This is a genomic window from Micromonospora sp. WMMD714, assembly GCF_029581315.1.
Taxonomy (GTDB): domain Bacteria; phylum Actinomycetota; class Actinomycetes; order Mycobacteriales; family Micromonosporaceae; genus Micromonospora; species Micromonospora rifamycinica.
The window spans coordinates 1,375,386-1,836,758 of sequence record NZ_CP120744.1 but is presented as its reverse complement, the minus strand read 5'-3'; the positions used below and the strand labels follow the sequence as shown (position 1 = coordinate 1,836,758).

Annotated in this window: 383 protein-coding genes, 4 tRNA genes, 6 pseudogenes and 1 riboswitch (1 of these 394 cut by a window edge); of the genes and pseudogenes, 157 read left to right on the top strand and 236 right to left on the bottom strand. The window is 72.9% G+C overall.

Annotated elements, in window-relative coordinates; translation table 11 throughout:
• Positions 1 to 55 precede the first annotated feature (55 nt).
• The 4 genes and pseudogenes from O7625_RS08225 to O7625_RS08210 all read left to right on the top strand — a co-directional run.
• Positions 56 to 1,495, top strand: a complete 1,440-nt coding sequence (locus tag O7625_RS08225) for a 3' terminal RNA ribose 2'-O-methyltransferase Hen1 (protein WP_282345281.1) — start codon at positions 56 to 58, stop codon at positions 1,493 to 1,495.
• Positions 1,492 to 4,002, top strand: coding sequence for a polynucleotide kinase-phosphatase (locus O7625_RS08220; protein ID WP_282345280.1), 2,511 nt, complete (start codon positions 1,492 to 1,494; stop codon positions 4,000 to 4,002). The genes O7625_RS08225 and O7625_RS08220 overlap by 4 nt, the downstream gene beginning before the upstream one ends.
• Before the next feature lie 189 nt (positions 4,003 to 4,191).
• The gene (locus tag O7625_RS08215) at positions 4,192 to 5,748 is read left to right on the top strand and encodes an LPXTG cell wall anchor domain-containing protein (protein ID WP_282345279.1); all 1,557 of its coding nucleotides are present in this window, start codon (positions 4,192 to 4,194) and stop codon (positions 5,746 to 5,748) included.
• 234 nt (positions 5,749 to 5,982) lie between these two features.
• A pseudogene (locus tag O7625_RS08210) lies at positions 5,983 to 6,756 on the top strand (DedA family protein); the annotation flags it as partial.
• A gap of 383 nt (positions 6,757 to 7,139) precedes the next feature.
• Here O7625_RS08210 and O7625_RS08205 read toward each other — a convergent pair.
• From O7625_RS08205 to clpB, 15 genes and pseudogenes are all read right to left on the bottom strand, one after another.
• Complete coding sequence (locus O7625_RS08205; protein WP_007454255.1) at positions 7,140 to 7,517, bottom strand: metalloregulator ArsR/SmtB family transcription factor; 378 nt, start codon at positions 7,515 to 7,517, stop codon at positions 7,140 to 7,142.
• 57 nt (positions 7,518 to 7,574) lie between these two features.
• Positions 7,575 to 8,114 carry an orotate phosphoribosyltransferase gene (gene pyrE, locus O7625_RS08200; protein WP_067309992.1) on the bottom strand — a complete coding sequence of 180 codons (540 nt, stop codon included), beginning with the start codon at positions 8,112 to 8,114 and terminating at the stop codon, positions 7,575 to 7,577.
• Positions 8,115 to 8,281: 167 nt separating this feature from the next.
• The gene (locus O7625_RS08195) at positions 8,282 to 9,091 is read right to left on the bottom strand and encodes an SDR family oxidoreductase (protein ID WP_282345277.1); all 810 of its coding nucleotides are present in this window, start codon (positions 9,089 to 9,091) and stop codon (positions 8,282 to 8,284) included.
• Between the two features lie 9 nt (positions 9,092 to 9,100).
• On the bottom strand, positions 9,101 to 9,826 hold the full coding sequence (locus O7625_RS08190; protein WP_282345276.1) for a hypothetical protein: 726 nt from the start codon (positions 9,824 to 9,826) through the stop codon (positions 9,101 to 9,103).
• Between the two features lie 73 nt (positions 9,827 to 9,899).
• Positions 9,900 to 10,769 (bottom strand): hypothetical protein, encoded by an 870-nt coding sequence (locus tag O7625_RS08185; RefSeq protein ID WP_282345275.1) that lies wholly within the window; start codon positions 10,767 to 10,769, stop codon positions 9,900 to 9,902.
• Positions 10,770 to 11,013: 244 nt separating this feature from the next.
• Positions 11,014 to 11,997 carry a hypothetical protein gene (locus tag O7625_RS08180; RefSeq protein ID WP_067310036.1) on the bottom strand — a complete coding sequence of 328 codons (984 nt, stop codon included), beginning with the start codon at positions 11,995 to 11,997 and terminating at the stop codon, positions 11,014 to 11,016.
• 34 nt (positions 11,998 to 12,031) lie between these two features.
• On the bottom strand, positions 12,032 to 13,609 hold the full coding sequence (locus O7625_RS08175) for a polyamine aminopropyltransferase (RefSeq protein ID WP_067309985.1): 1,578 nt from the start codon (positions 13,607 to 13,609) through the stop codon (positions 12,032 to 12,034).
• A complete protein-coding gene (locus tag O7625_RS08170) occupies positions 13,606 to 14,394 on the bottom strand; it encodes a hypothetical protein (RefSeq protein WP_282345274.1) in 789 nt (262 codons plus the stop codon). Before O7625_RS08170 ends, O7625_RS08175 begins: the two co-directional genes overlap by 4 nt.
• The gene (locus tag O7625_RS08165) at positions 14,394 to 14,816 is read right to left on the bottom strand and encodes a DUF350 domain-containing protein (protein ID WP_067309980.1); all 423 of its coding nucleotides are present in this window, start codon (positions 14,814 to 14,816) and stop codon (positions 14,394 to 14,396) included. Before O7625_RS08165 ends, O7625_RS08170 begins: the two co-directional genes overlap by 1 nt.
• 39 nt (positions 14,817 to 14,855) lie before the next feature.
• Complete coding sequence (locus O7625_RS08160) at positions 14,856 to 15,281, bottom strand: DUF4247 domain-containing protein (RefSeq protein WP_282345273.1); 426 nt, start codon at positions 15,279 to 15,281, stop codon at positions 14,856 to 14,858.
• Positions 15,282 to 15,336: 55 nt separating this feature from the next.
• Positions 15,337 to 15,699: pseudogene (locus O7625_RS08155) on the bottom strand (DUF2617 family protein); the annotation flags it as partial.
• A 180-nt stretch (positions 15,700 to 15,879) separates the two neighbouring features.
• Positions 15,880 to 16,053: pseudogene (locus O7625_RS08150) on the bottom strand (DUF2617 family protein); the annotation flags it as partial.
• 2 nt (positions 16,054 to 16,055) lie between these two features.
• Positions 16,056 to 16,685, bottom strand: a complete 630-nt coding sequence (locus O7625_RS08145; protein WP_067315815.1) for a DUF4178 domain-containing protein — start codon at positions 16,683 to 16,685, stop codon at positions 16,056 to 16,058.
• A 96-nt stretch (positions 16,686 to 16,781) separates the two neighbouring features.
• The gene (locus O7625_RS08140) at positions 16,782 to 17,186 is read right to left on the bottom strand and encodes a hypothetical protein (protein WP_282345272.1); all 405 of its coding nucleotides are present in this window, start codon (positions 17,184 to 17,186) and stop codon (positions 16,782 to 16,784) included.
• Positions 17,187 to 17,595: 409 nt separating this feature from the next.
• A complete protein-coding gene (gene clpB, locus O7625_RS08135; protein ID WP_282345271.1) occupies positions 17,596 to 20,187 on the bottom strand; it encodes an ATP-dependent chaperone ClpB in 2,592 nt (863 codons plus the stop codon).
• Between the two features lie 497 nt (positions 20,188 to 20,684).
• On the opposite strand from clpB, the gene O7625_RS08130 reads away from it, so the two are divergent.
• The 3 genes from O7625_RS08130 (at position 20,685) to O7625_RS08120 (ending at position 23,000) form a co-directional block, all read left to right on the top strand.
• The gene (locus O7625_RS08130) at positions 20,685 to 21,185 is read left to right on the top strand and encodes a TrkA C-terminal domain-containing protein (RefSeq protein WP_088641912.1); all 501 of its coding nucleotides are present in this window, start codon (positions 20,685 to 20,687) and stop codon (positions 21,183 to 21,185) included.
• A gap of 5 nt (positions 21,186 to 21,190) precedes the next feature.
• The gene (locus O7625_RS08125) at positions 21,191 to 22,396 is read left to right on the top strand and encodes a cation:proton antiporter (protein ID WP_067307641.1); all 1,206 of its coding nucleotides are present in this window, start codon (positions 21,191 to 21,193) and stop codon (positions 22,394 to 22,396) included.
• 172 nt (positions 22,397 to 22,568) lie between these two features.
• Positions 22,569 to 23,000, top strand: a complete 432-nt coding sequence (locus O7625_RS08120; RefSeq protein ID WP_067307642.1) for a hypothetical protein — start codon at positions 22,569 to 22,571, stop codon at positions 22,998 to 23,000.
• A 137-nt stretch (positions 23,001 to 23,137) separates the two neighbouring features.
• Here the strand turns inward: O7625_RS08120 and O7625_RS08115 are convergent, their stop codons facing one another.
• The 5 genes from O7625_RS08115 to dnaK form a co-directional block, all read right to left on the bottom strand.
• Positions 23,138 to 23,344, bottom strand: a complete 207-nt coding sequence (locus O7625_RS08115; RefSeq protein ID WP_282346852.1) for a hypothetical protein — start codon at positions 23,342 to 23,344, stop codon at positions 23,138 to 23,140.
• A 358-nt stretch (positions 23,345 to 23,702) separates the two neighbouring features.
• Complete coding sequence (locus O7625_RS08110) at positions 23,703 to 24,146, bottom strand: MerR family transcriptional regulator (RefSeq protein ID WP_282269838.1); 444 nt, start codon at positions 24,144 to 24,146, stop codon at positions 23,703 to 23,705.
• A 28-nt stretch (positions 24,147 to 24,174) separates the two neighbouring features.
• Positions 24,175 to 25,359 (bottom strand): molecular chaperone DnaJ, encoded by a 1,185-nt coding sequence (dnaJ, locus tag O7625_RS08105; protein WP_282345270.1) that lies wholly within the window; start codon positions 25,357 to 25,359, stop codon positions 24,175 to 24,177.
• A gap of 81 nt (positions 25,360 to 25,440) precedes the next feature.
• Positions 25,441 to 26,184 (bottom strand): nucleotide exchange factor GrpE, encoded by a 744-nt coding sequence (gene grpE / locus O7625_RS08100; protein ID WP_282345269.1) that lies wholly within the window; start codon positions 26,182 to 26,184, stop codon positions 25,441 to 25,443.
• Between the two features lie 39 nt (positions 26,185 to 26,223).
• Complete coding sequence (gene dnaK / locus O7625_RS08095; protein ID WP_089004099.1) at positions 26,224 to 28,101, bottom strand: molecular chaperone DnaK; 1,878 nt, start codon at positions 28,099 to 28,101, stop codon at positions 26,224 to 26,226.
• Between the two features lie 208 nt (positions 28,102 to 28,309).
• On the opposite strand from dnaK, the gene O7625_RS08090 reads away from it, so the two are divergent.
• The 3 genes from O7625_RS08090 to O7625_RS08080 all read left to right on the top strand — a co-directional run bounded on the left by O7625_RS08090 (position 28,310) and on the right by O7625_RS08080 (position 33,190).
• The gene (locus O7625_RS08090) at positions 28,310 to 30,163 is read left to right on the top strand and encodes an ABC transporter (RefSeq protein WP_282345268.1); all 1,854 of its coding nucleotides are present in this window, start codon (positions 28,310 to 28,312) and stop codon (positions 30,161 to 30,163) included.
• A gap of 17 nt (positions 30,164 to 30,180) precedes the next feature.
• The gene (locus O7625_RS08085; protein ID WP_282346850.1) at positions 30,181 to 31,842 is read left to right on the top strand and encodes a GTPase; all 1,662 of its coding nucleotides are present in this window, start codon (positions 30,181 to 30,183) and stop codon (positions 31,840 to 31,842) included.
• A gap of 121 nt (positions 31,843 to 31,963) precedes the next feature.
• On the top strand, positions 31,964 to 33,190 hold the full coding sequence (locus tag O7625_RS08080; RefSeq protein WP_282345267.1) for a hypothetical protein: 1,227 nt from the start codon (positions 31,964 to 31,966) through the stop codon (positions 33,188 to 33,190).
• A gap of 16 nt (positions 33,191 to 33,206) precedes the next feature.
• Here the strand turns inward: O7625_RS08080 and O7625_RS08075 are convergent, their stop codons facing one another.
• A complete protein-coding gene (locus O7625_RS08075; protein WP_282345266.1) occupies positions 33,207 to 34,118 on the bottom strand; it encodes a hypothetical protein in 912 nt (303 codons plus the stop codon).
• Complete coding sequence (locus O7625_RS08070) at positions 34,115 to 35,224, bottom strand: SPFH domain-containing protein (protein WP_282345265.1); 1,110 nt, start codon at positions 35,222 to 35,224, stop codon at positions 34,115 to 34,117. The genes O7625_RS08075 and O7625_RS08070 overlap by 4 nt, the downstream gene beginning before the upstream one ends.
• Before the next feature lie 76 nt (positions 35,225 to 35,300).
• Between O7625_RS08070 and O7625_RS08065 the strand changes: the two genes are divergently transcribed.
• A complete protein-coding gene (locus O7625_RS08065; RefSeq protein WP_282345264.1) occupies positions 35,301 to 35,987 on the top strand; it encodes an NUDIX domain-containing protein in 687 nt (228 codons plus the stop codon).
• A gap of 79 nt (positions 35,988 to 36,066) precedes the next feature.
• On the opposite strand, the gene O7625_RS08060 is transcribed toward O7625_RS08065, so the two are convergent.
• Both O7625_RS08060 and O7625_RS08055 read right to left on the bottom strand, forming a co-directional pair.
• Positions 36,067 to 36,618 carry a phosphatase PAP2 family protein gene (locus tag O7625_RS08060; protein WP_231932442.1) on the bottom strand — a complete coding sequence of 184 codons (552 nt, stop codon included), beginning with the start codon at positions 36,616 to 36,618 and terminating at the stop codon, positions 36,067 to 36,069.
• Positions 36,619 to 36,695: 77 nt separating this feature from the next.
• Positions 36,696 to 37,805 carry a hypothetical protein gene (locus tag O7625_RS08055; RefSeq protein ID WP_282345263.1) on the bottom strand — a complete coding sequence of 370 codons (1,110 nt, stop codon included), beginning with the start codon at positions 37,803 to 37,805 and terminating at the stop codon, positions 36,696 to 36,698.
• A 568-nt stretch (positions 37,806 to 38,373) separates the two neighbouring features.
• On the opposite strand from O7625_RS08055, the gene pdhA reads away from it, so the two are divergent.
• The 6 genes from pdhA to O7625_RS08025 all read left to right on the top strand — a co-directional run bounded on the left by pdhA (position 38,374) and on the right by O7625_RS08025 (position 45,936).
• Positions 38,374 to 39,552, top strand: coding sequence for a pyruvate dehydrogenase (acetyl-transferring) E1 component subunit alpha (gene pdhA, locus O7625_RS08050; RefSeq protein WP_282345262.1), 1,179 nt, complete (start codon positions 38,374 to 38,376; stop codon positions 39,550 to 39,552).
• Positions 39,552 to 40,541, top strand: coding sequence for an alpha-ketoacid dehydrogenase subunit beta (locus O7625_RS08045; RefSeq protein WP_282269812.1), 990 nt, complete (start codon positions 39,552 to 39,554; stop codon positions 40,539 to 40,541). The genes pdhA and O7625_RS08045 overlap by 1 nt, the downstream gene beginning before the upstream one ends.
• Positions 40,542 to 40,546: 5 nt before the next feature.
• On the top strand, positions 40,547 to 42,145 hold the full coding sequence (locus O7625_RS08040) for a dihydrolipoamide acetyltransferase family protein (RefSeq protein ID WP_282346849.1): 1,599 nt from the start codon (positions 40,547 to 40,549) through the stop codon (positions 42,143 to 42,145).
• Positions 42,146 to 42,365: 220 nt separating this feature from the next.
• On the top strand, positions 42,366 to 42,503 hold the full coding sequence (locus O7625_RS08035) for a hypothetical protein (RefSeq protein ID WP_172898419.1): 138 nt from the start codon (positions 42,366 to 42,368) through the stop codon (positions 42,501 to 42,503).
• 343 nt (positions 42,504 to 42,846) lie between these two features.
• Positions 42,847 to 45,612: a hypothetical protein gene (locus O7625_RS08030; protein WP_282345261.1), complete on the top strand. Its 2,766-nt coding sequence runs from the start codon at positions 42,847 to 42,849 to the stop codon at positions 45,610 to 45,612.
• A gap of 111 nt (positions 45,613 to 45,723) precedes the next feature.
• Complete coding sequence (locus O7625_RS08025) at positions 45,724 to 45,936, top strand: hypothetical protein (protein ID WP_282345260.1); 213 nt, start codon at positions 45,724 to 45,726, stop codon at positions 45,934 to 45,936.
• A gap of 44 nt (positions 45,937 to 45,980) precedes the next feature.
• On the opposite strand, the gene O7625_RS08020 is transcribed toward O7625_RS08025, so the two are convergent.
• Entirely contained in the window at positions 45,981 to 46,898 is a 918-nt protein-coding gene (locus O7625_RS08020) for a DUF2690 domain-containing protein (RefSeq protein ID WP_282345259.1), read from the bottom strand.
• Between the two features lie 269 nt (positions 46,899 to 47,167).
• Between O7625_RS08020 and O7625_RS08015 the strand changes: the two genes are divergently transcribed.
• The 4 genes from O7625_RS08015 to O7625_RS08000 all read left to right on the top strand — a co-directional run bounded on the left by O7625_RS08015 (position 47,168) and on the right by O7625_RS08000 (position 53,674).
• Positions 47,168 to 47,983 (top strand): hypothetical protein, encoded by an 816-nt coding sequence (locus tag O7625_RS08015; RefSeq protein ID WP_282345258.1) that lies wholly within the window; start codon positions 47,168 to 47,170, stop codon positions 47,981 to 47,983.
• 50 nt (positions 47,984 to 48,033) lie between these two features.
• Entirely contained in the window at positions 48,034 to 48,906 is an 873-nt protein-coding gene (locus O7625_RS08010; protein WP_282345257.1) for a transglycosylase SLT domain-containing protein, read from the top strand.
• Positions 48,907 to 49,373: 467 nt separating this feature from the next.
• Positions 49,374 to 49,727: a nitroreductase/quinone reductase family protein gene (locus O7625_RS08005; RefSeq protein WP_282345256.1), complete on the top strand. Its 354-nt coding sequence runs from the start codon at positions 49,374 to 49,376 to the stop codon at positions 49,725 to 49,727.
• A gap of 161 nt (positions 49,728 to 49,888) precedes the next feature.
• Complete coding sequence (locus O7625_RS08000; RefSeq protein ID WP_282345255.1) at positions 49,889 to 53,674, top strand: HEAT repeat domain-containing protein; 3,786 nt, start codon at positions 49,889 to 49,891, stop codon at positions 53,672 to 53,674.
• Positions 53,675 to 54,039: 365 nt separating this feature from the next.
• Here O7625_RS08000 and O7625_RS07995 read toward each other — a convergent pair whose 3' ends face one another.
• Positions 54,040 to 55,284 carry an IS256 family transposase gene (locus O7625_RS07995; RefSeq protein ID WP_282345254.1) on the bottom strand — a complete coding sequence of 415 codons (1,245 nt, stop codon included), beginning with the start codon at positions 55,282 to 55,284 and terminating at the stop codon, positions 54,040 to 54,042.
• 512 nt (positions 55,285 to 55,796) lie between these two features.
• Here O7625_RS07995 and O7625_RS07990 point away from each other — a divergent pair.
• Both O7625_RS07990 and O7625_RS07985 read left to right on the top strand, forming a co-directional pair.
• Positions 55,797 to 55,979 (top strand): hypothetical protein, encoded by a 183-nt coding sequence (locus tag O7625_RS07990; RefSeq protein ID WP_281901504.1) that lies wholly within the window; start codon positions 55,797 to 55,799, stop codon positions 55,977 to 55,979.
• A gap of 64 nt (positions 55,980 to 56,043) precedes the next feature.
• Positions 56,044 to 57,882: an NHL domain-containing thioredoxin family protein gene (locus tag O7625_RS07985; RefSeq protein ID WP_282345253.1), complete on the top strand. Its 1,839-nt coding sequence runs from the start codon at positions 56,044 to 56,046 to the stop codon at positions 57,880 to 57,882.
• Positions 57,883 to 57,932: 50 nt separating this feature from the next.
• On the opposite strand, the gene O7625_RS07980 is transcribed toward O7625_RS07985, so the two are convergent.
• From O7625_RS07980 to O7625_RS07970, 3 genes are read right to left on the bottom strand one after another with little or no spacing between them, the layout of a single operon-like run.
• On the bottom strand, positions 57,933 to 58,682 hold the full coding sequence (locus O7625_RS07980) for a 5-oxoprolinase subunit PxpA (protein ID WP_282345252.1): 750 nt from the start codon (positions 58,680 to 58,682) through the stop codon (positions 57,933 to 57,935).
• Positions 58,666 to 59,550 carry a biotin-dependent carboxyltransferase family protein gene (locus tag O7625_RS07975; RefSeq protein WP_282345251.1) on the bottom strand — a complete coding sequence of 295 codons (885 nt, stop codon included), beginning with the start codon at positions 59,548 to 59,550 and terminating at the stop codon, positions 58,666 to 58,668. The genes O7625_RS07980 and O7625_RS07975 overlap by 17 nt, the downstream gene beginning before the upstream one ends.
• On the bottom strand, positions 59,547 to 60,158 hold the full coding sequence (locus O7625_RS07970) for an allophanate hydrolase subunit 1 (protein ID WP_282345250.1): 612 nt from the start codon (positions 60,156 to 60,158) through the stop codon (positions 59,547 to 59,549). Before O7625_RS07970 ends, O7625_RS07975 begins: the two co-directional genes overlap by 4 nt.
• A 107-nt stretch (positions 60,159 to 60,265) precedes the next feature.
• Between O7625_RS07970 and O7625_RS07965 the strand changes: the two genes are divergently transcribed.
• Positions 60,266 to 60,943, top strand: a complete 678-nt coding sequence (locus O7625_RS07965) for a hemolysin III family protein (RefSeq protein ID WP_282345249.1) — start codon at positions 60,266 to 60,268, stop codon at positions 60,941 to 60,943.
• Positions 60,944 to 61,013: 70 nt separating this feature from the next.
• Here the strand turns inward: O7625_RS07965 and O7625_RS07960 are convergent, their stop codons facing one another.
• Positions 61,014 to 61,304: a DUF6458 family protein gene (locus O7625_RS07960; RefSeq protein WP_282345248.1), complete on the bottom strand. Its 291-nt coding sequence runs from the start codon at positions 61,302 to 61,304 to the stop codon at positions 61,014 to 61,016.
• A gap of 123 nt (positions 61,305 to 61,427) precedes the next feature.
• Here O7625_RS07960 and O7625_RS07955 point away from each other — a divergent pair, with 123 nt between their 5' ends.
• Positions 61,428 to 61,964 carry a histidine phosphatase family protein gene (locus O7625_RS07955; RefSeq protein WP_282345247.1) on the top strand — a complete coding sequence of 179 codons (537 nt, stop codon included), beginning with the start codon at positions 61,428 to 61,430 and terminating at the stop codon, positions 61,962 to 61,964.
• Positions 61,965 to 62,116: 152 nt separating this feature from the next.
• Here the strand turns inward: O7625_RS07955 and O7625_RS07950 are convergent, their stop codons facing one another.
• The 4 genes from O7625_RS07950 to O7625_RS07935 all read right to left on the bottom strand — a co-directional run bounded on the left by O7625_RS07950 (position 62,117) and on the right by O7625_RS07935 (position 66,428).
• A complete protein-coding gene (locus tag O7625_RS07950; RefSeq protein ID WP_067300694.1) occupies positions 62,117 to 62,386 on the bottom strand; it encodes a DUF6458 family protein in 270 nt (89 codons plus the stop codon).
• A 203-nt stretch (positions 62,387 to 62,589) separates the two neighbouring features.
• Positions 62,590 to 64,446 carry an acyl-CoA dehydrogenase gene (locus O7625_RS07945; protein ID WP_067300697.1) on the bottom strand — a complete coding sequence of 619 codons (1,857 nt, stop codon included), beginning with the start codon at positions 64,444 to 64,446 and terminating at the stop codon, positions 62,590 to 62,592.
• Between the two features lie 115 nt (positions 64,447 to 64,561).
• Positions 64,562 to 65,695 carry a PP2C family protein-serine/threonine phosphatase gene (locus O7625_RS07940; protein ID WP_282346848.1) on the bottom strand — a complete coding sequence of 378 codons (1,134 nt, stop codon included), beginning with the start codon at positions 65,693 to 65,695 and terminating at the stop codon, positions 64,562 to 64,564.
• 79 nt (positions 65,696 to 65,774) lie between these two features.
• Positions 65,775 to 66,428 (bottom strand): septal ring lytic transglycosylase RlpA family protein, encoded by a 654-nt coding sequence (locus O7625_RS07935; RefSeq protein ID WP_282346847.1) that lies wholly within the window; start codon positions 66,426 to 66,428, stop codon positions 65,775 to 65,777.
• A 217-nt stretch (positions 66,429 to 66,645) separates the two neighbouring features.
• Here O7625_RS07935 and O7625_RS07930 point away from each other — a divergent pair, with 217 nt between their 5' ends.
• Positions 66,646 to 67,197, top strand: a complete 552-nt coding sequence (locus tag O7625_RS07930) for a phosphoribosyltransferase (RefSeq protein WP_282345246.1) — start codon at positions 66,646 to 66,648, stop codon at positions 67,195 to 67,197.
• Positions 67,198 to 67,260: 63 nt separating this feature from the next.
• On the opposite strand, the gene O7625_RS07925 is transcribed toward O7625_RS07930, so the two are convergent.
• Both O7625_RS07925 and O7625_RS07920 read right to left on the bottom strand, forming a co-directional pair.
• The gene (locus O7625_RS07925) at positions 67,261 to 68,148 is read right to left on the bottom strand and encodes an LLM class flavin-dependent oxidoreductase (protein ID WP_282345245.1); all 888 of its coding nucleotides are present in this window, start codon (positions 68,146 to 68,148) and stop codon (positions 67,261 to 67,263) included.
• A 121-nt stretch (positions 68,149 to 68,269) separates the two neighbouring features.
• Positions 68,270 to 68,343: transfer RNA gene (locus O7625_RS07920), tRNA-Gly, on the bottom strand.
• 234 nt (positions 68,344 to 68,577) lie between these two features.
• Between O7625_RS07920 and O7625_RS07915 the strand changes: the two genes are divergently transcribed.
• Positions 68,578 to 69,618 (top strand): zinc metalloprotease, encoded by a 1,041-nt coding sequence (locus O7625_RS07915; RefSeq protein ID WP_282345244.1) that lies wholly within the window; start codon positions 68,578 to 68,580, stop codon positions 69,616 to 69,618.
• 71 nt (positions 69,619 to 69,689) lie between these two features.
• Here O7625_RS07915 and O7625_RS07910 read toward each other — a convergent pair whose 3' ends face one another.
• Complete coding sequence (locus O7625_RS07910) at positions 69,690 to 70,244, bottom strand: pyridoxamine 5'-phosphate oxidase family protein (RefSeq protein ID WP_282345243.1); 555 nt, start codon at positions 70,242 to 70,244, stop codon at positions 69,690 to 69,692.
• A 180-nt stretch (positions 70,245 to 70,424) separates the two neighbouring features.
• Between O7625_RS07910 and dcd the strand changes: the two genes are divergently transcribed.
• Entirely contained in the window at positions 70,425 to 71,003 is a 579-nt protein-coding gene (gene dcd / locus O7625_RS07905) for a dCTP deaminase (RefSeq protein WP_067300985.1), read from the top strand.
• 200 nt (positions 71,004 to 71,203) lie between these two features.
• Here dcd and O7625_RS07900 read toward each other — a convergent pair whose 3' ends face one another.
• The 4 genes from O7625_RS07900 to O7625_RS07885 form a co-directional block, all read right to left on the bottom strand.
• Positions 71,204 to 72,244 (bottom strand): C40 family peptidase, encoded by a 1,041-nt coding sequence (locus O7625_RS07900; protein WP_282345242.1) that lies wholly within the window; start codon positions 72,242 to 72,244, stop codon positions 71,204 to 71,206.
• 12 nt (positions 72,245 to 72,256) lie between these two features.
• Positions 72,257 to 72,393: riboswitch (cyclic di-AMP (ydaO/yuaA leader) on the bottom strand.
• A gap of 155 nt (positions 72,394 to 72,548) precedes the next feature.
• Positions 72,549 to 73,547: a C40 family peptidase gene (locus O7625_RS07895; RefSeq protein WP_282346845.1), complete on the bottom strand. Its 999-nt coding sequence runs from the start codon at positions 73,545 to 73,547 to the stop codon at positions 72,549 to 72,551.
• A 177-nt stretch (positions 73,548 to 73,724) separates the two neighbouring features.
• Positions 73,725 to 74,729 (bottom strand): hemolysin family protein, encoded by a 1,005-nt coding sequence (locus O7625_RS07890; protein WP_282345241.1) that lies wholly within the window; start codon positions 74,727 to 74,729, stop codon positions 73,725 to 73,727.
• Complete coding sequence (locus O7625_RS07885) at positions 74,722 to 76,062, bottom strand: hemolysin family protein (protein ID WP_282345240.1); 1,341 nt, start codon at positions 76,060 to 76,062, stop codon at positions 74,722 to 74,724. Before O7625_RS07885 ends, O7625_RS07890 begins: the two co-directional genes overlap by 8 nt.
• Positions 76,063 to 76,174: 112 nt before the next feature.
• Between O7625_RS07885 and O7625_RS07880 the strand changes: the two genes are divergently transcribed.
• Entirely contained in the window at positions 76,175 to 76,855 is a 681-nt protein-coding gene (locus O7625_RS07880) for a GPP34 family phosphoprotein (protein WP_282345239.1), read from the top strand.
• Positions 76,856 to 76,987: 132 nt separating this feature from the next.
• Here the strand turns inward: O7625_RS07880 and O7625_RS07875 are convergent, their stop codons facing one another.
• Both O7625_RS07875 and O7625_RS07870 read right to left on the bottom strand, forming a co-directional pair.
• On the bottom strand, positions 76,988 to 79,207 hold the full coding sequence (locus O7625_RS07875) for a (Fe-S)-binding protein (protein ID WP_282345238.1): 2,220 nt from the start codon (positions 79,205 to 79,207) through the stop codon (positions 76,988 to 76,990).
• Positions 79,208 to 79,498: 291 nt separating this feature from the next.
• Positions 79,499 to 79,762 (bottom strand): cell division protein CrgA, encoded by a 264-nt coding sequence (locus tag O7625_RS07870; RefSeq protein WP_067300732.1) that lies wholly within the window; start codon positions 79,760 to 79,762, stop codon positions 79,499 to 79,501.
• Between the two features lie 227 nt (positions 79,763 to 79,989).
• Between O7625_RS07870 and O7625_RS07865 the strand changes: the two genes are divergently transcribed.
• From O7625_RS07865 to O7625_RS07850, 4 genes are read left to right on the top strand one after another with little or no spacing between them, the layout of a single operon-like run.
• Entirely contained in the window at positions 79,990 to 80,796 is an 807-nt protein-coding gene (locus O7625_RS07865) for a DUF881 domain-containing protein (protein WP_067300735.1), read from the top strand.
• Positions 80,793 to 82,109, top strand: coding sequence for a class E sortase (locus O7625_RS07860; protein WP_282345237.1), 1,317 nt, complete (start codon positions 80,793 to 80,795; stop codon positions 82,107 to 82,109). Before O7625_RS07865 ends, O7625_RS07860 begins: the two co-directional genes overlap by 4 nt.
• A 5-nt stretch (positions 82,110 to 82,114) precedes the next feature.
• Positions 82,115 to 82,393 carry a hypothetical protein gene (locus O7625_RS07855; RefSeq protein WP_089004104.1) on the top strand — a complete coding sequence of 93 codons (279 nt, stop codon included), beginning with the start codon at positions 82,115 to 82,117 and terminating at the stop codon, positions 82,391 to 82,393.
• A gap of 4 nt (positions 82,394 to 82,397) precedes the next feature.
• Positions 82,398 to 83,048: an aminodeoxychorismate/anthranilate synthase component II gene (locus tag O7625_RS07850; RefSeq protein ID WP_282345236.1), complete on the top strand. Its 651-nt coding sequence runs from the start codon at positions 82,398 to 82,400 to the stop codon at positions 83,046 to 83,048.
• Between the two features lie 129 nt (positions 83,049 to 83,177).
• Here O7625_RS07850 and pknB read toward each other — a convergent pair whose 3' ends face one another.
• From pknB to O7625_RS07815, 7 genes are all read right to left on the bottom strand, one after another.
• A complete protein-coding gene (pknB, locus tag O7625_RS07845; RefSeq protein WP_282345235.1) occupies positions 83,178 to 84,983 on the bottom strand; it encodes a Stk1 family PASTA domain-containing Ser/Thr kinase in 1,806 nt (601 codons plus the stop codon).
• Positions 84,980 to 86,509, bottom strand: coding sequence for a serine/threonine-protein kinase (locus O7625_RS07840; RefSeq protein WP_282346844.1), 1,530 nt, complete (start codon positions 86,507 to 86,509; stop codon positions 84,980 to 84,982). Before O7625_RS07840 ends, pknB begins: the two co-directional genes overlap by 4 nt.
• 1 nt (position 86,510) lies before the next feature.
• The gene (locus O7625_RS07835; protein WP_282345234.1) at positions 86,511 to 88,016 is read right to left on the bottom strand and encodes a penicillin-binding protein 2; all 1,506 of its coding nucleotides are present in this window, start codon (positions 88,014 to 88,016) and stop codon (positions 86,511 to 86,513) included.
• Positions 88,013 to 89,392: an FtsW/RodA/SpoVE family cell cycle protein gene (locus tag O7625_RS07830; protein WP_282346843.1), complete on the bottom strand. Its 1,380-nt coding sequence runs from the start codon at positions 89,390 to 89,392 to the stop codon at positions 88,013 to 88,015. Before O7625_RS07830 ends, O7625_RS07835 begins: the two co-directional genes overlap by 4 nt.
• Positions 89,393 to 89,532: 140 nt before the next feature.
• A complete protein-coding gene (locus tag O7625_RS07825) occupies positions 89,533 to 91,002 on the bottom strand; it encodes a PP2C family serine/threonine-protein phosphatase (protein ID WP_282345233.1) in 1,470 nt (489 codons plus the stop codon).
• The gene (locus O7625_RS07820) at positions 90,999 to 91,487 is read right to left on the bottom strand and encodes an FHA domain-containing protein (protein WP_282345232.1); all 489 of its coding nucleotides are present in this window, start codon (positions 91,485 to 91,487) and stop codon (positions 90,999 to 91,001) included. The genes O7625_RS07825 and O7625_RS07820 overlap by 4 nt, the downstream gene beginning before the upstream one ends.
• A 6-nt stretch (positions 91,488 to 91,493) precedes the next feature.
• Entirely contained in the window at positions 91,494 to 92,288 is a 795-nt protein-coding gene (locus O7625_RS07815) for a DUF3662 and FHA domain-containing protein (RefSeq protein ID WP_067300765.1), read from the bottom strand.
• A 227-nt stretch (positions 92,289 to 92,515) separates the two neighbouring features.
• On the opposite strand from O7625_RS07815, the gene O7625_RS07810 reads away from it, so the two are divergent.
• From O7625_RS07810 to O7625_RS07795, 4 genes are all read left to right on the top strand, one after another.
• A tRNA-Leu gene (locus O7625_RS07810) sits at positions 92,516 to 92,601 on the top strand.
• A 116-nt stretch (positions 92,602 to 92,717) separates the two neighbouring features.
• On the top strand, positions 92,718 to 93,791 hold the full coding sequence (locus O7625_RS07805; RefSeq protein WP_282345231.1) for an NAD-dependent epimerase/dehydratase family protein: 1,074 nt from the start codon (positions 92,718 to 92,720) through the stop codon (positions 93,789 to 93,791).
• Positions 93,788 to 94,594, top strand: a complete 807-nt coding sequence (locus O7625_RS07800; protein WP_282345230.1) for a WecB/TagA/CpsF family glycosyltransferase — start codon at positions 93,788 to 93,790, stop codon at positions 94,592 to 94,594. Before O7625_RS07805 ends, O7625_RS07800 begins: the two co-directional genes overlap by 4 nt.
• A gap of 203 nt (positions 94,595 to 94,797) precedes the next feature.
• Complete coding sequence (locus O7625_RS07795) at positions 94,798 to 95,406, top strand: hypothetical protein (RefSeq protein WP_282345229.1); 609 nt, start codon at positions 94,798 to 94,800, stop codon at positions 95,404 to 95,406.
• On the opposite strand, the gene O7625_RS07790 is transcribed toward O7625_RS07795, so the two are convergent.
• From O7625_RS07790 to O7625_RS07780, 3 genes are all read right to left on the bottom strand, one after another.
• Complete coding sequence (locus O7625_RS07790; protein ID WP_067300775.1) at positions 95,374 to 95,775, bottom strand: hypothetical protein; 402 nt, start codon at positions 95,773 to 95,775, stop codon at positions 95,374 to 95,376. The genes O7625_RS07795 and O7625_RS07790 overlap by 33 nt on opposite strands.
• A gap of 152 nt (positions 95,776 to 95,927) precedes the next feature.
• Positions 95,928 to 96,149, bottom strand: a complete 222-nt coding sequence (locus tag O7625_RS07785; RefSeq protein WP_067300778.1) for a DUF397 domain-containing protein — start codon at positions 96,147 to 96,149, stop codon at positions 95,928 to 95,930.
• Positions 96,119 to 97,000: a helix-turn-helix transcriptional regulator gene (locus tag O7625_RS07780; protein WP_282345228.1), complete on the bottom strand. Its 882-nt coding sequence runs from the start codon at positions 96,998 to 97,000 to the stop codon at positions 96,119 to 96,121. The genes O7625_RS07785 and O7625_RS07780 overlap by 31 nt, the downstream gene beginning before the upstream one ends.
• Before the next feature lie 631 nt (positions 97,001 to 97,631).
• Here O7625_RS07780 and O7625_RS07775 point away from each other — a divergent pair.
• Positions 97,632 to 97,916, top strand: coding sequence for a hypothetical protein (locus O7625_RS07775; protein ID WP_282345227.1), 285 nt, complete (start codon positions 97,632 to 97,634; stop codon positions 97,914 to 97,916).
• Between the two features lie 98 nt (positions 97,917 to 98,014).
• A complete protein-coding gene (locus O7625_RS07770) occupies positions 98,015 to 98,524 on the top strand; it encodes a hypothetical protein (protein WP_282345226.1) in 510 nt (169 codons plus the stop codon).
• 40 nt (positions 98,525 to 98,564) lie between these two features.
• On the opposite strand, the gene O7625_RS07765 is transcribed toward O7625_RS07770, so the two are convergent.
• Both O7625_RS07765 and O7625_RS07760 read right to left on the bottom strand, forming a co-directional pair.
• The gene (locus O7625_RS07765) at positions 98,565 to 99,242 is read right to left on the bottom strand and encodes a PASTA domain-containing protein (protein ID WP_282345225.1); all 678 of its coding nucleotides are present in this window, start codon (positions 99,240 to 99,242) and stop codon (positions 98,565 to 98,567) included.
• A gap of 187 nt (positions 99,243 to 99,429) precedes the next feature.
• The gene (locus O7625_RS07760) at positions 99,430 to 100,104 is read right to left on the bottom strand and encodes a PASTA domain-containing protein (protein WP_282345224.1); all 675 of its coding nucleotides are present in this window, start codon (positions 100,102 to 100,104) and stop codon (positions 99,430 to 99,432) included.
• A 114-nt stretch (positions 100,105 to 100,218) separates the two neighbouring features.
• Here O7625_RS07760 and O7625_RS07755 point away from each other — a divergent pair, with 114 nt between their 5' ends.
• Positions 100,219 to 101,580: a hypothetical protein gene (locus O7625_RS07755; protein ID WP_282345223.1), complete on the top strand. Its 1,362-nt coding sequence runs from the start codon at positions 100,219 to 100,221 to the stop codon at positions 101,578 to 101,580.
• A gap of 208 nt (positions 101,581 to 101,788) precedes the next feature.
• On the opposite strand, the gene O7625_RS07750 is transcribed toward O7625_RS07755, so the two are convergent.
• Positions 101,789 to 103,267, bottom strand: coding sequence for a glutamate-cysteine ligase family protein (locus O7625_RS07750; RefSeq protein WP_282345222.1), 1,479 nt, complete (start codon positions 103,265 to 103,267; stop codon positions 101,789 to 101,791).
• A gap of 236 nt (positions 103,268 to 103,503) precedes the next feature.
• On the bottom strand, positions 103,504 to 104,082 hold the full coding sequence (locus O7625_RS07745; protein WP_067300802.1) for a YceI family protein: 579 nt from the start codon (positions 104,080 to 104,082) through the stop codon (positions 103,504 to 103,506).
• A gap of 98 nt (positions 104,083 to 104,180) precedes the next feature.
• On the opposite strand from O7625_RS07745, the gene O7625_RS07740 reads away from it, so the two are divergent.
• Entirely contained in the window at positions 104,181 to 104,687 is a 507-nt protein-coding gene (locus O7625_RS07740; RefSeq protein ID WP_067300805.1) for a MarR family transcriptional regulator, read from the top strand.
• A gap of 268 nt (positions 104,688 to 104,955) precedes the next feature.
• Here the strand turns inward: O7625_RS07740 and O7625_RS07735 are convergent, their stop codons facing one another.
• The 3 genes from O7625_RS07735 to O7625_RS07725 form a co-directional block, all read right to left on the bottom strand.
• Positions 104,956 to 107,598, bottom strand: coding sequence for a helix-turn-helix domain-containing protein (locus O7625_RS07735; RefSeq protein WP_282345221.1), 2,643 nt, complete (start codon positions 107,596 to 107,598; stop codon positions 104,956 to 104,958).
• Positions 107,599 to 107,722: 124 nt separating this feature from the next.
• Positions 107,723 to 108,871, bottom strand: coding sequence for an acyl-CoA dehydrogenase family protein (locus O7625_RS07730; RefSeq protein WP_067300810.1), 1,149 nt, complete (start codon positions 108,869 to 108,871; stop codon positions 107,723 to 107,725).
• 75 nt (positions 108,872 to 108,946) lie between these two features.
• The gene (locus O7625_RS07725; protein ID WP_282346842.1) at positions 108,947 to 110,479 is read right to left on the bottom strand and encodes an acyl-CoA carboxylase subunit beta; all 1,533 of its coding nucleotides are present in this window, start codon (positions 110,477 to 110,479) and stop codon (positions 108,947 to 108,949) included.
• A gap of 194 nt (positions 110,480 to 110,673) precedes the next feature.
• On the opposite strand from O7625_RS07725, the gene O7625_RS07720 reads away from it, so the two are divergent.
• Positions 110,674 to 111,243 (top strand): snapalysin family zinc-dependent metalloprotease, encoded by a 570-nt coding sequence (locus tag O7625_RS07720; RefSeq protein WP_089004106.1) that lies wholly within the window; start codon positions 110,674 to 110,676, stop codon positions 111,241 to 111,243.
• Positions 111,244 to 111,412: 169 nt separating this feature from the next.
• Here the strand turns inward: O7625_RS07720 and O7625_RS07715 are convergent, their stop codons facing one another.
• Both O7625_RS07715 and O7625_RS07710 read right to left on the bottom strand, forming a co-directional pair.
• Positions 111,413 to 112,318 carry a hydroxymethylglutaryl-CoA lyase gene (locus O7625_RS07715; RefSeq protein WP_282346841.1) on the bottom strand — a complete coding sequence of 302 codons (906 nt, stop codon included), beginning with the start codon at positions 112,316 to 112,318 and terminating at the stop codon, positions 111,413 to 111,415.
• 217 nt (positions 112,319 to 112,535) lie between these two features.
• The gene (locus O7625_RS07710) at positions 112,536 to 112,742 is read right to left on the bottom strand and encodes a hypothetical protein (RefSeq protein WP_282345220.1); all 207 of its coding nucleotides are present in this window, start codon (positions 112,740 to 112,742) and stop codon (positions 112,536 to 112,538) included.
• Between the two features lie 343 nt (positions 112,743 to 113,085).
• On the opposite strand from O7625_RS07710, the gene O7625_RS07705 reads away from it, so the two are divergent.
• Positions 113,086 to 113,952, top strand: a complete 867-nt coding sequence (locus O7625_RS07705; RefSeq protein ID WP_282345219.1) for a hypothetical protein — start codon at positions 113,086 to 113,088, stop codon at positions 113,950 to 113,952.
• Between the two features lie 32 nt (positions 113,953 to 113,984).
• Here the strand turns inward: O7625_RS07705 and O7625_RS07700 are convergent, their stop codons facing one another.
• Positions 113,985 to 115,322, bottom strand: coding sequence for a biotin carboxylase N-terminal domain-containing protein (locus tag O7625_RS07700; protein WP_282345218.1), 1,338 nt, complete (start codon positions 115,320 to 115,322; stop codon positions 113,985 to 113,987).
• Positions 115,323 to 115,494: 172 nt separating this feature from the next.
• Complete coding sequence (locus tag O7625_RS07695; protein ID WP_282345217.1) at positions 115,495 to 116,109, bottom strand: TetR/AcrR family transcriptional regulator; 615 nt, start codon at positions 116,107 to 116,109, stop codon at positions 115,495 to 115,497.
• A gap of 161 nt (positions 116,110 to 116,270) precedes the next feature.
• Between O7625_RS07695 and O7625_RS07690 the strand changes: the two genes are divergently transcribed.
• Positions 116,271 to 116,693, top strand: a complete 423-nt coding sequence (locus tag O7625_RS07690) for a hypothetical protein (RefSeq protein WP_282345216.1) — start codon at positions 116,271 to 116,273, stop codon at positions 116,691 to 116,693.
• Here the strand turns inward: O7625_RS07690 and O7625_RS07685 are convergent.
• Both O7625_RS07685 and O7625_RS07680 read right to left on the bottom strand, forming a co-directional pair.
• Positions 116,665 to 118,296, bottom strand: coding sequence for a hypothetical protein (locus O7625_RS07685; RefSeq protein ID WP_282345215.1), 1,632 nt, complete (start codon positions 118,294 to 118,296; stop codon positions 116,665 to 116,667). The genes O7625_RS07690 and O7625_RS07685 overlap by 29 nt on opposite strands.
• Positions 118,297 to 118,375: 79 nt before the next feature.
• On the bottom strand, positions 118,376 to 119,569 hold the full coding sequence (locus O7625_RS07680; RefSeq protein WP_282345214.1) for an FAD-dependent oxidoreductase: 1,194 nt from the start codon (positions 119,567 to 119,569) through the stop codon (positions 118,376 to 118,378).
• 100 nt (positions 119,570 to 119,669) lie between these two features.
• Here O7625_RS07680 and O7625_RS07675 point away from each other — a divergent pair, with 100 nt between their 5' ends.
• On the top strand, positions 119,670 to 120,224 hold the full coding sequence (locus O7625_RS07675) for a TetR family transcriptional regulator (RefSeq protein WP_282345213.1): 555 nt from the start codon (positions 119,670 to 119,672) through the stop codon (positions 120,222 to 120,224).
• A 136-nt stretch (positions 120,225 to 120,360) separates the two neighbouring features.
• Here O7625_RS07675 and O7625_RS07670 read toward each other — a convergent pair whose 3' ends face one another.
• The 4 genes from O7625_RS07670 to O7625_RS07655 all read right to left on the bottom strand — a co-directional run bounded on the left by O7625_RS07670 (position 120,361) and on the right by O7625_RS07655 (position 123,546).
• Positions 120,361 to 121,263 (bottom strand): sulfurtransferase, encoded by a 903-nt coding sequence (locus O7625_RS07670; protein WP_282345212.1) that lies wholly within the window; start codon positions 121,261 to 121,263, stop codon positions 120,361 to 120,363.
• 244 nt (positions 121,264 to 121,507) lie between these two features.
• Positions 121,508 to 122,059, bottom strand: coding sequence for a hypothetical protein (locus O7625_RS07665; protein WP_282345211.1), 552 nt, complete (start codon positions 122,057 to 122,059; stop codon positions 121,508 to 121,510).
• A 2-nt stretch (positions 122,060 to 122,061) separates the two neighbouring features.
• Entirely contained in the window at positions 122,062 to 122,832 is a 771-nt protein-coding gene (locus O7625_RS07660) for an SGNH/GDSL hydrolase family protein (protein WP_282345210.1), read from the bottom strand.
• Positions 122,833 to 123,201: 369 nt separating this feature from the next.
• Complete coding sequence (locus O7625_RS07655) at positions 123,202 to 123,546, bottom strand: hypothetical protein (protein WP_282345209.1); 345 nt, start codon at positions 123,544 to 123,546, stop codon at positions 123,202 to 123,204.
• A 221-nt stretch (positions 123,547 to 123,767) separates the two neighbouring features.
• On the opposite strand from O7625_RS07655, the gene O7625_RS07650 reads away from it, so the two are divergent.
• Entirely contained in the window at positions 123,768 to 124,571 is an 804-nt protein-coding gene (locus tag O7625_RS07650; protein ID WP_282345208.1) for a helix-turn-helix transcriptional regulator, read from the top strand.
• Complete coding sequence (locus O7625_RS07645) at positions 124,562 to 124,756, top strand: DUF397 domain-containing protein (protein ID WP_219465418.1); 195 nt, start codon at positions 124,562 to 124,564, stop codon at positions 124,754 to 124,756. Before O7625_RS07650 ends, O7625_RS07645 begins: the two co-directional genes overlap by 10 nt.
• Before the next feature lie 41 nt (positions 124,757 to 124,797).
• On the opposite strand, the gene O7625_RS07640 is transcribed toward O7625_RS07645, so the two are convergent.
• A complete protein-coding gene (locus O7625_RS07640; RefSeq protein WP_282345207.1) occupies positions 124,798 to 125,532 on the bottom strand; it encodes a class I SAM-dependent methyltransferase in 735 nt (244 codons plus the stop codon).
• A gap of 442 nt (positions 125,533 to 125,974) precedes the next feature.
• Here O7625_RS07640 and O7625_RS07635 point away from each other — a divergent pair, with 442 nt between their 5' ends.
• From O7625_RS07635 to O7625_RS07625, 3 genes are all read left to right on the top strand, one after another.
• Entirely contained in the window at positions 125,975 to 126,394 is a 420-nt protein-coding gene (locus O7625_RS07635) for a CBS domain-containing protein (protein WP_067300861.1), read from the top strand.
• A gap of 160 nt (positions 126,395 to 126,554) precedes the next feature.
• On the top strand, positions 126,555 to 126,980 hold the full coding sequence (locus tag O7625_RS07630; RefSeq protein ID WP_282345206.1) for a SufE family protein: 426 nt from the start codon (positions 126,555 to 126,557) through the stop codon (positions 126,978 to 126,980).
• A gap of 20 nt (positions 126,981 to 127,000) precedes the next feature.
• Positions 127,001 to 127,633, top strand: coding sequence for a DsbA family oxidoreductase (locus O7625_RS07625; protein ID WP_282345205.1), 633 nt, complete (start codon positions 127,001 to 127,003; stop codon positions 127,631 to 127,633).
• Between the two features lie 90 nt (positions 127,634 to 127,723).
• On the opposite strand, the gene O7625_RS07620 is transcribed toward O7625_RS07625, so the two are convergent.
• The 6 genes and pseudogenes from O7625_RS07620 to O7625_RS07595 form a co-directional block, all read right to left on the bottom strand.
• A complete protein-coding gene (locus O7625_RS07620; protein WP_282345204.1) occupies positions 127,724 to 128,272 on the bottom strand; it encodes a YbaK/EbsC family protein in 549 nt (182 codons plus the stop codon).
• A gap of 120 nt (positions 128,273 to 128,392) precedes the next feature.
• Positions 128,393 to 128,587 (bottom strand): hypothetical protein, encoded by a 195-nt coding sequence (locus O7625_RS07615; RefSeq protein WP_067300874.1) that lies wholly within the window; start codon positions 128,585 to 128,587, stop codon positions 128,393 to 128,395.
• 37 nt (positions 128,588 to 128,624) lie between these two features.
• A complete protein-coding gene (locus O7625_RS07610; protein WP_282345203.1) occupies positions 128,625 to 129,410 on the bottom strand; it encodes an NAD(P)H-binding protein in 786 nt (261 codons plus the stop codon).
• 154 nt (positions 129,411 to 129,564) lie between these two features.
• Positions 129,565 to 130,200: a GAP family protein gene (locus O7625_RS07605; RefSeq protein ID WP_282345202.1), complete on the bottom strand. Its 636-nt coding sequence runs from the start codon at positions 130,198 to 130,200 to the stop codon at positions 129,565 to 129,567.
• A 51-nt stretch (positions 130,201 to 130,251) separates the two neighbouring features.
• Positions 130,252 to 131,622: an MFS transporter gene (locus O7625_RS07600; RefSeq protein WP_282345201.1), complete on the bottom strand. Its 1,371-nt coding sequence runs from the start codon at positions 131,620 to 131,622 to the stop codon at positions 130,252 to 130,254.
• Between the two features lie 88 nt (positions 131,623 to 131,710).
• Positions 131,711 to 132,030 (bottom strand): annotated as a pseudogene (locus O7625_RS07595) (hypothetical protein).
• A gap of 141 nt (positions 132,031 to 132,171) precedes the next feature.
• Here O7625_RS07595 and O7625_RS07590 point away from each other — a divergent pair.
• Positions 132,172 to 136,587, top strand: coding sequence for an HAD-IC family P-type ATPase (locus O7625_RS07590; protein ID WP_282345200.1), 4,416 nt, complete (start codon positions 132,172 to 132,174; stop codon positions 136,585 to 136,587).
• Positions 136,588 to 136,773: 186 nt separating this feature from the next.
• Here the strand turns inward: O7625_RS07590 and O7625_RS07585 are convergent, their stop codons facing one another.
• Both O7625_RS07585 and O7625_RS07580 read right to left on the bottom strand, forming a co-directional pair.
• Positions 136,774 to 137,739, bottom strand: coding sequence for an L-threonylcarbamoyladenylate synthase (locus tag O7625_RS07585; RefSeq protein WP_282346839.1), 966 nt, complete (start codon positions 137,737 to 137,739; stop codon positions 136,774 to 136,776).
• A 48-nt stretch (positions 137,740 to 137,787) separates the two neighbouring features.
• A complete protein-coding gene (locus tag O7625_RS07580; RefSeq protein WP_067300890.1) occupies positions 137,788 to 138,195 on the bottom strand; it encodes a helix-turn-helix domain-containing protein in 408 nt (135 codons plus the stop codon).
• Positions 138,196 to 138,298: 103 nt separating this feature from the next.
• Here O7625_RS07580 and O7625_RS07575 point away from each other — a divergent pair, with 103 nt between their 5' ends.
• The 6 genes from O7625_RS07575 (at position 138,299) to O7625_RS07550 (ending at position 143,817) form a co-directional block, all read left to right on the top strand.
• A complete protein-coding gene (locus O7625_RS07575) occupies positions 138,299 to 138,922 on the top strand; it encodes an NAD(P)H-binding protein (RefSeq protein ID WP_282345199.1) in 624 nt (207 codons plus the stop codon).
• A 139-nt stretch (positions 138,923 to 139,061) separates the two neighbouring features.
• The gene (locus tag O7625_RS07570; RefSeq protein WP_282345198.1) at positions 139,062 to 139,913 is read left to right on the top strand and encodes a siderophore-interacting protein; all 852 of its coding nucleotides are present in this window, start codon (positions 139,062 to 139,064) and stop codon (positions 139,911 to 139,913) included.
• Positions 139,914 to 139,977: 64 nt separating this feature from the next.
• On the top strand, positions 139,978 to 140,916 hold the full coding sequence (locus O7625_RS07565; RefSeq protein WP_282345197.1) for an iron-siderophore ABC transporter substrate-binding protein: 939 nt from the start codon (positions 139,978 to 139,980) through the stop codon (positions 140,914 to 140,916).
• Complete coding sequence (locus tag O7625_RS07560; protein ID WP_282345196.1) at positions 140,913 to 141,962, top strand: iron chelate uptake ABC transporter family permease subunit; 1,050 nt, start codon at positions 140,913 to 140,915, stop codon at positions 141,960 to 141,962. The genes O7625_RS07565 and O7625_RS07560 overlap by 4 nt, the downstream gene beginning before the upstream one ends.
• Positions 141,959 to 143,023: an iron chelate uptake ABC transporter family permease subunit gene (locus O7625_RS07555; protein WP_282345195.1), complete on the top strand. Its 1,065-nt coding sequence runs from the start codon at positions 141,959 to 141,961 to the stop codon at positions 143,021 to 143,023. The genes O7625_RS07560 and O7625_RS07555 overlap by 4 nt, the downstream gene beginning before the upstream one ends.
• The gene (locus tag O7625_RS07550) at positions 143,020 to 143,817 is read left to right on the top strand and encodes an ABC transporter ATP-binding protein (protein ID WP_282346838.1); all 798 of its coding nucleotides are present in this window, start codon (positions 143,020 to 143,022) and stop codon (positions 143,815 to 143,817) included. Before O7625_RS07555 ends, O7625_RS07550 begins: the two co-directional genes overlap by 4 nt.
• Before the next feature lie 139 nt (positions 143,818 to 143,956).
• On the opposite strand, the gene O7625_RS07545 is transcribed toward O7625_RS07550, so the two are convergent.
• The 4 genes from O7625_RS07545 to O7625_RS07530 are packed head-to-tail and all read right to left on the bottom strand — an operon-like array spanning position 143,957 to position 147,547.
• Positions 143,957 to 144,802 carry an ABC transporter ATP-binding protein gene (locus O7625_RS07545; RefSeq protein WP_282345194.1) on the bottom strand — a complete coding sequence of 282 codons (846 nt, stop codon included), beginning with the start codon at positions 144,800 to 144,802 and terminating at the stop codon, positions 143,957 to 143,959.
• A gap of 37 nt (positions 144,803 to 144,839) precedes the next feature.
• Entirely contained in the window at positions 144,840 to 145,682 is an 843-nt protein-coding gene (locus O7625_RS07540; protein ID WP_282345193.1) for an ABC transporter permease, read from the bottom strand.
• On the bottom strand, positions 145,679 to 146,530 hold the full coding sequence (locus O7625_RS07535) for an ABC transporter permease (RefSeq protein ID WP_282345192.1): 852 nt from the start codon (positions 146,528 to 146,530) through the stop codon (positions 145,679 to 145,681). Before O7625_RS07535 ends, O7625_RS07540 begins: the two co-directional genes overlap by 4 nt.
• Positions 146,531 to 146,581: 51 nt before the next feature.
• The gene (locus tag O7625_RS07530) at positions 146,582 to 147,547 is read right to left on the bottom strand and encodes an ABC transporter substrate-binding protein (RefSeq protein ID WP_282345191.1); all 966 of its coding nucleotides are present in this window, start codon (positions 147,545 to 147,547) and stop codon (positions 146,582 to 146,584) included.
• Positions 147,548 to 148,069: 522 nt separating this feature from the next.
• Here O7625_RS07530 and O7625_RS07525 point away from each other — a divergent pair.
• On the top strand, positions 148,070 to 148,198 hold the full coding sequence (locus O7625_RS07525) for a hypothetical protein (protein ID WP_269458962.1): 129 nt from the start codon (positions 148,070 to 148,072) through the stop codon (positions 148,196 to 148,198).
• 333 nt (positions 148,199 to 148,531) lie between these two features.
• Positions 148,532 to 148,798, top strand: coding sequence for a TetR/AcrR family transcriptional regulator C-terminal domain-containing protein (locus tag O7625_RS07520; protein ID WP_282346836.1), 267 nt, complete (start codon positions 148,532 to 148,534; stop codon positions 148,796 to 148,798).
• A 243-nt stretch (positions 148,799 to 149,041) separates the two neighbouring features.
• Here O7625_RS07520 and O7625_RS07515 read toward each other — a convergent pair whose 3' ends face one another.
• The 8 genes from O7625_RS07515 to gyrB all read right to left on the bottom strand — a co-directional run bounded on the left by O7625_RS07515 (position 149,042) and on the right by gyrB (position 157,336).
• Positions 149,042 to 149,404 (bottom strand): hypothetical protein, encoded by a 363-nt coding sequence (locus O7625_RS07515; protein WP_282345190.1) that lies wholly within the window; start codon positions 149,402 to 149,404, stop codon positions 149,042 to 149,044.
• 157 nt (positions 149,405 to 149,561) lie between these two features.
• The gene (locus O7625_RS07510) at positions 149,562 to 149,954 is read right to left on the bottom strand and encodes a hypothetical protein (protein WP_067300928.1); all 393 of its coding nucleotides are present in this window, start codon (positions 149,952 to 149,954) and stop codon (positions 149,562 to 149,564) included.
• 119 nt (positions 149,955 to 150,073) lie between these two features.
• Positions 150,074 to 150,149: transfer RNA gene (locus tag O7625_RS07505), tRNA-Ala, on the bottom strand.
• Positions 150,150 to 150,182: 33 nt separating this feature from the next.
• Complete coding sequence (locus O7625_RS07500) at positions 150,183 to 150,311, bottom strand: DLW-39 family protein (protein ID WP_231926743.1); 129 nt, start codon at positions 150,309 to 150,311, stop codon at positions 150,183 to 150,185.
• A gap of 50 nt (positions 150,312 to 150,361) precedes the next feature.
• Positions 150,362 to 150,435, bottom strand: a tRNA-Ile gene (locus O7625_RS07495).
• Between the two features lie 143 nt (positions 150,436 to 150,578).
• Positions 150,579 to 151,481, bottom strand: coding sequence for a DUF3566 domain-containing protein (locus O7625_RS07490; RefSeq protein WP_282345189.1), 903 nt, complete (start codon positions 151,479 to 151,481; stop codon positions 150,579 to 150,581).
• Between the two features lie 4 nt (positions 151,482 to 151,485).
• On the bottom strand, positions 151,486 to 155,268 hold the full coding sequence (gyrA, locus tag O7625_RS07485; protein WP_282345188.1) for an intein-containing DNA gyrase subunit A: 3,783 nt from the start codon (positions 155,266 to 155,268) through the stop codon (positions 151,486 to 151,488).
• 121 nt (positions 155,269 to 155,389) lie between these two features.
• Positions 155,390 to 157,336 (bottom strand): DNA topoisomerase (ATP-hydrolyzing) subunit B, encoded by a 1,947-nt coding sequence (gyrB, locus tag O7625_RS07480; protein WP_089004111.1) that lies wholly within the window; start codon positions 157,334 to 157,336, stop codon positions 155,390 to 155,392.
• Positions 157,337 to 157,864: 528 nt separating this feature from the next.
• Here gyrB and O7625_RS07475 point away from each other — a divergent pair.
• On the top strand, positions 157,865 to 158,449 hold the full coding sequence (locus tag O7625_RS07475) for a hypothetical protein (protein WP_067300937.1): 585 nt from the start codon (positions 157,865 to 157,867) through the stop codon (positions 158,447 to 158,449).
• 54 nt (positions 158,450 to 158,503) lie between these two features.
• On the opposite strand, the gene O7625_RS07470 is transcribed toward O7625_RS07475, so the two are convergent.
• Positions 158,504 to 158,995 (bottom strand): MarR family transcriptional regulator, encoded by a 492-nt coding sequence (locus O7625_RS07470; RefSeq protein ID WP_067300940.1) that lies wholly within the window; start codon positions 158,993 to 158,995, stop codon positions 158,504 to 158,506.
• Positions 158,996 to 159,087: 92 nt separating this feature from the next.
• On the opposite strand from O7625_RS07470, the gene O7625_RS07465 reads away from it, so the two are divergent.
• Positions 159,088 to 159,315 (top strand): hypothetical protein, encoded by a 228-nt coding sequence (locus O7625_RS07465; RefSeq protein WP_067300943.1) that lies wholly within the window; start codon positions 159,088 to 159,090, stop codon positions 159,313 to 159,315.
• 3 nt (positions 159,316 to 159,318) lie between these two features.
• Here the strand turns inward: O7625_RS07465 and O7625_RS07460 are convergent, their stop codons facing one another.
• The 5 genes from O7625_RS07460 to dnaA form a co-directional block, all read right to left on the bottom strand.
• Positions 159,319 to 160,041, bottom strand: a complete 723-nt coding sequence (locus O7625_RS07460) for a DciA family protein (protein ID WP_348773992.1) — start codon at positions 160,039 to 160,041, stop codon at positions 159,319 to 159,321.
• On the bottom strand, positions 160,031 to 161,164 hold the full coding sequence (recF, locus tag O7625_RS07455) for a DNA replication/repair protein RecF (RefSeq protein WP_282345187.1): 1,134 nt from the start codon (positions 161,162 to 161,164) through the stop codon (positions 160,031 to 160,033). The genes O7625_RS07460 and recF overlap by 11 nt, the downstream gene beginning before the upstream one ends.
• A 16-nt stretch (positions 161,165 to 161,180) precedes the next feature.
• Positions 161,181 to 162,053, bottom strand: coding sequence for a phosphogluconate dehydrogenase (NAD(+)-dependent, decarboxylating) (gnd, locus tag O7625_RS07450; RefSeq protein WP_067300952.1), 873 nt, complete (start codon positions 162,051 to 162,053; stop codon positions 161,181 to 161,183).
• Between the two features lie 41 nt (positions 162,054 to 162,094).
• Positions 162,095 to 163,228 carry a DNA polymerase III subunit beta gene (dnaN, locus tag O7625_RS07445; protein WP_282345186.1) on the bottom strand — a complete coding sequence of 378 codons (1,134 nt, stop codon included), beginning with the start codon at positions 163,226 to 163,228 and terminating at the stop codon, positions 162,095 to 162,097.
• 803 nt (positions 163,229 to 164,031) lie between these two features.
• Entirely contained in the window at positions 164,032 to 165,846 is a 1,815-nt protein-coding gene (gene dnaA, locus O7625_RS07440; protein ID WP_282345185.1) for a chromosomal replication initiator protein DnaA, read from the bottom strand.
• 635 nt (positions 165,847 to 166,481) lie between these two features.
• On the opposite strand from dnaA, the gene rpmH reads away from it, so the two are divergent.
• The 9 genes from rpmH to O7625_RS30245 all read left to right on the top strand — a co-directional run bounded on the left by rpmH (position 166,482) and on the right by O7625_RS30245 (position 175,806).
• Positions 166,482 to 166,619, top strand: a complete 138-nt coding sequence (rpmH, locus tag O7625_RS07435; RefSeq protein WP_067300964.1) for a 50S ribosomal protein L34 — start codon at positions 166,482 to 166,484, stop codon at positions 166,617 to 166,619.
• Positions 166,620 to 166,652: 33 nt separating this feature from the next.
• Positions 166,653 to 167,084 carry a ribonuclease P protein component gene (gene rnpA / locus O7625_RS07430; RefSeq protein ID WP_282345184.1) on the top strand — a complete coding sequence of 144 codons (432 nt, stop codon included), beginning with the start codon at positions 166,653 to 166,655 and terminating at the stop codon, positions 167,082 to 167,084.
• A 32-nt stretch (positions 167,085 to 167,116) separates the two neighbouring features.
• Entirely contained in the window at positions 167,117 to 167,368 is a 252-nt protein-coding gene (yidD, locus tag O7625_RS07425; protein WP_231932846.1) for a membrane protein insertion efficiency factor YidD, read from the top strand.
• Positions 167,369 to 167,371: 3 nt separating this feature from the next.
• Positions 167,372 to 168,367, top strand: coding sequence for a membrane protein insertase YidC (gene yidC, locus O7625_RS07420; RefSeq protein ID WP_282345183.1), 996 nt, complete (start codon positions 167,372 to 167,374; stop codon positions 168,365 to 168,367).
• 214 nt (positions 168,368 to 168,581) lie between these two features.
• Positions 168,582 to 169,160 carry a R3H domain-containing nucleic acid-binding protein gene (locus O7625_RS07415; protein WP_067300972.1) on the top strand — a complete coding sequence of 193 codons (579 nt, stop codon included), beginning with the start codon at positions 168,582 to 168,584 and terminating at the stop codon, positions 169,158 to 169,160.
• Positions 169,161 to 169,278: 118 nt separating this feature from the next.
• A complete protein-coding gene (gene rsmG, locus O7625_RS07410; RefSeq protein ID WP_282346835.1) occupies positions 169,279 to 169,980 on the top strand; it encodes a 16S rRNA (guanine(527)-N(7))-methyltransferase RsmG in 702 nt (233 codons plus the stop codon).
• Between the two features lie 568 nt (positions 169,981 to 170,548).
• Positions 170,549 to 171,904, top strand: a complete 1,356-nt coding sequence (locus O7625_RS07405) for an AAA family ATPase (protein ID WP_282345182.1) — start codon at positions 170,549 to 170,551, stop codon at positions 171,902 to 171,904.
• 27 nt (positions 171,905 to 171,931) lie between these two features.
• Complete coding sequence (locus O7625_RS07400; RefSeq protein ID WP_282345181.1) at positions 171,932 to 172,981, top strand: ParB/RepB/Spo0J family partition protein; 1,050 nt, start codon at positions 171,932 to 171,934, stop codon at positions 172,979 to 172,981.
• 1,805 nt (positions 172,982 to 174,786) lie between these two features.
• Complete coding sequence (locus O7625_RS30245; RefSeq protein ID WP_348773991.1) at positions 174,787 to 175,806, top strand: hypothetical protein; 1,020 nt, start codon at positions 174,787 to 174,789, stop codon at positions 175,804 to 175,806.
• Between the two features lie 74 nt (positions 175,807 to 175,880).
• On the opposite strand, the gene O7625_RS07390 is transcribed toward O7625_RS30245, so the two are convergent.
• Both O7625_RS07390 and O7625_RS07385 read right to left on the bottom strand, forming a co-directional pair.
• Positions 175,881 to 176,903 (bottom strand): D-alanine--D-alanine ligase, encoded by a 1,023-nt coding sequence (locus O7625_RS07390; RefSeq protein ID WP_282345180.1) that lies wholly within the window; start codon positions 176,901 to 176,903, stop codon positions 175,881 to 175,883.
• Between the two features lie 7 nt (positions 176,904 to 176,910).
• Positions 176,911 to 178,218, bottom strand: a complete 1,308-nt coding sequence (locus O7625_RS07385) for a PLP-dependent aminotransferase family protein (protein ID WP_282345179.1) — start codon at positions 178,216 to 178,218, stop codon at positions 176,911 to 176,913.
• Positions 178,219 to 178,518: 300 nt separating this feature from the next.
• Between O7625_RS07385 and O7625_RS07380 the strand changes: the two genes are divergently transcribed.
• Positions 178,519 to 179,187, top strand: a complete 669-nt coding sequence (locus tag O7625_RS07380) for a GNAT family N-acetyltransferase (protein WP_067310713.1) — start codon at positions 178,519 to 178,521, stop codon at positions 179,185 to 179,187.
• A 39-nt stretch (positions 179,188 to 179,226) separates the two neighbouring features.
• On the opposite strand, the gene O7625_RS07375 is transcribed toward O7625_RS07380, so the two are convergent.
• The 7 genes from O7625_RS07375 to murJ all read right to left on the bottom strand — a co-directional run bounded on the left by O7625_RS07375 (position 179,227) and on the right by murJ (position 187,864).
• Complete coding sequence (locus O7625_RS07375; RefSeq protein WP_282345178.1) at positions 179,227 to 180,384, bottom strand: N-acetylmuramoyl-L-alanine amidase; 1,158 nt, start codon at positions 180,382 to 180,384, stop codon at positions 179,227 to 179,229.
• 188 nt (positions 180,385 to 180,572) lie between these two features.
• A complete protein-coding gene (gene trxA / locus O7625_RS07370; protein WP_067310719.1) occupies positions 180,573 to 180,896 on the bottom strand; it encodes a thioredoxin in 324 nt (107 codons plus the stop codon).
• Between the two features lie 38 nt (positions 180,897 to 180,934).
• Complete coding sequence (gene trxB, locus O7625_RS07365; RefSeq protein ID WP_282345177.1) at positions 180,935 to 181,885, bottom strand: thioredoxin-disulfide reductase; 951 nt, start codon at positions 181,883 to 181,885, stop codon at positions 180,935 to 180,937.
• A 176-nt stretch (positions 181,886 to 182,061) separates the two neighbouring features.
• Positions 182,062 to 183,168: a hypothetical protein gene (locus O7625_RS07360; RefSeq protein WP_282345176.1), complete on the bottom strand. Its 1,107-nt coding sequence runs from the start codon at positions 183,166 to 183,168 to the stop codon at positions 182,062 to 182,064.
• Positions 183,165 to 183,917, bottom strand: coding sequence for an RNA polymerase sigma factor SigM (gene sigM, locus O7625_RS07355; RefSeq protein WP_067310769.1), 753 nt, complete (start codon positions 183,915 to 183,917; stop codon positions 183,165 to 183,167). Before sigM ends, O7625_RS07360 begins: the two co-directional genes overlap by 4 nt.
• A 97-nt stretch (positions 183,918 to 184,014) precedes the next feature.
• On the bottom strand, positions 184,015 to 185,607 hold the full coding sequence (locus O7625_RS07350) for a protein kinase family protein (RefSeq protein WP_282345175.1): 1,593 nt from the start codon (positions 185,605 to 185,607) through the stop codon (positions 184,015 to 184,017).
• 505 nt (positions 185,608 to 186,112) lie between these two features.
• Entirely contained in the window at positions 186,113 to 187,864 is a 1,752-nt protein-coding gene (gene murJ / locus O7625_RS07345; RefSeq protein WP_282345174.1) for a murein biosynthesis integral membrane protein MurJ, read from the bottom strand.
• A gap of 126 nt (positions 187,865 to 187,990) precedes the next feature.
• Between murJ and O7625_RS07340 the strand changes: the two genes are divergently transcribed.
• Positions 187,991 to 189,448 (top strand): CCA tRNA nucleotidyltransferase, encoded by a 1,458-nt coding sequence (locus tag O7625_RS07340; protein ID WP_282345173.1) that lies wholly within the window; start codon positions 187,991 to 187,993, stop codon positions 189,446 to 189,448.
• Between the two features lie 54 nt (positions 189,449 to 189,502).
• Here the strand turns inward: O7625_RS07340 and O7625_RS07335 are convergent, their stop codons facing one another.
• Positions 189,503 to 191,023, bottom strand: coding sequence for a flotillin family protein (locus O7625_RS07335; protein ID WP_282345172.1), 1,521 nt, complete (start codon positions 191,021 to 191,023; stop codon positions 189,503 to 189,505).
• 27 nt (positions 191,024 to 191,050) lie between these two features.
• Positions 191,051 to 191,593, bottom strand: a complete 543-nt coding sequence (locus tag O7625_RS07330) for a hypothetical protein (RefSeq protein ID WP_282345171.1) — start codon at positions 191,591 to 191,593, stop codon at positions 191,051 to 191,053.
• Between the two features lie 325 nt (positions 191,594 to 191,918).
• On the opposite strand from O7625_RS07330, the gene O7625_RS07325 reads away from it, so the two are divergent.
• Positions 191,919 to 192,677, top strand: a complete 759-nt coding sequence (locus O7625_RS07325; RefSeq protein WP_282269560.1) for a hypothetical protein — start codon at positions 191,919 to 191,921, stop codon at positions 192,675 to 192,677.
• Between the two features lie 71 nt (positions 192,678 to 192,748).
• Complete coding sequence (locus O7625_RS07320; RefSeq protein ID WP_282345170.1) at positions 192,749 to 193,228, top strand: methylated-DNA--[protein]-cysteine S-methyltransferase; 480 nt, start codon at positions 192,749 to 192,751, stop codon at positions 193,226 to 193,228.
• Positions 193,229 to 193,349: 121 nt separating this feature from the next.
• Here the strand turns inward: O7625_RS07320 and O7625_RS07315 are convergent, their stop codons facing one another.
• Together O7625_RS07315 and O7625_RS07310 are read right to left on the bottom strand one after the other, a co-directional pair.
• The gene (locus O7625_RS07315) at positions 193,350 to 193,586 is read right to left on the bottom strand and encodes a DUF397 domain-containing protein (protein ID WP_282345169.1); all 237 of its coding nucleotides are present in this window, start codon (positions 193,584 to 193,586) and stop codon (positions 193,350 to 193,352) included.
• A 4-nt stretch (positions 193,587 to 193,590) separates the two neighbouring features.
• Positions 193,591 to 194,445, bottom strand: coding sequence for a helix-turn-helix transcriptional regulator (locus O7625_RS07310; RefSeq protein ID WP_282345168.1), 855 nt, complete (start codon positions 194,443 to 194,445; stop codon positions 193,591 to 193,593).
• 445 nt (positions 194,446 to 194,890) lie between these two features.
• On the opposite strand from O7625_RS07310, the gene O7625_RS07305 reads away from it, so the two are divergent.
• From O7625_RS07305 to O7625_RS07295, 3 genes are all read left to right on the top strand, one after another.
• A complete protein-coding gene (locus O7625_RS07305; protein ID WP_282345167.1) occupies positions 194,891 to 195,193 on the top strand; it encodes a hypothetical protein in 303 nt (100 codons plus the stop codon).
• 382 nt (positions 195,194 to 195,575) lie between these two features.
• On the top strand, positions 195,576 to 195,782 hold the full coding sequence (locus O7625_RS07300) for an Arc family DNA-binding protein (protein ID WP_282345166.1): 207 nt from the start codon (positions 195,576 to 195,578) through the stop codon (positions 195,780 to 195,782).
• Entirely contained in the window at positions 195,779 to 196,165 is a 387-nt protein-coding gene (locus tag O7625_RS07295; RefSeq protein WP_282345165.1) for a hypothetical protein, read from the top strand. The genes O7625_RS07300 and O7625_RS07295 overlap by 4 nt, the downstream gene beginning before the upstream one ends.
• A 56-nt stretch (positions 196,166 to 196,221) precedes the next feature.
• On the opposite strand, the gene O7625_RS07290 is transcribed toward O7625_RS07295, so the two are convergent.
• Both O7625_RS07290 and O7625_RS07285 read right to left on the bottom strand, forming a co-directional pair.
• Positions 196,222 to 197,301, bottom strand: coding sequence for an inositol-3-phosphate synthase (locus O7625_RS07290; protein ID WP_067310760.1), 1,080 nt, complete (start codon positions 197,299 to 197,301; stop codon positions 196,222 to 196,224).
• Between the two features lie 23 nt (positions 197,302 to 197,324).
• Entirely contained in the window at positions 197,325 to 197,963 is a 639-nt protein-coding gene (locus O7625_RS07285) for a PadR family transcriptional regulator (RefSeq protein WP_089004113.1), read from the bottom strand.
• Positions 197,964 to 198,138: 175 nt separating this feature from the next.
• Here O7625_RS07285 and O7625_RS07280 point away from each other — a divergent pair, with 175 nt between their 5' ends.
• The 3 genes from O7625_RS07280 (at position 198,139) to O7625_RS07270 (ending at position 203,422) form a co-directional block, all read left to right on the top strand.
• Positions 198,139 to 198,585: a DUF5318 domain-containing protein gene (locus O7625_RS07280; protein WP_067310766.1), complete on the top strand. Its 447-nt coding sequence runs from the start codon at positions 198,139 to 198,141 to the stop codon at positions 198,583 to 198,585.
• A gap of 197 nt (positions 198,586 to 198,782) precedes the next feature.
• Positions 198,783 to 201,734 carry a transglycosylase domain-containing protein gene (locus O7625_RS07275; RefSeq protein WP_282345164.1) on the top strand — a complete coding sequence of 984 codons (2,952 nt, stop codon included), beginning with the start codon at positions 198,783 to 198,785 and terminating at the stop codon, positions 201,732 to 201,734.
• A gap of 179 nt (positions 201,735 to 201,913) precedes the next feature.
• Positions 201,914 to 203,422, top strand: coding sequence for a glycosyltransferase 87 family protein (locus O7625_RS07270; protein WP_282345163.1), 1,509 nt, complete (start codon positions 201,914 to 201,916; stop codon positions 203,420 to 203,422).
• A 185-nt stretch (positions 203,423 to 203,607) separates the two neighbouring features.
• Here the strand turns inward: O7625_RS07270 and O7625_RS07265 are convergent, their stop codons facing one another.
• Both O7625_RS07265 and O7625_RS07260 read right to left on the bottom strand, forming a co-directional pair.
• Entirely contained in the window at positions 203,608 to 205,803 is a 2,196-nt protein-coding gene (locus O7625_RS07265) for a hypothetical protein (RefSeq protein WP_282345162.1), read from the bottom strand.
• 6 nt (positions 205,804 to 205,809) lie between these two features.
• Positions 205,810 to 206,592: a deoxyribonuclease IV gene (locus tag O7625_RS07260; RefSeq protein WP_282345161.1), complete on the bottom strand. Its 783-nt coding sequence runs from the start codon at positions 206,590 to 206,592 to the stop codon at positions 205,810 to 205,812.
• Positions 206,593 to 207,197: 605 nt separating this feature from the next.
• On the opposite strand from O7625_RS07260, the gene rpsF reads away from it, so the two are divergent.
• From rpsF to rplI, 4 genes are all read left to right on the top strand, one after another.
• A complete protein-coding gene (rpsF, locus tag O7625_RS07255) occupies positions 207,198 to 207,488 on the top strand; it encodes a 30S ribosomal protein S6 (protein WP_067301247.1) in 291 nt (96 codons plus the stop codon).
• 79 nt (positions 207,489 to 207,567) lie between these two features.
• Positions 207,568 to 208,104 (top strand): single-stranded DNA-binding protein, encoded by a 537-nt coding sequence (locus O7625_RS07250; RefSeq protein ID WP_172898421.1) that lies wholly within the window; start codon positions 207,568 to 207,570, stop codon positions 208,102 to 208,104.
• A 41-nt stretch (positions 208,105 to 208,145) separates the two neighbouring features.
• Complete coding sequence (rpsR, locus tag O7625_RS07245; protein ID WP_007073789.1) at positions 208,146 to 208,385, top strand: 30S ribosomal protein S18; 240 nt, start codon at positions 208,146 to 208,148, stop codon at positions 208,383 to 208,385.
• Between the two features lie 14 nt (positions 208,386 to 208,399).
• Complete coding sequence (rplI, locus tag O7625_RS07240) at positions 208,400 to 208,846, top strand: 50S ribosomal protein L9 (RefSeq protein WP_067301243.1); 447 nt, start codon at positions 208,400 to 208,402, stop codon at positions 208,844 to 208,846.
• 72 nt (positions 208,847 to 208,918) lie between these two features.
• Here the strand turns inward: rplI and O7625_RS07235 are convergent, their stop codons facing one another.
• Entirely contained in the window at positions 208,919 to 210,667 is a 1,749-nt protein-coding gene (locus O7625_RS07235; RefSeq protein WP_282345160.1) for a hypothetical protein, read from the bottom strand.
• 416 nt (positions 210,668 to 211,083) lie between these two features.
• On the opposite strand from O7625_RS07235, the gene O7625_RS07230 reads away from it, so the two are divergent.
• Positions 211,084 to 214,701, top strand: coding sequence for a replicative DNA helicase (locus tag O7625_RS07230; RefSeq protein WP_348774010.1), 3,618 nt, complete (start codon positions 211,084 to 211,086; stop codon positions 214,699 to 214,701).
• A gap of 35 nt (positions 214,702 to 214,736) precedes the next feature.
• Here the strand turns inward: O7625_RS07230 and O7625_RS07225 are convergent, their stop codons facing one another.
• The 5 genes and pseudogenes from O7625_RS07225 to O7625_RS07205 all read right to left on the bottom strand — a co-directional run bounded on the left by O7625_RS07225 (position 214,737) and on the right by O7625_RS07205 (position 220,484).
• The gene (locus O7625_RS07225) at positions 214,737 to 215,420 is read right to left on the bottom strand and encodes a maleylpyruvate isomerase N-terminal domain-containing protein (RefSeq protein WP_282345158.1); all 684 of its coding nucleotides are present in this window, start codon (positions 215,418 to 215,420) and stop codon (positions 214,737 to 214,739) included.
• Positions 215,421 to 215,551: 131 nt separating this feature from the next.
• Positions 215,552 to 215,983: a zf-TFIIB domain-containing protein gene (locus tag O7625_RS07220; RefSeq protein WP_282345157.1), complete on the bottom strand. Its 432-nt coding sequence runs from the start codon at positions 215,981 to 215,983 to the stop codon at positions 215,552 to 215,554.
• Between the two features lie 29 nt (positions 215,984 to 216,012).
• Positions 216,013 to 216,645: a phosphoribosyltransferase family protein gene (locus tag O7625_RS07215; RefSeq protein ID WP_282346833.1), complete on the bottom strand. Its 633-nt coding sequence runs from the start codon at positions 216,643 to 216,645 to the stop codon at positions 216,013 to 216,015.
• A gap of 69 nt (positions 216,646 to 216,714) precedes the next feature.
• Positions 216,715 to 217,959 (bottom strand): annotated as a pseudogene (locus tag O7625_RS07210) (glycosyltransferase family 87 protein); the annotation flags it as partial.
• A complete protein-coding gene (locus O7625_RS07205; RefSeq protein ID WP_282345156.1) occupies positions 217,956 to 220,484 on the bottom strand; it encodes a bifunctional diguanylate cyclase/phosphodiesterase in 2,529 nt (842 codons plus the stop codon). The gene O7625_RS07205 and the pseudogene O7625_RS07210, both read right to left, overlap by 4 nt.
• A 708-nt stretch (positions 220,485 to 221,192) precedes the next feature.
• On the opposite strand from O7625_RS07205, the gene moaC reads away from it, so the two are divergent.
• From moaC to O7625_RS07185, 4 genes are all read left to right on the top strand, one after another.
• Positions 221,193 to 221,684, top strand: a complete 492-nt coding sequence (gene moaC / locus O7625_RS07200; protein ID WP_067301227.1) for a cyclic pyranopterin monophosphate synthase MoaC — start codon at positions 221,193 to 221,195, stop codon at positions 221,682 to 221,684.
• Entirely contained in the window at positions 221,681 to 222,151 is a 471-nt protein-coding gene (locus O7625_RS07195) for a MogA/MoaB family molybdenum cofactor biosynthesis protein (protein WP_067301290.1), read from the top strand. The genes moaC and O7625_RS07195 overlap by 4 nt, the downstream gene beginning before the upstream one ends.
• A gap of 79 nt (positions 222,152 to 222,230) precedes the next feature.
• Complete coding sequence (locus tag O7625_RS07190; RefSeq protein WP_282345155.1) at positions 222,231 to 223,472, top strand: molybdopterin molybdotransferase MoeA; 1,242 nt, start codon at positions 222,231 to 222,233, stop codon at positions 223,470 to 223,472.
• The gene (locus O7625_RS07185; protein WP_067301287.1) at positions 223,469 to 223,900 is read left to right on the top strand and encodes a molybdenum cofactor biosynthesis protein MoaE; all 432 of its coding nucleotides are present in this window, start codon (positions 223,469 to 223,471) and stop codon (positions 223,898 to 223,900) included. The genes O7625_RS07190 and O7625_RS07185 overlap by 4 nt, the downstream gene beginning before the upstream one ends.
• A 64-nt stretch (positions 223,901 to 223,964) precedes the next feature.
• On the opposite strand, the gene O7625_RS07180 is transcribed toward O7625_RS07185, so the two are convergent.
• Together O7625_RS07180 and O7625_RS07175 are read right to left on the bottom strand one after the other, a co-directional pair.
• Entirely contained in the window at positions 223,965 to 225,401 is a 1,437-nt protein-coding gene (locus tag O7625_RS07180) for a glycosyltransferase 87 family protein (protein WP_282345154.1), read from the bottom strand.
• Between the two features lie 204 nt (positions 225,402 to 225,605).
• Positions 225,606 to 226,151: a DoxX family protein gene (locus O7625_RS07175; protein WP_282345153.1), complete on the bottom strand. Its 546-nt coding sequence runs from the start codon at positions 226,149 to 226,151 to the stop codon at positions 225,606 to 225,608.
• Between the two features lie 204 nt (positions 226,152 to 226,355).
• On the opposite strand from O7625_RS07175, the gene O7625_RS07170 reads away from it, so the two are divergent.
• Complete coding sequence (locus O7625_RS07170) at positions 226,356 to 226,901, top strand: N-acetyltransferase (protein ID WP_282345152.1); 546 nt, start codon at positions 226,356 to 226,358, stop codon at positions 226,899 to 226,901.
• A gap of 141 nt (positions 226,902 to 227,042) precedes the next feature.
• Here the strand turns inward: O7625_RS07170 and O7625_RS07165 are convergent, their stop codons facing one another.
• Both O7625_RS07165 and O7625_RS07160 read right to left on the bottom strand, forming a co-directional pair.
• Positions 227,043 to 228,287 (bottom strand): ATP-binding protein, encoded by a 1,245-nt coding sequence (locus O7625_RS07165; RefSeq protein ID WP_282345151.1) that lies wholly within the window; start codon positions 228,285 to 228,287, stop codon positions 227,043 to 227,045.
• A gap of 275 nt (positions 228,288 to 228,562) precedes the next feature.
• Positions 228,563 to 229,591: a hypothetical protein gene (locus tag O7625_RS07160; protein WP_282345150.1), complete on the bottom strand. Its 1,029-nt coding sequence runs from the start codon at positions 229,589 to 229,591 to the stop codon at positions 228,563 to 228,565.
• Here O7625_RS07160 and O7625_RS07155 point away from each other — a divergent pair.
• On the top strand, positions 229,584 to 230,387 hold the full coding sequence (locus tag O7625_RS07155) for a hypothetical protein (RefSeq protein ID WP_282345149.1): 804 nt from the start codon (positions 229,584 to 229,586) through the stop codon (positions 230,385 to 230,387). The genes O7625_RS07160 and O7625_RS07155 overlap by 8 nt on opposite strands.
• Before the next feature lie 357 nt (positions 230,388 to 230,744).
• On the opposite strand, the pseudogene O7625_RS30240 reads toward O7625_RS07155, so the two are convergent.
• Positions 230,745 to 230,999 (bottom strand): annotated as a pseudogene (locus tag O7625_RS30240) (flagellar basal body protein FliL); the annotation flags it as partial.
• A 543-nt stretch (positions 231,000 to 231,542) separates the two neighbouring features.
• Between O7625_RS30240 and O7625_RS07145 the strand changes: the two are divergent.
• Together O7625_RS07145 and O7625_RS07140 are read left to right on the top strand one after the other, a co-directional pair.
• Complete coding sequence (locus O7625_RS07145) at positions 231,543 to 232,517, top strand: EamA family transporter (RefSeq protein WP_282345147.1); 975 nt, start codon at positions 231,543 to 231,545, stop codon at positions 232,515 to 232,517.
• Between the two features lie 40 nt (positions 232,518 to 232,557).
• Entirely contained in the window at positions 232,558 to 233,430 is an 873-nt protein-coding gene (locus O7625_RS07140; RefSeq protein ID WP_282345146.1) for a prepilin peptidase, read from the top strand.
• Between the two features lie 164 nt (positions 233,431 to 233,594).
• Here the strand turns inward: O7625_RS07140 and O7625_RS07135 are convergent, their stop codons facing one another.
• The 5 genes from O7625_RS07135 to O7625_RS07115 all read right to left on the bottom strand — a co-directional run bounded on the left by O7625_RS07135 (position 233,595) and on the right by O7625_RS07115 (position 240,348).
• Positions 233,595 to 236,789, bottom strand: coding sequence for a UvrD-helicase domain-containing protein (locus O7625_RS07135; RefSeq protein WP_282345145.1), 3,195 nt, complete (start codon positions 236,787 to 236,789; stop codon positions 233,595 to 233,597).
• A 127-nt stretch (positions 236,790 to 236,916) separates the two neighbouring features.
• Positions 236,917 to 238,164, bottom strand: a complete 1,248-nt coding sequence (locus O7625_RS07130; protein ID WP_282345144.1) for a metallophosphoesterase — start codon at positions 238,162 to 238,164, stop codon at positions 236,917 to 236,919.
• A gap of 12 nt (positions 238,165 to 238,176) precedes the next feature.
• Entirely contained in the window at positions 238,177 to 238,422 is a 246-nt protein-coding gene (locus tag O7625_RS07125) for a MoaD/ThiS family protein (protein ID WP_067301193.1), read from the bottom strand.
• Between the two features lies 1 nt (position 238,423).
• Complete coding sequence (moaA, locus tag O7625_RS07120) at positions 238,424 to 239,437, bottom strand: GTP 3',8-cyclase MoaA (protein WP_282345143.1); 1,014 nt, start codon at positions 239,435 to 239,437, stop codon at positions 238,424 to 238,426.
• Positions 239,434 to 240,348: a fructosamine kinase family protein gene (locus tag O7625_RS07115; RefSeq protein WP_282345142.1), complete on the bottom strand. Its 915-nt coding sequence runs from the start codon at positions 240,346 to 240,348 to the stop codon at positions 239,434 to 239,436. Before O7625_RS07115 ends, moaA begins: the two co-directional genes overlap by 4 nt.
• Before the next feature lie 153 nt (positions 240,349 to 240,501).
• Here O7625_RS07115 and O7625_RS07110 point away from each other — a divergent pair, with 153 nt between their 5' ends.
• Complete coding sequence (locus O7625_RS07110) at positions 240,502 to 241,548, top strand: DUF4192 domain-containing protein (protein WP_282345141.1); 1,047 nt, start codon at positions 240,502 to 240,504, stop codon at positions 241,546 to 241,548.
• Positions 241,549 to 241,971: 423 nt separating this feature from the next.
• Here O7625_RS07110 and O7625_RS07105 read toward each other — a convergent pair whose 3' ends face one another.
• Both O7625_RS07105 and O7625_RS07100 read right to left on the bottom strand, forming a co-directional pair.
• A complete protein-coding gene (locus tag O7625_RS07105) occupies positions 241,972 to 242,163 on the bottom strand; it encodes a DUF397 domain-containing protein (protein ID WP_194822157.1) in 192 nt (63 codons plus the stop codon).
• A complete protein-coding gene (locus O7625_RS07100; protein WP_282345140.1) occupies positions 242,150 to 242,956 on the bottom strand; it encodes a helix-turn-helix transcriptional regulator in 807 nt (268 codons plus the stop codon). Before O7625_RS07100 ends, O7625_RS07105 begins: the two co-directional genes overlap by 14 nt.
• Before the next feature lie 465 nt (positions 242,957 to 243,421).
• On the opposite strand from O7625_RS07100, the gene O7625_RS07095 reads away from it, so the two are divergent.
• The gene (locus O7625_RS07095) at positions 243,422 to 243,790 is read left to right on the top strand and encodes a hypothetical protein (protein WP_282345139.1); all 369 of its coding nucleotides are present in this window, start codon (positions 243,422 to 243,424) and stop codon (positions 243,788 to 243,790) included.
• Entirely contained in the window at positions 243,787 to 244,041 is a 255-nt protein-coding gene (locus O7625_RS07090; protein ID WP_282345138.1) for a flavin reductase, read from the top strand. The genes O7625_RS07095 and O7625_RS07090 overlap by 4 nt, the downstream gene beginning before the upstream one ends.
• Positions 244,042 to 244,427: 386 nt before the next feature.
• On the opposite strand, the gene fdhD is transcribed toward O7625_RS07090, so the two are convergent.
• A complete protein-coding gene (gene fdhD, locus O7625_RS07085; protein WP_282345137.1) occupies positions 244,428 to 245,282 on the bottom strand; it encodes a formate dehydrogenase accessory sulfurtransferase FdhD in 855 nt (284 codons plus the stop codon).
• Positions 245,283 to 245,535: 253 nt separating this feature from the next.
• Between fdhD and O7625_RS07080 the strand changes: the two genes are divergently transcribed.
• From O7625_RS07080 to O7625_RS07070, 3 genes are all read left to right on the top strand, one after another.
• On the top strand, positions 245,536 to 246,153 hold the full coding sequence (locus O7625_RS07080) for an NTP transferase domain-containing protein (protein ID WP_282345136.1): 618 nt from the start codon (positions 245,536 to 245,538) through the stop codon (positions 246,151 to 246,153).
• Complete coding sequence (locus tag O7625_RS07075) at positions 246,150 to 246,419, top strand: DUF6457 domain-containing protein (protein ID WP_282345135.1); 270 nt, start codon at positions 246,150 to 246,152, stop codon at positions 246,417 to 246,419. The genes O7625_RS07080 and O7625_RS07075 overlap by 4 nt, the downstream gene beginning before the upstream one ends.
• 134 nt (positions 246,420 to 246,553) lie before the next feature.
• On the top strand, positions 246,554 to 247,666 hold the full coding sequence (locus O7625_RS07070) for a hypothetical protein (RefSeq protein ID WP_282345134.1): 1,113 nt from the start codon (positions 246,554 to 246,556) through the stop codon (positions 247,664 to 247,666).
• 54 nt (positions 247,667 to 247,720) lie between these two features.
• On the opposite strand, the gene O7625_RS07065 is transcribed toward O7625_RS07070, so the two are convergent.
• Positions 247,721 to 248,179, bottom strand: a complete 459-nt coding sequence (locus O7625_RS07065) for an Lrp/AsnC family transcriptional regulator (protein ID WP_067301170.1) — start codon at positions 248,177 to 248,179, stop codon at positions 247,721 to 247,723.
• Positions 248,180 to 248,238: 59 nt separating this feature from the next.
• Here O7625_RS07065 and ddaH point away from each other — a divergent pair, with 59 nt between their 5' ends.
• Positions 248,239 to 249,072, top strand: a complete 834-nt coding sequence (ddaH, locus tag O7625_RS07060; RefSeq protein WP_348773990.1) for a dimethylargininase — start codon at positions 248,239 to 248,241, stop codon at positions 249,070 to 249,072.
• A 36-nt stretch (positions 249,073 to 249,108) separates the two neighbouring features.
• Here the strand turns inward: ddaH and O7625_RS07055 are convergent, their stop codons facing one another.
• Both O7625_RS07055 and O7625_RS07050 read right to left on the bottom strand, forming a co-directional pair.
• A complete protein-coding gene (locus O7625_RS07055; RefSeq protein WP_282345133.1) occupies positions 249,109 to 250,323 on the bottom strand; it encodes an ABC transporter substrate-binding protein in 1,215 nt (404 codons plus the stop codon).
• A 30-nt stretch (positions 250,324 to 250,353) separates the two neighbouring features.
• Positions 250,354 to 251,199, bottom strand: a complete 846-nt coding sequence (locus tag O7625_RS07050) for an alpha/beta hydrolase (protein ID WP_282345132.1) — start codon at positions 251,197 to 251,199, stop codon at positions 250,354 to 250,356.
• Between the two features lie 131 nt (positions 251,200 to 251,330).
• Here O7625_RS07050 and O7625_RS07045 point away from each other — a divergent pair, with 131 nt between their 5' ends.
• A complete protein-coding gene (locus O7625_RS07045) occupies positions 251,331 to 251,930 on the top strand; it encodes a bacterial proteasome activator family protein (RefSeq protein WP_282345131.1) in 600 nt (199 codons plus the stop codon).
• Between the two features lie 93 nt (positions 251,931 to 252,023).
• Here the strand turns inward: O7625_RS07045 and O7625_RS07040 are convergent, their stop codons facing one another.
• The 3 genes from O7625_RS07040 to O7625_RS07030 all read right to left on the bottom strand — a co-directional run bounded on the left by O7625_RS07040 (position 252,024) and on the right by O7625_RS07030 (position 254,516).
• Positions 252,024 to 252,836 carry an HAD family hydrolase gene (locus O7625_RS07040; RefSeq protein WP_282345130.1) on the bottom strand — a complete coding sequence of 271 codons (813 nt, stop codon included), beginning with the start codon at positions 252,834 to 252,836 and terminating at the stop codon, positions 252,024 to 252,026.
• Complete coding sequence (locus O7625_RS07035) at positions 252,836 to 253,657, bottom strand: HAD-IIB family hydrolase (RefSeq protein ID WP_067301153.1); 822 nt, start codon at positions 253,655 to 253,657, stop codon at positions 252,836 to 252,838. Before O7625_RS07035 ends, O7625_RS07040 begins: the two co-directional genes overlap by 1 nt.
• 163 nt (positions 253,658 to 253,820) lie before the next feature.
• Entirely contained in the window at positions 253,821 to 254,516 is a 696-nt protein-coding gene (locus tag O7625_RS07030) for a hypothetical protein (protein ID WP_282345129.1), read from the bottom strand.
• 236 nt (positions 254,517 to 254,752) lie between these two features.
• On the opposite strand from O7625_RS07030, the gene O7625_RS07025 reads away from it, so the two are divergent.
• The 3 genes from O7625_RS07025 to O7625_RS07015 all read left to right on the top strand — a co-directional run bounded on the left by O7625_RS07025 (position 254,753) and on the right by O7625_RS07015 (position 256,561).
• Positions 254,753 to 255,184 carry an OsmC family protein gene (locus O7625_RS07025; RefSeq protein WP_282345128.1) on the top strand — a complete coding sequence of 144 codons (432 nt, stop codon included), beginning with the start codon at positions 254,753 to 254,755 and terminating at the stop codon, positions 255,182 to 255,184.
• A 151-nt stretch (positions 255,185 to 255,335) separates the two neighbouring features.
• Positions 255,336 to 255,680 carry a metallopeptidase family protein gene (locus O7625_RS07020; protein WP_172898531.1) on the top strand — a complete coding sequence of 115 codons (345 nt, stop codon included), beginning with the start codon at positions 255,336 to 255,338 and terminating at the stop codon, positions 255,678 to 255,680.
• 161 nt (positions 255,681 to 255,841) lie between these two features.
• Complete coding sequence (locus tag O7625_RS07015; protein ID WP_067301144.1) at positions 255,842 to 256,561, top strand: AIM24 family protein; 720 nt, start codon at positions 255,842 to 255,844, stop codon at positions 256,559 to 256,561.
• Positions 256,562 to 256,643: 82 nt separating this feature from the next.
• Here O7625_RS07015 and pheA read toward each other — a convergent pair whose 3' ends face one another.
• The 4 genes from pheA to O7625_RS06995 form a co-directional block, all read right to left on the bottom strand.
• Positions 256,644 to 257,600: a prephenate dehydratase gene (gene pheA / locus O7625_RS07010; RefSeq protein WP_282345127.1), complete on the bottom strand. Its 957-nt coding sequence runs from the start codon at positions 257,598 to 257,600 to the stop codon at positions 256,644 to 256,646.
• Positions 257,601 to 257,610: 10 nt separating this feature from the next.
• Entirely contained in the window at positions 257,611 to 258,135 is a 525-nt protein-coding gene (locus O7625_RS07005; protein WP_282346828.1) for a hypothetical protein, read from the bottom strand.
• Between the two features lie 89 nt (positions 258,136 to 258,224).
• Positions 258,225 to 258,683 (bottom strand): hypothetical protein, encoded by a 459-nt coding sequence (locus tag O7625_RS07000; protein ID WP_067301134.1) that lies wholly within the window; start codon positions 258,681 to 258,683, stop codon positions 258,225 to 258,227.
• 178 nt (positions 258,684 to 258,861) lie between these two features.
• Entirely contained in the window at positions 258,862 to 259,599 is a 738-nt protein-coding gene (locus O7625_RS06995; RefSeq protein ID WP_067301264.1) for a hypothetical protein, read from the bottom strand.
• Positions 259,600 to 259,763: 164 nt separating this feature from the next.
• Between O7625_RS06995 and O7625_RS06990 the strand changes: the two genes are divergently transcribed.
• Positions 259,764 to 260,981, top strand: a complete 1,218-nt coding sequence (locus O7625_RS06990; RefSeq protein ID WP_067301131.1) for an arginine deiminase — start codon at positions 259,764 to 259,766, stop codon at positions 260,979 to 260,981.
• 39 nt (positions 260,982 to 261,020) lie between these two features.
• Here the strand turns inward: O7625_RS06990 and O7625_RS06985 are convergent, their stop codons facing one another.
• From O7625_RS06985 to O7625_RS06930, 12 genes are all read right to left on the bottom strand, one after another.
• Complete coding sequence (locus O7625_RS06985) at positions 261,021 to 261,902, bottom strand: DUF5926 family protein (protein ID WP_067301128.1); 882 nt, start codon at positions 261,900 to 261,902, stop codon at positions 261,021 to 261,023.
• A 129-nt stretch (positions 261,903 to 262,031) separates the two neighbouring features.
• On the bottom strand, positions 262,032 to 262,445 hold the full coding sequence (locus tag O7625_RS06980; RefSeq protein ID WP_231932847.1) for an ATP-binding protein: 414 nt from the start codon (positions 262,443 to 262,445) through the stop codon (positions 262,032 to 262,034).
• A gap of 89 nt (positions 262,446 to 262,534) precedes the next feature.
• The gene (locus O7625_RS06975; protein ID WP_282345126.1) at positions 262,535 to 263,992 is read right to left on the bottom strand and encodes an ATP-binding protein; all 1,458 of its coding nucleotides are present in this window, start codon (positions 263,990 to 263,992) and stop codon (positions 262,535 to 262,537) included.
• A gap of 116 nt (positions 263,993 to 264,108) precedes the next feature.
• Positions 264,109 to 264,900, bottom strand: coding sequence for a glycerophosphodiester phosphodiesterase family protein (locus O7625_RS06970; protein WP_282345125.1), 792 nt, complete (start codon positions 264,898 to 264,900; stop codon positions 264,109 to 264,111).
• A 10-nt stretch (positions 264,901 to 264,910) separates the two neighbouring features.
• Complete coding sequence (locus tag O7625_RS06965) at positions 264,911 to 265,246, bottom strand: rhodanese-like domain-containing protein (RefSeq protein WP_067301257.1); 336 nt, start codon at positions 265,244 to 265,246, stop codon at positions 264,911 to 264,913.
• 149 nt (positions 265,247 to 265,395) lie between these two features.
• Positions 265,396 to 266,337: an LCP family protein gene (locus O7625_RS06960; protein WP_282346827.1), complete on the bottom strand. Its 942-nt coding sequence runs from the start codon at positions 266,335 to 266,337 to the stop codon at positions 265,396 to 265,398.
• 202 nt (positions 266,338 to 266,539) lie between these two features.
• Complete coding sequence (locus tag O7625_RS06955; protein ID WP_067301119.1) at positions 266,540 to 267,748, bottom strand: LCP family protein; 1,209 nt, start codon at positions 267,746 to 267,748, stop codon at positions 266,540 to 266,542.
• Positions 267,749 to 268,038: 290 nt separating this feature from the next.
• Complete coding sequence (locus O7625_RS06950) at positions 268,039 to 269,274, bottom strand: LCP family protein (RefSeq protein WP_282345124.1); 1,236 nt, start codon at positions 269,272 to 269,274, stop codon at positions 268,039 to 268,041.
• Positions 269,275 to 269,351: 77 nt separating this feature from the next.
• Entirely contained in the window at positions 269,352 to 270,329 is a 978-nt protein-coding gene (locus tag O7625_RS06945; RefSeq protein ID WP_282345123.1) for an NAD-dependent epimerase/dehydratase family protein, read from the bottom strand.
• A 73-nt stretch (positions 270,330 to 270,402) separates the two neighbouring features.
• A complete protein-coding gene (locus O7625_RS06940) occupies positions 270,403 to 272,076 on the bottom strand; it encodes a cation acetate symporter (RefSeq protein WP_282345122.1) in 1,674 nt (557 codons plus the stop codon).
• Positions 272,054 to 272,425 (bottom strand): DUF485 domain-containing protein, encoded by a 372-nt coding sequence (locus O7625_RS06935; RefSeq protein WP_067301107.1) that lies wholly within the window; start codon positions 272,423 to 272,425, stop codon positions 272,054 to 272,056. Before O7625_RS06935 ends, O7625_RS06940 begins: the two co-directional genes overlap by 23 nt.
• A gap of 265 nt (positions 272,426 to 272,690) precedes the next feature.
• Positions 272,691 to 273,221 carry a flavin reductase family protein gene (locus O7625_RS06930; RefSeq protein WP_282345121.1) on the bottom strand — a complete coding sequence of 177 codons (531 nt, stop codon included), beginning with the start codon at positions 273,219 to 273,221 and terminating at the stop codon, positions 272,691 to 272,693.
• Positions 273,222 to 273,628: 407 nt separating this feature from the next.
• Between O7625_RS06930 and queC the strand changes: the two genes are divergently transcribed.
• From queC to O7625_RS06910, 4 genes are all read left to right on the top strand, one after another.
• On the top strand, positions 273,629 to 274,333 hold the full coding sequence (queC, locus tag O7625_RS06925; RefSeq protein ID WP_282345120.1) for a 7-cyano-7-deazaguanine synthase QueC: 705 nt from the start codon (positions 273,629 to 273,631) through the stop codon (positions 274,331 to 274,333).
• Positions 274,334 to 274,338: 5 nt separating this feature from the next.
• Positions 274,339 to 274,977: a 7-carboxy-7-deazaguanine synthase gene (queE, locus tag O7625_RS06920; protein ID WP_282345119.1), complete on the top strand. Its 639-nt coding sequence runs from the start codon at positions 274,339 to 274,341 to the stop codon at positions 274,975 to 274,977.
• Positions 274,977 to 275,333, top strand: coding sequence for a 6-carboxytetrahydropterin synthase QueD (gene queD / locus O7625_RS06915; RefSeq protein WP_067301097.1), 357 nt, complete (start codon positions 274,977 to 274,979; stop codon positions 275,331 to 275,333). Before queE ends, queD begins: the two co-directional genes overlap by 1 nt.
• A gap of 276 nt (positions 275,334 to 275,609) precedes the next feature.
• Positions 275,610 to 276,932, top strand: a complete 1,323-nt coding sequence (locus tag O7625_RS06910; protein WP_282345118.1) for an ATP-grasp domain-containing protein — start codon at positions 275,610 to 275,612, stop codon at positions 276,930 to 276,932.
• Between the two features lie 46 nt (positions 276,933 to 276,978).
• On the opposite strand, the gene O7625_RS06905 is transcribed toward O7625_RS06910, so the two are convergent.
• Positions 276,979 to 277,761, bottom strand: coding sequence for an alpha/beta fold hydrolase (locus tag O7625_RS06905; RefSeq protein WP_282345117.1), 783 nt, complete (start codon positions 277,759 to 277,761; stop codon positions 276,979 to 276,981).
• A gap of 497 nt (positions 277,762 to 278,258) precedes the next feature.
• Between O7625_RS06905 and O7625_RS06900 the strand changes: the two genes are divergently transcribed.
• The 9 genes from O7625_RS06900 (at position 278,259) to O7625_RS06860 (ending at position 290,667) form a co-directional block, all read left to right on the top strand.
• The gene (locus tag O7625_RS06900) at positions 278,259 to 281,348 is read left to right on the top strand and encodes a non-ribosomal peptide synthetase (protein ID WP_282345116.1); all 3,090 of its coding nucleotides are present in this window, start codon (positions 278,259 to 278,261) and stop codon (positions 281,346 to 281,348) included.
• Positions 281,335 to 283,128 carry a 2-isopropylmalate synthase gene (locus O7625_RS06895; protein WP_282345115.1) on the top strand — a complete coding sequence of 598 codons (1,794 nt, stop codon included), beginning with the start codon at positions 281,335 to 281,337 and terminating at the stop codon, positions 283,126 to 283,128. Before O7625_RS06900 ends, O7625_RS06895 begins: the two co-directional genes overlap by 14 nt.
• A 117-nt stretch (positions 283,129 to 283,245) precedes the next feature.
• Positions 283,246 to 283,479, top strand: a complete 234-nt coding sequence (locus O7625_RS06890; protein WP_282269410.1) for a phosphopantetheine-binding protein — start codon at positions 283,246 to 283,248, stop codon at positions 283,477 to 283,479.
• Positions 283,476 to 284,693: a hypothetical protein gene (locus tag O7625_RS06885; protein WP_282345114.1), complete on the top strand. Its 1,218-nt coding sequence runs from the start codon at positions 283,476 to 283,478 to the stop codon at positions 284,691 to 284,693. The genes O7625_RS06890 and O7625_RS06885 overlap by 4 nt, the downstream gene beginning before the upstream one ends.
• Positions 284,690 to 285,874 (top strand): acyl-CoA dehydrogenase family protein, encoded by a 1,185-nt coding sequence (locus tag O7625_RS06880; RefSeq protein ID WP_282345113.1) that lies wholly within the window; start codon positions 284,690 to 284,692, stop codon positions 285,872 to 285,874. The genes O7625_RS06885 and O7625_RS06880 overlap by 4 nt, the downstream gene beginning before the upstream one ends.
• A 5-nt stretch (positions 285,875 to 285,879) precedes the next feature.
• Entirely contained in the window at positions 285,880 to 287,010 is a 1,131-nt protein-coding gene (locus O7625_RS06875) for an arginine deiminase family protein (RefSeq protein ID WP_282269404.1), read from the top strand.
• A gap of 4 nt (positions 287,011 to 287,014) precedes the next feature.
• Positions 287,015 to 288,721 (top strand): carbamoyltransferase C-terminal domain-containing protein, encoded by a 1,707-nt coding sequence (locus O7625_RS06870; protein WP_282345112.1) that lies wholly within the window; start codon positions 287,015 to 287,017, stop codon positions 288,719 to 288,721.
• Between the two features lie 19 nt (positions 288,722 to 288,740).
• Positions 288,741 to 289,766 carry a tRNA-guanine transglycosylase gene (locus O7625_RS06865; RefSeq protein WP_282345111.1) on the top strand — a complete coding sequence of 342 codons (1,026 nt, stop codon included), beginning with the start codon at positions 288,741 to 288,743 and terminating at the stop codon, positions 289,764 to 289,766.
• Positions 289,759 to 290,667, top strand: a complete 909-nt coding sequence (locus tag O7625_RS06860) for a hypothetical protein (RefSeq protein ID WP_282345110.1) — start codon at positions 289,759 to 289,761, stop codon at positions 290,665 to 290,667. The genes O7625_RS06865 and O7625_RS06860 overlap by 8 nt, the downstream gene beginning before the upstream one ends.
• A gap of 25 nt (positions 290,668 to 290,692) precedes the next feature.
• Here the strand turns inward: O7625_RS06860 and O7625_RS06855 are convergent, their stop codons facing one another.
• The 12 genes from O7625_RS06855 to O7625_RS06800 all read right to left on the bottom strand — a co-directional run bounded on the left by O7625_RS06855 (position 290,693) and on the right by O7625_RS06800 (position 323,375).
• Entirely contained in the window at positions 290,693 to 291,559 is an 867-nt protein-coding gene (locus tag O7625_RS06855) for a 3-hydroxyacyl-CoA dehydrogenase family protein (protein WP_282345109.1), read from the bottom strand.
• The gene (locus O7625_RS06850) at positions 291,559 to 292,566 is read right to left on the bottom strand and encodes a 2-oxoglutarate and iron-dependent oxygenase domain-containing protein (protein ID WP_282345108.1); all 1,008 of its coding nucleotides are present in this window, start codon (positions 292,564 to 292,566) and stop codon (positions 291,559 to 291,561) included. The genes O7625_RS06855 and O7625_RS06850 overlap by 1 nt, the downstream gene beginning before the upstream one ends.
• Positions 292,563 to 293,591, bottom strand: a complete 1,029-nt coding sequence (locus tag O7625_RS06845) for a 2-oxoglutarate and iron-dependent oxygenase domain-containing protein (RefSeq protein WP_067301052.1) — start codon at positions 293,589 to 293,591, stop codon at positions 292,563 to 292,565. Before O7625_RS06845 ends, O7625_RS06850 begins: the two co-directional genes overlap by 4 nt.
• Positions 293,588 to 299,668 (bottom strand): type I polyketide synthase, encoded by a 6,081-nt coding sequence (locus O7625_RS06840; protein ID WP_282345106.1) that lies wholly within the window; start codon positions 299,666 to 299,668, stop codon positions 293,588 to 293,590. The genes O7625_RS06845 and O7625_RS06840 overlap by 4 nt, the downstream gene beginning before the upstream one ends.
• A gap of 1 nt (position 299,669) precedes the next feature.
• On the bottom strand, positions 299,670 to 305,840 hold the full coding sequence (locus O7625_RS06835; RefSeq protein ID WP_282345105.1) for a type I polyketide synthase: 6,171 nt from the start codon (positions 305,838 to 305,840) through the stop codon (positions 299,670 to 299,672).
• 57 nt (positions 305,841 to 305,897) lie between these two features.
• Positions 305,898 to 310,274: an SDR family NAD(P)-dependent oxidoreductase gene (locus O7625_RS06830; RefSeq protein WP_282345104.1), complete on the bottom strand. Its 4,377-nt coding sequence runs from the start codon at positions 310,272 to 310,274 to the stop codon at positions 305,898 to 305,900.
• On the bottom strand, positions 310,271 to 317,539 hold the full coding sequence (locus O7625_RS06825) for a type I polyketide synthase (protein ID WP_282345103.1): 7,269 nt from the start codon (positions 317,537 to 317,539) through the stop codon (positions 310,271 to 310,273). Before O7625_RS06825 ends, O7625_RS06830 begins: the two co-directional genes overlap by 4 nt.
• Before the next feature lie 41 nt (positions 317,540 to 317,580).
• The gene (locus O7625_RS06820; RefSeq protein ID WP_282345102.1) at positions 317,581 to 318,756 is read right to left on the bottom strand and encodes a YqcI/YcgG family protein; all 1,176 of its coding nucleotides are present in this window, start codon (positions 318,754 to 318,756) and stop codon (positions 317,581 to 317,583) included.
• A gap of 58 nt (positions 318,757 to 318,814) precedes the next feature.
• On the bottom strand, positions 318,815 to 319,657 hold the full coding sequence (locus tag O7625_RS06815) for an ABC transporter permease (protein ID WP_067301031.1): 843 nt from the start codon (positions 319,655 to 319,657) through the stop codon (positions 318,815 to 318,817).
• A complete protein-coding gene (locus O7625_RS06810; RefSeq protein ID WP_282345101.1) occupies positions 319,654 to 320,475 on the bottom strand; it encodes an ABC transporter permease in 822 nt (273 codons plus the stop codon). The genes O7625_RS06815 and O7625_RS06810 overlap by 4 nt, the downstream gene beginning before the upstream one ends.
• Positions 320,476 to 320,477: 2 nt before the next feature.
• The gene (locus tag O7625_RS06805; RefSeq protein WP_067301024.1) at positions 320,478 to 321,419 is read right to left on the bottom strand and encodes an ABC transporter ATP-binding protein; all 942 of its coding nucleotides are present in this window, start codon (positions 321,417 to 321,419) and stop codon (positions 320,478 to 320,480) included.
• 483 nt (positions 321,420 to 321,902) lie between these two features.
• Positions 321,903 to 323,375, bottom strand: coding sequence for an endo-1,4-beta-xylanase (locus tag O7625_RS06800; RefSeq protein ID WP_282345100.1), 1,473 nt, complete (start codon positions 323,373 to 323,375; stop codon positions 321,903 to 321,905).
• A gap of 393 nt (positions 323,376 to 323,768) precedes the next feature.
• Here O7625_RS06800 and O7625_RS06795 point away from each other — a divergent pair, with 393 nt between their 5' ends.
• The 3 genes from O7625_RS06795 to O7625_RS06785 all read left to right on the top strand — a co-directional run bounded on the left by O7625_RS06795 (position 323,769) and on the right by O7625_RS06785 (position 327,053).
• Positions 323,769 to 325,226 carry an NDP-hexose 2,3-dehydratase family protein gene (locus O7625_RS06795; RefSeq protein WP_282345099.1) on the top strand — a complete coding sequence of 486 codons (1,458 nt, stop codon included), beginning with the start codon at positions 323,769 to 323,771 and terminating at the stop codon, positions 325,224 to 325,226.
• Entirely contained in the window at positions 325,223 to 325,825 is a 603-nt protein-coding gene (locus O7625_RS06790; protein WP_282345098.1) for a dTDP-4-dehydrorhamnose 3,5-epimerase family protein, read from the top strand. Before O7625_RS06795 ends, O7625_RS06790 begins: the two co-directional genes overlap by 4 nt.
• A 64-nt stretch (positions 325,826 to 325,889) precedes the next feature.
• A complete protein-coding gene (locus O7625_RS06785) occupies positions 325,890 to 327,053 on the top strand; it encodes an acyltransferase (protein ID WP_282345096.1) in 1,164 nt (387 codons plus the stop codon).
• A gap of 69 nt (positions 327,054 to 327,122) precedes the next feature.
• On the opposite strand, the gene O7625_RS06780 is transcribed toward O7625_RS06785, so the two are convergent.
• From O7625_RS06780 to O7625_RS06770, 3 genes are read right to left on the bottom strand one after another with little or no spacing between them, the layout of a single operon-like run.
• A complete protein-coding gene (locus O7625_RS06780) occupies positions 327,123 to 327,833 on the bottom strand; it encodes a class I SAM-dependent methyltransferase (RefSeq protein WP_282345095.1) in 711 nt (236 codons plus the stop codon).
• The gene (locus tag O7625_RS06775) at positions 327,826 to 329,151 is read right to left on the bottom strand and encodes an activator-dependent family glycosyltransferase (protein ID WP_282345094.1); all 1,326 of its coding nucleotides are present in this window, start codon (positions 329,149 to 329,151) and stop codon (positions 327,826 to 327,828) included. Before O7625_RS06775 ends, O7625_RS06780 begins: the two co-directional genes overlap by 8 nt.
• On the bottom strand, positions 329,148 to 330,317 hold the full coding sequence (locus O7625_RS06770) for a P450-derived glycosyltransferase activator (RefSeq protein ID WP_282345093.1): 1,170 nt from the start codon (positions 330,315 to 330,317) through the stop codon (positions 329,148 to 329,150). Before O7625_RS06770 ends, O7625_RS06775 begins: the two co-directional genes overlap by 4 nt.
• A 167-nt stretch (positions 330,318 to 330,484) precedes the next feature.
• Here O7625_RS06770 and O7625_RS06765 point away from each other — a divergent pair, with 167 nt between their 5' ends.
• Positions 330,485 to 332,056, top strand: a complete 1,572-nt coding sequence (locus O7625_RS06765) for an MFS transporter (protein WP_348773989.1) — start codon at positions 330,485 to 330,487, stop codon at positions 332,054 to 332,056.
• Between the two features lie 112 nt (positions 332,057 to 332,168).
• Here O7625_RS06765 and O7625_RS06760 read toward each other — a convergent pair whose 3' ends face one another.
• Positions 332,169 to 333,278 carry a DegT/DnrJ/EryC1/StrS family aminotransferase gene (locus O7625_RS06760; RefSeq protein WP_282345091.1) on the bottom strand — a complete coding sequence of 370 codons (1,110 nt, stop codon included), beginning with the start codon at positions 333,276 to 333,278 and terminating at the stop codon, positions 332,169 to 332,171.
• Between the two features lie 188 nt (positions 333,279 to 333,466).
• Here O7625_RS06760 and O7625_RS06755 point away from each other — a divergent pair, with 188 nt between their 5' ends.
• Positions 333,467 to 334,420, top strand: coding sequence for an NAD(P)-dependent oxidoreductase (locus O7625_RS06755; protein WP_282345090.1), 954 nt, complete (start codon positions 333,467 to 333,469; stop codon positions 334,418 to 334,420).
• Between the two features lies 1 nt (position 334,421).
• On the opposite strand, the gene O7625_RS06750 is transcribed toward O7625_RS06755, so the two are convergent.
• Positions 334,422 to 335,639 (bottom strand): class I SAM-dependent methyltransferase, encoded by a 1,218-nt coding sequence (locus O7625_RS06750; RefSeq protein ID WP_282345089.1) that lies wholly within the window; start codon positions 335,637 to 335,639, stop codon positions 334,422 to 334,424.
• A gap of 191 nt (positions 335,640 to 335,830) precedes the next feature.
• Between O7625_RS06750 and O7625_RS06745 the strand changes: the two genes are divergently transcribed.
• On the top strand, positions 335,831 to 338,632 hold the full coding sequence (locus O7625_RS06745) for a glycosyl hydrolase (RefSeq protein ID WP_282345088.1): 2,802 nt from the start codon (positions 335,831 to 335,833) through the stop codon (positions 338,630 to 338,632).
• A 145-nt stretch (positions 338,633 to 338,777) separates the two neighbouring features.
• Here the strand turns inward: O7625_RS06745 and O7625_RS06740 are convergent, their stop codons facing one another.
• The gene (locus tag O7625_RS06740; protein ID WP_282345087.1) at positions 338,778 to 339,341 is read right to left on the bottom strand and encodes an SWIM zinc finger family protein; all 564 of its coding nucleotides are present in this window, start codon (positions 339,339 to 339,341) and stop codon (positions 338,778 to 338,780) included.
• Positions 339,338 to 341,191, bottom strand: a complete 1,854-nt coding sequence (locus O7625_RS06735; protein WP_282345086.1) for a DEAD/DEAH box helicase — start codon at positions 341,189 to 341,191, stop codon at positions 339,338 to 339,340. The genes O7625_RS06740 and O7625_RS06735 overlap by 4 nt, the downstream gene beginning before the upstream one ends.
• A 179-nt stretch (positions 341,192 to 341,370) precedes the next feature.
• On the opposite strand from O7625_RS06735, the gene O7625_RS06730 reads away from it, so the two are divergent.
• From O7625_RS06730 to O7625_RS06720, 3 genes are all read left to right on the top strand, one after another.
• Positions 341,371 to 341,874 carry a MarR family transcriptional regulator gene (locus O7625_RS06730; protein WP_282345085.1) on the top strand — a complete coding sequence of 168 codons (504 nt, stop codon included), beginning with the start codon at positions 341,371 to 341,373 and terminating at the stop codon, positions 341,872 to 341,874.
• A gap of 132 nt (positions 341,875 to 342,006) precedes the next feature.
• A complete protein-coding gene (locus O7625_RS06725; RefSeq protein WP_282345084.1) occupies positions 342,007 to 343,164 on the top strand; it encodes a cytochrome P450 in 1,158 nt (385 codons plus the stop codon).
• A 1-nt stretch (position 343,165) separates the two neighbouring features.
• Entirely contained in the window at positions 343,166 to 344,710 is a 1,545-nt protein-coding gene (locus tag O7625_RS06720) for an FAD-binding protein (protein WP_282345083.1), read from the top strand.
• Between the two features lie 114 nt (positions 344,711 to 344,824).
• On the opposite strand, the gene O7625_RS06715 is transcribed toward O7625_RS06720, so the two are convergent.
• From O7625_RS06715 to O7625_RS06660, 12 genes are all read right to left on the bottom strand, one after another.
• Positions 344,825 to 345,994, bottom strand: a complete 1,170-nt coding sequence (locus tag O7625_RS06715) for an aromatic ring-hydroxylating dioxygenase subunit alpha (RefSeq protein WP_282345082.1) — start codon at positions 345,992 to 345,994, stop codon at positions 344,825 to 344,827.
• A gap of 17 nt (positions 345,995 to 346,011) precedes the next feature.
• Positions 346,012 to 347,187, bottom strand: coding sequence for a class I SAM-dependent methyltransferase (locus O7625_RS06710; RefSeq protein ID WP_282345081.1), 1,176 nt, complete (start codon positions 347,185 to 347,187; stop codon positions 346,012 to 346,014).
• Complete coding sequence (locus O7625_RS06705) at positions 347,184 to 347,519, bottom strand: muconolactone Delta-isomerase family protein (RefSeq protein ID WP_282345080.1); 336 nt, start codon at positions 347,517 to 347,519, stop codon at positions 347,184 to 347,186. The genes O7625_RS06710 and O7625_RS06705 overlap by 4 nt, the downstream gene beginning before the upstream one ends.
• Positions 347,520 to 347,642: 123 nt before the next feature.
• On the bottom strand, positions 347,643 to 348,911 hold the full coding sequence (locus O7625_RS06700; RefSeq protein ID WP_282345079.1) for an activator-dependent family glycosyltransferase: 1,269 nt from the start codon (positions 348,909 to 348,911) through the stop codon (positions 347,643 to 347,645).
• Positions 348,912 to 348,958: 47 nt separating this feature from the next.
• Entirely contained in the window at positions 348,959 to 350,116 is a 1,158-nt protein-coding gene (locus tag O7625_RS06695) for a P450-derived glycosyltransferase activator (protein ID WP_282345078.1), read from the bottom strand.
• Positions 350,117 to 350,190: 74 nt separating this feature from the next.
• The gene (locus O7625_RS06690; protein ID WP_282345077.1) at positions 350,191 to 351,036 is read right to left on the bottom strand and encodes an AfsR/SARP family transcriptional regulator; all 846 of its coding nucleotides are present in this window, start codon (positions 351,034 to 351,036) and stop codon (positions 350,191 to 350,193) included.
• Between the two features lie 571 nt (positions 351,037 to 351,607).
• The gene (locus O7625_RS06685) at positions 351,608 to 351,865 is read right to left on the bottom strand and encodes an acyl carrier protein (RefSeq protein WP_282345076.1); all 258 of its coding nucleotides are present in this window, start codon (positions 351,863 to 351,865) and stop codon (positions 351,608 to 351,610) included.
• On the bottom strand, positions 351,858 to 353,099 hold the full coding sequence (locus tag O7625_RS06680) for a ketosynthase chain-length factor (RefSeq protein WP_282345075.1): 1,242 nt from the start codon (positions 353,097 to 353,099) through the stop codon (positions 351,858 to 351,860). Before O7625_RS06680 ends, O7625_RS06685 begins: the two co-directional genes overlap by 8 nt.
• Positions 353,096 to 354,364, bottom strand: a complete 1,269-nt coding sequence (locus O7625_RS06675) for a beta-ketoacyl-[acyl-carrier-protein] synthase family protein (RefSeq protein WP_282345074.1) — start codon at positions 354,362 to 354,364, stop codon at positions 353,096 to 353,098. The genes O7625_RS06680 and O7625_RS06675 overlap by 4 nt, the downstream gene beginning before the upstream one ends.
• A gap of 100 nt (positions 354,365 to 354,464) precedes the next feature.
• A complete protein-coding gene (locus O7625_RS06670) occupies positions 354,465 to 354,800 on the bottom strand; it encodes an antibiotic biosynthesis monooxygenase family protein (RefSeq protein ID WP_282345073.1) in 336 nt (111 codons plus the stop codon).
• 104 nt (positions 354,801 to 354,904) lie between these two features.
• Positions 354,905 to 355,672, bottom strand: a complete 768-nt coding sequence (locus O7625_RS06665) for an SDR family oxidoreductase (protein WP_282345072.1) — start codon at positions 355,670 to 355,672, stop codon at positions 354,905 to 354,907.
• A gap of 10 nt (positions 355,673 to 355,682) precedes the next feature.
• Positions 355,683 to 356,273 (bottom strand): nuclear transport factor 2 family protein, encoded by a 591-nt coding sequence (locus tag O7625_RS06660; RefSeq protein ID WP_282345071.1) that lies wholly within the window; start codon positions 356,271 to 356,273, stop codon positions 355,683 to 355,685.
• Between the two features lie 172 nt (positions 356,274 to 356,445).
• Here O7625_RS06660 and O7625_RS06655 point away from each other — a divergent pair, with 172 nt between their 5' ends.
• The 4 genes from O7625_RS06655 (at position 356,446) to O7625_RS06640 (ending at position 359,841) form a co-directional block, all read left to right on the top strand.
• Positions 356,446 to 357,225: a cyclase family protein gene (locus tag O7625_RS06655; protein WP_282345070.1), complete on the top strand. Its 780-nt coding sequence runs from the start codon at positions 356,446 to 356,448 to the stop codon at positions 357,223 to 357,225.
• A gap of 98 nt (positions 357,226 to 357,323) precedes the next feature.
• Entirely contained in the window at positions 357,324 to 358,247 is a 924-nt protein-coding gene (locus O7625_RS06650; protein WP_282345069.1) for an SRPBCC family protein, read from the top strand.
• Entirely contained in the window at positions 358,240 to 358,917 is a 678-nt protein-coding gene (locus O7625_RS06645; protein ID WP_282345068.1) for a class I SAM-dependent methyltransferase, read from the top strand. Before O7625_RS06650 ends, O7625_RS06645 begins: the two co-directional genes overlap by 8 nt.
• Before the next feature lie 102 nt (positions 358,918 to 359,019).
• Positions 359,020 to 359,841: an NAD(P)H-binding protein gene (locus O7625_RS06640; RefSeq protein WP_282345067.1), complete on the top strand. Its 822-nt coding sequence runs from the start codon at positions 359,020 to 359,022 to the stop codon at positions 359,839 to 359,841.
• Between the two features lie 73 nt (positions 359,842 to 359,914).
• Here O7625_RS06640 and rfbC read toward each other — a convergent pair whose 3' ends face one another.
• The 14 genes from rfbC to O7625_RS06570 all read right to left on the bottom strand — a co-directional run bounded on the left by rfbC (position 359,915) and on the right by O7625_RS06570 (position 378,751).
• Entirely contained in the window at positions 359,915 to 360,517 is a 603-nt protein-coding gene (gene rfbC, locus O7625_RS06635; RefSeq protein ID WP_282345066.1) for a dTDP-4-dehydrorhamnose 3,5-epimerase, read from the bottom strand.
• Between the two features lie 371 nt (positions 360,518 to 360,888).
• Positions 360,889 to 361,545 (bottom strand): 4Fe-4S single cluster domain-containing protein, encoded by a 657-nt coding sequence (locus tag O7625_RS06630; protein WP_282345065.1) that lies wholly within the window; start codon positions 361,543 to 361,545, stop codon positions 360,889 to 360,891.
• Entirely contained in the window at positions 361,542 to 362,741 is a 1,200-nt protein-coding gene (locus O7625_RS06625) for a hypothetical protein (RefSeq protein ID WP_282345064.1), read from the bottom strand. Before O7625_RS06625 ends, O7625_RS06630 begins: the two co-directional genes overlap by 4 nt.
• A complete protein-coding gene (locus O7625_RS06620) occupies positions 362,738 to 363,367 on the bottom strand; it encodes an FHA domain-containing protein (RefSeq protein ID WP_282345063.1) in 630 nt (209 codons plus the stop codon). Before O7625_RS06620 ends, O7625_RS06625 begins: the two co-directional genes overlap by 4 nt.
• Positions 363,364 to 365,310, bottom strand: a complete 1,947-nt coding sequence (locus O7625_RS06615; RefSeq protein WP_282345062.1) for an AAA family ATPase — start codon at positions 365,308 to 365,310, stop codon at positions 363,364 to 363,366. The genes O7625_RS06620 and O7625_RS06615 overlap by 4 nt, the downstream gene beginning before the upstream one ends.
• Complete coding sequence (locus O7625_RS06610; RefSeq protein ID WP_282345061.1) at positions 365,307 to 366,656, bottom strand: hypothetical protein; 1,350 nt, start codon at positions 366,654 to 366,656, stop codon at positions 365,307 to 365,309. The genes O7625_RS06615 and O7625_RS06610 overlap by 4 nt, the downstream gene beginning before the upstream one ends.
• Before the next feature lie 45 nt (positions 366,657 to 366,701).
• Positions 366,702 to 369,005, bottom strand: a complete 2,304-nt coding sequence (locus O7625_RS06605; RefSeq protein ID WP_282345060.1) for a serine/threonine-protein kinase — start codon at positions 369,003 to 369,005, stop codon at positions 366,702 to 366,704.
• Entirely contained in the window at positions 369,002 to 370,198 is a 1,197-nt protein-coding gene (locus tag O7625_RS06600; protein WP_282345059.1) for an OmpA family protein, read from the bottom strand. The genes O7625_RS06605 and O7625_RS06600 overlap by 4 nt, the downstream gene beginning before the upstream one ends.
• On the bottom strand, positions 370,198 to 371,025 hold the full coding sequence (locus O7625_RS06595) for a hypothetical protein (RefSeq protein ID WP_282345058.1): 828 nt from the start codon (positions 371,023 to 371,025) through the stop codon (positions 370,198 to 370,200). Before O7625_RS06595 ends, O7625_RS06600 begins: the two co-directional genes overlap by 1 nt.
• Positions 371,026 to 371,027: 2 nt before the next feature.
• Positions 371,028 to 371,459, bottom strand: a complete 432-nt coding sequence (locus O7625_RS06590) for a hypothetical protein (protein WP_282345057.1) — start codon at positions 371,457 to 371,459, stop codon at positions 371,028 to 371,030.
• On the bottom strand, positions 371,443 to 372,231 hold the full coding sequence (locus tag O7625_RS06585) for a hypothetical protein (RefSeq protein ID WP_067304499.1): 789 nt from the start codon (positions 372,229 to 372,231) through the stop codon (positions 371,443 to 371,445). The genes O7625_RS06590 and O7625_RS06585 overlap by 17 nt, the downstream gene beginning before the upstream one ends.
• A gap of 156 nt (positions 372,232 to 372,387) precedes the next feature.
• Positions 372,388 to 375,489: a CHAT domain-containing protein gene (locus O7625_RS06580; RefSeq protein WP_282345056.1), complete on the bottom strand. Its 3,102-nt coding sequence runs from the start codon at positions 375,487 to 375,489 to the stop codon at positions 372,388 to 372,390.
• Between the two features lie 20 nt (positions 375,490 to 375,509).
• The gene (locus O7625_RS06575; RefSeq protein WP_282345055.1) at positions 375,510 to 378,428 is read right to left on the bottom strand and encodes a CHAT domain-containing protein; all 2,919 of its coding nucleotides are present in this window, start codon (positions 378,426 to 378,428) and stop codon (positions 375,510 to 375,512) included.
• A gap of 128 nt (positions 378,429 to 378,556) precedes the next feature.
• The gene (locus O7625_RS06570) at positions 378,557 to 378,751 is read right to left on the bottom strand and encodes a hypothetical protein (protein ID WP_282345054.1); all 195 of its coding nucleotides are present in this window, start codon (positions 378,749 to 378,751) and stop codon (positions 378,557 to 378,559) included.
• 395 nt (positions 378,752 to 379,146) lie between these two features.
• Here O7625_RS06570 and O7625_RS06565 point away from each other — a divergent pair, with 395 nt between their 5' ends.
• From O7625_RS06565 to O7625_RS06535, 7 genes are all read left to right on the top strand, one after another.
• A complete protein-coding gene (locus O7625_RS06565; protein ID WP_282345053.1) occupies positions 379,147 to 382,080 on the top strand; it encodes an AAA family ATPase in 2,934 nt (977 codons plus the stop codon).
• A 21-nt stretch (positions 382,081 to 382,101) separates the two neighbouring features.
• Entirely contained in the window at positions 382,102 to 384,627 is a 2,526-nt protein-coding gene (locus O7625_RS06560) for a caspase family protein (RefSeq protein ID WP_282345052.1), read from the top strand.
• A 60-nt stretch (positions 384,628 to 384,687) separates the two neighbouring features.
• Positions 384,688 to 384,915 (top strand): hypothetical protein, encoded by a 228-nt coding sequence (locus O7625_RS06555; RefSeq protein ID WP_282345051.1) that lies wholly within the window; start codon positions 384,688 to 384,690, stop codon positions 384,913 to 384,915.
• Positions 384,916 to 385,151: 236 nt separating this feature from the next.
• A complete protein-coding gene (locus O7625_RS06550; protein WP_282345050.1) occupies positions 385,152 to 386,186 on the top strand; it encodes a hypothetical protein in 1,035 nt (344 codons plus the stop codon).
• A 28-nt stretch (positions 386,187 to 386,214) separates the two neighbouring features.
• Positions 386,215 to 388,614, top strand: a complete 2,400-nt coding sequence (locus O7625_RS06545; RefSeq protein ID WP_282345049.1) for a CHAT domain-containing protein — start codon at positions 386,215 to 386,217, stop codon at positions 388,612 to 388,614.
• A gap of 21 nt (positions 388,615 to 388,635) precedes the next feature.
• The gene (locus O7625_RS06540) at positions 388,636 to 391,665 is read left to right on the top strand and encodes a CHAT domain-containing protein (protein ID WP_282345048.1); all 3,030 of its coding nucleotides are present in this window, start codon (positions 388,636 to 388,638) and stop codon (positions 391,663 to 391,665) included.
• Positions 391,666 to 391,676: 11 nt separating this feature from the next.
• Positions 391,677 to 391,901 (top strand): hypothetical protein, encoded by a 225-nt coding sequence (locus O7625_RS06535; RefSeq protein ID WP_282345047.1) that lies wholly within the window; start codon positions 391,677 to 391,679, stop codon positions 391,899 to 391,901.
• Positions 391,902 to 391,933: 32 nt separating this feature from the next.
• Here the strand turns inward: O7625_RS06535 and O7625_RS06530 are convergent, their stop codons facing one another.
• The 7 genes from O7625_RS06530 to O7625_RS06500 all read right to left on the bottom strand — a co-directional run bounded on the left by O7625_RS06530 (position 391,934) and on the right by O7625_RS06500 (position 399,817).
• The gene (locus O7625_RS06530) at positions 391,934 to 393,001 is read right to left on the bottom strand and encodes a polyprenyl synthetase family protein (RefSeq protein WP_282345046.1); all 1,068 of its coding nucleotides are present in this window, start codon (positions 392,999 to 393,001) and stop codon (positions 391,934 to 391,936) included.
• Positions 392,998 to 394,140: a DegT/DnrJ/EryC1/StrS aminotransferase family protein gene (locus O7625_RS06525; RefSeq protein ID WP_282345045.1), complete on the bottom strand. Its 1,143-nt coding sequence runs from the start codon at positions 394,138 to 394,140 to the stop codon at positions 392,998 to 393,000. The genes O7625_RS06530 and O7625_RS06525 overlap by 4 nt, the downstream gene beginning before the upstream one ends.
• A gap of 14 nt (positions 394,141 to 394,154) precedes the next feature.
• Positions 394,155 to 394,703, bottom strand: coding sequence for a cupin domain-containing protein (locus O7625_RS06520; protein ID WP_282345044.1), 549 nt, complete (start codon positions 394,701 to 394,703; stop codon positions 394,155 to 394,157).
• A 19-nt stretch (positions 394,704 to 394,722) separates the two neighbouring features.
• Positions 394,723 to 395,838 (bottom strand): type III polyketide synthase, encoded by a 1,116-nt coding sequence (locus O7625_RS06515; RefSeq protein WP_084261148.1) that lies wholly within the window; start codon positions 395,836 to 395,838, stop codon positions 394,723 to 394,725.
• Positions 395,839 to 395,963: 125 nt separating this feature from the next.
• Positions 395,964 to 396,725, bottom strand: a complete 762-nt coding sequence (locus O7625_RS06510; RefSeq protein WP_282345043.1) for a DUF3050 domain-containing protein — start codon at positions 396,723 to 396,725, stop codon at positions 395,964 to 395,966.
• Positions 396,726 to 396,861: 136 nt separating this feature from the next.
• Positions 396,862 to 398,445, bottom strand: coding sequence for an AMP-binding protein (locus O7625_RS06505; protein ID WP_282345042.1), 1,584 nt, complete (start codon positions 398,443 to 398,445; stop codon positions 396,862 to 396,864).
• 352 nt (positions 398,446 to 398,797) lie between these two features.
• Entirely contained in the window at positions 398,798 to 399,817 is a 1,020-nt protein-coding gene (locus O7625_RS06500; RefSeq protein ID WP_282345041.1) for a 4-hydroxy-3-methylbut-2-enyl diphosphate reductase, read from the bottom strand.
• Between the two features lie 1,203 nt (positions 399,818 to 401,020).
• Here O7625_RS06500 and O7625_RS06495 point away from each other — a divergent pair.
• The 6 genes from O7625_RS06495 (at position 401,021) to O7625_RS06470 (ending at position 409,885) form a co-directional block, all read left to right on the top strand.
• Positions 401,021 to 403,870, top strand: coding sequence for an AfsR/SARP family transcriptional regulator (locus O7625_RS06495; protein ID WP_282345040.1), 2,850 nt, complete (start codon positions 401,021 to 401,023; stop codon positions 403,868 to 403,870).
• 482 nt (positions 403,871 to 404,352) lie between these two features.
• Positions 404,353 to 405,423 (top strand): methyltransferase, encoded by a 1,071-nt coding sequence (locus O7625_RS06490; RefSeq protein WP_282345039.1) that lies wholly within the window; start codon positions 404,353 to 404,355, stop codon positions 405,421 to 405,423.
• Positions 405,424 to 405,630: 207 nt separating this feature from the next.
• Positions 405,631 to 406,641 carry a methyltransferase gene (locus tag O7625_RS06485; RefSeq protein ID WP_282345038.1) on the top strand — a complete coding sequence of 337 codons (1,011 nt, stop codon included), beginning with the start codon at positions 405,631 to 405,633 and terminating at the stop codon, positions 406,639 to 406,641.
• 5 nt (positions 406,642 to 406,646) lie between these two features.
• The gene (locus tag O7625_RS06480) at positions 406,647 to 407,645 is read left to right on the top strand and encodes a class I SAM-dependent methyltransferase (protein ID WP_282346825.1); all 999 of its coding nucleotides are present in this window, start codon (positions 406,647 to 406,649) and stop codon (positions 407,643 to 407,645) included.
• 79 nt (positions 407,646 to 407,724) lie between these two features.
• On the top strand, positions 407,725 to 408,639 hold the full coding sequence (locus O7625_RS06475; protein WP_067309254.1) for an aromatic prenyltransferase: 915 nt from the start codon (positions 407,725 to 407,727) through the stop codon (positions 408,637 to 408,639).
• A gap of 55 nt (positions 408,640 to 408,694) precedes the next feature.
• Positions 408,695 to 409,885, top strand: a complete 1,191-nt coding sequence (locus O7625_RS06470) for a cytochrome P450 (RefSeq protein ID WP_282345037.1) — start codon at positions 408,695 to 408,697, stop codon at positions 409,883 to 409,885.
• 193 nt (positions 409,886 to 410,078) lie between these two features.
• On the opposite strand, the gene wrbA is transcribed toward O7625_RS06470, so the two are convergent.
• The gene (gene wrbA, locus O7625_RS06465) at positions 410,079 to 410,687 is read right to left on the bottom strand and encodes an NAD(P)H:quinone oxidoreductase (RefSeq protein WP_282345036.1); all 609 of its coding nucleotides are present in this window, start codon (positions 410,685 to 410,687) and stop codon (positions 410,079 to 410,081) included.
• Positions 410,688 to 410,731: 44 nt separating this feature from the next.
• Positions 410,732 to 411,112 carry a DoxX family protein gene (locus O7625_RS06460; RefSeq protein WP_282345035.1) on the bottom strand — a complete coding sequence of 127 codons (381 nt, stop codon included), beginning with the start codon at positions 411,110 to 411,112 and terminating at the stop codon, positions 410,732 to 410,734.
• A gap of 153 nt (positions 411,113 to 411,265) precedes the next feature.
• Between O7625_RS06460 and sigJ the strand changes: the two genes are divergently transcribed.
• Positions 411,266 to 412,201, top strand: coding sequence for an RNA polymerase sigma factor SigJ (gene sigJ / locus O7625_RS06455; protein ID WP_282345034.1), 936 nt, complete (start codon positions 411,266 to 411,268; stop codon positions 412,199 to 412,201).
• A 27-nt stretch (positions 412,202 to 412,228) separates the two neighbouring features.
• Here sigJ and O7625_RS06450 read toward each other — a convergent pair whose 3' ends face one another.
• The 4 genes from O7625_RS06450 to O7625_RS06435 all read right to left on the bottom strand — a co-directional run bounded on the left by O7625_RS06450 (position 412,229) and on the right by O7625_RS06435 (position 415,168).
• Complete coding sequence (locus O7625_RS06450; RefSeq protein ID WP_282345033.1) at positions 412,229 to 412,672, bottom strand: hypothetical protein; 444 nt, start codon at positions 412,670 to 412,672, stop codon at positions 412,229 to 412,231.
• Positions 412,578 to 413,660 (bottom strand): hypothetical protein, encoded by a 1,083-nt coding sequence (locus tag O7625_RS06445; protein ID WP_282345032.1) that lies wholly within the window; start codon positions 413,658 to 413,660, stop codon positions 412,578 to 412,580. Before O7625_RS06445 ends, O7625_RS06450 begins: the two co-directional genes overlap by 95 nt.
• Before the next feature lie 75 nt (positions 413,661 to 413,735).
• Positions 413,736 to 414,995 (bottom strand): ThiF family adenylyltransferase, encoded by a 1,260-nt coding sequence (locus O7625_RS06440; protein WP_282345031.1) that lies wholly within the window; start codon positions 414,993 to 414,995, stop codon positions 413,736 to 413,738.
• Complete coding sequence (locus O7625_RS06435) at positions 414,992 to 415,168, bottom strand: hypothetical protein (RefSeq protein WP_157517553.1); 177 nt, start codon at positions 415,166 to 415,168, stop codon at positions 414,992 to 414,994. Before O7625_RS06435 ends, O7625_RS06440 begins: the two co-directional genes overlap by 4 nt.
• Positions 415,169 to 415,384: 216 nt before the next feature.
• Between O7625_RS06435 and O7625_RS06430 the strand changes: the two genes are divergently transcribed.
• The 4 genes from O7625_RS06430 to O7625_RS06415 all read left to right on the top strand — a co-directional run bounded on the left by O7625_RS06430 (position 415,385) and on the right by O7625_RS06415 (position 421,885).
• Positions 415,385 to 416,443 carry a polysaccharide deacetylase family protein gene (locus tag O7625_RS06430; RefSeq protein WP_282345030.1) on the top strand — a complete coding sequence of 353 codons (1,059 nt, stop codon included), beginning with the start codon at positions 415,385 to 415,387 and terminating at the stop codon, positions 416,441 to 416,443.
• Between the two features lie 173 nt (positions 416,444 to 416,616).
• Positions 416,617 to 418,650 carry a RiPP maturation radical SAM C-methyltransferase gene (locus O7625_RS06425; protein ID WP_282345029.1) on the top strand — a complete coding sequence of 678 codons (2,034 nt, stop codon included), beginning with the start codon at positions 416,617 to 416,619 and terminating at the stop codon, positions 418,648 to 418,650.
• Complete coding sequence (locus tag O7625_RS06420) at positions 418,641 to 419,705, top strand: hypothetical protein (protein WP_282345028.1); 1,065 nt, start codon at positions 418,641 to 418,643, stop codon at positions 419,703 to 419,705. The genes O7625_RS06425 and O7625_RS06420 overlap by 10 nt, the downstream gene beginning before the upstream one ends.
• Complete coding sequence (locus O7625_RS06415; RefSeq protein WP_282345027.1) at positions 419,702 to 421,885, top strand: peptidylprolyl isomerase; 2,184 nt, start codon at positions 419,702 to 419,704, stop codon at positions 421,883 to 421,885. The genes O7625_RS06420 and O7625_RS06415 overlap by 4 nt, the downstream gene beginning before the upstream one ends.
• An 86-nt stretch (positions 421,886 to 421,971) precedes the next feature.
• Here the strand turns inward: O7625_RS06415 and O7625_RS06410 are convergent, their stop codons facing one another.
• From O7625_RS06410 to O7625_RS06390, 5 genes are all read right to left on the bottom strand, one after another.
• Entirely contained in the window at positions 421,972 to 422,772 is an 801-nt protein-coding gene (locus tag O7625_RS06410) for an ABC transporter permease (RefSeq protein WP_282345026.1), read from the bottom strand.
• Positions 422,759 to 423,538: an ABC transporter permease gene (locus tag O7625_RS06405; protein WP_282345025.1), complete on the bottom strand. Its 780-nt coding sequence runs from the start codon at positions 423,536 to 423,538 to the stop codon at positions 422,759 to 422,761. Before O7625_RS06405 ends, O7625_RS06410 begins: the two co-directional genes overlap by 14 nt.
• The gene (locus O7625_RS06400) at positions 423,535 to 424,515 is read right to left on the bottom strand and encodes an ABC transporter ATP-binding protein (RefSeq protein WP_282345024.1); all 981 of its coding nucleotides are present in this window, start codon (positions 424,513 to 424,515) and stop codon (positions 423,535 to 423,537) included. Before O7625_RS06400 ends, O7625_RS06405 begins: the two co-directional genes overlap by 4 nt.
• The gene (locus O7625_RS06395; protein WP_282345023.1) at positions 424,512 to 426,329 is read right to left on the bottom strand and encodes a putative PEP-binding protein; all 1,818 of its coding nucleotides are present in this window, start codon (positions 426,327 to 426,329) and stop codon (positions 424,512 to 424,514) included. Before O7625_RS06395 ends, O7625_RS06400 begins: the two co-directional genes overlap by 4 nt.
• 169 nt (positions 426,330 to 426,498) lie before the next feature.
• Complete coding sequence (locus O7625_RS06390; RefSeq protein ID WP_282345022.1) at positions 426,499 to 426,651, bottom strand: hypothetical protein; 153 nt, start codon at positions 426,649 to 426,651, stop codon at positions 426,499 to 426,501.
• A gap of 691 nt (positions 426,652 to 427,342) precedes the next feature.
• On the opposite strand from O7625_RS06390, the gene O7625_RS06385 reads away from it, so the two are divergent.
• Positions 427,343 to 428,764: a ricin-type beta-trefoil lectin domain protein gene (locus O7625_RS06385; RefSeq protein WP_282345021.1), complete on the top strand. Its 1,422-nt coding sequence runs from the start codon at positions 427,343 to 427,345 to the stop codon at positions 428,762 to 428,764.
• Between the two features lie 325 nt (positions 428,765 to 429,089).
• Entirely contained in the window at positions 429,090 to 431,444 is a 2,355-nt protein-coding gene (locus O7625_RS06380; protein WP_282345020.1) for a low temperature requirement protein A, read from the top strand.
• Between the two features lie 46 nt (positions 431,445 to 431,490).
• Here the strand turns inward: O7625_RS06380 and O7625_RS06375 are convergent, their stop codons facing one another.
• The 5 genes from O7625_RS06375 to O7625_RS06355 are packed head-to-tail and all read right to left on the bottom strand — an operon-like array spanning position 431,491 to position 435,674.
• Positions 431,491 to 432,690, bottom strand: a complete 1,200-nt coding sequence (locus O7625_RS06375) for a cellulose binding domain-containing protein (protein ID WP_282345019.1) — start codon at positions 432,688 to 432,690, stop codon at positions 431,491 to 431,493.
• 42 nt (positions 432,691 to 432,732) lie between these two features.
• The gene (locus O7625_RS06370) at positions 432,733 to 433,236 is read right to left on the bottom strand and encodes a hypothetical protein (RefSeq protein WP_282345018.1); all 504 of its coding nucleotides are present in this window, start codon (positions 433,234 to 433,236) and stop codon (positions 432,733 to 432,735) included.
• Between the two features lie 21 nt (positions 433,237 to 433,257).
• Positions 433,258 to 433,722: a hypothetical protein gene (locus tag O7625_RS06365; RefSeq protein ID WP_067304074.1), complete on the bottom strand. Its 465-nt coding sequence runs from the start codon at positions 433,720 to 433,722 to the stop codon at positions 433,258 to 433,260.
• Entirely contained in the window at positions 433,697 to 434,332 is a 636-nt protein-coding gene (locus O7625_RS06360) for a sigma-70 family RNA polymerase sigma factor (RefSeq protein WP_282345017.1), read from the bottom strand. The genes O7625_RS06365 and O7625_RS06360 overlap by 26 nt, the downstream gene beginning before the upstream one ends.
• Before the next feature lie 28 nt (positions 434,333 to 434,360).
• Positions 434,361 to 435,674 carry a S8/S53 family peptidase gene (locus O7625_RS06355; RefSeq protein ID WP_282345016.1) on the bottom strand — a complete coding sequence of 438 codons (1,314 nt, stop codon included), beginning with the start codon at positions 435,672 to 435,674 and terminating at the stop codon, positions 434,361 to 434,363.
• Positions 435,675 to 435,861: 187 nt separating this feature from the next.
• On the opposite strand from O7625_RS06355, the gene O7625_RS06350 reads away from it, so the two are divergent.
• Positions 435,862 to 438,471: a CHAT domain-containing protein gene (locus O7625_RS06350; protein ID WP_282345015.1), complete on the top strand. Its 2,610-nt coding sequence runs from the start codon at positions 435,862 to 435,864 to the stop codon at positions 438,469 to 438,471.
• 169 nt (positions 438,472 to 438,640) lie between these two features.
• Here O7625_RS06350 and O7625_RS06345 read toward each other — a convergent pair whose 3' ends face one another.
• Together O7625_RS06345 and O7625_RS06340 are read right to left on the bottom strand one after the other, a co-directional pair.
• Complete coding sequence (locus O7625_RS06345) at positions 438,641 to 440,494, bottom strand: bifunctional diguanylate cyclase/phosphodiesterase (RefSeq protein ID WP_282345014.1); 1,854 nt, start codon at positions 440,492 to 440,494, stop codon at positions 438,641 to 438,643.
• Positions 440,491 to 441,297, bottom strand: a complete 807-nt coding sequence (locus tag O7625_RS06340) for an SAM-dependent methyltransferase (RefSeq protein WP_067304088.1) — start codon at positions 441,295 to 441,297, stop codon at positions 440,491 to 440,493. The genes O7625_RS06345 and O7625_RS06340 overlap by 4 nt, the downstream gene beginning before the upstream one ends.
• Positions 441,298 to 441,714: 417 nt before the next feature.
• Here O7625_RS06340 and O7625_RS06335 point away from each other — a divergent pair, with 417 nt between their 5' ends.
• Positions 441,715 to 444,354, top strand: a complete 2,640-nt coding sequence (locus O7625_RS06335) for an IPT/TIG domain-containing protein (protein ID WP_282345013.1) — start codon at positions 441,715 to 441,717, stop codon at positions 444,352 to 444,354.
• A gap of 203 nt (positions 444,355 to 444,557) precedes the next feature.
• Here O7625_RS06335 and O7625_RS06330 read toward each other — a convergent pair whose 3' ends face one another.
• From O7625_RS06330 to O7625_RS06310, 5 genes are all read right to left on the bottom strand, one after another.
• The gene (locus tag O7625_RS06330) at positions 444,558 to 446,156 is read right to left on the bottom strand and encodes a cellulase family glycosylhydrolase (protein WP_282345012.1); all 1,599 of its coding nucleotides are present in this window, start codon (positions 446,154 to 446,156) and stop codon (positions 444,558 to 444,560) included.
• A gap of 171 nt (positions 446,157 to 446,327) precedes the next feature.
• Positions 446,328 to 447,452 (bottom strand): HAMP domain-containing sensor histidine kinase, encoded by a 1,125-nt coding sequence (locus O7625_RS06325; RefSeq protein WP_282345011.1) that lies wholly within the window; start codon positions 447,450 to 447,452, stop codon positions 446,328 to 446,330.
• Complete coding sequence (locus O7625_RS06320) at positions 447,445 to 448,140, bottom strand: response regulator transcription factor (RefSeq protein ID WP_282345010.1); 696 nt, start codon at positions 448,138 to 448,140, stop codon at positions 447,445 to 447,447. The genes O7625_RS06325 and O7625_RS06320 overlap by 8 nt, the downstream gene beginning before the upstream one ends.
• A gap of 9 nt (positions 448,141 to 448,149) precedes the next feature.
• Positions 448,150 to 448,863, bottom strand: coding sequence for a VanZ family protein (locus O7625_RS06315; RefSeq protein ID WP_282345009.1), 714 nt, complete (start codon positions 448,861 to 448,863; stop codon positions 448,150 to 448,152).
• Positions 448,864 to 448,970: 107 nt separating this feature from the next.
• Complete coding sequence (locus tag O7625_RS06310; protein WP_282345007.1) at positions 448,971 to 450,242, bottom strand: serine hydrolase domain-containing protein; 1,272 nt, start codon at positions 450,240 to 450,242, stop codon at positions 448,971 to 448,973.
• Positions 450,243 to 450,511: 269 nt separating this feature from the next.
• Here O7625_RS06310 and O7625_RS06305 point away from each other — a divergent pair, with 269 nt between their 5' ends.
• Positions 450,512 to 451,255, top strand: coding sequence for an alpha/beta hydrolase (locus tag O7625_RS06305; RefSeq protein ID WP_282345006.1), 744 nt, complete (start codon positions 450,512 to 450,514; stop codon positions 451,253 to 451,255).
• 202 nt (positions 451,256 to 451,457) lie between these two features.
• Here the strand turns inward: O7625_RS06305 and O7625_RS06300 are convergent, their stop codons facing one another.
• Complete coding sequence (locus O7625_RS06300) at positions 451,458 to 452,102, bottom strand: class I SAM-dependent methyltransferase (RefSeq protein ID WP_282345005.1); 645 nt, start codon at positions 452,100 to 452,102, stop codon at positions 451,458 to 451,460.
• A 109-nt stretch (positions 452,103 to 452,211) separates the two neighbouring features.
• On the opposite strand from O7625_RS06300, the gene O7625_RS06295 reads away from it, so the two are divergent.
• Complete coding sequence (locus tag O7625_RS06295) at positions 452,212 to 452,784, top strand: TetR/AcrR family transcriptional regulator (protein WP_282345004.1); 573 nt, start codon at positions 452,212 to 452,214, stop codon at positions 452,782 to 452,784.
• Positions 452,785 to 452,941: 157 nt separating this feature from the next.
• Here O7625_RS06295 and O7625_RS06290 read toward each other — a convergent pair whose 3' ends face one another.
• On the bottom strand, positions 452,942 to 453,514 hold the full coding sequence (locus O7625_RS06290; RefSeq protein ID WP_282345003.1) for a TetR/AcrR family transcriptional regulator: 573 nt from the start codon (positions 453,512 to 453,514) through the stop codon (positions 452,942 to 452,944).
• 73 nt (positions 453,515 to 453,587) lie between these two features.
• Between O7625_RS06290 and O7625_RS06285 the strand changes: the two genes are divergently transcribed.
• The gene (locus tag O7625_RS06285) at positions 453,588 to 455,375 is read left to right on the top strand and encodes an ABC transporter ATP-binding protein (RefSeq protein WP_282345002.1); all 1,788 of its coding nucleotides are present in this window, start codon (positions 453,588 to 453,590) and stop codon (positions 455,373 to 455,375) included.
• Between the two features lie 300 nt (positions 455,376 to 455,675).
• Here O7625_RS06285 and O7625_RS06280 read toward each other — a convergent pair whose 3' ends face one another.
• Positions 455,676 to 456,653 carry a hypothetical protein gene (locus O7625_RS06280; protein WP_282345001.1) on the bottom strand — a complete coding sequence of 326 codons (978 nt, stop codon included), beginning with the start codon at positions 456,651 to 456,653 and terminating at the stop codon, positions 455,676 to 455,678.
• Positions 456,654 to 456,795: 142 nt separating this feature from the next.
• On the opposite strand from O7625_RS06280, the gene O7625_RS06275 reads away from it, so the two are divergent.
• On the top strand, positions 456,796 to 459,945 hold the full coding sequence (locus O7625_RS06275) for a BTAD domain-containing putative transcriptional regulator (protein WP_282345000.1): 3,150 nt from the start codon (positions 456,796 to 456,798) through the stop codon (positions 459,943 to 459,945).
• Here O7625_RS06275 and O7625_RS06270 read toward each other — a convergent pair.
• The gene (locus O7625_RS06270) at positions 459,925 to 460,491 is read right to left on the bottom strand and encodes an AAA family ATPase (protein ID WP_282344999.1); all 567 of its coding nucleotides are present in this window, start codon (positions 460,489 to 460,491) and stop codon (positions 459,925 to 459,927) included. The two genes, O7625_RS06275 and O7625_RS06270, sit on opposite strands and share 21 nt — an antisense overlap.
• A 59-nt stretch (positions 460,492 to 460,550) precedes the next feature.
• Positions 460,551 to 461,373: the 3' portion of a DUF6194 family protein gene (locus O7625_RS06265; RefSeq protein ID WP_282344998.1), read on the bottom strand. 764 nt of this gene lie beyond the right edge of the window; the window shows 823 of its 1,587 coding nt (coding positions 765-1,587); the start codon falls outside the window, past its right edge — the gene reads right to left on this strand; it ends in the stop codon at positions 460,551 to 460,553.

The window sequence follows — 461,373 nt, the reverse complement described above, 5'->3', positions numbered from 1 at the left end:
GGTCCCTGGGGAAATGAGGACGACGCCGGATCGGCCGCACTGGGATCATGGGCGGGTGCTGCTCACCCTGACCACCACCCACCGGCCGGCGACCGATCTCGGTTACCTGCTGGTCAAGCACCCCGACCGGGTGCAGGAGTTCGACCTGCCGGCGGGCACCGCGCACGTGTTCTACCCGGAGGCCACGGAGCAGCGGTGCACCGCCGCCCTGCTGGTCGAGGTCGATCCGCAGCGACTCGGGGTGGGGCGGCGGCGGAGCGCGTCCACCCCGGAGCACTTCACCCTCGGGCAGTACGTCAACGACCGCGCCTACGCCGCGTCCAGCCTGCTGTCCTCCGCGCTGTCCACGGTGTTCCGCTCCGCGCTGCGCGGGGTGTCCCGGGAGCGGCCGGAGCTGGCCGGCACGGCGATCCCGCTGGGCATCCGGGTGCCGGTGCTGCGCTGCCGGGGCGGCGCGGAGCTGGCGGTACGGCTGTTCGCCCCGCTCGGTTGGGCGGTCACCGCAGCCCCGCTCCCGCTCGACGAACAGCACCCCGAATGGGGTGACAGCCGGTACGTCGACCTCGGCCTGACCGGCACGGTCCGGCTCGCCGACGCCCTCAACCACCTGTACGTCCTGCTGCCGGTGCTGGACGACGCCAAGCACTACTGGGTCGCCCCGGACGAGATCGACAAACTGCTGCGGGCCGGGGCCGGCTGGCTGGCCGACCACCCCGAACGGGCCTTGATCACCCGGCGTTACCTGGCGCACCGCCGGGCGTTGGCCGGGCAGGCGCTGGTCCGGCTGGCCGAGCTGCGGCTGGCCGACGTACCCGCGGCGGACGACAGTGTCGACGAGGCCGCCGGCCCGACGGACGGCGACCCCCGGCGGGCGTCGCTGGCGGTGCGGCGACGCGAGGCGGTGCTCGCCGCGTTGGCGGCCAGCGGCGCGACCCGGGTGGTGGACCTGGGCTGTGGCGGTGGCGCGCTGCTCACCGCGCTGCTCGCCGACCGCCGCTACACCGAGGTGGTGGGGGTGGACGTCGCCCCGCAGGCGTTGACCGTGGCCGCCCGCCGGCTGCGGCTGGACCGGCTGCCCCAGCGGCAGCAGGACCGGGTCCGGTTGTGGCAGTCGGCGCTGACCTACCGGGACGACCGGTTGCGCGGGTACGACGCGGCGGTGCTGATGGAGGTCGTCGAGCACCTGGATCCGGCGCGGCTGCCCGCGTTGGAGGACGCCGTGCTGGGGCACGCCCGGCCGGGCACGGTCGTGGTGACCACCCCCAACGCCGAGTACAACGTGCGGTACGAGGGGCTGCCGGCGGGCCGGTTCCGGCATCCCGACCACCGCTTCGAGTGGACCCGTGCCGAGTTCGCGGCGTGGGTCGACCGGGTGGCCGCCGAGCACGGCTACACGGCCACGATCAGCGGGGTCGGCGACCACGACCCCGAGCTGGGCCACCCCACCCAGCTCGCCGTCCTCACCGCCGTGGGCAGCCGGGAGGCGACCCGATGACCACCCTCGACATTCCGGAACTCGCCCTGGTGGCGCTGGTCGGCGTCTCCGGCTCGGGCAAGTCCACCTTCGCCGCCCGGCACTTCGCCCCCAGCCAGGTGCTCGCCTCGGACGCCTTCCGGGCGATGGTCGCCGACGACGAGAACGACCAGTCCGCCTCGGCCGACGCGTTCGCGGCGCTGCACCACGTGGCGGGGGTCCGGCTGCGGCGGGGCCGGCTCACCGTGGTCGACGCCACGAACCTCCAGCCGCACGCCCGCGCCGGGCTGGTCAGGGTGGCCCGGGAGCACGACGTGCTGCCGGTGGCGATCGTGTTGGACGTGCCGGAGGCGGTGGCCTGGGAACGGACCGAGGCCCGCGCCGACCGCACGCACGGCCGGCAGGTGCTGGCCCGGATGCAGCGGGACCTGCGCCGGTCGTACGGGCACCTGGAGCGGGAGGGGTTCCGCCGGGTGCACGTGCTGCGCGGGGTCGAGGAGATCGACGCCGCGCGGATCCGGCTGGAGAAGCTGTTCAACAACCGGCGGGAGCTGACCGGGCCGTTCGACATCGTCGGTGACGTGCACGGCTGCCGGGCGGAGCTGGAGGAGCTGCTGGAGCGGCTCGGCTTCGTGCTGCACCGCGACGACGCGGGTCGCCCGGTGGACGCGGCGCACCCGGCTGGTCGTACCGCCGTCTTCGTGGGTGACCTGGTGGACCGCGGCCCGGACTCCCCCGGCGTGCTGCGCCTGGTGATGGGCATGGTGGCGGCCGGGCACGCGATCTGCGTGCCGGGCAACCACGAGCACAAGCTGCTGCGCAAGCTGCGTGGCCAGGACGTCAAACTCACCCACGGCCTGGCCGAGACGATGGCGCAGCTCGACGCCGAGGACCCGGCGTTCGTGACCGGGGTGGCGAGCTTCATCGACGGCCTGGTCAGCCACTTCGTGCTGGACGGCGGCCGGCTGGTGGTGGCGCACGCCGGCCTGAAGGAGGCCTACCACGGCCGCGCGTCGGGCCGGGTCCGCTCGTTCGCGCTCTGGGGCGAGACCACCGGCGAGACCGACGAGTACGGCCTGCCGGTGCGCTACCCGTGGGCGCGCGACTACCGGGGCGCGGCGACCGTCGTGTACGGGCACACCCCGACGCCGGTGCCGGAGTGGGTCAACAACACGATCTGCGTCGACACCGGTTGCGTCTTCGGCGGGAAGCTCACCGCGCTGCGCTACCCGGAACGGGAGCTGGTGGCGGTCGACGCCCGACGGGAGTGGTACGCCCCGGCCCGGCCGCTGTTCGCCCCGACCCGCCCGGACACCGTGCTCGACCTCGCCGACGTGACCGGGCGGCGGCACCTGGAACACGCCTACGGGACGCTGACCGTGCCGGCGGAGAACGCCGCCGCCGCGCTGGAGGTGATGAGCCGGTTCGCGGTGGATCCGGGTCGGCTGGTCTGGTTGCCGCCGACCATGGCCCCGTGTTCGACGTCGACCGTGACGGGGTTCCTGGAGCACCCGGCGCAGGCGTTCGCCGACTACCGGGCGGCCGGGGTGGAACGGGTGGTGTGCCAGGAGAAGCACATGGGTTCCCGGGCGGTGGTGCTGGTCGAGCGGGAGCCGGGGCCGTTCGGCGGTGGGGTGGTGCACACCCGGACCGGTCGGCCGTTCTTCGGCCCGCCGCTGGACGGGGAGCTGCTGGACCGGGTCCGGGCGGCGGTCGGCGCGGCCGGGCTGTGGGACGAGCTGGGCACCGACCGGCTGCTGCTGGACGGTGAGCTGCTGCCCTGGTCGGCGAAGGCGGACTGGCTGATCCGCGAGCAGTACGCCGGGGTCGGCGCGGCCGGACGGGCGGTGTTGCCGGCGGCGCTGGACGCGCTGGACGCGGCGGCGGCCCGGGGGCTGCCGGTGGACGCGCTGCGGGACCGGATGACGGCCCGTCGGGCGGAGATCGAGGCGTACTCGGCGGCCTACCGGGCGTACGTGGCCCCCGTCGAGGGGCTGCGCGGGGTGACACTGGCGCCGTTCGCGGTGCTGGCCGGGGCGAAGGTGACCTTCACCGACCGGGACCACGGCTGGCACCTGGCGTTGGCCGACCGGCTCTGCGCCGCCGATCCGGAGTTCTTCACCCCGACCCGGCGACAGGTGGTGGAGCTGTCCGACGCCTCGGCGGTGGCGGCGGCCACCGACTGGTGGTCGACGCTGACCGCGGCCGGTGGCGAGGGGATGGTGGTCAAGCCGTACGCCGGCCCGGCGGCCCGGTCGGCGCGGGGTTCGCTGCTCCAGCCGGGGATCAAGTGCCGGGGCCGGGAGTACCTGCGGATCATCTACGGTCCCGGGTACACCGATCCGGCCCAGCTCGCCGCGCTGCGTCGCCGCTCGCTGGGCCGCAAGCGGGGGCTGGCGCTGCGTGAGCACGCGCTCGGCCTCGCCGCCCTGGACGCCTACGTCGCCGACGTCCCGCTGTGGCGGCGGCACGCACTGGTCTTCGCGATCCTCGCCTGCGAGTCCGAGCCGGTCGACCCCCGGCTCTGACCGCCCGTCCCGGGCTGCTGGGCGTGCCGTGATGGGTCGACCGGTCGGGGTGCCCGGGCCGTTGGGGTGGAATCGCCGGTCGTTCGGTCCGTTCCGTCGCCACCCCTCGTCGCGGGACGCCCCGGCCGGGACGGATTCCCTAGGCTGCGACGACCGCCGTAGCCCTTCCTCTCAGGACAGGATCCGCTGATGCGCAAGCACGCGATGCGTCGCTGGCTGGCCGGACTCGGTGTGGTGGGCGTGTGTGTCGTCGCCACCGCCGCCCCCGCGCCCGCCGCCCCGGCCAGCCCCGGAGCCACCCCCGGCGGGGTCGTGGCGGCCGGGTTCACCATCTCCGCCGACAACGTCACCCTGGCCCCGGACGGACCCGACAGGACGGTGGTCCTGCGGACGTCGGGCGAGAAACTCCGGGACAGCTACGCCATCACCGTCGACTTCGGCGCGGTCGACGCCTTCGCCGAGGTTCGCGGCCCCGCCGCCCCGGCCTGCACCCGCGCCGGCACCGTGCTGACCTGCACGGCCTACCAGGAGGACGCGCCCGAGCTGCTCGCGTTGTCGGTGCGCCCCCGCCCGGGCGCCCGGGTGGAGCAGGAGGGCCGGATCCGGTTCACCGTGACGACCACCGCGTCGGGCACGAGCAGCACCGCCTCGACCGTCCTGATCGGTGAGGGGGTCGATCTGGTGGCCGGTCCGGCGGTGACGCTGACCGGTGGCCCCGGTGCCACGGTGCCGGTGGGGCTGTCGGTCGGCAACCGGGGTCAGCAGACCGCGCGGGGGGTGGTGCTCCTGGTGTCGGCCGCCTACGGGCTCACCCCGTCGAAGCGCTACCAGAACTGCCGCTACGGCAGCAGGGGCGGGCTGACCAACTGGACGCCGAACCTGTTCGTCTGCACCTTCGACGACGAGATCGCGCCGGGCCGGGCGTTCCGGGTCGGGGGCGGCTTCGGGGTCACCGTGCCCGGCGACGTCTCGGCACCGAACACCCAGACCGGCACCGCCACCTGGTTCACCCCGCAGGACTGGGCGGACGTGCAGTCCAGGTACACCCTCGACCAGCAGGGCACCGGCGGTGTGCTGCGGCTGGAGCCGACCGGTGCGCGCCTGCCCGGCGCGTCCCGGGCGGCCCAGACCGACGTCAGGCCGGCCGACAACGAGACCGCCGTCGAGTTGACCGTCACCGGCAACCAGCGGGCCGACCTGGCGGCCGACGAGGTGCGCGTCACCGCCAAGGTGGGCGCGACCGTGCCGGTCACCATCGGCTACACCAACCGGGGACCGGCCTCGTCGTCCAACGGCGGCCGTGACTTCTACACCATCGTCAAGATGACCGTGCCCAAGGGCGTCACCGCCGTCAAGGCACCCAGGAACTGCCTCGACGCCGACATCCAGGACGAGGAGGGCGGCCGGCCGGGAGCCCGCGCCTACCTCTGCTACCAGTACGACGTCATCCACCCGGGCGGGAAGGTCACCCTGCCGTTCTCGTTCCGCATCGACCGGGCGGGCACCCTGACCGGCACGACCGAGCTGCTCTACGGCCCGCAGGACACCGAGGACCTCGACCCGCGCAACGACACCGCCAGGATCCTGGTCAACCCCGCCTCGGGTGGCCAGGGCGGCGACGACGGCTCGTTGCCGATCACCGGTTCCCCGACCGGCCTGGTGGCCACCGTCGGCGGCCTGCTGCTGCTGGCCGGGGCCGGCAGCTACCTGGCGGCCCGCCGTCGCCGGTCGCGCTTCGTGGCCTGACCGGACCGGCCCGGTCGGCGCTTCATGGCCGGGCAGGCTCGGCCCGGCGCTTCATGGCCGGGCCGGGCAGGCTCGGCCCGGTCGGGTGCGTCGTGGCCCGGTCAGGCGCGTTCTTGGCCTCACCGGACCCACCACGCCGGGTGCTCGGTGGCCCGGCCGGGCCGGTCTGGTGGGTGAGTCGCCGACCGGAGGGACGCGTGCCGCGACCGGCGCCTCCCGGGCTCGGTATGGTGTGTGGCCGTGGACACAGGTGAGAAGACGCGGGTGGTCGCCGAGACGGTCGCGCTGAATCCGCTCGACCCCAAGGATCTGCTCCAGACCTTCGGTCTGGTCGGCGTGTGGGTGATCCTCTTCGCCGAGACCGGCCTGCTGGTGGGGTTCTTCTTCCCCGGCGACTCGCTGCTGTTCCTGGCCGGGGTGGCCGCGTCGCCGGTGGCCGACGCGATCTTCGGCAGCGGCACCCGGCTCTCCCTGGCCGGGCTGCTGATCGGCGGCCCGCTCTGCGCGATCGCCGGTGCCCAGCTCGGGCACTGGCTCGGCGCCCGGTACGGCCGCAAGATGTTCGAGCGCCCCAACTCCCGGCTCTTCAAGAAGGAGTACGTGGAGAAGGCGGAGTTCTACTTCCAGAAGTTCGGCCCGGCCAAGGCCGTGGTGCTGGCCCGGTTCATTCCGATCGTGCGGACGTTCCTCAACCCGGTGGCGGGTGCGCTCGGCATGCCGGCGAAGCAGTTCTTCCTCTGGAACGTCGTCGGCGCGATCCTCTGGGTGGACGGCATCCTGCTGATCGGCTACCTGCTCGCCGACCAGATCTACAGCGCCATCGGCGACAAGATCGACCGGTACATCCTGCCGGTGGTCGCGCTGATCATCCTGATCTCGGTACTGCCGATCTTCTTCGAGTTCCTGCGCGACCGTAAGGCGCGTCGGCGCGGTGAGGCCGTCGCCGTGATCGCCGCCGCGAGCGCGGTCGGGGCGGTCGAGGCCGTCCGGGACGCCGTCGAGCACCACCACCACCACGACCAGCCGCAGTCCGGGCAGCCCCACGACGGGCAGCACCAGCCCTACGGCGGTGGGCAGCAGCCCTACGGCGGCGGGCAGCCCGGCGGGGTACACGGCCCCGACCAGCAGTTCCCGCCGCAGACCTACGGGCGGCCCCAGCCGCCGTCGGACAGCGGACGGTACCCGGAGCACGGGCAGGGCCGCTGACCGGCGGATGCGGGACGACGAACAGCCGGCCCCCGGGGAGAGGGCCGGCTGTCGCGTGCACGTACTCCACCGCGGGCACGGTGGTGGATCAGCGAACTGACCGGTGACGGGCAGCCGTCACCACCCGATGACGCCACCCCTGGTACGCCATCGGACGCCGCCCCCGGCGGGGGCGACGGGTGCAGTCAGCGGGCCTTCTTGGTGGCCCGCTTGCGCGGCGGCGTGAGGAGGTCGGCGATCGTGGCGATCGCCGACGGCACCAGCCGGTAGTAGGCCCACACACCACGCTTCTCCCGCTCCAGCAAGCCGGCCTCGGTGAGGATGCGGAGGTGGTGGCTGACCGTCGGCTGCGAGAGGCCGAGCGGCGCGGTGAGGTCACACACGCACGCTTCGCCCTCGGGCGCCGACTGGATCAGGCTGAGCAGCCGCAGCCGGGCGGGGTCGGCGAGGGCCTTGAGGACCCCCGCCAGCCGCTCGGCGTCGGCACGTTCGATCGGCTCGCCGGCAAGCGGCGAGATCTGAGGCATGGTCATTTCAGCCAACGCAGTTCCCACGTATTCCATCCTTCCACCAGCAGCATCGATCCGCCTGCATATCAGCAGATCCGAATCGGCAAATTTTTACGCCACAAGGCCGAGGTCAGCCAACGTAAAGGCCGCCCGATACGGCAGTCCGGCGGCTCGTACGACGTCGCCGGCGCCCCGATCGACGACGACCGCCACACCCACGACCTCCGCCCCGGCCTCGCGTAGAGCTTCGACGGCCGTCAGCACGCTGCCGCCCGTCGTCGAGGTGTCCTCCACCGCCAGTACCCGCCGGCCGGCCACCTCAGGACCCTCGATCCGCCGTTGGAGACCGTGCGCCTTGCCGGCCTTGCGGACGACGAAGGCGTCCAGGGGGCGAGCGGTCTCCGCGGCGGCGTGCAACATCGAGATGCCGATCGGATCGGCACCCAGGGTCAACCCACCGACCGCGTCGTAATTCCAGTCGGCGGTCAGCTCCCGCATCACCCGACCGACCAGGGGAGCGGCCCGGTGATGGAGAGTCACGCGACGCAGATCGACGTACCACTCCGCCTCCCGCCCCGAGGAGAGCACGACCCGGCCATGGACCACAGCCAGGTCAGTGATGAATTTACGCAGGTCGTCGTGGTCCCCCATGCCGATAGAGGGTACTGCTCAAGTCTGTGCGACGTGTGTGCGGCCCACCCGGATCCGTCGCATGAGCGACCGATGGCTGGCGATGGACGGCTACGCTGCGCGATCACACGGACAGAGTTGTGGTTCGATGTCAGGCCGACCGGGCGTCGTCCGGCACCGGCGGAAACTCACCGCCCGGTCGGATCGACCCGTCCCCGCCGGTCCCGGAAGGCGCTGCGCAACAGCCGGCGCGGCAGGTGCCGCAGGCTGGCCACGGCCAGCTTGTACCTCCAGTCAGGAACGCTGACGGTTTTGCCTTTCCGCAGGTCACGCAGGGCTTCGGCGACCACGTCGTCGGCCCGCAGCCAGATCCAGCCCGGCATGCTGGACATGTCGATGCCGGCGCGTTCGTGATACCCGGTTCGGGTGTAGCCGGGGCAGAGAGCCATCACGTGTACGCCCGACGCGCGCACCGATTGCCCGATCGACTCGCTGAAACTGGTCACCCAGGCCTTGCTGGCCGGATAGGTGGAGCCCGGCATCACCGGGCCGAATCCGGCGACCGAAGAGACATTAATCACTGCCCCATCGCCGCGCGTGGTCATCGGGCCGAGGGCCGCCAGAGTGAGCCGCAACACCGCATGGACATTCAGCCGCAGCAATTGGATCTCGTCGGCGACGGTGGAACGCAGAAACGGCCGGCTGAGGCTGGTGCCCGCATTGTTGACCAGTAGGTGCACCGGATCCCCGGTGGCGAGCCGCCGTTCCACCCGGGCGCAGCCGTCGTCGGTGGACAGGTCGGCCGGGATGGTCTCCACCCGGATGCCGTGCCGGTCGGCCGTCTCGGCGGCGGCGGTGGCTAGCCGGTCGGCGTCCCTGGCCACCAGGACGAGGTCCCAGCCCTCGGCGGCGAGCTGCCGGGCGAACGACTCGCCGATACCGGCGGTGGCACCGGTGATCAGCGCGCGGCGGCCCCGGGCCGGTCGGTCGGCGGTCACTGTTGCTCCTCAGCGGTGTGGCGGCGCCGGCGGGACGGTGCCGTGGGGTGGCGCGGGGACGGGGGTGGTGCCGTGGGGTGCAGCGGGGCCGGCTGCCGGGGCGGGGCCAGGCGTCGGGGCGGGGCCAGGCGTCGGCGCAGGGCCAGGTGCCGGGGCGGGGAGCACCGGCCGGTGGGGGGCGAACCAGGTGTTCGCCGACGGCAGGCCCAGCAGCACGGCCACCACCAGGTAGCCGAGGGCCTGACCCGCCGAGACCCCCGCGTTCGCCGGGATCCACCAGGACGGGTAGGCCTCCCCGAGGGTGCCGAACAGGTCGGCGACACCCTGGTCACCAGCGCCCAACCGCACCGGCGCGGCCCGCTGCCCGGCCAGCACGGCCAGCGCGCACCCACCGGCGAGCAGGCCCAGCCCGCAGACCGCCCAGACGATGATCCTGGCAGCCCGCCGCCGGGCGAGCAGCCCACCGGCGAGGCCGACCAGCAGCAGCCCCACCAGCACCGTCAACACCGCCGCGCCGATCGTGCTGAGCCGGAGCAGCCGGACCAGGCCGTCGACGTCCCCCGGCCCGGCGGCGGTGCCGGAGGCGGCGGAACGGAACCGGTCCACCGTGCCGCCCAGGGCGAGCAGGATGGTCACCGCGTAGGCCCCGGCGGCCAGCGCCATCAGCCCGAGCAGCGCCGCCGCCGCGCTGACGGCCGCCGGCCGGCGAACCGCCACCTGATCCGGGTACGACACGACGATTCCCTCCGGTAGGCCTCGGTGTGCAACCTACTCGGAGGGAATCGTCGCTGTCGTTGTTACGCGCCCGTCAGCTGCCGGCGGGCCGCTGCGGGTCGTCCGGTCCGCTGCCTCCGGCGGGCCGGTCCGGCTCCCCGCCCGACGGCGGCGGCGACCAGGACGAGCCGTCGGACGGCGGGGACTGGTCCGGCACGCCCGGGGTGGAACCCGGACCCGCCGGGGCCGACTGACCGGGAGCACCGGGCTGACCGAAGGCACCGGGCTGACCGGGAGCACCGGGCTGCGGGTAGCCGGGCGTGGCCGGGTAGCCCGGGGTCGCCGGGTAGCCCGGAGCGGCCGGATAGGCGGCACCCGGAATGGGCGGCTCCCAGCCCGCCTTGGGCTTGCGGAAGAACTCGTTGGACTGCGGCAGGGCGAGCAGAATCAGCGCCGCCAGCAGGGCGAGCAGGCTGACCACCCCGAGCAGGGTGCTGACCGGGTTGTACCAGGAGGGCAGCACGGCGTTCATGCTGCGCTCAAGCTCGTCGGCGCTCGGCGCGTTCCCGGAGGTGGAGCCGGTGGAACCGCTGAAGCCCGCGGCGCCGTTGACCAGTCCACCGCCGACGCAGCAGACCATGATGCCGCCGACCACCCAGGTGGCGATCCGGCTGCCGTTCTTGCCCCGGTTGTTGAAGATCGCCAGGACGACGAGGGCCAGCGCGATGAGCAGCAGCACGACGGACGCGCCGACGGCGAAGACCACGACGGCGGTGCCGAGCCCCTCGACCTCGCTGGCGGTCCCCTCGAACGCGTCCTCGAACGCCTGACGGAGTTTGCCGCTGATCGCGAGGGTCAGGATCAGCCCGATCAGTTGGAGCGCCGCGAAGAACATCAGCAGATAGCTGGAGAGTGTCACCAGACCCGGACGGGTCCGAGCGGGCGTGCTGTGGGAATCGACCATGATTCTCCTTCCTAGATCACGGCACCACGGTAACGTCCGCAGGCCCGTCGTACCGGGTACGACGGTGCCGTACCCGGTGACGGACCTGCCGAATCACCCGCGCCCCACGGGCGCCTCCGCGACCGAACCCGATCAGGTTCACGGACGGCCCGGGGGTCGCGGAGCAGTCGGCGGAGGTGGTGGAGCAGTCGGACACGCGGGCGTCGCGGAGCAGTCGGACCGCGGGGGTCGCGCCGCGCCCCGGTCAGGAGTCGCGGACCAGCCGGCGGTGTTCGGCGGTCACCACGGCGAGCAGCAGCAGGTCCACCCCCAGCCCGGTCACCGCGTCGAACTGGTTGACCGTGAAGTTGAAGATCTGCCCGAACAGCAGGTCGACCAGGAGGGCCAGCTTGAACAGCCGGAACGCGGCCCGCCGGTCGTCGCGGAGCAGAAACGCGGCGCGGATGCTCAACACCCCGGCGACCAGCGCCGAGGCGGACACCCCGAGCACCGCCCCCCACTCGCCGGCCTGGTCCAGTTCGCCGGTCACCCCCTCGGTGGTCACCACCACCACCGTCGCCACCGGCTCGACGACCAGGTAGGCGACCACCAGCAGGACCACCCAGCGCTGGGCGGTCAGCCGGACCAACGCGTCGCGCAGCCGGGCCACCCAGGGCTGCCAGAACCGCCGGGGCGGCGGTTCCCGGCGCGGCACCACGTCCAGCAGCGCGGACACCGCCGACTCGACCTCCGGGCCGGCACCCCGGACCAGCCGCAGGGTGGCCACCCGCCGCCGGTCGGTGAGCCCTCGGCCGACCCCGCCGACGATCACGTCCAGCGCGTTCGCGACCCGTTCCCCGGGGGTCAGCCGGACCCGTTCACGCAGCGCCTGGGTGATCACCACCAGCAGGGCGAAGACCGCGTAGATGATCCCGGCGGCCGGGCGGTAGAAGTAGTTGGTGCCGGCGGTGACGAACTTGCCGACCTCGTCGATGAAGAGCCCGAAGCCGATCCCGGCGAGCACCGCACCAGCCATCCGGGCGGCCCCGCCGAGGAACACCAGCGCCACACCCAGGCCGACGGTCATCAGCAGGCCGCCCCAGAGCACGTGCGCGATGTGCAGGCCGCCGCCGCCGAGCTGCGGGTAGCCGGTCGCCCGCAGGAACGCCCGGGTGACCAGCACCGTCGCCACCCCGGACAGCACGAACGCCTGGAGGTACGCCGCAGCGTCCACCGCACGCGGTGGCAGCCGGCGGCGCGACGACGGTGACACCAGTCCGAGGCTAGTAGCCGCGCCACTCGCTGCGGGCGTAGTCGAGCACCCTGGGCCGCAACAGGGTGGAGGCGGGTACGTCCAGCCGGCCCCGGTCGGCGGGGAAGGCCGCCGCCGCCCGCAGCACCGCCGGGTCGAGGAACCGCAGCCGGGGCGCGTCGGCCGGCAGCTCCAGCACCGGCGGAGTGCCGCCCGGGGCGGCGAGCACGAATCCCCAGTCACCGAAGGACGGCACGTCGACGTGGTACGGGGCGGTGGCGAAACCGGCCGCGCGTACCGACGCCTCGATCGACCAGTACGACCGGGGAGCGAAGTACGGCGACCCGGACTGCACCACCAGCCGGCCGCCCTCGGCGAGCACCGCGCGGATCAGCGTGTAGAACTCGACCGTGTAGAGCTTGGCGGTGGCCGTCTCGTCCGGGTCGGGCAGATCCGCGACCACCACGTCGAAGCGTTCCGTGGCGGTACGCAGCCAGCCGAAGGCGTCGGTGTTCAGCACCCGGACCCGGGGGTCGTCGAGGGAGCCGCCGTTGAGCGCCCGGAGCTGCGGCTCGGAGCGGGCCAGCGCCACCACCGCCGGGTCGAGATCGACCACTGTCACCCGGCGCACGTCCGGGTAGCGCAGGATCTCGCGGACGGCGAGTCCGTCGCCGGCACCCAGCACCAGCACCTCGCCGCGCGGGCCGCGCATCGCCGGATGCACCAGCGCCTCGTGGTAGCGATACTCGTCGATCGAGCTGAACTGGAGGTCGCCGTTGAGGAACAGCCGCAGGTCGGTGTCGGGGTGGCCGACCTCGCGCACCGACCGGGTCAACACGATCTCCTGGTAACGGGAGCGTTCGGCGTGCACCACCGGATCCCGGTAGAGCTGCTGGCGGCTGGTCACCTCGAAGTCGGCGGCGGTGACCCAGGCGTACCCCAGGCAGAGGGCGACCACGACGGAGCCGGCGCCCAGCACGAGCCGCGCCCGGCGGCTCAGCTCGGCGCGGAACACCGTGCAGACCAGGGCGAGACCGGCCACCGCGTTCACCGCGCCGACCACCAGGGCACCCTTGAGCTGGCCGAAGACCGGGATCAGCAGGAACGGGAAGGCCAGCCCGCCGAGCAGCGCGCCGACGTAGTCGGCGGCGAACAGGTCGGCGACCGCACTGCCGGCGGCCTGCTCACGGATGCGCTGCAGCATCACCATCAGCAACGGGATCTCCGCGCCGATCAGCAGACCCAGCACGAACGCGGTGCCGACCAGCGCCGGGCCGTACAGGTCGAGCCAGGCGAACGCGGCGTAGAGGCCGAGCACCGACAGGCCGCCGAGCAGCGCCAGGGTCAGCTCGATCACCGCGAACGCGGCGGCGGCCCGGGGCTGCAACGGCTTGGCGACCAGCGCGCCGACCCCCATCGCGAAGACCATCACCCCGAGCACGATCGACGCCTGCCCGACCGTGTCACCGATCAGGTAGCTGCCGAGCGCGACCAGAGCCAGCTCGTACACCAGGCCGCAGGCGGCGCAGACGAAGACCGCGACCAGCACCGCCGCGCGGGCCAGCCGCCAGCGCGGCCGGACCGCCGGGGTGTCGTCGACCGTGGTCACCGTGTCCCCCGGGTACGCCCGGCCGGGGCCGCCGCCCGCTGCCGGCCGCGCTGGACGAACCCGACGGTGATCAGCAGCGCGGCGACCAGCAGCAGACCGGCGGCGGCCAGCACCGTACCCCAGCGGTCGCGCCAGAAGTCGCTGCCGGTGTCCGGCAGCGGGGCCGCCACCGCGCCGGGGTCCGCGGACGGGGTGGCGGCCGGTGGTGCCGCCCCCGTCTCGGCGACCAGCAGCGGCAACGCCACGGCGGCGCGGCAGATCGCCCAGCCCGGGTCGTCCACGAACACGTCCTCGTGCAGGCCGAACCGGGTCAGGCCGGTATCGACGGCGTAGAGGTCGGCGCGGGAGAAGTCGCCCGAGCCGGAGACGGTGACGGTCGCCCAGTCGTTGCTCTCACTGCTCTCCGCGGTGTACATGACCCGGGCCCGGACCTCCACCCACCGGGGGCAGCGGGCGTCCTCGGTCACCGGCACCCCGTCGCCGAGGTTGGAGCCGACGCTCACCTCCGCGCCGGACGACCTCTCCAGCCGCCAGCCGTAGCAGATGCCCTGGCTCTCGGCCGCCTGCACGAGCAGCGGCACGGTGTCGGCGCGCTCGTCGGCCGCCGGGGCGGGCACGGTGGTGCCCCCGGAGTCCCGGTTGAAGATGCTGCTGCCCACGCAGACCACCACGACCAGGCCGAGGACGATCCAGACGACCCAGGCACCGGCGTTCTGTTTCGGCTTCGCCGGCTGCTTCGGCTTGGCCGGCTGGTTCGCCTTCGCCGGCTGCCTCGCCGTGGTCATCAGCTGATGGCGGCGGCGATGATCGCGCCGGTGGCGAGGTGCACCACCGCCGACACCCAGACCGCCGGGTGCGGCTGTTGGTCGACCAGCAGCGTGCCCAACTTGCCCGGGGTCAACGCGTCGAGCAGCACGAACGCCAGGGCCATGATGACCAGCCCGACGATCCCGTACGCGGCGGAACCGACCAGGCCGAGCAGGAAGTCGTCCTCGCTGGCGGCGATCGCGGCGACCACGATGATGCCGACGCCGGCCAGGTTCGAGGTGAGCAGCAGCGCCGCGTTGCGGTTGCGTTCGGTCCAGATCAGCTCATGGAGCTTGCCCGGGGTGGCCACGTCGACCAGCACGTAGCCGATGGCCATCAGGACGACGCCGACCACCCCGTAGGCGAGGGTGACCAGCAGATCGGTGACCAGGTTCTGCACAGCGTGCTCCAGGGGTTCGTTCGGTCGGGAATCGGGGCGCTACTTGCCGGAGCCGGGGCCGCCGCCGCGTACCGTACTGCCCCGCCCCCAGCCCCAGTGGTTGCCGACCGTCGAGTGGTAGCGCGGGTAGGCGGTACGCATCCGCTCCAGCAGGATCAGCGAGCCGGCCGCGATCGGCAGGATCACCAGCGAATCGTCGTCGTAGCGCAGGTAGACGCCGCTGCCGTCGACGTACTGGTCGGCCGGCTTCCAGGCGCCGGTGACGTCGTCCGCCACCTGGCTCGGGGTCCGGTTCGAGGTGTACGCGATGGCGTCCCGCCCGATGTCCCGGCTCGTTGCCCGGGTGTAGCGGTCCTCGATGTAACCCCGGGGGGAGAAGTTGCCATAGAAGATGGCGAAGGCGGCGACCAGCGCACCGATGACCGCGAAGGCCACCCCCACCACGAACCAGCGTCGGTACGTCACCGGAACTCCTTCGTTCGCGCCTGCGGGGCTCGCAGACCCGGCTCACTCCTCGCGCTCACCGGAACTCCTTCGTTCGCGCCTGCGGGGCTCGTGGGAGGGCCACCGCCGTCTCGGTCAGGACCAGTTCGTTGGTCTGCGGGTACGCGTGCCAGGTGCGCCAACGCACCGACCCGTCCGGCGCGTCGGGGCGGACCGCCAGCGCGGTGACCGCGTCCGGGTCGCCGGGGAAGACGCCGACCAGGGCGTACGGGTCGTCGGCCAGCTCGGCGCGGAGCGCGGTGATCCGGGTGTGCAGCTCGCCGACGGCGGGGCGCAGCACGGAGGCGGTGAACCGGTAGCCGCCCGCCTCGTCGTGCAGGGTGCCGGGCAGGTGCGGGGGCCGTCCGGGCAGGCAGGCGACCGTCTCGACCAGCCGACCCGCAGTGGTCGCCGCCCCGGGTCGGATCGGCGCGTTCGCGCCGGCACCGCCAGCCGCGCCGACACCCCCGGTCGGGGTGACGCCGCCAGCCGCGCCGGCACCCCCGGTCGGGACGGCACCGCCAGCCGCGTCGACACCGCCGGTCGGGACGGCACCGCCAGCCGCGTCGACATCGCCGGTCGGGGCGGTGAGCACGACCTGGTGGGAGGCACCGAGCAGGCGCAGCCGCAGCCGGATGCCACCGGGCAGCGTCAGCTCACGGACGTGCAGCGCGGGGCGTTCCGGGCCACCGAGCGCCAGGCTCAGGTCGGCGGCGCAGGTGTCGACGTAGGGCGTATCCAGGCTCACCAGCACGATCAGGGCGCTTCCGGTGCGGACTGCGGGTACACCATCACGTCGGCACGGTGCAGCCGTTCACCCCGGCCCACCTCCCAGCCGGCTTCGCCGTACGCCTCGAAGGAGAGCCGCTCGTCGCCCTGCCCCCGGTAGTCGTGGTAGCGGACCGTGCCGTACGGGTCGAGGCCGGTGCTGCCGGTGGCCGAGTAGCGGGCCTGGCCGGACTCCTCCCAGGAGTAGCGGCGGCCGGCGAAGTCGAGGGTGGGTGCGCCCGGGGTGACCGTCGCGGCCGGCTCGGCCGTCCAGAGCACCAGCTCCAGGTCGGGGTCCTCCTCGACGGAGAGCCAGCGCTTGTCGCCCTCCACGGTGTCCAGCAGGTGCTCGGCCCAGCTCCAGCCGCCCTCGACCAGGTGCACCGAGCCACGGACCGCGTACGACACCCGGCGGATCTCGACGATGTCGCCGGGCTTGAGCTTGCGGGGGTCACCGCGCAGCGCGTCGGAGTCGGTGTCGCGGAACGGGTCCTTCGCCGTCGCCGGGGGGCGGGTCGGCTTACGCCCCTTACGCAGGGCCACCACCGCCACCACGATCCCGGCGACCCCGATCAGACATCCCAGCGTCGCCACGACGTACGCCATCGGACCGTTCACCCCGACCACCTCCCCAAGTGCGTCGGCGGAGACGGTAACAACCCCGCGCACCCCGCGCACCTGGGGAAACTCAGCCTATCCTGAGTGATCGGTCAACTACTCGGCGTCCCGGTCGGGTGGTCGGGCGGCCAGCCGGTCGGCCGCGTACCCACCCAGCGTGGTGGTACCCATCAGGCAGCCGTCGAAGGTGGTGAACTCTCCGTCGTCGTCGCGCAGCGCCGCCCAGGCGTCCCGCCCCGCCGCCCGCCCGACCCCCTCCAGCAGCGTCGCCGCGTAGGCCCGACCGGCGGGCGAGCCGTGCCGCAGCAGCCAGTCGACCTGTTCGCGGGCCTGCCGGGGGCGCTGCACGAGCGCCTCGGCGACCCGCCGGTACGCCTCGGTCACCGGCAGTAGCGTGCCGGCGAACCCCACCCCACCGAAGGCCACGGTGTCCGCCTCGGCGAGTTCCCGCACGGCGGCGTCCAACTCCGGATCGCCGCTCTTCTTCCGCATCCCGAACATGTCCCCATCCTTTCCCCGCCGCGCCCCTGACCACCCACCCCGCCCCATACCACTCACCGCGCCTCCGCCCAACTCACCCCTCCTGCGCCCAACCCACCGCGCCCCGCACCCAGCCCCCTGCCCAACCGCGGTGATCAAGAGGTTTACGTCACCAGAAAGCGTTCCCGGCGACGCAAGCCTCTTGATCACCGGCGCGGAAGGGCCGGCGGCGGGGTCGATCAAGAGGTTTACGTCCAGGGAAAGCGCTCGCCTGACGTAAACCTCTTGATCACCGGGGCGGGCGGGGAGGCGGGCGGGGCGGGCGGGGCGGGCGGGGAGAGGGAGTGGTCGGGGGAAGAGGGAGCGGGAGGACAGCGGTGGACGGGCCGACCCCGCCGGGGTGGCGGGGTCGGCGCGGCGGGTGCGGCGGTCAGGCGGCGGTGACGGTCAGGCCGTCCTTGCCGTCGGACAGCTCGACCCGCACCGTGTCGCCGTCCCGGATCACGCCGCCCAGCAGGGCCTTGGCGAGCTGGTCGCCGATGGCCGACTGGACCAGGCGGCGCAGCGGGCGGGCACCGTAGATCGGGTCGTACCCGTGCTCGGCGAGCCAGGTCCGGGCGGCGTCGGTGACGTCCAACGCCAGCCGGCGGTCGCCGAGCCGCCGACGCAGCCGGTCGAGCTGGATGTCGACGATGGCCCGCAGGTCGTCCCCGCGCAGCGCGGCGAAGACCACGATGTCGTCGAGCCGGTTGAGGAACTCCGGCTTGAAGTGCGAGCGGACCACCGCGAGCACCCCCTCCCGGCGCTGCTCCTCGGCGAGCGTCAGGTCGCTGATCACCGACGAGCCCAGGTTGGAGGTCAGGATCAGGATCGCGTTGCGGAAGTCCACGGTGCGACCCTGGCCGTCGGTGAGCCGACCGTCGTCGAGCACCTGGAGCAGGATGTCGAAGACGTCCGGGTGGGCCTTCTCCACCTCGTCCAGCAGGATCACCGAGTACGGCCGGCGGCGCACCGCCTCGGTGAGCTGGCCGCCCTCCTCGTAGCCGACGTAACCGGGCGGGGCACCCACCAGGCGGGCGACGGAGTGCTTCTCGCCGTACTCACTCATGTCGATGCGGACCATGGCCCGCTCGTCGTCGAAGAGGAACTCGGCGAGCGCCTTGGCCAGCTCGGTCTTGCCGACGCCGGTCGGGCCGAGGAACAGGAAGCTGCCGGTGGGGCGGTCCGGGTCGGCGACACCGGCGCGGGCCCGGCGTACCGCGTCGGAGACGGCACCGACGGCCTCGGCCTGGCCGACCACCCGGCCGCCCAGCGACTCTTCCATCCGCAGCAGCTTGGCGGTCTCGCCCTCCAGCAGCCGGCCGGCCGGGATGCCCGTCCAGGAGGCGACGACAGCGGCGATGTCGTCTGCGCCGACCTCCTCCTTGAGCATCGCGCCGTCGGCCTGGAGTCGGGCCAGCTCCTCCTCGGCCCTGGCCAGGTCGGCCTTCAACGCCGGAATCCGGCCGTAGCGCAGCTCGGCGGCGCGTTCCAGCTCGCCGTCGCGTTCGGCCCGCTCGGCCTCGCCGCCGAGGCGTTCCAGCTCCTCCTTGGCGGTGGAGAGCTTGGCGATGTGGCTCTTCTCGGTCTGCCAGCGCTCGGACAGCGCGGTGAGCTGCTCACGCTTGTCGGCCAGCTCCTTGCGCAGCCGCTCCAGCCGCTCGGCGGAGGCGGCGTCGGGCTCCTTGGCCAGCGCCATCTCCTCGATCTCCAGCCGGCGGACCGCGCGCTCGATCTCGTCCACCTCGACCGGCCGGGAGTCGATCTCCATCCGGAGCCGGGAGGCGGACTCGTCGACCAGGTCGATCGCCTTGTCCGGCAGGAACCGGTCGGTGATGTACCGGTCGGACAGCGACGCTGCGGCGACCAGGGCGGCGTCGGTGATCCGGACGCCGTGGTGCACCTCGTAGCGTTCCTTGAGGCCACGCAGGATGCCGATGGTGTCCTCGATGGTCGGCTCGCCGACCAGCACCGGCTGGAACCGGCGCTCCAGGGCCGGGTCCTTCTCGATGTGCTCGCGGTACTCGTCGAGAGTGGTCGCGCCGACCATCCGCAGCTCACCCCGGGCCAGCATCGGCTTGAGCATGTTGCCGGCGTCCATCGAGCCCTCGCCCTTGCCCGCGCCGACCACGGTGTGCAGCTCGTCGAGGAAGGTGATGACCTGGCCGTTGGAGTTCTTGATCTCCTCCAGGACGGACTTGAGCCGCTCCTCGAACTGACCCCGGTACTGCGCCCCGGCGACCATCGCGCCGAGGTCGAGCGAGACCAGCTTCTTGTCGCGCAGCGACTCGGGCACGTCACCGGCCACGATCCGCTGGGCCAGGCCCTCGACGATCGCGGTCTTGCCGACGCCGGGCTCGCCGATCAGCACCGGGTTGTTCTTGGTACGCCGGGAGAGCACCTGGATCACCCGACGGATCTCCGAATCCCGGCCGATCACCGGGTCGATCTTGCCGTCCCGGGCGCTGGCGGTGAGGTCGACGCCGTACTTGGTAAGCGCCTGGTAGGTCTGCTCCGGGTCGGCGGTGGTGACCCGGCGGTCCCCGCCACGCACGGTGGGGAACGCGGCGACCAGGTTCTCCTCGGTGGCCCCGGCGGCCTTCAGCGCGTCGGACACCGCGCCACCCACCCGGGCCAGGCCGGCGAGCAGGTGCTCGGTGGAGGTGTACTCGTCGCCGAGCGGCCGGGCGATCTGCTCGGCGGCCCCGATGGCGTTGACGAACTCGCGGGCCAGGGTGGGCTCGGCGATACTGGAACCACGGGCGGCGGGCAGCGCGTCGACCGCGCGCTGGGCGACCCGGCGCAGCTCGGCGGGTTCGGCACCGACGGCGCGCAGCAGGCCGGCGGCGGTCGAGCCGTCGGTGTCGAGCAGGGCCGACAGCAGGTGCCAGGATTCCACGGTGGCGTGACCACGCTGGTTGGCCAGCGCGACGGCACCCGTGATGGTTTCGCGGCTCTTGGTGGTGAGTCGTTCCGTGTTCATGGGCTCCCCCGGGATCGGCGTGTCCACTAGTAAGAGACACCACCAGAGTTGAGCCTATTCCACTCAACTCTGCCAACGTGGCCTGGGTCACACTCCCCGGCGGGACGAGGGCGGGGTCAACGGTGCCAGCGGGCGGCGTTGGATGGCCACCGCCCCCAGAGCAAGGGCACCTACGTCACACCACGTAGGTGCCCACGCCCCGATCCCACCGGGGGCCCGCCGACCGGGCCGCCGACCGGGCCGGAGTGAATCTTGGTGGCAAATGGCCCCCTGGGGGCCGGAAACTTCCAAGATCCACCTGGGAACACGGGCGGGGTGACCGGTCGAGTCGGGCGGGGTCGCGATCGGGGCGGGGTGACCGGGTGGGGCGGGGGCGCGGCGGGTGGGGTGACCCGTCGGGGGCGGGTGGACACGGGCGGTGGCGGCGGGTGAGGGCGGCGCGAGCAGGGCAGACGTCCGACAGGCCCAGCTTGGGCGCAGGGTATAGCCTCTCGTCCGTGCGAGTACGTGTCGAACAGACCGCCCTACCGGGAATCGGCGTACGTCATGACCTGATGACGGAGTCCGGACGCCGGCTCGGTGTGGTCTCCCACCGCAATGGCCGCCGCGATCTTGTCCTCTATGACCCGGATGATCCTGATTCCTGCCAGCATGACATCCCGCTCACCGACGACGAGGCCGAGGCCCTGGCCGACATCCTCGGCGCGTCGCTGATGCTGGGTCAGCTCTCCGGCCTGCGCGAGCAGGCGGCCGGGCTGCTCACCGAGCAGATCGCCATCCCGGCCGGTTCGAAGTACGTCAACAAGCGGCTCGGTGACACCAAGGCACGCACCCGCACCAGCGCCTCGATCGTGGCGGTGCTCCGGCAGGGCGAGGTCAACGTCTCGCCCGATCCCACCTTCCGCTTCGCGGCCGGTGACGTGGTGGTCGTGGTCGGTACCCGGCAGGGTCTCGACGGAGTGACAGCCATCCTCGCCGACAGTGACCCGGACGGCTGAGGCGGATGCACGAAACCACGACCCTGCTCATCGAGGTCGGCGCGCTCCTGCTCCTGCTCGGTCTACTCGGCCGGCTCAGCCGCCGGTTCGGCGTCTCCCCCATCCCCCTCTACCTGCTCGCCGGTCTCGCGTTCGGCCACGGTGGCCTGCTCCCGCTGGCCGCGAGCGAGGAGTTCTTCGCCGTCGGCGCCGAGATCGGCGTCATCCTGCTGCTGGTCATGCTCGGCCTGGAATACAGCGCCAACGAGCTGGTCGGCAACCTGCGCTCGGCGGCCCCGGCCGGCCTGATCGACGCGGCGCTCAACGCCCTGCCCGGTTTCGGCTTCGCACTGCTGCTCGGCTGGGGCTGGGTGGCCGCCGTGGTGCTCGGCGGCATCACCTGGATCTCGTCCTCCGGGGTGATCGCCAAGGTCCTCGGCGACCTCGGCCGGGTCGGTAACCGGGAAACCCCGGTCATCCTCTCCGTACTGGTGATCGAGGACCTGGCGATGGCCCTCTACCTGCCGCTGGTCACCGCGCTGTTGGCCGGTGTGGGCCTGGTCAAGGGTGGGATGGCCCTGGGCATCGCGGTGCTCACCGTGGTGGTCGTGCTGGTCGTCGCCATCCGCTTCGGCCATCTGATCTCCGCCGCCCTCTCGGCCAAGGACCCGGAGGCGCTGCTGCTCGGGGTGCTCGGCCTGACCCTGCTGGTCGCCGGGATCGCCGCCCGGCTCCAGGTCTCCGCCGCCGTCGGGGCCTTCCTGGTCGGCATCGCCCTGTCCGGGCCGGTGGCGCACCACGCCACCGAGCTGCTCTCCCCGCTGCGGGACCTCTTCGCGGCGGTCTTCTTCGTCTTCTTCGGCCTGGTCACCGACCCCCGGGACATGCCGCCGGTGCTGCTGCCCGCGATCGTGCTGGCCGTGGTCACCATGGGGACGAAGCTGCTCACCGGCTACCTGGCGGCCCGACGGGCCGGGATCGCCGAGCCCGGCCGCTGGCGGGCCGGCTTCGCGTTGATGCCGCGTGGCGAGTTCTCCATCGTCATCGCGGGTCTCGCCGTCGCCGCCGGCACCGTCGAGCCCAAGCTGGCGGCGCTCGCCACGGCGTATGTGCTGATCACCGTGATCACCGGGCCGATGCTCGCCCGACTGCCCGACATGCGCTGGTTCAAGCAGCGGCTCCGGCGACGGATCGCCGCCCAGCATCCCCGACCGGTCCCCGCCACCGAGTGAGAATCCCCTGGCCAGGTCGACTTGTTGGGCGGCCTGGCCAGGGACTCCGTTGCATAATTGCGCCCGGCGGGGTCTTCCGCCGGCCGGGCGACGGCGGCTAGCGTTGCGCCCCAGCAAGCCAGGGTCCGCGGGTGGCCGGAGGCGCCCCGCGGCTGCGAGCGGAAGGTTGCCGGTGAACGCGCAGGGTCCGACGTTCCGCGGCTTCGCCAATCCTGTCGACCCGTCGCCGACGGAGTTGCGGGCCTGGGCGTACCAACCCGACTCGGTGCCGTTGACCTCCCTGCCACAGGACTGGGACCTGCTGGTCGCCGGTGACCACCTGGTGTCCACCCTCTTCGAGCTGGCCATGGATCCGGCCTGTCCGGCCCGCCGGTTCGCCCTGCACTGCCTCTACATCTACGCGGCCGACGGCATCCGGACGAACTTCCGCGCCCATCCCCGGCGGCGCTTCCGCAAGCTCGTGGAGCAGGCCGAACGCGACGGCGACGAGCTGGTGCGCAACTGGGCGCACAACAGCCGGGTGCTGCTGGCCCGGCAGGAACTCTTCACCTACCACGACTGGTGCGAGGGCGGCCTGGTCCGGGACAACCGCCGCCTCGGCTGAACGGGCACAGGTCACGCACGGATCACGGGTGACGGGTCACGCACGGACCACGGGTGACAGGTCACGGGTTCGGGTGACGGGTCACGGCGAACGGGCCGGGATCCCCCGTGGATCCCGGCCCGCACGTCGGCGGATCGTCAGCGTTCCGATCCGCCCTGGTCCCGGCGTTGCTCCTCGGTCCGCCCCCGGTCCGCGCCGTGGTCCGGTGCAGCGAACCTGCCGTCCTTCACCGTGTCGGAGAACTTGCCCCCGGTGACCCGGTCGAACTGCTCCCGGACGTTCTCGGCCACCTTGTCGAGCCGCTTCTCGGCCTGTCGGGCCACCCTCTTCGCCGATTCCGCCACGATTCCCCCCGCCATCGGAGCCCGGATTGGTCCGCTTGAGCCTGATTCTCAGGTTAACGGGACACCCCTCCCGGTGGCGGGGAAATGCTTAATCCCCGCCGGCCGGAGCCCTCGCTTCAAAAAATCCACTCCAGATACGCCGAATAGCGGCATCCCCCCGAGGGGACACCGCTATTCGCGGCCATAAGTGTTGATCATGCCGGGCCGACCCCGGAAGGCGGGACGGGACGGCGAGTCGGCCCCGAACGGCGGGACGGGACCTGCGGGCCAGCCCCAAACGGCGGGACGGAAACGGCGGGCCGGCCCCGGAAGGCGACAGGACGGCGGGCCGGCCCCGAACAGCGACAGGACGGCGGGGTCAGCGGTCAGGGGTGCGGCGGGGGCGCCAGACCACCAGCGCCGTCGAGGTGCGGCTGGTCGGCACCAGGTCACCCCGGGAGAAACCGCTGGCCAGCGTCTCCAGCTCGGCGATCCGCCGGTACGCGGCATCCAGCTCCGCCTCCAACCGGGCCACCCGCTGCTGGGCCTGCTCCACCAGGCGCTCCAGGCTGATGATCCGCTTCACCCCGGCCAGGTTGACGCCCTCGTCCTGACTGAGCCGCTGCACCTCGCGCAGCAGCACCACGTCGCGCACGCTGTAGCGTCGCCCGCCACCGGCCGCCCGGCCGGCCTGCACCAGGCCGAGCCGGTCGTACTGCCGCAGCGTCTGCGGGTGCATGCCCGCCATCCGTGCCGCGACCGAGATCATCAGCACCTTGGCCTCGTAGGCAGGGTCACCCGAACCGACGAACCCGTCCGACATCCCACTCACCTCCGCACCCGTCCACCGGTCAACCGACCCGACGCACCCGCGCGTCGAGATGTTCCCGGGCCGCCGGCGGCGTCACGGCGGCGAACGACTCCAGGGCCGCCCGTGCCTCGTCCGACACCGTCGCCGGCACCACCACGTCCAGCGTGACCAGCAGGTCGCCGGCCTGGCCGTCCCGCCGGACCACACCCTTGCCCCGGGCCCGCAGCACCCGCCCGGACGGGGTGCCCGGCGGGACGCGCAGGGTCACCGCGCCGTCCAGCGTGGGCACCCGCAGGTCGGTGCCGAGCACCGCCTCGGCGAAGGTGATCGGCACGACCAGGGTCAGGTCGTCGCCGGTCCGCCCGAACAGCTCGTCCGGGCGGACCTTCACCTGGACGAACAGGTCACCCGCCGGCCCGCCGCGCTGGCCCGGCTCGCCCCGCCCGGCCAGCCGGATGCGCTGGCCGTCGGCCACCCCGGCGGGGAAGCGGACGTTCAGCGTGCGGGTCTTGGTGACCCCGCCGGTGCCCCGGCACTCGGGGCACTTCTCCTCGACGATCGTCCCGACGCCCTGGCAGTTGCGGCACGGCTCGGAGAAGCTGAACGACCCCTGGTCGCGGGTGGTCACCCCGGCACCGTGGCAGACCGGGCAGGTGGTCGGCTGGGTACCCGGCTTGGCGCCGTTGCCGTGACAGGTGTCGCAGATCCCGGGTGCCCGCAGGCTCAACGGCAGGGTCACGCCCCGGACCGCGTCGCCGAAGTCGAGGGCGACCTCGGCCTCCACGTCCCGGCCCCGGGCCGGACCCCGCGCCCGCGACGCACCGGGGCCACCGGACCCGCCGGAGAAGATCGAGCTGAACAGGTCGGTGAAGCCGCCGCCGCCGAACCGGGTGTCCCCGCCACCACCACCGCCGAACAGGTCGGAGACGTCGAACGGGACGCCGCCGGGCTGACCCGCGCCACCCGCGCCCCGGCGGAACGCGCCCGAGCCGAACAGCGAGCGCATCTCGTCGTACTCGCGGCGTTTGGTGTCGTCGCCGAGCACCGCGTACGCCTCGGAGACGCCCTTGAACCGCTCCTCGGCCTGCGGATCGCCGGGGTTGTGGTCCGGGTGCGACTCCCGGGCCAGCTTCCGGTACGACTTCTTGATCTCGTCAGAGGAGGCGGACTTCTCCACGCCCAACGTGGCGTAGAAGTCCTTCTCGATCCAGTCCTTGGAGCTCACCGGTCCACCCCCTTGAGTGAGATGTGGCCCGGTCGCCCCGCCCGCCGGGGACGGCGGGCGGGGCGACCGGATGGCCGTGCACTATTCCGGGTCGGCGACCGCGACCATCGCCGGCCGCAGCAGCCGCTCGCCGAGCAGGTACCCCCGGCGCATCACCTGCACGCAGGTGGGCTCCTCGACGTCCGGTGAGGTCTGGTGCGCGACCGCCTCGTGCCGGGTGGGGTCGAACGGGTCGCCCTGTTCGCCGAAGGGCGTGAGGCCGAACTTGCCCAGCGCCGTGGTGAGCTGTTCGGCCACCGTGCCGAACGGCCCGACCAGGTCGCCGTGCTCCCGGGCCCGGTCCAGGTCGTCCAGGATCGGCAGCAGCGCGGCGAGCACCGAGCCGGTCGCCTGCTCCTGCACCACGCCCCGGTCGCGGTCCACCCGCTTGCGGTAGTTGGCGTACTCGGCCGACACCCGTTGCAGGTCCCTGGTCCGCTCGTCCAACTCGGTGCGGACGGCCTCCAGCTCGGCGCCGAGCGGCGAACCCGTCGCACTGCCGTCGACCGGCTGGGCGGGGGCGTCCACCACCGGCGGGCCGGTCGGCGCCGGGTCGTCGAGCGTGGTCGCCTCGGCCTCGATCTCGTCGACCACCACCTCGGCGTCCTCGACCAGCCCCTCAGCGGGGACGTCCGCCCCGGCGTCGGCGGCGGCGGGGGTCTCCTCGGTCCGACCGAGCTTGCGGTTGTCCCGGATGACGACCCGCGGCCCGTCGTCGGCGGGCCCGGAGCCACCCGGCGCCGACCCGGAGGCGCCCGGGTCGGCGGCTCGTGGCTTCTCCGTCATACGACTACCTCGATCCCTGTGCGGTGCCGGTGCGGACCGTCACTTCTTGTCCTCGTCCACGATCTCCGCGTCGACCACGTCGTCCGCGCCACCGGCCTTCGGGCCACCGGCCGCACCGGCCGCACCCGCACCGGCCGCACCCGCGCCCGGACCGGCCTCGCCCGGCTGCTCGCCCTGCTCGGCCTGCTGCGCGTAGAGCAGCGAACCGGCCTGCTGGGAGACCTGGGCCAGCCGCTCGTGGGCCGCCTTGATCTTCTCGATGTCCTGGCCGCCGAGCGCGCCACGCAGCTCACCGAGGGCCTCGTTGAGCTGGTCCCGGTTCTCGGTGGGCAGCTTGTCGCCGCTCTCGGCGAGGAACTTCTCGGTCTGCCACTGGAGCGCCTCGGCCACGTTGCGGGCCTCGGCCTCCTCCCGGCGACGCTTGTCGTCGTCGGCGTGCTCCTCGGCGTCCCGGCGCATCCGCTCGATGTCGTCCTTCGGCAGCGAGGAGCCGCCGGTGATCGTCATCTTCTGTTCCTTGCCGGTGCCCAGGTCCTTGGCGTGCACGTTGACGATGCCGTTGGCGTCGATGTCGAAGGTGACCTCGACCTGCGGCACGCCGCGCGGCGCCGGCGGGAGGCCGGTCAGCTCGAAGGTGCCGAGCTTCTTGTTGTACGCCGCGATCTCGCGCTCGCCCTGGAACACCTGGATCAGCACCGACGGCTGGTTGTCGTCGGCCGTGGTGAAGACCTCGGAGCGCTTGGTCGGGATGGTGGTGTTGCGCTCGATGAGCTTGGTGAAGATGCCGCCCTTGGTCTCGATGCCCAGGCTCAGCGGGGTCACGTCGAGCAGCAGGACGTCCTTGACCTCGCCCTTGAGCACACCGGCCTGCAGGGCCGCGCCGACGGCGACGACCTCGTCCGGGTTGACGCCCTTGTTGGGGTCACGGCCGGTGAGCTGCTTGACCAGGTCGGTCACGGCCGGCATCCGGGTGGAGCCGCCGACCAGGATCACGTGGTCGACGTCGGAAATCTTGACGCCGGCGTCCTTCACGGCCTGCTCGAACGGACCCTTGCAGCGGTCCAGCAGGTCCTGCGTCATCCGCTGGAACTCGGCGCGGCTGAGCGTCACGTCCAGGTGCAGCGGGCCGGCCGAGCCGGCGGTGATGTACGGCAGGTTGATGTTGGTGGTGGCCGCCGCGGACAGCTCGATCTTGGCCTTCTCGGCCGCCTCGCGGAGCCGCTGGAGGGCCATCTTGTCCTGGGCCAGGTCGATGCCGTGCTCGCCCCGGAACGTCTTGACCAGGTGGTCGATGACCCGCTGGTCCCAGTCGTCGCCGCCGAGCTGGTTGTCACCGCTGGTCGACTTGACCTCGACGACGCCCTCGGCCAGCTCCAGCAGGGACACGTCGAAGGTGCCGCCACCCAGGTCGAAGACGAGGACGGTCTGCTCCTTGGAGCCCTTGTCCAGCCCGTAGGCCAGGGCCGCCGCGGTCGGCTCGTTGACGATCCGCAGCACGTTGAAGCCGGCGATCTCACCGGCCTCCTTGGTGGACTGGCGCTGCCCGTCGTTGAAGTAGGCCGGGACGGTGATCACCGCGTCGGTGATCTGCTCGCCCAGGTACGCCTCGGCGTCCCGCTTGAGCTTCATCAGCGTGCGCGCCGAGATCTCCTGCGGGGTGTACTTCTTGCCGTCGATGTCGACGGTCCAGTTGGTGCCGATCTCCCGCTTGACCGACCGGATGGTCCGGTCCGGGTTGGTCACCGCCTGGCGCTTGGCGACCTCACCGACGAGCACCTCGCCGTTACGGGCGAACGCGACGATCGACGGGGTCGTCCGCGAGCCCTCAGCGTTGGCGATGACGGTGGGCTCACCGCCCTCGAGAACGCTGACGCAGGAGTTCGTCGTGCCGAGGTCGATACCGACCGCACGTGCCATCTTCGCTTCCTCGCTTCGTTACGGGTGGGCAGGTCGGAGGGCCTGCCCGGGAGGGTCGCCCGCAGCGACCGCACCACAAGTTGAGTGAACGTGACTCAATAGTGCCACGGGATCGCCAAAGCGCAAGTCGAGTTGAGCCGACCCGACGCAACCTGTCCGTTACTACCCTCCGGTTGTCTCTGTTGCCTCGGTCGGGCACGCTTTAGCGGTGACGACGCACGGCGATCCCGCCACCCGGTCCGGTGCGCCCACCGTCGCCGCCCGCACCGGGCCGCCGGAGATCGACGAGACGCCGACCGGACCCACCGGGGACGGCCTGCCCGCCGCCCTCACCGGCCTGCGGGCCGCGATCGACGCGACCCGGTTCCCGCTGGCGCTGCCCTCGGCCGAACCGGCCCGGCACACCGCCCGTGCGCTGACCGACCAGCTCGACGACTACCTGCTGCCCCGGCTCGCCCGGCTCGACGCCCCGCTGCTGGTGGTCGTCGGCGGCTCCACCGGTGCCGGCAAGTCGACCCTGGTCAACAGCCTGGTGCAGGCCCGGGTGAGCGCCGCCGGCGTACTCCGCCCCACCACCCGCTCCCCGGTGCTGGTCTGCAACCCGGCCGACTCCGCCTGGTTCCGCCAGGGTGAGCTGCTGCCCGGCCTCACCCGGACCAACGAGCCCAGCGAGGACCCGGGCACGCTGCACCTGGTCACCGCCCCCGCGCTCGCACCGGGGCTGGCCTTCCTCGACGCCCCCGACATCGACTCGGTGGTCGACGCCAACCGGGCCCTCGCCGGCCAGCTCCTCGCCGCCGCCGACCTCTGGCTCTTCGTCACCACCGCCGCCCGGTACGCCGACGCCGTCCCGTGGGAGCTGCTGCGCACCGCCCGCTCCCGGGGGGCCGCGATCGCCATGGTGCTCGACCGGGTGCCCCCCGAGGCCGCCGACGAGATCGCCGCCCACCTGTCCGAGATGCTCGCCGCCCAGGAGCTGGGCGCGGCGCCGCTGTTCGTGCTGCCGGAGACCTGGGTCGACGGCCAGGGCCTGCTGCCCGACCGGGTCACCGCGCCCCTGGGCACCTGGTTCGCCCGGCTCGCCGCCGACGCCGACGCCCGCGCCGCCGTGGTCCGGCAGACCCTGGACGGCGCGCTCGCCTCGCTGCACCCGACCGTGGAGGCGCTCGCCGACGCGGCCGACGAGCAGGTGGCCGCCGCCGACGCGCTCGACGACCGGGTCCGGGCCGCCTACCAGGGGGCGCACCGCACGGTGGCCGAGGGGCTGAAGGACGGCCGGCTGCTCCGCGGCGAGGTGCTCGCCCGCTGGCAGGAGTTCGTCGGCACCGGGGAGTTCTTCCGGACGCTGGAGGCCCGGATCGGCCGGCTGCGCGACCGGCTCGTCGCCGCCGTCACCGGCCGGCCCGCCACCCCCGCGACCGAGCTGCGCCACGCCATCGAGTCGCAGCTGGTCACCCTGCTGCGCGGGGTCGCCGCCGAGGCGGCGGAACACACCTACACCGCCTGGAAGGCCCACCCGGCCGGGGCCGCACTGCTCGACCCGCCGCTGGCGCACGCCGGGGCCGACCTGCCCGAACGGGCCGAGCGGCTGGTCCGGGACTGGCAGCGCGCGGTGTTGGAGCTGGTCCGGGAGGAGGGCGGCGACCGGCGGTTCGTGGCCCGGACGGCCGCGTACGCGGTCAACGCCACCGGGCTGGCCGTGATGATCGCCGTCTTCGCCTCCACCGCGTTCATCCCGACCGGGCTGGAGGTGGCCACCGGGGCGGGCACCACCGTCGCCGCGCAGGCCGTACTCCAGGCGATCTTCGGTGACCAGGCGGTGCGTACCCTCGCCGCGAAGGCCCGGGGCGACCTGCTGGAGCGGGTCCGCGCGCTGCTCGACGAGGAGGCGGCCCGTTACCTGACCCGCACCGACGCGGCCCGGCCCGGCGCGCAGGACGCCGCCGGGCTGCGCCGGGCCGCCGGCCGGGTCGAGGTGGCCCGGCACCACAGCGGCCTCGCCGACCCGTCCGGCCAGGCCCTGCCGACACCGACCCCGACCTCCGAGGACGGCATCCGTTGACCAACATCGTCGGCCGGATGCGCGGGGCGCTCCGGGGTGACCGCCGCGTCGACGCCGATGCCCTGGTGACCCGCCTGGACGCGATCCGCCGGTTCCTCGACGCGGTCGACGGCGAGGTGCCCGACACCCAGTTGGTGGGTGCACACACCCTGGTCGAACGGGCCGGCACCCGGTTGTCGCTGTCCCGGGACCACACCGTGGTGGCGTTGGCCGGCGCGACCGGCAGCGGCAAGTCCAGCCTGTTCAACGCCCTGGCCGGGATGGACCTCTCCCCGGTCGGGGTGCGCCGCCCCACCACCGGTGTCGCGCACGCCTGCGTCTGGGGGCCGCTGGACGGCGGCAACCGGCTGCTCGACTGGGTCGGCGTGCTGCCCCGGCACCGGTTCGTCCGGGAGAGCGCACTGGACGGCGACGACGAGTCGGCCCTGCACGGGCTGATCCTGCTCGACCTGCCCGACTTCGACTCGGTGCAGCGGTCCCACCGGCTGGAGGTGGACCGGCTGCTCGGCCTGGTCGACCTGGTGGTCTGGGTGGTCGACCCGCAGAAGTACGCCGACCGGGTGGTCCACACGAGTTACCTGCGCGAGTTCCACCGGCACCGGGAGGTGACCGTGGTGGTGCTCAACCAGGCCGACCGGTTGCCCCCGGCCGAGCTGCCCCGGGTGCTGGCCGACCTGCGCCGGCTGCTCGACGTCGACGGGCTCGACGGGGTGCCGCTGCTGGCCACCACGGCGGTCGAGCCCGCCGGGATGACCGGGCTGCGGGAGGCGCTGGAACGGGCGGTGTCGGACCGGCAGGCCGCGCTGCGCCGGCTCTCCGGTGACGCCGACGCGGTGGTGGCCACGCTGGGCGAACTCGTCGCCGTCGAGGCCCCGGGGCACGTCCCGGACGCCGCGACGGTCCGGGTCCTGGACCGCGCACTGGCCGACGCGGCAGGGGTGCCGACGGTGGCGGGCGCGGTCGAGGGGGCGTACCGGCACCGGGCCGGTGGTGCCACCGGCTGGCCGCTGGTACGCGGGTGGCGCAGGCTGCGTCCCGACCCGCTGCGCCGGCTGCACCTGCCCGGCCCGGAGACCGACCCGCAGCGACCGGCGGAGCCCCTGCTCGCGGCGACCTCGGTGCCCGACCCGACGGCCGCCCAGCAGTCCGCTCTCGGGTTGGCCATCCGCGCGGTCGCCGACCGGTCCGGCGAGCGGCTGCCGGCCCCGTGGCCGGTCGCGGTGACCGCCGCCGCCCGGTCGAGGCTGGCCGACCTGCCGGACGCCCTGGACGGGGCGGTCGCCGGCACCGACCTGGGCATGGACCGCCGGCCGGCCTGGTGGCGGCTGGTGGGGGCGCTCCAGTGGCTGGTCACCCTCGCCGCCGTGGCCGGGCTGGGCTGGCTGGTGCTCGGCTACGCGCTGCGCGCCCTCGGGCTGCCGGCCCTGGAGTACCCCCGGGTGGGCGACGCCCCGCTGCCCACCGTGCTGCTCCTCGGGGGCCTGCTCGCCGGCCTGCTGCTGGCCGCGGTGACCCGACCGGTGGTCCGCTGGGCGGCCCGGCGGGCCCGGCGGCGGGCCGAGCAGCGGCTCACCGACGAGGTCGCCCGGGTCGGCGCGGAGTACGTCCTCGTTCCGGTCCGGGCCATCCTCGACCGGTACGCCCTCGCCCGCCAGGCCTGGGAGGAAGCCGCCCGGTGACCGGCCTGCGGCCGGGCGCGGGCCGCCGGTGACCGCCCGCTGGTGACCGCCCGGCCGATCGCCACCGAACGCCACCGTCGGCACGGGTGTCCGGGGCGGCACGGCGGCGTAGGGTCGTGCCATGGCCACGCCACAGACCCCCTACGACGCGGTGCTCTCCGCGGCCCGCGACGTGACCAGGCTGGACTGCGCGCTCGACGCCGAGATGCTCGGCACGGCGCTGCTGGGCAGCGTCTACGCGATCGCCGAGACCGACCGGGAGACGGCGGTCCGGGACTTCGTCTCCGGTTTCCTCGCCGCCACCTCCCGCCGCCGCACGGCCGCCGCCACCACCATCCGCCAGGTCTTCGCCGCACTGGTCCCCGATGCCGAGGGCGCGGCGAAGGTCCGCCCCGGCGCGCAGGCCCCGGCCTGGGCCGGTCAGCTCGGCCGGGTCCACCTCACCGGCACCTGGGCGTACGGCGACGTGTACGGCGACCAGACCTCCTACCTGGCCACCTTCGCCTACGACGACGCGACGGGCGGCCCGGAGCACGCCCTGGTCGCGCTGGTCGACCACAACATCGGCATCGCCAAGGACGTCTTCGTCGGCGGGCCGGCCGAGCGGATCCTGGAGCAGGTCCGGCAGATGTGCGCCGACGACGACCTGACCTGGTTCCGCGAGGAGGACCCGGCCCGGATGCACGGCGAGGTGGGCCGCCACCTGGCGATCACCGACGACCTCGCCGACCTGCCCGCCGAGGGGTCGCTCGCCACCGACCGGGCGCTGGTCGGGGCGCGGTTGGCGGTGCTGCCGGAGGCGAGCCCCGACACCACCGGCTGGCCCGCGGAGCCGCTCGACACCGACGAGCGCACCGCGCTGGTCCGCGCCTTCCTGGCCTCTCCCGCGGCGGCCCGGCACGGGCTGAACACCCTCGACAGCGACGCCGAACTGGCCTCGCTGCACTTCTGCCTGGGGTTGCTCTTCGACCACTCGGCGAGCTTCCCGGACGCCGACCCGCTGCGGTGGAGCCCGGCGGTGGCCGGGCTGTTCCTGCTCGACTGGGTGCACCGGCGGGCCGTGCTGGACATGGACGACGCGGCGCTGCTGCCCCGGGTGCTGCGTGCCTGGGCGGCGTTCGCGGCCCGGCGGCGGGGGCTGCCCGAGCGGGCCGGCATCCAGACCGACGAGGCGATCGAGGAGCTGGTGCCGGAGTTCGCCCGGCTCTACTCGACCGGTGAGCGGCGCAGCCCGGCGACGGCGGCGGTGGCCCAGTTGATGGCCGACGGGGTGGACCCGGACGACCCGGTGGCCCTGGACGCCTGGATCGAGGCCAACCGGCAACGCCTCGGCGACGACACCCCCTGACCCGGCCGGCCGCCGGTCAGGGTTCGACCAGGGCCAGCCGGCCGGGGGCGACGTCGAGGCGGATCCGCTGGCCCCAGCGCAGCGTCAGCCGGTCGGCCTCCAGCCCGTCGGCGAAGGCCACCAGGCCGTCGGACTCGGCGGTCAGCTCCAGCGCGCCGGTGCCGTCGAGGCGGCCGGCGACCAGGTCGGCGCCGGTGACCGGGGAGGGCCACGCCTCCCGGACGAACCAGCACAGGGCCGCCTCCTGCGGGGCGGGCAGCGCCGGGCCGGTCGGTCGGCCCCGGGCGATCGAGGCGCACCAGCCGGTGGCCCCGGTGCCGGTGCCGACGACCACCCCGGAGGAGGACTGCCGTTCCCGGCGGGGTCGGCCGTCCCCGGCCACGTCGAGCAGGTAGCGGGCCGACTGGTGGGAGGGGTGCCCGACGTACACCTCGTTGAGGCCGACCAGCTCCTGCCCGTCGTCGAGGGTGGCCCGGACCATGACCCGGTGGCGCAGCGGCGCGGTGCCGGCGACCACCGCCGGGAGCAGGGCCGCCACCTGGTCGCCGGTGCACCGGACCAGCACCCCGGCGTTGCGGCCCGGCTCCGGGTCGACGCCGACGACGGGCTGCCCGCCGAGGTACTTCGCCACGTTGGCGACCAGGCCGTCCGGGCCGACGGCGACGACCACGTCCTCCGGGCCGAACAGGAACCGGGGCAGGTCGTCCCGGTCGACCGTGCCGCGTCGCCATTCGGCGGGGACGGCGGCCGCGACGGCGGTGAGCGCCGCCTGGAGGGCCTCGTGCCGGTCGATCACCTCGGCCAGGTCCCGCCCCCGGGCACGCAGGTACCACTGGGCCGCCGCCCGGGTGCCGTGCCGGGCGAGCAGTTCGTCCAGCTCGCTGGCGCGGCTGACCACCACCACCCGGGGGGCCAGGCTGCCGCTCACCGGTCACCTGTCGAGCCCGGCCCGGTGAGCCGGCCGAGCAGGTCGGCCAGCAGGTCCGGGGTGACGGTGAGCTGGCCGATCTGCGGGAGCTGACCGGCGAGTTCCCGGACGGTGAGGGCTTGCAGCACCGACGGCGGCAGTTCGGCGTACGCGGCCAGTTTCGCCGCCTCGGCCTCGGCCTCGGCGGCGCCGACGGCGCGTACCGTCTCGGCTTTGGCCAGGGCGAGCACCCGCTCGCGGTCGGCCGCGCCCCCGGCGAGCAGGCGTTCCTTCTCCGCTTCGGCGGTGGCGAGCACCCGGGTCCGGTCGGCGGCGGCGACGTTGGCGACCTGTTCCCGTTCCGCCTTGCCCTGGGCGGTGGCCAGCTCGGCGGCGGCGTCGAGTTCGGCCCGGCGGCGGGTGTTCGCCCCGTGCTGCTCGACGAGCTGCTGCTCCCGTCGGGCCAGCTCGATCTTGTTCTGGAGTTCGTTCTCGGCGATGCCGCGTTCCTGCTCGACGGCCTGCGCCCGGCGGGCGTAGGTGGCCCGGTCGGCCTGCACCTGCACCGCCTCCCGGGTGGGGGTCTGCAGGGCGCGTTCCAGCTCGGGTTCGGGCCGGACGGCGACCACCCGGGCGCTGACCACGGCGACGCCGATGTCGGTGAGCCGGGGCTCGGCGTCGAGCGCGGCGGAGACCGCCTCGCGGACCGGTGCGACGGTGGTCAGCGCCTCGGCCAACGGCACCCGGGCGAGCAGGTCGAGCGCGGGTTGCTGGGCCAGCTCGGCGAGCAGCGTGGCCACCTGGTCGAGGGGGCGGGACCGGGGCCTGCCGGTGCGCGGGTCGACCGAGAAGTCGAGCCGGCCGGCGGCCAGGGCCGGGTCGGCGATCCGGTAGGTCACGGTGGCCTGGACGGTGATGTCGGCGAAGTCGCCGGTCCGGGCGTGGAACAGCAGCGGCAGCTCGCGGTCGTCCACCGGCACCTCGCTGAGTACGGCGGTCAGCGGCCGGTACCAGAAGGACTGGCCGGTCCCCTCCCGCCGGACCCGCCCACCGACGTGCAGGCGCACCCAGTTGGTCGGGGTTCCGCGCAGGTGGCGCAGGAAGAGTCGTCTCGTCACGTCGGCCATGTCTCGCACCCTCCCCTTTTTCGTCCTCACGACGATAAACCTTCTGCTAGGTTATCGTCAAGGTGGTGATAAAGAGATGGGCGAGTATCCGCCCTTCGCCGTGACGGTGGACCTGGTGGTGCTCACCGTGCGCGCCGAGGAGCTGCACCTGCTGCTGGTCCGCCGGGGCATCCCGCCGGACCGGGGCCGCTGGGCGCTGCCGGGCGGCTTCGTCGGCATCGACGAGGACCTGCCCGACGCGGCCGTCCGGGAGCTGACCGAGGAGACCGGGCTGCCCGAGCCGGCCGGCCACCTGGAGCAGCTCGGCACGTACGGCCGGCCCGACCGCGACCCCCGCGGCCGGGTGGTCACCGTGGCCTGGCTGGCCCTGCTCCCCGACCTGCCCACTCCGGTGGCGGGCTCGGACGCCGCCTCGGCCGAGTGGCTGCCGGTCACCCGGCTCGCCCCCGGCCAGCTCGCCTTCGACCACGACCGGATCGTCGCCGACGGCCTGGAGCGGGCCCGCGCGAAGCTGGAGTACACCCCGCTGGCCAGCGCCTTCTGCCCGGCCGAGTTCACCGTGGCCCAGCTGCGGGCGGTCTACGAGACGGTCTGGGGCACCCGGCTGGACCCGCGCAACTTCCACCGTAAGGTCACCGGCACCCCCGGCTTCGTCACCCCCGTCGGCCGGGCCACCGAGGGTGACCGGGGCCGTCCGGCCCAGCTGTTCCGCCGGGGTCCGGCCACCCGGCTGCACCCGCCCATGCTCCGCCCTGAGCCCTGAGCCCGTCGTGGCGGCGTCGTGACGTCGTGACGTCGTGGTGACGTCATGGCGTCACATGGCGTGGTGGCGTGGCGTGGCATCAGGAGAGGGTGCCGAAGACCAGCCCGGCCACCAGGCCGCCCACCAGCGCGCCCACCACCACCTGCGCGACGGTGTGGTCGCGCAGCCGGACCCGGGACCAGCCGACCAGGCCGAGCAGCGGCACGGCGGGCAGCAGCCGGGGGCCGAAGGTGAGCATCAGCACCACGAGCGTGCCGGCGGCCACCGCCGCATGGATCGACATCTTCCACCAGTGGCTGACCGACACCGCCACCACCAGGCCGACCACCCCGGCGGTGACCAGGGCGAGCAGCGCACGCGGCGCACCGAGCAGCACCAGCAGGGCCAACCCGGCGGCGGCCGAGGCGAGGCCGAGGAGCAGCGGCACCCGGCGCTGCTCACGCCGACCGATGTGCCGGTCGGTGAGCCGGCCCCGCCGTACCCCACCCAGGATGTACGCGCACGGGACACCGGCGGCGAAGACCGTGGCGAGCAGCCCCCAGCCCAGGCCCCGCAACCCACCCGCACCGTGCCAGCCGATCAGCACGGTCAGCCCGGTGACCAGCACGGCCGGCGCGGTCACCTCGGTCACCCACCGGGCCACCCGGGTCGCCGCGCCCGTCGGCCGGCGGGACGGGTGTCGGCGTCCGCCCCACACCGGTGGCGCGCTCAGCCCGTGGTGTCGACGGTCGCCGTACCCTCCGGGGCCGCGCGGTCGTCACCGGCCGACGCGGGCACGGCGGGTGCCTGCGGCGCGGGGGCGGGGGTGGCGGACGGCCCGGCGGCCGGGGCCGACAGGCGGGCCGGGGCGGCGGGCGGCCCGGCGGCCGGGGCCGACGGGCGGGCCGGGGCGGCGGGCGGCCCGGCGGCCGGGGCCGACGGGCGGGCCGGGGCGGCGGGCGGCCCGGCGGCCGGGGCCGACGGGCGGGCCGGGGCGGCGGGCGGCCCGGCGGCCGGGGCCGACGGGCGGGCCGGGGCGGCGGGCGGCCCGGCGGCCGGGGCCGACGGGCGGGCCGGGGCGGCGGGCGGCCCGGCGGCCGGGGCCGACGGGCGGGCCGGGGCCGGTCCGCTCCGGGGCGCCGGAGGTGCCCCGTCCCGGGCGCGGGGGGTGCGGGCCGGGACCGCCGTCACGGAGGGCCGGGGGCGCGCGGTGGGAACCAGGGTGACGGTGACGGTGGGTCGTGGGTCGACCGGCACGGTGGACCCCGGCGTCGGGGTGGGGCCGGGCGTCGGCTCGGGGGCCGCCGTGGGCTCGGGGTCGGGTGTCGGCTCGGGCGTCGGGCCGCCGGAGGGCGCGGCGGTCGGCGACGGGTCCGGCGGCGGCCCGGAGCAGGTGGTCGTCGGTACGGCGCTCGGGCTCGGGTCCACGCTCGGCACGGCGGTGGGTGCCGGGCGGGACGGGCCGTCGGGCGCGGACGTCCGGCGGATCGGCGGGGCCGTGGCGACGGGTGCCCGGGGCGGTGGAGCGGGATGGTGGGCGGGGCCGGTGGCCGGCGCCGGGGTGGTGGCCGGCGCGGGAGGGGTCGGTGCGCCGGTCGGGGCCGTCGGCGGCCGGGCCGGCTGGCCGGTGGCGGGCGCCGGGACGACCACCGGACCGACCGAGGGGGTGGGCAGGAACGGGGTGCCGCCGCCGGGGAGGGCGGTGCTGCCCACGGTGGCCGATCCGCTGCTGATCGCGGCGAGCACGGGCATCGAGGCGGCCCCGGCGAGCAGGGCGACGGTGAACAGGTAGCCACGGTGCGGCCCGGCGGGGCCGGGAGCACGGTGGACGCCGATCATCCGTCGGTAGCTACCGCCGCCGGCCCGGTGCCGACCGAGGAGCGGTACCGGAGGACCGTCACCATGCTCGGACACCGCACCACCCCTCGTCGACCTGGACGCGATCGGCGGCGGGCAGCGGAAACTGAACGGACATTATTCGCTAAACACCCACCGGTACCGGTCAGCTTGACCCAGTGACGCCCAGTTCACCAGGCACTACCGCGTGTCGACACACAAAAAGTCCGTCGAGGCCGGACGCCCGCCACGGCAAAAAGGTCCACGGGTCGTGAAGCGGACATGTCACCACCAGCCGGCGGACCATACTGTGGGGCCGCTCACCACCTCTGCAATCATTCAGACACGACGGCAACGCAGCCGCACCTCCGCGTACCCCGTGGCAGGCGTAGCTGGTCGCCGGAGCTCCCGAACCGGGTTCGACCCTTGGATCCGGCTCAGGCAGTGCGGCAACCCCCACCGGGGCTAGGCACGGCCGCCAGGAACCAGTCCGGCAACAGCCGGGCCGGCGCACGTTGTGCGCGGACGGGTGACCCCCCGGCTCGGGCACAGACACGACAGGGAGAGACGGATGGCAAAGGGCGACCCTGCGGTCTCCAGCCGCGGCCGGCGAGCCGCACCCCGGTCCCGGCGAGCCGCCGCGACCGGCGAGCCGGAACTCGTACAGCTGCTCACCCCGACCGGCGAGCGGATCGAGAGCGCCGTCGGTCCGGACGGCACCGAGTACCGCGTCGACTTCACCGACGAGGAGTACCGCGGCCTCTACCGCGACCTGGTCCTGGTCCGCAAGCTCGACGCCGAGGCGACCGCGCTGCAGCGGCAGGGCGAGCTGGGCCTGTGGGCCTCGCTGCTCGGCCAGGAGGCGGCCCAGGTCGGTTCCGGGCGGGCGCTGCGCAGCCAGGACATGGCCTTCCCGACCTACCGGGAGCACGGCGTCCTCTACTGCCGGGGCATCGACCCGATCATGCCGCTCGGCCTGTTCCGTGGCGTCGACCAGGGCGGCTGGGATCCGAACGAGTTCAAGTTCAACATGTACACGATCGTCATCGGGGCACAGACCCTGCACGCGACCGGGTACGCCATGGGCGTCCACATGGACGGCCGCACCGGCACCGAGGACGGCGAGGCGGTGATCGCCTACTTCGGCGACGGCGCGACCAGCCAGGGCGACGTCAACGAGGCGTTCGTCTGGGCCAGCGTCTTCAACGCCCCCCTCGTCTTCTTCTGCCAGAACAACCAGTACGCCATCTCCGAGCCGCTGGAGCGCCAGACCCGGGTGCCCCTCTACCGGCGGGCCGGCGGCTTCGGCTTCCCCGGCGTCCGGGTGGACGGCAACGACGTGCTCGCGTCGTACGCGGTGACCCGGCACGCGCTGGACAACGCCCGGCTCGGCCAGGGCCCCAGCCTGATCGAGGCGTTCACCTACCGGATGGGCGCGCACACCACCTCCGACGACCCGACCCGTTACCGGATCGCCAGCGAGGTCGAGGCCTGGCAGGCCAAGGACCCGATCGCCCGAATGAAGGCGTTCCTCGACAGGCAGCAGATCGCCGACGCCGACTTCTTCGCCGAGGTCGACGAGCAGGCCCGCGCCGAATCGGTGCACCTGCGCGAACGGGTGCTCGACCTGCCCGACCCGGCTCCGGTGTCGATGTTCGACCACGTCTACCCGCACGGCTCACCCGAGGTGGACGCGCAGCGGGCGCAGTTCAGCAGGTACCTGGAGTCGTTCGAGGGGAGCGCGCACTGATGGCCACGGAGACGCTCACCCTCGGCAAGGCCCTCAACACCGGCCTGCGCCGGGCGCTGGAGAACGACCCGAAGGTCGTCATCATGGGCGAGGACGTCGGCAAGCTCGGCGGCGTCTTCCGGATCACCGACGGCCTCCAGAAGGACTTCGGCGACCAGCGGGTGATCGACACCCCGCTGGCCGAGTCCGGCATCATCGGCACCGCCGTCGGCCTGGCCATCCGGGGCTTCCGGCCGATCTGCGAGATCCAGTTCGACGGCTTCGTCTACCCGGCGTACGACCAGATCGTGTCGCAGGTGGCCAAGATGCACTACCGCTCGCAGGGCAAGGTCACCATCCCGATGGTGATCCGGATCCCCTACGGCGGCGGCATCGGCGCGGTGGAGCACCACTCCGAGTCGCCGGAGGCGTACTTCGCGCACACCGCCGGCCTGAAGGTGGTGACCTGCGCCAACCCGCAGGACGCCTATGTGATGATCCAGCAGGCTGTCGCCTCGGACGACCCGATCGTCTTCCTGGAGCCGAAGCGGCGCTACTGGGAGAAGGGTCCGGTCGAGCTGGACGCCCCGCTGTCCGGGGCGTACCCGCTGCACGCCGCCCGGGTGGTGCGGCCCGGCACCGACGCGACAGTGCTGGCGTACGGCCCGATGGTGCGGACCGCGCTGGACGCGGCGACCGCCGCCGCCGAGGACGGCCGGGAGCTGGAGGTCGTCGACCTGCGCACCCTCTCTCCGCTGGACCTGACCGCCGTCTACGAGTCGGTACGGCGCACCGGCCGGTGCGTCGTCGTCCACGAGGCCCCGGGCAACCTGGGGCTGGGCTCGGAGATCGCGGCCCGGATCACCGAGGAGTGCTTCTACTCCCTGGAGTCCCCGGTGCTGCGGGTCACCGGTTTCGACACCCCCTACCCGGCCAGCCGGGTCGAGGAGGAGTACCTGCCCGACCTCGACCGGGTGCTCGACGCCGTCGACCGCACCTTCGGCTGGTGAGCGCGATGTCCCGGATCAAGGAGTTCAACCTGCCCGACCTGGGCGAGGGCCTGACCGAGGGCGAGATCCTCGCCTGGCTGGTCAAGGTGGGCGACGTCATCGAGCTGAACCAGCCGATCGTCGAGGTGGAGACGGCCAAGGCGGCCGTCGAGATCCCGGCGAAGTGGGCCGGTGAGGTGCGGTCGATCTTCCACCCGGAAGGGAGCACCGTCGAGGTCGGCACCCCGATCATCGCGATCGACACCGACCCCGGCGCCGGGCCGGTGCCGGAGTCGACGACCTCCACCGCGACGTCGGACCTGCCCACCCCGTCGGCCGCGTCACTGGCCGCGGTCCAGGTCGCCCCGGCCGAGGGCATGGTCGAGCCGGGCCTGATCGGCGGCGTCGCCCCGGGCGGCCGGACCGCCGTCCTGGTCGGCTACGGCCCCCGCAACGCCCCCGCCAAACGCCGCCCCCGCAAACCCCCCACCCCACCCACCCCCACCCCACCCACCCCCTCCCCCTCCCCCTCCCCCTCCCTCTCACCCCCACCCCCACCCCCAGCCCCAGCCCCAGCCCCAGCCGATCATGGAGTTGTGGTGGGGGACAAAACTGTCGCAGTTACCGCAAATTCGGCACCACGAGTCCATGATCGACGGAGCGCGGGTGGGCCGGTGCTGGCGAAGCCGCCGGTGCGGAAGCTCGCGAAGGACCTCGGGGTCGATCTGGGGGTGCTGGTCGGTTCTGGTCCGCTCGGTTCGATCACCCGGGAGGACATCCAGCGGGCGGTGGCCGGCGGCACCGTGGCTGGGGGCACCGTGTCCGGGGGCGCGGTGGCCGGTGGCATGGTCGTGGCGGGGGGCACGGCTTCGGCGGGGAACGGGGCGGGGACGCTGTCGGGCACCTCGGGCGCGAGCTTCGGCGCGGACCGCGAGCAGCGCATCCCGGTCAAGGGGGTACGCCGACTCACCGCCGAGAACATGGCCCGCTCGGCGTTCACCGCTCCGCACGTCACGGAGTTCCTGACCGTGGACGTGACCCGGGCGATGAAGGCGCTGGACCGGCTGCGTGACCGTCGGGAGTGGCGCGACGTGCGGGTTTCGCCGTTGCTGCTGGTCGCCAAGGCGGTGCTGCTGGCGGTCCGCCGGCACCCGATGGTCAACTCGACGTGGGCCGGCGACGAGATCGTCGTCAAGGAGTACGTCAACCTGGGCATCGCGGCGGCCACCGAGCGCGGCCTGATCGTGCCGAACGTCAAGGACGCCGGCCGGCTCACGCTGCGCGAGCTGGCGGACGCGCTGACCGGGCTGGTCCAGACCGCGAAGGCGGGGAGGACCTCCCCGGCGGACATGTCCGGCGGCACCCTGACGATCACCAACGTCGGGGTCTTCGGGGTGGACACCGGCACTCCCATCCTGCCCCCGGGCGAGGCGGCGATCCTGGCCTTCGGGGCGGTCCGCGAACTGCCGTGGGTGCACAAGGGGAAGGTCAAGCCACGCCTGGTGACCACTTTGGGGCTCTCCTTCGACCACCGGATCATCGACGGCGAGCTGGGCTCGAGGTTCCTCCGGGACATCGGGGACTTCCTCGCCGACCCGGAGGCGGCGCTGCTCGCCTGGACCTGACGACGGTGACCGTCCGGTGACGGCCGGTGTGCCCGGGGTGAACGCCCGGCACACCGGCCGTTGCCGTTGAAGGAAGAAAACGTGACCCAGACCTCTTCTCAACCTTCGATCCTTAGGCAGGTGTCTCAGCTCACCTAATAATCGATGGCGAACGACGGCCGATCGGTGTTCAATGGAGTCATCAGGGGCTGACAACCGAATAGTTCGGAGGAGAGACACCATGAGCATGATCGAGCGAATCCGCACCCGTCGTGACGCCACCCGCCGGGCCCGTGCCATCGAGCACGCGCTGCGCTCCGCCAACTCGCCCGCGGTCCGCGACGAGATCATCGCGATTGCCCAGCGTCACATGAGCTGACCCGGCACCGGCTTTTCTCTCCCTCCTCCAGATCGATGACCCGCCCGGACCCCGGGCGGGTCATCGGCGTTCCCGACCGGTTGAGACCGGGATTCCACCTCGCCACGACGCCCGGTACGGTGGTTCCGGTCGCCACCCGCCGACCTGGACACCGATCGCGCCGGATGGACGCCGATCGACACCGTCCGGCGACGCGGAGTGACGGTCGGTGCTCCCTGGGTGCCCCGCGCGCGAACCGGATACCGTGCGGGGAGCCCACACGGCCGAGCCGGCCGGGCACCGGTGACACAGCCGACCGGACGGACGGCATCGGCGGCCGACATGTGATGGAGGAGGCGCACCCATGACGTCCGAGGGCCAGCATCGCCCCGGCCAGGAGCCGGACGAGGTGCCACCGGGCTCCGGGGGACCGGCGTCGTACGGCGACCGGCAGCCGCAGCAGGACCCCGGGTACGGCACCCCCGCCACACCCGACCTCGGCTGGGCGCCGCCACCCCCCACCGGTCGGGCCGAGCCGACCGGTCCCTCCTGGACCCCACCGGCCCAGCCGGCTGCCTGGGGTGGCCCGCAGGCTCCCCGGCAGTCCGAGCCGACCGAGGCGTGGACTCCGCCGGCCGGTGCCACGGCACCCGCCTGGGCCGGGCAGCCCGGTCAACCGGCCTGGGCGCAACCCGAACCCGGCGCCCGTGGCGCCGCCCGGGTGCCGCAGCCCGACAACCCGTCCGGTGGCGGTTGGTCCGCCCCGCCCGACCCTGCTCCGGCCGCGCCCGCCGGCTGGCCCGCCCAGGGCTCCGCACCGCACGACGCGACCCCCGGCGCCAACGGCTGGGGCACCGCGCCCGCGCCCGCGCAGGAGGAGCCCCGCGCCGGTGGCTGGCCGGCCGACGACCGGGCCGACGCCGGCCGCGGCAACGGCTGGTCCGCCGACGAGCGGGCCGGGGCCGCCCCGACCCGGGACGGCTGGCCCGGCGGCCCCCAGGACGCACCGGGGAACTCCGGCGGCTGGGCGACCGGCACCGCGTCCCACCCCGACGAGGCACCCCGCCCCGCCGGTCGGGCCTCGGTCCCCGTACCGGCCCAGCCTGAGCCCGCCAACCAGACCGCGCCCTGGCCGCAGCCCGAGGCCCCGAACCAGACCGCGGCCTGGCCGCAGCCCGAGACTCCGAACCAGACCGCGCCCTGGCCGCAGCCCGAGACTCCGAACCAGACCACGCCCTGGCCACAGCCGGAGGCCGGCGGCCACGGCGGCGCCCCGGTGCCGGCGGCCGACGCTCCGGCGGGCGAGGGCTGGTCCACCGGGGAAGCCCCGGCCCGGGCCGGCAGCTGGCCCGCCAACCGGCCCGGCCCGGACGACGCCGGCCGCTCCGGTGACTGGCCGAACGGGTCGCCGAACGACCGGGCACCACAGTGGGCACCGGACGAGCCCGCCACGGCCCGCTGGGAGGGCCGCCGCGAGCAGCCGGCCCTCGACAACTGGCCGGCTGCGGCATCCCACGACGACCAGCCGCGTCAGGACGACCCGGCCCCGGGCCAGCAGTGGCCGACGCCACAGGCCGGCTCGCGGGGTGCGGCCGCCGTACCCTCCCGGGAGGACCGTCCCGAGTCCGGGGCGGCCTGGCCGGCACCACCGGAGCTGCCCGCCCGGTCCGCCACGTCGGTCGCCGCACCGGACGGTCCGCCCTCCTGGGCCGGTGCCGCCGGTGACCCGCAGCCGCCACACCGGGCGGGTGTCGAGCTTCCGGTCGTGCCGGACGCCGAGCCGTGGGCACCCGGGCAGGCGTGGGGCCGTGTCGAGCCCGCCGCACAGCCCGCCGAAGGCGGCTGGGAGCCACGTCGCGGCGACGACCAGCCGATCTACCAGCCGGGGCCGGCCCCCGGCATCTCACCGGCCAACGCGGTGCCGCTCCCGCCGCAGGAGCAGCGCGTCCCCGGGGCCAGCCTGGCCGCCGCACCGCCGGCCGACTACGTCCCGCCGGCCCAGCAGGGCGGCCCGGTCGACCAGCAGCCACCCGGCCGTGAGGCGGCCGGCTGGGGCGCGACCGAGCAGCCAGCGCCGACGGCCGGGCCGGTGTTGCCCGCCCAGCGGACCGCGCCCGAGTCCGAGGGTGCCGGCCGTCCCCCGGTGCCGGCTGCCGACAGCGGGGATTCCGGTGCCGTCGGCCGGGCCTCCGCCAGCGCCTCGGTGCCGACGGCCAGCCGGGTCGCGCCCCCGTCCGACCAGGGGGCACGTCCGGGTGGTCCGGTGGTCCCGCAGCCCCGGGTGTACGGGCGGGCGACCCGCCCGGAGCCGGCGGACGAGGCCGAGGAGCGCGACGCTCCGCGTCCCGACCACGACTCCCGCTTCGACGACCAGGACCGGGCGCACGGCTTCGGTGGTGAGAAGCCCTCGTCCGCCCCGCCCGCGTTCGGCGGCGGCATCCCGGCCTTCGCCGACCCGGCCGGCAGCAACCGGCCGATGAACGGCACCCGGCCGCATGGGCCGGCCGACCAGCCTGCCGAACCGTTCGGCAGCCGCCCGACCAGCGGCGGCCCGACCAGTGGTGCACCGGCGGGTGCCGCGCCCGTGCCGGGGTACGGCCACCCGGCCCACGACCCGGCCCACGGCGGGTACGCGTCGCCCTTCCCGCCCGCCGGGCAGCAGTTCCCGTCCACGGGGCAGCAGTTCGGCCCGGCCGGGCAGCAGCCCGGCACCGCCAGTTGGCCGGTCGAGTCCGACTCGGAGCACGGGCGTTTCGACGCGTTCAAGCCGGAGGCCGAGCCGGAGCAGAAGGCCGAGCAGCCCACGCCGAAGGTACGTAACGGTCGGGTGCTCGCCCTGGTGCTGATCGCGGCGGTGCTGATCCTGGCCGTTCCGCTGGGGCTGCTGATGCTGCTCGGCAAGATCGGTGCGGACGACGAGCCGGCCCCGTTCAACCCGGCCGTCGGCTCCTGCGTCAAGCAGTCCGGCACCGGTGCGAGCGCGGCGGGCTGCAGCGAACCGGGTGCCTTCACGGTCGTCTCCAAGGTGGACGCCAAGGAGAAGTGCACCGACCCGACCCAGCCGCACGTGGTGCTCCAGGGCGGTGGCGTCGACCGGGTGCTTTGCCTGAAGCCGGCCGCCGCGCAGTAACGACGTACGACGGCGGGGCACGGTCGCGACCGTGCCCCGCCGTCGGTGTTTCGGGAGCCGCGCACTGGGCAGTCTTGAGGGCACGCAGACGTTGAGCCCGAGGAGGTCCCCATGGCCGGCAACGAGCACGAGGTCAACCGCAGCGCCCGCAGCGGTCGGTTCGTCACGGAGAGCACCACCGAGCGGGAGCACCGGCACACGACCACCGAGCAGGTCGGCGGCGGCGGGGACCGCGAGGTCAACCGTAGTGCGAGCACCGGCCGGTTCGTCACCGGGACGACCGCCGAGCTGCACCCCTCGACCACCGAGACCCAGCACGTCTGACCACAGGCCGACCAGCGCCCCCCGCGTCCGCGCGGGGGGCGCCGTCAGGTCCGGGCACCGAGCCGTACGCAGGGGGTCCGGGCGCTCGCCAGCAGGCGGCGGTTGTCCGCCGCGGTGATGTCCACGGTGACCGACACACAGCCCCCGGTGGTCCGCAGCACGTTGCCGAAGACACTGTAGACCTGGCGTTTCACCATGTACGGATAGTCGAACCGGCTGGTCGCCCCGTCGGACGGGCGGGTGGCGGAGAGCCGGACGGTCGCCCCGGTCGGCACCCGCTCGGTGGAGACGAAGAGCGGCCAGGCCGCCTGGCAGCGCGGCGAGTGGCGCAGCGTCAGGCTGCCGTAGGGCTGTTGTTTCGGGTCGGGGTCCGGGACCGGGACGGTCTCCACACTGAGCGCGTCGACCTGGCAGCGCGCCTCCTGCGGGTCCGCCCCGTCCGCGACGGCGACGGCGGCGGTCGTGGGTGCCGGGGTCGAGGCTTCGGTGGGCCGGTCCGCCCGCCGGTCCGGGCCGACGCCCGAATCGGCCAGCAGCGGAACGACCGAGCCGGCGACGAGCACCGTCAGCCCTGCCGTCGCGGCCAGCGCCCAGCGGGACACCGCCGGCCGCCGTGTCGGCGTCGGTCGCCGCTCCGCCGGTCGTCCCGGGTCCGGCTCGGTCGCCTGGCCCGTTTCGGCCTCCCGGTGCCAGCGGGCCCGCCAGGCCTCCTCGTCCCCACCACAGGCCCGGACGAACGCCATGGTCAGTTCCAGCGACGGCAGCCGGGTGCCGGACAGCACGCCCGCCAGGGCGGTGTGCGAGTAGTGCGCGGTCGTGGACATCTTCCGCAGGGACGGTTGCCCGGCGTCGCGCCGTAGCTGGGCGAGGTCGGCGACGAACTCGCGGTGCCGGGCATCGCCGCCGTGGTCCCGGGTGGCATCGGGCACCTGGCCGTCGGGTCGTCCGCTTCGCCCCGTCATGGACCCTCCCCTGCGTGTAAACCCTGGTGTCAACGTCCGTCACGCCAGTGCTTTACAGGCGGGCGTCACGACAGGATCGACCCCGGAGCAGCCACCCGCCTGATAGGTGCCGGCGAATATGATCTCACGGGGAGTGTCGAGTGGGGCACGTATCCGAACGGTTCGGTATCGACGTTCATCCCCGGTACACACGGATCATCCGGCTCACCGTCCGACGGGAACACCGCGCCGGTCCCGGGGCGGTGCCGAACTCTCGACAGGAGAACCGCGTGTACCACACGAACGGCACGAACGCTCCGGGGTCGGTGCCCCGCCGGCGGCTGCCGAGGCTCGTCGGACGGGTCCTCGCCGCCTGGGGTGTCACGGCGATGGTCCTGGTGGGCACGGCCTCGCCGTCGTTCGCCGGCATCACCGGCTACAGCGTCGCCGGCACGGGCGGCGCCGGCCTGATGGTCCGCACCAGCCCGTACGACGCGAACGCCGGCACGGTGGCCGTCCTCGGCGACGGCACCGGATTCACCGCCGAGTGCGCGGTACGCGGGCGCAACATCTCCGGCAACTCGGTCTGGCACCGGATCAGCTCCCCGGCCAGCGGCTGGATCAGCGACTTCTACACCAACACGCCGGGGTTCAACCAGTACCTGCCCGGTGAGCCGGAGTGCACCACCACCCCGCCGCCCACCGGCACCCGGGAGGACCGGGCCATGGCCTGGGCCCGGTCGGTCATCGGCCAGGCGTACACCAACGGGGACCTGGGCGACTCCAACCACGCGTGGGACGGCTGGTGCGACAACTTCGTCGGGCACGCCTACGGGCGGGCCGCCAGCGGCTACGCGTCCGCCATCGTGCACTACAACTCGCTGTACTCGCGCGGCATGATCCACACGTCGGGCACCCCGCCGGCCGGGGCGCTGGTCTTCTACGCCGCCGCGTCGATCAACGGGTACTACGGCCACGTGATGCTCTCCGAGGGCAACGGCAACTACATCACCTCGGCGGCCACCGTCCGCCGCGTGTCGCAGACCTGGCCGGGTGCGCCGTACCTCGGCTGGTCCTACGCCGACCCGGAGTGGACCGGGCGCTGACGCCTCCACCCGGCCCGGTTCCCTCCCGGTCGTCCGCCGAAAGGATCATGATGCGTCTCCCCCTTGCCACCCCCACGGCCCGGCGTGCCCTGCGCCTGGCCCTGGGCCTGGCGCTGGTCGCCGTCGTCGGTGCCGGCACCGTGCCCACCCCCGCCACCGCCGCACCCACCACGACCGCCCCGGTCGCCCACGCGGCGTCGGCCCCCCGCCCGGTCGACCAGGCCAAGCCGGCCAGTGTCGGTGGCCCCGCCACCAGCGCGAAGACGGCCCGGGTGGGCGTCAACGCGGTCGGCATCGACCTGTGTGCGCAGGTCGCCTACGCCGCCGGGTTCCGGAACAACCCGCTGGTCACCGCCGTGGCCGTCGCGATGGCCGAGTCCTCCTGCAACCCGTCGGCGGTGGGCAGCAACGGCCCCACCGCCGGCTGCCCCAACGGCTCGCTGGACCGGGGGCTGTGGCAGATCAACAACTGCTACCACCCCACCGTCAACGACACCTGCGCGTACACCGCCCAGTGCAACGCCAACGCCGCCTACAGCATCTCCAGCGGCGGCAGCAACTGGCAGCCCTGGTCGACGTACAACAACGGGGCGTACGCCGGCTATCTGTCCGCCGCGCAGGCCGCCGTGGCCCGCCTCGGCGGCACCGGCGACCCGCCGGCCGTAACCGGCACGATCCTGGCCAACCCGTCGCTCAACATCCGCACCGGGCCGGGCACCACCTACGGCATCGCCGGCTCCGTCGGCTACGGCGCGACGGTGAACATCTCCTGCTACACCTTCGGCGAGTACGTCAGCGGCGGCTACTGGCCGTCGTCCACCTGGGACCGGATCACCAACCCGGCGACGGGCGTGACCGGCTACGTGGCCGACACCTGGGTCAACACCGCCTACGACGTCAAGACGATGGTCGGTCGCTGCTGACCGTGCCGTCCGGGGCCGCGCGGGCAGGGTCGGACCCTCCCGCGCGGCTCCGTCGTGACCGCCGCCGTCCCGACCCGGCGACGACCCCACGCCCCGCGCCCCTCCCGACGCAGCGACGACCCACGCCCCACCCCTCCGGGCGCGGGGGCGTCCCACGCCCCATTCCTCCGGGCGCGGGGGCGTCCCACGCCCCATTCCTCCGGGCGCGGGGGCGTCCCACGCCCCATTCCTCCGGGCGCGGGGGCGTCCCACGCCCCATTCCTCCGGGCGCGGCGGCGGCGACCTACACCGTGTCCGGAGAGCGGTATGCCTGACAGGCATAAATATGACTGACAGGCATACCGGTGTACGCCGACATCACTTCCCGGCCCGGTGGCGGCCGGCGGTCGCTGCTCTCCCTCACGTTCCCGGGGGCCGGCCGGTGTTACGGTCGACGTGGAGCTTTCACATCGACGACGGAGGCCCGGATGGGTCAACGAGGATCGTTCCCCTCGGGGTTGGCGCGCAGGTTCAACGCCCGTGTCATGACGCTGCGGTCGTCGCCACGCTGGGGGCGGTTCCTCCGGCGGCACCTGGCCGTGGTCACCTACACCGGTCGCCGTTCCGGGCGGACGTTCAGCACGCCTGTCGCGTACCGACAGGCCGGCGACGCGGTGGTCATCCAGGTCGCGATGCCCGACGCCAAGCAGTGGTGGCGGAACTTCCTGGGCGCGGGCGGCCCGCTCTCGCTGAACCTCGACGGGGTCGACCGGGCCGGGCACGCCGTGGCCCGCCGGGACGACCGGGGCCGGGTCACCGTCACCGTCGACCTGACCCACTGACGCGGCGGGCCGGCGCGCCGACCGGCCCGACCGCCGACCGGCCCGACCGTCGACCGGGCCACGATGCCCGGTCCGGCCGGGGGCGACGATGCCACGCTGACCAGGAGCCGGTCGGTTGGGCGACCCTCCCTTGTGGTCGGTCACGCCTAGACTTGCCGGTCATGGACCCTGTCGCGCTGGCCACGGCGCTGGCGAAGTCGATCCTGTCGCAGGTCGGCAAGGAGATCGGCACCGCCGCCGCCAAGGAGGTCAAGGCCCGCGTCCGGGGAGACCCGGAGCACAAGGCGTTGGAGCGCGCGTTGCGCCGCGCCCTCACCGAGCTGCACCGGTCGTACGGCGACCGGCTGGCCGAGTTCGACGTCAACGACGGCTTCTGGGTGCACGAGGGCGCTCCCGAGCTGGCGAAGGTGCTCGTCCCCGGTGTGCCGCCCTCGCCGGTGCGGCTGGCGGAACGGGCCGTCGACTCGCTGGGGCCGGCCGCCTCCGACGACGACCGGTACGACCGGATCGGCCTGCTGCGGCCGGCGTTCAAGGCCCTGCTCGACGGGTTGGCCGCCGAGGTACGCCGCGAGACGGCCCTCCAGGGGATGCTCGGCCGCTCCGATGCCGCGTCGACCGCCCAGGCGACCAGCCGCATCGCCGAGCACCTGGGCGCGGTCGACGCCACCGACGAGGACCGGATCGCCTACCTGCGCTGGCTGATCGACCAGCACCGCTACCTGCGTACCGTGGGGGTGGTCCGGAACACCACCGTGCAGCTTCCGTTGGGCGAGGTGTTCGTCGGGTTGCAGGCGCGGCGGGACCGCAATCCCGGTGACCGGGCGCGGGCCTGGTTCGAGCGCGAACGGGAGCGGCTGGCCGCCCTGGTGGCCGAGGGGACGCTGGACCACACCGGTTTCGAGGCCGCCCTCGACCGGTTGCAGACGGAGTACGGCCACCGGTTCGCCGCCGAGACCGAACAGCCGGCCAGCCAGCCGGTGCTCGACGCGGCCCGCGACACCGCCCAGTTGCTGGTCCTGGGCGATCCCGGGACGGGCAAGACCACCCTGCTGCGCTACCTGGCCCTGACCCACGCCCGAGCGCTCATCGGCGGCGAGCAGGTCCACGGCCGGGACGCGCTGATCCCGATCTACCTCCGCATCGGCGAGTACGCCCGCCAGGGGTACCCGGAGGTGGGCGTAGGCGAGTTCCTGCCCGGCCAGCTCCGCCGCGCGGAGTGCACCCTGCCGGGCCTGGCCGATCTGCTGCGTCGCCAGCTCGACGCCGGCCGCTGCCTGGTGCTGCTGGACGGCCTGGACGAGATCGCCTCGGCCGAGCTGCGCCGGGACGTGGTCACGGCGGTGACCAACTTCGTGACCGCCCACGCCCGGCAGGGCAACCGGTTCGTGGTGACCAGCCGGATCGCCGGCTACCAGGCCGCCCCGCTGCCGGAGCCGTTCCGCGCGGTACGGCTCCAGGACATGGACGACCCGACGATCAGCCGTTTCCTCGACGTCTACTGCCGCGAGGTCGAACGCGCCGAAACCCCGGGCCGGTCCGCCGAGGCGACCCGGCTGGCCGGCGCACGCGAGGCCACCGCGATCGAACAGGCCCTCACGACCAACGCCGGGGTACGCCGGCTCGCCGCCAACCCCCTGCTGCTGACCGCGCTGGTGCTGGTGCACCGGGCCAGCGGCCGGCTCCCGCACCGCCGGGTCGAGGCGTACGTGGAGGTGTGCAACGCGCTCGGGCGCACCTGGCGCAGCGCCCAGGGGGTCGCCGAGGCCGACCTGCCCGACGAGCGGATCCTGACCCGGTGGCTGACCGAGCTGGGCTGGTGGATGCACGAGCACCGCCCGGAGGGTGCCGCCACCCGTGCAGAGCTACTTGAAGTGCTCGGTCCGCTGTGGGCGGCGCACCAGGGCGTCGGGTGGGATCCGCGCGTGCTGGAAGCCGCCGACCCGCTGCGCACCGACGCCGGGCTGGGGGTGGCCGAGTTCGTCGACAAGGCCGACACGCACACCGGCCTGCTGGTCGAGCGGGCTCCCGGCCGCTACGGCTTCGCCCACCTGACCTTCGAGGAGTACTACGCCGGCCGGGCGCTGGCGTTCCGTGGCTCGGCCACCGACCGGATCGCCGAGATCCGCCGCCGGCTGCACGACCCCCGCTACGAGGAGCCGATCCTGCTCGCGCTCGGCCTGATCGGCACCGACTATGTCGAGCAGATCGACGACGTGGTGACGAAGGCGATCTATCCGGCCGAGGGCAACCCGAGTCCGTACGAGGAACTGCTCGGCCGGGACTTCCTGTTCATGCTCCGGGTCCTGGCCGACGACACACCGCTGAAGACCGCGACCATCGACGCGGTGATCAGCCAGGCGGTCGACGAGTGGTTCGACCAGGAACACAGCCGATGCCGCTTCGCCGCCTACCGGGTCGCCCTGTCGGAGCGGTTGGCCGCGCTGGGCGGCACCAAGGCCGCTGATCGACTCCGCGCCGCCCTGGACAGTCGTGTCGTCCCGTCGGGTGACACCACTCTGCTGCGCTGGTGCCAGCTTGCGGTCATCGCGGCCCGGTTCGGCGCACTGAACGAACCCACCACCACCACACTGACCACCCTCGCCGCCACCCACACCTACTGGCGCGTGCAGATCGAGGCGTTCCGGGCGCTGACCGAAGCCGGCGCGCTCAGCGAACCCGCCACGACCGCACTGACCACCCTCGCCACCACCACCCACACTCAACCACGCATACAGATCGAGGCGTTTCGGGTGCTGGCTGCAGCCGGGGCATTCACCGAACCGGCCACCACCGCACTGACCACCCTCGCCACCACCGATCCCGACCCGAACGTCCAGATCCAGGCGATCTGGGCGTTGACGGACGTCGGCGCTGTCACCAAGACCGCCGCCGCCGTACTGACCAAGCTCGCCACCACCCACACCGACCCGCGCGTACAGATCGAGGCGATCCGGTCGCTGGCCGAAGCCGACGCACTCACGGACCCCACCACCACCGCACTGACCACCCTCGCCACCACCCACACCGACCCGTACGTACAGATCGAGGCGATCCGCGCGCTGAACGAAGCCGACGCACTCACGGACCCCACCACCACCGCGCTGACCGCCCTCGCCACCACCCACACCGACCCGGACGTGCAGTTACAGGCGATCCGGGCGCTGGCCGACGCCGACGCACTCACGGACCCCACCACCACCGCACTGACCACCCTCGCCACCACCCACACCGACCCGGACGTGCAGTTACAGGCGATCCGGGCGCTGGCCGACGCCGACGCACTCACGGACCCCACCACCACCGCACTGACCACCCTCGCCACCACCCACACCGACCCGTACCTTCAGATCGAGGCGTTTCGGGCACTGACCGCAGCCGGCGCGCTCACCGAACCGGCCACCACCGCACTGACCACCCTCGCCACCACCCATGCCAACCCGCACATACGGCTCCAAGCCATCCGGGCGCTGACCGGGGCCGGTGCCCTCACCGAACCGGCCACCACCGCACTGACCACCCTCGCCACCACCCACGCTCAACCACGCATACAGATCGAGGCGATCCGTACGCTGGCGAAAACCGGCGCACTCACCGAACGGGCCACCACGGCACTGACCACCCTCGCCACCACGGCCGAACTGGGGGAGACGCGGTCAGTCGCAGTAAGGCTGTTTCGCGATGTGACACCCTCCAGAGAAATTCAGAACTTGCTTCTGAAACTGTTGGTGGATGGCAGTTTTCAGATTCGCTACGAAGCCAAAAGCACGCTGATCAATTTTTCCCGCAGACGTCCGGAACTTGCGCCAGGCATCCTGTCAGACCTGGCCAGGGCATGCGTCAATTCCACTGACGGAGGGGCATCCGTGTCGGACGAGGTGTACGAAACCTTGCTGGCACACGTCGAGGCCACCCTTTCCGTCGATCGCCAAACAATCAGCAATGTTTGATGGAACTTCCCATCGAAGTGTCGACCGGGGGCAGCCGGCGGTGGCACACCAGGACCACCGGGGACGGACCACCGTCACCGCACGTCACGTAGGCGGTCTCCCGGAAGAACCGGTACGGCTACGGTCCGCTCTGGAGCCCTTAACGGGCACCGACAGCAGAAACCTGGCGTACAGGTCCACCACCGGCACCGCCGGAAGATCACCCACTGCCGTCACGAAGAGACTCGCCAGGTACCTCTGGGTTGTCCACAGATCGCCCGCCGCGAGAGCCTTCCGCGCCTCGGGACACGGATACGGCTGCTGACACGCCGGTTACGTCCGCGCTGGTGGTGTAAGAGACGGCCATCGCGTGATCCGGTCTGATGTTATGCGGCGATCGGGGCGGGGTCGGTGTGGTCGGTGTCGTGTTGGCTGGTGTCGAGGGTGATCAGGCGGGCTTTGGCGAGGAGTTCCAGGCTCATGTAGCGGCGGCCTTCGGTCCATTCGTCGGTCTGTTCGGCCAGGACCGCGCCGACGAGGCGGATGATCGCTGGCCGGTTGGGGAAGATCCCGACGACGTCGGTGCGGCGGCGGATCTCCTTGTTCAGGCGTTCCTGCGGGTTGTTCGACCAGATCTGACGCCAGATCTCACGGGGGAAGCCGGTGAACGCGAGGAGGTCGTCGCGGGCGGTGTCGAGGTGCTCGGCGGCGGCCGGGAACTTCGCTTCGATCGTGGTCACGACCCGCCGGTACTGGGCGTGGACGGCGTCGGCGTCGGGCTGGTCGAAGATCGTGCGGACGAGGGTAGCGATCCATGGCTGCGCGGACTTCGGGACTTTGGTGAGCAGGTTGCGCAGGTAGTGGGTGCGGCATCGTTGCCATGCGGCTCCTGGCAGGGCGGCGCCGATCGCAGCGACGAGGCCGGCGTGGGCGTCGGAGATGACCAGGCGGACACCGGACAGACCGCGGGCGGTCAACGAGCGCAGGAACGCCAGCCATCCGGCGCCGTCCTCGTCGGAGGCGACGTCCAGACCGAGGACTTCGCGTTGGCCGTCGGCGTTGACCCCGACCGCGATCAGGGCGTGGACGTTGACGGTCCGTCCGTGTTCACGGGTCTTCATTGTCAGCGCGTCCATCCACACGAACGTGTAGTGGGCGGCGTCCAAGGGCCGGTTGCGAAACGCCTCGACCTGCGCGTCCAGGTGCGTGGACATCTCCGAGACCTGCGACTTGGACAACTGACGGACACCGAGCTGCTCGACGAGCTTCTCCACCCGCCGTGTCGACACCCCGAGCAGGTAACTCGTGGCCACCACCGAGACCAGAGCCTGCTCGGCCCGCCGACGATGCGTCAGTAGCCAGTCCGGGAAGTAGCTGCCGTGCCGCAGCTTCGGCACCGCCAAGTCGATCGTGCCAGCCCGGGTGTCCCACTCGCGCTGCCGGTATCCGTTGCGCGAGTTGACCCGCTCGTCGCTGCGCTGTCCATAGCCGGCACCGCAGATCGCATCAGCTTCGGCAGACATCACCGCCTGCGCGAACGTCTTGATCATCGCCTGCAACACATCCGGCGACGCGCCCGCGATCTGCTCGCACAGCAGCTCAACAGGGTTCACACTCTCAGATGCGGCCATCGCGCATCACTCTCCTTCACTCGGACTTAGCCGTCTCGAAGGATCGCGCGGTGGCCGTCTCTCATCTACGCAACACGCCCATCACGGGCAAGTCGTACACCACTCCCGTGGACGCGACCGACACGCCCCGCAGTTCCACGCGGGACGCTGCGGCCGGTGGGCGGTCACCAGCGCCGCCCCACGTTGGTGCGATATGCCTGGTCCCGCGTCGGCCGGGGCTCCCGGCCGGGCTGCGGGTAGGCGTGGGTCAGCTCGTTCGCCCACCCCGGGCGCATAGGCATCGGCTCGGCCGGCTCCGGGCTTCGCAGGCGATCCGGGCAGTGCCGCCACCGAAGGCCACAGACGCATGCGCGGGACCATCGGCGGCGACGGTGGACGAGATCAGCAGGTATCGGCTCCGTTGCTCTGCGTAGAGGCATAGGCTCAACATTGGCGGACCCGTAGGCAGGTCGTCAACCCCCTCGGTGACAGGTTGCCTACCTGTGTCACCGGATGGTCCGACCGTGCGTGTGATGGCCCTCTCGGAGGTCGCCGACTATCTCGGCGTCTCCCGCCAGCGCGCCGCGATCCTGGTCGACCGCCCGGACTTTCCGGCCCCGATCGACACCCTGACCGTCGGCCGGATCTGGGACGCGGTCGAGGTCCGCGCCTACGCCGCGAAACGACGAGAGCGCAACGAGGGCGGCGCGGGCTAGCAAGCGCTGATGCGTCGTCCGGGTCACGATGCCCGGCCCGGGGTGACGTGACAGGCTGACAGGCATGGGAACGACACCGCGCGTACGTGCCCCCGAACTGCGGGGCAGGCAGTGGCTCAACACCGGTGGGCGGGAGCTGAAGCTCGCCGACCTGCGGGGAAAGACCATTTTGCTCGATTTTTGGACCTTCTGCTGTATCAACTGCCTGCACGTGCTCGACGAGTTGCGCCCATTGGAGGAGAAGTACGCCGACGTGCTGGTCGTCGTCGGGGTGCACTCGCCGAAGTTCGAGCACGAGAAGGACCCGGCCGCGCTGGCCGCCGCTGTCGAGCGGTACGGCGTGCACCACCCGGTGCTCGACGACCCCGAGCTGGACATGTGGCAGCAGTACGCGGCGAAGGCGTGGCCCACCCTGGCGGTGGTCGACCCGGAGGGTTACGTGGTCGCCACGATGGCCGGCGAGGGCCACGCCGAGGGGCTGGTCCGGCTGGTCGACGACCTGATCGCCACCCACGAGGCCAAGGGCACCCTGCACCGGGGCGACGGGCCGTACGTGCCGCCGACACATGCGGAGACGACGCTGCGCTTCCCCGGCAAGGCCGTGCTGCTCGACGGCGGCAACCTGCTGGTCTCCGACTCGGCCCGGCACAGCCTGGTCGAGCTGGCCCCGGACGGCGAGACGCCGGTCCGGCGGATCGGCTCCGGTGAGCGGGGCCGGGTCGACGGCCCGGCCGCCTCGGCGGGCTTCGCCGAACCGCAGGGGCTCTGCCTGCTGCCCGCACACGTCGCCGAGGTCGCCGGCTACCACCTGCTGGTCGCCGACACCGTCAACCACCTGCTGCGCGGCGTACGCCTCGACACCGGCGAGGTGACCACGGTCGCCGGCACCGGCCGGCAGTGGCGCTCCACGGTCGACGACCACGCCCACGACGCGCGCTCCGTCGACCTTTCCTCCCCGTGGGACCTGGCCTGGTACGACGACCGGGTCATCGTGGCGATGGCCGGCATCCACCAGCTCTGGTGGTTCGACCCGGTCAAGCGGACCGCCGGCATGTACGCGGGCACCACCGTCGAGGCGCTGCGGGACGGCCCGCTGCCCGAGGCGTGGCTGGCCCAGCCGTCCGGCCTGTCCGTCTCCGCCGACGGCACCCGGCTGTGGGTGGCCGACAGCGAGACCAGCGCCATCCGTTTCGTGCAGAACGGCGTGCTCGGCACCGCCGTCGGGCAGGGGTTGTTCGACTTCGGGCACGTGGACGGGCCGGCCGACCGGGCGTTGCTCCAGCATCCGCTGGGGGTGTGCGCGCTGCCCGACTCCTCGGTGCTGATCGCCGACACCTACAACGGCGCGGTACGCCGCTTCGACCCGGCGACCGGCCTGGTCGCCACGGTGGCCGACGGGCTGGCCGAGCCGAGCGACCTGGTGCTCACCGCCGACGGCGGGGTGCTGGTGGTGGAGTCGGCCGCGCACCGGTTGACCCGGCTCGCCCCGGGCGCGTTGACCGCCGCCGGGGCGGACACCGTGGACGGTCCCCGGCACCGGCTGGAACGCAAACCCACCGACGTCGCGGCCGGCGAGGTGACCCTGGAGGTGATCTTCACGCCGGCGCCGGGGCAGAAGCTGGACGAGACGTACGGGCCGTCGACCCGGCTGGTCGTCTCGGCCTCGCCGCCGGAGCTGCTGGTCGAGGGGGCGGGCACCGGCACCGAGCTGTCCCGCCGGCTGGTGGTCGACCCGGCCGTGCCCCAGGGGGTGCTCCAGGTGACCGCCCAGGCCGCCACCTGCGACGCCGACGTCGAGCACGCCGCCTGCCACCTGACCCGCCAGGACTGGGGCGTCCCGGTCCGGGTCGTCGACGACGGCGCGACCCGGCTCCCGCTGGTGCTGCGCGGCCTGGACGCCTGAGGCCTACCCGCCGGCCACCGACCACCAGGCCGGCAGGCCACCGGGGGCGGTCAGGCAAACGGGGTCGGGGTGACGCCGGCGTCGATCAGCGCGGCCCGCACCAGGGCGGCCGAGGCGACCGCGCCGGGGCTGTCCCCGTGCAGGCAGATCGAGGCGACCGGGCACGGTACGACGGTCCCGTCGACCGCCACCACCGTCTGCTCGGTGGCCATCCGGACCGCCCGCAGCGCCACCTCCTCCGGGTCGGTGACCAGCGCGCCCAGCGCGGTACGCGGCACCAGCGTCCCGTTGGGCAGGTAGCCCCGGTCGGCGAAGCCCTCGGCGACCGCCCGCAGGCCCGCGCCGACGGCGAGCTGGGCGAGGGTGGAGCCGGGCGCGCACAGGATCGGCAGCTCGTGGTCGTACCCGCTGACCGCGGCGACCAGGGCGGCGGCCTGCACCTCGTCGGTGGCCGCCGCGTGGTAGAGCGCGCCGTGCGGCTTGAGGTAGCGGACCCGGGTGCGGTACGGCCGGCAGAACGCGTCGAGTGCCCCGAGCTGGTAGGTCACCTCGTCGCGCAGCTCGTCGAAGCCGTACGCGATGTGCCGGCGGCCGAAGCCGGCGAGGTCCCGGTAGCCGACCTGCGCGCCGACCGCGACGCCGCGTTCGGCGGCGGCGGCGCAGACCCGCCGCATGGTCGACGGGTCGCCGCCGTGGAAGCCGCACGCCACGTTGGCGGAGGTGACCAGGTCGAGCAGCGCCTCGTCGTCGCCGAGCCGCCAGATGCCGAATCCCTCGCCGAGGTCAGCGTTGAGGTCCATGGAACCTCACCGTAGTCCCCGGGCGGGCCTGCGCGAGCCCGGTCACGTCGTCCACCACGCCGATCACCGGGTAGCCGCCGGTGGTCGGATGGTCCGCCAGGAAGATCAACGGCTGGCCGTCGGCGGGCACCTGCACCGCCCCGAGCACCACGCCCTCACTGGGCAGCTCACCGGCGACCGCGCGGGGCAGCGGCGCGCCGACCAGTCGCGCGCCGACCCGGTCACTCACCGGACTCACCGTGTACGCCGTGCCGAGCAGCGACGCCATCGCCCCGGCGGTGAACCAGTCGGCGCGCGGGCCGGGGCGCAGGATCAGCCACAACTCCGTCGGCACCGGTCGGCCGACGGTGAAGTCCACCGGTGCGGGCGGTCCGGCCGGCGGGCCGAGCGGGAGCCGGTCGCCGTCGCGGACCGGGGGTGGGCCGAGGCCGGAGAGGGTGTCGGTGGCGCGGCTGCCGAGCACCGGGTCGACGGCGATCCCGCCGTCGACCGCCAGCCAGTTGCGCAGCCCGTGTCGGGGTGGGCCGATCCGCAGCACCGCCCCCGCCGGGACCGCCAGTGGTCGGCCCACGTCGCCGGGTCGCCGGTCGACCCGGACGTCGACGTCGGCCCCGGTCACCGCCACCGTGCCGGCGCGGGTCAGCCGCAGCTCGCACCCGCCGAGGGTCAGCTCCAGACCGGCGGTGTCCGCCGGGTTGCCGACCAGCCGGTTCGCCAGCGCCAGCGCCGCCGGGTCGAGCGCCCCCGACCGGGGTACGCCGAGGTGCGCCCAGCCGGGCCGCCCCAGGTCCTGCACGGTGGTACGCGGTCCCGCCCGCCGTACCTCGATCGCGCCCGCGGTTTCCTGCTCCGCGTGCCGCCCGGTCACACCGTCACCAGCCGGACCCGGGTGCCGGGGGTGAGGGTGGCCGGCGGGTCGGCGGACACGTCGAAGAGGGTGAGCGTGGTCCGCCCCACCAGCAGCCAGCCGCCCGGCGAGGCGGTCGGATAGATGCCCGCGTACGGCCCGGCGAGGGCCACCGAGCCGGCCGGCACCCGGGGGCGCGGGGTGGGCAGTCGGGGCACCGCGTACCGCGGGGGCAGCCCGGTCAGGTAGCCGAAGCCGGGGGCGAAGCCGCAGAACGCCACCCGGAACTCGGTGTCCGCCAGGCGTCGCACCACCTCGGGCACGGTGGTCCGCCAGTGCTCGGCGACCCGGGGCAGGTCTTCCCCGTCGTACACGGTGGGGACGTCGACCGTCGCGGTGCCGGCCGTGGTGGTGACGGGCGCGGGGGTCCAGCCGGCGATCCGGGCGGCGGTGGACTCCGGGTCGGGCACCCCGTCGAGCAGGACGGTGCCGGCCGCCGGGACGATCTCGGTGGCGCTCAGCTCACCGGCCGCGCGGCGTCGCCACAGCTCGGCCCGCCACTGTTCGACCTGGCCGGGGTCGTCGCAGTCGAGCAGGAGGGCGTGCCGGCCCACGGGTCGGATCCGCATCCCGCCATACTCCCCGATCGATGCTCGGTCCAGGGTCGGTGGACCCGACCGGCGTGGTGACGGTTCGCACTACCCAGAAGTAACCTACGGTGCCGTAACCTGATTCCGTGACCACCTCCGCACCGCTTCGACTCAAGCCTGTCGACATCGGTAAGCCCCGGATGCGCGGCTGGCTGCACACCTACGCGTTCTTCGTCGCGCTCGTCTGCGGCATCGTCCTCAGCGCCGTCGCGGCTACCCGGCCAGGCTGGACACCCCTGGTCAGCTGCCTGATCTACAGCGTGACAGTCTGCGGTCTGTTCGGCACCAGCGCCCTCTACCACCGCCGGGTGTGGTCGGAGCGCGGCTACCAGATCATGCGCCGGATGGACCACTCGATGATCTTCGTGTTCATCGCCGGGACGTACACACCGCTCTGTGTCCTGCTGCTCGACCGGTCGACGGCCGTCCTGATGCTCGGCCTGGTCTGGGGCGGGGCGCTGGCGGGCGTCGCCGTCAAGCTGATCTGGCCGCACGCGCCGCGCTGGGTCTCCGCGCCGCTCTACCTGGCCCTCGGCTGGGTGTCGGTGGCGATCCTCCCGCAGATCCTGAGCCAGGGCGGGGTCACCGTGCTGGTGCTGCTGGCCGCCGGTGGGGCGGTCTACAGCATCGGCGCGGTCTGCTACGCGCTGCGCCGGCCCAACCCGTGGCCCACCGTCTTCGGCCACCACGAGTTCTTCCACGCCTGCACGCTGGTCGCCGCTCTCTGCCACCACGTCGCGATCTACTTCGCCGTCTTCTCCTGACCCACCGGCCGGAAAAGTTCGAGGACCCCGCGCCGTTGCGGGGTCCTCGAGTTCCTGGGAGGGCGGTCGGTCAGACCGGGTAACCCGGCCCCCGCGACTCGCGGTACTCCTCACGTACCACCCGGTCGCCCTGCACCGGCACGACCCGGTCGGCGACGACCTGGTCCTGACGAATCCCGGTGGTGACGACGGCCCGGCGGCGGCTGTTCCAGAAGTAGAGGGTGGTCAACAGCCCGACGAGACCGGCGAGCATCAGCACCCAGCCGACCACGTCGAGGTTGAGCCATCCCAGATCGGCGTCGACGGCGAACGCGAAGATCGCACCCACCGCGATCAGGAAGATACTGGCACCGATGCCCATGACATGCCTCCTTGGCTGTCCGCTGGCGTTACCCACCCGCCACGGCCATCGAGGGCATCGATGAGCGAGTGGCCCCATCGACATACCCAGGCGACACGCGCGCCAATCAGGCAAGCTGTGGGAATGACGGACGGCGGGGCCGAGACACGGACACTGGTGCTGCTGCGACACGCCAAGGCCGAACAATCCGGGGCCGGCCCCGATGTCGAGCGGCGGCTCACCGCACGCGGGCACGCGGACGCCGCCGCCGCCGGGGTCTGGCTGGCCCGCCGGGTCCTGCCGCCCGACGTGGTGATCTGTTCGGCGGCCCGCCGCACCAGGCAGACCTGGCACGACGTGGCGCTGGGCCTGGCCGGGTGCCCGCCGGAGGGTGGCCCGGCGGGGACGGCACCGGTGGTGCGCTACGCCGCCGCCGCGTACGAGGCACACCCGGACGACCTGCTCGACCTGGTGCGGACGGTCGAACCGGAGTCCCGCACGGTCCTGCTCGTCGCCCACAATCCGGGCATCTCGCTGCTGTCGGCGCTCCTCGACCCGGAACGGGCCGACCGGGAGGGGCTGCGTACCACCGATCTCGTGGTGCACCGGGTGGCCACGCCGTGGGCGGCGCTGACCCCCGGTGACGCCCCGATCGTCGACCGGCACACCGCCCGCGGCTGACCTCCGCTCCACACCCGGTCGACGGGCAGGTCGGCCCAGGCGTGCCGGGTCGGGCGCGCCGGCCCAGGCATGCCGGCCTCGCGCTGGGCCAGGCGCGCCGACCTCGCGCCGGGCCAGGCGTGCCGGCCTCGTGCCGGGTCGGGCGTGCCGGGTCAGGACGGGGGTGCGGTGGGCGGCGGCGGGTCGGGCGGCGGCGGCATCATCGCGGTCGGATGGGAGAGCCGGTTCTCCTCCACGATGAGCGTGCGCGCCCGCTTGCGCCGGTCCTGCCAGAACCACAGCGTGGTGAGCAGCACGGCCAGCCCGGCCAGGATGAACACCCAGCCGACCGCGCGCAGGTCGATCCACCAGACGTTGGCCCGGATGGCGAACGTCATGATCGCGCCGAGCGCGATGAGAAAGATGCCGCTACCAATACCCATGTGCGCTGCACTCCCCCGTGCGGTGGCCGTTGGGCGTGCCCTGACGACGCGGTCCGCGCGGCTTACCCGCCCAGCCTCCCGCCTATCGGGATCGGGGCGGGCAATCTGGGGTGGGTGGCGGGTGCGACGGGGCCGATGTCGCGGTGTCCAGGCGTTCGGACACCGCGACATCGGCCCTGTTGCGAACTATCGACCGGCCGGGGTCAGAACGCCTCCTCCGGGAGGTCCATGATGTCCAGGTCGGCGGCCTCGATGATCCGCCGGTCGGCGCCGATGCGGGGCAGCACCTCGCGGGCGAAGAACCGGGCGGCGGCCACCTTGCCGGTGTAGAACGCCTTGTCGGCGGGGGAGACCTCACCGGCCAGCGCCTTCAGCGCCACGTCGGCCTGCTTCTGGAGCAGCCAGCCGACCGTCAGGTCGCCGAGGGCGAGCAGGAAGCGGCGGCTGCTCAGGCCGACCTTGTAGAGGCTGCGGGCGTCGCCGCCCTGGGCCTCGCCGAGCCAGCCGGTCAGCACGCCGAGGATCTGCTGGATCTCGGCCAGCGCCCGGCCGAGCGCCTGCCGCTCCTCCTTGAGCTGACCGTTGCCGGCCTCGGTGCTGATGAACTCCTGGATCTCACCGGCGACCGTGGTCAGTGCCCTGCCGTTGTCCCGGACGATCTTCCGGAAGATCAGGTCGAGGCTCTGGATCGCGGTGGTGCCCTCGTACAGGGTGTCGATCTTGGCGTCCCGGACGTACTGCTCCAACGGGTAGTCCTGGAGGAAGCCGGAGCCGCCGTACGTCTGCAGCGCCTCGTGGCCGAGCAGCTCGTACGCCCGCTCCGAGCCGACGCCCTTGACCAGCGGCAGGAGCAGGTCGTTGACCCGCTTGGCCAGTGTGGTGGCCTGCTCGTCCCCGGCCGCCTCGGCGATCGCGATCCGGTCCTGCCAGGTGGCGGTGTAGCAGACCAGCGCCCGCAGGCCCTCGGCGTACGACTTCTGCATCAGCAGCGAGCGGCGGACGTCCGGGTGGTGGGTGATGGTGACCCGGGGGGCGGTCTTGTCGGCCTGCTGGATCAGGTCGGCGCCCTGGACCCGGTTCTTCGCGTACTCCAGGGCGTTGAGGTAGCCGGTGGAGAGGGTGGCGATCGCCTTGGTGCCGACCATCATCCGGGCGTACTCGATGATCATGAACATCTGCCGGATGCCGTCGTGCTTCTCGCCCAGCAGCCAGCCCCGGGCCGGCGTGCCGTGCTCGCCGAAGGTCAGCTCGCAGGTGTTGGAGACCTTGATGCCCATCTTGTGCTCGACGTTGGTGGCGTAGACGCCGTTGCGCTCGCCCAGCTCGCCGGTCTCGGCGTCGAAGTGGTACTTCGGCACGACGAAGAGGGAGAGCCCCTTGGTCCCCGGACCGCCGACGCCCTCGACGCCGACCGGTCGGGCCAGCACGTAGTGGACGATGTTCTCGCTCAGGTCGTGCTCACCGGAGGTGATGAAGCGCTTCACGCCCTCGATGTGCCAGGAGCCGTCCGGCTGCGGGATCGCGCGGGCGCGACCGGCGCCGACGTCCGAGCCGGCGTCCGGCTCGGTGAGCACCATGGTGGAGGCCCACTGCCGGTCGATGAAGAGCTTGGCCCACTTCTGCTGCTCCTCGGTGCCCTCGACGTGCAGCACGTGGGCGAAGGACGGGCCGGAGGCGTACATCCAGACCGGTGCGTTGGCCCCGAGCACCAGCTCGGCCAGCGACCACCAGAGGGCGCGCGGGGCGCTGCTGCCGCCGAGGGACTCGGGGAGGTCCAGCCGCCAGAACTCGGAGTCCATGAACGCCTGGTACGACTTCTTGAACGACTCCGGCAGCGGCGCGGTGTGCGTGGCGGGGTCGAAGACCGGCGGGTTGCGGTCGCTGTCGGTGTAGCTGGCCGCGAGGTCCTCGCGGGCCAGGCGGTCGACCTCGGAGAGGAAGCTGCGGGCGGTGTCGACGTCCAGGTCCGTGTACGGCTCCTGGCCGAACGTCCGGTCCGCCCCGAAGACCTCGAACAGGTTGAACTCAAGGTCCCGAAGGTTGCTCTTGTAGTGGGTCATGTTCGCTGGCCCCGCTTCCGGACAGGTGTTACCGATCAGTAACCCCCACTGTATTACTCACGGGTAGGTAGCGACAACCCAATCATCACCGTGACGGGGATTACACACCTGCGGTTCAGCTCTCCGCCGCGCCGACCTCCCAGGACGGCACCGCCACGGTCACCCCGCTGCGCGGGCCGGTGTACTCCATCAGGACCAGCGCGATGTCGTCGTCGAGCCGGCCGTGCACCCACTCGACCAGGGCGGTCTCCAGCGAGGCCAGGCCGTCGCCGACGGTGCCGTGCCCGAGCAGCCGCCAGGCCCGGTCCGCGGTCGGGAAGAACTCGCCGTCCCGCCGGGCCTCGCCGAGCCCGTCGGTGAAGAGCAGCAGCCGGTCCCCCGGCTCCAACCGCTCCACCCGGGGCCGGACCACCGGCATGAACCCCAGCGGCGGGGCGGGGGCGGGCGGCTCCAGCGGGATCACCGCACCCCGGCGCAGCAGCAGCGGGGCCGGATGCCCACAGTTGACGATGGTCAACGTCCCGCCGCGCTCCTCCACCACGGCCGCGGTGACGAAGTCCTCGTCACCCACGTTACGGGCCACCGCCCGGTCCAGGTCGGCCACCACCGCCCGCAGGTCGGGCCGCTCGTACGCGACGTGCCGGTAGGAGCCGAGCACGATGCTGGCGAGCCGGACCGCGTCCAGCCCCTTGCCCCGCACGTCCCCGATGATCATGCGGACGCCGTACGGGGTGTCGATCGCCTCGTACAGGTCGCCGCCGATCTCGGCGGTGGCCGTGGGAGAGATGTAGCGGGCGGCCACCGCCAGGGTGCCGACCTGCGGGCCGAGCGGACGTAGCACCGCCTGCTGGGCCACCGAGGCCAGCCTGGACAACTCGCCGATCCGTTCGGCCTGCCCCTGCCGGACCGCCGCCACCCCGGCCGACACCACGGTGGCGAAGGCGATCCCGACGAGGGCGACCGCCGTGGTCAGCTCCATCCTCGGGTCGGTGAGCGCGAAGCCGGACCCGACCACCAGGGCGAGGAGGCCCACCCCGGCCACCGCCCGCCAGGAGGCGAAACCCGCCGCCAGGATCGGCGCCACCGTCATCAGCGCGACGTAGTGGACCGCCCAGCCGTCGGCCGCCTCGATCGCCGAGACGACCGCGAGCAGGCCGACGGCCGCGCCGACGCCGGCGCGGGATCCGGGACTCAGCGGGCCGCGGCCCGACTGGAAGGCATGTTTACGTACCTGGACAGCATGCCTGATGGAACCGGACCGGAGAATGAACCTAGCCCCACGATTGAGGGTGTTCTGCCCGGCCGGGCCGCCCCGGTCGGCCGCACAGTCAGCCCAGCACCTCGTACCTGACGGTCAGCGCGCCCAGGTCGACCGAGGCGATCGAGGCGAAGGCGGCGCGGGACAGATCGATACAGCGTCCGTCGATGAACGGACCACGGTCGTTGATCCGTACGGTGACGGACTTGCCGTTGGCCGGGTTGGTGACCCGGACCTTGGTGTTGAACGGCAGGGTCTTGTGCGCGGCGGTCAGCGCGTTCGGGTCGAAGTTCTCACCGTTGGCGGTCAACTGACCCTCGTCGTAGAAGGACGCGCCGCAGGAGCCACTGTCGACGACGTTCCTCTTCGGGGCGGCCGCCTTCTTCGTGGTGGCGGAGGGCTTGGGCGCGGCCGTGCGGGGCTTGCCCCGGGAGGCGGCCTGCGTCCGGGTCGCCCGCGGGCTCGCGGTGACGGTCGGCGACGGGCTGGCGCTCGGGGAGCGGGTGACGCTGGGGCTGGGACTGGAGCTGGGGCTCGGCGGGGCGGTGGTGACGGTGGCGCCGGGCGTGACCGTGTCCACCACCGCCGGGGCCGGCACGTCGTCGGCGGTCAACCGGACCGCGCCGACCGTGCCACCGACGGCGAGCGCGACGCCGACCGCAGCGGTGGCGGCGATGCCGGCGGGCGAGGAGAAGATCCGGGTACGCGAGTGCCTGCCGACCACCGGCTCGGTCCTTTCGTCTGCCTTCATGACGGCTGGGACCGTAGCGAGAGAAGCACTTCCGAAGTCAACGTGATCATGTGGCTATGACCCGAATTGCAGTGATACGTACAGCCGATCATCCGATGCCCGCTGGGCCGCACGGGCCAGAATGCCACCGATGGCATTCGCCCGCCCCCTCGGCTGGCGGCCGTTGGGAGTCGACGCCGAGGATGGGGGCATGACCGCTGAGCTGCGCACCCGCCTGGTCGAGCTGTTCGCCTGGGTCGATCCGGCGCCGGGCAGCAGTCACCTCGTCAGCGACACCTCCCGCTGGTGGCGGGATGCCGAGACGCTCGCCGGGCTCGGCCCGGCCCTGGTCGAGCCCTTCCGCTCCGCCCGGCCGACGGTCGTCGTCGCCCCCGCGGTGACCGGCCTGATCCTCGGGCCACTCGCCGCGACCGCCCTCGGCGTCGGCTTCGTCCCGGCCCACAAACCCGGCGACGGAAGACTCCCCGCCGCCCCGCTGACCTGGGCACAGAGCCCGCCCGACTTCCGGGGCCGGCAGGTCGACCTGGCGGTACGCGACGACCGGCTCGGCGTGGGCGACCGGGTGCTCATGGTGGACGACTGGGTGGCCACCGGTGCGCAGGTAAGGGCCGTCCGGGAACTCTGCGCGGCCCGGGGCGCCCACTGGCTCGGCGGCACCGCCGTGGTCGTCGACCTGCCCGCCCCGGTCGCCGCCGAGCTGGGCGTCCACGGCCTACTCACCGGCGACGACCTGCCCACCTGACGTGGTGGCCGCCCGGTCCTCAGGGTCCACCCGGCTCCGGCCGGATCAGTGCAGCCCCGATCCTTACGGCGTACGCAGCTCCGGCAGCAACCGGGTGGCGACGTCCACCAGCACCGCCTCGTCCCCGGCGTACCAGCTGCTGGCCCGGGGCCAGTGGGTGATCACGTCGGTGAAACCGAGCGCCGCCGCCCGCGCCACCTGCTCGGCGAAGAAGTCCGCGCTGCGCAGCGAGAAGACCGGCGCCGAGTCCAGGGAGAGGTAGCGGGGCAGGGTGGCCGGGTCACGGCCGGCCTCGTCGAGGGTGCGGTCCATCCGGGCGCAGAGCGTCGCCACCCCGTCCCACCAGGCCGTCAGCTCCTCCTCACCGGTGCCGGTGGTGACCCAGCCCTGACCGAACCGGGCGACCAGCCGCATCGACCGGGGTCCGTTGGCGGCCACCACGAACGGCACCCGGGGCCGCTGCACGCAGCCGGGATTGTTGCGGGCGTCCACGGCGGCGAACCAGGCACCCCGCCAGGTGGTGCCGTCCTCCCGCAGGATCAGGTCGAGCAGCTCGGTGAACTCGCCGAACCGGTCCACCCGCGGCCGGGGCGGCAGGGTCTCCCCGCCCAGCACCGCCGAGTCGAAGCCGATGCCACCCGCGCCGAGGCCCAGCAGCAGCCGCCCGCCGGAAACGTCGTCGAGGGTGGTGACCTGCCGGGCGAAGGCCGCCGGATGCCGGAAGTTGGGCGAGGCGACCAGGGTGCCGAGCCGGATCCGCTCGGTCACCGTGGCCGCGGCGGTCAGTGTCGCCATCGAGTCGAACCACGGGCCGTCGACCAGATCCCGCCAGCCCAGATGGTCGTACGTCCAGGCGTGATCGAAGCCCCACTCGTCGACCTGCTGCCAGCGCCGACGCGACTCCGCCCAGCGCTGGTCGGGGAGGATCACGATGCCAATCCGCATGATCACCAGAGTACGTCGCCAGCGGCGGCACCTTCCTTACCACAGTGGTCCACCATTCATGGTCGGACGCCACCTGGAACCACGGAAGCCCTGGCGGGACGTCTGTCCTGACCAGGGCTTCCGTGCGTGGAGCGGGTGACGGGAATCGAACCCGCACTGTCAGCTTGGGAAGCTGATGTTCTGCCATTGAACTACACCCGCGAGCGGCACCACTGTACCTGACGTGACCGGACCCGCGCACCCTGGCACCCCCGCGCGCCGTCGGCGACGGACCGTTACCGAGCCGCCACCACCTGCACAAATGAAACGGTCAGATGTTTCACAGAAGCCGCTTGGTGACGTTCTCAAACGTGTCGATCAGTTGTAACGTCACCCCCACGTTCACGACCTCGGTGCGACATACCCCCTGTCGTACCGCCAGAAAGAGGTGGGCCCATGGGACTGCGTCCCAACCTGCTGACCCGGCGTGCCGCCGGCGTCGCATCGACGACCTTCGCGCTGCTGCTGAGCACCGCCGCGGTGGGCGTCGTGCCTGCGGCTTCCGCGTACTCCGCAGCCCCCGACAGCACCTCCTGCGCCGAGCCGACCGACGCGCACGCGGACGTCCACTCCGACGCGCGGGTCCGTGGCGGTGCCGCGAAGGCCGCCCACAAGCGGCACGACCCGAACGAGCTGACCGCCAAGCAGGTGCAGGAGCGGGAGGCGGATTTCGCCGCTGCCCTGCGCAACAGCACTCTGCGGTCGAAGTCCAGCCTCCGGACCGGCTCCACCGAGGGCCAGACGGTCGCGTTGGCCCCGATCTCCATCCCGGTGGTCGTGCACGTGATCCAGCGGGACAGCACCCGGGCCGGGGGGAACATCCCCGACTCGATGATCAACTCGCAGATCAGCGTGCTGAACCAGGCGTACAGCGGCGCGACCGGGGGTGCGGCCACCGGCTTCACCTTCCAGCTCCAGAAGATCAACCGGGTCACCAACGCCTCCTGGTACCCGATCGTGCAGGGGTCCTCGGCCGAGCGGTCGATGAAGACCTCGCTGCGCACCGGCGGCAAGAACACCCTCAACATGTACCTGGGCGAGCTGAGCGACGACCTGCTCGGCTGGGCGACCTTCCCGAAGCGCACCCTGGACGTGATGGACGGCGTCGTCGTGCTCGGCGAGTCGCTGCCGAGCGGCGGCACCGCCACCAACTACAACCTGGGTGACACCGGCACCCACGAGGTCGGCCACTGGCTGAACCTCTACCACACCTTCCAGGGTGGTTGCTCGGGCTCGGGCGACGGCGTCTCCGACACCCCGGCCGAGCGCGAGCCGGCCTACCAGTGCCCGACCGGCCGGGACACCTGCACCGCGGCCGGCAAGGACCCGATCACCAACTTCATGGACTACACCTACGACTCGTGCATGTACCAGTTCACCGCCGGGCAGGCCAGCCGGATGGTGAACGCCTGGACCGTCTACCGGGCAGCCGCCTGACCGGTAACCGGCAGACCTGACGGTGCCGGCTCCGTCCTTCCCGGACGGGGCCGGCACCGTCGTGTGCGGGATCAGGCAGCGGTACGCCGGGTGTCGAAGCCGTGCCGTCCACGCCGGGACGGCCGCTGGTCGGGCAGCCCGGAGACGCCCGGTCGGCCCGCCGCCGGATCGAGCCAGACCTGCACCGAGGGTCGGTCGCCGTCGGGGCTCAGCGGGCCACCCTGGTCGCGGCGGGTGAGCATCGCGACGTCCACGCTGAACTCGAAGAGCCGCCAGTCGACCTGCGGCGCGGCCCGGCCGATCGCGGCGACCAGCTCGACCCGGGCCGGATCGGTCACCGGCTCGGCCCGGCCGGCGACGTAGGCCTCGTCGTCGCTGTCCTCCGACGGGAACGAGTGGAGCGCGTAGCGGCCGTCGCGTTCGAGGTCACGCCGCTTGGGCGAGTCGACGACGAAGCAGAACAGCCCGCCGTCGGTGACCACCGGGCAGACCGGGTGCACCCGGGGACCACCGTCGGCGCGGACCGTGGCCAGGTAGCCGAAGCCCGGCCCGTACTGCTGGAGAAGAAGGCGGATCCCGTCGGCGAGTCGGGGCTCGTCGGCGGCGAAAACGGACCAGGATGCCATGTCCACACTCTATCGAACAGGCGTTCGAAAATCAGTCCGACACGCAGGTGGAACGGCCTTTCTTTGGCCGGGTCGCCCGTCGTGGTGCCGGCCGGCACCGAGGGGCGTCGGTACCCCGTCCGGGTGGGCGTCGGCGGCCCGGCCGCCGGCCGACGCCGGGGTGCTCGCTATGGTGTCCCGATGCTGCTCTCCGACCGGGACCTGGTCTCCGAGATCAAGGCGGGCGCGCTGGCGCTGGAGCCGTTCGAGCCGAGTCTGGTGCAGCCCTCCAGCATCGACGTACGCCTCGACAAGCTGTTCCGGGTCTTCAACAACCACCTCTACACCCACATCGACCCGGCCGTGCAGCAGGACGACCTGACCTCCATGGTCGAGGTGCCGGCGGGTGAGCCGTTCGTGCTGCACCCGGGCGAGTTCGTGCTCGCCTCCACGCTTGAGGTGATCTCCCTCGGCGACCAGCTCGCCGGTCGGCTGGAGGGCAAGTCGAGCCTGGGGCGGTTGGGCCTGCTCACCCACTCGACCGCCGGCTTCATCGACCCGGGCTTCTCCGGCCACGTCACGCTGGAGCTGTCGAACGTGGCGAACCTGCCGATCACGCTCTGGCCGGGCATGAAGATCGGCCAGCTCTGCATCTTCCGGCTCTCCTCGCCGGCCGAGCACCCCTACGGCTCCGAGATCTACGGGTCGCGCTACCAGGGCCAGCGCGGGCCGACCCAGAGCCGCTCCTGGCAGAACTGGCGTACCTGGCCCACCCGCTGACCACTCCGGTCCGGCCCGGGCCGCCCCCTGGGGCCGGGACCACCGCGAGCGCACGGTCACCCCGCCTCCTGAGGCCGGGACCACGGCGGGCGCACGGTCACCCCGCCCCCTGGCGCCGGGGCCGCCGTGAGCGCGCACGGTCACTCGGCAACTGACGCACCGTGTGCGGGCCTCCCGGGCGGGAGGCCCGCACGCGCGGCTCAGCCGGGACGGCCGTAGCTGTTGACCGGCCCGTCGTCGACCCGCTTCATCGTGATCGGCTTACCGGCCTGGGAGGCGTGCACGACCCAGCCGTCCCCGACGTACATCCCGACGTGGTGCAGGTCGGCGTAGTAGAAGACCAGGTCGCCGGGGCGCAGGTCGGCCCGGCTCACCCGGTCGGTGACCTGGCGCTGCTGCCGGGCGTTGTGCGGCAGCGACACCCCGGCCTTCGCCCAGGCGGCCATGGTCAGCCCGGAGCAGTCGTAGTTGTTCGGGCCGGCCGCGCCCCACACGTACAGCTTGCCGATCTGGGCGCAGGCGAACTTGACCGCGGTGCCGGACGGGCCGCCGGGGTAGCCGGCCGGGCACGGGGCCGGGCGCAGCTTGCCGCCGCCGCCGTTGCCGTAGACCTTGAGCCGCAGCTTCTGCAACCGGTCGATCTCGGTGTTGATCTGCTTCTTCTTCGCCGCCAGCTGGGCCTCGGTACGGGCCAGCTGGGCGACCATCTCGTCCAGCGGCGCCTTGGTCGCGGCGAGTTCGTCGCGCAGCTCGGCGACGGCCCGCACCTCGCGCTGCTGGCGGCTGGCGAACCGGTCCAGCAGGCCCAGTTGGGTGACCACCTGGCTCGGGCTGTGGCTGCCCAGCAGGGCGTTGACGGTGGACATGTTCTCGCCCTTGTACGCCTGGACGGCGAGGCCGCTGACCTGGTTCATCGCCTGGTCGACCTGGCGCTGCAACGGCGCGATCCGCTTGCCGAGCGCGTCGGCCTGCCGGCGCTTGGCGGCGAGGTCGGCGCGGGTGGCGTTGTGCTGCTCGATGATCGGTTCGAGCCTGTTCCAGTCCTGGTCGATCTGCCGCTCGATCTCGGCGACCGAGGGGTCGGCGTGGGCGGCCGTGGCGCCACCGGTCAGGACGACCAGGGCGGCGGTCAGGGCGGTGAGGGTGGTGGTGTAGCGGGACCAGCGTGGGCGCGACGGCACCGTCTCCCGGGCGACCTGGGTCGACCGGTGCGAGGGTGGCCGCGGGGCATGGTGTGCCACCGGGCTCCGGGCTCCTTCTTCCTCGACCGCCTACCGGGTTAGCTGACGGGTTCGGGCGGGAAGGGAGCGCCCTACCGCGGTGGTCGCGGATTCACCCCGGCGTACCTGGGTCCCCGGCTCGCCCGGAGGCGACTCGGCGGTGTCGGGCGACGCCACCCCGGGTGGGGCGGACCTGGTGCCGACCGACGATTGACCAGAGTAGAGACGGTCGTTATCGATCCGCAACCCGCCGGGCCGGCACACTCCGTGACCGGAAAACGCGCAACCCCCGGCCCGACGGGCCGGGGGTTGACGTAGGTGCTGGTCAGGGGCGGCGGAAGCCGGCCACGGGCATGTTGTTGATGCTGGCCACCTGGACCGGCTTACCGGTCCGCGGCGCGTGCACCATCATGTCGTTGCCCAGGTAGAGGCCGACGTGGTGCAGGTCGCTGAAGAAGAAGACCAGGTCACCGGGGCGGGCCTCGGAGCGCGAGATGGCCTTGCCCTCGTTCCACTGGGCACCGGTGAAGTGGGTCAGCGAGATGCCGGCCGCCTTGTACGCGAACTGGGTGAGCCCGGAGCAGTCGAACGAGTTCGGCCCGGTGGCGCCCCAGACGTACGGGTCACCGACCTGGGCGCAGGCGGTCGCGATCGCGGTCCGGGCGGCGGAGCTGACCACACCGTTGATCGTGGGGCAGCCGTTCACCTTCACCGTGGTCTTCGGCATCGCCGCCTGCAGCCGCTTGATCTCGGCGTTGATCTTGGTCTTCTTGGTCGCGAGGTCCTTCTCCTGCTGCACCTCGGCGGCGATCAGGGTGTCGAGCTTCTGCTTCTCGGCGTCGTACTTACGACGCACCACGAGCACCGCCTCGACCTCCTTGCGCTGCTCGGCGGCGAGCCGGTCCAGAATGGTCAGCTGCGCGGCGAGGGTGCCCGGCTTGCTGGTGGTGAGCAGCGCGCTCAGCTCCTGCGAGGGGCCGGACTTGTAGTAGCGGGAGGCGAGGTCACCGACCCGACCGAGGGCCAGCTCGCTCTGCAGGGCCAGCGGCTCGATCTTCTTCTGCAGGTCGGCCGACTTCTTGCGGTTGACCTTGAGCTGGGCCCGGACCTTGTTGTAGCTCTCGATGGTCGGTTCGAGCTGCTCCCACTGCTTGTCGAGGGCCGCCTCGATCTCCTCGGGCGTCGGCGCGGCGGACGCCGGCACCGCGAGCATCCCGGCGCCGACGGCGACCGCCGCGACCACGGTGAGCAGGCGGCGGGCGACCCGGCTGAGGACCGCTGGCCGGACGGGCGGCTGGCCCTGGGCGTGACGTTGGGGGGGCATGGTTGCCACCGGCGTCGACTCCTTTGCAACCGACCGCCGGGCGTCTCGCTAAGGGGAAGAAGGAGACAGACATCCCACAGCGGCCGGTGCAACATTAGGGGGAGTCACGGTACGGAATCAAGGCGGGTGGGCCATCCATCACATCAGCGCAATCGCTTGCACACAAAGGGTGTTCGCTCAATTTCCAACGATCGCAGTCAATACATCGTCGAGGGTGACCACCCCGAGCGGACGGCGGCCGTCGCTCACCAGCACCATGTGCCGCCGCTCGCGCCGCATCGCCAGCAGCAGATCGGCCAGCGTACGGTCCGGCGGTACCACCGCCAGCGGCCGGTAGACCTCGGCCGGCACCGGTGCCCGGCGGGACGCCCCGGCGTACCCGAGGACGTCCTTGACGTGCACGAAGCCCAGCACCCGGCGGGTGGAACGCTGCACCACCGGAAAGCGGGAGCGGCCGGTGCTGGTCGCCAGCACCTCCAAGGAGGCCGGTGAGACGTCCTCGGCCACCGTGGTCACCGTCGACCACGGTTGCAGCGCGTCCGCCGCCGTCCGGTCGTGCAACGCCAACGCGCCGGTGATCCGGGCGTGCTCCTCGGCGTCGAGCAGCCCCTCGGTGCGGGCCTGGGCCACCAGACCGGCCAGCTCCTCGGCGGTGAAGACCGTCTTCACCGCGTCGGTGGCCTCCACCGCCCACACCCGCAGCACCTGCCGGGCCGCCCACTTCATCGCCAGCAGCAGCGGCTTGGTGGCCAGGCAGAACGCCAGCATCGCCGGCCCCAGCCAGAGCGCCGACGGCTCCGGCCCGGCCAGGGTGATGTTCTTCGGCACCATCTCGCCGACCACGGTGTGCAGGAACACGACCACGGCCAGGGCGATCAGGAAGGAGACCGGGTGCACCGCGCCCGCCGGCAACGGCACCGCGTGGAACACCGGTTCCAGCAGATGGGCCAGGGCCGGCTCGGCGATCGCGCCCAACCCGAGCGAACAGACGGTGATGCCGAGCTGCGCCCCGGCGATCATCAACGGGATCTGGTTCATCGCCGACAGCGCCCACCGGGCCCGCTGGGAGGTCGCGGCCAACGGCTCCACCACCGTGCGACGCGACGCGATCAACGCGAACTCGCTGCCCACGAAGAACGCGTTGCCGAGCAGCAGCACCACCGCGACCAGCAGCTCAGTCATCGACGTGCGACTCCTCGGGGCGGACCACCCGGACCTGTTCGATCCGGTGCCGCTCCACCTCGACCACGGTGAACGCGTAGCCGTCCGTCCGGGTCGTCTCGCCGGGCAGCGGGATGTGCCCCAGTCGGGCCATCAGGAAGCCCGCCAGCGTCTCGTACGGCCCCTCGGGGAGCCGGAAGCCGGTCTGCTCGTACAGTTCGTCCTCCCGCAGCACCCCGTCGACCAGCACGGTCCGCTCCCCGCCCGGCACGGTCAGCCCGGTGGCGTGGGCGTCGTCCACGGTGGCCGGATCGAACTCGTCGGCGATCTCCCCGACCAGCTCCTCGACCAGGTCCTCGACGGTCACCACCCCGTCCGTGCCGCCGTACTCGTCGACCACGATGGCCAGGTCGGCCCCGGCGGCCTTCAGCGCCGCCAGCACGCCGTCGAGGTCCAGGCTCTCCGGGACGTACACCGGCTCGCGGGCCACCGAGGCGACGGTGGTGGAGGCCCGCGCGGTCAGCGGCACACCGAGCGCGTCGGGCACGGCCGCGACACCGGTCACCAGGTCGAGGGTCTCCTCGTAGACCGGGAACCGGGTCCGGCCGGTCCGGCGGGACAGGTCCAGCAGCTCGGCGACGGTGGCGGTGGCCCGCAGCGCGATCACGTCCACCCTGGGTGTCATCGCCTCGGCGGCCCGCTTGTCGCCGAAGCGGATGGTGCGGCGCAGCAGCATGGCGGTGTCCGGCGGCAGCGCACCGGCGCGGGCCGAGATGGCGGCGAGCAGGCCCAGCTCCTCCGGCGACCGGGCGCTGGCCAGCTCCTCCTGCGGCTCCACCCCGAGCTGGCGGACCAGCCGGTTCGCCGAGCCGTTCAGCCCCCTGATCAGCCAGCCGAAGGCCCGGGAGAAGGCCCGCATCGGCCCGGCGGTGGCCAGCGCCGCCGGCATCGGTCGGGCCAGCGCCAGGTTCTTCGGCACCAGTTCACCGAAGAGCATCGAGAGCAGGGTGGCCAGCGCCAGGGCGAGCAGCGGGCCGAACCGGTCCGCGCCGCCCAGCGGGGCCAGCAGCGGGTCGAACAGCCGGGACAGGGCGGGCTCGGCGAGATAGCCGGTGAGCAGCGCGGTGAGGGTGATGCCGAGCTGCGCGCCGGAGAGCTGGAAGGAGAGTTCGCGCAGCGCCCGGCGGACCGTGGCGGCCGTGGCGTCACCGGCCTCGGCCCGCCGGTCGATCTCCGCGCGGTCCACGGTGACCAGGGCGAACTCGGCCGCGACGAAGAACGCGTTGCCGGCGGTCAGCAGCACGAAGCCGACCAGGGGCAACAGCGTGCCGAGCACCAGACCGTCGATGGGCATGATTGTTCCACGACCGCGCCCCGCGGTCACCGGGACGTGGCTCACCGTCACCGTAGCCGTCGGCGGCTCCGCCCACCTGCGGGGTTGGCGTCCCGGGGTTAGCGTGGACGTCATGGCACCGCTCACCCTCGCCGACGAACTGGTCCTGCTCGCCTACGACGACGAGGGGGTGAACCGGCTCGGCCGGCCGCACCTCGACTACGGGCTGTCCGGGGCGGTGCTGCTGGAGCTGACCCTCGCCGGTCGGGTCGAGGTGGTCGACGACCGGCTGGTGGTGACCGACCCCACGCCGACCGGCCATCAGGTGCTCGACGCCGCTCTCGCCGAGGTGGCCGCCGACGGCAGGCGTCGCCGGCCGAAGGACTGGATCAGCCGGCTGGCCAAGGGGCTGCCCGACCGGGTGCTGGCGGGCCTGGTCGACACGGGGGTGCTGCGCCGGGAGTCCGACCGGGTGCTGCTGGTCTTCCCGCGTACCCGCTATCCGTCACCGACCGGCGCGGAGCCGGTGGCGGAGACGGCGGCCCGGCAGCGGATGGTCGACGCGCTGCTCGCCGACGGCCCGGTGGAGGCCCGGACGGCCGCGTTGCTCGGTCTGACCCGCGCGGTCGGGCTGGACCGCAAGCTCTTCCGGGAGCTGCCGAAGGAGCGGCTCAAGGCCCGCACCACGGAGATCGCCGCCGGGGACTGGGCGTCCGCGGCGACGAAGAAGGCGATCGAGGAGACCCAGGCCGCGATCATGACGGCCACCACCGTGGCGACCTCCGCCGCGATCATCGGCGCCACGTCCTCCTGACGAGAACGACCTCCTGAGGACCACGGCCTTCTCACGACCACGGCCTTTGACGACCACGGGCTTCTGACGACCACGGCGGCGGCACCGGTCCGGTGCCGCCGCCGTGCGTCCGCCGGGTCCGGCGGTACGACCTCAGCCGGCGGTCGGCGCGGTCTCCTTCTCGCCGGGTGCGGCATCCGGCCGGACCGAGCGGAGCAGCACGCTGGCCACGTCGACCACCTCGACCTGCTCGCCGGCCCCCTTGCCGTTCACCCCGTCGTTGAGCATCGTCGAGCAGAACGGGCAGCCGACGGCGACCGTGCGCGCCCCGGTGGACATGGCCTCCTCGACCCGGTCCACGTTGATCCGCTTGCCGATCTTCTCCTCCATCCACATCCGGGCGCCGCCGGCACCGCAGCAGAAGGAGCGCTCGCTGTTGCGCGGCATCTCGACGATCCCGCTGCCGGTGCCGCCGCTGCCGCCGGCGACGGCGCTGCCGAGCACCTCCCGCGGCGGGGCGAAGACCCGGTTGTGCCGGCCCAGGTAGCAGGGGTCGTGATAGGTGACCCCACCGTCGACCGGCTGCACCGGGGTGAGCCGACCGGTGCTGACCAGGTGGGCCAGGAGCTGGGTGTGGTGGACCACCTCGAAGTCGCCGCCGAGCTGGCCGTACTCGTTGCCCAGGGTGTTGAAGCAGTGCGGGCAGGTCGCCACGATCTTCCGGCTGGCCTTCTCCCGGCCCTCGAACGCCTCGTTGAGGGTCTCGACGTTCTGCTGGGCGAGCATCTGGAAGACGAACTCGTTGCCCATCCGGCGGGCCGGGTCGCCGGAGCAGGTCTCGCCCTCGCCGAGGATGGCGAAGGAGACGCCCGCCTCGTGCAGCAGGGTGGCGACCGCCCGGGTGGTCTTCTTGGCCCGGTCCTCGAACGCGCCCGCGCAGCCGACCCAGAACAGGTACTCGAAGTCGTCGACCGCGCCCACCCGGGGCACCTCGAAGTCCAGCCCCTTGGTCCAGTCCTCGCGGGTGTTCTGCGGAGCGCCCCACGGGTTGCCCTTGTTCTCCAGGTTGCGCAGCATCACCCCGGCCTCGGACGGGAAGCTCGACTCGATCAGCACCTGGTAGCGGCGCATGTCGACGATGTGGTCGACGTGCTCGATGTCCACCGGGCACTGCTCGACGCAGGCTCCGCAGGTGGTGCAGGACCACAGCACGTCCGGGTCGATGACGCCGCCGGCCTCGGCGTCGCCGATCAGCGGCTTCTCGGCCTCGGCGAGGGTGAGCACGTCGAGGTGGGCGAGCTGCGCCTGGGTCGCCTTCTCCTCGCCGGTGAGGTCCTTGCCGCCCCCGGCCAGCAGGTACGGCGCCTTGGCGTACGCGTGGTCGCGGAGGCTGAGCACCAGCAGCTTCGGCGACAGCGGCTTGCCGGTGTTCCAGGCCGGGCACTGCGACTGGCAGCGCCCGCACTCGGTGCAGGTGCTGAAGTCGAGCAGGCCCTTCCAGGAGAACTGCTCGACCTGCGCGACACCGAACTGGTCTTTCTCCGGGTCGGCCTCCTCGAAGTCGAGCGGCTTGCCCTGGCTCGTCATCGGCCGCAGCGCGCCGAGCCCGGAGCCGGCCGGCCGGGTCGGCTCACGCTTGAAGAAGATGTTGAAGAACGCGAGGAAGCGGTGCCAGGCGACGCCCATGGTCACGTTCAGCGCGATGACGATCAGCCAGGTCATCGAGATGACGATCTTGACGAGGGCGGCGATGCTCACGCCCGCCGGCCAGGCGGGCAGCAGCGCGCCGACGGCGTGGCTGACCGGGGTGGCCCAGAGCGGATACTCGAAGTGGTCGGTGGCGACCTTGAAGCCCCGGATCACGAAACCCATGACCAGCACCGCGAGGACGACCGCCTCGACGAAGTAGCCCTGCCACATGGTGGAGCCGGTGAACCGGGAGCGCCCGCCCGGACGGCTCGGCCGGTTACGGACCCGGATCGCGATCAGCACCAGAATGCCGACCACGCCGAGCACCGCGATCACCTCGGTGACCAGGCCGTACACGGCGAGACCGCCGATCAGCGGCAGCCCACCGGTCGGCGAGACGACCTCGAAGTACGCCTCCAGCACGAGCAGCGACAGCACGATGAAGCCGACCATCACGAACCAGTGCGCGGCACCCACCACGCCCCACCGGAGCATCCGGGTGTGGCCGGCCGTCTCCACCAGCATGGTCCTGGCCCGCGCGCCCTTGTCGGCGAACCGCTCCGGCGCGGGCTGGCCCAGCCGGATGACGGCCACCATCTTCCGCACCGCGCGCACCGCGAGCCACACCGCCACGGCGGTGATGGCGGCGGCGAGGATCGTGGTGACGATCTGGACGCTGCCCATCGAGTCGGCCTCCCGGTCTGCTGGCTGTCGAGCGGCTCGGCGATCAGGGGCCGGCGCAGGACGGGACCGGCGGGACGCCGCTGCCGCACCTGTGACCGGGCCGGTCGATGACCTCGCTCCGCTCGGTCATGCCGCGCAGCCTACCCGAAAGTTACCCAACAGTAACGTGAGTCTTCTCGCACCAGGCCACGCCGCCCTGCGGACACCATAGGTCCCCCGACGTCGCAGCGTCGGGCTGGGGCCGTACGTCGAGGCCCGGGTCGTGTCGCGGACGGCGCCGGAGCGCCGCGCTCAACGCCAGCGGGAGAGCAGGACCAGCGAGCCGACCATCGCGCCGAACCCGACCGCGAGGTTCCAGTAGCCCCACGAGGCGACCGGGTACTCCTGGGCGGAGAGGTAGTAGACCACCAGCCAGCCGATACCACCGACGATCAGCGCGACGGCGATCGCCGGCAGCCACACCGGGCTAGGCTTGCGCGTCGCCGCTGTCGTCGTCGGACGAACGTCCGTCGGCGGGGTGTACACCTTCTTCTTACGGACCTGAGACTTGGGCACGACGCTCTCCAGAGGGGTGACGACCTCGTCCGGCCTGACAACCGGGCGCGGGGGCGACGGTCCATGGCCAATAATGTTCGACAGCTAGCGTAGTCCGGAAGGCCGCTCCAGGCCATGAATGGGGTCGATCCGGTGCACGCGGTGACCGGATCGGGCGGGTCGACGCGACGTCGGCGACCGCGCCCGCCTGTGACGGGCGTCACCATACGACGGGAGAGGAACGCTCGGTGGAGTACACATCCGGGGCGGCGTCCTGGCAGAAGGCCATGCGCCGGGCGGTCGTCGCCTTCCTGCCACGTCGGCCGAGGCAGCGCCGACCGGGCTGGTCGATCGGCGTGCCGCTGATCGCCGCCGCGGCCGGCCTGCTCTTCACCACCACGGCGACCACGGCGGGCGGTACCGCCCTGCGGGAGGACCGTCGGCCCCAGCTCACCCAGCTCATCGAGGACCGCCGGGAGCAGGTGGCCGCCAGCGAGCTGCGGGCCGCCCGGCTCCGCGCCGACGTGGAGAGCGACACCGCGGCGCTGGCCGACACCGACGTGCCGATCAAGGAGCAGCGCGACCGCGCCCGGGGGCTCCAGCAGGCGGCCGGCTTCACCGCCCTCACCGGCTCCGGGCTGACCGTCGAGCTGAACGACGCGCCGCGGCGTGGCGACGGCACCATGCCCAAGGGCGCCACCAACGACGACCTGGTCGTCCACCAGGGTGACGTGCAGGCGGTGGTCAACGCGCTCTGGGCCGGCGGCGCGGAGGCCATGTCCATCATGAACGTCCGCGTGCTGTCCACCAGCGCGGTACGCTGCGTCGGTAACACCCTGCTGCTGCACGGCCGGGTGTACTCGCCACCATTCAAGATCGTAGCAATCGGCGATCCCGCTGCCCTCCAGCAGGCCCTCGCCGGCTCTCAGGGAGTCGGGTTGTTCAAGCAGGCGGTCGACCACTACCAGCTCGGCTACTCCGAGCACGTCGGCACGGTGTCCGTGCCGGCGTTCGAGGACTCGACCGCGCTGCGATCGGCGACGGTGCCTCGATGACCTACCAGGGTGGGGGGCCGCGCGACGGCGACCGGAACGACGGCCCGACCGCCTTCCTGCCCCGGGTCGACCGGTCCGCGGAGTCGTCCCCCGCCCGCACCGGCCCCGCATCGGTCGACCCCGCCCGCACCGGCCCCACCCGCAGCGATCCCGCGTCGGCCGGTCCCGCACCGACCGGTCCCGCCCGTCCGGGGCCGACCGGTCCGTGGCCCGCCCCGGCGCTGCCGACCCGTCAGCCACCGCCCGCCTGGCCGGGCCGACCCGCACCGGCGGCCGGAGCCCAACACGGTCCCGGTCTCCCCGGTGCCGCCCCGCGTCCGGTGCCGCCCGTCGAGACGGGACAGCTCCGGGCCGCCGCGCCGGACGGAACGCCGCGCCCGTCCGGCACGGCTGGCGGCCCACACCCGGCGACCGTGGACCCGGCGGCCACCGCCCTGCTGCCGGTGGTGCCGGCCCGGCCGACCGGCCCGGCACTGGACTCCACCGCCCTGATGGGCGCGGTGCCACCCGTCCCCGAGGACGCCCGCTCCGCTGGCCCCACCGAGCCCCCACCACCGCCCCGGCGCGGCGAACGGGTGGTCCAGCTCCGCCCCGAGCAGACCGGCGAGGGCTACAGGAGCGTCTACTCGGAGCTGACCCGGCCCACCTTCGGCTCCCGGCTGCGCACCGGCGTCCGGGTCAGCGGCGAGGTGCTGATCACCTTCGGCCTGGTCGTGCTCCTCTTCGCCGGGTACGAGATCTGGGGCAAGTCCGCCCTGGTCGACGCCCACCAGAGCAAGCTCAACGAGCAGCTGGCCCAGGCCTGGGGGCCGACCGGCGACCCGACGGTCAGCCCGAGTGCCAAGCCGGTCGCCCCGGCCGAGGGCAAACCGATCGCCGGGCTCTACATCCCCAGCCTCGACAAGAACTGGGTCGTCGTCGAGGGCGTCACCCAGCAGGACATCCGGTACGCCCCCGGCCACTACCCGAAGAGCGCCCTCCCCGGCGAGGTGGGCAACTTCTCCGTCGCCGGGCACCGCAACCGGGCCACCTTCTGGCGGCTGGACGAGCTGGAGGTGGGTGACGCGATCATCCTGGAGGGCAAGCAGGACTGGTACGTCTACAAGGTCTACCAGTCCCGGATCGTCCGGCCCGACCAGGTGGAGGTGGTCGCGCCGGTGCCCGGCGAGCCGAACGCGAAGGCGACCCGGAAGCTGCTCACCCTGACCACCTGCAACCCGAAGTTCGACAACTACCAGCGCCTGATCGTCCACGCCGAGCTGGACCACGCGCAGCCCAAGTCCGCGGGTCCACCGGCGGAACTGCGGGGCTGACGACGATGTACTCCTGGATCTGGCGCAAGTTGCCCTTCGGGCTGCCCGGCAAGCTGATCGGGTCGGTGCTGCTCGCCACCGCGACGGTGGCGCTGCTCTGGTACGTGGTCTTCCCCTGGGCCGAGCCGCTGCTGCCCTTCGACGACGTGCAGGTCACCCAGGATTCCGGCAACCCGGGTGGCGACTCCACCACCGACCCCGACGCGCCGGCCGGTGACGGGCACGAGCTGCCGTACGACACCGACCGGAACAACACCCCGCCCGCCCCCTCTCCAAGCCGGTGAGCCCATGCGTGTCCTCGTGATCGACAACTACGACTCCTTCGTCTTCAACCTCGTGCAGTACCTGGGCCAGCTCGGGGTGGACTGCGAGGTCCGGCGCAACGACGAGATCGACGTCGCCGAGGTCGGCCGGGTCGGCGCGGCGGGCATCCTGCTCTCGCCGGGGCCGGGCAGCCCGGACCGTGCCGGCAACTGCCTCGACATCATCCACCGGTACGGCGGTGAGCTGCCGATCTTCGGCGTCTGCCTCGGCCACCAGGCGATCGGTGAGGCGTTCGGCGCAACCGTCACCCGGGCACCGGAGTTGCTGCACGGCAAGACGTCCGAGGTACGGCACCACTCGGTCGGGGTGCTGGCCGGCCTCCCCGACCCGTTCACCGCCACCCGCTACCACTCGCTGGCGGTGCTCCCCGAGACGCTCCCCGAGGAGCTGGAGGTCACCGGCTGGACGGAGTCGGGCGTGGTGATGGCGATGCGGCACCGGACCCTGCCGATCGAGGGGGTGCAGTTCCACCCGGAGTCGGTGCTCACCGAGGGCGGCCACCTGATGCTGGCGAACTGGGTGGCCGCCTGCGGCCATCCGGAGGCCCTGGAACGCGCCCCCGGGCTGGCCGCCGAGGTCGATGCCCGCCGGCTCGCCGCCTTCGCCAACGGCTGACCCGTCCGCCCCGCCGTCACCGGCCCGGACGCCGGGTCTACCCGCGGGTCACCCTGGGAACGGCCCGGCCCGGGCGGGTGCCGATCGGCCCCGGCCCCGGTGGGCCGGGGCGTCACCTCCGGGTACGGGTCACTCGCCCTCGGTCCGGAACGGCGGCGTGGGCAGCGGGAACCCGCCACCCCCACCGTCGCCGGGTGGCGTCGTCGTCGGTACCGGCGTGGTCGGGGTCGGCGGGGGCGGCTCCTCGGTGGGCTCGGGGACGGAGACCTCGATGGTCACCGTCTGCCCCTTGGCCAGGTTGCTGCCCGCCTTGGGGTTCTGTGCGCTCACCCGGCCGGCCTGGTCCGCCGGCACCTCGTCGCCCTCACGCACCCTGACCTCGTAGCCGGCCGCCTGCAGCTCCTTGCGGGCCTCGTCCTCGGTGAGACCGGTGACCCGGGGGACCTCCCGAATGTTGCCCCGGGAGACCTCCACGGTCACCTTGGTGCCCTCGGCGACCTTGCTACCGGAGTCGGGCGTCACCTTGGTGACCTGACCGGCAGGCTGGTCGCTGTTGATGTCCTTGCGTTCGACGACGAGCTTGAGCCGGTCCAGCTGCGGCTTGACGTTGTCGAACTGCGAGCCGACCAGCCCGGCCGGGATGGAGACCTCCTGCGGGCCACCGCAGATGTTCACCGTCACCTGACGGTTCTCCTGCAGCGAGGTGCCCGCCGGCGGGTCCTGCCTGGCGACGGTCCCCTTCTTGCAGGTGCTGTCGAAGACCGGGTCACCGGTCGCCGGCACCAGCCCGGCGTTCTGGATCTCGGTGAACGCGACCGCCTGGGTCTTGCCGGCGAGGTTGGGCACCGGGCTCGTCCGGGGCTCGTCACCGTTCATCAGCAGGGCCGCCACCAGCGCTATCACCGCCAGCACACCGACCGCCGCGAACGCCGCGATCACCCAGGCGGAACTCTTCCGCCGCTGCGGGTCGCCGACCCTCGCCGGGATCTGCCGGGTCTGCTGACCCATCACCTGCGTCGGGTAGCCGGCCGCGGCCGCCGCCATCGGGGTGGTCTCGTCCTGGCTCATCACCGGGGTGGCCATCACCGGCCGACCGGCGGCGGCGCGGAGCAGGTCGGCCCGCATCTCACCGGCGCTCTGGTAGCGGTTGAGCGGGTTCTTGGACAGCGCCTTCAGCACGATCGCGTCGATCGCCGGCGTGACGTCCGGGTTGATGTCGCTGGGCGTCGGCGGGGCCTCCCGCACGTGCTGGTACGCCACGCTGACCGGGCTGTCGCCGACGAACGGCGGATGGCCGCAGACCAGCTCGAACAGCACGCAACCGGCGGCGTACACGTCGGAGCGGGCGTCGACGGCCTCGCCGCGCGCCTGCTCCGGGGACAGGTACTGGGCGGTACCGATCACCGCGCTGGTCTGGGTCATCGTGGTGGCGCCGCTGGCCAGCGCGCGGGCGATGCCGAAGTCCATGACCTTGACCTGGCCGGTCTGGGTCAGCATGACGTTGCCGGGCTTGATGTCCCGGTGGATGATCCCGTGCCGGTGGCTGAACTCCAGGGCCGCGCACATGTCGGCGCAGATCTCCAGCGCCCGGCGCGGCTGGAGCCGCCCTTCGACGCCGAGGACCTCCTTGAGGGTCCGCCCGTTCACGAACTCCATCACGATGAACGGCAGGGTCTCGCCGGTCGGCGCGGTCTCCTCACCGGTGTCGTAGACGGCGACGATCGCCGGGTGGTTCAGCGAGGCCGCGTTCTGCGCCTCCCGGCGGAACCGCATCTGGAAGGTGGCGTCCCTGGCCAGGTCGGTACGGAGCATCTTGATCGCGACGTCCCGACCGAGCCGGAGATCCCGACCGCGGTGCACCTCGGCCATGCCGCCGTAACCGAGCAGCTCGCCGACCTGGTACCTGCCACCGAGCAGGCGGGCCTGGGCTGTCATCGCGTTCGTCGTCCTTCGCTCGTCGTCGTCTCGCCGGCACCCGGTCCGGGCCGTACCACCCGACGGTACGGTGTTCCGGCCGGAACGTCGCGTTCGTGGGCACTCAGCGCGCCGGACGTCGTACGCGGCGCGCTCGGATCACCACTCAGCAGGTTGTTCCGCGTCGCGTAGGAGAGCACCCCGGAACAGACCAGCACCAGGATGGCCAGCAGGACGGCCAGGGTCACCATGCCGGTCCGGGATTCACGTTCCGGGGCGGGTGGCGGCAGCGGATGCCGGGCGTACCCCATCGGCCGGTCGGACCGGACCGGCGCCGGAGGGACGGACGCGGCGCCCCGGGGCTGCTGGTAGCTCGGGGTGGTCGGAATGGGCGGACGCTGGACCACCGGCGGCTGCGGGTGCCGGGCCTGGACCGGCGGCCTGGGCTGCCCACCGACCGGCGGCCGGACCTGTCCACCCATCGGCGGTCGGGCCTGCCCGCTGACCGGCGGTCGGGTCGGTCCGCCGACCGGCGGCCGGGCCTGCCCGCCGACCGGGGGGCGGTGCTGCTGGTGGGCCAGCGCGGCGGGCTGCTGCCGGGGCACGGACGGCACCTGCGCGCGGGCCATCGGACCGGCCGGCGAGGCCGGCGCTCCGGAGACCGGTCCGCCGGACACCGGCCCTCCGGAGACCGGGCCGGGGTGTCCACCGCCCGCGCGGGCCTGCTGGGAGAGCACCTGCTTGGCCTGCCGGGCGACGGCGGCCAGGGCGGCGGCGCTCGGCCAGCGGTGGCCGGGCTCCTTGGCCATCGCCCGCTCCACGATCGCCTTGACCTGCGGCGGGATGTCGCCGGGCAGGGCTCGGGGAGTGTCCCGGACGTGCTTCATCGCGATCTCGAGCGGATTGTCACCCTCGAAGGGCCGGCGACCGGCCAGGCACTGGTACGCCACGACACCGAGCGCGTACACGTCGGAGGCGGGAGTGGCGACCGCGCCGGTGGCCTGCTCGGGGGAGATGTACGAGGCGGTGCCGAGCACCGATCCGGCGGCGGTGAGCTGACCGACCAGCTCGGACCGGGCGATGCCGAAATCGGTCAGCACCAGCGTGCCGTTCGGCCGGACGAGCAGGTTGCCGGGCTTGACGTCCCGGTGCACGATGCCCTTCTCGTGGGCGGCGTGCAGCGCGTCGGCGGCCTGGGCGAGCAGGGCCATCGTCCGGGCCGGGGTGAGCCGGCCGACCCGGCTGAGCGTCGCGGACAGGGCGTCGCCCTCGACGTACTCCATCACCAGGAAGGCGATCTCCTGGTCGCTGCCGAAGTCGTAGACGTCCACCACGCCGGGGTGGTTGATGGTGGCCATCGTCCGGGCCTCGCCCCGGAACCGCTCGGCGAAGCCGGGCTCGTCGAGCAGCGCCGGGAGCAGGCTCTTGACCGCCACCGTACGGCCCAGCACCTGGTCGGTGCCGCGCCACACGTCGCCCATGCCGCCGCTGGCGATCCGCTCGTCGAGACGGTAGCGGTTGCCGAGCTGCACGCCGGGGCTGAGCATGTCAGCGGCCCCCCGCATCGGCGATGGCCGCCTGCATGATCTTGCCGCCGATCCGGGCCGCCTCGCCGCTGCCGCCGCTGTCGGCCTGCTCCAGCACCACGCAGACCGCCGACACGGCGTTGCCGTTCTTGTCCAGCGCGAAGCCGATGAACCAGCCGTGGTCGGGGCGACCCGGGGCGGACTGCGCGGTGCCGGTCTTGCCACCGACGGTGTAGCCGTCGATGGCCGCCGAACTGCCGGTGCCGTTCTTCACCACGCTGACCATCATGTCCCGCAGGTCGTCGGCGACCTGACCGCTGACCGGCTGACGCAGCTCCCGGGGCTGGGCGTTGTAGTAGCTGGTGGTGCGGTCCGGTCCGAGGAGCTGCTTGACCAGGTAGGGGCGCATCTGCCGGCCCTTGTTGGCGACCGACCCGGCGATCAGCGCGCCCTGGAGCGGGGTCATCCGGACGTTGTTCTGGCCGATCGAGGACTGCGCCAGCGCGGCCGGGTCGGTGCCACCGTCCGGGTTCTGCATGTCGCCGGTCCGGCTGGCCGCCACCGGCAGGCCCCCCTCGCCGAGCTGCCCGACGGTGAGGTCGTCCTGCTCGAAGCCGAACTGCCGGGCCTTCTCCTTCACCGTGTCCGCGCCGAGCCGGACGCCGAGCTGGGCGAAGCCGGTGTTGCACGACTCGGTGACCGCGTCGATCAGGGTGACCTGCGCCTCCGGGCAGATCGACGGGTGCGCGTTGCGGATCTCGGTGCCCGAGGTCGGCGGGGTCCAGCTCGGCCCGGCCGGGATCTCGGTGTCCTTGCCGACCCCGTTCTCCAGCGCGGCGGCGGCAATCACGATCTTGAAGGTGGAGCCGGGTGGCAGGGTCTCCGACAGCGCCCGGTTCTTCAGCGGGCCGGCCGGGTCCTGCTCGTACTTGTTGTAGGCCGCGGAGGCCGCGTTGGTGTCATGGTCGACCAGCGGGTTCGGGTCGAAGCTGGGCATCGAGACGAGCGCCTGCACCGCACCGGTACGCGGGTCGATGGCGATCGCCGCGCCCCGCTCCGCCCCGTTGCGGTTGTTGCGCAGCTGCTCGTAGGCGGTGTCCTGGGCACGCTTCGAGATGCTCAGCAGCACGTTGCCGCCGCCGCTCTCGTCGCCGGTGAACATGTCCTTGATCCGGTTGCCGAGCAGGGCGTCGCTGGTGCCGGCGAGGAAGTCGTTCTCCAGCCGCTCGATGCCGGTGTCGCCCAGGTTGACCGGCTTGTAGCCGAGCACGTGGGCGTACTTCGTCCCCGCCGGGTAGCTGCGCTGGAACTTCAGCTTGCCGCCGGTCTCCTTGCTGGTGGCCACGGCGGTGCCGCCGGCTTCGATGTTGCCCCGCCGTCGCTCGTACTCGGCCACCTGTACCCGGCCGTTGTAGTCGCTGTTGCGGTATTCGTCTGCCTTGTAGGCCTGGATCCAGTTCAGGTTGGCGAAGAGCAGCCCGAACAGGACCATGACGACGACGCCGACGCGGCGCAGGGGCGCGTTCACGGGCGGATCACCTCCGTGGGAGCACCGTGCAGCTGTTCCGGCGGGCCGCCACCCGGCCGACCAGCCGGGCCGCCGCCCTGGGCCACCGGCCGCCGGGCGGCGTCGGAGATCCGCAGCAGCACCGCGATGAGCAGCCAGTTCGCCATCAGCGACGAGCCACCGGCGGACAGGAACGGGGTGGTCTGACCGGTCAGCGGGATGAGCTTGCTGATCCCGCCGACGATCACGAAGACCTGGAGCCCCAGGGTGAAGGCGAGACCACCGGCGACCAGCTTGCCGAACGAGTCCCGCACCGCCAGCCCGGCCCGCAGGCCCCGCTCGACGATGAGCAGGTAGACCACCAGCAGCGCGGTCAACCCGAACAGGCCGATCTCCTCGCCGATGCCGGCGAAGATGAAGTCGTTCTGCACCTCGGGGATCTCCAGCGGCTCCCCGGCGCCCGGACCGGAGCCGAACAGGCCACCGCTGCCCAGGCCGAGCAGCCCCTGCACCAGCTGGTAACCCCGGTCGTACGGCTCGGCGAACGGGTCGAGCCAGATCTCGGCGCGGGTGTAGAAGTTGGCGAACGGGCCACCCACCGTGCCACCCAGCACGTAGGCGAGGTAGGCCCCGCCGAAGAAGAGCACCAGACCGATCAACAGCCAGCTGACCCGTTCGGTGGCGATGTAGAGCGTCACCACGAACATGCCGAAGTAGAGCAGCGAGGTGCCGAGGTCCTTCTCGAAGACCAGGACCAGCAGACTGATCAACCAGACCCCGAGCACCGGGCCGAGATCCCGGCCGCGCGGGAAGTCGATGCCGAGGACCCGGCGGCTGGCCAGCGACAGCACCTCACGCTTGCGGACCAGGTAGTAGGCGAAGAAGACCAGCAGCGCCAGCTTGGCGAACTCACCGGGCTGGATGCTGAACCCGCCGACCCGGATCCACAGCTTCGCGCCGTTGATCTCGGAGAACCGGCCGGGCAGCACCGCCGGGATCATCACCAGCACGATGCCGGCCAACCCCAGGGTGTACGCGTACCGCGAGACCGCCCGGTGGTCGCGCATCAGCACCAGCAGCCCGGCGGCCAGGATCACCGCGGCCAGCGTCCAGGCCAGCTGGCGGCCACCGGTGCCGGCGAAGATGGCCAGCGTCTCCCGCTCGGCGGGGGCGGCCTTGGCCAGGTCGAGCCGACGCAGGAAGCCCACCCCGACGCCGTTGAGCAGGGCCACCGCCGGCAGCAGCGCCGGATCGGCGAACGGCGCGAGCCAGCGGATCACCAGGTGCATGCCCAGGAAGACCAGCCCGAGCGCGGCGGCCGGCATCCAGAAGTCGCGGGTGACGGTGTCGAGCAGGTTCGCCTCGACGATCGCCCCGTACGCGGCCACCAGCGCCATCGCCAGCAACAGCAGGGACAGTTCGGCGTTACGCCGGGACCGCGCCAGGCGTACGCCGGGCCGCTCGCCCGTCGTGGCGGGCGAGACTACCGGGTGGGCCGCTGCGGTCAAGGAGGTGTCCCTCGGATCTCAGCCGACGGTCACTCGGGCGACCGGCAGCCCGCCGGGTCTCCGGCCGGCGGAACCGCGTCGGAGACCGAGGCGTCGGGTGTGGTGGGCAGCGTGGGGGTACCGGTGGCACCCGGAACGCCGGTCGGGCCGGGGCTGGACACGCCGGGGCTGGGCGTGCCAGGGCTGAGCGTCCCGGGAGTGGGCGTGCCGGGGCTGGGTGCCGGCGTGGGCGTCGACGGCACCGGGGAGCCGGTGACGAGCGACGGGACCGGCGGGCAGACCGGCTTCAGGTTCGGGTTGGTCGGGTCCTCGCTGGTCAGCTCGGCCAACCGGCGCTGGGCATCCGTCCGGTTCTTGGCCTGGATGCCCTGCTTGACCTGCTCCTGGGCGGCCGGGGTGAGGTCGTCGAGCTTGGCCTGGCTGATCGAGTGAACGCTGGACAGGTCGAGGCCGACCACCTGGCCGGGCACTCCCCGGAAGACCGCGAGCTGCCCGTTGTCGGTCGCCCCGACGTAGTACTGCCGCTGGGTGTAGCTCCACCCGGCGAAGAGCCCGCCGCCGAGGATGACCAGCAACGCCGCCAGCATCGCCGCGGTGCGCAGCGGCCGGCGGGGGCGGTCCGGGTCGTCGTCGCGGTGGGCCGCCGGGTCCTCCGGAGCGGGGGGGCGCGGTGCGGAGAGCGCCGACGCGCGGGCCGCCGGGGTGGAGTCGTCGGCCGCGGTGGCCATCCCCCGGTCCCGGGCCGCGGCCCCGCCGACGATCGGGCTCGCCTCGACGATGTCCTGGTCGGTGGCGTCCGCGATGATGACGGTGATGTTGTCCGGGCCGCCGCCGCGCAGGGCGAGCTGCACCAGCCGCTCGACACACTGCTGCGGGTCGGTGTACTCCCGCAGGCTGTCGCCGATGGTCTCCGCGCTGACCACACCGGAGAGGCCGTCACTGCAGATCAGGTAGCGGTCCCCGGGCAGCACCTGCCGGACGCTGTACTCCGGGTCGATGTCCCGGCCGTCGAGGGCGCGGGTGAGCAGCGAGCGCTGGGGGTGGCTGCTCGCCTCCTCCGCGCTGATCCGCCCCTCGTCGACGAGCATCTGGACGTAGGTGTCGTCCTTGGTGATCTGCGCGAACTCGCCGTTGCGCAGCAGGTAGGCCCGGGAGTCGCCGATGTGGACCATGCCGAGCTTGCTGCCCGAGAAGAGGGTCGCGGTGAGCGTGGTGCCCATCCCCTCCAGCTGCGGGTTGGCGTCCACGGTGTCGCGGAGCTGCTGGTTGGCGGTGCCCACGGCCGATCGCAGCGCGTCGACGAGTGCGTCCCCCGGGACGTCCTCGTCGAGCGGCGCCATGGCACCGATGACGATGTTGCTGGCGACGTCACCGGCGGCCATGCCGCCCATGCCGTCGGCGACGGCGAGGAGCCGCGGCCCGGCGTAGACGGAGTCCTGGTTTCCGTCTCGGATCAGACCGCGGTCGCTGTGGGCCGCATAGCGCAGGGTCAGAGTCATGGCCGTAATTCGAGAGAGGTGCGGCCGATACGGATCGGCACGCCGAGGGGGACGGGGGTCGGTCCGGTGACCTTAGCGCGATCGAGGTACGTGCCGTTAGTCGAGCCGAGGTCCTCGACGAACCACTGTCCGTCCCGGGGCACCAGCCGGGCGTGCCGCGCGGAGGCGTAGTCGTCGGTGATGACCAGGGTGGAGTCCTCGGCCCGCCCGATGGTGATCTGCGCTTCGCCGAGGGTGATCCGGGTGCCGGCGAGCTGGCCGGCGGTGACCACCAACTGGTGGGCCGCCCGTCCCCGCTTCGCCTTCGCCGGCTTCGCCGTCTGCTGTTGGGTCGAGGCCCCGACCGCGCGGGGCGCGGCCACCAGCCGGCCCGACCGGGCACCGGCGAAGAGATCCCGTCGGATGACACCGACCACCGTGAACACGAAGATCCACAGCAGGATCAGGAACCCGAACCGGGCGACGGTGATGACGAGTTCCGGCAAGGCGGGTCAGCCGTCCACGCGGAAGGTCAGCGTCGTGGTGCCGAGCTGGATCATGTCGCCCGGGTTGAGGGCGACGGCCGAGACCCGCTGGCCGTTGACCATGGTGCCGTTGGTGGACCCGAGGTCGGTCAGCACGACCTGGCCGCCGTCGAAGTCCAGCCGGGCGTGTCGCCGGGAGATCCCGACGTCCGGCAGCCGCAGGTTGGCCTGGTCGCCCCGGCCGATCACCGTCGAGCCCATCTGCAACGGGTAGGTGCGGCCGTCGCCGGAGACCAGCCGGACGTTGCGGGCGCCGCCACCGTGCCCCGGCGGCGGGCCGTAGCCACCACCCTGGTCGTACGACGGATAGCCGGGCGGGCCGGGGTCGTAGCCGCCGGGCGAGGACACCGGGGCGACCTCGCCGCCGGTGTAGACCTCGGCGGTGACCCGGAACATTCCGGTGTCCAGCCCCTCGCCCCGCTCGACCTCGACGATCACGTCGCCGTAGACCGTCCACGCCTGCTCGCCGATGAACTCCGCCTGCGACTGGGCCAGCTCCTGGGCCAGTGCGGCGGCGTACGGCGCCAACCGGCTGTGGTCGTACGGGGAGAGATCGATCACGTAGCGGTTCGGCACCAGGGTGCGGCCACCAGCGAGGATGGCCTTGTGCGCCTCGGCCTCCCGCTGCATGGCGTTGAGGATCTCCACGGGGTGGACCACCCCTTTGAAGACCTTGGCGAAGGCCCCCTCGACCAGGCCTTCCAGACGCTTCTCGAAGCGTTGCAGCACGCTCACCGGCTCCTCCTCGGGTCCCGAGGACATGATGGTATCTGGACGGCGCGCGTGCAGCTCGCGCGCCGCTCGGCCACCGCGCGGCGGCCCGTTCGGAACAGCTCTTGCAACCGTGCTACTCTTTCGACCGCCACGAAGGGTGACCGCTCGGGAGAACGGTAGCCGGTCGGGGCGAGACCGCAGGACACCGGTAGGATGTTCGGGTCACGTCGGAGACGACGGGGCGCCGCACAGCACCGCGTTCGAGGTCGTGCCACGGGGATGTGGCGGAATGGCAGACGCGCACGGTTCAGGTCCGTGTGTCCGAAAGGACGTGGGGGTTCAACTCCCCCCATCCCCACCAGAGACAGCCGAGGGCTCCGCAGGATGCGGGGCCCTCGCTTCGTATCAGGGCGTACCGGACGTCAGGCTATGCTCCGATGGTTTTTGCCAGCCTCCTAACTTGACCAGGAGTGTCGTGTGAGCGTCGCGTTGGTGACCGGATCGGGCGGTCTGATCGGTTCCGAGGCGGTCCGGCACTTCGCCGGGCTCGGCCTGGACGTGGTCGGCATCGACAACGACATGCGGCAGGAGTTCTTCGGCGCCGAGGCCTCGACCGCGTGGAACGTCCGCCGGCTGACCGACGAGCTGGGGTCGGCGTACGCGCACCACAGCCTCGACATCCGCGACCGGGACACCCTCGGCAAGCTCTTCGCCCGGTACGGCCGGGACATCGCCGTGGTGATCCACACCGCCGCGCAGCCGTCGCACGACTGGGCGGTGCGGGATCCGTTCACCGACTTCGACGTCAACGCGGTCGGCACCCTCAACATCCTGCAGAACGTGCGGGAGCACTGCATCGAGGCGGCGCTGATCCACTGCTCCACCAACAAGGTCTACGGCGACCGGCCCAACAGCCTGCCGCTGGTCGAGCAGGCGACCCGGTGGGAGATCACCCCGGGGCACCCGTACGAGCAGGGCATCCGCGAGGACATGTCGATCGACGCGTGCCTGCACTCGGTGTTCGGGGCCTCCAAGGTCGCCGCCGACGTGATGGTGCAGGAGTACGGCCGCTACTTCGACATGCGGACGGCCTGTTTCCGGGGCGGCACGCTGACCGGCCCGGCGCACTCGGCGACCGAGCTGCACGGCTTCCTCGGGTACGTGATGCGGGCCAACATGGAGCGCCGCACCTACAAGATCTTCGGTTACCAGGGCAAGCAGGTCCGGGACGCCATCCACAGCTCGGACGTGGTGTCGGCGTTCGAGGCGTTCTTCCGGGCCCCGCGTTCGGCGGCGGTCTACAACCTGGGCGGCGGCCGGCACTCCAACACCTCCAACCGGGAGGCGTTCGCGCTGGCCGAGCAGATCACCGGCCAGGAGATGATCACCGAGTACGTCGACGCGAACCGGATCGGCGACCACAAGTGGTGGATCGGCTCGAACGAGGCGTTCCAGGCCGACTACCCGGAGTGGAAGCAGGTCTACGACGTACCGATGATCATGCAGGAGATCTACCAGGCGAACGTCGACAAGTGGGTGCCGGGCGCATGACCGCACAGGGCAAGCGGAACGTCCTCGGCGTCCTGGTCGACGCCACCGACTACGCCTCGGCGACCGAGCAGGTCGTCGCGGCGGCCCGGGAGCGCCGGCCGCTGGCGCTGACCGCGCTGGCCGTGCACGGGGTGATGACCGGGGTGCTCGACCCGGCGCACAACGCCCGGCTCAACTCCTTCGACGTGGTCACCCCGGACGGGCAGCCGGTGCGCTGGGCGCTCAACCTGCTGCACCACGCCGGCCTGACCGACCGGGTCTACGGCCCGACGCTGACCCTGCACGTGCTGCGCCGGTTCGCCGACGAGGGCCTCCCGGTCTACCTGTACGGCTCGACCGAGGAGACCCTGGCGAAGCTGATCCCGGCGCTGGAGCGGATGTTCCCCGCCCTGAAGATGGCCGGGGTGGAGCCGTCGAAGTTCCGGGCGGTGCGGCCCGGCGAGGACGCCGAGATCGCCGACCGGATCCGGTCCAGCGGCGCCCGGCTCGTCCTGGTCGGCCTGGGCTGCCCCCGCCAGGAGGTCTTCACGTACGCGATGCGGCCCCTGCTGGACATGCCGCTGATGGCCGTCGGCGCGGCCTTCGACTACCACGCCGGTCTGCTCCGGCAGCCGCCGCCGTGGATGCAGCGGGCCGGGCTGGAGTGGTTCTGGCGGCTCGGCCTGGAGCCGAAGCGGCTCTGGCGGCGGTACGTCATCCTCAACCCCGCCTACCTGACCCGACTCGCCGGCCAGAAGACCGGCCTGTGGAAGGCACGGCCCCCGGCCCCGGCCACCGAACGACCGGCCACCTTCGCGGTCTGAGGCACCGGCGGACGACCGGCCGCAGGCCACACGGCCAGCGTCGACCGGCCGGGCAGCCCACACGGCCGGCGGACGACCGGCCGGCGGGCCGCCCGGCCGGCGTCGGGCGGTCGGCCCGACCGTCCCCCTACGGGATGCCTTCGGGGTGGAACCGGGGGACCGCCCCGGATTTGCCGGACACCGTTCTGGGCAAGGCTGTGTCCATGGATGGGCATCTCATCGTGCTGCTGTCGATCGCCGCCGTCTGGCTCGCCGCCGGAATCGTGGCGGACGGACTCCCCCGGCTGGACCGGGCCCGCGCCCTGCGGCGGCGCAGCGGGTGGGTGCTCGCCCTCTCCGTCGCCGGAGTCGGCCTGACCATGACGGTGCTGGCCGCCGGCCTGACCAGCGCCGGGGACACCCTGGTCGACCGGGCCGCCGCCCAGCTCACCCTGGCGGCCGTGCCGGCGCTCGCCGTGTCGGCCTGGACGGTACGCCGGGTCCGCCGGTTGCGGGCCGGCGCGGGCGCGTTCGCCGCCGCGCCGGAGACCCCCGCGCCGTACGGGCTGCGGGCCTCGGCCGCGCACCCGCTGGTCGGCCTGCCGGTGCAGGTCACCGCGCTGGCCACCGTTCCGGGTCTGCTCCGGGCGGCCGGTCTGGACCTGAGCGCCGGCAACGGGTTCACCGGGGTGGCGCTCACCCTGGGTGGACTGGCCGTCCTCGCCATCGGGATCCGCCACGGCCTGCGGCACAGCCGGCTCGCCGAGCGGACACTGCCCACCGGGCCCGCGCTGACCGCCTCACCGGCTGTAGTCGGCTCCCTGCACGTATAGCAGTTCCAGGATCGCCCGGGTCGCCTCGAACCACGCGTCCAGCCACCCGGGCGGCGGGATGCTCCCCTTGGGCGGCAGCTCCAACAGCAGGCCGCGCATCAACGGGTGGTCGACCAGCGACTCGGGCGGCTCCGCCGGCCAGCCGTCCGACGGGAAGGACGGCTCGGTGAGCGGGTTCGGATCGAGCGCGGACATCGACAGCGGCGACCCGGCGTGGTCGGCCGCGCAGACGCCGTCGTGACCCAGATCGGTGTCGGTGCCGCCGACCTCGGTGAGCATGGTGTCGCGCCGTGCGCCGCGGTACTTGCCCCCGAAGCGTTCGGTCTTCCCCGGGCCGTTGATGAGGTTGTCTGAACCGATCGTCGTCATCTGCGTATCGCCTGCCTCGCTCGGTGGCCGCTGGCTGCGGCGGGTCGTCGACCAGCGCCGTACCGAGGGTTCAACGAGGCGGAACGGAAGTGGCGACGGGCCGGTCGGGGAGTGTCCCCGACCGGCCCGCGGTCAACGCCACGCTGCGTTGGTCAGTGTTGGCCGAACGCGCCGTTCCGAGCGTCGGCGACGAAGGCGTTCCATTCCCCGGGGGCGAAAACGAGGGCGGGACCTGTCTTGTCCTTCGAGTCCCGTACCCCGACCGCCCCGATCACGTAAGCCACCTCGACGCAGTTGTCGCAGTTCGGCCCACTTTTTGAGCTCTTGAACCACGTTGCCTGCGTCAGGTCCTCGGGGAACCTCTCGGTCGCCATTTCCACAACGGCTCCTCTGCCAGTTCTGCGATGTGTGCGATGGACTCCTCCGGTCGCTCGGCCGCTGCTTGAATCTGATCGAAGATGGACCTGTACTTCTGCAGTTCGTCGCTCTTCTCGAGGAAGAGCCCACCCGTGGCGTTCTCCGCGTACACGACATCCGGATCCACCGAGTCGGGGAACCCGAGAATCGTGAAGGGCCCGTCCATGCCGGCGTGCGCTCCCACCTCGAAGGGCAGGACCTGCAACGTCACGTTCGGCAGTTCGGCCACCTCCACCAGCCGCCTGAGCTGACCACGCATCACCGCGTCGCCGCCCACCGGCCTCCTCAACACCGCCTCGTCGAGCACCACCCGCAGATCGACCGGATCGTCCTGGGTCAACAACGACTGACGGCCCAGTCGGACACGCACCCGTTGTTGCACCTGTGCCGCGCTCAACTCCGGGCGGGCCGCCTGGATCATCGTGGTGGCGTAATCCTCGGTGACCAGCAGACCGGGAATGACCTGCTGCTCGTACGTCCGGATGGAGCCGGCCGCCGCTTCCAGACCGACGTAGGCACCCACCAGCACCGAGCGGTGTGAGTGCCACCACCCCTTCTGCCTCGCCTCCCGGGCGATCTGCACCAGCTCTTCGCTCTCCACGCCCACCACCCCGTAGATACGGAGCATGTCCCGGACGTCGCGGGGGGTCACCGAGGTGTGACCGGTTTCGATCCGGGACACTTTCGAGGCGGAACACTCCAGCTGCTCGGCGACCGCCTCTATGGTGATGCCGGCGCCGTCGCGCAGCCGGCGTAGCTCCGCCCCGAGCCGGCGACGCCTGATGGTCGGGCTCCGCCGATCGCTCATCCGGTTCCTCCGGGTGCCGCTGACGGGGAAAGCTGGCGCCTCGCGCTCACCCGTTACCTCCGGTCGGTCGCGCCGGTGTCCACACCCGCCGGGGGCGCGACGACGAGCGGCGGGCGATCGTTCGCGGCAGGGGTGGTGCCCGGTCACCGACCGGCCGCGGCGGCGGAACCGGCGTCCAGTGTGCCGCTCCGGGGACGGCGTGATCAAGCGCCGGGTTCACGTGTCGCGCTCACCTATCGGCAAAAGTCGACGTGCAACTTGCATCCAGCACCCGGCTGATGCACTCTGTCCGTATGGTTCGAGTCACTCAACGTCCCCGCTCGATCTCACGGTGTGATCATCGCCCCGGGATCGGCCGGTCGGCGGGTGCCCCGGCCGAGTTGTGTCAACGAGACCTGCCCCCGGGTTGAAAACCCCGCCGCTGCACGCCTGGTGGCTGCGGCGGTGGGAGCGCTAGTCCCGTGAGCAGCGGGTGATGGTCGGGTGGCGGTCCACCACCAGCGGGTACGGCCCGACCACCACCGCACCGAGCACCGGCCCGCGAGGCACAACCCCGTCGCCGGACCCGCACCTCGTCCTCCGTCCCGCCCGGTCGGCCCGCGACGCCGGCCATACCCTCCCAGGAGCCCATGTGCTTCCCCGCTCCGGTGACGTTCTGTACGTCACTCGCGCCGCGAGTGTGCAGTTCCTCAAACCGATCACCTTCCGGGTGATCCGGGTGCTCGACTGGCCGACGTACGACGGCTGGCTCTGGCTCGACGGCTACCAGATGAACGCGTCGGGAGACGCGGTGAGCCGCCGGTCGATCTTCGTCCAGCAGGCCGGGCTGACCCAGCTCCGGGCCGCACCCGTACCTCGTCAGCACACCGCACGGTCCCGACGTCCGGTCAACCGCGCCCCGATCGCGGTGGGCTGACTTCCGATTGCCCGACCGGAGGGCGTACCTCCGTCATAGGATCGGTACGCCCACCCCGGCGAAGTCTCCACCCGCGCGTTCCGGCCCCTGAACCTGGGATGGCCATGGTCAATCTGCCCGCCGCGCGGCGGCACCACAGCTCCCGCATCAGGTACGCCTTCGGGCTGCTCGCCCTGATCGGCACGGTCACCACCCTCGTGGTGGTGACCCGTTACCCGGCCGAGTCGGCCACCCGCCTCGCCGAGCCGGTGCCGGCTCCCGAGATCACCGTGGTCGAACGGGACGAGCCCACCGACACCGGGCGGGACGACCCAGCCGACACCGGGCGGGGCGATCCCGCCTACGCCGGGCAGGGCAGTCCCGCGGACGCCAGGCAGGGCGATCCCGCCGACGCCGAGCGGGACGATCCCGCCGACGCCGGGCAGGGCGATCCGGCCGACGCCGGGCAGTCGGGCGTCGGTGGCGGCGCCGCCACGGTCACCGGCCCCCGGCAACCGGCCGACGACCCGCGGACCGTCGCCCGCTCCCTCTTCTACTCCGGTCTGCTCGGCCTGGTCATCTCGCTGGCCGGGTTGGGCCTGGTCGGCACCAGACGCCGGATGTGGTGAGCCGGGCCACGGCCACCCGGAGGGGCCGGCAGGGCATCCGTCACCCGGTCGGGCTGACCGTCGGGGTGGCGGTGGCGGTCCTGGTCGGCGACGCCGACGGCTCGGCGGCCACCACCAGGGTCACCTCGTCGCCCGGTGCCACCAGCTCACCCCGCTGCGGGTCGGTGGCCAGGACGGTGCCGGGCGGCCGGTCCGACTCCCGGGTGAGCACCCGGTAGGACAGCCCGAACCGATCCAGCAGGGTCTGTGCGGCCTCCTGGGAGAGCCCGACCAGCGGCGGCACCGGAACACCCGCCGGACCGGTCGTCGGCGCGGTGGTCGGTGGCGTCGTCGGCGGCCCGCTGCTCGGGGCGGCACTGCTCGGAGCGACGGTGGTCGGGGCGACGCCCGTGGTGGGGACGGCGGTCGGCGGCGGGGTCGGTGTCCCGTCCGACGCGGACCCCACCGCCCGCAGGACCAGCCAGCTCGCCAACCCGACGAGCCCGAGCAGCACCAGCGCGAGCACGCCCAGCAGGATGGGCGTCCACCACCGCCGGTCGCGCGGCTCCTCGCCGTACCACTCGGCGGCGTCCCGGGCGTCGGCGTCCCGGGGCGCAGGCACCCCGGCCCGCCCGGACCACACCGGTGGACCGGCCGGGCCGGCTCCGGTCGTCCCGCCGGTCGGTGGCAGTGGCCGGGTCGCGTCGTCGGCGGGTGGCTCCCGGCGGTCGTCGCTCATCGCACGTCCTCTCGCCACCCGGCGGGCGTCCGGTGCCGACCCACCGCGTCATGGTCCCCGACCCGCCGCGCCGGAACCGGCCGACCTGGCGGTCGGGAGCCGGGTGCCGGCCCGGTGGGCATGGCCTCCGGCTCAACGGTAACGGGCGGTGCCCCCGTCCGCCGGGAGCGGCACGGCGGCCCGCCCGTCACGGCGTCGGCGTCGCCTCGGGAGTCGACGTCGGCGCGCTGCCGCAGGAGAGGGAGACCTGGTCGTTCCAGTGGGCGGTGGAGTCGGCGGCGGGCGTCTGGGCGGTGACCTCACCACGGTTTCCGGTGGGGTAGCGCGGGAACAGGCCCAGGTCACCCAGTTCGTCGGCCGCGTCGTCGCAGTCCTCGCCGACCAGGTCCGGCACGTCGACCTCGGGCGCCGGCCCGCTGACCTCGACCCGGACCGTGGTGCCCGGCCGGACCGGCGTGTCCTGGGCGGGCACGGTGCGGGTCACCGACCGACCGGAGCCGGTGCCGAAGACCAGCCGCCAGCCGAGTTTCCGGTCGTGCAGCTCCTCCCGCGCCTTCTCGAAGTCCATACCGACCAGTCGGGGCACGGTCAGGCCGCCACGGGTGGTGGGCGCGGGAGGCGTGGTGGCCCGCGCGGTGGTCGGCCGGGCGGCGGTCGGCGGGTCGAGCGGGCTGGCCGATCCGGTGGGTGCCGCCCCCGGGGCGGCGGCATCCTGCGGGTCACCGGGATCCGCCAGCACCCAGCCGACCGTGCCACCGACCGCCGCCAGCAGGACCGTCGCCAGGGTGCCGCCGAGCAGCAGTCGGCCCCGGCCCGGCCGGTCGCGTTCCGCCCGGTCCTCTTCGGTGTACTCGTCGTCCATGCCGCTCCCGCCTCGTCCCCGAGACGGTACCGGCCGCTGCCCACCCGGTCACCGGGCGTGCTCCGGCGGCCGTACGACTCGCCGCCCCGGCTGCGGAACGCTACAGTCCCCGGCATGGCGGGACGGAGCTGGGGAGGATCGGTATCCACCGCGCTCGGCGTCGCCGCCGGCGTCGGTGCCGCACAGTTGGGCTTCGGCTACGGCCTGGGCATCATCAACTGGGCACCGGTCGACGCCGGGGCCAGCGAGCCCTCCTGGTTCGCCAGTCTCGCCTGGGCGACCTGGATCGCCGCCGTGTCCGCCGTCGCCGGGGCCGTCTGCGCCCAGCGGCTGCACGAACGCGGCGGTGCGGACCCGACCGGCGGCACCCTGCACCGGCTCACCCTCGCGGCGGCGGGCGCGGTCGGCGCGCTGATCACCGTGCTGCTGGTCGCGGTGCCGTCCCGGGCCGCCTCCGTACCGGACACCTTCTCGCCGCAGACCGTCGCGGCCGGTTACGCCGGGGTCGGCGTGCTGGTGGGGCTGGTGGCGGCGGTCTGGACGCTGCACTCCCGGGCCGCCGCGACAAACGTGATCGCCACCGTCGGCTGGCTCTGGCTGCTGGCCGTGATCTCCGTCGTCGACGGGGTGCTCGCCGGCAAGGGGTTGACCAGCGCCCAGCTCGGCATCTGGCAGATCGCCCAGGACAGCCCGCGGTTCTGGCTGCGGGACCACCTCTACTGGCCGGGTGCGCTGCTCGCCCTGGGCTCGGCACTGCTGATCGGTGCGCTGGCCGCCCGGCGGGCCGCCCGGACGGCAGAGCTACGGCTCGGTGCGGTGGTCTCCGGTGCGGCCGGGCCACTGCTCGTCGCGGTCGCCTACTTCCTCGCCGTACCCCGGCTGGCCACGATCTCGCCGGCCCAGGTCTCGGCCCACCTCGTCGCACCGTACGCGGTGATCGTCGGGGCGGCGGGATCGGTCCTGGTGGCCTCGCTCGCCCAGCGGGCCGAGCGGCACGCCGCTCTGCGGTCGACGCCGCTGCTGCCCCACCCGCGCAGCGGCGGGCCGGACGACCTCCCGGCCGCTCCCGGCACACTCCCACCGTCCACACCGGACATCCGCACCGACCGGCCGGCCGCCCCGGACGGCCCCGCGCCCACCCCGCCCGTGTCCCTGGCCAGGGACACGACCACCCCGGCCAGGGACATGACGGACCCGAGCGAGGACACGACCACCCCGGCCCAGGACACGACGGCCCCGGGCGGGCGTTCGACCGCCCCGGGTGGGGGCACGACCACCCCGGGCGGGGACGCCGCGCCGGTGGCGGTCGGCCGGGTCCGGCCGGCCCGCCGGAGCAGGGCCACGGCGACGGCGACGGACCCGACGGCCGGTGGCGCACCGGCCGATCCCGCGCCGGAGCAGGGCGGCCCCGGGTCGCCGGCCGATCCACCGGCGGCCACCGTGCCCAAGCCGCGTTTCGGTCGCCGCACCTCCTGACCTGGGTCGCCGCACCGCCTGACCTGCCCGGACGACGCGGCCCGTCCCGGACCCGCCAGCGGACGCCCGGCCCGGCGAACCGGACACCGGACCGACGCGGACCGGGCGGACACCCGGACCGACGTCACTCGGGCGGACACCCGGACCGACGTCACTCGGGCGGACACCCGGACCGACGTCGCTCAGCCGGACACCGGGCCGGTGCGGGTCAGTCGACCGGCCAGGTGTGCACCGGTTCGTTGCTGCGCTGGAGTTCGGCGTACCGGTTGGCCATGTGGCGCAGCGCCGCGTCCCGGTCCAGGTGGCGGTGCCGTTCGGCGGCCAGCACCGTCTCGGTCTGCCAGACCGCGCCGTTGCGGCCGGTGCTACAGCGCTGCTCGATGATGCCGAGCAGCCGGTCCCGTTCGGCGGGGGCGACACCGAACCGGTCCAGCCCGGTGGCCGCCTCCGGCAGCAGGGTGTCCAGGATCAGCTTGGCGACCGGCACCTCGCCCAGCCGGGGCCAGTGCAGCACCGCATCCAGGCCCCGTCGGGCGGCGGTGTGGAAGTTCTCCTCGGCGGAGCTGAAGTTGAGCTGGCTCCAGATCGGCCGGTCCGACTCGGCCAGCCCGCGCGCCAACCCGAAGTAGAAGGCGGCGTTGGCCAGCATGTCGACGACGGTCGGGCCGGCCGGCAGCACCCGGTTCTCCACCCGAAGGTGCGGACGGCCGTTCATGATGTCGTACACCGGGCGGTTCCAGCGGTAGACGGTGCCGTTGTGCAGGCGCAGCTCGGACAGCTCCGGGACGCCGCCGCCGTGCAGCACCTCGACCGGATCCTCGTCGGCGCAGATCGGCAGCAGCGGCGGGAAGTACCGGACGTTCTCCTCGAACAGGTCGAAGATCGAGGTGATCCAGCGCTCCCCGAACCACACCCGGGGGCGTACCCCCTGGGCCTTCAGCTCGTCCGGGCGGGTGTCGGTGGCCTGCTGGAACAGGGCGATCCGGGTCTCCGCCCAGAGCTGCCGGCCGTACAGGAAGGGAGAGTTCGCGCCGACGGCGACCTGGACGCCGGCGATGGCCTGGGAGGCGTTCCAGTAGTCGGCGAAGCTGTCCGGTGCCACCTGGATGTGGAACTGGAGGCTGGTGCAGGCGGCCTCGGGCACGATCGAGTCGGTGTGCGTCCGCAGCCGCTCCACGCCCCGGATGTCCAGCTCGATGTCCTCGCCCCGGGCCCCGACGATCTGGTCGTTGAGCACCCGGTACCGCTCGTTGGTGGAGAGGTTGTCGGCTACCAGGTGCCGCTCGGTGAGGGTGGGCAGGATGCCGACCATGACGATCCGCGCGTCCGACTTGGCCGCCCGCTCGTCGGCCCGGGTCAGGCTGCTGCGCAGGTCGTCCTCGTAGTGGGCGAAGCCGGCCCCCTCGATCAGCCGGGGCTCCGCGTTCAGCTCCAGGTTGAACCGGCCGAGTTCGGTCTGGAACAGCGGGTCGGCGATCGCCGCGAGGATCTCCTCGTTGCGCATCGACGGTTCGGCGTCCGGGTCCATCAGATTGAGTTCGATCTCCAGGCCGGTCATCGGCCGGTCGGCGTCGAAGCCGAAGTCGTCGAGCATCAGCGCGAAGACGTCCAGACAACGCCGTACCTTCTGCCGGTAGCGGACCCGGTCCTCCCGGGAGAACGCGCCCTGCTCGACGTCCCTACCCACTGTTTCCTCCAGGCGTGAGACGCGCCGGACGGTGATCGTCCCGGCGCGCAGTGTGAACCACCATAGGAGCGCCCACGCGCCGGGGCCAGTGCCCACCGGGTATGCGCTTACTCGCTTCTCTACCCAGCGACCGTCCACCAGCACCGGGTGGCGTCGTCGCCGGACAGTGACAATCCGCACCCGTACGCGTCGAGGCCCCCGCTCGCGGTGAACGGGGGCCTCGACGACGGGCTGGGTCAGGCCTGCCGGACGGCCTCGCCCTCGATCTCGATCTTGATCTTCTTGCCGACCAGCACGCCGCCGGTCTCCAGGGCGACGTTCCAGGTCAGACCGAAGTCCTCGCGGTCGATCTCGGTGCTGGCGGTGAAGCCGAACACGTCGGTGCCGAACGGGGTACGGCCGACGCCCTCGAACTCGACCTCCAGCTCGACCTGGCGGGTGACGCCCTTGATGGTCAGGTCACCGAGCAGGACGAACTCGTTGCCGTCGCGGGACTTCACGGCGGTGCTGCGGTACTCCAGCGTCGGAAACTGCTCGACGTCGAGGAACTCGGGGCTGCGCAGGTGACCGTCCCGGTCCGCCTGGGCGGTGTTGATGCTGGCCGCCTGGATGGTGGCGGAGACCGCGGACTGCAACGGATCCTCGGCGACGGTGATGGTGGCGGTCGCGTCCGCGAACTCACCGCGTACCTTGCTGACCATCATGTGCCGGGCGACGAAGCCCACCCGCTTGTGCGCGGCATCCAGCAGGTAGGTGCCGGCGGCGGGGATGGTGAGGCCGTCCCAGTCGCGGGTAACCGACTCGGTGCTGGTCATGTAACTGCCCTCCGGAGATTGTTTGCTAGCCCAACGACTGCTTGAGCAACTATAACCGCAGCAATATTCCCCGTGTCAACCACTGCTAGGATGTCCCCGTGGACGAGAATGTGTTCGACGATCCCCGGATCACCGCCGTCGGCCTCCTGGTCGAGGCGCACGCCGGCCTGACCGCCCGGTTCGCCGCGCAGTACGAGGAGCACGGCGTCTCCGCCGTCGAGTTCGAGGTGCTGATGCGCCTGGCCCGGTCGCCCGGCAACCAACTGCGGATGACCGACCTGGCCGCGCAGACCTCGCTGTCCACCAGCGGGGTCACCCGGGTGGTGGACCGGATGGAGCGCGACGGTCTGCTCCGCCGCCGGGCCTGCCCGTCCGACCGGCGCAGCTCGTACGCCGTGGTCACCCCGGCCGGTATGCAGCGGCTGGACGAGACCCTGCCCGGCCACCTGCGGATCATCGAGCAGTGGTTCACCGGCCAGCTCACCCCCGCGACCCTCGCCGCCCTGCTGGACGGCCTGCGTCAGGTACGCGACGCGGTCCACCCCGGCGCCACCGCCGGCAGCACCGACCGGGCACCCACCGACGAGCCGCCGGCCGACTGCTGACCCATCCACCGTCGGGCACCCACGACCCACCGTCGGACGCCGCGACCGCACCGGCAGAAAAAGCGGCAGAACCCGACGGGGCCACCGGACGCACGCGCGCTGATAACCACAAAACGGACGCCCCGGCTGGCTAGCCTTCATCGCGCGGGGGAGCACCGGGGGGTGCCGGCGCGAGCGATTGAGCGAGGGGTTTGACCAGGGGGCTTCTTCGCTCGCGCCACCCCCGCGTCCACAAGACGGGCGGCTGTCCCCGTCCACCCGGTCGCGGCTATCCCAGCAGCCGCTCCTCCGCCGGCAGCAGCCGGATGCCGGCGTGCCGGCAGGCCAGCGCCAACCGCTCCCGCGCCTCGGCGGAGCCGGTGCTCGCGGCCAGCCCGACCAGCGCCTCGATCACGTCCCGCCGGTCCTGCCCGGCCGCACCGGCGGTCACCGCCACCGCGAACCACTCCGCCGCCAGCTCCCGGTCCCCCCGGTGCTGCGCCATGGTGGCCTCGATCAACGCGCACACCCCCTCCTCCGGCCGGACCGGCCCGTCCCCGACCGGGCGTGCCCCGGGCAGCGCCTCCCCGGCCGGCCCCGCCTCCACAGTGGCCCGGGACGCGGACGGCCCCGCCCGGCCGTCGCAGCGCAGCTCGGCCAGGACCTCGGCGGCCTCCTCCAGCCGGCCCGACCGGGCCAGCGCCAGCCCGACCGTGCCCAGCACCTGCCGCCGGTGCCCCGGATCACCCACCCCGGCCAGCGCCGCGATCACCCGCCGGCCCTGCTCCACCGCATCGCCGTAGCGACCCGCCAGCCGGGCCACCTCGGCCAGGTCGGCGCGGGCCAGCAGGCGCAGCCGGGACTCCCCGCAGTGGGCCGCCAACCGGTCCACCGCGGCGAGCCGACGCCGGGCCGCCGGCAGGTCACCGAGGCGGATCTCGTGCCAGGCCAGATGGTGCTGGGCGACCGCCATGTCCCGGGTCCGGCCGTGCCGGGTGGCCAGCGTCAGCACCGAGTGGGCCTGCTCGGCCGCCTCGTCGTACGAGCCGGTGACGACCAGCAGGGTGCCGAGGATGCTCCGCGCCGCCAGCTCACCGGCCACGTCGGCCCGCCCGGCCAGCACCGCGAGCGCGGCCCGGACGGCGGGCAGTTCCTGCGCCGCCGCGCCGTGTCCGGCGGCGAGCCGGGCCACCCCGAGCGCCGCCCAGGCCCGTAGCACCGGATCGGCGTGTGCGGTACGGGGGTCGGCGAGCAGCCGGCGCAACCACTGCCGGCCGCTGACGTCCCGCCCCCGCATCCGCCACCAGCGGGGCAGCGCGGCGGCCAGCCGCAGGGCCGTGTCCGGATCGTCCCGGGCGGCGTGCGCCAGCGCCGCGCCGATGTCACCCGTCGCCTCGTCGAGCCGCCGCACGGCGCTGGAGTGTCGCGCCCCGACCAGATCCGGCGCGGTGCGGGTCACCAGCCGGGTGATCACCACCGCGTGCCGGCGGCGGGCGGCGGTCAGCTCACCCCGGCCGGCGGCCTGCTCGATGGCGTACTCGCGGACCGCGTCGAGCAGGCGGAACCGCAGCGGCCCGGCACCCCGGACACTGGCCAGGCCCAGCTCGACCAACCGGTCCAGCAGGGGCACCGGATCGACCGGCGCCGCCGGATCTCGGTCGGCCTCGTCGACGAGCAGCTCCTCGGCCAGCTCCACCGACCACCGGTTGGCGAAGACGGAGAGCCGGCGCAGCGCCGCCTGCTCCCCGGCGTCGAGCAGCCGGTAACTGGTGGCCACCGCCTCCCGCAGGGTCACCGCCACCGCCGTCCGGGCCGGTTCGGCGGTACGGCCCGGCGGCGCGGCCTCCCAACCCCGCCCGCCCAGGTCCGGGCCGGCCAGGTCGAGCACCCGGTCGCCGTACCGGCCGAGCAGTTCGGGCAGGTCCAGGATCCGCCCCCGGGCCGCCATCAGCTCGATCGCCAGGGGCAGCCCGTCGAGTCGACGGACCAGCGCGGTGAGGGCGGGCAGCTCGTCCGGGCCGGGCGGCTCCGGGCGGACCCGGGTCAGCCGGGCGGTGAACAGGGCCGCCGCCGGCCAGCGGGCCAGCTCGTCCGGGTCGACCACGCCGGCCGGGGGCACCTCCAGCGGGGCGACCGGGCGGACGAGCTCCCCCGGGATGCCGACCGGGTGCCGACCGGTCACCACCACCCGCAGGGTGGGCACCGCCGTGACGAGCAGGTGCAGCACCTCGGCCACCGGGTCGGGCGCCCGCTCGACCGCGTCCACCAGCAGCAGCGCCGGCCGGCCCCGGAGCCGGGCGGCCAACTCGGCGAGCCGGGCCGCGCCGAGCACCGCGCAGGCCGCGGCGAGCACGTCGTTGGCGTCGGAGCCGACACCGATCAGCACGCCGGCCACCCCGCCGGGATGGGCGTCGGCGACCGCGTGCGCCACCGCCAGGGCGAGTGCGGTCTTGCCGACCCCGGCCAGGCCGACCAGGCTCAGCACCGGCGGCCAGCCGTCGCCGGTCAGCAGCCCGGCCAGCTCGTCCAGTTCCCGTTCCCGACCGATCAGCTCGACCGCCGGGGGCAGCGCCATCGGCGTACCCGGAAGGTCGAGGTCGCGGCGGGCGGCGCCGGTGAGGGCCGGGCGGTGCGGGAGCCCGGCGGTGGCCGGCTCGGCCGGGTCGACGGCGGCCGTGCCGCGGGCACTGGCGAGGAAGCCGGCCCGGGCCGTGCCGGTCAGGCCGAGCGCCCCGGCGAGCAGCTCGGCGGTGGTCCGCTGCGGCCGATGTGCCCGGCCGCGTTCCAGGTCACGGATCGTCCGCACGCCGACCCCGGCCCGCTGGGCGAGGTCGGCCTGGGTGAGACCGGCGGCCAGGCGGTGGGACCGCACCAGCTCCCCGATCGGGGTGGGACCACCCGTGCCCGCCGAGTGATCATGATCCGGAGTCATGGGCAGGAAGGGTACGGACGGGATACGACGCCGAGCAGTCCTTCGTCGGCCTACTGACGCAGGGCTGCGGATACCCGACAAACCACCGTCGGCGCGCTGCGCCCGGCCCGGTCGGCCGGTACGGTCACAGGCCCAGGTCGCGGGCGATGATCATGCGCTGCACCTCGGAGGTGCCCTCGCCGATCTCCAGGATCTTGGCGTCCCGCCAGAACCGGGCCACCGGGTACTCGTTCATGAAGCCGTAGCCGCCGTGGATCTGGGTCGCCTCCCGGGCGTTGTCCACCGCGACGGTGCTGGCGTGCAGCTTGGCGATCGCCGCCTGCCGCTTGAACGGCTCACCGGCGAGCATCCGCGCGGCGGCGTCGTAGTAGGCCAGCCGGGCGGTGTGCGCCTTCAGCTCCATGTCGGCGATCTTGAACTGGATGGCCTGGTAGTTGCCGATCGGCTGACCGAACGCCTGGCGCTCCTTCGCGTACCTCAGCGACTCGTCGACGCAGCCCTGGGCGAGGCCGACGGCGAGGGCGGCGATGGCGATCCGCCCCTCGTCGAGGATCCGCAGGAACTGCGCGAAGCCCCGGCCCCGCGCGCCGAGCAGGTTCCCGGCCGGCACGCGGCAGTCGTCGAAGGTCAGCTCGTGGGTGTCCGAGGCGTTCCACCCCACCTTCGAGTACGCCGGTGCCACGGTGAACCCGGGCGTGCCAGACGGCACGATGATGGTGGACAGCTCCTTGGAGCCGTCCGGGTTGGTGCCGGTGACCGCGGTGACGGTGACCAGGGCGGTGATGTCGGTGCCCGAGTTGGTGATGAACGCCTTCGACCCGTTGATCACCCACTCGTCGCCGTCCAGCACCGCCCGGGTCCGGGTGCCGCCCGCGTCCGACCCGGTGCCCGGCTCGGTCAGCCCGAACCCCGCGAGGGCCTCACCGCTGAGCAGCTTGGGCAGCCACCGCTCCCGCTGCTCGTCGGTGCCGAACCGGTAGATCGGCATCGCGCCGAGGGAGACCGCCGCCTCCAGGGTGATCGCCACGCTGGAGTCGACCCGGGCCAGCTCCTCCAGGGCCAGACAGAGGGCGAAGTAGTCGCCGCCCATGCCGCCGTGCTCCTCGGGGAAGGGCAGACCGAACAGCCCCATCTTGCCCATCTGCCGGACGATCTCGTACGGGAAGGTGTGCCGCTCGTAGTGGTCGGCGATCACCGGGGCGACCGCCTCGCGGGCGAAGTCCCGCACGCTCTCCCGCAGCGCCGCCTGCTCCTCGCTGAGCCGGAAGTCCATCGGTTCCTCCTGTCCGGGTGCCTCCCCGGGCGCTCGTGACGCCGGGGCGGCGGGTGGGGTTGCGCGGCCGGTCGGTCAGACCGGGGTGACGCCGTGCCGGCGGTGGGAGAAGTGCCGGTCCTTGCTCCGCGCGGCGGTGAACCGGCGGACCAGCTCGGCACGTAGCTCGTGCGGTTCGACGATCGTGTCGATCACCAGCTCGCTGGCGAGCCGGACCACGTCGATGTCCCGCTCGTACTCGGCCCGCCTGGCGGCGACGAAGGCGGCCCGCTCGGCCTCGTCGGCGATCGCCGCGATCTTGTTGGCGTAGACGGCGTTGACGGCGGCCTCGGCCCCCATCACCGCGATCTTCGCGGTGGGCAGGGCGATCGTCGCGTCCGGCTCGAACCCGGGGCCGGCCATCGCGTACAGGCCCGCGCCGTACGCCTTGCGGACCACCACACAGATCTTGGGTACGGTCGCCTCGGAGATCGCGGTGATCATCTTGGCCCCGTGCCGGATGATGCCCTGCTTCTCCACCGCGCTGCCGACCATGAACCCGGGCACGTCGCTGAGGAACAGCAGCGGCACGTTGAACGCGTCGCAGAGCTGCACGAACCGGGTTGCCTTGTCGGCCGAGTCGACGAAGAGCACCCCGCCCTTGAACATCGAGTTGTTGCCCACCACGCCGACGACCTGGCCGTCCAGCCGGCCGAACCCGATGGTCAGCTCCTTCGCCCAGAGCGCCTGGATCTCGAAGAACGACCCGTCGTCGAGCAGGCCCTTGACGTACCGGCGCATGTCGAACGCCTGCCGCTCGCTGGCCGGCACCAGGGCGGCCAGGTCGGCCTTGGCCGGCGCGGCGACGGCCGGGGCGGCCGGTGGCTGCTGCTGCCAGTTCGACGGGAGGTAGGACAGGTAGGTCTTCACCACGTCGAGCGCGTCGGCCTCGGTCCTGCACAGGAAGTGACCCACGCCGGACTCGGCGCAGTGCACCCGGGCCCCGCCCATCGCCTCCAGGGTGGTCTTCTCCCCGGTGACCATCTCGACCATCCGGTCGGAGCCGAGGTACATGCTGGCGTTGCCCTCGACCATGGCCACCACGTCGCAGAATGCCGGGATGTACGCCCCACCGGCGGCGCTCGGCCCGAACAGCGCGCAGACCTGCGGGATCGCCCCGGAGGCGCGGACCTGGTTCCAGAAGATCTTGCCGGCGCCACGGGGACCGGGGAAGAGGTCGACCTGGTCGGTGATCCGGGCGCCGGCCGAGTCGACCAGGTAGACCATCGGCACGCCGGTCGAGTAGGCCCGCTCGATGATCCGGATGATCTTTTCGACGGTGCGCGCGCCCCAGCTGCCGGCCTTGACCGTGGAGTCGTTGGCCATCAGGCAGACCGGCCGACCGTCGATGGTGGCGGTGCCGGTGACCACGCCGTCGGCGGGCAGCCCCTCGGCCAGCGCGTTGGCATAGAGGCCGTCCTCGACGAACGAGCCCTCGTCGACCAGGATGGCGACCCGCTCCCGGGCGAAGAGCTTGCCCTTGCCGGCGTTCGCCGCATGGTATTTGTCGGCCCCGCCGGAGCGGGCGCGCTTGCGCAGCTGCTCCAGTGCCGCACCGTCGAGCGTCACGCCGACCCCCTCGCCCCGTGGACGCGCCCGACCGCCGTACGGCGTCGTCGTCGCCACGCCGACCAACCTGAACGATCGTTAGGCTAGCGCATCCGGCACCCACCCGACCACCCGACCGACTTCCCACCAAGATATTGATAGTGAACTATCAGTGTGGCTACGCTCCTGACACCCCCTCCGGATTGGAGTGAGCCATGAACTCACGCGTCAAGCGCCTCGCCGTCGCCGCCCTGGCGACGGCCACCGCGACCCTCGGCCTCACGGTCGCCAACCCCGCGCCCGCCTCCGCCGCGATGACCATCTGCTACAACACCAGCCAGGCACCGAGCTACGCGGGCATCGCCAACCAGGCCGCCTCGATCTGGAACAACGCCACCAACAACCTCACGCTGACCGCGAACTGCGGCACCAACCTGCGGATCTACCAGATCACCGGCGGCGGCTCATACGCCCAGCGCACCAGCCTCGGCAACGGCCGGGTCTACATCGACACCCAGCAGGCCGCCCAGTACAGCCCGCTGCGGATCATGACCCACGAGATCGGGCACATCCTCGGCCTGCCCGACAACTACAACGGCAACTGCGCGATCCTGATGTCCGGCGGCAGCGCCGGCACCAGCTGCACCAACCCGTACCCGAGCACCGCCGAGGCGAACCGGGTCACCAGCCTGTTCGCCGGCACCCTCAGCGCCGGTGAGCGGAGCAGCAGCACCGGCAGCCAGGTCTTCAAGGACAGCTGGCCGGCGCTGCTCACCGTGGGCTGACCCGCGACGCGAGCCGACGGAGGGGCCGGCACCACGCCGGCCCCTCCCCGCGCCTCCGCGCCTCCCCGCGCCTCCGCGCCTCCCCGCGCCTCCGCGCCTCCCTGCGACTCCCGGGCGTCGCGCGCCTCCCGCGCCCCACGCGCCTCCCGCGCCCCGCGCGGCCGACCGGTCAGTGGGCGGTCAGCCGGGTACGCGGCCCGGCCCGCAGCACCCCGGACGGCAACCGCTTGCCCAGCATCTCCTCGGCCAACTCGGCCACCGCGATCAGGGCGTCCAGGTCGATGCCGGTGTCGATGCCCATGTCGTGCAGCATGTGCACCGCTTCCTCGGTGGCCAGGTTCCCGCTCGCCCCCGGCGCGTACGGGCAGCCGCCCAGCCCGCCGACGCTGGCGTCGAACTCGGTGATGCCCAGCTCCAGGGCGGTCAGCAGGTTCGCCAACGCGGTGCCCCGGGTGTTGTGGAAGTGCAGCAGCATCGGCACGTCGGGCTCCCGGTCGCGGACGGCGGTGACCAGCTCGCGGACCCGTCGGGGCGTACCCATGCCGGTGGTGTCGCCGAACGCGACCCGGTCCGCGCCGTCGCGGACCACCCGCTCGACGATCCCGGCGACCCGCCCCGGGTCGACGTCCCCCTCGTAGGGGCAGCCGAAACTGGTCGCCACGATCACCTCGGCCCGCGCACCCGCGCCGTGCAGCAGGTCGATCAGCTCGGCGATGTCGTCGAGGGACTCGGCGGTGGAGCGGTTGACGTTGCGCCGGTTGTGCGTGTCGCTGGCCGACACCACCACCTCGATCTCGGTGAAGCCGGCCGCCAGTGCCCGCTGCGCACCCCGGGTGTTGGGCACCAGCGCCGAGTAGCGGACCCCCTCGACCCGATCGGCCCGCCGCCACACCTCGTCGGCGTCGGCCATCTGCGGAATCGCCTTCGGATGCACGAACGACACCGCCTCGATCCGGCGTACCCCCGTGCCGGACAGGGCGTCGAGCAGCCGCACCTTGGCCCCGGTGGGGACCGGCTCCTCGTTCTGGAGGCCGTCGCGCGGCCCGACCTCCCGGATCGACACCGCCGCTGGCATCTGACTCATGGTCACCTCACTGTGACATCGGGTCGCCGGAGGATCCCCCTGCGGCGTCGTCCCTCGTGGGTGACGACGGCGCAGGACGCCGGACGACCGGTGGTCCCCCCAGGGAACCACTACGCCGGCCACGACCGCCACGCCGACCCGGTGTCGGGCCGGCCACGACCGCCACGCCGACCCGGTGTCGGGCCGGTCGCGGCCCGACACCGGGCGGTCAACGCCGCGCCCCCTCCACCAGCTCGGCGGCGCTGCGCAACGCCGCCGCGACGGCACCCGCGCAGCCGGCCGCGTCCTCGCGGCCCAGCAGCAGCGCCATCGCCACCGCCCCCTCCGCGAAGAGCGCCGTCGACCGCAGGCACCGGCCCGCCCGACGACGGTCCGGGCGCGGACGCGCGCCTCCGACCGGTCTTCCGCTTCCCATCTTCTCCACCTCTGCGGACGCAGTACCCGCCGGGGGAACCCCGGCGGAGGCGTGCCCGGCCCACCGCCCCACCCGTCGACGCCGGGCCGCCGCACGACAGGCACAACGACCGGTCGGGCCGCCCAGCACGCCCTTCTGGCCGGGCAGCGGCCGGCCCTACCCGGCCAAAGTGGAGGGTGGCCGGACGCTTCCGGGGCAACGGATACCGCGTCGGCGACCGCAGCGTCCTACCCGGACAACCACCCGGCCAGAAACCTGCCACGGGTATTGAAGAAGCCGGTCATCATGACGGGATGCGGATACGAACAAACCCCGGTCCGGCAGCTCGGCGCAAGGTCCGCGCGTGACCTCCGGCACCGGCACGCCGACCCCGCCGACGGGACGGCACCAGCGGCACTGTCTCGTCCCACGCGAGCAGTTGGCCGCCGGCTACGTGTCCCGGTACGGCTCGACGGCGGTGTCCGCGTACGCGCTGGCGGTCCGCGACCTCGTCGAGCTGTCCCCGGAGATCGGCGCGGTCGACACCTGGAGCCGGCTGGCCGCCCGAATCTGCGACAACCGGTCCGGCCGCACCTGGGCCACCTGGCGCAAGCGGCTGTCCCGGCACTTCACCACCGAGACGAAGGGGCCGCCGTGGCAGACCGTCGTCCTGGTGGTCACGCACACCGTCGCCGAGGCGGACCGGGCGGCGACCCTGGGTCGGCTGGAACGGCTCTACGAGGCGGCCCGGGGTGAACCACCGACGAAGCGCCGACGGGCCGTCGACGACCAGCCCCACCCCGAGGGCGTCGACAGGCGGACCGCACCCGACGAGGCGGACCCCATTCCCGGCGACGCCTACCGGATCATCGCCCGACTACGCGCCGAGAACGCCTCTCTCCGCCGCACGCTGGCCGCGCGCAACGCTCTGCTGCGCGCCATCACGGGGGCCACCGGCCAGGCGGCCCCGGGAGGAGGCCACCGGCCCGCGCCGCGCGTCGGCGGCCCGGACGACGTACCGCGACAACGGGAGGCCGCCCCGCTGGACGGTCTCCCGCAGAAGGACCGCAATCCGGGGCACTTCCCCGTCGGCCCGATCCCGACCAACGACGCCCCGGCCGGGCGGCACCGCCCGCCCCGGATCGACACGGTGTCGCTGCCGCCCCGCCTCGACGTCGTCGGCATCCCGACGCCCCTGCCGTACCCGCCCGGTGGGATCCGGCGGGCCTGACCACGCGGTCAGCGTGGTCAGGCCCGGACGGGTCAGCGCATCCGGCCGACGATGCCGGTGTCGTAGTCGCCGGAGACGAACTCCTCGTTGTCGAGGAGTTCGGCGAAGAAGGGCAGGTTGTTCTTCGGCCCGGCCAACGCGAAGTCGGCGACCGCAGTGCGGGCCCGGGACAACGCCTCGGCCCGGTCCACGCCGCTCACCACGAGCTTGGCCAGCAGGCTGTCGTAGAACGGGGTGACGGTGTTGCCGGCGACGTACCCGGAGTCGACCCGTACCCCCTCGCCGGTGGGCTCCACCCAGGTGCTGACGACGCCGGGGCCGGGCAGGAACCGCTTCGGGTCCTCCGCGTTGATCCGCAGCTCGATCGCGTGCCCGCGCGGGGTCAGCGCCGCCGGGTCGAAGGTCGGTGGCAGGCCGGCGGCCACCCGCAGCTGCTCCTCCACCAGGTCGACGCCGTAGACCAGCTCGGTCACCGGGTGCTCCACCTGGAGCCGGGTGTTCATCTCCAGGAAGAAGAACTCCTGCGTGGCCGGGTCGAGCAGGCATTCGACGGTGCCCGCGTTGCGGTAGCCGACCGCCTCACCGGCCCGCACCGCGGCGGCCAGCAACCGCGCCCGCAGCTCCGGCGAGACCGCCGGGGAGGGCGACTCCTCGACCAGCTTCTGGTTGCGCCGCTGCACCGAACACTCCCGCTCGCCGAGCGCCACCACCCGGCCGTCGGCCAGGCCGAGGATCTGCACCTCGACGTGGCGTACCCGGGGGAAGTAGCGCTCGATCAGCACCGAGCCGTCGCCGAACATCCGCTCGGCGAAGGAGCGGACCCTGTCGTACTCGGTGCGCAGCGCGGCCTCGTCGGCGGCCACCGCCATGCCCATCCCGCCGCCACCGGCGGCGGCCTTGACCATCACCGGGTAGCCGATCCCGGCGGCGGCGGCGACCGCCGCGGCCAGGTCGGCGGCCGGCTCGGTGGTGCCGGGCGCGACCGGCACTCCGGCCGCCGCCATCAGGTTCCGCGCGTTGATCTTGTCGCCCATCGCGGTGATCGCCTCCGCGCCGGGTCCGACCCAGACCAAACCACGGGCCTGCACGGTACGGGCGAAGTCGGCGTTCTCCGACAGGAAGCCGTACCCGGGGTGGATCGCCTGCGCGCCGGTGGCCTCGGCGGCGGCCAGGATCGCCGCCACGTTGCGGTAGCTCTGGGCCGGGTTCGCCGGTCCCACGCACACCGCCTCGTCGGCCTCGACCACGAACGGCAGGTCGGTGTCGGCCTCCGAGTGCACCGCGACCGCACGGACACCGAGCCGCTTCGCGGTACGGATGATCCGGCGGGCGATCTCGCCCCGGTTGGCGACCAACAGCGACTCGATCATGTTTCCTCCAGCGTCCAGGGGTGGGGACGGATGCCAGGGAACCACGATCGGGCCGGCGACCACGAGTCGGGCCGGAGTGTCGACGAACCACCCGGATTCCCGGCCGGCGCGGGTCAGGGGCCAGCCGGTGCTGTTCAGACCGGGCGGTGCTGTTCAGACCGGGCGGCGCGGGTCAGGGGCCGGTCTCGGCCAGCAGGGCGGCCAGCGCGGCGGCCCGCAGCAGCGCCGCCCGCCGCCGCCGGTCGACCTCGCCGCCGAGGAACGGGGTGGAGTTCATCAGGCCGAACGCGGCATGCGCCAGCACCCGCGCCTCCCCGGCGGGCAGCCCGGGGTGCAGGGCGGTCAACACGGTCACCCACTCCTCGACGTACAGCCGCTGGAGCTTGCGGATGCGCCGCCGCGGCTCGTCCGGCAGGCGGTCGAGCTCGTGCAGGTGCAGGGCGATCACCGCCGGGTTGGCCAGCGCGAAGTCGACGTGGAAGTCGATCAGCGACTCCAGCGCGCCGCGCGGGTCGCCGGGACGGCCGGCGGCCCGGTCCCGGCCGCCGTCGAGCAGCCCCTCGCTGACCGGGATCAACGCGGCGGCCAGCATCGCCTCCTTGCCGGCGAAGTGGTGGTAGAGGGCGGGACCGGTCACCCCGGCCGCCGCGCCGATGTCGTCCATGGAGACCCCGTGGTAGCCGCGGGCGGCGAAGAGCCCGACCGCGATCTCCAGGATCTCGTCGCGCCTCGACCGGCGCCGGCCCGCACCGCCCACGCTGCCCCTCGACTGCTGCCCCACCGTCACCCGGCAAGCGTAGACCTCGACCCGGACACCGGGGGGCTGCGGTTACCCGCCAGTTCACCAGGCGGACGGTGCCCGGTCGACGCCCGGCGACATCGATCGCCGGACGGCACGGCCCGTCCCCCCTAGCCTTGACAGGAGCGGTCCACGCGACGGAGGACGGGATGACGGTGCGGCAACGGAACCGGTCGTTACTGCTCGCCGGGGGGCTGCTGCTCGGCGCCGGGGCGTTCGACCTGCTGGCCGGGATCGGCGACGTCGGCAGCGGCGACGTGTACGCCTCGCTGGACGCCGACGGGCTGGTCTTCTACGACCTCACCAGCTGGGCCTGGCTGCACGTGGCGAGCGGGGTGCTGCTGGTGGTGACCGGTCTGGCCGTCACCTCCGGTCGACGCCGGTGGATCACGGCCGCCCTGGTGGTCGGGGCGGTGGTCGTCGTCGTCCACCTGCTGTTCGCGCCCTACCACCCGATCGAGGCGTTGATCGTGGTGGGCCTGACCCTGGCCGCCGCGCGGCTGGTCGTCCGGCACCGCCGCGCCGAGCGGCGGGATCCACCGGTCAGGACGGCCGGCAGACCCTCCCGGTGAAGGACGGGTCCGGTTGCCGCCGGTCGTCCCACGCCGGGTTGAGCCGGATGGCCAGCGGGGGTGCCTGCCAGCCCGCGCCGAGCTGCTGGAGCAGCGGATACTCCCGGCGTTGCCGACTCTCCGGCACTCCGGCCAGGAAGTGGACCAGCCGGTCCTGGACCAGCGACCGGCCCAGCAGCCCGCCGTGCACCCCGGGCATCTGGAAGACCGGGATGCCGGTGTACTCGCCGGGCGGGGCCTCGGTGGCCGTGGTGGTCGGCAGGAAGGCCAGCATCCGGACGCCCGGCACCGGGCACATCAACTGGTTGCGGTAGAAGGGCGCGTCGTCCAGCAGCGACCGGATGAACGGATCGTCCGGGCCGCTGTCGTCGACCCCGACCAGCCTGATCGCCCCGAGCAGGGCGCGGAGCTGCCAGCCGGTGACCACGCCCCAGCCCCGGTCCGCGCCGGGCGGCGGGTAGTACGCCCGACCCGCGTTGATCAACGGGCTGAACATGACCAGGGTGTCCACCGCCGGGTGCGGACGCTGCGCGAGGTAGGTGCGGGCCAGCATCGCCCCCTCGCTCTCCCCGATCAGGGCGACCGGCCGGCCGGTACGCCGGTGCAGCCGGTCCACCTGGTTCTCCAGCAGGGCGGCACCGCTCTCCAGCGACCGGGTGGTGTCCACCGGCCGGTACGGCAGCGGCCGACCGTCCCCGGCCAGCCCACGGTAGGAGAACCGTTCCACGTTCGGGTCGACCGGTGCCGCCCCGTCGTAGGCGGAGCCGTGCCCGGCGAGGACGATCACCGCGTGCCTGACGTCCGGTGGCAGCCGCTGCCCGAGCACCACCTGTTCGATCGTGACCCCGGCCGGGACGACCTGCACCAGCGCCGGGATGGCCAGCGGCACGGCGAGGGCCAGCAGAACCGCGATCGGGGTGACCGGCACCCGGCTCCACCGCACCCGGGGCGTCTGCACGGCCACGTGCACGGTGCGTTCCCACAGCAGCCCGTTGGCCGCTCCGGCGAGCAGCGCGACCGGCACCGTCCACCAGCCGGGGACGCTCCAGCACAGCGCGCCGGCCACGGTGATCACCACAAGGTTCAGCAGGGACCAGCCGACCAGGGCGATCGACGGCAGCCCGCGCCACCACGGCGCGACCACGGCGGCCCGTTGCAGGAACGGCGCGAGCAGGAACATCGGCAGCAGCGAGGCGAGCAGCACCCAGGAGAGCGCGACCACCGAGGCGGCCACCGAGATCAGCGCCCACGGCGAGACCAGCACGGTGACCACCGCGGACAGTCCGAGGTTGCGTACGAGCAGCCGGCGCAGGCGGGGTCGGGCCACCCCGGCGGGCCAGGCGAGCGCCACCAGCCCGGTGGTGAGCACCCCACGGAACCCGACCAACAGCAGCAGCACGGCCAGGAAGTCGGGCCACGAGTCGTGGTAGACGTACAGCCAGCGCAGGTCGTGATAGGTGTCGTACGGCCAGACGGCGGTGACCTGGGAGGACAACCCCTCGGCGGCGACGAACCCGAGGCGGACCAGCACCACCGCCTCGATCGCCGGTGGCACGGCGGCCAGGGCGCACAGTGCCAGCAGCCGGGGTCGCGGTCGGTGCACGTCCTCTCCTCACCGGGTGACCAGGGTTCCACCAGCAGGTTCCCCCGCCCGACGACCGCGTGTCGGTGATACCGCCGATCTACCGCCGACCGGCTTGCCGCTCGTCCCTCCGATGGCGGGTCGTCGCGCGTTGCTGGAGGCCGGCGAGCCGCAGCGCGATCCGGCGGCGCACCGGCGGCGTCCCCGACACCGCGCGCAGCGCCAGGTCCCGCAGCGGCCGGCCGGCGGGCGGCAGGGTGGCCAGCCGGGTCAGCCGGGCGGCGAAGCCGACGACCTCCTCGGCGAGCGGTCGACGACTGGCCGCGTAGTCGTCCAGCAGGGTGTCGGGGTGGCCGGCGAGGACGTCGCCGAGGGCGGCCCCGAGGGCCACCGCGTCGCAGATGCCGAGGTTCATCCCCTGCCCACCGGCCGGGCTGTGCACGTGCGCGGCGTCCCCGGCGAGCAGCACCCGGCCGCGCCGGTAGCGGTCGGCGATCCGGTGGTGGACCCGGAACCGGGAACTCCAGAGCACGTCGGTCACCCGGTCCGGCCGCCGGGTCGGGCCGCGCTCGTCGAGCAGCGCCTGGAGCCGGGCGGCGTCCGGGTCGCGGGGCGCGTCGGCGACGGCGGCGACCAGCCGGACCACGCCGTCCGGCAGGGGTGCCCACACCAGTGGTCCCGGCCGGGCGAGGAAGAGCGCGACCTCGTCGCGGGGGAGCACACTGCTCACCCGGACGTCGGCGAGCAGGAACGACTCACCCCCGTCTGCCGGCCCACCGAAGCCGATGCCGGCCAGGTCACGGACGGTGCTGTGCATGCCGTCCGCGCCGACCACCCAGCGGGCCCGCACGCTCGTCCCGTCGGCGAAGCCGGCGACCGCCCGGTCGCCGTCGTGGTCCAGGCCGGTGAGCTGGTACGGCCGGTGCACCTGCCCGCCGAGGGCGGCCAGCCGCTCGGTGAGCACCGCCTCGGTCACCGACTGGGAGACCAGCAGCGCGTACGGGTACGTCGACGGCAGGTCCCCGAAGCCGAGGGTGAGCAGCACCCGGTCGCGGTCCCGCACGGTGAAGCGCGCCGCCCGCAGTCCCCGGGCCACCAGCGGCGCGGTGACGCCGATCCGGTCCAACACCTCCAGCGTGTACGCGTGCACGACGGCGGCCCGGGAGGTGACCGGCGGTGCGGACGCCCGGTCGACCACGGTCACCTCGACGCCCTGTCGGGCGAGGGTGGCCGCGACGGTCAGTCCGGTCGGGCCGGCTCCCACCACCAGGACGTCGGTCTGCGCGGGCAGCATCTCCCACCTCCGTTGCCAACAAACGTTTGCCAACATTTGTTGGCAACGCTAGGCCGGGGGGACACCGGAGGTCAACGCCTGTTGGCATAGAGTCGGGGACATGACTGCCCGCCGATCCGACGCCACCCGGGCCGCGATCCTGACCGCGGCCCGGCAGCGGTTCGCCGCCGACGGATACGAGCGGGCCACCATCCGGGCCATCGCCGCCGACGCCAGGATCGACCCGTCCATGGTGATGCGCTACTACGGCAGCAAGGAGGGGTTGTTCGCGGCGGCTGCCGAGTTCGACCTGCGGCTGCCGGATCTCACCGACCAGCCCACCGAGCAGCTCGGTGAGGTGCTGGTCCGGCACTTCCTCGACCGCTGGGAGGGCGACGGGACGCTGGTCGCGCTGCTGCGTACCGCCGCCACCAACCAGGGTGCGGCCGACCGGATGCGGGCGGTCTTCACCGACCAGCTCGGCGCGGCGGTGGCCGCCGTCGTACCCGATCCGGCGCAGGCACCCCGGCGGGCCGGTCTGGTCGCCAGCCAGATGCTCGGCCTGGCGCTGACCCGGTACGTGCTGCGCCTGCCCCCGGTCGTCGACACCCCGCCGGCCGACCTGGTCGCCTGGCTGGCCCCCACCGTCCACCGCTACCTCCGCGCCCCCACCTGACCCCCGCCGTCCCGCCGAACGGCCTGCCGCCGGGTGCAATTGGGCGGATGTTGCGGTGTCCCGGGGCTGGGATACCGCAACATCCGCCCAAGCGTGACCCAGCCGGGGGGCGACCCGGGGCCCGGCGGAGGGCTGGTCAGCCGGCCAGGCCGCCGGGCTGGTCGCCCCGGACCACGGGAGCCCGGACCAGGTTGCCCCACTCGGTCCACGAGCCGTCGTAGTTGCGCACCTGCGGGAAGCCCAGCAGGTGGTGCAGGACGAACCAGGTGTGGCTGGACCGCTCACCGATCCGGCAGTACGCCACCACGTCGTCGGCCGGGCTCAGCCCGAGCTGGTCGGTGTAGATCGCCCGCAGCTCGTCGGCCGACCTGAAGGTGCCGTCGTCGTTGGCGGCGGACTTCCACGGCTTGCTGACCGCGCCCGGGATGTGCCCGCCGCGCAGCGCCCCCTCCTGCGGGTAGTCCGGCATGTGCAGCATCTCGCCGGTGTACTCGCCCGGCGACCGCACGTCGACCAGCGGCCGACCCGCCGCCACGTGCGCCATCACCTGCTCCCGGTACGCCCGGACCGGCGCGTCGTTGCGCTGCGGCACCGGATAGTCGGCGCGCGGCCGGACCGTCTTCTCCCGGGTCAGCTCACGCCCCTCGGCGATCCACTTCTGCCGGCCGCCGTCGAGCAGCCGCACGTCGGCATGACCGAACAGGGTGAACACCCACAGCGCGTACGCGGCCCACCAGTTGAAGTTGTCGCCGTAGAAGACGACGGTGTCGCCCCGGCCGATGCCCTTGGCCGCGCACAGCTCGGCGAAGCTCTCCGCGTCCAGGTAGTCCCGGGTGACCTGGTCGTTCAGCTCGGTGTGCCAGTCGACCTTGACGGCCCCCGGGAGGTGACCGGTGTCATAGAGCAGCACGTCCTCGTCGGATTCGACCACGACGAGACCCTCGTCGCCGAGGTGCTCGGCCAGCCACTCGGTGGTGACCAGCCGCTGCGGGTCGGCGTAGGACTGGAGGCGGGGATGCGGATCACTCGGCACAGACATGATCCCCAAGTTACGCCGGTATCCATGGCACCGACCGCCCAACGGGCCCGCCCCGGCCCCGGTCGCGTCCCGATCGCCCCGGTCCCCGGCCCGCCCCGGCCCGCCTTGGCCTTGGCCTTGGCCTTGGCCTTGGCCCCGGCCCTGGCCCCGGCCCGCATGGTCCCGGTCCGCTCGGCGCGGCCCCGGCCCCGGTCCGCATGGTCCTGGTCCGCTCGGAGCGGCGGCGGCACCGCGCTCGGGACGGTCAGGCTCGGCGGTGTACCAGGCGACCGGCGACGATGGTGGCGAGACAGCGCCCGTCGTCGGCGAAGACGGCCAGGTCGGCCCGGCCACCGGCGGCCAGCACCGGGGGCCGGGCCACGTCGAGGACGGCGACGTCGTTGCGGGTCACCGCCGCCCGTACCGCCGGATCGGTGAGATGGGCCGCGAGCACCGCGCCGACGCCGACCCGGAGCAGGGCGTGCACCCGTTCGCGCGGGCTGGGGGCCGGCGGCAGCGGCCCGTCGTGCACCAGTGCCGGCCCGAGGGTGCCGGGCCACCGCCGCACCCGCACCATCGGGTACGCCTGCGTCAGTTCCTCGACCGGGCCGAGCGCCTCGATCCGGTCACTGTCGACCAGCACCGCCCAGCCCGACAGCAGCCCACCGTCACCCGGGGCCGGCTGGTCCGACAGCGGCCCGGCGGAGACTGGAGCCGCCCGACCCGACAGCGCGTCGTCACCCGGCACCGGCCGGCCCGGCGGCGGCTCGTTGTCGTGGGTGAGACGCAGCAGGGAGGCGGCGTGAATGGTGTGCACGGTCAGTCGACGAGCGGGCCGAGGACCGGGCGCTTGGCGGTGACCGTGTCGCCGGAGGACCGGCCGGTGAGCCGACGGGTGATCCACGGGGCCAGGTGCCGGCCGATCCAGCTCAGGTCGGCCGCGCGGGCGCTGAGCCACGGGGTGGCGGCCGGGTGCTCCGGCACCATCAGCCACTCCTCGTCGCAGCCCACGCCGAGCGTGGTCAGCACCTGGGCGGCGACCCGCCGGTGCCCGGCGGCGGACAGGTGCAGCCGGTCGGGGCTCCAGAGCATCGGGTTGAGCCGGTACGTGTCGTCGGTGAACAGGTCGATCAGGATCGCGCCGTGCCGCTCGGCGATCTCACCGATGATCCGGTTGATCAGCGCGATCCGGGGGGAGACGAGGCGCTGGCCGGGCAGCCGGGCCAGCACGTCGGCGAACCGGAAGAGGATCACGTCGGCACCACCGGACCGCAGCCGGCCCACCACGGCGTCGAACCGGGTCGCCAGCGCGTCCGGGTCGAAGGTGCGTCGCAGCACGTCGTTCCCGCCGGCCGCGAAGCTGATCAGGTCGGGTTTCATGGCGAGCGCGGCGGGCACCTGCTCGGCGACGACACTCGGGAAGAGCCGACCCCGGATCGCCAGGTTCGCGTAGCCGAACTCCGGGCCGACCTCGGCGGCCAGCCGGGTCGCCACCAGGTCCGCCCAGCCCCGGTAGGTGCCGTCGGGGTACGCGTCGTCCATGCCCTCGGTGAAGCTGTCCCCCACCGCCACGAAGCTCCGCCAGCGCACGCCGCCCCCTCATGCCCTCGTTTCCTGCGGCGCCCAGTCTGTCACCGGCCGGTCCCGGGCCGCCGCCGCCCACCACCCGAACGTGGCCCAGGTCATCGACGCCCGCCGCACCCTTGATCCACTCACCTGCCGCACCGTTGATCCACCCACGGGCGATGTCGATCCCCACCTTCCGGGAGTGTGATCCACTCACCCGGGCTGGCGTTGATCCACTTATCTGGACCGAAACAGCGGTATCTCCCACCTTCGGATACCGCTATTTCGGCTCCACGCCGCCACTCACCCGACCAGCCCACCCCGGCCCAGCCCGACCTACCCCACCCCACCACGGCCCGGCCCAGCCCGACCACCCCGACCGGCCCGGCCGGCTCAGTCCGGCGGGGGTGGGGTGGCCGGTCGTCGGCGGTAGGGTGCCCAGGCGACGAAGCGCTCGAACAGGTCACGGGGCGTCGGCCCGTCCTGCGGGTTCAGCCGGAACAGGTCGTGGCTCGCCTCGTGATAGAGCCCCGACAGATAGACGGCCAGGTCGACGAGGTGTGCGTCGTACTCGATGCGGAGCAGGAGCCGGGCCTCGGCGCACGGCCACGGGCCGCCGCAGGCCCGGCACACCCACAGCGGTCGCAGCGGCAGGTGCGGTGGGCCGCCCGGCGGGTGGGAGCGGGGCCGGTCGGCATACGGGCCGAGGCGGGGCACCGGAAAGCGACGGGAGTTCACCGGTCTCGACCTCCTGATGGCGGTGGGGATGGGGCCGCCCCTGCACGGGGGGTCACGGGCGGCCCCGCAGCGGGCCGGACGGAAGGCGACCCACTGGTGACATTCTGGTGATGGCACCACTACTGTCGGAAGGCATCGACGCCGGCCCGGGTGAGGTCGGGTCGACGGGGAGGGCCGCCCGGTCGGACCGGGGAGGCGGCCGGGACAACCGTGGAGGACGTGTGGAAAGTGAACCGACCGCCGAGCTGATCCGGGCACAACTGCGCAGACTGCGGCTGCACGCGGAGCTGAGCCAGGAGGAGTTCGGCAAGCTGGTCCACTTCTCCGGCTCCCAGATCTCCGCCATCGAGCTGGGCCAACGCCCGTTCGACAGGCTGTTCCTGAAGCGGGCGGACGAGGTCCTGACGACCGGCGGGCTGCTCACCTCGCTGCTCAGGCTGGCCGAGCGCTACTCGCAACCGAACTGGTTCCGGCCCTGGCTGGAGGCCGAACGCCAGGCACAACAGCTCTGGTGCTACCACCCGACGCTCGTCCCGGGTCTGTTGCAGACGGAGAACTACGCCCGTGCGGTGATCCGGGCCGACGACATGCTCAGTGACGACGAGGTGGAGCGACGGCTCGCGGTCCGGCTGGACCGGCAGAACGTGCTCACTCGTCCGCAGCCGCCGAAGCTGATCGCGGTGGTCGAGGAGGCGGTGCTCCGGCGCGCGGACGAGAGCTTCCGGGGCCTGATGGTGCAGCAGATCGCCCACCTGCTGGAGTGCATCGACCAGCCGAACGTCAGCATCCACGTGATACCCGCCGAGGTCAGCACCCACGTGGGCCTCGCCGGCCCGTTCACGCTGGCGCTCGGCAACGACAGCGGTTGGGTCGGCCATCTGGAGAACCAGCTCAGCGGCACCACGATCGACAAGGACGGTGAGCTGACTATCCTGATCTCGCGGTGGGAGAGCGTCCGCAGCGAGGCCCTGCCCCACAACCAGTCGGCACTGCTGATGAAGGAAGTGATGACGTCATGGAGCTGACCGGTGCCACCTGGCGCAAGTCCACCCGCAGCGGCAACGGTGAGTGCGTCGAGGTCGCCGACGACCTGCCCGGCGTCGTCGGGGTACGCGACAGCAAGGACCCGACCGGTCCCGTCCTCACCTTCGACCGCCGGGCCTGGCGGTCCTTCGTCGCCGCCACCGGCAACGGTGTCGGCACCCGCTGACCCGTCCACGCCGGACCGGCCCGCCGAGGGCGGGCGTGCGGCTAGGGCAGGCGGTAGACGGAGACGTGGGAGCGGGATTCGGCGGTGAACTCGCTCCCGGCCCAGTCCGCGTGCCGGCTCTCCAGCGTGAACCCGGCGAGCTGCGCCATCAGGTCCAGCTCGGCGGGCCAGACGTAGCGGTGCGGGGTACGGAACAGCTCCGCCTGCCGGCCGTCGGCGAACCGGAAGTGGTGCGACACCAGGTGCTGGTTCAGCACGTCGTAGGTGTCCACCCCGAGGTAGCCGGGTTCGGAGTGCCAGACCACCGCCTGCTGCCCGGGTGGGAGTTTGCGCAGCTCGGGCACCCACAGCTCGATGACGAACCGGCCACCCTCGCCGAGGTGCCGGGCGGCGTTGCGGAAGCACGCCACCTGCTCGGCCTGGGTGAGCAGGTTGGCGACCGTGTTGTAGACCAGATAGACCAGTGAGTATTCGCCCGGGGCGACGGCGGTCGCCATGTCGCCGGCGACCACCGGGATGGTCTGCGCGTCCACCTTGGTGCGAAGCTGCGCGATCATCGGGGCGGACAGCTCGATTCCGGTCACCGGCACCCCCCGGGCGGCGAGCGGAACGGCCACCCGGCCGGTCCCGATGGCGAACTCCAGCGCCGGCCCGTCCCCCGCGAGGGCGGCGAGCCGGTCCACCGTCGGCCCCAGCACCTCGGCCGCGAACATCCCGGTGCCCGGCGTGTCGTAGTGCCGAGCAGCCTCGGCGTCCCAGATCTCGTCCTGCCGCATGCCATCGATGCTCAGCAATCCGGAACCCCCTGTCCACCGATTTCCCGCCCCACCTCGCCCTCCTACCTCGCTCCCGGTCCCGGTCCCAGCCCTCACCCCACCCTCCCGCCCCGCTCCCGGTCCCAACCCTCACCCCACCCTCCCGCCCCGCTCCCGGTCCCAGCCCAGCCCTGACCCCGACCCCGCCCCTGGTCCCAACGCCGCCCCGCCCTCGGTCCCGCTCCCGCGGGGGCCTTGTCGTCGTTGACCAAGAGGTTTGGGTGACGAGTCGGCCCGAACTCTGACGTAAACCTCTTGATCAACGCGATCTGGGCCCGCGGAGGTGCCCCGGGACGGGGATCCGGGGGTGAGTTACGGGACGGGTTCGTGGGAACGGGGTGTAGCGCACGCGCCACGGGGTACCGGAGTGGGATCGACCACGGGTGTTGTACGGAGGGCTGCCATGTACCGGGTCAGTGACGTGATGACGAAGCAGGTGGTCTACCTCGCGGTGGAGACCACACTGGACGAGGCGGCCAGGGTGATGAAGGAGGCCGACATCGGGGACGTGGTGGTCACCGACGGCTCGACGCTGGCGGGCCTGCTGACCGACCGGGACATCGTGGTCCGGGCGGTCGCCGAGTGCAGCGATCCGACCACCACCACCATCGGTTCCATCATCACCCGGGAGGTGGTGATGATCGAGCAGCACGCCACGGCGGGTGAGGCGGTGGCGTTGATGCGTGAGCGCAACATCCGGCGGATCCTGGTCTGCGACAACGAGCGCAAGCTCGTCGGCATCGTCTCCCTGGGCGACCTGGCGATGCAGCTCGACCCCAGCTCGGCGCTGGCCGACATCAGCGAAGCCGCCCCCAACAGCTGATCGCGGCAGGGGCGCTCCCCGAGAGCTGAGCGGCGGGGACCGCGCCCCACCGCTGCGGCGGGGGCCGCCCCCGGCAGCCGAGCGGTGGGGCCGCCGGCCGAACCAGGGGCGACGAGGGGCGCGGGCCTTGGTCGTGCCGGGGCGGCGGTAGCCTGGCGGGATGTCCGAGATGCCGACCAGACTGGCCGAGATCGTCGAGGAGTTCGCCGACGCGCCCCGCGACGTGGTGCTGGAGATGCTGCTGGAGTACGCCGACGTGATCCCGCCGCTGCCCGCCGGGGTGGACCGCGACGATCTGGAACAGGTCCCCGAGTGCCAGACGGCGTTCTTCCTGAAGGCCGAGGTCAACCCGGACCGCACGGTGACCACCGTGTTCGACTGTCCGCCGGAGGCGCCCACCACCCGGGCCTTCGCCGGCATCCTCGCCGAGGGGCTGGCCGGAGCGAGCGCCGAGCAGGTGCTGGGCGTCCCGGATGATCTCTACCAACGGATGGGCCTGGCCCAGGCGATCAGCCCACTGCGGGTGCGCGGCGGCACGGCGATCCTGACCCGACTCAAGCGGCAGGTTCGGGAACAAGCCGGCTGAGCTGCGGGTTGTCTCCGATCATGGAGATCGAGATCTACGCCGACGTGGTCTGCCCCTGGTGCTACATCGGCAAGCGCCGCCTCGAACAGGCCCTGGCGTCGTACGACGGTGAGGTGACCGTCCGGTACCGGCCGTTCCAGCTCGACCCGACGCCGGTGACCGCGCCGCAGCCGCTGCTCGACGCGCTGGCCGTGAAGTTCGGTGGCCGGGAGCGGGCCGAGCAGATGGCCGGCCAGGTGACCCGGGTGGCCGCCGGGGTGGGGCTGACGCTGAACTTCGACCGGGCGGTGAGCGCCAACACCTTCGACGCGCACCGGCTGGTCCGCTTCGCCGACGGTCATGGCCGGGCAGGGGAGCTGGTCGAGGCGCTCTACCGGGCGCACTTCACCGACGGGGTCGACGTCGGGTCGCCGTCGGCGCTGGTCACGCTGGCCACCTCGGTCGGGCTGAACGAGACCGAGGTACGCGACCACCTGGCGTCCGACGCGGGCCGACGCGAGGTGGCCGCCGACCTGGCCACCGCCCACCAGCTCGGAGTGAGCAGCGTGCCGACCTTCGTGCTCGCCGGCAAGTACGGCGTCACCGGGGCGCAGGAGCCGGAGACCCTGCTCGCCGCCCTGACCGAGGTCGCCCAGCGCGAGTCCACCCCCTGACGCTGGGCACCCCCGACCGACAGCCGGCGGGCAGGCAGGCATCGACGGGTGCCATGTTTCACGTGCAACAACATTGACGAATGTCGTTGACTAGACCGGCCGGGCCAGGCCCTCCACTACCCGCGCGCCCGGCAACGCGCCGAGCGCCGGCCCGGGGAGGGCGATCTTGCTGTGCCGTACGCCGGAGCCGATGATCACGTGCGGGGTGGCGATCACCCGGGCGTCGACCAGGATCGGCCAGGACTCCGGCAGCCCGATCGGGGTGATCCCGCCGTACTCCATCCCGGTCGACTCGACCGCCTCGGCCATCGGGGCGAAGCTCGCCTTGCGGACGTCCAGCGCCCGGCGGGCCACCCCGTTGACGTCGACCCGGGTGGTGGCGAGCACCACGCAGGCGGCGTACCGGATCTCGCCCTCCCGCTTACCGGCGATCACCACGCAGTTCGCCGAGACGTCCAGCCCCACCTCGTACGCCGCGCAGAAGGCCGCCGTGTCGGCGAGCGTGGCGTCGATCGGCGCGACCAGTACCTCGTCGACGTCGACGGGGGCCTCTGCCGGCCACTGCGCCAGCGCGGTGGCCACCGGCGGAGCCAGCAGGTCGACGCGGTTCCGGGCGGGCTCGGTCTGCAACGTTCCCATCACGGCAGCGATCCTCGCACCCCACTCCGCGAGCCGCCCACCGGGCCACGCCCGCAGGTCGGACCGCCCACCCCAGGCCGGACCGTCCACCCATAGGTCAGGCCGCCCCGGTCCGGCCGGTCAGTTACCGCCGAGGAAGGAGTTCTCCCGCAGGAAGGCCCGGTCGTCGGCTGACGCGGACCGGGCCACCCGCAGCGACTGCGGCCGGCGGGCCTCCAGATCCTCCATGCCGTGCCGCACGGCGAGACGGATCACCCCGTAGAGGAAGACCAGGCCGAAGACGTAGAGCAGCACGGTGGCGACGAAGAGCAGCATGGCGTCACGGTAGGCAGAGGCCGAATCCGCGCCCGGCTCATCTTCGGTCCGGTCCCCCGTACGTGTCGGCCAGGTAATCCGCCCAGGTCCGCCGTCCGGTCGGCGTGACACTCGTGGTCAGGCCGCCCGCCCGCAGTTCCCGGCCCAGCCGCCCCGGCAGGCGCACCGGCAGCAGTGGACGGCGGGACCGCCGGGCCGCCCGCCAGGCCCGTACCGCCTCGTCGAAGCGGAGCACCTGCGGGCCGCCGTACTCCTCGATCCCGGTCAGCGGTCCGGTGCCGAGCCGCTCCGCGAGGCGGACGGCCACCTCGTGCGGGTCGACCGGCTGGGCCAGCACCGCCGGGTCACCCGGCACCGGGCCCAGCCGACTGGCGGCGCGCAGCAGCCGGTCCAGGAACGCCGGGAACTGGGTGGCCCGCAGCACCGTCCACGGCACCGGTCCGGCCGCCAGCACCTGCTCTGCCGCCAGCTTGTGCCGGTAGTACGGGACCGGCACCCGGTCCACGCCGACGATCGAGACGTACAGCAGGTGGCCCACCCCGGCGCCCGCGGCGGCCAGTGCCAGCCGGCGGGTGCCCAGCACGTCGACCCGGTGCGTCCGGGCACCGCCACCGGCATGGGACGCCAGGTGCAGCACCGCGTCCATCCCGGCGACCGCCCCGGCCAACCCCGCTCCGGTGCCCAGGTCGGCGACCACCCAGTCCGCCGCCGGATCGTGCCGGGGCCGCCGGCTCATCGCCCGCACCGTGAACCCGTCGGTACGCAGCCGGGGCAGCACCGCCCGCCCCAACGTCCCACCGGCACCCGTGACCAGCACCCGCATCCCGTCTCCCTCCACCGCACCCGCCGAGCCGGCGCGCCCGCCGAGCCGGCCGACCGGCCAACCACCGGACGACCATCCGACGAGCCGACCGACCGGAACGTGACACCGAGCGGGCCTCGTGACACCGACCGGGCCTCCCGGCGACGCCCCGGTCTCAGCTCAGCAGGTCGACCACGGTCAGCACGAGGAAGAAGGCGACCACCGCCTCGCTGATGATCCACGAGTGCCGGTCCGCCCAGTCGCGCATCCGGGGCAGCACCCGGTCCGCCCGGTCACCGAGCAGCAGCAACGCCAGCAGCGGCAGGGCCAGCAACAGCAGGGTCAGCAGCATGAACGGCAGCAGGTGCCACCACGACAGGTCGTGCCGGGCGGCGGTCGCCCCCACCGTCACCATGGTGAGGTCGTCCGAGGGCATCACCAGGAACAGCAGCAGGCCCAGTCGGAACGCGTACCCGAAGCCGGCGTGCTGGAGACGGCCCATCCACTTCGGCTCGCCGGCGGAGTGCCGCCGGACGAACACCACCACCGCCAGCACGACCAGCAGTCCCAGCACCACCCAGTCGATGACCCGCTCGACCCTGCCGTGGCCGCCCCCGCCGGCCGCCCCCTTGACCACCCGGAACACCAGCCAGGCGAGGGTCGTCCCGGCGAACACCACGATCGCCGCACCGGACAGGAAGCCGCCCGACGCCCGACGGGGCCGGTCGCCGGAGGCGAGGAAGACCGCCGCCACCAGCTGCGTACCGGCCACCATCACCACGGCCATCGGCAGGATCGTCAGGAAGTTCATCGCCCACCATCCTCCCGGTCGACCCGGTCGGTCAGGCGGGATTCGCCCGGATCAGGCGGGCCGCCCCCGGGTCGGCACCACCCGGCCGGCGAGCAGCGCGCCGAGCAGCGCACAGGCCACCGCCACGGCGAGCGTCCCCGCGTACCCGGCCGGGCCGGGCGCCGTCCCGGCGGCGAGCACCGCCCCGGTCAACGCCAGCACGGTGGCGGTGAACAACGAGTCGGCCAGTTGCAGCGACGAGCTGTTGCGCCCCTGCTCCCCGGGGGCCGACAGGGCCAGGGTCAGCACCGACAGCGACGGGTAGGCCAGGCCCATCCCGAGGCCGGCGACCGCCCAGCCGGCCACCCCGACCGCCACCGGCACGGTCGGCCAGACGGCCAGCGCGACCGTGGCCGTGCCCACCGCCACGCAGGCCAGGCCGGCTCGGGGCAGGGTCGCCGAGGAGCGTGGCGCCGGCAGCCGCCCCTGGGTCCAGGAGCCCGCCGCCCAGGACAGCGCCCCGACGGTGAGCACCAGGCCGGCGGCGGTCGGCGAGAAACCCCGCTGCCGGGACAGCATCAGCGGGATGACCACCTCCGCGCCCGCGAACGCCGCCGCCGCCAACCCGCGCAGGCCCACCACCGTGGGCAGGCCCCGGGCCGCCCGCAGGAACCCCGCCGGCAGCAGCCGGGGCGCGCACACCCCCAGGCCGACCAGGCTCACCGCCACCAGGATCACGGCGGACGCACCGCGCTGCTGCCCCCCGTGGTGCAGCAGTGCGGCGCTCACCCCCGCCCCGGCCGCCCAGCCGATCCGGGCGGCCGCGCCCGCCGGTGGCCCGGCCGGCTTCGGCCGGTCGAGCGTGCGCAGGCCCGACTCGACCAGCAGCACCGCCGGCAACGCCACCACCGGCACGGCGAGGAAGACCCACCGCCAGCCCAGGTGCTCGACGATCAGCCCGGCCACCGCCGGCCCGACCAGCGACGGTACGACCCACGCCGCCGCGAACGCGGCGAAGACCCGACGTCGCAGCTCCTCCGGGTACGCCTGCCCGACCACCACGTACAGCGCGACGGAGAGCAGGCCGGAACCGAACCCCTGCACCGCCCGGCCGACCACCAGCGTGCCCATCGCGTCGGCGCTCCCGGCGACGAGCAGCCCGACGACGAACAGCCCCACCCCGCCCCACATCGGGGCACGTGGCCCCCGGGCGTCGCACCAGATGCCGGAGAGCACCATGGCGAGCACCCCGGCGGCGAACGAACCGCCGAAGGCGAGCGCGTACAGCCCCAGCCCGTCCAGCGCGCGGGCCACCGTGGGCATCGCGGTGCCCACCGCCAGCGCCTCGAAGGCGAGCAGCGACACCAGGGCGACGCTGCCCACCGTCATCGCCCGCAGTCGCGGGTCGTAGAGGCGGGCCGTCGGGGTGAGGGTGGCGGTCACCGGACGACCCCGGCCCGGGACGGTACGACAGGCATGGACCCAGCCTGCGACCTGCACCCTGGTTGAGGTCAAGGGCCGGTCGGTTTCGTCACGCCGATTCCAGCGCCTCCCCGATCCCCTTGACCAACCCGGACAGGTGCTGGTCGGCGAGCAGGTGACCGGCGGTGATCACCAGGGCGAGCGGCCACTCGATGACCTGGAGGGCGGCGAGCACCCCCAACCCGGCGTAGTAGGCGATCTTGTCCGGTGGTGGCACCGCCACCTCGCCCAGCATCGGCACCTCCACCCGTCGGGTGTACGCGTGGACCGTCTCCCGGCTGCCACTGAGGTTCTTCGTGATCGTGCTCATCGCGGCCTCCCGCCGACTCGTCGGATCGTCAGCCGGATTCCACCGGCACCGCCGTCCATGCCCCGCCACCGGCGGAAACTTCACCCACCCGGGGGGCATAACGGACGCCCGGCCGGGAAGCCAGGCCGCCTGACGAACGCGGGAGGCGAGATGGCGTACGGCGGCAGTGGGCGGGACCGGCGAGTCGGCCGTACCGCTCGATGACCACGCTGGGCCGGGTCGCCGGCCGGATCCTCCCGTCGGTGCCGGTGCCGCCGCTGGTCGGCGGGGTGTCCAGGGGCGTCGGGTCGGCCGCTGGCCGGCTGGCCCGGGTGGCCGGGCTGACCCGCCGCCGGGTGTGGTCCCGCGACGGCCGGCACCACATCGAGGTGCACGGCGTCTGCCAGGACGGCGGCGACCGGCTGGCCCGGCAGGTCGAGGTGGCGCTGCAACGGCTCCCCGGGGTGGCCTGGGCGCGGGTGAACGCCCCGTCCGGCCGGGTGGTGGTGGCCGTCGTGGAGCCGAAGCCGAGACTGCGCGACCTGATCGACACGGTGGCCCGGGTCGAACGGGTCTGCCCGCACGAGCCGGACCCGGAGATCCCACCGCCGCATCCGCCGGAGGACGGGCCGCGTACCCCCCGGACGCTCGGCGCGCTCGCCTCCGACGCGCTGGGCCTGACCATCTCCGCCGCCACCCGGATCCTGCCGTTCACCCCGGTGCCCGGGGAGGTGGCCGGCCTGCTCACCGCCGTCGACCTGCACCCGAAGCTGCACGACCTCGCCGGCCGGGGGCTGCGCGCCGACCCGCGCGCCGAGGTGCTGTTCCCGCTCGCCGAGGCGGTCGTGCAGGGCCTGACCGGCGGCTGGGCCGGCATCGTCCTGGACGGCGCGCAGCGGGTCGTCCAGTGGGGTGAGGCCCGCGCCCAGCTCGCCACCTGGACCCGGGCCGAGCCGGGGCTGACCGGTGACCCGGACCGGGCCGTCGCCCGCTCACCCGGGGTCCACCGGCCCTGCCCCCGCCCCGACGGCCCGGTCGAGCGGTACGTCTCGACGATGCTCGCCACCGGGGCCGCCGCCGCAGCCGCCGCGTGGCCCGTCGCCGGGCCGAAGCGGGCCGCCGCGCTCGGGCTCGCCGCCCTGCCCAAGGCCCCCGGCAGTGGCCGCGAGGGGTACGCCGCCCAGCTCGGCCGGATGCTCGCCCGGCGTGGCGTGATCGCGATGGACCGCAGCGTGCTGCGGGAACTCGACCGGATCGACACGGTGGTGCTGGACGCGGCCGTGCTCGGCTCGGCCCGTGGCGTCCTCGCCGACCTGGCCCCGCTGGCCGGCGCGGACACCGGGGAGGTGGCCGGGCGGGCGTTCACCCTCTTCGACCCCGACCACCCGGACGATGTCCACGAGGCGGAGGGCTGGCGGCTCGGTCCCCTCGCCGATCTCGACGCCGCCGACCCGGGGGACACCCCGGAGAGCGCGCGGCTGCGCGCGGCGGGCGGCCCACTGCTCGGTCTGGCCCACGGTGGCGGCCTCGTCGCCGTCGTCCGGGTCGCCCCCGAACCGGCACCCGGCGTCGACGCGCTGCCCACCGCCGCCCGGCACGCCGGCCTGCGCCTGGTGGTGGCCGGTGCCGACCCGCAACGGTACGGCTTCGCCGACGCGGTGCTGCCCGGCGGGGACCGGCTCGCCGAGTCCGTCCGCGCCCTGCAACGCGACGGCGCGGTGGTGATGCTGGTCTCCGGCGACCGGATGGCGCTGGCCGGGTCCGACTGCGGGCTCGGGGTGGCCGCCCCAGAGGAGCTGCCGCCGTGGGGCGCCCACCTGCTCGTCGGCACCGACCTGCGGATTCCCGCGCTGCTGATCGAGGCGGCCGGGGTGGCCCGCCGGATGACCGGGCAGAACATCCGCCTGGCCATGGCCGGCACCGGGCTCGGCGCGTTGGGCGCGTTCACCGCCGCGGCACCGCAACTGCCCGGCCGCAGCCTCGCCGCCGTCAACGGCGCGGCGGCGCTGGCGTTCGCCAACGGCGTCTGGCGGGCCCGTCGGCTGCCCGACCCGACCGGTGCGCCGCCGCCCGCCACCACCGCCTGGCACCTGATGCCGGTGGCAACCGTGCTACGCCAGCTCGACGCCGGCCCGGACGGCCTGACCGACGCCGAGGCGCAGCGCCGGCACCGCGCCGACCCGGACCCGTCGGCCGGGCCGGTCGGCCTGTTCCGGGCGTTCGTCGACGAGCTGGCCAACCCGCTCACGCCGGTGCTGGCCGCCGGGGCCGTCCTGTCGGCGGCGTTCGGCTCGCTGGTCGACGCGGCCCTGGTCGGCGGCGTGGTCGGCGGATCGGCGCTGGTCGGCGCGGTGCACCAGCGCAACACCGACCGGGCGCTGGCCGAGCTGCTGTCCCGGTCGGCGGTCACCGCCCGGGTGCTGCGGGACGGGGCCGAACGGGTGGTCCCCGCCGAGGACCTGGTCTGTGGCGACGTGGTGCTCCTCGGCCCGGGGGACGCAGTGCCGGCCGACTGCCGGGTGCTCACCGCCGACGGTCTGGAGGCCGACGAGTCGTCGCTGACCGGCGAGTCGCTGCCGGTCGGCAAGGGAACCGGGCCGGTGGTCGCCGCCGCCCTGGCCGACCGCACCTCGATGCTCTACGAGGGCACCACCATCGCCACCGGCCGGGGCACCGCGGTGGTGGTGGCGACCGGTAGCGGGACCGAGTCCGGCCGGAGTCTCGCGCTGGCCCGGCAGGCCCCGCCGGAGAGCGGTGTGGAGGCCCGGCTCGGCCGGCTGACCCGGTCGGCGATCCCGTTGGCCGCCGGCTCGGCGATCGCGGTGGCCGGGGCGGGGCTGCTGCGGGGCGTACCGCTGGGGCAGACGGCGGCGACCGCCGCGAACCTGGCCGTGGCGTCGGTGCCGGAGGGGCTGCCGTTCCTGGTCAGCGCGGCGCAGTTGGCCGCCGCGCGCCGGCTGGCCGAGCACGGCGCGCTGGTCCGCAACCCGCGCACGATCGAGGCGTTGGGCCGGGTGGACGTGCTGTGCTTCGACAAGACCGGCACCCTCACCGAGGGCAGGCTGCTGCTCGCCGGGGTCGGCGACGACGACCGGTTCGCCCCCGTCGACCGGCTCGACGACGGGTTGCGTCGGGTCCTCGCGGCCGGGCTGCGCGCCACCCCGTACGCGGCCGATCCGCAGGAGTTGCCGCAGCACACCGACCGGGCGGTCCGGTACGGCGCACGGCAGGCCGGGGTGACCGAGCAGCACGGTGCGGCCGGCTGGGAGGCGGTCGGCGGGCTGCCGTTCGAGCCGTCCCGGGGGTACCACGCGACGGTCGGCCGGACGGCCGAGGGCCTGCTGCTCAGCGTGAAGGGCGCTCCGGAGACGGTGCTGCCCCGGTGTGGTTCGTGGCGGCTGCCGGGCGGCCGGGACGAGCCGCTGGACGCCGTACGCCGGGACCGGCTGCACACCCTGCTCGCCGACCGGGCCGGGGCGGGCCACCGGATCCTGGCCGTGGCGGAGTGCCGGGCCGGTGCCGGGGCGGTCACCGACGACCAGGTGCGGGGTCTGGTCTTCGTCGGTTTCCTCGCGCTCGCCGACGGGGTGCGGGAGAGCGCCGCCCCGGCGGTGCGCCGGATCCGGCAGGCCGGCGTGCACACCATCATGATCACCGGGGACCATCCGGCCACCGCCGCGGCGATCGCGGCCACGATCAGCCCGCAGGCCGACGGTCAACGGGTGGTCACCGCCACCGAGCTGGACGAGTTGGACGACGCGGCGCTGGGTGAGCGGCTGGCCCGCACCGACGTGGTGGCCCGCTGCACCCCGGCGCACAAGGTGCGGATCATCCAGGCGTTGCAGCGCTGCGGCCGTACCGTGGCGATGACCGGTGACGGCGCCAACGACGCCCCGGCGATCCGGCTGGCCGACGTGGGTATCGCCCTCGGCCAGCGGGGCACCCCGGCCGCCCGCGCCGCCGCCGACCTGGTGGTCACCGACGACCGGCTGGAGACCATCATCGCCACCCTGGTCGAGGGGCGGGCGATGTGGTCGTCGGTCCGCCACGCGCTGAGCATCCTGGTCGGTGGCAACCTCGGCGAGATCGCGTTCAGTGTGCTCAGTGCCGCCGTCACCGGCCGGTCGGCGCTCAACGGCCGGCAGTTGCTCCTGGTCAACCTGCTCACCGACCTGGCGCCGGCACTGGCCATCGCGGTCCGGCCACCCGGCTCCGACCACGCCGACGGGTTGCTCCGGGAGGGGCCGGACGCCTCCCTCGGCGACACCATGACCAGGGAGATCGGGTTGCGGGCCGCCGCCACCACCCTCGGCGCGACGGCCGGCTGGACGGTGGCCCGGTGGACCGGCCGGGAACGCCGGGCCGGCACGGTGGCCCTGGTGTCGCTGGTCGGTACCCAGCTGGGGCAGACCGTCCTGGCCGGGGGCACCAGCCCGACGGTGCTCGCGTCGACCGCCGCCTCGGTCGGGGTGCTCGCCGCCGTGGTGCAGACGCCCGGGGTGAGCCAGTTCTTCGGCTGCACCCCGCTCGGCCCGGTGGGCTGGGGCATCGCCGCCGGGTCGGCGCTCGGCGCGACCTTCGCCAACGGCGCGCTGACCCGGCTGGTGGAACACCTGCCGGCTCCGCCCACCCGCTGACCGCGACCCCCGCCGCCTGCCGCCCGCCGCCCGCCGCCTGCCGCCTGCCGCCCGCCGCCCGCCGCCCGCCGCCCGCAAGATCGTGCTCGAACCATGGTGTAGTGGCGTCCTGCGGCCGAATGACCACTACTTCCTTGTTGTTGCGCGGCGGGGTTGTGGGGTGGCGGGGTTGTCGCGCGGCGGGGATCAGGGTGCGGTCGGGGACCAGGTGGCGGCGGCGCGGCCCAGCCGGTCGTTGATCGCCCGTCCGACCCCCTCGTCGGGGGCCGGCTCGGCGAGGATCTCGGTCACCCCGACCGCGTCCAGCCGGTGCAGCGCGTCGAAGAGCCGGGCGGCGGCCTCGGTCACGTCACCGGCGGGCGAGAGCACCTCCACCGCCGCGTAGCCGTCCGCCGGCCGGTCCCGGAAGGCCAGCAGCCCCCGCCGGACGCCGTCGGCCGGCGGCGGCCCCGCGTCCCCGAGCAACCGCAGCGGGGTACGCGGCGCGTAGTGCGCGGCCAACGTACCGGGGGCCACCGGCTGCCCGGAGCTGCCCGGCCGCACCGTCACCGGGCCGATCGCCGCGACGAGTTCCTCCACGGCGAGCGCCCCGAGACGCAGCACCACCGGGTGCGGGCCGCGCGCGTCCACGATGGTCGACTCGATCCCGCACCGGGTGGGGCCGCCGTCGAGCACCAGGTCGACCGCCGCGCCGAGGCCCCGGACGACGTGCTCGGCCCGGGTGGGGCTGAGCTGACCGAAGCGGTTGGCGCTCGGCGCGGCGACCGGCACCCCGGCGGCCCTGATCAGCGCACGGGCGGACGACTCGTCGGGCACCCGGACGGCCATCGTGTCGAGGCCGGAGGTGACGATCGGGGGGATCGCGGCCGGTCGGTCCACAAGCAGGGTGAGCGGGCCGGGCCAGAACCGTTCGGCCAGGGCGGCGACCGCCGGGGGCAGCACGCCGACGAGGGCCGGCAGGTCGGCGGCGTCGGCCAGGTGGGTGATCAGCGGATCGAAGGTCGGCCGGGCCTTCGCCGCGAAGATCCGCGCCGCGGCCCGGGCATCCAGCGCGTTCGCGCCGAGCCCGTAGACCGTCTCGGTGGGGAAGGCGACCAGCCCGCCGGCCCGCAGCACGGCGGCGGCCTCGGCGACGCCACGCTCGGCGGGCAGGACGCGGGGAGATCCGATGGTCACACCCCGACGCTAGCCTGCCGCCTCTCAGGCCCGCGATCCGGCCGACGGGGACGCGATCCGCCCGGTGGCGCGGCGGGCGGCGGCGTCGTACGACTCGCGGGCGTCGAGCAGCGCGTCCCAGTGCCGGTCGGTCCAGGCACACGCCACCGCGATCGGTTCGAGCAGGCTGCGGCCCACCGGGGTCAGCTCGTACTCGACCCGCGGCGGCTGGGCGGTGCGCCGGATCAGGCCGTCCCGCTCCAGGGACCGTAGCGACCGGGTGAGCACCTTGGGGGTGACCCGGTGCAGCGGCACGCGCAGCTCGGAGAAGCGGCGGGGGCCGTGTTCGAGGCAGCGGATGACGAGCGCCGCCCACTTGTCGCCGAACCGGATCGGGTTGAGCGAGGACGGGCACACCTCGTCGAACATGTCGGCGGGCAGGGGAGGCCTCATCGCCTCACGATAGTCGGTATCCGGGTGGTAACCACGTCCCTCGATAGCGTTCGGCTCCTCGGCCGGACCCCACCGGGCCGGCCCCGACGAAGGGTGGTCACCCATGCAGATCGTGGTCTTCGGTGCGGGCGGCCGGGCCGGGCGGCAGGCCGTCGCCGAGGCGCGGCGACGCGGCCACCAGGTCACCGCCGTGGTACGCGACCCCGCACGGCACCCCGACCTGGAGGACGTACGGGTGGTGGCCGGTGACGTGACGGACCCGCTCGACGTCGGGCGGGCAGCCCACGGGCAGGACGCCGCCATCAGTGCCGCGGTGGACCTGTCCGTGCCACCGCACGACTTCTTCACCGCGTCGTCCCGCGCCCTGGTCGACGGGCTCGCCCAGGCGGGCGTACGCCGTCTGGTGGTGGTCGGCCTCGCCGCGGTCATGCCCGGGGCGTCCGGTGCGGCCCTGATGGACGAGCCCGGTTACCCGAACGAGTACCGCCCCTTCTACCTGGGCCACGCCGCCGGTCTGGCCGAGCTGCGGACCGCCGGTCTGGACTGGACCTACCTCGCGCCCGCCGGTGACTTCGACCGTGACGGCGCCCGCTCCGGCCGCTACCGGCTCGCCGAGCAGGGTGACCCGGGCAGCCGGATCAGCTACCCGGACTTCGCGGTCGCGCTGCTCGACGTGGTCGCGCAGCCCGGTCACCACCGCGCGGCGGTGACCGTCAGGGAGGGGTGACGGTCCCGGCGCGAGCCTGGTCCTGTGGCAGGGCGTCGTCCACCGCCGCCCCGGGCTCGTGCCATAGCAGTGGCGGCTGGATCACCCCGCCCGCCGGGGCAGGGCTCTGACCAGGACGGACCCGCTAGCCTCTGCCGGCATGTCTGCATTCGGCAACTCGCCCAACATCCTGTTCGGGGCGGTGGTGACGGTGGCCAGCCGGCTGTCGCCCGGGTTCGTCCGGGTCACGCTCGGCGACGAGGGGCTGCGGGAAATCGCCCCGTACCACCTCGACCAACGGATCAAGATCCTGCTGCCGGTCGGTGGCGACCACCCGGCCGGGTTGCGGGCGGGCCTGCCCGAGCGGGAGTGGCGGCGGGTGTGGCGGTCCGTTCCCGCCGGTGAGCGCCCCAGGCTGCGCAGTTACACCGCGTACCGGACCCGGCCGGCGGCGGGGGAGCTGGACCTGGACTTCTATCTGCACCAGCCGCACGGCCCGGCGAGTGGCTGGGCGTCGGCGGCCCGGCCGGGGGACCGGCTGCTGCTGTCCGGCCCGCACGTCCGCGCCGGTCAGCCCGGGTACGGCGTGCAGTGGGAGCCGGGGCCGGCGACGCGGGTGCTGATCGCGGCGGACGAGACGGCGTATCCGGCGGTGCGTGGCATCCTGTCCGGCCTCGGGCCGCAGGTGCGGGCGACGGTCCTGCTGGAGGCGGGTGACGCGGCGGACGCCGCCACGCTCGACGACGTGACCGCCGGCCACCCGGTCGAGGTCCGGTTGCGGGCGGGTGCCCCGGGCGGGACGGTGCTGACCGCCATGGTGGGCGACTGGTTGGCCGAGCACGGCCCGGCCTCGGCGGCGTCCGGGGCACACTTCTACGCCTGGATAGCTACGGAGAGTAGCAGGATCGCGCAGGTACGGAGGCTCGTCACCGAGGCGCGGATCGATCCGGCGCGGGTCCACACACAGGGGTATTGGCATGACCGGCCGACCCGCGACGAGATCGATGATTAGGTAATGCTAACCTAAAAACACCAGTGGATAGTTACGGTAAGTAGCCAGACAGGAACCTCGTACCATGCCCACGCCAGCTCCCCGAACACTCCGCCGACGCCTCCTCGCCCTGACCGTCGCCTCGGCGGCGGTGCTCGCCGTGGCCGCCTGCGGCTCCGACGACTCCGACCCGGCGGGCAGCGTCGGCGACACCAGAACCGTCGAGCACGCCCGGGGCAAGACCGCCGTGCCGAACAAGCCGACCCGGGTCGTCGTCCTCGAACCGGTCCAGCTCGACACCGCCGTCGCCCTGGAGATCACCCCGGTCGGCGCGGCCGTGCTCAACGAGGCCGCCGGCGTGCCCAAGTACCTCGGTGACAAGGCCGCCGGCATCACCACCGTCGGCACCGTCCAGGAACCCAACGTGCAGAAGATCGCCGCCCTCAAGCCCGACCTGATCATCGGCACCGAGTCCCGGCACTCCACCCTCTACGACCAGCTCACCGACGTCGCCCCCACCGTGTTCATGGCCTCCCAGGCCGACCCGTGGCAGGACAACGTGACGTTCACCGCCACCACCCTCGGTGGGGCCGACTCCGCCGACAAGCTCCTCACCAGCTTCCGGCAGCGGTGCGCGCAGATCGCCGAGAAGTTCGGCACCGCCGGGAAGACGGCGCAGCTCATCCGCCCCCGCGACGGCGTCCTCACCCTCTACGGCCCCACCTCGTTCGCGGGCAGCGCACTGGAGTGCGTCGGCTTCAAGACTCCCGAACGCGACTGGGAGAACTCCATCTCGGTCGACGTCTCCCCCGAACGGGTGCTGGAGGCCAAGGCCGACCACGTCTTCGTCACCACCGTCGACGTCAACGACCGCAGCACCATCCCCGCCTCGGTCACCGCCAACGCCGCCGCCTTCCCCCGCCTGCACCTGGTCGACCAGTCCTTCTGGATCACCGGGGTCGGCACGGTCGGCGGGCAGGCCGTCCTCGACGATCTCGAACGCATCCTCACCGCGTCGCGTTGACCACCACCACACCCGCCCGCGCGGCACGGCCGACCACCGGCCGTGCCGCGCGTCGCCGTACCACCCGACGCTGGCTGGCCGGCGCGGTCGTCGTACTCGTGGGGTCGCTGGTGTTGTCGGTCTTCGTCGGTGCGAACCCGGTGCCCCCGGCGGACGTCTGGGCGGCGCTGCGGGGCGCCGGCACCGACACCGCGCAGTACGTGGTCTGGGGGCAACGCCTGCCCCGCACCCTCGCCGGGCTGCTGGTCGGTGCCGGCCTCGGCGTCGCGGGAGCGCTGATGCAGGCGTTCACCCGCAACGCACTCGCCGACCCGGGCATCCTCGGCGTCAACGCCGGAGCCGCCGCCTTCGTCGCGGCGGGGATCGCCTTCTTCGGGATCACCTCGCCGGTCGGCTACATGTGGCTCGCCCTGCTCGGCGCGCTCCTGGTCGCCACCGCCGTGTACGCCGTCGGCGGTGCCGCCGACCTGCGGGCCACCCCCACCCGGCTGCTGGTGACCGGGGTGGCGACCGGTGCCGTGCTCGCCGGACTCACCACCGGCATCACCCTCACCCACCCGGACACCTTCGACCGGATGCGCGGCTGGAACGCCGGCAGCCTGCTCGAACGCGACACCGCCGTGGTGCTGCCGGTGCTGCCGCTGATCGCCGCCGGGCTGGTCACCGCGCTGGTCGCGGCCCGCAGCCTGAACGCGCTCGCGCTCGGCCCGGACCTGGCAGCGGCGCAGGGCGTCAGCCTCGTCCGGACCCGGCTGCTCGTGCTGGCCGCGGTGACCCTGCTCGCCGGTGGGGCCAGCGCCATCGCCGGCCCCCTCTCGTTCGTCGGGCTCGTGGTGCCGCACCTGGTGCGCTGGGGCGTCGGCACCGACCAGCGCCGCATCCTCGCCGGCTCGCTGCTGGCCGGCGGGATGCTGGTGCTGCTGGCCGACGTGCTCGGCCGGGTCGCCGTCCTGCCCAGCGAGATGCCGGTCGGTGTCGTCACCGCGTTCGTGGGTGCCCCGGTGCTGATCGCGCTGGCCCGCCGCCGACGGGCGACCGCGCTGTGAACCGCCCGGTCCGCCGTACCGCCGGGCATCGGCTGCTGTTCGGCACCGACCGCCGGAACGTGACCGTCGGCGTACGCGAGGCGGTCGTCTGCGCTGCCGCCGCGCTCGTCGTCGCGGCGCTGGCGGTGGTCGGCCTCTGGCGGGGCGACTTCCCGCTCCGCCTCGACGAGGTGCTCGGCGTGCTCGGCGGCCGGATCGACGGGCTGACCCGCACCGTCGTACTGGAGTGGCGGCTGCCCCGCGTCGCCGCCGCCGTGACCTTCGGCGCGGCCCTCGGCGTCGCCGGGGCGATCTTCCAGACCATCACCCGCAACCCGCTCGCCAGCCCGGACGTCATCGGCCTGGCGAACGGCTCGTTCTCCGGCATGCTGATCGCCCTGCTCCTGCTCGGCGGCGGCTGGCACCTGCTGATGCTCGGCTCGCTCGTCGGTGGCCTGCTGGCCGCGCTGGCGATCTACCTGCTCGCCTACCGCGACGGGCTCTCCGGGTTCCGGTTCATCGTGGTGGGCGTCGGGGTCTCCTCGATGCTCGCCGCCACCAACACCTGGCTGCTGCTCCGCGCCGACCTGGAGACCGCCCTCTTCGCCGCCGCATGGGGGGCCGGCACCCTCAACACCGCCACCGCCGAGGTGGTGTGGCCCGCCGCCGGAGTCGTCCTGGTGCTGCTGGCGGTCACCCCGCTGTGGGCGGCGGCCCTGGCCCAACTGGAACTGGGCGACGACGTCGCCGCGGCCAGCGGGGTCGCGGTCGACCGGCACCGCGCCGCCCTCGTCCTGATCGCGGTCGCCCTGGTCAGCGCGGTCACCACGGTCGCCGGCCCGATCGCCTTCGTCGCCCTGGCCGCCCCGCAGATCGCCCGCCGGTTGGTCCGGGCGCCGGGCCTGCCGCTCGCCGCCACCGCCGTGGTGGGGGCGGCCCTGCTGCTCGGCTCCGACCTGGTGGCCCAGCACGTGATCCCGCTGACCGTGCCGGTGGGGGTGGTCACGGTCACCCTCGGCGGGGGGTACCTGCTCTGGCTGCTCGTCCACGAGATCAGGAGGACCGCATGGTCGACCAGCTGAACGGGCGGCTCCGGGCGGACGACGTCACCCTGCGCTACGACCAGCGGATCGTCAGCGAGCACCTGTCGATCACGGTGCCGGACGGCTCGTTCACCGTGCTCATCGGGCCGAACGCCTGCGGCAAGTCGACGCTGCTGCGGGCCCTCGCCGGGCTGCTCCGCCCCGCCGCGGGTCGGGTGCTGCTCGACGGGGCGGATCTCGGCGGCCTGCCGGCCAAGGAACGCGCCCGCCGGCTCGCGCTCCTGCCGCAGGCCATGACCGCGCCCGAGGGGATCACCGTGCGGGAGCTGGTCGGCCGGGGCCGCTACGCCCACCAGCGGGTGCTGCGCCGCTTCTCCCACGCCGACGAGGAGGCCGTCGAGGCGGCGCTCGCCTCGACCGGCACCACCGACCTGGCCGACCGCCGGGTCGACGAGCTCTCCGGCGGGCAGCGCCAACGGGCCTGGATCGCCATGGTGCTGGCCCAGGAGACGCCGCTCGTCCTGCTCGACGAGCCGACCACCTACCTGGACGTCGCCCACCAGATCGACGTGCTCAACGTGCTGCACCGCCTGGTCGCCCGGGGGCGCACCGTCGTGGCCGTGCTGCACGACCTCAACCACGCGGCCCGGTACGCCACCCACCTGGTGGCGATGCGCGACGGCCGGATCGTGGCCGCGGGGGATCCCGCCTCGACGGTCACCGCCGGGCTGGTCGCCGAGGTCTTCGGGATGCCCAACCAGGTGGTGCCCGATCCGGTCACCGGATCCCCGCTGGTCGTACCGGCCGACACCCGGGAACCGGCCACCGGCTGAGCCGGCCCCGGGGCTGGCCACCGGCTGAGCCGTCCCCGGGGTCGGCCCACCGGCCGAGCAGGTCGGGAGCTGCCCCGGCTGAGCCGGCCCGGGGCTGTCCCCCGGCTGAGCCGCCCTGGGCCGGCCCGGCGTCATCCGGTCAGCTCGGCTCCCCCGACAGGGAGGTCCGCCGCTGGGAGGCCATGACCAGGGAGTAGACGTGCTCGCGGAGTTCACCGAAGAGGGCCGTCTGCTTGGTCGCGATCTGGTCGCGGGGCCGGTCGAGGGTGACCGGCAGGTCCGCCACCACGACGGAGGGCCCCTGCGACAGCACGACCACCCGGTCCGACAGGTACACCGCCTCGTCGATGTCGTGGGTCACGAACAGCACCGTCGTACCGGTCTCGGCCCAGACCTTGAGCAGCAGGTCCTCCAGGCTCGCCCGGGTCTGGGCGTCCACCGAGGCGAACGGCTCGTCCATGATCAGCATTTCCGGTCGTACGGCGAGCCCCCGGGCGATGGCCACCCGCTGTTGCATCCCGCCGGAGAGCTGCCACGGGTGCAACGCCGCCGCGTGGGCCAGACCGACCATCTCCAACGACTCCCGCACCCGTTGACCGATCTCGGCACGGGGCAGCCCCCGGTCCCGCAGCGGGAGGGCGACGTTCTTCTCCACGGTCAACCAGGGGAACAACGAGCGGCTGTAGTCCTGGAAGACGACCGCCACACCGTCGCGGGGGCCGGACATCCGCTCCCCACGGAACATCACCGCGCCGCCGGAGATGGGCAGGAGCCCGGCGATGCACATCATCAGGGTGGTCTTGCCGCAGCCGGAGGGCCCCACCACCGACACGAACTGGCCGGCGTGCACCGCGAACTCGATGCTGCGTACGGCGGGCACGTCGCCCTTGCGGGACCGGTAGGACTTGCTCAACTCCTGCACGTCGAGCACGGGGGTGTCGAGGGCGGCACCGGGCTGGTGCGACCGGGTCGTCACGGAACTCATCGGGGCTCCTACGGGGTGTCGTTGTCGTCGGCGACGGTCAGTGGCTTTCCGCGCCGTCCGGCCGCACGTTGCGGTGCCACCTGAGCAGCACCCGCTCGACCAGGGCGAAGATGGCGTTGAAGAGGATGCCCAGCAGCGCCAGCAGGACGATCGCCGACCACAGCTGCGGGAACTGGAACAGCCGCTGCTGGCTCACGATGTAGAACCCGAGGCCGGCCGTGGCGGCGTACAGCTCGGAGATCACCATGAGGACCAGGGCGATCCCGATGCTGATCCGCATGCCCGCGAAGATCGCAGGGCTGGCGCCGGGCAGCAGGACCCGCAGGAAGTAGCGCCGCCGGGTCAGCCGCAGGCTCCGGGCGGCGATGACGACCGTACGGTCGATCCCCCGGACGCCGTCGTAGGTGTTGATCAGGATCGGCCACAGGCAGCCCAGCGCGATGAGGAAGACGTTCATCCCGCTGGTGATGCCGAACAGCACGATGGCGATGGGCAGCAGAGCGGTGACCGGCACCGACATGCCCAGCCGGATCAGCGGGTTGAAGAACGCCCCGGCCGGCCGCCACACCCCGATCAGGATGCCGAGGCCGACGCCGAGCACCGTCGCCGCGCCGTAGCCCAGGCCGAGCCGCACGAGACTCGGCAGCACGTCGGCCCGGAACTGGGAGCTGAGGAAGAGCGACGACGGCGAGGCGGAGAGCCAGGTGTCGACGAACGCCCCGAAGATCTGCGACACCGGCGGGACGAACAGGGAGCCCGCCATCCGGGCAGCGATCTCCCACACCACCAGCAGGAGGGCGAGCAGCCACAGCGACCGCACCCCGCGTCCCGCCGCCAGCACCCCGGCGACGACCGGCCGGTTGACCCCGTGCCCGCTCATCGTCCACCCTCCCGTTGCGCCTGGCCCCAGGGGACCACCAGGCGTTCGACCAGGTTGAAGCCGTAATAGAGGCCCATGCCGAGCAGGCCCACGAGGAGAATCCCGGCATAGACGAAGTCGGGTCGCTGCGCCTGCTGGTACGTGGTGATCACCGTTCCCACCCCGTTGGTGGCGCCGAGCAGCTCGGCCGAGAGCACCACGATCAGCGCCGTCGAACTGGCCACCCGGAGGCCGGTGGCGATGGACGGGGCCGCCGACGGCAGCACCACCCTGGTCAGCAGCCGGGTTCGCGTCCAGCCCATGCTCCGCCCGGTCGCCAGCATGAGCGGCTCGGTGTCGCGCACGCCGTACATGGAGTTGAGCAGGATCGGCCAGAAGATCGCGTAGATCGCCAGCGACACCTTCATCTGGGTGCCCAGGCCGAACAGCAGGATGGCGATCGGCAGGAACGCCGAGGAGGGAATCGACCGGCCGGCGTGCACCACCGAGGACGACGGCCGGTAGAGGGCGGAGAAGTAGCCCAACACCAGCCCCAGCGGAATGCCGACCGCGCTGGCGACGAGCATGGCGAGCAGCCAGGCCCACAGGGTCTGCACCACCTCGGTCAGGAACGTCGCGTCGACGAGCAGCTCGCCGGCCCGTTGCAGGGTGGCCGCCGGGTACGGCAGGGAGTCCACCGAGATCGCCCCGGCCCGGACCACCAGGTCCCACAGCACGAACATGGTCACCACGCCCGCCACCCCCAGCACCCAGTCGGGTGTGGGGCCCCACCGGCGGGCCGGTCGCGGCCCGCCGGTGGGTCGGGCGTCCGCCTCGACCTGATCAATCACTCGGACGTCCGACGCCATGTCTCGTCCTCTCCCCTCATGGTGGCCCGCCTACCGCGACGACGGGACGGGTCAGGACCGCGCGAAGTCGGTGACGAAGGGGGCCAGGTCGGGCTTCTTCTGGAGCATCTTGAGGTCGACCATCTGCTGCGCCATCCGGTCCAGCGCGGCGACGTCGACGGCCGCTTCGAGGGCGTTCTGCGGCTGTGCGGCGAGGGTCTCCGCCGGCACCTTCTGGCACTCGGAGAGCAACCGGAACGCCTCGTCCTTATTGGCCGGGTCGTTCAGCTGCTGCGCGGTCTCGGTGATCGCCTCGTGGAAGCGCTTCGCGGCATCGCCCTTGGCGACGAAGTCCTTGGCGGCGATGTACGTCGCGATGTAGACCTTGTCGCTGCTGGCGAAGGGGTCCGCCAGGCTGCGGACGTTGTCGTTGTTGTTGCCCAGCAGCGAGTAGCCCAGTTGCGCGGCGTCGACCCGTCCGCTGAGCACGGCGGGGATCTGCTCGGCGAACGGCAGCGCCACGAAGCTGACGCTCTCCGGCGCGACCCCGTTGGCCTTCAGCCAGCTCGCGGTCACGATCTGGTTGATGCCGTTGATCTCGTTGACCGCGATCTTCTTGCCGGCGAGGTCGGCGGCCGCCTTGATCGGGGAGTCCTTGCCGACGAAGACGCCCTGCGCGGGCTTGGCCGGCGGCAGCGCGTTGACGTTGACGCCGGACACCATCTGGATGGGGAAGCCGGTGTTGTAGGCGTTGATCGCGGTGTAGCCGTTGACGTAGCCGAAGTCCGCGGCCCCGGACAGGACCGCGGCGACCGCCGCCGAGCCGCCACCGGAGCGGACCAGTTCGACGTCGAGCCGGTGCTTGTCGTAGACGCCCTTCCCCATCGCCCAGGTGTTCCAGATTTCGCAGCCGAACGTCGTGACGGAGACCTTCGTGGTGCCGTCCGCGTTGTCCGCGGCATCGTCGGCCCCGCCGCAGGCGCTCGTGAAGAGCAGCGCGGCGAGGGCGACCATCGCACCGGTACGTCGTGGGTTCATCGTGATGCTCCTAGTGCTTCGCGCGTGCCCTCGATGTCTTCCACCGCCGGTGCCGGCGGGGTCGGGAGGAGGGCGTTCGGTGGATACGACGGGACGGCTCCGCCGCGAGGGAGACGGCCACCTGACTGCTGTGGCGCGGTCCCACGCGAGCTGCATCGACTTGGTGATGGTGCTGAATGCCTGAACTGCCAGATTGGAGGTGATCAATCAGGGCCGCGAGAACCGCAGACGGCGTCACGGCATGGCCGGGCAACGCTGGTCACGGTCGGTCCGGGCGGTCGGGCTGCACCCCAGCAGCACCCTGACGCCTCGCCGACTTGCAGCGAAGGTACGGGGCACGAAAACCCATGTCAAGATGCGAAATGTTATCTCGCATAGCGCCACGAGAGTGATGGCGGCGCGCTGGCCGAATCCGCGAACGGGCAGGTCGGCGGGCAGATAACGTATCCGTCTCCCCTGTTGACCGGGCCGGCAGCGGCGGCTAACTTCTCCACCAGATGCCGTCGGCCCCCGGGAGTGGACATGAGCGTGGAGAAGCCCCTCGCGGCTGTTCCCGCCATCACCCGCGCGCCGATCGGCCACTGGAAGGGACCGGAGTTCCCCGCCATCCGCCCCGGCACCGGCGCGGGCAAGGCGCTCTGCCCGTTCTGATCGGGATCCCGCACCCGGGGCACCCTTCTGCCCGGATCCGGCAGCGCCGACCAGACCGGTCGCTCGACTCCACCGCGTGGTGAGCAGGCCAGTCGTCGGCAACCCCAGCAGGCCGGACCCGGCGGCAGCCCGAGCCCCGTACCCGCGACGACCTTCCGCCCCCTCGGCCCGCACCGGCCCCGGCGCGGGAGACCGAGTCCACCCCCGCAACCCCAGCCGGGCAGGTGACACGGTCTCCACACCCCAGCGCGCACCGGGGCCGTCCGGGGGGCGAACCCCGCGTCAGGACGAACGGTCCCCGCGCGTCGCGGACGCCACCGAACCTCGGCGACCCTGGCCGCCCGCGCTTTATTGCTGCTGGACAGCTACATCTACGGCTTTGCGGCGCAGGAGGTCAGCCTGCCGTTCAACACCCCCGGCGAACTGATCGAGCTGACCGGCTCGATCATGGAACAGTTCCGTCCCGAGGACTACCCGCATCTGGCCAAGCTCGGCAGCGACGTCATCCTGCGGCCCGGCTACGACCACGCCGCCCAATTCACCTACGGCCTGGAACTGATCTTGGACAGCCTGGAACGTGCCCGCAACGCGACGGACTGACCCAGCACCGACGTACTGGCCCCGACACCACAGAGAGCGGCAGGCTCCAGAGGGGTTCAAGATCAATCCTGAACCTGTGCCCATCGTGTGCCCGTTGATCTTCACAACCTATAACGCCTGGTCAAGGGTGATGCTGGTGGGCCGGAGGTACCACCATGCGAACCAGCCGGCAAACATCGCTGGCGAGCCGTTGCCACTGCGTTCGCGCAGGTCCTGTGCTTTGTCGGAAGCCCGATGACGGAGCTACGAGCCGCCGAAGACATCTTCGAGCACGAGTCTTGCCCTGCCCGGAACTTCCTCCTCGGGGAAGATCTCCGCGCACAGAGCGAGGACCTGCTCGGCGCTGGTCAGCCCGAGGTGGTCGACCAGGAAGCGGATGTCCTCGGCGTCCCGCCGCCGTGCGGCAAGCACCTTCATGGCCAGTAGATGCTCCGGAGACGCCGCCGCCACCCGCAGGCCGGGGTGGTCGAAGACGCGCGGCGCCGTCGCGTCGCCTCCCGGAGCGACATAGGCACTCGCCTGCTCGTTGAGCCACCAGTGCGGCAGGCCGAGTTCATCCGCTACCGCACGGGCCTCGTCGAGCACGATGCCATGGGGTTGGAACACCGCGTCGATGTCACGAGTCGCGCGTCGTAGGCCAGAGCCATGGCAGCCCCGCCGAAGATGTAGAGGTCTGCCACCACACCTCGCCTCGCCAGCCGGTCCCCGAGCCGGCGGAAGGCATCCTCGATCGCGGGGCGGTCCAACAGCGGATCATCGAGGCTCACGCGACATTCAACTCCTGCGCCGACACGTACACACCACGACGGCGGAATGCCGCCGGCGCGTGTACCACCGCGTCGACCCGGGCGGCCCGGGTGTTGAAGGGGAACCAGAACCGCCGAAGCGACCGCGCCTCGACCCACGCCGGCGCGCCCCGCCCATCCTTGGCTGCCAGGTGTTCCGTCAGTGCCGCGAGGAACACGTCCCAGCGCTCGTCGCCCGTGGACGCTGGTTCCTGATCCAGTAGACCGGCGCGTATGTCGGCTGGCTCCCAGCGATACTCCTCGAGGAACTCCGCCACCAACCGCCACCGTCGCGGCTCGTCGGATCCCACGAGCAGTGCCCCCAGGCCTGCCACCGTCAGTGGCTCGTACCTCACGGCGCGCTTCTTCATTCCCTCGACGCTAGTACATTCGGCGCCGGATCCGTGTCCAGCCACAGTCAGCGTCGGGCAGCCACGCAGAGCGGCGCGCCACGATCAACTGGTGCACGACCGCACGCGAAAGATCAACATGGTGGAGCCCAGGGGACTCGAACCCCTAACCCCTGCCTTGCAAAGGCAGTGCTCTGCCAGTTGAGCTAGGGCCCCGCAGGCGGACGACGCCGCCAGGTGCCGACCTGCTCAGCGCAGATCGGGCGCGGTGGTCGCCTCGTGCCAGAGGGCGCGCTCGTCGTTGGAGGCCTTGACCTTCCTGGCCACCACTGCAGCGACGCCGACGATCCCGACGAGGAACAGAAGCTTCTTGAACATGGGGCGACCCCTCGCGCTCGACTCGACTGCTCGTCGGAACGGTGTTGCGGTGGGGCTAGCTGGAATCGAACCAGCGACCTCAGAGTTATCAGCTCTGCGCTCTAACCGACTGAGCTATAGCCCCGCGTGGCGACGAGCAAGGTTAACCCATCGCGTCGTCCGCTCCCAAATCGGGGTAGCGGGTGACAGAGCACGACGCCGGGGCGACCGCTGTCGCGGTGCCCCGGCGTCGTGGCCGGTCGGTCGCGCCCGTCGGGCGCAGGTGGATCAGTCGCGCTCGGCGAGCGTCAGCTCGATCCCGCCGACCAGGTCGGCGCAGACGTTGTAGACGAACGCGCCGAGCGTGGCCAGCGCGGTGAACAGCACCACGTTGACCAGCCCGATCAGGGCGGACGTCAGGATGACGCCCTTGGCGGTGATCTGGAAGCCACCGCTGGTGCCCTGCCCGCCGCTGGCGCTGACCAGGTCGGTCAGGCTGTCGTTGACGCTCTGGAAGACTCCCATCGCGTCCAGCGCGAGGTAGAGCACCGAGGTCGCCACGACCACCACGATGAACAGGACCACGGAGACGGCGAAGGCGAACTTCATCACGGACCACGGGTCGATCCGCTTGAGGTTCAGCCGGGCCCGGCGCGGACCCCGGGAGGCCGCCGAGCTGACCGAGGTACGCGCGGCGCGTACCGCGTCACCCACCCGGGCCGCACCGACGGCAGCCTGGCCGCCGATGCCGGGCGGCAGGCCACCGCCGTTGGCCGGTCGGGTGCCGCCCGCGCCCCCGGTGGGACGCGCGCCCTCGGGGGACGGCCGCGACCCGCCGCCGACCTTCGGCTGGGTGCCGGTCGTGGACGGAGAGGTGGCGACCCCGAGTGAGATCGGCTGTGTCGTGTTGCTCGACCTGGCCGCGGCAGCCACCGGCTGGGTGGCGGAGGAGGGCGCGTCGGTGCCCGTTGTCGAGGGCTTCTCGGTCGTCCCCGAATCCTCACCGGGCTTGTCCGGCGGCGGTGCCATGCCGGGTGCCCGGGTGAACTTCGGGGCAGGCGCGTCGGCGGGGACGGTCGCCCGGCCCACGGCGGCGCGGCCGGCGGGGGTGGTACCGCTCTTGGCGGCCTCCTCGTCGACCGGTTTGGCCGAGGTCCCCTTGTTCCCCGACTTCGCCTGTGTCTCCGTCATTCAACTAGTCCTGTTCGTCAGGCTCGTCGGCATTGCGAGCAATCGCCACGATAGTCACGCCGTCCGGGAGGTCCATCAGCTTGACCCCCATTGTGTTCCGGTCACGCGTACGGCGTACAGGCTTCACCGGAGTCCGGATGACGCCGCCGTTGCTGGTGATCGCGAACAGCTCGTCGTCCGGGTCGATCACGACCGCGCCGACCAGACCACCGCGGCGCTCGGTGATCTTCGCAGTCAACACGCCCTTACCTCCCCGGCCCTGCACCGGGTATTCCTCGATGGGGGTACGTTTCGCGTACCCCCCGTTGGTGGCCACCAGGACGTCCAGGCCCTCCCGGACGACCTCCATGGCCAGCAGGACGTCGTCGTCGGTGAAGCGCATGCCGATCACGCCCGAGGTGGCCCGGCCCATCGGGCGCAGCGCCTCGTCGGAGGCGTTGAACCGGATCGCCTGCGCCTTCTTCGAGACGAGCAGCAGATCCTGCTCCGGTGCCGCGAGGACGGCACCGACCAGCTCGTCCTCATCGCGCAGGTTGATCGCGATGACGCCGCCGGACCGGTTGGAGTCGAACTCCTCGAGTCGGGTCTTCTTCACCAGGCCGTTTCTCGTGGCCAGTACCAGGTAGGGGGCCACCTGGTAGTTCGGGATTTCGATGATCTGCGCGATCTGCTCGTCCGGCTGGAAGGCGAGCAGGTTGGCCACGTGCTGGCCCTTGGCCACCCTACTGGCCTCCGGCAACTCGTACGCCTTGGCCCGGTACACGCGGCCCTTGTTGGTGAAGAACAGAATCCAGTCGTGGGTGGAGCATACGAAGAAGTGGCTGACGATGTCGTCCTGCCGCAGCGTCGCGCCGCTCACGCCCTTGCCGCCGCGCCGCTGGGAGCGGTAGAGGTCGACCTTGGTGCGCTTGGCGTACCCGGTGCGGGTGATGGTCACCACCACGTCCTCCCGGGCGATCAGGTCCTCCATCGAGACCTCGCCGTCGAACGGGATGATCTTCGTACGCCGTTCGTCGCCCCACTTCGCGACGATCTCGCTCAGCTCCTCGGAGACGATCTTCCGCTGCCGCTCCGGCTTGGCGAGGATGTCCTTGAGGTCGGCGATCTCGATCTCGAGCTTGGCCAGGTCGTCCAGGATCCGCTGCCGCTCCAGGGCGGCCAGCCGGCGCAGCTGCATGTCCAGGATCGCGGTCGCCTGGATCTCGTCGATCTCCAGCAGCCGGATCAGGCCCTGCCGGGCGTCGTCGACGGTGGGCGACCGCCGGATCAGGGCGATCACCTCGTCCAGCGCGTCCAGCGCCTTGGCCAGTCCGCGCAGGATGTGCGCCCGCTCCTCGGCCTTGCGCAGCCGGAACGCGGTCCGCCGGCGGATCACCTCGATCTGGTGCTCGACGTAGTAGCGGATGAACTGCGCCAGGTTGAGCGTGCGCGGCACCCCGTCGACCAGGGCCAGCATGTTGGCGCCGAAGGTCTCCTGGAGCTGGGTGTGCTTGTAGAGGTTGTTCAGCACCACCTTGGCGACCGCGTCGCGCTTGAGCACCAGCACGATCCGCATGCCGGTACGCCCGGAGGACTCGTCCCGGATGTCGGCGATGCCACCGAGCTTGCCCTCCTTGATCAGCTCGGCGATCCGCTCGGCGAGGTTGTCCGGGTTGACCTGGTAGGGCAGCTCGCTGACGACCAGTGCCGGCCGGCCCCGCTTGTCCTCCTCGACCTCCACCACGGCGCGCATCCGGATCGACCCGCGACCGGTCCGGTACGCGTCCTGGATGGCGGACTGACCGACGATCAGCCCGTGGGTGGGGAAGTCCGGACCCTTGACGATCTCCAGCAGCGCTTCGAGGGTGGTCGCCTCGTCGGCCTCCGGGTTCTCCAGGCACCACTGCACCGCCGCGCCGATCTCGCGCAGGTTGTGCGGCGGGATCTTGGTGGCCATCCCGACCGCGATGCCCTCGGAGCCGTTGACCAGCAGGTTGGGGATGCGCGACGGCAGGATGGTGGGCTCCTTGGCCCGGCCGTCGTAGTTGTCCTGGAGATCGACGGTGTCCTCGTCGATGTCCCGCAGCATCTCCATCGCCAACGGGTCCAGCTTGCATTCGGTGTTGTGGCTGACGAAGCCGTCGGAGACGAAGGAGTGGTCCTCGGTGTCCACCCGGACGCTGTAGACCGCCTGCACCCCCGCGTCGGCGACCTCGGCCACCTCGGCGTAGTAGAACCGGCCGTCGACCAGCGGCTCGACCACGTCGAGCACCTCGGTGTTGGTGATCCGGGCGGCGATCTCGTCGCGGTCCCGCTCCCACCGCTCGATCCGGTCGACGTTGTGCCGGCGCAGCCAGTCCCGCTCGGTCCAGCGGGTCGCGCCGTGCTCCCGGATGAAGTCGCCGACCAGCGGCACATGGTCGCTGGACAGCGCCGTGCTGCTCACCGGCACCTGGGCCAGCTCGGACTCCAGCTTGGCCTGCTTACGGCCGAGGAAGCCGACGTGGGCGGCGAAGATCCGGGCGTCGCGGCGGTTGGTCACCACGACCTTGATCTCGCCGTCGTCGTACCGGGTCTGCCGGCTGATCACGCCGAACTCCAGCAGCAACTGCTGGACCTCGCGCGCCAGCCGCTCGCTGCGGGTCGAGTACGAGACCTGGATGGTGTTGCGCGGCAGCAGCGACGAGGAGCCGTCGCCCTCGAAGAGCGCCTGGAGGAACGCCCGCTTGATCGCGGCCGGCCCCTGCCACACGAACTCGGGCACGAACTTCGCGGCGCTACGCGCGCCGGCCAGCTCGCCGAGGACGCTGGCACGCAGCGCCGACAGGTCCTGCACGTCCAGCTCGTGCAGGGTGCTGCCCGAGGCGATCACCCGCTCGCTGACGTACCGGGGGCCGCCGACGGCCAGGTCGTAGGCGGCGACGACGCGCAGGAAGTAGTCCCGGTCCACGTTGTTGAAGCCCGCGCGGCCCGCCGAGACCCAGCCCTCCGACACGAACGCGCCGGCCAGCACGGCCGCCTCGACGTGCTCCAGCATCGGGTAGCCGATCTCGTCCGGCACCGACCGCTGGAGCACCACCCGGTCACCCGGGGAAATCTCGGCGAGCAGCTTCCAGAGCAGGGTCGGCACACCGGCCACGTCCACCAGGCAGAGCACCGGGTGGTTGTGGGTGCCGGTCAGCTCGTACCCCTCGCGGGTACGCAGCCGCAGCGTCGGGTGCTCGCCGGAGTGGAAGAACTTCGACGCCCGGACCAGGTCGCCGTTACGGTCGCGGACCTTCAGGTCGACGTCGGTCTCGCTGCTCGGCGCGGCACCCGGCACGACGTCGCCGATCCGGATGCTGCCGTCCACCGTACGAATCCGGACGTCAGCGGTCAGGCAGTAGCGCATCGCGGCAGCCGGATCATTTCCCGGCGAGCCGAAGTTGCCGTTGCCGTCGACCAGGGGGTAGCGCAGCGCCCAGGGCTGGGCCATCCGGACCAGCGCGTCGTAGATGGCCGAGTCGCCGTGCGGGTGGAACTGCCCCATCACGTCCCCGACGACCCGGGAGCACTTCACGTAGCCCCGGTCCGGCCGGTAACCCGAGTCGTACATGGCGTAGAGGATCTTGCGGTGGACCGGCTTGAGCCCGTCCCGGACGTCCGGCAGGGCCCGCCCGACGATCACGCTCATCGCGTAGTCGAGATACGAGCGCTGCATCTCGACCTCGAGCCCGACCGGCTCGATCCGGTCGTGCTGGACGACCGCCGCGAGTGGTGTCTCGGCGGTCTCCGGCTCGTTCGGGGTGGACTCGGGAGTATCGGTCACTGTTAACCCTTATCAGACTCAGAGTCGTTTTCGTGCTGTGGATAACGCTGTGGAAACCGGCCAGGCTGTGGATAACCCGGTGGACGACGGTCGGCCGGTGGGTCACCGGCCGACCGGTCGGTCAGATGTCGAGGAACCGCACGTCCTTGGCGTTGCGCTGGATGAACGAGCGGCGGGCCTCGACGTCCTCGCCCATCAGCACGCTGAACAGCTCGTCGGCGGTGGCGGCGTCGTCGAGGGTGACCTGACGCAGCGTCCGGGTGGCCGGGTTCATCGTGGTCTCCCACAGCTCGGGATAGTTCATCTCGCCGAGACCCTTGAACCGCTGGATGTCGTCCGGCTTGGCGTTGGGCTTCTTCTGCTGGCGCAGCGCGATCAGCCCGTCGCGTTCCCGGTCGGAGTACGCGTACTGGGCGTCGTCGCCCTTCTTGTTCCACTTGATCTTGTAGAGCGGCGGGGCCGCCAGGTAGACGTGGCCCAGCTCGACCAACGGGCGCATGAAGCGGAACAGCAGGGTGAGCAGGAGGGTCTGGATGTGCTGGCCGTCGACGTCGGCGTCGGCCATCAGCACCACCTTGTGGTACCGCAGCTTCTCCATGTCGAAGTCGTCGTGGATGCCGGTGCCCAGGGCGGTGATCAGCGCCTGGACCTCGTTGTTCTTGAGCACCCGGTCGATCCGGGCCTTCTCCACGTTGAGGATCTTGCCGCGGATCGGCAGGATCGCCTGGGTACGCGGGTCGCGCCCCTGCTTGGCCGAGCCGCCGGCCGAGTCGCCCTCGACGATGAAGACCTCGGACTCGCGCGGGTCGGTGGACTGGCAGTCGGCCAGCTTGCCGGGCATCGAGCCGGACTCCAGCAGCGACTTGCGCCGGGCCAGCTTGCGCGCCTGCTGGGCGGCGATCCGGGCGCGGGCCGCCTGGGACGCCTTCTGGATGATCGTCTTGGCCTCGGCGGGGTTGCGGTCGAACCAGTCGACCAGCCGGTCGTTGCAGACCCGCTGCACGAAGCTCTTGACCGGGGTGTTGCCCAGCTTGGTCTTGGTCTGGCCCTCGAACTGCGGGTTGGCCAGCTTGACCGAGATGATCGCGGCCAGGCCCTCGCGGATGTCCTCGCCGGAGAGCTTCTCGTCGCCCTTGAGCAGCTTCTTGTCCGAGCCGTAGCGGTTGACCACGCTGGTCAGCGCGGCCCGGAAGCCCTCCTCGTGGGTGCCGCCCTCGTGCGTGTTGATCGTGTTGGCAAAGGTGTAGACCGACTCGCCGTACGACTCGTTCCACTGCATGGCGATCTCGACCGACATGCCCTCTTCCTCGGCGGCGAACTCGACCACCGTCTTGTGCATCGGGTTCTTGGAGGCGTTGAGGTGCCGGACGAAGTCGGCGATGCCGCCCTCGTAGTAGAAGGTGACCTCGCGGGGCTTGCCCTCCTCGCCCTCGGCGACCCGCTCGTCGAGCAGGTGGATGGAGAGCGCCCGGTTGAGGAAGGCCATCTCCTGGAGGCGGCGGTAGATGGTCTGGAAGTCGAAGTCGACGGTCTCGAAGACGTCCGGGTCCGGCCAGAAGGAGACCGCCGAACCGGTGCGGTCGGTGGTCTCGCCCTTGTCCAGCGGGTCGGGCTTGGAGTTGTGGTACTTCTGCCGCCAGACGAAGCCGGACTTGTGGATCTCGACGGCCATCCGGGTGGAGAGGGCGTTCACCACGGAGACGCCGACGCCGTGCAGACCACCGGAGACCGCGTACGCCTTGCCGTCGAACTTGCCGCCCGCGTGCAGCACGGTCAGCGCGACCTCGACGCCCGGCTTCTTGAGCTTCGGGTGCAGGTCGACCGGGAAGCCACGGCCGTTGTCGGTGACCCGGACCCCACCGTCGGCGAGCAGCACCACGTCGATGGTGTCGCAGTGGCCGGCGAGCGCCTCGTCGACCGCGTTGTCCACGACCTCCCACACCAGGTGGTGCAGGCCACGCTCGCCGGTGGACCCGATGTACATGCCGGGCCGCTTGCGGACCGCCTCCAGCCCCTCGAGGACGGTGATCGACTCTGCGCCGTATTCCTGCTTGTCCTGCGCTGCCACCCTCGGCCACTTTCTCGCACCATCCGCGCCGGGGCACGGGAGCGCGGGTTCGGCGGACAGGACGCGACGTCGGCGCGCACGGACGGCGCCCGGAGGGCGGTCGCGGATCGTGCGTGCCGGTCGCCGCGGTTGCCCGCGGATCGCGATCGGCCAGACCCGACCCGGGACGTTGATCAAGGGCCGGTGAAGGCCCCTGTCCGGTGCACCGTGTCAGGTCGTCGTCTCGCCCTCAATCTTACTGTGCGCACACGACATAACCGCCACTCGGCACCCCTTGAAGGCGGCTGAGACCCCCGTAGCGGGCCGAATCTCGCTGTCCGCTACTCCCCCTACACGCCCGGGTCCGCCTTCCGTGCCCGCCGCCCCCGGATCGGCCGGTCCACCGGGCCGCCCCGGGGGTCGCGCCCGGGGGTGGCCGTACCGTAGCTTTGCGGCGCGCGGCAAAGCTGCCCGTCTTGATCTTTTCCACCCGTAACCGGGACGATGGACCCGATCGATCCGACACGTGCTCTCGAGAGGTGACACCAGATGGGGCTGGACAATGTCGCGGTGCACTGGCCGCGGACCGGCCGCTTCTACGACCCGGTCGCGCCGGCCGAGTTCGTCGACTTCGGCGAGATCGTGGACATCCCCCGGATCTCCGCGCCGACCGCCGCGCTCGCCGAGCACATCGCCAAGACCGGCACGGTCCGGGCCACGGCGTACACCGAACTGGTCGACCTGATCCTCGGGCTGGAGAACGTGCTCTACGCCACCGACGCCGCCGCCGAGGACGAGGACCCGGTCATCGACCCGGACGGCTGCGCCTGGATCGCCGGCGGGGTGGAGAAGTTCGTCGTCCAGCACCGGCCGCACGGCGAGACGGTGACCTTCGAGTCGGTCAGCGACGTGCTCCGCGCGCTGCTCGGCGACGGCCGGCTCGCCGAGCAGCAGCTGCGCTGGCTGGGCAGCCGGCTCGACCGGCTGCGCGACGAGCGCGGCGACCCGCCGCAGTGGGACTTCACCTGTGCCGAGCTGGGCGTGCTGGCCGCCTTCTACCGGCGCTGTGCCGACCGGGGCTTCGCCGTCTACGCCGACGCCGAGCCCGGCCGGCGACCGGGCGTGCAGCCCTGACCGCACCCGCACGGTGTGCCGGCTGACGCCGCCTGGTCGGGCGGTGCGCGTCGGCTAGCTGCCCGGCGTCGCCGGCCCGGCGGGCGGGGGCCCGACCGGCGCCGCGCCGTTGGCCGCGGCGATCACCCGGGTCAGCGCCCGGTGCAGGTCGCGTAGCTCGGTCAGCGGCAGCCCGAGCCGCGCGACGACGGCCGGCGGGATCCGTTCGGCCTGTTCCCGCAGCGCCCGCCCGCTGACGGTGAGCGAGACCGCGAGGCTGCGTTCGTCGGCCGGATCCCGCTCGCGGCGCAGGTAGCCGGCCGCCTCCAGGCGCTTGAGCAGTGGTGACAGGGTGCCGGGGTCGAGCTGGAGCAGCCGGCTCAGCTCGCGGACCGACAGTGGCGCGTACTGCCAGAGCGCCAGCATGACCAGGTACTGCGGATGGGTCAGGCCCATCGGCTCCAGCAGCGGCCGGTAGACCGCGACGACGCCGCGCGCGGCCACCGAGAGCGCGAAGCAGACCTGCTCCTCCAACGCCAGCGGATCCCCGCCGGGTTCGCCGTCCACCCCTGTGCACCTCCTCGTCGCCGTTGCGAGCGTACCAATGCTTGGTGTACCAATGATTTGTACACCAAGTGCTTGACGAGAGGTCGGTGCCGATGAGCGAGGACAAACCGGCGGCGAAGGCCCCCGGCGAGGGCGGTCGGCTCCTGGCCTGGGCCTTCAAGAACCTGGCCGGTCCGCCCGAGGTGGCCGGCGCGGTGCAGGGCGGCTCCCGGCAGGCCCGGGACGCCTGGAAGGCGGACCTGGAACGACGCAAGCAGTGGAGCCGCGAGCAGCGGGAACGCAAACGTGCCGAGCGGGAGGCCCGCCGCGCCGAGCGGTGAGGCTCAGCCGTAGGTGTCGCGCGGTCCCCGGCCACGGACCCGGCGCGGCCCGCGCGACCAGGACGGTGCCGCCGGGCCGTGGATGTGCAGCTTGCGGACCACGTTGTGGCCCACCTCGCCGGCGATCCGCTTCAGCAACGAAGCGGCGAGCAGCCGTAGCTGGGTGGCCCACGCGGTCGACCGGGCCTCCACGGTCAGCTCGCCGTCCTCCAGCTTGACCGGGCGGCTGTGCTGGGCGATCTCCGGCCCGACCACCCGCTCCCAGGCCCCGAAGACGGTCGCCTCGGCCGCCGGCTGCTGCCAGCCGCGGGCCTTCATCAGCCGCTCCAGCACCGCTCCCAGCGGCTGCGGGTCGCGCGGGTCCGGCCCCGGGCCGGAGTAGCCCCGCAGCCGCCGTCCGCCCCCGTCGGCCGCGCCGGTCACCCCCGGGCGACGGTTACGGGCCGCCGACTCCCGGCGGGCCCGCGCCGCGTCCAGGACCGCCCGCGCCAGCTCCGGCCCGGTCGCCGCCGGGCCGTCGCCCGACCCGGCCGTACCTCCGCCGGGCGGAACCGCAGGATCGGGCGCGGCGTCCGCGCCGCCGCCGGTCGGAGCGCCCCGTGCGGCGTCCGCGCCCCCCGCGGCTCCCCCCGGGGTACGCGCACCGCGCGCCCCGCCCCGGGCGGGGCGACCCGGGCCGCCCGCCCGTCCCGGTGTCCCGCCCGGCTGCTCCGGCTCAGTCGACACGACGCACCGTCCCGCCGCCCACCGCGTACCGGGCGCCCCGCAGGGCCACCGGGACGTCGTCGTCCACCGCACAGGTCACCAGCAGCTGACCGGCCCCGCCGACCAGCTCGGCCAGCCGTTCCCGGCGGCCCGCGTCCAACTCGGCGAAGACGTCGTCGAGCACCAGCACCGGCTCGATCCCGTCGGCACGCAGCAGGTCGTACCCGGCCAACCGCAGGGCCAGCGCGTACGACCAGGACTCGCCGTGACTGGCGTACCCCTTGGCGGGCAGCGGGCCGAGGGTGAGCACGAGGTCGTCACGGTGCGGCCCGACCAGCGTGGTGCCCCGCTCGATCTCGGCCGAGCGGGACTCGGCCAGCGCGGTGGTCAACGCCTCGGCCAGCACCGCCCGGTCGACGGTCGCCCCGGTCAGCTCCACCGACGGCCGGTACGCGATCCCCGCCGTCCCCGCGCCGGCCGCCACCGCGTCGTACGCCTTCGCCACGTGCGGGGTGAGCGCGGCGACCAGCTCCAGCCGGCCGGCGAGCAGCTCGGCCCCGTGCTGCGCCAGGTGGGCGTCCCAGACCGCCAGGGTGGACAGGTCCCCGCCCCGCGACCCGCCCGTCTTGCGGGCCAGGTACGCCGTCCGCAGCAGGGCGTTGCGCTGCTTGACCACCCGTTCGTAGTCGGCGCGCACCCCGGCGTACCGGGGTTGCCGGAGGACCAGCAGGTCGTCGAGGTAGCGGCGGCGTTCGGCCGGGTCGCCCCGGACGAGCTCCAGGTCCTCCGGGGCGAAGAGCACCAGCCGCAGTGCGCCGATCACGTCCCGGGCGCGTCGGGCCGGGGAACGGCCCAGCCGCGCCCGGTTGGCCCTGCCGGGGACGATCTCCAGCTCGACCAGGAGTTCCCGGCCCTCGTGCACCACCGCGCAGCGGATCACCGCCGAGCTGGCGCCCAGCCGGACCAGCGGGGCGTCGGTGGCGACCCGGTGCGAGTCGAGGGTCGCCACGTAGCCCAGTGCCTCGGCGAGGTTGGTCTTGCCGACGCCGTTCGCGCCGGTCAGGACGTTCGGCCCCGGCTCCAGGTCGATGCCGACCTGCTCGTACGAGCGGAAGTCGACCAGTTCGAGCCGGCGGACGTACACAGCCTGCGGCTGCCGTTCAGCGCTTGTGCACGGCGTGCCCACCGAACTGCTGGCGCAGCGCGGCGACCGCCTTCATCGCGGGTGAGTCGTCCTGCCGGGAGGAGAACCGGGCGTACAGGGCGGCGGTGATGACGTTCAGCGGCACGGCAAGCCGGATCGCCTCGTCGACCGTCCAGCGCCCCTCACCGGTGTCGTCGGTGTACCCGGTCAGCGTGGCCAGCGTCGGGTCCTCGTCCAGTGCCCGGTCCAGCAGGTCGAGCAGCCAGGACTGGACGACGGTCCCCTCCCGCCAGGACTTGATGATGCCCGGCACGTTGGTCACCATCTCGGCGGCGGAGAGCAGCTCGAAGCCCTCGGCGTAGGCGTGCATCAGGCCGTACTCGATGCCGTTGTGCACCATCTTGGCGTAGTGGCCGGCACCGACCGGGCCGGCGTGCACGAAGCCGTGGTCCCCGGCCGGCTTCAACGCCTCGAAGATCGGCATCAGGTGGTCGACGTGCTCCTGCGCGCCGCCGACCATCAGGGCGTAGCCGTTCACGTTGCCCCACACGCCGCCGGAGACACCGACGTCGACGTAGCCGATGCCCCGGGCGGCGAGCCGTTCGGCCCGGGGGGCGTCGTCGCTGAACCGGGAGTTGCCGCCGTCGATGACGATGTCGCCCTCGCCGAGCACCTCGGCCAGCGCATCGATGGTCGCGTCGGTGGCGGCGGCGGGCACCATCACCCAGACCGCCCGGGGTGACTCCAGCCGGTCGGCCAGCTCGGTGAGGCTCGCGACGTCGCTGCGGTCGGCGTTGCGGTCGTAGCCGACCACCTCCTGCCCGGCGGCGCGCAACCGCTCACGCATGTTGCCGCCCATCCGGCCGAGCCCTACCAGGCCGAGCTGCATCTGCCCCTACCTCCGTGCGTCTGGGTGGTGCCGGTACGCGGTCAGCGGGAGACGCGAATCGGCATGATGAGGTACCGGTACCCCGAGATGGCCTCGCCATCCTCGCCGGCCGGGGAAATCACCGCCGGCTTGAAGGCGTCCACGAAGCGCAGCAGGGCGTACTGGGCTCCCAGGTTGGCCAGGCCGTCGATCAGGTACTGCGGGTTGAAGCCGATGGTCAGCGGCTCGCCGGTGAAGGTGGCCTCCATCGCCTCGCTGGCCCGCGCCTCCTCGGTGCCGCCGGCCTCGACGACCAGGCCGTCGGAGCTGAAGCTGAGCAGCACCGGGGTGGTCCGCTCGGCGACCAGGGCGACCCGCTTGACCACCTCGATCAGGGTGCTGACCGGAACCCGTGCCTCGGCGTTGCTGGTGGCCGGGAAGAGCGAGCGGACCGGCGGGTAGTTGGCCCCGTCGAGCAGCCGGCTGGTGGTCCGCCGGGTGCCACCGGAGAAGCCGATCATCCCTTCGCCCGCGCCGCCCTGGGACAGCGCCATGGTCACCTGACCACCGAGCGGGCCGAGCGCCTTCGCGGTGTCGTTCAGCGTACGGGCGGGGACCAGGGCGTTGATGCTGATGTCCGGATCGTCCGGGGTCCAGTCCATCTCCCGCAGGGCGAGCCGGTAGCGGTCGGTGGCGAGCATCGCCAGGGTGCCGCCGGAGAGTTCCAGCCGGACACCGGTCATCATCGGCAGTGTCTCGTCCCGGCCTGCGGCGATGGCCACCTGGGCGACGGCGGCGGCGAAGGCCGCGGCCTCCACGGTCCCCGCGCTCTCCGGCATCTCCGGCAGGGCGGGGTAGTCCTCCACCGGCATGGTCGGCAGGGTGAACCGGGCACTACCGCAGACCAGCTCCAGGTGGGCGCCGACCGCGGCGATGTCCACCGGCTTGGCCGGCAGTGCCTTGGTGATCTCGGCAAGCAGCCGGCCGGAGACCAGGGCGGCGCCGTCGGCGTCCCCCTGCACCTCGACGGTCACCTGGCTGGACACCTCGTAGTCGAAGCCGGAGACCTGGAGGTTGCCGTCGGTGACCCGGAGCATCACCCCGGCGAGCACCGGTACGGACGGCCGGCTGGGCAGGCTCTTCGCGGTCCACGCCACCGCTTCGGCGAGCGCGTCGCGCTCTACTCGGAACTTCATCAATGCCTCCGCGTCGACGTCAGCGCCAACTCTCTCATGCCGACCGCTGCCCACCGTCCCGCCCGACCGTGCGGGTACCCCTCGCACCTTAGGGCGCGTGGGCATCGGCTGTGCGCCCGACCCCGTGGCTGCGGCCGGAGCGACCGTCGACGACGGCGCAGCGGCCCTGTCCACAGGAAGTCCAACGGTGATGATTGGTTTTTGATTCTTTAGAAGAGATAACTCATCGTCTTCATCGCACCTGTGCAAACTGTGGGTAACTCGCGTCCTCGCAGCTCAGACAGGTTATCCACCGGTGGATTCGCTGTGGAGAACCCGGGGGTAAACCCGGTCGGCGGTCCACAGGCACCCGGTGTCCCCACCGTTGTCCCCAGCCGTCCACCGGTTATCCACCGGTTATCCACCGGGTTTACCCCCAGGGTTGTGGACGGCGGCGCGGACCCGCACCGGAGTTGTCCCCAGAACCTTCAACAGGTTGCCCACAGCCCGACCGTCGGCTGTGGACGGGGCGGCGGTTGTCCCCAGCCGTCCACAGCACTGTCCCCAGGGTTTATCCACAGTCTGTGGGTAACCGGTGCCGGACGCAGCGTGGTTATCCACCGGCTGTGACACAGGGGGTGTGGACAACCGCATCGTCCTGTGGACAACGGTGGCGTGGGAATTCCACCGTTCCGCCCCGGAGTCCCGACCGACGCCGGTCGTCCCCCGCCGGCGCGGCCGGTCGGTGCCGTCGTGGCGGCACGGAAACGCCCGGCCGAGATGGTCGGCCGGGCGTCGGGGGCGGAGCAGAAGTGGCGTACGTCTCAGGTGTTCTGCTTGATCCGGTTGGTCAGCTCGGCGATCTGGTTGTAGAGCGAGCGGCGCTCCGCCATCTGCTGACGGATCTTCCGGTCGGCGTGCATCACGGTGGTGTGGTCCCGACCGCCGAACGCCTGCCCGATCCGGGGCAGCGACAGGTCGGTCAGCTCCCGACACAGGTACATCGCCACCTGGCGGGCGTTGACCAGCACCCGGGACCGCGAGTGCCCCCGGAGGTCCTCCAGGCTCACCCCGAAGTACTCCGAGGTGGAAACCATGATCTGGTCGGCGGTGATCTCCGGCCCGGCGCCGTCCGGGATGAAGTCCCGCAGCACCTCCTCGGCCAGCGACAGTTCGACGTTGGACCGGGTGAGGCTGGCGAACGCGGTCACCCGGATCAGCGCCCCCTCCAGTTCCCGGATCGAGTTCGACACCCGTGAGGCGATGAACTCCAACACGTCCGGCGGGGCGTAGAGCCGTTCCTGGGCGGCCTTCTTCTGCAGGATCGCGATCCGGGTCTCCAGGTCGGGCGGCTGGATGTCGGCGAGCAGCCCCCACTCGAACCGGGTCCGCAGCCGGTCCTCCAGCGTCGCCAGCTGCTTCGGCGAGCGGTCGGAGGTGATCACGATCTGCTTGTTGGCGTTGTGCAGCGTGTTGAAGGTGTGGAAGAACTCCTCCTGGGTCCGCTCGCGGTTCTCCAGGAACTGGATGTCGTCGATCAGCAGGATGTCGACGTCGCGGTAGCGGCGCTGGAACGCACTGGTCTTGTCGTCCCGCAGCGAGTTGATGAAGTCGTTGGTGAACTCCTCGGTCGAGACGTACCGGACCGAGCGGGCGTTGCCGAGCGTCTGGGCGTAGTGCCCGATCGCGTGCAGCAGGTGCGTCTTGCCCAGCCCCGAGCTGCCGTAGATGAACAGCGGGTTGTACGCCTTGGCCGGCGACTCGGCCACCGCGACGCTGGCCGCGTGGGCGAACCGGTTGGACGAGCCGATGACGAACGTCTCGAACATGTACTTCGGGTTGAGCCGGTTGCCGCTGCTCTCCGTACCGCCGGGGCGTCGGTCGCCGCCACCCGGGCGGTGGTCGACCGCCCGGCCGGGACCGCTGTCGGTCGCGCCGTCGCGGGGCAGCCCGCGCGGACCCTGCTGGTCGCGCGGCGGTCGGCCCTGGTCCCGGTACGCGGGCTCGTAGCCGCGCAGGTCGGGGTCCGGGCCGGGGCGGCCCGACTCGGTGAAGCCGCGCTGCTCGGGGGGCCGACCGGGGTGGTTCACCCGCATCGGCTCGGCGAAGCCGGCCCCGAAGAGGGTGTCCTGGCCGCCGTCCCGACTGGCCGGCACCCGGGTCGGGCGGTGCCCGTCGTGCTCCGGTGGGTCGGCCGGGACCGGCCGCTCCCCGGACTGCTCCGACGGATCCGTCTCCCGCTGGTAGGGCGGATCCGGCTCGTCGTAGCCCGGCGGTGGCCGGAACCCCGGGTAGTCGTCCAGGGCCGGGACGACCTCCGTCGGGGCGGCCTCCGGCCCGCTGCGGTAGACGGTGCCGGCCGGTCGCCCGGTGGGGTCCTCGGCGATCCGCACGGTGACCGCGACCTGTATCGGTCGACCCAGCCGGCGGGTGAGCGCCTCGGTGATCGCCGGCCGTAGCCGCGTCTCGATCACGTCCCGGGTGAAGGCGTCCGGCACGGAGAGCAACGCGGTGTCCTCGACGATCGCCCGCAACCGGGTCAGCCGGAGGTAGGCGCGCTGCTGGGCGGAGATGATCTCGTCGGCGAGTTCGTCCGTCGCCGCGGTCCACACCGCGGCAAGGTCGATCGTTCCGGCCACCGTCGTGCCACCCCCTCGCCTCTGCTCCCGGCCGCCGCTGTGGTCCAGCGTTCGTGCCGGGCCTGCCACCGCGTTCGAGCGGGTGGTGCCCCTCACCCACCGGACGGCTGACCGACCGGCATCCACAAGTTATCCACAGCCTGTGTACCGACCGATTGTGGCCGCCCGCCGGACGCGGGTCGGACCTGCCCCCCTGCCGGAGGAGGGCGTTGAAGCGGGTTCACCGTGCCGAACGATCCACTGCCGGGTCCGGTCTTGCCTGCCGGCCACGATCCGCACCCGAAGCTGACCGCAAACGCGCACGGTAACAGCGACGGCGGGCCGCCATCAACCGCCACCACCCCGACGCACCCACCGGCACCGGGACAGAACGCCTGACCGGTGGTGCTTCGGACGGTCGCCGCGCCGGTCCCGGGCGGTTTGACGGTCATTGCCCCCCTGCGTAGCCTGGAACAGCTGCTCTGTCGCCCTCTGCTAGGGTGATGGGTGCTTGCTGTCCGTGGTCGCCGCCCCGCATCGCCGAGGTTCCGCGCCACCGGGCAGTGCCGATCGGAGGCCACCGCCGAGGTGGTCTGGTCCACCACACGACCCCGGGCGAACCCGCGCCGGGGACGTACGAAAACGGAGAGCCTGACGTGAGCAAGCGCACCTACCAGCCGAACAACCGCCGGCGCGCGAAGACCCACGGCTTCCGGCTGCGCATGCGCACCCGTGCCGGCCGCGCCATCCTGTCGACCCGCCGTGCCAAGGGCCGCACCCGCCTGTCGGCCTGAGCCGACAGGTCCGGTCCGGGGACGTGGACAGTCGTGCTGACGGCCGCACAACGCCTGCGGCGTAGCAACGACTTCGCCGCGGCGGTCCGGGGTGGTCGACGGGTCGGTCGTGGTGCCGTGGTCGTCCACCTGACGGTGCCGGAGGTCTCCACACCCCCCGTGAGCACACCCCTCGGGGCAGCCTCGTCGGAGCCGGCGCGGAGCACCGACCCGGAGTTGATCTCCGGATCGAGCCGCGCCGGCTTCGTCGTGTCCAAGGCCGTCGGCCCCGCCGTCGTCCGCAACAAGGTCCGCCGCCGGCTGCGGCACCTGGTGCGCGACCGGCTGGCCACGCTGCCGGCCGGCAGCACCCTGGTGGTACGCGCCCTGCCCGCCTCGGCCGCGACGCCGTACGCCCGGCTGGGCGGTGACCTGGACGCGGCGATCGCCGCCGCCCGGTCCCCCCGGGGACGGCGGTCTCGGTGAGCGGGGCACCCGTCGCGCCGCCGCACCGGAGCATGGGTGCCCGGGTGCTCAGTGGTCCTATCATCGCGTACCGTCGTTGGATAAGCCCGGCGCTACCGGCCCGCTGTCGGTTCTACCCGTCGTGCAGTGCCTACGCCCTGGAGGCGGTGACCCGCCACGGTGCGCTCCGGGGAGCAGGCCTGACCGTCCGGCGGCTGTCGCGCTGCCACCCTTTCCACCCTGGTGGACACGACCCGGTACCGGAGCCGGGCGGCCGCCGACGCGCCGACGTGACTGGAGTCTGAGAATTGAGTCTCGACTGGATCTACTACGCGATCTCGTGGATCCTGCTGACCTGGCACTCGGCGTGGGACGCCATCGGGGTGCCGGTCGCCGCGGTCCTCGGCACGAACTGGTCGTGGATTCTCGCCATCGTCTTCCTGGTGGTCACCGTTCGGGTGATCCTGTTCCCGGTCTTCGTCAAGCAGATCAAGTCGCAGCGGGCGATGCAGGCGCTCCAGCCGAAGGTCAAGGAGCTCCAGGAGAAGCACAAGGGTGACCGGGAGACGCTCCAGAAGGAGATGATGGAGCTCTACCGGAAGGAAAAGGCCAACCCGCTGATGGGCTGCCTTCCGATGTTCCTCCAGATCCCGGTCTTCCTGGGGCTGTTCCACGTGCTGCGCCGGCTCGACCCGGCCAAGGAGGCCAAGAGCCTCTACGGCTGGACCGCCGAGCAGTTCGACAGCGCCTCCAGCGCCACCATCTTCACCGCCCCGATCGCCGGCAAGTTCGGCTCCACCGCCGACGAGCTGGCCCGGCTCGGTGCCAACGGCACCACCGTGAAGGTCATCGCCGGCATCCTGGTCCTGGTCATGATGGGCACCACCTACCTGACCAGCCGCCAGATGATCCTCAAGACCGGCTGGGCGGAGGACCCGCAGCAGCGGATGGTGCAGCGGTTGATGCTCTACGGCATCCCGCTCTCCCTGCTGATCTCCGGCTCGATCTTCCCGATCGGCGTGATCATCTACTGGGTCACCAACAACCTGTTCACCCTCGGCCAGCAGCAGTGGGTGCTCCGTAAGTTCCCGCCGCTGGTGACCAACAAGGGAGTCACCGGCAACAAGCCGGCGACCACCCCCGCCCGGGGGCCGGTGCAGCCGGCCAAGACCGGCGGCTTCCTCAACCGGAACAAGCCCGCCGCGCAGGTGCCGGCCAAGCCGGCCGCGCCCAAGGTCGCCGGCCCGAAGCCGGGTGCCAAGCCGGCCAACCCGAAGAAGGGGCCGGCCAAGCGCCAGGGCTGACCCATCGGGCCGCCGTCGCTCCTGCGACGGCGGCCTTCCGGTACCGCGCAGCCGCCGTAACGGCCGGCGCCGGTCCGGAACCCACCGCGCCCAGCGCGGAGACGGGCGAGCCCGCCCGTACGAGACGTGCCCGTGACCGACCGGCCCCTTTCGCCGGTCGCCCGGGAAACCAGCGGACCCGACGGTCCGGCCGAGCTAGTACGGAGATGACACCGTGACCGACACCAGCATCCCCAGCGCGGACGCCTCGCTCGACGAGGAGACCGTCCCGACCGCCGCGACCGGCGAGGGTGAGCCCGAGGGGAGCGGCAGGGAGAAGAAGGCAGCCGGCGAGGGCGAGCTGTTCGCACAGAGCGAGATCGCCGCCGACTACATCGAGGGCCTGCTCGACATCCTCGACTACGACGGCGACATCGACGAGCTGGTCTCCGGGGGTCGTCCGGTGGTCGAGGTGGTCGGCGGCCGGTTGCAGAACCTGGTCGGTCAGCGGGGCGCCACCCTGGAGGCGCTGCAGGAGCTGGCCCGGCTGGCCGTGTTCCGGCAGACCGGCTCGCCGAGCCGGCTCCTGCTCGACGTGGGCGGTTACCGCGCCACCCGGCGTAAGGAACTCGCCGCCGTCGCCAAGAACGCGGTGGAGAAGGTCAAGGAGCACGGCGAACCGGTCCGGCTGGAGCCGATGTCGGCCTTCGAGCGCAAGTGCGTGCACGACGTGGTCAACGCGATGAGCGGTGTGGAGAGCGAGTCCGAGGGTGTCGAGCCGACCCGACGCATCGTCGTCCGGCCGGCGGACTGAACTGGTGACCTTCGAGGACGTCACGACCGACACCGCTCCCGGCCCGGATGGCACGCCATCCGGGCCGCCGCCCGAGCGCCCCGCCCCCACCGCACAGGACGCGACGCTCCCGGCCGGGTTGGCCACCGCCGCGCGGGACCTCTTCGGCGACCGGCTCGACCTGGCCGCCGGGTACGCCGAACTACTCGTCACCGACGGGGTGGTACGCGGCCTGATCGGCCCCCGGGAAGCGCCCCGGATCTGGGAACGGCACCTGCTCAACTGCGCGGCCGTCGCCGAGCTGCTACCGCAGGACGCCAGTGTGATCGACGTCGGCTCCGGAGCCGGGCTGCCCGGCCTGGTGCTGGCGATCGCCCGCCCGGACCTGACCGTAGTCCTGGTCGAGCCGCTGGCCCGGCGTACCTCGTTCCTGATCGAGACGGTGGAACGGCTCGGATTGGCCAGGACGGTCCGGGTGTTCCGGGGCCGGGCCGACGAGGCGGCCTCCGGAGCGGCCGGCGTCGGTCCGTTCACCGCCGACGTGGTGACCGCCCGTGCGGTGGCACCGCTGGACCGGCTCGCCGCCTGGAGCCTGCCGCTGACGTTCCGCGGTGGACGGCTGCTCGCGCTCAAGGGGGCGTCCGCCGCCGAGGAGGTGGCCGAGCACGCCGCAGCGGTGGCGAAGCTGGGCGGGAGCGAGCCGACGGTACGGCTCTGCGGGGCGGGTCTGCTCGACCCGCCGACCACCGTGGTCGAGATCGTGCGGGAACGGGTGATCCGGCCGCCGTCGGTCAAGAAGTCACCGAAACGGTCGCGGAGCGGGCAGCAGCGCGCCCGCTGAACCCTTCCCTTCCGGGACCGGTCCGTGCCTCCCACCGCTGACCGTGAGCCGGCCCCCCGCGCAGTCGATGAGCCCCGGGCGGTGGACCGGCGCGGAGACGATCCGCCGTCGGTGTCGATGACCGCGGCCCGGGGTGTGCCGGCAGCGCACTGCGAGTGCGTCACCATGGGCTGAGTGCCGGGCGGCTGCCGCCCCCTGGGGCGGGCCGCACGCCGCTGCCGCCCTTGGGCGGGCGACACGCCGCGGTCGCCTTCGGCCGGGCGACACGCCGCTGCTGCCCTCGGGTGGGCGACACGCCGCGGGTGCGCGAACGCGCCGGATCGGGCCGCACCGGCGACACCCGGGTTGACCAGCGCCCATCCGATCGGTCGCGATGCCGTCGAGAACCACGATGGACCCGCCGTGCCCGTCCCCCGTAGGCTGGCCGCGCGTCGATAGTGTGGGGCGGGCGGACGTCGGGCGCACCGGTCCCGATCGCCCCCGCCGGGCCGTACGCTCCGCGGTGCGAGCGGGTACGGCCATCGAGACGGGGTGCTGACCGACTATCCGGAGCGGGTAGGGATGACAGGTGCATGACGACGGCAGATACGACGATCCACGGGTGAACCGCCCCGAAGGGGCTGACCCGGACCCGGACCCTGTTTCACGTGAAACCGTCCATCGGATGTGGTCGACCGGCGGGCATCCGACGATCCACCCGCCGGAGCGCGCCCCCGCGGAGCGACGCGAGCCCCCGGCGGTGGGGGCGGCACGTCCGGTTCCCGAATCGTATGTGCCGCCGCCCGCCGTGCCGCCCGGCCCCGACGGTCGGCCGCTCAACGCTCCGGACGGGCGGGCGACGGCCTCGGTGCGCCGGAACGCGGGGGCACCCTCGCGGTTCGACGCGCCGGTGACCGGCAACCCGCCGTCGGTGCCCACCCAGCCACACCCGGGGTCGGTGCCCGACCCAAGCCCCGTCGTGGACGCCACGGCAACCGGAGCGGGGGCCATTGCCGCCACCGCCACGGAGGCCGCGTACGTTTCACGTGAAACCCCGACGCGCGAAGAGGATGATCCACCGTTGGCTATGGAGGCGATGCGCGCCGTGCAGATCCTAAATCCGAGTGGCGAGGTGACCATGCCCCGTCCTGAGCGGACCCGGGTGATGTGCGTTGCCAATCAGAAGGGTGGCGTGGGCAAGACCACGTCCACGGTCAACCTGGCGGTGGCACTGGCCCTGCATGGCAACCGGGTGCTGGTGGTCGATCTCGACCCGCAGGGCAACGCTTCCACCGGGCTGAACGTTCCGCACCACACCGGGGTGCCGGACGTCTACGACTGCCTGATCGACAGCGTGCCGCTGGCAGAGGTGGCGCAGGAAGTCGAGGGCATCCCCAACCTCTGGTGCGTGCCGGCGACCATCGACCTGGCCGGCGCCGAGATCGAGCTGGTTTCCGTGGTCGCTCGGGAGTCCCGGCTGAACCGGGCCATCGAGGCGTACCCGGGTCACTTCGACTATGTCTTCATCGACTGCCCGCCGTCGCTCGGGCTGTTGACGGTGAACGCTCTGGTGGCCGCCCAGGAGGTGCTGATCCCGATCCAGTGCGAGTACTACGCGTTGGAGGGGCTGAACCAACTGATCAACAACATCAACCTGGTACGCCAGCACCTGAACCCGAAGCTGGAGGTCTCCACGATCCTGCTCACGATGTACGACCGCCGTACCCGGCTGGCCGACGCGGTGGAGCAGGACGTCCGGAACCACTTCGGCGACAAGGTGCTCCAGGCTGTCATTCCCCGCAACGTCCGCGTGTCGGAGGCCCCCAGCTATGGCCAGTCCGTGATGACCTACGATCCCGGATCGCGGGGGGCCACGAGTTACTTCGAGGCCGCCCAGGAGATCGCCGAGCGTGGTGCCAAGGAGCCGGTGAGCCGGAATGCGTAGTGCGGACGAGTCGCTGGGAGGCGTCGTATGAAGAACCGTCCCCGGGGCGGTCTGGGTAGAGGGCTCGGTGCGCTGATCCCGACCGGGCCGGTGCAGGAAAGCACGGCCACGGCGACCATGCCCGTGGAGGTCGACCCGGTGCGCCCGGTGATCGAGACGTCCGCCGAGCCGGTCGACCCGGGCATCGTGACGCCGACGCCGGTGGCTGCCGCGCCACCGCCGCCCGACGAGCCCCAACTCAGCCCGGTGCCCGGCGCGCGTTTCGCCGAGATCTCCGTCGACGCGATCGTGCCGAACCCCAAGCAGCCCCGCTACGTCTTCGACGAGGAGGCGCTGGAGGAGCTGAAGACCTCCATCCAGGAGGTCGGCTTCCTCCAGCCGATCGTCGTCCGGCAGCTCGACGGCGAGAAGTACGAACTCGTCATGGGTGAGCGGCGCTGGCGTGCCGCCCAAGCGGTCGGCCGGGAGAGCATCCCCGCGATCGTGCGGGAAACCAAGGACGACGCGATGCTCCGGGACGCCCTCCTGGAGAACATCCATCGGGCCAACCTCAACCCGCTGGAAGAGGCCGCCGCCTACCAGCAGCTGCTGGAGGAGTTCGGCGCCACCCACGAGGAGCTGGCCCGCCGGATCGGCCGGAGCCGCCCGCAGATCTCCAACACCATCCGCCTGCTGAATCTCCCCCCGCAGGTCCAGCGCCGGGTGGCGGCCGGCGTGCTGTCCGCCGGGCACGCCCGTGCGCTGCTCAGCCTCGACGAGGCGGAGGCGCAGGAGCAGCTGGCCCTCCGTATCGTCGCCGAAGGGCTCTCGGTCCGGGCGACCGAGGAGATCGTGGCCCTGGCGCTCAACGACGGCCCGGCCAAGACGCCGGCGGCCAAGCGCCGTGCGAAGCCGCACGCGCCGGCGTTGACCGATCTGGCCGACCGGCTCTCCGACCGGTTCGACACCCGGGTGAAGGTGGACATCGGCCGGAGCAAAGGAAAGATCACCATCGAGTTCGCCACGGTCGACGACCTGGAGCGGATCGTCGGGATCATCGGAGTCGGCGAGGAGGGCCAACCGGAGTCCGGGGACTGACCCCCGAGCCGCTCGTCCTCGGCCGCGTACCCCCCTCGGGTGCGCGGCCGTTTCGTCGTATCGGAAGCCGTCGGCGTGACCCCCGTCCCCACCGGGACGCCCAGCAGCAGCGCTCGTCTACCGGACGTGACGGGGGATGGCCGCCGGACGCCCGCAGCCCTGCGAGGCAGACCCGGCGGCTGATCCCCTCGTCGCCCCGGCGTCAACTCAGCCACGCGGCACAGCCCGTGCTGGTGGCCGAGGCGGGGACTGGCCCATTCCGGCCTCCCGACTCCGTTGGTGGCCGGCGGGTGAGGCCGGCGACGCGGGGACCGCCGGTTCGTCGGTGACCGCCCTGGACCGCTCAGATCCTCCTGGATCATTTGACTGATCTCGCCCCGGTGGAGAGGTGGTGCGAGGCGGTAGGAGCCCGCTGCGTCAAGCTGAGGCCGCTGGAAGGCTGTCGGCAGGCCATGGGGAGGGCCGGAATCGCGACATGCCGCTGCGGGGAGCGGTTGGGGCGGGACACCGGGCACCCCCAAGCTGCTCACCCGGTCACCGCACTCACGGGAACGGGACGGCCTGATCCGGCGTGCCCTCGGTGGACAACGGACGGCTCGGACCCGAGCCTTCCGAGAAACTCCCCCCGAAACTCCTGGCGGGAGGAGGGACCGCCGCGGTGTTTCACGTGGAACCGCGAGGCCACGGACTCAGTCGACCGGCCGTCGTGGCCACCGATCATGGAGGCGGCTCACCGACCGTGGCAGAGACCGTTCACCGAGCACCGCACTCATGATCACCGTGTCGGACTGCCACGGCTCTCCGCCGGGTGGACGGGCGATAGATGGACGAGCGGGGCCGGACTGCGGTCGGTGGCGACCCGGCAGGTATTCCACGGAAGTCGACCCGGTGGAGCAGCCGGGATAGCGGACGCCCACGAGCGGAGAAGGGGAAGCCACCGGCGGGATGCCCAAGCCCCGCGAGGCTGGCGCTCGTCGAGCCCGGGAGGCGAGTCAGGCCATCCACCCTGGGCGTTTCACGTGAAACCGGCCGCACGCGCCCATGGTGCGCAAGGTCCGGCCCGGTAGCGGACCGACCCGTGAACGGGGAACCCGCAGTCGGGTGGTTCCACGTGAAACCGCGCCCGGACGAGAGCGGCAGTGCGGCACCGAGGGCCTTTGGTCGAGTCCGCCCCATCAGTGCGACCGGGCCGAACCCCGGCGGGGCGACCCGTAGCTCCACGTGCTGCTGGCGGGCTCGCTCGACCTGCCTCATAGCGTTCGTGTGGCCTGGGCTCGACTCTTCTCCCAAACCGCCGACCGGGAGAAGGAAGACGCCGACACGCTCACCGCACCGCCTGGGAGAAGGGAGACGCCAGCACGCTGCCCGTTCAGCCTGGGAGAAGTGAGACGCCGACGTGCCCACCGCACCGCCTGGGAAAAGGTCTCCTCGTCGCTCAGGGCGAGGCGGCCAACGTGGGCGACGCGTCTCGGGGAGAAGAAAAGACGTACCACCCAGCAGCCCGAGCGGCCGCTCGGTCGTTGAGGAGATCGGACCCCGACACCTGTGAACAGGGCTGTGGACGACGGCCAAAGTTATCCACAGAAGTTTTCCACAGGCAGCACCTGTTTCACGTGAAACAGCGCGTCAGAGCCGCCTTAGCCTGTGGATGACGGGGTGTGGTGGTGATCTCATCAGCCTGTGGACAACCAGCGAGATGATCTCTCGCCGACGCTCGCCGGTCGGCGTCGTTGACCGAAATCCCCTCATGATCGGCGGCGTTCGGGGTAGGGACACCGGTCCCCGTCTCGGTTAGGGTCAGCGTCGTGCACGACACCACCCCTCCCCCCTCGGTTCCCGACTTCACCCAGTGGCCGTCCTTCCCCTTCGAGGGCGATCTTCGCGTCAAGCACCTCGACGAGCCGGTGCCGGTCGAGCCGCCCCGTAAGGGCGAAGGGCTGCGGGAGTGCATCGCCTGCAACGCGCCGGACGATGCGTACATCTGGGTCGGTGAACGGTGGCGGGTCCGGGCCATGGACCGACCCACCGGCCTGCCGATGGTGTTGATCCTGGAGTCGCGGTCGCACCTCGACCTGGGTGACCTGCCCAACCTGCTCGCCGCCGAGCTGGGGGTGATGACCGTCCGCCTGGAGCGTGCCATCCGTTCGCTGGACGGTGTGGCCCGGGTGCACGTCAACCGTTGGGGCGACGGGTCGGCCCACCTGCACATGTGGTTCCTGGCCCGGCCCTACGGCCGGCTCCAGCTACGCGGCACGTTCCTGTCGCTCTGGGACTCGATCCTGCCGCCCATCTCCGAATCCCAGTGGCGGGAAAACCTGGCGCACGTCGCGGCCTGGCTGGCCGAGTTCGGAGGGCGTCCGCTCGCCGAACCGCCCCGCATCCAGTGGCAGACCCCCTCCAGCCTCGCCGCGCAGTCGTCGGCCGAGGCGGCTGCGGCTGCCGCCGGGGAGGCGGTCTCCGTGATCGAGTCGGTGGAGGAGACTCCCGTGCCCGCGCCGGAGGAGGCCGGCACGGACCTCCTCCCGGAGGGCACCTCGCCAGTGCTGTCGGAGGAGACCTCGCTCGGCACTCCGGGCGGTGTCCACCGCGACCCCGACGTCGGCGGCACCTGGCACTCCGGGGCCGGCGACCTCCCGGAGGACGATGCCTCCGACCCCGCCAGCGGAAGCGGCTCCGACCAGACCGAAGGGACCGGCGGGACCGACCCCGACCGGGCCGCCGCGACCGGCCCGGGCCAGACCGGCGGGACCGGCGAAACCGGATCGAGTGTCGCGGTCGGCGGGTCCGACGCCGCCGAGCGGCCGGGCAAGGCGACGGAAGGGTAGCGCCCCAGCCGGCTCAGCCGCGGAAGGTTGAAGCTGCGGCCGGTCAGCCGCGGAAGGTTGGAGCCGCGGAAAGGTCAGACGCGGCGGGCTGCGGCCCGACGGACCAGGGTGCCGAGGACCTGACCGAAGTCCAGCCCGGCCGCCTGGATCGCCAACGGCAGCAGTGAAGTCTCCGTCATGCCGGGCGATACGTTGACCTCCAGCACGTGCGGCCGGCCGTCCCCGTCGACGATCAGGTCGACGCGGGAGAGGTCGCGCAGCCCGAGCGCGGTGTGCGCGGCCAACGCCACCTCGGCCACCTCGGCGGCCACGGCCGCGTCGAGTCGGGCCGGGGCGTGCCAGGTGGTCCGGCCGGCGGTGTAGCGGGCCGCGTAGTCGTACACGCCGTTGCGGGGCACGATCTCCACCGGCGGAAGCGCCTGCGGCCCGTCGCCCAGGTCGACCACGGAAACCGCCACGTCCATGCCGGGCACGTACCGTTCGACCAGCGCCGTCGAGTCGTACGCGAAGCAACCGACCATCGCGGCCGGGAGCGCCGCCTCGTCCCGGACCACGGCGGCGCCCAGGCCCGAGCCGCCCTGCGTCGGCTTGACCATCAGGGGCAGCCCCAGCCGCTGGACGATCCGGTCGAGCACCGCCACCGCACCCAGCTCGGAGAAGCGGTCGTGCGGCAGGGCCACCCAGTCGGGGGTGGGGATGCCGCTCTCCCGGAGCACCGCCTTGGCCGACGGCTTGTCCCAGGCGAGCCGGGAGGCCCGCGCGTCGCAGCCGACGTAGGGGACGTCACAGAGGTCGAGCACCCCCCGCAGCGAGCCGTCCTCACCGGTGGCACCGTGCAGGGCGATCACCACGGCGTCCGGCGGGTCGGCGGCCAGCGCGGGCAGGAGCGCCACGTCGGCGTCCCGCTGTTCCGCTTCCACCCCGGTGCCGCGCAGCGCGTCGAGCACCCGCCGACCCGACCGCAGCGAGACGTCCCGCTCGTAGGACAGGCCACCGGCGAGCACCAGCACGCGCACCTCGGTGGCCGGATCGGTGCCCGGGGACGCTACGGCGACGGGATCGGTCACGAGGGAACGCTCGACGGGAATGGCAGCCATGCGGGAATCATGCCAAGTCCGGGCCCGGGGCGTCCGGGCCGCCCCGCCGGCTCCCGGTCGGGGTGACCGCGCCGAAGACCTGCCGCAGGGCGATCTCCTGCTCCATCACCCGGGCCAGCCGGCGCACCCCCTCCCGGATCCGTTCGGGGGTGGGGAACGAGAAGTTGAGGCGCATGTTGCCGGTGCCGGTGCCGTCGGCGTAGAAGCCGGTGCCCGGCACGTAGGCGACCCGGGCAGCGATGGAACGCGGCACCATCGCCTTGGCGTCCAGCCCGTCGGGCAGGCTGGCCCAGACGAAGAGGCCACCGGTGGGCCTGGTCCAGGTGGTGCCCTCGGGCATCAGGTCGTGCAGCGCGCCGAGCAGCGCGTCCCGCCGCTCCCGGTAGATCTCGCGGTAGACCTTGAGCTGTTCGCGCCACGGCATCGTCGACAGGTACGTCGAGACAGCGGCCTGCGCGTAGGCGCTGGGGCAGAGGATCTGCGCCTCGCTGGCGATGACCAGCTTGTCGCGTACCGCGTGTGGGGCCAGGATCCAACCGACCCGCAGCCCGGGGGCGAACGTCTTGGAGAAGGTGCTCAGGTAGAACACCCCGTCCCGGCGGCGGGCCCGCAGCGGCGCGGGGGCCTCGCCCTCGAAACCGAGCTGACCGTACGGGTCGTCCTCGACCACCAGCAGGCCGGCGCGCTCGCAGATGTCGAGCACCCGTTCCCGCCGCTCCTCGCTCAGCGTCACGCCGGCCGGGTTCTGGTAGGTGGGGATGGTGTAGAGGAACTTCACCCGCCGGCCGGCGCGGGCCTGGTCGGCGATCGCCACCTCCAGGGCCTCCGGGACCAGCCCGTCGTCGTCCATCGGCACGTGCACGACCTGTGCCTGGGCGGCCTGGAACACCCCGAGTGCGCCGACGTAGGTCGGACCCTCGGCGAGCACCACGTCACCCGGGTCGAGGAAGAGCCGGGCCACCAGGTCCAGCGCCTGCTGCCCGCCGACGGTGACCACCACGTCGTCCGGGGAGGCCCCGCAGGAGGCGTCGATACCGGAGAACGCCATCACCTCGCAGATCCGTTCGCGCAGCTCCAGGCTGCCCTGGCCGATGCCGTACTGGAGGGTGGTGACGCCGTGCTCGGAGCCGAGCTTGCCGAGCATCTCGCCGACCGCGTCGAGGGGCAGCGCGGCGATGTAGGGTGCGCCACCGGCGAGCGAGACGACCTCCGGCCGGCTGGCGACCGCGAAGAGTGCCCGGATCTCCGAGGCGGTCATGCCCCGGACCCGCCGGGCGTACCGGTCGGTGTAGTCGTCGAGCGTCGTTCCGGTCATGACATCACCTCGATCGGGTGTCGGTCGGGCTCCCGCCCGCTGGGGTACCCGCAGTGCCGGCGACCATGGCGGCGCGGGGACGCCGGTCGGTCGATCGTAGTCCCCGGTGGAGCGATCAGCGGTCACGATGTGGTGCCCGTCCACATCCCGGACGACCGTCGCCCGCTCAGGTGGCCATTCGCGCGTCCCCTCCCGTACGGTCGGCAGGCGGCGTACGATCGCTCGTCGGGGACGCAGCGGGCGACTCGGGGACGCGTGGTGGGCTGTCTCGCCTCCGAGCCTAAGTGTGGGGATGCTCTGATGTCGCGACGTCTGGTCAGTCTGACCCTCGACACCCTGGAAGACCTGCCCCGGCCGTGCCGGGAGTGCGTCTACTGGGAGTTGGACCCGGTCTCGGCCGAGCGGGCCTGCGCCAACGGCGATCCGGGGCTGGAGAAGGAGGCCTGGGTCTCCCAGACCCTGCTGGAGTGGGGTTCCTGCGGCAAGTTGGCGTACGTCGACGGGATGCCCGCCGGTTTCGTGATGTTCGCGCCACCGGCCTACGTACCCCGGTCGATGGCGTTCCCGACCTCGCCGGTCTCGGCGGACGCGGCGCTGCTGATGACCGCCAGCGTGGTGCCGGCGTTCGCCGGCGGCGGGTTGGGCCGGATGCTGGTGCAGGGCGTCGCCCGGGACCTGACCAAGCGGGGCATCAAGGCCATCGAGGCGTTCGGCGACGCGAAGTTCGGCGACGAGCCGGACGACTCCGTCCGGGCCTGTGTGGCACCTACCGACTTCTTCCTCTCGGTGGGCTTCAAGACGGTCCGCCCGCATCCGCGCTACCCGCGCCTGCGACTGGAGCTGCGCACCGCGCTGAGCTGGAAGTCCGACGTCGAGTACGCGTTGGAGAAGCTGCTCGGCTCGATGAGCCCGGAGAGCCTGCTCCGCCCGGTCCGTCCCGCCCCGGCGACCCGCTCCAGCGCCGGCTGAGCCGGCGGCTGCTCAGCGGCGGACCGCGCCGGCGGCTGCTCAGCGGCGGACCGCGCCGGCGGCCACCACCGCCCGCAGCTCGCTCACGTCGATCGAGCCGGTCGGCACGTCCCGCTCCACCGGGAAGAACATCCGCTGCACGGCGGCCACGATCGCCTCGACGAGCCGGTCCCGGAACCGTGGGTCGACCAGCCGGGACCGGTCCTGCGGGGAGGTCAGGTAGCCCACCTCGACCCGGACGGCGGGCATCCTGGTCAGCCGCAGCAGGTCCCAGGTCTTGGCATGGGTGCGACAGTCCCGCAGCCCGGTCCGTGCCACGATCTCCCGTTGCACCAGCCCGGCGAGTCGTTCACCGGTGGCCGAGGTGACGCCGTTGTCGGTGCCGTAGTGGTAGGTGGCCACCCCGTCGGCGGCCGGATTGGGGTGGCCGTCGGTGTGCAGCGAGATGAAGACGTCCGCGCCGAGCGAGTTGGCCAGCTCCGCCCGGTCGGTGTCCGGCAGGCAGCTGCGGGACGCGGGACCTCGGGTCAGCTGCACCCGTACCCCGGCCGCGGCGAGCCGGCCCTCCAGTCGGCTGGCCAGGTCGTGCACCAGGTCCGCCTCGGTCCAGCGCAGGTCGCCGTCGGGCACCACGACCCCCGGGTCGACGCCGCCGTGCCCCGGATCGATGACCACGGTCCGGCCGACCAGCGTCGGGCCGGACTGCCGGATCGCGTCGGACTCGCGGAGCCACTGGGGGCGTCCGCCGACCACCTTGCGGCCGAGCCGCCGCAGCGCGCCCATCGTGTACGGGCCGCAGGAGCCGTCGGGCTTCAGCCCCACCTCGCGTTGGAACTGCGCCACCGCCCGTGAGGTGCGGATCCCGTAGACGGCATCGGCGCGACCGGTGTCGTACCCCATCTCCAGCAGCCGCTCCTGCAACGACCGGACGTCCTCGCCGGTGAGGGGCTCGGGCACCGCGTGGTAGAGGGTGCGGGCGCCGAGCCGCCAGCGGGCGGCGTCCAGCGCCCGCCAGGTCTCCGCGCCGACCCGGCCGTCGGCGCTGAGCCCCCGGGACTGCTGGAAGGCCCGCACGGCGCGTTCGGTGGCGCTGTCGAACTCGTCGCCCGGGGCGGCCGGCAGCAGGTCCAGGCCGGTCAGGACGGCGCGGATCTCGGCTACTGCCGGTCCGCGGTCACCAGGTCGGATCGGACGCACGCAGGACCCCCTCGGAGGTTGGCTGCCGGGCACCGTCGCTGACGGCCACGCTGCGCGTCCGGTCGGAGCGGCGCTTACGGAGCGTACCGTGGCGCGACCGCGCGGGGTCGACGTTCGCGCAGGTCGACCGGGGTGACGACGGAACCCCGCACCCGGTGGGGGCGCGGGGTTCCGGTGGTACGGGGTGGTTACAGCGCGGACTCGATCAGCCGGACCAGTTCGCCCTTCGGCTTGGCCCCGGCGATCGACTGCACCGGCTCGCCGTTCTTGAAGATGGTGAGGGTCGGCACCGACATGATCCGGTAGGCGCGGGCCGTCTCCGGGTTCTCGTCGATGTTGAGCTTGACGATGGTGACCTGGCCGGCCATCTCGCCCGCGATCTCCTCCAGCAGCGGCGACACCTTGCGGCACGGCCCGCACCACTCGGCCCAGAAGTCCACCAGGACCGGCTTGTCGGACTTCAGCACGTCGGCGGTGAAGCTGGCGTCGGTGACGACCTTCGTTGCTCCCACTTATGACCCTCCTGCTCGGTTGTTGGCGTTGCGGTCGTTCAGCTCAGGGTGGCGATGAACCGCTCGGCGTCGAGCGCGGCGGCACAGCCCGTGCCGGCGGCGGTGATCGCCTGCCGGTAGGTGTGGTCGACCACGTCACCGGCGGCGAAGACGCCCGGCACGCTGGTCCGGGTGCTCGGCGCCTGCACCTTCACGTAACCCTCGTCGTCCAGCTCGACCTGGTCGCGGAAGAGTTCACTGCGGGGGTCGTGGCCGATCGCCACGAAGACGCCGGTCACGTCGAGCACCGTGACGTCGCCGGTGTGCACGTTGCGGATCCGGACGCCGGTCACCTTGCCGTCGTCGCCGAGCACCTCCTCGACGGTGCTGTTCCACTCGACCCTGATCTTGTCGTTGCTCAGTGCGCGGTCGGCCATGATCTTGCTGGCCCGGAACGAGTCGCGCCGGTGGATGATGGTGACCGACTCGGCGAACCGGGTGAGGAAGCTGGCCTCCTCCATCGCGGAGTCGCCGCCGCCGACCACCACGATGTGCTGGTTGCGGAAGAAGAACCCGTCACAGGTGGCGCAGGACGACACGCCGTGCCCCAGGTACTCCTGCTCACCCGGCACGCCCAGCGGACGCCAGGCCGAGCCGGTGGAGAGGATGACGGCCTTCGCCCGGTAGGCGGTCTGCCCGACCCACACCGTGCTCACCGCGGCGGAACCGGTGTCGCCGGTGTCCTTCAGCTCCACCCGGGTGACGTCGTCGGTCAGGAACTCCGCGCCGAACCGCTCGGCCTGCTTGCGCATGTTGTCCATCAGCTCGGGGCCGAGGATGCCGTCGGCGAAACCGGGGAAGTTCTCCACCTCGGTCGTGGTCATCAGCGCACCGCCGGACTGGACACCCTCGATCACGAGTGGCTTGAGGTTGGCACGCGCGGCGTAGACCGCCGCCGTGTACCCGGCCGGCCCGGAGCCGATGATGATCAGGTTGCGGACCTCGTCCACTGCCGTCTCCCGATGTGTGTGTACGACATCGGCGGCGTACCGACGTCGATCCGAGCGCCGACGGCTGAGGACGTCGGCGGCTGACTTGCAGAACGTCATCGTACGAACCGGAGATTCCCGGACCGCTCGTCCGGTGGGTCACGTCACGCGATGCGGGACGAGCGGTGACCGCGCCCTCACCCTACCCGCGACCGGTACCGGGTGTCCGCGCCGGATCCCGGCACCCCGCACTCCGCGCCGCTCACCCACGCCCACCGGTCGCCGCCGGGGTCGGCGAACCGGACCACCAGCGCCGGCTCACCGTTGAACGTGGCGTAGTCGACGACCTCGACGGTGACCGGCCCGCGCCCGTGCTCCGTCGAGATCTCGGCGAGGCAGGTGTCGAGTGCCGCCCGTGCGGTCAGCCGGTCCAGCCCGCCGGGCGTCGACCGGCGCTTGTCCTCCGGACGCTCCGGGGCGGTGGGGCTGGCCTGGGTGGTGCTACCGGGCTGGACGGCCGAAGGGGTGCCGAGCCCGGACAGCGGCTCGACCGAGGCGCCACCCAGCGTCGCCGGGGACCAGTCGACGCCGCTGCGCTGGGGCTCACCGGTGAACCGGAAACCGCGTCCCGCGCTCTCCGCGTTGTCTTGTGCCGGCCCGGCCATCGTCGAGGCGGGCGACTCCCGGCCGGTGGTGCCGTCGACCAGCTGGGCCACGCCGAATCCCACCGCGGCCAGGGTCGCCGCAGCGAGGCCGACCGGCCCGGCGAGCCGGGTCCAGCGCCGCCGCCGGCCGGGACCGGACGGATCGGTCCGCCCGTCACCGGCCCGGGTGCCCGGGGTACGCCGACCGCCCGGCTGCGCCGGCACCGGCTGGCCGGTCCGGGCCGACCGCTCGCGCACCCCGGCGGCTCCGGCTCGTTCGGTTCCCGCTGCGCCGACGATCTCGCTGGCTCCGGCGCCTTCCACGGCTCCGGCGGCTCCGCTGGTTCCGGCTGCTTCAGATGCTTCAGCGGCTTCGGTGGGGGCTGCGGGCTCGGTGGGGGCCGGGCCGGCGCCGGCGAGCGCCGCGGCGAGCCGCTCCACCACGACCGGTGGCATCTCCGGCATGGTGGCGCCCCAGCCCGCCAGGTCGTCGTGCACCCGGGCCACGGCAGGGGCGAGCACGGCGTACGCCTGCGCCCAGGCCGGGTCCTCGGTCAGCAGTCGGGCGACGACGAGCTGCTCCGGGGTGCCGTCCAGCGCCCCGCCCACATAGTCGGCGAGCAGGTCGTGGTCGACCGCACCGTGCTTCCGGCCCGTCACGTCTCCTCCTGGATGGCGCCCCGCCGGGTCTGCCCCGACCCCGGTCGGACGCCGTTGGCCGGCTGCCGGTTCCCGGGTGTGACGTCGGAAACGTCCCGACCCGTCCGGGAAGAGCCGTCAGCGGTGCCGCCCGCCCCGGCCGGACCGGTGCCGGCGGGACGGGACGTCGGCGTGTCGTCGCCGGTCCGTAGATGCCCGAGCACTCCGGCCAGGCGGGCCCGGCCCCGGGCGCAACGGCTCTTCACCGTCCCTTCGGCCACGCCGAGAATCCGGGCGACCTCGGCCACCGGGTAACCCTGCACGTCCACCAGGATCAGCGCGGCCCGCTGCTCGACCGGCAGCCCGGCCAGTGCCTGGCGGACCACCAGGGCGGTGTCGTGGTCGGTGGCCGGGGCGGCCGGCTCGACGCCGACGACCCGACCGGAATCGTCGGTGCGGTTGCCGTCGGGCAGCGGGAGGGTGGGATGCGCCTGCCGGCGACGGATCCGGTCCAGGCAGGCGTTGACCACGATCCGGTGCAGCCAGGTGGTGACGGCGGAGTCGCCCCGGAACCGGCCGGCGGCGCGGTGGGCGGAGAGCAGCGCGTCCTGGAGGGCGTCCGCCGCCTCCTCCCGGTCCCCGGTGGTCCGCAGGGCCACCGCCCAGAGCCGGTCGCGGTGGCGGTGGAACAGCTCGGTGAAGGCGTCCCGGTCACCGGCCACGTGGGCGCGGAGGAGGTCCAGGTCGGCGGTGTCGGTGTGGGACAGCACGACCGACCCCGACCCGACGGCCGCCGGGTCGGGTGGGTGCCCGCCGGGGCCGACCATCAGCACGTCCGACGGCGGTGACGGGGTGACGGCCGGTGGATCACGATCCCTGGACCGAGATCTCCTGGACACCCACCTTGAAGCCCCGCTCGGTGGACGGCAGCTCGGTGATCCAGAAGAGCAGGTACTGGTACTGCTGCTCCGGATTGAAGCCGTCGAAGGCCATCTTGGTGCCGTCGTGCTGTTCGAACGGCTGGCCGATCCGCGTCTTGAAGCCCTTGACCAGGTCCTTGTCGCCCTGGGAGGTGGACGGGAAGTCGCCGGTGCCGGTGAACAGCGCGGCGGAGACGCCGGAGTCCGAGAGGGTCGCGGTGAGCGACTTGACGGTGTGCGGGGCGCCGAGGTCGATCCAGACCCCCATGCCCTTCTTGTAGTTGCTGAAGTTCGCCGAGTAGTAGGTGTCGGTCTCCCAACCCTTGTTCTCGTCGCCGTCCATCATCTTCTCGGCGTCGCCCAGCTCGTTGCGCTGCCGGCTGTCCGGGTCGATGATCCGGATGTCCTGGATGGTCAGCTTGCGCACGGCGGGCGCCGGGGTGGTGTCGACCGGGGCGCTGGTGGAGGGGCGGGCCACCGGCTCGGTCACCGGGGCGTCCTCGCCGCCCAGCGTGTTGATGCCGATGAGCAGGCCGACCAGGGCGACCACCAGCAGACCGGCGATGCCGATCGCGACCTTCCGGCCACCCGCGGCGGCGAGCGGCGAGCGGTCCTCCACCCCGTCGGCGGTGAACCGGATGGTGCCGGTCTGGTCGAGGAAGTGGTCCTCGGCGGGGATGTCGAGGCGGCTCAGCTCGGCCGAGAGCACGTCCGACGACGGCGGGGCGATCTCGGCGTCGAGCAGGTCCATGGTCAGGTCGTCGAGGTACGCCGGCACGCCGGCCCGGACCTGCCGGGGGGCGGCGATGGCGCCGCTGGCGTCGCGCACGGCGTCCGGGATGGCGGCCCGGCCGTGGCCGGCGGTCGCGCCGCGCAGCGGGGCCTCGGCGTGCGGCCAGTGCCCGGTGAGGGCGTGGTAGAGGATGCCGCCCACCGCGCGGATGTCGGCTTCCTGGCTGTCGTCACCGTCGGTACGGGCGTCGGCCAGCACCACCCGGCCGTCGTCGCTGATCATCACGGTGCCGGGATGCACGTTGCCGTGGACCATCCCGGTGGCGTGCACGGCGGCGATGGCGCTGGCGACCGCGTTGCCGATGGCGGTGGCCCGGGCCGGATCCAGCGGCCCGTCGGCGACCAGTTCGCGCAGGGACCGGCCGTCGACCCACTCCCGGACGACGTACGCCCGGACGTCTTCGTCGATGGCGTCGTAGACGCCGACCAGGTTGGGGTGGATGACCCGGCTGGCGGCCACCGCGGCCTGGAGCATCTCGGTGGCGGAGTCGCCGCCGGGGTAGCGGAGCACGACCGCCACGGGCCGGCGCAGGATGACGTCGACCCCCCGCCAGACCAGGCGTCCGGCACTGTCGTTGTTGATGTGCTCGACCAGCTCGTACCGCTCGGCGAGGATCTCACCGGCTGTGGGAGCACCGAAGGTCATGATGGGAGGAGCAGTTTCCTCCGCCTCCTGACCCTCGCCGACCTGGGTCACCCGTCCTCCCTCGGTGATCGTGTCGATCGATGGACCCGCGCTGCTGGGCATGTGGCTTCCCGCTCCGCCGTCGATGGAACCGGTCGGCGGCGTCGACGCGGGGCGTCGGCCACCTGCCGTGTCCGTCGAAAGCGACCTTACCCGGACGGCCCGTCATCCCGACATGTCATCTTCCCGCCGCGCTCGACGGGCTGTCGCATTTGAGGGACCACGTCCGTTTACGATCGCTCTCGTCCGCCTTGCCGGCACCGGTACCCGCCAATCTAGACGCTGGTCGCAAACCGTCTACTCCCGGGCCGACCCACCGGTGACAACCCGGTGGCAGCAGGTCAGGTTCCCGCCGAACGGCCGTACATGCTCAGCCGTACGGTTGGTTATCCACAGGCCTTTACGGCGACTGACCGGGGGCTCACCACGTTATCCACAGGCGTGTCCCCAGGCTGGTGATCCTCGTTCACCCTGCGTGTCCCCTGTCCGGGACGGCCCAGCGGGCGGCAGGCCGGGAACGGAGGGCAGCGGGCGGCAGGCGGAAAGTCAGCGGGCGGAGAACGGCGGGTCAGCGGCCGAGGCGGCGGCGGACCATGGCGACCACCTCGGTGATCTCGCCGATCCGCAGCACCATCGCCAGGCCCAGGTACGTCCCGCCGATCACCACCCCGCCGAGGACCAGCCGCACCGCCGCCGCCGTCCAGCTCAGGTTGCCCGGATCGCCCGGGAGCAGGCTGACCACCAACAGGCCGACCAGCGCCGCGCCGAGCGCCGCCACCAGCACCTTGCCCATGGTCCGCATGATCCGGCCCAGCCCGATCCGGCCGACCCGGGGCCGCAGCAGCAGCGCCGAGAGCACCGCCGCCGCCACGTACGAGATGGCGTTGCCGAGCATCATGCCGGCCGCCGCGAAGGTGGCCGAGAAGGCGACGAAGACCCCGATCTGCACGGCCACCCGCAGGATCACCACCGGGATGTTCACCAGCGCCGGGGTGCGGGTGTCCGGCAGGGCGTAGAAGGCGAAGGTGAACAGCTGGCTGATCGCGAACGGCACCAGGCCCAGCGCGGCCACCAGCAGCACCAGCGAGGTGGCCAGCGCGTTGTCGCCGGTGAACGCGCCGTACCGGAAGACCACCACGGAGACCGGGCCGGCCAGCACCGCGTAGCAGACCGCGATCGGGGCGAGTACCGCCGTCACCATCCGGGTGCCCCGGGACAGGTCGGCGGTGACGTCGGCGAACCGGCCCTCGGCGGCGGCGGCGCTCATCCGGGGCATCAGCGCCGTGATGATCGAGACGGCGATGATCCCGTGCGCCATCATCAGCAGCAGGAAGACGTTGTTGTAGATCAGCAGACCGGCGTTGTCCTCGTCGCCACCGGCGGCCCGGGTGAGCAGGTTGACCACCACGAACAGGCCGAGCTGGTTGACCGCGACGTAGCAGAACATCCAGCCGCCGAGCCGGGCCAGCTCGCGCAGGCCCAGCTCCCGGAAGTCGAACCGCAGCTTCCACCGGAAGCCCACCTTGCGCAGCGCCGGCAGCAGCCCGGCGGCCTGCACCGCCACGCCGAGCAGGGTGCCCCCGCCGACCAGCAGGATCCGGTCCCAGCCGATGTCCCCCGGCCCCAGCGCCTGCGCGCCGTACACCACGATGTAGAGGCCGAAGGTGCCGATGACGACCAGGTTGTTGAGGATCGGCGCCCACATCGGGGCGGCGAAGTGCCCCCGGGTGTTCAGCACCGCGGCGATCAACGCGCTGACGCCGGTGAAGAACAGCATCGGCAGCATCAGGTACGACAGGTTGGTGACCAGGTCCGTGTAGTCCCGGTTCTTGCCACCGGCGTAGAGCGTGGTCAGGGTCGAGGCCAGCAGCAGGGCGATCACCACGGTGGCGGCGAGGGCCAGCACCGCGAGGGTCAGCAGCCGCTGGGCGTACGCCTCGCCCCGGTCCGGGTCGGCCTTGCTCCGGCGGACCAGCACCGGGATCAGCACGCTGGTCAGCACGCCGCCGAGCAGGAACTCGTACACCTGGTTGGGCAGGAACTGGGCGGTGGTGAACGCGTCGCCGACCGCGCTGCCCAGCGCGGCCCCGATCATCAGGTTGCGGACGAAGCCGGTACCCCGGCTGACCAGGCTGCCGACTGCCATCACCGCGCTGTTCGCCGCGGCGCTGGTCTCGGCGACCACCTCCTGCGGCGGTTCGGTCGCCGCCACCCCCGGCTGGTTCAACGGCTCGGCGGAGATGAACGTCGCCCCGTCGTACGGCCGGGGCCCGTCGCCACCCTGCGCGGCGTTCGCGCTGCGGTAGAGCCCGCCGCTCATCTCCAGCCTCCCAGGGATCCGTCGGAGCCGGCACCGGTCCGCACGCCCATGACCATAGTCAACCCACACCCGACACCCACGCCCGGCGGATCAGTTCCGGTGCCCGCCCGATAGGCTGGCGATCCCATGTCCGAAGCCTCCGCACCCCACACCGCCGAGCGCCGTGAGCTGACCACCGCGCAGCGCAACGCCGTCGCCGAGCTGCTCCGCGTCTCCCCGGTCGCCGACGAGCTGGGCCGCCGGTTCGCCCGCGCCGGCCACGAGCTGCACCTGGTGGGCGGTTCGGTACGCGACGCCCTGCTCGGTCGGCTCGGCGACGACCTCGACTTCTGCACCGACGCCCGTCCCGACCAGACACTGCGGATCGTCAAGGGCTGGGCCGAGTCGATCTGGGAGACCGGGCGGGAGTTCGGCACCATCGGCTGCCAGCGCGACGGCCTCCGGCTGGAGGTCACCACCTTCCGCGCCGAGGCGTACGACCAGGTCAGCCGTAACCCGGTCGTCGAGTACGGCGACAACCTCACCGACGACCTGCGGCGGCGCGACTTCACTATCAACGCGATGGCGGTCAGCCTCCCCGACCACCGGTTCACCGACCCGCACGGCGGGCTGGACGACCTGGCCGCAAAGATCATCCGCACCCCCGGCACCCCGGCCGAGTCGTTCGGTGACGATCCGCTGCGGATGCTGCGGGCCGCCCGGTTCGCCGCCCAGCTCTGTTTCGCCGTCCACCCCGACGTGCGGACGGCGATGACCGCGATGGCCGCCGACCTGGACCGGATCACCGCCGAGCGGATCCGCGACGAGTTCACCAAGCTGCTCTGCGGCACCGACCCGGTGACCGGGCTGCGGCTGCTGGTCGACACCGGGCTGGCCGACCGGTTCCTGCCCGAGCTGACCGGTCTCAAGCTGACCATCGACGAGCACGCCCAGCACAAGGACGTCTACGAGCACACCCTGACCGTGGTGAGCAACGCGGTGTCGTACGAGACCGACGGCGCTGACTTCGTGCTGCGGATGGCCGCGCTCATGCACGACGTGGGCAAGCCGGCGACCAAGGCGGTCGGGCCGGACGGCCGGGTCAGCTTCCACCACCACGAGGTGGTCGGCGCCCGGCTGACCAAGGCCCGGATGAAGGCGATGCGCTACCCCAAGGACGTCACCGCCCAGGTCACCAAGCTGGTCGGCCTGCACCTGAGGTTCTACGGCTACGGCCGGGGCGAGTGGACCGACTCGGCCGTCCGCCGGTACGTCACCGACGCCGGTGACCTGGTGGACCGGCTGCACAAGCTGACCCGTTCCGACTGCACCACCCGCAACCGGCGCAAGGCGGCCCAGCTCGCCGCCGACTACGACGCGCTGGAGGAGCGGATCACCCGGATCGCCGCCGAGGAGGACCTGGCCCGGGTCCGGCCCGACCTGGACGGTAACGCGATCATGGAGTTGCTCGGCGTGCCGCCGGGGCCGGTGGTCGGCCGGGCCTGGCAGCACCTCAAGGAGCTGCGCCTGGAACGCGGCCCGCTCGACCGCGACGAGGCCGAGGCGGAGCTGCTGCGCTGGGCCGGGGAGCAGGGCCTGCGCTGAACCGAACGACAGGGGGCCGCCCGGCGTGCCGGACGGCCCCTCTTCGTCGTACGGTCAGCGGGTCTCGACCGCGCTGCCCTCGACCGGCGTCTTGCCGTTGGCCGGGGAGCCGGCCGAGGCCGCGCCCAGCTTGGCCAGCAGGGCCGACAGGTCGATGCCGGTGAGGTCGGAGCCGAGCTGGAGCCCCTGCGCCACGTTGCCGGCCACCGACTTGGTCAGCGAGGACGCCCCGTCGGTGGAGATCACCGTCAGCTTGTCGATCGCGCCGATCGGGGCACTGGCCGCCTCGACCACCTGCGGCAACATCTTGACCAGCAGGTCGAGCACGGCTGCCTCACCGTACGCGGCGAACGCCTCGGCCTTGCGCGCCATCGCGTCGGCCTCGGCCTGACCCCGGGCCAGGATGGCGGTGGCCTCGGCCTGACCCTCCCGCTCGACCGCCTCGGCGATGGCGGACCGGCGACGCTGCTCGGCCTCGCCCTCCTTGGCGCCCTCGATGGCGTTCGCCTCGGCCAGCGCGGCCCGGCGGGCCCGCTCGCCCTCACCGGTGAGCCGGGCCTGCTCGGCGGCGGCCTGGGCGGCGGCGATGGTGGCCTGCCGCTGCGCGTCGGCGGTCAGCACCGCCGCGTTGCGGGCCGCCTCGGCCTCCTGCTCCACCTTGTACCGGGCCGCGTCGGCCGGCTTGCGTACCTCGGTGTCGAGCTGACGCTGCTTCAGCTCGGCGTTGCGCTCGGCCACCTTCTGCTGCTCGGAGAGGATCGCCTGGTCCCGCTCGGCCTGGGCGAGCGGCCCGGCCGCCGCCGACTTGGCCTTCGCCGCGTCGATCTCGGCCTGGATGCCGGCCTGCTTCAGCGACAGGTTCCGGTTCGCCTCGGCGATGGCCTCCTCGGCCAGCAGCCGCTCCTGCTCGGCCTGCTGCCGGGCGCGGGCCTCGGCGATGGCCGCGTCCTTGAGCACCCGGGCCGCCTCCGGCCGACCGAGATCCTGCAGGTACGACCCCTCGGCCAGGATGTCCTGGAGCTGGAAGGTGTCCAGCACCAGGCCCTGGTTGGTCATCGAGTGCTCGGCCTCCTCGGCGACCGCGTTGGCGAACGCGGCCCGGTCCCGGATGACCTCCTCGACGGTGAGCCGACCGACGATCGAGCGCAGCGCGCCGGCCAGCACCTCCCGGGTGAAGTTGTCGATCTCGTCCTGCTGGTGCAGGAAGCGCTGGGCGGCGGCCCGGATGGCGTCCTCGGTGCCGCCGACCTTGACGATGGCGACGCCGTGCAGGTCGGCCCGGATGCCCTGCTTGCTGACCGCGCCCCGGATGCCGACGTCGATGCGGCGGCTGGACAGGTCGAGCGACTGGAGCTTCTGCACCACCGGCAGCACGAAGACCGACGCGCCGAGGACGACCTTCTGGCCGGAGTTGTCGGTGGACCGGCCGCCGTCGGCGGTCTGCGTGGTCCGTCCCTTGCGGCCGGTGACGATGAACGCCTCGTTCGGCCCGGCCACCTTGATCCGGGAGAGCACGAACAACACGAGGACGAGGGCGAGGACGACCGCGCCGACGATGGCGATGAGGAGAGGCATGGTGGTTCCGTCTCTGCGAGAAGAGGGTCAGTAGGTCTCGACGTGCACGCTGGTCTCGCTCAGCGACTGCACCACGAAGATCTGCGCGCCGAGCGGGATGGGCCGGTCGGCGCGGGCGTTGAGTTTCACCGGCTGGCCGGCGACGCGTACCCGCACCTCGCCGTAGCCGTCGGTCGGGATCGGAGTGACCACCAGGCCGAGCGCGCCGACCAGGTCGTCCCGGGTGGGGGTGGCGTCGGTCCGCATGTTCCGCGCCGCCCGGCTCAGTCGCCCGGCCAGCCAGGCGGTGGGCACGGCGGCGAGCGCGCCGCCACCGACGGCCGCCGCGATCATCCCCGGGGTACCCCCACCGAGCAGTTCGTTGACGATGGCCGCGCCGAAGCCGAACGCGCCGAGGAAGCCGGCGACCGCCTCGACGGAGACCGGACCGTCGATGTCAGGATGACCGAAATGCAGGATTTCGCCGCCGAGCAGGGCCAGCGCCAGCACACCGACGCCCAAGCCACCGATGATCAGAAAGATGAGCGTCCCCGTGGCCACGACCTGCACGGTAGCGACCGGACGCAACATCCCGCGTGATCATTCCGGCGCGACGGCACCGTCCGTTCGGCCCATCGGGCCGCTCCGGTGGCCCGGCGCGTCGACACCGCACTACCGCACCTTTCCCGGTGCAGCGCGCAAATGAACATCCTTGTACGCGCAATTTCTGACGGGCGGGATTCGGTTGCCCCGCATAATAGGTAAACCCTTGCCGTGGTGAGGGTCGCCTACATAACATATTGATGACGCCGAATTGCTGATTCCGAGGTGAAGATCCGGGAAATTCTGACCTTGACGCGTACCTCTCCTCTCCAGGGGGCGCCAGCAGGGGCGTTCTCGCGAGCGAGGAGGGTTCATGAAGGAATTCAGAATCAGTCGACGGGACGGCCTGGTCGCGCTGGGCGCAGGACTGGGTGCGGCACTGCTCGGTGCCGGTCCGGCCAGCCGGGCAGCAGCCGGGGCGCGCGAGGGTGCCGCCCGGGTCGGCGCGGCCCCGGTCGGTTACAGCATTACGATCCTGAACAATTCGGCGCTGGACGACATGAACGCCATCCTCTTCCAGGAGATGCCCGTCCTCCCGAGCGACGCGGTCACGCTCGCCTGGATGTCGAAGATGTGCCACCCGTCGACGACCGTCGAATACCAGTGGAGCATCGACTACAACTTCGTCTGGGGTCAGGTCGGGACACTCGTCCCCGGAACGCAGTTCGTGGCCGGTCAGACCCTCTCCGCAGACCTGACCCAGAACAACCTGGTCACCCTCTCCTACGTCGGCGGCGGTTTTGAATTCGGGCCGACCAGCTCCTCCGGGAAGAACGGCAGCCTGATAATCAAGGAGGACGGCACGGTCCCGGGGGCAGGGGACCAGGACCAGGGAAGTGTGGGCATCGGCATGTCGGGGGCCGGCACCTTCGTCGTGCCGACCCTGACGAACGCCGGAGTCGAGTTCGACCCGAAGCCCACCTACTGGGTCGCCTTCGGCAGCTTCGAGAGCAGCGAGGTGATGGACGTCTCCGAACTCACCACGCCCGCACAGGTGTTGTACCCCGCCGGCATGACCAGCGCGAAGGCCGTCTTCGACGGCAAGGGATGGACCATCTCCTACAGCAGCTAGCGCAGCCTCCGGCCCGCCGCCCGACCGGCCCGCCGCCTTCGGTGCCGGTCGGAGCGGGAAGAATGGCCGGCATGCGTTGGACCGTGCTCGACTCGCCGATCGGGGAGTTCTCCGTCGCCACCGACGACACGGCGGTCTGCGGCGCGCACTTCGGCCGGGTCACGTCGGCCGCCGACCGGCCTGGCGACGCGCTGGCCGGTCGGGCGGTCGCCGAGCTGCGGGCGTACTTCGCCGGTGAGCTGACCGGGTTCACCGTGCCGGTGGCGGCCCCGCGCGGCTCCGAGTTCGAGCGCGCCGTGTGGCAGGAGATGACCCGGATCCCGTACGGGGAGACGCTCACCTACGGCGAGGTGGCCCGGCGGGTCGGCGATCCGGGTGCGGCGCGGGCGGTCGGGGTGGCCTGCAACCGCAACCCGGTGCCGGTGATCGTGCCCTGTCACCGGATCGTCGGCGCGGGTGGCAAGCTGGTCGGCTTCGGTGGCGGCCTACCCCGCAAGGTCACCCTGCTGGAGCTGGAGGCGGGGGTGGCCCTGCGCCGCGCCTGGTCGTGATCGGTTCCGGGTCAGCCCCGCCATGCCCTCGCCGTGGGGCCGATGTAGCGGTGTCGGCGGTGAGCGGATACCGCAGTATCGGCCCAATGGAGTTGACCATGGAGGTGCGGCGGCCGGTGGGTCAGGGGAGTGGGGCGAGGCGACCTGCGCGGAGGTCCGTGACGAAGGCGGTCCAGCCGGCGGCGGGGTAGAGCAGAAGCGGTCCGCCACGGTCCTTGCTGTCGCGTACGGCGAACCGGCCACTGCCGTCGAGCACCGGCCCGGCCTCGACACAGTTGCCGTCGCCGTTGCCGCTGCGGGTGCTGACATGCCAGGCCACCGGGAGCCCGGCGTTGGTGAGGGGGTTGACCGTCGCCATGCGCTCACTCCAGACGTGCTTCCAGATCGAAGAGAACCCGCTGCACGGCGCCGTTGCGCAGCGCCGCCCGGCGCAGTCGATCGTAGCGCTGGTGCAGCGAATCGGCCTTCTCCCCTTCGACCACGACTGTTCCGACAACGGTGGAGATGCAGCCGGCAGGTGGATAGGGCCGGCGCATCCGAAAGACGTCGAAGGCGCCGTTCGGGCTGGCGTGGGCTCCTGCGGTGAACGGCAGGATCATGATCTCGACGTTCGGCCAGCCGGCCATCTCGCGGAGATGGGCGAGTTGGGCGCGCATTGTCTCGGGCCCGCCGACCATCCGGCGCAGCGCACCTTCATTGATGATGACCGAGAGGCGGATCGGATCTGGTTGACTCAACCGCTGTTGACGGGTCATGCGCAGATCAACGAAGCGCTGAAGCTGATCGTCCGCGAGATCCTCGTCGGCTGCCCGGATGACGGTCTCGGCATATGTCCTGGTCTGGAGCAGGCCGGGGATGACTGAATCCTGGAAGGAGTCGATCGCGGTGGCTCGACTCTCCAGCCAGATCCAATCGATCAAGGACGCGGCGACGTTGGCGGCGAGTCCATCCCACCAACCCCTCTGCCACACGTCCTGCGCCATCGTCTTGAGGTCGTCACGTCTCTTCGGGTCGTCGATCCCGCATACGTCGAGGTAGGTCAACACCTCTGGCACTCGGGCCGGCAGCATGCCTGATTCGATCCGGCTGACAGTGCTGGCGTTGCGGTTGAGGCATTCGCCCACATCCCGCAGCGTCAGCCGGGACTTCTCCCGCATCTCGCGGAGCTGCTGACCGAGCCATTGAGCGCGGAGCGTGGACGCATGTTCGTTCGGCATGTCTTCTCCCCACCTCCCTCCGACCTTGTAGAGTATCTCGAAAACATTCCACCGATGCAAGCTTGCATGGCGATCTGTCATGCTGCATGCTGCGTGTGGCTGCGATTACTGAAGGTGATCGACGGTCGAGACGAGGACGGACCGGGGTGGGACGGCTTGGCGGCATGCCCACCCCGGTCCGGGAACGAGCCGAACGGGAGGCGCAACGCGATGGTCGGCGTCCCGGGGAACGACTCCCCGACTGTCTACCACGTCGTACCCGCACGAAGCGGGTGCCGGCGCGCTTCGCGGTGCGTACCCCCTCGGTTTCCTGGGCCGGTGACGCGCTGACCTGATGGCGCACCACCGGCCCCGAGCCGGGCGGACGTGCGGAACCCCCGCCGCGAATCCCCCTCGCGGTGGTGACCCCGGGACCGCGCGTCCGCCCCTTGGCGAAGGGGTGCCAGTGGGCCTGTACGAAACCCGGGCGCGGGTGGAGAGCCGCGCCGCACACGAGATCATCGCCGCGCACGTCGCCGATCCCGAGAGCCAGCAGTGCCGGGTCTGCCTGACCGTCGTACCGTGTCCGCCTGCCAACGCGGCAGCGAACCGCCTGGTGGAGTTGGGTCTTCCGGTGCTCGACCCGGTCCCGCCGCAGCGGCGTTCCGCGCTGCGGCGCTGGCTCGCTCCACACCGGCGGGGGCGAACCGGGCCGGCACCGCTACTCAGTCGGGCCTGGCGGTGGCGACTCGGGTCGGCGGTGGGCTGATGCGGCTCAGCTTCGATCCGGAGGAGCCGCCGGCCGATCCGCCGGCCGAGTGCGTGTCACCGACCATCTGGCGGTTGAGTCACCGGCTGTACCGCTGTCACCTCCTCGCGGACGACGGCGGGTGCACCTGTGGTGAACCGTTCCCCTGTCGGTCGCGGCGGCTCGTGGAGCGCGGTTTCCTGGCGGCGCTCGGGTTGGGCGTCGGGGCGGCGAGCCGACAGGACCTGCTCGACCGGCTCACCGCCGAGGACAGCTTGATCGCACAGCCCGTCCGCCCTGATCCGAGCGATCCTCGCCACCATCGTCCCGGACCACCCAGTAAGGAGGAGAGATGACGCCGAGCGTGGTTGACCAGCCGACGGACGAGTTATACAAATCTGGTATGGCCTTCACCCTGAACCTGAAGCCCGAGGTCGAGCAGCGACTCAAGGAACTCGCCGAGGCGGAGCACCGGTCGATGCACAAGACGGTCGAGGTGGCGGTGCAGGCCTACCTGGACCGGCACGACCGGGACGAGTGGACCCGCCAGGCCGCCCGCCGGGTGCACGAGCGAAACGCCGAGTTCTACGAAATGTTGGGCGACCGGTGACGCGGGCCTGGCCGGACGCCGAGGATCTGCTGCTCCTGCTCGCGGACAGCACCTCATCCCGAACCATCGTGCGCGACGGTGGGATTCTCTTCGCCTCGGCGGCGCGTCCCCATGCCCAACTGCTGCAGGGCCGGGTTTATGCGACACCGCTGGACCAGGCGGCCGCACTCCTGCACGCGATCATGATCTGGCGTCCCCTCGACATGTGGAACGCCAGTCTCGCCTGGACGACGGCGGACGTTCGCTTGGAACGTTCCGGCTTCGTCCTCACCATGCCGGCCAAGGACCGGATGGCGTTGACCGAGGCGTTGACCAGTGGCGAGGTCGACTCGGTCGAGGAGTTGGCGCTGCGGCTGTCGCCGTACCTGGAGATGGCGGACTGAACGCGCGAGGGCCGGGTCCGTGCGGACCCGGCCCTCGGCGGTGCGGTGCCGGTGCGTCAGCGCTCGACGTCGCCGGTGATGAAGCCCTCGACGGCGGCGTGCGCGTCGTGGTCGGCGTACTGCACCGGCGGGGACTTCATGAAGTAGGAGGAGGCCGAGAGGATCGGGCCGCCGATCTTGCGGTCCAGGGCGATCTTGGCGGCCCGGACCGCGTCGATGATGACGCCGGCCGAGTTCGGCGAGTCCCACACCTCGAGCTTCAGCTCGGCGTTGAGCGGGGTGTCACCGAAGGAACGGCCCTCCAGGCGGATGTACGCCCACTTGCGGTCGTCCAGCCACGGCACGTGGTCCGACGGGCCGATGTGCACGTCGCTCTTGACCATCTCGTGCGGGATCTGGGAGGTCACCGACTGGGTCTTCGAGATCTTCTTCGAGACCAGCCGGTTGCGCTCCAACATGTTCATGAAGTCCATGTTGCCGCCGAAGTTGAGCTGGTAGGTGCGCAGCAGCTCGACGCCGCGGTCCTCGAACAGCTTCGCCAGCGCGCGGTGCACGATGGTGGCACCGACCTGGCTCTTGATGTCGTCGCCGACGATCGGCAGCCCGGCGTCGGTGAACTTCTGCGCCCACTGGGGGTCGGAGGCGATGAAGACCGGCAGCGCGTTGACGAAGGCGCAGCCGGCGTCGATCGCGGCCTGGGCGTAGAACTTCGCCGCCTGCTCGGAGCCGACCGGCAGGTAGCAGACGACCACGTCGACCTGCGCGTCGCGCAGCGCCTTGACCACGTCGACCGACTCGGCGTCGGACTCCTCGATGATCTCGCGGTAGTACTGGCCCAGGCCGTCGAAGGTCGGGCCGCGCTGGACGGTGATGCCGGTGGGCGCCACGTCGCAGAGCTTGATGGTGTTGTTCTCACTGGCGACGATCGCCTCGGCGAGGTCCATGCCGACCTTCTTGGCGTCCACGTCGAACGCCGCGACAAAGTCCACGTCCGATACGTGGTAGTCGCCGAAGGTGACGTGCATGAGACCCGGGACGCGGTCGTTCGGGTCGGCGTTGCGGTAGTACTCCACGCCCTGCACGAGGGACGAGGCGCAGTTACCCACACCGACGATGGCGACGCGGACGGAGCCCATAGCGTCTGCCTCCTTCTTCTTCATCACGGCCGCTCATTCCTGGACGCTCCAGGCGGAGGCGGGCTGTTGTTGTCTCGTGGACCGTCGGTCGTTCCGGATCGCGGGACGACCGGGGCACGGCCGGAGCGCTCGTTGGCGATGAGCTCCTCCAGCCAGCGGACCTCACGCTCGCAGGCGTCGAGCCCGTGGCGTTGCAGTTCCAGGGTGTACGCGTCGAGACGCTCGGCTGCCCGGCCCAGCACGTCCCGAAGTCCTTCGCGACGCTCCTCGATCGTGCGCCGACGACCCTCCAGGATGCGCAGGCGGGTCGCCTGGTCGGTGCGGGCGAAGAACGCGAAGTGCACGCCGAAGCCCGTGTCGTCGTAGGTCTCGGGTCCGGCCTGCGCGATCAGCTGGGCGAAGCGTTCCTTGCCCTCCGCGGTGATCTTGTAGACCACCCGCCCGCGGCGGCTGGTCAGCGCGGGCACCTCCTCGGCGGTGGCCGGTGTCCCGGCGGCTTCGGTGATCCAGCCCGCCGCCTGCAACCTGCGCAGGGTCGGGTAGAGCGAGCCGTAGCTGATCGCCGCCCGGATGGCGCCGAGCTTGGCGGTGAGCTCCTTGCGGAGTTCGTAGCCGTGCATCGGGGCCTCCTGGAGGAGGCCGAGGATGGCGAGTTCCAGCACGGGCCACCCTTTCCTTACCCTCGGGGCGGGTCGTTAACCGCCTCGATGTATCGGACCGATACATCGCACGCTAGTACCTCACCTGCCATCCGGGCAAACCCCCGTTTCGCGGCAACCCGTTCACGGATCGTGACGGTGGTCGCCCCGCCCGGTCGGAGCGCGTACCCTTTGCCGCATGCGTACGTCTCGCCAGGTGGTCGACTACTCGCTCCAGAAGCGGGCAGTCCTGCGTGAGCTGCTCGCCGGGCGGATCGGCACGCACGACGTCTGCGACGCTTCGCCGTACCTGAAGAGCGCGGCCCGTTTCCACGGGGAACCGACAGACCAGCGGTGTCCGATCTGCCGGAGCGAGAACCTGATCCACGTCCACTACATTTACGGGGACGAACTCCGGCAGTCCGCCGGTCAGGCCCGGGCCCTGGCCGAACTGTCCGTGCTGGCGATGACGTTGGGTGAGTTCCAGGTCTTCGTGGTCGAGGTGTGCCTCGGCTGTGACTGGAACCACCTCGTCGAGCAGTTCCTGCTCGGCCGGGACGGGCTGGTCGAGGGCGGCCCGGAGCAGGGGGCGGCGGACGCCGCCACCGCTGCCACCCAGGGACGAAGGCGAGAGGCGCAACGGTGAAGCCTGCTGATCCGGTCGAACCCGGTGTCGTACGACACAGACACCGCGACCGGCGGCTCGCTGACCCGAATGACCCGATTGATGCAGAAATTTCAGTGCGCCACCGGGCTCTCCCCGGCTTCAGTGCGCGTGTGTCAACTCACGGCAACCCGGTGGTGGCGCCCCCGCGTCCCACCGCGACCGGCAGGGTGTGAGGAATGAACTCGTACGGCGATCCCAGTTCCCCGCGTGCGCGGGCCCAGGTACCGGGTTCGAACGGCGGCCCCGGACCCGGGGCGGACGACGCGTACCCCCGGCACTCCGGTGCGGCCCGGGGCGCTGCCTCGGCCGGCCGGGCGTCGGTCGGCGGTGCCGCGCCCAGCGGGCGGGCCTCGGCGGCGGTGCCCCCGCCGCGCGCGACGGGCGGTGCGGCCGGCTCGGCCTCGGTCGGCCGGGCCGGCTCGGGTCGCGCCTCGGTGCCGGTCTCCCCGGCCGGGCCGGGCCGGGCCTCCGTGCCGGTCTCCCCGGCGTCGTCGGCGTCGGGGTGGGGCGGCGGTGGCCGGGCCTCGGTGCCGGTCTCCCCCGCGGGCGGACCGGCCGGTCGGGCCAGTGTCGGGACGGCTTCCGCCGGCCGGGCCAGCGTCGGCGCGGCGTCGGTCGGCTCCGCGGGCCGGGCCTCGGTGGCCCGGGCCGGCGTGGCGCAGGTCGGCGGCGGGCCGGGTGGGCCGGGCGGTCCGAACGGGCCGGGTCGTGGCTACGGCGGCGGTGCCGGCGGCGGGCGTGGACGCGGGCCGGGTGACCCGGACGCGCTGGCGCGGGCCAAGCGGCGCAAGCGGATCAACCTGCTGATCGCCGGCTTCGCGGTCTTCATCATGCTCGCCGGTCTCGGCGTGGTCGGCTTCACCTACTACTCCACCACCGTGGTGCTGCCCAACCAGATCAAGCTGCCGCTCGCCACCACCATCTACGCCAGCGACAACAAGACGGTGATCGCCAAGGTCGGCGAGCAGAACCGCACCTTCGTCTCGATCAACCAGATCCCGCAGCACATGCGGGACGCGGTGGCGGCGGCGGAGGACAAGAACTTCTACGAGCACGCCGGTGTCGACTACAAGGGCATCGCGCGCGCCGCCTGGAACAACCTCTCCAACGGCGACAAGCAGGGTGCCTCGACGATCACCCAGCAGTACGCCCGCAACGCCTACGAGAACCTCCAGGACGACTCGTACGCGCGGAAGGTGAAGGAGGCCATCGTCGCCTCCAAGCTCAATGATCAGTTCACCAAGGAACAGATCATGGAGCACTACCTCAACACCATCTACTTCGGTCGCAACGCCTACGGCATCGAGGCGGCGGCGCAGACGTACTTCGGCAAGTCGGTCTCGAAGGTCGACGTGGCCGAGGCCGCCGTGCTCGCCGCGTTGATCAAGCAGCCGGAGCCGAGCAGCACCCACAAGGGTTTCGACCCGGCGCTCAACCCGACGGACGCCAAGGACCGGTGGGACTACGTCATCAAGAACATGATCGAGATGCACTGGGTCGACGCCCCCGGCCGACCGGCGCATCCGACGGAGTACCCCACCAAGACCCTGCAGACCCCCAAGGAGTCCCGCTCCGGCGTCAAGTTCGGGGTCAACACCCCGATCGGCAACGTGATCAACTACGTGTCGGCGGAGATGCGGGAGAAGAAGCTCTGCACCGACAACGACGCCGAGGTGACCGAGCGCAAGCCGCGCTGTTCGGCGATGCTCCGCGAGGGTGGCTACCGGATCCGGACCACCATCGACAACAAGGTGCAGAAGGCCGTCACCAGCGCCGCCCAGCGCAGCACCAAGGGTTCCGAGCTGGACGGCGCCCGCAAGAACCTGATGGCCGCGGTGGTCTCCATCGACCCGCGCAACGGCCGGGTGCTCGGCTACTACGGCGGGGACGACGGCACCGGCACCGACTACGCCGGCACGAACACCGACACGAACGGCAACGTCACCGGCGGTCACTCGCCCGGCTCCAGTTTCAAGATCTACACGTTGGCGGCGGCGCTGGAGGCCGGCAAGTCCGTCGAGTCGCGTTGGAAGGGGCGGGCGTTCACCCCGGAGGGCGTGAAGTTCCGGGTCAGCAACGCCGGCAACGACAACCCCAAGTGCGGGGACTCCTGCACGCTGCGGGAGTCGACGCTGCAGTCGCTGAACGTGCCGTTCTACCACGTCAGCCTGGACATCGGCCCCGACAAGATCGTCGACATGGCAGCCAAGGCCGGCGTCGGCATGATGTGGCAGACCAACGTGAGCCCGCCCAAGGGGCACGACCTGACCAAGGAGAAGGCCGCCGATCTGGCGCCCGACCCCTTCTACCACGTGGTCGCCTACGGCCAGTACCCGATCACCGTGCTCGACCACGCCAACGGCATCGCCACCTTCGCCAACAAGGGCATCTACAACAAGGCGCACTTCCTGATCTCCGCCGAGAAGCAGAACAAGGAGACCGGCAAGTGGGAGAAGCTCGGTGGCGAGCAGCTCAAGCCGCAGAAGCGGATCAACCCGGACGTCGTCGCCGACGTGACCGACGTGTTGGAGGCCTACCCGGGCCGGATCAACCACACCCTGGCGGACGGCCGGAAGGCGACCGCCAAGACCGGCACCTGGGAGCTCAAGGAGGGCACCAACCAGAACGGTGACGCCTGGACCATCGGCTACACCCCGCAGCTCGCCACCGCCGTCTGGGTGGGCAACAAGGGCAAGCGGGAAGCGATCAAGCTGAACAACGGCGACAACATCAGCGGTGCCACCATGCCCGGCGAGATCTGGGAACGGGTGATGAACGGCGCGCTCAAGGGCGAGGACAAGCTGGACTTCCCGCCGGCCGCCAAGGTCGGCGACCCGGAGTCCGGCAACGGCACTCCGCCGCCGCCTCCGCCCCCGCCGCCGAACGCGCCGAACACGCCCAACTGCGACCCCGGTGACCTGCTCTGCCAGCTCGGTGGCGGCAACCAGGGTGGTAACCAGGGCGGCAACCAAGGTGGAAACCAGGGCGGCAACCAGGGTGGAAACCAAGGCGGCAACCAGGGTGGAAACCAGGGCGGCAATCCGCCGCTCCCGCCCAACCAGAACCTCCCCGGCCAGAACGGCGGGAACGGCGGCGGCATTCTGCCCACCCCCCGTACCCGGGAGTGACCCGAACTCGGCGCTGACGACCGTCGATACCGCTGCCGGCCACCGCGAACCTGCGGTGGCCGGCAGCGGCGTTTCCCGGTCGACCCGATGGCACCGGGCGGCCGCTGCCGTCGCGCGGGGGCATTCGACCGGAACATGCTCCTCGTCCACGAGCCATTCATAGGGCAGGATGCATTCTCATGAGCAACCAGCCGACGGCCGGCATCGACGACGCCGGGACCAGTGACCACCCGTCCCGATCGGACGGCTTCGTCCGGGGCGCCGCCGAGGCGATCGGCGGGCCGCTCGGCGACCACGCCGTCGCCCTGGACCGGCCCGCCGGTCGGGAGAGCCGGTTCTGGACGGCGGCCCGGATCGTGCTGGCGCTGGCCTGTCTGACCCTGGCCCTGCACTGGGTGCAGAAGGCGCCCTGCCAGAACGGCGCCTGGCAGAACAACATCCAGTACACCCGGATGTGCTACACCGACGTGCTGGCCCTCTACTACGCCGAGGGCCTGCACGAGGGCAAGGTCCCCTACCGGGACCACCCGGTCGAGTACCCGGTGCTCACCGGCTACATGATGGGCGCCCTCGGTCTGCCGGTGCACGCCGTCGGCGTGGACGATCCGACGATCAACCAGGGGCGGTGGTTCTACAACGCCAACGCGTTGACCCTCAGCGCGCTCGCCGTCGCCACCGCCGCGGTGATCCTCGCCCTGCGCCGCCGACGACCCTGGGACGCGGCACTCTTCGCCCTGGCCCCGGCGCTGTTCCTCACCGCCACCGTCAACTGGGACTTCCTCGCCATCGGGCTGGCCGCGCTCGGGCTGGCCGCCTGGGCGAAACGACAACCCGTCCTGGCCGGGGTCCTGCTCGGTCTGGGTGGCGCGGCGAAGATGTGGCCGCTGTTCCTGTTCGGCCCGATCCTGATCCTCGCCCTGCGCGCGGGCCGGTTGCGGGCCGCGTTGACCGCCACCGCGACCGGCGCGGCCGCGCTGGTCGCGGTGAACCTGCCCACCGCGATCCGCTACCCGGACAACTGGGGGCGGTTCTTCGAGCTGAACACCACCCGGCCCATCGACTGGGGCACGCTCTGGTACATCGGGCGGTACCTGGACGGCAAGGTGAACACCGGCGGCCCCGGCGACCAGGGTCCGTTCCAGTGGCTGAACGCCAACATCCCGACCCTCAACAACCTGTCGTACGCCCTGTTCGGGCTGGCCTGTATCGGCGTGGCCGTACTGGCCCTGCGGGCACCCCGTCGGCCCCGGCTGGCCCAGCTCGCCTTCCTGGTGGTGGCGGCCTTCCTGATCTTCAGCAAGGTCTGGTCCCAGCAGTTCGTGCTCTGGCTGCTGCCACTGGCGGTGCTCGCCCGCCCGCGGTGGGGCGCCTTCCTCGCCTGGCAGCTCGCCGAGGTGTGCTACTTCGCCGCGTTCTACGGCGAGCTGCTCGGCTCGGCCACCAGTCGCCCGGTCTTCCCCGAGGGTGTCTTCGTGCTCGCCTCGTCGCTGCGGCTCGGCACGGTGGTGGTGCTCTGCGTCCTGATCGTCAAGGACATCCTGCACCCGGAGCGCGACGCGGTCCGGCAGACCTACGCCGACGACCCCGACGGCGGCGTCCTCGACGGTGCCCCCGACGCCCCCTGGCTAACCAAACTCCGCCGCAAAGCCCCCACCCCCACCCCCGAACCAACCCCCACCCCCGCCTGAGAGGAAGTAGGGATGGGGCCACCCGGCCTGGCCTGACTCACCGCCCGCGCCCCACCCAAGACGCGCAAGTCCAAGACGGCCATGCGCCCGCCAGGCGGGCGGGGGAGCCCAGCCGGCGCAGGGATCAAGCCTGACCGCCCGGAGCCGGCTGGGCTCCCCCGCCCGCCCCCACCGCAACCCCCGACTCAGAGACGGAACACCACGGCATTACCGACCTGCTGGCGGGTGATACCCAACTGGTCGACCGGGGCGTCCACGGTCACCTCCCACGGGGTGCCGACGATCTGGTCCCGCAGCACCACCACGTCGCGTACGCCGAGGGTGCGCAGGTAGTCGACGCTGGTCTGGTCGGGGAAGGCCGCCGTCACCCGACGTACGTCGTCGAGCTGTTTCGGGGTGAACCCGCTGCCACCGTTGACCACCTGCTGGAAGCGGCTGGTCGACCAGAGCATCACCGGCTGGTCCTGGTTCTGGCCGCTGGGCAGCACCAGCAGCGGACCGTCCACCGTCCGCATCGCCACCGGTTGTTCCGGCACCACCGGATGCGGTGTGTCGTTCAGCCCCTCCACCACGACCAGCAGCAGCGGCAGCAGGGTGGCCAGCCGCAACCACGGTGACGGTCGGGCGGGCACCCGCCCGCCGGTGAGTTCGCGTACCCGCTGGGCGAAGGCGGTCACCGTACCGGCCGCCAGCAGGCCGAGCAGCAGCGTCGTCCAGAGCATCATCCGGCCCGGCGTGCGCAGCCCGCTGAAACCCGGCAGGTGCTCGAAGAGCGGCGCGTAGGTGAAGGTGCCACCGAAGAACTCGGTGCCCATCGCCAGCACCATGGTGACCAGTACCCCGGCGAGCAGCAGCAGCCGGTGGCGCAGCCGCCACACCGAGAAGAACAGCCCGCCGGCCGCCAGCGCGTACAGCACGAAGCCCGGCAGCAGGGTCATCTCCGGGTGCCAGGGCAGCGTCGCCCGCGCCCCCTCGTGCAGCCCGCCCCAGATCCACGACTCGGCGGGCGCGGTGAAGAAGCCACTGGCCGGCGGCGAGTAGACGCCGATGTCGCCGAGCGTCCGTTCCGCGTTCGGGTGCAGCTCGGCCACCTTGAAGTACGGCACCGCCAGCAGCGCGCCGACGCCGGCGAAGAGCAGCCCGCCGACCAGGTCGGCGACGAACAGCCGGCGACCGAAGGGCCGACGCCCGCGCCGTCGTCGCCAGAACCACACCGCCGCCGAGACCAGCAGGGTCACCGCGAGGACGTAGGCGAACACCAGGCCGATGCCGAAGCCCAGGCTGAGCTGCCAGGCGGCCACCACCCACCCGGCGTACGCCCAGCCGACCCGGCGTCGTTCCGGACGGTAACCGTGCCGCAGTGACCAGCCGTGCCCCCGGGCCAGCATGGCCAGCGCCAGCGGAATGCCGCCGTTGGAGACGATGTGCAGGTGACCGGCCTGGGCGAGCAGCCACGGCGCGTAGGTGTAGCTGACCCCGGCGACCGCCGCACCGATCCGCCCCGAGCCCAACTGCCGGGCCAGCACGTACGCCCCGAAGGTGGCCATCGCGTGCGCCAGCACGAACATGATGTTGTAGCGGAGCACGGCGGCGTCCGGTCCGGTGCCGAGCATGCCGACCGGCGCGTAGCCGAGCAGCATGTCGGAGAAGGCGAAGCTCCAGGGTTCCGGGAAGAACGTGTTGGACTGGAACAGCTGCCCCGGGTTCGTCCGCAGGGCATGCCCCGACCAGGCCATCTGCCAGGCCTGGAGGCTCGGATCCCAGTAGTCCTGGGGGAGGGTGTAGAGCGGGTAGCGCAGGGTCGGCCAGGTCATCCCCACGGCGAGGGCGAGCGAGGCGAGGACGGCGAGCGTCCACTCGTGCACCAGGAACCGACCGGTGGCGCGGGCCGCCCGACGGGGACGACCGGGTACCGGCTCCGGCTCCGGCGCGAACGACGTCCACGGGTCGGCCTCGGCGGCGGCGTCCTTCCGGTCCGGCCCGCTCCCGCCACCGGTCGTACCCGCCTCGGCGGTCTTGGTCTCGCCGGCCCCGGCCTTGTCCGCCGTGGTCCCGTCGAGCTCGGCCTTGCCGACCTTGGGCGTGTCCACCTTGGTCTCGTCGAGCTCGGGCCTGCCCATTTCGGGCTTGTCCGCTGTGGTCTTGCCGATCTCGGGCTTGTCCGCTGTGGTCTTGCCGGCCTCGGGCTTGTCCGCCGTGGTCCTGCCGGCCTCGGGCTCGTTGACCCCGGGCTTGTCCGCCGTGTCCGGCTCGGCACTGCGGGGGGCGTCCGCCGCTGCGGTCCGGTCCGCCTGCGGCGGCCCCGCCGCGCCCGTCGGGCCGGGGTCCGCCCCGTCGGTCTGCCGTGGCGGCTGGCCGCCGCCGGTCGCGTTGGTGGTCATCGGCGCTCAGGCCCCCGTGCCGAGCTGCTCGCGGAGGAAGGCGATGTCCGCGCCCTGACCAGCCGGTCCGCCGGGGGTCTCCACGATGACCGGGGCGTCGGCGGCCCGGATCACCGCCACCAGCAGCTCCGGGTCGATGACCCCGCTGCCGAAGTTGTCGTGCCGGTCCTGCCCGGAGTTGAACCCGCCCTTGGAGTTGTTCGCGTGCACCAGGTCGATCCGACCGGTGATCGCCTTCACCCGGTCGACCACGTCGAGCAGCTCCTCACCGCCGGCGTACGCGTGGCAGGTGTCGAGGCAGAAGCCCACCTCGTAGTCGCCGAGCGCGTCCCAGAGCCGGGCCAGCGCGTCGAGCCGGCGGGCGCAGGCGTTGTCGCCGCCGGCCGTGTTCTCGATCAGGACCGGGACGGGGAAGCCGCCGGAGCCGGCCGCGTACGCGAAGGTCTTGCGCCAGTTGTCGAAGCCGACCGCGAGGTCGTCACCGGCGTTGACGTGGCCGCCGTGCACGATCAGCCCCCGGGCGTCGAGCTGGGCCGCCGCGGTGGCGTGGCCGAGCAGGAGCTTGCGGCTGGGGATGCGGATCCGGTTGTTCAGGGTGGCCACGTTGATGACGTACGGGGCGTGGACGTAGAGGTCGACGTCGGCGGCGCGCAACCGGTCGGCGTCCTCCCGGGGTTTCGGGGCCTTCCAGCCCTGCGGGTCGGAGAGGAAGAACTGCACCGCCTCGGCGGCGCGGCTGGTTGCTTCTGCCAGCGGGTCGGCCTGGTCGACGTGGGCTCCGATACGCATGCAGGCGAGCCTACGTCCCGCCACCGACTCCGACAGGCGGCGGTCACGGGCAAGTCGGGCGGCGGTGGCCACGCGGCGGGCCGGCACACCCGGTGGTCGTCGGGGCGGCCGGTCGCCGAACCCGCGTCACCCGTCGGGACCGGCGGTCGTTGAGCCGGGTGGGATCGCCGGGGCAGCCGTACCGCCGGCACGGGGGATCTCGGACGAATAGTTTGAATCCGGCTATCTCGTGACGACTGCCGTTGTATCGTCGGATAACAACAGGATGAAGCTCCGCGGGGTGTCCTCGATCCAACCTCATCGGTGTGGTCGTTCCTCCCCAGGTCCCACCCAAGGAATGCGGACGGGACGCCCCGCGGCCCCGTGGACAGGGGTCGCCGCCGGCCTTCGGGCGTCGCGGCGGCCCCTGTCGCCTGTCCCCGGCCCGCCGGGGCGACCTGCGCGGGAGTGCCGGGGCGACCTGCGCGGGAGTGATCGTCACGACCGGGTATCCTGGTCCGGTTGTCCGCGTCCGGTCGGGTTCCCCCGACACCGGGCGGGCACGACGCACGACCTCCTGCCACGGAAGGACCGTGGCCGCCTAGCCCACAGGAGGTGAGCACGTCTTGCGTCATTACGAAGTCATGGTGATCCTCGACTCCAGCCTTGAGGAACGCACCGTCGCACCCTCGCTCGACACGTACCTGAACGTGATCCGGACCGCGGGTGGCTCGGTCGAGAAGACCGACGTGTGGGGCCGCCGGCGCCTCGCGTACGAGATCAACAAGAAGGCCGAGGGCATCTACGCCGTCATCGACCTTCAGGCGACGCCGGAGGCGGTGGCCGAACTCGACCGCCAGCTGCGGCTCAACGAGTCCGTGCTGCGCACCAAGGTCATCCGTCCGGAGATGCGCTAAGCATTCAACCCCGGTTCGCCCGGATCAGCCTCGTCGATGCTGTCAGAGGGTTCTGAGAGCCTGTACGACGCAACGATGAGTGTGCGAGGAGATGGTCATGGCAGGAGATACCACCATCACGGTCATCGGCAATCTGACCGATGACCCCGAGTTGCGGTTCACCCCGTCCGGTGCGGCGGTCGCCAAGTTCCGGGTCGCTTCGACGCCCCGGTTCATGGACAAGACCACCAACGAATGGAAGGACGGCGAGCCGCTCTTCCTGGCCTGCACCGTGTGGCGGCAGGCGGCGGAGCACGTCGCCGAGTCGCTCCAGCGCGGCGCCCGCGTGATCGTCTCGGGTCGGCTGCGCCAGCGGTCGTACGAGACCCGCGAGGGCGAGAAGCGCACCGTCATCGAGCTCGAGGTCGACGAGATCGGCCCGTCGCTGCGCTACGCCACGGCGAAGGTGCAGAAGATGTCGCGCTCCGGTGGCGGCGGCGGTGGCTTCGGCTCCGGTGGCGGTGGCAACCAGGGCGGCGGCGGAGGCAACTTCGACGACCCCTGGGCCTCTGCTGCGCCGGCCCCCTCCTCGCGCGGTGGTTCGGGCGCCAATTTTGATGAGGAGCCACCGTTCTAATGGCGCCGAGCGCCCGCGATCGCAAACCAGGAGCACGTGCAATGGCCAAGGCTGCGGCACTTCGCAAACCTAAGAAGAAGGTGAACCCGCTCGACAAGGACGGGATCACGTACATCGATTACAAGGACACCGCGCTGCTGCGCAAGTTCATCTCCGACCGCGGCAAGATCCGCGCTCGGCGGGTGACCGGCGTCACCTCGCAGCAGCAGCGGCAGATCGCCCGTGCGGTCAAGAACGCCCGTGAGATGGCGCTCCTGCCGTACACCGCCACGGCCCGCTGAGAGGAGGCACCGACATGAAGATCATCCTGACCCAGGAAGTTTCCGGTCTCGGTGCCCCCGGCGACATCGTCGAGGTCAAGAACGGCTACGGCCGTAACTACCTGCTGCCGCAGGGCTTCGCGATCAGCTGGACCAAGGGTGCGGAGAAGCAGGTCACCGTCATCAAGCGGGCGCGTTCCGCCCGTGAGATCCGGGACCTGGGCCACGCCACCGAGGTCAAGGACCAGCTCGAGGGCCTGAAGGTCAGCCTGAAGGTCCGCGCCGGTGACGGTGGCCGGCTCTTCGGCTCGGTCACCCCGGCCGAGGTCGTCGACGCCGTCAAGGCGGCCGGTGGCCCGGTCCTCGACCGTCGTCGGCTGGAGATGCCCGGTCACATCAAGTCGACCGGCTCCTACCCGGTACGGGTCAAGCTGCACCCCGAGGTGTCCGCCAAGTTCGACCTCAACGTCGTCCAGGGCTGACCCCGCAGCACGGCATCACGGAAGGCCCGCACCGGTAAGGTGCGGGCCTTCCGTGTCACCACGTCGAGCAGGTCAGCCGATCGGCTGACCGGTGACCGCGCTGATCATCACGGTGGAGAGACCGCCGCCGACCACCGCCGCCGCCACCGCCACCGTCGCCGGCCGCCAGGTCGTCCCGACCCGACGCAGCAGCACCGCCACCACCAGACTGCTCAGCAGCGCCAACCCGAACCGGGGCGCACCCGCGACCAGCGAACCGAAGGCGTGCGCCCGGGGCGGTTCGCAGCCGCCCCCGCTGATGTCCGTGACACAACCGGCCGGGGGCTGGCCGTCCAGGGTCAGCAGCCACAGGAACACCAGCACCGCCGGCACCAGGTAGCAGGCGGCGGTGTAGACCAGCGGACGCAGCGGACCACCCGGATCCGGATCCAGCAGGTCGTCCTCCAGGCGGCGGTTCCACGACCCGCCACCCACCGAGCCGAGCCGGTCCCGCAACGAGGACGCCGCGACCGCCCGGCCGGACACCGGCTCGGCCCGACGCCGGGGAGCCGCCCGTGGCCGGGGCGCGGTGTACCCCACCACCGGGGACCGGGGCGCCGAGGCCGGCGGATCCATCCAGCGGGGATCGTCCCCCGCCAGCCGGGTGCCCGACCAGAACCCCTCCGGCTGCGTACCCCAGGGCCAGCCCTCACCGGTCACCGGCTGCGCCGACCGGGGCGGCACCGACCGCTCCCACCGGCCGGCGTCGTCCCGGTCCCGCTGGTCGAGAAGGTCCCGGTCCCACCGCCCGGCGTCGTCGCGTTGCGGTCGGACGATGCCCCCGGTGTCGTCGCGTTCGGGTCGGAGGACGTCGCCGGTGTCGTCGCGTTCAGGTCGGAGGACGTCGCCGGTGTCGTCGCGTTCGGGTCGGACGACGCCCCCGGTGGCCCACCGGTCCGCCTCGTCCCGGCCTGGGGACACCGGACCCCACCGGCCGACGTCCGTCCGGTCCCACTGCGCGGTGTCGGTGAACCGGTCCCACTGGCCGGTGCTGTCGCCCTGCTCCCACCGCGACGCCCCACCGCGGCGGTCCCACCGGTCGTCGACGGCCGGACCCTGCCAGGTGTGCAGGCCGGAGGCGTCCCAGGGGTCCACCGCCGGCCGGTACTCGGGCTCCGGCTCGGCGAGCCGGCTCCACGGGTCACTCGCCGGACGACGCTCCGGATCGGTCAGCGGCCGCGCCCAGGAGGCGTCGGCGTTGCGTCGCCGCCGCCGCGGCGGCGGCTCGGGCGCGGCCTCCACCGGCAGGTCGGAGTCGTCGCCCCCGGACCAGACCACCTCCGGACGACGGGTCGGGGACCGGCGCGGGCGGGTCGGCGGAGCCGCCCCGGAGACCGGCTCGTCCTCGCCGGAGTCCGCCCGCCGGCTGCCGACGTACCCCTGCTCCTGGGGGCGGTCGAAGGTCCATTCCCGGGTGTGGTCGGACCCGGGGGCCGGATCCACCGCCCGGGACTCCCACCGTTCGCTCTCCCGCCGCCGCCGGGCCGCGCGGCGGCCCAGCCCGGAGACCGGCCGGGCATCGTCCTCGTCGTCGTCGGGAGCGGCGTGCCGCCCCCGGCCGTCGGCGTGCGCGATCCCGGACTCGACCGCCCAGCGGGGCAGGTAGGCGTCGACGGGTTCCCGCTGGCCGCGCTCGACCGCCCGTCGGCGGCTCGGCGTACGGTAGCGGTCCGTCGAGGTGGATGAATCTGACGGAACCGGGTCGCCGAGGTCGTCCCACGGGGCGATCGGCTGACGCTCGCGCGGGCTGCCCTCCCCGCGCTCCCAGTCCCGGTAACTCACGGCCGGAGCGTGACCCTTCTCAACCGAAAGTGCAATCCGCTGTCCAGGTGTAGCCGTTTCGCAGAGATAGTACGGGACGACCGACCCAACAGCCTTACCGGAAATTTTTCGTCCACAGGGTGTGGATAGTGAAGGTGCAGGTCAGGCCCTTGATCCGCAGAATTCCCGCCGAGTTTTCCACAGGCTGTGCACACGCTGCGCACATGGTTGTCCACCCGCGTCCACAGGTTGTCCCGAGGCTCGTCCACCGCGCCGGTTGAGGGGCTGAGCTCGGGGTCCGTATCGTGGGGCACCGACCGGTCGCGTGATGGCCCCCGATCGACCCGGCCGGTCAGGTCGGGAGGTGTCGCACCACCGCCGTACTGCCGTAACCAGCTCGACGTCGTGGAGGGGGAACCGTGTCGGTCACCGACGACATGCGGGCGGAGCCCCGGGTCGCGGGGCAGTCCGCCCCGCCGCCCCGCGACGGCCAGTTCGACAAGACGCCACCCCAGGACGTCGCCGCCGAACAGTGCGTCCTCGGCGGCATGCTGCTCTCCAAGGACGCCATCGCCGACGTCGTCGAGATCCTCAAGTCCACCGACTTCTACCGCCCCGTCCATGCCACCATCTTCGACGCCATCCTCGACATCTACGGTCGCGGCGAACCGGCCGACGGGATCACGGTCGCGGCGGCGCTGGCCGACTCCGGCGACCTCGCCCGGGTGGGCGGCGCCCCCTACCTGCACACCTGCATGGCGGCCGTGCCGACCGCGGCGAACGCCTCCTACTACGCCCGGATCGTGGGCGAACGCGCGGTGCTGCGCCGGCTGGTCGAGGCGGGCACCCGGATCGTGCAGCTCGGCTACGGCACCGCAGCCGGCGGCAGCCGGGACGTCGACGACGTGGTCGACCTGGCCCAGCAGGCGGTCTACGAGATCACCGAACGGCGGGTCAGCGAGGACTTCGCGGTGCTCGCCGACATGCTCCAGCCCACCCTCGACGAGATCGAGGCGGTCGGCGCGCAGGGCGGCGTGATGACCGGGGTGCCGACCGGCTTCACCGACCTGGACCGGCTGCTCAACGGCCTGCACCCCGGGCAGCTCATCATCGTGGCCGGGCGACCCGGTCTCGGCAAGGCGCTCGCGCTGGACACCCCGCTGCCCACCCCGGACGGCTGGACCACGATGGGCGAGGTCCAGGTCGGCGACCGGCTGCTCGCCGCGGACGGTACACCGACCACGGTCACCGCCGCCTTCGCGGTGCTGGTCGGTCGACCCTGCTACGAGGTCGAGTTCTCCGACGGCAGTGTGATCGTCGCCGACGCCGAGCACCTGTGGCAGACCACCCACCGGGCGGCCCCGGCCCGGGTCCTGGCCGCGGTCGGCCCGACCGGCGGGGACGGGTGTCCGGCCCCCGCCGTGGTCCCGGCCCGACGCGAGAGCGTGCTCACCACCGCGGAGATCGCCGCGACGCTGCGTACCGGCCCGGACGCGCACCCCAACCACGCGGTCGCCAGCTGCGCTCCGCTGCGCCTGCCCCCCCGGGACCTGCCTGTCCCGCCCTACGCCCTCGGCCGCCGGCTCGGCGACGAGGGCCGACCCGCCGGTTCGCTCCCGCGTGCGCTCCACCCGGTGGGATACCCGCAGAAGCACATCCCCGGGGACTACCTGCGGGGTTCCGAGGCGCAGCGGCGGGCGCTCCTCGCCGGTCTGCTGGACGCCGCCGGCACGGTCACCCCGACGGGCGGTGTCCGGTACGCCTGCACCTCCCGGCGACTGGCGGAGGACGTCCGGGAACTCGTGGTGAGCCTCGGTCACCGGTGCACGGTCACCGCACGGTCGGTGCCCGGGCGTACCGAGCGGTCGGCGACGACGTACACCATCGACTTCACCACCCCGGACGTCGTGTTCCGGCGGGCGGACCGGGCCGCCGCGCACGCCGCCCACCGCCGGCCCGGTGCCGACGCGCGGGCCGGCGTCCGGTACGTGGTGGACGTCCGACCGGTGGCCAGCGTGCCGGTGCGGTGCGTGACGGTGGACAATCCCGAGCACCTCTACCTGGCCGGTCGGTCGATGATCCCGACCCACAACAGCACGGCCAGCATGGACTTCGCCCGCAACGCCGCCATCCGGGCCAACCAGGCCGCCGCCATCTTCTCGCTGGAGATGAGCAAGGTCGAGATCGTCATGCGACTGCTCTCGGCCGAGGCGCGGGTTCCGCTGCACGTGCTGCGCAGCGGTCAACTCTCCGACGACGACTGGACCAAGCTGGCCCGCTGCATGGGCGAGATCAGCGAGGCGCCGCTGTTCGTGGACGACACCCCGAGCATGAACCTGATGGAGATCCGGGCGAAGGCCCGGCGGCTCAAGCAGAAGCACGACCTCAAGATGATCGTGGTCGACTACCTCCAGCTGATGACCTCCCCGAAGCGCACCGAGAGCCGGCAGCAGGAGGTCGCGGACCTGTCCCGGGGCCTGAAGCTGCTGGCCAAGGAGGTCGAGTGCCCGGTGATCGCGGTCAGCCAGCTGAACCGTGGCCCCGAGCAACGCACCGACAAGCGACCCCAACTGTCCGATTTGCGGGAATCTGGCTGTCTGACGGCGGAGACCCGACTGATCCGGGCCGACACCAATGCGGAAGTCACCATGGGCGAGCTGCTCAAGGCCGGGACCAGGGAAATCCCGGTCTGGGCGCTCGACGAGAATCTGCGGTACTCGCCCCGGACCATGACCCATGTCTTCCCCAGCGGCCGGCGCGAGGTGTTCCGGCTGACTCTCGCGTCGGGAAAGCAGATCGACGCGACGGCGAACCACCCCTTCCTCACCTTCGCCGGCTGGGTGCCCCTCGGTGAGCTGGCGGTCGGAGCGCGGCTGGCCACGCCGAGGCACCTGCCTCCGCCGCTGGCGACCCGGTCGTGGGTGGAGGCGGAGGTGGTACTGCTCGCGCACCTCCTCGGTGACGGTTCGTTCGTCAGACGCCAGCCGATCCGGTACGCCAGCAGGGACGAGGAGAACCTGGTGGCCGTGGCCGAGGCCGCAAAGCACTTCGGGATCAGCGCCGTACGGGACGAGTATGAGGCCGCCCGGGTCACGACGCTCCGGCTGCCCGCACCGTACCGACTGGCCCGTGGACGGCGTAATCCGGTCGCGGAATGGCTCGACGGGCTGGGGCTGTTCGGGTTGCGTTCGCACGAGAAGTTCATTCCGCAGGCGATCTTCAGCCTGCCCAAGGAGCAGATCACGCTTTTCCTGCGCCACCTGTGGTCGACCGACGGCTCGATCCATGTCAACAAGTCGGGTAGGGGCGGGCGTGTCTACTTCTCCTCCACCAGTCGCCGAATGCTTGAGGACATCTCCCGCCTCCTCCTGCGGTACGGCATCACCGCACGCCTCAAAGTCGTTCCGGTAGCTGACCACCGTCCGCAGTGCACCCTCGACATCTCCGGTCGGGACGACCAATTACGATTCCTGCGGGAGATCGGGGTGCACGGGGAGCGCGCGGCTGCATGCGAAGCGCTGCTCGCCGTGTTGGAGACGGTCGTGGGCAACACCAACGTCGACACGGTGCCGACCGAGGTGTGGAGCCAGGTTCGGGAAGTCCTGGTGGAGCGGGGCATGAGCCACCGCGAGTTCGCCCGGGCAATGGGTACCCAATTCTGCGGCAGCGCGCTGTGGAAGCGCGCACCGAGCCGATCCCGACTGGCGAGGATCGCCTCGGTGCTCGACGCCGCCGACCTCGAACTGCACGCCACCAACGACATCTTCTGGGACGAGATCACGTCGATCGAGTCGCTCGGCGAGCAGGACGTCTTCGACGCGACGGTGCTCGGCACCCACAATTTCGTCGCCAACGGGATCGCCACCCACAACTCGATCGAGCAGGACGCGGACGTCGTCATCCTGTTGCACCGCGACGACTATTACGACAAGGAGTCGCCGCGCGCCGGGGAGGCGGATTTCATTGTTGCCAAGCATCGAAATGGACCCACCGATTCGATTACGGTGGCGGCCCAGTTGCACCTGTCCCGCTTCGTCGACATGGCGATCGTCTGACCCGATGCCCGGGTCGGTGACTCAGCGCCGGTGACTCACCCGAGCAGCGGGAACCAGCCGGCGGCCTCGCCCAGCGCCACCCGGTCCCGGTCGGTCAGCGGCTCCCGACCGGTAGCCCTGAGCAGGTACGTCAGGTCGTCCCAGTTGGCGGGCCGGACGGCGTCGTCGCTGAGCAGGCCGTCCATGGTGGCGACCGCGACCTCGACGGCCAACGGACCGGGCGGCGGCACGTCCGGCAGGTCGGACACCAGATCGAGGTGGTGTACGACGGCCTCCGTGGTCAGCGTGGCCAGGAAGTCGGCCACCCGCAGCACGTGCCCCTGGGTGGTGACGCAGCCCGTCGGATCGGCGGAACCCGCCGCGCGTACGGCGGCCGGCGCGGTGTCCGCCCAGATCCGGACCACGCCGGAGGGCCGGTCGAAGGCGGCGGCCGAGCGGCGGACGTGCCACGCGTGCCGGGCCGCGGCGTCGGGGTCGCCACCCGCCGGGAAAGACCGCCAGTAACTGACGTCGTCGGTGTCGGCCGGCCCGTCGGCGGGGCTGGCCAGCGTGACCAGGGCGCGTCGGGCGTCGCCGAGCAGGTGGAAGAGCAGGTCGGCGACGAGCCAGCCGCGACACCGGGTGGGCCGTAGCAGGGCGTCGTCGTCGAGACCGGCGACCACCGTGGTGATGCCGTCGTAGGCCTGTGCCAACGCGGTGTGCTGCCCCACGAACGTCATGCCGTGCAGCGTCGCACGTGCGGCGCGGTCCGGCACGGCGGTTGCCGGACCAGCGGCGGCGCGGGGCGGGCCGTGTCGAGGGGACCGGGCCGGACGGGGGAACCGCCCGGCCCGGTCGTCGATCGGGTCGCTCAGCCGAACATCTCGTCGAGGAAGCCCTTGTGCTTCTTGCGCTTGTAGTGACCGTGGTAGCCGTGGTGCTGCTGCGGGTGACCGTAGCCGCTGTGGCCGCCGTACGCCGGCTGCGGCGGGTAGCCCGGCGGGGGCGGCGGGGGCGGCGGTACGGCGCCGTAGCCCTGTTGGTGACTCGGGGCGGGGGGCGGCGGAGGCGGCGGTGGGTACCCGCCGGGCGACTGGACGTGCTGTTGACCAGGGACGGGCCCCGGCTGACCGGGCGCGGGGGTGCCGCGCTGCTGGTTCCAGTTCGCCTCGGCCTCGAACAGTTTCTCGAGTTCGCCGCGGTCCAGGAAGATCCCCCGGCACTCGCCGCACTGGTCGATGACGACTCCGCTGCGCTCGTACTGGCGCATGTCTCCGCGACACTTGGGACAGGTGAGCTGCATCGCTCGACGGTACCCGGTCGGCGCGGCATTCAGGCGGTGGCGATCAGCGCCGCGGTCACCTCGTCGTCGTCGACCTCGTGGAAGTCGTCGTAGTAGGCGCTGACCGCGCCGAAGTCGGCGGGGCGCTGGGCGCAGACCACCTCGTCCGCCTCGGTGGTGAGCATCTCGTACGCCTCCTGCGCCCCGACCGGCGCCGCGACGACGACCCGGCGGGCGCCGAGCCGGCGGGCGACCCGTACGGCGACCCGTGCGGTCGCGCCGGTGGCCAGGCCGTCGTCGACGATCAGGGCGGTCCGTCCGGTCAGGTCGAGCGCCGGCCTCCCGGCGCGGTAACAGGCCTCCCGGCGATCCAGTTCGGCCTGCTCACGGCGTTGCACGTCGGCACCGTCGGCGGGGTCGAGTCGAGCGGTCACCGGGTCGTTGAGGACCCGGACGCCGCCGGGGCCGAGCGCGCCGAAGGCCACCTCGGGGGCCCAGGGCAGGCCGAGCTTGCGGACCACCAGCACGTCGAGCGGTGCGCCCAGCCGGTCGGCGACCACCCGGGCCACCGGGACGCCGCCGCGGACCAGGCCGAGCACGACGACGTCGGGTCGGCCGGCCAGCGCGGTGAGCCGTTCGGCGAGTTGCCGGCCGGCGTCGGCGCGATCGCGGTAGCTGCTCATGCTCTCAGGTCTACGCCGTGTGGGCGGGGCGTGCCGGGGACTCGGCGGAACCGGTGCCCGCTGGGTGGTCAGGGCGGGCACCCAGGTCAGCAGGGCGAGCGGGTAGAGCAGGTAGCCGAATCGGGTGGTGGGCATCAGCATGATCGCGGCGAGCAGGCCGTACCCGCAGATCAGCGCGGCGGTGGCGGCCCGGTGCGGCGGGCGGCGGAGGAGCCGGACGGCGATCAGACCGCCGACGGCGACGAGCAGCCCGGCGGCGACGAACCGGCCACCGGGCAGGGCGGTGGCGATCAGGTGCCCGGGGAACGGGGACTGGGCGGGGCTGGTGACCTGGCTGTGGCCGAGCGGGAACCGGAACACGTTCTCCACCAGCGCGTCCCGGTCCACCAGCAGGGCGGGGAGCAGGGCGAGGGCGGGCAGGCCGAGCGCCCCGGCGGCGACCCGTAGCCCGGCCCGCCGGGTAGTCCCCCAGAAGATCAGGACCAGCGCGACCGGCCAGGCGAAGAGTTTCAGGGCGCCGGCCAGCCCGACCGCCACCCCGGCCGGGCCGGGTCGGCCCCCGGCGGCGAGGGCCAACGCCAGCAGGCAGAGCGCGAGGACGGGAAGGTCGTCGCCGCCGGTGGCGAGGGTGAGCGCACAGATCGGCAACACGGTGGCCGCCTGCACACCGCGCAGCACCGCCGGCGCCTCGGCCCATCCGCCCACTGGCCGGGCGGACCGGCGCAGGGCGATCACCGCCCAGGCCAGGGCTACGGCGGTGACCAGCGCGAACCAGACGCGGGAGTCGGTCCACCAGGCGTCGACGGCGGCCCGGGGCAGCCCGAACAGCGCCATGCCCGGCTGGTACGGGGTGTAGCCGAGCAGCCGCTCGTCGGCGGGTAGTGCGGCGATGGCGTCCGGCCCCAGGTAGGGGGTGCCGTGTGCGGCGAGCCGGCTGCCAGCCTGTTCGACCACCACCACCTCCTCCTGTGCCCGGTCGGTCCGCCCGGCCGCCCGCTGCCCGGCCTGGACGGCCAGGGGGAGCAGGGCGGTGCCGGCCCAGGCGAGACCGGTGACCGTCGCGCGGGCGGCGGTGCCGGCCAGCCCGGGGTACCGGCGTCGGATGACGAACTGGGCGGCGACCAGGAGGGCGGCGGCGAGGTAGCCGACGGCGGCGACGCTCCCCCAGGCCCGGTGCGGTGCGAGGGTGGAGGTGCCGGCGGTGACCGTGGCGAAGGCGGCGGAGACCGCGTAGAGGCCGAGGTCGAGAGCGAGCCCACCGGCGGCGGTGTCGACCGCCCGCCAGCTGCGGGCGGCTCGGTCGGCGGCGGTCACGCCGGCAAGTGTGGCAGACCCGTCGGACGGTTGCGGGCGGGCTGCCGGCGGCCGGGGGTGCTCAGCCGGATGACGGCGCCGGTGTCGTGCAGCGGGGCGGCGAGGGTGCCGGGTCGGCCGCCGGAGCCGCGCTGGAGGGCGGCCAGGAGCGCCCCGGCCGGCAGCGGGCGGGCGAAGAGGTGCCCCTGGCCGGCGGCGCAGCCCAGGGACCACAGGGACCGGCGCTGCGGTTCGCTCTCCACGCCCTCTGCGACGACTGTCAGGTCGAGGCTGCGGCCGAGGTCGAGGGTGGAGCGGATGACGGCCGCCGCTTCCGCCGAGCCCTCCATCGCGGTGACGAAGCTGCGGTCGATCTTCAGCTCGTGGACCGGGATGCGGGAGAGCAGGGAGAGCGAGGAGTAGCCGGTGCCGAAGTCGTCGAGGGCGAGCCGGACGCCGGAGTCCCGCAGCCGGCTGAGCACCCGGTCGACCACGTCGAGCTGACTGAGGGTGAGGGTCTCGGTCAGCTCCAGGACGAGCCGGTCGGGGGGGAAGTCGTGGGCCTGGAGCCGGGCCAGCACCGCGCCGGGGAAGCGGGCGTCGAGCAGGCTGCGGGGGGAGACGTTCACCGAGACGGGCAGGTCGAAGCCGGCGGTCCGCCAGCTGACCGCGGCCACGAGTGCCTGGTCGAGGATGGCCTCGGCGAACGCGGGGAGCATGCCGGAGCGTTCCACCGCCTCGATGAAGCGCAGCGGATCGATCGTCCCGTGCCGGGGGTGGTGCCAGCGGGCCAGCGCCTCGGCCCCGGTCACCTGGCCGCTGCCGAGGTCGACGATCGGCTGGAAGTTGACGGTGAACTCGTGGTCGGCCACCGCCCGGGGCAGCTCCCCGCCGAGGGTGAGCCGGCGTAGGTCGGCGGTGTCCCGGGTCAGCGCGTAGGTGACGATCCGCTGGCCGGCCCGCTTCGCCTGGTACATGGCGACGTCGGCGCGGCGCAGCAGCTCTGGCATGCCGCCGCTGGCGGGGGCCGCCGCGATGCCGCCGCTGGCCTCCACGCTGATCCGCATGCCGTCCACGTCGAGCGGCTCGTGCAGGGCGCCGAGCAGGATCTCGGCCCGGTGGGCGGCGACGGCGGGCGCGGGCAGGGCGCGCAGCAGCACGGCGAACTCGTCGCCGCCGAGCCGGGCCACCAGGTCCTCGTCGTGGGCGGCGGCGCGCAGCCGGTCGGCGACCTGGATCAGCACCTGGTCACCGGCGGCGTGGCCGAGGGTGTCGTTGACCTCCTTGAAGTGGTTGAGGTCGATCAGGACGAGCGCGGTGACCCCCTCGGCGTGCCGGGCGTTGAGCTGCTCGGTGCCCCGGTCCAGCAGTTGCCGACGGTTGGCCAGGCCGGTGAGCGCGTCGTGGCTGGCGGCGTGGGCGTGTTCGTCGGCCACCCGGGCCAGTTCGGCGTACGCCTGGGCGTTGCGGACGGCGGTGCACAGGGCCGAGGCGAAGGTGCGCAGGGTGTACTGCTCGCGTTCGTTGAGCCGTACCGGGCCACGGAACCGTAGGCGCAGCATGCCGACGTCGGCGGTCCGGTCGTGGCCTTCGAGGCGGGCGGGCAGCACGGTGCCCGCGATCTCGCTCGGTGGGCCGGTGGGGCCGTCGTAGGTGATGGTGCCGCTGGCGCCGCGGACGGTACGACCGGCGTCGCGCAGCTCGATCTCGACCTCGTCGGCGGAGAAGAGTTCGGTGGCCTGGGTGACCGCGGTGGTGAGGACCTTGTCCAGGTCGACCACGTTGAGCGCGTCGGTGGTGCGGGCGAGGCGCTGCCAGGCCTGCTGCTCGGTCCGGGACTTGGCCTGCTGGGAGTAGAACAGGTGGAGGCTGAGCACCAGGGGCGGCACGGCCAGCAGGAGCCGGGGGTCGGCGTGGAGGATGACCAGGGTGACGGCGATGAGGACGAACCGGGCCAGCGCGCTGGTCAGGCGGAGCCCGAGGTCGTCGGCGAAGAGTCTGCGCAGTGGGGTGCCGGTGGCCATCGCGATGACCGGTAGGGTCAGCGCCTCGTCGAGGACCACCGCGACGACGTAGGCGAGCCCGATCATGCCGATGACGTGTTGGAGGTCGGTGTCCTGCGGCGACCAGCCGAGGGTGTGCAGGGCGAGGCCCCCGCCCGCCGCCAGCAGCATGCTCTTGGCGATGCCGAAGGCGGTCTTCACCGGCGAGCGTTTCATCGAGAGCAGGGCGACCGCGACGCCGGTGCCGGTGGTCAGCACGACCAGGGGTGCCGGGGCGACGGCCAGGCCGAGGACGATCGCCGTTTCGCTCCAGGACACCGCGTGGACGGTGGCCCGGATGCGGATCTGCCAGTTGATCCGGACCCCGAGCGCGGCCATGAAGGCCAGGGCGATGGATCGGGTGAGGTCGTCACCGGTGAGGTCGAGGTGGACCAGGCGGTAGAGGGCGACGACCGCCGCCGTGGCGGCCACCACGCAGACGAGGCCGACGTGCAGCGTCAGCTGCCGCTCGGCCTCCGTCTTGCCGTCGTCCGGTCGTGCCATCGTGTCCTCGACAACCACTCGGCGTCGCTGAGTAGGGGCCAAGGCTACGTGTGGTCACGCCGTCGCCACAATCGTCTACAGCCACTCGTGTGCGGACATCGCGTTCGACCTCCCCTGATCGTCGCGCCGACCCTTGCGGTCGGGATCTGACAGGGGACAGCCTAAGGGCGGTTAGGCCGATTTTGGAGGTATAAATGTAACTATGAGCGATAGATGAGAATTGAGTGGAGCTTGGTGACTTTCTGTTTCCACGGGGAAACGGACTGCTGAGTGCTCCCGACGGTTCTCGTTAACGCTAGATAATGGTGCAGCGACCGGCTTTGCGACATCGGTCGAGGGGTACCGGTTCCGGTTCCTTCGAGGTGACCGGCGTGGGAGTGCGACGGATCACCCGATTGTGGAACGCAGGGTAGTCGTGTCGGAGCGGTGGTGCCACCATCCGCCGACGTGGCCGCCCGTGATTCGCGGTCACGGCGCGACGTAGGGTTTCTCGGCGGTGACGTTCCCGTGTCCGGTCCCTGATGTCATGGCGTTTCCCGCTCTCCGCGGCATCGGAGAACCTATTAGTGGCGACCGATGAAATCGACGATGAACGATCGATCAAGAATCGTCCCGCACCGCGTCGACCCTTTTGCTCCCCATCGCCCGGTGCGATCCCCCCGAACCGGACGCACACCCGGGCCGGACCCGACCGTTAGGCTGGCGAGCGTGACCGATCCCGCGCAGCTCAGCCACGTCGACGCCGCGGGCGCGGCCCGGATGGTCGACGTCTCCGCCAAGCCGGTGTCCGGGCGGGTAGCCGTGGCCGCCGGGCGGCTGCGTACCACCGCCGAGGTGGTGGAGCTGCTGCGCCGCGACGGGCTGCCCAAGGGTGACGCGCTGGCCGTCGGCCGGATCGCCGGCATCATGGGCGCCAAGCGCACCCCCGACCTGATCCCGCTCTGCCACCCGATCGCCCTGCACGGCGTCACCGTCGACCTGCGGCTCACCGACGACACCGTGGAGATCACCGCCACCGCGCGTACCGCCGACCGCACCGGGGTGGAGATGGAGGCGCTGACCGCCGTCGCCGTCGCCGGGCTGGCCCTGGTCGACATGGTCAAGGCGGTCGACCCGGCCGCCAGCGTGGACGCGGTCCGGGTGCTGCGTAAGACCGGCGGCAAGACCGGCGAGTGGGTCCGCCCGCAGGACCGGCCGTGATCCGGGCCCGGGTCGTCGTGGCGTCCAACCGGGCGGCCGCCGGGGTGTACGCCGACACCAGCGGCCCGCTGCTCGTCGCCGGCCTGCGCGAGCTGGGCTGCCAGGTGGACGAGCCGGTGGTGGTGCCCGACGGCGAGCCGGTCGCCGAGGCGCTGCGCGCCGCCCACGCCGACGGGATCGACGTGGTGCTGACCAGCGGCGGCACCGGGATCACCCCCACCGACCGGACCCCGGAGGTGACCCGGGCGCTGCTCGACCACGAGATCCCCGGCATCGCCGAGGCGATCCGCGCGTACAGCCGGGACAAGGTGCCCACCTCGGCGCTGTCCCGGGGGCTGGCCGGAGTGCTGGGCCGGATGCTGGTGGTCAACCTGCCCGGCTCGCGCGGCGGCGCGAAGGACGGGTTGGCCGTGCTCGGCCCGATCCTCGGCCACGCGGTCGACCAGCTGCGCGGCGGTGACCACTGACCGCGGGTGGAGGCGGCGGCGATAGGCTCGCGGAGGTGAACGCGGAGCCCCGCGTCCCGTCCGAACGGAGGCCGACCCGGTGAGCACGGAAACCGTCACCGCGCCGCCGCCGGCCGGCTGGGAGGAGGCCCGCTCCCGGGTGTACGCGGTCGGCCTGGCCGCCGCCCTGCCCACGGTCGGCCGGGCCCTGGCCGACGCCGACGGCTACACCCTGGCCGAGCCGTTGACCACCCGGACCGACCTGCCCGCCTTCCCCACCTCCAGCGTGGACGGCTGGGCGGTGCGCGGGGCCGGTCCGTGGGACGTCCTCGGGCGGGTGCTCGCCGGGCACACCCCGGCCGGGCTGACCGCCGACGGCACCACCGTCGAGATCGCCACCGGCGCGATGGTCCCCGCCGGGACGACCGCCATCCTGCGGATCGAGGATTCGAGGCGTACCCCGGACGGGCGGGTGACCGGCACGCCCCGCCCCAACCCGGAGTGGCGTGAGCCGGGTGAGGAGGCGGTGGCCGGCGAGGAGCTGCTGCCGGCCGGTACCCCGGTCGACCCGGCGTTGATCGGGCTGGCCGCGTCCTGCGGGCACGACCAGCTCCGGGTCCGCCGCCAGCCGCGCGCCGCGCTGCTGGTCTTCGGCGACGAGCTGCTCACCGCCGGCCCACCCGGGTCGGGCCGGGTCCGCGACGCGCTCGGCCCCGCCGTGCCGTCCTGGCTGCGCCGCTACGGCTGCCAGGTGCGGCCCTCCGACGTGGTCGGCCCGGTGGCGGACACCCTGCCCGCCCACGTGGCCGCCCTGCGCGGGGCGCTGGCCGGGGCCGACCTGGTCTGCACCACCGGCGGCACCATGCACGGCCCGGTCGATCACCTGCATCCCGCGTTGGAGGCGCTCGGCGCCGACCACGTGGTCAACACGGTCGCCGTCCGGCCCGGCTTCCCGATGCTGCTGGCCCGGCTGGTCGACGCCGACGGGCGGGTGCGGTTCGTCGCCGGGCTGCCCGGTAACCCGCAGTCCGCGATCGTCGCGCTGGTGTCGCTGGTCGCGCCGCTGCTCGCCGGCCTGCAGGGTCGGGCGCTGCCGGCGCTGCCACAGGCCACCCTCGCCGGGCCGGTGCCCGGTCGGGGGGACTACACGCACCTGGCCCTGGTCCGGCTGGACCGGGCCGCCGGCGCCGCGCACCCGGTCCGGCACGTCGGGTCGGCGATGCTGCGCGGACTGGCCGGCGCGGACGGGTTCGCGGTGATCCGGCCGGGCACCTCCGGCGAGGCGGGAGCCCGGGTGCCGGTGGTGCCGCTGCCGCTGCTGCCCGGGGAGCGTACGTGGTGAGCGCCGGACCGACGACGGAGCTGCTCACCGTCACCGACCAACCGCTGGACCTGGCCGCGCACGAGGCCGCGGTCGCCGACCGCCGGGCCGGCGCGGTGGTCTCCTTCCAGGGCGTGGTCCGCGACCACGACCACGGTCGGCCGGTCACCCTGCTGGAGTACGAGGGGCACCCGAGCGCCGTCGAGACGCTGCGCGCGGTGGCCGCCGAGATCGCCGCCGACCCCGAGGTCTACGCGGTGGCGGTGTCGCACCGGATCGGCCGGCTCGACATCGGCGACGTGGCGCTGGTGGCGGCGGTCAGCACGGCGCACCGGGCGGCGGCCTTCGCGGCGTGTGCCCGGCTGGTCGACGAGGTGAAGGCGCGACTGCCGATCTGGAAGCGGCAGGTCTTCGCCGACGGCACCGAGGAGTGGGTCAACTGCCCCTGACCGGGGCACGCCGGCGGCCGGCAGCGAGGTCAGTGGCCGCCGACCGGGTGACGGCGGCGAAGGGTCAGCGGCGGCCGGCGGCGATGCGGGCCGGCCGGTCGGCGTAGAAGGCGGGCTCGGCACCGGGCCGCCAGGGTAGGGCGGCGACCAGGACGATCAGCGCCAGCGCGAGCGAGTTCTCCATCAGCGCGCCGAACAGGCCGTTCTGGTAGTGGGACACCTCGGGCAGCTTGTGCTCGTACGGCCAGATCGGCGAGATCAGGAAGAGCAGGTACAACCCGAGCGCCGCGACCCCGTGCCGCAGCCCGGTCAGGGTCGGGTACCAGATCGGCGGGCGCAGTCCGCTCACCCCGGGCGGCCCCCCGTACGACTGCTGGCCGGTACGCAGGGACAGCCCCCGGCTCGCCTCGCGGCGGCGTACGGCGGCGTCGGCGAGCACGATGATCGCCGGGATGACCCAGACCAGGTGGTGCGACCAGGAGATCGGGCTGATCACGTTGGCGGTCAGCCCGACCAGGGTGAACGCGGTCAACTCGTCGCCGTCGGCGCGGGCGTTGGCGGCCCGGGACAGCCCGAGGGCCAGGATCAGCACCGAGAAGGCCAGCCAGAGCAGGCCGGGCGTCTCGATCGAGTCGTAGAGCCGGGCCAGCAGACCGGCCAGCGACTGGTTGGGCGTCATGTCGGCGGCGCCGACCCGCTCGGTCTGCCACAGCACTCCGCCGAAGTAGGCCCGCGACTCGGTGCCGACCAGCGCGAAGCTGCCCAGGGTGACGCCGATGGTGGTGCCGACGGCGGTGGCGGCGACCCGCCACTGCCGGGTGATCAGCAGGTAGGCGATGAACAGCGCCGGGGTGAGCTTGACGGCGGTGGCCAGGCCGATGCCCACGCCCGCCCAGGACCCGCTGTAGAGCAGCCGCAGGAGCGGGCCGTCGGTGTCGCGCCCGTGGCTGCCCCGCCGGGAACGCCAGCGCAGGCCCACCAGGTCGGCCATGATCAACGCGAACAGGAGCAGGTTGACCTGCCCGTACCCCAGGGTCTCCCGGACCGGTTCGATGGCCGTGGCCATCGGGGTGGCGATGGCCACGGTGAACCAGAGCGGCCAGCCGAGCCGGTCGACGATCGGCCGCAGCAGCGCGGCGAGGACCACCGCCAGCGCGGCGATGCTGCCGGCCGCGTTGATCCACCCGGCCACCTCGATCGGCAGCCGGGCCATCGGCAGCATGGCCAGCGCGGCGAAGGGCGGGTAGGTGAAGCCCAGGGTGGTGGTGGGCGCGATGAACTCGTACAACTCGTGCCCGCTCGCCCACCACACCACCGCGCCGTGGTAGATCTTCATGTCGAAGAAGTTGTACGGCCGCCCGAAAGCACCGATGGCGAGCCATGCGGCATAGGCGACGGCGGCCACGATGCCGGTCCGTACGACTGTCCTACGATCGATCCCACTCGTTGCGCGACGGACTGGGGCGAGGCGGTCCGCACGTCTACCGACGGTCGTCGGCATGGCGTGGCCACCCCCGTACCAAGGTCGTCCTACCCGTCCAGGTCCGGTAGGGAGCCTAGAACGGCGCCTCACGTTGCTGCCTCCCGCGTTATCCGACCGTGTCCGATCCCACACCAGTTTTTGACATTTCCACCGCGTTAACGGGTGTCGGGCGGTTCAGGTAATTCGTGGCCTTGCGGGGGGTGGCGACCGAATCGACGCAGGTCAGCCGGGGAGCCGGCGGCCGGCGGCGGCCGACCGGACGGCGATCCGGGCCTCCCGCCGGGCGGTACGCACCGCGCGACCGACCGAACGTCGAGAGTGGCCGATGCGGTGCCCGGCCCGCCAGCGCAGGCCCGGCTTCCCCTCGGTGTCGGCGGCGGCGAGCAGCAGACCACCGAAGAGTCCGAGATTCTTCAGGAAGTGGACCTGGTTGTTGTTCCGCTTCGCCGGGTCGTCGTCGTCCCAGAACGGGTGCCCGGCGGCGGTGGTGGGCACCAGCGTGCCGGCGAGCACCAGCGCGGCGGGTCGGGTGAACTTCCCGGTGGCCAGCATCAGGCCGGCGGCGAGCTGCACGGCGGCGTTGGCGCGGATCAACGTCTCGGTGTCGGTGGGCAGCTGCGGCGCGGCCCGCTGGATCAGCGGGGCGACCCGGTCGGTGACCGGCCTGGCCGCCGGGACGAGCCGCTGGGGGTGTTGGAAGTTGCGGGCGCCGCTGACCACGAAGATGCCGCTCAACATGACACGGGCGAGGGAGCGCACGGGTTTCATGGCTCAGTCATACCCCGTCGGCACCCCGGCTATCCGGGCAACGGCTGATCCGGAGCGTCCGGTTGCCGCTGGTCCGGACCGGTCCGCGGCGTCGATCCCCACCCGGTCGGGTCGCGGATCCGGGCCGGCGGACGCGGCCGGCACGCCACGCCGAACAGCGCGACCGTCGCGGATGGACCGGCCCCGACCGGTAACGTCGCGCGGATGACGACCCTGCGGTTGCGTCCCGAGGACCCGGCCGACGCCGGCCCGGTCCGCCGGGTGCTGGCTGCCGCCTTCGCCCGCCCCGACGGCACCACCCCCGGGGAGGTCACCCTGGTGGACGAGCTGCGCGGCAGCGCGGCGTGGCTGCCGGAGCTGGCGATGGTCGCCGAGTACGGCGGCGAGGTGGTGGGGTACGCGCTGCTCACCCGGGTCCGGGTCGAGGCCGACCGGGAACGCGTGGCCGCGCTGGTGCTCGGCCCGGTGGCGGTGGCGCCGCACCGGCAGCGGGTCGGGCACGGGACGGCGGTGGTGCAGGCCGCCCTGGAGGCCGCCACCGAGCTGGGCGAACGGCTGGTGGTGGTGCTCGGTGACCCGGCGTACTACCGGCGTTTCGGCTTCAGCCGGGCGGACCGGATGGGGCTGGTCAGCCCCTGGTCGGGGCTGGGGGAACCCTGGCAGGCGCTGGTGCTGCCGCCCGAGGTCAGCCACGCGCCGCCGCCACCGCGCGGCGAGGTGGTCTTCCCGTCGCCCTGGTCCCGGGTCTGACCCCGACCTCTCCGCTGGCCCCGGGCCGGATAACGGCCCGGCGATCGCCGGCAGGGGGGCGGAGCGTGCCCGCCCGGTGTTCGTCGGCGGGGCGCGCGGCCGCCCGACGTCCGTGGCCGGGGCGCGCGGCCGCCCCGCGGGTCAGGCCGGTTGGGTACGCAGGTAGCGGCCGAAGTGCGGGACGGTGAAGGCGACCGTGCCGCGTTCCCCGGAGTAGATCAGCCCCTTCTTGATCAGCGCGTCCCGCGCCGGGGAGAGGCTGGCCGGCTTGCGCCCGAGGGCGCGGGCGATCTCGGCGGTCGACACCGCGGCGTCCATGTCGTCCCGCCCACCGCCGTCGACCTCCCCCGCCACCGGGGAGAGGACCGCCATCGTCCGCATGTACTCGCGTTCGGCCGGGGTGGCCCGCTCGAACCGGGATCCGAAGAAGCCGACCGCCAGCTCCGCCTCCGCCTCGGGCGCGGCCACCCGGACGTCCGCGTCCGTGATCGGTGACCGGGGAGCATGGTCCCAGGTCGCCTTCCCGTACGCCTGGACGAAGTACGGGTAGCCGCCGGAGGCCTCGTAGAGCAGGTCGAGGGCCTTCTGCTCGTACTCGACCTGCTCCCGTTCGGCCGGTGCGCAGAGCGCCCGGTCAGCGGCGATCCGGTCCAGCCGGTCGATCCGCAGATAGCGGAACAGCCGTTCGGAGTACGACTTGGCGGCGCTGAGCACCGCCGGCAGATGCGGCAGGCCCGCGCCGACCACGATCAGCGGGGCACCGAGCTGGGACAGCTCGTGACAGGCCGCGCAGAGCGCCGAGACGTCCTCCGCGCCGAGATCCTGCATCTCGTCGATGAACACGGCGACCCCGGTGCCCACCTCCCCGGCGATCGCCGCCGCGTCGGTGAGCAGCTCCACCAGGTCGATCTCGATGTCACCCGAGTCGGCCCGCCCGCTGCTGGCCGGTACGTCGATGCCGGGCTGCCAGCGGTCCCGCAGCCGGGGGGCCGCGCCGGCCCGCCCGGTGGCCGGTGCACCGCGTTGCCCGAACGCCTTGAGCACGCCGAGGAAGGCGTCGATCCGGTCCGGTGCGCGGTGCCGGGGGGCCAGCTCGCGGACCGCCATGTGCAGCGCGGCGGCGATCGGCCGGCGCAGGGACTGGTCCGGCCGGGCCTCGATCTTGCCGGTGCCCCAGAGCTGGTTGATCGCCTGGGAACGCAACGTGTTCAACAGGACGGTCTTGCCGACACCCCGCAGGCCGGTGAGCATCAGGCTGCGTTCGGGGCGACCCCGGGCGATCCGTTGCAGCACCACGTCGAAGACGTCCAGCTCCCGCCCCCGCCCGGCGAGTTCGGGCGGGCGCTGACCGGCGCCCGGGGCGTACGGGTTGCGGACCGGATCCACGCCTCGCACAGTATCGGGCGGTCTAGCCGTGGGCCTAGACATGCGTAGACGGCGCTACCGGCGTGTCTGCGGCCCGGGACCGCTGCCGCTGTCGTAGTGGGTGGTGGCCCCTGCCGGGTGGTGGCCCCTGTCGGGTCGTACACCGACCGGTGTCGGCCCGGACAGGCTGCCCGATGGTCCCGCCCGGGTCTGGTCAGGCTCTGCTGCCCCGCCGGGTCTCGATGCGAATCTGTGGCTGTCTAGCATCCACGCTAGACAGCCACAGATTCTCCTGTTCAGCTCCGTTTGCGCAGGCAGAGCACGTAGTCGAAGAGGTCCACCGAGTTGTCGTGCACGTAGTTGGCGTTCGACCCCGGTGCCAGCGACCGGCACCGCTCCCCGTTGGTGGAGGCGGGAATCCGGAGCAGCACCTCGTAGGTGTCCGGACCGCACGGCACCTTGCGCAGGTCGGCGCTGCTGGCCGTACCGTCGTTGACCACACAGTCGCCCTTGGTGATCTGGTCGGCCCGGGTCGGGGTCGGCTCGACCGTCGTCGGTTCGCCGGTCGGTTCCGTCGGCCCCTCCGTCGGCCCCTCGGTCGGTCCGCTCTCGGTCGGGGCGGTGGACGTGCTCGCTACCGGCGCCGGGTCGGCGTCGTCATCCGACGCCAGGACGAACCAGCCGGCCACCCCCAGACACGGGCAGAGCAGCAGGAACACCACCAGGCCGATGATCAGCGCGATCCGGCCACCCCGGCCCTTCGCCGGCGGCCCGCTCGGTGGCGGGAAGCCCGGCGCGGGCTGCCCCGGGAAGCCGGGCGGGGGTGCGGCCTGTCCCGGATATCCGGATGACGGTGCGGCGGCCTGCCCCGGGAAGCCGGGTGACGGCGGCGGCGGGGGCGACTGGTGCGGGAAGCCGGACGGTGGCGGGGACGCCGCTGCGCCGAACGCCCCGGCTGCCGGTGCGGCGGTCGGCCCGGCGGGCGGGAACGGCCCAGGGGGCGGGTAGCCGGCTCCCGAGGGAGCCGCCGGCTGGCCGGTCGGGGGCAGGTAGGTGTCCGGCGGCGGGTAGCCCGCACCGGAGGACGGTGGTGGCGGGTAGCCGGCCCCGGAGGAGGGCGGTGGCGGATAGCCGGCCCCGGAGGACGGCGGCGGTGGGTAGCCGGCCCCGGAGGAGGGCGGTGGCGGATAGCCGGCCCCGGAGGACGGCGGCGGCGGATAGCCGGCACCGGCACCGGCACCGGCACCGGACGCCGGGGGCCGGGAGTCGACCTCGGCGGCCGGTAGCTGGGTGGTCGGGGGGTACCCGGCACCCGACGTGGGCATCCGGGTGGTCGCCGGCTGCCCGGCCCCGGAGACCGGCAGCCGGGTGGTCGGCGGCTCCTGCGGAGTCGAGATCGGTGCCGTCGGCGGTTCGGCGGCAAAGGGCGCGGTGGGCGGCTCGGCGGCGACAGGTGCGGTCGGCGCGGTGGGTGGTTCGGCGGCGATGGGTGCGGTCGGCGGTTCCGGTGGGGTCGAGATCGGTGCCGTCGCGGCTTCGGCGGCGATGCGGGAGGTGGGTGGTTCGGCGGCGAAGGGTGCGGTGGGCGGCTCGGCCGGACCGGCCCAGATCGGGGCGGTCGGGGGCTCCGGCGTCGTAGCCGAGAAGGGTGCGGTCGGGGGCTCCGGCGTCGTAGCCGAGAAGGGTGTCGTCGCCGGTTCCGGCGCCGACGCGGCCATCGGCGTGGTCGGCGGCTCATCCGTACCCGCAATGGGGGTCGTGGGCGGCTCGGCCGTCTCCCGCGACACGGGCACGGTCGGTTCCTCCGCCTCCGCCGACCGGATCGGGGCCGTCACCGCCTCGGCCGGGCCGGATCCGGGGCCGGTCGTCGCCTCGGCCGGGCCGGTGGCCACGGGTTCGGTCGGGTGGTCGTCGGTGGCACCGGGGATCGGTGCGGTGGCCGGTTCGTCGGCCGGGTGTGGTGGAGACGAGATCGGAGCGGTCGGCGTCTCGTCGGCCGTGGTCGGGGAACCCGGCGGGATGACGGCGGTCTCCGGCTCGCCCGGAATGACGGCGGTCTCCGGTTCCTCGACGGGCGTCGACGGCGACGGGGAGATCGGCGCGGTCGGGGGTTCGTCCTGAGCACGGGTGAGGGGAGCGGTCGGTGGCTCGTCCGGCTCGGGGGAGATCGGAGCCGTCGGGGGTTCCGGATCCGACGGGATGCCCTCGGTGGGCGGCTCCGACCCGGAGGGGACGACAGGCATCGTCGGCGGCTCCGGGTCGAGCGGCGCGGTCGGCGGCTCCGGGTCGGAGGGCGTGAGGCGTGCGGTCGGCGGCTCCGGGTCGGGAGGCGTGAGGGGTGTGGTGGGCGGCTCCGGGTCGGGAGGCGTGAGGGGTGTGGTGGGCGGCTCCGGGTCGGGAACCGGAGGCCGGGGTTCCCCGTCGGGGCGGCCGGAGGCGGATGGGCCGAAGGTTGACATTTCTCCCCCAGGGGTGGGCTCAGCGCTGCTTCAGACAGAGGACGAAGTCGAGGGTGTCCAGCTCGCTGTCGAAGAAGTACCAGTTGGTGTAGCCCTCCACCTTGCCGCACTTCGCCTCGGCGTCCCTTTCACCACTGGTCGCCCCATCGAAACGGCGTAGTACCTCGTACGTCTTCGGGACACACTCGGTGATCATCAACTTCGGCTTGCCGGCGACCACGCCCTCGTTGCGGACACACTGGCCCGTCTTGACGAAACGCGGATCGGCCGACGAGGCGAGGGCGGGGGTGGTGGCTGCCGGACCGGTGGTCGCGGTGTCGGGCTCGACGGGCGAGGTCGGCAGCACGGCATCGGTGCGGGTCGGCGACCCGTCACCGCTGTCGCGCAGGTACCACAGGGTGCCACCACCGACGACCAGTACCGCGAGCACGACCAGTACCGCGACCAGTGCCCCACGCCCGCGCCCCGACGTCGGGTCGCCCGGGTACGCCCCGGGCGTACCCGGCGTGTAGGGCTCCGTCGGCCCGTACCCCTCCGGCGCGGCCGCGGGGGGCTGGTCCACCGGTCGGTACGGGTCCGGCGGGTACCGGTCGGCCGGGTGGGCCACCGGACCGCTCTGCTGCCGGGGCGGTACGCCCGGCGGGGCGGGCTCGTCCGGGCCGGGTGGTCCCCACCGGTCGTCCGGGCGTCGCCCACCCCACGGTTCCGGAGAACCGCCCGGTGGTCCGTAGTTCGCCATGCCCGTCCTCCCGCGTGCCGAGATGCCGACCATCCGGGAAGGACGCCGTCGACGTGGTCACCGTAGCGTGGTCCCGCGATGACCTCACCTTCCTCGGCCGCGACACCCGCCCGACCCGCCCTGATCTGGACCGCACTGATCCTGGTCTACGTACTGTGGGGTTCCACGTACCTCGGTATCCGGGTCGTGGTGGAGTCGGTGCCCTCGCTCGGCTCTGCCGCGGCCCGCTTCGGCACCGCCGCGCTGGTGCTGGCGGTCGTCCTGCGGCTCCGGCGGGGGCCGGGCGCGCTGCGGGTCGACCGTCGACAGCTCGGCTCCGCCGCGCTGGTCGGGGTGCTGCTGCTCGCCGGGGGCAATGGCCTGGTGGTGCTCGCCGAGTCCGGCCCGCCCGGGGTGGCGGTGCCGTCGGGGATCGCCGCGCTGCTGGTGGCCACCGTCCCGCTCCTGGTGGTCCTGCTGCGTACGGTCTCCGGGGACCGGCCGCCGGGGTGGACCTTCGCCGGGGTGACGCTGGGCTTCCTCGGGCTGGTGCTGCTGGTGCTGCCCCGGGGCGGCTCCGGGGCGGTGCCGGTGGTCGGGGCGCTCACTGTGGTCGCGGCGGCCACCTGCTGGTCGGTGGGGTCGTTCCTGTCCAACCGGCTGCGGATGCCCGCCGACCCGTTCGTCGCCACCGTCTACGAGATGCTCGCCGGGGCGGTGGTGCTCGTCGTGCTGGCCCTGGCCCGGGGCGAACTGCGTGGATTCTCGCCGGGGCAGGTGACGACCCGTTCCTGGCTCGCCCTGGCGTACCTGACGGTGGCCGGTTCGCTGGTGGCCTTCACCGCGTACGTCTGGTTGCTGGCCCACGCCCCCATCTCGCTGGCCTCCACCTACGCCTACGTGAACCCGGTGGTGGCGGTGGCCCTCGGCGCGCTGCTGGTGGCCGAGCCGATCACCGGCCAGGTGCTGTTCGGCGGGGCGGTGATCGTGGCCGGCGTGGCGCTGGTGGTGACCACCGAGCGCCCCCGGAGCACGGCCGGTCGCGGGGCGGTCACCGCGCCGTCGCGCCGGTGACGTCGGGGGTCGTGCCGATCGGCCCGGAGACCCCGTCGTGATGTCCGCCACCCTGGCGACGGCAGCCTCGACGCCTGCCGGCCCGGTGGTCGCGGTGGCGACGCTCGGTGCCCTGGTCGGCCTCGCCGCGCCCCGGATCGCCCGCGCCTTCCCGCCTCCCACCCCGCCCGTCCCCACCGCACCTGTCCCCACCCCGCCTGTCCCCACCCCGCCTGTCCCCACCCCGCCTGTCCCCACCGGGCCGGCCGAGCCCGTCCCCACCGCGCCGGCCGAGCCCGTGCCCGCCGAGCCCGTGCCCGCCGAGCCCGAGCCGGCCGAGCCCGTGTCCACCCCGCCTGTGCCCGCCGAGTCGCCTTCCGGCCTGCCTGTCGCCGTCGGGTCGCTCCGTGTCGCGCCGATCGGGGTCGCGGCGGTGGGGACGGTGGTCTTCGGCGGGTTGGCCGCCGTGCGGGGGGCCGAACCGGCCCTGCCGGCGTTCCTCCTGGTGGCAGCCGTGGGCCTGGTGCTGGCGGTGGTGGACGTGACCAGCCTGCGGCTCCCCGACCCGCTGGTCGGCGCGGCGGCCCTCGGCGGCGGTGTCGCCCTGACTGGTGCGGCCGTCGCCGCCGGTGCCCCGGGCCGCCTGCTCCTCGCGCTGGTGGGAGCCGTGCTCTCCGGCCTGCTGTACGTGGTGCTGGCGCTGCTGCCCCGGTCCCGGCTCGGCTTCGGGGACGTGAAGCTGGCGGCGGCGCTCGGCCTGCCGCTGGGTTGGCTGGGCTGGTCCACCCTCTGGCTCGGCCTGCTCCTGCCGCACCTGCTCAACGGGGTGCTGGTGCTGGCGCTGCTCGCCACCGGGCGGGTACGCCGGGACACCGCGCTGCCCTTCGGCCCCGCCCTGCTCACCGGCGCCTGGCTCGCCGTCCTCCTAGCCTGACCCCACCCCCGCCGTCTGCCCCCACCCCCGCCGCCTAACCCCCCCCACGCCCGCCCGGCGCTGCCGCGCCCGAGGGAGGCAAGGTGGATCTTGGAGGATTTCGGCCCTCCGGGGGGCCGTTTCCCACCAAGATCTACCAGCGGGCCATCCCCGACGCGTGGGTGTCAGATCAGGCGGAGTTGGCGGTCCTTCGGCCGGCGCGGCTCGGCCTCGCCGAACCGTTCGAACAGCCCCGGGTCGACCACGTCCAGGAACGGCGACGGCCGGCAGTCGCGTTCGGTGCCGTGGCGCACCCGGCGGGCGGCGTGGCTGACGTAGAGCCGGTCCTGGGCGCGGGTCAGCCCGACGAAGAACAGCCGCCGTTCCTCGGCGATCGTGTCGTCGTTGGGCGTCGAGCCGGGCCAGCGCAGCGGCAGCAGAGCGTCCTCGACGCCGACCAGGAAGACCACCGGGAACTCCAGCCCCTTCGCGGCGTGCAGGGTGAGCAGGGTGACCGCCTCGGCGCGCGGGTCCAGCGCGTCCACCTCGGCCCCGGTGGCGAGCTGGCCGAGGAACAGCTCCAGGTCGTCGCCGCAGCGCCGGGCCAGCGGGGTGAGCAGGTCGACGGCGGTCCGGACGTCCTCGGGGCGGACCGTACCGGCGGCGTCCAGGGTGGGGGCGGCGAACCGTTCGGCGAGCACCTGGCCGGCGAGCCGGACCCGGGCGGGCAGCCCACCGGTGAGGCCGTCGGCGTGCCGCAGTTCTCGGGCGATCGCGAGCACGCCGGGCCGGTCCCGGAGCCGGTCGTGCGACCGCTTCTGCACCGGGATGTTGGCCCGGGCCAGGGCGTCCACGATCGGGGCGGCCTGGGCGTCGGTGCGGTAGAGCACCGCGATGTCGGAGAAGGACAGGGTGGTGGACCGGCCGTCGATGCGCCCCGAGTCCAGCGACCGGTGGGAGAGCCCGCCGACCAGGTCGTCGACGGTGCGTACCACGAAGTCGGCCTCGTCGGCGACGGACGCCGCCGGGTAGCGGCCGACCAGCGGGGCCTCCGGGTCGAGCCGGGCCGGGTCGAGCCGGCGGCCCCGGACCAGCGACGACGGCGCGATGGCCTGGACGGCGGCGGCGAGGATCGGCGCGGACGAGCGGTAGTTGCGGTTGAGCCGGACCAGCCGGGCGTCGGTGAAGTCCTCGGAGAACCGCAGGAAGTAGCCGACGTCGGCCCCCCGGAACGAGTAGATCGCCTGGTCCGGGTCGCCGATCGCGCAGAGGTTGCCGTCGGCGGGGCTGAGCAGCCGCAGCAGGTCGTACTGGACGGGGTCGACGTCCTGGTACTCGTCGACGAAGATCCACCGCCAGCGTTCCCGGTACTCCCGGACCAGCTTCTTGTCGCCCTGGAGCAGCGCGACCGGCAGGGTGAGCAGCTCGTCCAGGTCGACGAGGTCCTGCTTGCGCAGCAGCGCCGTGTAGCGGGCCGGGTCGTCGCCGGCCTCCGACCGGGCCGCCGCCCGCTCGGCGTCGTCGGCGATCCGGAACCCCTCCGGCAGGCCGGCCGCCCCGGCGTTCTCCCGCAGGATGCTCAGCCCGAGCGCGTGGAAGGTGCCGACGGTGACGTCCTCGGCGACCGGGCCGAGCAGCCCGTCGAGCCGGTGCCGCAGCTCCTCGGCGGCCCGCCGGGTGAAGGTGATCGCCAGGCACTGTTCGGGGAAGACGTTCAGTTCGGCGCAGAGGTAGGCGATCCGGTGGGTCAGCGTCCGGGTCTTACCGGTGCCCGGCCCGGCCACGATCAGCAGCGGGCCGCCCGGCGCGGAGGCGGCCACCCGCTGCATCGCGTCCAACCGGTCCAGCAGGCCGGTGCCGACCTCCTCCATCCCGGCGAGCATCGGCTCGAACGGCTCGTGCGGTGAGGGGGTCGAGGCGATCGGCGGTGGCGGCGGGGCCGGCACGGGCTTCGGCTTCGGGTCGGCCTTGGCCGCCGTCGGCCGCTTGGCCTTCGGTTTCGCCGCCGGCTCCGTCGGCCTGCGCTGCGCCGGTACCGGTACGTCGAACAGCGTCTCCTGCCCCGAGCCGGCGGCCCCGCCCAGCTCGGCCGGGTCGAAGAGGGTGATCACGCCGTACTCGCCGTCGTAGCCGGGCACCCGGCGCACGTCGCCGCGGCGCAGTCGGCCGATGCCCTCGGCGAGCAGCTCCCCGCCGACCCGACCGATCTCGTCGACCGGGGTACGGGTGAGGATCTCCAGCTCCGGGCCGAGCGCGGCGACCAGCTCGTTGAGCTTCCCCTCGACCTTCTTGGACCGGGGCCCCACCTTGTTGATCTCACCGAGGACCTCGGCCAGCGGCACCAGGTGGGTCACCTCGCGGGCGTGCTCCGGGCGGTGCCCGTCGGGCCGGTCGGCCAGCTCCTCGACCCGGCTGAGCACCCCCACGGTCAGCGGCTTGCCGCACTCCGGGCAGCGTCCGCCGGCCGCCCGGGTCCGCTCCGGCGGCCAGTTGACGCCGCAGAGCCGGTGCCCGTCGGCGTGGTACTTGCCCTCCTCGGGGAAGAACTCGATCGTCCCGGCCAGCCCGTCCCCGGTCCGCAGCGCGTCCCGGATGGCGAAGTAGTCGCGGGCCGACGAGAAGACGGTGGCCTCCCGGGCCAGGGCCGGCGGGGAGTGCGCGTCGGAGTTGGAGACCAGCCGGTAGCGGTCCAGGCTGCCGACCCGCCAGTTCATCGCCGGGTCGGAGGAGAGCCCGGTCTCCACCGCGAAGACGTGCCCGGCGAGGTCGGCGTAGCAGTCGGCGATCGCGTCGAAGCCGGACTTCGAGCCGAGCGCGGAGAACCACGGCGTCCAGATGTGCGCCGGCACCAGGTAGCCGTCTTCGCTGGCGTCGAGGGTGATCTCCAGCAGGTCCCGGGAGTCCAGGCCGAGGATCGGCCGGCCGTCCGAGCCGAGGTTGCCGATCCGGCCCAGCGCGGTGTTGAACCGGGCCACCGCGTCCAGGTCGGGCAGGTAGATCAGGTGGTGCACCTTGCGGGTCCGGTCGTCCCGCTTGTAGATGGTGGAGATCTCCACGCTCAGCATGAACCGGACCGGGTCGGCCTCCGCGGCGTCGGCCAGCCGGGGCGGCAGCCGCCGGGCGATGTCCGCCTCGGCCTCCGGGCCGAGCCGGTACAGGCCGGGCTCGGCCGGTTGCAGGGTCTCCCGCAGGTGGTCGTACCAGGCGGGATGGGTGAAGTCCCCGGTGCCGAGCACGCCGATGCCCTTGCGTCTGGCCCACCAACCGAGATTGGGCAGGGTGAGATCGCGGCTGCACGCGCGGGAGTACTTCGAGTGGATGTGCAGGTCCGCGACGAACGGCGGGACGCCACCAGGGGGAGCGGCGTTGAACGGAGGCACGCCGCATCCTGTCACGGCCGGTCCACTACCCGCCTGCCGCCACGCGTACGCGTGAGGAGGGCAATCCGGTGCTGGACTCCACCCGCCGGACGCGCTATAAGTCGGGCTCTCCACCCGCCGGGGCAGGTCACGGGGCGCGCAGCTCGACCAGGGTCACCTGCGGCGGTGCGCCGACGCGGACCGGTGGCCCCCAGAAACCGGCCCCGTTGGTGACGTAGACCTTGGTGCCGTCGACCTCGCCGAGCCCGGAGACCACCGGCTGCTGGAGCTTGACGGCCAGGTTGAACGGGGCGAGCTGACCGCCGTGGGTGTGCCCGGACAGTTGCAGGTCGACGCCGAACGTGGCCGCCTCGCGGGCGGCGATCGGCTGGTGGGCGAGCAGCACCACCGGGCGGCTGACGTCCCGGCCGCCGAGCGCGGCGGTGAAGTCGGCGGGGCCGGCGACGCCGGTGCCGTCGGCGGTGACGTCGTTGATCCCGGCCAGGTCGAGCACCCCGCCCCGGGCCCGGATCTCCTGCCGTTCGTTCTGGAGCACCCGCAGGCCGAGCCGGTCGACCTCGGCCACCCACTCCTCGACCCCGGAGTAGTACTCGTGGTTGCCGGTGACGAAGAAGCTGCCGTACCGGGAGCGCAGGTCACGCAGCGGCTCGGCGGCCTCGCCCAACTCGGCGACCGAGCCGTCGACCAGGTCACCGACGACCGCCACCAGGTCGGCGTCCAACCGGTTGATCATCGCGACGATCCGCTCGGTGTGCGCCCGACCGCGCAGCGGGCCGAGGTGGATGTCCGAGACGGTGGCGATGCGCAGGCCGTCCATGCTGCGGGGGAGCTTCGCCAGCGGGATGCGTACCCGGTCGAGCTGCGGCGGGCCGAGTGCGGTGCGGACCCCGTACCCGGTTATGCCGGTGGCGGTGAGCCCGGCGAAGATCGCCGCCCCCCGGGCGAGCAGCAACCGGCGCGACTCGTCGTGGTCGGGACGGTCCACCGCCTCGGCGGCCGGCGGGTCGGCGCTACCGGCCGCACCGACCAGCGCCGGTTCCGGGGCGGCCGTGGTGGCTTCGGCGGTGGCGCTGCGGCGACGCAGCACCAGCCGGGTCACCGCCATCGGCACCTCCAGCGCCAGCAGCACGATCAGCAGGTAGAACATCACCGCGAGCCAGAGGTAACCCGGCCAGGCCAGCCAGAACGCCCCGGCGATCTGGGTGCCGGCCATCGTCGCCGGGACGAGCACCGCCAGCACCAGCGCGACGACCGTGCCGACCCGCCGCCACCGGCCCGGCCCGGTGGTGTCCTTGACCAGCCGTTTCCACAGGTAGAAGTGGATCAGCCCGGTGATCAGCGCGAGCGTGCCTACGAACCCCAGAATCGCCAACACGGCAGCCCTCTCTCAGCCGCCCGCGAAGGGAGGCAGCACGTCGATCGTGGCCCCGGCCGGCAACGGTGTCTGACGATCATGGCAGGCCACCCCGTCGACCAGGAAACTCGCCACCTGGAGCACTGCGGCCAGCCGGGGGCCGTGCCGGTGCGCGAGTTCGCCGAGGAGTTCGTCCAGCGGGCGACCGGCGGATGCGGTCTCCTCGCTGCGGCCGGCGGCGGCCCGCGCCCCGGCGAAGTACCGGACGGTGAGGTGCACCTCAGCCTCCGATCGCCGACATGGGCCGGACAGGTTGCAGGAAGGTCGGGTCGTCGATGCCGTGCCCGGCCCGCTTGACCACCGTGGCGGCCTGCCAGCGGCGGGCGAGTTCGGTGTCGTCCGCGCCGGCCCGCAGCGCGCCGCGCAGGTCGGACTCCTCGGTGGCGAACAGGCAGTTGCGGAGCTGCCCGTCGGCGGTGAGCCGGGTCCGGTCGCAGTCGCCGCAGAACGGCCGGGTCACCGTGCCGATCACGCCGACCCGGGCCGGGCCGCCGCCGACCAGCCAGGTCTCGGCCGGGGCCGCGCCCCGCTCGGCCGGGTCGGGGGTGAGCGGGAACTCGGCGGCCAGCGACGCCAGGATCTCGTCGGCGGTCACCATCGTGGCCCGGTCCCAACCGTGCTGGGCGTCCAGCGGCATCTGCTCGATGAACCGCAGCTCGTAGCCGTGGTCGAGGGCGAACCGCAGCAACGCCGGAGCCTCGTCGTCGTTCACCCCGCGCATCAGCACCGAGTTGACCTTCACCGGGGTGAGCCCGGCGGTGGCGGCCCCGGCCAGCCCGGCGAGCACGTCGGACAGCCGGTCCCGCCGGGTCAGCGCGGCGAACCGGGCCGGGTCCAGGGTGTCCAGCGACACGTTCACCCGGTCCAGCCCCGCGTCGCGCAGCGCCGGGGCGAGCCGGTCCAGCCCGAGACCGTTGGTGGTCAGCGAGATCCGGGGTCGGGGGGTGAGCGCGGCCACGGCGGCGACGATGCCGACCAGCCCCGGCCGGATCAGCGGCTCGCCACCGGTGAACCGCACCTCGGTCACCCCGAGCCGCTGCACCGCGACCCGGACCAGCCGGACGATCTCCGCGTCGGTGAGCAGTTGCGGCCCGGCCAGCCAGGGCAGCCCCTCGGCCGGCATGCAGTAGGTGCAGCGCAGGTTGCACTTGTCGGTCAGCGACACGCGCAGGTCCCGGGCGATCCGGCCGTACCGGTCGACGAGGACGCCGGCGGTCGTCGGGGCGGCGGTCACCCGTCGACCGTAGCGCGGCCGACGCCCCGCAGCGCCGCTCGGGCGGCACCGACGACCGCATCGCGGTACGCCCCACCGAACAGCGCGGTGTGCACCAGCAGCAGCTGGAGCTGGTGCAGCGGCACCCGTTCCCGCCAGCCGTCGGCCAGCGGCCACGCCTCCCGGTAGCCGGCCATGATCCGCTCGTGGTGCGGCGGGCCGCCGAAGAGCGCCAGCTGGGCCAGGTCGGTCTCCCGGTGCCCGCCGTGCGCCGCCGGGTCGACCAGCCACACCCGCTCGTCCGCGCCCCAGAGCAGGTTGCCCGGCCACAGGTCGCCGTGCAGCCGGGCCGCCGGCTCGTCGCCGCCGAACTCGTCGATCCGCGCGACCACCTGCTCGACCAGCGTGGCGTCCGCGCCGTCGAGCACCCCGCCGTCGACCGACATCCGCAGGTACGGCAGGAGCCGCCGCCGGGCGAACCACTGCGGCCACGGTCCCTCGTCGGGGGTGTTGTCCTGGTCGAGCGTGCCGATGAACCCGGGCCAGGCCGCCCCGAACCCGGCAGCACCGGCCCGGTGGGTGTCGGCCAGCTCCCGACCGAACCGCTCGGCCGCCCCGGGCGTCGGCTCGCCCGGGTCCACCCAGTCGAGCGCCAACAGCCCGGGCAGCGCCACCACCACCTCCGGTACGGCCACCGCGCCGGCCTCGCGCAGCCAGCGCAGCCCGGCGGCCTCGGTGGCGAAGAAGCCCTCCGGCACCGGGCGGCCGGTCCGCTCCGGCCAGGTCTTGGTGAAGACCGAGTGGCCGTCGTCCAGGGTCAGCCGGGAGGCCACGCAGCTGTCCCCGCCCGCCACCGGGGTCTCCCGGATGCGCTGGTGGGTCAGGAAGGTGGGCAGGTGCTCCGGGTGCGCCCGTAGGTACGCCAGGTCCATGAGCGCAAGGTAGCCGCTCGGACCGACGCGGGTGGGGCGCGTCGGCTCCGGAAACGCGGCCACCTGTGCCAATACTCTCCGTATCTGTGGATAACCCGGGTGTCGTCCACAGGGCCTGTCCGGGGTGTCCCGCCCGGTCGCAGGCTGCCCGACATGAACGCGACCGACCGCCCCCGGCTCACCGTCCGCTCTCCCGCCGACCTGATCGCCGCCGTGCCGTACCTGCTCGGTTTCCACCCCGTCGACAGCATCGTGGTGGTGGCGATGCGCGGCCGGCGGATCGTCTTCGCCGCCCGCGCCGACCTGCCCGAGCCGGGCACCGACCCGCTGCTGCCGGCGCGACATCTCGGCGAGGTCATCGCCCGGCAGGACGCCGACGCCGCCACCGTCGTCGGGTTCGGCCCGCCCGAACGGGTCACCCCGACGCTGGATGCCGTCCGCTCGGCGCTGGCCGACCTGGGCCTGCCCGTGCTCGACGCGCTGCGGGTCACCGGTCGCCGCTACTGGTCGTACCTCTGCACCGCGCCGGACTGCTGCCCGTCCGACGGCACCCCGTACGACCCGGAGGCCAGCCAGGTCGCCGCCGCTGCCGTCTACGCCGGTCAGGTGGCACTGCCCGACCGGGCGGCGCTCACCGCCCAGGTCGCTCCGGCCGAGGGCGTCGACCGGGTCGCGCTGCGCCGGGCCGGCGACCGGGCCGAACGACGCCTGCTGGAGCTGCTGGAAGCGTCCCCCGCCGACGACGAGTTCGGCGAACGGACGATCCGGCGGGCCGGCGTGGCAGCGGTACGCCGGTGCCAGCGTCGGCACCGACGTGGTGAGCTGCTCACCGACGACGAGGTGGCCTGGCTGACCCTGCTCCTGACCCACCTGCCGGTACGCGACCACGCGTGGGAACGCACCGACGGCCGGGAGGCCGACATCGCCTTCTGGGGCGAGGTGCTGCGCCGCGCCGAGGACGAGCTGGTCCCCGCCCCGGCCTGCCTGCTCGCCTTCGCCGCCTGGCGGGCCGGTCAGGGTGCGCTCGCCGCCGTGGCGCTGGAGCGGGCGCTGACCCTCCGCCCCGACTACACCCTCGCCCTCATCCTCGACGACCTGTTGCGGCGCGGCGTGCCACCGTCCGAACTGGACGGCTGGCCGACGGTGACCGAGCCGGGAGTACTGCGCCGTCGCCGTCGCCGGCCCCGCCGTCCCCGCTGACCGGCTGTGCTGGCCTTCCTTGATCTGCCCCTGTGTTCTGCGCCGGTGCGTTCCAGCCGGCCCGGGTCTGCCGCGCAGCCGGTTGCGCCGTCGCTGACCGGCTGCGTTTCGAGCGCCGCGTCGTTGCGTGGGCTGTGGGGCTGTGGGGCTGTGGGGCTGCGGCTTGCGGGCTGCGGCTTCCGGTGAGTCGGGGCGCAGCGATCGGTCGGTGAAGAGAGCCACCGTTCGAAGGGTGACAGTCGGTCACGTTCAGTGAAGGGGTGGGGGTATGTGTTCCCCGAGGTGAGTATGCCCAGCAGTCATATTCATGCCTGGCAGGCATAAGGCTGTCGGCGGAATGTAGGTCAGGTCGACCCGGCGACGCATCCTCAACGCGAAGCGCCTGCCCCGAACCGGGACAGGCGCTTCGTCGGGGCAGGTCGGTCAGGCGCGAGCGGCCAACCCGGCGACGAACGTGCGCCACGAGGTCGGGGCGAACGTCAGGGCCGGCCCGTCCGGGTCCTTGGAGTCCCGTACGGCGACCGCGCCGGGAAGGTTGTCGGCGACCTCGACACAGTTCCCGCCGCTCGCACCGCTGCGGGTGGACTTCCTCCACGTGGCGTTACTGAGGTCCATGTTGGCTCTCAACTTCCTTCAACAGATCGATGGACTGCCGACGCGGCAGGGCCTCGTTCCGAACGTTCTCCCACCGCGCTTGGAGCGTAGCCAACTCATCATCCTTGTCGACCACAACGCCGCCAAGCTGGTTCTCAAGGTGTCCGACCCACACTCCGTCGCCGGCTCGCGCCAGTGCGAATGGCCCGGACAGTCCGACATGCAGCCCGGTGACTGCGGGAATGACATGCACGTGAACGTGTGGCAGTTCTGCCTTGGCGATAAGTTGGGTGATCTGTTGCCCCATGACGCCGCCGAAGCCCTCCCCGGTGAGACGTACCGCCCTCTCGTCGAGTACCGCGACCAATTGCGGAGGATGCGCGTCGGTCAGAATTCTCTGCCGATCGATTCGTGCTGACACCCGTTGATCCACCTCGTTGTCGGTGAGACTGTCAACGGTTCGTAGCACCGCGCGGGCGTAGGCCTCGGTTTGTAGTAGGCCGGGAATCAGGTTCGGCTCGAAATACCTGAGTTGGGTCGCGTTGCGTTCGGCGTCGAGCCACGGCAGGAACCACGACGGTGTGCCGAGCTTGCTCACCAGCCGCTCGAAGAGCCCACTGGTGCTGAGCGCCCGATCAGCTCCCTTGATGAAGTCCAGGGTCAGCGCCCGGGTGCCACCCTCGACGGCACTGACGTGCGACGCGCTGAAGCCGGCGCCGCGCCCGAACGTCTCCTGCGTCATCCCGGCGGCACCCCGGGCACGGCGGATCTCGGCAACGACGAAATCGGCGAGCGGATCTGGTACGTCAGCCATGCACGGTGCCCCAATCTGAAGATCGACTATTTATGTCGCCACCTCGTCGGCAGTTCCTCATCCGGCTCAGCCCGAAGCCGCGTCGCACCTTACGAGCCTAGTGACCTCCACATCAGAGTGTCACCGGGGCGGCGCTGTCGGTAGTGGTCGAGAGCTGGCGGCGGCGTCTGCCGGAGGGGCCGTCCGTGGAAGGGCGGCCGGCCCCTCCTCCACAGCGACGCGGACACACCGACGCAGGGGAGACGCCGTGCCCAGGGAGAAGCCGAAGCCCGAGAAGAGCCCTGAGCCCGAGAAGAGCCCGAGGCCCGCGCCCGGCCGGGAGCCCGTACCCGACCCCGGGCCGCCCGCGCGCCCGATCGTGCCCGGACCGATCGGGCCGTTCGTTCCGCCGTACCGGGGGCCGGGGCGGATGTTCGGCGTCGTGCCGGCGCACCGGCGGGGGCTCAGCCGGAACCAGGGGCCACGGTGACCACGCCGCAGGTCAGGTCGGGAGAGGTGCTGCACCTGTCGCGCGCCGCCAGCGTGCAGTTCATCCGGCCGATCACGGTCAGGGTCATCCGGGTGCTGACCGACTGGCACACGTACGACGGATGGGTGTGGATCGACGCTTACCAGCTGAATGCTGTCGGCGACGCGGTGCGGCGGCGGACCCTGTTCCTGATGCCGGCGGGTGTGCGCCGGCCCGCCCCGCAGCCGGACCGCGCCCACACGCGGACCGCCCCGGCTCCCCCTGCCCGGCGGGGTGGGGCGACGGTCTCGCGGCAGGGGACGGCGGTGCCCCGGGACGCTCGGCCCGGTCGGGGGCGGGCGTCCCGGTCGGCGGGGACGCCGTGACCGGGCCGCTGCCCGGCCGGCACACGCCGCTACGACCGATCTGGCTGTGCCGGGTCGATGCGAACCCGTGGCCGTGCGGCGAGGCGAAACTCGCCCTCCTCGCGAGATACGACGGCGACCGGCCCGGACTGCTCGCACTGCTGGCCAGCCTGTCGGCGGAGGCGACCGAACACCTGACGCAGCTCGACAACGGTCGCCGGATCGACGTGACCGACCGCTTCCTCAGCTGGCTCCGCCCGTCGGGACGCTGACCCCACTCCTCCCGGTCGACGTGCCGCTGCGGGAATGGGCAGCGGCTGCCGGTGGATTGTGGAGAGTTGTTGTCGCCCTGGCGACAACAACTCTCCACAATCCACTGCCGAACCTCCACCGTCCGCCCCATCCACCGGCCCGCGCCACCCGCAGACCCACGCCGCCCCGGCCACCGGCCGAACCGCATCGACCGGTCCGCCGACCGCGCCTGCCGCCGACCGCGCCTGCGTTGCCGTCTGTGCCTGAGCTGCCGTCCGGGCCTGAGCTGCCGTCCGGGCCTGGACCGCCGACCGAGGCAGGAGTCGCGGTCCGGGCCTGGGCCGCCGACCGAGGCAGGAGCCGCCGTCGGGGCCTGAATCGCCGTTCGGGGCAGGCGCTGCGGGTTTCAGGTGGTGACGCGCTGCGCGCCGGTGTAGACGTTCATGGTCCGGCCACGGAGGAAGCCGACCAGGGTCATACCCGCCTCGTCGGCCAGGTCGGCGGCGAGGGTGCTCGGTGCGGAGACCGCCGCCAGCAGCGGTACCCCGGCCATCCACGCCTTCTGGGTCAGCTCGAAGCTCGCCCGACCGGACACCAGCAGCAGGTGCCCGGCGAGCGGCAGCCGTCGTTGCCGGACCGCCCAGCCGACCACCTTGTCCACCGCGTTGTGCCGGCCGACGTCCTCGCGCAGCACCACCAGTTCGCCGTGCGGGGTGAACAGGCCCGCCGCGTGCAGGCCGCCGGTGCGGTCGAAGGCGCGCTGTGCGGCGCGCAGCCGGTCGGGTAGCTCGGCCAGCAGCTTCGCCGGCACGGTGAGCGGGTCGTCCGCGACGGTGAAGCGGGACCGGGTACGCACCGCGTCGATGCTGGCCTTGCCGCACACCCCGCATGAGCTGGTGGTGTAGAAGTTGCGTGCCGGGTCGACCGCCGGTGCCGGCACGCCGGGTGCGAGCACCACGTCGACCACATTGTACGTGTTCGGTGTCTCCGCCCCGGAACAGAGCTGGGCGGTCTGCACGTCGGCGTCGTTGCGGATCAGCCCCTCGGTCAGCAGGAAGCCGATGGCCAGGTCGAGGTCGTCGCCGGGGGTACGCATGGTCACCGCCAGCGGCCGGCGTCGACCCGGGCTGCCCGGCCCGACCCGGATCTCCAGCGGCTCCTCCACGGCGAGCGTGTCCGGCCGGCGCAGCGCCACCCGGGCGTCGTCCGCCGCTTCGAGGTCGATCCGGAGCACGCTCCGCCGGTCAGTGGCCCGTCCCATCCCGCCATCCTGCCCCGCCCACCCGATCCCCCGCACGGCGACGGCCCCGCCTCCCGATCCCCCGCACGCGGGGACTGGGCAAGACCGGGACACGGCGACACCCGATCCTCGGCACGCGGGGACTGGGTGTGACCGGGGCACGGCGACACCCGATCCTCGGCACGCGGAGGCCGGGCGGGACCGGGGCGTTGAGGCACCCGGCCCGGTCGGGCGACGACCCCGCACCCGGGGGCCGGGCGGCTACCGTGACCGGATGACGGCGTACGCGGCGGTGGTGCTGGCCGGTGGGGCGGCCCGCCGGATGGGCGGGCGGGACAAGCCGGCGGTGCCGGTGCACGGGCGGCCGATGCGGGACCGGGTGCTCGCCGCCGTCGCCGACGCCGTGCCCCGGGTGCTGGTCGGGCCGGGCGGGTCGCTCCCGCCCGACGTGCTGGTGACCCGGGAGGAGCCGGCCGGTGGCGGTCCGGTGGCCGCCACGGCGGCCGGGCTGGCCCTGCTCCATCCTGATACGGCCGTCGTCGCCCTGCTCGCCGCCGACCTGCCGCTGCTCAGCCGCCCGGCCGTCGGCGTGTTGCTCGACGCGCTCGCCACCCGGGCCGGCCCGGGGGCACCGGACGGCGTCTGCCTCCTCGACGACGGTGGGCGGCGGCAACCGTTGTGCGGGGTGTGGCGGGTGCCGCCGTTGCGCGCCGCGCTGGACCGGCTGGCCGCCCGCCGGGCGGAAGGCACCGGGCTGGCCGGGGCGTCGATGCGGGAACTCCTGGCCGAGCTGAGCGTGCACGAGCTGTCCTGGTCCGCTGCCGGTCCGCCACCGTGGTTCGACTGCGACACTGACTCCGACGTACGCCGGGCGGAGGAGTGGACGCGATGACCGTGCTGGACGACTGGGTGACGGCAGCCTGCGCCGAGCTGGGCCTCGATCCGGCCGACGTGTCGGTGCCGACCGTGCTGGACCTGGCCCGGGACGTCGCCCACCAGGTGCTGCGACCGGGTGCGCCGGTCACCGCGTACCTGCTGGGGGTGGCGGTCGGGCGTGGGGCGGACCCGGCTGCGGCGGCGGCCCGGCTCAGCGGGCTGGCCGCCGGGTGGCCGGTCGAGCTGGGCGGTGCGCGTCCCGACGGTCCCGCCGCCCCCTGACCGGCCGGGGTCCGGCGCGGGACATCGGATCGCCCTGTCGACCGTGCGGTGCCGCCACGGTGTCCGATGCCGGTCGTGGTGGATTCGTACGCCGGCCCGCCTGGGTAGGGTGACCTTGACGGACGGAGGCGATCATGACGGCGGAGCACCCCTCGAAGCCGACCGGTGATCGGCCCGGCACCTCGCCGGCGCACCACGATCACCATGATTCGGTCCTGCTGGACGAGCCGAGCACGGCCGACCTGCGGGCCAAGGTCACCGAGGCGTGGCGGGAGTTCGCGCGGGCGCTGGCCGCCCGGCTGCGGGAGCTGCCCGTGGGGGCGCAGCTCGAACTGACCCTGGACCCGACCGCCTCCGGAACGGGTGACGCGGTCTACTCGATCAGCGTGGCCATTGGTGAGCAGGGCCGGATCTCGGCGCGGGCGGTCGGCAACGCCACCCTGCCGCAGGGCTTCCGGCTGGACCGCGCCGCGGTAGCCGACATGATCGCGCTCGGCTGGTCGCCGCCCGGCGTGGTGGCGGGTTCCGGCGAGCACTTCGGCCTGGACGGGTCGGCCGACGACGCCAGCAAGCTCGCCGGGCTGCTCTCCCGCACCCTGCGGGACGTGTACGGCGCCCCGCACCCGGCCTTCCTGGTCTACCTCAGCCAGGACGCCGAGGGCGAGTCGTTGCCGATCGAGGCGCTCGGCACCGCGCGCAGCGAGTTCGGCCCCGACCAGGACGTCGAGGCCGACCTGGACGAGGCGCTGGCCGCGGCGGCGAGCGCCCAGAACGGCGACCAGGAGGTGCTGGACCTGCCGGAACGGGTCCGGACGGTGGTGTCGACCATGCTGAAGTCGACCTCCGACCACCTTCAGATCGACTCCGACGGGGACATCAACATCCGGGCCGGGTCGGCGATGGTCTTCGTCCGGGTCCGGGACAATCCGCCGCTGGTCGACGTGTTCTCGCCGGTGTTGACCGAGGTCGAGCCGACGGAACGGTTGTACGTGAAGCTCTCCGAGCTGACCAACCGGATGCCGATCGGCCGGCTGTACTGCGCCGATGACACCGTCTGGGCGTCCATCCCGGTCTTCGGCCGCAACTTCCAGGCCACCCACCTGATGCTGGCGGTGCAGGTGATGACCGGGCTCGCCGACGAGTTGGACGACCGGTTGCACGGCGAGTTCGGCGGGAAGCGGTTCTTCGGCGAGGGCGACAAGCCGGGCCGGGGCGACAGCGGACACCGCACCGGCATGTACCTCTGATTCTCCGCCCGGAGGCCGGCACGGGGATCCACCGCCGTGGAGGCCGGCCCCGGATCAGGGGGTGGACGGGCCGACGCCGGGCGACTCGACCAGCCGGGAGAGCACGATGGTGCTCCGGCTGGAGGTGACGAACGGTTCAGCCCGGAGCCGTTCCAGCGCCTCCTCCAGGTGGGAGATGTCGGCCGCGCGCAGGTGCACGAGCGCGTCGGCCTCCCCGGAGACGGTGTAGGCGCCGACCACCTCGGGGTGCCGCCGGGCGGCCAGCGCCAGCTGGGTGGGGGTGGTCCGGCCGGCGCAGAACAGCTCCACGAACGCCTCGGTGGTCCAGCCGACGGCGGCCGGGTCCACCACGGCCGTGAAGCCCCGGATCACCCCGGTGGCCCGGAGCCGGTCCACCCGGCGTTTGACCGCCGGCGCGGACAGTGACACCCGGGAGCCGATGTCGGCGTACGAGGTCCGGGCGTCCGCCACGAGCAACGCAATGATTCGCTGGTCTACCGCGTCTATCTGCAACGATCCGCCTCTGGGAAGCAATATTTCTGGCTGTTACCAAAGTTCTACGCTACCTACCCTTGGTCACCGTGGACCAGCAGCGCTTGCCGCGAAAGCGGACATATCTCATGTGCTCCCCGGAGCACTTCGCGGTCGAGTACGCCATCAACCCGTGGATGGACGTCACCACCGACGTCGACACCGCGTTGGCGGTCGAGCAGTGGGACCGGCTGCGGGGCACGCTGGTGGGTCTCGGCCACGAGGTGCACCTGCTGACCCCGGCGGCGGGGCTGCCGGACATGGTCTTCGCGGCCAATGGGGCCTTCGTGGTGGACGGGACGGTCTACGGCGCACAGTTCAAGCACGAGCAGCGGGCCGCCGAGGCCGCCGCGCACCGGACCTTCTACCAGGACCACGGCTGGCACTTCATCGCCCCGGGCGAGACCAACGAGGGCGAGGGTGACTTCGCCTACCTGCCGGAGGCGCACGGCGGGCTGATCCTGGCCGGGTACGGCTTCCGTACCGAGCTGTCGGCGCACGCCGAGGCGCAGGAGGCGCTGGGCCGTCCGGTGGTGTCGCTGCGCCTGGTCGACCCGCGCTTCTACCACCTGGACGTGGCGCTCGCCTCGATCGACGACGGCAATGTCGCGTACTTCCCGGGGGCCTTCTCGGCGGCCAGCCAGCGGGTGCTCGCCCAGCTCTTTCCGGACGCGGTGCTCGCCGACGACGAGGACGCGCTGGCCTTCGGCCTGAACCTGGTCAGTGACGGGGCGAACGTGGTGCTCAACAGCGACGCGACCCGGCTGGCCGGGAAGCTGAAGGCAGCCGGGTACACCCCGGTGCCGGTCGAGCTGGCCGAGCTGAAGAAGGGCGGCGGCAGCGTCAAGTGCTGCATCGCCGAGCTGCGCCCCTGACCGACCCGGAGCCCGCCACAAGCCAAGCGGGTGCCCTCAGCCGAGGGTGGCGATCTCGTTGATCAGGACGTTGGAGAGCAGCCGGCCGTCGAACTGCACCTTGCGCAGGTACCACTTCTGCTGCGGGGTACGCGGCTGGTTGAACTGCCACGGCCCGCGCGGGCTGTCGATCTGGCCGATCTTGCCCAGCGCCAGGTTGACCTGCTGCGGGGTGGGCTCCGCGCCGGCCAGCCGGATCGCCTTGTCGAGCACCTGCGCGGCGTCGTAGGAGGCCATCGCGTAGGTGCTGGGGGAGACGTTGTAGGTCTTGCGGTACGCCGAGGCGAACGTCCGGTTGGCGGTGTTGTTGAGGTCGGCCGAGTAGTTCAGCGCGGTCTGGATGGTGCCGGCCTTGAGGCTGTCGTCCGCGTTGACCAGGGTCGAGCGCAGGTCGGAGAGGATGTTGCCCTCGGTCAGGAAGCCGGGCGCGTAGATGTCACCGAACCAGCGGCTGCGGCGCAGCTGCCTGATGAACTGTTCGCCCGCGGTGCCGGAGTAGAAGCAGAAGATCCCGTCCGGCTGGCGGCTGAGCGCCTCGCTGATCTGCGCGCCGTACTCGTTCTCGCCCGGGGCGGGGTTGGCGGTGGTGAGGATCGGCTCGCCGACGATCCGCGGGTCGTCGGTGCCGAAGCCGTCGCGGAACCCCTTGATCACGTCGAGGCTGGCGGTGCCCTCCGGCGCGACGATGGCGAGCCGGCTGTCGGTGGGCAGTGTTCGCCGCAGGTACGACCCGAGCGCCCGGCCCGGCTCGTCCAGTACGTACGACGTCCGCCAGATGTAGACGACGCTCTGCAGGCTGGGCGGGGAGGCGTTGGAGCCGATCAGCGGCACCCGGGCCTTCTCCACCGCGTCCCGGATGCCGGACATCACCGTCGAGTTGACCACGCCGGTCATGGCGAGCACGTTCTGGCCGAGCAGCTTGTCGACGGCGGCCTGGCCGCTCTTGGCGTTGTCGCCCTCGTCGACGGTCACCACGGTCGCCGGATGCCCGCCGAGCTGCTGCCCGTTCATCGCCAGGAAGAGCTGGAAGCCGTTCTCGATGTCCTCGCCGATCGCCTTGCCGTCACCGTTCTCCGGCCTGATCAGGCCGATCTTGACGGGGTTGCCGACGGGCGGCGTCTCGGTGTCGTCCGTGCCGCAGGCGGCGGCCAGTCCGGTGGTACCGAGCGCGGCCAGCAGCTGGAGGGCCCGCCTGCGGTTCATCTGCGACACCGAAAATCCTTCCGGGAGCATTGCCGGGCGTCACCGCCCCTCCGGCGTTCTACCTGGTGGGCGACGCTGCGTCAATGGATCTTGATCTTCAAGCAGGGACTGCAACGCAGCCCTTACCTGCGGCCAGGCCGCCGAGAGTGGATCGATCAACCCGAAGTGCTCGCATTCCGGCAGCTCAACGAGGGTGACCGGGGCTCCGGCGGCCTGTGCGGTGGCAGCATATGACCTGCTCAGGGAGACCGGGACCTGCCGGTCCCGCCCACCGTGCACGATGACGGTGCGTGTCCGTGTCGACACCGATCTGCATGGATCGGCCACCGCGTAGCGGTCCGGGTGGTCGGCCGGGCCGCCGCCGAGCAACGCGGCCACCGCCCCCGAGTCCAGATCCAGCCGGTACGCCTCGGCGAGGTCGGCGACCGGCGCGAGCGCCAGCACCCCCGCCACGTGCTGCGGGGCGTGGGCCGCGACGTGCAGGGCGAGCTGCCCACCCGCCGAGTGCCCCAGCAGCACCGGCGGCCCCGGGGCGACCTGCCCCGGTAGGGCGTCCGCCGCCAACCCGGGCAGCGCCGCCACCCCCGCCCGGACGTCGGCGAGGGTGTTCGGCCAGCCCCCGCCCGGCTGACCGGTACGCCGGTACTCCAGCTGCGCCACCGGCCAGCCCAGGTCGGCCAGCGCGGCGGCGAGCGGGCCGGTGTGGGTGCGGTCGTACCCGGCCCGCCAGAAGCCGCCGTGCAGCACCGCGACCAGCGGACGGACCGGCCCGTCCCCGACCGGTCGGCGCAGGTCGACGAGCTGTTCCGGCTCCCCGCCGTAGCGCAGGGTCAGGTCCGGCGGTGGAGCGGGCCGGGTGAGCACCGCACGCGGGTCGACGGTCATGCCGGCGACGGTAGCGCGACCACGACGACGACGGCCGCCCCGCCGGTGGTCCGGCCCAGCGGTGGTCCGGCCCGCCGCTGATCCGGGCCGGCGGTGGTCCGGGCGCGTGCGGCCGGACCGGGTGGGTAAAGATGGTTGCCATGACCGAAGCGCACTCCACTGGACAAGATGACGAACCGGGCCGCGCGGACGGGCAGTCGGGCACCGTGGTGGTGGTCGGACCGGACGGCCGTCCGGTCGGCACCGTGCAGACCGACGAGGCCGGCGAGGACCCGACCCGGCTGGTCGAGCAGCCGGCCAAGGTGATGCGGATCGGCAGCATGATCAAGCAGCTGCTGGAGGAGGTCAAGGCCGCCCCGCTCGACGACGCCAGCCGGCACCGGATGCGGGAGATCCACGAGCGGTCGATCGTCGAGCTGAAGGACGGCCTCGCCCCCGAGCTGCGCGAGGAGCTGGAACGCCTCTCGCTGCCGTTCACCGAGGACCAGGCGCCCAGCGAGGGCGAGCTGCGGATCGCCCACGCCCAGCTGGTCGGCTGGCTGGAGGGGCTGTTCCACGGCATCCAGGCCACCCTGGTAGCCCAGCAGATGGCCGCCCGGATGCAGCTGGAGCAGATGCGCTCCGGTGGCCGCCCCGCCCTGCCCAGCGGCCCCGGCGCGATGATCCCCGGCATGCCCGGCATGGGCCAGCAGCCCGGCGGCGAGGGCCACAACACCGGCCAGTACCTCTGACCGCGCGCGGACGCGGGCGGGCCACCCGGCCCGTCCGACCCACCCGCTGACCGACGGGTCCGGGCGTCGCCACACGGCGGCGCTCCGGGCCGCTCAGGCCACCCCGAAGACCTTCTCCAGGTACGCCGCCACCCCGTCGGCGGTGTTCGCCCCGGTCACCTCGTCGGCGATCTCCAGGACGGCGGGGTGCGCGTTGGCCACCGCCACCGCCCGCCCGGCCCAGGTCAGCATCGGCACGTCGTTGGGCATGTCACCGAAGGCGAGCACGTCGGCCTGCCGTACGCCGATCCGCTCCGCGTACCAGGCCAGCCCGGCCGCCTTGGTCACCCCGGCGGCGGAGATCTCCACCAGCCCGCTGTACGACGAGTGGGTCGCCTCGGCGAGCCCCTCCAACGCCCCGGCCACCACCTGCACGAAGGCGTCCGGGTCCTGGGTGCCGGCGCGGGCCAGCAGCTTCACCGCCGGCACCGAGGCCAGCTCCTCCGGCGACTCGACGGCGCGGATGGCCTCGTGGTCGGCGTCCCAGCGCAGCGGGTAGTGCGCCTCGTGGCGCATCTCCCGGCTGTCCACGATCTCCACCGCGAAGCTGACCTCCGGCACCGCCGCCCGCAGCCGCCGGGCCACCTCGGCGAGCAGCTCCGGGGCGAGCGGGTCGGCCCGCAGCACCTGGTCGGTGTCCGGGTCGTAGACCACCGCGCCGTTGGCGCAGATCGCCGGCAGCGGTGTGGAGAGCTGGTCGTACACCAGCTGGAGCCAGCGGATCGGGCGGCCGGTGACCAGCACGACCGGCGTGCCCGCCGCGGCGATCCGCGCCAGCACCGCCCCGGTGCGGGCGCTGAGCCGCCGGTCGTCGCCGAGCAGGGTGCCGTCGATGTCGGTGGCGACCAGCCGTGGTGTCTCTCCCATCACCGGGAGAGTAGTCGGTCCAGGTAGACCGCCACCCCGTCGTCGTCGTTGCGCAGGGTCACCTCGTCGGCGGCCGACCGCACCAGCGGGTGGGCGTTGGACACGGCCACCCGGGACCAGCCGGCCCAGGCGAACATCGGCAGGTCGTTGGGCATGTCCCCGAAGACCAGCACGTCCGCCGGGTCGACACCGAGCCGCTCGGCGACCACGCTCAGCCCGCTGGCCTTGTCCACCCCCGGCGGGCAGATCTCCACGAAACCGAGACCGGCCTGGGTGAGGCTGGCCACCTGCGGCCCGACGATCCGTCGGGCGGTCTCCAGCAGCTCGTCCACGTGGTGGTCGGCGGTCCGGACGAACGCCTTGATCACGTCGTGGGAGAGACACTCGGCGCGGCTGCGCGCCTCGAACCGGTCCTGGTAGGGCCAGGCCGGGTGGTAGTCGCCCCACAGCGGCGCGTCGTGTTCGTCGGACCCCTCGACCATGACGGTCAGCGGACCGACCACGGCCTCCAGGTCGGTCAGCAGGCTGGCCAGCACCTCGGCGGACAGCCGCTCGTCGCGCAGCACCACCGGGCCGGCCGGGTCGCTCTGGTCCACCACGCAGCCGCCACCGGCCATCACCAGGTAGTCGGCGGCCCGGATGTCGTTGCGGGTGAGTTCCTTCAACCGGGGGCCACGACCGGTCGCGCCGACCACCGGGATACCGGCGGCCCGCACCCGGTCGAGCACCCCGTGGGTGTACGCCGAGACGGTGTCGTCGCTGCGTACCAGCGTGCCGTCGAGGTCGGTGGCGATGAGCTTGGGCAGTCCCGGGCGGGTCATCGTTCCTCCTTGCCCGCCGCCGTCCGTACCGGTCGTCCGACCCGGTGTGACGGCGGGCAGCAACCGTACCTCGCCGGGCAGGTCGCAACCATGGCTTCCCGGCGAACCGGTCGCCAACGCCCGATGGCCGGCGATCCGCCGGCCGACGGTCGGGCCGGGGCGCTCAGGCGTCGGGTTCGCGGCGGGCGAACGGGACGGTCGGGGCGACGGTCAGGTCGGCGGGCGCGGCCGGCCGGTCGTGGTCCCGACCGGGATCGACCCCGACCGGCCCGTCCCCGGCCAGGTCGTCCGGTGGCCGGCCGGCGATGAGTAGCGCCGCTCCGACCAGCGCCACAGCGACGAAGGCCATCACCAGCCCTCGACCGTGGTCCACCCGGAACCCGTCCTCCGAGGAGTAGAACAGCGCCCGTTGCCCGGAGTCGTCCAGCGAGAAGGCGGTGACGGTGAGCAGAACCAGCAGGGCGCCCGCCACCGCCAGACCGGCCGTCCGGGCGTCGTGCCCGGTGGCCGGACGCCCACGCAGGGCCAGCGCCACCGCGACGCTGAGCAGGAGCAGCCCCACCAGGTACGCGACACCGAAGGCGCCCACCTCGGCCACCCCACCGGGCACCCGGATGGTGCCGCTGCCCTCGGGGCCGCCGTTCGGCACGGTCATCACCAGCCACTCCCCGGCCATCGACGCCGTGGCGGCGACCGCGCCGAGCAGGACCAGCACCGGGGGCAGCCGTCGGTCCTGACGCAGCGCGGCGGGCCACTGCCCGAACCGTCGGCTCGTCGCCCGCCCGGTGGCACCCCACTCCGGCACTGAGGTGTCGTCCGAGCGGTCGTCCTGTCTCGGGATGGGGAGATCCTGGGACATCGGCCACCTTCCGCGTCGCGGGCCTGACCCGCATCATCCCACGGCGGTGACGTCGACACCCGGAAGCGACGTACCGGGGTGGTCGGCGTTCCCGCGACGACCTGCGGCGTCGGGGGCGGGGGACGTATCGACGAACCGCCCCGCCGCCGACGGCCGTGCGGGGGCGGTGCCGCCGCTGCCGGTCGCCTCGCCCGGGTCGGTCGCCGCGGGCCGTGGTTTCGACTAGCGTTCGGGGTATGCCTATCCGTACCGCTTCCGCACGTTGGCAGGGCAACCTCACCGAGGGTGCCGGGACCGTCCGCACCGGCAAGGGCGGGCTGGAGGGGAACTACTCCTTCAAGTCGCGCTTCGAGGAGGGCGAGGGGACGAACCCCGAGGAGCTCATCGGCGCCGCCCACGCGGGTTGCTTCTCGATGGCGCTCTCCAAGCAGCTCGCCGATGCCGGCGCGACCGACACCTCGGTGGAGACCACCGCCAAGGTGCACTTCGACAAGACCGACGCGGGGATGACCGTCACCCGGATCGAGCTGGAGACGGTCGGCCAGGCCCCGAGCCTGGACGAGGCCGAGTTCGCCAAGCTGGCCGAGGCCGCCAAGGAGAACTGCCCGATCTCCCGGCTGCTCTCCCCCGGCGCGCAGATCAGCCTCACCGCCCGCCTCGCCTCCTGACCCGTTCCACCCGCTGGACCGTTCACCCCCCACCGCCCCGTCCGGCACGCCGCGACCCCGTGGCGGCCCGGCGGGGCGGTGGCGTGGTGGGGCGGTGGGGTGAACGGGGCAGGTGATGGGCGGCGGGTCGGGCACAATGGGTGGGGTGCCCGTGGAGATGAGCCGTGAACGCTTCGAGGAGCTGGTCGGCGAGGCCCTCGACGAGGTGCCCGAGGAGTTGCTCCGGCTGATGAGCAACGTGGTCATCCTGGTCGAGGACGACCCACCCGCCGGCGAGGACCTGCTCGGCCTCTACGAGGGGCACGCGCTGACCGAACGCGGCTGGAGCTATTCGGGCGTACTCCCCGACCGGATCTTCATCTACCGCCGGCCCATCCTGCGGATCTGCGCCACCGAGGACGACGTCATCGACGAGGTGGCGGTGACCGTGGTGCACGAGATCGCCCACCACTTCGGCATCGACGACGAGCGGCTGCACGCGCTGGGCTGGGGCTGAGCGCCCCGCCCGCCCCACGTCTGCTGCTCCGGCCGGTCGTCTGCGTACCGCTGACCGGTTCCGTGCGTGGAGCCGGGCCTGCGCTCCGCTCGGCCGATGCGGCCGGTTGCGGGGGCTGCCTACCGTTGGGGGAGCACACCCCTAATCAGGAGGAAAACCCAATGCGCAGCGCGCTGTTCTCCGCAGAAAACCTGGAGAAGGAGTCCGCCCAGCCCGGCATGCGGCTGCAGAACTCCAAGATGTTGAAGATCGAACTCAACGGCGAGGCGATGGCCCGGGTCGGGTCGATGGTCGCCTACCAGGGGCAGGTGCAGTTCCAGGCGCTCGGCTCGGGCGGCATCGGCAAGTTCATCAAGCAGCGGCTCACCGGTGAGGGCGTGCCGCTGATGAAGCTCAGCGGTCACGGCGACGTCTTCCTCGCCGAGCTGGCCAAGGACGTGCACATCATCGACCTGGAGCCGGGCGACGCCCTGTCGATCAACGGGTCCAGCGTGCTGGCCTTCGACTCGACCCTGTCGTACGACATCAAGATGGTCGGCGGCGCGGGGATGGCCTCGTCCGGCCTGTTCAACTGCGTGTTCAGCGGCCACGGCCGGATCGCCATCACCACCAAGGGCACCCCGGTGGTGCTCAACGTCGACGCGCCCACCTACGTCGACCCGCAGGCCGCCGTCTGCTGGTCGGCCAACCTCCAGACCGGCTACCACCGGGCGGAGCAGCTCGGCCTGGGCACCCTGCTCGGTCGCAGCACCGGTGAGGCGTTCACCATGAGCTTCGCCGGCCAGGGGTTCGTCGTGGTCCAGCCGTCGGAGGAGCCGCCGGTCCAGGGCAGCGGCGGCCAGCAGCAGCAACAGGGCCTGCTCGGCGGCCTGCTCAGCTGATCTTCGCCGCGTGGGGGGCGGTCCCGGACGGGACCGCCCCCCACGCGTGCCGCACCGCCCGTCGAGAGCCGGGCCGGCGGGGTCAGCTCAGTTCGCCGGAGCGCAGCCGGGCCAGCCAGGCCGCCGCGTCGGTGTAGTCGGTGTCCGACAGGCCGGCGGGGGCCGGGACCGGCCGGTCACCCGCCGCGTCGGCCCACCGGTGCCGGGGGTACGACCCGAGGAACCGCACCTCGGCGCAGACCCGGCGCAGCCCCTGCAACGCCTCGCCCAGCCGGGCGTCCGCGACGTGACCGGTGCAGTCGAGGAAGAAGACGTACCGGCCGAGCGCCTCCCCGGTGGGGCGGGACTCGATCCGGGTCAGGTTGACCCCGCGTACGGCCAGCTCCATCAGCACCGACAGCAGGGCACCCACCCGGTCGTGGGCGATGTAGACGACCAGCGAGGTGACGTCGTCCCCGGTGGGCGGCGGCGGCGGACCGGGGCGGGACAGCAGCGCGAAGCGGGTCACCGCGTCCGGATGATCGGCGATCTTGTCGGAGAGCAGCGTCAACCGGTGCCGGGCGGCGCCGATCGGGGCGCAGATCGCCGCGTCGTACTCGCCGTTCGCCGCGCCCGCCGCCGCCGCGCCGTTGGAGAGCACGTCGATCACCGTCGCGTCGGGCAGGTGGGCGCGCAGCCAGTTGCGGCACTGGGTGGACGCCTGCGGGTGGGCGGCCACGCTGCGTACCCCGTCGAGCTGGGTGCCGGGCCGGGCGCCGAGCACGAACTCCACCGGCAGGATCACCTCCCGGGTGATCACCAACGGATCCCCCTCGGCCAGCTCGTCCAGGGTCACCCCGACCGCGCCGCCGATCGAGTTCTCCAGCGGCACCAGCGCGGCGTCCGCCTCGGCGGCCCGTACGCTCTCCAGCGCCTCGCCGACACTGCGGGCGGGCGTGCGGCTGCCGCGTTCGGCGGCCGGGAGGGTACGCAACGCCTGTTCGGCGAAGGTGCCCTCGGGGCCCAGGTAGACGTAGCGGGTCGGCGGGGTTCCGGGCATGTCGCCCAGCCTACGCACCCGGTGGCGCTCCGGCCCCGGCGTCGCAGGCCAACGTCCGGATGGCGGGCGGCGCGGCGGCCTTCACCTCGATCGAGCAGACGTCCGTACCGGCGGTGACCAGCACCACCGCGCCGCCCGGCTCCCCCCGGCTCACCGCCTGCAACTGCTCGTGCCCGCTGACCGCCAGCACGGTGTAGTGCCAGCCGTCGGCGCAGAGCGGCCCCTGCACGGCGCGCACCGACACGTTCCGGGGCAGCACGTCGTCGCGGAGCAGGCCGATCACCCGGTCGGTGGATGGCCGGCCGGCGCAGGGCACCGCGACCGTGGCGGCGGTGGGGGTCGGGGCGGGCGGCGTGGTGGTCGGCGGCAGGGTGGGGAGCACCGCCAGGGCGGTGGGCGGCGTGGTCGGCGGCACGACCGGTGTCGGCGGGGCGACGGGGACCGCGACCCGGCGTTCCGGCGGAGCGGCGCACCCGGCGAACGGCAGCACGGCGAGGAGCGCCACGGCGAGCCGGGCCACGGCGAGCCGGGCCACGACGGGGCGGGCCACGACGGGCCGGCGACGCGGCGGACGGGGTGCGGGAGTGGGCGGCACGGACCGGTCCTCGGGGGATTCGGGCGTGGTCAGATCGCGGAGAAGAAGGTGAGTGAGCCGGAGACCGACCCCTCGGTGAGCACCGGCGTGGAGATGGCGTCCACTGTCGCGTAGGTGCTGTCGTCCCCGGCGGGCTGCACCCTGAGCAGCCCGCGGGCCAGCCGGCCGGAGTGCAGGGCGAGCAGCGGGGGGATCTTGTCGGTCTCCTGCTCCGGCAGCTCGTGCCGGGCGGCGGTGAAGTCGAGCAGCCGCAGGCCCCCTTCGAGCAGCGGCAGCCCGACGACGGCCTCGGGGGCGCCGAGGCAGAGCAGCTCGCAGCCGGCGGCCGAGATGGCCACCACCCGGGTGCCGGCGTCGATGAGCAGGCAGGGCTCGTCGGCGTGCGAGACGGTGGCCGACCACGTCCCGACGTTGTCGCCCCCCGGCTCTGTCGGCGTGCGTGCGGCCGGCACGAACACGTCCGAGAGCGAGAGTTCGACGTGGGCCACCGCGCCTCCTAGGTACACCGACGGTCTGTCCACGCTAGCCGGTCTTCGTGACGGTCGCCGACCGCGCTGGAGTCACCAGCCGCCGGTGGGTGGTGGTGCGGGTGCCCGGGTGGGCGGCCGGCGACGGCGCGGACCGGAGTGTCGCGGGGACCGGTGCCGCGGGGCGTCGTCGGTGACGTTACCGGCGACCCGCCTGCTTGTCAGCGGCCGTTCGGCCCTCGTCGTACCACCGGTAGTCGCCGGCGGGACGGTAGGTGCCGTTGTGCCAGGTCTGTGGTGCCTGGGCGACCCGGGAGAGCTTCTCGGCGGTGGCCGGGCTGATCCGGTTGCCACCGGCGACGAGGAGGCGGTCCAGCTCCCGGTGGGTCGCCATCATGCAGTCCTTCGGCAGGCCGTAGACGCTGATGACACCGGAGCCGACGAAGGTCAGCACCGGGGTCACCGGGATCGGCAGGCCGACCGCCTCGGTGAGGGCCTTGCTCGCCCGCTTGGCGTCCCGCCGGGCCTCGGCCACGTACGGCGGGCGCTTGCCGTTGATCTGCACCACGTCCCCGGCGACCAGCACCCGGGCCCGGCCGTGGTCGGCGATGCTGACCGCGAAGAGCCCGCTGGGACCGATGGCGAGGAAACCGGCGCGGTCTTCCTGCCCGTGGTCGCGCAGCATGTCCGAGACGTCGGTGCGGGGCCACTCGACCACGTGCCACGCGGGACCGAGGTGGTCGAGCTGACCGAGCGCCCGGGCACCGGCGGCCTCCAGCCGGCGGGCACCCCGCTCGGCCCGGCGACGACGGGCCCACTCCAGCGGGGTCGGCCGGGCCGGGTCGAGTGTCGCCGACCCGTCGGGACGGGGGTGCGGCACCGCCACGGGCGGCAGTGCCCGGGTGGGTACGGCTCGACGAGCGGGAAAGACAGTCATCGCGACCTCCGGCAAAAGGTCCCTCGAAAGTTATGTTCTCACTACCCTACGTCGCCACTGTGGGGGTACGGCAAGTTGGAGCGCCGGAATGAGTGCGGATGAATGCCATATTCATCCCCGATTCTTCCGCTGAACACCCTTCACCACTGCCCTACGCTGCGGGGGTGACCCACTACGTGGACAGCGAGGTCGGTCGACTCGGCACGGTGCTGTTGCACCGGCCGGGCCCGGAACTTGCCCGCCTCACCCCCCGCAACAACGACTCGTTGCTCTTCGACGCTATCCCATGGGTCGGCCGGGCACAGGAGGAGCACGACGCCTTCGCCGCCGAGCTGCGCGGGCGCGGCGTCGAGGTGCTCTACCTCGCCACCCTGCTCGCCGAGACGCTCGCCGTCGCCGAGGCCCGCGCGGAGCTCACCGAGCAGGTGCTCAGCTCGCCCCGGCTGGGCGACACCCTGCGCCGGCGGGTCGCCGACCACCTCGCCTACCTCGATCCCGCCGCCCTCGCCGACGTGCTCACCGCCGGCCTGGCCCACGAGGAGCTGCGGATCAGCCCCGAGCGCCCCGGCGGTCTGGTCTGGACGATGATGGACCGGCACGACTTCGTCATCGACCCGCTGCCCAACCTGCTCTTCACCCGGGACTCGTCACTGTGGATCGGCGACCGGGTCGGGGTGACCAGCCTCGCCATGCCGGCCCGTCGCCGGGAGACCACGCTGACCGACGCGATCTACCGCTACCATCCGCGCTTCGTCGGCACCCGGACCGTCTACCACCCCGGCCTGGAGCACCTCGAAGGCGGCGACGTGCTGCTGCTCGCCCCCGGGGTGCTCGCCGTGGGGGTGGGTGAGCGGACCACCCCGGCGGGTGCCGAACGACTGGCCCGGCAGGTCTTCGCCGCCGGCCTCGTGCACACCATGCTGGTGGTGCCCATCGCCCAGGAACGGGCCACCATGCACCTCGACACCGTCTGCACCATGGTCGACGTCGACGCGGTGCTGATGTACCCCAACGTGGCCAGCACGCTGTCGGCGTACACGGTGGTCGCCGGCCCGGACGGCGAGCCCCGGGTGGACGGCCCCGCGCCGTTCCTGCGCGCGGCGGCCGACGCGATGGACCTCGACCAGCTCCGGGTCATCGACACCGGGCTGGACCCGGTGACCGCCGAACGTGAGCAGTGGGACGACGGCAACAACACCCTCGCCCTGGCCCCCCGGCTCTGCGTCGGCTACGAACGCAACGTGGAGACCAACGCCCAGCTCGAACGTGCCGGCATCGAGGTCATCCCGATCGCGGGTTCGGAGCTCGGCTCCGGCCGGGGTGGCCCCCGCTGCATGTCCTGTCCGCTGGTCCGCGAGCCACTACGCCCACCGGCCGCCTGAGCCGGCGGCGACCGCACCGCCCGGGCTGCCCGCCGGTGCTCAGCGCAGGGTGAGCTGGCGGCCCAGCAGCCCCTGCCGCGCCCGGCGTCCGGCGGCGTCCAGCGGCTCCTTCTCGGTCAGCGCGTCGGCGTACCGCTCGGCGAACGCGGCGACCGGCTCCTCCCACTCGGCGGCCGGAGTGTCCTCGGGCAGGTCCCAGACCGGCACCAGCCGGCCGTGCGCCCGGAACATGCCGGCGAACCTCGTGCCCTCGCCCAGGGTGAGCGCACCCGAGGCGGAGAGCCGGGAGAGCGTGTCCAACGCGGCGTCCTCGTCGTCGCCGAGCACCCAGCGCACGTGTGCCTTCTCCGGCACCCGGCACCAGTAGGCGGCCCGCGCCGCGGCCAGCCTGACGGTCGGGTAGATCGCCGCGTTCGCCCGTTCCAGGGACGCCTGCACGGTCGGGTCGTCGGCCGCGCCGGGGTCGAGCCAGAAGTCGAAACCCTCGTGCATGGTGACGTCCAGCGGGGCGTCGACCAGGATGTCCTGGAGGCGGGGGCCGGGGCCGGGCAGCGGCGGCACCGTCACCTGCCCGCCCGGCTCGGTGCGCAACGCGCAGAGCAGCGCCTCGGCCAGGTCCCGCGAGACGTCGCCGGACTGCTGGTGCCGCTGGAGACCGATGAACACCCGACCGTCCGGCTTGGTCATCGCCGGGGCGGCCATCGGCAGCACGGTGGCCAGGGTGACCGGCCGGTCGCCGTGCTCCTCGACCAGTTCGGGGGTGAGCCGCAGCGGCGCGGAGGCGGCCGGCACGAGTTCGCGCAGGGCGATCCACTCCGGTTCGTCCGCCAACCCCTCGAACGGACGGGGGACGAAGACGTCCCGGATCTTCTCCCGGCGGGGAGCGGCCTCGACGCGCTGGTTCTTTCGACGCTTGCTCACGGCGAGACAGCCTAGAGCCCGACTGGCGACCGTGGGGGCAGGACCCGCCCCACGGCCCGGCCCGGGCGGGCTCAGGCCCGGCCCGAGTGGGATCACGCCCGGCCGAGCGGGCTCGGGTGTGGTCTGCGGTCAGCCGGCGGGGATCAGGTCCGGCCGGCAGTCGGCCGGGTCGAACTCGGCCCAGACGCTCTGCCCCAGACCGTCCCGGTCGACCCCCCAACGGCTGGCCAGCCCGGCGACGATGTGCAGACCCCGCCCGTCGACGGCGTCCGTCCCGGCGGCCCGCATCCGCGGTCCGGCCTCGGCGCCGCCGTCGGTCACCCGGACCGACAGGAGCGGACCCGTCCGGCCGGGCCGTAACCGCCAGGCGACCCGGACCACCCCGCCGGGCAGCGGGTCGGCGTGCCGGACCGCGTTGCCGACCAGCTCGGCCAGGACGGCCACCAGGTCGGCGAGGAGCGCCGGGGGGACCAGTCCGGCGAGTTCGTCGGCGAGCCGGTGCCGGGCCAGCCGCGCTCCGGTGGCGTGGTGGGGGACCACCACGCACCACGAACGATCGACTCGTCCTGTCGACACCGCGGCTCCTTCTCGGCCCGTGCCCGCCGGCGCGTCACCGGCCCACCCCGGGCAGGTCACTGGCGCGGCAGCCGCACCTCTGCGACGGTACCGCCACCGTCTCGTGGACGTAGGGATACCCATCCATTTTGCTGTTCAACGATCCGGCGGACGAGATAGAGGCCGAGTCCGGCACCCGGATAGCCCCGGCGGTCCCCGGACTCGCCCTGCCAGAACCGGTCGAAGGCGCGTTCGGCGTGTTCCGGCCGGATCCCCACCCCCCGGTCGGCCACCCGGAACGCCACGGTCCGGCTGTCGGCCGTCGCCACCACCTCGATGGGGGAGTCGGTCGGCGACCACTTCCCCGCGTTGGTGCACAGCTCGGTCAGCACGGTGGTCAGCCGGTGCCGGTCCCCGAGGGTCTTGGGCAGGTCGGCCGGGATGCTCAGCAGCAGCCGGCGGCGCAGGTCGCCGGGGAGGTCCAGGACCGCCGCGTGCAGCGCCTCGCCGAGGTCGAACGGGACGGCCGGCCCGTCGCTGGGGCGCACGTCGGTGGCCGAGGTGAGCAGCCGGTCGACCAGCCGGGCCAGTTCGTTGGCCCGTTGACCGATCACCCGGGCCGCCTGCCGCCGGTCGTGGTCGGTCAGCGACTCCCAGTGGTCGGTGAGGGTGTCCGCGTACCCCTTGATGACGGTGACCGGGGTGCGCAGTTCGTGGCTGGTGACCGCGACGAAGAGGTCGCGGTCGGAGTCGCGGCGCTGCTGGTCGGTGATGTCGCGGAAGGTGACCACCCGGAGCATGCCCGGGCCGGCCAGCTCGCCGGCGGTGATCCGCAGCCACTGCCCGTCCGCGAGCTGGTGGTCGAGCACCTGGCCGGCGGCCGGGAGCGGGAACGGCAGCGGCCGGTTCATCGCCTCGCCGGCGGTGCGGCCGGTGACCTCGACGGCCGCGGGGTTCCACAGCCGGACCCGGCCGTCCCGGTCGACCACGGCCAGGCCGTCGGCGAGCGCCGCGACCACCGGGCCGTCGCCGTGCACCGGCAGGCCGCTCTGGTCGCCGTACATGTGGGCGATGCAGGAGGCGAGGTAGCCGAGGGTGGCGTGCTGGACCCGGTTCTCGGACTCGTCGTCGTCGGGGTAGAGGGCGTGCAGGCTGCCGACGGTGAGCCCGTTGAGTTCGGCGCGGGCGACGACCATGCGGCGCAGGCCGCGGGCGGCCAGTTCCCCGGCGAGCGGGCCGTCCAGGTGGTCCAGCCGGGTCTGCCGGACCCGGGGGCCGGTGAGCAGGCAGACGGTGGCCGGGTCGGAGGCGGGCAGTGGGCGGCCGATGGCCCATTCGGCGCAGCCGCTGGCGGCGATCACCTGGCCGCCGGTGGGGGTGAACTCGACGAACGCCACGCAGGCCGCGCCGAGCGCGGGCCGGGCCGCCTGGAGCAGCGCGGTGAGCACCGGCAGCCCGGCCTCACCCGAATTGATCATCTCGATCACCGCGCCGTGGTCGGCGATGAGGGCGGCGAGATCGGGGCGTTCCGGCATGCCCCGAGTGTGCCCCGTGCGACGCCCTTCGGGCACCCCCCGGGGGTCGGTCCGCTCCGGCATCCGGTGCCGACCCGACCGGTCGGTGCCGGCCCGGTCCGGCCGGGAGTCGGGCGTCACCGGCCGAGCCGGGCCAGGGTGTGCGCGGGCCGGTCGGTGATCACCCCGTCCACCCCGGCGTCGAGGACCAGCGCCAGGTCGGTCGGTTCGTTGACCGTCCAGACGTACACCTGGTGGCCGGCGGCCCGCAGCGCGGGGACCAGCTCCGGGCGGGACCGGACCAGGCCGATGCCCGGCCCGGCGATCCGTGCCCCGAACGGCAGCCGCCCGAGCGGCAGCCAGCGGGGCAGCACCTCCAGCAGCAGCACCGTCGGCAGCGCCGGGGCCAGCTCGCGGACCCGGCGGACCGCCAGCGGGGAGAAGGACATCACGGTGACCTGGACCGGCTCGTCGGGGGCCGGCTCGGCCAGCCCGTGCCGACGCAGCAGGGCGACCAGCCGGCGCTCGACGTCCCCCCGGTAGCGGGACGGGTGCTTGGTCTCCACCAGCAGCCGGACCGGGCGGCCGGCGGCCCGGACGGCCGTCAGCAGCCGGTCCAGGGTGAGCAGCCGGGTGTGCGCGTCGTCCGGCGGCCCGTCGCCGTCGGCCGGCGTGCACCCGGGGTGCCAGGAGCCGAAGTCCAGCGCCTCCAGCTCGGCCAGGGTCCGGGCGCTGACCAGGCCGTGACCGTTGCTGGTCCGGTTCAACCGCCGGTCGTGTACGCAGACCAGGTGCCCGTCGCGGGTCAGCCGGACGTCGCACTCCAGCCCGTCGGCGCCCTCGTCGAGTGCCCGCAGGTAGGCCGCCAGGGTGTGCTCGGGAAGGTCGGCCGACGCGCCACGGTGCGCGAAGACCAGGGGATCGCCCATCTGTCGACGCTCAGATGACCTGGCCGGGCTGCCCGTCCCCGGTGACCACCGGCCGACCGACGGCCACCCACTGCCGCATGCCGCCGTCGGCGTTGCGCACCTGCTCCCAGCCGTTGCCGAGCAGGTAACCGACCACCTGGGCGGAGCGCCCGCCGGAGCGGCAGATCACCGCGACCTCGCGGTCGGTGGGCACCTCGGCGAGCCGGGCCGGCAGCTCCATCATCGGCACGTGGTGGGCGCCGGGCGCGTGGCCCGCCGCCCACTCGTCGTCCTCGCGGACGTCGAGCAGGTAGGTGTCGTCGTCGATCGCGGTCACGGGGACGCTGGGAACCTGGGATCCGAACACGGTCACCAAGCCTAGATCCTCGGTGCCGGCGACGGCATCCCCGGCGGTCGGCGTGGCGGCGGTGGAGGCGCCGTCGGCGGGTCGGGCCGGCGGTGGGGCGGGCGCGCAGCGCGCCGGGCCGGCGGTGGGGACGGCGACCGGGGTGGGGGTCACAGCTGGTTGACCCAGCGGGGGTTGGCCCGGGACCAGTCGGGCAGCCGGTCGGTGCGGACGGCGTCGAAGAGCCCACCGCCGCCCTGGTCGAGCACCACGTACGAGATGCCGTCGATGGTCTGCGGATAGGACGGCAGCTGCACCCCGTGCAGCGCGTCGGCGGGCAGCGAGCGCAGGGCGAAGACCAGATCGTCCAGGGGTACGCCGTTGGTGTCGACGGTGAGCGAGCCGCCGACCGCCCGCAGCACCCGGTCCAGCTGCACCGGATCGCTGCGCAGGTGGGACTGGGCGGCCCGGTCCAGCATCGCCCGCAGCATCTGCTGCTGGTGCCGTTGCCGGTCGTAGTCGCCGTTCGGGAGATCGTAGCGCTGCCGGGCGTAGTCCAGCGCCTTCGCGCCGTCCATCTGCTGGCAGCCGACCGGGAAGGTGGTCCCGGTGTGGATCGACCGGACCTCGGTGTCGACGCACATCCGGACGCCGCCCAGCAGGTCGATGACCTTCCGGAAGCCGGCGAAGTCGACGAGCGCGGCGCCGTCGAAGCGGATGCCGGTGAGCCGGGTCAGGGTGGCCGAGAGCAGGCGGGTGCCGCCCTCCCCGCCGCCGCCGTGCTCGTACGCCGCGTTGATCTTGTCTTGCCCCCCGCCGTAGCCGGCGCCGTCGGGCGGAATGGCGACCAGCAGGTCGCGGGGAACGGAGATCAGGTACGCCTGCCGCAGGCCGGGCGGAAGGTGCACGATGAGGATGGTGTCGGAACGCTGGTCCGCCTGCTGCGCGCCGGCGCGGCGGTCGGAGCCGACGACCAGGTAGTTCAGGCCGGCGTCCAGCTCGGTGCGGGCCTGCCGGGAGTCCGGGGCGAGCAGTTGCTCCCTGCTGACCGTCCGGTCGTAGCGGTGGGCGAGCAGCCGTACCCCGACCACGGCGAGGCCGGCGAGCAGCACCAGGGCCAGGCCGACGCCGAGCAGCACCCGCGACCAGCGGGGGCGGACCCCGCGCCGGCCGGGGGACGGGGTGCCCCGCCCTCGGTCGGGCCGTGCTGACCTGGCCGTGGCGTCCTCCCCGTGGCTCAACGTGAATAGTTCTCACGTCAGGCTACGGCGGGGCGGCGGAGCGCCGGGCCGGTTCGCCGGGACTACCGGCGGGTCACTTGCGGGTGGACAGCACGCTCGGGTTGGCGTAGACGAACTCGGCCAGCTTGTCTTCCTTGATCGCCTGGAACATGTCCAGGGTCTGCTGGCTGAGCGCCTCGCGGTTGTTGGCGTTGCCGTTGAACGTGCCGCCGTTGGTGCGCAGCATGGTCAACTCGTTGGCGGTCACCCCGCGCATGGTGAAGACCAGGTCCGCGACCGGCACGCCGCCGGTGTCCAGGATGAACGCCTTGCCGGCCGCCTTGATCAGCTGGTTGACCTTGACCGGGTTGGTCAGCATGCCCTTGTCGGTCGCCTTGCGGGCCATCGCCTTGATCAGCTGCTGCTGGTTCTGCTGCCGGTCGTAGTCGCTGTTCGGCAGGCCGTAGCGCTGCCGCGAGTAGTCGAGCGCCTGGAGGCCGTTCATCTCCCGGCAGCCCTTCTTGTAGACCACCGGGGTCATCGGCCGGCCGGTCTTCTTAGCGTCGGCGTTCCACATCTGCTTGCCGTCCACGATCATCATGTGGTGCGACTTCACCTCGTGGCTGACGCAGATACGCACCGTGCCGAGGGTGTCGATGACGTTCTTGAAGCCACCGAAGTTGATGATCGCGGCGCCGTCGAAGCTGACCCCGGTCATGTTCTTGATGGTCTGGGCCATCAGCTGCGCGCCGCCCTCCCAGCCGCCGCCGTTGCGGGCGCCGGCCTGGAACGCCGCGTTGATCTTGTCGGTGCCGCCCTTGAAACCGCTCTTCTTGAACGCCGGGATCTGCGCCTCGGTGTCCCGGGGGATCGAGATCAGGTACGCCTGGTCGTGGCTGGCCGGGATGTGCAGCACGATGATGCTGTCCGACCGGACGTCGTCGGCGGCCCAGCGCTCCCGGGCGTCCACGCCGAGCAGCAGCATGTCGATCGGGCCGTCGAGGTTGGCACCGCCCTCGGCCTCGGTCTTGCCCGCCCCGCCGAGCAGGTTGCGCTGGGCGATGTTGCCGGTGGCCTGACTGATCAGCGCCTTGCTGCCGACGATCGCCACGCCGCTGGTCAGCATCAGCACCGCGCCGAAGACCACGGTCAGTCGCGCCCAGAGCGGGTCCTTGCGCCGGGTGCGCTTGCGGGCCGTCGTGGAGGGCCGACCGCCGCGACCGCCCGGTGACGGGACGGCGGCCGACGCCCGGTAGGGGTCGGCACTCAGCGACGTGGGGCGGGGGCTGGTCTGAACCGGCATGCGTGCTCCAGCTCGCGTGATCGGGGGGCGGGACCACTTTACGTACCGCTTCCCGGCTAGGCGAGGTCGTCACACGCACAAATCCCAGGGAAACCGACCTTTACCTTCGGAATTCATCCTTTCGGGTCAGGCTGTCCGCCCGGACGGCTGTTGGCGTTCGATGATCAAGGGGTTCGGAAATGACCTCTGATGACGTTCGTCGACATCTGCCGGACACATCGGCATCGACGCCGACCCGTTCCCCGGACCGCCAGGGTGAACCGTCAGGGCCGCCCCCGCCGCGGCGGCGGTCAGTTCCCGGCGCCCGTGGCGCCCTTCTTCGGGTTGTTGGCCGCCACCCAGTCCGCCATGGTGTCGGCGGACATCGCCTGGTACATCGCCAGCGCCTTCGTCCGGTCGGACACCACCACCGACTCCCCGTTGATGGTGTCGCTGCCGGTGTTCGGGCTGGTGAGGAAGGTCAGGTTCTCGCCGCGCAGATTGCGGAACTGGATGGCCATGTCGGCGAGGGAGAAGTCGTTGTCCACGGTCACCGCGTCGGTCACCGACTGGAGGAACGCGTTCAGCTTCTTGGGGTTGGTCAGGGTGCCGGTGCTCGCCGCCTTGTCCAGCAGCGCCCGCAGGAACTCCTGCTGGTGCCGCATCCGGGCGAAGTCGCCCTGGGGGAACTGCTTGCGCTGCCGGATCCAGTCCAGCGCGGTGGCGCCGTCCATGTGCATGGTGCCCTTGGTGAACTTCCGGTACGGCTTGTGGATCGAGGTGATGCTCTGCTCCACCTTCAGGTCGACCCCGCCCACCGCGTCGGTGACCTCCTTGAAGCCGCCGAAGTCGATCGCCATCACGTTGTCGATCCGGACGTCGGTGAAGCACTCCACGGTGCGTACCGCCAGCGGCAGGCCACCGAAGGCGAACGCGGCGTTGATCTTGGCGCGCCGACCGGAGTCGCAGGCCGCGCCCGCGCTCTCGGGAATCGGCACGTACAGGTCACGCGGGACGGAGACCAGGTAGGCCTCCTTGTGGTCGGCCGGGATGTGCATGACGATCAGCGTGTCCGCCCGCCACTCGCCCGGCTTGTCGACCGCGGCGTCCGGATCCCGCGAGTCCGTGCCGACCAGCAGGATGTTGAGCGCCCCCTCGACCGGCTTCGCGGGCCGACCACCGGTGATCTCCGAGAACGGGTCGGTGCGGGCCAGGTCGTCGTTGAGGTTGCGGGTGTAGAACCAGGCCCCGATCCCACCGAGCAACGCCACCACCAGCACCGTCACGCCGGCGACCAGGGCGATCCGGCCCCAGCGCGGACGCGGCCCGCGCCGGCCGTAGTTCCCCGGCCCACCCGGCCCGGCGGGTGTGCCGGGGCCGCCCGGTCCGCCCGACCGGGGCTGGTCGTCCTGGTACGACGGGTACCACTGCGCGTCGGACTGCCGGGTGCGCCCGGTGGCGCCCCGGTCGGAGCCGGGCACCGGGGCACGGCCCGCGCTGCGGTGGAGGTACGGGAGCGAGGCGCCGGCTGACGAGGTCGCTGACATGCGTTTCAGCGTACGTAGGCGGGTCGAGCGTTCGCTGAAGGTGAAGCGCGCCCGGTGCCCCGCGTGGCCTGGGGGAGCTACCCTAGCCGGCCGCGGAAATGGTCGATGGTGCGTCGCAGGCCGTCTTCGGGCGAGACCGTCGGCTGGTATCCCAGCAGGTCCCGGGCGAGGGCCAGGTCGGGGCGGCGCATCTCCGGGTCGTCCGAGCTGCGGGTGACGTAGGTCACCTGCGAGGTGCTGCCGGAGAGTGACACGATCGTCTCGGCGAGTTGCCGCATGGTCAGCTCGTGTTCGGTGCCGCAGTTGATCGGGCCGGTCTCGGTCGAGTCGAGCAGCAGCAGGATGCCGCGCACCAGATCGTCGACGTAGCAGATCGACCGGGTCTGCTCACCGGTGCCGTGCACGGTGATCGGCTCGCCGCGCAGCGCCTGGGAGATGAAGGTCGGGATGGCCCGGCCGTCGTCCGGGCGCATCCGGGGGCCGTAGGTGTTGAAGATCCGGACGATCGCCGCGTCCAGCCCCCGGCTGCGGTGGTACGCCATGGTGGCCGCCTCGGAGAAGCGCTTCGCCTCGTCGTAGACGCTGCGCACCCCGATCGGGTTGACGTTGCCCCAGTACGTCTCCCGCTGCGGGTGCTCCTTCGGATCCCCGTACGCCTCGGAGGTGGAGGCCATCAGGAAGCGGGCCGCGTCGGCCGTCGCCCGGTCGAGCAGGTGCAGGGTGCCCACCGACCCGACCCGGAGGATCTCCACCGGGAGCTTCGCGAAGTCGGTCGGGCTGGCCGGGGACGCCATGTGCAGGATCGCGTCGAACCGCGCGGCCAACGCCGGGTGGTGGGTGGGCAGGCCCTCGGAGATGTCCGCCTCGACCAGGGTGAAGCGCGGGTGCTCCGCCAGGTGGGCGACGTTGTCCTTGGAGCCGGTGACGAAGTTGTCCAGCGCGACCACGGTGCACCCGCGCCCGATCAGGGCGTCCACCAGGTGCGACGGCACGAACCCGGCGCCGCCGGTGACGAGGACGCGGTGACCGCTTCCGAACCGCTGGGCAACCTTCATGGCGGCCAGCCTACTCAGCGGCGGAGGCCCCCGCCGCGACAGGTCGCGGCGGGGGCCTCCTGGTGCCGGTCGGTCAGTGCGCTCCCGCGCCGGTGAGGGCGCGCACCTCCAACTCGGCGTACTTGTCCTCGTCGTGCTCCTTGGAGATGAGCGTGCCGATCCAGCCGCAGAGGAACCCGAACGGGATGGACAGCAGGCCCGGGTTCGACAGCGGGAACCACTGCCAGTCGTGGTCCGGGAACATCGAGGTCGGTGCGCCGGAGACGACCGGCGAGAAGAACACCAGGAACACGGCGGAGACCAGGCCGCCGTAGATCGCCCAGACCGCGCCCGAGGTGTTGAACCGCTTCCAGAACAGGCTGTAGAGGATCGCCGGCAGGTTGCCCGAGGCGGCCACCGCGAACGCCAGCGCCACCAGGAAGGCCACGTTCAGGCTCTGCGCGTAGATCGACAGGGCGATCGAGACCGCGCCGATGACCAGGGCCGAGATCCGGGCCACCCGGACCTCCTGGCGTTCGGAGGTCTGCCCCTTCTTGATGACGTTGGCATAGAAGTCGTGCGCCAGGCTGGACGACGACGCCAGGGTCAGCCCGGCGACCACCGCGAGGATGGTGGCGAAGGCCACCGCCGCGATGATCGCCAGCAGGGTCGCCCCGCCCAGGTCGCCGCCGAGGAACGACCTGCCCAGCTCCTCGGCGAGCTGTGGCGCGGCGGTGTTGCCGGCCTTGTCCTGCGCGACGATCTCCTTGCCGCCGACCAGCGCGGCCGCGCCGAAGCCCAGGGCCAGGGTCAACAGGTAGAAGGTGCCGATGATGCCGATCGCCCAGAGCACGCTCTTACGGGCCGCCTTGGCGGTCGGCACGGTGTAGAAGCGGATCAGGATGTGCGGCAGGCCGGCGGTGCCGAGCACCAGGGCGATGCCCAGCGACAGCAGGTCCATCTTGTTGTAGAAGGTCTGGGTCGAGTTGCCGGCCACCTCGACGCCGTAGCGGAGCCCGGGTTCGAGGAACGCGTTGCCCTTGCCCGACGTGGCGGCGGCGTCACCGAGCAGCGCCGACAGGTTGAAGTTGTACTTCGCCAGCACCAGCACGGTCATCACCAGCGCGCCGGTCATCAGCAGGAACGCCTTGACGATCTGGACGTACGTGGTGCCCTTCATGCCACCCACGGTCACGTAGATGATCATCAGGGCGCCGACCATGATGATGGTGGCCACCTTGGCGGTGTCGGCGTCCATGCCCAGGAAGGTGGTGCCCGGCTTGATCCCGAGCAGCAGCGCGACCAGGGCGCCCGCGCCGACCATCTGGGCCAGCAGGTAGAAGATCGACACGGTGATGGTCGACACCGCCGCCGCCGTACGCACCGGACGCTGGCGCATCCGGAACGCCAGCACGTCGGCCATCGTGTACCGGCCCGAGTTGCGCAGCAGCTCGGCGACCAGCAGCAACGCCACCAGCCAGGCGACCAGGAAGCCGATCGAGTAGAGGAAGCCGTCGTAGCCGTACAGCGCGATGATGCCGGCGATGCCGAGGAACGACGCGGCCGACATGTAGTCGCCGCCGATCGCCATGCCGTTCTGGAAACCGGAGAAGGACCGGCCGCCGGCGTAGAAGTCGGTGGCCGTCTTGGTCTGCCGGCTGGCCCAGATGGTGATCGCCAGGGTCACCGCCACGAAGACCAGGAACAGCGTGATGGTGAGGTTGCGGGCGGTGCCGCCACCCGCCTCAGCCGCGAGGACCGTGTTCATGGGTCACCTCCCCCATCTCGGCGCGGATCCGGTCGGCGGTCGGGTCGAGCTTCCGGTCGGCGTACCGCGAGTAGAGCCAGGCGATGAGGAATGTCGAGACGAACTGGAGCAGGCCGAAGACCAGCGCCACGTTGATGTTGCTGCCGAAGAGCTTCGTGCCCATGAAGTCCCGCGCGTAGGCGGAGAGGATCACGTAGAGCGCGTACCACAGGAAGAACGCGACGGTCATCGGGAAGACGAAGCTGCGCAGCGCGCGGCGCAACCCGGCGAACTCGTCCGACCGTTGTACGGCCAGGTAACGCTCCGCCACCGACTCGGCGGGGGCGGGCGGGGGTGTGTCCGTGGACATCTGTGGATCACCACCTTCACAGGCATTGGGGGTTTCGCGCACCGTAGATAGCCCGCTGCCTGCCGGGAAAGGTCGAGATCGATCCCGGCAGCCCGCTGCGCCGAACGGTCCCCCGCCTGCGCCCAGTGACCCGCGTCACCCCGCTCACCGGGCGGACCGCACGTTGATCCACCCGCCTGGGCCGACGTTGCGGTATCCGCCGGCCAGGAGGTCGCTGTATCGGTGAGACGGCGACGCCACCCCGGCCCCGCCCGGGCGGGGCCGGTCAGGGGAACTGGTGGTAGCGACCCCGGTGGTGCAGGAGCGGAGGCAGGTCGGTGACGATCTCGACCGTCTCGATGGTGGCCTCGACCAGGAGTGCCCAGCCGTACTCCCGGGCGGTGTCGAGGCGGCAGCCGGCCCAGCTTCCGGCGTCGGCGGGCACCGGCCCGTAGGGCGTGTCGGTCCACGCGTCGGTGGCGAACAGTCCACCCGGGGAGGGGAAGAGCCCGGCGAACCGGTCCGCGAGCTGCCGGTGGGACGGCCCGAGCGGGGCCACCGCGAACCGGCCGGCGTCCTCGATCGCCGTCCACAGGTCGGCCTCGGGGTCGACCAGCCCGAGTAACCGGTCCGGCTCCCCCGCGGCGACCAGGGTTGACGACACGGTCAGCCCGGCCGGCCCGGGAGCCGTCCAGAGCGTCACCGACGCGGCCAGCCGGCCGCGCAGCCGGCGTGCCGGTGAACGCTGCTCGGTCGGCACCGCGAACGGGTCGGTGTGGTGGATCTCGGCGCCCGGGTTTGGATTCACGTGAAACATTGTGGCTCCCCGGCCCCGCCGGACGCGGCGAGTCCGGCCCGGCCGACCGGCCGGCCGGGATCACCCCGGGGTCAGCCCGGGATCACCCCGGGGTCAGCCCGGGATCACCCCGGGGTCAGCCCGGGATCACCCCGGGGTCAGCCCGGGATCACCCCGGGGTCAGCCCGGGATCACCCCGGGGTCGGGCCGAGGTTGGGGACGGCCCGGGGTCGGGGGTCGGTCCGGGGTCGTGGTGGCGGTCCCGGCCGTGGGCCACGGCCGCGACGGTCGTCCGGAGCCGAGCCCAGTACTCTTGCCCGTGGTCAGTTGCGTAGAGTAGCCGGGTTCGGGGGTGCTTCCCCGCGACAGGGCTTCGGAAGTGGGCGGCACGGTGCCGCCGACGCGAGGGGGAAGGCGGAGGCCGGCAGATGTCTGCGGCGAAGCGCAAGGCTGTGGTGCTGCTCAGCGGAGGGCTCGACTCCGCCACGGTGCTCGCGATGGCGGTGCACGAGGGTTACGAGGCCTACGCGTTGAGCTTCCGTTACGGTCAGCGACACACGGTGGAACTCGACGCCGCCCGGCGGGTGGCGGAGCGCCTCGGCGCGGCCCGGCACGTGATCGCCGACATCGACCTGCGCGTGTTCGGCGGCTCGGCGCTGACCGACGACGCGCTCGCGGTGCCGCACCACGACAGCGCGGACGACCTCGGCACCGACATCCCGGTCACCTACGTGCCGGCGCGGAACACGATCTTCCTCTCCTTTGCCCTGGCGTGGGCGGAGACCCTGGACGCCTCGGACGTGTTCATCGGGGTGAGCGCGCTCGACTACAGCGGCTACCCCGACTGCCGGCCGGAGTACATCGCCGCCTACGAGCAGATGGCCAACCTGGCGACGAAGGCGGGCGTCGAGGGCCGCCAGCGGCTGCGGGTGCACACCCCGCTGATCCAGTTGACCAAGGCCGAGACGATCCGTCGGGGCCTGGAGCTGGGCGTGGACTATGCCTGGACGCACAGCTGCTACGACCCGGTCGAGGGGCGCGCGTGCGGGACGTGCGACTCGTGCCTGCTGCGCGCCCGTGGCTTCGCCGAACTCGGCCTGGTCGATCCGGCGCTGACCTCGGCGGGCGGGTGAACCCGGTGTACCGGGTCAAGGAGATCTTCTACACGTTGCAGGGCGAGGGCACCCACGCCGGTCGGCCGGCGGTGTTCTGCCGGTTCACCAGCTGCAATCTCTGGACCGGGCGGGAGGAGGACCGGCACCGGGCCATCTGCCAGTTCTGCGACACCGACTTCGTCGGCACGGACGGCCCCGGCGGGGGTCGTTTCCGTTCGGCGGCCGAGCTGGCCGGTGCGGTGGCGGCGGCGTGGCAGGGGCAGCGGCACCCGCGCAGCCGCCCGTACGTGGTGTGCACCGGTGGTGAGCCGCTGCTGCAACTCGACGACGCGGCCGTGCAGGCCCTGCACGACGAGGGTTTCGAGGTCGCGGTGGAGACCAACGGCACCCGGCCCGCCCCGGCCGGACTCGACTGGATCTGTGTGAGCCCCAAGGCGGGGGCCGACCTCGTGCTCACCCGCGGACACGACCTCAAGTTGGTGTATCCGCAGGTCGGTGCCGAGCCGACCCGGTTCGAGGGGTTGGACTTCGCGCACTTCCTGTTGCAGCCCATGGACGGTCCGGACCGCGCGGCCAACACCGAGGCCACGGTGCGGTACTGCCTCGACCATCCCCAGTGGCAGTTGAGTCTGCAGACACACAAGTACCTAGGAATCGCCTGATGGAAATCTTCCGGGAGTTCACCTTCGAGGCCGCGCACCGCCTGCCGCACGTGCCCGCCGGGCACAAGTGCGCCCGGCTGCACGGCCACTCGTACCGGGTGCAGGTGCACGTCGAGGGCGACGTCGACCCGGTGGCGGGGTGGGTGATGGACTTCGGCGATCTCAAGAAGGCCTTCGCGCCGCTGCGCGACCAGCTCGACCACCACTACCTCAACGAGGTGCCCGGTCTGGAGAACCCCACCAGCGAGGTGCTGGCCCGCTGGATCTGGGACCGGCTGGCCGATCAGGTCCCGCTCTCGGCGGTGATGGTCCGCGAGACCTGCACCTCCGGCTGCGTCTACCGGGGAGAGCGGTGACGCCGGCCCGCTGCCGTGCGGTCGTCGCCGTCCAGGCCACCCGGCCCGGCCGCCCCACGAGCATCGAGGATGCCGCCCCGGGGCAGGCGGGGTAGGCTCGTCGCCGAACGGGCAACGGCGGCAGTGCCGCGTCGAGGTCGGCACGCACCTCTCCTCCCGCCCTGTCTCCCGCGCCTGTGCGCCGCCGCCGCCGACTCGTTCACCCCCACGCCGCCGATTCCCGGCCGCATGTGTCCGGCGGGCGGGTTCGTGACTGTTCGTTGAGAGGTGACCTCAATGCCTGCGGGTACCAGCGCTCCGCGCTACTACGTCGAACTCACCCTGCCCGGCCTGGAGATGTGGCCGGAGCTCCACCTGCGGATGCAGCAGATGCGCAAGCTGGGGCACCGCATCCTGGTGCTCTCGACCGCCGAGGCCGCGCCCCTGCTCGCCGACGCGGCGGACGAGGTGGTGGTCTGCGAGGACGTCTTCTCGGCGGACGCGCTCGCCGCGGCGCTCGCGCCGTACGCCGCGGACGGTCTGCGCTTCTCCATCATCGGGGACCGGACGTGGTCCGCGCAGTTCGGTGCCGCGCAGCGGCTGGGTCTGCCGTTCCCCGGCATGGTGGGCCAGCTGAACTGCCGGATCAAGCCGAGGCTGCGCCGGGTCCTCGCCGACACGATGCCGCTGCGGGCCACGGTGTTCTCAGCGGACGAGGCCACCCCGGAACGGATCGACGCGCTGGTGGCGGAGATCGGTCTACCCTTCGTGGTGAAGCCGATCTGGGGTGCGGCCAGCAGCTACGTCGGGTTCGTCCAGGACCGGGAGGCCGCACACGAGGTGATCGGCAGTACCTTCGCGGCGCTCGCCGAGGACCAGGACCTCAACCCCGTCGACGACGGCGACCAGGTGTGGGATCCGCGGCGGCAGATCCTGGTCGAGGAGTTCATCACCGAGGGCCGGGAGCTGTCGTACGAGGCGTTCGTCCAGCACGGCCGGCTGGTGCCCCTGCTGATCCAGGAGAAGTACAAGTTCAACCGGGAGGGCAACTTCCACTTCGAGACGGCGAACCTGTGCCCCACCCCGTTCGTGTCCGCCGAGGAGGAGACGGAGATCCATCGCCAGCTCCAGGAGGCGATGACGAAGCTGGAGGTGGACGACACCTTCGTCCACGTCGAGTGCAAGTGGGACGGGGAACGGATCCGGATCATCGAGGTGAACTCCCGCATCGGCGGTGGCAGCGTGCCGAAGATGCTGAACCTGTTCCTCGGGATCGACCCCCGGGAGATGACGCTCAAGCTCGCGCTGGGTGAGACGCTGCCGACCGACTACCCGCGTAAGGGCGGCTTCCTGCTCGGCGTGTTCGTCAACGCGCACGAGGCGGGCGAGTTCGTCGGCTTCGAGGGGCTGGAGTGGGGCCGGGAGCGGCCGGAGTTCTCGTTCGACCTGGAGTATCTGCAGCCCGGGACGATCGTGCCGCCGCGTGACGTCCAGAGCGGCCGGGAGCGCTGGCTGTTCTGCTACGACGTCTTCTACCACTGCAACGACCAGGCCGAGATCCCCTATCTCTACGAGGAGACGCTGCGCCGGGTCCGGTTGCGGTTCGCCGAAGCCGGCTGACCGGCCACCGCGGAGGGTGGTCGGTGCGGGCCACCAGGCAGGGTCGTCAGGTCGTCGGGCGTACGTCGAGCAGGCGGCTCCGGACGAGGTCGGCGACCTGCGCCTGGTGGCCCGGATCCGAGAAGTAGAAGTGCCCGCCCGGCATCCGGTGCAGCTCGAAGGGGCCGGTGCTCACCTCCGCCCACGCCTGGGCGGCCGGTAGGTCGACCCAGTGGTCGTCGGTGCCGTGGATGGCAGTTACCGGGAGCCGCAGCGGCGTCCGGGGGCGCTCCCGGTAGAGCTCCACGGCCCGGCTGTCCGAGCGGAGGATCGGCAGGAGGAGTTCCCGCATCCCCGGGTCGTCGAGCAGGGCGGCGTCGGTGCCGCCCAGGGACTTCAGGTCCGCGATGATGGTGTCGTCGGTGGTCCGTACGGCGGCCGTGCCGTGCAGGGTGCCGGGTGCCCGGCAGGACGACGCGAAGAGGTGCCGCGCGGGGTGGGCCTTGCCCGCCAGCAGGCTCGCGGTCTCGTAGCCGATGAGGGAGCCCATGCTGTGGCCGAAGAACGCCAGCGGCAGGTCGGTCAGCTCGTGCTCGACCAGCGCCGTGGTCAACTGCCTGGCGAGCTCCTCGATGTCCCCGACGAGCGGCTCGGCGTGCCGTTCCATCCGGCCCGGGTACTGCACGGTGAGCACGTCGATGTCGCCCGCGAGGAGCTGCGCGAAGCCGTAGAAGTAGCTCGCCGAACCGCCCGCGTGCGGGAGCAGCAGCAGTCGGCAGGTCGGGTCGTCGGACGAGGCGTGGTAGCGCCGCAGCCACTTGCCGGCGGGCGTCCTGACGAACGAGGTCACGCCCGTCACCGACCTGACGCAGGAGCGGACAACACCATGGACAGGAACATCGCCACCCCCGGGTGAGTCTGCGGACCCGTGTGAGATCTGCCGATCGCGCAGATGCCGTCGCCGACGGCGGGGACGACGCCCCGCCGCGCTGCCGCTGCACCACAGCCGACGCCGCTCGAACGTACAGCGCCACGGCAGGTGCTGCAACCGATCGCGGCCGCCCCCGCCGGGGCGGCCGGTGATGCCCGTGACCTGGGCCGGACGGGTCCGCGCCGACCGGATCGACACTCGCCGTCGAGCTGCCCGGACGTCCCCGCGGACGTGATTGACACTCATCTGACGGCTGTGGCATGGTCCAACTGGTTCGCCGAAGAACGATCTTGTCCACGGATAGCTGGTCGTCAAACCGCCGTCGTGGTTCCACAGCCGTTGCGGTGGGTGCCTCTCGAAACCCCACGGGGTTGATTGGAGGAGTCTCCACTTTGAGGTACGGGGGAACGCCTCTCGTGGACGGCGCCGTGTGGGGCCGTCCGGAAACGAAGGCCGATGTCGTCAGTGGCGCGGTCCGCCTCGACATGGTCGAGGCCCGACGACGGGCGAGGGCACTGGCCGGCACGTTGCTCGCGCGGGGGCTGGATCCGTCCGCCGAGTCGCCGGTGGCCGTCTGCCTGCCCCGGTCGGCCGACCTGGTGGTCGCCTATCTGGCGGTCGCGATGGCCGGCGGTGTCATCGCGCCGATCGATCCGACCCTTCCCGAGCTGCGCCGACGGGACATCCTGCGCCAGTTGCGGCCGGCGTTCGCGATCGCCGCGCCGACCGTGGCGGACGCCTTCGCCGTCGACTGCGCCGTCCTCGCGCCGGACGCCTGGTCGGGCGTGACCGCGGCGGACGTCGAGGCCGCCCGGTCCGCGCTGGACATCCCCGCCCCGGACGACCGCGCCCTCTACATGATCTTCACGTCCGGCACCACCGGCGTGCCGAAGGGGGTCGTCTGCACCGCGGCGAACCTCGAACACCTGCTGCGCTGGAGCCTCGACGACCACGACTTCGGCGACGGCGCCCGGATCTCGGTGACCGTCTCGCCCGGGTTCGACGTCTCCATCTGGGAGCACTTCGTGGCGTTCGCGGCGGACGCCTCGCTGCACGTGGTCGACGACGAACTCCGCCTCGACCCGCAGGCGCTGCGCGCGGCGTGGGCCCGGCACGACGTGACGCACTCCTTCGTGTCCCCGCAGCTGGCCGAGGAACTCGTCGCCCTGGACTGGACCGACCAGCCGACCAGCCTGCGCGAGCTGTACGCGGGCGGGGACCGGCTCCGCAAGCGGCCCCCGGCCACCCTGCCGTTCCCCCTGGTCAACCTATACGGGCCGACCGAGTGCACGGTGATCTCGACCGGTGGCGTGGTGCGGCCCGCCGACGACACGAACGCCGACACCTACCCCGACATCGGGGTCGGGCTGCCCGGGCTGTCCATCGCCGTGGTCGACGACGAGCTGCGGCCGGTGCCGGCGGGCACCCGTGGCCAGTTGTGCATCGGTGGGCCGCAGGTGACCCGGGGTTACCTGAACGACGACGAGCTGACCGCCGAGAAGTTCCGGCAGCTCGTCGGGCCGGACGGCGTCACCCGGCGGTACTACTGCACCGGTGACCAGGTCACCGAGAACCCGGACGGCACCCTCCAGTTCCACGGTCGCACCGACGGCCAGATCAAGGTGGGCGGCGTCCGGCTCGAGATCGGCGAGATCGAGGCCGCGCTCACCGCCCACCCCGCGGTGGACCGCGCCGTGGCGCTGACGGTCACCCATCCCAGGTCGGGCAACCTGCGGGTCGCGTCCACCGTGGTGACCGCCACCGGGATCACGGCCCGGGAGATCAAGGACTGGCTGGCGGCACGGCTGCCGCGGGCCGCGGTTCCCGCGTCGGTGCTGTTCCGCGACCGGATGCCGCTGACCCACAACGGCAAGACGGACATGCGGGCGCTGCGCGCCGAGCACGAGGCGGCCCTGCGGGACGCGGTGGCGACGGTGGACGAGGCGGTCGACGGCGACACCGACACCGACGACCACGCCTACGTCTTCCCCGTCAACCAGGAACAACGCAGCCTGTGGTTCCTCTGGCACGTCGCGCCGAGGTCACCCCGCTACAACGTCACGGCCGCCTTCGTGGTCGAGGGCGCCCTCGACGAGGCGCGGCTGCGGACGGCTGTCGGGTCCGTGGTGCGGGCGCACCCCTCCGTCGTCGCGTCGTTCCGGGAGGGCCGGGACGGCGCGCTGGAACTGGTCGCCGAGGCGAAGGCCCGCCACGCCGGCGGCGACCTGGTGCAGGTCTTCGACCCGGTGGCCAGCCTGGCGGCAGCGGTGCGGACCGCGGACGAGCAGTACAACGAGCCGTTCGACCTGCTCACCGGGCCGCTGATGCGGGTGGCGCTGATCCCGGTGGCGCAGACGGACACCGCCGTGCTGCAACTCGTCCTGCACCACACGGTCGCCGACGGCGTGTCGATCCAGGGCCTCCTGGAGAAGATCACCGAGAGTTACCACGGCCGGGCGCTGCCCGCCCGACCGGCGCGGGTCGACGAGCAGCCGCCGGGCGTCGACACCCCGCCCGGGGTCGTCGCGTTCTGGGAGGGCCGGCGCGACACGTACCGGCCGCTCCGGCTGCGCCGCGAGTTCGACCCGGAGCTGGCCGACGGCAGCGCCGTCGAGGTCCGCAGCACCGGCCGGCTGGGCGAGCGGCTCCGGGAGGCGGCGGCCCGCGCGCACACCACGCCGTTCCGGCTCATGCTGACGGCCTGGATGATCGCTGCCGGCCGGTGGGCCGGTCAGGACGCGCTGACCGTCGGCGTACCCGCGCACGGGCGGTCCAGCAGCGACGCCTCGTCGGTCGGCATGTACGTCAACACGTTGCCGGTGACCGTGCCGCTGCGGGACCTGGACTTCGCCGACGTCCTGGCGGCGGTCGAGACCGAGCTGGCGCTGACCGACGAGCACCACGCGCCGTTCAGCGTGATCGCCCGCGCCGGACGCAGCGCGTCGCCGCTCGCGTTCGACATCGTGAACAGCACCTTCAGCCTGGAGCTGCCGCTGCGGCTGGGCATCGGCGACCGGGCCACCCGGCTGCAGCCGCGACTCGACTCGTGCCCGTACCCGTTGAGTGTCTTCGCCGATCCGCTCAGCGGCGACGAGGTGAACGTGTTCGCCCAGTTCGGCCGGGGCTGCGTCGACGCGGCGGAGGTGCGGGGGATGGTCGCGGCCTTCCTGGCACAGCTCGCCCACCAGGCCGACGCCACGCCCGACCGCCCCGGGGTGGCGACCCGGCCCCGGCGGATCGAGGACGAGGCCCCGGCGGCGGTGCCGGTGGGGCCGTCGACGGCGGCGCTCGCCGCGGTCACGCAGGCCTGGGAGAGCGTCCTCGGGCTGGCCAACCTGCCGCCGGAGGCGGATTTCTTCGAGCTGGGCGGTGACTCGCTGGCCGCGTTGCGGATCGTCGGCCAGCTCTCCGCCGCCGGCTATCCGCTGTCACTCGCCGACTTCTTCCGCTGTCCGAGCATTGCTGAGCAGGCCTCGACGATGGGAGCGGACGATGGGCACCGGTGACGCGGGGAACACCGGGGGGGCCGTGGCCGGGCGGCCATTCTGGCAGCGCCAGCGGCCCAGCGGCATGCCCCACCAGAAGTACCGGCCCGGAGGCGACCCCGGGGTGCGGCTGGGGGTCGGGCGGTCCTGGCCGGACCGCGAGATCACCGAGGCGCCGCTGTGGGTGCCGGTCGACCTGCGCGACGGCAACCAGGCCCTGGTCGAGCCGATGACGCCGGAGCGCAAGCTCCGGATGTTCGAGCTGATGGTCCGGATGGGCTACAAGGAGATCGAGGTCGGCTACCCCGCCGCGAGTGAACTCGACTTCCGGTTCGTCCGGGTGCTGGCGGAGCGGGACCTCATCCCGGACGACGTCACGATCGTGGTGTTCACGCCCGCCCGGGAGGACGCCATCGAGCGGACGATCGACTCGCTGGAGGGCGTCCGGTCGGCGGTCGTGCACCTCTGTGTGGCGACCGCGCCGCTGTGGCGGGAGATCGTGCTGCGCCGCGACCGCGAGGAGCTGCTCGAACTGGTCGCCGCTTCGGCACGGCAGGTGGAGAAGCAGTCGCAGGGCCGGTACCGGTTCCAGTTCTCGCCCGAGGCGTTCACCTCCACCGAGGTCGACTTCGCGGTCGAGGTGTGCAACCTGGTGACCGGCATCTGGGAGGCGTCGCCGGAGCGGCCGGTCGTGCTGAACCTGCCCGCGACGGTGGAGGTCACCGGGCCGCACCACTTCGCCGACCGGATCGAGTACGTGCACCGTGCGCTCGACCGGCGGGACGGGGTGATCCTCTCCCTGCACCCGCACAACGACCGGGGCACCGGCGTCGCCGCCGCCGAGCTGGGCCTCCTGGCCGGGGCGCAGCGGGTGGAGGGCTGCCTCTTCGGCAACGGCGAGCGGACCGGCAACGTCTGCCTGGTCACCCTGGCGCTCAACCTCTTCTCCCGGGGGGTCGATCCGATGATCGACTTCTCGGAGCTGGACCACGCGCGGCAGGTAGTCGAGGAGTGCACCGGCATTCCGGTGCACCCCCGGCATCCGTACGGCGGCGACCTCGTCTTCACCGCGTTCTCCGGCACCCACCAGGACGCGATCCGCAAGGGCCTCGACGCCCAGTTGACGCCGGCCGAGCCGGGGCAGGTCAAGCCGTGGCAGGTGCCGTACGTCCCGGTCGACCCGGCCGACCTGGGCCGGCCGTACGACCGGCTGATCCGGGTCAACAGCCAGTCGGGCAAGTCCGGGATCGCGCACGTGCTCCGCTCGGTCAGCGGGCTGTTCCCCCCACCCGAACTCCAGCGGGACTTCGCCGCGGCGGTGCAGGTGGTGGCCGAGGCGCACGGGGAGATCCCGCCGCCGGTGCTGTGGACGGCCTTCCGGGAGCTGTACCTCCTCGACGAGGCGGACGACCGGGTCGAGGAGTGGGTCGCGGGCGACGACGGGGCCTACCAGGCGCGGCTGCGGCTCGGTGGCGTCCCGGTCACCACCCGGGTGTCACCCACCGATCCGGCGACCGCCGCCGTCGAGCTGATCGCGCGGGCCACCGGTGCGGCGGTCCTGGTCCGGCGGACCGCGCAGCAGGTCGCCGAGGTGGCGGGCCGGACCGTGCAGGCGTGTTACGCCGAGGTCGCGGTCGGTGACCGTACCGGCTGGGGATGCGCCACCAGCGGGGACTCCGTACAGTCGATCTTCCTGGCCGTGCTCGCCGCGCACCGGTCGCTGCGGCGGGAGCCGGACGCGGCGGGCAGCGGTGCCGACGTGGTCCTCGCAGCGCTGCGACGACACCCGGGTCGGGGCTGAGCCGCACGACCGTCGACGGTGAAGCCGCCCTCCGGGTACGCACGGGTACGAACTGTCAGAGGCGAACCCGCAGGTGTGTCTGCGGGTTGCCGCCGGATTCCACATCGGGAGAGATGCGTGGATCGCACAGCCCAGATTCGCCAGTTCCTGGCCGAGCACATCGCCGAGCCGGTGGCCGACGAGGACGACATCTTCGCCCTGGGGCTGGTGAACTCGATGTTCGTCGTCCAGCTCGTGGCGTTCCTCGAAGAGACCTTCGACCTGCAGATCGACGGTGAGGACCTGGTGTTCGAGAACTTCCGGTCGGTGAAGGACATCGACGCCCTCGTACTCCGGCTGACCGGGCCGTGACCGTGACACCACCCGCCCTGACGGACCCGACCGTCCGTGTCGCGCTGTCCCGGCCGCTGCCGGTCCGGCTCGAAGCCGAGTTGGGCAAGCGGATCCACTTCATCAGCCCGGACGTCCGGGACTTCGCGTTCGTGCGCGGCGACGAGGGGGTCGAGGCGCTGGAGCTGACCCTCGTCCCGGATCCGACGGACACCGTCGCGGACCTCACCGACAAGATCAACCGGGTGGTGGAGCGCGAGGTGCGGGTCCAGCGCAGCTGGCGGCCCAAGGTGCTGTGGACCTCCGCGCGACGCGGCGAACGGTGGCCGGATCCGCTGCCGGAGATGGTGCGCGCCGGTCTCGTCCACGCGCCCGGTCCCGGCACGGTGACCTTCGGTGACCTGATGATCAGGCTGGTCGACCACCTGGACCGGCAGGTGCGGGCCATCGCGCTGGCCATGCCGGACAGCACCGAGTACCGCTATCCGACGCTGCTCCCGCTGGAGGTGCTCGAACGGCAGCACTACTTCGAGTCGTTCCCGCACTTCGTCATGTTCGTCTCGCGGCTGCACAACGACGCGGACAACTACGAGACGTTCCTGCGCCGCTACCGCGAGGCCGGGCGGCGCATCACGCCGGAGATCTTCAGCCTGTGCCGGGACGACCGGTACTGCCTCCCGCCGACCATGTGCTACCACACCTTCAACCAGCTCGCCGGCACCTCGGTGGACCAGCGGGTGGTGACCTCGCGCGGCAAGAGTTTCCGGTTCGAGTCCCGCTACGAGTCGGGGCTGGACCGGCTCTGGGACTTCACCATCCGGGAGACGGTGTTCCTCGGCGCCGAGGAGTATGTCGTCGAGTCCCGGCGGCGGTTCCTGGAGGCGGCGTTCTCGCTGGTCGACCAGTTGGGGCTCGCCGCCCGCTGCGAGGTCGCCAACGACCACTTCTTCGGCGACGCCTCCAAGGACAGCGTGCTCTCGCAGCGGCTGATGGAGCTCAAGTACGAGCTGGTGGCCGACGTCGCCGACGGGCGCAGCATCGCGGTGGGCTCGTTCAACCTGCACGGCAGCCACTTCGGCGAGGTGTTCGACATCACCCGGGCCGGCGCGGGCGGCCCCGGGCACACCGGCTGCGTCGGCTTCGGCCTGGAACGCCTGGCGTACGCGTTCGTGACGCAGCACGGGTTCGAGCCGCGGAACTGGCCGGAGGCGGTCCGGGTGGGGGTGGCGCAGTGAGTGTCGAGGTGGACGGGCCGCAGGCCGACGTGCTGCGGCAGAGCCGGGAGCTGCTGGACCGGGTGGTGACGCCGAACGCCGGGGCGTGGGACCGGGCGCAGGAGATGGACGAGAAGGTCGCCGGGCTGCTCGGCGCCCAGGGCCTGCTGGTGCCGTCGCTGCCGGAGCAGGCCGGCGGCCGGGGCTTCGACGCCGACCGGCTCGGACGGTTCAACGAGCAGGCGGGTCGCGCGTGCGGCTCCGTCCGCAACCTGATCGGCGTGCAGGGCATGGTGGCGCACGCCCTGCACCGGTGGGCGAAACCGCCGGTGCGGGACCGCTGGGTGCCGCGGCTGGCCGCTGGTGACGTGTACGGGTCGTTCGCGCTCACCGAGCCGCACTCCGGCAGCGACGCCCGCGCGGCGGCCACGGTCGCCGAACGGCGGGGCGGAGCCGTGGTGCTCAACGGGGAGAAGTCGTGGATCAGCTTCGCCGCCCGGGCCGGTGTCTTCCTGGTCTTCGCCCGGCTGGACGGGCACGTGGCGGCGATCGTGGTGGAACGTGACACCCCCGGGGTGCACGTCACGCCGCAGGTCGACCTGCTCGGCCTGCGCGCCTCCCACCTCGCGGCGGTCCGCTTCGACGACTGTGCGGTCCCGGCCGAGAACGTCGTCGCCCAGGGGCCGTTGGCCTTCGACGCGGTGGCGACCGCCGCGTTGGACCACGGCCGGTTCAGCACCGCCTGGGGCAGCGTCGGCCTGGCGGCGGCCTGCCTCGACGCGGCCCTCGACCGGGCGGTCACGCGCCAGCAGTTCGGGGCACCCATCGGAGACCACCAGCTCGTCGCCCGGATGGTCACCCGGATGGTGTGCGCGGTCGACGCCGCGCGGATGCAGTGCGAGGCGGCGACCCGGGCGCGGGGTTCGGGGGACCGGGACGCGGTGCGCCGGACGCTGATCGCCAAGTACGTCGCGTCGGAGAACGCCTTCGCGGTGGCCTCCGACGCGGTGCAGGTGCACGGTGCCTACGGGTGCTCGGCGCAGAGCAGCGTCGAGCGGCACCTCCGGGACGCCAAGATCCAGTGCGTCATCGAGGGCACCTCGCAGATTCAGGAGACACAGATCAGCCAGCTGACACTGACGTCCTGGCGGGCCGCCCAGCGCCGATCGGAAGCCCTGGGGCCCTCGGACAACGGAAGGTGACAGTCATGACCACAGCAGTTCCCCCGCTGGTGAACGCCTGGAACGAGTGGGATCCGCTGGAGGAGATCATCGTCGGCCGCGCCGACGGGGCTGCCTTCGAGCCCGTGGAGCCCGGTTCCCGCCCCCAGCTGCGGGACGGTTCGGGTGGTCCCTTCCCCACCGGTCCGAAGCCCGACGACATGGTCAAGGGCGCGAACGAGGAGCTGGACCACCTGGCCGAGGTGCTCAAGGGGTACGGCGTCACGGTCCGCCGCCCCGAGGCGTTCGACTACACGACCTCCGTGAAGGCGCCGACCTTCGAGGTGTCGAACCAGTACTGCGGGGTCTGCCCCCGGGACGTGCTGATCACCATCGGCAACGAGATCATCGAGGCCACCATGTCCCGCCGGGCGCGGTTCTTCGAGTACCTGCCGTACCGGCCGCTGATCTACCACTACTGGAACAACGACCCGAAGATGGTGTGGACGGCCGCGCCGAAGCCGTCGATGGCCGACGACATGTACCGGCAGGAGTTCTGGGACTGGCCGCTGGAGAAGCGGCACGCCGAGATGCACAACTTCGAGTTCTGCGTCACCCAGGACGAGGTCGTCTTCGACGCCGCGGACATGAGCCGGTTCGGCCGGGACGTGATCGTCCAGGAGTCGATGACGACGAACCGGCAGGGCATCAACTGGCTCCGCCGGCACCTGGAGCCCAAGGGTCTGCGGGTGCACACCGTCCACTTCCCGCTGGACTTCTTCCCGTCGCACATCGACTGCACCTTCGTGCCGCTGCGACCCGGCCTGATCCTGACCAACCCGGACCGCCCGCTGCGCGAGGGCGAGGAGCGGCTGTTCCTGGACAACGGCTGGGAGCTGCTGGACGCCCCCACCCCGAGCACCGACAACCACGAGATGCCGCTGTACTGCCAGTCGTCGAAGTGGCTGTCGATGAACGTGCTGAGCATCGCGCCGGACGTGGTGGTGTGCGAGGAGCAGGAGAAGCCCATGCACGACCTGCTGGAGGAACGCGGCTTCGAGGTGGTCAAGGTGCCGTTCCGCAAGGTCTACGAGTACGGCGGCTCGCTGCACTGCGCGACCTGGGACGTGCGGCGCACCGGCGGGGCCGAGGACTACTTCCCGAACCTGAAGGGGTGAGACCGTGTACCTACTCGGTGTCAACAGCGTCTACCACGAGTCGTCCGCGGCGCTGCTGAAGGACGGCGTGCTGCTGGCCACCGCCGAGGAAGAGCGGTTCAACCGGGTCAAGCACGGCAAGCAGGCCCGCTCGGACAATCCGCACGAGCTGCCGATGCAGGCCATCGGCTACGTCCTCGGTCACGCCGGCATCACCCTGGCCGACGTCGACATGGCGACCTGCGCGGCCGACCTGGACGAGATGCGGCGGGTCCACGAGCAGGGGCTGCCCTCGGCGTGGAACGACGCCGGGGACCGGGCACGGTTCCTGGCGAACGTGCCGAAGATCCCGGAGGTGCTGGCCGAGCACGGGTTCCGGGGCGACTTCCGCTGGGTGCCGCACCACACCGCGCACGCCGCCTCGACGTTCCTCGCCTCGCCGTACCGGGACGCGGCCGTCCTGGTGGTGGACGCGTTGGGCGACGACGCCTGGTCGACCCGGCTGTACCACGGGCGGGACCGGTCCCTGGAGTCGCTGCTCGACGTGCGGTACCCCGCCTCGCTGGGCTACCTGTGGGAGACCATCTCGGTGCTGCTCGGCTTCGGGGTGTACGACGCCGCGAAGGTGATGGGGCTGGCCGCGTACGGCGACCCCGCCGTGTTCCGGGCGGCCTTCGACCGGCTGGCCTGGCCGACGCCGGACGGCGGGTTCGACATGGACGCCGATGCGCTGCGCTTCGCCGAGATCATGTACTACCCGCCGAGCGCCTACCACGACCGGCTGGTCGAGCTGTTCGGGATCCCGCCACGGCGGCCGGGCGACGACATCGAGCCGGTGCACGAGCACATCGCGGCGGCGCTCCAGGCCAAGACCAACGAGATCATGCTGCACCTCGCCGACCACCTGCGGCGACGCACCGGTTCGGCGAACCTCTGCCTGGCCGGCGGGGTGGCGCTCAACTGCGTGACGAACACCCTGCTGCTCGCCGAGTCCGGGTTCGAGAGCGTCTACGTGCAGCCGGCGGCGAACGACGCCGGGCTGGCGGTGGGCTCGGCGCTGTACGTGTGGAACGGCGAACTCGACCGGCCCCGGACGGCGCCGATGACGCACGCGTACTGGGGACCGGAGTTCTCGGACGAGGAGATCCGGGCGGAGCTGGACCGGCGCGAGCTGTCCTACACGGTCCCGGACGACATCGACGCCACGGTGGCGCGGCTCGTCGCCGAGGGCCGGGTGGTCGGCTACTTCCAGGGCCGGATGGAGCTGGGACCGCGGGCGTTGGGCTGTCGCAGCATCGTGGCCGACCCGCGGGACCGCGCGATGCGCGAGATCCTCAACCAGAAGGTGAAGCACCGCGAGTACTTCCGGCCGCTCGCGCCGAGCGTGCTCGCGGAGGACGTCGCCGACTGGATGGAGGTGCCGGGGGACACCCTGGCGGCCGACATGATGCTGGTGACCTACCGGGCCAAGGAGGACAAGAAGCCGCTGATGGGGGCGGTGCTGCACGTCGACGACACCTGCCGGCTCCAGGCGGTGAGCGCGGACACCAACCCCCGGTACCACCGGATGATCTCCGAGTTCAAGAAGATCACCGGGGTGCCGATGGTGCTCAACACGTCGTTCAACGACCAGGAGCCCATCATCTGCACGCCCGCGGACGCCATCGCCACGTTCGAGAAGACCCAGATCGACTATCTGGCTGCTGGTAGCTTTCTGGTCGCCAAGGTGTGAGGCCGACGAAGGTGACCTGATGTTCTCGCGTGAGCTTGTGATCAACAACGGGCGGAAGTTCGAGTTGCCGATCTTCCTCCCGGTCTACCAGCCACACCGGATGCAGGCCCTGCGGTCGGCGTGGTCGCAGGGACCGGAGATCGAGGGTTGCATCGTCAACTCGTACTTCCTCTACAAGCAGCGCGAACTGCGGCAACAGCTCGTCGAAGGCCCCGGACTGCACGACTACCTGGGCTTCGACGGGCTGGTCACCACCGACTCCGGGGCGTTCCAGGGCCTGACCCGGCAGCTCTACCTCAACAACGCCGACATCGTCCGGTTCCAGGACCGGATCGGCAGCGACATCGTCTCCCCGCTGGACCTCATCACCCCGCCCGGCGACAAGAAGGCCGTCGCCGAGGCGAAGCTCGTCTCGACCGAGAAGCGCATCGTCAAGGCGATGGGCCTCGTCGAACGCGGCATCCTGGTCGGGGTCCAGCAGGGGGGACGCTACGCCGACCTCCGCAAGCGCAGCGTCGAGTTCCTGCGGGACCTGGGCGTGCGGTACCTCGCCCTCGGCTCGCTGGTGCCCTTCTTCAACCGCAACCACGACCTGCGGTTCGTCGGCCGGACCTCGGCCGAGGCGCGGGAGATCATCGGCCCGGACGTCCCGATGCACGTCTACGGCGCCGGTGACCCGGTGGAGCTGCCCTTCCTGGTCGCCTGCGGCGTGAACGTCTTCGACTCCGCCTCGTACGGGCACTACGCCCAGACCGGGTGGTACATGACCCCGTACGGCGCGCTCCAGGACCTGGACAAGCTCGCGGCCGGCGAGTTCGTCTGCGCCTGCCCGGTCTGCCAGGGCGAGCCGCCCCGGGTCATGCCCGACACCGAGCAGCTCATCGTGCACAACCTGTGGACGATCCTGGTCACGATCCAGACGATCCGGACGCACCTCGCCAGCGGCACCCTGCCCGGATACCTCGACGACGTGCTCAAACTGCACGACGAGTGGTTCCCCACCAGCGCCCTGCACAGCTCGTGGCGGGAGATCGACCTTGTCTGAGCAGGGCAGCCGGATCCTGGCGGACCTCGCCGCCGACCTCGCCGCCGACGTGGTCCGGCGCTACCGGATCGACGAGCAGCGGGCGGTCGAGGTGATCCTCGACGAGTGGCGTCGCAACCCGAAACTGCTGGCTGTGGTCGACTCCGCCGGCTCGGCGAAGGAGGCGCAGCGCACCCGGGTCTACAAGGACGCCGCCACCCTCACCAAGAAGACGATCTACCACCGGTTGCGGACCTACCGGTCCGAGCCGGCCGCCTTCGACACCGCGCTCCGGACCCTGGTCGAGCTGCCCGCGGACGCCCCGGCCCGGCAGGTCGACGAGGCCGCGACCGCGATCGCCGCCGCCCACGTCAGCACGGCGGAGCGGCTCGGCCACCGCGACGAGTTCCTCCGGGTGCTCGAAACGACCAACCCGCCCGACAGTCGGGTCGTCGTCGACGTCGGCGCGGGCGTGCTGCCCACCCTGCTCGGCGCGGACTGGCTCCGGCAGCGGGGCATCACCCAGTACTGGGCGCCCGACAAGGACGCCAGCGCGGTGGCCGCCGTCGAGGCGTACGCGGCGAGGGTGCCGGCGGGGCTCGTCCGGCCGGCACAGTGGAACGTGGCCGACGGCTGGGCCGCGCTGCACCGGCGGGGGCTGCCGGCGACCTGCGACGTGGCCTGGCTGCTCAAGGTGGTGCCGGTCGTGCTCCGGCAGGAACCGCAGCTCGCCCCGGTGCTCGCCGCGGCCCCCGCGGACCGGCTCCTGATCAGCGGCTCACGGGTGGCGATGGCCAAGCGGCAGAACATCGAGGCGCGGGAACGCCGGGTGGTCCAGCGGTTCTGTGCCGACCACGGGCTGCGCATCGTCGACGACCAGGCCACCGAGGACGAGTTCTTCCTGCTGGCCGAGCGCGGTTGACCCACCGCGCCCGGCCGGCGGGGAATCAGTAGCGGTAGAAGCCCCGGCCCGCCTTGCGGCCCACCTCGCCGTCGGCGACCTTCTGTTCCAGCAGCCCGCAGGGCTCGTACCGGTCCTCGTGGGTGCTCTCCCGCAGGTGCCGCAGGGTGAGCACGACGGTGTCCAGACCGATCAGGTCGGCGGTCTCCAACGGACCCATGGTGTGCCCGAAACAACGCTTGAACACCTGGTCCACGACCGTCGGCTCGACGCCCTCCTCCTGCACCAGCCGGGCCGCCTCGTTGAAGAAGACGTGCGAGATGCGGTTGCTGACGAACCCCGGGAAGTCGCCCACCACGATCGCCTGCTTGCCGAGGGAACGCACCAGCTCCTCGACGTACGCCAGGCAGTCGTCCGACGTGTTCGCGCCCCGCATCACCTCGACCGCCTCGGTGGCGTAGGCGGGGTTCATGAAGTGGATACCGACGATCCACTCCGGCCGGGTCGTCTCGGCCGCCAGCCGCTGGATCGAGATGCTCGACGTGTTCACCCCGATGCCCACCTGCGGTGGCAGCGCCGCGTCGAGCCGGGCGTACAGGTCCCGCTTGACCGCCCAGTCCTCGGTGACGTTCTCCACCACGAACTCGCAGCCGGCCAGCTCACCGAGGTCGACGACGTACCGGGTGCGCTCGGCCAGCTCGGCGCGGGACAACCGGCGCAGGCCCGGCCGCAGCAGCGGCGCGAACCGGACCCCCTCGGCCACCTTCGCCGCCGCCGCGGCCAGGATCTGCTCGTCGCGGTCCACGAAGACGACCTCGAAGCCGTGCAACAGGAAATCGGCCCCGACGCTCGTGCCGATCGCGCCCGCCCCCACCACGCCGACGCGCCGCCGCGCCGCTGTCGAGTCGCCCATCACGCCTGGTCTTCCTTGTTGTCGTACGCGGTGGAGAACTGCTCGACGACCCAGGTGCCGAACTGCACCGGCTCGTAGCGTGGCGGGTCGTCCGCGCCGCAGCACTCCGGCACCGGGGCGATCACCGCGTCGAAGGCGGGCTCGAAGAAGAACGGCATCGAGTACCGGTGCCGCCCGCCCGGGAACCGCACCCGGTGCCAGGTGGCGGTGTAGCGGTCGTTCGTCCAGCGCTGCATCATCAGGCCGATGTTCACCAGCAGCGTGCCCGGGATGTGCGGCGCGTTGACCCACTCGCCGTCCGGGTTACGGACCTCCAGGCCGTCCACCCCGTCCTGCTGGACGATCGCGAGGAACCCGTAGTCGACGTGGGCGCCCATGCCGAACTCCACGTCGTCGAGGCTGCGGTCCGGCTGGAACGGTGGATAGTGCGACAGCCGCAGGTCGCACAGCTCGTCGCCGGCGTACTTCTGGAAGAACCCGGCGTCGAGGCCCAGGCTGAGCGCCATTCCGGCGGCGAGCTGCTCGCCGAGCCGGGTGAGCGCGCTCCACGCCTCCATCATCACCGGCCGGAACTCCGGCAGCGCCGCCGGCCACTGGTCCGGATCGTCGAGCGGGTGCCGACCCCGGCGGGCCAGCTTCGCCGCCGCGATGGTCTCCGCGTCCCGACCGGACAGCGGCTGGAGGTCGAGGCACTCGTGGTAGTCCCGCTTGGTGGCGGTCACCTCGGCGAGCATCGGGATGTAGCCCCGGAACTGGCTCGTCTGACCGAGCCGGAGCTTCATCTTCTCCTCGATCGGCAGGTCGAAGAAGGCCCGGGTCTGCGCCATCATCCGCTCGGACAGCCCGTCGGGCAGACCGTGGTTGCGCACGTACAGGAATCCGACGTCCCGGCAGGCGTCGCCGATGCGGCGCACCGTCTCGTCGAGGGCCTGCGGGTCCGGATCCGGGACCACCAGGGCACCCACGTCGATCACCGGGACCTCGTGGAACGTCTGCTGCCTGCTCACTTCGTCACCTCCTGCTCGTCGCGGGGGAAGATCTCGTGCACCCGGGCCCACTCCCGCTCGCCGACCACGAACGGCTCGACGGCGTCGCCCCGCTCGCCGGGACGCAACCACGGGTTGTCCGCCGCGACCGCGACCGCCGCGTCGGTGCCCTCCGCCGCGACCGCCTCCGCCGGGTCGATCGGACGCAGCACGCTGCCCAGCTCCGGGATGAAGAAGGAGATCACCGACACCCGGTCACCGCGCAGGTTGTCGGCGTGCACCCGGTGCCGGCAGGCCGGGTAGTAGCCCCCGCTCCACAGCCCCATCAGCTCGCCGGTGAAGACGACGCAGGCGCCCGGCGGCGGCGACACCAGCAGCCACTCGCCATCCTGGGTACGCACCTCCAGGCCGTCGGAGTCCTGGATGCTCACGGTGAGCATGCCGCTGTCGGTGTGCTCGCCGAGGCGGACGTCCTCCCCCCGGTACTCGTCGCTGTCCCGGTAGTAGATGAGCCGGGAGAACCAGTGCAGGTCCTCGCCGAAGGCCGAGTCGGGCTTACCGAGGACGTCGTGCTGCCCCATCGACCGGGCGAGCGCCTCGACGACGGTCCGGCCGACCTGCGACACCCACTCCGTGTAGCGGTCCACGGTCGGCCGGAACCCGGGCAGCCGGGCCGGGTCGGGCCACTGGTTGCCGCCGTACATGACGAACCAGTCCTGCGGCTCGGCGTCCGGTGGCGGGGTCGCCTCCCGGCCGAACTCCCAGGACTCCTTCAGGTCCGCGGTGCCGTTCGTCGACTCCTCCCGTGGCGCGACGAAACCCCGGTAGTGCGGGGAGTGCCGGACGCTGATCGCCGACTTGACCTCGGGGGCGGCGTGGAAGAACCGGCGCGTCTCGACGAACAGCTCGTCGAAGGTCTCCGCGCCGATCCCGGGCCGCAGGTCGAGGTAGAAGAGGCCGATCTGCCTCGTCGCCTGCCGTACCGCCGCGATGGCGGCCGGGTCGTGAGCGGCCAGCGCACCGATGTGCACGGTCGGAATCCTCATGACGTCACCTCCTTGATCTCGCGTAGCGAAGTGTGCGGACCGGCCACGACGGCCCGTACCGTCGCGACGAAACGGTCCGCCCAGTCGGCCACCTGCCCGGCGTCGTGCACGCTGGTGCGGTAGTCGACGGTCAACCGCAGGTGGTCGTCCGACTCGATCAGGTCGAGCCGGAGGTCGACCAGGGCGGCCCGGGCCGGCACCGGGCGGAACCGCGCGGACAGGCCCGCGAACCGGGGCGCGGGCACCGCGTGGTCGAGGTTGAAGACGGTCCGCAGCGGGAAGGCCCCGTCACCGCCCAACAGGTCGGCCACGTCGGCGAGCGGCACCTGGTGGGCGAGACCGGCGAGCATCGACTGCCGCAGGGCGCGGTGGTAGTCCTGGACCGTGCCGGCAGCGTCCAGCCGGCTGCGGATCGGCAGCATCTCGGCGCAGTAGCCGACCACCGAGACGCCCCGTGGGTAGTCGCGCCCGGCCACCGGAACCCCGATGACCAGGTCGTCGGTGTCGAACCGGTGGTGTGCCAGCAGCCCGTGCGCGGTGAGCAGGACCTGGAACGGCGTGCTGCCGAACTCCCGGGCCGCCTTGTGCACCGCCGCGGTCAGCTCGGCGTCGAGGATCCCGAAATGCCGGTCACCCGCGTCCCGCTGCCCGGCCGGCGCGGTGTACGGGGGCACCCCGGCGAGGGCGGTCCGCCAGTACTCCCGCCCGCCCGCGACGTCCCGCAGCGCGAGCCGGGCCAGGTGGTCGGTGTACTGCAGGGCCGGCTCGGTCGGGCCGGTGCCGTCGTAGCCGGCCGCCAACTCGTCGAGCAGCACGGTCATCGAGATGCCGTCGGAGACCAGGTGGTGGGCGTACAACACCAGGTGCTGCTCCCGGTCACCCGACCGGACCAGGAAGAACCGGGTCAGCGGCCCGGTGGCGAGGTCGAACGGCTCGGCGAGCCGCTGCTGCCACCACTGCTGGTAGGACAGCCCGGTCCCGTCGAGGTCGACGACCTCCAGCTCCGGTGGCGCACCGCGCTCCGGCCGACCGTCGCGGAACACCACCCGCAGCGCCTCGTGCCGGTCCACGACGCCGGCGACCGCCCGCCGCAGCGCCGCCACGTCGACCGGACCGGACAGCTCCACGTCCTCGGCCACCGTCCAGTCGGGATCCTGCGGCGCGGCGGCGGAGCGGGCCAGCAACGCCGCCTGGGCCGGGGCGACCCGGGGCGGGACCTCGTCGGTGAGGAACCCCCCGTCCCGCATGGCCAGGACCGCCTCGGTGGCGGCGGTGACCACCCGCTCCACGTCCGCCCGGGTGTGCGCGGTCGACAGGAAGCAGGTCCGGCCCTCCCACAGGTAGATGCCGCGCAGCAGCAGGTGGAAGTGGAACACCTCCATCGCCAGCGGCTGGTAGGCGTAGCTGGCGTTGCCCTTCCAGGTGAACCGGAACAGCGAGCCGTAGTGCAGCACCCGGATCGGCGCACCCTCCCGGCGGAACATCGTGTTCAACGTGGTGACCAGGTGGTCGGTCTCCGCGTTCAACCGGTCCTGGAGGGCGCCACCCTGCTCGCGGAGGTGGTGCAGCATCGCCAGCGTTCCCGCCACGGTGGCCGGGTGGTTCTCGAAGGTGCTGCCGATGTAGGTGGTCTCCGGCACCGCCTGGCCGGGGCCGTCCTGCCAGCCGCCGCCGTCCACCGCGTCCAGGTAACGGGCCGCGCCGGCGACCACGCCCACCGGGTGACCGCCGCCGATGCACTTGCCGTACGCGGCGAGGTCGGCCTCCACGCCGAACCACTCCTGCGCGCCGCCCAGCTTGACCCGGAACCCGGTGATCACCTCGTCGAAGATCAGCGGGACGCCGGTCCGGGCGGTGATCTCGCGCAGCCGGCGCAGGAACGCGCCGGGGCGTACCCCCGGGTTCCGGCTCTGCACGGCCTCGACGAGCACGCCGCCCAGCTCGTGCGCGTGCTCCTCGATGATGCTCAGCGACCGTTCGCTGTCGTAGGGCAGGATCAGCGCGTCCGCGGCGGCCGACGGCGAGATGCCGGGGGCCATCGGCACCGAGACGAGCGGGTCGCCGTGCACGTCGGGCAGGGCCAGCACCCGGTCGTCCTGACCGTGGTACGACCCGGCGAACATCACGAACCGGGACCGGCCGGTCGCCGCGGCGGCCACCCGGAGCGCGCCCCGGACCGCGTCGGTGCCGCTGACCGTGAAGAAGGCCCGCTCCTTGCCGGTGAGTTCGCAGAACAACCGGGCCACCTGGTCGGTGCCGTCGACCACCGGCCCCACCGAGATCCCCCGGGTGGCCTGCTCGGCGACGGCCTCGGCGACGAAGGCCGGGTCGTGCCCGCAGAGCAGCACCCCGAAGCCCATCGCCAGGTCGACGTAGTCGTTGCCGTCGATGTCGGTCAGGTGGGCGCCGGCGGCGCTGCCCGCGACGATCGGGTAGCAGGCCCGCCGGGTCTCCGGGCGGACCGTCCGCATCCGGGTGTCCACCCGGTACGCCCGGTGCGTCCGCGCCCGTTCGAGCGATCCGGCGGTCCGGGCGGTGAACGCGTCGAGCAGCCCGTCGAGGTGGTGGCGTTGCCGGTCGGTGAGGTCGGTCAGCGCGGCCTTCGCCACGGTCGGCACCCCGTCGGCGACCGGCGGCCCGGACGCCCCCGCCCGGGTCGGCGTCCGGTCGCCCGGCACCGGTGCCGGGCGGGTGGCCGACGAACCCGGCACCGGTGGCGTGCTGGTGGCCGGTGGACCCGGGACCGGTGGCGTGCTGGTGGCCGGTGGACCCGGGACGGGTGCCGCGCCGAGCAGGTCGAGCTGCCGGTTCATCAGCGCGATCTGCGCCTGGACCAGCTCGCGCAGCCCGCCGTCCCCGTCCGGCTGGGCCGTCGGCCCGGCCGGCAGTGCCGGCACCGGCTGTCCGGCGGGCAGCGCCGGAACGGCCGGTGCGACGGGCGGTGGCGGGGTGGGCGGGCGGCCGTGCGCCCGGAGGTCACCGGCCAGGGCGGCGACGCTGTCCAGCCCCTCGAAGAGCTGGCCCACGTTGAGCCGTACCCCGTACCGGTCGTTGACGTCCTGGACCAGCCGGGCCATCACCAGTGAGTCGGCCCCCAGCTCCAGGAAGGAGGCGGTGGGTGACAGCAGATCCGGCTCGGTCTCCAGGTACTCGGCGAGCTGCCCGGCGACGAACCGGGCCGGATCGTCCACCGGCTCCGGTCCGGCGGCCACCGCCACCGCTGGCTCCGGTTCCGGTCCGGCGGCCACCGTCGCCGGCCCGGTCGCCGTCGCCGGCTCGGGGGCCACCGCCAGCTCGGTCGCCGTCGCCAGCTCGGGGGCCGTCGTCGGTTCCGGCGTCGCGGTCGGCACCGGGTGGGCACCGGGTGCGGCGTCCGCCAGGGGGCGGACCGGTGCCGGCTCCACCCAGTGCCGGGTGTGCTGGAACGGGTATCCGGGCATGCTCACCGGGCTCCTCCCTGGTCCGTGCAGGCCGTGCCGGTCGAGGTCGACGCCGACGGTGTACAGCTCCACGGCGGCGGCGGCCAGCTGCTTGCCGTCGTCGACGTTCTGAACCAGCGACGAGGCCCAGACGATGGGCGTGCCGGTCCAGTTCTGCCGGCCGAGCAGGGTCAGCACCGGTGCCGCGCTTACGTCCAGGGCCACGTCGCAGCCGTGCGCGGCCAGCGACCGTACGCTGTCGGTGAACCTGACCGGCTCGCGGAGCTGCCGGCACCAGTAGTCGGCATCGATCCGGTGCACCACGCCACCGGTCACGTTCGAGATCAGCGGCACGGTGGGATCCGCGTACGTCAGGCCGGCGGCGAAGGCCCGGAACTCGTCGGTGACCGCGTCGACCATCGGCGAGTGGGGCGCGTGCGGCACCGTCACCGGACGGTGCTGCAGGCCCCGCTCACCGCAGGCGACCAGGGCGGCGGCCACCTCGTCCCGGGGGCCGGCGACGAGCGTCTCCCGGGGGCCGTTCCAGGCCGCCACGGTCACCCCGTCGATGCCGGCGATGGCCGCCTCGACCTCGGCGGCGGGGGCGAAGACGGCAGCGGTACGGCCCCGGCCCCCGGTGGCGGAGTCGATCAGCCGCGCCCGGTGCGCCACCAGGGCCAACCCGTCGGTGAGCCCGAGCACCCCGGCCACGTGCGCCGCGGCGAACTCCCCGGTGGAGTGGCCCAGCACCACGGACGGCCGGACCCCCCGCGACTGCCACACCCGGGCCAGCGCGCACTCCACCGCGTACACGGCGGGCTGCGCGTAGCGGGTCTCGTCCAGCCGGGCGTCCGGCTCGGCGGCGTAGAGCAGGTCGACCAGCCGGACCTCCCAGCCGGCGTGCTCGGCCAACCACCGGTCGCAGGTCTCGATGGTGTCCCGGAACACCGGGTCGTCGGCGTACAGCCCGCGACCCATCCCCGGGTACTGCGACCCCTGCCCGCCGAACAGGAACGCGACCACCGGGCGGCGCTTCGCCTCCCGCTGTCGGACCCGGCCCCTGCGGCCGTCGAGGTGCCCGCCGAGCTGCTCGGCGGCAGCGGCGCCACCGGTCGCGGCGAGCGCCAGCCGGTGCTGGTCACCGGCGTACGCGGCGGAGGCGGCGCAGACGTCGGCGAAGGCCTCCGGGGTCCGCGCGGCGGCCAGCACCGGCACCACCGCGCCCGCGAGCACGTGCAACGCCTCCGGGGTACGCGCGGACAGGGTCAGCACCCGGTGCCCGCCGCCCGGGGTCACCGGCGTCGTGCGCTGCGGTGCCCGGCCCACCACCACGTGGGCGTTGGTGCCGCTGAACCCGAAGGAACTCACCCCGGCCAGCTCGCCGACCAGGCCGGTCGGCCCGGTGGGCACGGTGACCGGCGTGGACTCCCAGTCGACGTGCGGGTTGAGCCGGCGCAGGTGCGTGGCGGGCGGGATCTCCCCGTGCCGGAGCACCAGGATCGTCTTGATCAACCCGGCGATGCCCGCGGCCGCCTCCAGGTGACCGATGGTGGCCTTGAGCGCGCCGACCGGCAACGGCCGCGAGCGCTCGCCGAAGACGGCGGTGAGCGCGTCCGCCTCCACCGGATCCCCCAGCGCGGTGCCGGTGCCGTGCGTCTCGACGTAGGCGATCTCGTCCGGGGTCGCGCCCGCGTTCGCCAGCGCGGAACGGATCACCGACTGCTGGGCGAGCCCGCTGGGCGCGGTCAGGCCGTTGGTCCGGCCGTCCTGCTCCACCGCGCTGCCCCGGATCACCGCCAGGATCTCCTCGCCGTCGGCGAGCGCCTCGTCCAACCGGCGCAGGACCAGCACACCGCAGCCCTCACCCCGGCCGTAGCCGTCGGCGGCGGCGTCGAACGCCTTGCACACCCCGTCCGGGGCCAGCGCGCCGCCGTCCATGAAGGCGGTGAACGTGTCCGGCAGCACGAGCGCGTTGACGCCACCGACCACCGCGAGGTCGGACTCGCCGGAGCGCAGGCTGGACACCGCCAGGTGCACCGCGCTCAGCGACGACGAACAAGCGGTGTCGACGGAGAGGTTGGGGCCGCGCAACCCCAGGTGGTACGAGATCCGTCCGCCCGCCACGCTGCACGCGTTGCCGGTGACGCCGTACATCGCCGCGCTGCCGGCGCCCTGCCGCTCGGCCAACCGGGCGTACTCCGACTCGGCGATCCCGACGAACACCCCGGTCCGGGTGCCGGCCAGCGTCCTCGGATCCCGGCCGGACGACTCCAGCGCGTGCCAGCTGACCTCCAACAGCAGGCGCTGCTGGGGATCCATCTGCCGGGCCTCACGGGGTGAGACGTTGAAGAAGTGGTGGTCGAACCCGTCCAGGTCCGGCAGGAAACCGCCGCGGGCCCGCCACGGCCGGCCCTGCGCGTCCACCGGCGGGGTGTCCCAGCGCCCGCCGGGCACCCCCCCGATCGCGCTGCGGCCGTGCCGTACCAGCTCCCAGAACTGCTCGACGTCGGCCGCGCCCGGGAAGCGGCAGGCCATCCCCACGACGGCGACGGGCCGGGTCGCGGCGGCCTTCAGTTCGGCGACGGACGCGCGCAGGGTGCGGATCGTCTGGGCCGCCCGGCGCAGCCGGTCGAGGTCGTCGGAGTTCTCGGTCGACAACTCACTCCATCCCTTCGTCGAGTTCCCCGAGCTCCTCGTCGAGGATGCGGCGCAGGTCGTCCGCGTCCGCCTCGTCGAGGTCCCGGCGGGGCGGCCGGTGGGCTTCCGGTGCCGTGGGCGCGGGCGGCGGGGGTGCCAGCAGGGCCAGCAGGTGACCGGCCATCTCCCCCAGTGACGGGTGGTCGAAGACCGTCGACGCGGGCACCGACACCGAAAGGTCCCGCTGGATCCGCTGGCGGAACTCGATGAGGACCAGCGAGTCCACCCCGACGTCGGCGAAGAGCGTCCGGTCGTCCAGCGCGACCCGGGCCGGCAGCCCGGTGAGCCGGCGGACCACACCCGCCAGGTAGTCCGTCATCGCCGCCGGGGTGCGCGGCCGGTCCACCGGCGCGGGTGGGGCGTCGGCGGCCGGCGGGGTCGCGGCGGTCCGCCCGGCGGCCGGGGTCGCGTCCCGGTTCGGATCGACCACGATGGTGGCGGGTGCCGCGGTGCCGGCGGTGAGCAGCCGGTGCAGCACGGCGGCCCCGACGTCCGGGTCGATCTTGCGGACTCCGGCCAGGTCCGCGGCCATGCCCTCGCCGGCCCACGGACCCCAGACGACCGAGAGCCCCGGCAGGCCCTCCGCCCGGCGGCGGGCGACCAGCCCGTCGAGGTACGCGTTCGCCGCGCCGTACGCCCCCTGCCCGCCGCGCTCCTCGACGGCGGTGACCGACGAGAAGACCACGAAGAACGCCGGTCGGTGTTCCCGGGCGACCCGGTCCAGCACGGCCCCGCCGTACACCTTGGGCCGCAGGACGGTGGCGAACCGCCCGGTGGTCTGGCCGCGCAGGACACCGTCGTCGAGGGCACCGGCAGCGTGCACGATCCCGCCCAGCGTGCCGGTACGCGCGACGGCCCGCCGTACGTCCGCCTCCACGGCGACGTCGCCCCGGACGAACTCCACCTCGACGCCCCGCCCACGCAGCTCGTCGAGCACCTGGTCGGACGGGGTGCCCCGGCCCATCAGGACGATCCGTCGCGCCCCCGCGTCGGCCAGCATCCCGGCCGCCCGCCGGCCCAGCGCGCCGGTGCCGCCGGTCACCAGCACCCCCGCCGCCGCGACGTCCACCGGCGTCGGCGGCACCAGCACCAGCTTGCCGGTGTGCCGGGCCCGCTGCATGTACCGGTACGCCTCGGCGGCCCCGGTCATCGGGAAGGCGCGCAGCGGCAGCGGGGACAGCTCGCCGGTGGCGAACCGGGGCAGCAACGCGGCGAACAACCGGGCGACCAGGCCCGGATCCCGCTCCGCGACGTCACCGAAGTCGAACCGGTGGTACCGCACGTCGGGGCGGACCCGGCGGGCCTGGTCGGTGGTCCAGACCCCCACCCGGCCGAGTTCGACGAACCGGCCGCCGTCGGCCAGGGACCGCATGCCGGCGGCGATGCTGTCCCCGTTGAGGCTGTTGAGCACCACGTCCACGCCCCGCCCGCCGGTGAGTTCCCGGACGCGGTCGGCGAACCCGGTGCTCCGGGAGTCCAGCACGTGGTCGACACCGATCCGTCGCAGGACGTCGTGCTTCGGCGCGCTCGCCGTACCGAACACCTCCGCGCCCCGGGCCCTGGCCAGCGCCACGGCGGCCTGCCCGACCCCGCCGGCCGCCGCGTGGATCAGCACCCGCTCCCCGGCGCGCAGCCCGGCCAGCTCGTGCAGGGCGTACTCCGCGGTGAGGAACGCCAGCGGCAGGGTCGCGCCCTCGGCGTGACCCATCCCGGCGGGCAGCGGCGCGGTGTGCTCCACCCGGACGGTGACGTGCGTGCCGAAGGCGTGCTCGGTGTACGCGATCACGTCGTCGCCGACGGCCCGGTCGGCGACCCCGGGCCCCACCGCCAGCACCACCCCCGCGCACTCGAAGCCGAGCGGGACCTGGTCGGCCCGGGTGATGCCCCGGTCCTCGGCGTAGTGCCCGGCGAGCATGCCGAGGGAGACGAGCACGTCGCGGAAGTTCAGCCCGGCCGCGCGGACCCCGATCTCCACCTCGCCGGGTCCGGGCGGCCGGCGCTCCAGCGGGACCGTCGTCAGGGCGTCCGGGCTGCCGTACGCGCCCAGGACGAGCCGCGTCGGCCCGGTCGGGCCGGGCGGGTCCGCCCCGGTGAACGCCTCCCGGTAGGCCTGGCCGGCGCGGACCACCAGCCGGTCACCGGAGCCCGGGTCGGCGATCCGGGCCGCCGCCTCGGCCAGGTCCGCCTCGTCCGCCACGTCGATCGCCCGGCAGCCCAGGTCCGGGTACTCGGCGGCGACGGTGCGCGCGAAGGCCCAGACCGCGGTCTGCGACGGTGCCACCACGGTGGCGTCGACGGGCTGCCCGCCCCGGGTCAGCAGCGTCAACCGGGGCGGCCGGCCGCGCTCGCCCAGCCGGTGCACCAGCCGGAGCAGGATGTCGAGGAAGCGGCCGGTCGCGTCGGCGTCGTCGCCTGTCGGCGCGGACGCGACCACGACGTCGGTGACCCCGTCGACCGCCCCCTCGTCGAGGTCGGCGTCGAGGTCACGCCGGGGGCAGTCGAGCGCACCGGCCACCGCCGCCCCCCACGCGGTGTCGTCGGCGAGCAGCAGCGGACGCTCCGGCCGGGCGGGGGTGGCCGCCCCGACCGGCTGCCACTCCTGCCGGGCGAACCACCCACGGTCCGGGGTGTCCCGGTCGACGGCCCGGTCCCGGAAGGCGTCGAGGACACCGACCGGCTCGCCGTCCGGGTCGAGGACCGTCAGGTGCCAGCCGCCGTCGCCGGCCCGTCGGGCGTGCACGTACCGGGCCCGGTGCAGGGCCGGCCCGTCGAGGGTGAGCCGGCCCAGCGCGAACGGCAGCCGGGCCACCGTGTCCGTCGCGGACCGGACCGCCTCGGTGAGCTGGAAACAGGCGTCGAGCAGCCCCGGATGCACGCTCTCCGGGTGTGCTCCCGGCGGGTGCGGCTGCGGCGTCAGCTCGGCGAACGCCTCGTCGGTGCCGACCCGTACCGCCGTGAGCCAGCGGAACGCCGGCCCGAGGTCGACACCGCCCGAGGCGAGCCGCCGGTACAGGGCGGCCGGGTCGACGTCCCGGTCGAGCCGGGACCGGATCGCGGCCGGATCGTGCCGTTCCCCCAGGGCGGGCGCGTCGGCTACCCGTACCTGCCCGACGGCGTGGGCGACCGTGCCGTCGTCGGTGACCGTCTCCAGGGTGCACTCCCGCTGGTCCGCCGGGCCGTGCAGCCGCACCCGGATCCGCGCCGAGCCCTCGGCCGGCACCGCGAGCGGGGCGGGGAAGACCAGGTCGACCAGGTCGACGTGCCGACCCCCGGCCCCGGCGCGGGCCGCGTCCAGGACGACCGCCAGGTGGAACGCGGCGGGTGCCACCACGTCGCCGTGGATCCGGTGCTCCGCCAGGGCCGCGGTCGCCGGGGTGAGCCGGGTCTGGGCCACCAGCGAGCCGTCCCCGGTGTCCTCGACGAGATCGGTGAACACCCCGTGCCGGGCGTCGGTGGCCGGCGGCGGCTCGGGCAGCCAGTACCGTTCCCGCTCGAACGGGTAGGTGGGCGCGGCGACGCGTGCCGTGTCGTGGTCGGCCTCGAACGCCCGCCAGTCGACGTCGACCCCGTGCTCGTAGCACTCCGCCAGGCCGGCGGCCAGGGTGGACCACTCCTGCCCGGGCCGGATACTCGGCACGAAACCCACGCCCTCCCGGTCGGCCAGGCAGTCCCGGGCGAACCCCAGCAGCACCGGCTTCGGGCCGATCTCGACCAGGAGGTCGGCCCCCGTGTCGGCGGCGTGCCGGATGCCGTCGGCGAACCGCACCGGGCTCACCAGGTGGTCGGCCCAGTACCCGGGGCGGGTCAGCAACTCCCCGTCGGCGACACCGGGCACGTTGGCGACGATCGGCAGCCTCGGCCGGTGCAGCGGCACCTGCGCGACGACCTCGGCGAACGCGGCGGCGGCCGGTGCCATCAGCGGCGAGTGGAAGGCGTTCGACACCGCCAGCCGACGCACCCGCACCCCGTCGGCCCGCAGTCGCTCCTCCGCCTGCCCGATCTGGTCCGCCGGCCCGGAGAGCACCGTCTCGTGGGGACTGTTCACCGCGGCGACGGCCGTCCGGTCGAGGTCGCCGACGGCGGCGGCGGCGGTCTTCTCGTCGGCGGCGACGGCCGTCATCACCCCGGCCCCCGGCCCGCCCGCCATGAGCCGGCCCCGGGTGACGACCAGGCGCAACGCGTCGGGCACCGCGACCGTGCCGGCCACGCAGGCGGCGGTCAGCTCGCCGACGCTGTGCCCGACGAGGATCGCCGGGGTGACCCCCCACGACTGCCACAGGCGGGCCAGGCCGAGGCCGAGCACGAAGAGGGCGGGCTGGGTCCAGGTGGTGTCCGACAGGTCCGCGTCCGCGCCGTCGAACATCACGGTACGGATGTCGACGCCGGTCAGCTCCCGGATCACCGGCACGCACTCGTCCACCGCCGCCCGGAACACCGGCGCGGTGTCGTACAACTGCGCGCCCATGCCCACCCACTGCGCCCCCTGGCCGGTGAACAGGAAGGCGACGGTCGGTTTCCGGGCCGGGGCGGCCGGCCCGGTGGCCCGGCGCTCCGCCAACCGCTCGACGAGTTCGGCCGCCGTCGCGCCGGTGACCGCCGCCCGGACGGGCAGGTGCGCCCGTCCGGTGGCGGCGGTGAGGCACAGCGCGGTGGCGTCGGCGCCGTCGCGCAGGGCGTCGGCGTACCGGTCGAGCAGGACACCAAGGGCGGCCGGGGTACGCGCCGACACGGGCAGCACCCGGACTGGACGCCGGGGCTCGGCGGTGGCCTCCCGGGGCGGGGGCGGACCGAGCACCAGGTGCGCGTTGGTGCCGCTCATCCCGAACGAGCTGACCCCCGCGCAGCGGCGGTCCGCCGGCCAGGGCTGGTTGTCCGACGGCACCGAGAACGGCGACGCCGCCCAGTCGACGTGCGGGTTCGGCGGTTCGGCGTGCAGGCTGCGCGGGACGAGCCCGTGCGCGATGGCCAGCACCGTCTTGATCACCGACGCCGCGCCGGCCGCGCCCTCGGTGTGCCCGATGTTCGACTTCACCGAGCCGAGCCAGACCGGCCCCTCGACCGCGCCGAAGACCGAGGCGAGCGCGTCGACCTCGATGGGGTCGCCGAGCAGGGTGCCGGTGCCGTGGGCCTCCACGTAGCCGATCTCGTGCGGGCCGATGCCCGCCCGGCGCAGCGCCGTGTCGATCAGCGCCGCCTGGGCGGCCCCGTTCGGCGCGGTCAGGCCGCTGGCGGGACCGTCGTGGTTGACCGCGCTGCCCCGGACGACGGCGAGCACCGGATCCCGGTCGGCCAGGGCGTCGGCCAGCCGCTTGAGCACGACCATCCCGCAGCCCTCGCTGCGCCCGAACCCGTCGGCCGCGGCGGAGAAGGTCTTGCACCGTCCGTCGGGCGACAGCGCGCCCGTCCGGGCGAGGGCCAGCGTGGTCTCCGGCGCGAGCCGCAGGTGCACCCCGCCGGCGAGCGCCACGTCGCACTCGCCGGCCCGCAGCGCCCCGATCGCCTGGTGCATGGCGACCAGCGCGCTGGAGCACCCGGTGTCGACCGCCAGGTTGGGGCCGTGCAGACCGAGCACGTGCGAGATCCGGCCGGAGGCGAAGCAGGCGCCCGTGCCGGTGGCGTCGTACGGGTCGACCACGCCGCTGCGCCCGGTGAGCCGGTCGACCAGCTTCGCGTAGTCGTTCTCGGCGTACCCGACGTAGACCCCCGTGCGGGAGCCGCGCAGCAGCTGCGGTGACTGCCCGGCGTGCTCCAACGCCTCCCAGCTGACTTCGAGCAGCATTCTGGCCTGCGGATCCGTGCGGGTGGCCTCCCGGGGTGACATGCCGAAGAAGGCGGCGTCGAAGGTGTCGACGTCGGCCACGAAGCCGCCCCGCCGGCTGTACATCTTGCCCGGCGCGGCCCGGTCCGGGTCGTAGTAGCGGTCGACGTCCCACCGGTCGGCGGGGATGTCGCCGATGGCGTCCACCCCGTCGACGAGCAGCCGCCAGTACGCGTCGAGGTCCGGTGCTCCCGGGAAGCGGCACGCCATCCCCACCACGGCGACCGGCTGCTCCGCCCGCTCCAGGCGGCGTTCGAGCGAGTCGATGACCGCGACCGACCGCCGTAACGCCTCACGCAGCTCAGCCTCGTTCACGTGCTCCCCCTCCGGCGTCGGTCCGCGGCGCCTGCTGCTGTGCCCGGAACCGGGTCATCACATGCCCTGGATCTCTCGGTAGCCGCGGTCGACGCGGGCGAGCAGCGCGGCCAGCTCGTCGTCCGCGTCCGGGGCGGTGACCGCCGGCGGGTCGGTCGGCGGGTCGGCCGGCACCGGCGTGGCGGGCGGGGGCGGCGCGGCGGACCGGGGCGGTGCCGCATCGGGCAGGCCCAGGTCGGCGCGTAGGCGTTCGACGAGCCGGTCCACCGTCGGGAAGGTGAAGGCCACCGTGGAGGGCAGCCGGACACCCAGCTCCGCCTGCAACCGGGTGCGCAGCTCCAGGACGGTGAGCGAGTCGAAGCCCATGTCGAAGAAGCCCTCGTGGTCGTCGACCGGCCCGCCGATGCGCAGGACGTCGCGTACCACCTCCACCACGTGTTCGCGCAGCGCCGCGACGTCCCCGATCCGTACCGGCGGCGCGGCCGGCGACCCGGCGGCGTCCGCCGGAGCGGCCAGCGCGTCGAACGTCCCGGGCGGGGCGGCCTCGGCGAGCACCTCGCGCACCCGCGCCCAGTCGGCCGGCGCGACCACCACCCGGGCCGGCACGTCGCGGGCGGCCAGCAGGGCGACCAGCGTGGCGGTGCCGGCCGCCGGGTCGATCATCCGCAGGCCGGTCGCCTCGTGCAGGGCGGCCTCGCCGGCCGCCATCCCCGGCCCGGCCCACGGCCCCCAGGCCACCGAGAGCGCGGGCAGGCCCGCCGCGCGCCGGGCGGCCAGCAGGCCGTCGAGGTATGCGTTCGCCGCCCCGTACCCGCCGGACCCCCGGGTCGGCAGCACCGCGGCGAGCGACGAGTAGGCGACGAAGAACCGGGGCTCCAACGGGCGGCTCAACCGGTCCAGCAGGTGCCCACCGTGCACCTTGACCCGCAGCACCGCGGCGAGCCGCTGCGGGCTCTGTTCCGCCAGCGGTCCGTCGTCCAGCACCCCGGCGGCGTGGACGACCCCGGCGAGCGGGGTGGCCTCGTCGAGTGCCCGCTGGACGTCCTGCTCCACCGTGACGTCACCACGGACGAGCCGGACGTCCACCCCGGCGTCCCGGAGCCGGTCCACGACCACCCGGGCGGCCTCCGACGGCGCGCTGCGGCCGAACAGCACCAGCTGTCGTACGCCGGCCGTGGCCAGGTCCTGTGCGAGCCGCAGGCCGAGCGCGCCCAGGCCGCCGGTGACGAGCACGGCCCCGGGCGGCGGCTGCCAGGACGGACCGGCGGGGACCGGCAGCGGCACCAGGGTGGGCGTCAGCCGTCGCCCGTCGGCCAGCCGGACGAACCGGTGCCCCGCCGGGGCGGTGAGTTCGGCCGCGAGCAGGTCGGACGGTGCGCCGTCTCCGGCCGACGTGAGGTCGACGACGAGGCAGTCGAGAGCCGGGTGTTCGGCCTGCACGGTGCGGACCAGGCCCCAGAGGGCGCTCTGCCCGGGGTCGGGTGCGTCGGCGGCGGCGGCGGCGTGGGTCACCACGACCAGCCGGGGCGGGGTGGGTCGCGCGGCGAGGTCCCGGGCGATCGACAGGAGTTCGGTGCAGGCGGCGGCCGTCCGCTCCGGATCCCCGTCGGTGGCCGGGGCGGCGTAGACGACGTCGCTGACCCGGGTGTCCGGCGTCAGCCGACCGGTACGCCACGGCAGGGTCACCGCCCCGGCCAGCCGTTCGGCGTCCGGGCCGACGACCAGGGCGTCGAACCGGCGCGGTGGTCCGGCCGGCAGCGGCGGGGAGTCCCAGCCGACGTGCACCACGTCGAGCGGGCCGGTCGGCCGCTCCGGGGCGGTGCCGCCGGTCAACGCCCAGTGGCGTTCCCGCTGGAACGGGTACGTCGGTGCGGTGACGAACCGCCGGCCGGCGGCGCGCTGCCGGGTGACCGCGGCCCAGTCGATGTCGGCGCCGCTGTCGTAGAGCCGGGCCAGGCTGTCCAGCAGGGTCAGGTGTTCCCGTCCGGCGCGCAGGCTGGGCAGCCGCCGCGCCTCCGGCCAGTCCTGACCGGCGATGCCCAGCAGCACCGGCTCCGGACCCAGCTCGACCAGGGTGTCCACCCCCGCCTCGCGCAGCGTCCGCACCCCGCGCTGGAACTGCACGGGCCGCAGGGCGTGCTCCCGCCAGTAGTCGGCGTCGATCGGTGTGCCGACCGTGCCGGTGAGGTTCGACACCAGGGGGATCCGGGCCGGGCGGTGGGTGACACCCCGGGCGAACGCGGTGAACGGCTCGGCGAAGTCGGCGAGCAGCGGCGAGTGGAACGCGTGCGACACGGTGAGCCGTCGGTGCGTCACCCCCCGATCGGCCAGCGCGTCGAGGACCGGCCGTAGCTCCTCCTCCGGCCCGGCCAGCACGGTGCTCTCCGCCCCGTTGACCGCGGCGACGGCCGACCGGGACGCCCCGGCCAGCAGCGGTTCGACCTGGGCGACGCCGCACCGGACGGCGACCATCGCCCCGGGTGGGCACTGCTGCATGAGGCGGGCCCGCTCGGCGACCAGGCGCAGGGCGTCGGGCAGCGTCAGGACGCCGGCCACGCAGGCCGCGGTGTACTCCCCGACGCTGTGCCCCAGGACGTACTCGGGGTGCACGCCCCAGTCCCGCCACAGCCGGGACAGCGCGTAACCGACGGCGACCAGCGCGGGCTGGGTGAAGCGGGTCTCGTCGAGGCGTTCACCGGCGTCGAACAGCAGCGTGGTCAGGGGCACCGGGAGCACCGGGTCGAGGATTCCGGCGCACTCCTCGATGGCGGCGCGGAACACCGGTTCGGCCCGGAACAGCTCGGCGGTCATCCCCGGCCGTTGCGCGCCCTGACCGGTGAACAGGAACGCCACCCTGGGCCGCTGCCCGGCGGGGCCGGCGGGGCCGGGCCGCCGCAGCTCGGCGTCGAGGTCGTCGACGGTCGCCCCGACGGCGCACCGACGCCAGGGCAGGTGGCTGCGGCCGACGGCGGCGACCAGGGCGAGCGCCGCCGGGTCGGCCGCCGTGCGGAGCTGCCGGGCGTAGGCGTCGGCCAGGTCGGCGAGGGCCTGCGGGTGCCGCGCCGACAGCGGCAGCAGCAGCGGCCCGTCGGCGGCGGGGACCGGTGCGGCGGGCGTCGGATCGGCGGGCGGTGGGGCGGCGACGACCAGGTGGGCGTTGGTGCCGCTGAAGCCGAAGGAGCTGACCCCGGCGATCCGGCGGGAGTCGTCCGGCCACGGTTCGCGGGTGGACGGCACCCGGACCGGGATGTCGTCCCAGTCGATGCGGGGATTGTGCCCGGTCACCAGGGGGGTCGGGGGCAGCACCCCGTGCCGCAGCATGAGCAGCACCTTGAGCAGGCCGGCGATGCCGGCGGCGGACTCGGTGTGCCCGATGGCGGCCTTGACCGAGCCGATCGGCAGCGGCTCCCGGCGACCGGCGAAGACGGCGCCGAGCGCGTTGACCTCGATCGGGTCACCGAGGGCGGTGCCGGTGCCGTGCGCCTCCAGGTATCCCACGGCGGCCGGCTCCACCCCGGCGTCGCGCAGCGCCGCGCGGATCACCTCCTGCTGGGAGGGGCCGTGCGGCACGGTGAGGCCGCTGCTCCGGCCGTCCTGGTTGACGGCGCTGCCGAGGACCAGGCCGAGGACCCGGTCGTGCGGGCCGACGTCCGACGCCCGCTTGAGCACCACCAGGCCGCCGCCCTCGGCGCGGACGTAGCCGTCGGCGGCGGCGTCGAACGGCAGGCAGCGCCCGGTGGGCGAGAGCATGCCGGCCCGGGTCAGGCTGCGGCTCTCGTGCGGCGTGACCATCCGGTTGACCCCACCGGCCAGCGCCAGGTCGCAGCTGCCGTCCCGGAGGTGCCGGACCGCGAGGTCGACCGAGACCAGCGAGGACGAACATGCGGTGTCCACCGACAGGGCCGGTCCCCGGGTGCCGAAGACGTACGCGAGCCGTCCGCTGGCCGTGCTGGGGGTGGCGCCGGAGGAGAAGTACCCGTCGATGTCGTCCTCGTGGGTCATCCCCTCGCGGTAGTCGATGTTGCTGATGCCGACGAACACGCCGGTCGACTCGGGCACCGACCGGCCCGGGACACCGGCGTCCTCGAACGCTTCCCAGGCCAGCTCCAGCAGCAGCCGTTGCTGCGGGTCGAGGGTTGCCGCCTCCCGTCCGGAGATCCCGAAGAACCGGGCGTCGAAGTCCCGCAGGTCGCCGACGAAGCCGCCCGCGTCGACGAAACTCCCGTCCACCGGCCAGCGGGCGTCCGGCACCGGACCCAGCGCACACCTCCCCTCGGACAGCAGGTCCCAGTACGCCGCCGGATCCGGTGCGCCGGGCAGCCGGCAGGCCATGCCCACCACGGCGATCGGCTCGTGCCGGCGGGCCGCGGCGGCCTCCAACTCGTCGATGCGGGCCAGCGCCCGGCGCAGCAGCGGGCCGTAGTCGGTGCTCATCGGTTCCCGAGCCTCTCCGCCAGCAACGCGGCCACCTCGTCGATCGACTGTTCCTCCGGCGGCGGCCCGTCGGTCGGCCCGCCGCCGTGCCCCTCGGCCGACCCGCCGCTGTGCCCGTCGGTCGGCCCGGCGGTCGGCAGGTCGAGGACGGCGAGCAGGTGCCCGGCCAGCCCCGCCACCGTCGGGTGGTCGAAGACCACCGTCTGGCCGAGCCGGACGGCGAACGCGCTCTGCAACCGGTTCCGCAGCTCCAGCGAGGCCAGCGAGTCCAGGCCGAGGGAGAAGAGCCCGGTGTCGGTCTCCAGGTGGGCTACGCCGAGCACGTCCGCGGTGATGTCGTGGACGTACCCGTCGGCGAGCTTGCGTCGCTGGTCGGGTGTCGCCTCGCGGAGCCGGTCGGCCGGCCCGGCGGTGTCCGGGCGTCCCGCCGGTGCGGCGGGCAGCAGGTCGCGCACCGGAGCCGGTGGGGTGTTGTGGTGCGCGGCGTACCGCGGCCAGGTGTGCGCCAGGACGGCCACCACCCCGTCGTCCGGCGGGGTGGCCAGGATGGCCCGGAGCGCCCCGGTGGCGTCGTCCAGCGGCAGCACACCCTCACCGAGCCGGTCGAGCCGTTCGGCGATGCCGGCCCGGGCCGTCATGCCCGTCTCCGCCCACGATCCCCACTGGATGGACACCGCGGGCAGGCCGGCGGCCCGGCGGGCCGCGGCGAGGCCGTCGAGGTAGCTGTTGGCCGCCGCGTAGTTGCCCTGCCCGGCGGTGCCGAGCAGCCCGGACGACGACGAGAACAGCACGAAGTGTGTCAGCGGGAGGTGGGCGGTGGCCCGGTGCAGGGCGAACGCACCGCCCGCCTTGGCGGCCCACGCCTCGTCGAAACGCCCGGGGGTCTGCGACTCCAGCAGGCCGTCGGCGAGTGCGCCGGCGAGGTGGTGCACCCCGGCCAGCGGGGGCAGCTCCCGGCCGAGCGTGGCCACGAGCGCGGCGACCTGCTCGCCGTCGCCGACGTCGGCGGTGTACGTCCGCACCTCGGCTCCCATGGCGGCGAGGGCGGCGATCCGCTCCCGCGCGGGTCCGCCGGGTTCGTGCCGGCCGACCAGGGCGAGGTGGCGGGCACCGGCGGCGACCAGCGTCGCGGCCACCTCCAGGCCCAGCCCGCCCAGGCCACCGGTGACGAGGTGGGTGCCGTCCGGGCCGATCGTCAGGTCGTCCGGCCGGTCGGTGTCCGGTCGCAGCCGCAGCACCCGGCGTCGCCCGTCGTGCAGCGTCACCTCGTCGGCGGTCCGGGCCGCCGTCTCCGCGACGATCGCGTCCGGGTCGCCGCCCTGCGCGGGCAGGTCGATCAGGGCCGGCAGACTGTCGGGCCGTTCCTGACCGAGGACCCGGGTGAGACCCCAGAGCGCGGCCTGCGCCGGCTGCGGTGATCCGCCCCAGGCCTGCCGGGTGAGCACCGTGACCGACGGGGTGGACGGCAGGTCCAGCAGGCTCCGGAAGGAGTCCAGCAGCGTCAGCGTCAGGTCCCGGGCCGCACCGGCGTCGGCCCCCGGGTCGGCACGTTCGGCGGGCCAGGCGAGCAGCACGGCGTCCGGCTGCTCCCGGGCCACGGCCCCGGCCAGGTCGGCGGGGTCGGTGACGACCCGGCAGCGGATCCCCTGCCGTTCGGCCGCCTCCGCGATCGAGCGGGCCAGGTCGGCGCCGACGACGAGCCACGAGCCGGCCGGGGTGCCCGGCGGCAGGGCCTGCTCCACCCACTCCGGCCGGTACAGCCGGCGTCGCCAGCGGGCGGCGTCGGCGTCCCCGGCCATCGCCCCGGCGGTCGCCTGCCGCAGCAGCACGCCCGCCATGACGACCAGGACCCGCCCGCCGTCGTCGTAGAGGGTGATGTCGCCGACCAGCGAACGGGGATCCGGGTCGTCGGTCGGCCGCAGCTCGGCGTGACACCAGGCGCTGTCCGTCGTCCCGGCCCGGTGCAGGGTGACCCGCTGGGCGCCGACCGGGAGGTACGTCCGGTCGGCGAACGGCCGAGGGTAGGTCACCGTGAGGGCGAGCAGGCACGCCTCCAGCAGGATGGGGTGCACCGCGTGCAGGTGGGCCGCCGAGGTCACCCGGGGAGGCAGCTCGATGCGGGACAGGCAGCCCGTACCGTCGCGCCACAGCTCCCGGGTGACCTGGAACCACTCGCCGAGGTCGATGAGCCGACCGCGTTCGCCCCGGTAGATCTCCTCGGGCGGCACGGGCGTGCCGAACCGGCGGCGCAGCGACGCCAGCTCGGCGACCGGCGACGCGGTACCGGCCGTCAGGGTGCCGGTGGCGTGCAGGATCCACGGCCCCGACTCGGCCTCGGACCGGGAGTGGATCTCCACCGCGTGGCCGTCCGGCACGGGCTTCAGCACCACGTGCAGGTCCCGGGTCTCGGTGTCGTCGGCGAACCGCATCGCCTGGTGGATGAGAAAGTCGTCGAGGGCGGGCCGGAGCAGGCCGAGTTCCCCGGCGGCGGCGAAGGCGAGATCCTGGTACGCGACCCCGGGCATCACCACCCGCCGGAAGATGCGGTGCTGTGTCAGCCACCGGGGGTGGTCCGGGTCGACCCGGGAGACGAACCGGATCTCACTGCTGCCCGGCTGGTCCACCCGTCCACCGAGGAAGACGCCGGTGGACCGGCCCGCTCCGGCCCGGGTCGGCCGCCCGGTGGGCTCGATCCAGTGCCGGGTGCGCTGCCACGGGTAGGCGGGCAGCGCGACCGGCCCGCCACGCCGCCGGTACACCCCGGACCAGGTCACCTGCCGGCCGTCCAGGTAGAGCCGGCGCAGCGAGTCCACCAGCTGGGCGTGGCCGGCACCCTCGCGCAGGGAGGGCACCACCAGCACACCCTCGCGGGCGGCGAACCGGACCAGGGTCGGCTTCGGCGACACCTCGACGATCGTGGTGACCCCGTGCTCGGCGACCGCGCTGTCCACGCAGCGGGCGAACTGGACGGTGTCCCGGGCGTGCCGCACCCAGTGCTCGGCGTCGAAGGCGGACACGGCCCGGCCGGTGCGGTTGGCGAGCACCGGGATACGGGGCGGCCGGTGCTCGACCCGCTCGGCCACCGCGCGGAACTCGTCGAGCACCGGGTCCATCAGCGCCGAGTGGAAGGCGTGCGAGACGCGCAGCCGGTGCGACCGCCAGCCGCGCCGGTCCGCCTCGACGACGACCCGGTCGACCAGCGCGGCGGCACCGGAGAGCACCACCGAGTCGTGGTCGTTGACCGCCGCCACGCTCACCTCGACGCCCATCGCGTCGAGCAGGTCGGTGACGGCGTCGGGCGGGGCGAGCAGCGACACCATCGCCCCGCCGTCGGGCAGCGCGTCCATCAGGCGACCCCGGGCCAGCACGAGGCGCAGCGCGTCGGGGAGGGACAGCACGTCGGCGAGGCAGGCCGCCACGAACTCGCCCACACTGTGGCCGGTCAGCACGTCCGGCTGCACGCCCCAGGACTGCCAGAGTCGGGCGAGCGCGTACTGCACCGCGAACAGGGCGGGCTGCGCCCAGGCCGTCCGGTCCAGCTCGCCGCCGACCCCGTCGAAGACGAGTTCACGCAGGTCGGTGCCGGTGGCCCGGCGGACCTCCGCGGCGCACTCGTCGAGCGCCGACCGGAACACCGGGTAGCCGGCGTACAGGTCCGCACCCATCCCGACCCACTGGGCGCCCTGGCCGGCGAAGACGAAGGCGACCGCCCCCTCGGGTCGCGGCTCGTGCACGGTGGCCCGCCCGAGCTGCTCGGCCGCCTCCCGGGCGTCGGTGGCGAGCACCGCGATCCGGTACGGGTGGTGGGTGCGCCCGAGCGCCGCCGCCCGGGCCACGCCGGCGAGGTCGGCCCCGTCCTCGCTGAGCAGGGCCTGGTAGCGGCCGGCCAACGTGCGGGCCGCCACCGGGGCGCGGGCGCTGATCGGCAGCAGCACCGGCCCGTCCGCCGCACCAGCCGGGGTCGGCTCGGCCGCACCGGCCGGGGTCGGCTCGGTCGCACCGGCCGGGGTCGGCTCGGCCGCGCTGGCCAGTGCGGGTTCCGCCGGGCGCTCGGGGGCCTGGGTGAGGACGAGGTGGCTGTTGGTGCCGCCCATGCCGTGCGAGCTGACGGCCGCCACCCGACGCCGCCCCGCCGGCCAGCTCTCGGTACGGGTCGGCACCCGCAGCGCACTCGACCCGAAGTCGATCTCCGGGTTCGGGGTGCGGAAGTGCAGACTCGCCGGGATCACCCCGTGGTGGACGGCGAGCGCCGCCTTGATCAGTCCGGCGATGCCGGCGGCCTCGTCGAGGTGGCCGATGTTGCTCTTGACCGAGCCGACCGCGACACTGCCCTGCGGTGCGCCGCCGACCGCCCGGAGGGCCTGGTCGAGCCCGGCCACCTCGATCGGGTCGCCGAGCGGCGTGCCGGTGCCGTGCGCCTCCAGGTAACCGAGTTCGGACGCGCGGATCCCGGCGTCGGTCAGGGCGGCGGCCACCACCTCGGCCTGCCGGGCGGCGCTCGGCGCGGTGAACCCGAGCTTGTCGACGCCGTCGTTGTTGACGGCGGAACCGGCCACCACCGCGTAGATGCGGTTGCCGTCGGCGAGCGCCGCCGAGAGCCGTTTGAGCAGCACCACGCCGCACCCGTTGCTGAAGATGGTGCCGGACGCCTCGGCGTCGAAGACCCGGCTCCGGCCGTCCCGCGAGCGGATCAGGCCGTCCTCGTACAGGTAGCCGGCGGACTGCGGCACCACCACCGAGACGCCCCCGGCGAGGGCGAGGTCGCACTCGCCGGCCAGCAGGGCACGGCGGGCCAGGTGCACGGCGACCAGCGAGCTGGAGCAGGCCGACTGCACGCTGATGCTCGGCCCGCCGAGGTCGAGCCGGTAGGAGACCCGGGTCGGCAGGTAGTTGCGGTCGTTGCCCAGCTTCACCATGAACTGCTGGGTGTCCGCCTCGGTGAGCGGTCGGTCCCCGGTGTAGCCGAAGTGCGGCACCAGGTTGTTCACCAGGTAGGTGCTGATGCTGCTGGAGGCGTACACCCCGGTGCGCGTGCCGGCCGGCACCTCACCGGCGTCCTCGAACGCGTCGACCGCGCACTCCAGGAAGATCCGGTGCTGCGGGTCCATCAGCGCGGCTTCCCTGGCGTTGATCCCGAAGTACGCCGCGTCGAAGTACTCGGGGTCGGCGAGTGGACCCGCCATCCGGACGAAGTCCGGGTCGGCCAGCAGCGCCGGATCCTGGGAGCGGACGTCCTCGTCGGCGCACTCCACGATCGCGTCCACGCCGTCGCACAGGTTGCGCCAGAAGGTCGCCAGGTCGGGGGCGGCCGGGAACCGGCCGGCCATGCCGACGATGGCCACCCGGTCGTCGTCGGTGCCGCCGGTGGGCCGCACGGTGACCGGCGCGGCCCCGGCGACGGCGGGGTCGTCCCCACCGAGGTGTCGGGCCAGCGCCCGGACGGTCGGGTACTCGACCAGGTCGGTCGCGCCGACCCGCAGCCCCAGTTCGGTGGTGAGCCGCTGCCGCACGGTGAGCAGCTGCGCGGAGACCCCGCCGAGGTCGAAGAAGTTGTCCCGGACCCCGACGTGGTCGAGCCCCAGCACCTCCCGCCAGACGTCGGCGATCCGGCGTTCCAGCTCGCCGCGGGGCAGGTCGGTGGTGGTCGGGGCCGCGCGGACCAGCCGGTGCGGCGGTCGCAGCCGGTTCCGGGCCGTCTTGCCGCTCGCGGTGAGCGGCAGCTCGGCGACCACCGCGTAGCCGTACGGGTGCACGGCGGCGGGCAGCCGTCCCGCGACGTGGCCGGGCACCTCGCGCAGCACGTCGGCCTCGTCCACGTCGTCACGGAGCACCAGGTGGACGACGAGCCGGGGCCGGCCGTCGATCTCGTGCAGCGCCGCGGCGGCCTGCCGGACGCCGGGGTGGGCGCAGGCGGCGGCCTCCACCTCGGCCGGCTCGATCCGGACCCCGTTGACCTTGAGCTGGGCGTCCACCCGGCCCTGGTGTTCCAGCCCCGCCTCGGTGAGTCGGGCCAGGTCACCGGTGCGGTACCACCGGCCGGAGAGCCCCGGGGGAGTGGTGAACCGTTCGGCGGTGAGTGCCGGCTGGTTGCGGTACCCGGCGGCGACGCCGGCCCCGCCGACGTACAGCTCACCCGGCTCTCCGGCGGGGACCGGCCGGTGCTGCCCGTCGAGGAGGGCGACCTCGACGTTGTCGATGGGCCAGCCGATCGGGGCGATCAGCGGCCACCGGGTCACGTCGTCGGGCAGCGTCGCCACCGTCGCGTCCTGGAACTCGGTCGCGCCGTAGTGGTTGTGCACCCGGACGCCGGTGCGGGCGGCGAGGACCCGCAGCGGTTCGGTGAGCCGCAACTGTTCGCCGGTGGTGACGATGTGCCGCAGCGTCGGCGGCTCGGGCAGCTGGGTGGTGGCCTCGGCGAACTGGGTCAGCGCCGGGACGGGAAGGAAGACCCGCTCCACCCGCTGCGCCACGGTGAAGGCGGCCAGCGCGTACGGGTCGCGTCGCAGGTCGTCGCCGGCGACGACCAGGGTGCCGCCGAGGCACAGCGCGGAGTAGATCTCGTGGAAGGAGAAGTCGAAGCTGACCGCGCAGGCCTGCAGGGTCCGGGACCGGTGGGCACCGGGGCGGGCGCCCTCGTGCCAGCGGAGCAGGTTGACCAGGGCGCGGTGGGGCATCGCCACGCCCTTGGGGCGTCCCGTCGACCCCGAGGTGTAGAGCAGGTAGGCGACCGCGTCGGGGTCGTCGTGGTCGGGTGCGCGCCCGGTGTCGGCCGACGTCCACCAGGCGGCGTCGAGGCGGTGCACCCGGCCCTCGCCCAGGGCCGACGCCAGGCTGTCGTGGCCCGGCCCGGGGTCGTCGTCCGGGACGAGCAGCACCGCCGGGTCGGCGTCGGTGAGCAGGTGGCGATGGCGTTCGGCCGGGTCGGCCGGGTCGAGCGGCAGGTAGCCGGCCCCGGTGGCCATGATGCCCAGCTCGGTGGCGAAGAGCGCGGCCCCGCGGGGCATCCGGACGGCGACCACGTCGCCGGGGCCGACACCGAGCCGGCGCAGCCGGTCGGTGCTGGCGGCGGCGAGTCGACGGAGTTCCGCGTAGCTGGTCTCACCGGTGGCGTCGACGACCGCGACGTCCTGCGGGTACCGCCCGGCGACCTCGGCGAACATCCCGTGCACGGTCTCCCCGGCACGGGACACCGCCGGTCCGCTGAGGATCCGGCCCGCCCCGGTGTCGCCGCCAGCGGTGGACGTCTGGTTCCTGGCACCGCTCATGGTTCTCCCCCCCCGATTCGTACCGAGCGCTCAGTACCCGCTCATGGGATGTCAGTGGGTGTCTCGTACCACCGCACCGGCGGATCCCCGGCGCGCAGCGGGAGGAGGAAGCGGTCGGCCTCCCGGTCGGCCAGCGCGTACGGCTGGAACCCGTCCCGGAAGCGCTCACGGATCGCGGCGGAGCGTGAGCCGTAGTCGGCGACGGTGAGCTGTCTCAGGATGGCCTTCTCCGGCTGCAACATGAACAACATCCATCCTTGCACGCCGTGCAGGTAGCGGGAGTGGTCGTGCGGGTAGCAGGGCGCGAAGACGCTGACGAAGCACTCCTCACCCGCCAGCACCAGGTACCACTGCGGATCCGTCACGTCGGCCACCTCCAGGCCGCCCGGTGCCGCGCTGGTCATCGTGCGGACGAGGTGGTCGACGAACGCGCGGAACAGCCGGCCGAGGTCGTCGATGGACTCGCCGAAGACGTCGGTCGGGAAGGCGAAGACGAACCCGTCGAGGACGTCGCCGTCGAGCACCCGGACGAAGCGGTGCACCCAGGGCAGGGCGGCGGTCATGTTCTCCGCGAACGACAGCGTCCGGTCGTACGGCGGCGGACCCCACAGGAACGACTTCTGGGCGAACGGGCAGTACGTCTGGTCCTGGACGGGGCGGATGAGCCGCACCGACTCGGCACAGGACGGATCGAACTCCACCGTGACGTCCCCGCTCGGCCGCCGTGCCGCCCGTAGCCGCGTGGTGAGCCGGTCGGCCAGGTCGTCCGCGGAGTCGAAGCCGGCACAGGCCAGGCGGATCAGCTCCGGCAGCACCGCGTGCAGCCCGACGACGTCCGGCCGGGTGCCGGGCGGGACGTCGGAGCGGTAGTACGCCAGCGTCTGCACGACCGTCTGCGCCGGTTGCCGGATCCGGTCGGGCGGGTCGGCGGGCGGGTCGGCGGTGCTCGCCCGGGCGATCAGGTCCGCCAGGTCGGCGCTGCCCGACGTACTGGTGAGCGGGTGCTGGAGCACACAGCCGTACTGGTTGGCCAGGCACAGGGCGACCACGACGATCTCGGTGAGCGGATCCCGGCGGGCCGCCGCGTCCGGTGCGTCGGCGACCGCCCGCACCTGGGCGGCCAGGTGGTCGCCGGGCAGCCCGGGCGCCCAGCATTCGCCGGCGTCGACGACCATCCGACGGAAAGCGTCCTGGAGGCGCTGGACGTGCAACTTCATCGGTTGTCCCTTCGCTGGAAGGTCGAGACGGGGAGTCCGCCGATCCGGTGCCGTTCCGTCAGCCCAGGAACATGCTCCGGAGACGGACGCGGGCCAGGGTCAGCCCGCCCAGGGCCAGCACGACGAGGTACGCGGTGTGCAGCAACGCGGCCGGAGCGGGCGTGCCGAGGAAGAACATCCGGGCCAGTTCGACCCCGTGGTACAGCGGCGACAGCTGCACCAGCCACTGCACCGCCGCCGGGTAGCTGGACAGCGGGAAGAAGGTGGTCGAGAAGAGGAACATCGCGGTCGAGGCCAGGGTCACGTAGTCCAGCTGGGCGTTGGAGCGCAACGTGGTGGCCCAGGCCATCCCCACCGCGGCGAAGGCGAAGGAGACCAGCAGCCCCACCGGGACCAGCACGACGGCCCAGGGGGTCGTGACCAGCCCGAGTGCGGCCAGCACCCCGAGGAAGACGGTGCCGTAGAAGCCGCCGCGCAGGACCGCCCAGCCCACCTCGCCGAGGACGATGTCGAGCGGGCCGACCGGGGTGGTGAGCATGGCTTCGTACAGCTTGTCGTAGCGCAGCTTGAAGTAGATGCTCAGCGTCTCGGAGATCGCCCCGTTCATGGCCGAGGCGGCCAGCAGCGCGGGCGCGACGAAATCCACGTAGGGCACCGTGCTGCCGTCGGCCAGCGTCACGGTCGGCACCAGCGAGCGGAAGCCGACGGTGACCGCGAGCAGGTAGAACAGCGGCTCGACGACGCCGGAGATCAGCACCGCCCAGGCGCGCAGGTAGAGCCGGGCCGAGCGCTCGACGATGACCCGGGCCAGGCCGGCGTACTCGTCGACGGGCAGCATCCGGCGTAGTGCGCCGCGCCGCTGGTGCGGGAGTCCCGGGCGGCGGGTCTGGGTGGTCGTCATACGACCAGCCGCCGGTGGAACGTGCGCCGGGCCGCGACGACACCGACGGTGAGCAGCGCGCCGAGGAACGTGACGTGCCCGACGGCGGCCGGTGCCGTCAGCCCGCCGAGCGTCAGGCCACGGGCCAGTTCGTTACCGTGCCACAGCGGGGAGATCCAGGCGAGCGGGCGCACCGCGAGCGGCAGCGCCGAGATCGGGAAGAACGTGCCGGCGAAGAGGGTCATCGGCAGCACGACGAACCGGTTGATGGCGACCAGGCCGTGCCCGTCCCCGCGTACCGTGGCCGCGTAGGCCGCGACCGGCGCGGCGCAGGCCGCCCCGGTGAGGACGGCGACCGGCACCGCGAGCACGGCCCACCCGTCGGCCCAGCCGCCGAGCAGGATCCCGATCAGCAGGAAGATGACGGCTCCGATGAGGAGCCGGAGCGTGATCCAGAGCAGTTGCCCGGCGAGGAGCTGGCCCGGGGTGACCGGGGTGGCGGTCACCGCGATGAAGTCCCGTTGCCACTGGAAACTCGACAGGACCGGTTTGCCGGCCTCGGCGACGGCCGTGGTGAGGATCGTGCTTACCAGCAGTGCCGGCGCGATGTACTGCACGTAGGGGTGGCCGTCGGTCGCCGGGCCGGGCCGCACCTGCGAGCCGAAGCAGAGCCCCATCGCGCCGAGGAACAGCAACGGCTGGAGCACGGAGGCCTGCAGGGTGGTACGCCAGCTGCGCCGGTACCACCGCCAGCAGGCCTCGACCCGGAGGGTGGCCGCCCGCCAGACACCGACCACCCGGCCGGTGGCCCTCGGGGTGGCCGCCGTGATGTCCGTCATCGTCAGTCCACCAGTTCCCGGCCGGTGAGCCGGAGGAAGACGTCCTCCAGGGAGCCCCGGCGGACGAGGCTGGAGACGGGCTGGACACCGGCGGCGGAGACCCGTTCGAGGAGACGTTCGCCGCTCTCGGCGTACAGCAGGAAACGGTCCGGCAGCGCCTCCACCCGGTCGGCGAGCCCTTCGAGGACCGCCCGCTCCATCGGCCGGTCGGCGGGGAAGCGGAGTTCGAGCACCTCGCGGCTGGAGTACCGGGAGATGAGGTCCGCGGGGGAACCCTCCGCGACGATGCGACCACCGTCCATGACGACCAGACGGTCGCAGAGCTGCTCCGCCTCGTCCATGTAGTGGGTGGTGATGATGAGGGTCACGCCGGCCTGCTTGAGCTGGTAGAGCCGCTCCCAGAGCAGGTGCCGGGCCTGCGGGTCGAGGCCGGTGGTGGGCTCGTCCAGCAGCACCAGCTCGGGGTCGTTGACCAGCGCGCGGGCGATCGTGAGGCGACGCTTCATGCCGCCGGACAACGGCTCCACGTGGTCGTCGGCCCGTTCGGAGAGCCGGGCGAACGCCATCAGCTCGGTGGCCTTGCGCGCCACGTGCGCCCGGGACAGGCCGAAGTAGCGCCCGTAGACGACCAGGTTCTCCCGGACGGTGAGTTCGTTGTCGAGGTTGTCCTGCTGGGGCACGACGCCGATGCGGGCCCGGATGTGCGGCCCCTGGGCCTGCGGGTCCATGCCGAGGATCCGCAGCTCACCGCCGGAACGGGGGGAGATGCAGGAGATCATCCGCATGGTCGAGGACTTGCCCGCGCCGTTGGGTCCGAGGAACCCGAACACCTCGCCGCGCTGGACCTCGAAATCGATCCCGCGGACGGCCTCGAAGGTCCCGAAGCGTTTCGCCAGAGCCTTCGCCGACACGACGGGTGACGTCGGAAAAGCAGCATCAATCATGACGTTGGGAACATCCTCGGCTCGGTCGCTCCGTGATCAGCCGTCGAGCTGGCTCAGCAGGACGGACTGGCTTCGGGCTGTCGTCCTACCCGGGTGTCGACGGGCCGGAAACGTGGCTGTCGCGGATCTGCCCCACGTGCGGTGGCTCTGCCTACCGATGCTCGTCACCCCCCCTGTGCTGGCGTCGCCACGCTACTACAGGCTTCTGTTCCCCCGCAAGGAAGATCATAAATGAACTCGCAGCTAGGAGCCCTGGTGGCGTGGGGTGCTGAGCCCCGTCGATATGGCTCGTGGCCGGGTCCGGGAGGCCCCGGGGAGGCGGCCGGCACGCCCTGACGGACGGGCTGTCGACGGTCCGTGGACGGTCGGTGAACGGGAACAGCCACGGTGCCCGCGAGGGCCACCGTGGCTGTTCCCGTCGACCCGGTCCCCTGCCGGCCACCCGGGCGGGTCGCGGGGCGGGGGACGCCGACGTCGCGCCGGTCAGGAACTGGTGCAGGAGAGGTTGCCGGGTGGGGTGCTGCTGTTGCCGTTGACCAGGAAACCGATGGTGGTCGAGGCGTTCGGGGCGATGACGCCGTTGTAGGCGGCGTTGCGGATGCTGACCGTGCCGCTGGTGCCGGTGCCGCTGCCGTTCCAGATGTTGGCGATGGTCTGCCCGCTGGCCATCGTGAGCTGCACGGTCCAGCCGCTGGTGGTGGTGGAGCCGGTGTTGGTCACCGTGACCTCACCCTGGAAGCCGCCGTTCCAACTGCTGACCGTGCGGTACGCCGCGGTGCAGCCGCCCGGTTGTCCGGTGGGTGGCGGCGTGGTCGGCGGGGCGCTGGTCGGCGGGGTGGTGGGCGGGGTGGTCGGCGGAGCGCTGGTCGGCGGCGTGGTGGGCGGCGGGGTGGTCGTCCCCGGCACCGTGGTGGAGGCCGCGTTGAGGGCGTTGAGGACGGAGGTGTACGCCGGCTTCGGGTTGCTGTTGCGGTCGAACAGCAGCGGGTTCTCGTTGCCCCGCCAGGAGTCGCTGTCCCGGATGCCCCAGGTGGTGATGCCGACGCAGCGCGGGACGTTCATGCAGGCCTGGGTCAGCCCGGCGTACTGGGTGGTCGAGGCGTTGGTGACGTCCGCCTCGGTCAGCGCCACGTCCACCCCGAGGGCGGCGAAGCTGGACAGCGTGGTCTGGAAGTTGCCCGGCAGCGAGCTGCCGCCGGTGAAGTGGGTCTGCAGACCGACGCAGTCGATCGGCACGCCGCGCGCCTTGAAGTCCTTGATCATGTTGTAGACGCCCTGCGTCTTGGCGTACGTCCAGTTCTCGATGTTGTAGTCGTTGTAGCAGAGCTTCACCGACGGGTCGGCGGCCCGCGCGGTGCGGAACGCCACCTCGATCCAGTCGTTGCCGGTGGACTGGAGGTTCGACGACCGGCGGCTGCCGTTCTCGGCGTACGCCTCGTTCACCACGTCCCAGGCGTAGAGCTTGCCCTTGTAGTGGGCCATCACGCCGTTGATGTGGCTGATCATCGCCTGCCGCAGCGCGCTGCCGCTCAGGCTGCCCCAGAACCGCGGCTGCTGGGCGTGCCAGGCCAGGGTGTGGCCCCGGAACCGCATGCCGCGCTGGGTGGCCCAGTTGTAGATCGCGTCACCCCTGCTGAAGTCGAACTGCCCGGGGTTGGGCTCGGTCGCGTCGGGCTTCATCTCGTTGACGGCCGTCATCATGTCGAACTCGCGGCTGGCGATGTTCAGGAAGCCGGAGTCGTTGAGGCGGTCCGACCCCATGGCGGCCCCGAAGTACCGGCCGCTCCGCTCGGCGGCGGCCTTCAGGGTGGTCCCCGGCGGGCCGCTGAGGTCGGCGTGGGCGAAGGTGGCCATGGTCACCGAGGACGCGGTGACCACCAGGGCGCAGACGCCGCCGACGAGCAGCCGGACACGGCTGCGGGTACGGCGTCTCGCAGGTGCTGGTACGTCGTTCATGTAGGTGTTTCCTCCTCGGCCTCCGGCGGGAGGCGTTGCCGTGGGTGGCCCGTCCGGTCGGTGCCGTCCGACGGCTGCCGGTCGGTCGTCCGGGGCGTCTGCCGGTCCGGGATCCCGCCGACCACGTGCCGCCTGTGCGCTGTCCGGGTCGGTCCCTGCGCTGCCCCGAACCGGTTCCGGAAGCGGGCAGGGTGCGCCCTCCCTCGGACACTATATCGAGTTACATCTATCGGCAACGGGTCGCCCGGCGGACGGCGGCGGGGTGCCCCGGCCTCAAGCGGGACTCGACGCATCGACCCGGCCGTCTTCGAGTCCGGCCTGACACCGTCCGATCCGAGGAACCGGCCCGGCCCGGCCGCGATGGGAACTCCGACACGGCCTAGGAGCTAGACGGTGGCGAAACTACAGGCGAACCCCTACACCCTCACGTCGACCCACGACACGCTGACGCCGCTGCGCATCGCCCGGTCCGCCGTCTCCGGCACCGACGCCGAGGAGGCGGCGTTCAACCGCTGGTTCGACGCTCAGCGGTCCCGCTTCGCGATGGCGGTGCGGCGGATCGAGCTGGACGCCCTCGTCGGGTGGAGCACGGTGCCCGACACCGGCGACATCCGGCACGACAGCGGGAAGTTCTTCCGCATCGAAGGGCTGGAGGTGCACTTCCCGAACCGGCCGGTGAAGTCCTGGCAGCAGCCGATCATCAACCAGCCCGAGGTCGGCATCCTGGGCCTCCTGGTCACGGAGATCGGCGGCGTCCTGCACTGCCTGGTGCAGGTCAAGGGGGAGCCCGGCAACCACCGCGGCCTGCAGCTCTGCCCGACGGTGCAGGCCACCCGCAGCAACTACACCAAGGTGCACGGCGGCGCGTCGGTGCCCTACCTGGAGTACTTCCGGGACACCACCGGGCACCGGGTGCTCGCCGACGTACGGCAGTCCGAGCAGGGCGCGTGGTTCCGGCAGAAGCGCAACCGCAACATGGTGATCGAGGTCGACGGGGACGTCGAGGTGCTGGACGGGTTCCGCTGGATGACGCTCGGGCTGATCCACCGCCTGCTCCGGCGCGAGGACCTCGTCAACATGGACTTCCGCACGGTGCTCTCCTGCCTGCCGTTCGCCGGTCCGGACCTGGGCGCCGTCCTGTCGGCCGGGGAGGACGACCTCCGCGCCGCGTTGACCGCCTCCTGCGACGAGCGGAGCGGCAGCCTGCACGCGATGTCCGACATCCTGAGCTGGATCACCGAGGTGCGTACCCGGACGGAGGTGTCCACCCGGGAGGTGCCGCTCGGCGGCCTGCCGGAGTGGCACCGCTCGCCGGAGAAGATCTCCCACCGCAGCGGCCTGTTCTTCGACGTGATCGGCGTCGACGTGCGCAGCGGGGGGCGCGAGGTGGACGCCTGGACCCAGCCGATGATCGCGCCGGTCGGCACCGGTCTGGTCGCCTTCCTGGTCACCCGGCTCCTCGGCGTGCTGCACGTGCTGGTGCACGTCCGTGCCGAGCCGGGCTACCTGGACGTCGTCGAGCTGGCCCCGACGGTGCAGTGCACCCCCGACAACTACACGATCCTGCCGCCGGCCGCCCGGCCCCCCTTCGTCGACGAGGTGCTCGGGGCGGCGCCGGAACAGGTCCGGTTCGAGACCCTGCTCTCGGAGGAGGGGGGCCGGTTCTACCACGCGCTGAACAGATACCTGATCGTCGAGGTGAGTCCGGGCGCGGGATTCGAGCATCCGGACTTCCGCTGGCTCACCCTGCACCAGCTTGCCGACCTGCTGCGGCACAGCCACTACGTCAACGTGCAGGCCCGCAGCCTGGTGGCCTGCCTGCACAGCCTCTGCGCGGGGCGACCCCGGTGAAGGCCCGCGAGCTGGCCGTGGCGGGGGCGTTCGAGTTCCGCACGACCGGGTTCCCCGACGAGCGCGGTGTGTTCACCACGCCATTGGACACCACGGTCTTCCTCGCCACGGTCGGCCGGCCGCTGTTCCCCGTCGCCCAGGCCTGTGTCAGCCGGTCCCGCCGCAACGTGTTCCGCGGCGTGCACTACACCCAGGCCCCGCCGGGCCGGGCCAAGTACGTGTGGTGCGCGCACGGACGGTGCCGCGACTACGTGATCGACCTGCGGGTCGGCTCGCCCACCTTCGGCCGGTACGAGGTCGTCGACCTCGCCGGGGACTGCGCACGCGCCCTCTACCTCCCCATCGGGGTGGGCCACGCGTTCCTCGCCCGCGACGACGACACGGTCATGTCGTACCTGCTCTCCGGCGGGTACGTGCCGGAACGGGAGCACGGGCTGGACCCGTTCGACCGGGACCTGGCGCTGCCCGTACCCACCGGTCCGGAGCTGCTGCTCTCCGACCGCGACCGCGCCGCGCCCAGCCTCGCCGAGGCGCTCCGCCAGGGGCTGCTCCCGGTGTACGCGGACTGCGTCCGGGCCGAGCGCGCCGTACCCGCCTGACCCGCCGGCCGGCGCGCCGCCGGGCCGGCCGGACAGATCCCAGCGTCGCTTCTGGAAGGTTGCCATGAGCACAGACCAACTCCCGCCGCGAGAAGCCGTCCACTCTCCCGTCCACCGCCTCGCCTCGCTCACCGGCCTGCGGTGGGTGGCGGCCCTGATGGTGTTCGCCACCCACTCCGCCTTCCAGCCCGGCCTGCTGCCGTACACCGAGACCACCGAGACCATCAAGGCGGTGGTCAAGATGGGCGGCTACATCGGGGTGGGTTTCTTCTTCGTGCTCAGCGGCTTCGTGCTGACCTGGTCGATGCGGGACGACGACACCGCCGGGCGGTTCTGGCGTCGCCGCTTCTTCAAGATCTATCCCAACCACCTGGTGACGCTCCTGCTGGCCGTCGTGGTGATGGTGGCGAGCGGCCGGGAGCTGGTCGGCCTGGTGCCCAACGTGCTGCTGCTCCAGGCCTGGTGGACCGACCTGGACGTCGCCTTCGGCATCAACGACGTGAGCTGGTCGCTGTCGGTCGAGGCGCTGTTCTACCTGTCCTTCCCGCTGCTGATCCGCTGGATCCGCAGGATCCGGCCGGACCGCCTCTGGTACTGGGCGGCCGGGGTGATGGCCGCGGTGCTGTGCGTACCGGTGGTGGCGAAGCTGCTGCCCGACGAGCCCCAGGTGTGGTGGGAGCCGATGTCGGAGCTGGAGTACTGGTTCATCTACGTCTTCCCGCCGGTGCGGATGCTCGACTTCGTGCTGGGCATCCTGCTCGCCCGGCTGGTGATGACCGGCAGGTGGCCGCGGGTCCGGGTGTGGTGGGCCGTGGTCGGCTTCCTGGCCGGGTACGCGGCGGCGTCGGTGCTGCCGACGGGCTTCGCGATGGTGTCCGCCACGATCGTGCCGCTGGCCTTCCTCATCCCGGCGGTGGCGGTCCGCGACATCGCCGGCCGACCGTCGTTCCTCGGCGGCCGGGTGATGGTCTGGCTGGGTGACATCTCCTTCGCCTTCTACATGCTGCACGAGCTGGTGCTCTACAACATGTATCCGGTCTACGGCCCCGACTTCAGGCCGAACGGCTGGCAGTCGCTCGGCCTGCTGACCTTCGGCCTGTCCGCCACGATCCTGCTCTCCTGGGCGCTCTTCCGCCTGGTGGAGCGGCCGATGCAGCGCCGCTTCTCGGTCAGCCGGCGACGGGTCGGCGCGGGAGCCGGTGGCGGGACGCCGACGACGGACCGGTAGCGGGACACCGACGACAGATGCGGGCGGGACCGGCTCCGGTCCCGCCCGCACCGCGTCCGCCCGGCCGGGCTACTCCCGGACACCCACGAAGAGTCCACGGTGGAACAGCTCGGTCAGCACGAACTCGACCCGGCAGCCGGCCCGGGTGAACGCGTCCTCGTACTGCTCCCGGGTGAACAGCGCCAGCCGGTGCACGTCGGTCAGGTGCCGGATGCCGGTGGCGTCCGCGCAGAGGTAGTGCTGCGTCATCAGCACCGCGTCGCCGTCCCGCACGGAGTGGGAGATCCGCGAGACGGTCCGGCTGTCGTCGCGGGCCAGGTCGGCGGCGACGTACCCGGGGACGAAGGTGTCCGGGAAGACCCACGGCTCGACGATGACCACCCCACCGGGTACGACGTGCCGGGCCAGACCGGCGAGGGTCCGGTCGAGTTCCGCCTTGTCCGTCACGTACCCGATCGAGCTGAACATCAGGATGGCGGCGTCGTACGTGCGACCCAGGTCGAAGTCCCGCATGTCGCCCTGGTGCATGGTCACCTCCGGCAACCGGCGTCGGGCGATGCGGAGCATGTCCGGCGAGATCTCCAGGCCCTCGACGCGGGGGAACGCCTCCCGCAGGTGACGCAGGTGGCCGCCGGTGCCCGAGGCGACGTCGAGCAGCGACCCGGTGCCGGCGTGCCGTTCCTTCACCAGCTCCGCCAGGAACGCCGCCTCGACCGCGTAGTCCTTGCCCCGGCTCCGGTAGATCAGGTCGTAGACGTCGGCGAACTCGGTCTCATACATGGTTTCCTCCCAGGGTCGGTACCCGTCGGCGGTGCGCCCCGGTGAGTTCCGTCAGCCGCGCCACCAGGTCGTTCGGGCTCGGCTCGGCGAGCACCTCCCGCCGCACCCGGGCGGCGCCCTCCGTGAACACCGGGTCCTTCAGCAGCCGCTCCAGGCTGTCCCGCAGCACGTCGGCGGTCAGCGCGCCGCGGTCGAGGGTCAGCCCGGCCCGGACCCGCTCCACGGCCTGACCGCGCAGCGCGTCCCACGGGTCGGTGAGCATGAGCTGGGGGACGCCGTGCACCTCGGCGGTCGACCTGGTCCCGCTGCCGCCCTGGTGCAGCACCACCGAGCAGGTGGGCAGCAGGTCGTTGAGCGGGACGAAGCCGACCGCGCGTACGTTGTCCGGCAGCTCGACCCCGGCGACCGCCGCCGGGTCGACGGTGGCCACGATCTCCGCGTCGAGACCACGGACCGCGTCGAGCAGGTCGCCGAGGGAGACCGAGCCGAGCACCTCGTCGAGCGTGTCGACCGGCTGGCCGTCGGTACGGCTGGTGAGGCCCAGCGTCAGGCAGACGCGTGGCCGCCGCGGCGGGGTACGCAACCAGTCGGGCACCACGGCCGGGCCGTTGTACGGCACGTAGCGCACACCCGTGGTGTGCACCCCCACGTCGAGCCGCATGCTGGGCGGCGTGATGTCGATCGTCCACTGGCCGGTGACGATCTCCTCGTCGAACCGGCCGCCGTACCTCGCCAGACACCCGTCCAGCCATTCCGCGGTGGGGTCCTGGCGGTGTGCGGCCGGCAGCTCCCGGGAGAGCCGCAGCATCTCCTGACGGGCCCGCAGCGCCCCGTCGGGGCCCCACACGAAGCGGGCGTGCGCCGCGCCGGACACCCGGGCCGCGACCGCCCCGGCGAAGGTGAACATCTCCCAGACGACCAGGTCCGGCTGCCACTGTCGGGCGTACGAGACGAGTTCGTCGGTCAGCCGGTCGCTGTTCATCGTGGCGTACATGACGCTGCTGGCGACGGTCTCCAGTTCGAGCAGGCCGGGAAGGGTCCACGCCGTCGGGTCCTGGCCGGTGTAGTCGAAGTCGCGGACGAGGTCGAGGCTGCCCGGGAAGGCCTGGCCGAGCAGTCCGTACACCCGGGGGTCGGCGTCGGTCGGCCCGGACCGTTCGACGGCGACCGCGGTCAGCCCGGCCTGGGTGACCGTCTCGGCCAGTTCGGCCGGGCCGACCACCCGGACCTCGTGTCCCGCCGTGCGCAGCGCCCAGGCCACGGGCACCAGGGAGTAGAAGTGGGTCGGTGCGGCGAAGCAGGTCAACATCACCTTCATGCTCGGCTCTTCTCTGTCGTGCCCGCCGGTACCCGTACCGGGAGCTGGAGCACCCCTGCGGTGACCGGCGCGTGCAGCCGCCGCAGCGCCGGCCCGGCGGGCGTCGGCGCGGCGAACCGGCGGACCAGCGCGGTGAGCCCGGCGGCGGCCTGCGCCCGCGCGGCGGGCAGCACCAGCTCGCCGGGCCACGAGGGGAGCAGCGTCGCGGGGTTCGCTCTCCGGTCGGGATCGAAGTCGTCGGGGGCGGTGAACACCGCCGGATCGCGGTTCGCGGTGTGCAGCAGGACCGCCACCTGGCTGCCCGCACTGATCCGTCGGCCCTCGATCTCGGTGTCCGCCCGGGTCACCAGGAGCTGCACCCGGATCGGCGGGCTGTGCCGCAGGGTCTCGTCGACCAGGGCCGGGGCGGACGTCGGGTCCGCCGCGAGCGCGGCCCACCGCCGGGGGTCGGCCACCAGCGCGGCCAGCGCGTTGCCGAGCAGGTCCGCGGCGACCCGGACGCCGAGCAGGGCGAGGACGAGGTGCGGCTGCCGGCCGGCGACGATCTCGCGGACGGTGGCGACGGCCGCCAGCATCCGTCCGGTGGCCTCCGCGCCCTGCGGGCAGAGCATGGCGTCCAGCACCAGCCCGGCGTCCGCCTGGCAGCCCGCCAGCCGGTCCCGCTGCGCCGGGGAGAGGTCCACCAGCTCCGCCAGCATGGCGAGGCACATCCGGGCGGTGGTCTCGGCCAGGTCGACGTCGCCGGTGCGGCCGGTCAGCTCGCGTTCGCAGGCCCGCCGCAGCTCGTCGTGCCGCCCGGCCAGCGCGGCGGGGCCGGCGACCGGTTCGGTGAGCGCCCGCAGGCCGGCCCGGTCGCCGAACGCCAGCCCGAGGTCGTCGGCGGTCAGCGGCATCGCGGGCACGCCGTCGGGCCGCCAGTCGAGCAGGCCGGGCTCGTACGCGGGGTCCGCCAGCACGGCCGCCGCCACGGGGTGCCGCGCGACCACCCAGGTCCCGGTGGTGCTGCACGTCACCAGCTCACCGGCCCGCAGTCGCGTGGCCAGTCCTGCGGGGTCCTGCTCCTGACCGCGCAGCAGGTCGGCGAAGGGGTCACCCTGGGCGGCCCGGAGCCACTGGATTCCCCGTACGAGTTGCATCCGGCGGCGTAGGCCACCATCAACCGACATGTCGACGTCCTCTCCTGGGCGAACACCTGCACAACTGCCGGAGCGGACGCTACTAGCGTCGATTCGAATACGGCTAGAAGTGGCGGGGCGGCTGTTCCAGAGACGGCCGTTACATTCTTCGACCATTTCCCGATAGCAATTCCTGAGATTTGTCAAGGCGGCGGGTCATGTGCGGCCGGGAGGCAATTGAACTAGCGTGTCCCTGTCACGCGCACTCGCGCATTTCAGGCTCCCTGGAGGGGTATATGTCGCCTGATGCAATTCTCACGAAATCCGAGGCGGAACCGGGCGCGGCCCCTCGGGCACACCGTACCGGAATCGCTCTCGCGATCATCGTGTCCTGTCAGTTGATCCTCACGATCGATCTCATGATCGTGACGGTCGCCCTCCCGTCCATCGGCGCGGATCTCGGTTTCTCGGAGACCGGCATGGCCTGGGTGGTGAACGTCTACGGGCTGGCCCTCGGCGGCCTGATGCTGCTCGGTGGGCGGATGGGCGACATCTTCGGCCGCCGCCGCATCTTCATGACCGGCATCGCCCTGTTCACCGTCGCCTCACTGCTGGGCGGTTTCGCCACCGAGGGCTGGTGGTTCCTCGGTGCCCGGGCCTTCCAGGGCGTGGGCGCGGCCATGGCCATGCCGACCACGCTGGCGCTGATCCTCAGCCTGTTCCCCGAGGGCGCCGGGCGCACCAAGGCCATCGCCACCTCGGCGGCGGCGAGCAGTTCCGGCGCGGTGGTCGGTCTTCTCCTCGGTGGCGTACTGGCGACCGGACTCTCCTGGCGTTGGGTGATGTTCGTCAATGTGCCGGTCGGCATTCTGGTATTCCTGCTGACGCCGGTCTTCATCGCCGAACAGGCGCGGATGCGCGGTCGTTTCGACGTCGCCGGAGCCGTCACCTCCGCCCTGAGCGTCGTGCTGCTGGTCTACGGCCTGTCGAATGCCGGGCACGACGGCTGGTCCAACGCGACGACGGTGGTGGGACCGATCGTCGCGGGTGCCGTCCTGTTCGCGGTCTTCATCGCCGTCGAGAGCCGGGCGAAACAGCCGATCATGCCGCTGCGACTCTTCTCGGACCGCAACCGGGTCACCGCCTACCTGTCGGCGGTGCTGGTCACCGGCAGCATGATCGGGATGTCGTTCTTCCTCACCATGTTCGTCCAGGGGCCGCTGGGCTTCAGCCCGCTGATCGCCGGGGTGTCGTTCCTCACCACGGGATTCGCGCTGGTCTTCACCTCGGTGGCGGTCACCGCGATCCTGCCCCGGATCGGCGAGCGGTGGATGACGTTCCTCGGCGCGCTGGCGCTGGTCGTCGGCTACCTGTGGCTGGCCGACATCTCCCTGGACAGCGGCTACTGGGGGGCCATATTCGGTCCGCTGGTGCTGGTCGGGGCGGGGATGGCCGCCACGCTCATCCCCGCCACCGAGATGGCGGGAGCCGGGGTCACCTCCCAGAACTACGGTGCGGCGTCGAGCACCTACAACACGATGTTGCAGCTGGGTGGCCCGTTCGTCCTCGCCGTCCTGGTGACGGTCTACGGGACGGCGAGCCGGACCGCGTCCGCCGACGCGCCGACGGGCCTCACCCCGGAGGCGCTCGACCACTACGTGCTGACCGAGAGCATGTCCCCGGGCTTCGTGGGAGCGGCGATCATCGCCGCGGTGGTGGCGGTGACCAGCCTCTTCATCCGGTCCACCCGGCGAGGTGAACAGCCGGCCGGCGCGGTCGCCGCCGACTGAGGGGTGCCAGCCGCTCCGCTGGGGGGTGTTACCCCTCCCGGCTCCCGGCTCCCCGCTCCCCGCTCGCGGCCACGGGAGCGGGGAGCGCCGGGAGCGGAACGGGTGCGCCGGCTCAGAGCCGCTCCAGCACCTCCCGCAGCGCCGCGATCACCTTGTCCTGGACGTCGATCGACAGCGACGGGTACATCGGCAGCGAGAAGATCTCGTCGGCGAGCCGCTCGGTGACCGGCAACGCGCCACGCCGGTCCGCCAGGTGGGCGAAGCCCGACATGGTGTGCACCGGCCAGCGGTAGCTGACGTTGAGGGAGATGCCGTAGGACTCCAGCGCCGCGAGGATCTCGTCCCGGCGCGGGTGGCGCACCACGTAGAGGTAGTAGACGTGGTCGTTGCCGTCCGCCACGGCCGGCAGCTGCAATCCGGTGCCGGCCAGGCCGTCGGCGTACCGGGCCGCCACCGCCCGCCGGGCGGCGATGTAGCCGTCCAGCCGACGCAGCTTGCCGCGCAGGATCTCGGCGTGCACCTCGTCCAGCCGGCTGTTGTGCCCCGGGGTCTCCACCACGTAGTAGCGCTCGGCCATCCCGTAGTAGCGCAGCCGGCGCATCCGCTGCTCCACCGTGTCGTCGCCGGTGAGCATCGCCCCGCCGTCGCCGTACGCGCCGAGGACCTTGGTGGGATAGAACGAGAACGCGGCGGCGTCACCCATGCCCCCGGCGACGCGCCCGTGGTGCCGCGCGCCGTGGGCCTGCGCGCAGTCCTCCAGGATCGCCAGGCCGTGCTCGGCGGCGAGCCGTTCCAGCGGCGCCATCTCGACACACTGGCCGTAGAGGTGCACCGGCAGCAGGCAACGGGTCCGTTCCGTGATCGCCGCGCCGACCAGCGCGGTGTCCATCAGGTAGTCCTCGGCCCGGATGTCCACGAACACCGGCACCGCGCCCAGCGCGTCGATGGCCACGACGGTCGGCGCCGCGGTGTTCGAGACGGTGATCACCTCGTCCCCGGGCCGGACGCCGAGCGCCTGCAGGGCGAGCTTGATCGCGTTGGTTCCGTTGTCCACGCCGACCGCGTGCGCGACCTGGTGGTAGGCGGCGAACTCGCGTTCGAAAGCACGCCCGCTCTCCCCGAAGACCAGGCGGCCGGAACGGAATACCCGGTCCACGGAAGCGAGTATTTCGGCGCGCTCGTCTTCGTATTCCTGCACGTAGTCCCATACGCCAGTGGCCATCGATCCGCCTTGTCTTCCCGACCGTGGATGGAATACCAGCAGTTGTAGCCGGGGCGGCTCGACGACTGGTCGTGTTCCACTCGTAAATCGTTCCGGGAGAACGGCGCTGGACTATTTTTCGGGCCTTTTCTATATTCGAGTCGCGTCGACCGTGCCGGTTGTCGCGTCGAGCGGACCGGGGAGGCGGGTTGTCACCGGACAACGGAAACGACGGGTGCGTCGCCGTGCTGGGCGGCACCGGGTGGGTGGGCAGGCACGTCTGCGCCGCCTTCGCCGCCCGGGGGTACCGGGTCGTCGCCCTGGCCCGCAATCCGGTCCCGGGGGTACGGCACGACGCGTTCGTCCGGCTGGACCTGGCCACCGCGACACCCGACGCCATCGCCCGGATCCTCCGCGCCGAACGGGTGGACGTGGTGGTCAACGCCACCGACGCGGCGAACGCCACCGACGGCTGGGAGCACACCGAGGAACAGTTCGCCCGGGTCAACGTGGAGGTGGTCCGCCACCTGCTCGCGGCGGTCGCCGCGCTGCCCCGGCCGCCGCGCCTGGTCCACCTCGGCACCATCCACGAGTACGGTCCGGGGGAGCCCGGCGTCGCGATCGACGAGTCGGTGGTGCCGAACCCGGTGTCGGGGTACGCCCGGACCAAGCTGGCCGGCTCGCACCTCGTCCTCGACGCCGCCCGCGCCGGACGGGTGGACGGCGCGGTGCTGCGCGCCGTCAACGTCTGCGGCCCGCACCCGTCCCCGGTGAGCCTCCCCGGCAAGCTGCTGCGGCTGCTCGACGAGGCCACCGGGACGGGCCGGATGGAGCTGGGTGTCGCCCCGGACCGGCGGGACTTCGTCGACGTCCGCGACCTGGCCGACGCCACGCTGCGCGCCGCCGGGCGGCCCGGTCTGCGGTGCGCGGTCAACATCGGCAGCGGGACGGCGGTGGACATGCGGTCCTTCGTGACGCTCTTCGTCACCAGCGCCGGCTACCCGGCGTCGATCCTCGTCCAGCGGCCCGCCACCGGGTCGGGCCTGGGCGGGGCCTGGATCGAGGCCGACATCCGGCGGGCCGGGACGCTGCTGGGCTGGGCTCCCCGGATCCCGCTCGGACGGTCGTTGCGCGACATGTGGGAGGCCTACCGGGCCGGGTGACTCACGCCAGGTGGACCTTCGGGGTGTACAGGATCCACCGGCCACCGGCGGCCCGGAACGCCTGCTCCTTGGCCATGATCTCCTCGGCGTGGTTCCAGGCGAAGAGCAGCAGGTAGTCCGGGTAGGGCGGGCGGAACTCCTGGGCGGGGCGCACCGGCAGGTGGGCTCCGGGGGTCAGCCGGCCCTGCTTCGCCGGGGTCGTGTCGAGGACGTACGCCACCAGGTCGGGGGTGATTCCGCAGTAGTTGGTGACGGTGGCGCTCTTCGCGGTGGCCCCGTAGGCAGCCACCGTCCGGCCTTCTGACCTGAGCCGGCGCAGCAGGGCCACCAGGTCGTGCCGGACCTCGCCGACCGCCGCGGCGAACCGCTGGAGGGTCGTCAGGTCGGCGAGCCCCGCGCCCGCCTCCTCGGCGAGGAGGTCGGCGACGGCCGGGGTGGGGGTGCGCCGGCCGGCCCGGGCCAGGGTGTACCGGACCTCGCCGCCGTGCACCGGCAGCCGCCGCACGTCGACCAGCTCGAATCCGAACCGTTGCGCCATCGCCGCGACCGACCGGGCGGTGAAGAGATAGAAGTGCTCGTCGTAGATCTGGTCGAACGAGGTCCGGGCGACGATCTCGCCGAGGTACGGGTCCTCGAAGACGAACACCCCGTCCGGTGCCAGCAGGGCGTCCACCCCCTGGAAGATCGATTCGACGTACGGGATGTGGCACATGGTGTTGGCCGCGTAGATGACCTGGGCCGGTCCGTGCTCCGCCCGGATCCGGGCCGCCGACGCCGCCTCGAAGAACTCGCCGAGCACCTGGATGCCCTGCATCCGGGCCAGTTCCGCGACGCTCGCGGAGGGCTCGACCCCCAGGTGCCGGACGCCGGCCTTGTCGATCGTCCGGAGCATGACGCCGTCGTTGCTGCCGATCTCCACGATGAACGGGTCCGGGCCGGACAGCTCGGTGGCCAGCAGCTCGTGGGCGGTCTTCTCGAAGTGCTCCCGCATCACCGCCGAGCCGGACGACACGTAGGGGTACGCCTCGTGGAACATGCGTTCCCGGGGCACCTCCTCCATGAGCTGGACCATCGTGCAGTCCGGGCAGAGGCCGACCGCGAGCCGGAAGAAGAACTCGTCGGTGGTGTCGTCCGGGGCGCGGAACGCATCGGAGAGGGGCTGCTGTCCGAAGTCGATGAACTCGGTCGGTGAGCCACCACAAACTCGGCATTTGATCATGGTCGTTATCGTATGAGATTCGACATTAGAATCGCTTGAGAATGGCTCGTACGCGGCCCGGAAAAGCTGATCGACGCAGCGTCGTTTTCCGTCTTCCGCAGCCTCCGGAATATGCGGTAACGTGGCGACGCCCGCCGCGGGAACGGCGGTCTGATCGATCGACATTCAACAAACGGGGAACGGGAGTGGGAATGGTCCGATCGGGAAGAGACCGGGACGACGGGGCGGGGGACGGGGCCGGTTTCGCCACGCCCACGGACGCGGCCCGCCCCCGGGTGCGCTGGTGGTGGCCGGGTGGGGCGGTCACCCCGGCCGGCGTGGAACGCGAACTCCGTACCCTCCGGGACGCCGGCTTCGCCCGCGCCGAGATCGCCCTGCTCCCGATGGGCCTGCCCGCCACCGTCGACCCCGACGCGGTGCGGACCTGGGGAACCCCCCGGTTCACCGGGAGCGTCGAGACCGCGCTGCTGGCCGCCCTGGCGTGCGGGATGCGCCTCGACCTGACCATCAGCCCCGGATGGCCGCTGGCCAGCCCCGCCGTCGCCGGCGACGGGATCGGGCTCGCCCAGCGGAAACTCGTCCAGGGCTGCCGGACGGTGACGCCCGGCGAGGCCGTCGACGCGGTGCCCCCGCCCGAGGGCGACCCCACCGCGGACGACCGGCTCGTCGCGGTGACCGCCGCCCGGCTCGCCGACCCGGGCCGGAGCCCGGCCGGGTCGATCCTGCTCGACCAGGCCTCGATGCTCGACCTGACCGGTCACCTGGCCGACGGCGGATTGCGCTGGACCGCGCCCGCGACCGGCTCCTGGCTGGTCTTCAGCTTCTGGTCCCGGCCGTCCGGGCAACGCTCGCTCGTCGACGCGGGCCCCGCCGACGCACCTGTCATCGACCACTTCTCCCACCAGGCGACGGCGGCGGCGATCGCCCACCTCGACCGGCACGTCCTGCCGCCCCGGCTGGACCCGTTGCTGCGCCGGGCCGCCGGGGACATCTTCGAGGACTCGCTGGAGATCGCCGTCGACGGCGAACTCTGGACCGCCGCGTTGCCGGCGGAGTTCGCCCGCCGCCGGGGCTACGACCTGACGCCCTACCTGCCGGTGCTGCGCATCGAGGGGCTGTACCGCTTCGACTGGGCCACCCTGCGCAAGGGCACCAACCCGGAGAGCCCGGCCGGGTACGACCTCCCCGACGGGCTGGGGCGTCGGATCCGGCACGACTACTACCGGACGCTCAACGAGCTGTACGCCGACCACCACGTCGGGCCGTTGACCCGCTGGGCCAACGGTCGGGGGCTCAGCTACCGGGCACAGCCGTACGGCAACACGATCGACCACGTCGAGGTGGCCGGTGCCGTCCAGGTGCCGGAGAGCGAGGACCTGGTCAACTGGATCGCCGCCGGGGGCATGACCGACGGCGTCGCCGCGTACGACCGCGCCGTCGACTTCCACCGGGGCATCGCCTCCGGCGCCCACCTGCGGGGCGCACCGGTGGTCTCGTTGGAGTGCTGCGCGGTGCTCGACGCCGACTACCAGACCGGCCTGGCCGAGCTGAAGCGGCACGTCGACGTCGCGTTCAGCGGCGGGGTGAACCAGCTGGTGCTGCACGGGTTCCCCTACTCCGACGTCCCGGGCGCGGCCTGGCCCGGCTGGGCGCCGTTCTCCAACGACAGCTCCCCGGCGGTGTCCGACGCCTGGGGGCCGCGCCAGCCGATGTGGCGGCACATGCGGGCGTTCACCGACTACCTGGCCCGGGCGGCCGTCGTGCTCCGGACCGGCCTGCCCCGCGTCGACGTGGCCTTCTACCGGCAGGCGTACTGGTGTCTCTCCTGGCCGGAGGTGACCGCCGGCAATCTCGCCGACGCCGGCTACACCTGGGGCTTCCTCAGCCCGAGCCTGCTCACCGCCGACGCCGCCGTGGTCCGCGGCGGGCGGCTGGCCCCCGACCACGCCGGCTACCGCGCCCTGGTGATCGACGACGAGCCGGCGATCGAACCCGAGGCCCTGGCCCGGCTGCACACCCTGGCCGCCGAGGGCCTGCCGGTCGTCGTCGTCGGCACACCCCCGCACCGCGCCCGGGGTTTCCACCAGGCCCCCCGCACCGACGCGGCCGTCGCGCACCGCGCCGCCGACCTGCTCGCCCTGCCCAACGTCCGCCGGGTGGCCACCCAGGACGGCGTCCTGTCCGCGTTGCGGCACCTCGGCGTGCAGCCCGACGCCCGGTTGCGGGACGCGACCGGTGTGCTGCCGGTGCACCGGCAGGGCGACTCCGGCGACTACTACCACCTGTTCAACACGGGGCGTTCCCGGGCGCGCTTCACCGCCGCCCTCCGCGGTCGCGGCGCGGCGCGGATCCTCGACCTCTGGGCCGGGACCTCGCACCCCGTCGACAGCACCGGGGACGACGACCGCCGTACGGTGACGCTCGACCTGGCTCCGGGCGAGGCGACGGTGGTGTTCCTCGGGACGGGGCCCGGTCTGGACGCCGTGCCGGTCACCGTCCCGGCTCCCACCGTGCCGACCCGGCAGCGGTGGTCGCGGGACCTGACCCGGTGGGACCTCGACGTGCAGGACTGGCAGCCGGGGGGAGTGCGGACCCGTCGGCTGGGCGACCACCCACCCGGGGACTGGCGGACGACCGGCGACCTCGAGGACGTCGCGGGGGTCGGGACATACCGCACCACCGTGCTCCTCGACGACCGGGACCACGACGTCGACGCGGTGCTGCTCGACCTCGGCCAGGTCGGGGGCACCGTCCAGGTCGAGGTCAACGGCCGGCGGGTGGCCGGTGACTGCGTCGGGGTCGGGGCCCGCAACGTGCTCCCCGACCTGCGCCGTGGCGTCAACACCATCACCGTCGAGGTCGCCACGACGCTGGGCAACCGGCTGGTCGCCCTGGGCCGGACGGAGGCGGACACGTACGGGCGGTTCGCGTCCCGGAGCCCTCGTCCGGCCGGTCTCATCGGCCCGGTACGCCTACGCGGCGTCTCGGTCTGACCCGACCCGCCCCGGTCCGGGGCTGACCCGACCCGCCCCGGTCCGGGGCTGACCTGACAGCGCCCGGGGGCACCGCCGGGCACCGGCCGGCACCGCCCGGGGCTGACCCGCCCCGGGCCTGGGTGTCGGCGGGTGCCGGCGGCGTTCAGCCACCGTAGAAGGTGTCCGGGTCGAGCCGGGTCAGCGGGATCCAGTCCGGGTCCGGTGGCGGGGCGATCTCGGTGGGCGACATGCGCAGCTCGATGGCGAGTTCCGGCCGCTCGTCGACCCGCTGGGACAGCGTGTAGATGGTGGCCAGCACGTGCACGCAGGGACGCCGCCGGCTCCGGCAGTCGCATTCGGACACCAGGTCGTCGAGCCGGATGCCGATGCTGATGCCGTGGTGCCGGAACTCGGCGTCGAGGGTGTCCGGGAGGTCGCCCGGGGCCAGGCCCCGGTTGTCCGCCATCGCCTTGGCGATCAGGCGTTTCGCCTCCTCCTGGACGTCGGCGGGCCAGGGCGGCAGCTCGATGCGGACCCGGTTGCCCACCCCGGACACCACCACGTCGGCTTCGAGGTGGCCGCCGGTGGCCGACAGGGTGACCGCGTGGTTGCGGGCCAGGCTCCGGGCCTTCGGTAGCAGGGCGTTGGGGCCGGCCGAGGCCGTCGAGGCGACCGTACGCACCCAGGCCCGGCCCCAGGGGGTGGCACCGAACTCTGCCGGGATCAATGGAACGCTCCTAGGTCGAGGTCGAGCACCTCGTGCAGCTCGTCGTCGGACAACTTGGCGAGGGCGGCCTCGGTGTCCCCCGAGACGATCTCCGCGAGCCCCCGCTTGCTGTCGTGCATCTGGGCGATGTGGTCCTCGATGGTGCCGCCGGTGACCAGGGTGTAGACGTTCAGGGTGCGCTGCTGGCCGATCCGGTGGGCGCGGTCGGTCGCCTGCTCCTCGACGGCCGGGTTCCACCAGCGGTCGTAGTGCATGACGTGGGTGGCCCGGGTGAGGTTGAGGCCGAACCCGGCCGCCCGGAGGCTGAGCAGCAGCACCGGCGGGGCGTCGTCGTCCTCCTGGAAGGCGTGCACGAGCCGGTCGCGCTGGGCGGCGGAGAGGCCGCCGTGCAGGAACGGGATGGGGCCCACGCCCAGGCTGTCGGCCAGGTGGCCGGAGAGCAGCTCGCCCATGGCCCGGTACTGGGTGAAGACGAGCGCCCGGTCGCTCTCGTCGACGATCTCGGCGAGCATCTCGGTGGCCCGGTCGAACTTGCCGGACCGCCCCGGCTGGGCGGGACCGTCGCGCAGGTACTGGGCGGGGTGGTTGCAGATCTGCTTGAGGGCGGTCAGCAACGCGAGGACCCGCCCGCTGCGCTCGATGCCGGCGCCGAGGCCGTCGGAGAACGCGCGGTCCACCGCCTCCCGGTAGAGCCGGGCCTGCTCGTCGGTCAGCGTGCAGACCATCGTCGAGTACTGCTTCGGGGGCAGCTCGGCTGCCACCTCGGCCTTCGTCCGGCGGAGCAGGTGCGGCTGGACGATGGTGTTGAGGGCGGCGGCGGCGGTGGCCGAGCGCCGTTGCTCGATCGGGGTCACGAAGCGCTGCCGGAAGCGGGCGCGGGTGCCCAGCAGGCCGGGGTTGGTCACGTTGAGGATGGCCCAGAGTTCGTCCAGCCGGTTCTCCACCGGGGTGCCGGTCATGGCGATCCGCGACTGGGCGGAGAGCGCGGACGCCGCCCGGCTGGCCAGCGCCTCCGGGTTCTTGATCTGCTGTGCCTCGTCGAAGACGACCACGTCCCAGTCGGTCTTCATCAGCGGTTCGTCCCGGCGCAGCACCGGATAGCTGGTGATCACCACGGTCCCGGGCTGGTAGGTGTCCGGGAGCCGCCGCCCCGCGCCGTGGTAGCTGATCGTCGGGGTGCCCGGTGCGAAGCGGGCGATCTCCCGCCGCCAGTTGCCGATCAGGGACGTCGGGCAGACCACCAGGTGCGGTGCGGTCGAGACGCGGGTGGCGAGCAGGCAGATGGCCTGGAGGGTCTTGCCCAGGCCCATCTCGTCGGCGAGCACGCCGCCGTGGCCGAGGCCGGGCCGGGCGCTGAGCCAGGCCACCCCGTGCACCTGGTACGGCCGCAGGGTCGCCTGGATGGCGGTGCCGTGCAGGGCGGCCCGGGTGGTCACCGCCTGCCGGAACTGGGTGAGCAGGGCGGACGCGGCGGTGATGGCGGTGCCCTCGCCGTTGAGCACGGCGTGGGCGGCGGCCGGCATCCGGGCGCCCAGCGTGGTGTAGCCCTCGTCGTCGCCGTCCGGCAGGGTGGCCGCGTCCCGCCAGGCCCGCACGGACGCGCCGACCTCGGCCCGGGGGTCGAGCGTGCGCAGGGCGGGCAGCGCCGTGTCCAGCTCCGCCAGCAGCACCGGCACGCTGGCCGCGGTGACCTCGCCCGCGACGGGCAGGGCCAGCCGGCAGGTGCCGGGGCGGCCCGGGGGCAGCCCGTGCGCCCGGACGGCCTCGGTGAGCTGCTCGACGCCCCACCAGGCGATCGCGTCCTCGGCGGGGACGAAGGTGGCCTGCAGGGTGCCGGGTAGCTCGGTCATCGGGCGCCCCGCTGACGGCAGGGGCGCGGGGCCGGCGGTGGACGGTGCATCGGCACGGGGGACGAGCTGGGCAAGACCCACTCCTAGGACGGGGGGTGACATGATGGTTGTGGGACGAAACAGTTGCGTCACGCAATGATAAGGGGAATTATGCCCTACGCACCGGGCCGGGCCTGACCATGCGGGAGAAGACACCGCCACCGCACGCGGTCACCGGGTCACTCGCCGACGAGGTGGTACGCCGGCTACCGGACTGGATCACCCATCTGATCCAGATCAACAGCCTGGTCGCGGCCCGGATGGGCGTGGTGGTGACCGACTTCCACTGCCTGCACGCCCTCCAGCAGCACGGCTCGACCACGGCCGGGGTGCTCGCCAAGCGGGTCGGTCTCACCCCGGGCTCGGCCTCCCGGATGATCGACCGGCTCGCGGACGCCGGGTGCGTCCGCCGGGTGCCCGACCCGCACGACCGGCGTCGCATCCTCATCGAGCCGACCGACGAGGGGCTCGGCCGGATCACCGCGTACTACGCGGGGCTGACCGCGCGGACCCTCGACGACCTGGCCGCCTTCGACGACGACCAGCTCCGCACGCTGCTGCGGTTCATCGAGGTGTTCCAGGAGAGCGCGGCGGCGGAGGTCGACCGGCTGCGCTCCACCGCCGGTCCCGCGCCCACCCCCTGAGACGGCAGCAGGGTCCACCAGCCTTCCAGGGCCTTACGAGGCCGCTCCGTTGTGATGCCCCCACAGGTCTCCGTCCGCCATGTGAGGGGTCGATCAATGGGTGGTCCGCACGTTCCCGAGAAGATGCGAGACATGCTCGCTCGGTACCGGACGAAGCGGCAGAGCGAACCGGTCAGCCTGGACGAGGCGTCCGGGCGGTGGCAGGTGTTCGGGTACCGGGACGGGGTCACCGTCGCCACCGACGCGAAGCGGTTCTCCAACGACCTGAGCGCCTTCATCCCCGACCACGAGGAACTCCGCACCTTCACCAAGGGCAACTTCCAGGCCATGGACGACCCCCGGCACCGGCAGATGCGCAGCCTGGTCAGCCAGGGCTTCACCCCGAAGTTCGTACAGGGCCTGGCCCCCCGGATCGAACAGGTCGCCGCCGAACTGCTCGACCGGATCGCCGACCGGGGCGGGGACCGCATCGACCTGGTCGCCGACCTGGCGCACCCGCTGCCGGTCACCGTCATCGCCGAGGTGATGGGCCTGCCGGTCGCCGACCGTCACCTGTTCCGCCGGTGGGCGGATGCGCTGCTCGTCGACAACGGGGTGGACGCCCTGTTCAGCGAGGAGGGCGTGGCCGCGATGGCGCCGTCGATCCGGGAGATGAACCAGTACCTGCTCAGCCACGTCCGGGAGTACCGAGCCTCCGACCGGGCGGGCCTGATCCGCGCGCTCGTCGAGGCGGAGACCGACGGCCGACGCCTCGACGACCAGGAGATCGTGGGCTTCCTGGCCCTGCTGCTGATCGCCGGGCACCTCACCACCAGCACGATGTTCACCAACGCGATCCTCTCCCTGGACGAGAACCCCGGGGCCATGAAGGAGATCCGGGCCGACCGCCGCCTCATCCCGCAGATGCTCGAAGAGGTGCTGCGGTACCGGTCGCCCCTGGTCTGGCTCGACCGGCGGGCCACCGAGGAGGTCGAGCTCGGCGGGCAGCGGATCCCGGAGGGTTCCCTGGTGAGCGTCTCGCTCGTCTCCGTCGGCCGGGACGAGAGCGAGTTCACCGACCCGGACACCTTCGACATCCACCGCGCCCAGATCCGGCACCTGGCCTTCGGGATGGGTCTGCACTTCTGCCTGGGTGCGCCGTTGGCCCGGATGGAGGTCAGGATCGCGCTGAACGCGATGCTGGACCGGTACGACGACCTCCGGATCCCGACCGACGCGCCGATCGTGTTCCACGATCCGAAGGACTTCAACGGCACCCGGCAGCTCCCGCTCGACCTGACGGTCCGCTGAGGTGGGCGCGGAGCAGGGCGGGCCGGTGGTCACCTCCACCGGGGACCGGACCACGGTGGGACCGGTGACCATCCGGCCGGGCGACCCGCGGTACCTGGAGCTGACCACCGCCGCGAACGGCAGGTTCCGCTGCCGGCCCCGGCAGGTCCGGGTCGTCGGGTCCACGGCCCAGGTCGTCGAGGCCGTCCAGGACGCGGTACGGGGTGGGATGCGGGTGGTGGCGCGCAGCGGCGGGCACTGCCTGGAGGACTTCGTCGACTCGCCGGACACCGGCCTGCTGATCGACCTGTCCGAGCTGCACGCGGTGGGCTACGACCCGGGCCGCCGGGCCTTCTTCGCCGAGCCCGGCGCGCTGCTCGGCGACGTGTACCGCACCCTGCTCAAGGGCTGGGGGGTGACCATCCCGGCCGGTCTGGAGGCCGGGGTCGGGATCGGCGGGCACGTCCCCGGCGGGGGCTACGGCCCGCTGACCCGCCGGTACGGCTCGGTGGTGGACCACCTGGAGGCCGTCGAGGTCGTGGTGGTGGACCGTGCCGGCACCGCCCGGGCCGTGGTGGCGAGTCGGGACGCGGCCGACCCGGCCCGGGACCTGTGGTGGGCGCACACCGGCGGCGGGGGCGGTACCTTCGGCATCGTCACCCGCTACTGGTTCCGTACCCCGGGGGCGGTGAGCGCGGACCCGGCGGCGCTGCTCCCCACCCCGCCGGCAGCGGTGCTGGACAGCCTGGTCTTCTGGTCGTGGCCGGACTTCACCCGGGAGTCGTTCGGTCGGCTGCTGCGCAACCACGGCCGCTGGCACGAACGGAACAGCGGCCCGGACTCCCCGTTCACCAGCCTGTTCAGCATCCTCACCGTGCTGCGCCGGGAGTCCGGCATGATCGGGTTGACCACCCAGGTGGACGCGGGCCGGACCGACGCCCCGGAGCTGCTGGAGGCGTACCTGACCGCCCTCAACGAGGGGGTCGGGGTGCCGTACACCCACGACGTGCAGACCAGGCCCTGGTTGAGCACCATGCTGCGCCCCCGGATGTCCGGGAACGTGTGGGGGTTGCGCGCCAAGTGCAAGGCGGCGTACCTGCGCCGGGGGTACACCGGGGCGCAGACGGAGGTGATCTACCGCCGGCTGACCGGCGGGGACTACCGGAACCCGACCGCCGGCGTCATCCTCGCGGCGTACGGGGGGCGGGCCTCCGCCGTGCCGCCGGACGCCACGGCCACCGCCCAACGCGACTCGGTGCTGAAGGCCTTCTACCTGAACAACTGGACCGACGCGGCGCAGGACGACACCCACGTCACCTGGATCCGGGAGTTCTACCGGGAGCTGTACGCGGACACCGGCGGCGTCCCGCTGCCCGGCGGCGACAGCGACGGCTCGTACATCAACTATCCCGACACCGACCTGGCGGATCCCCGCTGGAACACCTCGGGAACACCCTGGTCGACGCTCTACCACAAGGGCAACTACCCGCGGCTGCAACAGGTGAAGGCCCGCTGGGATCCGCTCGACGTCTTCCGGCACGGCCTGTCGGTGCGTCTGCCCGACTGAGCCGACCCCCGCGCCGACCCCCGCGCCGCCCGCCGCACCACCCCGCACCCCGCACCACCCCGCGCGCCCCCGCCCGGCCGGAACGACCCGGCCGGGCGGGGGCGCGAACCCGGCTCAGGTGCCGGGAGTGTCGGCGGTCATCGCCAGGGCCAGGTTGCGGTAGAAGGCCAGCACCCCCGGCTCCTTCGGGCTGAGCTGTCCACGCCGGAGGAACCGCGAGCCGACCGCGCTCTGCACGGCCTCCAGACCACGGCGGTCCTCGGCGTTGATGACACCGGTGACCGCCTCGATCTGCGCCCTGACCGCCGCCAGGTCGGCGCCCTCCAGCGCGGCCGCCGGCATCAGGGTGCCCCCGCGTACCTGGGTCCGGCCGATCGAGACCGGCACCAGGCTGATCCAGGCGATGCTCTCCCCGAAGGTGGCGACGGCGGCGCACGGGAACAGCCGGAAGCTGTACATGACGCTCCGCTCCGCCTCGGTCAGCGTCAGGAAGCTCGTCTCGAACGGGGTACCGGTGGGGCTGAGCAGCCGGGTCACCAGCGCCGAGTCGGCGTGCACCGCCATGTCGATGCCGCCGGTCATCAGGGGCCGGACGGTCTCGGGGTGGAAGCCGATCGCGTGGTAGTTCTCGTGGCCGTTCTCGACGGCGATCTTCCAGTTGCAGTCCCACTCCTCCGTCCAGCTGCTGACCTGCACCATCTCGTCGAGGCGGTAGTTGGTCATCTCCCGGTCCACCACCGACAGGTCGTCGTCGAAGGCCGGTGCCCCGGCGTCGAGGTTGACGAAGACCAGACCGTGCCACTGCGTGACGGCGAAGGTGGGCAGCCGGCAGGCCGCCGGGTCGAAGTCGGCGTTGCCGCGCATGTGGGTGGCGGCGAGCAGGGTGCCGTCCAGGTTGTAGCGCCACAGGTGGTAAGAGCAGGTCAGGTCCCTGGTGTTCCCGGCGCCCGGCTCGACCAACGGCATCATCCGGTGCCGGCAGACCGGCGACAGGCCGTGCAGCACCCCGTCCTGGTCCCGGGTGACCGCGACCGGTTCGCCGGCGATGGTCATGGCGAGGTAGTCGCCGGGCTCGGCGAGCTGGTCGACGTGGCCGACCAGGATCCAGGAGCGGTGGAAGATCCTGCTCCGCTCCCACTCGTACACCTCGGGCGAGGTGAACAGCTGCGGTGGCAGGCTGAGCGTCGGCGGGTCGGGCCGCAGGTAATCCCGCAGCTCCGCCACCAGCTCGGCCGCCGTACGGTCGGGCGACGGCGTCACCCGGGCGGTCTCGGTCGGGCTCACAGTGCTCCCCCTCTGCCTCAGTTGTCAGTCGGCGGGATGGCGCCGAGGGCGATCCAGGCCTCGTCGTCCATCCAGCCGGGGATGCCGTTCTCGCCGTTGACGCCCTTCTCGACGAACGCGATGTTCCGGTACACCCGCACGCCGACGACCTGGCTCTGGGTGATGGTGGGCGGCTCCCCGGCCGGCGGCTGCTGCTCGTGGTGGTGGATGTCGTCCAGCAGCCGCTTCAACAGGCCGACGGTGGTCCGCGGGCCGGCGACCGGTCCCGCGGTCCCGCCGCAGCGGGGCAGGTAGGAGGTCTGCATGTCCTCGATGACGTACAGGCCGCCGGGGCGGACGTACGGGAACAGCGCGTCGAACGAGATCCGGACGTGCTCGTTCTCGTGGCTCCCGTCGTCGATGACGATGTCGAAGGGTCCGTGCTCCTCGGCGAGGGCGACCAGCGCGGCCGGATCCGACTGGTCCGCGGTGAGCGCCGTGAGGCGGCCCTGGTCGAGCGAGGACTTGTCGAACAGGTCGAGCCCGTGGATCAGCCCCCGGTGGAAGTACTTCTTCCACATCTTCAGCGACGCGCCGCCGAGTTCCCCGTCGAAGCCGCCGATGCCGATCTCCAGCAGCCGCACCGGCCGGTCCCGGTAGCGGGCGAACTCCTCCTCGTAGTGCCCGGTGTACCAGTGGAAGCTGGCCCACTTGTCGGAGCCGTAGGCGACCGAGAGCTTGCCCAGGTCGTCCCGGGGCACCGTGCATCCGGAGAACAGCGTCCCGGAGGCCTGGTTGGTCGACGTCAGGATGGCCGGCAACTGCGCCAGGTCGGCCGGGCGCTCCGGCAGGAACGCGTCGGTGAAGTCGCCGAGGCGACGTTGGCCGGCCCGCCCGTACAGGCGTCGGACCAGGTCCACCGCGTGGAACCCGACCTCCCGCTGGACCGACGGCACGTCGCCGTCGAGGACGACGATCGGCTCGTCCCGCACGATCCGGAAGACGACCCGTCGTCGCTCGCCGCCGTGCGTGACGGTCATCGCGAGGTGGACGGGGACCGGGTTGACCGGGGCGTCGCAGCGGAACAGGATCTCGTCGACGAGGGCGTCGACGACGGCCGTCAGGCCCGCCTCCTTGACCACGGTGGCGATCTCCGGATCGGACCCGGCCCCCCGCGCGGCGAGCAGTCCGACCAGGGCGCGGTCGACGGTCATGCCGGCTCCGGGGTGCCGTGCCCGCCCGGCCGGGCCCACTTGAGCAGCTGGGCGGCCGGGTCGAAGCTGGCCGGCGCGGCCAGCGGGATGATCTCGAACTTCAGGTGCGGGCTGACCGGGTTGTCGTACAACGCCGCGAGCAGCTCCTCGTGCGAGTCGACGTCGTAGATGTTGAGGCCGCCGGACGCGCCGACCCGGATCCAGCTGTGCCGGATGACCCCCTTGTCCACCAGGGCCTTCGTGTACGCGAAGCCTTCCGGCAGCCGCTCCCGGAACTCCTTCGCCTCACCGGCGGCCGGCGACTGGGTCGCCAGCACCGCAAAGAGCGCCATCTCTTTCTCCTCCTCGTGTGCTTGGGAACAGGGGGAACGTATGGTTCCGGCCGGTCGGCACGCTCGAACCCGGCTCGAACCGGGTCACCGCGACGACGGACGGGACCGTCGGTGCCGAAACGGTCAGCTCCGCGATGGCCGGGACCGGTGCCGGGCGGTCAGCTCCGCGATGGCCGGGACCGCCGCGGCCGGGCTCGGCTCGGCCTCGATCTCGGTGCGGAGCAGGTGGGCCTCCTCGCGGAAGGACGGCTTGGTCAGCAGCTGTTCCAGCCCGTCGCGCAGCGCGGCGGGGGTCAGCTCGTCCGGCGGCAGGAAGATCCCGGCGCCCCGTTCGGCCAGCCGGCGGGCCCGGTAGACGTTGTCCCACATGCCGGCGACCACGAGCTGCGGCACGCCGCAGACCGCGGCGGTGGACCAGGTGCCGACGCCGCCGTGGTGCACCACCGCCGTGCACGTGGGCAGCAGCGCCTGCAGGGGTACGAAGTCCGTCGCCCGGACGTTGTCGGGCAGCCGGGTCGCCCCGGCGAGCTGCCCGGCGTCGAAGGTCGCCACGATCTCCGCGTCCAACCCGGCGACCGCCTCGAAGAGCTGGTCCAGCGAGACCATGTTCGGGTACGGCAGGTCGCGGGAGGTGATGCCCAGCGTCAGGCACACCCGGGGCCGGTCGGGCGGCGTCCGGAGCCAGTGCGGCACCACCGATGGCCCGTTGTACGGCACGTAGCGCATCGGCACGGAGGGGCGCCCCAGGTCCAGCCGTACGCTCGGGGGCATCTGGTCGATGTTCCACTGCCCGGTGACCACCTCCTCGTCGAAGGAGCAGCCGAACCGGTCCAGGGTCCAGGACAGCCACTCCTCCAGCGCGTCGTCGCGGCGTTCCTCGGGCAGCTCGGCGTTCTGCTGCCGGAACATCCGGCGGGTCCGCAGGAACAGGTCAGGTCCCCAGAGCAGCCGGGCGTGCGCGGCGCCGGTCGCCCGCGCGGCCACCGCCCCGGCGAAGGTGAACGGCTCCCACACGATGAGGTCCGGCCGCCAGAAGCGGGCGTAGTCGACCAGTTCGTCCACCATCGAGTCGTTGTTGGCCTGGGCGTAGAAGGTGGCGGTCAGCAGGGTGTTCGCGCCCTTCAGCTCGCGGTAGCCGCCACCGCGGTCGCCGGTGACGTCGATGTCGCGGTAGAACCCGGTCAGCTCCGCGCCGAGGTCGCGGACGAGGTCGTGGTGGGTGTGGTCGGTGCCGACCGGGACGGCGACCAGGCCGGCGTCGGTGATGGTCCCGGTCAGCGCCGGGTGGCTGGCGAAGTGGACCTCGTGGCCGGCCGCCCGCAGCGCCCAGGCCAGCGGCACGGTGTTGTTGAAGTGCGCTTCGACCGCCAGTGACGTGATGAGGACACGCATGGTGCAGGGGTCTCCTTCCGGAGGGACGAGCGGCCCGGCGGCCGGTCTCAGGGGGTGTGCACGGGCATCCGCGTGATCGCGTCGGTGACCGGTGCGCGCAACCGGCGTACGACGGGTCCACCCGGGCGCAGCCGTGGACGGCGGGTCGCCAGGACCCGGAGGGTGGCGGCCGCCGACGCCCGCACCAGCGGTGCGACCAGTTCGAGGTACGGTGCCCCGGTCAGCGAGAGGTGTGCCGGCGCGGGTGACCGGAACGGGTCGAAGCGCGCGAGGTCCGCACCGTGGCGGGGATCCCGGTTGGCCGCCTCGACGTTCACCACGATCTCGCTGCCGGCGCTGATCCGCTGACCGGCCGTCTCCAGGTCCGTCCGGGCGATGCGGTTCTCCAACCGGATCGGCGGGTCGTGCCGCAGCGTCTCCTCCACCACGCGCTCCGCGAGACCGGGGTCGTCGGCCAGCGCCTGCCACGCGGTGGGGTGGTCGAGCAGCGCCCGGACCGCGTTGGCCGCGGTGCCGACCGCCACGTCGACCCTGACCGGGCAGCTCACGGTCGCGGCGGTGACCAGGTCGTCGTCCCCGTCGACGAGCCGCCGGTGCAGGGCGGTCAGGCCGTCGATGCCGTCGATCAGCGCGCGGGCGCGGGTGAGCCTCGGCGGGGCGAGCCGGGCGTCGAGCACCGGTGCCGCCGCGAGGCAGCACCGGTCGAAGGCCGCCCGGTCCGCCGCCGGCACCCGGTGCAGGTCGGCGACGACCGCGACCAGCACCGGCCGCAGCAGATCGGTGACGAGGTCGAACGCGTCACCGATCCGCTCCAGCCGCTGGACGCAGACCTGCTCGACCGCGTCGTGGTCCGGATCCGGTCCGGCCAGGTCCCGCCACCGTCGCCAGACCTCTCCGGGCAGCCCGAAGACGGTGATCCGGCGGCGCAGGTCGTTACCGTGGGGGACGTCGGCCGGGGTGCCGGGCGTGATCCGGGGATCGTGCAGGATCTCCCCGCCGAGCAGGAGGTCCCCGGTGAGCCAGGCGCCGTTCCGGCTACGCCGCAGCGGCCCCGCCTCGTGGATCCGCCGCAGGAGTACGCCACGGTCCTCGTCCTCTGCCCGCAGGAGGGTCGCGAGCGGATCGCCGCCGTGTGCGTACAGCCATTGCATTCCCCGTTCGGTCATCAACGACCGACCGAGTTCACTTTCCGTCTGTGTCAGCACCCTTCCACTGTGTGTGGACCCGCTCGAATTGTGCTCGGAATGGCCTCGATCGGCGGGTGTGGGCGGGGGCTACGTCAATTCGTTCGGATGCGTCCCCAGCCGGAGCTGCTGAGACTGCCCGCCAGGGGACGCACCAGGTGCAGTTCCTGGTCGAATTCGGTGTCGGAATTGAGGATCGCCTGGTAGGCGCGTTGCACCTGCGACTCGGGTTCGAGACCCAACTCGTCGATGAGGTTGCGGCGCAGCCGGTGGAAGACCTCGAGCGCCTGGGCCCGCCGGCCACCGAGGTGCAGCGCCCGCATGTATTGCGCCTGCAACCCCTCGTGCAACGGATTCTCGGCGGTCAGCGCCGCCAATTCGGTCAGCACCTCGCGGTACATGCCGAGCCGCAGCTTGGCCCCCACCAGGTACTCGGTCACCATCAGCCGGGACTCCTCCAGCTCGCGGCGTTTGGACTCCAGCACCCGGCCGAGCGAGACGTCGACCAGGGCCGCGCCCCGCCACAGCCGGAGCGCCTCGGTCAGCCGGGTCATCCCGGTGAGATCGTCGCCGTCGGCCAGCGCCGACCAGCCGGCCAGGACCAGCTTGTCGTACTCGCGCACGTCCAGCACGCTCGTCTCGCTCCGGAACATGTAGCCGCCGACCCGGGTGACCAGGACCTCCTTGGTGATCTCCGGGGCGGGTCGGTGGGTGGCCGCGACGAAGAGCTTGCGCAGATTGAGGATGTAGGTCTGCAGGGTGGTCAAACTGCTGACCGGAGGGTCGTCCTCCCACAATTCCGAGATCAGCGAGGAAACCGGAACCACCTGATCTGCGTGGACGAGGAGCATCGCAAGTACATTGCGTGGCTTTCGCGCGCTGGGCGTCTTGTTGACTGAGTTGGAGAGAACGGATAGCGGACCCAGTACTCCCAGACTCATTGCCGCCGCTGGACCTTCAACTCCCACAGCGTCCCCCGGGTTCAAATGTTACGGAAAGGAAGAACCATGCGTTCCGACAAATGTACCATGGGTGACCGCGTGATGCGAGTGCCACTCTGTGCCGCCGCACTTTACTGCTTGGAAATTGACTCGGCGGCCGTCCGATGATATGTGCCACAAACATTTGTCAAGCACTGGCGGGTGGCACTGCTGTGATGCGGATCACACTGCCTTTCCGGCTGTCGCGGGTGGGCGTCGCCCTGCATTCGCCATCGACGTTGCCCTATTGATCAACGGGTCGGACCGAATCCACCCACCCGTCGGACCGTCCGCCCGCGCCGCACCGCTGGCGGTGGGTCGCTGCCCGGCCTCCGTTCGGCGGGCCGCGCGGCGATCGGTTCCGAGGTGGGGTCGATCGGGCCGGTGGCGGGGCGGTGGTCGCGATCGGCGGCGGGCTGCGCGGCGCTCGCCGGAAGGCGGTCGGGGCCGACGGCGACGGATCGAGTGTTGACCGATTCTGATCAGCTTTGCCGCCCGGGTGGGGTCGCCGTCCACCCCCGCCCCGGCGGCGTCAGGTGGCCTCCGCCATGGTCAGATTGACCAACCTCAGCAGCTCGCGCGGAGTTCCGGCCGACAACACCACGTCATCGCTCAGCACCACTCCGTAATCAATCCTGATCCGGCCGGCAGTTTCCATCATGGCGATGGAGTCGTAGCCCAGATTGTCGAACTCCACGTCCAGAATGTCGCCCCGCAGGGCCGACTCGTCGTCCTCGCCGGCGCATTCGCGCAGAATCGTCGTGAGATCGTCCAGTTTAAATTCATTCATGTTCTGGCATCCTTCTCGTGGAGGGATCGGAATGCGTCACCACCATGGCGGCGTTGAAGCCCCCACGGCCACGGGCCACCACCAGGGCGGCCGAGATCGCGCCCCGACGCGGCTGCACCACCAGATCGAGGCGGTACTCCGGGACCGGGCTGGTGACGTTGACGGTCGGCGGGATCTCCCCGTGCCGCAGCGCCAGCAGGGCGGTCGCCAGGTCGAGGGCCGAGCCACCCGCACTCAGCCGCCCGGTCATCGTCTTGGGCACGGTCACCGGCACGCCGTAGGGACCGAACACCGACAGCAGGGCCTCGGCCTCCACCCGGTCGCGCGCCGGCACCCCGGCACCGTCGGCGAAGACCACGTCGATCCGGTCCGGCGTGAGTCCGGCGTCCGCCAGCGCCAGCTCGATCGCCCGGCGCAGCGTCGACGGCCGGCCGGACCGCGGTGGCGGGTCGAACGTCGCGGCGTACCCGGCGATCCGGCCGTAGCACGACCGCACCCCACGCTCCCGGGCGCTCCGCTCGGTCTCGAGCACCAGCAACGCGCCGCCGTCGCCGGGCACGTGGCCCGAGGCCCGGACGTCGAAGGGCAGGAACGCCCGGTCGGGATCCGGACACCTGCTGACGCCGCCGGAGAGCTGGGCGACCCAGCCCCAGGGGCACGGCGACCCGTCGACCGCGCCCGCGATCATCACCGGGGTGCCGCCACGCACCTGCCGGCAGGCCTGCGCCACCGCGTCGAGACCGCCGGCCTGCTCGGTGACCAGCACGCCGTTGGGGCCGCGCAGGCCGTGCCGGATCGCGATCTGACCGGTGTTCACCGCGTAGAACCAGGCGAAGGACTGGTAGGCGCTGACGTGCTCCGGCCCCCTGCTCCACAGCTTCGCGAGCTCCCGGTGGCCGAACTCGAAGCCGCCGGCCGAGCTGGCCGTCACCACCCCCATCCCGAACTCCGGCAGGGTGCCCGGGTCGACCGCCGCCTCCTCCACCGCCCAGTCCGCCGCCACCAGGGACAGCCGGGTCATCGGGTCGGTCTGCGGCAGCAGTCGCCCCGGCAGGTGGTCCGCCGGCACGAAGTCCCTGATCTCCCCGGCCAGCCGGCTGGAGTAGGTGGTCGGGTCGAAGGCGGTGATCCGGTCGATCGCGTTCCGCCCGGCGAGGGTGTTCTCCCAGTACCGGCGGGCACCCAGCCCGGTCGGCGCGACCACGCCCATGCCGGTCACCACCACGGCGCTCATCGCGCCACCCGCCCCGGCTTCGCCAGCACCATCGCGCTCTGGAAGCCACCGAACCCGCTGCCGACGGTCAGGGCGACGTCCACCCGGTGCTCCCGGGCCACCAGCGGCACGTAGTCCAGGTCGCACACCGGGTCCGGCTCGTGCAGGTTCGCCGTCGGCGGCACCACGCCGTGCCCCATCGCCAGTACGCAGGCGGCGATCTCCAGCGAGCCGATCGCCCCCAGCGAGTGGCCGACCATCGACTTGATCGAGCTGACCGGGACCTCGTACGCGCGGGACCGCAGACTCAGCTTGAACGCCGCCGTCTCGTGGCGGTCGTTCTGCACCGTGCCGGACCCGTGCGCGTTGACGTAGTCGATGTCGCCGGGGTCCACCCTCGCCCGGTCCATGGCCACGGTGATGGCCTCCGCCATCTCCCTCCCGTCCGGCCGCAGACCGGTCATGTGGAAGGCGTTGCTCCGCGACGCGAAGCCGGCGACCTCGGCGTAGACGTGCGCCCCCCGCCGACGGGCGGCCGCGTACTCCTCCAGCACGAACATGGCGGAGCCCTCGCCCAGGACGAAGCCGTTGCGGCTGCGGTCGAACGGCCGGGACGCCGTCGCCGGCTCGTCGTTGCGCGGGGTGGTCGCCCGGATCGCGTCGAAGCAGGCGACGGTGATGGGCGAGATCGGCGCGTCGGAGGCTCCGGCGACCATCACGTCCGCCAGCCCGTCGGCGATCAGCTCCGCCGCCTGACCCACCGAGTCCAGGCCGGACGTGCAGCCGGTGGAGACGGTCGCCACCGGGCCCTCCGCGCCGGTCTCCCAGGCGACCTCGGCGGCGATCGAACTGGGCACGAAGTAGTCGAACAGGTGCGGCACCGCGTAGCCCTCGTCGACGTGCCAGTGCCGCCCCCCGTCGCTGACGACCCGGTACTCCTCCTCCAGGCTCATCGTGCAACCGACCGCGCTGCCGACGGTGACCCCGGTCCGGGCGGGGTCGACCGCCCGCAGGTCCAGGCCGCTGTCCTGCACACACTGCCGGGCACTCGCCACCGCGAACTGGGTGACCCGGTCCATCCGCCGGATCTGCTGCGGGCCGAAGCCCTCCAGGGCCGGGTCGAAGTCGCACTCCGCGCCGACCTGGGAGCGGAACGGACTCGGGTCGAAGAGGCTGATCCGCCCGGTGGCGGTCCGCCCCTCGGAGATCAGGTCCCAGAACTGCTTGGTCCCGTTGCCGCCGGGGGCGACAACTCCCACTCCGGTAATCACGACACGACGTTTCATCTCTGTCTGACCTCGTAACGGTTGCCCGGGCGGCCGGGGTTCCCCCGGTCCGACGCCCGCCGGGTTCCCCCGGTGGGGCAGGCCGGGAACGGCGTCGGGATCACTGCACCGAATAGGCTTGGCGGGGCACGTACATGTTCGCCTCGTTGGTGCAGCGCGCCCGGATCTCCCGGGCGTGGGACTGGAAGCCCGGATGGGTGACCGCGCGCCGCCAGGACTCGACGTCGGTCCAGAGGGCGATGTTGACGTAGCGGTTCTGCTTGTCCTCGTCGACGTTGCGGGACAACGTGTACTGGATGAACCCCGGCTGGGCGGCCATGAACTCCGAGATCTCGGCGAACACCCGCTCGAACTCCTCCGGCGGGCTGGACACGGTGAACGTGTTGACGAAGGTCACCGCTTCCGGGACGGATACGTCGTACTTCGTGGTCGGCATCTGCTGCACCCCTCGACGAACTCGATGGAACTGGCTGGTCCTGACTGCCGGCAACGCTCCCTGACGGCTCTTGGGGGCGGCTCGACTTTCACTCGGCACCCGGGTCAGGTGAGGCTCAACCCACCGTCGACCGCGAGGACCGTGCCCGTCGCGTAGCCGGCCTCCGGGTCGGTGAGCTGCCGTACCCACCAGGCGATCTCGTCGGGCCGGCCGACCCGCCCGAGCGGGGTGGCCTTACCGATCCGGTCGAGGAACCCCTCGTACTCCTGCGGGGTGGAGCCGGAGCGGATGCCCATGCCGGTCGCGACGACCCCGGCGGCGATCCCCACCACGCGGACGCCCTGCGGGGCGAACTCGACCGCCCAGGTCCTGGTGAGGAAGTCGAGCGCCGCCTTGCTCGCGCCGTAGACGGACAGGTACGGCCAGGCGCGGCGGCCCAGCGAGCCGGCGCTGCTCAGGTTCACCACCGTCCCGCCCGCCTCGGCGAGGGCGGGGAGCGCCCGCTGGGTGAGGAAGATCGGGGCGAGCAGGTTCACCTCGATCTGCGCCGTGGCGCTCCGGCGGTCGATCTGGGCGGCCGGTCCGGGAACGGCGATCCCGGCGTTGTTGACCAGCACGTCGAGCCGACCGAACGCGCGTAGCGCGGTGTCGACGATCAGCCCGGCGGCGTCCGGGTCGGTGAGGTCGGCGGTCACCGTGTGGATCCCGGGGTGGTCGGCGGCGGTCTCGGTGAGGGTCCGCTCCGTGCGGCCCACCACCAGCACCTGGTCACCCCGCCGGGCGAGCGCCTGCGCGGTGGCCCGGCCGATGCCGGTGCCCCCACCGGTGACGATGACGCCGCGTCCGGCGGCGTGGTCCGAGGATTCGCTCACGGCGGGAAAGCTACGCATGGTCGCTCGAACCGGAGTCGACTCCGCGGTGGCCGGCACCGACGGTGTGGCCGCTGCCGGCACCGGCGCCCTGGCCGCTGCCGGCACCGGCGCCCTGGCCGCTGCCGGCACCGGCGCCCTGGCCGCTGCCGGCACGGGTGGCCAGGTCGTGGTCGTCCCGGGTGACGACGCGCTCGCGGATCTGCCAGGTGTCGTTCCGACGCACCAGGACGTCCGCGCAGACGCACATCGCGTGCAGGTGCGAGCCGCCCTCCGGACCCGTCCGCACCACCTGCACGTACGCCCGGACGAGCAGCTCGCCGTCCGGTCCGGGGCGTACCGACATCATGGTGTGGCACCGCCGGTAGCGCACCCCCTCGGCGGCCTGCGCCGCGGCTGCCCTGCGCAGGCCCGCCCGCAGGTTCTCCCGGCCCCGGACCGGCTCGGCGATCTTGGGCGGGGAGACCAGTGAGGCGTCCTCGGCGAAGGTCGACACCACCTCGTCCACCCGGCCCTCGTCCATCGCCTGGATGTGCCCGGCATAGAACTGCAGCACCTCGGCATAGGTCTGCTCGAATGTCTGCCGCGTCGTCGTCAGGGACATGACTCTCCGTTCCGGTGGTCGTGCGGGACGGTTCGGAACCGCCCGCCGGCACCGTCGCACGGTGGTTTCGAGCCCTACTTGAGGCCGGGGTACAGCGAAGCTCCAACGGTCCTGGCCCGACGCCCGGGAGCATCGGCGGGACCGGTCACCGCCGACAGCCCCGGAGGCAGCAGTGCACATCATCGATCTGTCCTCGCCCGTGGACGCCCGGGCACACGAGCCCGATCCGGTGGTCCACGAGGTGCTCAGCCCGCGCGCGGGCGCCCTGCACATGAGCGCCGAGATGCGCGAGCACTTCGGCATCGACTTCGATCCCGACGTCCTGCCGGAGGGCGAGTTCCTGTCGCTCGACCGGCTCTCCCTCACCACGCACACCGGCACCCACGTGGACGCGCCGTCGCACTACGGATCGCGGTGCGGCTACGGCACCGGGATCCCGCGGCACATCGACGAGCTTCCGCTCGACTGGTTCCACGGCCCCGGTGTCGTGCTCGACGTGACCGACGTGCCCACCGGGGTGATCGGCGCGGCCAGGCTGGAGAAGGAGTTCGCCCGGATCGGCCACACGCCCACCGCGGGCGAGATCGTGCTCCTGCACACCGGCGCCGACCAGCGGGTGGGCACCCCGGAGTACTTCACCGACTTCGCCGGACTCGACGGCCCCGCCACCCACCTGCTGCTCGACCTCGGGGTGCGGGTCATCGGCACCGACGCCTTCAGCCTGGACGCGCCGTTCGGCGACATCATCCGGCGTTTCCAGCGTACGGGTGACCGGTCCGTGCTGTGGCCGGCCCACGTCGCCGGCCGGGACCGGGAGTACTGCCAGATCGAACGGCTGGCCAACCTCGGCGCGCTGCCCGGCCCGACCGGATTCGACGTCTCCTGCTTCCCGGTGAAGATCGCCGGCGGCGGCGCGGGCTGGGCCAGGGCGGTTGCGCTCCTGCCCGGCTGAGCCCGGTCCACCCAGGTTCCACAGGTATTTGAGCAACAGCGACGACTCTCGGGCCAGCAGTGGCCGAACGTCCCGACCATCCCCGGAGGTACCGCACCGTGCCCACTCTGAATCACGACACCGTCCAGCACACCGTGCCGGTCGCCGCGCCCGCGTCGCTGGTGTTCGACCTGCTCGCCGACCTGGGTAGCTGGCCGCACTTCCACGGTCCCTCCGTACACGCCGAACCGATCGGCGTCGACGGGCACGGCCAGCGCTTCCGGCACTGGTGGGTGATCGACGACCACACCGTGCGGACCTGGGAGGCGAGCTGGCAGTTCGCGCGCGAGCAACTGCGGATCGGGTACGAGTTCGCGCCCCACCAGCCGGGTGCGGCCGGGGTACGGGGCAGTTGGACGGTGCACCCGTCGTCGGACACCACGGCCCAGATCCGCTGGGAACAGACCGTGGTGGGCGAAGGCGGCCACGGCGCGGAGCGGGAGATGCGGGAGCTGCTCGACGCCGTCCGCGGTGCGGCGGAGCACGACGAGGAGCGCCGGGACCTGGTGGTCGACTTCGAGGATCCGCTCTTCGTGGCCGGCCCAGTCGAGGCCGCGTACGAGTACCTGTACGAGGCCGACAAGTGGCCGGAGCGGATCCCGCACGTGTCGCGGCTGGTGCTGGAGGAGAAGGTCCCGAACATCCAGTTCTTCGACATGGACACCCACACCCCGGACGGTTCGCCCCACACCACCCGGTCGGTGCGGATCTGCCTGCCCAACCACCGGATCCTCTACAAGCAGATCCACCTGCCGAAGCTGCTGGACGGCCACACCGGTCACTGGAGTTTCACGCCGACCCGGGAGGGTTTCATCCTCGGCGCCCGGCACACCGCGGTGATCAAGCCGTCCGCGTTGTCGATCCTCGGTCCGGACACCACGGTGCTCGACGCCCGCAGGTACCTGCGCCGGGTGCTCAGCGCCAACAGCATGAGCAACCTGCGGTTGGCCAAGGCGTACGCCGAGGAGCGGCAGGATGGCTGACCGACCCCCGGCCGGGCCGACCCGCGAGGAGGTGGCCGCCGGCACGGCCGTCTACGACCGGGAGTGGCTGACCCAGTACGACAGCGTGGTGCTCGACCGGATCTGCCGGCGGATCTGGCGCTGCGACAGTGCCGAGATGCTCCGGCTCTACGAGCGCAACATCGGGGAGCGGCACCTCGACCTCGGGCCGGGCACCGGGTACTACCTGGACGCCTGCCGGCACCGCTCGGCCCGGCCCCGGATCGCGCTGGTCGACCTCAACCCGACGGTGCTGGCCGAGGCGGCCGAACGGTTGCGGCGGTTCCGGCCGGCCGTCTTCGAGCGGGACGTGTTGTCGCCCTTCACGCTCGACGGCGAGCAGGTCGACTCGGTGGGGATGAACTTCCTGCTGCACTGCCTGCCCGGCGGTATGCCGCACAAGGCCAGGGTGTTCGACCACGCGCGCGTCCACGTCGTGCCGGGCGGACGGATCTTCGGCAGCACCGTGCTGGGCACCGGTGTCCCGCACAGCAGTGAGGCGTCGCGGTTGCTGGAGTCGCTGAACGAGAAGCGGACCTTCGACAACCTGGACGACTCGCTCGACGGCCTGGAGGCGGAGTTGTCCCGCCGGTTCTCCGATTACGAACTGACCGTACGAGGATCTGTCGCATTGTTCGAGGTGAGCCTGTAGGCCCAGCTCAGCGGGCCTGCGAGCGGCGCCCGACGAGCCATGTGAAATTTTGCCGGGACGTTGGTACGGTCGCTCGAAACCGCTCACTACGAAGGAGCTTGGGTGAAGATCTTCGTGACCGGAGCCACCGGAACAGTCGGCCGTCACGTCGTCGACAAACTGCTCGCACAAAGGGCGGAGGTACGTGCGCTGACGCGTCGGCCGGAAACTGCCGGCCTGCCGTCCGGCGTCGAGGTCGTGGCCGGTGATCTCGAGAATCCGGAGACCCTCGCCGATCATTTCGAGGGGATCGACCGGCTGTATCTGGTGGTCGCCGGGGAAACGCAGAAGGTGGTGGAGCTGGCCAAGCGGGCCGGCGTCACGCGAATCGTGCTGCTCTCGTCGGCGAGTGCGGCGTTCGAGGGCGACCCCACCGGGGGTTTCCACCGGGCCGCGGAGGTCGTGGTGGAGAACTCCGGGATCGGCTGGACCCACGTCCGGCCCGGCATGTTCGCGGGGAACCTCTCGGACTGGGCCGAGGCGATCCGCGCCGAGGGCGTGGTGCGGGCGCCGTACGACGCCGCCCGGCAGGCGCCGGTGCACGAGGTGGACGTCGCCGAGGTGGCCGCCGCCGCGTTGCTGGCCGCCGACGAGGGGAAGATCTACACGGTGACCGGCCCCGAGTCGCTCACGAAGAGCGAGCAGGTGCGGGCGCTCGGCGAGGGCATCGGCCGGGAGATCCGGTTCGAGGAGCTGACCCCGGACCAGTGGCGGGCGCACGTCAAGGACCAGATGCCGGAGTTCGTCATCGACTGGCTGCTGGGCCTCTGGGCCAAGACGGTCGACAACCCGGAGCAGGTGCTGCCGACGGTCGACCAGGTCGTCGGTCGGCCGGCCCGGACGCTGCGCGAGTGGGCCGCGGACCACCGGGACGAGTTCAGCTGACCGGTCGCGGCTTCGGCGGGGGTGAGCGCGGGATCGTCCGCCCTCACCCCTGCGGCGTTCGGCCCCCGGGTGTTCAGGGCGACGCCGGGGTGAACCTGACCTCGTCCCGTGGCCCGGTAACGCGGGGCAGCCGGCCGGTCGCCCGCAACGCCGCCAGGGTCGGCGCGGCGGCGTCCTGCGCGGTGAGCGCCGGCTCGTCGGTCAGCCACTCGATGCCGAACTCCGGATCGAGGGGGTGTACCCGGCCGTCGTCCCCGGGCGGGTGGGCCGCGGACCTGAGGTAGGCAGTGGTCGCCGTCTCGGTCAGCGCGCAGAAGCCGTGCCCGAGTCCTTCGGCGATGTACAGCCCGGAGTTCCGCTGGTCGTCCAGGACGACGGTGTCGGCGCAGCCGAAGGTGGGCGATCCCTCCCGGAGGTCGACCACCACCTCCTGGACCGCACCATTGAGGCAGGTGACATATTTTGCCGATTCCTGGATGGTGTCGGTGAAATAAATCCCACGGACCGCTCCTCCCACGGAAACCGACAGGCTGTCCATGGTGAGTGATATTTCGTGGCCGACGTATTTCTCCAGTACCGCGATACCATGCCACTCAAGGCGCTGTGGAGGGGCACTCGACGCCCTGCCCGGTGACATAAGCCAGGCACCCTCGATGGCAAGTCTCTCCACTTTCATGAAACAACCTCCGCAGGCATCCGGCTCGCTTCGAAATCGGCCCCGCCGTTGGTCGCAGTGTACCGTTCTGCCAGCCGCCATGGCGCAGCACGGTTGCCGCATTTTCAGAAGCGGTGGCTGTTCGTCGCATAGCGGCGACCATTATTGCGGCCGGGCTGTGCGGTGTCCGGGGAGCCGGTGGTCCCGGGTGGCGACCCTGGCCACCCCGCACTCCGATCGCGTCGGCCGGGCGGCCCGGGTGCGGTGCCCGGCTTCCGGCCGCCGCCCGGGTCACCGGGAGACGACCCGGCGGTCGGCTATTCGTGGCGTCCGCGACATTCCCGCCGGTATCCCGTCGACAATGGGTCTCGACCCCTCTGGACGGCCTCCGGTTATTCCGGCCGCCAGGTCACCGCCTCCGGGTCGAGCCCCTGGTGGCGCAGTCCACGTTCGAGCCGGGACAGCGTGCCCCGACGCGGCGTACCGATGATCCGGACGCCGGCCGGGTCCGGCTCCACCTGCAGGGGCGCCCGGTCCGGTGTCAGGTCGACGAACGGGGCGTACCGCCGCCGGCCGAGGTCGGTCTGCAGCACCATGCGCTGGTTCGCCGAGCCGCGCCAGAGCAGCCGGGTCGGCTGCCCGGCCAGGAAGCGTCCGGTGACGAGGACGTCCGCGAGGGCGGCGGCCGCCCGCTGGGCGTCGTTCAACTCGGCGAGTTCGTAACCGGTGTAGAGCAGGATGTCCGGCGTGGGCCGGAGATCGGCGCGGGTACTGTCGACCGCCGTCAGGAAGTCGCGTAGCGGTCCCGGCTGTGCCAGCGGCTCCCCGCCGCTGACCGTGACGCCCCCGGCCCCCCGCGCCAGGGCGTCGGCCCACCGGTCGAGCAGGTCCGCCACCGTCAGCTCCGCGCCGGTGTCGGCGTCCCAGGTGTCGAGGGACATGCAGCCGGCGCAGGCCAGCGGGCAGCCCTGCACCCACACGCCGAACCGGGTTCCGGGGCCGAGGGCGGTCACCGGGAAGTGCGTCCGGTTGACCCGGATCGTGCTCACGCCAGCTCGCCGACGGTGGGGCGACGCCCGCGGCGCTGCTGGACGGCCTCGGTGAAGGCGGGGTCGCCGACGGTACGCGCCAGCGCCGCGAAGTAGGCCTCCTCGGCCGCCGCGTACGAGGCACGGACCGACCGTTCCTGCTCGGCCAGGTGCGCCTCGCTCTCCTGGTAGGCCGGGTGGATCCGCTGCGCCATCGCGCTCCACATGCTGTCCAGCCGGTTGCGCCGGTCACGCTGGCGGACGTACGCCTCCTGGAACGGATGCCGTCGGGAGAGCCCGAGCATGAACGCCATGACGCCGATGACCAGCATCACCGCGACGAACATGACGACCACCGTGACGGGCGTCAGGTGCAGTCGTTCCAACCGGGCCGGATCCGCCTCGAAGATCACGCCGCGGAGCAGCCCGAGCAGGACCGCCACCGTCAGCCAGGGTGCGGCCAGGGCGAGGACCGCCAGCCCGAGCCGACGTTCACCGCCGGTGGCCTGGCGGGCCCGCAGCAGCACCGCGGCCACGTGCGGACCGAGCACCAGCAGCAGCGACGTCGACACCGCGAGCGGCAGGGTCAGGTCAGGTATGCCCGACACCCCGGTCAGGAAGTAGCCGTACACCGCGAGCTGCACCGGAAGCTCGGCCGCGACCAGTCCGAGGAGGATGAGGATCCGCCAGAACGGGCCGAGGGTTCGCGTCTCCCCCTCCCAGAGGGTGTCCTCCAGCGGCACCGCCGGAAGGTCCGCCACGTCGACCCCGGCCCGGTGCTGCCGCCGCCGGACGGTGCGGGCCTCCAGCTCGGCTTCGCGGACGGCGACGTCGCGCATCCGGGCACGGGCCGCGCCCATCAGGTCGTCGGCCTCGTCCCGCCACCGCCGGACGTGCACCGCCCGGGATTCGGTGACGGCCTGCTGTTCACGGAGGGTGGCGACCGCGACCTCGCACTCCTGTCGCAGGATCCGCACGTAGCCAGGGTCGAGCGCGTCGGAGCCGGGGACGTCCGGGCCGCCGAAGGACCAGCTGTCCAGCATGCCCGTCGCGGCATCCGCCGCGCCGCGCGCCTCGGCCCGGCTGACCAGGCTGGCGGTGCTGGTGCGGGGGTCGACCAGGGGCGGCGGCAGGGGCGTGACGATGCCGGTCTCCAGGCCACGGATCGCGGCCAGGGCGGCCCGTAGCCGCTCCGCAAGGCGTCGGAGGAGGTTCATTCGGGGGTCCTGTTCCGCTGCCGGGGAAAGAGGGTGACCGTGCCCTCGGCGTCGAGCGCGAGGCGGATCCGGTCCCCGGATGCCAGGAACCGCTGCACCGCGGGGATCTCGTCACCGTTGACGAAGGTGCCGTTCGGGGTGGGCACGGGAGTGATCCAGGCACGTCCGTCCGGATCCACCCCCAGCACGGCGTGCCGGCGGGAGACGTTCGGGTACGACCGGAAGAGCCGCCGGTCCGTGCCGTCTCTGCCCAGCTCGACCTGCCCGCCCGGGGCGATCTCGACCTGCCCGTACGCGAAGACGACGAGCATCCCGGGCGGGGTGAGCGGTCGGCGACAGTCGGGGGCGAGGCACTCGGTGCTGGTCGGGCTCGCCGGTGGCGTCCCGCAGTTCCAGCACGCGGTGACCGGTGCGCCCGGCCCCGCACCGGCCCCGCCGGGCTCGTGGGCGGTGTCGCCGGGCTGGTGGGCGGTGTCGCCGGGCTGGTGGGCGGTGTCGCCCGGTCCGGGCGTGTGGGCGGTTTCGCCCGGTCCGGGCTGGTGGGGGACCAGCTCGCAGAGGTGTTCCGGGCAGAGCGGCACCTCGGGGCCGTGCAGTTCCCCGCCCACCGTGCACCGCTGGGTCATCGCAGGCCCGCCCTGGTCACGGTCGCCCGCACCGTGGGCAGGACGGTGTCGTCACCCTGGCTGACGCCGGTGACCCGGACGGCGCTGGCCGGCGGCAGGTCCTGCGCGAACAGGAAACGGGCCAGCGGGTTGATGAGGTTGCTCTCCAGGAGGTTCCCGATCCCCCGGCCGCCGTTGTCCCGGTCGGCGGTGCAGAGGTCGCTCAACTCCTCGCGGGCCTGGTCGGTGAGTTCCAGGTCGATCTGCAGCTCCTGCTCGACCCGTTCCACGACGTTCGCCAGTTGGAGATCGAAGATCTCACGGGCGATCTCCGGGCTGATGAAGTCGAAGATGACGATGTTGTCGCCGAGCCGGTTGAGCAGCTCCGGTCGGCCGATCTGAAGGGTGAAGTGGTGGCGGATCGCCGCCTTCACCTTCGCCTCGAGGTCCTGGTAGGGCGTTCCCGGGTGGACGATCTGCTTCTGCTCCCCGGTCTGCGGATCGGTCACCACGATCCCGAGGTTGGAGGTGAAGATGAGCACGCACCCGGTGAAGTGCGTGGTCACCCCCTGCCCGTCGGTGAGCCGGCCGTCCTCCAAGATTTGCAGGAACTTGTCCATGACCAGCGGATGCGCCTTCTCGATCTCGTCGAAGAGGACCACCTGGAACGGCTTGCGCCGGACCGCCCCGGTCAGCTCGCCGCCGGCCTCGAAGCCCACGTAACCCGGTGGCGCACCGACCAGCCGGTCGGCCGCCTGCTTGGTGGCGAACTCGCTCATGTCGAACCGCAGGTACGCGTCGGAGTCCCCGAACAGGATGTCGGCGACCTGCTTGGCCAGCTCGGTCTTGCCGACGCCGGTCGGTCCGGCGAAGAACAGGACCCCGCGGGGGCGGGTGCCGGTGCTGGTCGCCTGCGCGCCGGAGAGGCCCAGCGCGGCCCGCTTGAGGATGTCGAGCGTCTTGCCGATGGCCCGGTCCTGGCCCTTGATCCGCTGACCGATCATGCGCTCGCCCCGGGTGATCTGCTCCCGCACGCTGCTGCGACGCCAGGGGTCGTCGTCCACCCCGAGCTTGTAGATCCGGACGGCGTCGGCGATCCGGTCGGGTCCGATCCGACGGTCCCGCGCCAGTCTGACGACCGCCATCATCGACTGCAGGGTCATCCGGTCGGTCCGCTTGGCGAAGGTGTCGGCGAACTCCTGCGGGTCGGGCACCGCCGGCGGCGTCGCCGGCAGCGTCGGGGCCAGCAGCCGGGCGAGGTCGGTCCGCTCCTCCAACGTCGGCATGCCGACCGCGATCGAGCGGATCGGCTCGACCCCGGCGGTGAACCAGGCCGGCAGGTCCCGCTCCCCGTCCGTCAGCCAGATGACCGGATTGAACAGCGGGGTGGGTCGCGGGCCGGAAAGGGGAAACGGCTTCGCGACGAGCGCCAGCCGGTGACAGAAGAGAAAGAAGTCCCGCTCCACCGGATCGAGCTGGCCGGGCACCCGGACGATGCGCGCCGCGTAGTCGATCACGAAGGCGACCCGGGCCGTCGGGGTGCCCACGGCCCGGCTGCCCGGCGTCGCCGAACCCTCGCCGTCGAGGGGCGGCTGCTCGGGTACGCCGACGACCCGGGCCAGATGGGTACGGAGCTTCTCCAGGGGCTGCCGGTGCCCGACCGTCCGGGGCACGAGCAGGCTCTCCGCCACCGGGGAGCTCTCCTCGGGGTAGGCGGTGATGCCGTAGACCGGGTCGTAGCAGATCAGGCTCTGGAAACCACTCGGCTGCAGCGCGGACCAGAGCACCGCGAGCATCGACGCCGGGCGCGCCGTCGGTCCGGACGACCGGATCAGGAACTGGTCGCGCACGTTGCCGTGCAGGACGTACTGGGCGTGCACCGCCAACGTCCCGGCGAGTTCGTTGGCGAAGGCCGGGAAGCCCGGCAGGAACGCGGCGCGTCGTGCTGCCCCGTCGCTGGTCATCGGCCGGCCTCCCGGGTCCTGTTCTCGGCTGCGGTCGACCGGGCCGTCGAGGTGTCGAAGGCCGCCGCGTCCCGCTGGCGGTGTTCGGGCCGGTGGCCACGCTGGACGGAGACCTCGGCCGTGCCGGTCCCGGTGTCGAGCCGGTCGGCGAGCACCGTGAGGTGGTCGGCGAACTCGTCGCAGCGGGACCGGTCCCGCAACTCCGCCTCGTCACCGGCCGCGGTGAGTTCCCGCAGGACCCGACCGTGGATCGTGCCGGCCTCGTCCACCCAGACGTCCGCGGTGTGCTCGCCGTGCCAGTCGGCGCGGCTGACCCGCAGCCCGGCCGTGTGCCGTGTGTCGACCTCGGCGTCGACCGTGTAGCCCTCCTCGCGCAGCAGCCGCAGCACCAGGTCGCGGGTGAACCGTTGGCGCACCATCTCCCCGGCCCAGGTCACCAGCTCGGTGCCCTCGCGGCGTAGCTGCGGGGTCAGCTCCGCGTCGCCGTCCACCACGGCCCGCAGCCTGGCGGCCGTGCCGCGCAGCGGGGCCGGCGGACCGTTGTGGACCAGCGCGACGGCCACGTCCCGGTCCTCCAGGGTGGTCAGCCACTGCGCCGCGAGCCGGCGTCGGGCGACCCCCGCGTTGAGGTCCCGGACCGTGCCGCGCAGCGCACGCAGATAGCTGGCGCTCTCCGTCGGGTGGGCGGCGACCAGCGCGGCCCCCGCCAGCGCCGCGGCCCGCTCGTCGGCGTTCGCGTCCGGGTCGAGGCCGGCGAGCACCCCCTCGACCTGCTGACCGGCGCGGCGGGAGTCGACCGGCTCGGGACGCTCGGCGGGGGCAAGCCGCCGCGCCAGCGCCTCCCGGTAGGCCCGGACCGCGGTGATCGTGTCCGGTGTGGCGGCGGCCGGTGGCAGGGCGGCCACCAGCGCGGCCAGTTCCCGCTGCGCCACGGCCGCGTCCAGCTCGCGCTGCGCCGCCAGCAGGGCCTGTTCCGTCTCCCGCATCCGCTGTCTGATCTGGTCGATCGTGCCGCCGCTCAGGGCGACCGGGGGCGGGACGTCCAGGTCCGGGCCGCCGCCCGCCGCCCGTCGTTCCAGCAGCCGGATCCGGGCGTTGAGCCCGACGACGTCGGCGGCCACGCACTGCCAGCGGGCGGCCTTCGCCTCGGCCTCGGCCAGGGCCGCCAACTCCGCTTCGAGCTGCTCGCCGTAGTCCCCGACGGCGCGCAACGCGCCCTCGGCCGCCGCTCCGGCCGCGTTGACCAGCAGCACGGCCGTGCCGGCTGCCGTGAGCACCACGGCCGCGCCGGCGGCGGCCACGACCGCGACCGCGACCGGCAGGATGACGATGCCACCTGAACTCATCGGAACCCCCTCACGGCTGTACCTGACGGACGGCCCGGTCACCGGTCACGACCCGGCCGCCGCGATGTCGGCCCGCTCCCGGGCCACCTCGTCGAGCCAGGCCAGGTAGCGGCCGATGGTCCAGACCACCATCAGGACGGCCACCGCCACCGGCGTGACGACCGGCAGGTACGCGGTGAGCAGCCCGGCCCCGCCGAGCACCCCGCCGACCACCGTCAGCGCCGCCCACCGCCCGGTCACCCGCCGGGCCAGCCGGCCGACGGTCACCGCCGTGGAGACCAGCAGGGAGTACGCCCGGAACCGCCCGCCGATCGTCCAGGCGAGCAGCGACTCGACGGTGAGCGCGACGCCGGTCGCGGCGACGACCGCGAACCAGGCGTCGACGATCGTGGCGTCGGGGGCCACGTCGACGGCGTCGCCGATGCCGACCATCGCCGCCAGCACGACGACCAGGGCGCAGACACCGCCGACGGCCAGCGCCAGCGCCCGGGGCCGGTTCTGCCGCCGGGACCACTCCCGGATCGCCTCGGTCCGCCGCAGCCACTCCCGGCGGGCGCGGGCGGCCTCCTCCTCGGCCGCCTTCCGCTCGGCGGTGCTCTCGGCGAACGGCGCCAGCGCGTACGCCAGCCACAGGTGTCGCGGCTGGGCGACGAGCGTGGTGAACCAGGGCTCCTCGGCCTGCCGCGCGCGCTGCGTCAGGTCCCGCCGGACGGCGTGGCGTTGGTCGTCGGTCGCCACGGCGGCCAGCAGGGTCAGGGCGTGGAACCGGGGCGCCTCGTCCCGGAGCAGCCGCCGCAGTTCCGCGCGGGCCTCGGCGTCGGCGACCGCGGACAGCGACGCGGGGGAGGTCAGGTGCCGGTGCTCCCGGCGCCAGCGGTCGCGGACCTCCCGCAGGCCCTGGCCACCGCTGAGACCCGGGGCCGGCGAGCCGGCGGAGAGCACCGGCAGCAGGTCGAAGGTCCAGAGGTCAGCCACGATGTCCGCGCTGCTGCCGACGCTGTTCAGCGCCTGGCCGGCGAGGCCGTAGAGCCGGTCGACGGCGATGTTCTCGTTGCGGTAGACCGGCGGGCGGGCCGGGTCGATCGCCTGCAACCGGGTCAGCAGCCGGACGTCCCGACTCGGCCGGCGACCCCTGGTCCGCGTCTTCGGGCGGACCGGGAACTGCCGTAGCCACTCGCCGAGCCGCTGGTCGGGTGTCGGATCCGCACCGAAGAGCAGTGCGCTGGCGGTCTGCCAGGTCTCCGTCAGGGCCATGGCGAGCTCCGGCCGGTACCAGTAGTCGACGTCGAGGTAGCGGTAGGGCCGCTCGGCGGCGTGCGGTGTGCCCGGTGCGGGTGTCGTCGACGTCGCGGCGACCGACGGTGAGTCGCCGGCCAGCCAGCTCCGGATCTGGTCGGTGCCCCAGCGTCGGTCGGGGTCGGGCGTGAGGAGCCCCCGGCAGAGCAGCCGGAACCGTTCGTCGGCGACGGCGGAGACGTCGAGCACCCCGGTGGTGTACCGGACGTTCAGCGCCACGTCGTCGCTCAGCCCCGCCAGGATCTGCCCGCCGGTGGCCAGCTCGAAGAGGGTGATCCCCAGCGACCACCAGTCGTACGCGGGCGAGATGACGCCGCCGGCGATGAACTCGGGCGGCCGGTACCGGATCGTGCCGGTGTCCCGGTTGCGGGTGAGCGCCTCGACGTCGTCGACGTACCGGCTGATGCCGATGTCGACGAGCACGATCTCGACCGGGTCGAGGGTCCGTACCAGCAGGTTGGACGGTTTCAGGTCCCGGTGGACGATGCCGGCGGCGTGCAGCTCGGCCAGCGCCTCGGTGATCTGGCCCAGCAGGGTGGTCAGCAGCGCCGGGTCCAGCCCGCCCGGGTGGCGTCGGCGTAGCTCGGCCGCGGTGTGCCCGGCCAGGTACTCCATGATCTCGTAGTGGTGACCGTCGGCGGTGTCGGCCTCGAACAGCTCGACGATGTGGCGGCTGCGCCGGGACTCCCGCACGTACCCGGTGACCTGCGGGTCCGGGCCGGCACCCGCCCGGTAGAGCTTCAGCACCCGGTCGAGCCCGGTCGCCCGCTCCTGGACCACGTAGAGGTCGCCCTCGCCTCCGGTGGACAGTTCGCGCAGCACCTGGAACCGGGTGCCCAACCGGTCGGGGAGCCGCCGGCCCCAGGGCGGCACGTCCCGGCTGCCGGGCCGCACCCGCCCCGGATCCAGCTCCGTCGCCGGTTCCCGGTCGTCCGGCCGCACCCGCCCGGGGTCCAGCTGCGTCGCCGGCTCGTCGGCGGACCGGTCCCGCCCGGCCCCGCCCCGGCCGGGGTCCAGCCGGGTCTCCTCCCCGGGCGGGTGCGGTCCGGTCACGACCGAGGGCAGGTCAGCTCGACGACCACGGCCCGGTTGCGCGCTGCGGCCGCGGGGATGAGGACGCCCTCGCCGGTGACGTCCCGGGTGAAGTACCTGCCGCCCGGCCCGTCCCCCCGGATCCTGATCCGGCCGGCGTCGACCCCGAGCTTGACCAGCTCCGTCCGGATCGCCGCGGCCCGGTCCTGCGACAGCTTCACGTTACGCGCGCGTCCGCCCTCGCTGGAGGTGACGCCGACCAGCAGGATCCGCTGATCACCGGCGTTGAGCTGGTCGGCGAGCTGCCGCAGCACCTTGCGGCCCTCCTCGGGCTCGCGGAGCCGGGCGGTGTCGACGACGAAACCCACCGAGTTGCTGTCGGCCAGGATGGTCGTGCCGCAGCGCTCGGGCGGTCGCGGCGGCGCCGGCAGGGCGACCACCGACACCGGGACCGGGCGGTCCACCGCGGTCCGCCGCGAGTCGGCGGCCAGCGTGTCGACGCAGGTCGCCCCCGCGTCCCTGGCCACGGCCTCCCAGATGGCGGTGACCCGGCCGCGGAGCTTCTCGTTCAGCACCGGCTGGGGGTCGGCGGTGTTGCCGAGGCCGGCGAAGACCACCGTCCGACCGGACAGGGCCGGCATCAGCTCCTCCTTGCGCAGGAAGGCGGAGACGTCGGCCGGCTCGGCGCTGAACATCGCCACGTCGGTGAAGCTCAGCGCGCCGGCGGTGGAGAGCCCCGAGTCGAGGAAGACCACGAGGCCCCCCTCCGGGGTGATCCGTCCGGCCTCGGCCAGCGCGGCCAGCCCGTCGGCCTCGGCCACCTTCGGCTCCAGCTTCTGGACCACGCCCAGCGTCCGCTTCATGAAGTCGTCGAGTTTGCTGTCGTTACGGGCGTCGTTCTTCTGGTTGCTCTCGAACGTCGCGGTGAGCGCGATGCTCGGCTCACCGTCCAGCCGTACGATCCGGATCTCCTGACCGCCCTTGGCGGCCGACTCCACCAGCCGGCGGACGTCCTTCGGCAGGTCGGGCCGGGGGTTGTTGGCCCGTGCCCCGACGATCAGGGTGACCGCGGCCGGGCCAGCGCCCGGCACGGCCGCCGGGCAGGCGAGCGACGAGGTGACGGGGGGTTCCGGGGTGGGCTCGTCGGCGCACCCGGTGATGGTGAGCGTCAGGGCCGCGACGACCGCGACGACCGACCTCTTCTTCCTGGCCATCAGGCGGTGTCTCCTTCGGGAATCGGGTCCGGGCCGGCCGGGTGCGCCGGCCCCGCGGCGGCCCGCTGCCGGCCGCGGATGGTGTGCAGCAGGGTGCGTGCCTCGCGCTTGAGGCGTTGGGCGAGCGCCTGGTACTCGCCCTCGGTCCGGATCCGCTCCTCCTCCTGGCGTTCCCGCTCGCGGTCGATCGCGCCCTGGATCTCCCGGGCCCCGGTGAGCAGCCAGCCGCTCTCGGCCCGTCGCCGGGCGAGTGTCGTCAGTCGCGCCCGGGCCCGGCCGTACTGCTTGGCGGCCGGCTCGAAGCGGAGGAACCCGGCCAGTCCGGAGATCACCCCGGTGCCGAGGTAGAGGGCCAGGAAGAGCAGGGCGGAGAGGGTCTGGGAGTGGTCCTCGGGCGTCTCGGTCAGCGCCTCGACGTCGACGTCGAACGACGCTCCGGCGGCGGACGGCTCGGCGACGACGAGCCGGAACAGGAAGGCCATCAGGCCCAGCCCGGCCCACACCAGCAGGCACAGCCACGCGGTCAGCCGCGCGCCGGGCACGTTGCGGGCGCTCGTGGCCTGCCGGGCCTGGAGGCCGGTGTGGTGGGACAGGGCGATCGCGACCGCCACGAAGCCGACCACCGCGGCCCAGATCATCTCCTCGGTCTCGTCGAGCGCGAGGAGCAGCACCTGGTGGAAGGTGACCAGGTCGACCGCTGCCGCCGCGCCCAGGATCAGCAGGGTGACCGGGAGCACCCACCGTGGTCGGCCGGCGATCTGGCCGAGATCGCCGTACGTCACTGGACCGCTGGGTGCCGGGTTCGTCGGCCGGTTCTGCTCGTCCATCGTCACCCCTCCGTCCGTCGGCCGGGCAGCGGGTGCCGGTAGGGCGCGTCCTCGTCGACGATCTGGTCGAGGATGTTGCGCACCGCGCCCGCCATGTCCCGCTGCTGGTGCTCGTCGTCGTGGTCGAGCGTGCCGATCCGGTCGACCACCTGCGCCACGGGCACCTGGAGGCGGTCGAGTTCGGCCAGCACCGCCCGGTGCCGCCGCCACGCGGCGCTGCGCCACCCGGCGAGCAGATCGTCGACGTAGGCGTCGATCTCCGCGGTGATCTCGGCGTCGTCGCGGTCCTCGGCCATCGCCTTGACCAGCTCGCGGAGGCCCTGGCGGGCCTGCTGGAGGTCGAGCTTCGCAGCGGGACGCCGGTGCAGCTTCCCGAGGGCGGCCTGGACCCGCCTCAGGTCGTACGGTAGGCGTCGGCTACGCCGTAGCTTCACGGTCTTCCCCTTCCTGGCCGTCCCCGGTGTCGGCGGTGGTGATCTGGGTCAGCCGGGACAGCTCCGTCGCGACGTCGCCGGCGCTGCGGCCCACCCACGCCGGCAGCTCCTGTCGGATCCGGGGCAGCAGCACGGCGAACTGGCGGCCCTCCGGGTGGGTCAGGCTGACCGCCTCCCAGAAGGTCGCCGCCCGCAGGGCGTAGTGCTCGCGCAGCCGTGCGACCCGGGCCTGCGCGATGCGGAACTCGCGTTCGATCTCCTGCCGCGCGTCGCCGATGGCGGCCTGCAGGGAGTCGATGACGGCGATCCGTCGCTCGTACTCGGCCGCGGCCACCGCGATCCGGTGTGCCCGCATCGCGGTGCGGCGACTGAGCAGCGCCGCACCGTCCAGGGTCAGTTCCGTCGGGTTGCGGGGTCGCAACTCGTCCTCGGTCAACGGCGCCTTCGCGGCGGCGAGGGCGACCGCGCCCCGCTTCAGGCTCAGTTCGGCGGCCACCAGGTCGTGCCGCAGCCGGACGACCCGCTGCCCGGTCACCGCGACCCGCTTCTCGAAGTCGAGCAGCTCGTCGTGCATCCGGACCAGGCACTGCCGGTTCAGCTTCTCGTGGTGGGGGGCGGTGATCGGGGCGCCCCCGTCGAGGTGCGCGATCAGGTTGCTGTAGCCGGGAGCCCGGCGGCGTCCACTCTGTCGCCCCCGGTGTCGGTCGACGAACCGTTCCCAGCGCGGGTAGGGGAGCGGGGCGGCCAGCTCGGCCTGCTGCGCGGTGCTCATCCGCCCACCCCGGCCCCGGTGGTCCGCCGGGGACGGGCGGACGCCGTGCGGCGGGCGGGGAGCGGCAGCCACCGGAGCGGGAAGGTTCGGTCGACCATGCCGATATCTGACGGACGGATGACCGCAGGGCCCGGGGGCCGGTGGGGCCGGCGCCGGTCACCTGCCCCGATGGCAGAGGGCCGCCCAGTACGCCGGGTCGGCCAGCTCGGTGCCGGCCAGCGCCGCGGCCGTCCCGGGCGGCAGGTACGGGGGCGTGCCCCGGTCCGGGGCCCGCATCCACCGGTGCACCTCGTGCACCGCCATCGCCGGTGGCAGCCCCTCGTCGGTGAGCTTGCCGTGCAGGACGCAGAGCATCAGCGTCGCGACTGGCCCGGGCACCGGCCAGAGCCAACCGATCACGCCGGTCAGGCCGGCGTCCAGCAGCGTGTCGGCGAACCGCACCCAGCGGTCATGGTGGGCGCCGGCGTCGGTCGGCAGGATCGCCAGACCGCCGGACCGCTGCCCCGGGGCGGCAGCGGCCTGGGCGGCGATCCGTGCGACGTCGAGCACGGCCCGCCCGGCCGGGTCGCCGGAACCGTCGGCGTCCCCGGGGTCGGCCAGCTCCAGTCCGGGCGTTCCGGTGGTGCGCAACGTGCATCCGAGGTGCAGCAGAGCTGCGCCGGGACCGGCCGGTCCGGGCAGGTGGGCGAGCACGTCGGCGGGCGTTGCGGCACCGTGGACCAGTTCGGCGGTACGACCGAGGCCGATCGACCGGGGATGGTAGAGCCGGCGCAGGGTCATCACTTCGACCGTCGCGAGGTCCCGGTCGCCTCTCGGATTGGCGACGAACACCACGTCCCCGGTCACCGGCAACGACACCCGCCGGGCCAGCTCCACCACCTGACGTCCCGACCTGACGTACGAGAAGACCAGGTCGCCCGCGGGGTGACCAGCCACACCGGAGCGGATCGCGCACAGCGGCAGCCGGCCCGGTGCCCCGTCGGCGGCGACCAGTACCCGGCGTGGCGCGGATCCGGTGGTGGGCAGGGCACGTAGTGGCTCGACGAGCGCGGCCCAGGCCGGGTCCGTCGCACCGGCCGGTGGTACGCCCGCCGGGAGACCGGGTGTGACCGGGTCGGACAGGCCCAGCCGCCCGGTGCTCGCGTCCACCAGCAGCATGCTGACCCGGTGCGGATGCGCCGGTGCCGGGTACAGCTGGATCAGGGCGGCGGCACCGATCGTGCGCAGCGCGGCGGCCACCTCGCCGGTCGTCGGCGACCGCCGCGGGTCGACCGCCGGGGCGACCGGACCGAGCAGCACGGTCGCCAGGTCGTACCGGAGCGGATCGTCCCGGTCGAGTGCCCCGAGGGCCGCCGCCAGCCGACCCAGCAGCCGTGATCCGGGTGTGCGGGCGTACCGCGCGGGGGCCTCGGCGACCGCCTCGACCACCAGCGTGCCGGCGGCCTGCAGGGCGGTCAGGTCCCGGGCGGCCAGGGCCTCGGCGACGGCGACGACGCCGGCGGCGGCCCTCAGCCGGAAGCGCCACGGGTAGCTGCCCGGCACCGCCGTGACCAGCGCCGTGAGCGTGGACGTGCCCTGGGACGAACCGGCGGCCAGTGCGCCGGCCGCCCGGCACAGGCCGCCCACCGCGCGGATCGTCGCGAGGTCGGCCTCGGCCGGTGCCGCGATCCGGGCGCCGGCTCCGGCGGGTGTCCCGGGGTCGGGGGCGTTCCCGCAGTGGGCGGCGAGGACAGCAGTGCTCCAGTCGGCGAAGCTGCGGGCGGCGGGTGTGGTCAGTCCGCGCAGCGGCTGGCGGTCGTCGAGGAACGCGCCCAGCCCGGTGCAGAGCCCGGGCGCGGCGGGATGCTCCGGCGGAAGCGTCCCGGCCGCCCGCAGCAGACCCTCCAGTCCGACACCGAGGTCGCCACCGCCGTCGTCACCCCGGGCGGTGTCGGTCAGGTCCGCGTCGCCCGGGTGACCGGTACCGTCCGTCTCCGGTGCGGTGTCCTCGTCCCCGCGGGCGCGGAGGAAGAGCGCGACGGCGAGTACGAACCGGTCGATCCCGGTGGCGGCCGGGTCGGTGACCGTCGCCTCGTGCACGACGCTGGTGGCCAGCGCGACGCAGTCGTCGACCGCGTCGATCGGCAACGGTGGAACGTCCGGACGCAGCAGGCCCGCCGCCGACCGGTACGCCTCGGGTCGCTCCATCGCCCGAGCCGCTCCGGCCGGTGCCGCCTCCGCCGGCCCTGCGTTTTCCGCCGGCCCTGCGTTTTCCGCCGGCCCTGTGCTTTCCGCCGGCATGGAGGGGACGTCCTGCGCCGCGGCGACCAACTCCGCCAGCTGGTCGGCGAGGGCGACCCGCAGCGGTGTGACGTCGACCGGGACGGCGGCCGGCGTCGGCTGCGGTGGGCCGGGCGACGTGGCCGGCTCCGTTCCGTAGACCACCGTGGTCGGCTGGTCCAGCGGCGACCCGGCGAACGTGGCCCTTAGCAGCGAGCCGAGGACCTGCGGTGGGACGAGGGGCTCGTCGGGTGGGTCGGATGCGCCGGGGGATCCGGCCCGCGTGTCCGCCGCCCCCGACCGGGCCTCGAACGCCTGGGCCGCGGCCAACAACTGCTGCGTCATGCGCTGGTCGAGCCCGGTGGTGGCGACGTCCATCATGGCGATCTGGCTCCGTATCGGCTCGGCCGTCCCGATCAGCATCCGGGCCATGAGGGAAAGATCGGCGGTGACCATCGGGGTCTCGGCGACCTGCCGCGCGTACCCGATGGCCAGGTCGACCTCCGCCCGGTATTCCGCCGCCCCGCCCTGCAACATCGCGGCGAGACTGACGGATGCGAGACCGCGTGACACCGCGACCAGGTGAAGTTGGCTGAGCATCAGGCGTGCGACCGTCACGGTCACCGGGGCGAGGCCGGTGACGTCGAGCGAGTCGGTCAGGAGTTCGACGGCACGCTTGCGGTCCGGTTCGTTCCCGCTCGCCGTCACCATGTGTCGAAAGGCCAGCAGCAGGCCCAGGCGTTGGGTGATCGGCCCCCGGAACGCATCGAGAAGCCGGGGGTCAGCGTGGACCTCCTCCATGATCGCTATCGCCTCGTCGAAGTCACCGCGATCGGCCGAGGTCTCCAGACCGGATCGCCAGGCCCGGTCCAGCAACGCGTGGCTCAGCTCGATACGGCCACGGATCCGGTCCTGGCCGGTGAGGCCGGCGAGCGCTGCCCGCAGCGTGGCGACCCTGTCCTGCTTCGGCATCGCTTCGGTGGCCCCTCTGCTCGTCACTGTCGTCATGGTCGGTCCGGTCACTGGCCCCAGTGCACGAACCCGGCCCAGGCGACGATCTCGGCCGGGTCGGTCTGTGCCAGGTGCCGGCGCAGCTGCGGGGGCATCCCCTCGGGCGGCTGCCGCTGCGGATCGAGCATCCACAGTTGCGCCCGGCGCAGCGCGTCCCGGGCGGGCCTGCGCCCGGTGGCCAGGAAGTGGTGGAACATGAACATCAGCACCGAGGTGGCCTGATCCGGGATGCTCCACTGGGTGGACAGCACCGAGCGCGCCCCACCGGCGAGGAATGCGGTGCCGAGGCTGTACGCCTCGTCGTAGCCACGGCTCGAGACACCGGTCCGGCAGGCGGCGAGCACCACCAGACCGAGCACGCGCTGCGGCACCTCGGCCAGGACGGCGATCAGCTCCTCCGTGGTCAACCGCTCCCGACCGGCGAGCAGCAGGTACGACGACGTCTCGTCGCCCGCGACCTGGACGACGCCGTGACAGGCCAGGTGCAACATGGCGCCCGCGCCGGGCCGGGTGCTGGTGAGCCAGTCGCGGATCTGCGCCGCGGTGCCGGCCCCGGACCGGCTGGGCTGTCCGTCCGGCCGCCGGCCGAGATACCGGCCGCCCCGGTAGAACGCCTGGTGCACGGCGTACGCCTCGACCCGGGCCGCGGTCAGCTCGGCGCCGACGCGGCCGGTGTCGGGATCGCCGACCACCAGACCGACCGGTGCGAGCGGCACCCGCGTCCGGACGGCCGACGCGCAGAGAAACCGGGCGGAGGCGGCCTGGGAGAACTCGGCGAGCTGCACGGCGTACGTCCCGTCGGGCCGTCGGGCCGCCTGCCACGGCACGCGGGCCAGGCTGCCCATCGGGACGAGCACCACCCGGGGTGGTCGCCCGGACCCGGCGGCCGGACGGTGGGCGAAGTACTGCTCCAGTAGCGGACCGATCGCTGCCTGCCAGGCCCAACCGCACAGGGTGTCGAGCGTGTCGGCGAACCGGGACTCCACCTGCTGGAGCTCCACCTCCCGGGGGAGCCCCTCCCCGGCCGGGTCGGACACGCCGCGCGCCTCGGCGGATTCGGCGGGCAGCGGACCGACCGGAAAGCGCGCCGCGTCGCGGTTCGACAGGGCGTACAGGTAGCTGTCGAGGTCCGACCGGTCATCCAGGGTGAGGCCGGGCAGCTCCATCGAGGCCGGTGGACCCTGCGCCGGGGCGATCACCGCGTAACCGGTGTCGCGGGACGTCGCCGGCACCAGGTAGACCAGCGCGTCGGCGTCCAGCGCGGCCAGGGCGGCCCGGATCTCGGGCAGGGTGGGCGGGTCGAGCGGCCCGGCGGCGCCGACCGCCTCCGGGTCCGCTGGTGTGGACAACGCCGCCAGCGCTTCGCGGCGCAGCTCGACCGGCACGGCCTCCGGCTCTCCCGAGGCGGTCGCCAGCAGCCACCGTTCGGCGAGGTCGGCACGGCCCCGGGCGTCGAGGCGGGTGGGGACGTCGTGCAACTCGGTCGCGGCGAACAGGACGAGTGCCCGACCGGCGTCGAGCGCCTGGATGGCCTCGGCCGGACGGCCCGCCGCCAACAGTCGTCGCGCGACCCTGGTGGCGTCGGAGGTGGCGCCACGGGCGGCAGCCGTGGCCGCCGCCGGGTCCGACTGGAGCAGGACCTTCCAGGCGTGGCGACGCAGGCCGTCCAGCCCGGCCTGGTGGGCGCCGGAGTGTGCGCCGAGCAGCGCGCGGGCGGACGAGAGGCGCTCGTTGATCTGTGCCCAGAGCATGTTCTCCGGGCCGACGGCCAGCTCACGGGCCTCGACGAGGAGCTGTTCGGCCTCCACCAGGCTGTCGTGTCGACCGGCCACCGTCCACTGCAGGGCCAGGGTCTCGGCGAGCGCCAGCAGGCTCAGCAGGTAGTCGGGGCGGCCGGACCAGCTGACCGCGGTCGAGATCGGCGCGGCTGCCGTGGCTGCGGCCAGTGCCTGCCGTTGGTATCCGACGGCCTCGTCGATCCGGCTCGGGTCGCGATCCCGGGAACCACGTCGCGCTACGGCCACGCCCAGGTCGCGATAGGAGGTGGCCCGTCTGGCCGGGCCGGCGTCGGGGTGTTCGGCGCGAGCGAGCAGGGCGGCGATCTGCTGGTCGGTGGGCGCGCTGCCCGACCCCTGTCCGGTGAGACCCTCCAGCGCCCGCAGCCGGGCCGTCGTCGCTCCGGCGGCCGCGGCGAACTCCGGGAAGTTCTCTCCACGGCGGTGGGGCGGGACCGCGTCGACCGCGGCCTGGAGCACTTCGACGACCTCGGCGACCGGGAGGTCCGACCGCCGTTCCGCGAGCAGGAGGTCGGGCCACCTGCTCATCACCTCGATCATCGGGGTGAGTTCCGCGCTCACCTCAGGATCGTCGATCCGCGCGCGGAGCCGTTCGAGGTCGGGACCGATGCGGCGCAGGGCCGCCTCGTCGTCGTGCATGGCGTCGTGGACAGACGTCGCCATGGTGTGCACGAGCTGCAGGTGGTGCCCCACCGCCTCGCTGGCCCTCGCCGGGAGGAGTGCCTCCAGCTCACCCAGCTCGGTGAGCAAGGCACGCAGATCAGCGGGCTGGGGACTGTCGCCCGTCGCGAGCGCCGCGATGCGGCCCATCGGGGCCAACGCGCGGGCCAGCATCCTGATGTCGGCCCACTCCGGCCACGGCGGCGGGTCGCGGTCGGCGATCCCCAGCAGGGCGTCGACGTGCTGCACGTGCCGGGGTTCGGCGTATGGGCCGAGTCGGAGCAGCACCACCACCAGGGCACCGGCCAGCGGGCTGGGTCGCAGGTCGTCGGGAAGGCCGAACAGGTCCGCGAGCGCCGTGTCGAGATCCGTCGCGTCCCCCACGCCGTCGACCAGTCGACCGACGGTGGCACCACAGCGGGTCAGTGCCGCGACGACCACCGGATCGCCGGAGTCAGCTTCGACGGTCATCCCACCCGGTCCCCTCGCCAGGGCTGCGCCTCGCAGCCACCTCTGTCCGGATACTGACGGACCGGTGCGGCCGGTGGCGGGCGAGCGGGGGCGCGTGGTGGTGGGACCGTCCCGGTTGCCGGCGGTCCCTAGTCGGGGTCGGTGGGTTCCCCGAGTGCGGTCAGCATCGCGTCGATCCGGCGCAGCCGCTCCTCCAGCGCGGCCGTCGCCGCGACCGGTTCCTCCCCCGGGCGGGCGGCTGGCGGGACCGCCGCGCGCAGCTCGGACACGAGGTAGTCGCGCAGCTCGTCGGGGGTCTGGGCCGAGGCCGGATCGTCACCCATCGTCGCGTTCCCGTCCGCCGCTCGGTGTGGTGTGCGTACGCCAGCATGCCGGGCGTACGGCTGATCGGCAGTCGTCCGTCCGTTCAGTCGGCGTAACATCCCGGACACGACGTTCATCCGGATCTGTCAACCTATCGACGCCCTCCGGTGGCCTGAATCGCTGGTTCCCCACCCCCTGAGCCGTCCGTCGCCCTGGCTGATCGCCAAGGGAAATGACTTTTCGCGCCGTTCACGTTATGCGACTTCATGCGCCATGGTGGGTAACCTTCGTTGGTCCGACTCTTCGGGCGCTTCACCCGCGTCGATCGCGGGAAAGCGGGACTGCATTGTCGGCAGGGCCTTTGCGGACCAGCGATGACATCCGCAATCGGTAGAGCCGGGTAAAGGTGGTGCAGGTGCCAGAGGAGTCGGTGTTCGTCGGCCGTGCGGACGAGCTGGGCCTTTTGCGGCGACGCTTGGCGGAGGCCGGGCGCGGCAAGGCCCGGACGGTGCTGGTCGGCGGCGAGCCCGGCGTCGGCAAGAGCCGGTTGCTGAGTGAGTTCGCGCTCCAGGCGCGCGGGTCCGGCGCTCACGTCCTGTCCGGCACCTGTGAGGAGCGCTTCGGCAGCCCCACGCCGTACGGGCCGCTGCTCGAAGCGCTGGAGATGTTCGGCCGGGAGCACGGTGAGGCACGCGCCGCCGAACTCGGTGGTTCGGCGTACCAGAAGTTGACAGTTTTCTTCGAGCTGGGCAGCGACTCGATGGGGGCGCCCCAGCAGGTTTTCCTCGCGGTGCGTCGGATGCTTGACGAAATTGGCTCCAAAGCGCCGGTGGTTCTTATCCTGGAAGATTTGCACTGGGCCGATCCGTCGACACTCGATCTGGTGCGGCACCTCGGTCAGGCCCGCCCGGAGGGGCGTCGACTACTGCTCGTCGGCAGTTACCGGGCCAATCCTCCGCGCGGTGAACGGCTCTGGCAGCTCTTTGCCGGCACCACGTTCCTGCGCCGTACCGAGCGGTTCGAGCTGGCCCCTTTCACCCTGGCCGAGATGCGCGAACTCCTCGCCGCCGGTGGGGCCGACCGGGTCGACCCGAAACTCGCGGCACGCTGCCTGCGGTGGTCGGACGGGATTCCCTTCTACGCGGAGCAGCTGCTCGCCGCCGGTGCGCTGACCGACCGGGACGAGGACGTCGAGCTGCCGCCGGACATCCGGTCGGTGATGCTCGCCCGGCTGAGCGAGCTGAGCGAGGACGCGCTCAGGGTGCTGCGGGTGGCCGCGGTGGCCGGCCGGGCGATGAGCCGACGGCTGCTGCGCACGGTCAGCGGGCTGCCCGCCGGGACACTGCGGGACGCGCTCCAGGAGTGCTTCGACCGGCAGATGCTGGTGGCCGAGCACGAGGACGACGTGTACCGGTTCCGGCACGCGTTGATGCGGGAGGTGGTATACCAGCAGACCGTCCGGGACACCCGGGTCGACCTGCACGTCGCGATGGCCGAGGCGTTGGCCGCCGACTCCCGGCTCTGCCTGTCCGAGGGGTCGGCGGTGGCGGAACAGGCCGGCCATTGGTACCAGGCGGGTAGCTGGCCGCAGGCGCTCGGGTCCGCCGTCCAGGCCGGGCAGGTGGCGGCCCGTACCCTGGCGTTCGCCTCGGCCCAGGTGCAGTTCGAGCGCGCGTTGGGCCTGTGGCGGCAGGTCGAGGACCCGCAGTCCCGGGCCGGCGTGACGCACCCGCAGCTGCTCGCCGAGGCGGCCGAGGCGGCCCGCTGGTCCGGCCACCTCGACCGGGCGCTGGAACTGGTCGGGCGGGCGATCGACGCACCGGACCACGGGCGTGACCCGGGGGGCCGGCTGGGTGAGCTGCACGAGCGGCGTGCCACCTATCTCTGGGAGGCCGGCAGACGCGCCGAGTACGGCGCGGCGTTCCGGCAGGCGGCCACGCTGCTGGCGGAGCGCCCGGCGTCGGCGGTGAAGGCGCGGGTGCTGGCCGGGATCGCGCTGTCCCACCTCCAGGCGGGCCACTACCAGGAGGGGCGGGACACCGCGGACGCGGCGCTCGCCCTGGCGACCGAGGTCGGGGCGACGGCCGAGCGGGGCCGGGCGCTCGGCATCTCCGGCCTCGCGCTGGGCATGCTGGGCGACCCGGAGGGCGAGCGCCGGCTGCGCCAGTCACTCGAGATCGCCCGCTCGGCCCAGCACATCGAGGACCTGCTGCGGGCGTACGCGAATCTCGGCCTGATCCTGGAGCACGCCGGACGGCTGCGCGAGTCGGCCACGGTGACCCGGGAGGGCCTGGAGGAGGCCCGCCGGCTCGACCTGGCGGGCAGCCGGCAGGGCATCCTGCTGGCCAACAACTCCAGTGCCGCGCTGGTGCTGCTCGGCGAATGGGAGGACGCCGAGAAGATCATCACCGAGGCGAGCCTGGACCGGTCCCCCGCCGAGAGCCTCTACCCGCGTCTCACGCTCGCCGAGATCAAGGTGGCGCAGGGCGCCTTCGCCCAGGCACACCAACTGCTCGCCTCGATCGAGAACGTGGAGCACGGTGAGGATCCACGGTTCCTCGGGCCGCTGCACACCGTCCGGGCCGAGCTGGCCCTCGGTGAGGGCGACCTGGCCCGGGCCGCCGACGAGGTGAGCCGTGGCGTGGCGGCGGTCCACAGGGGAGAGAACGCCCTGGAGCTGCTGCGGTTGTTCGCGCTGGGGATGCGCTGTGCGGCCGACCGGGCGGCCACCGACCCGCAGGGCGCGAGCGCCGTCGGCGACCGGCTCGCCGGTCTGACCAAGGACGTCGTACGCCGCTCGTCGGCGACGGCGGCCGGGCAACTGACGGCGGAACTCCGGCAGCTCGTCGCGCTGTGCACGGCGGAACGGCAGCGCATCGCACGGGCGGACAGCGCCCTCGGCTGGAAGCGGGTCGCCGTCGGCTGGGTCGAGCTGGACCGGCCGTACCCGGCGGCGTACGCCCGGTGGCGGCAGTCCCTCGCGGCGCTGGCCGCCGACGGGGCCGGCGACAAGGCCGCCGCCCGGGAGCCGGCCCGCGACGCCTACCGGATCGCGCAGGCGCTGGGTGCCCGGCCGCTGGCGGAACGGATCGAGGAGCTCGCCCCGAAGATCGGCCTCAGCCTGGGCGAACGACCGGTGCCGGCCCGGCTGCCGTACGGCCTGACGCCGGCCGAGTTCGAGGTGCTGCGGATGCTGTACGACGGGAAGGACGCGGCCCGGATCGCCGACGCGCGCGGCGTGAGCCTGCGGACCGTGCAGACCCAGCTCACCAGGATCTACCGGAAGCTGGGCGTGCACAGCGCCACCGAGGCGACCGCCCTGGCCCGCCGGGAGGGCTTCTTCGACTGAAGCCGTCCGTCAGTGCCGGGCATGACGCGGAAAGCCCTTCTGATCGGTGCGCAGACCAACGGACTGGCCGGTGTGCTCAACGACGTCGAGGCGATGGCGCAGGCCCTGGAGCCACGGGACTTCACCGTGCAGCGGCTGGTGACGCCGTACGCCACCCGGGCCGGGATCCTCGACGCGTACGACAAGCTCGTCGCCGACGCCGGCCCGGACGACGCCCTGGTCGTGTACTACAGCGGCCACGGTGGCCGGCTGGTGGTGCCGGACGGTCGGGACCTGCAGTTCATCGTGCCGGACGACTACACCGACTCGGACGACGACGACTTCCGCGGCATCACCGACGTGGAGCTGTCGGTGCTGCTCGCCCGGCTGACCGACCACACCCCGAACGTCACCGTCGTGCTGGACTGCTGCCACGCCGCGCACATGTCCCGGAACCCCGGTCACCGGGTGAAGGGGCTGCTGCGGACGGTGACGTCCCGCTGGACGCCGACGTACGAGGGCGTCGAGCGGCACGTCCAGGCGCTGGTCGCCAACGGGTTGCCGGTCGACCGCCGGCACCCGGTCGGCAACCCGCACGCGGTGCGGGTGGTCGCCTGCGCGCCGTCGGAGTCGGCGTGGGAGACCGCCAACCGCGACGGCACGCAGATGGGCCTGTTCACCGACGCGCTGGCCCGGGCGCTCGGCGAGGCACGGGGGCAGCGGGTCACCTGGTCCACGCTGCTGGACACGGTCCGGCGTCGGGTGCAGACGTTCGCGTCCGTCCAGCGACCCGAGGTGGAGGGGCCGTCCGGACGCCAGCCGTTCGAGACCACCGAGCTGGACGTGCTCGACGCGCTGCCGGTCTCGGTCGAGGGACCGGACCGGATCCACCTGCTGGGTGCGCCACTGCTCGGCGTCGAGGTGGGTGACGAGTTCGCCATCATGCCGGGCGGCGCGGCCGGACCGGGCGACGGGCCGGCGGTCGGCACCGCCACCGTCGAGGGTCTGCTGCCCACCGTCGCGCTCGCCCGGCTGCGGCCCGCCGACCCCGGACGGCCGGTGCCCGCCGACGCCCGTGGACACCGCACCCGCGCCGCCGCGCCCGCCATGCCGGTGCGCCTGCCGGTCGACCACCCGGCGGGTGCGCTGCTGCGCGCCGCCGTGGCCGCGCGGGCGATGCTGCGACCGGCCGACCCCGACACGGTCGCCCCGGTCGAGGTCGTCGTCGACGCGCGGGGCCGGCTGGCGGTACGGGACGACGCCGGGCCGCTGCACCCGCCCTACCCGGCCACGGCGGCGGGCATCGACGCGGTCGTCGCCAACCTGCAACGGATCGCCCAGGCCACCGCGCTGCGCCGGCTGGCCGGTGACCCGGATCGGCCGCTGCCGCACGCGGTACGGATCGAGTGGGGGCGGGTGCGCGACGGGCGGGAGGAGCCTCTTCCGCTCTCCGGCGGGCTGCTCTTCGCGTACCCGGCCGAGCGCATCTACTTCCGGGTGCACAACGAGGGCGACGACCCGGTGTACGTGTCCCTGCTCGACATCGGCGTCTCGTCCCGGGTGTCGGTGCTCACCCACTCCGACCCGGGTGGCGTCCGGCTCGCCCCGGGCCGGTCCTACACCTACGGCTGGCACGAGGACCTCCAGCGACTCACCGGGGTCGACCTGACCTGGCCGGAGGGCATCGAGACCGCCACCGCGCGACCCGAGACGGTGCTGGCGCTGATCAGCGACGGGCCGGTGGACACCTCGGTGCTGCGGCAGCACGGCGTCCGCGACGGCGGCTCCGGCACCCCGGCCACCGTCCGGTTCGGGCTGGCGGGCCTGCTGTCGCAGATCGCCACCGGCGGGTACCGCGAGGTCGGCGACGCCCCCGCCACCCGGGTCCGGTACGCCGTCGCGCCGATCGACTTCATGGTGAGCCCGACCCCTCCGCCGACCGCCGAGCGGGCGACCTTCCTGGTCGACGACCGGCCGGAGCAACCGGTCCGGCTGCTCGCCCCGCGCGGCGCGACGCCGGCCAGGGTCGCCGTCCGCATCGCCGACCTGGTGGTGCACCGCAACCGGGCGTTCGGCGACGCCGACATCCGGGTCGACACGCTCGTGCTCACCGGCGGCCCCGGCGACCGGCCGGCGCACTGGGCGCGGACCCTGCGGTTCAGCAACATCCGCGACCACGAACGGCTGCCGCTGGAGAACGTGCTGATCTACCACGGACCGGCGGTGGACTTCCTGGACGTCGCGGTCTGGGTCACCCGGGACACCACCGGCAGCCGTGACCTGAGCGCGTTGCTGGCGGACAGGCTGACCAGCCCGGCCGTGCAGTCCGCCGGTGTCCAGGTGGCCGGGCTGGCGATGGCCGCACCGCAGGCCGCCGTCGCCGTCGCGGTGCTGGGCGCGGCCGCGGTCCTGGTCAACACGGCGTACGAGCTGCTGACCGACCTGGTCGGGCCGAGCATCGGGCTGTACCGCACCTCGCTGCTGGCCCAGGAACAGTTCGGGATCGGCCGGCACGAGCGGCACCCGCAGGACTTCTCGCTCACCTATGCGGTCGACCGGGTCCGCTGACCCCTCGACCGCCCTCGACCACCCCGTCCACCGACCGCTATCACGCAGAGGAGTACGCGCATGGCCAAGAAACTCGTCATCGGGCACGAGGAATGGACGATCCCGGACGCCACCGCGGAGGCCATCGCCCTGCAGGTGCAGGATGCGATGCTCAACGGCAGGTCCGTCGCGCTGGAGCTGAACGACGCCGACGGCCGCGCCGTCACCGTCTTCCTCAACGGCGCGGCCAGCTCCAGTGTGGTGCTCGACCTGGACCGCGGGCCGCGTCCGCCCAGCGAGATGTCCTGACCGGACACCGCGCCGACCGGGCCTGCCGGCCGGACGGCGGACGGTCCTGACCGGACGGAGACGGGCCGGGTTCCCGAACGGGAGCCCGGCCCGTACGTATCCGCCGTGCCCCGTACGTATTTCGCGGTATCTCCTTCGGCGCACCTCGGCCGGCCGGCTCCCGGCCCAGACGATCGGTGCACAGCGGATCGGTGCGCAGCCGATCGACGCACCCGTCGAGGTACGGAGGATCTCCCGTGGCCGGTACCAGGAAGCAGCAGCAATCCGCAGCGGACACCGTCCGGGAACTGGCCCGGCAGGGGCTGCTCGCCCGGCACTTCCGGGAGGCCTCGGCCGAGGAGCGGCGGTGGCTGCGGGCCGGTGCGGGCGAGATCGCCTGGCCGCTGGTCTACCTGCGGGTGACCCGGCCGGTCGAGCACAAGCGCGGCCACCACCACTGCGCCGCCGGGCTGCACCGGCTGGAGCCCGACTGTCTGGAACGCTTCCACGACGACCTCGATGCGGTGCTCGACGACCTCTTCGTCCGGGCCGAACGACCGATCACGAACCTGGAGGGCTGGCTCACCGTGCAGCTGCCCCGGGCCACCGTGGACGGCCACCGCCGTCGCCGTGGACGACGCGGCGCGGCGCAGCGGCCCCGGGTGCCGAACTGGCTGGCCGAGGCGCTGGACCGGAACACCTGGCTGGTCGAGCTGGCCAAGTCGGTCCTCGACTGGGTCGGCGTCGAGGCGACGGTCAGCGGCGGGCTCTGGCCGCTGACCGCCTGGACGGAGCGGCGGGTCGTCGTCACCGGGGACCACACCGCCGGTGAGGCGGTGGTCGCGGCCGAGATCGAGGTCGTCCTGACCGCGATGCGGCGTCGCGCCACCTGGTACGAGCGGAACGTGGAACGGCCGCTCGGCCACAAGCAGGCCCCGGTCCACTCCCCGGTGGGCGACCCGTCCGGCGGGTACGCCGAACCGGAGCCGCTCGCCCTGGTGCCCCGGCACGAGATCGACGACGCGCTGCTGCTGGAGCTGGCCGACCGGGCGATCACCCTGATGGAACGTCGGGTGGCGGCCGGGGAGGAGATCCACACGGTGGTCGCCGAGGTGGTGGGCGTGGTGTTCGGCGCGATCCCGGCCTCGTACGGCCTGGACCGCGACCCGGGCCACGACCCGGTGGACGCGGAGCAGGTCGCCGCCCTGGTCGGCGATCCGGAGCGGCTGGCCAGCATCACCACGACCGTCGTCGAGCTGCTGGGCCGCCGGAACCGTCCGTCAGGACGGTAGGAGTCGGGACGAGGGAAGGGGTGGACGGATGGGACAGCCGGACAGGTCACCCCCCGGCCGGCGGGCGGCGATCACCCGGATCGCCGCCATCCAGCAGGCGGCGCTCGACTGGACCGTGACCGACGTCCCCGGTGCGCTGGCCGAGCTGGAGCGGCTGGCCGAGGAGTTCGCCGACGACCGGCAGGTCCGGGCGCTGGCCGAGGCCACAGCGTCGGCGCTGGGGCTCCTCCGCGCCTCCCCGATGCTCGATGTCGGCGGGATGCGCGCGGCCCTGGCGAACCTCGACGACCTGACCGAGGCGGTGCCGGGCGCGGCGTCGGCCGTCGAGCCGGCACGCGCGCTGATGCCGGATCTCCTCCGGGCGGCACAGGCCCATCAGGAGGGCGACACCGCGACCGCGCGGGCGCTGTTCGCCGCGTTGCGGGTCCGCGCCGGCGAGTTGCCGCCGGGCGACCCGCTGGGTACGGCGCTGGCCGACGTCGCGCCGCTGCTCGACGCGCTGTACGCGGGCACGGAGGCGCAGCTCCCGGACCCCGGGCCGGACGCGTCCGACACGGTCCACGCGCTGCACCTGATGGTCCGGGGTGGCCTGGCGGTGCGCCCCGACGACGCGCCGGACCCGGAGCGGGTGGAGGCCGGGCTCGACGATCTCCGGGCGGTAGTCGCGTCGCTGCCCGGACACCACCCGTACCGGGTCATGTGCCTGACCTCGCTCGGGCTGGGGCTGGCCCGTCGCGCGGAGATGCGCGGGACGCTGGCCGACGTCGACGAGGCGATCACGGTGCTGGAGGAGGCGCGCACGCTGGCCGGCGACGCGACCCATCCGGCCTGGGCACTCGTCAACGAACTCCGCACCGCGATGCTCCGCCGGCGTGGGCGGGAGCCGCTGGCCCGGCGGGCCGCCCTCGAAGGGCTCCGCGGGTACGCCTGGCAGGTGTTACGGCAGCCGGAGCCGGCCGCCGCCCGCGCCGCTGCCCGGGCGGCGGTCGAGGCGGCCGTCGGCATCGCCAACGGCTGTCTGGCCAACCACCAGCCCGCGGACGCGCTCCGGGCGCTGGACGCCGGGCGCGGTCTGCTGCTCTTCGCCACGACGGCGTGGCGTGACCCGTACACCCGGCTCGTCGAGGCCGGGCACCGGGACCTGGCCGACGAGTGGCGGGCCACGGAACAGCCTTCGCCCCGGCTGCGCGATCGGGTCCTGGCGGCGCTGACCCGGGACTCCGGCCTGCTCGACCCGCCCGACCTCGTCGAGATCCAGGGCGCGTTGCGCCGGCTGGCGGTGGACGCGCTGGTCTACCTGGTGCCCGCCACCGCGTCGTCGCCGGGCTGGGCGGTGATCGCCCCGGTCGAGGGGCCGCCGCGGTACCTGCCGCTGTCCCTGCTCTCCATCGGTGCCGGCACGGACGTCGAGCGGTACCTGACCGCCCTGGCCACCCGGGATCCGGCGACCACCCGGGAGGTCGGGCCGATCGACCCGGACATCTTCGCCGACCGGCTCGACGCGCTCTGCGGATGGGCGTGGAAGGCCGCGATGGGGCCGGTGGTCGGGCCGTACCTCGACGCGGAGCGCGTGCCCCGGCTCGTGCTCGTCCCCATGGGCGACCTGGCCCGGGTGCCGTGGCAGGCGGCCCGCGCCCCCGACGGGACGTACCTGGTGCAGCGGGTCGCCCTGTCCCAGGCCGCGTCGGCCCGGATGCTGTGCGACACCGCCATGGCCGAGCGGGCGCCGACGGCCCGGACCGGGCTGGTGCTGGCCGACCCGGACACCGGCGACCGGGCGGGCGGTCTGCGTTCGGCGCGGCTGGAGGCGTACGGCATCCACCAGATGTTCTATCCCGGCGCCACCTACGTCGGCCGGCGGCCGGACGGCACCGTCAGCCCCTCCGGCGCGGGCAGCCCCGACGACGTCCGGTCCTGGCTGCGCGCTGACGGCACCCCGGCCGGCGGCCTGTTGCACCTCGCCTCGCACGGCGTGATGGAGACGGCTCCCGCCACCGCGTCCTCGCGGCTGCTGCTGGCCGGCGGTGACCTGACCGCGGACGAGCTGGTCGAGGTCATGACCGGGGTCGACCGGCGGCCCGTCGGGCTGGTGGTGCTCGCGGCCTGTCACACCGGCCGGTCGATCCACGGCTACGACGAGGCCTACAGCCTCGGCACGATGTTCCTGGCGGCGGGCGCCCGATCGGTGCTGTCCACCCAGTGGAGCGTCCCGGACGGCGAGACCTCCCTGCTGATGTACATGTTCCACCACTTCCTGGTGGCCGGGGGGCACCCGCCCGGGGACGCGCTGCGCCGGGCGCAGATGTGGATGCTCGACGACCAGCGACGACCACCCCGGCACATGCCGCCCGCGCTGCGCCGGATGCTCGACGACACCGACCCCACACGGGTGGTGGCCTGGGCCGGATTCACCCACTGGGGACAGTGACCGACCGAGAGGTGCAATGCCATGGACGACGAGGTCGCCAAGCTCCGGGCCGAGATCGCCGCACTCCGCGCCGGGCTCTCCCGGCTGGACGATCGGGCGCGGCTGCCGACGCTGGTGCAGATCGGGCAGAAACTCCAGCTGATCTACTGGCGGATCGGTCCGGGCCAGCCCGCGGCGCTCGGTGACCTGTCCGCCGCGATCGAGGTGTGGGACGAGGTGTACCGGCTGCTCGATCCGGACGACCCGGCGCGCGGCGATGCGGCCTTCCGGCTCGGCCAGTTCCTGGCCGCCCGGCACAGCACGCACGGCGGCGCGACGAAGGACCGGGAGACGGGGATCTTCGTCCTCGGCGAGGCGCTCACCTTTCCCGACCTGCCGCCGACGGCGGCCAGCATGGCGCGGCTCTCGCTCGCCACGCTGCATCTCCAGCGGACGATGGAGGCGCTCAGTCCGGCCAGCGCACGGGCCGGCTTCCTGACCGGGCTGTCGCCCGGCGCGCAGGACGACGGGGTGATCGGGGCCCGGCTGCTCCGCGAGGTCCTGGCCGGGCCACCGCTGAGCACCACGGTCACCACCATGGCCCGCACCATGCTCACCATCGCGGAGTCGATCCAGCCGCTGCTCAGCGGTGACCCCACCCGTGTCGACCTCGGCAAGATGATGGCGGCGTTGGCGACGTTGCAGCGGTTGCAGCGCGACGGCCTGCCGTCGACGACGTGGGTCACCGGCGATCCGCTCGACTACCCGGTCGCCGTCGTGCAGGGCGACGAGGACCCCACGCCGACGGTCCCGCCGCGTCGACCGGTGCGACCGCCGGACGCGCCGGTGGCGACCGAGCGGTACTCGGCCCGCCGGGCGGCCCGGGACCGGCTGGCGGCGCTGACCGACGGCGACGGGTCGCCCGGCTGGGAGCAGGCCCGCGCACTCCTGTCGACCGACCCGTCGACGCTGGCCGCCGGCGACCTGGACGCGTTCGTCGGGGCCGCGGTCCACGCGGCCGCCGCCGACAACGGTGACGTGACCGACGGCCCGGCCGGCAGCGGTGATGCCGCCGACGGCGGTGACGCGGCCGACGGGAACGGCACGGCCGACGGGAACGGCGAACCGGCCGAGCGTGGCATCGACCAGTTGTTGTCGGCGATCGGGCTGTGCCTGCGGGAGCGCCGGGACGGCAGCGGCTGGGGGGCCGACGACGAGGAGACGACCAGCGGGGCCTACCGTGCCGCCGCGGCACACCTGCGGACCGCCGCGACCCTCGTCCCGCCGGACCATCCGGCCGCGGCGGTGGTCGTCGAGGCGGTCGGCGGCCTGGTGGACGACGCCCGACCGCTCTCCGGGGCGGTCGCCGGGATCGCCGACGTGCTCCCCGGGTACGCGGCGGGGATCCCGTCCCGGCCGGCGACGGTGACGGCGCTCGCCGAGTTGTGCCGGACGGTGACCGCGCTCCGGGCCGGCGCCCCGGTCGAGCCGGACGCCCTGGCCGCCGCCCTCGCCGCGGTGCCGACCGACCATCCCGTCCGGGGTCCGCTCGCCGTCGCTGTCACGCAGGCCCGGCTGGTGGCGGCGGTGCACGCCGGTGGGCCGGTCACCGTGGACCCCGCCCTGGGCCGGCTCGGTGGGTTGCTCGCCGCACTGCACCACGACGACCGGGTGGCGCTGCGTACGGCGCTCGACGCCGATCCGGGACGGGCCTCGCCACCGGTCTCGGCGGTTCTCGGCGCGGCCCACCTGCGGCTGGCGGATGACCTCGACACCGCGATCGCGCTGCTGTCCGGGGCGACCCGCACGCTCGACGACGGTGCCCTGCGTACCCGCACCTGGTGGCGGCTGGCCGAGGCGTACCGCAGTCGCGGAGCCGTCGGGGACGACGAGTGCAGCCGGGAGGCCGGCCGGCACGCGCTGGAGGGTGCCGGGTCGGACCGCCGTGACGCGGCCCGGTTCGCCGGGTGGATGCTCGCGGAGGGGCGGGGCGGGGAGGCCTTCCACGCCCTGGAGACCGCCGCGGCCGCTCCCGGATCGCCTACCGTCGACCCGCTCGTCCTGGACCTGCTCGCGGTGCTCACCGGGGTCACGCCCCCCGTCGGACCACCGCCGGCGGTGCCGGATCCGGCGACCGTCGCCGCCGCGGTCCGGGAGATCGGCGCGGTCGCCCTGCTCTACCTGCACCCGACCGACGACGCGGGGCGGAGCGCCGGGGTGCTCTGTCTCGATCCGGCCACCGATCGGCTCGACGTGCTCGCCAACGTCCCGGTGACCGATCCGCTGGCCTCGGACGACCCCGGCTGGGCGGCGGTCATGCGACGGTGGTCGCCGGGCAGCCTCCTGCTGGCGGCGACCAGCGGTCTGGACCGGCTGGCGCTGCCCGCGGTACGCGTCGGCGACGGCCGCCGGCTGGTCCAGGAGGCGGTCGTCTCGCACGTCTCGTCCGGGGCGCAGGTGGTGCGGCTCGCCGCGCGGTCGGTCGCGTCGGTGGCGGACGCGCCGCTGTTCGTGGTCAATCCCCGGGGCGACCGGGACCACGAGATGGCCGAGGTGATGGCGGTACGCCGGTTGTGCTACCCCCGGTCGGTCTGCCTCGGTCGTGCCCTGGAGCCGGTGGCGGGCACCGGCACCCCGGACGACGTCCGCAAACACGTGACCACCGCGTCGGTGGTGCACCTGGCGTGCGGACTGCGGGGCACGGAACTCGACCTGGCCGACGGCGGGGTGCTCGACGTGGCGACCGTCGGGGGCGCGGGCGGCCTGCTGCTGCTCGCGGAGAGCACCGCCGGCCCCGGTCCCGCCCTGCTCGACGCCGGTTTCGTGGGGGTGGTCGGCTGGCGGTGGGCGGTACCCACGCCGGTCGCCGCCCTCGCGCTCTTCCTGGTCCATCTGCAGCTCGTCGAGCACCGCCGACCACCCGCGGCGGCGGTCGCCGCGGTGCAACGGTGGATGCTGGACCCCGACCGGGTCCTCCCGGCGGCCCTGACCGGCTCCCACCGGAACACCGTCACCACGAGCGACCTGGCCGGGCCGGAGCTGTGGGCCGCGCTGACCTACAGCGGTCGCTGACGGTGGACGACATGCCCGATGAGCTGCGGGAACATCTCCTCAGCGAACTACGTGGGGCGGTCGCGGCCCGGCTCCTGGCCGGCACCGATCCGCGGCGGGTGGCCGCCGGGCTGGTCCGGCGGCTGCACGGCCTGGCGACGATGGCCGGCGACGACGTACCACCGACGCCGATACCGCCGATGCCGCCGATACCGCCGATACCGCCGATGCCGCCGACGCCGGGCGAGTGGCGGTGACCCGCCGGGCGTTCACGGCCGCCGCGCGCTGCTCACCAGCGGCGTTGCGTCGCGCTCACCGCCATCGTGGCGAGCTGCCGCCGGCCGTGGGGCGTCGCGCCGCTCGCCTCCAGCACGGCCAACGCCCGTTCGGTACGGCGCACGATGTCCCGTTCGACGTGCTCCACCGCGCCTACGTCGGTGAAGATGTCCCGGATGGCGTGCAGCTCGTCGGCGGAGACGTCGGTGCCGATCTTCGCCCGGAGGAACTTCGCCGCGTCCGGGTCGCGCTCGTCCGCGTGGCGCAGCGCCGTCGCGAAGAGCACCGTCCGCTTGCCCTCGCGTACGTCGTCGCCGGACGGCTTGCCGGTCAACGCCGGGTCACCGAACACCCCCAGCAGGTCGTCGCGCAGCTGGAAGGCGATCCCGACGTCGACGCCGAACGCACGGTAGGCGGCGACGAGATCCGCGTCCGCGCCGGCGATGGCGGCGCCGAGGTGCAGCGGGCGCTCCACCGTGTACGCCGCCGTCTTGTACCGGTCAACGCGCAGCGCCGAGTCGACGTCCTCGGCGCAGCTCGCCTCGGCGGTCAGGTCGAGCAGCTGCCCGGCCAGGACCTCGGTACGCATGGCCGACCAGACCGGGCCGACCCGCCGGTACGCGTCCGCCGGGAGGCCGGCCCCCCGGACCAGGTCGTCGGCCCAGCCCTGGGCCAGGTCCCCGGTCAGGATCGCGGTGCCCCTGCCGTACGACTCCGCGCTTCCCGACCAGCACCGGTCCCGGTGCTGGTCGGCGAAGGTCACGTGGGCGGCGGGGCGGCCACGGCGGGTCGGCGAGGCGTCGATGATGTCGTCGTGGATCAGGGCCGACGCGTGGAGCAGTTCGAGCGCGGCGCAGGCCTGCCGGACCGCCCCGGCGTCGGGGCCGGTCTCGTCGCCGCCCGCGCCGAGCCAGCCCGTCCAGGCGAAGGTCGGCCGGATCCGCTTGCCGCCGCGTAACACGAACTGCTCCAGCTCGGCGACCGCGGTCGCGAAGCCCGGCCCGATCGCCTCGGCCTCCACCCGGCGGTCGGCGAGGAACCGGCGGAGCACGGCGTCGACCGGCTCCGTGTCCGCGGTCACGCCGCTCCCGCCCGGGTGTGCGAGTGCAGGGCGGTGCGCAGGGTCTCCGCGACCCGCTCGACCTGGCCGGGGGTGAGTTCGGCGTGCATCGGGATGGCGATGTTGCGCCGGGCGAGGTCGGCGGAGACGGGGCAGTGCTGGCTGCTGTCGTAGACGGGTTGCTGGTGGCTGGCCCAGGTGCCGTGCCCGCAGCCGATGCCGTGGGCGCGCAGTTCGGTGGCGATGGCGGCGCGGTCGACGTCCGGGTGCAGGGTCAGCAGGTAGGACTGCCAGGCGTGGGTCCGGTCGTCGGGCACCACCGGCAGGGTGACGAGTTCCTCGTCGGCGAGGAGCTGGCCGTAGTGGGCGGCGACGACGCGGCGGCGGTCGAGGAGCTCCTCCACCCGGGTGAGCTGCACCTGGAGGATCGCCGCGGCGATGTCGGAGAGCTTGTAGTTGTAGCCGATCTCGGTGAACTCGGGGATCGGCAGGCCGACGATCTGGGCCTGGTCGAAGATGCTGCCGATGCCGAAGGAGGAGCGCAGCCGGGCGTCGGCGGCGAGAGCGGGGTCGGTGGTGAGCAGCGCGCCGCCCTCGCCGCTGGTGATGCCCTTGCGGCCGTGGAAGGACAGGCAGGCCACCGGGGCCAGGGCACCGGCGGGCCGGCCCCGGTAGGTGGCGCCGATGGCGCAGGCGGCGTCCTCGACGAGGAACAGCCCGTAGCGGTCGGTGAGGGCGTTCAGCTCGTCGTAGTCCGCCGGCATGCCGAGGGTGTCCACGGCGATGACCCCGACGGTGCGGGGGCCGATCAGATCGGCGACGGCCCGGGGGTCGACGGTGCCGGTGTCGGGACGCACGTCGGCGAAGACCGGGGTCGCGCCGACGTAGCGCACCGCGTGGGCGGGCGCGGGGAAGGTGTAGTCGGCGACGATGACCTCGTCGCCGGCCGTGACCCCGAGGGCGAGCAGGGCCAGGTGCAGGGCGGCGCCGCAGTTGCTGACCGCGACCGCGTCGGTCACCCCGTAACGGGTGGCGAGGTCGGCCTCCAGCGCCTTGCCGCTCGGCCCCTGACCGGCGGGCCAGCCCGAGGAGAACACCCGCGCGACCGCGGCCAGCTCCTGCTCACCCAGACTCGGTCGGACCAGAGGAATCGCATCCACCGTCTTCACCCCCACTACGCCGGATTTCCGTTGGAGCCGAGCAGGGCCGGTAGCCCGTAGCGCAGGGGCGTGATCTGGTGGACGTCGTAACGGTCGCGGAGCTCCTGTACGGCGTCGGGATCGACGGGCCCACCTGCGGAGAAGATCTCGACGATCTCCTCGAAGTAGTTCTCGTGGTCGGGGGACGGGTAGCTCTGGAACAGCATCCGGGCCGGCTCGTCGGTGGAGTTCCGGAACGCGTGCGGGCACCCGGCCGGGACGAACATGCAGCTGCCCGCCTGTGCGGTCACCACCCGGTCCCCTGCGGCCGACTCCCAGTCCTGCCAGCCGTCCCCGGTGCGGGTGGTGGGCTCGAACGCCAGCAGGTCGAGCTTCCCGTCGAGGACGTAGAAGAACTCCTGCGCGTGGTGGTGGGTGTGTGCCCCGACGTCGAAGCCGGGCGGCACGACCACCTCGAAGATCGACGCGGCCGAGCCGTGCGCCGCGGTCACCTTGAAGGTGACCTCCTGTGCCTTGGTGACCAGTTTGCGTCCCTCGCCGGGTGGGACAATGAGGCCGCTCATGCGGTGGGTTCCCTTTCCCCTAGACCAGTTCCGGGTCGCGGTGCGGAATCGAAGCGTCGTCGCGGGTCAGGTCGAGCACCCCGAGCGGGTCGTCGCTCCAGCTGCCCACCGCCATCTCGGCGGTGATGCCGGGGCCGAAGCCCGCGACGATCCCGCTGGCGCCGGGCTGCGGCGGCTCCTCGTCGAAGAGCCGGCGGGCCGCGTCGAGGACGACCGCGCTGGCGATGTTGCCGTACTCGGTGAGGGTCGCCCAGCTGTGCCGGAACATCTCCCGGTCGACGTCGAGGAACTTGGCGAGGTCGTCGAGGATCCGGGGACCACCGGCGTGGATGAGGTAGAAGTCGAGCTTGCCGACGTCCCAGCCGTGGTCGCTGGTGAACTGGCGCAGTACCGGGGCGAGCGGTTCCATCGTGCCCGGCACCCGGCGGTCCAGTTGGAAGTGGAATCCGGTGGCCCGGACGGCGTAGGAGATCCAGTCCTCGGTGTTCGGGATCAGGTACGAGGCGTTGCGCTCCAGCGCGATGCCGACGCCGCCCCGGCCGCGGACCACGGCCGCCGCCACCGCGTCGCCGAACAGCCCGTCCGACAGCAGGGAGCCGACACCGTCGTCGTCCGGCTGGTAGCACAGCGAGCAGAGTTCGCAGGAGACGATCAGGACGTTGCCCCCGGGGTACGCCGTGCAGAAGTCGTGCGCCCGGTTGATCGCCGCCCCGCCGGCCGCGCAGCCGAGCTGCGCGATCGGGATCTGCCGGGTGTCCGACCGGAAACCCATCGTGTTGATCAGCCAGGCGGTCAGCGAGGGCATCAGGAACCCGGTGCACGACACGTAGATGATCGCGTCGATGTCGCGGGCGGCCACCCCGGCGTTGGCCAGGGCCTGTTCGATGACCTCCGGGCAGCGCTTCTTCGACTCGACCTCGTAGATCCGGTTGCGCTCCTCGAAGCCGGGGTGGCGCAGCGCCTGCTCGATCGGCTGGACGATGTGTCTCTTCCGGACCCCGGTGTTCTCGATCAGCCGGAGTGCGAGCGGGAGCTGCTCCTTACCGGCGTGGAGCGTCCTGGCGAAGTCCAGAGTCTCTTCCATGGTGACGACATGTTCCGGTACACCCACCGACGGCTTGCACAATGTAGGCATCTCTGGAATCCACTTCTATCGATGTTCGAGGGTCGCCGTGCGCTGGCCCGGTCGCGCCAGCCGGGCACCCAGGTCCCGGTTCCCCGCCGGCCGCACGCGGGCGCGACCGGCGGGGGCGTGATCGATCAACGAACGGCGTCGAACTCCGCGAGCACGCCGTCCCAGAGGCCGATGCGCGCCGTGATCGCCGCGACGCTGACGGCCGTGGCCTCGGCCTCGCGCTGCGGGTCGCCGGCACAGAGCGCGGCCAGCAGGCGCAGTGCCAGCGGCCCGTGCTCGTCGTGGTCGAGGGCGATGTGCCGGTCCAGGTAGTGCCGGAAGACCGGCGCGTTGGCGAGCACCTCGTCGACGTTGGCGCGGACCGCCGAGAAGACGTCGGGCAGCAGGTTCTCCCGGCCGTGGCAGAACGAGGACGCCACCTCGTGGGGCGCGCCGTTCATCGCCACGTCGAGGGTGTGGCCGACGAAGGCGCGGACGCTCGACGGGATCCGGTCGTCCTTGAGCGCCGCCATCGGGCCGACCCCGTTGTCGAGTGCGGCGAGGAACGCGTCGATCGGTCCGGTGTCGGCGCCGATCTCCTCCATCGCCCGCCGGTACAGCTCGAAGTGGCTGATGTAACCCCCGTCGATGTCCTCGTCGGTCTCCTCGGCCAGGACGATCTCCATGATGAACCGGCCGTGGTCGGCGTGCCCCCGGGGCCGCCAGGGCAGGCTCACCGAGGTCACCTCGGTCTGTAGCCGCTTGAGCAGGCTGAAGAAGTCCCACACCGCGAAGACGTGGTGCTTCATGAAGACCCGCAGCCGGTCCTCGGTGGTGATCTGCGCGTAGAGGGGGTGGGCGACCAGCCTGGCCCGTGCCGTTTCGAATTCAGCAAGCGCGGTCAACATCTTCTCCCGGTCAATCGAAGCGACGTCGTGGGTTTACCGATCCGGGTCCGTGGCCCCCGGCAGGCCGGCGACCTGACGGGGACCGGTCGGCGGCGTCGACGGTCCGGTCCGCCGCCGCCGGTGGGCTTGGTGGTGGTCAGCTCCGCTTCTCGAGTTCGCCCTGGAGCCGGTGCGCCAGCGCGATCCGCTGGACCTTCAGGGTGCCGGTCCGGGGCAGCTCGGCCTGGGGGAGCTGGATCGGTTCGGCCAGCTGCGGGAACCTGGCGGCGGCGGAGCGCCAGCGGTCCAGGTCCAGCGGCCGGTCGTCCTCGGTGCAGATGACCGGGACCGGCTCGGAGTTCGGCCCCGGCACCACGACCAGCTCGGTCAGCTCGTCGAGGGCGCCGAGCATGACGTCCTCGACCTCCAGGGCGCTGCGCAGCCCGGGGATCATGTCGACCTCCCGGTCGAACATGTGCAGGCAGCCGAGCTTGGTCCGGTAACCGACGTCCCCGGTCCGCCACCACTCGTCGGTCCGGTTGGTGTCGTACCGGTCCTGCTCGGCGAAGTAGGTCTTCGCCAGGCCGGGCCAGGCCACCTCGATGTAGCCGGGGTTCGTCTCCGACGGCCGCTTGCCGTCCCGGCTGACCACCCGGATCCGGGCGCAGCCCGGCATCGCCCACCCGACGCAGCGGCCGTTCGCCCGGTGGGCGGAGTTGCGGAAGTACGGCCGACCGACGGCCGGGCCGACCTCGCTCTGACCGTAGATCTGGAAGAACAGCGCGCCGCGCCGCTCGGAGGAGCGCAGCAGCCGGCTCATGGTCCTGGGGTGGATCGCGTCGAACGTCGTGCTGAAGTACTTGATCGAGGCGAACGGCTTCCGCCGGTCCTCGGTGAGTCGCTCCCACTCCATCAACGAGTTCGGCAGCACCTCGATGAACCCCGGCCGGTTCTCCAGGAACAGCTCGGCGACCCGTTCCGGATCGGACTCCCGCATCAGCAGTACGGGCATCTCGAAGAACAACGCCAACGCCATCGCCGCGAACATCCGCGAGTGCACGAAGGAGATGTGGATGGCGACGGTCTCCCGCTTGCGCATCAGCGACAGCAGCCGCCACTGCGGCGTGAGTCGGGCGCCCATGGTCTCCGGCGTGTGCACGACGAGCTTGGGCAGCCCGGTGGTCCCGGAGGTGTGGGTGATCATCGCGGCTTCGTCGAACTGCCGGGACACCGGCTCGACCCTCGGGGCCCCGGCGAGGTCGGCGAGCGACACCGCACCGGGGCGGCCACCGGCGACGGTGAGCACCCGGCGGGTGAGGTCGGCGAGCGGCACGTCGGCCAGCTCGTCGAGCTTGCGGTCGTCGGTGAGCAGGTTCGGCTGCTCCAGCCGGCCGAGGAGGGCGCCGATGGTCGCGGCGTCCAGGGCGGGCGAGAGCAGCACCGGCACCGCGCCGATCCGCGACGTGGCGGACGCCAGCACCCAGACGTCGAAGTTGGCGCTCTTGTAGATCGCGACGTGCTCGCCCGGTCGTACCCCGGCCGCCCACAGCCGACCCGCCAGGTCGTCCACGTGACCGGCGATCTGGGCGACCGTCAGCCGCCGGCCGGCGTCCGGGAGGACGTCCAGGTCGTGGTCGAGGGTGAGCAGTGTGGACGCGTTCCTGGCCGCGGCCAGCTGCGGCACGAGACCAAGGTGCAGACCGTCCTTCCGGATCGAGCTGTGGATCACGGAGCCCTTCATCTGAACCGCCTCCTCGGGGATTCCTGACGGCTGTGTGAGCCGTGGTTTCGTGCCGGTGCGTGCGAGGGACCTGTGTCGCGCGCGTCGCGGGCGCACCGGCCGGTGCGGAGCCGGTCGGCTCGGGTCGCCCTGCCGGGTGACCTGGCGAAGTCGTCCGGTCGGCGGGTCGCCCGGCGACCGGGGAGCCGGTCACCCACGCCGGTGGACCGACGGTGTGGATCGATGTAGCGCCCTCTTCCCGCTGCTGGATGCGCCTGTGTCGCCAAGCATCGAGCACCCTGCTTGACCAGGACTGTCCGGCGGCTTGGCGGCGGCTTGGCAGGCTCTTGGCCCGACCCGGCGGCCAGCCGGTTCATCCCCGCCCACCGGGTGCGCTCGGCCCGGCGCCGGTGCTCCCGCGCGGCGTCGCGAGGCTGCCGGGGAGGGAGAAGGTGATGTTCTCGGTCGCGGTGCGGACGACCTCGATCTCGTCGAAGCCGAGCCCGGCCAGCCGGTCGACCACCTGCTCGACGAGGAGTTCGGGCACGCTGGCGCCGGAGCTGAGCCCGACCGACCGGGCGCCGTCCAGCCAGCCGGGGTCCAGGTGGGTGACGTCGGGCAGCAGGTGGGCCGGGGTGCCGGTCCGGGCGGCGACCTCCACCATCCGTACCGAGTTGCTGGAGTTGGTCGAGCCGACGACCAGCACGACGTCGGCGACCGCGGCGATCTGCTTGACCGCGTTCTGCCGGTTCTGGCTGGCGTAGCAGATGTCGTCGCTGCCCGGCCCCTGGAGGTCGTCGAAGCGTTCCTCGAGCGCGGCGATGACCTCGGCGGTCTCGTCGAGCGAGAGGGTGGTCTGGGTCAGGTAGGCCACCGGTTCGTCGCGGGGCAGCTCCAGCCGGGCCACGTCCGCGACGTCGGCTACCACGATGGTGCGGTCGGGGGCCTCGCCGTAGGTGCCCTCCACCTCCTCGTGGTCGGCGTGCCCGATGAGCAGGATGGTGCGCTCGTCGCGGGCGTAGCGGCGGGTCTGCTGGTGCACCTTGGCCACCAGTGGGCAGGTCGCGTCGATGACGTCCAGGTGCCGGTCGGCGGCACGTTCACGGACCGTCGGGGACACCCCGTGGGCGGAGAAGACGCAGACGGCGCCGGTGGGCACCTCGTCCTCGGAGTCCACGAACACCACGCCGCGCCGTTCGAAGTCGCGGACCACGTAGTGGTTGTGCACGATCTGCTTCCGCACGTAGACCGGTGGCGGGTACCGACGGAGGGCCTCGTCGACGATCTCGATGGCCCGGCGCACCCCGGCACAGAAGCTCCGTGGTTCGGCGAGCACGACCCTTCCGCCGCCGTGGTGGCGGCCACCCTCGGGCGTCTTTTCTGCCTGGCGCATGAACGGGTCTCCAGCCGGTGTCGGTGATCGGCGACCAGTGGTCTGGTGCGTCTCGCTTTTCTGCCCGGTGTCCACGTATCTGTTGTCGACACATTTACGCCCGCGATCTCGCCGTGGGTGTCGACCGGACCGCTGGTCGTGAGAAGCGGGGAATGGAGGTGACGCGTCGTCGCCGTGCTCTCGATCTGCACGGTCGACGGAACTGCGTACCGTCGCCTGTTGCCAGCAGTCTCCGTGAGCCTGGCCAGGGGTGTCAAGAGGCTTCCATTGAAGTTGCCGACAACGCCGGGACCTGTTCCCGCACCTTCTTCCGGTGGTCGTGGCGGTCACCTTCGACCAGGAAACAATAGCGATACAACTATCGCTGCCTGTCGATTTGACTGGCTGGCGCGTACGGCGCTGGACCGAAAAGAAGCCACCCTCAAGTCAGCGCCAAGTTGACACCAAGTCGCCGGCAAGCGCGGTGACGGAAGATGGGTTGAGCGCCGGTTCGGTTCGGCGACCGCGAGCGCCGAACCGGGGGGGCGGTGGAGTCGGCGGTGCTCGCCGCCCTGCTGACGGCGCGAAGCGTCGTCCCGTGCGGGTCGCGGTCGGTGACCGTCGTTCCCGCCCGACGGCGACCGCCGTCGGTGGTGACGACCGGACGGCCGAGGCGGTGGGACCGTCGTGCCGCACCGGCGTGGTGCCGGTCGGTGCTGACGCCGAGGTGGTGGCCGGCTTCGCCCGAATGCTGCCAGCTGTTCCGTTCGCCCGCTCCGGAAAACGACCGTCGGAAATGCGTCAGACGGCACGGAGGCCACCGGGCCGATAGTGCGCGACCGCCGATAAGGATGCGCCGAAGTGGCGGCGGATCATCCGCCGGGCAGTGGGAACCCGGCAGTGTCGACCCGGCTAAAACATCGCCGAGCGTCTTTTGGTGATGTGAACGGGTGTCCGCTTCGCGGGACGCCGGGCGGCGATACCGTCGACGACCTGCATCGATTGTCGGGGTCGCGGTTCTTTATTGCCACCACCTCCGGTCGGCGGTAGCGTTTCGCCCGGCAACATGAGCGCAGCCTTGGTAGCCACGGGGAAGGGGCACGTCATGCGGCCTGCGGCCCAGGCCCACGAAGCGGGCAGGCGGGACCATATAACAGCCGGGACCATCGTACTGGACGTCTGTCGTTACAGTTCTTCCGTTGTGTGCGCCGGAAGTGTCGCCGCATGATCAACGTAGCAGTCGCCGGGGCTTCGAGTCGTACCGCGTCGGACTCCCTGCGGTGGGCCGAGGCGCAGGCCGCGAAGGCCCGGGGGGCCGGCCGCGTGCTGGCGGAGTTCCGCGCCCTGGGGCCGCTGGAAGCGGTGGTGGCGGGGCGGCTGGTCGACCTGGGCGCACCCAAGCAGCGCGCGTTGCTGGCGTTGCTGGTGAGTCGGGCCGGTCAGCCGGTGGCGGTCGAGGTGATCCTGGAGGCGTTGTGGGCGGAGCACCCGCCCCCGTCGGCGATGGCCTCACTCCAGGCGTACGTGGCCAACCTGCGCCGGGTGCTGGAGCCCGACCGGGCGCCCCGGACGCCGGCCACCGTGCTGCGCACCTGCCCGCCCGGCTACCTGCTGGACAAGCGGGTCATCGACGTCGACGTCCAGCGGTTCAGCGGGCACGCCACGGCGGGTTGGCAGGCGTGGGACCGGGGTGACGCGCAGCAGGCGCTGCGGGAGTTCGAGGTCGCGCTGGCGCTCTGGCGCGGCCAGGCCTACGCGGAGGTGGCCAACGCGCCGTGCGTCGTGCCGGAGGTGGCCCGACTGGAGGAGCTGCGATTGTCGGTGGTCGAGGCGCGCTGCGCGGCGCTCCTGGCGGTCGGCGCCCACGAGGTGGCGGTCGCCGAACTGGACGCCTTCGTGCACGCCTACCCGCTGCGGGAGTACGGCTGCGAGCTGTTGAGCCTCGCGTTGTACCGGGCGGGCCGGCAGGCCGACGCCCTGGGGGTGCTGCGGGCGATCCAGCGGCGGTTGGCCGAGGAGCTGGGCATCGATCCGCGACCGGCGTTGCAGCATCTCGAACGCGAGATCCTCAACCAGGTGCCCGCGCTGGAGTGGCGTCCGGTCCCGCCGGTCGCCGCGCAGGCCGTACCCGATCGGCCCGCCGCCACGGTGCGGGGGCGGACGACCGGAGCGCTGCCGCCGGCCCCGCCCCCGGCGGCGGACGGCGAGGTCTTCGTCGGCCGGGAGGTGGCCCTGCGCCAACTGCTCGAGGCGATGTCCGGGACGGCCGCCCGGGGCCGGGTGGTGACCGTCTCCGGGGAACCGGGCATCGGCAAGACCAGCCTGCTCCGCCGGTTCGCCACGCTGGCCGGGGCGCCGGTGCTCTGGGGCAGCTGCCCGGAGCACGTCACCGCGCCACCGCTGTGGCTGTGGGAGCAGATCCTGCGCGCGGCCGGCACCTGCTTCCCGCAGCATCCCGTGCCCGAGCCGGTGGCCGAGCTGCTCAACGGCGACCTCCAGCAGATGGTGGACGGCACCGAGGTGGCCACTGCCACCCTGCGCCGGTTCGAGGCGATCGTCCACTACCTGACGGACGCGGCCCAGGCCGCACCGCTGGTGGTCGTCCTCGACCACCTGCACCGGGCCGATCCCAGCTCGCTGCGGCTGCTGGCGCACCTGGCCGAGTCGGTGCCGGCGAACCGGCTCCTGCTCGCGGTCTCCTACCGGTCCGGCGAGGCGGCGACCCTGGCCGACACGTTGGCCGCGCTGGCCCGCTCGGAGATGACCCGGATAGCGCTCGACGGTCTGACCACCCGGGAGACCCGGTCGCTGGCGAGCGCCATCCTGCGCCACGAGATCAGCGTGTCGACCGCCGAGGCGCTCTGGCAGCGCACCGAGGGCAACCCGTTCTTCCTGCGGGAGCTGATCAAGCTGTTGACCACCGAACAGCGGCTCGCCCAACCGCACACGGTGCCGGTGCCGATGCCGGTCCGCGAGGTGGTGCTCCGCCGGGTCGCCTGCCTGCCGCAGCCGGTGGTGGACGTGTTGTCGGTCGCCGCCGTCGCCGGTCGGCACTTCGACATCGAGGTGGTCGCCGAGGCGGCCTCGGTCGAGATCGAGGCGGCACTGGAGATCATGGACACCGCCGGCGCGGCGGGCCTGATCGTCGAGGACCAGCAGCGGCTGGGGTGGTTCCGGTTCACCCACGCCCTGGCCGCCGAGGCGCTCTACGAGACGACCGGCCGGCTGCGCCGGGTCCGGCTGCACCGACGGATCGGAGTGGCGGCCGCCTGTGCCTGGGCGGGCGACCCGGACCGGACGGCCGAGATCGCCCGGCACTGGCTGCTGGCTGCCGAACTCGATCCCTCCGCCGCCGCCCACGCCGCCGCCCACGCCGCCACCGCGGCCCGGGCGGCCGACGCGCGCGGGGCGTTCGGGGAGGCCGCGGCCCTCTGGCGGCAGGCCCTGGCCGCCGCCGACCTGGCCCAACGGGAGGACACCGACCGGTACCCCCTGCTGCTGGGCCTGGGCGTCAGTCTGTACCGCGCGGGCAACCCGCAGGACGGGCTGCCCGCGTTCCTCCAGGCCATCGAGGAGTCCCTGGTGGACGACGGCGTGGACACCTCCCGACCGGCCGCCGCGGCGGTGGCGGCGCTCGGCGAGCCGCTCTGGCGTCAGGCCGCCGACGGCGAGGTCGGCCGTCGGCTCGTCGAGGTGCTGGAGCGCGCGCTGTCCCGGGTGACCGGTCGGGCGCAGCGTGCCCTGCTGCTCTCCTGCCTGGCCGTGGCCTGCCCGTCCGACGGTGACCAGGCCCGCCGGGTCGCCCTGTCGGACGAGGCGCTGACGCTGGCCCGGTTCGTGGACGACCCCGTGGTGTTGGCCCGGGTCCTGCTGCTGCGGGTGTCGGCGCTCGACGGGGCCGGCCACCGCGACCGGCGTCACCGGGCGGTCACCGAACTGCTGGCGTTGCCCGACCTGCCGCCGGCCCTGGCGATCCGGGTCCGGCAGCTCCGCGCCCAGGCGGATCCTCCGCTCGACGTCGCCGGAGAGGGTCCTGCGGTGGAGTTGGTGACGGGCGAGGCGGCCGGGGCATGACGGCGGCTCCCCGGCGGGTGGACGGCCGCCAAGCCAACGCCAACCCGTCGGCCAGTGCCGGCCAAGCCCGGTGGCCGATGCTCGACGGGATACGGAGTACGGGAGGGCGGGCCATAGCTGGTCACCGATCGACGGGGGCGCTGTCGCGCCGCAGCCGGGGTGCCCGTCGGGCCGGCTGTCCACGGCCGGAACCCGTCCGCGCCGGCCGGGCCGGGCCGCAGGCGGATCTCCGGATCCTGCCCGGGCGGGGCGGGGTGGTCCCGCCGGTGCCGTCGTGGACGCGCGTCCGGGGTGGTGCCCGGTGGGCGTCGGTGGGCCGCCGGCCGCCCGGCCGTGAACCCGGCGTCGCCAGACCGGACCGGTGACCCCGGCCGCCTGCGTCCACCCCGCTGGACCGTCGCACGTCGGTGGGCACCCCGTGGTGGTGCCGGTGTCACCTGTCGCATCGCGTGGAGCAGAAACAAACTCGAAGGGATCAGTACATGACGCCAGAAGCCACTCTCGCCCGGTTTCGCGAGTACATGGTGGGACCGACGCGGTTCATGAATCTGCTGTCCTGTTTCGAACTCGGTCTGGTCGACCGGCTGCGGGACAATCCGGGTCTGACGGCGGTCAAGCTCGGTGATGCGGTCGGGGTGAAGCCGGATGCGGTGGAGCAGTTGTTGCAGTTGCTGGTGAAGGAGGGCTTCGTCGCGTACGACGAGGGCTCCGGCGCCTACTCGCTGGCCGCGCTGGGCGACGTCGCCGAGGCCGACCTGCGGCGGGCGCTCGCCTACATGAACCTGATCAAGGTGGTCGCGCTCCGGCAGGTCTACTACCTCACCGAGAGCGTACGGACCGGCCAGGTCGTCGGGCTGAAGGAGCTGTACGGGTTCGACGGCAACCTGTACGGCGCGGTGGCCGAGCACCAGGACCTGCGTGACTCGTGGTTGACGCTGATGAACCGGGTGACCGCCAACATCGATCCCTGGTTCTTCGCGAACATCGACGTCCCGGCCGGTGCGCAGGTGCTCGACCTGGCCGGGAACACCGGCCTCGGTGCGATCCACACCTATCGGATGAAGACCTCGCCGGGTCTGCGGGTGACGACGTTCGACCTGCCCGAGAAGGAGGAGGAGTGCCTGCGGAACTTCCGTGAGCACGGCGTCGAGGAGCACTGCTCGTTCGTCGGCGGCGACGTCTTCGCGAGCATCCCCGGGGGCTTCGACGTGGTGCTGATCAAGCACTTCCTGGACATGTTCGACAAGGAGGAGGTGTTCCGGATCCTCACCGGGGTGCACCGGTCGCTGAACGTCGGCGGTCAGGTCAACATCCTGGTGCCGGTGTACCCCGAGGACATCACGGACTCGGACAACTACAACGTCGACTTCTTCCCGAGCTTCTTCCTCGGCTGCACGATGGGTCAGGGCGGGCCGCAGAAGCTGTCGACGTACCGGAGCTGGCTGGAGGAGTGCGGGTTCACGGTCACGAAGGCGGTCACCAAGGACTCCGCCGAGGTGCCGCCGGACGTCATCCCCGTGCAGGCCATCCTGTCCGCCACGAAGACCGCCTGACCGGCCCGGGTGCCGGCCGACCCCCGTCGCCCGGGTGGCCCCGCCGACCGGCCCCGCCACCGGGTGCCGTCGCCGACCGGGGTGCCCGCCGGTGCGGTCGGCGACGTCGACGTGACCGACCGAACCAACCCGAAGGGAGCTAGCGCAATGACGCCAGAAGCCACTCTCGCCCGGTTTCGCGAGTACATGGTGGGACCGACGCGGTTCATGAATCTGCTGTCCTGTTTCGAACTCGGTCTGGTCGACCGGCTGCGGGACAATCCGGGTCTGACGGCGGTCAAGCTCGGTGATGCGGTCGGGGTGAAGCCGGATGCGGTGGAGCAGTTGTTGCAGTTGCTGGTGAAGGAGGGCTTCGTCGCGTACGACGAGGGCTCCGGCGCCTACTCGCTGGCCGCGCTGGGCGGCGTCGCCGAGGCCGACCTCGAACGGGCGCTCGCCTTCATGGGCATGATCAAGGTGGCCATGCTCCGGCAGATGTTCTACCTGACCGAGAGCGTGCGGAGCGGCAGCCTGGTCGGGCTCAAGAAGTTCTACGACTTCGACGGCACGCTCTTCGACGCGGCGGCCGTGCACGAGGACATCCGCGACTCGTGGGGCCGGCTGGCGCAGCTGGAGACCGGCAACGTCTACGGCTGGTTCTTCCAGAACCTCGACATCCCGGCCGGCTCGCGGGTGCTCGACCTGCTCGGCGGGAACGGCCTCGGGTCGATCATGACCTACCGGATGAAGGCGTCACCGGGGCTGCACGTGACGAACTTCGACGCGCCCGAGAAGGAAGCGGAGTCGCTGCGCAACTTCCGGGAGCACGGCGTCGAGGAGCACTGCTCGTTCGTCGGCGGCGACGTCTTCACCGACGTCCCGGCGGGCTTCGACCTGGTGCTGATCAAGCACTACCTCGACATGTACGACAAGGACGACGTCCTCAAGATCCTCAAGAGTGCCAACGGGGCGCTGGAGGTGGGCGGTCAGCTCGTCATCCTGGCCCCGGTCTACCCCGAGGACATCACCGACCCCGACGACTCCCAGATCGACTTCTTCCCGACCTTCCTGCTCGGCTGCGCCACCGCCCAGGGCGGGTTGCAGAAGGTGTCGACGTACCGGAGCTGGCTGGAGGAGTCCGGGTTCGAGCTGACCCGGGTGGTCGGCAAGAACCCCGCCGACATCCCGCCGGACGCCATCCCGAAGCGGTTCATCATGTTCGCGACGAAGACCGCGTGACCAGCATGGACACCCGGCAACCCACCCCCGACCGCATCATGCACATCGCCAACGGCTACTGGGCCACCGGCATCCTCGGCGCGGCGGCGGGCCACGCGATCTTCACCCATCTGGAGGCCGGCGCGGGCACCGCGGCCGAGCTGGCGGTCCGGGCCGACATCTCCGAGCGGGGCGCGCAGACCCTCCTCGACGGGCTGCTCGGCCTCGGCCTGGTCGAGCTGCACGACGGCCGCTACCGCAACACCGCCGAGTCGAGCACCTACCTGGTCGAGGGGCGACCCACCAGCCTGAGCGAGTTCGCCAAGCTCAAGATGACCCACATGGGCAGCCTGGCGGACCTGTCGGAGGTGGTCCGCGCGGGCGGCCCGATCAGGAACGCGACGGTGGAGGTCGCCGACAATCCCCACTGGGAGAAGGTGGTCACGGCCATCGCCGCCCAGTCCACCCCGGTCACGGCGATCGTCGCCGACCTGCTGGGGCTGGCGGACGCCGGGGAGATCTCGATCCTGGACCTGGGTGGCGGCTCGGGGATCTTCTCGGCCGCCTGGCTCGGGCTGAACCCGGCCGCCCGGTCCACCCAGCTCGACTGGGGACCGATCAACGCGATCGCCCGCCGGCTGGTCGCCGAGCGGGGCGTGGCCGACAGGTTCACCTGCGTCGACGGCGACTTCCACCACACCGAGGTGGCAACCGCCGCGTACGACGTCGTGGTGTACTCCCACGTGGCCCACCAGGAGGGGCCGGACGACAACACCGCCCTCTTCGCGAAGGTGCGCGCCGCCCTCAAGCCGGGCGGCACGCTGGTCGTCTGTGACTACGTCGTCGACGACGACCGGAGCGGCCCGTCCTTCGCGTTGATCTTCGCCGGGGAGATGCTGCTCAAGAGCAAGCACGGCGGGACCTGGCGGCGCTCCGACTACCGGGACTGGCTGGTCAAGGCCGGCTTCGAGGACGTCACGTTCCACTCCACCCCGTCGCCCACCACGGTGGTCCTCGCCCGCTAGCGAGCACCCCCACCCACGCCTGCGCCGCCGACGGGTCGGCCCGCCCGCGGAGGCGCTGATCTGGACACCTGGAGGATGAATGTCCGAGCCTGCCGAGTCGGCACAACTCTATTCCGCCATCGAGGAGTCGGCGCGACTGTTGGAGGTGCCCTGTTCGCGGGAGCGGGTCTGGCCCATCCTGAGCGCGTACGCCGACTCCCTGCCGAAGGCCGTCATCGCGCTCCGGGTGGCCACCGGAGCGCGCTACCGGGGCGACCTGGACTGGCGCTTCACCGTGGGCAGCGACGTCGACCCGTACGCGGTGGCGCTGTCGAACGGGCTCACCGAGAAGACGGACCACCCGGTCGGCACGCTGCTGGCCGAGATCAGCGAGCGCTGCCCGATCGCCAGCTACGGGATCGACTTCGGGGTGGCCGGCGGTTTCAAGAAGATCTACCTCTTCTTCCCGCCGGACGGCATGCAGTCGCTGTCCACCCTCGCCGAACTGCCCTCGATGCCCCGGAGCCTGGCCGACAACGTCGACCTCTTCGCCCGGCGCGGCCTCGGCGACAAGGTGAACACGTTCGGCATCGACTACCGGCACCGCACGGTGAACGTGTACTTCGGCGGGCTGCCCGACGAGTGCCTCGAACCGGCGGGTGTCCTGTCGATGACCCGGGAGCTCGGCCTGCCGGATCCGGGTGAGCAGATGCTCCGGCTCGGCCGGCAGGCGTTCGGCATCTACGCCAGCCTGGGCTGGGAGTCCTCGGCGGTGGAGCGCTTCTGTTTCGCCGTGATGGCGTCGGACTCGTCGTCCCTTCCCGTCCCGCTCGAACCGGAGATCGAGCAGTTCCTCAAGGGGCTGCCGAACAACGCCGCCGACAGCAGGTTCGTGTACTACGCGGGGGTGTCGTCGACCGGCGAGGAGAACTACAAGGTCCAGTCCTACTACAACTGGCAGCCCCGGATGCTCGATCAGATGCTCCTGTCCGACTCGGGCGAGACCCGCGCCTGAGTGCTCCGTCCGCCGGGGAGCCGCACCGATTCGCGAGATGAGAAGGAGGAAACCGATGAGCGACTCTCCGGCTGTCCTGGAGTTCACGGGCACCGCGCAGGACGACGTCACGTCGGTGCACACCGCCGGCCCGGTCCGGCAGGTGCGGCTGCCCAACGGCGTGCCGGTCTGGCTGGTCACCCGGCACGCCGAGGTGCGCGAGGCGCTGAGCGATCCGCGCCTGTCCAACCACGACCGCAACGACTGGTTCGACCAGGGGGCGCTGCCCCCGCAGGTGCGGTCCGCGATGAACACCTCGATGCTGCGCCTCGATCCGCCGGACCACACCCGGCTGCGCAAGCTGATCGCCAAGGCGTTCGTGCCCCGGCGGATCGAGGCGCTGCGACCCCGGGTCGGGCAGCTCACCGGTGACCTGCTGGACCGGATGGCGGCCGGGTCCGCCGAGGTCGACGTCATCACCGGGTACGCCTCGCCGCTGCCCATCCAGGTGATCTGCGAGCTGCTCGGGGTGGCGGTGGAGGACCGGGCGAACTACCGGGAGTGGGCGGACGCCTTCGCCGCCGGCCTGGGTGCGCCGGTCTTCCCGGTCCAGGCGGTCACCGACTTCGTGGAGCACCTGCAGGGGCTGATCGCCCGTCGTCGGGCCGAACCGGACGACGCGCTGCTGTCGGCGCTGATCGCGGCGCGGGACCAGGCCGACCGGCTCACCGAGGACGAGCTGATCTCGACGGCCTTCCTGTTCATCGTCGCCGGCCACGAGACCACGACGAACCTGATCGGCAACGGCCTCTACCTGCTGTTGCGGAATCCGGAGCTGGCCGACCGGATCCGGGCGCACCCCGAGGAGCTGCCCCGGGCCATCGAGGAGTTCCTGCGGTACGAGAGCCCGGTGACCGGTGCCTCGCTGCGTACGGCCACCGCGGCGATGAACCTGTTCGGGGCCGAGGTGGCCGCCGGGGACCTGGTGATGATGTCCCTGCACGCGGCCAACCGGGACGGCACCGCGTTCCCCGACGCCGACGGGTTCCTGATGGACCGCGAGCGCAACCCGCACCTGTCGTTCGGCTACGGCATCCACTTCTGCATGGGTGCGCCGCTGGCCCGGCTGGAGGCGCAGGTCGCCATCGGGGAGTTCCTGGCCCGCTTCCCACAGGCCCGCCTGGCGGTGGACGCGGACGCCGTGCAGTGGCGACCGGGCCTGCTCACCCGGGGTCTGGCCGCCCTACCGGTCCGGCTCCACGGCTGACCGCCCACCGGCGGCGCGGAGACGACCGGGCCGGCCGGATCACCGGGTGGTGACCGGTCGGCGCGGGTGGCAAGCGCCGTAACCGGTTCCCGACACGACGACGGGTGCCCCCCACCCGGTCCGGTCGAGATCGCGCGGATCTCGACCGCCGGGGTGCGGGGGCACCCGTCGTCGTGCTGCTGCCCGGGGCCGGTCAGGCGGGGCGGCCGGCCTTCAGCGCGGCGGCGGTGTCGACCACGCGCCGTGCCTGGTAGCGGGCCGCCTGGAGGGTGACGTCACCGGGCGGGCCGCTGCCGACCACGTGCGAGGTGCCGTAGGGGTTGCCCGACTGGAACTGGATGGGGTCGGTGTAGCCGGGCGGCACGATGATCCCGCCCCAGTGGTAGAAGACGTTCGACAGCGCCAGGAGGGTGGACTCCTGCCCGCCGTGGGGGGTGTTGGAGGCGGTGAAGGCCGAGTAGACCTTGTTGGAGAGCTTGCCGTGGAACCACAGCGGCCCGAGGGTGTCGATGAACGCCTTGAGCTGGCTGGACACGTTGCCGAACCGGGTCGGGGTGCCGAACAGGGCCGCGTCGGCCCAGTCCAGGTCGTCGCCGCTGACCACGTCGACGTCGGCGGTGTCCCGGATGTGCTGCGCCCACTCCTCCTTGGCGTTGATCGCCTCGGCCGGGGCCGTCTCGGCGACCTTGCGCAGGCGGACGTTCGCGCCGGCCTTCTCCGCGCCCTCGGCCGCGGCCTTGGCCAGCGTGTGCACGGTGCCGGTGGCACTGTAGTAGACGATCGCGAGGTTGACTGGTTCCATGATCGTTTTCTCCCGGTCGGATGGTCGTTCGGTGTGGTCGTGGATCAACTGGTGAAGGAGTGCGGGCCGAAGCGACCCCAGGCGACGACCGCGGCCAGGAGCAGCAGCACGACGTTCACCACGGCGGTCTTGGCGTCCCTGCGACGGAGGCAGGCGATGGCCGCGCCGGCCATCAGCAGCACCAGACCGACCGCCGCCAGCGGCACCAGCACCGGGGCGATGTCGAGTACGGCGGGCAGGATCAGCCCCACCGCGGCCAGGATCTCGAGGACCCCGATGGCCTTGATGACGGTCGGGCTGAAGTCGTCCAGGACCGCGTAGCCGGAGGCGACCAGCTTCTCCTTGGACTGGACCAGCTTCATGACGCCACTGGCCAGGAAGATCACGGCCAACAGCCCGGCAATGATCCACAGGGCGAGGTTCATGAGGGGGTTCTCCTCGCAGGTTGCTGGGATAGTGTTCGGTTCACTGGTACGACGAAGCAGCCCTCCCGAATGTCAGGCGGCGCGTCCGGTCCGCATCCCGGCGTCGACCGTCGCACCGGTGGGCAGAGAGCGACCGAGGGAGCCGGCGGCAGCATGACCAACCCCACCGCGCCGGGGCTCGACTGGCCCGATCCGGCCCTCGGCGGGCTCATGAGCGAGCGGGGCCGGCTCCTCGGTCTGGCGTACCGGTTGCTCGGTTCCCTCGCCGACGCCGAGGACGTCGTGCAGGAGACGTACGCCCGCTGGTACGCCCTGTCCCCGGCGCAGCGGGCGGCGATCCGGTCCCCCGGGGCCTGGCTGACCAGGGTCGCCGGTCGGATCTGCCTCGACCTGCTCGGCTCGGCCCGGGCGCGACGGGAACGCTACGTGGGGGAGTGGATTCCGGAGCCGCTGCCCGACCACGCGGACTGGCCCGGCGACCGGGCCGGTGCCACCCCGGTCGACCCGGTCGACCGGGTGACCCTCGACGAGTCGATCAGCATGGCCTTCCTCGTCGTGCTGGAGTCGACCACCCCGGCCGAGCGGGTCGCGTTCATCCTGCACGACGTCTTCCGCTACTCCTTCGCCGAGGTGGCCGAGGTCGTCGGCCGTACCCCGGCGGCGTGCCGCCAGCTGGCCTCGTCGGCCCGCCGCCGGGTCCGGGAGTCCACGGCTCCCCCCGTGCCGGTCGCCCGTCAGGCCGACCTCGTGCGGGCCTTCAAGCAGGCGTGGGAGGCCACCGACATCGACGCGCTCGTGGGTCTGCTGGCCCCCGACGCCACCGCGACCGGCGACGGCGGCGGGCTGGTCCGGGCCGAGCTCCGTCCGGTCGAGGGCGCCGAGCGGATCGCCCGGTTCTTCGCGGGTCGGGCCGGCCCGGCCGCCGGTGTCACCATCCTGGAGCGCACGGTCAACGGTCGGCCCGGTCTGGTGGCGCAGCTGGACGGCGGCGTCGGCGCGGTGCTGGCGTTCGACGTCGCCGGTGACCGGATCACCCGCATCTGGACGATCCTCAACCCCGAGAAGCTCCGTTCCTGGGCCACAGCCTGACCTGTGCGGGCCCGCCCACCCGGCCGGTCACATGTGGGGCAGGAAGCTGTCGACCGGGCGTCCCGTCCGCAGGTGACCCTCGTACGCCTCGAGCCAGATCCGCCCCTTCATCGCGACCAGGTAGAGCGTGTTGTTCGGTACCCAGAGGCTGTCCTTGAAGTGGCAGACCTTGGTCCGGTCGTCCCGCAGACCGAGGGTGTGCATCGACGCGCTCGCCTCCGTGATCCACCTGCCGTGATGGTCGGTCAGCGGATGCGGCACCGCGACGACCATGTCGGGGCACCTGTTCGGAAAGGCCGCCGGGACGTAGATCCGCAGCACGTAGGACCGCCCGGAGTTCGTGGTGACCGGCCCCTCCACGAAGGTCGACTGCGGATCAGTCGGGTTGAACCACGTCAGGGTCGGGAAGTAGTGCCCCAGGATCAGCCTCTCCTGTGCCAGCCGCTGCCGCTGGAACGGGGTCCATGACATCCGCCCTCTCCTCACTGGTCGGGATCGTGTGCGGGGTGTGGGCCGGGTCCTCGGTCGCGCCCCGGCCGGTCAGGCCGCGTACCTCCCGGAGGAGGTCCTCCGGCCGGTCCGGGTGGGCCGTGTCGACCGGCTCGCGTCCGCCGTCGGGGGACACGAGTTCCGGCCGCCGGTCCGGGAAGCCGTCGGGAAAGGCGACCGCGTACCGTCCGCCGTCGGTGGTGAAGCGGTACGTCAACTCGCCGCTGTCGGCGTTCACGGTGATCGCCGTCGACGGGTACGCCCGCCGGCCGATCTCGTCGAGCCGGAGCAGGAAGTCCCGCCCCCACCCGGTGGAGTACCAGGCCGTCGGCTCCGCGTGCCGGACCGGGGCGTGGGCCGTGCCCGGCACCACCCACCACGACCCCGCCCGGCGCGGGGTCGGCCGGGTCGCCCCCGCCTGCTCGGCGGTCGTCGAGATCGGACTCCGCCCGGACAGCACCGACCAGCGCCCCCGGCGCGGCTCGGCACGGCCGGCCTCGAACAGGTAGGCGTGCAGCACCACCACCTCGCCGCCCCGACGGGCGGACCGGCCGTCGGCCGGGTCGACGCGCCGCACGCCCTCCCCCGGCGGGACGTCGTCCGCGTCGCGCAGGGTGGCGATGCAGGTCAGGAAGCGCGGGAAACCGGTGGTCTGCAACGTCCGGTGGACCGTCGCCGCATCGCCGCCGCTGGGTCGTTCCAGGCCGATCCGGTGGTGCGAGTGCCAGTCGCCGATGTGTTGCAGCCCGTGGTCGTGCTGGAGTCGCCCGCCGCTGTCCCGGAGGTAGTCGACGTCCTGGAAGAACGCCGCGCTCCGGTGGCGGGCGCGCGGCCCCGGCCCCAGCACGACCTGGATCGCCGGTGACCCGCTGTGCGTCCAGAAGCCGAAGAGGTTGCCGCCGGTCTCGATGTCCGGGTGGTCGAGCACCCAGGCCGCGATGTGGTCGAGGTCGGCTTCGTAGACCGTCACCCGGAAGTCGGTGTCGCCGGCCGCCTGACACGGTACGGAGGTGCGTGTGCGTCCCAATTCCCCGCCGCCTTTCCGCTAGCCGAAGAAGCCGGCCGCGTCGGGGACCGACGCGGGGTCCGGTACGTGGCACGCGCCGCAGTCGGCCCGCCGGCCGACGTTCGCGCCGTACCACCGCAGGACGGCCGGTTTGGTGAACTCGAACCCCATCTGCGGCCAGCCGGCGTAGACGCCCTCCCGGCGGTTCGCCCAGACGTAGAAGTCCGCCCGCAGGTCCTCGTCGAGGCTGTCGAGACCCCCGCCGGCCCCCCGGGACAGCTCGACGAGTGCCAGCTTGACCATGAGGTTGGACACCGGTGCGATGTCCGACGCCAGCCCCACCTGGATCTGCTGCTCGAGGTCGCCCGGGTCGACGTACGCCTGGGCCTCCTCGCGGGCCTCGCTCAGCCGCGAGTACTCCCGGGGCCGCTGGGCGAGGAACTGCGTGGTGTAGACGCAGGCGAGGCAGGGGCCGTCGAACGGACGGACCCGGAGCACCTCGCCGCCGCAGGCGCGGCTGAGCACCCGACCGAAGACGGTCGGTATCCGGAGGTCCAGCGCGTACTGGTTGAGCATGAACCGGCTGCGGTCGCTGTCCGTCGCCGCCACCAGCAGGTCGACGCCGTCCACCGCCTGCTGGAGTGCCGGCACGTCCTCGACCACGTCGAGGTCGGCCGTGACCACGTCCAGGTCGGGGTTCTTGCCGAGCACCAGGTCACGGACCGCGTTGGTCTTGCGCCGGCCGAGGTCCCCGATCCCGCACGCGTGCCGCGCGACGTTGCCGACCTCGATGCGGTCGCGGTCCACCAGCACCATGCGCCCGATCCCGGACTGGGCGAGGGCGACGGCGATGGCGGATCCGCCGCTGCCCAACCCCACCACGGCGACCGACTTGCGGGCGAGCGCCGCGGTCGGAACGAGACCTTTCGCGCGGACGTACATCTCCCCCTGGACGGGAACGAACTTCACGTCGATCTCCCGGGTGCCGCCGGCGTCGAGGACGATCCGGCCGCGGGCGGTGAGGTCGTCCCCGGTGATCCCGATGTCGACGACCAACCGGACCCCGGCGGGGATCTCCGCCTCCCGGACGGCCGGTCCCCGGTGCAGCCTGACGGTGGCCCGGCAGGGCTGCCCGGAGAAGTGGATGCGGGGCTCGGTCAGGTAGACGTGGAAGACCTCGCCGCCGTCGATGGCCATGCCGAGCGCGGCGGCCTCCGTGTCCCCGGTCTGCTGGAACCGCCGGAACAGCTCGTTGACGTGCTCCTGGTAGAGGAACGCCGTCGGCGGGTGCCCGCTCATCCGAAGTACCCGTCCGCCGCGGTGTTGGTGGCGACGACATCGTCCGGGCTCGGGTTGCTGGTCACGCTGAGCTGCCCGGTCCGGGGGTCGAACACCAGGTCCTGCGAGGGACGCCCCTGGGTGATGTCGGTGAGTGTTTCCTGGATCTTCGCCGGCTGTCGACTCTCGTCCATGGCCGTGTCCTCTCGTCATGCGCCTGCCGGTGGTACCTGACGGACGGCCCGGTTCTCCGGCCCGGTCGCCCGTTCTCGATAATTCGGCTCCGAAAGTTTCCGAAAGTCGTTGACCTTTTCGAAACGTCGCTGCAATACTCCGATTTCACAGCGCCATCAATGGATCTCGATGGATGTGCGCGTCTCAGGTGTCACCACCCCAAGGAGGACCTGCGCATGATCGCCAGAATCGGTGGCACCCGCCGCCCGTCCGCTCCCCGAGCGTCGCGCCGGGCCGTCCGGTTGGCCGCGCTCGCCACCGCCGTGGCGCTGGGCGCCGTCGGGCTCGCGGTCGCCGCGACCCCGTCCAGCGCCGCCGCCTGCAACGGCTACGTCGGTCTCACCTTCGACGACGGGCCGACCGGCAGCACCGGCGCGCTGCTGTCCGTGCTGCGCAACAACAACGTCCGGGCGACCATGTTCAACGTCGGGCAGAACGTGCAGGGCAACCCGTCCGCCGCCCGGGCCCAGGTCGACGCCGGCATGTGGGTCGCCAACCACAGCTGGAACCACGCCCACATGACCTCGATGGGCCAGAGCCAGATGCAGTCGGACCTCTCCCAGACCAACGCGGCGATCCAGTCGGCCACCGGTGTCCGGCCGCAGCTGTTCCGGCCGCCCTACGGCGAGACCAACTCCACCCTCCAGTCGGTCGCCTCGTCGCTCGGCCTGCGCCAGGTGATCTGGGACGTCGACTCCCAGGACTGGAACGGCGCCAGCGTCAGCCAGATCGTCTCCAACGCCGGCCGCCTCCAGGCCGGCCAGGTGATCCTGATGCACGACGGCATCCAGAACACCCGTGACGCGATCCCGCAGATCATGGCCAACCTGAGCAGCCGCAATCTCTGCCCCGGCATGATCTCGCCGAGCACCGGCCGGGCGGTGGCCCCGGACGGCACCCCGCCGACCACCGGCACGCCGACCACCCCGCCCGGCACGCCGACCACCCCGCCGCCCGGCGGCGGGTGCACCGCGACGGCGACGTACCCCAACGTCTGGGGCGACCGGTACAACACGTCGGTGACGGTCCAGGGGGCCGCCAACTGGACCGTGGTGGTGGCGGTGACCGCGCCGCAGCGGATCACCACCACCTGGAACGGCACCCCCAGCTGGGACAGCTCCGGCTACGTGATGACGATGCGCTCCAACGGCAGCGGCAACACCTTCGGCTTCACCACGATGATGAACGGCAACAGCGGCGCCAGGCCCCAGATCCGTTCCTGCACCACCGGCTGAGCGCGGGTGGGTCCACCCGGGCCGCCGGCACGGCCCGGGTGGAAGGTCGGCCGGCCCTCCCCGGACGCGACGGGCTCCCGCGACCGGGGAGGGCCGGCCCACCGGGTGCTGCCCGCCCGATTCATCGATAGGATCGCCTCTCGCGTTCATGCCGACGGCGGGGGCTGGTGTGTATGGCGATGGAACTGCTGCCGCTGGTGGCGGCGACGCCGGGGGCGTCGGCCCACCCGGAGCCCGAGCCACCACCGGCCCGGTCACTGCGGGTCGCGCTGGTCAACATGCCGTGGGCGCGGGTCGACGCGCCGTCCATCCAGTGCGGGTTGCTCCAGTCGGTGGTCCGCGCCGCGGGCCACCGGTGCGACGGGCACTACCTCAACCTCGACTTCGCCGCCGCGCTCGGGGCGCGGACCTACGACGGGCTGGCGGGGCTGCCCAGCGAGCGCCTGCACCTCATCGGCGAATGGCTCTTCTCGTACGCCGCCTTCGGCGAGGTGCTGCCCGAGTCGGCCTACTACCAGGACTTCCCCGAGGTCGAGAAGCAGTGGGCCGAGCTGACCGGCAGGCCCCTCGACGAACTGACCGCGCTGCGCCGGGAGGTGATCCCCGGGTGGTTGCGGGAGTGCGTGCGTCGTATCGACTGGGCCGGGTACGACGTCGTCGGGTTCACCTCCACCTTCCTGCAGAACACCGCGTCGTTGGGGCTGGGCCGGATGCTGCGGGCGGAGCATCCCGACCTGGTCCAGGTGTACGGCGGCGCGAACTTCGACAGCGTGATGGGCGTCGAGTACGCGGCCACCCTGCCCTGGCTCGACTACGTGGTGACCGGCGAGGGCGACGTGGCGTTCCCCCGCCTGCTGGCGCAGCTGGCCGCTGCCGAGCACCCCGCGACGGCCCGCTGCCGGGTTCCCGGCGTGCTCGCCCACAGCGACGCCCCCAGCGTGCCCGCCCCCGACGTGCCTGGCTCCGGCGACCCCGCCCCCGGCGGCGACCCCGCCCCCAGCGGTGACCTCGCGCCCGGCGGCGACCCCGCGCCGGCCCGCGACGCGCCCCGCACCCAGGACCTGGACCGGCTGCCCTTCCCGGACTACGCCGACTACTTCGCGGCACTGGAGCGCCTCGGCCGGGCGACGATCCTCGGCGACGAACCGGTCAAGCTGCCCGTCGAGTTCGCCCGCGGCTGCTGGTGGGGCCAGAAGCACCACTGCACGTTCTGCGGCCTGAACGCGCTCGGCATGGGCTACCGCTCCAAGAGCCCCGACCGCGCCATGTCGGAGCTGTCGGCACTGCTCAGCACCTACCCGACGGTGCACGTCGAGGCGGTCGACAACATCCTCGACATGTCCTACCTCTCGTCGTTCTGCACCGCGCTCGCCGACCGCCGCTGGGACATCCACGTCTTCTTCGAGGTCAAGGCGAACCTCACCCGCGAGCAGTTGGCGGTGCTGCGCCGGGCGGGGATCCTGACCATCCAGCCGGGCATCGAGAGCCTCAGCAGCCACGTGCTCAAGCTGATGCGCAAGGGCTCCACCATGCTGCTGAACGTCCGCCTGCTGAAGTGGGCCCGCTACCACGGGATCCGGGTGGCGTGGAACATGCTGACCGGGTTCCCCGGCGAGACCGACGAGGACTACCGCCGGCAGGTCGAGCTGATCCCGCTGCTGCACCACCTGCACCCACCGGACGGGTGCGGCCGGTTGTGGCTGGAACGCTTCAGCCCCTACTTCACCGACCCCTCGTTCCCGATCTCGGACGTCCGGCCACGGTCGAGCTACCGGCACATCTACCCGGACTCCCTAGACCACTCGCGGATCGCCTACTTCTTCGACTACACGGCGGAGGGGACCGGCAGCGACGAGGCGTTCGAGGCGCTGTCCGCCGCTACCCGACGGTGGCGGCGACGCTGGGCGCAGGACCGGCCGTCCCTGATCTACCAACGGTTGCCGGGGCGGCTGGTGCTGGTCGACACCCGTGGCGCGCAACCCCGCCGGGCCGTCCTCTCCGGCTGGCAGGCCGAGGCGTACGAGCTGTGCGGGGACCGGCCGCACTCGGCCGACCGGGTACGGGCCGAGCTGACCGCCGCCGGGCACCGGGTCACCACCGCCGAGGTCGGCGTCCTGCTGGACCGGTGCTGCCGCTCCGGGGTGATGGTGTCCGAGGACGGCCACTACCTCTCCCTGGCGATCCCGGAGAACCCCGGATGGTGGTGACGGCGCCCGAACGGCTCGCGCTGGCCCGCGAGGTGGCCGCGCGGCTGGCGGCCCGGCCGGGGGTGACGAGCGTCTTCCTCACCGGCAGCATGACCGTGGGCCTGGGCAACCACACCTCCGACGTGGACGTCTACCTCGTCGGGCCGGATGTCGAGGCGGGTCGGGAGCAGGTCTTCGCCGGCCCGGTACGCATCGACGTGCACCGGCTGTCCACCCGGGCGCTGGAGCAGGCGGTCCGGCGGGTGGTGGGGGCGACCCTGCGCAGCGACGACGGCGCGGACGTGGTCGCCCAGCGGGACGTCACCACCGCGCTGCGGCTGCACCTCGGGGAGGTCGTCCGCGACGGTGGGGCGGACGCCCTGCGGGAGACCCTCGGCGGGCACGCGGCCACCCTCCGCCAGCTGTTGATCACCCGATGGCTCGACCTGGCCCACTACGGGCAGGAGGATCTGGCCGGGTTGGTCGACGAGCCCGGGGACGGCGACAGCGCGGTGATGACGGCCCGGCTGCTGCTGCGTACCGCCGGCAAGGCCCTCGCCGCGGGCTGCGGCGACCTGTTCCCCGGCGAGAAGTGGGTCTGGCGGCAGCTCGACCGGTCGGCGCCGGCCGGCTTCCCGCACGACCACTTCCGCCGCCTGCTGCGCGCCGACCCGCTGGCCGCCGGCCCGGCCCCGGTGCGCCTGGCCGACCTGCGCGGCTTCGCCCAGACCTGTCTCGCCGCCACGGCCACCCTCGGCTGGCACGGGGTGCCGCTGGCCCACCAGCCGCGCTGGCGCGGCGGCGACGGGCCGTTGCGGCGGGCGCCGGAGCTGTCCGTCCGCGCCTACCGCGACGGGGTGGTGCTCACCTCGCCGGAGAGCCGCCGGGTCCGATTGAGCCACCAGGCGGCGCTGGTCTGGGCGCTGTGTGACGGCGTCGACGAGTCGACGGTGCGGCACGACGTCGACCTGCTGCGGCCGGTGCACGCCGCCGCCCGTCGGCTGACACCCGAACGGGTGTCCGTGCTCGCCGCCGAACTGGGCACGGCAGGCCTGATCCACCGGGTGGCGGCATGAAGGTGACCTATGCCCGCAGCGACACCCTCGACCTCTTCCTGGCCCTGCACCGCGAGCTGGCCGGGCGCTGTTCGTGGGAGGTGTGCCTGCTGCCCCGACCGGTCGAGCCGGCGGTCGCGGCGCTCCGGGACGGGCTGCGGGGGTGGCGGGCGGCCGGCCTGCCGATCCCGCCGGCCGCCCTGGTCGCACCGGACGGTCCGGCGGCCACCGACGCGGCCACCCGGACGGTGCTGGCCGCGATGGACGCGGCCCGGCCCCGGCTCGCCCCGGCGATCGCCGCCTTCGCCGAACGCCGGGCCGCCGCCGAGGCCGACCTCGACCAGCGGCTCCGCCTGCCCGAGGTGGGCGGGGCACTGGCCGCCGCCATGGGGGTCGCCGGGGAGGCGCTGGAGCTACCGGTGCACCTGGTGCCGTTCGCGCCGTACCCGCCGTCGGTGGGGCTGCTCCTCGACGGTTCCCGGGTGGCCGGCACCTACCTGGACTTCCGACGGTACGTCGGGGCCACCCTGGCGGACGCGACGCTGACCCAGCTGGGCTGGGCGCTGCTGCGCAGCGAGCACGGTCCGGGTCACCTGCTGGGCCGGCTGCGGGCGCTGCTGCCCGGCACCGGGCCGTACCAGCGGCAGCTGCGGTTGCTGCTGACCAAGACGGTGGTGGAGCTGACCGCCGGGCACCTGGTCCGGACGACGGACCCGCAACACCGCCCGTGCGTGGAGGTGCTCGGCACGGCGTGGCGGTTCCCCCGCCTCTACGACCTGGTCCGCCGCCACTGGACGCCCTACCTCGACGGCCACCGGGACCGGGAGGCGGCGCTGGCCGCGATCGCCGCGGAGGCCGCGGCGTACGCCCCCCGGTGGTACACGGAGAACATCGACGGCGCGTCCCTGGCGGCCGACTTCTACCTGCTGGAGTGGTTGGCGGCGCAGGGCGACGCGCCGGCCGCCGAGCGGCTGGCCCGCTGGGCACCCCAGCTCAGCGCCGACTTCGCCGGCCAGCTCGACCTCATCATCGGCACCGAACTCGGCCACTACGAGTGCGCCCGTCCCGACGCGCTCGCCCCGGACCTCGCCGACTTCCTGGCCCGGGTCAACCTCGGCGACAGCCGGGTGGCATGGTGGCGGACCCGCCGCGAACTCGGCGAGATCCCCGCCCTGGACCTCGCGGTGGACGCGTTCGCCGGGCCGGGTGTCGAGTACGGCGGCGAGGCGTGGGCGCCGATCGCCGCGATGCTCCGCCGGTACGCCGCCGGCGAGCTGCCCGCCCGCGTCTTCATCGACCAGTGCTTCACCCTGCAACACAACAACGGCTGTCTCTTCGACAAGTACTTCGAGGCCGAGCACCTGCTGCCGGTGCTCGAAGCGCAGGCCGCCGGTGACCTGGCCACCCTGGCCCGGCACGCGTCCGGAGAGGTGCGCCGTCGGTGGCAGCGCCACCGGTACCGGATCGAGCGCGGGTACTCCCCGCAGTGGCTGGGTGCCGACCGGGCGGTGGACCTGCCGCCGCCGGACCGGCCGCGTACCGGTCGGCTCGTCCTCGGTGCGCCGCCGCCGGGCAGCCTCGGCTGCGGATCCGCCGAGGAGGCCGAGCAGCTGACCGCGTCGCCCGCGGACGCCACCGCGCCCGTACGCGACCGGACCTGGCAGTTCCGCCGTCCGTGGCCGGCGGTGCCGCGACGGTACGCCGCCGCGACCGCGGTCCTGCACACCGGGCTGGGTGAGGTGCGGCTGGAGCTGTGGCCGACGGTGGTGCCGTACACCGTCGACAACTTCGTCGCGCTCGCCGGCGGGGCGCGGAGCTGGCGGGATCCGGTCACCGGCGAGCGACGCGACGACCCGTTCTACGACGGCGTCGCGTTCCACCGCCGGGTGCCGGGGTTCGTGATCGAGGCCGGTGACCGCTCCGGCACCGGCCAGGGTGGCCCGGGCTACCGGATCCCCGACGAGGTACGGCCCGACCAGGTCTTCGACCGGCCGTTCCTGGTGGCGATGGCGAACAACGGGCGGGACAGCGCCGGCTCCCGCTTCTTCGTCACCCTGGCGGCGGCGCGGCACCTGGACGGCGGGTTCGTGCAGTTCGGCGAGGTGGTCGACGACGGCTCGCGGGCCGTGGTGACAGCGATCGCCGGGGCGTCCGGGCCGGTCCGGCTGCTCCGGGTGACGATCGACGCCACGCCCGCCTGAGGTGACGCCGCCCGGTGCCGCCGCTCAGGCGAAGTCGTCGTGCCCGTGCCGTTGCTCAGGCGAAGTCGTCGTGCCCGTGCTGCCGCTCAGGCGAAGTCGTCGTGCCCGTGCCGGTGCGCCCGGCGGATCTGCACGGCGACGACGACGGCGGTCGCACCCAGCCAGCCGATCCCCACGAGAGCCTCGGCCACCAGCTGCCACAGCCAGGGGCCGCCGCGCAGCCAGGAGTGCATCGCGGCGAGCCCGTGCCGGCCCGGCAGGAACGCCCCGACGACGTCCAGCACCGGCACCCGCCCCGGCGGCAGGAACGCCCCGCTGCACAGCATCACCAGGTAGCCCATCAGGTTGCTGGCCAGCGTCTCGGCCCGCCGGCCCACGACGAAGGCGGCGGCGGCCAGGCCCGCCGCGGTCGCGGTGAAGGAGATCAGCAGGTAGACGAACGCCATCGGGGCGAGCCGCAGCGCCAGGTCACCGACCCCGGCGACGGGAGCCACCACGACGGCGGCGACGAGGATCACGACGAAGCCGGCGAGCGGGTACGGCAACGACCGGGCGACGAAGAGGACCGTCGGGTGCAGCCGTCCGGTGCGCAGCCGCCAGAACGTGGCGGAGTCCTTGTCGGCGACCGGCACCTGGGAGACGTACAGGATGTTGGTCATCGCGAGCGCGAGCACCAGCCCGCCGACGTAGGCGAACTCCTGGTGCCGGGTGCCCGCGACGACGCCGCCGAGCAGGGTGAAGAAGAGTGTCTGCAACACCACCCGGGGCAGGATGCTGCCGCCGAGCACCCCCGGCGGGTTCGTGGCGAGGAACTCGCGCCAGCCGAAGCGGACGGCTTCGCCGAGCCGCCACGCCAGCGGGGCGTCGGACAGGCTAGACGAGCTCAAGGCTCCCCCTCCGGCGGCCGGCGTCGACCGCGACGCGCAGGCAGGCGACCGCCGCGACCAGGTAGACCACGGTCAGCGCCACCGCGACCGCCAGCGGCGCGGGGCGGACCGCGCCGGAGCTGAGGCCGACCACGAACTCGTGCACCCAGTGCAGGCTGAGCAGTGTCGGCACCCACCGCAGCCACTGCGGCAGCGCGTCCGGCGGGATCAGCAGCCCACCCAGGATGAAGACCGGATAGATCAGCGCGCCGGACCAGGCCAACCCGTGCCGGGTGACCAGGAACAGGCAGGCGAGCAGCATGCCCAGTGCGGTGCCGGACGCGACGACGACGAGCAGCGCGACGAGCAGCCACAGTGGATGCGGCACGGCGACCCGCAGCCCCAGCAGCACGATCACCACTGCCGCGCTGGCGAGGATCCCGGCGGTGCTGGCGAGCGTCGCACCGAGGCTCCGGCCGAAGAGCACCAGGCTGGGGGAGAACTGGCTGGTGACGCTGCGGGCCAGGGTGCCGTAGGTGCGTTCGCGCCGCAGCACGCCCCCGGCGGTCCACACGGTGGCGCTCCAGATCGCGGTCAGCACTACGGCGGAGACGACGACACTCGCCCGGTCGGCGGTGAGCCGGCGGGTGCCGGCCACGATGGCCAGCAGCGCGACCGGCTGCACGACCGAGACGACGACCACCATCGGCCGGGTACGCATGCCCTGCTGCTCGGCGCGCAGCGCCGTCCAGACCACCCAGGCGGCGGTGGCCAGGCGCTCGTTCACCGGGTGCCCGTCGGGGTGGAACCGTCGGCGGCCGACATGCGGTCCATGACGGTGGCGTAGACGTCCTCCAGGCGTACCGGGGCGACGTCCACCGCCAGCACGTCGAGGCCGGTGAGCGCGGCACCGAGCCGGTCGAAGGTCGCGCCGCCCCACTCCGGCACCCGGAGCCGCACGGTCCAGACCCCGCCCTGCTCCTCGACGTCGTCGAGCGCCACCCCGGACGCGCCGAGCTGCTGCGGCACCGGCCCGCGCCCCCGGACCGTGACCGTGGCGGCGAAGCCCGCCGAGCGGGCGAACTCGGCCGCCGTGGTGTCCATCGTCACCGTTCCCCGGGACAGGATCAGCACCCGGTCCGCCAACCGCTCGATGTCGAGCAGGTAGTGGCTGGTCAGCAGGATCGACACCCCGGTGTCGCGCAACCGTGCGACGGTGCCGCGCAACCGTTCGGCCTCCACCGGGTCGAGGCCGACGGTCGGCTCGTCGAGCAGCAGCAGACGCGGCTCCGCGACCAGCCCGAGCGCGATGTGCAGCCGCTGACGCATGCCCTTCGAGTAGGTCTCCACCGGGCGGCGGGCGGCCTCGGCGAGCCCCACGTCGGTCAGGGCACCGTCCACCTTGTCGCGGATGGCCCGCCGCCCGACCCCGGCGAGCATCGCGAAGTAGCGCAGGTTCTCCCGGCCGGACAGCGCCCCGTAGAAGCCCCGGTCGCCGCCGAACACCACACCGGTCAGTCGCCGGACCGTGCGCAGCTCCCGCCGGACGTCGTGGCCGAAGACCCGGGCGCTGCCCGTGCTGGGCTCCAGCAGGGTGGCCAGGATCTTGGTCAGGGTCGTCTTCCCGGCGCCGTTGCTGCCCAGCAGCCCCACGATCTGCCCCTCGGCGACCTGGAACGACACGTCACGCAGCGCGGTCACCTGGTCCCGACCGCGGCCGAACACCCGTCCCACGCCGGTCACCTCGACCGCCGGTGTGCTCATCGCCCCTCCGTCCCTCGCTCCACGGCGACCGCCACCTGCCCGACGGTCAGCCGGGCCACGGGCAGCCGGGCGGGGGAGCACGACACGTAGTCGGCCCCCAGCCCGACCAGCAGCCGGACCGCCGCCGGGTCGAGTGCGTGTTCGCCGCAGATACCGACGCCGATGTCCGGCCTCACCTTACAAGCGGCGGTGACCGCCTGCCGGACGAGTTCGCCGACCCCGTGGTCGTCCCAGCGGACCATCGGCGACTCGTCGACCAGGCCGAGATCCCGGTAGCGGGGGAGCAGCTCCCGCTCGGCGTCGTCCCGGCACAGCCCCCAGCCGAGCGCGGTCAGGTCGTTGCTGCCGATGGAGAGGAAGTCGGCCCGCCGCGCCAGCTCACCGGCGACGAGCGCGGCGCGCGGTGTCTCGATCATCGCCCCGACCGGCATGGTCTCCGTCCCGGTCCCACCGCACCGCTCGTACGCCTCGGCCAGCCGGTCACGGACCAGGTCCAGTTCGGCCGGCACGGTCACCATCGGCACCAGCAGCTCGGGGCGGGGGTCGCCGCCGTCCCGGCGGACCAACCGGGTCGCCTCGACCAGCGCGGTGAGCTGCGCCGCCAGCAACCGCGGGTCGAGGACGCCCAACCGGATGCCCCGGACGCCGAGCATCGGGTTGGTCTCGTGCAGCCGCCGGGCGGCGGCGAGCGTCACCGGGTCGGGTCCGGCCCCGCCGCCGGCCCGCGCCTCGGCGGCGGCGACCTCCAGCCGGGTCAGGTCGGGGAGGAACTCGTGCCGGGGCGGATCGAGCAGCCGGATGGCCACCGGCAGCCCGTCCATGGCCCGCAGCAGGGCGACGAAGTCGTCGCGCAGCACGTCCCGCAGGTGGTCGAGGGCCTCGGACGTCCCGGCGCTGCCGGTGCCGGTCAGCACCCTGGCCAGCAGCGGCTGCCGCTCGCCGAGCAGCATGTGCTCGATCCGGCAGAGCCCGACGCCGGTGGCGCCCGCCCGCCTGCCGGCCTCGGCGTCGGCGGGTGAGTCGGCGTTGACCCGGACGGCGAGGCGGGCGTGCCGGTCCGCCACGGCGAGGATCCGGTCCACCGCCGGTCCGGTGTGGTCGGTGCGGGTGGTGGGCGCGGTGGGCGGGTCACCCCGGTGGACGGTGCCGGCGGAGCCGTCCACGGTCACCCGGTCTCCGGGCCGGACCGGCTCCCCGTCGTCGGGGCGCAGGCAGGGCTCGTCCGGGTCGACGGTGGCGTCGCGTAGCGCGGTCACGCAGACCCGGCCGAGCCCACGGGTGACCACTGCCGCGTGCGAGGTGTTGCCGCCCTGCTCGGTGACCACGGCGGCGGCGGCGAGCAGGCCGGGCAGGTCCTGCGGTCTGGTGACGGGGAGGATCAGTACCGGGTCGGTCCCCTCCTGACGGGCCGCCACCGCGGCGTCGGCGCTGAAGACGGCGACGCCGCCGGCCACGCCCGGTGCGACGCCCCGACCGCGGCAGAGCACCGGGAGGCCGGTGACCCGGCCGGCAGGTGCCAGCACCCGGGTCAGGTCGGTCGCGCGGACCATGCCGAGGGCGTCCCGTTCGGTGAGCGCGCCCTCGTCCAGCAGCGCCGCGACGTGGGTGAGCAGCGCGGCGTCCCGGAGTACGAGCGGGGTCACGGCGACGATCCGGAGGCGGTGCGCCCGGACCGTGAACTCGACGCGTACCGGCAGGCCGGCATCGCGGTGGGAGGACTCCACCACGGCGGTCAGCTCCGCGCCCCACGGCTGTCCGGCGGCGGTCGCGGCGAGGTCCCGGCCGCCGTGCAGGAGCAGGTGAGCGCCGGTCACGCCGAACTGGAACTGACCCGAGAGCCCGGGTCGCCCCGTGCCCGGGTCGCACGAATAGGCGAGACCACTACCGGAATCGGTGCTCAGCCTGTGTCTCCCGTCATGGACGTGGAGACTCCGGCGAGTGGACGGCCACCCGCCGGATCCCCCGTGATCTGGTGCGTGGTCGTCAGCCCCGGACGGCGTCGACGTGGACGCCGAACAGGTACGTCCGGTCCGCCACCTTGATGGCCTCCTCGTTGCTGATCGGGGCGAAGTCCAGCTCCGCCAGATCCTCCTGGATGTCCTTCGGAAGCGCGTTCTCGCGCGTGTCGCTCGTCATATCGGCGACGATACATGCGCCCGGACAGCCCGGCGAGTCCGGAGAACCGTCCGGCGCTGTTCCGGGCCGGTGTCGGAACATTTCCGGGACGGCCCGGACGGTACGTCGGATCGCTGCTCAGCGGGCTTCCACACGGGCGTCCGAATCTGTTGCTCCGAGCCGGTCCCGTCGTCCTGCCGGCGTTGTTGCGGCTTCGTCCCGAATGGCGCGAGACATATCGACGTCAACCGCACTGATCCGGTTCTACCGTGGCGGTCCCGGCGCTTCCGGCCGGTCGGCGATGGGCGGTCGGTGGGCGGTGGGCGGTGGGTCGAAACTATCGGGGCGGTCGCCCGAAACTACCGGTTGAAAACCCCGGGCCAGTCTGGCACTGTAGTAAGACATTGATGAGTGTGAACGTTAACACGATCTTGGCGACCCTGGAGGCGTCTCATGCCCGTCGGGACGACCCGCACGGGTCCGTGCCCGGCCACCGGCCCGGAGCACGTGTGGACGCCGCCGGCCAGGCCCGGGAGCGACCCGCTCGCCGGCCGGGCCGTGCCCTGAACTCCGGCGGCGACCGACGCCCCGCACCGTCCCGGCCGGTCCCGCCGACGTGGCCCCCGACCGGACGACACCCGCGGGCGGCCCCGGCACCGGCCGGGGCGTCCGTACCGCACCACCCACCACCCACCACCAGGAGGTACCGACAGTGCGAGGACAGGCATACCACCCCCCGCCCCCGGAGCGCACCCACGCCGCAACGGCGCACCGCGGCCGGCGGGGACGGCTGGTCAAGCTGGCCGCGGCCGGGGTCGCCGCCGCCGTCGCCGGACTGCTCACCATGACGGTGGCCTCCGGATCGGCGTCCGCCGCCGACAACCCGTACCAGCGGGGACCGGACCCCACCCGGAGCAGCGTCGCGGCCGTGAACGGCCCGTTCGCCAACACCTCGGTCGCCGTCCCGACCGGGTACGGCTTCAACGGCGGCCGGATCTACTACCCGACCGACACCAGCCAGGGCACCTTCGGCGCCATCGCTATCTCGCCGGGGTACACCGCGCTGTTCTCCGTCGAACTGGCCTGGATGGGGCCGTGGCTGGCCTCCCACGGCTTCGTCGTGATCGGCATCGAGACCAACAGCCGTAACGACTTCGACACCGCCCGGGGCACCCAGCTGCTCGCCGCGCTGGACTACCTGACCCAGCAGAGCCCGGTACGCGACCGGGTCGACCCCAACCGGCTGGCCGTCTCCGGTCACTCCATGGGCGGCGGTGGGGCGCTGAGCGCCGCCATCCGGCGCTCCTCGTTGAAGGCCGTGGTCGGCATCGCCCCGTACTCGCCGTCGTCGAACCTGGCCAACGACCGGGTGCCCACCATGGTCTTCGCCGGGCAGGCGGACACGGTGGTCACCCCGTCCTACGCCACCGGCCTCTACAACAGCCTCCCGGCCACCACCGAGAGCGCCTACCTGGAGGTCGCGGGCGCCGACCACGGGTTCATGGTCGGCCGGTCGAACCCGGTGCTGATCCGGACCATGCTGCCGTTCCTCAAGATGTTCGTCGACAACGACGCCCGGTACAGCCAGTTCCTCTGCCCGCTGGCGGACAACAGCGGCGTGGTCAGCTACCGCAGCACCTGCCCGCTGCTGCCGACGACGCCGACCACCCCGCCGCCGACCCCGTCGGACACCCCGCCGCCGACGCCGAGCGGCACCCCGACCACGCCGCCGACCACCGGCCCGCCCGGCACCGCCAGCCTGGTCGTCGGTACGCAGTCCGGCCGCTGCCTCGACGTGCCCAACGCCTCCCGCGCCAACGGCACCCGGGTCCAGCTCTGGGACTGCAACCGGCAGGCCAACCAGCAGTGGACGTACACCTCGACCAGACAACTACGGGTGTACGGCGACATGTGTCTGGACGCGGCGGGCTCCGGCAACGGCGCGGCGGTCCAGATCTACGGCTGCCACGGTCAGCCGAACCAGCAGTGGACCGTCAACGCCAACGGCACTATCAGCGGTGTGCAGTCCGGGCGGTGCCTGGACGTCTGGAGCACGGCCAACGGCGCACAGGTCCAGCTCTACGACTGCCACGGGCAGACCAACCAACGGTTCACCTTTACGCCCGTCGCCTGACGGTCCGGGCGGGTCACCGCCCGGCACGGCCCGGGACTGCTTCCGCCGGGCCGGCACCTCCCTGAGCCGGGAGGTGCCGGCCCGGCCCCGCGCCGGGGAGCCGCCCCCGCCGGTCACCGACGCCGCTGCCCGGCCGCGCTGCCCGGTGCGGCGTCGGTGCGTCCGCCGCCGCCCGGCCGGCGTGTTCCCCCGCGCTAATCGACGTTGGCGGGACAAGCTGTGTCCGGTTTGCGAGGCTTAGCGGGTGCGGAGGGACGATCCCGCGCCCCACCCGACAGCCGGGGGGCGGCGTCTGGTGGCCCGTGACCCCGGGGCCATCGGCGATGTGAGCTGGGTCGAGCTCTTCGTCGACCTGCTCTTCGTGTTCGCGTTCCTGGCCGTCACCACGCTGATGGGCGCGCACTTCAGCCCTCTCGGGTTGGTCCAGGGCGTACTCGTGATCCTATTGCTCTGGCACTGCTGGACACCGTGCGTGTGGCTCGGCAACGTGGTGCACCTCGACCGGGGGATCATGCCCCCGATCATGCTCGGCATCGCCGCCGCCCTGATGGTGATCGGGGTCGCGATACCCGAGGCGTTCACCGACCGGCCGGGCGGGCTGCCCGGCCCGCTGGTGCTGATCTGTGGATACCTGCTGATCCGGGCGACCGCCATGGTCGTCCTCACGTTCGTCAGCCACCGGGGCGAGGGCGGACGGCGGTCGGTGGTGGTCGCATGGTTGATCTTCATCGTCGGCGGGCTGGTGCTGCTCGCCTCCGCCGTGGTGCCGCCCCTGCTCCCGGCGACGGTCGACGCCGCACCGGTGCAGATGGCGCTGTTCGCGGGAGCCCTCCTGATCGACTCGCTCATCCTCGTGGTGGCCAGCCGGGGTGGCTGGCGGGTCGTCTCGCCGTGGCACCTGGCCGAACGGCACGCCCTCATCGTGCTCATCGCGCTCGGCGAGACGATCATCTCGATCGGCGCCAGCGAAGGGCTCGGGGTGGACCGCCCGGTGACCGCCCAGCTGGCGGGCGGGGCCGTACTGGGCATCACCGTGGTCTTCGTGCTGTGGTGGAGCTACTTCGACCTGGCCAAGGTGATCATCGAACGGGCGCTGAACGCCAGTGCCGGGAAGGACCGCGCCCGGGTCGGGCGCGACGTCTACAGCGGGCTGCACCTGCCCATGATCGGCGGGTTGATCTTCTTTGCGCTGGGGCTCAAGCACCTCAACACGCACGGCACCCCGGGCGGCACGCACCCGTGGCCCTCGGCCGGCACCATCATCCTGTACGGCGGGGTGCTGCTCTACCTCGGCGCGCTCGTCGCGGTGGAGTGGCGGGCGGTCCGGCTGCTGGGCCGCGGTCCGCTGACCGGGGTGGCGCTGCTGGCGGTGCTGTTGACGGTGGTCGGACGGCTATCCGAGGTGCAGGCGCTCGTGGTGCTGGTCGTCGCCGCCTGCGCGATGTTGGTGCTGGACAACACCGCCTTCCGGCATCGGCACCGCCGACTCCACGCGTCCGTCGAGGGCGACCTCCCCGTCGGGTCGGTCGAACCTCGGGAACTCTTCGTCGACCTGGTGTTCGTTTACGCCTTCATCGAGGTCACCGCGGTGATGAACCGCTTTCCGACGCTGCTCGGACTGGCCCAGGGCATGATCCTGCTGGCGCTGCTCTGGTGGGCCTGGACGTCGTACACCTGGCTCGCCAACGCGGTCCGGCAGGACAGCACGCTGCTACGGCTGAGCACGGCGGGGATCATGATGGCGGTGCTGCTGATCGGGCTGGCGATCCCCCAGGCGTTCGTCCCGCTGCCCGGCAGCCTGCCCGGGCCCCTCCTGGTCATCGGGTGCTACGTCGTCATCCAACTGCTGCAGGGGCTGATCTTCCGGCAGATCGTCCGCGAGAATCCCGACCTGCGGGGCGGCCACAGCCGGGTGGCCGCCACCACGGCCACCCTCCTGATCCTGACCGGGATCGCCGTCATCGAGGTGATCGCCCCCGAACGGGTGAGCCGCCATCCGGCCATGACGCTGCTCTGGGCCGCCGCGCTGGTCGTGCAGTACGTCGGCGGTTACCGGGCCGGTGAGCGGCTGTGGCAGATCCGCCTGGTCCGGCACTGGGCCGACCGGCACGCCCTGGTCATCCTGATCGCCTTCGGCGAGGCGGTCCTCTCCATCGGCGTCGCCTTCGACGACCGGCCGATCTCCGCCCCCACGCTGATGGTCGTCGTCGCGACCGTGGTAGCCCTCGGCACCCTGTGGTGGAGCTACTTCACCGGCATCGACGCGGCCCGGATCGCGCTCGTGGCCCTGACGGGGGACCGCCGGATACGCACCGCCCGGGACGCCTACACCTACCTGCACCTGCCGATGGTGGCCGGCATCGTCCTGGTCGCCTACGGTCTCCACCAGACCCTGGCCGCCTCCCAGGAGCGGCACAGCGCCCTACTGGGCCACTACACGCTGTTCCTCGGGGTGGCGCTGTACCTGGCCGGCAACCAGTTGTTCTGGCTACGGATCTTCCGGACCACCAGCCGGCACCGGTCCATCGGCGCGGGGGTGGTCACCGTGCTCGCACCGCTGACGGTGGCGCTGCCGTCCGTCGTCTCCCTGCTGCTGCTCACCGTGCTCGGGGTCGGCTTCGCCGTCGTCGAGGCGGTGCAGCAGGGCGACCCGCGTACCCGGCTGCCGGCCCGGACGTGACCCCGGGTCACCGGCCCACACCCGGGGCCGCCCCGGCGGCGTGCGCTCAGCCGACGGTGCAGGGCCTGCCGTTGAGCACGAAACCGGTCGGCGGCGCGTTGCTGGTGTTCCATCGTCCCTGCATGCCGAAGCTCGCCGAGCCGTCCGCCGCGAGGACCCGGTTCCAGTCGACGTTGCTGGCCGTCACCGTCGTACCGCTCTGGTCGACCGTGGCGTTCCAGGCGGAGGTGATCTGCTGGTCGCCCCGGAGGTCGAAGGTGAGCGTCCAGCCGTCGACCGGTGTCGCCGCGGTGTTCTGGACCGTCACGACGGCGACGAATCCCCCCTGCCACTCGGACTGGTTCTGGTAGCCCACCCGGCAGGTGGGCGGCGGTGGGGTGGGCGGAGTGGGCGGGGTGGTCGTCGTCGGCGCGGTGACGGTGTTGGAGGCGATCGACACGTTGCCCGCCGCGTCCCTGGCCCGCACGTAGAACAGGTTGCGCAGCGGGGTCGACGTCGGGAGCGTGACGGTGTACGTCGTCACCGGCACGGTGGCGACCACGACCGAGGTGAACCAGCCGTCGAAGCGGTAGACGTTGTAGCCGCGGACGCCGACGTCGTCGGTCGACGGCGACCAGGAGAGCGTCGCGGTCGAGTCGGTCACGTCGCCGATGGTCAGGTTCTGCGGAGCGGACGGCGGGGTGGTGTCCGGTCCGGTGTCGGTCACCGGCGTGACCACGGTCACCGCGTCCGACGAGACGGAACGGTGCCCGACGCTGTCCCGGGCGGAGATCCGGAACGAGTACTGCCGGCCCGCGCCGATGTAGTTGCTGATCGTGGTGGTGGTGACGTTCCCGACGCTGGCCGACATGACGACGTCGTCGAAGGCCATGTAGTACGTGATGTCGTAGCCGACGATGGCGCAACAGCCGGGCGTCGCGGCCGTCCAGGTGAGGGTGACCGATCCCGTCCGCACCTGGCTGGCGGCGACGTTCGTGGGGGCACCCGGCGGGAAGGGCGAGGTGTTCGGGGTGGTGGACGGTGCGGTCGGACCCGGCGGCGTGGCCGTGGCCTGCCCCGGGACGGGCGCCGCGACGCCTGCGGGCGCGGGGTGCCCGATCGCCGCCGGGACGGGCGCCGTGGTGCCCGCACCGGCCGCCGGACCGGCGGTCAGCCCGGCACCGAGCACCGCGATCGACGAGACGACGGCGGCCACCAGGCCGGGCCGGGCGCGCCGGAACGGCGGGGACAAGGGGACGCCAACCATGGCTCAACAATGCGGCAAGACATCGATAAGCGCCAACATGTCTCACTCTTCGGTCGGCATTGCCGCCTTCTCGGTGGGCCAGATCTGAATGAGGTGCCGCTCGACGGGGTGCCCGGGGCCGAACGGCAGGTGCCCGACCGCGTGCCCGCCCGCGACGTGGATCCGGATCCGGTACCAGGAGTCGGGGGCGCCGACGAAGGTGGGGAGCTGCGGGGGCGGGTCGGCGAAGTGGGAGTCCACCGACACCATGCCGCTGACCGTGTGCTGGCTGACCTCCACGATGCGGTGCCATCCGTCGGCCCGGACGCGCGGTGACCTGCGGTGGATCTCCAGTCGCACCCGCAACGGGCCGTGGAAGGTGCCGGTGCTGATCAGCGCCCCGGTCGACCCCAGCGCCACCACCCCGTTGCCCGTCGCGGCGTCCGGAAGGATCTCCGGTGCCCCGTCGTGGTCGACGAGTTCGTAGCAACCGTGTGCGCTCACCACCACGTCCTCGCCGTACGCCACGGGTCCGGCGGGCTCGGGCGGGACGTGGCGGGAATCCATCGCCCCATCCTGGCAGCCGCCTCAGCGCAGGCAGACCCAGGCGGTGGAGACCGCGTACCCGACGGTGCGTGCACACAACTGGACCGGACCCGACGGCGGTACGCCCAACGAGAAGAAACCCACCGCGTCCACCGGCGCCTCGTCGTAGGTGCCGGCGGCGGTACGGGCACTCACCCGTCCACCGCTGGAGGGGGAGAGCTGCCCGACGATCCCGGCGTCGGTCACCTCGATCTCCACCACCACCGATCCGCTGCGGAAGGAGAGCGTCCGGGCGGACGCGGCGGACCGGGTCATGCCGACCAGCTCGGCGTCCACCGCGGAGTCGAAGGTCAGCTCGGCGACGGCCAGCTCGGAATCCACCGTACGCCAGGTGAACGCCGCCAACGCCGCGCTCAGGTACGCCTCCGAGACCGGACCGGTGTCCCACAGCGCCGCGCCCAGCTCCGTCGTCAGCGCCTCGTCATCGACCGGCGGCCACGGCTCCATCCGGATCACCCCCGTTCGTACCGATGACTGACGCCCCGAGGAACTCGACGATCGCCGGGCATTCCCGCAGCCTACGCAGGCAACGGGCCTGCGTGGGGCCGATGCTGCCGAGGGGGATGCCCAACCGGGCGGCGACCTCCCGGTAGCTCATCGGCGGATCGGCCGTCAGCAGCGCCAACAGCGCCTGGCAGCGGGACGGGAGCTGCACGAAGCCCGCGCGCAACACCTGCCGCCGCTCCGCCCGCAGCAACTCGTCGTCCGGGGCGACCGCGGCCGACTCCCGGGCGAAACCGTGGTAGGTCTCCAGCGAGTCGTCGTACGGGTCGACGGGCTGAGCCCGCCGGCTCAGCCGGGACACCCGGTAGCACTCGCGTCGGGTGGTGGTGGCCAGCCAGCCCGGCAGCGCCTCGGGTTCCCGTACCCGGCCGAGCTGCTCGACCAGGCGGAGCCAGACAGTCTGGTTGACGTCGGCCGCGTCGGCCGGACCGAGGTCGTACGCCCGGATGACCGAGTACACGAGCGGGGTGAACCGGCGTACCAGCTCGGCCCAGGCCTCCTCGTCGCCACCGGCGGCGGCGGCGAGCAGGCTGGTCACGCTGGTGCCGGTCACCGGGCCACCGCCCGACCTCTGACGCGGCTCATCCGACGAGCACCCCGTAGTCGGGATGCCAGCGGGGAGCGGCGAGCAGGGCCGTGCGGGCCTCGGCCGCGCTGAGGTCCCCGCCGGTCATCAGGGCGGCCAGCCGCCCGGAGACGTGCCCGGTGGCGAACGAGGTGCCGGCCCAGACGGCGAACCCGTGGAACTGCCGCACCGGTCGGCCGGGCAGGAGCAGCTGACCCTCGACGTAGGTGCTGTGGCGCTCACCGATGGCGCAGGCGTCCACCCAGGGGCCGAAGCAGCTGTCGGCCGCCGGCACCAGCCCGCCGCTCGTCTGGCTGACCGCCGCGACCGCCACCACCCGGTCCAGGGCGGCGGGCCAGAGCGGACGGCTGGTGCCGGCGTTGCCCGCGGCCGCGACCACGGCGCTCGTCGCCGGCAGCGCGGCCACCGCGTTGGCCAGCGGCAGGGAGGGCAGGTCGTCCAGGGTGTACCCGCCCAGCGAGAGGTTGAACACGGAGACCTGCGGGGCGAGCCGGCCCAGGGCGGCCACCACCGTCGACTCGTCCCCCACACCGGTCGGATCCAGCGCCTGCTCCGGGTCGACGCGTACCCCCGGCGCGGCCTGCCGGACCAGCCCCGCGATGAAGGTGCCGTGCCCGCCCTGCAGGGCGAGCACGTCGGTGTGCAGGTAGAGCGGGTCCTCGTCGTCGGTCTGCGGCAGGTAGGCGCCGCCGAGCCACTGGGGGTGACAGGTGCCGGCCTGCCGCCAGATGCCGGTGTCGCAGATCCCCACGGTGACGCCTGCGCCCTGGTCGAGCCGGGTCGGGTCGGGTGGCGGCAGCGCCGCGGCGGCGCGGGGTGGCGTGCCCGGGTTGCCCATGATGTTGCCGAGACCGAGCAGCACGTGGTGCGGTTGTGCCGCCGGGACGGTCTGGCCGGGCCACTGGCGCGGGTCGCGCAGCTTTGTCACCAGGCCGGGGATGTCGGTCTCCCGGTCGAACAACAGGCGGGTGACACCGGCGAAGCCGGCGCCGACCGTCACCGGGTGGTTCTGGTTGCGCAGCCAGGTGGTGACCCGTTTGACGTCGGCGTCGGCGGCGAGCAGCTGGCGGGGCCGGTAGAGGATCTCCCGGCCGGGTGCGGTGTACCGGCGGACGTTCTGGTCGGCCGCCAGCGCCGCCTCGAAGGCCTGCTGGTAGGCGGTGGCGTCGGAGTCGCCGCCGAGGGCCGGGGCCGGGCGCGGCATCACGCCGAACGGGGCCGCCGCCGCGAGCGCGGACAGCGCCAGGACCCGCCGCCGGGACAGCCGGCCGCCCGGCTCCGGCACGGTGGGGTGGTCGGACGGCGGCACGGATCCTCCATGCTCTTGCGAGAAGCGTGCCCACCGATGGCGGGCGCGGCGAATTCCCCGACCGCCAATTATTCCGCACCATCGCCGGTTGTCAATTGGCGCAATCCCGCAGGACACCCATTGACAAGATTCCCGCGATGGATTCCGGACGTTGACTCGCGGCTGTCCGTCGTGGACTCTCTAGGACATGCCCGACAGCACCGGTTCCGGTGCCCCGGCGGCCCAGGCGGCGCTCGACGCCGTCCAGCGATACCCACCCGAAGCGATCAGCATCGCCCAGCAGGTGCTCGCCAGCCAGACCGCCACCGACGACGATCGGTCCACCGCCGAGCGGGCCATCGGCCTGGCCCTGCGCGAGCTCAACGACCTGACCGGCGCGCTGCGTCACCTGCGCCGGGCGGTACGGGCCGCCGGCACCCCCCGGACCCGGGCGCTGGCCCGGATGAGCCTCGGGTACGTGCTGGCCAACGCCGGTCGTACCGCCGCGGCACTGCGGGCGGTGACCGCCGCGCTGCCCCAGCTCACCGGTGCCGACGCCGGCCGCGCCCGGATGCAGCGGGGGGTGGTGCTGCACTACCGCGGACGCTACGCCGAGGCGGTGCGCGACTACGGCATCGCCATCGACATCGCCCAGCGCGCGGACGACCCGCTGCTGGAGGCCCGGGCCCGCAACAACCGCGGACTGCTCAACGCGCACCGCGGCTCCGGAGGCACCGACGACGACCTGTCCCGGGCGGCGGCGGTCTTCCACCGGCTCGGGCTCGACCTCGCGGCGGCGGACGCCCGCTGGAACGGCGGCATCGCCGCCGGGCAACGCGGCGACATCGCGGTGGCCCTGCGGTGCTTCGCCGACGTCGACGAGGAGTACCGGCGGCTCGCCGTGCCGCGCCCGGCGCTGCTGCTGGACCGGTTCGAGCTGCTGCTGTCGGTGCCGCTGCTCGACGAGGCGGTCGAGGTCGCCGCCGTCGCGGTCCGGGAACTCCACCGCAGGGGAATGGCCTCGGACCTCGCCGAGGCGCTGCTGGCCCGGGCCCGGGCCGCGCTGCTCGCCAGCGACCTGGACACCGCGACCGCGGCCGCCGCCCAGGCCCGGGTCCGTTTCCGGCGGCAGGGCCGCCGCACCTGGGCCGCCTTCGCGCGGCACGTCGAGCTGCGCGCGGAGTTCCGCCGGGGCACCCGGACGGCGGCCCTGCTCACCGCGATGGTGCGGACGGCCGGCCAGCTCGACGCCACCGGCTGGCCCGGTCCGGCGCTGACCACCCGCATCGAGGCCGGTCTGCTGGCCGCCGCCACGGGTCGCGTCGACCGGGCCGTGGCCCTGCTGGAGCTGGCCGCCCAGGCCCGTCGCCGGGGCACCGCCCCCCGCCGCGCCCAGGGCTGGTACGCCCTGGCCCGGTCGCGCCGGCTCACCGGGGACGATCCCGGTGCGGCCCGCGCACTGCGCCGGGGGCTGGCCGTCCTCGACCGGCACCGCACGTCGCTCGGTGCCACGGAGCTGCGGGCACACAGCGGGACGTACGGGCAGGAGCTGGCCGCCGAGGGCCTCGACATCGCGATCCGCGCCGGCGCCCCGGCCCGGACCCTGGCCTGGGCCGAACGCTGGCGGGCGAACACCCTGCGGATGCGGCCGGCGCTGCCCCCGGACGACCCGGACCTGCTCGCGGCGCTCACCGAACTCCGGCTGGTCAGCAGCCTGCTGGAGGACGCGGTGCTGGCCGGTCGGCCGGCGCACGCCCTGCGCAGCCGGCAGGCCCGGCTGGAACGGCGCATCCAGGACCTGGCCCGCCGGGTGCCCGGCGGGGTCGGCGTGGTGACCCCGCCCGGGGTGGGCGTGCTCGCCGGGCGGCTCGGCTCCCGGGTGCTGGTCGAACTGGTCGCCCACGGCGACCGGCTCCGGGCGGTGCTGGTCCGCGACGGGCGGGCCGGCCTGCACGACCTCGGCCCGCTCCCCGGGGCGGTGCACCTGGCCCGCCGGCACCGGTTCGCGCTGCGCCGGCTGGTCACCACCGGCGACACGAGCACCGCGCGGGCCGGGGCCGACCACGCCGCCGCCGCCCTGGACCGGCAGCTCTTCGATCCGTTGCGGCGGCAGCTGGGCGACCGCCCCCTGGTGATCGTGCCGGTGGGGGTCCTGCACGCCGTACCGTGGTCGGGGTTGCCGACCTGCGCCGGACGCCCCGTGACGGTCGCCCCGTCGGCCACCGCCTGGCTGCGGGCGGACGGCCGGCGACCGTCGACCGGCCCCTCCGTCCTGGCCTGCGGTCCGCGGCTGCCGGCCGGCCGGGCCGAGGTACGCCGGCTCGCGCAGGTCCTGCCCGGGGCCACCCTGCTCACCGGCGCGGACGCCACGGCCGACGCGTTGACCGCCGCACTGGACGGGGCCGGCCTGGTCCACATCGCCGCCCACGGCACCTTCCGCGCCGACAACCCGCAGTTCTCCACCCTGGAGCTGGCCGACGGGCCGCTGTTCGCGTACGAGTGGGAACGGGTCTCCCGGCCGCCCGGCTGCGTGGTGCTCTCCGCGTGCGACTCGGGGCTGACCGGGGTCCGGCCCGGCGACGAGGTGATGGGCTTCACCGCCGTGCTGCTCGCCCTGGGCGCACGGTGCCTGATCGCCACCGTGCTGCCGGTGCCGGCCGAGCCCACCACCGCGCTCATGCTGGACCTGCACCGACGGATGCGGGCCGGTAGCCGTCCGGCCCAGGCGCTCGCCGACTCCCAGCAGGCCTTCGTCGCCCCCGGTGACGGCACCAGCCGGGCCACCGCCGCGGCGTTCGTCTGTCTCGGCGCCGGCTGACGGTGGTCCGGCCGCCGTCCTCCGGGACCGTCCGGCCGCGGTCCTCCGGGACCGTCCGGCCATCCGACGCCGGGCCGGCGGGAAACCGCTCGTCGCCGTCCCCCGTGCGGGCGGACCGAATCCGACCGCTGGTCGCCGGCCCGGTGGGGCGGGCCGGACCGTCCGGGCGTCAGGGCCGCCGGAGGGGAACCGGCGGCGGCCCGGTGTCGTGGGGCACGGTCTCGCGGTGCCCGCGCGCGACGATGCCGGCGGTGATCTCCTGGGGCGGCACCGGACGCCCGAAGTGCCAACCCTGCCCGTTGTCGCAGCCGGTCGACGCCAACTGGCGGGCCTGCTGGGCGGTCTCGATGCCCTCGGCGGTCACCACCAGGCCGAGCTTGTGCCCGAGCGACACGACGGTGCTGAGGAACTCGTCGTCCGTGCCGGGGCGGCGGTCCCCCGGCCGCCTGGCCGGCTGCGCCGACGAGCGGGTCAGGCTGGCGTCCAGTTTGAGGCCGTGCAGCGGGAGCGACCGGAGATTGGCCAGGTTGGCGTAGCCGATGCCGAAGTCGTCGATGACGACCCGGACGCCGATCGTCATCAGCGCCGCCAGGGTCTCGGTCACCACGCCGCTCGGGTCGATCACGGCCTGCTCGGTGACCTCCAGTTGGAGCAGGTGCGGCGGCAGGCCCGTCCGGTCGAGGATCTGCGCCACCGCGCCGGCCAGGCCGTTCTGGTGGAGTTGGCGGACCGACACGTTCACGCTCACGTACAGGCCGGGTCGGACCCGCTGCCACCGGCTGGCCTGCCGGCACGCCTGCTCCAACAGTTGGGCGCCGAGCGCGACCACCAGGCCGGTCCGTTCGGCCAGCTCGATGAAGCGGGCCGCGCTCAGCAGGCCGAGCCGGGGATGCTGCCAGCGGGCCAGCGCCTCCACCCCGGCCAGCCGACCGGTGCGGAGGTCGGCGATGGGCTGGTAGGCGGCCATGAACTCGCCCCGCCGCAGTGCCGCCGGCATGGCCGCCGACAGCCGGTACCGCGCGGCGTCGGCCTCGCTGCGGTCCGGGTCGAACCGGCGCAGGGTGGCCTTCCCGTCCGCCTTGGCCCAGTGCAGCGCGATCTCGCTGGCGCGCATCAGGGCCGCGGCGGCACCGTCGGCGACGGTGGCCTCGGCCACTCCCGCGCTCGCCGTCAGGGGCACCTCGGTGCCGTTGACCCGGAACGGGGCGGCGACCGCGGCGAGCGCCTGATCGGCGATCTTGACGGTGTCCTCGGCGCAGGTGGTGTCGCGGACCAGGATCGCGAACCGGTCGCTGTCCAGCCGCGCCACCAGGTCGATCCGCCGGTCGGTGAGCGCGCCGAGCCGGTCGGCGATCTCGCGGAGCAGCAGGTCGCCGACCTGGTGGCCGAGCACGTCGTTGACCGCCGCGAAGTCGTCGACGTCGAGGCAGCAGACGCCCACCCGGCCGATCGGCACCTCGGCGGCGGACAGGCGGCCCAACTGCTCGGTGAAGAGTGTCAGGTTGGGCAGTCCGGTCAGCGTGTCGTGGGTGGCGAAGCGGCGGAACCTGGTCTCGCTGACCCGGAGCGCCTCCTCGGCCTTGGTGCGGGCGGCCAGCGCGGCCAGCCGGACCGTCTCCTGGGCGCGGAGGGTGCGGTCGTGCGCGGCCGCCGCGAAGCCCGCCGCGAGCTCGGCCAGCAGGTCGTTCAGCCGGGCGGCGCGGGCCGGGTCGGCCCCGACGGCCAGCTCGTCGAGGAACCGCGAGCCGATGACCGCGATCGTGCCGCCGAGCGCCTCCGGTGACCCGAAGCCGGCCGCCACCAGGTCGGCACCGATCCGCCGGCCGTGGCCCGGCTCGGCCGGTTCGGTGAGGACCGCGGTGACCAGGCGGTCCGCCAGCCCGGCCACGATGCGGTGCCGCTGGGCGGCGCTGATCGGCACGTAGTGCGCCCGGTGCAGGGCGACAGCCCACGCCGTGACGAACTGCTCGACGCCCGGCCGGTGCCGGTCGTCGACCCCGTCGGCGTCGGGCCGATCGTTCACCTGCGGCGCCCGACCCCGACGTAGAAGCTCATCCGCTCCGGGTGCTCGCCGACCTCGGCCGGTGACTCGGGACGCCACAGCGGTGACCACACCACACCGGGTTCCACCAGGTCGAGGCCGGCGAAGAAGTCCTCCACCTGGGCGCGGGTACGGGCGGTGACCGGGGTGTTCGTCCGGCCGCTGAGCCGGGTGCCCTCGCCCATCTCGTCCGGCCGGCTGTCGGTGGTGACGTGGCTGATCGCCACGCAGCTACCGGGGGCCAGCGCCGTCCACAGTCGCCTGATCACGCCGTACGGGTCGTCCTCGTCGGCAACCGCGTGCACGACCGAGACGAGCAGCAGGCCGACCGGCTGGTCGAGGTCCAGCAGCCGGCGGACCTCCGGGTGGCCCAGGATGGCGTCCGGGTGGCGCAGGTCCTCCAGCAGGGCGATCGCGTTCGGCTGGCCGGCGAGGATGTGCGTGCTGTGGGTCACCGCCACCGGGTCGATGTCCACGTAGACCACCCGGGTGTCCGGATCCACCTGCTGGGCGATCTCGTGCACGTTGCCCACCGTCGGGATGCCGGACCCGATGTCGAGGAACTGCCGGATCCCCTCGTCGAGCATGAAGCGCACCGCGCGGTGCAGGAACTCGCGGTTCGCCCGCGCGACCAGACGGAGGTCCGGCACCGCGGCCAGGGCCTGCCGGGCGAACTCCCGGTCGACCTCGAAGTTGTGCGAGCCGCCGAGCCAGTAGTCGTAGGCTCGGGCCACGCTCGGCCGACTGAGGTCGACATCTGCTGGTGCCCACTCCGGCCGTTCCATTGCCACCTTTCCCCATCACCACAGTGACGTGACCGCCGCCACTATAATCGGAAGTTTCCCACCCCTGCAGCGCGGCGGGATCCCGCCGCAGGCCAGCGCCACCGCGGTCTCCACCCACGATCCGTCCACAGGGTACGGACGCTCGACCCGCCGGTGGTCGTCAGGCGGGCGGGGTGACCGCGCCTCCGTGGCGGTGTCCCCGGCGACCGCGTCGGTCGATCTCCCCGGGTGTCGACGGCCCCGACCGGCCGGTCGGGGCCGGGCGCGGTTTCGCGGAGCGGTGCCGCCGGGGCGGGCTGGGCCGCCGATAGTTATAAATCCTTTATGCGTAACTTGTCCGATTCCCTCTCGTTCAGTCGTTGACGGCTGCCGCGACACCGAGCAGACCCGTCATCCGCATCTGAACGGGGGAAATCGGTGAGGCCTGTCCTGCGAAGAATCACGAGCGCGTCCACGGCGGTGCTGGTCGCCGGCCTGGCGACCCTGGGGGTGGGGACGCCGGCCCAGGCGGCACCCGGCGACGCGACCGCCCGCGGTGTCGTCGTCGACCTGTCCGCCGAGGTGCTCGGCACAGCGGTGATCTCCGCCGCCGCCACCATCGGCACCGCCACCGCGCCGGCCGCCGGTGGCACCGACACCGAGACGCTGCTGGCGGTGTCGGTGCCGGGGGCGCTCGGCGTGACCGCCAGCGGCACCGTGGAGGAGGTCACCGCCACCCGGGCGGCGGACGCGTCGTCGGCGTCCGCCAGCGTCACCGCCCTCAACCTGACGGTGCTCGGCATCGACGTGCTGGACACCGCCGAGGCCACCGCCACCGCGGTCTGCCCGCAGGTCGGCGCGACCAGCGCGGACACCACGCTCGTCGGGCTGGAGCTGTTCGGCTCGGCGGTGACCCTGACGGCGAACACCCCCGCCGTCGTGGGCAGCGCCGCAGTGGTGGTGCCGGGGCTGGTCGGCGCGAGCCTGGACGCCGCGTTGACCCGCGTCGAGACGACCACCGCCACCGGCGCGACCGCGATCGCGGTGCGGGCCGTCCTCACCCTGTCGGGCACCGTCCTCGGTGTCCCGACCACCATCCCGGTCGGAACCGTGATCGTGGCCGAGGCCAGCTGTGAGCGTCCGCCGGCCGCGCCGACCGCCGCGACGATCACCCCCGACGAGGGTCCGCAGTCGGGCGGCCAGACGGTGACGATCACCGGTACGGGCTTCGTCCCGGACGGCACCACGGTCACCTTCGACGGCGTGCCGGCGACCGACGTCACCGTGGCACCGGGTGGCGGCTCGCTGACGGCGGTCACCCCGCCCGGCGCGGTCGGCCCCGCGCAGGTGGTGGTCAGCACGGTGAACGGCGCGACCGCGCCGCTGGGCTACACGTACCTGGCCGACGGCAGCGGGGCGACGGTCACCGGCCTGACGCCGACCTCCGGACCCACCGTCGGCGGCACCACCGTGACGATCACCGGCACCGGCTTCACCGGCGCGGCCGGCGTGGACTTCGACGGGTTGCCCGGCACCGGGTTCACCGTCGACCCGGCCGGCACCACGATCACCGTGGTGACCCCGCCGAACCCGGCTGGACCGGCCCTGGTCGAGCTGGTCTTCCCGGACGGTCGGGTGACCGCGCCGACGTTCACCTACGTCGCGCCGACGATCACCTCGATTGTGCCGGACACCGGCCCGACCGCCGGCGGCACCACGGTCACGATCACCGGTACCGGCTTCACCGGGGCGACCGGAGTGACCTTCGGCGACACCCCGGGCACCAACCTCGTCGTGGACCCGGGTGGCACCTCGCTGACCGTGGTCACACCGCCGGGGCAGGTCGGCCCGGTGGACGTCACCGTGCTGCTCCCGGGCGCGAACGCCACCGCCCCGGACGGCTTCACCTACGTGGCAGCGGCGCCGACCGCCGCGTCGATCACGCCGGACACGGGTCCGCAGGCGGGCGGCCAGACGGTGACGATCACCGGATCCGGCTTCGTCCCCGGTGGCACGACCGTCACCTTCGACGGGGTGCCGGCCACCGGCGTCACGGTCGCCCCGGGCGGAACCTCCCTGACGGCCGTCACCCCGCCCGGAGCGGTGGGGCCGGCCGTCGTGCTGGTGGGCACCGACGCCGGTACGGCGGCACCGCTCGGCTACACCTACCTCGCCGACGGCACCGCCGCCGACGTGACCGGGCTGACCCCGACGACCGGGCCGACCTCGGGCGGCACCACGGTGACCATCACCGGGACCGGCTTCACCGGGGCGACCGGGGTGACCTTCGACGGGGTGCCCGGCACCGGGTTCACCGTCGACCCGGCCGGCACCACGATCACCGTGGTGACCCCGCCGAACACGGCCGGGCCGGCGGAGGTGCGACTGGTGTTCCCGGCCGGCACCGCCGGGGCGCCGTCCTTCACGTACGTCGCACCGACGATCACCTCCATCGTGCCGGGCACCGGCCCGACCACCGGCGGCACCACGGTGACCATCACCGGCACCGGCCTCACCGGCGCGACCGGTGTGGACTTCGGTGGCACACCGGGCACCAACCTGGTGGTGAGCCCCGACGGGACCTCACTGACAGTGGTCACCCCACCCGGCCCGGTCGGGCCGGTGGACGTGACGGTGCAGCTGCCGGGTGACGACGTCACCGAACCGGACGGGTTCAGCTACGAGGCCGCCCCGCCGCGCATCGACACCGTCACCCCGGGCCAGGGGCCGACCGACGGCGGTACGACCGTGACGGTCGGCGGCTCCGGGTTCGTGCCGGGCCGGACCACCGTCACCATCTGCGGCACGGTCATCCCGGCCAGCCAGGTCACCGTGGCGACGGACGGTCGCTCGTTGACCTTCCGTACGCCGCCCTGCGCGGCCGGCGACACCACGGTCGTGGTGAACACCGACGGTGGCGCCTCCAACGGGCTCACCTTCCGCTACGTCCCGCGGAACCTGCCGGTGACCGGTGACGTCGTCACCACGCCGCTGGCCGCCGGGGCGGTGCTCGCGCTCCTCGGCGTCGTCCTCGTCCTGCTGACCCGCCGTCGGCGGCACGTCGGACAGGTCGACTGACCGGGACGTCCCGGCCGGGGTCCGATCGGAGCCCGGCCGGGACGCACCCCGACAGCCTCGTCCCGCCGAGTGGCGCACCTGCGCCGGGCAGCCAGCGGCCTGACCGCCGTCGTGGCCGCTCAGGCCCCTGGCCGCGTCTCCCGGCCCCGCCGGTTCAGGGTCTGCTCAACCGCCGTGCAGGACAGCGTCGGTCCAGGGCACGCTCAGTTCGCCGTGCAGGACAGCGCCGGTACGCCGTTGGTGCCGCCCGCCGAGGCCAGGAAGCCGAAGGTGGTGTTGCCGCCGGCACCGAGCGCGCCGTTGTAGCTGACGTTGCGGGCGGTGACCGTCGGGCCGCTGCTGGTCAGTGTCGCGCTCCACGCCTGCGTCACCTGCTGCCCGTTGGCGAACGTCCAGGTCACCGTCCAGCCGCTGATCGCGGAGCTGCCGGCGGTCACCCGTACCTCGGCCTGGAAGCCGCCCTGCCACTGACCGGTCACCGTGTACGACGCCGCGCAGGACCGCCCGCCCGACGGCGGCGGGGTCGTGGTCGGTGGCGGGGTGGTGGTCGGTGGCGGCGCGGTGGTGGTCGGTGGCGGCGCGGTGGTGGTCGGCGGGGTGGTGCCGACCGCGCTCATGATGGCGTCGATGATGCCCTGCTGGGTGACGCTGCCGGTGCTGCGGTTGAACAGCCCGAACCCGTACGCCCCGTTGTAGCCGTTGTCCCAGTAGGCGGTGGCGGCCCCGTACTTCTTGGCGGTGGCCACCAGGGTGCGCGCGTAGTCCGCGCGGTACCTGTTGTTCGTCGGGTCGGCGGACGTCTTGTCGACCGATCCGTACTCGCCGACGAAGACCGGGTAGCCACGCGCGACGAAGGTGTCGCGCACCTTCTTCAGCTGCCCGTCCATGAAGTCCTGCTGCCCCCAGGTCGACTTCCGGGCCGGATTGGTGGCGGCCGGCCCCCACTGCGTGATGGTGCCGTTCTCCTCACCGGCGAAGTCCCAGGGGTCGTAGTAGTGCACGGAGATCATCAGCCGCTGCTCGTTGGCCGGGATGGACGACGACCGGTACTGGTCGGTCGGCAGCACGAAGCCGTAGTTGCCGACGGTGTAGTCGATGTTGGTGTTCCAGCCGGGGACGAGCAGCCAGCGCGAGGTGTTGTTCCCGCCGGTCCGGCGGACCGTGTCCACGAAGATCTGGTTGTAGGCGTTGATGTTCGAGTAGCACGGCTGGGTGGGGTTGCCGTACTGCCCGTCGAACTCCTCGTTCATGGATTCGAGGACGAGGCGCTCGCCGTAGCTCTGGAACCGGGTCGCGACCTGCTGCCAGACCTTCTGGTACTTGTCTCTGATCGTCGTCTGGTTCGACGCGTCGCAGATCAGCCACGAGCCGTTGATGGTCTTGTAGCCGTCGCCGTGCATGTTGATCAGCACGTACAGGCCGCGACCGTAGGCGTAGTCGACGATTTCCTTGATCCGGTTGAGCCAGCCGGCGTTGACCGTGTAGTTCGGGGCGGAGCCGATGTTTCCGAGGTAGGAGACCGGGATGCGGATCGTCGTGAAGCCCGCCGCGCGTACCCGGTCGATGAAGGCCTGCGTCACGACCGGGTTGCCCCACGCCGTCTCGCTGGGGATCCCGTTGGCGTTGGCCTCCAGGGCGTTGCCCAGGTTCCAGCCGGCCCCCATGCCGGCGACGAGTTGGGTGGCGTTGAGCTGGGTCATGCTGTCGGCCGACGCGGAACTCGTCGTCACGACGGCGGAACCGGCCAGCGCCAGTACGCCGGAGAGGAAGGCGAACTGCACCTTCCGGAGTGTGGATGTCACCAGGGTCTCCCGTCTTCGAGCCCACCGTCACGCGGGGTTGTCGAAGCGATTCGACGATATTTCGACTGTGTGTCCCGGCAGGTGCCGGGCGGTCAAAGAATAGATGTGCATGCATGAATGGGCAAGGTGGCCAGGGGCCTCGTGCCGGGTTCGGACCGCCGGGGGAGGGCACTACGGCGTGCCGGGCAGTCGGACCGTGACCAGGAGGCCTCCCCGTGGGCCGGGGGCGAGGTCGAGGGTTCCGGCGTGGGCGCGGACGATGCTGTGCACGATGGCGAGGCCCAGGCCGACGCCGGCGTGTTCGTCGGTGCGTACGCGTCTGGTCCCGCGCTGGAAGGGCTCGGTGAAGGTCGACACCAGCTCGGGCGGGAGCCGGTGGCCGGTGTTCCCGATCCGCAGCACGCTCATGTCGCCGTGCGCCTCGGTGTGGACCGACACGGTGCCGCCGGCCGGAAGGTTGTGGACGATGGCGTTCTGCACGAGATTGGTCACCATCCGTAGCAGAAGCTCGGGGGAGCCGCTGGTGCCGGCCGCCCCACCGGAGACGTCCAGGGTGATCCGACGCCGTTCGGCGAGCGGGAGCAGCGTCTCGGTCGCCTCCTCGGCGAGCAGTGAGAGGTCGAGGCGTTCGCGGGTGAAGACACCACGGTCGCCGCGGCTGAGCAGCAGCAGAGCCTCGGTGAGGTCGATCGCCCGCTGGTTGACGGTGTGCAGTCGGTCGATGAGGTCCCCCCGCCCCGCGGCGGGATCCCGGCGGGCGACGTCGAGCAGCGCCCGGGACACCGCGAGCGGGGTGCGCAGTTCGTGGGAGGCGTTCGCGGCGAACCTCTGCTGCTCGGCGACGTGGGACTCGAGTCGTTCGAGCATCGAGTCGAACGCGTCGGAGAGTTCCCGGAACTCGTCGTCGCGTCCCTCCAGGCGAATCCGGTGGGACAGCGACCCGTGCGCGGCCATCCGGGTGGCACGGGTGATCCGGGTCAGTGGCGCGAGCATCCGGCCGGCGAGGAGCCAGCCGCCCAGCAGGCCGAAGAACAGCAGCAGGGCCAGCACCACCACCGCTCTCGGGGCGAAGGCGCGGAGCAGGTCGGAGCGGTTCGGTACGAACATGACGGGGGCGGGGAGCCGGGAACTGCCGGGGGCCGGTGCGGGCGTGGCGGGGGCGTCGATCACCTCGGGTACGTACCGCAGCAGGAACACCCACACGGTGGCGAGGAGCAGGCCACCGGCGAGCACGACGAACCCGGCGTAGCTGAGGGTCAGTTTGAGGCGGACGCTGGGACCGGGCTCCCTAGTCACGCTCCGCTCCCGTGCCCCCGTCGCCGGGGCCGGTGTCGATGCGGTAGCCGACACCCGGCACCGTGCCGATGATCCATGGTTCGCCGAGCCGTTTGCGCAGGGTGGAGACGGTGATGCGGACGGCGTTGGTGAACGGGTTGGCGTTGAGGTCCCAGGCCCGTTCCAGCAGTTCCTCGGCACTGACGACCCCGCCCTCGGCGGCGACGAGGACCTCCAGCACGGCGAACTGCTTCCGGGTGAGCGCCACCGGACGGCCGTCGCGCAGGACCTCCCGACGGAAGGGGTCGACCCGCAGGCCGGCGGTCTCGCGGACCGGCGGCCGGCAGTACCCGCGTCTGCGGTCCAGGGCCCTGAGCCGGAGCACGAGTTCCCGCAGGTCGAACGGTTTGGTCAGGTAGTCGTCGGCGCCGAGTTGGAAGCCGGACGCCTTGTCGTCGATCCGGTCGGCGGCGGTGAGCATGAGGATCGGGATGCCGCTGCCGGAGGCGACCATGCGCCGGGCGACCTCGTCGCCGGAGGGGCCGGGGATGTCCCGGTCGAGGACCGCGAGGTCGTAGTGGTTGACGCCGAGCAGCTCCAGGGCCGCGTCGCCGTCGGGGGCGATGTCGGCGGCGATCGCCTCCAGCCGCAGGCCGTCCCGGACGGCCTCGGCCAGGTAGGGCTCGTCCTCCACGATCAGTACGCGCATGCGGGCAGCCTATGGTCGGACGAGCGTCGTACCGGTGGGTCCGGATCGCCGGCCCGACGCCGTCGCCGGCCCGGTGCGCCACCAGTGGCGGGACGCCAACCCGGCCAGCACGGCGCCAGTGGTGTTGACCAGTACGTCGTCCACCGAGGAGACCCGGTCCAGCAGCAGGACGTACTGTGCGGTCTCCACCAGGACCGAGCAGCCCGCCCCGAGCGCCAGGATCCGCGGCACCGAGGCCAGCGCCGGGAACCGCACCGGGGCGAAGAACCCCAGCGCCGCGAAGACCAGCAGGTTGCCGCCGATCCCGACCGGCCCCATCGTGACCAGGTCCCGCAACGGGACCAGACTCACCCGGCCGGGGCCGGTGCCCGGTGCCGCTCCCGGCATCAGGACCATCCACACGAACGGCACCGTCCCGTAGACCATGCCCACCTCGGTCAGCGACCTCCGCCACGCGGAGGTGCCGCCGGCCGCCCGACGCAGGTGGGCCAGCGTCCACACCGCCAGGGCCGCCAGCGGCAGGCCCACCAGCGTCATCAGCACCACCCCGTTGAACGTGTCGTAGCAGCCGTGCCACCGTCCGGCCAGGCACGGGGGAGCGGACATCATGAGCGGCCGTCGGACGGCGAACACCGCGCCCGCCAGCCCGAGGACACCCAGGCTGGCGAGCGCGACCGTACGGATCGGGCGCGGCGGTGCGGACGGGGAGGCAGGGTCGCTCATGCCCCCATCGAAGCCGGAGCGTTGTTGCGGCGGCGTATGCGTTTCTCCATGCCCTGCCCCCGGCGCGCCGACCCCGGCAGGTCCCGCTCCCGCGCCCGCCCGACCGCTCAGCCGCCGCCCCCGCCACCGGGTGGTCCGACCGGACCGCCGGTGACGGCCGCGGCCTCCCGTAGGCAGATGTCCAGCATGGGTACGCCGTCGCTGTTGGCGAGGACGACGCCGACCCACCCGGTGTCGGGATAGATGCTCCAGTTCGCGCCGACGCCACCGGCTCCGCCGCCCCGGCCGATCACCCACTGACCGTTGACGATGCTCACCGGCATCGTGTAGCCCTCGTAGGCCGTGGGCTCCGGGCCGGGGAGCTTGGCCCCGGCGAACAGGTCGGCGTAGGGCCGGTCCAGCACCGCGCCGTCGCGCAGTGCCTCGGCGAACCGGACCAGGTCCGGCGCGGTGGCGAAACCGTCGCCCGAGGCGTACCCGATGAAGCCCCGGCCCGGGTTGCGGCCCAGGATGTTCGGATCCAGGCTGCCCTCGTCCAGGTTGCGGACGGCGTCCACCAGGCTGCCGTCGGCCTGCCGCAGGTACGGGTGCGCGATGTGCTCGTCGGTGAGCCACTGGTCCCGCGAGTAGTACGCCGAGCCGGTCATCCCACAGCGCCCGAAGACATGCTCGTGCACGTAGTCCCAGAACGTCATGCCGGACACCGCCTCCACGACCTGCGCGGCCATGGCCAGGCCCACACCGCCGCCGGGAAGGTGGCCGTTGGACCCGGTGCCGGGCACGCCCGCCAGCGTCGCCTGCCGCACCCACTGCTCGTGGTACCCGTGCACCTCCTCCCGGCTGTGGAAGACGCGCTGCCAGTCCGGCATCGGGGCGTCCAGCCCGGAGGTGCTGGTGAGCAGGTGGTGGAGGGTCACCTGCTCGGCGATCGGCCCGGCGAGCCCCGTCAGATGGGCGCCCACCGGGTCGGACAGCGTCACCCGCCCCTGCTGCACCAACCGCAGGACCGCCACCGACAGGAAGGGCTGGCTGCCCGAGGAGAGGTTGAACGCGGTGCCCTCGTGGTTGCGGATCCGCCGCTCCCGGTCGGCCATGCCGTAGCTGCGCGACAGCACCGTCCGGCCCCGGTGGGACAGCAGCACCACGCCGGAGAACCTGCCCTCGGCGGCCAACCGCGCCACGTACCGGTCGTAGGCCCCGCCGGGTCGGGTGTCCGGCGGGATGCGGTCGCGTCCGGGCGGGCCGGGGCGGGCCGGGGCGGCATGGCCGGTCCCGGCACCCACCAACGGCCCGCCCGCCGCCACCATCCCGGCGGCGGCCATCCCGCCCCAGGTGACGAGCCGTCGCCGGTCGATACCCCGTGCGTCGTCCTGGTTCATGGTCACGCTCCCCGCCCGGTCGACGGGGCGTGCGCTGACAGTGTTGCGCTCTGCTCCATGTCTGCATTCAAGACACGGGGACGTTGCGCGGGCGTATGGAAATTCCCGTGGCGGAGCACGGCCGCCGGTGCTAACTTCCTGATGCCGTGCGAGAGACCGAGGAGGTGGTACCCGTGAACGTTTCGACATGGGTGCTCCCCTGCGGGGTCACGGTCGGGCGATAGATCGTCCGGGAGCGCCGCCCACGTGCACTCCCGAAGGGCACCACCATGCGATTCACCAGCGAGCAGCGCCTCGAAGACGGCGTCCTCGAACGCGAGTTCACCCTCGACGGGATTCCCGGCATCCTGTGGACGCCCGCGTCGGCCTCCGCGGCCGTGCCGGTCCCGCTGATCATGCTCGGCCACCCCCCGCTCGGGCTGCCCACGATGTACCCCCGGCTGGCGGCCCGGGCCCGGCAGGCCGCGGCGGAGGGCTTCGCCGCCGCCGCCGTCGAACTGCCCGGCAGTGGCGCCAGGCCCCGGTGGGCCGCTGCCGAGCAGGCCCGTGCCGACCTGCGCCGGGCCAGGGAGGCGGGCGGACCGGTCAGCGACGGGATCGTCGACGCCCTCGTCCTGCCCCTCGTCGACCGGGCGGTTCCGGAGACGCGGACCGCCCTGGACGCCCTCCTGGCGCTACCCGAGATCGGCGGCCCGGTCGGGTACTCGGGGGGAGTGATCTCCGTCGGCATCCGGCTCGCGGTGGTCGAGCCGCGCATCGTGGCCGCCGGTCTCTTCGCCGGGAGCTTCGTGCCCCGCGTGATGGTCGAGGAGGCCCGACGGGTCACCATTCCGCTGCACGTCCTGCTCCAGTGGGACGACGAGGGCAATGACCGGCAGGCGGCCCTGGACCTGTTCGACGCCTTCGGCTCGGCAGAGAAGACGCTGTCCGCCAACATGGGCGGACACACCGGTGTTCCGTCGTTCGCCGGGCAGGACGCGGTCGGGTTCTTCGCCCGGCATCTGCGCAGCTAGCTCCGGGTCGAAGCCCGGACTGGGTGCCCGAGCCGATCCGCCGGCCGGGCACCCACGCCGGGCTGCACCACGGCCAGACGTTGCGCCCCACAGCCCCGTCACGGCCCCGCGTCGCGTCCCGTGGCGCTGCACCGGGCGCTGGAGAAGCGCCCGGTCCCGGCCCGGCGACCCGGCGGCGACCTGTCCGATCTGACCTGCGCGATCAGCGGCCCGTCCAGCAGCTGAGCTCCATGCCGTCCTCGACCGGGAAGTCGACGCTGACGTAGCCGTTGTCCGGGTCGCGGACGTAAGCCACGTAGTCGCTCATCGAATCGAACGTCGAGTCGTCGCCGACGACCAGGGCGCCCGGGGCGAGCCGGTCCTCGATCCGGCGCAGGACGGGCAGGCACAGCTCCTTCCAGCCGTCGAGCAGCGCCAGACCGATCGGGCCGCCGACCGTGCCGAGGGTGGTCAGCGCGTCGCCCTCCAGCACGGTCACGAGGTCGCTGAGTCCGGCCGCCTCGATGGTGGCGCGGGCCGCCTTGACCTTGGTCGCGCTGAGTTCGGTCGTCGTGACGTGCCCGACCCCGTTGTCGCGTACGGCTGCGGCGAGGTAGAGCGTCGAGATCCCGTACGAGGTGCCGAACTCGACCACCGTCTGCGGTCGGGCCGCGCGGACCAGGGCGTAGAGCAGGTCGCCGCCGCGCGCCGAGATCGGCATGTAGACGTCTTCGAGCAGGTCGGCACGTTCCTGGGAGGTGGTAGTGGGCGCGGTCCGACACGGGGAGCGCTCGTCGTCCCGCTCGGCCTCGGTGAACAGCCGGGTGATCAGGTCGCGGACAGCGGGGTCGTGCAGTGTCGTCGTCATGACCACTAGACTAGACGCAACGTTGCGTCTAGTAAAGCGGCGGACCTTGTAACGTCGCGGGGGACGTGGACCCCGCCCGGGAAGACGCCTCAGGGGGAAGGAGCGCCCGATGCATCGCGGCAACCGGCACGGCCGGAGCGAGGCGGCCCGCGAGGCCGTGCTCCAGGCGGCGGACGACCTCGTCGCCGAGACCGGCTACGCCAGGGTCACCATCGAGGGCATCGCGGCCCGGGCCGGCGTCGCCAAGCAGACGATCTACCGGTGGTGGCGCTCCAAGACCGACATCCTGGTCGACGCGTTCGTCGCCGACAGCGTCCAGGAGCTCACCCTGCCCGACACCGGCGCCCTCCGCACCGACCTGCGGGCGCACCTCGACGAGCTGGTCCGGTTCCTCGAGGTGTCCGACTCGGGCGCGGTGTTCCGGGCGCTGGCCGGTCAGGCCCAGCACGACCCGGAGCTGGCCGCCCGGCTGCGCGCGGAGGTGCTGCCACGGCTGCGCGCCCGCGACCGGGTGCCGTTCGACCGGGCGGTGGCACGGGGCGAACTGCCCGCCGACGTCGACGTCGACCTCCTCGTCGACCAGACGGTCGGGCCGATCCACTTCCGGGTCCTCGTGACGGGCGAGCCGGTGACACCCGCGCTACTGGACGCCCTGGTCACCGGGGCGGACCAGGGACGGTAACGCCACCCGGCCGGGAACGGCCCGGCACGGCGGTCGCCCGGTTGTGCTGACCGCGGGCTTCGGTGACAGGTGGGTCAGGTGCGGGATCCGATCGTGAGGAAGGCGGGTGCACGTGCTTCTGCCGCCCGCCACCCCTCGTTCCGAGCCGGCCGGCGGGTCACGGCGCCAGTGCCCGGCGCACGGTGTGCAGGACCTTGGTCAGGGCCTGGTGCTGGGCGGCCTGATCCTCGGTGACGTGTTGCCAACCCGCGTACAGCAGTGCCCAGATCACGTGTTGAGCCCAGCCGGGTTCGACGCCGCGGTCGAAGGCGCCGTCCGACTGGCCCCGTTCGATCAGCCGTAACAGTGCCCGGTCGTACTCGTGCTCCTGCTCCCAGTCGACCAGGTCGGCCATGTGGGGCGCCTCCAGCAGCCGGAGCCGGTCACCGAGACCGAAGTACTCCGAGCACAGCCGCTCCAGGGCGGCATCGGCCGGGCCGTCGTCCAGGCGGGCGCGTCCAGCCGCCGCTTCGAGCTGCTCCTCGACGTCCGCCGCGATAGCGGTCAGCAGGTCGGTCCGCTCCGGGTAGTACCGGTAGACAGTCGTGCGTGCCACTCCGGCGGCATTGGCTACGTCGCCCAGTGAGGCCGCAGGTTCCTGGATCAGCAGCGTCACGGCGGCGTCGAGGATGGCACGTCGGGTGCGGGACCGGACCCCGGACTCCCGGCCCGACCTGTCAGCTTTCGCCATCCCAACATGATACAGGTAACAACTTTACGGATATCAGTGGCCATTTTTGGTACAGCAGTGTTCCATTCTGGGCATGTTTGACGCGGGAAGCTTGATCAACCGACTGCCGCGACTGCGCATCCTGTGGTCGTTCGTCCGGCCGCATCGGCGCACCCTGGCGGTGGCCCTGTCGCTCGCGCTGGTGGCGGCATCGCTGGAGCTGGCGAATCCGATGGTCACCAAGTGGATTCTGGACTCGCTCGGTGGGTCGGCGTCGCTGGCCGCTCCGGTGACGACTCTGCTGATCCTGCTCGTCGTCGGTGCCGCCGTCACGGCCTGGCAGCAGACGATGCTGGGCGCGCTCGGCGAACGCATCGTGCTGCGAGCGCGTACCTCCCTGGTCGACCGCCTGCTCCGCGCCACCGTGCCCAGCATCACCAGCAGATCGCCGGGGGAGCACGTCGCGCGCCTCACCTCGGACACGGTCCTGCTGCGCGAAGCCGCCGCCGGCTCACTCGTCGGCCTGATCAGCGGCACCATCATGCTGGTCGGCACACTGGTGTTGATGGCGGTGCTGGACCTGGTGCTGTTCGCCACCACCCTGGCCGCCATCCTCGTCGTCGCGCTGCTGTTCGCGCTGATGATGCCCGGCATCGCCCGGGAACAGGAGCGGGCACAGGAGCACGTCGGCCGGCTCGGCGCCGCCCTGGAAGGCACCCTGCGAGCTATCAGGAGCGTGAAGGTGAGCCGCGCGGAGGCCCGCCTGAGCTCGCGAATCTCCGCCGAAGCCACGTCGTCGGCCGAGCACGGAATCCGCGCCTCCCGGCGTGAGGTCCTCGCCTGGACCGTGGCCTGGGTCGGTGTCCAGGTCGCCCTGATCAGCACCCTCGCCGTCGGCGCCTACCGCGTCGACCAGGGCCACCTCGGGGTCTCGGCCCTGGTCGCCTTCCTGCTCTACACCTTCGGCCTCCTCGGCCCCGTCACCGAACTGTCCACCAATGCCACCGCCCTGCAAGCGGGCATCGCGGCCGCCGAACGCATCCGTCAAACCGACACCCTGCCCGTCGAAGAGGACCTCGTACCGATGCCCGGCACTGTTCCGCCGATCGTCCCTGGTCCCGGCACCACCCCCGCGCTCCGGTTCGTCGGCGTGAGCGGTGCCCACGGCCCTGACCTGCCGCCGGCGGTCCACAACGTCACGCTCGACATCCCGCAACGAGGCCACGTCGCCATCGTCGGCCCCTCCGGTGCCGGCAAGACCACCCTCTTCTCCCTCATCCTGCGCTTCCTCGAGCCCACCGGGGGCACCATCCACCTGCACGACGTCCCATACCGGTCCCTTCCGCGCAACGAGATCCGGGAGAGGCTCGCGTACGTCGAGCAGGAGCCCGCCCTGGTGCCCGGCACCCTCCGCGACAACCTCACCCTGGCCCTGCCCGACGTCACCGACGACGACCTGCACCGCGTCCTGGCGGAGGTCCGTCTGGGCGACAAGGTCGGCACCCTCGTCGACGGGCTGGACACGGTCGTGACGAACACCATGCTGTCCGGTGGCGAGCGCCAGCGCGTCGCGCTGGCCCGTGCCCTGCTGCACACCCCCGAGGTGCTGCTGCTCGACGAGGCGACCGCCCAGCTCGACGGCATCACCGAAGCGGCGATCCACCACGCCGTCCGCGGGAAGGTGCAGACCGGTGTGGTGCTCACCATCGCCCACCGGCTCTCCACCGTCATCGACGCCGACTTGATCGTCGTCATGGAGGCCGGCGCCGTCCGGGCCACCGGCACGCACGAGCAGCTCCTCGCCACCGACACCCTCTACCGGCAGCTGGTCCTGTCCCTGCGAATGGACCCACCAACGGCGCGGACCGACCGTGTCGGGTGACGGGGCGGCTGTTGCCGAGCGGGAGGCCGAGTTGATTCCACCGGGGTGACCACCGACGTCAGTGCGGCACGCCGGCCGGGAACCCCTCGACCCCCAGTACCCGGAGCAGCTCGAGCCTCTCCCGGGCCTCGGCGTCGGCACCAGCAGTTGCTGGCCGAGGTCGGGGGTGGCCAGGGTCTCGCAGTCACGTGCGGTACGTGGGGCTCTCCCCGGGCCGGCGGAAGGGTCGCGACGGAAAGGGCGCGGCCATCGTGCGACAACGGTGGTTGTCGCACGATGGCCACGGGGACGGGTGCCGGATCAGGCGGCGACGGCCTGCAGGTAGGCGGTCCCTCCACAGGAGAGCGTGCTGAGGTTCTTGAACGACATCGTGATCTGGCGCTGGGAGGATCCGTCAGCGTTGATGCGCTGGGCGTAGACCACCCGCGTGACCTCGAACTGGCAGTAGGTGGGGAAGCTGCCCTGGGGCGACGGGCCGATCACGTAGGCCGAGGTGACGGGATTGGCGTTGTTCCAGGTCGTGGACCAGGTGCCGCCGGCACCCACGGTCGCCATCGCGAACTGCGAACCGATGGTGGTCGAGCCGAGCCGGACGTCGGCCTGGCAGGTGACGGCCCCGACGTTCTTGACCTCCACCCAGATCTGCCGGAGCGAACTGCCCGGCTGCACGGTCCAGATGCGGGTCACCTGGAACTGGCAGGCCGTCGAGCTCGTGGCGCCGTTCGGGTTGAGACCGGCCACCCAGATGGTGTTCCAGGGGACGTTCCAGAGGTAGGTCTGGGTGCCCCCCGGGCTGACACCACCGGTCGAGACGAGGGACGTGCTGGTCACCGCCGCCAGTTGCACGGTCGCACCACAGGCGATCGAGCCGACGTTCTTGAGGGTGAAGTGGAACTGCCGCTCCCCACTGGACAGCTGGACGTACTTGCTGCTGATCGTCTCGAACTGGCAGGTGGCCGAGGTGGTGGCGCCGGCCGGGTTGTAGCCGACCACGTAGGCGGCGTCGGCCGGGGCGTTCGTCCAGGTCCAGCCCTGTGTGCCGCCGACCGGGACGGTGCCGGTGAACCACGTCGCGGCGGTGCCGATCCCGCCCTTCGCGGCGGCGCCCAGCCCGTTCGACGCCGCTGCGGCGGCCCGTGCGTCGCGCTGCGACTGCTGCGACGCCTGCGGCGGCTGTGTCTGCTGCGACGACTCGCGGGCCTGTGCGACCCCGGCCGACGCGACGACCATGCCGAGCGTCGTCACCGCGAGGAGAGCCGCGCGGATTCTTCGTCTCATGAAAGCTCCTTCACCCCAGGTTCCGGGCGGTCCGCCCGGCTCCATCAGGCTGCGCGGCCCGGCTTGCCATCGGCTAGCCATCCGATAGCCGCCCTGGCCGCGACGCATAGAATCAGCGTCGATACGTCGATGTGGGGGCTCGATGGCATGGCGCTTGCTCGGCCCGGTCGAGGCCGTGGTGCGGGGCGAGCGAGTACCGCTGGGGCGGCCCCAGCAACGCGCCGTGCTGGCATATCTGTTGCTCAATGCCAACGTGGTGGTGTCGGCGGAGCAGCTGGCCGAAGCGCTGTGGGGCGGAGCCCTCCCCACCCGCGCCCGGGCACAGGTCCAGGTCTGCGTCTCCCGGTTGCGGCGACTGACCCGGGCGGCCGGCATGCCCGAGACGATCCATTCGGATTCCGGGGGATACCGCCTGGAGCTGGCCGGCGACGACCTGGACGTGGTGGCCTTCTCCGGGCTGACCGAAGCCGCGCGTCGGCACGCCGGCTCCGGCGAGCACGAGCGGGCCACGACCCTGTTACGACAGGCGCTGGCGTTGTGGCGTGGCCCGGCGCTCGCGGGCGCCTCCGGCGCCTTCGTGCCGGGGGCCGCCGCTGGCCTGCACGACAAGCGACTCGCCGCGTCCGAGGACCTGTTCGACGCCGAGTTCGCGCTCGGTCGGCACGCCGCGGCGGTGGCGCCGCTGCGTGAGTTGGTCACCGGCAACCCGTGGCACGAGGGACTCGCCGCGCGGCTGATGACGGCGCTGGCCGGGTCGGGGCACCAGGCCGAGGCGTTGCGGGTGTTCGAGCGGATCCGCCGCCTCCTCGCCGACGAGCTGGGCATCGAGCCGGGAGCCCGGCTCGCGGAGGCCCACCTGCGGGTGTTGCGGCAGCAGCTTCCGCCGAGCCGGCCCGCGCCACCGACCCGGGAGCCCGGATCCGGTCCGCGGCCCGCCCAGCTGCCCGCCGGGCTGTCCACCTTCACCGGCCGGGGCGACGCCCTCGCCGCGCTGGACACGATGCTGAGCCGGGCCCGGGAGGGTGGCGCCCTGGCGGTGGTCGCGATCATCGGGACGGCCGGGGTGGGCAAGACGGCGCTGGCGATCCGGTGGGCGCACCGGGTACGGCCGCTCTTCGACGACGGGCAGCTCTTCCTGGACCTGCGTGGCTACTCGCCCGGAGCGGCGACAGCGCCGTCGGACGCGTTGTCCCGCTGCCTGCGCGCGCTCGGTGTGCCGCCCACCCAGGTGCCGGACGACATCGACGAGGCGACGGACCTCTACCGCAGCGTGCTCGCCGACCGGCGGATGCTGATCCTGCTCGACAACGCCCGGGACACCGCGCACGTCCGGCCGCTGTTGCCCGGGGGCGCCGGTTGCCTGGTGATCGTGACCAGCCGTGACCGCCTCGGTGGGCTGGCCGCCCGGCACGACGCGCAGCGGCTGTCGTTGGACGTGCTCGCGCCGCAGGAGGCCACCGAGCTGTTGACCCGCGTCATCGGCGCGGAGCGGGTCGCCGAACAGCGGGACGCTCTCGCCGAACTGGCCCACGACTGCGCACACCTGCCGCTGGCCCTGCGTATCGCCGCGGCGGACCTGCACGGCCGCCCACACGAACGGGTCAGCGGGTACCTGGCGCGGATCCGGGCGGGCGACCCGCTGACCGTGCTGACCGTCCGGGACGACGACCAGATCGCGGTACGGTCGGCGTTCGCCGCCTCCTACCAGACGCTGCCACCGCGACTCCAGCGGCTGTTCCGGCTGTTCGGTCTGGTGCCCGGCTGCGACGTGACAGCGGAGTCGGCCGCCGCGATGCTGCGGTGCGGAGCCGACGAGGCGGCGGACCTGCTCTCCCGCATCGCCGACGCGCACCTGGCACAGGAGCGGGCACCGGGTCATTTCGGCACACACGACCTGCTCGGCCGGTACGTGACCGAGCTGGCGGAGATCGAGGACAACCGGGAGAGCCTGGGCGACCTGCTGTCCTGGTACCTCTTCAGCGTGTACGCCGCCGCCGACCGGCTGTGTCCACAGGTGTTGCGCGTGCCCACACCGCTACCCGCGCCCGCTACTCCACCGATGCGGTTCGCCACCCATGTCGACGCCCTGGCCTGGCTCGACGCGCACCGGCACAACCTCGTCGCCGTGACCCGCCACGCGGCGCACCAGGAACTGCACACCCTCGCCTGGTCGCTGGCGGACGCGCTGCGCGGTTACCTGTGGCTGGGCATGCACACCACGGAATGGTCAGCGGTCGCGAGGATCGGTCTCGCCGCGGCCCGGGCCGACCGGCACGAGCAGGCCGAGGCGGCGGCCCGGCTGAGCCTCGCCGCCCTGCACTGGCGGCTGGAACGGTTTCCCGAGGCGATCGACGACTATCAGCTGGCGCTGCTCTGCGCGAAGCGCTCGGAATGGCGCGACGGCGAGGCGGCCGCGCTGGGCAACCTGGGTCCGGTCTTTCGGATGACCGGCCAGCCGGGTGAAGCCCTGCGGGTGATGGAGCAGGCGCTGGAGTTCAACCGGCGCAACGGCCGGATCCCGGGCGTCGCCGTCAACCACAACAATCTCGGACTGGTCTGCGCCGACCTCGGACGGCTCCGCGAAGCCGTCGACCACCACCACGCGGCGCTCACCCTGGCCCACCAGGGCGGGGCACCCTCCAGCCGGGCACTCATCCTGAGCAACCTGGGCGTCGTCCTCCACCTGCTCGGCCGGTCCGACGATGCGTTGCAGACGTTGACCGAGGCACTGGAACTGCATGAGCAGATGGGCAGCCGGGGCCGTGCGACGACGCTGTGCGCGCTGGCCCGGGTCCACGGCGATCGGGGCGACCATCCGCGGGCGGCCAGCCTCGCCCGGCAGGCGCTGGACATGTCACGCGCGCCGGCCGAGCCCCGGGTCGAAGCGCTCGCTCTGCACATCCTGGGGATCGCCGAAGGTAGAACCGGCACCCTGCTGAGTGCCCTGAGGACGGCGCGTACCACCGCGGACCGGTACATCGAGGCCGACATCACCGTCAGCCTCGCCGAAATCGACGAACCTGCGGCACCTTCCTGGTGCCATGCGGCGCTGTCCGTCACCCGGCAGTGCGGCTATCAGCTGCTCGAAGGCCGGGCGCTCGGCGCCCGCGCCGCAGCCGAGTACCGGGCCGGTGACCTGGCCGCCGCCTGGCGCAGCGCCCGGTTGGCGGCCCGATCGCACGCCCTGACCGGCCACCAGCCGGGCACGGAGCGCATCGAGAAGCTGCTCGCCCTGCTCGCGTCGGAGCCCCTGCCGGGCACCGCGGGCGGGCTACCCGTCGAACCCCGTTGATCCCAGCGCTTCCACCAGCGACGCGTAGGTGGCCTGCACCTCGTCCACCACGCTGGGCACCAGCACCGCTCCCGGGCGTAGGCGGACGACCTCCATCAGGTCGTCGTACATGATGCCCAGCACGGTCGACCCGCCGGCTCGCGCGACGAGCCGGTGGTGGTGGCGGATCCACGCGTCGTCGCTGTCGCGGGCGCGGCGGTGGAACCGCTCGATCGTCGTCTCCTGTTCGTCGACCAGGACGATCTCGTGGAAGCCCGCCCCGTGCTCGCGCGCGATCCTCTCGAAACCGTCGATCTCGTCGCTGGTGGCGAGGTACTGCGGCAGGACGACGTCGTGTCCGCCGGCCAGGTGGACCGCCGCCATCCCCCGCACCAGGGACCACACGGCCGGCCAGGTGTCGGTCTGGTCGTCCCGCCAGCCGCCGACGAGGCGGTGGATGGTGTCGACGTCGAGGTTCAGGGCGCCGGGATGGCGGCCGGTGTAGAGCGCCGAGAGGGTGGACTTGCCGATGCCCGGCGGGCCGTTCAGGTGGATCAGTCGCGCCATTCTCACCTCGATGCAGTGGAGTCGACAGAAGGCCGGCAGGCCAGCCGCACCTGCTCCGGTCACCGTCTCCTGCGGTGCTCGCGACCAGCGGCGCGGACACGTGCCCGCTCCAGCAGCCGCTCCACCTCGTCCGCGGTGGCCGGGCCTGGGTTGACCACGCTGGCCCAGCCCTGGACAGCGTAGGCGGGATGGGGCATCAGCCGGTCGGTCCGTGCGAAGTCGAGTCCGTCGCGGTGGGCGGCGAACTCCTCCGGTCCGTAGCCGAACAGGTTGCGGAACTCGGTACGGCCGATCTCGATGTTGAGCCGGTACCGGCCGGGTCCGGACAGCCGGGAGCGTTCGTCGAAGCCGGGCACGTCGTGCCCGACGATGGTGGCGAACGGCCGCATCCGGTCCTCACCGGCGAAGAAGAACCGGTCACCCCAGGTGTGGGACGGCATCTCGGAGCCGGCTTCGATCCGGGTCTCGGTCACTGCGGGACGGCCGGCGATCCGGGCCGCGTCAGCCGCGCCGGGCTCCGAGCCGACGTGCAGGATCGCGTCGCAGGTCTCGATCGTGGCCGCGTCCAGCGGGGAGTACCCGAGCAGGTCCGTCACGCGTGGGCGCAGGTCGCCGCCGACGGGTGGCGCGAAGATCCCGGTCTGCGGGCCGAGGCGTTCCTCGTAGGTGCCGACTTCCGGTTGGCCGAGGCCGACCGGCCCACTCGCCCCGAGGCTTCCGGCCACGTACAGGTACCTGTCGCCGAGCAGTGGCGACACGATGGAGCCGGCACCGTTCCACAGTGCCGCGAGGTGCTGACCCTCCCAGTGGGTGTCCCACCGGCTCGGGTGCCGCTGGAGGTGGGCGTTGTTGGCCGAGACCAGGACCGGCCCACGGTCGCGC

Excerpts from the sequence above, each read along its gene's own strand:
- O7625_RS06825 (WP_282345103.1), bottom strand. The coding sequence starts at position 317,539 with ATGAGCGGTGCCAGGAACCAGACGTCCACCGCTGGCGGCGACACCGGG.
- O7625_RS06950 (WP_282345124.1), bottom strand. The coding sequence starts at position 269,274 with ATGTCAGCGACCTCGTCAGCCGGCGCCTCGCTCCCGTACCTCCACCGC.
- O7625_RS06315 (WP_282345009.1), bottom strand. The coding sequence starts at position 448,863 with ATGAGCGACCCTGCCTCCCCGTCCGCACCGCCGCGCCCGATCCGTACG.
- O7625_RS06730 (WP_282345085.1), top strand. The coding sequence starts at position 341,371 with ATGCGGGAGAAGACACCGCCACCGCACGCGGTCACCGGGTCACTCGCC.
- O7625_RS07630 (WP_282345206.1), top strand. The coding sequence starts at position 126,555 with ATGTCCGAGATGCCGACCAGACTGGCCGAGATCGTCGAGGAGTTCGCC.
- yidD (WP_231932846.1), top strand. The coding sequence starts at position 167,117 with ATGGGTGCCCGGGTGCTCAGTGGTCCTATCATCGCGTACCGTCGTTGG.
- O7625_RS06830 (WP_282345104.1), bottom strand. The coding sequence starts at position 310,274 with ATGAGCACCGACTACGGCCCGCTGCTGCGCCGGGCGCTGGCCCGCATC.
- O7625_RS07015 (WP_067301144.1), top strand. The coding sequence starts at position 255,842 with ATGCGCAGCGCGCTGTTCTCCGCAGAAAACCTGGAGAAGGAGTCCGCC.
- O7625_RS07530 (WP_282345191.1), bottom strand. The coding sequence starts at position 147,547 with ATGAACCCACGACGTACCGGTGCGATGGTCGCCCTCGCCGCGCTGCTC.
- O7625_RS06545 (WP_282345049.1), top strand. The coding sequence starts at position 386,215 with ATGGGACAGCCGGACAGGTCACCCCCCGGCCGGCGGGCGGCGATCACC.
- O7625_RS07690 (WP_282345216.1), top strand. The coding sequence starts at position 116,271 with ATGACGGTGCGGCAACGGAACCGGTCGTTACTGCTCGCCGGGGGGCTG.
- O7625_RS07300 (WP_282345166.1), top strand. The coding sequence starts at position 195,576 with ATGGCCTTCACCCTGAACCTGAAGCCCGAGGTCGAGCAGCGACTCAAG.
- O7625_RS08140 (WP_282345272.1), bottom strand. The coding sequence starts at position 17,186 with ATGTTCGGGATGCGGAAGAAGAGCGGCGATCCGGAGTTGGACGCCGCC.
- O7625_RS07720 (WP_089004106.1), top strand. The coding sequence starts at position 110,674 with ATGAACTCACGCGTCAAGCGCCTCGCCGTCGCCGCCCTGGCGACGGCC.
- O7625_RS06430 (WP_282345030.1), top strand. The coding sequence starts at position 415,385 with ATGATCGCCAGAATCGGTGGCACCCGCCGCCCGTCCGCTCCCCGAGCG.
- clpB (WP_282345271.1), bottom strand. The coding sequence starts at position 20,187 with ATGAACACGGAACGACTCACCACCAAGAGCCGCGAAACCATCACGGGT.
- O7625_RS08005 (WP_282345256.1), top strand. The coding sequence starts at position 49,374 with ATGGGTCAACGAGGATCGTTCCCCTCGGGGTTGGCGCGCAGGTTCAAC.
- O7625_RS07930 (WP_282345246.1), top strand. The coding sequence starts at position 66,646 with ATGACCGCTGAGCTGCGCACCCGCCTGGTCGAGCTGTTCGCCTGGGTC.
- O7625_RS07175 (WP_282345153.1), bottom strand. The coding sequence starts at position 226,151 with ATGAAACCCGTGCGCTCCCTCGCCCGTGTCATGTTGAGCGGCATCTTC.
- O7625_RS07860 (WP_282345237.1), top strand. The coding sequence starts at position 80,793 with ATGACCTACCAGGGTGGGGGGCCGCGCGACGGCGACCGGAACGACGGC.
- O7625_RS06370 (WP_282345018.1), bottom strand. The coding sequence starts at position 433,236 with ATGGATTCCCGCCACGTCCCGCCCGAGCCCGCCGGACCCGTGGCGTAC.
- O7625_RS06415 (WP_282345027.1), top strand. The coding sequence starts at position 419,702 with ATGAAGGTGACCTATGCCCGCAGCGACACCCTCGACCTCTTCCTGGCC.
- O7625_RS06285 (WP_282345002.1), top strand. The coding sequence starts at position 453,588 with ATGTTTGACGCGGGAAGCTTGATCAACCGACTGCCGCGACTGCGCATC.
- O7625_RS06450 (WP_282345033.1), bottom strand. The coding sequence starts at position 412,672 with ATGTCATGGACCCCGTTCCAGCGGCAGCGGCTGGCACAGGAGAGGCTG.
- O7625_RS07915 (WP_282345244.1), top strand. The coding sequence starts at position 68,578 with ATGGGACTGCGTCCCAACCTGCTGACCCGGCGTGCCGCCGGCGTCGCA.
- O7625_RS07830 (WP_282346843.1), bottom strand. The coding sequence starts at position 89,392 with ATGGCGCTGGTGGCCGCGTACGGGGCGATCGTCGAGGCGAACCTGCTC.
- O7625_RS06435 (WP_157517553.1), bottom strand. The coding sequence starts at position 415,168 with ATGGACGAGAGTCGACAGCCGGCGAAGATCCAGGAAACACTCACCGAC.
- O7625_RS06585 (WP_067304499.1), bottom strand. The coding sequence starts at position 372,231 with ATGAGCACCGCGCAGCAGGCCGAGCTGGCCGCCCCGCTCCCCTACCCG.
- O7625_RS06500 (WP_282345041.1), bottom strand. The coding sequence starts at position 399,817 with ATGCGCCAGGCAGAAAAGACGCCCGAGGGTGGCCGCCACCACGGCGGC.
- O7625_RS07945 (WP_067300697.1), bottom strand. The coding sequence starts at position 64,446 with ATGACCCACTACAAGAGCAACCTTCGGGACCTTGAGTTCAACCTGTTC.
- O7625_RS06945 (WP_282345123.1), bottom strand. The coding sequence starts at position 270,329 with ATGAAGGTTGCCCAGCGGTTCGGAAGCGGTCACCGCGTCCTCGTCACC.
- O7625_RS06940 (WP_282345122.1), bottom strand. The coding sequence starts at position 272,076 with ATGAACACGGTCCTCGCGGCTGAGGCGGGTGGCGGCACCGCCCGCAAC.
- O7625_RS08185 (WP_282345275.1), bottom strand. The coding sequence starts at position 10,769 with ATGGTCGATTCCCACAGCACGCCCGCTCGGACCCGTCCGGGTCTGGTG.
- O7625_RS07035 (WP_067301153.1), bottom strand. The coding sequence starts at position 253,657 with ATGACCCGCCCGGGACTGCCCAAGCTCATCGCCACCGACCTCGACGGC.
- O7625_RS08055 (WP_282345263.1), bottom strand. The coding sequence starts at position 37,805 with ATGATCGGCGTCCACCGTGCTCCCGGCCCCGCCGGGCCGCACCGTGGC.
- O7625_RS07615 (WP_067300874.1), bottom strand. The coding sequence starts at position 128,587 with ATGCTGCTCTTCGTCGCCACCGTGCTGCTCTACGTCTTCGGCCTGGTC.
- O7625_RS06895 (WP_282345115.1), top strand. The coding sequence starts at position 281,335 with ATGGGCACCGGTGACGCGGGGAACACCGGGGGGGCCGTGGCCGGGCGG.
- O7625_RS06670 (WP_282345073.1), bottom strand. The coding sequence starts at position 354,800 with ATGCCGACCACGAAGTACGACGTATCCGTCCCGGAAGCGGTGACCTTC.
- O7625_RS07160 (WP_282345150.1), bottom strand. The coding sequence starts at position 229,591 with ATGCCCACGTCGGGTGCCGGGTACCCCCCGACCACCCAGCTACCGGCC.
- O7625_RS07755 (WP_282345223.1), top strand. The coding sequence starts at position 100,219 with ATGGCGGGACGGAGCTGGGGAGGATCGGTATCCACCGCGCTCGGCGTC.
- O7625_RS06480 (WP_282346825.1), top strand. The coding sequence starts at position 406,647 with ATGGACACCCGGCAACCCACCCCCGACCGCATCATGCACATCGCCAAC.
- O7625_RS07815 (WP_067300765.1), bottom strand. The coding sequence starts at position 92,288 with ATGTCCTCGGGACCCGAGGAGGAGCCGGTGAGCGTGCTGCAACGCTTC.
- O7625_RS07950 (WP_067300694.1), bottom strand. The coding sequence starts at position 62,386 with ATGGGTATTGGTAGCGGCATCTTTCTCATCGCGCTCGGCGCGATCATG.
- O7625_RS07670 (WP_282345212.1), bottom strand. The coding sequence starts at position 121,263 with ATGTCTGTGCCGAGTGATCCGCATCCCCGCCTCCAGTCCTACGCCGAC.
- pheA (WP_282345127.1), bottom strand. The coding sequence starts at position 257,600 with ATGCCCGGAACCCCGCCGACCCGCTACGTCTACCTGGGCCCCGAGGGC.
- O7625_RS07105 (WP_194822157.1), bottom strand. The coding sequence starts at position 242,163 with ATGGACCTCAGTAACGCCACGTGGAGGAAGTCCACCCGCAGCGGTGCG.
- O7625_RS07290 (WP_067310760.1), bottom strand. The coding sequence starts at position 197,301 with ATGGGCTCCGTCCGCGTCGCCATCGTCGGTGTGGGTAACTGCGCCTCG.
- O7625_RS06555 (WP_282345051.1), top strand. The coding sequence starts at position 384,688 with ATGGCCAAGAAACTCGTCATCGGGCACGAGGAATGGACGATCCCGGAC.
- O7625_RS07315 (WP_282345169.1), bottom strand. The coding sequence starts at position 193,586 with ATGGCGACGGTCAACCCCCTCACCAACGCCGGGCTCCCGGTGGCCTGG.
- O7625_RS07885 (WP_282345240.1), bottom strand. The coding sequence starts at position 76,062 with ATGCCCATCGACGGTCTGGTGCTCGGCACGCTGTTGCCCCTGGTCGGC.
- gnd (WP_067300952.1), bottom strand. The coding sequence starts at position 162,053 with ATGCAGCTCGGCCTGGTAGGGCTCGGCCGGATGGGCGGCAACATGCGT.
- O7625_RS07605 (WP_282345202.1), bottom strand. The coding sequence starts at position 130,200 with ATGAACTTCCTGACGATCCTGCCGATGGCCGTGGTGATGGTGGCCGGT.
- O7625_RS07625 (WP_282345205.1), top strand. The coding sequence starts at position 127,001 with ATGGAGATCGAGATCTACGCCGACGTGGTCTGCCCCTGGTGCTACATC.
- O7625_RS07350 (WP_282345175.1), bottom strand. The coding sequence starts at position 185,607 with ATGCCCAGCAGCGCGGGTCCATCGATCGACACGATCACCGAGGGAGGA.
- O7625_RS06820 (WP_282345102.1), bottom strand. The coding sequence starts at position 318,756 with ATGAAGTTGCACGTCCAGCGCCTCCAGGACGCTTTCCGTCGGATGGTC.
- O7625_RS07620 (WP_282345204.1), bottom strand. The coding sequence starts at position 128,272 with ATGGGAACGTTGCAGACCGAGCCCGCCCGGAACCGCGTCGACCTGCTG.
- queD (WP_067301097.1), top strand. The coding sequence starts at position 274,977 with ATGGAAATCTTCCGGGAGTTCACCTTCGAGGCCGCGCACCGCCTGCCG.
- O7625_RS07730 (WP_067300810.1), bottom strand. The coding sequence starts at position 108,871 with ATGGACTTCCGGCTCAGCGAGGAGCAGGCGGCGCTGCGGGAGAGCGTG.
- O7625_RS08020 (WP_282345259.1), bottom strand. The coding sequence starts at position 46,898 with ATGACGGGGCGAAGCGGACGACCCGACGGCCAGGTGCCCGATGCCACC.
- O7625_RS06310 (WP_282345007.1), bottom strand. The coding sequence starts at position 450,242 with ATGAACCAGGACGACGCACGGGGTATCGACCGGCGACGGCTCGTCACC.
- O7625_RS07980 (WP_282345252.1), bottom strand. The coding sequence starts at position 58,682 with ATGGACCTCAACGCTGACCTCGGCGAGGGATTCGGCATCTGGCGGCTC.
- O7625_RS06575 (WP_282345055.1), bottom strand. The coding sequence starts at position 378,428 with ATGACCGTCGAAGCTGACTCCGGCGATCCGGTGGTCGTCGCGGCACTG.
- O7625_RS06855 (WP_282345109.1), bottom strand. The coding sequence starts at position 291,559 with ATGGGCGACTCGACAGCGGCGCGGCGGCGCGTCGGCGTGGTGGGGGCG.
- O7625_RS06305 (WP_282345006.1), top strand. The coding sequence starts at position 450,512 with ATGCGATTCACCAGCGAGCAGCGCCTCGAAGACGGCGTCCTCGAACGC.
- O7625_RS07800 (WP_282345230.1), top strand. The coding sequence starts at position 93,788 with ATGACCGCACAGGGCAAGCGGAACGTCCTCGGCGTCCTGGTCGACGCC.
- O7625_RS06970 (WP_282345125.1), bottom strand. The coding sequence starts at position 264,900 with ATGGGCGATCCCCTGGTCTTCGCGCACCGTGGCGCGTCGGCCGACCTT.
- O7625_RS07490 (WP_282345189.1), bottom strand. The coding sequence starts at position 151,481 with ATGACGGAGACACAGGCGAAGTCGGGGAACAAGGGGACCTCGGCCAAA.
- O7625_RS07760 (WP_282345224.1), bottom strand. The coding sequence starts at position 100,104 with ATGGACGACGAGTACACCGAAGAGGACCGGGCGGAACGCGACCGGCCG.
- O7625_RS06800 (WP_282345100.1), bottom strand. The coding sequence starts at position 323,375 with ATGAACGACGTACCAGCACCTGCGAGACGCCGTACCCGCAGCCGTGTC.
- O7625_RS06505 (WP_282345042.1), bottom strand. The coding sequence starts at position 398,445 with ATGAAGGGCTCCGTGATCCACAGCTCGATCCGGAAGGACGGTCTGCAC.
- O7625_RS06685 (WP_282345076.1), bottom strand. The coding sequence starts at position 351,865 with ATGAATGAATTTAAACTGGACGATCTCACGACGATTCTGCGCGAATGC.
- O7625_RS07985 (WP_282345253.1), top strand. The coding sequence starts at position 56,044 with ATGGGAACGACACCGCGCGTACGTGCCCCCGAACTGCGGGGCAGGCAG.
- O7625_RS06620 (WP_282345063.1), bottom strand. The coding sequence starts at position 363,367 with ATGACCCAGCGGTGCACGGTGGGCGGGGAACTGCACGGCCCCGAGGTG.
- O7625_RS06610 (WP_282345061.1), bottom strand. The coding sequence starts at position 366,656 with ATGAGTTCAGGTGGCATCGTCATCCTGCCGGTCGCGGTCGCGGTCGTG.
- O7625_RS07025 (WP_282345128.1), top strand. The coding sequence starts at position 254,753 with ATGCCTATCCGTACCGCTTCCGCACGTTGGCAGGGCAACCTCACCGAG.
- O7625_RS07895 (WP_282346845.1), bottom strand. The coding sequence starts at position 73,547 with ATGCCCCCCCAACGTCACGCCCAGGGCCAGCCGCCCGTCCGGCCAGCG.
- O7625_RS07140 (WP_282345146.1), top strand. The coding sequence starts at position 232,558 with ATGTCCGCCACCCTGGCGACGGCAGCCTCGACGCCTGCCGGCCCGGTG.
- O7625_RS06930 (WP_282345121.1), bottom strand. The coding sequence starts at position 273,221 with ATGTTTCACGTGAATCCAAACCCGGGCGCCGAGATCCACCACACCGAC.
- dnaN (WP_282345186.1), bottom strand. The coding sequence starts at position 163,228 with ATGAAGTTCCGAGTAGAGCGCGACGCGCTCGCCGAAGCGGTGGCGTGG.
- rfbC (WP_282345066.1), bottom strand. The coding sequence starts at position 360,517 with ATGAAAGTGGAGAGACTTGCCATCGAGGGTGCCTGGCTTATGTCACCG.
- O7625_RS07990 (WP_281901504.1), top strand. The coding sequence starts at position 55,797 with ATGGCCCTCTCGGAGGTCGCCGACTATCTCGGCGTCTCCCGCCAGCGC.
- O7625_RS08045 (WP_282269812.1), top strand. The coding sequence starts at position 39,552 with ATGGCCACGGAGACGCTCACCCTCGGCAAGGCCCTCAACACCGGCCTG.
- O7625_RS06350 (WP_282345015.1), top strand. The coding sequence starts at position 435,862 with ATGCCCGACAGCACCGGTTCCGGTGCCCCGGCGGCCCAGGCGGCGCTC.
- O7625_RS07675 (WP_282345213.1), top strand. The coding sequence starts at position 119,670 with ATGACTGCCCGCCGATCCGACGCCACCCGGGCCGCGATCCTGACCGCG.
- O7625_RS06425 (WP_282345029.1), top strand. The coding sequence starts at position 416,617 with ATGGCGATGGAACTGCTGCCGCTGGTGGCGGCGACGCCGGGGGCGTCG.
- O7625_RS08030 (WP_282345261.1), top strand. The coding sequence starts at position 42,847 with ATGACGTCCGAGGGCCAGCATCGCCCCGGCCAGGAGCCGGACGAGGTG.
- O7625_RS07500 (WP_231926743.1), bottom strand. The coding sequence starts at position 150,311 with ATGTTCAAGAAGCTTCTGTTCCTCGTCGGGATCGTCGGCGTCGCTGCA.
- O7625_RS07325 (WP_282269560.1), top strand. The coding sequence starts at position 191,919 with ATGAAGGAATTCAGAATCAGTCGACGGGACGGCCTGGTCGCGCTGGGC.
- O7625_RS08025 (WP_282345260.1), top strand. The coding sequence starts at position 45,724 with ATGGCCGGCAACGAGCACGAGGTCAACCGCAGCGCCCGCAGCGGTCGG.
- pyrE (WP_067309992.1), bottom strand. The coding sequence starts at position 8,114 with ATGGGGGACCACGACGACCTGCGTAAATTCATCACTGACCTGGCTGTG.
- O7625_RS06700 (WP_282345079.1), bottom strand. The coding sequence starts at position 348,911 with ATGCGTGTCCTCATCACGTCACTGGCGGTCGAAGCGCACTTCAACAAC.
- O7625_RS07260 (WP_282345161.1), bottom strand. The coding sequence starts at position 206,592 with ATGCGTATCGGAGCCCACGTCGACCAGGCCGACCCGCTGGCAGAAGCA.
- O7625_RS07335 (WP_282345172.1), bottom strand. The coding sequence starts at position 191,023 with ATGCCTCTCCTCATCGCCATCGTCGGCGCGGTCGTCCTCGCCCTCGTC.
- O7625_RS07380 (WP_067310713.1), top strand. The coding sequence starts at position 178,519 with ATGTCGCGACGTCTGGTCAGTCTGACCCTCGACACCCTGGAAGACCTG.
- O7625_RS07910 (WP_282345243.1), bottom strand. The coding sequence starts at position 70,244 with ATGGCATCCTGGTCCGTTTTCGCCGCCGACGAGCCCCGACTCGCCGAC.
- O7625_RS06300 (WP_282345005.1), bottom strand. The coding sequence starts at position 452,102 with ATGACGACGACACTGCACGACCCCGCTGTCCGCGACCTGATCACCCGG.
- O7625_RS07050 (WP_282345132.1), bottom strand. The coding sequence starts at position 251,199 with ATGACCGTCGACCCGCGTGCGGTGCTCACCCGGCCCGCTCCACCGCCG.
- O7625_RS07640 (WP_282345207.1), bottom strand. The coding sequence starts at position 125,532 with ATGCGGCAGGACGAGATCTGGGACGCCGAGGCTGCTCGGCACTACGAC.
- sigJ (WP_282345034.1), top strand. The coding sequence starts at position 411,266 with ATGACCAACCCCACCGCGCCGGGGCTCGACTGGCCCGATCCGGCCCTC.
- O7625_RS07880 (WP_282345239.1), top strand. The coding sequence starts at position 76,175 with ATGGCACCGCTCACCCTCGCCGACGAACTGGTCCTGCTCGCCTACGAC.
- O7625_RS07765 (WP_282345225.1), bottom strand. The coding sequence starts at position 99,242 with ATGAGCGACGACCGCCGGGAGCCACCCGCCGACGACGCGACCCGGCCA.
- O7625_RS07850 (WP_282345236.1), top strand. The coding sequence starts at position 82,398 with ATGCGTGTCCTCGTGATCGACAACTACGACTCCTTCGTCTTCAACCTC.
- O7625_RS06595 (WP_282345058.1), bottom strand. The coding sequence starts at position 371,025 with ATGGACGAGCAGAACCGGCCGACGAACCCGGCACCCAGCGGTCCAGTG.
- O7625_RS08220 (WP_282345280.1), top strand. The coding sequence starts at position 1,492 with ATGACCACCCTCGACATTCCGGAACTCGCCCTGGTGGCGCTGGTCGGC.
- dnaK (WP_089004099.1), bottom strand. The coding sequence starts at position 28,101 with ATGGCACGTGCGGTCGGTATCGACCTCGGCACGACGAACTCCTGCGTC.
- murJ (WP_282345174.1), bottom strand. The coding sequence starts at position 187,864 with ATGAGCGGCGGGCTCTACCGCAGCGCGAACGCCGCGCAGGGTGGCGAC.
- O7625_RS07465 (WP_067300943.1), top strand. The coding sequence starts at position 159,088 with ATGAGCGAGGACAAACCGGCGGCGAAGGCCCCCGGCGAGGGCGGTCGG.
- wrbA (WP_282345036.1), bottom strand. The coding sequence starts at position 410,687 with ATGGAACCAGTCAACCTCGCGATCGTCTACTACAGTGCCACCGGCACC.
- O7625_RS06955 (WP_067301119.1), bottom strand. The coding sequence starts at position 267,748 with ATGCCGGTTCAGACCAGCCCCCGCCCCACGTCGCTGAGTGCCGACCCC.
- O7625_RS07080 (WP_282345136.1), top strand. The coding sequence starts at position 245,536 with ATGACGGCGTACGCGGCGGTGGTGCTGGCCGGTGGGGCGGCCCGCCGG.
- O7625_RS07265 (WP_282345162.1), bottom strand. The coding sequence starts at position 205,803 with ATGACCACCAACGCGACCGGCGGCGGCCAGCCGCCACGGCAGACCGAC.
- O7625_RS08125 (WP_067307641.1), top strand. The coding sequence starts at position 21,191 with ATGCACGAAACCACGACCCTGCTCATCGAGGTCGGCGCGCTCCTGCTC.
- fdhD (WP_282345137.1), bottom strand. The coding sequence starts at position 245,282 with ATGGGACGGGCCACTGACCGGCGGAGCGTGCTCCGGATCGACCTCGAA.
- O7625_RS06420 (WP_282345028.1), top strand. The coding sequence starts at position 418,641 with ATGGTGGTGACGGCGCCCGAACGGCTCGCGCTGGCCCGCGAGGTGGCC.
- O7625_RS06535 (WP_282345047.1), top strand. The coding sequence starts at position 391,677 with ATGCCCGATGAGCTGCGGGAACATCTCCTCAGCGAACTACGTGGGGCG.
- O7625_RS06375 (WP_282345019.1), bottom strand. The coding sequence starts at position 432,690 with ATGGTTGGCGTCCCCTTGTCCCCGCCGTTCCGGCGCGCCCGGCCCGGC.
- O7625_RS07875 (WP_282345238.1), bottom strand. The coding sequence starts at position 79,207 with ATGGGCAGCGTCCAGATCGTCACCACGATCCTCGCCGCCGCCATCACC.
- O7625_RS07525 (WP_269458962.1), top strand. The coding sequence starts at position 148,070 with ATGAGCGTGGAGAAGCCCCTCGCGGCTGTTCCCGCCATCACCCGCGCG.
- O7625_RS07230 (WP_348774010.1), top strand. The coding sequence starts at position 211,084 with ATGCGGGCGGAGCCCCGGGTCGCGGGGCAGTCCGCCCCGCCGCCCCGC.
- O7625_RS07330 (WP_282345171.1), bottom strand. The coding sequence starts at position 191,593 with ATGTTGCGTCCGGTCGCTACCGTGCAGGTCGTGGCCACGGGGACGCTC.
- O7625_RS06735 (WP_282345086.1), bottom strand. The coding sequence starts at position 341,191 with ATGACCGAGCTACCCGGCACCCTGCAGGCCACCTTCGTCCCCGCCGAG.
- O7625_RS07575 (WP_282345199.1), top strand. The coding sequence starts at position 138,299 with ATGCAGATCGTGGTCTTCGGTGCGGGCGGCCGGGCCGGGCGGCAGGCC.
- O7625_RS07610 (WP_282345203.1), bottom strand. The coding sequence starts at position 129,410 with ATGCGGGTGCTGGTCACGGGTGCCGGTGGGACGTTGGGGCGGGCGGTG.
- O7625_RS06750 (WP_282345089.1), bottom strand. The coding sequence starts at position 335,639 with ATGATCAAATGCCGAGTTTGTGGTGGCTCACCGACCGAGTTCATCGAC.
- O7625_RS07635 (WP_067300861.1), top strand. The coding sequence starts at position 125,975 with ATGTACCGGGTCAGTGACGTGATGACGAAGCAGGTGGTCTACCTCGCG.
- grpE (WP_282345269.1), bottom strand. The coding sequence starts at position 26,184 with ATGACGGAGAAGCCACGAGCCGCCGACCCGGGCGCCTCCGGGTCGGCG.
- O7625_RS06290 (WP_282345003.1), bottom strand. The coding sequence starts at position 453,514 with ATGGCGAAAGCTGACAGGTCGGGCCGGGAGTCCGGGGTCCGGTCCCGC.
- O7625_RS06280 (WP_282345001.1), bottom strand. The coding sequence starts at position 456,653 with ATGAGACGAAGAATCCGCGCGGCTCTCCTCGCGGTGACGACGCTCGGC.
- O7625_RS06520 (WP_282345044.1), bottom strand. The coding sequence starts at position 394,703 with ATGAGCGGCCTCATTGTCCCACCCGGCGAGGGACGCAAACTGGTCACC.
- O7625_RS07955 (WP_282345247.1), top strand. The coding sequence starts at position 61,428 with ATGACGGACGGCGGGGCCGAGACACGGACACTGGTGCTGCTGCGACAC.
- O7625_RS06570 (WP_282345054.1), bottom strand. The coding sequence starts at position 378,751 with ATGGGTGACGATCCGGCCTCGGCCCAGACCCCCGACGAGCTGCGCGAC.
- rplI (WP_067301243.1), top strand. The coding sequence starts at position 208,400 with ATGAAGATCATCCTGACCCAGGAAGTTTCCGGTCTCGGTGCCCCCGGC.
- O7625_RS07995 (WP_282345254.1), bottom strand. The coding sequence starts at position 55,284 with ATGGCCGCATCTGAGAGTGTGAACCCTGTTGAGCTGCTGTGCGAGCAG.
- O7625_RS07270 (WP_282345163.1), top strand. The coding sequence starts at position 201,914 with ATGAGCAACCAGCCGACGGCCGGCATCGACGACGCCGGGACCAGTGAC.
- O7625_RS06775 (WP_282345094.1), bottom strand. The coding sequence starts at position 329,151 with ATGAAGGTGATGTTGACCTGCTTCGCCGCACCGACCCACTTCTACTCC.
- O7625_RS08110 (WP_282269838.1), bottom strand. The coding sequence starts at position 24,146 with ATGTCGGACGGGTTCGTCGGTTCGGGTGACCCTGCCTACGAGGCCAAG.
- O7625_RS07540 (WP_282345193.1), bottom strand. The coding sequence starts at position 145,682 with ATGAGCGGGCACGGGGTCAACCGGCCGGTCGTCGCCGGGGTGCTGGCG.
- O7625_RS07795 (WP_282345229.1), top strand. The coding sequence starts at position 94,798 with ATGGATGGGCATCTCATCGTGCTGCTGTCGATCGCCGCCGTCTGGCTC.
- O7625_RS07205 (WP_282345156.1), bottom strand. The coding sequence starts at position 220,484 with ATGGCACGACCGGACGACGGCAAGACGGAGGCCGAGCGGCAGCTGACG.
- O7625_RS06400 (WP_282345024.1), bottom strand. The coding sequence starts at position 424,515 with ATGAGCACACCGGCGGTCGAGGTGACCGGCGTGGGACGGGTGTTCGGC.
- O7625_RS07535 (WP_282345192.1), bottom strand. The coding sequence starts at position 146,530 with ATGGCGTCGGACGTCCGAGTGATTGATCAGGTCGAGGCGGACGCCCGA.
- O7625_RS06690 (WP_282345077.1), bottom strand. The coding sequence starts at position 351,036 with ATGAGTCTGGGAGTACTGGGTCCGCTATCCGTTCTCTCCAACTCAGTC.
- O7625_RS06275 (WP_282345000.1), top strand. The coding sequence starts at position 456,796 with ATGGCATGGCGCTTGCTCGGCCCGGTCGAGGCCGTGGTGCGGGGCGAG.
- O7625_RS07390 (WP_282345180.1), bottom strand. The coding sequence starts at position 176,903 with ATGGCTGCCATTCCCGTCGAGCGTTCCCTCGTGACCGATCCCGTCGCC.
- O7625_RS08000 (WP_282345255.1), top strand. The coding sequence starts at position 49,889 with ATGGACCCTGTCGCGCTGGCCACGGCGCTGGCGAAGTCGATCCTGTCG.
- O7625_RS06390 (WP_282345022.1), bottom strand. The coding sequence starts at position 426,651 with ATGACGAGCGACACGCGCGAGAACGCGCTTCCGAAGGACATCCAGGAG.
- O7625_RS06935 (WP_067301107.1), bottom strand. The coding sequence starts at position 272,425 with ATGTCCACGGACACACCCCCGCCCGCCCCCGCCGAGTCGGTGGCGGAG.
- O7625_RS08010 (WP_282345257.1), top strand. The coding sequence starts at position 48,034 with ATGCGTCTCCCCCTTGCCACCCCCACGGCCCGGCGTGCCCTGCGCCTG.
- O7625_RS06625 (WP_282345064.1), bottom strand. The coding sequence starts at position 362,741 with ATGAACCTCCTCCGACGCCTTGCGGAGCGGCTACGGGCCGCCCTGGCC.
- O7625_RS07180 (WP_282345154.1), bottom strand. The coding sequence starts at position 225,401 with ATGCCGACGACCGTCGGTAGACGTGCGGACCGCCTCGCCCCAGTCCGT.
- O7625_RS06485 (WP_282345038.1), top strand. The coding sequence starts at position 405,631 with ATGAATCTGCTGTCCTGTTTCGAACTCGGTCTGGTCGACCGGCTGCGG.
- O7625_RS06710 (WP_282345081.1), bottom strand. The coding sequence starts at position 347,187 with ATGACCGTCGACCGCGCCCTGGTCGGACTGCTCGCCGCGCGGGGGGCC.
- O7625_RS07970 (WP_282345250.1), bottom strand. The coding sequence starts at position 60,158 with ATGCGGATCCGACCCGTGGGCCGGCACGCCCTCCTGCTCGACTGCGAC.
- O7625_RS06470 (WP_282345037.1), top strand. The coding sequence starts at position 408,695 with ATGAGCGACTCTCCGGCTGTCCTGGAGTTCACGGGCACCGCGCAGGAC.
- O7625_RS06995 (WP_067301264.1), bottom strand. The coding sequence starts at position 259,599 with ATGACTGTCTTTCCCGCTCGTCGAGCCGTACCCACCCGGGCACTGCCG.
- O7625_RS06745 (WP_282345088.1), top strand. The coding sequence starts at position 335,831 with ATGGTCCGATCGGGAAGAGACCGGGACGACGGGGCGGGGGACGGGGCC.
- O7625_RS07825 (WP_282345233.1), bottom strand. The coding sequence starts at position 91,002 with ATGACTCTGACCCTGCGCTATGCGGCCCACAGCGACCGCGGTCTGATC.
- O7625_RS07070 (WP_282345134.1), top strand. The coding sequence starts at position 246,554 with ATGACGGCGGAGCACCCCTCGAAGCCGACCGGTGATCGGCCCGGCACC.
- O7625_RS07275 (WP_282345164.1), top strand. The coding sequence starts at position 198,783 with ATGAACTCGTACGGCGATCCCAGTTCCCCGCGTGCGCGGGCCCAGGTA.
- O7625_RS06815 (WP_067301031.1), bottom strand. The coding sequence starts at position 319,657 with ATGACGACCACCCAGACCCGCCGCCCGGGACTCCCGCACCAGCGGCGC.
- O7625_RS07075 (WP_282345135.1), top strand. The coding sequence starts at position 246,150 with ATGACCGTGCTGGACGACTGGGTGACGGCAGCCTGCGCCGAGCTGGGC.
- O7625_RS07645 (WP_219465418.1), top strand. The coding sequence starts at position 124,562 with ATGGAGCTGACCGGTGCCACCTGGCGCAAGTCCACCCGCAGCGGCAAC.
- O7625_RS07855 (WP_089004104.1), top strand. The coding sequence starts at position 82,115 with ATGTACTCCTGGATCTGGCGCAAGTTGCCCTTCGGGCTGCCCGGCAAG.
- O7625_RS06645 (WP_282345068.1), top strand. The coding sequence starts at position 358,240 with ATGGCTGACCGACCCCCGGCCGGGCCGACCCGCGAGGAGGTGGCCGCC.
- O7625_RS06780 (WP_282345095.1), bottom strand. The coding sequence starts at position 327,833 with ATGTATGAGACCGAGTTCGCCGACGTCTACGACCTGATCTACCGGAGC.
- O7625_RS06560 (WP_282345052.1), top strand. The coding sequence starts at position 382,102 with ATGACGCGGAAAGCCCTTCTGATCGGTGCGCAGACCAACGGACTGGCC.
- O7625_RS07710 (WP_282345220.1), bottom strand. The coding sequence starts at position 112,742 with ATGGGAAGCGGAAGACCGGTCGGAGGCGCGCGTCCGCGCCCGGACCGT.
- O7625_RS07840 (WP_282346844.1), bottom strand. The coding sequence starts at position 86,509 with ATGCTCAGCCCCGGCGTGCAGCTCGGCAACCGCTACCGTCTCGACGAG.
- O7625_RS06320 (WP_282345010.1), bottom strand. The coding sequence starts at position 448,140 with ATGCGCGTACTGATCGTGGAGGACGAGCCCTACCTGGCCGAGGCCGTC.
- O7625_RS07040 (WP_282345130.1), bottom strand. The coding sequence starts at position 252,836 with ATGGGAGAGACACCACGGCTGGTCGCCACCGACATCGACGGCACCCTG.
- O7625_RS06365 (WP_067304074.1), bottom strand. The coding sequence starts at position 433,722 with ATGGAGCCGTGGCCGCCGGTCGATGACGAGGCGCTGACGACGGAGCTG.
- O7625_RS06660 (WP_282345071.1), bottom strand. The coding sequence starts at position 356,273 with ATGTCCCTGACGACGACGCGGCAGACATTCGAGCAGACCTATGCCGAG.
- O7625_RS07110 (WP_282345141.1), top strand. The coding sequence starts at position 240,502 with ATGAACGCGACCGACCGCCCCCGGCTCACCGTCCGCTCTCCCGCCGAC.
- O7625_RS07170 (WP_282345152.1), top strand. The coding sequence starts at position 226,356 with ATGACGACCCTGCGGTTGCGTCCCGAGGACCCGGCCGACGCCGGCCCG.
- O7625_RS07960 (WP_282345248.1), bottom strand. The coding sequence starts at position 61,304 with ATGGGCATCGGTGCCAGTATCTTCCTGATCGCGGTGGGTGCGATCTTC.
- O7625_RS07475 (WP_067300937.1), top strand. The coding sequence starts at position 157,865 with ATGGGGCTGGACAATGTCGCGGTGCACTGGCCGCGGACCGGCCGCTTC.
- O7625_RS06875 (WP_282269404.1), top strand. The coding sequence starts at position 285,880 with ATGACCACAGCAGTTCCCCCGCTGGTGAACGCCTGGAACGAGTGGGAT.
- O7625_RS07890 (WP_282345241.1), bottom strand. The coding sequence starts at position 74,729 with ATGACTGAGCTGCTGGTCGCGGTGGTGCTGCTGCTCGGCAACGCGTTC.
- pdhA (WP_282345262.1), top strand. The coding sequence starts at position 38,374 with ATGGCAAAGGGCGACCCTGCGGTCTCCAGCCGCGGCCGGCGAGCCGCA.
- queC (WP_282345120.1), top strand. The coding sequence starts at position 273,629 with ATGTCTGCGGCGAAGCGCAAGGCTGTGGTGCTGCTCAGCGGAGGGCTC.
- O7625_RS07320 (WP_282345170.1), top strand. The coding sequence starts at position 192,749 with ATGCGTTGGACCGTGCTCGACTCGCCGATCGGGGAGTTCTCCGTCGCC.
- O7625_RS07780 (WP_282345228.1), bottom strand. The coding sequence starts at position 97,000 with ATGAGCGATCGGCGGAGCCCGACCATCAGGCGTCGCCGGCTCGGGGCG.
- O7625_RS06495 (WP_282345040.1), top strand. The coding sequence starts at position 401,021 with ATGATCAACGTAGCAGTCGCCGGGGCTTCGAGTCGTACCGCGTCGGAC.
- O7625_RS07680 (WP_282345214.1), bottom strand. The coding sequence starts at position 119,569 with ATGCTGCCCGCGCAGACCGACGTCCTGGTGGTGGGAGCCGGCCCGACC.
- O7625_RS08070 (WP_282345265.1), bottom strand. The coding sequence starts at position 35,224 with ATGGCCGACGTGACGAGACGACTCTTCCTGCGCCACCTGCGCGGAACC.
- O7625_RS06910 (WP_282345118.1), top strand. The coding sequence starts at position 275,610 with ATGCCTGCGGGTACCAGCGCTCCGCGCTACTACGTCGAACTCACCCTG.
- O7625_RS06675 (WP_282345074.1), bottom strand. The coding sequence starts at position 354,364 with ATGAAACGTCGTGTCGTGATTACCGGAGTGGGAGTTGTCGCCCCCGGC.
- O7625_RS07225 (WP_282345158.1), bottom strand. The coding sequence starts at position 215,420 with ATGACGTTCGTGGGGCAGCACACCGCGTTGGCACAGGCCTACGACGGC.
- O7625_RS06865 (WP_282345111.1), top strand. The coding sequence starts at position 288,741 with ATGTTCTCGCGTGAGCTTGTGATCAACAACGGGCGGAAGTTCGAGTTG.
- O7625_RS06510 (WP_282345043.1), bottom strand. The coding sequence starts at position 396,725 with ATGTTGACCGCGCTTGCTGAATTCGAAACGGCACGGGCCAGGCTGGTC.
- O7625_RS07735 (WP_282345221.1), bottom strand. The coding sequence starts at position 107,598 with ATGACTCCGGATCATGATCACTCGGCGGGCACGGGTGGTCCCACCCCG.
- O7625_RS07400 (WP_282345181.1), top strand. The coding sequence starts at position 171,932 with ATGAAGAACCGTCCCCGGGGCGGTCTGGGTAGAGGGCTCGGTGCGCTG.
- O7625_RS07145 (WP_282345147.1), top strand. The coding sequence starts at position 231,543 with ATGACCTCACCTTCCTCGGCCGCGACACCCGCCCGACCCGCCCTGATC.
- O7625_RS07100 (WP_282345140.1), bottom strand. The coding sequence starts at position 242,956 with ATGGCTGACGTACCAGATCCGCTCGCCGATTTCGTCGTTGCCGAGATC.
- O7625_RS07280 (WP_067310766.1), top strand. The coding sequence starts at position 198,139 with ATGCGTACGTCTCGCCAGGTGGTCGACTACTCGCTCCAGAAGCGGGCA.
- O7625_RS07700 (WP_282345218.1), bottom strand. The coding sequence starts at position 115,322 with ATGATCGAGTCGCTGTTGGTCGCCAACCGGGGCGAGATCGCCCGCCGG.
- O7625_RS06475 (WP_067309254.1), top strand. The coding sequence starts at position 407,725 with ATGTCCGAGCCTGCCGAGTCGGCACAACTCTATTCCGCCATCGAGGAG.
- O7625_RS07220 (WP_282345157.1), bottom strand. The coding sequence starts at position 215,983 with ATGCAGCTCACCTGTCCCAAGTGTCGCGGAGACATGCGCCAGTACGAG.
- O7625_RS06725 (WP_282345084.1), top strand. The coding sequence starts at position 342,007 with ATGCTCGCTCGGTACCGGACGAAGCGGCAGAGCGAACCGGTCAGCCTG.
- O7625_RS07745 (WP_067300802.1), bottom strand. The coding sequence starts at position 104,082 with ATGACCAGCACCGAGTCGGTTACCCGCGACTGGGACGGCCTCACCATC.
- O7625_RS07030 (WP_282345129.1), bottom strand. The coding sequence starts at position 254,516 with ATGTCCCAGGATCTCCCCATCCCGAGACAGGACGACCGCTCGGACGAC.
- O7625_RS07580 (WP_067300890.1), bottom strand. The coding sequence starts at position 138,195 with ATGAGGCCTCCCCTGCCCGCCGACATGTTCGACGAGGTGTGCCCGTCC.
- O7625_RS06680 (WP_282345075.1), bottom strand. The coding sequence starts at position 353,099 with ATGAGCGCCGTGGTGGTGACCGGCATGGGCGTGGTCGCGCCGACCGGG.
- O7625_RS07785 (WP_067300778.1), bottom strand. The coding sequence starts at position 96,149 with ATGGCGACCGAGAGGTTCCCCGAGGACCTGACGCAGGCAACGTGGTTC.
- O7625_RS07510 (WP_067300928.1), bottom strand. The coding sequence starts at position 149,954 with ATGAAGAAGCGCGCCGTGAGGTACGAGCCACTGACGGTGGCAGGCCTG.
- O7625_RS08035 (WP_172898419.1), top strand. The coding sequence starts at position 42,366 with ATGAGCATGATCGAGCGAATCCGCACCCGTCGTGACGCCACCCGCCGG.
- O7625_RS06845 (WP_067301052.1), bottom strand. The coding sequence starts at position 293,591 with ATGAGGATTCCGACCGTGCACATCGGTGCGCTGGCCGCTCACGACCCG.
- O7625_RS06785 (WP_282345096.1), top strand. The coding sequence starts at position 325,890 with ATGAGCACAGACCAACTCCCGCCGCGAGAAGCCGTCCACTCTCCCGTC.
- O7625_RS06975 (WP_282345126.1), bottom strand. The coding sequence starts at position 263,992 with ATGCCGGAACGCCCCGATCTCGCCGCCCTCATCGCCGACCACGGCGCG.
- O7625_RS07340 (WP_282345173.1), top strand. The coding sequence starts at position 187,991 with ATGTCCGAAGCCTCCGCACCCCACACCGCCGAGCGCCGTGAGCTGACC.
- O7625_RS07715 (WP_282346841.1), bottom strand. The coding sequence starts at position 112,318 with ATGCCAGCGGCGGTGTCGATCCGGGAGGTCGGGCCGCGCGACGGCCTC.
- O7625_RS06600 (WP_282345059.1), bottom strand. The coding sequence starts at position 370,198 with ATGGCCAGGAAGAAGAGGTCGGTCGTCGCGGTCGTCGCGGCCCTGACG.
- O7625_RS08040 (WP_282346849.1), top strand. The coding sequence starts at position 40,547 with ATGTCCCGGATCAAGGAGTTCAACCTGCCCGACCTGGGCGAGGGCCTG.
- O7625_RS06540 (WP_282345048.1), top strand. The coding sequence starts at position 388,636 with ATGGACGACGAGGTCGCCAAGCTCCGGGCCGAGATCGCCGCACTCCGC.
- dcd (WP_067300985.1), top strand. The coding sequence starts at position 70,425 with ATGCTGCTCTCCGACCGGGACCTGGTCTCCGAGATCAAGGCGGGCGCG.
- O7625_RS08170 (WP_282345274.1), bottom strand. The coding sequence starts at position 14,394 with ATGACCACGGCGAGGCAGCCGGCGAAGGCGAACCAGCCGGCCAAGCCG.
- O7625_RS06460 (WP_282345035.1), bottom strand. The coding sequence starts at position 411,112 with ATGAACCTCGCCCTGTGGATCATTGCCGGGCTGTTGGCCGTGATCTTC.
- O7625_RS06805 (WP_067301024.1), bottom strand. The coding sequence starts at position 321,419 with ATGATTGATGCTGCTTTTCCGACGTCACCCGTCGTGTCGGCGAAGGCT.
- O7625_RS06615 (WP_282345062.1), bottom strand. The coding sequence starts at position 365,310 with ATGACCAGCGACGGGGCAGCACGACGCGCCGCGTTCCTGCCGGGCTTC.
- O7625_RS06490 (WP_282345039.1), top strand. The coding sequence starts at position 404,353 with ATGACGCCAGAAGCCACTCTCGCCCGGTTTCGCGAGTACATGGTGGGA.
- O7625_RS07310 (WP_282345168.1), bottom strand. The coding sequence starts at position 194,445 with ATGCCGAACGAACATGCGTCCACGCTCCGCGCTCAATGGCTCGGTCAG.
- O7625_RS07565 (WP_282345197.1), top strand. The coding sequence starts at position 139,978 with ATGCCCACGCCAGCTCCCCGAACACTCCGCCGACGCCTCCTCGCCCTG.
- O7625_RS07590 (WP_282345200.1), top strand. The coding sequence starts at position 132,172 with ATGACCACGCTGGGCCGGGTCGCCGGCCGGATCCTCCCGTCGGTGCCG.
- O7625_RS07790 (WP_067300775.1), bottom strand. The coding sequence starts at position 95,775 with ATGACGACGATCGGTTCAGACAACCTCATCAACGGCCCGGGGAAGACC.
- O7625_RS06515 (WP_084261148.1), bottom strand. The coding sequence starts at position 395,838 with ATGCCTACATTGTGCAAGCCGTCGGTGGGTGTACCGGAACATGTCGTC.
- O7625_RS08065 (WP_282345264.1), top strand. The coding sequence starts at position 35,301 with ATGGGCGAGTATCCGCCCTTCGCCGTGACGGTGGACCTGGTGGTGCTC.
- O7625_RS06765 (WP_348773989.1), top strand. The coding sequence starts at position 330,485 with ATGTGCGGCCGGGAGGCAATTGAACTAGCGTGTCCCTGTCACGCGCAC.
- O7625_RS07115 (WP_282345142.1), bottom strand. The coding sequence starts at position 240,348 with ATGGACCTGGCGTACCTACGGGCGCACCCGGAGCACCTGCCCACCTTC.
- pknB (WP_282345235.1), bottom strand. The coding sequence starts at position 84,983 with ATGACAGCCCAGGCCCGCCTGCTCGGTGGCAGGTACCAGGTCGGCGAG.
- O7625_RS06810 (WP_282345101.1), bottom strand. The coding sequence starts at position 320,475 with ATGACGGACATCACGGCGGCCACCCCGAGGGCCACCGGCCGGGTGGTC.
- rpsR (WP_007073789.1), top strand. The coding sequence starts at position 208,146 with ATGGCCAAGGCTGCGGCACTTCGCAAACCTAAGAAGAAGGTGAACCCG.
- O7625_RS06295 (WP_282345004.1), top strand. The coding sequence starts at position 452,212 with ATGCATCGCGGCAACCGGCACGGCCGGAGCGAGGCGGCCCGCGAGGCC.
- O7625_RS06770 (WP_282345093.1), bottom strand. The coding sequence starts at position 330,317 with ATGTCGGTTGATGGTGGCCTACGCCGCCGGATGCAACTCGTACGGGGA.
- O7625_RS07385 (WP_282345179.1), bottom strand. The coding sequence starts at position 178,218 with ATGACCGGAACGACGCTCGACGACTACACCGACCGGTACGCCCGGCGG.
- O7625_RS07770 (WP_282345226.1), top strand. The coding sequence starts at position 98,015 with ATGGCCATGGTCAATCTGCCCGCCGCGCGGCGGCACCACAGCTCCCGC.
- O7625_RS08080 (WP_282345267.1), top strand. The coding sequence starts at position 31,964 with ATGGCCACGCCACAGACCCCCTACGACGCGGTGCTCTCCGCGGCCCGC.
- O7625_RS07045 (WP_282345131.1), top strand. The coding sequence starts at position 251,331 with ATGGTTGCCATGACCGAAGCGCACTCCACTGGACAAGATGACGAACCG.
- O7625_RS06705 (WP_282345080.1), bottom strand. The coding sequence starts at position 347,519 with ATGGCGCTCTTTGCGGTGCTGGCGACCCAGTCGCCGGCCGCCGGTGAG.
- O7625_RS08085 (WP_282346850.1), top strand. The coding sequence starts at position 30,181 with ATGCGCGGGGCGCTCCGGGGTGACCGCCGCGTCGACGCCGATGCCCTG.
- O7625_RS06270 (WP_282344999.1), bottom strand. The coding sequence starts at position 460,491 with ATGGCGCGACTGATCCACCTGAACGGCCCGCCGGGCATCGGCAAGTCC.
- O7625_RS07215 (WP_282346833.1), bottom strand. The coding sequence starts at position 216,645 with ATGAGCAGCTACCGCGATCGCGCCGACGCCGGCCGGCAACTCGCCGAA.
- O7625_RS07570 (WP_282345198.1), top strand. The coding sequence starts at position 139,062 with ATGTCTGCATTCGGCAACTCGCCCAACATCCTGTTCGGGGCGGTGGTG.
- O7625_RS08205 (WP_007454255.1), bottom strand. The coding sequence starts at position 7,517 with ATGGAATACGTGGGAACTGCGTTGGCTGAAATGACCATGCCTCAGATC.
- O7625_RS08215 (WP_282345279.1), top strand. The coding sequence starts at position 4,192 with ATGCGCAAGCACGCGATGCGTCGCTGGCTGGCCGGACTCGGTGTGGTG.
- O7625_RS07545 (WP_282345194.1), bottom strand. The coding sequence starts at position 144,802 with ATGAGTTCCGTGACGACCCGGTCGCACCAGCCCGGTGCCGCCCTCGAC.
- O7625_RS06440 (WP_282345031.1), bottom strand. The coding sequence starts at position 414,995 with ATGAGCGGGCACCCGCCGACGGCGTTCCTCTACCAGGAGCACGTCAAC.
- O7625_RS06760 (WP_282345091.1), bottom strand. The coding sequence starts at position 333,278 with ATGGCCACTGGCGTATGGGACTACGTGCAGGAATACGAAGACGAGCGC.
- O7625_RS06340 (WP_067304088.1), bottom strand. The coding sequence starts at position 441,297 with ATGGAACGGCCGGAGTGGGCACCAGCAGATGTCGACCTCAGTCGGCCG.